General features: G+C 67.6%; 408 protein-coding genes, 6 tRNA genes and 1 pseudogene (1 of these 415 only partly in view). 170 read left to right on the top strand and 245 right to left on the bottom strand.

Annotation, left to right across the window (positions count from 1 at the left end; translation table 11 throughout):
* Positions 1-499: the 3' portion of a pseudouridine synthase gene (locus ACRAQ3_RS05380; protein WP_269398763.1), read on the top strand. 50 nt of this gene lie to the left of the window's left edge; the window shows 499 of its 549 coding nt (coding positions 51-549); its start codon lies beyond the left edge, outside the window; its stop codon occupies positions 497-499.
* Positions 500-551: 52 nt separating this feature from the next.
* On the opposite strand, the gene ACRAQ3_RS05375 is transcribed toward ACRAQ3_RS05380, so the two are convergent.
* From ACRAQ3_RS05375 to ACRAQ3_RS05355, 5 genes are all read right to left on the bottom strand, one after another.
* Positions 552-908, bottom strand: coding sequence for a VOC family protein (locus tag ACRAQ3_RS05375; protein WP_432255933.1), 357 nt, complete (start codon positions 906-908; stop codon positions 552-554).
* Positions 896-1,861, bottom strand: coding sequence for a DMT family transporter (locus ACRAQ3_RS05370; protein WP_432255932.1), 966 nt, complete (start codon positions 1,859-1,861; stop codon positions 896-898). The genes ACRAQ3_RS05375 and ACRAQ3_RS05370 overlap by 13 nt, the downstream gene beginning before the upstream one ends.
* Positions 1,862-1,945: 84 nt before the next feature.
* Positions 1,946-3,445 (bottom strand): NAD(P)(+) transhydrogenase (Re/Si-specific) subunit beta, encoded by a 1,500-nt coding sequence (locus ACRAQ3_RS05365; RefSeq protein ID WP_432255931.1) that lies wholly within the window; start codon positions 3,443-3,445, stop codon positions 1,946-1,948.
* A gap of 12 nt (positions 3,446-3,457) precedes the next feature.
* Positions 3,458-5,029 (bottom strand): Re/Si-specific NAD(P)(+) transhydrogenase subunit alpha, encoded by a 1,572-nt coding sequence (locus ACRAQ3_RS05360; protein ID WP_432255930.1) that lies wholly within the window; start codon positions 5,027-5,029, stop codon positions 3,458-3,460.
* 104 nt (positions 5,030-5,133) lie between these two features.
* A complete protein-coding gene (locus tag ACRAQ3_RS05355; protein ID WP_432255929.1) occupies positions 5,134-5,580 on the bottom strand; it encodes a methyltransferase family protein in 447 nt (148 codons plus the stop codon).
* 101 nt (positions 5,581-5,681) lie between these two features.
* On the opposite strand from ACRAQ3_RS05355, the gene kynU reads away from it, so the two are divergent.
* Positions 5,682-6,875 (top strand): kynureninase, encoded by a 1,194-nt coding sequence (gene kynU, locus ACRAQ3_RS05350; protein WP_432255928.1) that lies wholly within the window; start codon positions 5,682-5,684, stop codon positions 6,873-6,875.
* Positions 6,876-6,884: 9 nt separating this feature from the next.
* Here kynU and ACRAQ3_RS05345 read toward each other — a convergent pair whose 3' ends face one another.
* Positions 6,885-8,204 carry a cytochrome-c peroxidase gene (locus ACRAQ3_RS05345; RefSeq protein ID WP_432255927.1) on the bottom strand — a complete coding sequence of 440 codons (1,320 nt, stop codon included), beginning with the start codon at positions 8,202-8,204 and terminating at the stop codon, positions 6,885-6,887.
* A 190-nt stretch (positions 8,205-8,394) separates the two neighbouring features.
* On the opposite strand from ACRAQ3_RS05345, the gene ACRAQ3_RS05340 reads away from it, so the two are divergent.
* The 3 genes from ACRAQ3_RS05340 to ACRAQ3_RS05330 all read left to right on the top strand — a co-directional run bounded on the left by ACRAQ3_RS05340 (position 8,395) and on the right by ACRAQ3_RS05330 (position 14,446).
* Complete coding sequence (locus ACRAQ3_RS05340; protein ID WP_432255926.1) at positions 8,395-8,997, top strand: hypothetical protein; 603 nt, start codon at positions 8,395-8,397, stop codon at positions 8,995-8,997.
* 204 nt (positions 8,998-9,201) lie between these two features.
* On the top strand, positions 9,202-11,052 hold the full coding sequence (locus ACRAQ3_RS05335) for a Y-family DNA polymerase (RefSeq protein ID WP_432255925.1): 1,851 nt from the start codon (positions 9,202-9,204) through the stop codon (positions 11,050-11,052).
* Positions 11,053-11,122: 70 nt separating this feature from the next.
* On the top strand, positions 11,123-14,446 hold the full coding sequence (locus ACRAQ3_RS05330) for an error-prone DNA polymerase (protein ID WP_432255924.1): 3,324 nt from the start codon (positions 11,123-11,125) through the stop codon (positions 14,444-14,446).
* Positions 14,447-14,551: 105 nt separating this feature from the next.
* Here ACRAQ3_RS05330 and ACRAQ3_RS05325 read toward each other — a convergent pair whose 3' ends face one another.
* The 4 genes from ACRAQ3_RS05325 to ACRAQ3_RS05310 form a co-directional block, all read right to left on the bottom strand.
* Positions 14,552-15,334: a gamma-glutamyl-gamma-aminobutyrate hydrolase family protein gene (locus ACRAQ3_RS05325; protein WP_269396948.1), complete on the bottom strand. Its 783-nt coding sequence runs from the start codon at positions 15,332-15,334 to the stop codon at positions 14,552-14,554.
* 149 nt (positions 15,335-15,483) lie between these two features.
* On the bottom strand, positions 15,484-15,912 hold the full coding sequence (locus tag ACRAQ3_RS05320; RefSeq protein ID WP_432255923.1) for a GlcG/HbpS family heme-binding protein: 429 nt from the start codon (positions 15,910-15,912) through the stop codon (positions 15,484-15,486).
* Positions 15,912-18,080, bottom strand: coding sequence for a malate synthase G (locus ACRAQ3_RS05315; protein WP_432255922.1), 2,169 nt, complete (start codon positions 18,078-18,080; stop codon positions 15,912-15,914). Before ACRAQ3_RS05315 ends, ACRAQ3_RS05320 begins: the two co-directional genes overlap by 1 nt.
* A 133-nt stretch (positions 18,081-18,213) precedes the next feature.
* The gene (locus ACRAQ3_RS05310; RefSeq protein ID WP_432255921.1) at positions 18,214-18,474 is read right to left on the bottom strand and encodes an OadG family protein; all 261 of its coding nucleotides are present in this window, start codon (positions 18,472-18,474) and stop codon (positions 18,214-18,216) included.
* A 123-nt stretch (positions 18,475-18,597) separates the two neighbouring features.
* Between ACRAQ3_RS05310 and pepN the strand changes: the two genes are divergently transcribed.
* From pepN to ACRAQ3_RS05295, 3 genes are all read left to right on the top strand, one after another.
* A complete protein-coding gene (gene pepN, locus ACRAQ3_RS05305; RefSeq protein WP_432255920.1) occupies positions 18,598-21,150 on the top strand; it encodes an aminopeptidase N in 2,553 nt (850 codons plus the stop codon).
* 83 nt (positions 21,151-21,233) lie between these two features.
* Positions 21,234-21,794, top strand: a complete 561-nt coding sequence (locus ACRAQ3_RS05300; protein WP_432255919.1) for a type 1 glutamine amidotransferase domain-containing protein — start codon at positions 21,234-21,236, stop codon at positions 21,792-21,794.
* Positions 21,795-21,952: 158 nt separating this feature from the next.
* Positions 21,953-22,816, top strand: a complete 864-nt coding sequence (locus ACRAQ3_RS05295) for a lysophospholipid acyltransferase family protein (RefSeq protein ID WP_269396954.1) — start codon at positions 21,953-21,955, stop codon at positions 22,814-22,816.
* 4 nt (positions 22,817-22,820) lie between these two features.
* Here the strand turns inward: ACRAQ3_RS05295 and ACRAQ3_RS05290 are convergent, their stop codons facing one another.
* A complete protein-coding gene (locus ACRAQ3_RS05290) occupies positions 22,821-23,726 on the bottom strand; it encodes a transglycosylase SLT domain-containing protein (RefSeq protein WP_432255918.1) in 906 nt (301 codons plus the stop codon).
* 113 nt (positions 23,727-23,839) lie between these two features.
* Entirely contained in the window at positions 23,840-24,460 is a 621-nt protein-coding gene (locus tag ACRAQ3_RS05285; protein ID WP_165761369.1) for a transglycosylase SLT domain-containing protein, read from the bottom strand.
* 252 nt (positions 24,461-24,712) lie between these two features.
* Between ACRAQ3_RS05285 and gatB the strand changes: the two genes are divergently transcribed.
* The 3 genes from gatB to ACRAQ3_RS05270 all read left to right on the top strand — a co-directional run bounded on the left by gatB (position 24,713) and on the right by ACRAQ3_RS05270 (position 27,416).
* Positions 24,713-26,236: an Asp-tRNA(Asn)/Glu-tRNA(Gln) amidotransferase subunit GatB gene (gene gatB, locus ACRAQ3_RS05280; RefSeq protein WP_432255917.1), complete on the top strand. Its 1,524-nt coding sequence runs from the start codon at positions 24,713-24,715 to the stop codon at positions 26,234-26,236.
* Positions 26,237-26,258: 22 nt separating this feature from the next.
* On the top strand, positions 26,259-26,663 hold the full coding sequence (locus ACRAQ3_RS05275) for a DUF4177 domain-containing protein (RefSeq protein WP_432255916.1): 405 nt from the start codon (positions 26,259-26,261) through the stop codon (positions 26,661-26,663).
* 105 nt (positions 26,664-26,768) lie between these two features.
* A complete protein-coding gene (locus ACRAQ3_RS05270) occupies positions 26,769-27,416 on the top strand; it encodes a DnaJ domain-containing protein (RefSeq protein WP_432255915.1) in 648 nt (215 codons plus the stop codon).
* Between the two features lie 90 nt (positions 27,417-27,506).
* Here ACRAQ3_RS05270 and ACRAQ3_RS05265 read toward each other — a convergent pair whose 3' ends face one another.
* Positions 27,507-28,199, bottom strand: coding sequence for an anti-sigma factor (locus ACRAQ3_RS05265; protein WP_432255914.1), 693 nt, complete (start codon positions 28,197-28,199; stop codon positions 27,507-27,509).
* Positions 28,196-28,750 carry a sigma-70 family RNA polymerase sigma factor gene (locus tag ACRAQ3_RS05260; RefSeq protein WP_432255913.1) on the bottom strand — a complete coding sequence of 185 codons (555 nt, stop codon included), beginning with the start codon at positions 28,748-28,750 and terminating at the stop codon, positions 28,196-28,198. The genes ACRAQ3_RS05265 and ACRAQ3_RS05260 overlap by 4 nt, the downstream gene beginning before the upstream one ends.
* A gap of 172 nt (positions 28,751-28,922) precedes the next feature.
* Between ACRAQ3_RS05260 and cobS the strand changes: the two genes are divergently transcribed.
* From cobS to ACRAQ3_RS05235, 5 genes are all read left to right on the top strand, one after another.
* Positions 28,923-29,909 (top strand): cobaltochelatase subunit CobS, encoded by a 987-nt coding sequence (gene cobS / locus ACRAQ3_RS05255; RefSeq protein WP_269396960.1) that lies wholly within the window; start codon positions 28,923-28,925, stop codon positions 29,907-29,909.
* A 1-nt stretch (position 29,910) separates the two neighbouring features.
* The gene (locus ACRAQ3_RS05250; protein WP_432255912.1) at positions 29,911-30,618 is read left to right on the top strand and encodes an aspartate/glutamate racemase family protein; all 708 of its coding nucleotides are present in this window, start codon (positions 29,911-29,913) and stop codon (positions 30,616-30,618) included.
* Between the two features lie 87 nt (positions 30,619-30,705).
* Complete coding sequence (cobT, locus tag ACRAQ3_RS05245) at positions 30,706-32,577, top strand: cobaltochelatase subunit CobT (protein ID WP_432255911.1); 1,872 nt, start codon at positions 30,706-30,708, stop codon at positions 32,575-32,577.
* Positions 32,577-34,394 (top strand): aminopeptidase P family protein, encoded by a 1,818-nt coding sequence (locus ACRAQ3_RS05240; RefSeq protein WP_432255910.1) that lies wholly within the window; start codon positions 32,577-32,579, stop codon positions 34,392-34,394. The genes cobT (ACRAQ3_RS05245) and ACRAQ3_RS05240 overlap by 1 nt, the downstream gene beginning before the upstream one ends.
* A gap of 31 nt (positions 34,395-34,425) precedes the next feature.
* On the top strand, positions 34,426-34,767 hold the full coding sequence (locus ACRAQ3_RS05235; protein ID WP_269396964.1) for a DUF427 domain-containing protein: 342 nt from the start codon (positions 34,426-34,428) through the stop codon (positions 34,765-34,767).
* 18 nt (positions 34,768-34,785) lie between these two features.
* Here the strand turns inward: ACRAQ3_RS05235 and ACRAQ3_RS05230 are convergent, their stop codons facing one another.
* Complete coding sequence (locus tag ACRAQ3_RS05230) at positions 34,786-36,477, bottom strand: chloride channel protein (RefSeq protein WP_432255909.1); 1,692 nt, start codon at positions 36,475-36,477, stop codon at positions 34,786-34,788.
* Positions 36,478-36,628: 151 nt separating this feature from the next.
* On the opposite strand from ACRAQ3_RS05230, the gene ACRAQ3_RS05225 reads away from it, so the two are divergent.
* Positions 36,629-38,338 carry a hypothetical protein gene (locus ACRAQ3_RS05225; RefSeq protein ID WP_432255908.1) on the top strand — a complete coding sequence of 570 codons (1,710 nt, stop codon included), beginning with the start codon at positions 36,629-36,631 and terminating at the stop codon, positions 38,336-38,338.
* Positions 38,339-38,649: 311 nt separating this feature from the next.
* On the opposite strand, the gene recN is transcribed toward ACRAQ3_RS05225, so the two are convergent.
* From recN to ACRAQ3_RS05165, 12 genes are all read right to left on the bottom strand, one after another.
* Positions 38,650-40,323 (bottom strand): DNA repair protein RecN, encoded by a 1,674-nt coding sequence (recN, locus tag ACRAQ3_RS05220; protein ID WP_432255907.1) that lies wholly within the window; start codon positions 40,321-40,323, stop codon positions 38,650-38,652.
* 38 nt (positions 40,324-40,361) lie between these two features.
* Positions 40,362-41,231 carry an outer membrane protein assembly factor BamD gene (locus ACRAQ3_RS05215; protein WP_373568024.1) on the bottom strand — a complete coding sequence of 290 codons (870 nt, stop codon included), beginning with the start codon at positions 41,229-41,231 and terminating at the stop codon, positions 40,362-40,364.
* A 122-nt stretch (positions 41,232-41,353) separates the two neighbouring features.
* Positions 41,354-42,289 carry a UDP-3-O-acyl-N-acetylglucosamine deacetylase gene (gene lpxC / locus ACRAQ3_RS05210; protein WP_269396967.1) on the bottom strand — a complete coding sequence of 312 codons (936 nt, stop codon included), beginning with the start codon at positions 42,287-42,289 and terminating at the stop codon, positions 41,354-41,356.
* A 193-nt stretch (positions 42,290-42,482) separates the two neighbouring features.
* Positions 42,483-44,198, bottom strand: a complete 1,716-nt coding sequence (gene ftsZ, locus ACRAQ3_RS05205) for a cell division protein FtsZ (RefSeq protein WP_432255906.1) — start codon at positions 44,196-44,198, stop codon at positions 42,483-42,485.
* A gap of 167 nt (positions 44,199-44,365) precedes the next feature.
* Positions 44,366-45,694 carry a cell division protein FtsA gene (gene ftsA, locus ACRAQ3_RS05200; protein ID WP_432255905.1) on the bottom strand — a complete coding sequence of 443 codons (1,329 nt, stop codon included), beginning with the start codon at positions 45,692-45,694 and terminating at the stop codon, positions 44,366-44,368.
* Positions 45,695-45,716: 22 nt separating this feature from the next.
* On the bottom strand, positions 45,717-46,604 hold the full coding sequence (locus ACRAQ3_RS05195; protein WP_432255904.1) for a cell division protein FtsQ/DivIB: 888 nt from the start codon (positions 46,602-46,604) through the stop codon (positions 45,717-45,719).
* Entirely contained in the window at positions 46,592-47,512 is a 921-nt protein-coding gene (locus ACRAQ3_RS05190) for a D-alanine--D-alanine ligase (protein ID WP_269397095.1), read from the bottom strand. Before ACRAQ3_RS05190 ends, ACRAQ3_RS05195 begins: the two co-directional genes overlap by 13 nt.
* Positions 47,513-47,603: 91 nt before the next feature.
* Positions 47,604-48,542: a UDP-N-acetylmuramate dehydrogenase gene (murB, locus tag ACRAQ3_RS05185; protein WP_432255903.1), complete on the bottom strand. Its 939-nt coding sequence runs from the start codon at positions 48,540-48,542 to the stop codon at positions 47,604-47,606.
* Between the two features lie 14 nt (positions 48,543-48,556).
* Positions 48,557-48,799, bottom strand: a complete 243-nt coding sequence (locus tag ACRAQ3_RS05180; RefSeq protein WP_432255902.1) for a DUF2484 family protein — start codon at positions 48,797-48,799, stop codon at positions 48,557-48,559.
* Entirely contained in the window at positions 48,796-50,199 is a 1,404-nt protein-coding gene (gene murC / locus ACRAQ3_RS05175) for a UDP-N-acetylmuramate--L-alanine ligase (RefSeq protein ID WP_269397096.1), read from the bottom strand. The genes ACRAQ3_RS05180 and murC overlap by 4 nt, the downstream gene beginning before the upstream one ends.
* A gap of 17 nt (positions 50,200-50,216) precedes the next feature.
* Entirely contained in the window at positions 50,217-51,323 is a 1,107-nt protein-coding gene (locus ACRAQ3_RS05170; protein WP_432255901.1) for a UDP-N-acetylglucosamine--N-acetylmuramyl-(pentapeptide) pyrophosphoryl-undecaprenol N-acetylglucosamine transferase, read from the bottom strand.
* Complete coding sequence (locus ACRAQ3_RS05165; RefSeq protein WP_269396974.1) at positions 51,323-52,489, bottom strand: peptidoglycan glycosyltransferase FtsW; 1,167 nt, start codon at positions 52,487-52,489, stop codon at positions 51,323-51,325. Before ACRAQ3_RS05165 ends, ACRAQ3_RS05170 begins: the two co-directional genes overlap by 1 nt.
* A gap of 152 nt (positions 52,490-52,641) precedes the next feature.
* Here ACRAQ3_RS05165 and ACRAQ3_RS05160 point away from each other — a divergent pair, with 152 nt between their 5' ends.
* On the top strand, positions 52,642-53,832 hold the full coding sequence (locus tag ACRAQ3_RS05160; RefSeq protein WP_432255900.1) for an NAD(P)/FAD-dependent oxidoreductase: 1,191 nt from the start codon (positions 52,642-52,644) through the stop codon (positions 53,830-53,832).
* A gap of 14 nt (positions 53,833-53,846) precedes the next feature.
* On the opposite strand, the gene murD is transcribed toward ACRAQ3_RS05160, so the two are convergent.
* The 9 genes from murD to ACRAQ3_RS05115 form a co-directional block, all read right to left on the bottom strand.
* Positions 53,847-55,244, bottom strand: coding sequence for a UDP-N-acetylmuramoyl-L-alanine--D-glutamate ligase (gene murD, locus ACRAQ3_RS05155; protein WP_432255899.1), 1,398 nt, complete (start codon positions 55,242-55,244; stop codon positions 53,847-53,849).
* A gap of 22 nt (positions 55,245-55,266) precedes the next feature.
* Positions 55,267-56,349, bottom strand: coding sequence for a phospho-N-acetylmuramoyl-pentapeptide-transferase (gene mraY / locus ACRAQ3_RS05150; protein WP_085894719.1), 1,083 nt, complete (start codon positions 56,347-56,349; stop codon positions 55,267-55,269).
* Between the two features lie 5 nt (positions 56,350-56,354).
* Entirely contained in the window at positions 56,355-57,797 is a 1,443-nt protein-coding gene (locus tag ACRAQ3_RS05145; RefSeq protein ID WP_432255898.1) for a UDP-N-acetylmuramoyl-tripeptide--D-alanyl-D-alanine ligase, read from the bottom strand.
* Complete coding sequence (locus tag ACRAQ3_RS05140) at positions 57,794-59,296, bottom strand: UDP-N-acetylmuramoyl-L-alanyl-D-glutamate--2,6-diaminopimelate ligase (protein ID WP_432255897.1); 1,503 nt, start codon at positions 59,294-59,296, stop codon at positions 57,794-57,796. Before ACRAQ3_RS05140 ends, ACRAQ3_RS05145 begins: the two co-directional genes overlap by 4 nt.
* 17 nt (positions 59,297-59,313) lie before the next feature.
* Positions 59,314-61,098 carry a peptidoglycan D,D-transpeptidase FtsI family protein gene (locus ACRAQ3_RS05135; RefSeq protein WP_432255896.1) on the bottom strand — a complete coding sequence of 595 codons (1,785 nt, stop codon included), beginning with the start codon at positions 61,096-61,098 and terminating at the stop codon, positions 59,314-59,316.
* On the bottom strand, positions 61,095-61,454 hold the full coding sequence (gene ftsL / locus ACRAQ3_RS05130; RefSeq protein ID WP_085894715.1) for a cell division protein FtsL: 360 nt from the start codon (positions 61,452-61,454) through the stop codon (positions 61,095-61,097). The genes ACRAQ3_RS05135 and ftsL overlap by 4 nt, the downstream gene beginning before the upstream one ends.
* Positions 61,451-62,425, bottom strand: coding sequence for a 16S rRNA (cytosine(1402)-N(4))-methyltransferase RsmH (rsmH, locus tag ACRAQ3_RS05125; protein ID WP_432255895.1), 975 nt, complete (start codon positions 62,423-62,425; stop codon positions 61,451-61,453). Before rsmH ends, ftsL begins: the two co-directional genes overlap by 4 nt.
* Before the next feature lie 3 nt (positions 62,426-62,428).
* Positions 62,429-62,923, bottom strand: coding sequence for a division/cell wall cluster transcriptional repressor MraZ (locus tag ACRAQ3_RS05120; RefSeq protein WP_085894713.1), 495 nt, complete (start codon positions 62,921-62,923; stop codon positions 62,429-62,431).
* Between the two features lie 662 nt (positions 62,924-63,585).
* Complete coding sequence (locus ACRAQ3_RS05115; RefSeq protein ID WP_269396982.1) at positions 63,586-64,689, bottom strand: Mrp/NBP35 family ATP-binding protein; 1,104 nt, start codon at positions 64,687-64,689, stop codon at positions 63,586-63,588.
* A 318-nt stretch (positions 64,690-65,007) separates the two neighbouring features.
* Between ACRAQ3_RS05115 and ACRAQ3_RS05110 the strand changes: the two genes are divergently transcribed.
* Together ACRAQ3_RS05110 and ACRAQ3_RS05105 are read left to right on the top strand one after the other, a co-directional pair.
* A complete protein-coding gene (locus ACRAQ3_RS05110; RefSeq protein WP_269396983.1) occupies positions 65,008-65,217 on the top strand; it encodes a DUF1127 domain-containing protein in 210 nt (69 codons plus the stop codon).
* A gap of 631 nt (positions 65,218-65,848) precedes the next feature.
* Complete coding sequence (locus ACRAQ3_RS05105) at positions 65,849-66,454, top strand: LysE family translocator (protein WP_432255894.1); 606 nt, start codon at positions 65,849-65,851, stop codon at positions 66,452-66,454.
* Positions 66,455-66,522: 68 nt separating this feature from the next.
* On the opposite strand, the gene ACRAQ3_RS05100 is transcribed toward ACRAQ3_RS05105, so the two are convergent.
* The 5 genes from ACRAQ3_RS05100 to mgtE form a co-directional block, all read right to left on the bottom strand.
* Positions 66,523-67,272 (bottom strand): YebC/PmpR family DNA-binding transcriptional regulator, encoded by a 750-nt coding sequence (locus tag ACRAQ3_RS05100; RefSeq protein WP_269396985.1) that lies wholly within the window; start codon positions 67,270-67,272, stop codon positions 66,523-66,525.
* A gap of 75 nt (positions 67,273-67,347) precedes the next feature.
* Positions 67,348-69,126, bottom strand: coding sequence for an SLC13 family permease (locus tag ACRAQ3_RS05095; protein WP_269396986.1), 1,779 nt, complete (start codon positions 69,124-69,126; stop codon positions 67,348-67,350).
* A gap of 66 nt (positions 69,127-69,192) precedes the next feature.
* Positions 69,193-70,008, bottom strand: a complete 816-nt coding sequence (locus ACRAQ3_RS05090; RefSeq protein WP_432255893.1) for a TIGR00282 family metallophosphoesterase — start codon at positions 70,006-70,008, stop codon at positions 69,193-69,195.
* Positions 70,009-70,144: 136 nt separating this feature from the next.
* Positions 70,145-70,711: a 5-formyltetrahydrofolate cyclo-ligase gene (locus ACRAQ3_RS05085; protein ID WP_432255892.1), complete on the bottom strand. Its 567-nt coding sequence runs from the start codon at positions 70,709-70,711 to the stop codon at positions 70,145-70,147.
* The gene (mgtE, locus tag ACRAQ3_RS05080; RefSeq protein WP_269396989.1) at positions 70,708-72,096 is read right to left on the bottom strand and encodes a magnesium transporter; all 1,389 of its coding nucleotides are present in this window, start codon (positions 72,094-72,096) and stop codon (positions 70,708-70,710) included. Before mgtE ends, ACRAQ3_RS05085 begins: the two co-directional genes overlap by 4 nt.
* A 109-nt stretch (positions 72,097-72,205) precedes the next feature.
* Between mgtE and guaD the strand changes: the two genes are divergently transcribed.
* The gene (guaD, locus tag ACRAQ3_RS05075) at positions 72,206-73,495 is read left to right on the top strand and encodes a guanine deaminase (protein WP_432255891.1); all 1,290 of its coding nucleotides are present in this window, start codon (positions 72,206-72,208) and stop codon (positions 73,493-73,495) included.
* Between the two features lie 115 nt (positions 73,496-73,610).
* On the opposite strand, the gene hisN is transcribed toward guaD, so the two are convergent.
* Complete coding sequence (gene hisN / locus ACRAQ3_RS05070; RefSeq protein WP_432255890.1) at positions 73,611-74,423, bottom strand: histidinol-phosphatase; 813 nt, start codon at positions 74,421-74,423, stop codon at positions 73,611-73,613.
* A gap of 101 nt (positions 74,424-74,524) precedes the next feature.
* A complete protein-coding gene (locus ACRAQ3_RS05065) occupies positions 74,525-74,893 on the bottom strand; it encodes a helix-turn-helix domain-containing protein (protein WP_085894704.1) in 369 nt (122 codons plus the stop codon).
* On the opposite strand from ACRAQ3_RS05065, the gene ACRAQ3_RS05060 reads away from it, so the two are divergent.
* Positions 74,849-75,358 carry a hypothetical protein gene (locus ACRAQ3_RS05060; RefSeq protein WP_432256312.1) on the top strand — a complete coding sequence of 170 codons (510 nt, stop codon included), beginning with the start codon at positions 74,849-74,851 and terminating at the stop codon, positions 75,356-75,358. The two genes, ACRAQ3_RS05065 and ACRAQ3_RS05060, sit on opposite strands and share 45 nt — an antisense overlap.
* Before the next feature lie 12 nt (positions 75,359-75,370).
* A complete protein-coding gene (locus ACRAQ3_RS05055) occupies positions 75,371-76,147 on the top strand; it encodes a Bax inhibitor-1/YccA family protein (RefSeq protein WP_269396992.1) in 777 nt (258 codons plus the stop codon).
* A 64-nt stretch (positions 76,148-76,211) separates the two neighbouring features.
* Here ACRAQ3_RS05055 and ACRAQ3_RS05050 read toward each other — a convergent pair whose 3' ends face one another.
* The 4 genes from ACRAQ3_RS05050 to ACRAQ3_RS05035 all read right to left on the bottom strand — a co-directional run bounded on the left by ACRAQ3_RS05050 (position 76,212) and on the right by ACRAQ3_RS05035 (position 80,281).
* Entirely contained in the window at positions 76,212-77,006 is a 795-nt protein-coding gene (locus ACRAQ3_RS05050; protein ID WP_432255889.1) for a class I SAM-dependent methyltransferase, read from the bottom strand.
* Positions 77,007-77,181: 175 nt separating this feature from the next.
* Positions 77,182-77,721 carry a polyhydroxyalkanoate synthesis repressor PhaR gene (phaR, locus tag ACRAQ3_RS05045; RefSeq protein ID WP_085894701.1) on the bottom strand — a complete coding sequence of 180 codons (540 nt, stop codon included), beginning with the start codon at positions 77,719-77,721 and terminating at the stop codon, positions 77,182-77,184.
* Between the two features lie 120 nt (positions 77,722-77,841).
* Complete coding sequence (locus tag ACRAQ3_RS05040; protein ID WP_085894700.1) at positions 77,842-78,306, bottom strand: phasin family protein; 465 nt, start codon at positions 78,304-78,306, stop codon at positions 77,842-77,844.
* Between the two features lie 142 nt (positions 78,307-78,448).
* A complete protein-coding gene (locus ACRAQ3_RS05035) occupies positions 78,449-80,281 on the bottom strand; it encodes a PHA/PHB synthase family protein (RefSeq protein ID WP_432255888.1) in 1,833 nt (610 codons plus the stop codon).
* Positions 80,282-80,405: 124 nt separating this feature from the next.
* Here ACRAQ3_RS05035 and phaZ point away from each other — a divergent pair.
* Positions 80,406-81,659, top strand: a pseudogene (phaZ, locus tag ACRAQ3_RS05030) (polyhydroxyalkanoate depolymerase); the annotation flags it as partial.
* 448 nt (positions 81,660-82,107) lie between these two features.
* Here phaZ and ACRAQ3_RS05025 read toward each other — a convergent pair.
* Positions 82,108-83,289, bottom strand: coding sequence for a pyridoxal-phosphate-dependent aminotransferase family protein (locus ACRAQ3_RS05025; protein WP_432255887.1), 1,182 nt, complete (start codon positions 83,287-83,289; stop codon positions 82,108-82,110).
* Between the two features lie 67 nt (positions 83,290-83,356).
* A complete protein-coding gene (locus ACRAQ3_RS05020) occupies positions 83,357-83,971 on the bottom strand; it encodes a hypothetical protein (RefSeq protein ID WP_432255886.1) in 615 nt (204 codons plus the stop codon).
* 120 nt (positions 83,972-84,091) lie between these two features.
* Here ACRAQ3_RS05020 and ACRAQ3_RS05015 point away from each other — a divergent pair, with 120 nt between their 5' ends.
* Genes ACRAQ3_RS05015 through ACRAQ3_RS05005 form a run of 3 tightly spaced genes read left to right on the top strand, consistent with a single transcriptional unit; the run spans position 84,092 to position 87,332 of the window.
* A complete protein-coding gene (locus tag ACRAQ3_RS05015) occupies positions 84,092-84,772 on the top strand; it encodes a tyrosine-protein phosphatase (protein ID WP_432255885.1) in 681 nt (226 codons plus the stop codon).
* A complete protein-coding gene (locus ACRAQ3_RS05010; protein WP_269396998.1) occupies positions 84,769-86,562 on the top strand; it encodes an ABC transporter ATP-binding protein in 1,794 nt (597 codons plus the stop codon). The genes ACRAQ3_RS05015 and ACRAQ3_RS05010 overlap by 4 nt, the downstream gene beginning before the upstream one ends.
* A gap of 32 nt (positions 86,563-86,594) precedes the next feature.
* A complete protein-coding gene (locus ACRAQ3_RS05005) occupies positions 86,595-87,332 on the top strand; it encodes a YgfZ/GcvT domain-containing protein (RefSeq protein ID WP_432255884.1) in 738 nt (245 codons plus the stop codon).
* Here the strand turns inward: ACRAQ3_RS05005 and ACRAQ3_RS05000 are convergent.
* Together ACRAQ3_RS05000 and efp are read right to left on the bottom strand one after the other, a co-directional pair.
* Positions 87,329-88,156 (bottom strand): inositol monophosphatase family protein, encoded by an 828-nt coding sequence (locus ACRAQ3_RS05000; protein ID WP_269397000.1) that lies wholly within the window; start codon positions 88,154-88,156, stop codon positions 87,329-87,331. The two genes, ACRAQ3_RS05005 and ACRAQ3_RS05000, sit on opposite strands and share 4 nt — an antisense overlap.
* Before the next feature lie 98 nt (positions 88,157-88,254).
* Entirely contained in the window at positions 88,255-88,818 is a 564-nt protein-coding gene (gene efp / locus ACRAQ3_RS04995; protein ID WP_432255883.1) for an elongation factor P, read from the bottom strand.
* 241 nt (positions 88,819-89,059) lie between these two features.
* Between efp and ACRAQ3_RS04990 the strand changes: the two genes are divergently transcribed.
* Positions 89,060-89,383 carry a DUF6280 family protein gene (locus ACRAQ3_RS04990; protein ID WP_026147324.1) on the top strand — a complete coding sequence of 108 codons (324 nt, stop codon included), beginning with the start codon at positions 89,060-89,062 and terminating at the stop codon, positions 89,381-89,383.
* 73 nt (positions 89,384-89,456) lie between these two features.
* Here ACRAQ3_RS04990 and ACRAQ3_RS04985 read toward each other — a convergent pair whose 3' ends face one another.
* On the bottom strand, positions 89,457-90,026 hold the full coding sequence (locus ACRAQ3_RS04985; RefSeq protein ID WP_432255882.1) for a cobalamin biosynthesis protein CobQ: 570 nt from the start codon (positions 90,024-90,026) through the stop codon (positions 89,457-89,459).
* A 72-nt stretch (positions 90,027-90,098) separates the two neighbouring features.
* Between ACRAQ3_RS04985 and ACRAQ3_RS04980 the strand changes: the two genes are divergently transcribed.
* Positions 90,099-91,550 (top strand): cobyric acid synthase, encoded by a 1,452-nt coding sequence (locus ACRAQ3_RS04980; protein WP_432255881.1) that lies wholly within the window; start codon positions 90,099-90,101, stop codon positions 91,548-91,550.
* Positions 91,551-91,554: 4 nt separating this feature from the next.
* Here ACRAQ3_RS04980 and ACRAQ3_RS04975 read toward each other — a convergent pair whose 3' ends face one another.
* The 3 genes from ACRAQ3_RS04975 to ACRAQ3_RS04965 form a co-directional block, all read right to left on the bottom strand.
* The gene (locus ACRAQ3_RS04975) at positions 91,555-92,442 is read right to left on the bottom strand and encodes a hypothetical protein (RefSeq protein WP_432255880.1); all 888 of its coding nucleotides are present in this window, start codon (positions 92,440-92,442) and stop codon (positions 91,555-91,557) included.
* A 73-nt stretch (positions 92,443-92,515) separates the two neighbouring features.
* Complete coding sequence (locus ACRAQ3_RS04970) at positions 92,516-93,883, bottom strand: TolC family outer membrane protein (protein ID WP_432255879.1); 1,368 nt, start codon at positions 93,881-93,883, stop codon at positions 92,516-92,518.
* A gap of 54 nt (positions 93,884-93,937) precedes the next feature.
* The gene (locus ACRAQ3_RS04965) at positions 93,938-94,591 is read right to left on the bottom strand and encodes a protein-L-isoaspartate O-methyltransferase family protein (protein ID WP_085894688.1); all 654 of its coding nucleotides are present in this window, start codon (positions 94,589-94,591) and stop codon (positions 93,938-93,940) included.
* A 414-nt stretch (positions 94,592-95,005) separates the two neighbouring features.
* Here ACRAQ3_RS04965 and ACRAQ3_RS04960 point away from each other — a divergent pair.
* Together ACRAQ3_RS04960 and ACRAQ3_RS04955 are read left to right on the top strand one after the other, a co-directional pair.
* A tRNA-Cys gene (locus tag ACRAQ3_RS04960) sits at positions 95,006-95,079 on the top strand.
* Positions 95,080-95,371: 292 nt separating this feature from the next.
* The gene (locus ACRAQ3_RS04955; RefSeq protein ID WP_432255878.1) at positions 95,372-96,739 is read left to right on the top strand and encodes a tyrosine-type recombinase/integrase; all 1,368 of its coding nucleotides are present in this window, start codon (positions 95,372-95,374) and stop codon (positions 96,737-96,739) included.
* Here the strand turns inward: ACRAQ3_RS04955 and ACRAQ3_RS04950 are convergent.
* A complete protein-coding gene (locus ACRAQ3_RS04950; protein ID WP_432255877.1) occupies positions 96,736-97,470 on the bottom strand; it encodes a hypothetical protein in 735 nt (244 codons plus the stop codon). The genes ACRAQ3_RS04955 and ACRAQ3_RS04950 overlap by 4 nt on opposite strands.
* A 137-nt stretch (positions 97,471-97,607) precedes the next feature.
* Here ACRAQ3_RS04950 and ACRAQ3_RS04945 point away from each other — a divergent pair, with 137 nt between their 5' ends.
* Positions 97,608-97,850 (top strand): helix-turn-helix domain-containing protein, encoded by a 243-nt coding sequence (locus tag ACRAQ3_RS04945; RefSeq protein ID WP_432255876.1) that lies wholly within the window; start codon positions 97,608-97,610, stop codon positions 97,848-97,850.
* 93 nt (positions 97,851-97,943) lie between these two features.
* Here ACRAQ3_RS04945 and ACRAQ3_RS04940 read toward each other — a convergent pair whose 3' ends face one another.
* From ACRAQ3_RS04940 to ACRAQ3_RS04925, 4 genes are all read right to left on the bottom strand, one after another.
* A complete protein-coding gene (locus tag ACRAQ3_RS04940; RefSeq protein WP_432255875.1) occupies positions 97,944-100,580 on the bottom strand; it encodes a DEAD/DEAH box helicase family protein in 2,637 nt (878 codons plus the stop codon).
* Positions 100,577-102,469 carry a DNA methyltransferase gene (locus ACRAQ3_RS04935; protein ID WP_432255874.1) on the bottom strand — a complete coding sequence of 631 codons (1,893 nt, stop codon included), beginning with the start codon at positions 102,467-102,469 and terminating at the stop codon, positions 100,577-100,579. The genes ACRAQ3_RS04940 and ACRAQ3_RS04935 overlap by 4 nt, the downstream gene beginning before the upstream one ends.
* A gap of 111 nt (positions 102,470-102,580) precedes the next feature.
* Positions 102,581-103,912, bottom strand: coding sequence for a hypothetical protein (locus ACRAQ3_RS04930; protein ID WP_432255873.1), 1,332 nt, complete (start codon positions 103,910-103,912; stop codon positions 102,581-102,583).
* 575 nt (positions 103,913-104,487) lie between these two features.
* Positions 104,488-105,765 (bottom strand): cation:proton antiporter, encoded by a 1,278-nt coding sequence (locus tag ACRAQ3_RS04925; protein WP_432255872.1) that lies wholly within the window; start codon positions 105,763-105,765, stop codon positions 104,488-104,490.
* Between the two features lie 191 nt (positions 105,766-105,956).
* On the opposite strand from ACRAQ3_RS04925, the gene ACRAQ3_RS04920 reads away from it, so the two are divergent.
* On the top strand, positions 105,957-107,186 hold the full coding sequence (locus ACRAQ3_RS04920; protein ID WP_432255871.1) for a lytic murein transglycosylase: 1,230 nt from the start codon (positions 105,957-105,959) through the stop codon (positions 107,184-107,186).
* Positions 107,187-107,266: 80 nt separating this feature from the next.
* Positions 107,267-108,697 (top strand): phospholipase D-like domain-containing protein, encoded by a 1,431-nt coding sequence (locus tag ACRAQ3_RS04915; protein ID WP_432255870.1) that lies wholly within the window; start codon positions 107,267-107,269, stop codon positions 108,695-108,697.
* Between the two features lie 74 nt (positions 108,698-108,771).
* Here ACRAQ3_RS04915 and yghU read toward each other — a convergent pair whose 3' ends face one another.
* Positions 108,772-109,638 (bottom strand): glutathione-dependent disulfide-bond oxidoreductase, encoded by an 867-nt coding sequence (yghU, locus tag ACRAQ3_RS04910; protein WP_269397021.1) that lies wholly within the window; start codon positions 109,636-109,638, stop codon positions 108,772-108,774.
* Between the two features lie 253 nt (positions 109,639-109,891).
* Here yghU and nhaC point away from each other — a divergent pair, with 253 nt between their 5' ends.
* Both nhaC and ACRAQ3_RS04900 read left to right on the top strand, forming a co-directional pair.
* Positions 109,892-111,400: a Na+/H+ antiporter NhaC gene (gene nhaC / locus ACRAQ3_RS04905; protein WP_269397022.1), complete on the top strand. Its 1,509-nt coding sequence runs from the start codon at positions 109,892-109,894 to the stop codon at positions 111,398-111,400.
* Between the two features lie 132 nt (positions 111,401-111,532).
* Positions 111,533-111,802 (top strand): DksA/TraR family C4-type zinc finger protein, encoded by a 270-nt coding sequence (locus tag ACRAQ3_RS04900; RefSeq protein WP_085894682.1) that lies wholly within the window; start codon positions 111,533-111,535, stop codon positions 111,800-111,802.
* A 58-nt stretch (positions 111,803-111,860) separates the two neighbouring features.
* On the opposite strand, the gene modC is transcribed toward ACRAQ3_RS04900, so the two are convergent.
* From modC to ACRAQ3_RS04880, 4 genes are all read right to left on the bottom strand, one after another.
* Positions 111,861-112,925: a molybdenum ABC transporter ATP-binding protein gene (gene modC / locus ACRAQ3_RS04895; protein ID WP_432255869.1), complete on the bottom strand. Its 1,065-nt coding sequence runs from the start codon at positions 112,923-112,925 to the stop codon at positions 111,861-111,863.
* A complete protein-coding gene (gene modB / locus ACRAQ3_RS04890; RefSeq protein WP_085894681.1) occupies positions 112,922-113,614 on the bottom strand; it encodes a molybdate ABC transporter permease subunit in 693 nt (230 codons plus the stop codon). Before modB ends, modC begins: the two co-directional genes overlap by 4 nt.
* Positions 113,611-114,390 (bottom strand): molybdate ABC transporter substrate-binding protein, encoded by a 780-nt coding sequence (modA, locus tag ACRAQ3_RS04885; RefSeq protein WP_432255868.1) that lies wholly within the window; start codon positions 114,388-114,390, stop codon positions 113,611-113,613. Before modA ends, modB begins: the two co-directional genes overlap by 4 nt.
* Before the next feature lie 62 nt (positions 114,391-114,452).
* The gene (locus ACRAQ3_RS04880; RefSeq protein WP_432255867.1) at positions 114,453-115,577 is read right to left on the bottom strand and encodes an acetoin utilization protein AcuC; all 1,125 of its coding nucleotides are present in this window, start codon (positions 115,575-115,577) and stop codon (positions 114,453-114,455) included.
* 138 nt (positions 115,578-115,715) lie between these two features.
* Here ACRAQ3_RS04880 and ACRAQ3_RS04875 point away from each other — a divergent pair, with 138 nt between their 5' ends.
* From ACRAQ3_RS04875 to arsH, 5 genes are all read left to right on the top strand, one after another.
* Positions 115,716-116,207 (top strand): NUDIX hydrolase, encoded by a 492-nt coding sequence (locus ACRAQ3_RS04875; RefSeq protein ID WP_432255866.1) that lies wholly within the window; start codon positions 115,716-115,718, stop codon positions 116,205-116,207.
* 69 nt (positions 116,208-116,276) lie between these two features.
* Positions 116,277-116,699 carry a DUF1178 family protein gene (locus ACRAQ3_RS04870; RefSeq protein WP_432255865.1) on the top strand — a complete coding sequence of 141 codons (423 nt, stop codon included), beginning with the start codon at positions 116,277-116,279 and terminating at the stop codon, positions 116,697-116,699.
* Positions 116,700-116,769: 70 nt separating this feature from the next.
* Complete coding sequence (locus ACRAQ3_RS04865) at positions 116,770-118,008, top strand: aspartate kinase (RefSeq protein WP_085894678.1); 1,239 nt, start codon at positions 116,770-116,772, stop codon at positions 118,006-118,008.
* A 41-nt stretch (positions 118,009-118,049) separates the two neighbouring features.
* Positions 118,050-120,305, top strand: coding sequence for a phosphoenolpyruvate--protein phosphotransferase (gene ptsP / locus ACRAQ3_RS04860; protein ID WP_432255864.1), 2,256 nt, complete (start codon positions 118,050-118,052; stop codon positions 120,303-120,305).
* A gap of 60 nt (positions 120,306-120,365) precedes the next feature.
* Positions 120,366-121,073 carry an arsenical resistance protein ArsH gene (arsH, locus tag ACRAQ3_RS04855; protein ID WP_269397029.1) on the top strand — a complete coding sequence of 236 codons (708 nt, stop codon included), beginning with the start codon at positions 120,366-120,368 and terminating at the stop codon, positions 121,071-121,073.
* Here the strand turns inward: arsH and ACRAQ3_RS04850 are convergent.
* Together ACRAQ3_RS04850 and ACRAQ3_RS04845 are read right to left on the bottom strand one after the other, a co-directional pair.
* Entirely contained in the window at positions 121,070-121,885 is an 816-nt protein-coding gene (locus tag ACRAQ3_RS04850; protein WP_432255863.1) for an EcsC family protein, read from the bottom strand. The genes arsH and ACRAQ3_RS04850 overlap by 4 nt on opposite strands.
* Positions 121,886-121,916: 31 nt before the next feature.
* Positions 121,917-122,414: a GNAT family N-acetyltransferase gene (locus ACRAQ3_RS04845; protein ID WP_432255862.1), complete on the bottom strand. Its 498-nt coding sequence runs from the start codon at positions 122,412-122,414 to the stop codon at positions 121,917-121,919.
* 137 nt (positions 122,415-122,551) lie between these two features.
* On the opposite strand from ACRAQ3_RS04845, the gene ACRAQ3_RS04840 reads away from it, so the two are divergent.
* Positions 122,552-123,157 (top strand): flavin reductase family protein, encoded by a 606-nt coding sequence (locus ACRAQ3_RS04840; RefSeq protein ID WP_432255861.1) that lies wholly within the window; start codon positions 122,552-122,554, stop codon positions 123,155-123,157.
* Positions 123,158-123,263: 106 nt separating this feature from the next.
* Here ACRAQ3_RS04840 and ACRAQ3_RS04835 read toward each other — a convergent pair whose 3' ends face one another.
* Complete coding sequence (locus ACRAQ3_RS04835) at positions 123,264-124,856, bottom strand: SulP family inorganic anion transporter (protein WP_432255860.1); 1,593 nt, start codon at positions 124,854-124,856, stop codon at positions 123,264-123,266.
* A gap of 199 nt (positions 124,857-125,055) precedes the next feature.
* On the opposite strand from ACRAQ3_RS04835, the gene ACRAQ3_RS04830 reads away from it, so the two are divergent.
* A complete protein-coding gene (locus ACRAQ3_RS04830; protein ID WP_432255859.1) occupies positions 125,056-125,586 on the top strand; it encodes an adenine phosphoribosyltransferase in 531 nt (176 codons plus the stop codon).
* Between the two features lie 92 nt (positions 125,587-125,678).
* Here ACRAQ3_RS04830 and ACRAQ3_RS04825 read toward each other — a convergent pair whose 3' ends face one another.
* The 10 genes from ACRAQ3_RS04825 to coxB all read right to left on the bottom strand — a co-directional run bounded on the left by ACRAQ3_RS04825 (position 125,679) and on the right by coxB (position 134,756).
* Positions 125,679-127,088, bottom strand: coding sequence for an FAD-binding oxidoreductase (locus tag ACRAQ3_RS04825; protein WP_432255858.1), 1,410 nt, complete (start codon positions 127,086-127,088; stop codon positions 125,679-125,681).
* Between the two features lie 13 nt (positions 127,089-127,101).
* On the bottom strand, positions 127,102-127,686 hold the full coding sequence (locus ACRAQ3_RS04820; RefSeq protein WP_269397036.1) for a GNAT family N-acetyltransferase: 585 nt from the start codon (positions 127,684-127,686) through the stop codon (positions 127,102-127,104).
* A complete protein-coding gene (locus tag ACRAQ3_RS04815) occupies positions 127,686-128,951 on the bottom strand; it encodes a M16 family metallopeptidase (RefSeq protein ID WP_432255857.1) in 1,266 nt (421 codons plus the stop codon). The genes ACRAQ3_RS04820 and ACRAQ3_RS04815 overlap by 1 nt, the downstream gene beginning before the upstream one ends.
* Positions 128,948-130,336 (bottom strand): threonine synthase, encoded by a 1,389-nt coding sequence (thrC, locus tag ACRAQ3_RS04810; RefSeq protein WP_432255856.1) that lies wholly within the window; start codon positions 130,334-130,336, stop codon positions 128,948-128,950. Before thrC ends, ACRAQ3_RS04815 begins: the two co-directional genes overlap by 4 nt.
* Before the next feature lie 17 nt (positions 130,337-130,353).
* Positions 130,354-131,022, bottom strand: a complete 669-nt coding sequence (locus ACRAQ3_RS04805; RefSeq protein WP_269397039.1) for an SURF1 family protein — start codon at positions 131,020-131,022, stop codon at positions 130,354-130,356.
* 88 nt (positions 131,023-131,110) lie between these two features.
* On the bottom strand, positions 131,111-131,911 hold the full coding sequence (locus tag ACRAQ3_RS04800; RefSeq protein WP_085894665.1) for a cytochrome c oxidase subunit 3: 801 nt from the start codon (positions 131,909-131,911) through the stop codon (positions 131,111-131,113).
* Positions 131,912-131,936: 25 nt separating this feature from the next.
* On the bottom strand, positions 131,937-132,551 hold the full coding sequence (locus ACRAQ3_RS04795; protein ID WP_269397041.1) for a cytochrome c oxidase assembly protein: 615 nt from the start codon (positions 132,549-132,551) through the stop codon (positions 131,937-131,939).
* Positions 132,548-132,751, bottom strand: a complete 204-nt coding sequence (locus ACRAQ3_RS04790) for a hypothetical protein (RefSeq protein WP_085894663.1) — start codon at positions 132,749-132,751, stop codon at positions 132,548-132,550. Before ACRAQ3_RS04790 ends, ACRAQ3_RS04795 begins: the two co-directional genes overlap by 4 nt.
* A 6-nt stretch (positions 132,752-132,757) precedes the next feature.
* On the bottom strand, positions 132,758-133,726 hold the full coding sequence (cyoE, locus tag ACRAQ3_RS04785) for a heme o synthase (protein WP_432255855.1): 969 nt from the start codon (positions 133,724-133,726) through the stop codon (positions 132,758-132,760).
* Positions 133,727-133,898: 172 nt separating this feature from the next.
* Positions 133,899-134,756, bottom strand: coding sequence for a cytochrome c oxidase subunit II (gene coxB / locus ACRAQ3_RS04780; RefSeq protein WP_432255854.1), 858 nt, complete (start codon positions 134,754-134,756; stop codon positions 133,899-133,901).
* Positions 134,757-134,945: 189 nt separating this feature from the next.
* Here coxB and tldD point away from each other — a divergent pair, with 189 nt between their 5' ends.
* From tldD to ACRAQ3_RS04750, 6 genes are all read left to right on the top strand, one after another.
* A complete protein-coding gene (gene tldD / locus ACRAQ3_RS04775) occupies positions 134,946-136,379 on the top strand; it encodes a metalloprotease TldD (RefSeq protein ID WP_269397044.1) in 1,434 nt (477 codons plus the stop codon).
* A 90-nt stretch (positions 136,380-136,469) separates the two neighbouring features.
* Complete coding sequence (gene dprA / locus ACRAQ3_RS04770; RefSeq protein WP_432255853.1) at positions 136,470-137,621, top strand: DNA-processing protein DprA; 1,152 nt, start codon at positions 136,470-136,472, stop codon at positions 137,619-137,621.
* 98 nt (positions 137,622-137,719) lie between these two features.
* Positions 137,720-140,440 (top strand): type I DNA topoisomerase, encoded by a 2,721-nt coding sequence (topA, locus tag ACRAQ3_RS04765; RefSeq protein ID WP_269397046.1) that lies wholly within the window; start codon positions 137,720-137,722, stop codon positions 140,438-140,440.
* Between the two features lie 107 nt (positions 140,441-140,547).
* A complete protein-coding gene (locus tag ACRAQ3_RS04760; RefSeq protein WP_085894657.1) occupies positions 140,548-141,243 on the top strand; it encodes a CoA transferase subunit A in 696 nt (231 codons plus the stop codon).
* Between the two features lie 2 nt (positions 141,244-141,245).
* Positions 141,246-141,872 (top strand): 3-oxoacid CoA-transferase subunit B, encoded by a 627-nt coding sequence (locus ACRAQ3_RS04755; protein ID WP_085894656.1) that lies wholly within the window; start codon positions 141,246-141,248, stop codon positions 141,870-141,872.
* The gene (locus ACRAQ3_RS04750) at positions 141,865-142,152 is read left to right on the top strand and encodes a GNAT family N-acetyltransferase (protein WP_269397047.1); all 288 of its coding nucleotides are present in this window, start codon (positions 141,865-141,867) and stop codon (positions 142,150-142,152) included. Before ACRAQ3_RS04755 ends, ACRAQ3_RS04750 begins: the two co-directional genes overlap by 8 nt.
* On the opposite strand, the gene ACRAQ3_RS04745 is transcribed toward ACRAQ3_RS04750, so the two are convergent.
* Positions 142,153-142,986 (bottom strand): lytic transglycosylase domain-containing protein, encoded by an 834-nt coding sequence (locus ACRAQ3_RS04745; RefSeq protein ID WP_432255852.1) that lies wholly within the window; start codon positions 142,984-142,986, stop codon positions 142,153-142,155. It lies immediately after the preceding gene.
* Positions 142,987-143,295: 309 nt separating this feature from the next.
* Here ACRAQ3_RS04745 and ACRAQ3_RS04740 point away from each other — a divergent pair, with 309 nt between their 5' ends.
* The 11 genes from ACRAQ3_RS04740 to ACRAQ3_RS04690 all read left to right on the top strand — a co-directional run bounded on the left by ACRAQ3_RS04740 (position 143,296) and on the right by ACRAQ3_RS04690 (position 154,828).
* A complete protein-coding gene (locus ACRAQ3_RS04740; protein WP_269397049.1) occupies positions 143,296-143,493 on the top strand; it encodes a hypothetical protein in 198 nt (65 codons plus the stop codon).
* A gap of 451 nt (positions 143,494-143,944) precedes the next feature.
* On the top strand, positions 143,945-144,814 hold the full coding sequence (gene cpaB / locus ACRAQ3_RS04735; RefSeq protein WP_432255851.1) for a Flp pilus assembly protein CpaB: 870 nt from the start codon (positions 143,945-143,947) through the stop codon (positions 144,812-144,814).
* A gap of 169 nt (positions 144,815-144,983) precedes the next feature.
* Positions 144,984-146,396 (top strand): type II and III secretion system protein family protein, encoded by a 1,413-nt coding sequence (locus tag ACRAQ3_RS04730; protein WP_432255850.1) that lies wholly within the window; start codon positions 144,984-144,986, stop codon positions 146,394-146,396.
* A 13-nt stretch (positions 146,397-146,409) separates the two neighbouring features.
* A complete protein-coding gene (locus ACRAQ3_RS04725) occupies positions 146,410-147,063 on the top strand; it encodes an OmpA family protein (protein WP_432255849.1) in 654 nt (217 codons plus the stop codon).
* A gap of 192 nt (positions 147,064-147,255) precedes the next feature.
* A complete protein-coding gene (locus ACRAQ3_RS04720) occupies positions 147,256-148,491 on the top strand; it encodes an AAA family ATPase (protein ID WP_269397053.1) in 1,236 nt (411 codons plus the stop codon).
* A gap of 28 nt (positions 148,492-148,519) precedes the next feature.
* Positions 148,520-150,019, top strand: a complete 1,500-nt coding sequence (locus tag ACRAQ3_RS04715; protein ID WP_432255848.1) for a CpaF family protein — start codon at positions 148,520-148,522, stop codon at positions 150,017-150,019.
* 4 nt (positions 150,020-150,023) lie between these two features.
* Positions 150,024-150,992: a type II secretion system F family protein gene (locus ACRAQ3_RS04710; RefSeq protein WP_269397055.1), complete on the top strand. Its 969-nt coding sequence runs from the start codon at positions 150,024-150,026 to the stop codon at positions 150,990-150,992.
* Positions 150,993-150,995: 3 nt separating this feature from the next.
* Positions 150,996-151,982, top strand: a complete 987-nt coding sequence (locus ACRAQ3_RS04705) for a type II secretion system F family protein (protein WP_432255847.1) — start codon at positions 150,996-150,998, stop codon at positions 151,980-151,982.
* 11 nt (positions 151,983-151,993) lie between these two features.
* Positions 151,994-152,551 carry a tetratricopeptide repeat protein gene (locus ACRAQ3_RS04700; protein ID WP_085894645.1) on the top strand — a complete coding sequence of 186 codons (558 nt, stop codon included), beginning with the start codon at positions 151,994-151,996 and terminating at the stop codon, positions 152,549-152,551.
* A 26-nt stretch (positions 152,552-152,577) separates the two neighbouring features.
* Positions 152,578-153,429 carry a tetratricopeptide repeat protein gene (locus tag ACRAQ3_RS04695; RefSeq protein WP_432255846.1) on the top strand — a complete coding sequence of 284 codons (852 nt, stop codon included), beginning with the start codon at positions 152,578-152,580 and terminating at the stop codon, positions 153,427-153,429.
* A gap of 88 nt (positions 153,430-153,517) precedes the next feature.
* Entirely contained in the window at positions 153,518-154,828 is a 1,311-nt protein-coding gene (locus tag ACRAQ3_RS04690) for an ATPase (protein ID WP_432255845.1), read from the top strand.
* 6 nt (positions 154,829-154,834) lie between these two features.
* Here the strand turns inward: ACRAQ3_RS04690 and ACRAQ3_RS04685 are convergent, their stop codons facing one another.
* Entirely contained in the window at positions 154,835-156,322 is a 1,488-nt protein-coding gene (locus ACRAQ3_RS04685) for an MDR family MFS transporter (RefSeq protein ID WP_432255844.1), read from the bottom strand.
* Between the two features lie 138 nt (positions 156,323-156,460).
* Between ACRAQ3_RS04685 and ACRAQ3_RS04680 the strand changes: the two genes are divergently transcribed.
* From ACRAQ3_RS04680 to pdeM, 3 genes are read left to right on the top strand one after another with little or no spacing between them, the layout of a single operon-like run.
* Positions 156,461-157,066: a MarR family winged helix-turn-helix transcriptional regulator gene (locus ACRAQ3_RS04680; protein WP_432255843.1), complete on the top strand. Its 606-nt coding sequence runs from the start codon at positions 156,461-156,463 to the stop codon at positions 157,064-157,066.
* Between the two features lie 31 nt (positions 157,067-157,097).
* Positions 157,098-159,530, top strand: a complete 2,433-nt coding sequence (locus ACRAQ3_RS04675) for a ligase-associated DNA damage response DEXH box helicase (RefSeq protein ID WP_432255842.1) — start codon at positions 157,098-157,100, stop codon at positions 159,528-159,530.
* A 49-nt stretch (positions 159,531-159,579) separates the two neighbouring features.
* On the top strand, positions 159,580-160,269 hold the full coding sequence (gene pdeM, locus ACRAQ3_RS04670; protein ID WP_432255841.1) for a ligase-associated DNA damage response endonuclease PdeM: 690 nt from the start codon (positions 159,580-159,582) through the stop codon (positions 160,267-160,269).
* Positions 160,270-160,276: 7 nt separating this feature from the next.
* Here the strand turns inward: pdeM and folD are convergent, their stop codons facing one another.
* From folD to ACRAQ3_RS04565, 21 genes are all read right to left on the bottom strand, one after another.
* Positions 160,277-161,170 (bottom strand): bifunctional methylenetetrahydrofolate dehydrogenase/methenyltetrahydrofolate cyclohydrolase FolD, encoded by an 894-nt coding sequence (gene folD / locus ACRAQ3_RS04665; RefSeq protein WP_432255840.1) that lies wholly within the window; start codon positions 161,168-161,170, stop codon positions 160,277-160,279.
* The gene (locus ACRAQ3_RS04660) at positions 161,167-161,472 is read right to left on the bottom strand and encodes a chorismate mutase (RefSeq protein ID WP_269397064.1); all 306 of its coding nucleotides are present in this window, start codon (positions 161,470-161,472) and stop codon (positions 161,167-161,169) included. Before ACRAQ3_RS04660 ends, folD begins: the two co-directional genes overlap by 4 nt.
* Before the next feature lie 51 nt (positions 161,473-161,523).
* Positions 161,524-163,200, bottom strand: coding sequence for a formate--tetrahydrofolate ligase (locus tag ACRAQ3_RS04655; protein WP_432255839.1), 1,677 nt, complete (start codon positions 163,198-163,200; stop codon positions 161,524-161,526).
* An 81-nt stretch (positions 163,201-163,281) separates the two neighbouring features.
* The gene (locus ACRAQ3_RS04650; protein WP_432255838.1) at positions 163,282-163,881 is read right to left on the bottom strand and encodes an MOSC domain-containing protein; all 600 of its coding nucleotides are present in this window, start codon (positions 163,879-163,881) and stop codon (positions 163,282-163,284) included.
* A 120-nt stretch (positions 163,882-164,001) separates the two neighbouring features.
* Entirely contained in the window at positions 164,002-165,918 is a 1,917-nt protein-coding gene (ftsH, locus tag ACRAQ3_RS04645) for an ATP-dependent zinc metalloprotease FtsH (RefSeq protein WP_269397067.1), read from the bottom strand.
* Between the two features lie 80 nt (positions 165,919-165,998).
* Complete coding sequence (tilS, locus tag ACRAQ3_RS04640) at positions 165,999-167,237, bottom strand: tRNA lysidine(34) synthetase TilS (RefSeq protein WP_432255837.1); 1,239 nt, start codon at positions 167,235-167,237, stop codon at positions 165,999-166,001.
* Positions 167,234-168,067: a tol-pal system protein YbgF gene (ybgF, locus tag ACRAQ3_RS04635; protein WP_432255836.1), complete on the bottom strand. Its 834-nt coding sequence runs from the start codon at positions 168,065-168,067 to the stop codon at positions 167,234-167,236. Before ybgF ends, tilS begins: the two co-directional genes overlap by 4 nt.
* Positions 168,067-168,618: a peptidoglycan-associated lipoprotein Pal gene (pal, locus tag ACRAQ3_RS04630; protein WP_085894632.1), complete on the bottom strand. Its 552-nt coding sequence runs from the start codon at positions 168,616-168,618 to the stop codon at positions 168,067-168,069. The genes ybgF and pal overlap by 1 nt, the downstream gene beginning before the upstream one ends.
* Positions 168,619-168,694: 76 nt before the next feature.
* Entirely contained in the window at positions 168,695-170,026 is a 1,332-nt protein-coding gene (gene tolB, locus ACRAQ3_RS04625) for a Tol-Pal system beta propeller repeat protein TolB (protein WP_432255835.1), read from the bottom strand.
* Between the two features lie 119 nt (positions 170,027-170,145).
* Positions 170,146-171,357 carry a hypothetical protein gene (locus tag ACRAQ3_RS04620; protein WP_432255834.1) on the bottom strand — a complete coding sequence of 404 codons (1,212 nt, stop codon included), beginning with the start codon at positions 171,355-171,357 and terminating at the stop codon, positions 170,146-170,148.
* Positions 171,358-171,367: 10 nt separating this feature from the next.
* Positions 171,368-171,862 (bottom strand): ExbD/TolR family protein, encoded by a 495-nt coding sequence (locus ACRAQ3_RS04615; RefSeq protein WP_432255833.1) that lies wholly within the window; start codon positions 171,860-171,862, stop codon positions 171,368-171,370.
* Position 171,863: 1 nt separating this feature from the next.
* On the bottom strand, positions 171,864-172,538 hold the full coding sequence (gene tolQ / locus ACRAQ3_RS04610) for a protein TolQ (RefSeq protein WP_207569209.1): 675 nt from the start codon (positions 172,536-172,538) through the stop codon (positions 171,864-171,866).
* 214 nt (positions 172,539-172,752) lie between these two features.
* Positions 172,753-173,514 (bottom strand): SDR family NAD(P)-dependent oxidoreductase, encoded by a 762-nt coding sequence (locus ACRAQ3_RS04605; protein ID WP_432255832.1) that lies wholly within the window; start codon positions 173,512-173,514, stop codon positions 172,753-172,755.
* Between the two features lie 75 nt (positions 173,515-173,589).
* Positions 173,590-173,997 carry a tol-pal system-associated acyl-CoA thioesterase gene (ybgC, locus tag ACRAQ3_RS04600; protein WP_269397074.1) on the bottom strand — a complete coding sequence of 136 codons (408 nt, stop codon included), beginning with the start codon at positions 173,995-173,997 and terminating at the stop codon, positions 173,590-173,592.
* Positions 173,994-174,617 carry a hypothetical protein gene (locus tag ACRAQ3_RS04595; protein ID WP_269397075.1) on the bottom strand — a complete coding sequence of 208 codons (624 nt, stop codon included), beginning with the start codon at positions 174,615-174,617 and terminating at the stop codon, positions 173,994-173,996. The genes ybgC and ACRAQ3_RS04595 overlap by 4 nt, the downstream gene beginning before the upstream one ends.
* A 65-nt stretch (positions 174,618-174,682) precedes the next feature.
* On the bottom strand, positions 174,683-175,717 hold the full coding sequence (ruvB, locus tag ACRAQ3_RS04590) for a Holliday junction branch migration DNA helicase RuvB (protein WP_085894626.1): 1,035 nt from the start codon (positions 175,715-175,717) through the stop codon (positions 174,683-174,685).
* Positions 175,718-175,792: 75 nt separating this feature from the next.
* The gene (gene ruvA / locus ACRAQ3_RS04585) at positions 175,793-176,482 is read right to left on the bottom strand and encodes a Holliday junction branch migration protein RuvA (protein WP_432255831.1); all 690 of its coding nucleotides are present in this window, start codon (positions 176,480-176,482) and stop codon (positions 175,793-175,795) included.
* Positions 176,479-177,000, bottom strand: coding sequence for a crossover junction endodeoxyribonuclease RuvC (gene ruvC / locus ACRAQ3_RS04580; RefSeq protein WP_085894624.1), 522 nt, complete (start codon positions 176,998-177,000; stop codon positions 176,479-176,481). The genes ruvA and ruvC overlap by 4 nt, the downstream gene beginning before the upstream one ends.
* A 112-nt stretch (positions 177,001-177,112) precedes the next feature.
* Positions 177,113-179,158 carry an ATP-binding protein gene (locus ACRAQ3_RS04575; RefSeq protein ID WP_432255830.1) on the bottom strand — a complete coding sequence of 682 codons (2,046 nt, stop codon included), beginning with the start codon at positions 179,156-179,158 and terminating at the stop codon, positions 177,113-177,115.
* Positions 179,142-180,641, bottom strand: coding sequence for an ATPase domain-containing protein (locus ACRAQ3_RS04570; RefSeq protein WP_432255829.1), 1,500 nt, complete (start codon positions 180,639-180,641; stop codon positions 179,142-179,144). Before ACRAQ3_RS04570 ends, ACRAQ3_RS04575 begins: the two co-directional genes overlap by 17 nt.
* Before the next feature lie 109 nt (positions 180,642-180,750).
* Positions 180,751-182,337: an alpha-amylase family glycosyl hydrolase gene (locus ACRAQ3_RS04565; RefSeq protein WP_432255828.1), complete on the bottom strand. Its 1,587-nt coding sequence runs from the start codon at positions 182,335-182,337 to the stop codon at positions 180,751-180,753.
* A 98-nt stretch (positions 182,338-182,435) separates the two neighbouring features.
* On the opposite strand from ACRAQ3_RS04565, the gene ACRAQ3_RS04560 reads away from it, so the two are divergent.
* Both ACRAQ3_RS04560 and ACRAQ3_RS04555 read left to right on the top strand, forming a co-directional pair.
* Positions 182,436-183,461: a substrate-binding domain-containing protein gene (locus ACRAQ3_RS04560; RefSeq protein ID WP_432255827.1), complete on the top strand. Its 1,026-nt coding sequence runs from the start codon at positions 182,436-182,438 to the stop codon at positions 183,459-183,461.
* A 202-nt stretch (positions 183,462-183,663) separates the two neighbouring features.
* Positions 183,664-183,873, top strand: a complete 210-nt coding sequence (locus ACRAQ3_RS04555) for a DUF1127 domain-containing protein (RefSeq protein ID WP_269397081.1) — start codon at positions 183,664-183,666, stop codon at positions 183,871-183,873.
* A gap of 135 nt (positions 183,874-184,008) precedes the next feature.
* On the opposite strand, the gene ACRAQ3_RS04550 is transcribed toward ACRAQ3_RS04555, so the two are convergent.
* From ACRAQ3_RS04550 to ACRAQ3_RS04510, 9 genes are all read right to left on the bottom strand, one after another.
* Positions 184,009-185,169 (bottom strand): sensor histidine kinase, encoded by a 1,161-nt coding sequence (locus ACRAQ3_RS04550; protein ID WP_269397082.1) that lies wholly within the window; start codon positions 185,167-185,169, stop codon positions 184,009-184,011.
* Positions 185,166-186,164: a SpoIIE family protein phosphatase gene (locus tag ACRAQ3_RS04545; RefSeq protein WP_269397083.1), complete on the bottom strand. Its 999-nt coding sequence runs from the start codon at positions 186,162-186,164 to the stop codon at positions 185,166-185,168. The genes ACRAQ3_RS04550 and ACRAQ3_RS04545 overlap by 4 nt, the downstream gene beginning before the upstream one ends.
* Positions 186,161-186,568 carry an ATP-binding protein gene (locus tag ACRAQ3_RS04540; protein WP_269397084.1) on the bottom strand — a complete coding sequence of 136 codons (408 nt, stop codon included), beginning with the start codon at positions 186,566-186,568 and terminating at the stop codon, positions 186,161-186,163. Before ACRAQ3_RS04540 ends, ACRAQ3_RS04545 begins: the two co-directional genes overlap by 4 nt.
* A complete protein-coding gene (locus tag ACRAQ3_RS04535) occupies positions 186,565-186,927 on the bottom strand; it encodes an STAS domain-containing protein (RefSeq protein ID WP_269397085.1) in 363 nt (120 codons plus the stop codon). The genes ACRAQ3_RS04540 and ACRAQ3_RS04535 overlap by 4 nt, the downstream gene beginning before the upstream one ends.
* Positions 186,920-187,801: an STAS domain-containing protein gene (locus ACRAQ3_RS04530; RefSeq protein ID WP_269397086.1), complete on the bottom strand. Its 882-nt coding sequence runs from the start codon at positions 187,799-187,801 to the stop codon at positions 186,920-186,922. The genes ACRAQ3_RS04535 and ACRAQ3_RS04530 overlap by 8 nt, the downstream gene beginning before the upstream one ends.
* A gap of 111 nt (positions 187,802-187,912) precedes the next feature.
* Positions 187,913-189,067, bottom strand: coding sequence for a hypothetical protein (locus ACRAQ3_RS04525; protein WP_432255826.1), 1,155 nt, complete (start codon positions 189,065-189,067; stop codon positions 187,913-187,915).
* 235 nt (positions 189,068-189,302) lie between these two features.
* Entirely contained in the window at positions 189,303-189,698 is a 396-nt protein-coding gene (locus tag ACRAQ3_RS04520; RefSeq protein WP_432255825.1) for a hypothetical protein, read from the bottom strand.
* Between the two features lie 163 nt (positions 189,699-189,861).
* A complete protein-coding gene (locus ACRAQ3_RS04515; RefSeq protein WP_432255824.1) occupies positions 189,862-190,059 on the bottom strand; it encodes a hypothetical protein in 198 nt (65 codons plus the stop codon).
* 845 nt (positions 190,060-190,904) lie between these two features.
* Positions 190,905-190,994, bottom strand: a tRNA-Ser gene (locus ACRAQ3_RS04510).
* 202 nt (positions 190,995-191,196) lie between these two features.
* Here ACRAQ3_RS04510 and ACRAQ3_RS04505 point away from each other — a divergent pair.
* From ACRAQ3_RS04505 to ACRAQ3_RS04475, 7 genes are all read left to right on the top strand, one after another.
* Positions 191,197-192,003 carry an SPOR domain-containing protein gene (locus ACRAQ3_RS04505; protein ID WP_432255823.1) on the top strand — a complete coding sequence of 269 codons (807 nt, stop codon included), beginning with the start codon at positions 191,197-191,199 and terminating at the stop codon, positions 192,001-192,003.
* An 84-nt stretch (positions 192,004-192,087) separates the two neighbouring features.
* Complete coding sequence (locus ACRAQ3_RS04500; protein WP_432255822.1) at positions 192,088-193,338, top strand: D-alanyl-D-alanine carboxypeptidase family protein; 1,251 nt, start codon at positions 192,088-192,090, stop codon at positions 193,336-193,338.
* 4 nt (positions 193,339-193,342) lie between these two features.
* Entirely contained in the window at positions 193,343-193,975 is a 633-nt protein-coding gene (gene tmk / locus ACRAQ3_RS04495) for a dTMP kinase (RefSeq protein ID WP_432255821.1), read from the top strand.
* Positions 193,972-195,063, top strand: a complete 1,092-nt coding sequence (locus ACRAQ3_RS04490) for a DNA polymerase III subunit delta' (RefSeq protein ID WP_432255820.1) — start codon at positions 193,972-193,974, stop codon at positions 195,061-195,063. The genes tmk and ACRAQ3_RS04490 overlap by 4 nt, the downstream gene beginning before the upstream one ends.
* 6 nt (positions 195,064-195,069) lie before the next feature.
* On the top strand, positions 195,070-195,888 hold the full coding sequence (locus tag ACRAQ3_RS04485; RefSeq protein WP_432255819.1) for a TatD family hydrolase: 819 nt from the start codon (positions 195,070-195,072) through the stop codon (positions 195,886-195,888).
* Positions 195,885-196,685, top strand: a complete 801-nt coding sequence (locus tag ACRAQ3_RS04480; protein ID WP_432255818.1) for an MBL fold metallo-hydrolase — start codon at positions 195,885-195,887, stop codon at positions 196,683-196,685. Before ACRAQ3_RS04485 ends, ACRAQ3_RS04480 begins: the two co-directional genes overlap by 4 nt.
* Positions 196,686-196,760: 75 nt before the next feature.
* Positions 196,761-197,690: an AEC family transporter gene (locus ACRAQ3_RS04475; RefSeq protein ID WP_269396588.1), complete on the top strand. Its 930-nt coding sequence runs from the start codon at positions 196,761-196,763 to the stop codon at positions 197,688-197,690.
* A gap of 110 nt (positions 197,691-197,800) precedes the next feature.
* Here the strand turns inward: ACRAQ3_RS04475 and ACRAQ3_RS04470 are convergent, their stop codons facing one another.
* From ACRAQ3_RS04470 to ACRAQ3_RS04450, 5 genes are all read right to left on the bottom strand, one after another.
* Entirely contained in the window at positions 197,801-198,655 is an 855-nt protein-coding gene (locus ACRAQ3_RS04470) for an ABC transporter permease (protein ID WP_269396587.1), read from the bottom strand.
* Between the two features lie 4 nt (positions 198,656-198,659).
* Complete coding sequence (locus ACRAQ3_RS04465; protein ID WP_432256260.1) at positions 198,660-200,216, bottom strand: ABC transporter permease; 1,557 nt, start codon at positions 200,214-200,216, stop codon at positions 198,660-198,662.
* 107 nt (positions 200,217-200,323) lie between these two features.
* Positions 200,324-201,445, bottom strand: a complete 1,122-nt coding sequence (locus ACRAQ3_RS04460) for an extracellular solute-binding protein (protein WP_432255817.1) — start codon at positions 201,443-201,445, stop codon at positions 200,324-200,326.
* Positions 201,446-201,554: 109 nt separating this feature from the next.
* Positions 201,555-202,625, bottom strand: a complete 1,071-nt coding sequence (locus ACRAQ3_RS04455; protein WP_373568013.1) for an ABC transporter ATP-binding protein — start codon at positions 202,623-202,625, stop codon at positions 201,555-201,557.
* A 492-nt stretch (positions 202,626-203,117) separates the two neighbouring features.
* Positions 203,118-203,204, bottom strand: a tRNA-Leu gene (locus ACRAQ3_RS04450).
* Positions 203,205-203,376: 172 nt separating this feature from the next.
* Between ACRAQ3_RS04450 and lipB the strand changes: the two genes are divergently transcribed.
* From lipB to ACRAQ3_RS04420, 6 genes are all read left to right on the top strand, one after another.
* Positions 203,377-204,051, top strand: coding sequence for a lipoyl(octanoyl) transferase LipB (gene lipB, locus ACRAQ3_RS04445; protein WP_432255816.1), 675 nt, complete (start codon positions 203,377-203,379; stop codon positions 204,049-204,051).
* Positions 204,052-204,146: 95 nt separating this feature from the next.
* Positions 204,147-205,208: a type III polyketide synthase gene (locus ACRAQ3_RS04440; protein ID WP_432255815.1), complete on the top strand. Its 1,062-nt coding sequence runs from the start codon at positions 204,147-204,149 to the stop codon at positions 205,206-205,208.
* Positions 205,205-205,702 carry an isoprenylcysteine carboxyl methyltransferase family protein gene (locus ACRAQ3_RS04435; protein WP_432255814.1) on the top strand — a complete coding sequence of 166 codons (498 nt, stop codon included), beginning with the start codon at positions 205,205-205,207 and terminating at the stop codon, positions 205,700-205,702. The genes ACRAQ3_RS04440 and ACRAQ3_RS04435 overlap by 4 nt, the downstream gene beginning before the upstream one ends.
* 131 nt (positions 205,703-205,833) lie before the next feature.
* Complete coding sequence (gene ctaD, locus ACRAQ3_RS04430; protein WP_432255813.1) at positions 205,834-207,537, top strand: cytochrome c oxidase subunit I; 1,704 nt, start codon at positions 205,834-205,836, stop codon at positions 207,535-207,537.
* A 75-nt stretch (positions 207,538-207,612) separates the two neighbouring features.
* Positions 207,613-208,116, top strand: a complete 504-nt coding sequence (locus ACRAQ3_RS04425; protein ID WP_432255812.1) for a DUF2244 domain-containing protein — start codon at positions 207,613-207,615, stop codon at positions 208,114-208,116.
* A gap of 84 nt (positions 208,117-208,200) precedes the next feature.
* Positions 208,201-208,353 (top strand): hypothetical protein, encoded by a 153-nt coding sequence (locus ACRAQ3_RS04420; protein ID WP_269396579.1) that lies wholly within the window; start codon positions 208,201-208,203, stop codon positions 208,351-208,353.
* An 84-nt stretch (positions 208,354-208,437) separates the two neighbouring features.
* On the opposite strand, the gene ACRAQ3_RS04415 is transcribed toward ACRAQ3_RS04420, so the two are convergent.
* Together ACRAQ3_RS04415 and ACRAQ3_RS04410 are read right to left on the bottom strand one after the other, a co-directional pair.
* Positions 208,438-208,620 (bottom strand): DUF3008 family protein, encoded by a 183-nt coding sequence (locus ACRAQ3_RS04415; protein WP_432255811.1) that lies wholly within the window; start codon positions 208,618-208,620, stop codon positions 208,438-208,440.
* A 63-nt stretch (positions 208,621-208,683) separates the two neighbouring features.
* Positions 208,684-209,142: a GatB/YqeY domain-containing protein gene (locus ACRAQ3_RS04410; protein ID WP_269396577.1), complete on the bottom strand. Its 459-nt coding sequence runs from the start codon at positions 209,140-209,142 to the stop codon at positions 208,684-208,686.
* Positions 209,143-209,294: 152 nt separating this feature from the next.
* Here ACRAQ3_RS04410 and carA point away from each other — a divergent pair, with 152 nt between their 5' ends.
* The gene (gene carA, locus ACRAQ3_RS04405) at positions 209,295-210,458 is read left to right on the top strand and encodes a glutamine-hydrolyzing carbamoyl-phosphate synthase small subunit (RefSeq protein WP_432255810.1); all 1,164 of its coding nucleotides are present in this window, start codon (positions 209,295-209,297) and stop codon (positions 210,456-210,458) included.
* 59 nt (positions 210,459-210,517) lie between these two features.
* Complete coding sequence (locus ACRAQ3_RS04400) at positions 210,518-212,266, top strand: glycosyltransferase (RefSeq protein ID WP_432255809.1); 1,749 nt, start codon at positions 210,518-210,520, stop codon at positions 212,264-212,266.
* On the opposite strand, the gene ACRAQ3_RS04395 is transcribed toward ACRAQ3_RS04400, so the two are convergent.
* A complete protein-coding gene (locus tag ACRAQ3_RS04395) occupies positions 212,220-212,873 on the bottom strand; it encodes a GntR family transcriptional regulator (protein ID WP_085894592.1) in 654 nt (217 codons plus the stop codon). The two genes, ACRAQ3_RS04400 and ACRAQ3_RS04395, sit on opposite strands and share 47 nt — an antisense overlap.
* A 103-nt stretch (positions 212,874-212,976) precedes the next feature.
* On the opposite strand from ACRAQ3_RS04395, the gene ACRAQ3_RS04390 reads away from it, so the two are divergent.
* Together ACRAQ3_RS04390 and ACRAQ3_RS04385 are read left to right on the top strand one after the other, a co-directional pair.
* Entirely contained in the window at positions 212,977-213,645 is a 669-nt protein-coding gene (locus tag ACRAQ3_RS04390; RefSeq protein WP_432255808.1) for a pyrimidine 5'-nucleotidase, read from the top strand.
* A 37-nt stretch (positions 213,646-213,682) separates the two neighbouring features.
* The gene (locus tag ACRAQ3_RS04385) at positions 213,683-214,873 is read left to right on the top strand and encodes an FAD-dependent monooxygenase (RefSeq protein ID WP_432255807.1); all 1,191 of its coding nucleotides are present in this window, start codon (positions 213,683-213,685) and stop codon (positions 214,871-214,873) included.
* On the opposite strand, the gene ACRAQ3_RS04380 is transcribed toward ACRAQ3_RS04385, so the two are convergent.
* Complete coding sequence (locus ACRAQ3_RS04380; RefSeq protein WP_085894589.1) at positions 214,870-215,325, bottom strand: Lrp/AsnC family transcriptional regulator; 456 nt, start codon at positions 215,323-215,325, stop codon at positions 214,870-214,872. The two genes, ACRAQ3_RS04385 and ACRAQ3_RS04380, sit on opposite strands and share 4 nt — an antisense overlap.
* Positions 215,322-215,777 (bottom strand): Lrp/AsnC family transcriptional regulator, encoded by a 456-nt coding sequence (locus tag ACRAQ3_RS04375; protein ID WP_432256259.1) that lies wholly within the window; start codon positions 215,775-215,777, stop codon positions 215,322-215,324. Before ACRAQ3_RS04375 ends, ACRAQ3_RS04380 begins: the two co-directional genes overlap by 4 nt.
* Before the next feature lie 127 nt (positions 215,778-215,904).
* On the opposite strand from ACRAQ3_RS04375, the gene ilvC reads away from it, so the two are divergent.
* Positions 215,905-216,951 (top strand): ketol-acid reductoisomerase, encoded by a 1,047-nt coding sequence (ilvC, locus tag ACRAQ3_RS04370; RefSeq protein ID WP_432255806.1) that lies wholly within the window; start codon positions 215,905-215,907, stop codon positions 216,949-216,951.
* A 190-nt stretch (positions 216,952-217,141) separates the two neighbouring features.
* Positions 217,142-217,693 carry a hypothetical protein gene (locus ACRAQ3_RS04365; protein ID WP_432255805.1) on the top strand — a complete coding sequence of 184 codons (552 nt, stop codon included), beginning with the start codon at positions 217,142-217,144 and terminating at the stop codon, positions 217,691-217,693.
* A 55-nt stretch (positions 217,694-217,748) separates the two neighbouring features.
* Here ACRAQ3_RS04365 and ACRAQ3_RS04360 read toward each other — a convergent pair whose 3' ends face one another.
* Positions 217,749-218,090, bottom strand: a complete 342-nt coding sequence (locus ACRAQ3_RS04360) for a hypothetical protein (protein WP_269396569.1) — start codon at positions 218,088-218,090, stop codon at positions 217,749-217,751.
* A 428-nt stretch (positions 218,091-218,518) separates the two neighbouring features.
* Here ACRAQ3_RS04360 and ACRAQ3_RS04355 point away from each other — a divergent pair, with 428 nt between their 5' ends.
* Positions 218,519-219,433 (top strand): DMT family transporter, encoded by a 915-nt coding sequence (locus tag ACRAQ3_RS04355; RefSeq protein WP_432255804.1) that lies wholly within the window; start codon positions 218,519-218,521, stop codon positions 219,431-219,433.
* Between the two features lie 2 nt (positions 219,434-219,435).
* Here the strand turns inward: ACRAQ3_RS04355 and glmM are convergent, their stop codons facing one another.
* The 8 genes from glmM to ACRAQ3_RS04315 form a co-directional block, all read right to left on the bottom strand.
* Positions 219,436-220,779: a phosphoglucosamine mutase gene (glmM, locus tag ACRAQ3_RS04350; protein WP_432255803.1), complete on the bottom strand. Its 1,344-nt coding sequence runs from the start codon at positions 220,777-220,779 to the stop codon at positions 219,436-219,438.
* Positions 220,776-221,774, bottom strand: coding sequence for a dihydropteroate synthase (folP, locus tag ACRAQ3_RS04345; RefSeq protein WP_432255802.1), 999 nt, complete (start codon positions 221,772-221,774; stop codon positions 220,776-220,778). Before folP ends, glmM begins: the two co-directional genes overlap by 4 nt.
* Entirely contained in the window at positions 221,771-222,646 is an 876-nt protein-coding gene (locus tag ACRAQ3_RS04340; protein WP_432255801.1) for a dihydroneopterin aldolase, read from the bottom strand. Before ACRAQ3_RS04340 ends, folP begins: the two co-directional genes overlap by 4 nt.
* Before the next feature lie 81 nt (positions 222,647-222,727).
* On the bottom strand, positions 222,728-223,459 hold the full coding sequence (locus ACRAQ3_RS04335) for a cell wall hydrolase (protein ID WP_432255800.1): 732 nt from the start codon (positions 223,457-223,459) through the stop codon (positions 222,728-222,730).
* 147 nt (positions 223,460-223,606) lie between these two features.
* Entirely contained in the window at positions 223,607-226,132 is a 2,526-nt protein-coding gene (locus ACRAQ3_RS04330) for a putative PEP-binding protein (protein ID WP_269396606.1), read from the bottom strand.
* 127 nt (positions 226,133-226,259) lie between these two features.
* Positions 226,260-228,320 carry a glycine--tRNA ligase subunit beta gene (gene glyS / locus ACRAQ3_RS04325; RefSeq protein WP_432255799.1) on the bottom strand — a complete coding sequence of 687 codons (2,061 nt, stop codon included), beginning with the start codon at positions 228,318-228,320 and terminating at the stop codon, positions 226,260-226,262.
* Complete coding sequence (locus ACRAQ3_RS04320; RefSeq protein ID WP_085894577.1) at positions 228,320-228,841, bottom strand: DUF6446 family protein; 522 nt, start codon at positions 228,839-228,841, stop codon at positions 228,320-228,322. Before ACRAQ3_RS04320 ends, glyS begins: the two co-directional genes overlap by 1 nt.
* The gene (locus tag ACRAQ3_RS04315) at positions 228,838-229,758 is read right to left on the bottom strand and encodes a glycine--tRNA ligase subunit alpha (protein WP_269396563.1); all 921 of its coding nucleotides are present in this window, start codon (positions 229,756-229,758) and stop codon (positions 228,838-228,840) included. Before ACRAQ3_RS04315 ends, ACRAQ3_RS04320 begins: the two co-directional genes overlap by 4 nt.
* Positions 229,759-229,935: 177 nt before the next feature.
* Between ACRAQ3_RS04315 and ACRAQ3_RS04310 the strand changes: the two genes are divergently transcribed.
* Positions 229,936-231,702 (top strand): serine protease, encoded by a 1,767-nt coding sequence (locus ACRAQ3_RS04310; protein WP_432255798.1) that lies wholly within the window; start codon positions 229,936-229,938, stop codon positions 231,700-231,702.
* Positions 231,703-231,705: 3 nt separating this feature from the next.
* Here the strand turns inward: ACRAQ3_RS04310 and ACRAQ3_RS04305 are convergent, their stop codons facing one another.
* The 4 genes from ACRAQ3_RS04305 to metZ all read right to left on the bottom strand — a co-directional run bounded on the left by ACRAQ3_RS04305 (position 231,706) and on the right by metZ (position 237,257).
* Complete coding sequence (locus ACRAQ3_RS04305) at positions 231,706-233,310, bottom strand: thiamine pyrophosphate-binding protein (protein ID WP_432255797.1); 1,605 nt, start codon at positions 233,308-233,310, stop codon at positions 231,706-231,708.
* A complete protein-coding gene (locus ACRAQ3_RS04300) occupies positions 233,307-234,755 on the bottom strand; it encodes a TrkH family potassium uptake protein (RefSeq protein WP_269396560.1) in 1,449 nt (482 codons plus the stop codon). Before ACRAQ3_RS04300 ends, ACRAQ3_RS04305 begins: the two co-directional genes overlap by 4 nt.
* Before the next feature lie 93 nt (positions 234,756-234,848).
* The gene (gene folE2, locus ACRAQ3_RS04295; protein ID WP_269396605.1) at positions 234,849-235,952 is read right to left on the bottom strand and encodes a GTP cyclohydrolase FolE2; all 1,104 of its coding nucleotides are present in this window, start codon (positions 235,950-235,952) and stop codon (positions 234,849-234,851) included.
* Between the two features lie 129 nt (positions 235,953-236,081).
* Complete coding sequence (metZ, locus tag ACRAQ3_RS04290) at positions 236,082-237,257, bottom strand: O-succinylhomoserine sulfhydrylase (RefSeq protein WP_432255796.1); 1,176 nt, start codon at positions 237,255-237,257, stop codon at positions 236,082-236,084.
* Positions 237,258-237,443: 186 nt separating this feature from the next.
* On the opposite strand from metZ, the gene ACRAQ3_RS04285 reads away from it, so the two are divergent.
* The gene (locus tag ACRAQ3_RS04285; protein WP_432255795.1) at positions 237,444-238,145 is read left to right on the top strand and encodes a glutathione S-transferase N-terminal domain-containing protein; all 702 of its coding nucleotides are present in this window, start codon (positions 237,444-237,446) and stop codon (positions 238,143-238,145) included.
* A 74-nt stretch (positions 238,146-238,219) separates the two neighbouring features.
* On the opposite strand, the gene ACRAQ3_RS04280 is transcribed toward ACRAQ3_RS04285, so the two are convergent.
* On the bottom strand, positions 238,220-238,819 hold the full coding sequence (locus tag ACRAQ3_RS04280; RefSeq protein ID WP_269396557.1) for an inner membrane-spanning protein YciB: 600 nt from the start codon (positions 238,817-238,819) through the stop codon (positions 238,220-238,222).
* A 149-nt stretch (positions 238,820-238,968) separates the two neighbouring features.
* Here ACRAQ3_RS04280 and ACRAQ3_RS04275 point away from each other — a divergent pair, with 149 nt between their 5' ends.
* On the top strand, positions 238,969-239,454 hold the full coding sequence (locus tag ACRAQ3_RS04275) for an MgtC/SapB family protein (RefSeq protein WP_269396556.1): 486 nt from the start codon (positions 238,969-238,971) through the stop codon (positions 239,452-239,454).
* Here the strand turns inward: ACRAQ3_RS04275 and ftsY are convergent.
* Positions 239,451-240,713: a signal recognition particle-docking protein FtsY gene (gene ftsY / locus ACRAQ3_RS04270; protein ID WP_432255794.1), complete on the bottom strand. Its 1,263-nt coding sequence runs from the start codon at positions 240,711-240,713 to the stop codon at positions 239,451-239,453. The genes ACRAQ3_RS04275 and ftsY overlap by 4 nt on opposite strands.
* Positions 240,714-240,959: 246 nt before the next feature.
* On the opposite strand from ftsY, the gene ACRAQ3_RS04265 reads away from it, so the two are divergent.
* The gene (locus ACRAQ3_RS04265; RefSeq protein ID WP_432255793.1) at positions 240,960-241,361 is read left to right on the top strand and encodes a hypothetical protein; all 402 of its coding nucleotides are present in this window, start codon (positions 240,960-240,962) and stop codon (positions 241,359-241,361) included.
* Here ACRAQ3_RS04265 and xseA read toward each other — a convergent pair.
* Together xseA and ACRAQ3_RS04255 are read right to left on the bottom strand one after the other, a co-directional pair.
* Complete coding sequence (xseA, locus tag ACRAQ3_RS04260; protein ID WP_269396553.1) at positions 241,358-242,902, bottom strand: exodeoxyribonuclease VII large subunit; 1,545 nt, start codon at positions 242,900-242,902, stop codon at positions 241,358-241,360. The two genes, ACRAQ3_RS04265 and xseA, sit on opposite strands and share 4 nt — an antisense overlap.
* 40 nt (positions 242,903-242,942) lie before the next feature.
* Positions 242,943-243,320 carry a hypothetical protein gene (locus ACRAQ3_RS04255; RefSeq protein WP_432255792.1) on the bottom strand — a complete coding sequence of 126 codons (378 nt, stop codon included), beginning with the start codon at positions 243,318-243,320 and terminating at the stop codon, positions 242,943-242,945.
* 165 nt (positions 243,321-243,485) lie between these two features.
* On the opposite strand from ACRAQ3_RS04255, the gene purD reads away from it, so the two are divergent.
* A complete protein-coding gene (gene purD / locus ACRAQ3_RS04250) occupies positions 243,486-244,760 on the top strand; it encodes a phosphoribosylamine--glycine ligase (protein WP_269396551.1) in 1,275 nt (424 codons plus the stop codon).
* A gap of 164 nt (positions 244,761-244,924) precedes the next feature.
* Here the strand turns inward: purD and ACRAQ3_RS04245 are convergent, their stop codons facing one another.
* From ACRAQ3_RS04245 to ACRAQ3_RS04225, 5 genes are all read right to left on the bottom strand, one after another.
* Positions 244,925-245,437 (bottom strand): CarD family transcriptional regulator, encoded by a 513-nt coding sequence (locus ACRAQ3_RS04245; RefSeq protein WP_017927150.1) that lies wholly within the window; start codon positions 245,435-245,437, stop codon positions 244,925-244,927.
* Positions 245,438-245,628: 191 nt separating this feature from the next.
* Positions 245,629-245,964 (bottom strand): ferredoxin FdxA, encoded by a 336-nt coding sequence (fdxA, locus tag ACRAQ3_RS04240; RefSeq protein WP_085894564.1) that lies wholly within the window; start codon positions 245,962-245,964, stop codon positions 245,629-245,631.
* Between the two features lie 49 nt (positions 245,965-246,013).
* Positions 246,014-246,367 carry an RNA-binding S4 domain-containing protein gene (locus tag ACRAQ3_RS04235; protein ID WP_432255791.1) on the bottom strand — a complete coding sequence of 118 codons (354 nt, stop codon included), beginning with the start codon at positions 246,365-246,367 and terminating at the stop codon, positions 246,014-246,016.
* Positions 246,364-249,474: a helicase-related protein gene (locus tag ACRAQ3_RS04230; RefSeq protein WP_432255790.1), complete on the bottom strand. Its 3,111-nt coding sequence runs from the start codon at positions 249,472-249,474 to the stop codon at positions 246,364-246,366. The genes ACRAQ3_RS04235 and ACRAQ3_RS04230 overlap by 4 nt, the downstream gene beginning before the upstream one ends.
* A 40-nt stretch (positions 249,475-249,514) precedes the next feature.
* Positions 249,515-250,036: a tetratricopeptide repeat protein gene (locus tag ACRAQ3_RS04225; protein WP_432255789.1), complete on the bottom strand. Its 522-nt coding sequence runs from the start codon at positions 250,034-250,036 to the stop codon at positions 249,515-249,517.
* A gap of 145 nt (positions 250,037-250,181) precedes the next feature.
* Between ACRAQ3_RS04225 and ACRAQ3_RS04220 the strand changes: the two genes are divergently transcribed.
* Both ACRAQ3_RS04220 and ACRAQ3_RS04215 read left to right on the top strand, forming a co-directional pair.
* A complete protein-coding gene (locus ACRAQ3_RS04220) occupies positions 250,182-250,475 on the top strand; it encodes an SCP2 sterol-binding domain-containing protein (protein WP_432255788.1) in 294 nt (97 codons plus the stop codon).
* Complete coding sequence (locus ACRAQ3_RS04215) at positions 250,468-251,406, top strand: alpha/beta fold hydrolase (protein ID WP_432255787.1); 939 nt, start codon at positions 250,468-250,470, stop codon at positions 251,404-251,406. The genes ACRAQ3_RS04220 and ACRAQ3_RS04215 overlap by 8 nt, the downstream gene beginning before the upstream one ends.
* Positions 251,407-251,413: 7 nt before the next feature.
* Here ACRAQ3_RS04215 and ACRAQ3_RS04210 read toward each other — a convergent pair whose 3' ends face one another.
* Together ACRAQ3_RS04210 and ACRAQ3_RS04205 are read right to left on the bottom strand one after the other, a co-directional pair.
* Positions 251,414-252,511 (bottom strand): DUF2235 domain-containing protein, encoded by a 1,098-nt coding sequence (locus ACRAQ3_RS04210; RefSeq protein ID WP_269396545.1) that lies wholly within the window; start codon positions 252,509-252,511, stop codon positions 251,414-251,416.
* Between the two features lie 66 nt (positions 252,512-252,577).
* Positions 252,578-253,753 (bottom strand): type III PLP-dependent enzyme, encoded by a 1,176-nt coding sequence (locus ACRAQ3_RS04205; RefSeq protein WP_432255786.1) that lies wholly within the window; start codon positions 253,751-253,753, stop codon positions 252,578-252,580.
* 106 nt (positions 253,754-253,859) lie between these two features.
* On the opposite strand from ACRAQ3_RS04205, the gene ACRAQ3_RS04200 reads away from it, so the two are divergent.
* Both ACRAQ3_RS04200 and ACRAQ3_RS04195 read left to right on the top strand, forming a co-directional pair.
* The gene (locus ACRAQ3_RS04200; protein WP_432255785.1) at positions 253,860-254,294 is read left to right on the top strand and encodes an Lrp/AsnC family transcriptional regulator; all 435 of its coding nucleotides are present in this window, start codon (positions 253,860-253,862) and stop codon (positions 254,292-254,294) included.
* Positions 254,295-254,357: 63 nt separating this feature from the next.
* Positions 254,358-257,453, top strand: a complete 3,096-nt coding sequence (locus ACRAQ3_RS04195) for a valine--tRNA ligase (protein WP_432255784.1) — start codon at positions 254,358-254,360, stop codon at positions 257,451-257,453.
* Positions 257,454-257,562: 109 nt separating this feature from the next.
* Here the strand turns inward: ACRAQ3_RS04195 and ACRAQ3_RS04190 are convergent, their stop codons facing one another.
* Positions 257,563-257,718 (bottom strand): hypothetical protein, encoded by a 156-nt coding sequence (locus ACRAQ3_RS04190; RefSeq protein WP_165761362.1) that lies wholly within the window; start codon positions 257,716-257,718, stop codon positions 257,563-257,565.
* A gap of 111 nt (positions 257,719-257,829) precedes the next feature.
* Here ACRAQ3_RS04190 and ACRAQ3_RS04185 point away from each other — a divergent pair, with 111 nt between their 5' ends.
* Together ACRAQ3_RS04185 and ACRAQ3_RS04180 are read left to right on the top strand one after the other, a co-directional pair.
* Complete coding sequence (locus ACRAQ3_RS04185; RefSeq protein WP_432255783.1) at positions 257,830-258,942, top strand: pyridoxal phosphate-dependent aminotransferase; 1,113 nt, start codon at positions 257,830-257,832, stop codon at positions 258,940-258,942.
* Positions 258,943-258,967: 25 nt separating this feature from the next.
* Complete coding sequence (locus ACRAQ3_RS04180; protein WP_165761361.1) at positions 258,968-259,138, top strand: hypothetical protein; 171 nt, start codon at positions 258,968-258,970, stop codon at positions 259,136-259,138.
* On the opposite strand, the gene ACRAQ3_RS04175 is transcribed toward ACRAQ3_RS04180, so the two are convergent.
* The gene (locus ACRAQ3_RS04175) at positions 259,135-259,872 is read right to left on the bottom strand and encodes an alpha/beta hydrolase (RefSeq protein ID WP_432255782.1); all 738 of its coding nucleotides are present in this window, start codon (positions 259,870-259,872) and stop codon (positions 259,135-259,137) included. The two genes, ACRAQ3_RS04180 and ACRAQ3_RS04175, sit on opposite strands and share 4 nt — an antisense overlap.
* 157 nt (positions 259,873-260,029) lie before the next feature.
* Here ACRAQ3_RS04175 and thrS point away from each other — a divergent pair, with 157 nt between their 5' ends.
* Positions 260,030-261,982: a threonine--tRNA ligase gene (thrS, locus tag ACRAQ3_RS04170; protein WP_432255781.1), complete on the top strand. Its 1,953-nt coding sequence runs from the start codon at positions 260,030-260,032 to the stop codon at positions 261,980-261,982.
* Here the strand turns inward: thrS and ACRAQ3_RS04165 are convergent.
* Complete coding sequence (locus ACRAQ3_RS04165; protein ID WP_432255780.1) at positions 261,979-262,275, bottom strand: arsenate reductase family protein; 297 nt, start codon at positions 262,273-262,275, stop codon at positions 261,979-261,981. The two genes, thrS and ACRAQ3_RS04165, sit on opposite strands and share 4 nt — an antisense overlap.
* Before the next feature lie 99 nt (positions 262,276-262,374).
* On the opposite strand from ACRAQ3_RS04165, the gene ACRAQ3_RS04160 reads away from it, so the two are divergent.
* Positions 262,375-262,581, top strand: a complete 207-nt coding sequence (locus ACRAQ3_RS04160) for a cold-shock protein (RefSeq protein ID WP_269396537.1) — start codon at positions 262,375-262,377, stop codon at positions 262,579-262,581.
* A gap of 3 nt (positions 262,582-262,584) precedes the next feature.
* On the opposite strand, the gene ACRAQ3_RS04155 is transcribed toward ACRAQ3_RS04160, so the two are convergent.
* Together ACRAQ3_RS04155 and thyX are read right to left on the bottom strand one after the other, a co-directional pair.
* Positions 262,585-263,472 (bottom strand): hypothetical protein, encoded by an 888-nt coding sequence (locus tag ACRAQ3_RS04155; RefSeq protein WP_432255779.1) that lies wholly within the window; start codon positions 263,470-263,472, stop codon positions 262,585-262,587.
* Between the two features lie 27 nt (positions 263,473-263,499).
* The gene (gene thyX, locus ACRAQ3_RS04150) at positions 263,500-264,408 is read right to left on the bottom strand and encodes an FAD-dependent thymidylate synthase (protein WP_432255778.1); all 909 of its coding nucleotides are present in this window, start codon (positions 264,406-264,408) and stop codon (positions 263,500-263,502) included.
* 160 nt (positions 264,409-264,568) lie between these two features.
* On the opposite strand from thyX, the gene ACRAQ3_RS04145 reads away from it, so the two are divergent.
* The 3 genes from ACRAQ3_RS04145 to ACRAQ3_RS04135 all read left to right on the top strand — a co-directional run bounded on the left by ACRAQ3_RS04145 (position 264,569) and on the right by ACRAQ3_RS04135 (position 267,491).
* A complete protein-coding gene (locus tag ACRAQ3_RS04145; RefSeq protein WP_432255777.1) occupies positions 264,569-265,621 on the top strand; it encodes a hypothetical protein in 1,053 nt (350 codons plus the stop codon).
* Positions 265,621-266,970 carry a hypothetical protein gene (locus tag ACRAQ3_RS04140; protein WP_432255776.1) on the top strand — a complete coding sequence of 450 codons (1,350 nt, stop codon included), beginning with the start codon at positions 265,621-265,623 and terminating at the stop codon, positions 266,968-266,970. The genes ACRAQ3_RS04145 and ACRAQ3_RS04140 overlap by 1 nt, the downstream gene beginning before the upstream one ends.
* A 92-nt stretch (positions 266,971-267,062) precedes the next feature.
* The gene (locus ACRAQ3_RS04135; RefSeq protein ID WP_085894542.1) at positions 267,063-267,491 is read left to right on the top strand and encodes a VOC family protein; all 429 of its coding nucleotides are present in this window, start codon (positions 267,063-267,065) and stop codon (positions 267,489-267,491) included.
* A gap of 33 nt (positions 267,492-267,524) precedes the next feature.
* Here the strand turns inward: ACRAQ3_RS04135 and ACRAQ3_RS04130 are convergent, their stop codons facing one another.
* From ACRAQ3_RS04130 to ACRAQ3_RS04120, 3 genes are all read right to left on the bottom strand, one after another.
* Positions 267,525-268,034 carry a MarR family winged helix-turn-helix transcriptional regulator gene (locus ACRAQ3_RS04130; RefSeq protein ID WP_085894540.1) on the bottom strand — a complete coding sequence of 170 codons (510 nt, stop codon included), beginning with the start codon at positions 268,032-268,034 and terminating at the stop codon, positions 267,525-267,527.
* Positions 268,035-268,130: 96 nt separating this feature from the next.
* Complete coding sequence (locus tag ACRAQ3_RS04125; RefSeq protein ID WP_432256258.1) at positions 268,131-268,403, bottom strand: succinate dehydrogenase assembly factor 2; 273 nt, start codon at positions 268,401-268,403, stop codon at positions 268,131-268,133.
* A gap of 29 nt (positions 268,404-268,432) precedes the next feature.
* The gene (locus ACRAQ3_RS04120) at positions 268,433-268,822 is read right to left on the bottom strand and encodes a helix-turn-helix domain-containing protein (RefSeq protein WP_269396529.1); all 390 of its coding nucleotides are present in this window, start codon (positions 268,820-268,822) and stop codon (positions 268,433-268,435) included.
* A 123-nt stretch (positions 268,823-268,945) separates the two neighbouring features.
* On the opposite strand from ACRAQ3_RS04120, the gene ACRAQ3_RS04115 reads away from it, so the two are divergent.
* Together ACRAQ3_RS04115 and ACRAQ3_RS04110 are read left to right on the top strand one after the other, a co-directional pair.
* Positions 268,946-270,148 carry a pyridoxal phosphate-dependent aminotransferase gene (locus ACRAQ3_RS04115; protein WP_432255775.1) on the top strand — a complete coding sequence of 401 codons (1,203 nt, stop codon included), beginning with the start codon at positions 268,946-268,948 and terminating at the stop codon, positions 270,146-270,148.
* A 15-nt stretch (positions 270,149-270,163) separates the two neighbouring features.
* Complete coding sequence (locus ACRAQ3_RS04110; protein WP_432255774.1) at positions 270,164-270,586, top strand: hypothetical protein; 423 nt, start codon at positions 270,164-270,166, stop codon at positions 270,584-270,586.
* A gap of 3 nt (positions 270,587-270,589) precedes the next feature.
* Here the strand turns inward: ACRAQ3_RS04110 and ACRAQ3_RS04105 are convergent, their stop codons facing one another.
* The 3 genes from ACRAQ3_RS04105 to ACRAQ3_RS04095 all read right to left on the bottom strand — a co-directional run bounded on the left by ACRAQ3_RS04105 (position 270,590) and on the right by ACRAQ3_RS04095 (position 273,584).
* Positions 270,590-271,198 carry a DedA family protein gene (locus tag ACRAQ3_RS04105; RefSeq protein ID WP_269396526.1) on the bottom strand — a complete coding sequence of 203 codons (609 nt, stop codon included), beginning with the start codon at positions 271,196-271,198 and terminating at the stop codon, positions 270,590-270,592.
* Positions 271,199-271,231: 33 nt separating this feature from the next.
* Positions 271,232-272,623 carry an MATE family efflux transporter gene (locus tag ACRAQ3_RS04100; protein WP_432255773.1) on the bottom strand — a complete coding sequence of 464 codons (1,392 nt, stop codon included), beginning with the start codon at positions 272,621-272,623 and terminating at the stop codon, positions 271,232-271,234.
* 70 nt (positions 272,624-272,693) lie between these two features.
* Complete coding sequence (locus ACRAQ3_RS04095) at positions 272,694-273,584, bottom strand: NAD-dependent epimerase/dehydratase family protein (protein ID WP_432255772.1); 891 nt, start codon at positions 273,582-273,584, stop codon at positions 272,694-272,696.
* A gap of 72 nt (positions 273,585-273,656) precedes the next feature.
* On the opposite strand from ACRAQ3_RS04095, the gene ACRAQ3_RS04090 reads away from it, so the two are divergent.
* From ACRAQ3_RS04090 to ACRAQ3_RS04080, 3 genes are all read left to right on the top strand, one after another.
* Complete coding sequence (locus ACRAQ3_RS04090; protein WP_432255771.1) at positions 273,657-274,940, top strand: alpha/beta hydrolase family protein; 1,284 nt, start codon at positions 273,657-273,659, stop codon at positions 274,938-274,940.
* A 187-nt stretch (positions 274,941-275,127) separates the two neighbouring features.
* Complete coding sequence (gene parE, locus ACRAQ3_RS04085; protein ID WP_269396522.1) at positions 275,128-277,083, top strand: DNA topoisomerase IV subunit B; 1,956 nt, start codon at positions 275,128-275,130, stop codon at positions 277,081-277,083.
* Between the two features lie 139 nt (positions 277,084-277,222).
* On the top strand, positions 277,223-277,513 hold the full coding sequence (locus ACRAQ3_RS04080; RefSeq protein ID WP_432255770.1) for an excalibur calcium-binding domain-containing protein: 291 nt from the start codon (positions 277,223-277,225) through the stop codon (positions 277,511-277,513).
* Positions 277,514-277,535: 22 nt separating this feature from the next.
* On the opposite strand, the gene ACRAQ3_RS04075 is transcribed toward ACRAQ3_RS04080, so the two are convergent.
* A complete protein-coding gene (locus ACRAQ3_RS04075) occupies positions 277,536-278,213 on the bottom strand; it encodes an ABC transporter ATP-binding protein (RefSeq protein WP_370161396.1) in 678 nt (225 codons plus the stop codon).
* Positions 278,206-279,492, bottom strand: a complete 1,287-nt coding sequence (locus ACRAQ3_RS04070) for a lipoprotein-releasing ABC transporter permease subunit (protein WP_432255769.1) — start codon at positions 279,490-279,492, stop codon at positions 278,206-278,208. Before ACRAQ3_RS04070 ends, ACRAQ3_RS04075 begins: the two co-directional genes overlap by 8 nt.
* Positions 279,493-279,683: 191 nt before the next feature.
* Between ACRAQ3_RS04070 and ACRAQ3_RS04065 the strand changes: the two genes are divergently transcribed.
* Positions 279,684-280,664 (top strand): NAD(P)-dependent alcohol dehydrogenase, encoded by a 981-nt coding sequence (locus ACRAQ3_RS04065; protein WP_432255768.1) that lies wholly within the window; start codon positions 279,684-279,686, stop codon positions 280,662-280,664.
* Between the two features lie 3 nt (positions 280,665-280,667).
* Here ACRAQ3_RS04065 and proS read toward each other — a convergent pair whose 3' ends face one another.
* Positions 280,668-282,005, bottom strand: coding sequence for a proline--tRNA ligase (gene proS, locus ACRAQ3_RS04060; protein ID WP_085894528.1), 1,338 nt, complete (start codon positions 282,003-282,005; stop codon positions 280,668-280,670).
* 185 nt (positions 282,006-282,190) lie between these two features.
* Here proS and ACRAQ3_RS04055 point away from each other — a divergent pair, with 185 nt between their 5' ends.
* The 4 genes from ACRAQ3_RS04055 (at position 282,191) to ACRAQ3_RS04040 (ending at position 287,935) form a co-directional block, all read left to right on the top strand.
* Positions 282,191-283,336 (top strand): AI-2E family transporter, encoded by a 1,146-nt coding sequence (locus ACRAQ3_RS04055; RefSeq protein ID WP_432255767.1) that lies wholly within the window; start codon positions 282,191-282,193, stop codon positions 283,334-283,336.
* Entirely contained in the window at positions 283,321-283,980 is a 660-nt protein-coding gene (locus tag ACRAQ3_RS04050) for a chromosomal replication initiator DnaA (RefSeq protein ID WP_432255766.1), read from the top strand. The genes ACRAQ3_RS04055 and ACRAQ3_RS04050 overlap by 16 nt, the downstream gene beginning before the upstream one ends.
* Positions 283,981-284,068: 88 nt before the next feature.
* Complete coding sequence (locus ACRAQ3_RS04045; protein WP_432255765.1) at positions 284,069-286,237, top strand: RNA degradosome polyphosphate kinase; 2,169 nt, start codon at positions 284,069-284,071, stop codon at positions 286,235-286,237.
* A gap of 150 nt (positions 286,238-286,387) precedes the next feature.
* The gene (locus tag ACRAQ3_RS04040) at positions 286,388-287,935 is read left to right on the top strand and encodes a Ppx/GppA family phosphatase (RefSeq protein ID WP_085894887.1); all 1,548 of its coding nucleotides are present in this window, start codon (positions 286,388-286,390) and stop codon (positions 287,933-287,935) included.
* Here ACRAQ3_RS04040 and ACRAQ3_RS04035 read toward each other — a convergent pair.
* The 5 genes from ACRAQ3_RS04035 to ACRAQ3_RS04015 are packed head-to-tail and all read right to left on the bottom strand — an operon-like array spanning position 287,932 to position 291,261.
* Positions 287,932-288,582, bottom strand: coding sequence for an HAD-IA family hydrolase (locus ACRAQ3_RS04035; protein ID WP_432255764.1), 651 nt, complete (start codon positions 288,580-288,582; stop codon positions 287,932-287,934). The genes ACRAQ3_RS04040 and ACRAQ3_RS04035 overlap by 4 nt on opposite strands.
* A gap of 59 nt (positions 288,583-288,641) precedes the next feature.
* Entirely contained in the window at positions 288,642-289,019 is a 378-nt protein-coding gene (locus ACRAQ3_RS04030) for a hypothetical protein (RefSeq protein WP_432255763.1), read from the bottom strand.
* 10 nt (positions 289,020-289,029) lie between these two features.
* A complete protein-coding gene (locus tag ACRAQ3_RS04025; protein WP_432255762.1) occupies positions 289,030-290,043 on the bottom strand; it encodes an endonuclease/exonuclease/phosphatase family protein in 1,014 nt (337 codons plus the stop codon).
* Positions 290,043-290,759, bottom strand: a complete 717-nt coding sequence (locus tag ACRAQ3_RS04020) for a TerB family tellurite resistance protein (RefSeq protein WP_432255761.1) — start codon at positions 290,757-290,759, stop codon at positions 290,043-290,045. Before ACRAQ3_RS04020 ends, ACRAQ3_RS04025 begins: the two co-directional genes overlap by 1 nt.
* A 31-nt stretch (positions 290,760-290,790) precedes the next feature.
* The gene (locus tag ACRAQ3_RS04015) at positions 290,791-291,261 is read right to left on the bottom strand and encodes an N-acetyltransferase family protein (protein WP_432255760.1); all 471 of its coding nucleotides are present in this window, start codon (positions 291,259-291,261) and stop codon (positions 290,791-290,793) included.
* Positions 291,262-291,679: 418 nt separating this feature from the next.
* Here ACRAQ3_RS04015 and ACRAQ3_RS04010 point away from each other — a divergent pair, with 418 nt between their 5' ends.
* A complete protein-coding gene (locus tag ACRAQ3_RS04010; protein ID WP_269396508.1) occupies positions 291,680-292,183 on the top strand; it encodes a DUF4174 domain-containing protein in 504 nt (167 codons plus the stop codon).
* Between the two features lie 288 nt (positions 292,184-292,471).
* On the opposite strand, the gene ACRAQ3_RS04005 is transcribed toward ACRAQ3_RS04010, so the two are convergent.
* From ACRAQ3_RS04005 to betI, 7 genes are all read right to left on the bottom strand, one after another.
* Positions 292,472-292,681 carry a hypothetical protein gene (locus tag ACRAQ3_RS04005; protein WP_106535020.1) on the bottom strand — a complete coding sequence of 70 codons (210 nt, stop codon included), beginning with the start codon at positions 292,679-292,681 and terminating at the stop codon, positions 292,472-292,474.
* A gap of 188 nt (positions 292,682-292,869) precedes the next feature.
* A complete protein-coding gene (locus ACRAQ3_RS04000; RefSeq protein ID WP_269396507.1) occupies positions 292,870-293,253 on the bottom strand; it encodes a hypothetical protein in 384 nt (127 codons plus the stop codon).
* Positions 293,254-293,487: 234 nt separating this feature from the next.
* Positions 293,488-294,165, bottom strand: a complete 678-nt coding sequence (locus ACRAQ3_RS03995) for a thermonuclease family protein (protein WP_432255759.1) — start codon at positions 294,163-294,165, stop codon at positions 293,488-293,490.
* A gap of 81 nt (positions 294,166-294,246) precedes the next feature.
* Entirely contained in the window at positions 294,247-295,902 is a 1,656-nt protein-coding gene (gene betA / locus ACRAQ3_RS03990; protein WP_432256257.1) for a choline dehydrogenase, read from the bottom strand.
* A gap of 80 nt (positions 295,903-295,982) precedes the next feature.
* Positions 295,983-297,440 (bottom strand): betaine-aldehyde dehydrogenase, encoded by a 1,458-nt coding sequence (gene betB, locus ACRAQ3_RS03985; protein WP_432255758.1) that lies wholly within the window; start codon positions 297,438-297,440, stop codon positions 295,983-295,985.
* Between the two features lie 34 nt (positions 297,441-297,474).
* A complete protein-coding gene (betC, locus tag ACRAQ3_RS03980) occupies positions 297,475-298,986 on the bottom strand; it encodes a choline-sulfatase (protein ID WP_432255757.1) in 1,512 nt (503 codons plus the stop codon).
* Complete coding sequence (betI, locus tag ACRAQ3_RS03975; protein WP_269396503.1) at positions 298,983-299,558, bottom strand: choline-binding transcriptional repressor BetI; 576 nt, start codon at positions 299,556-299,558, stop codon at positions 298,983-298,985. Before betI ends, betC begins: the two co-directional genes overlap by 4 nt.
* A gap of 111 nt (positions 299,559-299,669) precedes the next feature.
* Here betI and choX point away from each other — a divergent pair, with 111 nt between their 5' ends.
* The 3 genes from choX to choV all read left to right on the top strand — a co-directional run bounded on the left by choX (position 299,670) and on the right by choV (position 302,680).
* Positions 299,670-300,608 (top strand): choline ABC transporter substrate-binding protein, encoded by a 939-nt coding sequence (gene choX / locus ACRAQ3_RS03970; protein ID WP_269396502.1) that lies wholly within the window; start codon positions 299,670-299,672, stop codon positions 300,606-300,608.
* A gap of 172 nt (positions 300,609-300,780) precedes the next feature.
* Positions 300,781-301,611 (top strand): choline ABC transporter permease subunit, encoded by an 831-nt coding sequence (choW, locus tag ACRAQ3_RS03965; RefSeq protein WP_269396501.1) that lies wholly within the window; start codon positions 300,781-300,783, stop codon positions 301,609-301,611.
* Between the two features lie 7 nt (positions 301,612-301,618).
* The gene (gene choV, locus ACRAQ3_RS03960; RefSeq protein ID WP_269396500.1) at positions 301,619-302,680 is read left to right on the top strand and encodes a choline ABC transporter ATP-binding protein; all 1,062 of its coding nucleotides are present in this window, start codon (positions 301,619-301,621) and stop codon (positions 302,678-302,680) included.
* On the opposite strand, the gene ACRAQ3_RS03955 is transcribed toward choV, so the two are convergent.
* From ACRAQ3_RS03955 to ACRAQ3_RS03945, 3 genes are all read right to left on the bottom strand, one after another.
* Entirely contained in the window at positions 302,631-303,590 is a 960-nt protein-coding gene (locus ACRAQ3_RS03955; protein ID WP_432255756.1) for a DMT family transporter, read from the bottom strand. The genes choV and ACRAQ3_RS03955 overlap by 50 nt on opposite strands.
* A 104-nt stretch (positions 303,591-303,694) precedes the next feature.
* Complete coding sequence (locus tag ACRAQ3_RS03950) at positions 303,695-304,312, bottom strand: LysE/ArgO family amino acid transporter (RefSeq protein ID WP_432255755.1); 618 nt, start codon at positions 304,310-304,312, stop codon at positions 303,695-303,697.
* A 37-nt stretch (positions 304,313-304,349) separates the two neighbouring features.
* Entirely contained in the window at positions 304,350-306,746 is a 2,397-nt protein-coding gene (locus tag ACRAQ3_RS03945) for an ATP-dependent helicase (protein ID WP_432255754.1), read from the bottom strand.
* A gap of 191 nt (positions 306,747-306,937) precedes the next feature.
* Here ACRAQ3_RS03945 and ACRAQ3_RS03940 point away from each other — a divergent pair, with 191 nt between their 5' ends.
* The 7 genes from ACRAQ3_RS03940 (at position 306,938) to hisH (ending at position 314,751) form a co-directional block, all read left to right on the top strand.
* Positions 306,938-308,728 (top strand): sensor domain-containing diguanylate cyclase, encoded by a 1,791-nt coding sequence (locus ACRAQ3_RS03940; protein ID WP_432255753.1) that lies wholly within the window; start codon positions 306,938-306,940, stop codon positions 308,726-308,728.
* Between the two features lie 218 nt (positions 308,729-308,946).
* Positions 308,947-312,390 carry a pyruvate carboxylase gene (locus ACRAQ3_RS03935; RefSeq protein ID WP_432255752.1) on the top strand — a complete coding sequence of 1,148 codons (3,444 nt, stop codon included), beginning with the start codon at positions 308,947-308,949 and terminating at the stop codon, positions 312,388-312,390.
* A complete protein-coding gene (locus ACRAQ3_RS03930; protein WP_432255751.1) occupies positions 312,387-312,779 on the top strand; it encodes a VOC family protein in 393 nt (130 codons plus the stop codon). The genes ACRAQ3_RS03935 and ACRAQ3_RS03930 overlap by 4 nt, the downstream gene beginning before the upstream one ends.
* Before the next feature lie 162 nt (positions 312,780-312,941).
* Positions 312,942-313,016 (top strand) — tRNA-Gly (locus tag ACRAQ3_RS03925).
* Positions 313,017-313,361: 345 nt separating this feature from the next.
* Positions 313,362-313,436 (top strand) — tRNA-Gly (locus ACRAQ3_RS03920).
* A gap of 89 nt (positions 313,437-313,525) precedes the next feature.
* Positions 313,526-314,113, top strand: a complete 588-nt coding sequence (gene hisB, locus ACRAQ3_RS03915) for an imidazoleglycerol-phosphate dehydratase HisB (RefSeq protein WP_269396494.1) — start codon at positions 313,526-313,528, stop codon at positions 314,111-314,113.
* Entirely contained in the window at positions 314,110-314,751 is a 642-nt protein-coding gene (gene hisH, locus ACRAQ3_RS03910; RefSeq protein ID WP_085894504.1) for an imidazole glycerol phosphate synthase subunit HisH, read from the top strand. The genes hisB and hisH overlap by 4 nt, the downstream gene beginning before the upstream one ends.
* Before the next feature lie 52 nt (positions 314,752-314,803).
* On the opposite strand, the gene ACRAQ3_RS03905 is transcribed toward hisH, so the two are convergent.
* A complete protein-coding gene (locus ACRAQ3_RS03905; RefSeq protein WP_432255750.1) occupies positions 314,804-315,610 on the bottom strand; it encodes an alpha/beta fold hydrolase in 807 nt (268 codons plus the stop codon).
* A 64-nt stretch (positions 315,611-315,674) separates the two neighbouring features.
* The gene (locus ACRAQ3_RS03900; RefSeq protein WP_432255749.1) at positions 315,675-316,064 is read right to left on the bottom strand and encodes a DUF2147 domain-containing protein; all 390 of its coding nucleotides are present in this window, start codon (positions 316,062-316,064) and stop codon (positions 315,675-315,677) included.
* Between the two features lie 131 nt (positions 316,065-316,195).
* On the opposite strand from ACRAQ3_RS03900, the gene hisA reads away from it, so the two are divergent.
* Positions 316,196-316,918 carry a 1-(5-phosphoribosyl)-5-[(5-phosphoribosylamino)methylideneamino]imidazole-4-carboxamide isomerase gene (gene hisA / locus ACRAQ3_RS03895; protein WP_432255748.1) on the top strand — a complete coding sequence of 241 codons (723 nt, stop codon included), beginning with the start codon at positions 316,196-316,198 and terminating at the stop codon, positions 316,916-316,918.
* A 98-nt stretch (positions 316,919-317,016) separates the two neighbouring features.
* On the opposite strand, the gene ACRAQ3_RS03890 is transcribed toward hisA, so the two are convergent.
* A complete protein-coding gene (locus tag ACRAQ3_RS03890) occupies positions 317,017-317,463 on the bottom strand; it encodes a DUF302 domain-containing protein (protein ID WP_432255747.1) in 447 nt (148 codons plus the stop codon).
* A gap of 112 nt (positions 317,464-317,575) precedes the next feature.
* Between ACRAQ3_RS03890 and hisF the strand changes: the two genes are divergently transcribed.
* Positions 317,576-318,337, top strand: coding sequence for an imidazole glycerol phosphate synthase subunit HisF (hisF, locus tag ACRAQ3_RS03885; protein ID WP_370160807.1), 762 nt, complete (start codon positions 317,576-317,578; stop codon positions 318,335-318,337).
* Positions 318,334-318,645, top strand: coding sequence for a phosphoribosyl-ATP diphosphatase (locus tag ACRAQ3_RS03880; protein WP_269396488.1), 312 nt, complete (start codon positions 318,334-318,336; stop codon positions 318,643-318,645). The genes hisF and ACRAQ3_RS03880 overlap by 4 nt, the downstream gene beginning before the upstream one ends.
* A gap of 164 nt (positions 318,646-318,809) precedes the next feature.
* Here ACRAQ3_RS03880 and rlmB read toward each other — a convergent pair whose 3' ends face one another.
* A complete protein-coding gene (gene rlmB, locus ACRAQ3_RS03875; RefSeq protein ID WP_432255746.1) occupies positions 318,810-319,601 on the bottom strand; it encodes a 23S rRNA (guanosine(2251)-2'-O)-methyltransferase RlmB in 792 nt (263 codons plus the stop codon).
* Positions 319,602-319,766: 165 nt separating this feature from the next.
* On the opposite strand from rlmB, the gene ACRAQ3_RS03870 reads away from it, so the two are divergent.
* The 3 genes from ACRAQ3_RS03870 (at position 319,767) to ACRAQ3_RS03860 (ending at position 321,481) form a co-directional block, all read left to right on the top strand.
* Positions 319,767-319,850, top strand: a tRNA-Tyr gene (locus tag ACRAQ3_RS03870).
* Positions 319,851-319,950: 100 nt separating this feature from the next.
* Complete coding sequence (locus ACRAQ3_RS03865; protein WP_432255745.1) at positions 319,951-320,928, top strand: hypothetical protein; 978 nt, start codon at positions 319,951-319,953, stop codon at positions 320,926-320,928.
* A gap of 22 nt (positions 320,929-320,950) precedes the next feature.
* Positions 320,951-321,481 (top strand): DUF421 domain-containing protein, encoded by a 531-nt coding sequence (locus ACRAQ3_RS03860; RefSeq protein WP_432255744.1) that lies wholly within the window; start codon positions 320,951-320,953, stop codon positions 321,479-321,481.
* Between the two features lie 5 nt (positions 321,482-321,486).
* Here the strand turns inward: ACRAQ3_RS03860 and ACRAQ3_RS03855 are convergent, their stop codons facing one another.
* A complete protein-coding gene (locus ACRAQ3_RS03855) occupies positions 321,487-322,191 on the bottom strand; it encodes an SIMPL domain-containing protein (protein WP_432255743.1) in 705 nt (234 codons plus the stop codon).
* A 170-nt stretch (positions 322,192-322,361) separates the two neighbouring features.
* Between ACRAQ3_RS03855 and ACRAQ3_RS03850 the strand changes: the two genes are divergently transcribed.
* Both ACRAQ3_RS03850 and ACRAQ3_RS03845 read left to right on the top strand, forming a co-directional pair.
* Positions 322,362-325,292: a hypothetical protein gene (locus ACRAQ3_RS03850; RefSeq protein WP_432255742.1), complete on the top strand. Its 2,931-nt coding sequence runs from the start codon at positions 322,362-322,364 to the stop codon at positions 325,290-325,292.
* A gap of 71 nt (positions 325,293-325,363) precedes the next feature.
* Positions 325,364-327,295 carry a monovalent cation:proton antiporter-2 (CPA2) family protein gene (locus ACRAQ3_RS03845; protein WP_269396482.1) on the top strand — a complete coding sequence of 644 codons (1,932 nt, stop codon included), beginning with the start codon at positions 325,364-325,366 and terminating at the stop codon, positions 327,293-327,295.
* A gap of 18 nt (positions 327,296-327,313) precedes the next feature.
* On the opposite strand, the gene cobT (ACRAQ3_RS03840) is transcribed toward ACRAQ3_RS03845, so the two are convergent.
* Positions 327,314-328,327 carry a nicotinate-nucleotide--dimethylbenzimidazole phosphoribosyltransferase gene (cobT, locus tag ACRAQ3_RS03840; RefSeq protein ID WP_432255741.1) on the bottom strand — a complete coding sequence of 338 codons (1,014 nt, stop codon included), beginning with the start codon at positions 328,325-328,327 and terminating at the stop codon, positions 327,314-327,316.
* A 70-nt stretch (positions 328,328-328,397) separates the two neighbouring features.
* Between cobT (ACRAQ3_RS03840) and ACRAQ3_RS03835 the strand changes: the two genes are divergently transcribed.
* Complete coding sequence (locus tag ACRAQ3_RS03835) at positions 328,398-329,108, top strand: adenosylcobinamide-GDP ribazoletransferase (RefSeq protein ID WP_269396480.1); 711 nt, start codon at positions 328,398-328,400, stop codon at positions 329,106-329,108.
* On the opposite strand, the gene ACRAQ3_RS03830 is transcribed toward ACRAQ3_RS03835, so the two are convergent.
* Positions 329,105-329,800 carry an FG-GAP repeat domain-containing protein gene (locus tag ACRAQ3_RS03830; RefSeq protein ID WP_432255740.1) on the bottom strand — a complete coding sequence of 232 codons (696 nt, stop codon included), beginning with the start codon at positions 329,798-329,800 and terminating at the stop codon, positions 329,105-329,107. The two genes, ACRAQ3_RS03835 and ACRAQ3_RS03830, sit on opposite strands and share 4 nt — an antisense overlap.
* Positions 329,800-330,123 (bottom strand): 2Fe-2S iron-sulfur cluster-binding protein, encoded by a 324-nt coding sequence (locus ACRAQ3_RS03825; RefSeq protein ID WP_269396478.1) that lies wholly within the window; start codon positions 330,121-330,123, stop codon positions 329,800-329,802. The genes ACRAQ3_RS03830 and ACRAQ3_RS03825 overlap by 1 nt, the downstream gene beginning before the upstream one ends.
* A 190-nt stretch (positions 330,124-330,313) precedes the next feature.
* Between ACRAQ3_RS03825 and ACRAQ3_RS03820 the strand changes: the two genes are divergently transcribed.
* On the top strand, positions 330,314-330,799 hold the full coding sequence (locus ACRAQ3_RS03820; protein WP_432255739.1) for a peptidoglycan-binding domain-containing protein: 486 nt from the start codon (positions 330,314-330,316) through the stop codon (positions 330,797-330,799).
* Between the two features lie 58 nt (positions 330,800-330,857).
* Here ACRAQ3_RS03820 and ACRAQ3_RS03815 read toward each other — a convergent pair whose 3' ends face one another.
* The 6 genes from ACRAQ3_RS03815 to rpiA all read right to left on the bottom strand — a co-directional run bounded on the left by ACRAQ3_RS03815 (position 330,858) and on the right by rpiA (position 337,397).
* Positions 330,858-332,381, bottom strand: coding sequence for a Do family serine endopeptidase (locus tag ACRAQ3_RS03815; RefSeq protein WP_432255738.1), 1,524 nt, complete (start codon positions 332,379-332,381; stop codon positions 330,858-330,860).
* Positions 332,382-332,537: 156 nt separating this feature from the next.
* On the bottom strand, positions 332,538-332,732 hold the full coding sequence (locus ACRAQ3_RS03810) for a DUF2065 domain-containing protein (RefSeq protein WP_432255737.1): 195 nt from the start codon (positions 332,730-332,732) through the stop codon (positions 332,538-332,540).
* Positions 332,729-333,883, bottom strand: coding sequence for a protease modulator HflC (gene hflC / locus ACRAQ3_RS03805; RefSeq protein WP_432255736.1), 1,155 nt, complete (start codon positions 333,881-333,883; stop codon positions 332,729-332,731). Before hflC ends, ACRAQ3_RS03810 begins: the two co-directional genes overlap by 4 nt.
* Before the next feature lies 1 nt (position 333,884).
* Positions 333,885-335,075 (bottom strand): FtsH protease activity modulator HflK, encoded by a 1,191-nt coding sequence (gene hflK / locus ACRAQ3_RS03800; protein ID WP_269396475.1) that lies wholly within the window; start codon positions 335,073-335,075, stop codon positions 333,885-333,887.
* Positions 335,076-335,155: 80 nt separating this feature from the next.
* Positions 335,156-336,598, bottom strand: a complete 1,443-nt coding sequence (locus ACRAQ3_RS03795) for an FAD-dependent oxidoreductase (protein WP_432255735.1) — start codon at positions 336,596-336,598, stop codon at positions 335,156-335,158.
* 13 nt (positions 336,599-336,611) lie between these two features.
* Positions 336,612-337,397: a ribose-5-phosphate isomerase RpiA gene (rpiA, locus tag ACRAQ3_RS03790; RefSeq protein WP_432255734.1), complete on the bottom strand. Its 786-nt coding sequence runs from the start codon at positions 337,395-337,397 to the stop codon at positions 336,612-336,614.
* A gap of 165 nt (positions 337,398-337,562) precedes the next feature.
* Here rpiA and ACRAQ3_RS03785 point away from each other — a divergent pair, with 165 nt between their 5' ends.
* Positions 337,563-338,264, top strand: coding sequence for a glutathione S-transferase family protein (locus ACRAQ3_RS03785; RefSeq protein ID WP_432255733.1), 702 nt, complete (start codon positions 337,563-337,565; stop codon positions 338,262-338,264).
* On the top strand, positions 338,264-339,637 hold the full coding sequence (locus ACRAQ3_RS03780) for an L-serine ammonia-lyase (protein WP_432255732.1): 1,374 nt from the start codon (positions 338,264-338,266) through the stop codon (positions 339,635-339,637). Before ACRAQ3_RS03785 ends, ACRAQ3_RS03780 begins: the two co-directional genes overlap by 1 nt.
* A gap of 118 nt (positions 339,638-339,755) precedes the next feature.
* On the opposite strand, the gene ACRAQ3_RS03775 is transcribed toward ACRAQ3_RS03780, so the two are convergent.
* Together ACRAQ3_RS03775 and ACRAQ3_RS03770 are read right to left on the bottom strand one after the other, a co-directional pair.
* Positions 339,756-340,298, bottom strand: coding sequence for a hypothetical protein (locus ACRAQ3_RS03775; RefSeq protein ID WP_432255731.1), 543 nt, complete (start codon positions 340,296-340,298; stop codon positions 339,756-339,758).
* Positions 340,295-340,900, bottom strand: coding sequence for a riboflavin synthase (locus tag ACRAQ3_RS03770; protein ID WP_269396469.1), 606 nt, complete (start codon positions 340,898-340,900; stop codon positions 340,295-340,297). Before ACRAQ3_RS03770 ends, ACRAQ3_RS03775 begins: the two co-directional genes overlap by 4 nt.
* Before the next feature lie 147 nt (positions 340,901-341,047).
* Here ACRAQ3_RS03770 and ACRAQ3_RS03765 point away from each other — a divergent pair, with 147 nt between their 5' ends.
* The 4 genes from ACRAQ3_RS03765 to ACRAQ3_RS03750 all read left to right on the top strand — a co-directional run bounded on the left by ACRAQ3_RS03765 (position 341,048) and on the right by ACRAQ3_RS03750 (position 346,312).
* Complete coding sequence (locus tag ACRAQ3_RS03765; protein WP_269396468.1) at positions 341,048-342,334, top strand: capsule biosynthesis protein; 1,287 nt, start codon at positions 341,048-341,050, stop codon at positions 342,332-342,334.
* Between the two features lie 217 nt (positions 342,335-342,551).
* Positions 342,552-343,685 (top strand): polysaccharide biosynthesis/export family protein, encoded by a 1,134-nt coding sequence (locus tag ACRAQ3_RS03760; RefSeq protein WP_269396467.1) that lies wholly within the window; start codon positions 342,552-342,554, stop codon positions 343,683-343,685.
* 2 nt (positions 343,686-343,687) lie between these two features.
* Positions 343,688-345,688 (top strand): capsular polysaccharide biosynthesis protein, encoded by a 2,001-nt coding sequence (locus tag ACRAQ3_RS03755; protein WP_432255730.1) that lies wholly within the window; start codon positions 343,688-343,690, stop codon positions 345,686-345,688.
* Positions 345,689-345,829: 141 nt separating this feature from the next.
* Positions 345,830-346,312, top strand: a complete 483-nt coding sequence (locus ACRAQ3_RS03750) for a hypothetical protein (RefSeq protein ID WP_432255729.1) — start codon at positions 345,830-345,832, stop codon at positions 346,310-346,312.
* Between the two features lie 53 nt (positions 346,313-346,365).
* Here the strand turns inward: ACRAQ3_RS03750 and ribD are convergent, their stop codons facing one another.
* From ribD to ACRAQ3_RS03710, 8 genes are all read right to left on the bottom strand, one after another.
* Complete coding sequence (ribD, locus tag ACRAQ3_RS03745) at positions 346,366-347,460, bottom strand: bifunctional diaminohydroxyphosphoribosylaminopyrimidine deaminase/5-amino-6-(5-phosphoribosylamino)uracil reductase RibD (RefSeq protein ID WP_432255728.1); 1,095 nt, start codon at positions 347,458-347,460, stop codon at positions 346,366-346,368.
* Entirely contained in the window at positions 347,457-347,921 is a 465-nt protein-coding gene (gene nrdR, locus ACRAQ3_RS03740) for a transcriptional regulator NrdR (protein WP_085894473.1), read from the bottom strand. Before nrdR ends, ribD begins: the two co-directional genes overlap by 4 nt.
* A gap of 113 nt (positions 347,922-348,034) precedes the next feature.
* Positions 348,035-348,451 (bottom strand): secondary thiamine-phosphate synthase enzyme YjbQ, encoded by a 417-nt coding sequence (locus tag ACRAQ3_RS03735; RefSeq protein WP_432255727.1) that lies wholly within the window; start codon positions 348,449-348,451, stop codon positions 348,035-348,037.
* Positions 348,452-348,454: 3 nt separating this feature from the next.
* On the bottom strand, positions 348,455-348,712 hold the full coding sequence (locus tag ACRAQ3_RS03730; RefSeq protein ID WP_432255726.1) for a hypothetical protein: 258 nt from the start codon (positions 348,710-348,712) through the stop codon (positions 348,455-348,457).
* 118 nt (positions 348,713-348,830) lie between these two features.
* Complete coding sequence (gene rmuC / locus ACRAQ3_RS03725) at positions 348,831-350,378, bottom strand: DNA recombination protein RmuC (RefSeq protein ID WP_432255725.1); 1,548 nt, start codon at positions 350,376-350,378, stop codon at positions 348,831-348,833.
* 125 nt (positions 350,379-350,503) lie between these two features.
* The gene (gene rpoD / locus ACRAQ3_RS03720) at positions 350,504-352,495 is read right to left on the bottom strand and encodes an RNA polymerase sigma factor RpoD (RefSeq protein WP_269396461.1); all 1,992 of its coding nucleotides are present in this window, start codon (positions 352,493-352,495) and stop codon (positions 350,504-350,506) included.
* Between the two features lie 158 nt (positions 352,496-352,653).
* Complete coding sequence (gene dnaG, locus ACRAQ3_RS03715; protein ID WP_432255724.1) at positions 352,654-354,621, bottom strand: DNA primase; 1,968 nt, start codon at positions 354,619-354,621, stop codon at positions 352,654-352,656.
* Between the two features lie 135 nt (positions 354,622-354,756).
* A complete protein-coding gene (locus ACRAQ3_RS03710; RefSeq protein WP_432255723.1) occupies positions 354,757-355,212 on the bottom strand; it encodes a nucleoside deaminase in 456 nt (151 codons plus the stop codon).
* A gap of 64 nt (positions 355,213-355,276) precedes the next feature.
* On the opposite strand from ACRAQ3_RS03710, the gene ACRAQ3_RS03705 reads away from it, so the two are divergent.
* The 9 genes from ACRAQ3_RS03705 (at position 355,277) to dtd (ending at position 363,420) form a co-directional block, all read left to right on the top strand.
* Complete coding sequence (locus ACRAQ3_RS03705) at positions 355,277-356,341, top strand: pseudouridine synthase (RefSeq protein ID WP_432255722.1); 1,065 nt, start codon at positions 355,277-355,279, stop codon at positions 356,339-356,341.
* Positions 356,342-356,408: 67 nt separating this feature from the next.
* Positions 356,409-356,621, top strand: a complete 213-nt coding sequence (locus ACRAQ3_RS03700; protein WP_269396457.1) for a hypothetical protein — start codon at positions 356,409-356,411, stop codon at positions 356,619-356,621.
* On the top strand, positions 356,621-357,517 hold the full coding sequence (locus tag ACRAQ3_RS03695) for a 5-bromo-4-chloroindolyl phosphate hydrolysis family protein (RefSeq protein WP_432255721.1): 897 nt from the start codon (positions 356,621-356,623) through the stop codon (positions 357,515-357,517). The genes ACRAQ3_RS03700 and ACRAQ3_RS03695 overlap by 1 nt, the downstream gene beginning before the upstream one ends.
* Positions 357,517-358,689 carry a toxic anion resistance protein gene (locus ACRAQ3_RS03690; protein WP_432255720.1) on the top strand — a complete coding sequence of 391 codons (1,173 nt, stop codon included), beginning with the start codon at positions 357,517-357,519 and terminating at the stop codon, positions 358,687-358,689. The genes ACRAQ3_RS03695 and ACRAQ3_RS03690 overlap by 1 nt, the downstream gene beginning before the upstream one ends.
* Before the next feature lie 44 nt (positions 358,690-358,733).
* Positions 358,734-359,699 (top strand): DUF2927 domain-containing protein, encoded by a 966-nt coding sequence (locus ACRAQ3_RS03685; protein WP_432255719.1) that lies wholly within the window; start codon positions 358,734-358,736, stop codon positions 359,697-359,699.
* Positions 359,700-359,720: 21 nt separating this feature from the next.
* A complete protein-coding gene (locus tag ACRAQ3_RS03680) occupies positions 359,721-360,842 on the top strand; it encodes an SPFH domain-containing protein (protein ID WP_432255718.1) in 1,122 nt (373 codons plus the stop codon).
* Positions 360,843-360,951: 109 nt separating this feature from the next.
* The gene (locus tag ACRAQ3_RS03675; RefSeq protein WP_432256256.1) at positions 360,952-361,989 is read left to right on the top strand and encodes a primosomal protein N' (replication factor Y) - superfamily II helicase; all 1,038 of its coding nucleotides are present in this window, start codon (positions 360,952-360,954) and stop codon (positions 361,987-361,989) included.
* A 76-nt stretch (positions 361,990-362,065) separates the two neighbouring features.
* Positions 362,066-362,980, top strand: coding sequence for a carbohydrate kinase family protein (locus ACRAQ3_RS03670; RefSeq protein ID WP_269396452.1), 915 nt, complete (start codon positions 362,066-362,068; stop codon positions 362,978-362,980).
* Positions 362,977-363,420, top strand: coding sequence for a D-aminoacyl-tRNA deacylase (gene dtd, locus ACRAQ3_RS03665; protein ID WP_269396451.1), 444 nt, complete (start codon positions 362,977-362,979; stop codon positions 363,418-363,420). The genes ACRAQ3_RS03670 and dtd overlap by 4 nt, the downstream gene beginning before the upstream one ends.
* A 6-nt stretch (positions 363,421-363,426) precedes the next feature.
* On the opposite strand, the gene ACRAQ3_RS03660 is transcribed toward dtd, so the two are convergent.
* The 4 genes from ACRAQ3_RS03660 to ACRAQ3_RS03645 form a co-directional block, all read right to left on the bottom strand.
* A complete protein-coding gene (locus ACRAQ3_RS03660) occupies positions 363,427-363,924 on the bottom strand; it encodes a CAP domain-containing protein (RefSeq protein WP_432255717.1) in 498 nt (165 codons plus the stop codon).
* 104 nt (positions 363,925-364,028) lie between these two features.
* Entirely contained in the window at positions 364,029-364,826 is a 798-nt protein-coding gene (locus ACRAQ3_RS03655) for a metal ABC transporter permease (RefSeq protein WP_432256255.1), read from the bottom strand.
* A 1-nt stretch (position 364,827) separates the two neighbouring features.
* A complete protein-coding gene (locus ACRAQ3_RS03650; RefSeq protein WP_432255716.1) occupies positions 364,828-365,592 on the bottom strand; it encodes an ATP-binding cassette domain-containing protein in 765 nt (254 codons plus the stop codon).
* A complete protein-coding gene (locus tag ACRAQ3_RS03645) occupies positions 365,589-366,059 on the bottom strand; it encodes a transcriptional repressor (protein WP_370158866.1) in 471 nt (156 codons plus the stop codon). Before ACRAQ3_RS03645 ends, ACRAQ3_RS03650 begins: the two co-directional genes overlap by 4 nt.
* 95 nt (positions 366,060-366,154) lie before the next feature.
* On the opposite strand from ACRAQ3_RS03645, the gene ACRAQ3_RS03640 reads away from it, so the two are divergent.
* Positions 366,155-367,210, top strand: a complete 1,056-nt coding sequence (locus ACRAQ3_RS03640; protein ID WP_432255715.1) for a zinc ABC transporter substrate-binding protein — start codon at positions 366,155-366,157, stop codon at positions 367,208-367,210.
* Here ACRAQ3_RS03640 and ACRAQ3_RS03635 read toward each other — a convergent pair.
* A complete protein-coding gene (locus ACRAQ3_RS03635) occupies positions 367,207-368,616 on the bottom strand; it encodes a diguanylate cyclase (RefSeq protein WP_432255714.1) in 1,410 nt (469 codons plus the stop codon). The genes ACRAQ3_RS03640 and ACRAQ3_RS03635 overlap by 4 nt on opposite strands.
* 70 nt (positions 368,617-368,686) lie before the next feature.
* Between ACRAQ3_RS03635 and ACRAQ3_RS03630 the strand changes: the two genes are divergently transcribed.
* The 5 genes from ACRAQ3_RS03630 (at position 368,687) to ACRAQ3_RS03610 (ending at position 371,585) form a co-directional block, all read left to right on the top strand.
* Positions 368,687-368,965 (top strand): DUF3572 domain-containing protein, encoded by a 279-nt coding sequence (locus ACRAQ3_RS03630; RefSeq protein WP_269396445.1) that lies wholly within the window; start codon positions 368,687-368,689, stop codon positions 368,963-368,965.
* Positions 368,962-369,669, top strand: coding sequence for an HAD family hydrolase (locus tag ACRAQ3_RS03625; RefSeq protein WP_432255713.1), 708 nt, complete (start codon positions 368,962-368,964; stop codon positions 369,667-369,669). Before ACRAQ3_RS03630 ends, ACRAQ3_RS03625 begins: the two co-directional genes overlap by 4 nt.
* Positions 369,670-369,764: 95 nt before the next feature.
* On the top strand, positions 369,765-370,337 hold the full coding sequence (locus ACRAQ3_RS03620; protein ID WP_432255712.1) for a fasciclin domain-containing protein: 573 nt from the start codon (positions 369,765-369,767) through the stop codon (positions 370,335-370,337).
* A gap of 196 nt (positions 370,338-370,533) precedes the next feature.
* Positions 370,534-370,935: a DUF983 domain-containing protein gene (locus ACRAQ3_RS03615; RefSeq protein WP_432255711.1), complete on the top strand. Its 402-nt coding sequence runs from the start codon at positions 370,534-370,536 to the stop codon at positions 370,933-370,935.
* On the top strand, positions 370,935-371,585 hold the full coding sequence (locus tag ACRAQ3_RS03610) for an NUDIX hydrolase (RefSeq protein ID WP_432255710.1): 651 nt from the start codon (positions 370,935-370,937) through the stop codon (positions 371,583-371,585). Before ACRAQ3_RS03615 ends, ACRAQ3_RS03610 begins: the two co-directional genes overlap by 1 nt.
* A 10-nt stretch (positions 371,586-371,595) precedes the next feature.
* Here ACRAQ3_RS03610 and ACRAQ3_RS03605 read toward each other — a convergent pair whose 3' ends face one another.
* The 3 genes from ACRAQ3_RS03605 to ACRAQ3_RS03595 all read right to left on the bottom strand — a co-directional run bounded on the left by ACRAQ3_RS03605 (position 371,596) and on the right by ACRAQ3_RS03595 (position 374,732).
* Positions 371,596-373,095, bottom strand: a complete 1,500-nt coding sequence (locus tag ACRAQ3_RS03605) for a carnitine 3-dehydrogenase (protein ID WP_432255709.1) — start codon at positions 373,093-373,095, stop codon at positions 371,596-371,598.
* 3 nt (positions 373,096-373,098) lie between these two features.
* A complete protein-coding gene (locus ACRAQ3_RS03600; RefSeq protein ID WP_432255708.1) occupies positions 373,099-373,629 on the bottom strand; it encodes a lipocalin family protein in 531 nt (176 codons plus the stop codon).
* 62 nt (positions 373,630-373,691) lie between these two features.
* Positions 373,692-374,732, bottom strand: a complete 1,041-nt coding sequence (locus ACRAQ3_RS03595; protein ID WP_432255707.1) for an aldo/keto reductase — start codon at positions 374,730-374,732, stop codon at positions 373,692-373,694.
* Between the two features lie 162 nt (positions 374,733-374,894).
* On the opposite strand from ACRAQ3_RS03595, the gene metG reads away from it, so the two are divergent.
* Complete coding sequence (gene metG, locus ACRAQ3_RS03590) at positions 374,895-376,607, top strand: methionine--tRNA ligase (RefSeq protein ID WP_432255706.1); 1,713 nt, start codon at positions 374,895-374,897, stop codon at positions 376,605-376,607.
* A 176-nt stretch (positions 376,608-376,783) separates the two neighbouring features.
* Positions 376,784-377,179, top strand: coding sequence for a hypothetical protein (locus ACRAQ3_RS03585; protein ID WP_432255705.1), 396 nt, complete (start codon positions 376,784-376,786; stop codon positions 377,177-377,179).
* A 1-nt stretch (position 377,180) separates the two neighbouring features.
* Here the strand turns inward: ACRAQ3_RS03585 and ACRAQ3_RS03580 are convergent, their stop codons facing one another.
* Positions 377,181-378,284, bottom strand: a complete 1,104-nt coding sequence (locus ACRAQ3_RS03580; RefSeq protein WP_432255704.1) for a S1C family serine protease — start codon at positions 378,282-378,284, stop codon at positions 377,181-377,183.
* A gap of 102 nt (positions 378,285-378,386) precedes the next feature.
* Here ACRAQ3_RS03580 and ACRAQ3_RS03575 point away from each other — a divergent pair, with 102 nt between their 5' ends.
* Positions 378,387-379,181, top strand: coding sequence for a lytic murein transglycosylase (locus tag ACRAQ3_RS03575; protein WP_432255703.1), 795 nt, complete (start codon positions 378,387-378,389; stop codon positions 379,179-379,181).
* A 22-nt stretch (positions 379,182-379,203) separates the two neighbouring features.
* On the opposite strand, the gene ACRAQ3_RS03570 is transcribed toward ACRAQ3_RS03575, so the two are convergent.
* Together ACRAQ3_RS03570 and ACRAQ3_RS03565 are read right to left on the bottom strand one after the other, a co-directional pair.
* Positions 379,204-381,759: an ATP-binding protein gene (locus ACRAQ3_RS03570; RefSeq protein WP_432255702.1), complete on the bottom strand. Its 2,556-nt coding sequence runs from the start codon at positions 381,757-381,759 to the stop codon at positions 379,204-379,206.
* Positions 381,760-381,770: 11 nt separating this feature from the next.
* On the bottom strand, positions 381,771-382,292 hold the full coding sequence (locus ACRAQ3_RS03565) for an oxidoreductase (protein ID WP_432255701.1): 522 nt from the start codon (positions 382,290-382,292) through the stop codon (positions 381,771-381,773).
* Between the two features lie 255 nt (positions 382,293-382,547).
* On the opposite strand from ACRAQ3_RS03565, the gene ACRAQ3_RS03560 reads away from it, so the two are divergent.
* On the top strand, positions 382,548-383,156 hold the full coding sequence (locus ACRAQ3_RS03560; protein WP_085894441.1) for a response regulator transcription factor: 609 nt from the start codon (positions 382,548-382,550) through the stop codon (positions 383,154-383,156).
* A 24-nt stretch (positions 383,157-383,180) separates the two neighbouring features.
* Here the strand turns inward: ACRAQ3_RS03560 and ACRAQ3_RS03555 are convergent, their stop codons facing one another.
* From ACRAQ3_RS03555 to ACRAQ3_RS03545, 3 genes are read right to left on the bottom strand one after another with little or no spacing between them, the layout of a single operon-like run.
* The gene (locus ACRAQ3_RS03555) at positions 383,181-383,912 is read right to left on the bottom strand and encodes an amino acid ABC transporter ATP-binding protein (RefSeq protein ID WP_269396430.1); all 732 of its coding nucleotides are present in this window, start codon (positions 383,910-383,912) and stop codon (positions 383,181-383,183) included.
* A complete protein-coding gene (locus ACRAQ3_RS03550) occupies positions 383,909-384,583 on the bottom strand; it encodes an amino acid ABC transporter permease (RefSeq protein WP_269396429.1) in 675 nt (224 codons plus the stop codon). Before ACRAQ3_RS03550 ends, ACRAQ3_RS03555 begins: the two co-directional genes overlap by 4 nt.
* 4 nt (positions 384,584-384,587) lie before the next feature.
* On the bottom strand, positions 384,588-385,355 hold the full coding sequence (locus tag ACRAQ3_RS03545) for an amino acid ABC transporter substrate-binding protein (protein ID WP_269396428.1): 768 nt from the start codon (positions 385,353-385,355) through the stop codon (positions 384,588-384,590).
* 241 nt (positions 385,356-385,596) lie between these two features.
* Between ACRAQ3_RS03545 and ACRAQ3_RS03540 the strand changes: the two genes are divergently transcribed.
* Positions 385,597-386,130 carry a MarR family winged helix-turn-helix transcriptional regulator gene (locus ACRAQ3_RS03540; RefSeq protein ID WP_085894437.1) on the top strand — a complete coding sequence of 178 codons (534 nt, stop codon included), beginning with the start codon at positions 385,597-385,599 and terminating at the stop codon, positions 386,128-386,130.
* On the opposite strand, the gene ACRAQ3_RS03535 is transcribed toward ACRAQ3_RS03540, so the two are convergent.
* The 3 genes from ACRAQ3_RS03535 to ACRAQ3_RS03525 all read right to left on the bottom strand — a co-directional run bounded on the left by ACRAQ3_RS03535 (position 386,127) and on the right by ACRAQ3_RS03525 (position 388,627).
* Positions 386,127-386,492: a Rieske (2Fe-2S) protein gene (locus tag ACRAQ3_RS03535; protein ID WP_269396427.1), complete on the bottom strand. Its 366-nt coding sequence runs from the start codon at positions 386,490-386,492 to the stop codon at positions 386,127-386,129. The two genes, ACRAQ3_RS03540 and ACRAQ3_RS03535, sit on opposite strands and share 4 nt — an antisense overlap.
* A gap of 4 nt (positions 386,493-386,496) precedes the next feature.
* The gene (hppD, locus tag ACRAQ3_RS03530; protein WP_269396426.1) at positions 386,497-387,603 is read right to left on the bottom strand and encodes a 4-hydroxyphenylpyruvate dioxygenase; all 1,107 of its coding nucleotides are present in this window, start codon (positions 387,601-387,603) and stop codon (positions 386,497-386,499) included.
* A gap of 121 nt (positions 387,604-387,724) precedes the next feature.
* On the bottom strand, positions 387,725-388,627 hold the full coding sequence (locus ACRAQ3_RS03525) for an oxygenase MpaB family protein (protein ID WP_432255700.1): 903 nt from the start codon (positions 388,625-388,627) through the stop codon (positions 387,725-387,727).
* Positions 388,628-388,797: 170 nt separating this feature from the next.
* Between ACRAQ3_RS03525 and ACRAQ3_RS03520 the strand changes: the two genes are divergently transcribed.
* Positions 388,798-389,850 carry a substrate-binding periplasmic protein gene (locus tag ACRAQ3_RS03520; protein WP_269396424.1) on the top strand — a complete coding sequence of 351 codons (1,053 nt, stop codon included), beginning with the start codon at positions 388,798-388,800 and terminating at the stop codon, positions 389,848-389,850.
* Positions 389,851-390,005: 155 nt separating this feature from the next.
* Here ACRAQ3_RS03520 and ACRAQ3_RS03515 read toward each other — a convergent pair whose 3' ends face one another.
* Genes ACRAQ3_RS03515 through ACRAQ3_RS03505 form a run of 3 tightly spaced genes read right to left on the bottom strand, consistent with a single transcriptional unit; the run spans position 390,006 to position 393,240 of the window.
* Positions 390,006-390,455: a hypothetical protein gene (locus tag ACRAQ3_RS03515; RefSeq protein WP_269396423.1), complete on the bottom strand. Its 450-nt coding sequence runs from the start codon at positions 390,453-390,455 to the stop codon at positions 390,006-390,008.
* Between the two features lie 14 nt (positions 390,456-390,469).
* Positions 390,470-392,761, bottom strand: a complete 2,292-nt coding sequence (locus tag ACRAQ3_RS03510) for a molybdopterin cofactor-binding domain-containing protein (protein ID WP_432255699.1) — start codon at positions 392,759-392,761, stop codon at positions 390,470-390,472.
* Entirely contained in the window at positions 392,761-393,240 is a 480-nt protein-coding gene (locus tag ACRAQ3_RS03505; protein ID WP_085894430.1) for a (2Fe-2S)-binding protein, read from the bottom strand. The genes ACRAQ3_RS03510 and ACRAQ3_RS03505 overlap by 1 nt, the downstream gene beginning before the upstream one ends.
* A gap of 231 nt (positions 393,241-393,471) precedes the next feature.
* On the opposite strand from ACRAQ3_RS03505, the gene ACRAQ3_RS03500 reads away from it, so the two are divergent.
* From ACRAQ3_RS03500 to ACRAQ3_RS03470, 7 genes are all read left to right on the top strand, one after another.
* Positions 393,472-394,125 (top strand): c-type cytochrome, encoded by a 654-nt coding sequence (locus ACRAQ3_RS03500; protein ID WP_432255698.1) that lies wholly within the window; start codon positions 393,472-393,474, stop codon positions 394,123-394,125.
* Complete coding sequence (locus ACRAQ3_RS03495) at positions 394,070-395,122, top strand: XdhC family protein (protein ID WP_432255697.1); 1,053 nt, start codon at positions 394,070-394,072, stop codon at positions 395,120-395,122. Before ACRAQ3_RS03500 ends, ACRAQ3_RS03495 begins: the two co-directional genes overlap by 56 nt.
* A 133-nt stretch (positions 395,123-395,255) precedes the next feature.
* Positions 395,256-396,740, top strand: a complete 1,485-nt coding sequence (locus ACRAQ3_RS03490; RefSeq protein WP_432255696.1) for an efflux RND transporter periplasmic adaptor subunit — start codon at positions 395,256-395,258, stop codon at positions 396,738-396,740.
* Entirely contained in the window at positions 396,737-400,081 is a 3,345-nt protein-coding gene (locus tag ACRAQ3_RS03485) for an efflux RND transporter permease subunit (protein ID WP_432255695.1), read from the top strand. The genes ACRAQ3_RS03490 and ACRAQ3_RS03485 overlap by 4 nt, the downstream gene beginning before the upstream one ends.
* A gap of 153 nt (positions 400,082-400,234) precedes the next feature.
* Complete coding sequence (locus ACRAQ3_RS03480) at positions 400,235-400,690, top strand: MarR family winged helix-turn-helix transcriptional regulator (RefSeq protein WP_432255694.1); 456 nt, start codon at positions 400,235-400,237, stop codon at positions 400,688-400,690.
* Positions 400,687-401,730 (top strand): efflux RND transporter periplasmic adaptor subunit, encoded by a 1,044-nt coding sequence (locus ACRAQ3_RS03475; protein ID WP_432255693.1) that lies wholly within the window; start codon positions 400,687-400,689, stop codon positions 401,728-401,730. The genes ACRAQ3_RS03480 and ACRAQ3_RS03475 overlap by 4 nt, the downstream gene beginning before the upstream one ends.
* Before the next feature lie 15 nt (positions 401,731-401,745).
* A complete protein-coding gene (locus ACRAQ3_RS03470) occupies positions 401,746-404,802 on the top strand; it encodes an efflux RND transporter permease subunit (protein ID WP_432255692.1) in 3,057 nt (1,018 codons plus the stop codon).
* Positions 404,803-404,846: 44 nt separating this feature from the next.
* On the opposite strand, the gene aroQ is transcribed toward ACRAQ3_RS03470, so the two are convergent.
* The 13 genes from aroQ to ACRAQ3_RS03405 all read right to left on the bottom strand — a co-directional run bounded on the left by aroQ (position 404,847) and on the right by ACRAQ3_RS03405 (position 422,197).
* A complete protein-coding gene (gene aroQ, locus ACRAQ3_RS03465; protein ID WP_432255691.1) occupies positions 404,847-405,284 on the bottom strand; it encodes a type II 3-dehydroquinate dehydratase in 438 nt (145 codons plus the stop codon).
* Between the two features lie 107 nt (positions 405,285-405,391).
* A complete protein-coding gene (locus ACRAQ3_RS03460) occupies positions 405,392-408,046 on the bottom strand; it encodes a molybdopterin-dependent oxidoreductase (RefSeq protein WP_432255690.1) in 2,655 nt (884 codons plus the stop codon).
* Complete coding sequence (gene nirD / locus ACRAQ3_RS03455; RefSeq protein WP_269396413.1) at positions 408,043-408,375, bottom strand: nitrite reductase small subunit NirD; 333 nt, start codon at positions 408,373-408,375, stop codon at positions 408,043-408,045. Before nirD ends, ACRAQ3_RS03460 begins: the two co-directional genes overlap by 4 nt.
* On the bottom strand, positions 408,372-410,813 hold the full coding sequence (gene nirB / locus ACRAQ3_RS03450; protein ID WP_432255689.1) for a nitrite reductase large subunit NirB: 2,442 nt from the start codon (positions 410,811-410,813) through the stop codon (positions 408,372-408,374). Before nirB ends, nirD begins: the two co-directional genes overlap by 4 nt.
* Before the next feature lie 5 nt (positions 410,814-410,818).
* Positions 410,819-412,513 carry an ABC transporter ATP-binding protein gene (locus ACRAQ3_RS03445; protein ID WP_432255688.1) on the bottom strand — a complete coding sequence of 565 codons (1,695 nt, stop codon included), beginning with the start codon at positions 412,511-412,513 and terminating at the stop codon, positions 410,819-410,821.
* Between the two features lie 5 nt (positions 412,514-412,518).
* Positions 412,519-413,601: an ABC transporter permease gene (locus tag ACRAQ3_RS03440; RefSeq protein ID WP_432255687.1), complete on the bottom strand. Its 1,083-nt coding sequence runs from the start codon at positions 413,599-413,601 to the stop codon at positions 412,519-412,521.
* 70 nt (positions 413,602-413,671) lie between these two features.
* Entirely contained in the window at positions 413,672-415,039 is a 1,368-nt protein-coding gene (locus ACRAQ3_RS03435; protein ID WP_432255686.1) for a CmpA/NrtA family ABC transporter substrate-binding protein, read from the bottom strand.
* 259 nt (positions 415,040-415,298) lie between these two features.
* Positions 415,299-416,429 (bottom strand): CmpA/NrtA family ABC transporter substrate-binding protein, encoded by a 1,131-nt coding sequence (locus ACRAQ3_RS03430; protein WP_432255685.1) that lies wholly within the window; start codon positions 416,427-416,429, stop codon positions 415,299-415,301.
* On the bottom strand, positions 416,426-417,010 hold the full coding sequence (locus ACRAQ3_RS03425; RefSeq protein WP_269396407.1) for an ANTAR domain-containing response regulator: 585 nt from the start codon (positions 417,008-417,010) through the stop codon (positions 416,426-416,428). Before ACRAQ3_RS03425 ends, ACRAQ3_RS03430 begins: the two co-directional genes overlap by 4 nt.
* A gap of 313 nt (positions 417,011-417,323) precedes the next feature.
* Positions 417,324-417,530, bottom strand: coding sequence for a cold-shock protein (locus tag ACRAQ3_RS03420; protein ID WP_269396406.1), 207 nt, complete (start codon positions 417,528-417,530; stop codon positions 417,324-417,326).
* 372 nt (positions 417,531-417,902) lie between these two features.
* Positions 417,903-419,021 (bottom strand): glycosyltransferase family protein, encoded by a 1,119-nt coding sequence (locus ACRAQ3_RS03415; RefSeq protein ID WP_432255684.1) that lies wholly within the window; start codon positions 419,019-419,021, stop codon positions 417,903-417,905.
* A 289-nt stretch (positions 419,022-419,310) separates the two neighbouring features.
* Complete coding sequence (locus tag ACRAQ3_RS03410) at positions 419,311-419,595, bottom strand: PilZ domain-containing protein (protein WP_432255683.1); 285 nt, start codon at positions 419,593-419,595, stop codon at positions 419,311-419,313.
* Between the two features lie 31 nt (positions 419,596-419,626).
* Positions 419,627-422,197 (bottom strand): putative bifunctional diguanylate cyclase/phosphodiesterase, encoded by a 2,571-nt coding sequence (locus tag ACRAQ3_RS03405; protein WP_432255682.1) that lies wholly within the window; start codon positions 422,195-422,197, stop codon positions 419,627-419,629.
* A gap of 402 nt (positions 422,198-422,599) precedes the next feature.
* Here ACRAQ3_RS03405 and ACRAQ3_RS03400 point away from each other — a divergent pair, with 402 nt between their 5' ends.
* Positions 422,600-423,247 carry a DsbA family oxidoreductase gene (locus ACRAQ3_RS03400; RefSeq protein ID WP_432255681.1) on the top strand — a complete coding sequence of 216 codons (648 nt, stop codon included), beginning with the start codon at positions 422,600-422,602 and terminating at the stop codon, positions 423,245-423,247.
* 32 nt (positions 423,248-423,279) lie between these two features.
* Here the strand turns inward: ACRAQ3_RS03400 and ACRAQ3_RS03395 are convergent, their stop codons facing one another.
* Positions 423,280-424,200 (bottom strand): TatD family hydrolase, encoded by a 921-nt coding sequence (locus ACRAQ3_RS03395; RefSeq protein WP_269396401.1) that lies wholly within the window; start codon positions 424,198-424,200, stop codon positions 423,280-423,282.
* A complete protein-coding gene (locus ACRAQ3_RS03390) occupies positions 424,200-425,018 on the bottom strand; it encodes an EboA domain-containing protein (RefSeq protein WP_432255680.1) in 819 nt (272 codons plus the stop codon). Before ACRAQ3_RS03390 ends, ACRAQ3_RS03395 begins: the two co-directional genes overlap by 1 nt.
* A gap of 118 nt (positions 425,019-425,136) precedes the next feature.
* On the opposite strand from ACRAQ3_RS03390, the gene ACRAQ3_RS03385 reads away from it, so the two are divergent.
* The gene (locus ACRAQ3_RS03385) at positions 425,137-426,522 is read left to right on the top strand and encodes an alkaline phosphatase family protein (RefSeq protein ID WP_432255679.1); all 1,386 of its coding nucleotides are present in this window, start codon (positions 425,137-425,139) and stop codon (positions 426,520-426,522) included.
* Between the two features lie 5 nt (positions 426,523-426,527).
* Here ACRAQ3_RS03385 and ACRAQ3_RS03380 read toward each other — a convergent pair whose 3' ends face one another.
* Genes ACRAQ3_RS03380 through ACRAQ3_RS03370 form a run of 3 tightly spaced genes read right to left on the bottom strand, consistent with a single transcriptional unit; the run spans position 426,528 to position 429,816 of the window.
* Entirely contained in the window at positions 426,528-427,379 is an 852-nt protein-coding gene (locus ACRAQ3_RS03380; RefSeq protein WP_432255678.1) for a UbiA family prenyltransferase, read from the bottom strand.
* On the bottom strand, positions 427,376-428,548 hold the full coding sequence (gene eboE / locus ACRAQ3_RS03375) for a metabolite traffic protein EboE (protein ID WP_432255677.1): 1,173 nt from the start codon (positions 428,546-428,548) through the stop codon (positions 427,376-427,378). Before eboE ends, ACRAQ3_RS03380 begins: the two co-directional genes overlap by 4 nt.
* On the bottom strand, positions 428,545-429,816 hold the full coding sequence (locus ACRAQ3_RS03370; RefSeq protein WP_432255676.1) for a 3-dehydroquinate synthase: 1,272 nt from the start codon (positions 429,814-429,816) through the stop codon (positions 428,545-428,547). The genes eboE and ACRAQ3_RS03370 overlap by 4 nt, the downstream gene beginning before the upstream one ends.
* 421 nt (positions 429,817-430,237) lie before the next feature.
* Between ACRAQ3_RS03370 and ACRAQ3_RS03365 the strand changes: the two genes are divergently transcribed.
* Entirely contained in the window at positions 430,238-431,530 is a 1,293-nt protein-coding gene (locus ACRAQ3_RS03365) for a calcium-binding protein (protein WP_432255675.1), read from the top strand.
* Positions 431,531-431,637: 107 nt separating this feature from the next.
* Here ACRAQ3_RS03365 and ACRAQ3_RS03360 read toward each other — a convergent pair whose 3' ends face one another.
* The 6 genes from ACRAQ3_RS03360 to ACRAQ3_RS03335 form a co-directional block, all read right to left on the bottom strand.
* Positions 431,638-432,369, bottom strand: coding sequence for a peptidase (locus tag ACRAQ3_RS03360; protein ID WP_269396394.1), 732 nt, complete (start codon positions 432,367-432,369; stop codon positions 431,638-431,640).
* Positions 432,366-433,181 (bottom strand): transglutaminase family protein, encoded by an 816-nt coding sequence (locus tag ACRAQ3_RS03355; protein WP_432255674.1) that lies wholly within the window; start codon positions 433,179-433,181, stop codon positions 432,366-432,368. The genes ACRAQ3_RS03360 and ACRAQ3_RS03355 overlap by 4 nt, the downstream gene beginning before the upstream one ends.
* Before the next feature lie 28 nt (positions 433,182-433,209).
* Complete coding sequence (locus ACRAQ3_RS03350) at positions 433,210-434,154, bottom strand: alpha-E domain-containing protein (protein WP_432255673.1); 945 nt, start codon at positions 434,152-434,154, stop codon at positions 433,210-433,212.
* Positions 434,151-435,575, bottom strand: a complete 1,425-nt coding sequence (locus ACRAQ3_RS03345; protein WP_432255672.1) for a circularly permuted type 2 ATP-grasp protein — start codon at positions 435,573-435,575, stop codon at positions 434,151-434,153. The genes ACRAQ3_RS03350 and ACRAQ3_RS03345 overlap by 4 nt, the downstream gene beginning before the upstream one ends.
* Before the next feature lie 520 nt (positions 435,576-436,095).
* A complete protein-coding gene (locus tag ACRAQ3_RS03340; RefSeq protein ID WP_432255671.1) occupies positions 436,096-440,925 on the bottom strand; it encodes a hypothetical protein in 4,830 nt (1,609 codons plus the stop codon).
* A gap of 1,219 nt (positions 440,926-442,144) precedes the next feature.
* The gene (locus ACRAQ3_RS03335; protein ID WP_133056334.1) at positions 442,145-442,405 is read right to left on the bottom strand and encodes a 3-ketoacyl-ACP reductase; all 261 of its coding nucleotides are present in this window, start codon (positions 442,403-442,405) and stop codon (positions 442,145-442,147) included.
* A 616-nt stretch (positions 442,406-443,021) separates the two neighbouring features.
* Here ACRAQ3_RS03335 and ACRAQ3_RS03330 point away from each other — a divergent pair.
* Entirely contained in the window at positions 443,022-443,399 is a 378-nt protein-coding gene (locus ACRAQ3_RS03330; RefSeq protein ID WP_432255670.1) for a hypothetical protein, read from the top strand.
* 249 nt (positions 443,400-443,648) lie between these two features.
* Here the strand turns inward: ACRAQ3_RS03330 and ACRAQ3_RS03325 are convergent, their stop codons facing one another.
* The 4 genes from ACRAQ3_RS03325 to ACRAQ3_RS03310 all read right to left on the bottom strand — a co-directional run bounded on the left by ACRAQ3_RS03325 (position 443,649) and on the right by ACRAQ3_RS03310 (position 447,282).
* Positions 443,649-444,209 (bottom strand): c-type cytochrome, encoded by a 561-nt coding sequence (locus tag ACRAQ3_RS03325; protein ID WP_269398713.1) that lies wholly within the window; start codon positions 444,207-444,209, stop codon positions 443,649-443,651.
* Positions 444,206-445,300 carry a hypothetical protein gene (locus tag ACRAQ3_RS03320; protein WP_432255669.1) on the bottom strand — a complete coding sequence of 365 codons (1,095 nt, stop codon included), beginning with the start codon at positions 445,298-445,300 and terminating at the stop codon, positions 444,206-444,208. Before ACRAQ3_RS03320 ends, ACRAQ3_RS03325 begins: the two co-directional genes overlap by 4 nt.
* A gap of 135 nt (positions 445,301-445,435) precedes the next feature.
* Positions 445,436-446,752, bottom strand: coding sequence for a GAF domain-containing protein (locus ACRAQ3_RS03315; protein ID WP_432255668.1), 1,317 nt, complete (start codon positions 446,750-446,752; stop codon positions 445,436-445,438).
* Positions 446,749-447,282 carry a hypothetical protein gene (locus ACRAQ3_RS03310; RefSeq protein WP_432255667.1) on the bottom strand — a complete coding sequence of 178 codons (534 nt, stop codon included), beginning with the start codon at positions 447,280-447,282 and terminating at the stop codon, positions 446,749-446,751. Before ACRAQ3_RS03310 ends, ACRAQ3_RS03315 begins: the two co-directional genes overlap by 4 nt.
* Positions 447,283-447,325: the final 43 nt, after the last annotated feature.

Raw genomic sequence — 447,325 nt, 5'->3', positions numbered from 1 at the left:
CACCGACGCCAAGAGCCCCAGCCCGCGCGCCACCCTGTCGGATTTCATCGACCGGCCGGGGGTCTACCCGGCGGGGCGGCTGGATCGCGACAGCGAGGGGCTGATGCTGCTCACCGATGACGGGCGGCTGCAGGCGCGCATCAGCGATCCGAAGCACAAGATCGAGAAGACCTATCTCGTGCAGGTCGAGGGCAGCCCCACCGAGGCCGATCTAGAGCCGCTCAGGCGCGGCCTGACGCTCAAGGACGGTCCGACCCGCCCCGCCCGGGCCCGGCTGATCGATGCGCCCGCGTTGTGGGAGCGCGATCCCCCGGTGCGGTTCCGCAAATCCGTACCGGACGCCTGGATCGAGGTCGCGATCCGCGAGGGGCGCAATCGGCAGGTCCGCCGCATGACCGCCGCGGCCGGTTTCCCCACGCTCAGGCTGGTGCGCTGGCGCATCGGCGACTGGACACTGGACGGGCTGGCGCCGGGGGAATGGCGCGAGATCGGGGTCTGAGCCGCCTCCCGGAAGCGGCAGGATTTGCGTATTTGGAGAAAGATGAAGGGGATCAGTCGCTCGGTTGCCATAGCTCGATCGGGTTGCCCTCGGGATCGTGGATCCGCGCGAAACGGCCGATTTCGCTGTCCCATTCGTCGCGTCGCTCCACCGCGATGCCGGCCGCCTCGAGCTGCGCCACCATCGCGTCGAGATCGGCGACGCGGAAATTGATCATCCATTGCTGCTCGGGCCGGCCGAAATAATTCGTGTCGCGCGGAAACGGCATCAGCACAGTCGGCCCGGCCTCCTGCCGCCAGATCGAGGGCCCCGGCCCCTCGATGCCCAGATGGTCGAGATACCACTTGGCAAGAGCCTCGGGATCGCGCGCCCGTAAGAACACTCCGCCGATGCCGGTCACCTTCTCCATTGCCCTCGCCTCCCATTGCCCGTCGCGGCCAGCCTAGCACGGCCCCGGTCCTGGCGCGCCGGATCTTCGCGCGGGCGCCCTCCCGGCGCCCAGGCGGCGAAGCTCACCATCAGCGCCGCGCCGGTGATCGCCGCGACGCCCATGAGCCCCAGCCCATCCGGCATGACCCCGAACAGCGCCGCATCGAACATGAGCGCCCAGACCAGCCCGGTGAAATCGAACGGCGCCAGCACCGCGACCGGTGCCCGTGCCGCCGCCTCGGTCGCCGCCACATGCGCGAGCCCACCCAGGAGCCCCGCGCCCAAGAGCCAGAGCATCATCTGCGGCGACGGCATCGCCCAGCCGAAAGGCCATGTCGCCAGCCCGGCCAGAGCCGAGACCACGGCGAACCAGAAGGCGATGGTCGCGGGGCGCTCGACCGCCGTCATCGCCTTGATATGCACCCGGACGAATGCCATGGTCACCGCGTAGCCCAGCCCCGCCGCCACGCCGATCAGCGCGCCCTGCCCCGGTGCCTCCAGCGCCGCGCCGAGCATCATGAGCACGCCGCCGAAGCCCAGAGCCGCCGCTCCCCGGGCCAGCGGTCCGATCCTCTCGCCCAGTATCCACGCCGCGAGCGGCAGCGTCAGGACGGGAGCGAGATATCCCAGCGCCTGCGCATTGGCGACCGGCAGCCAGGCCAGCGACAGGAAGGACAGCGCCATCGACAGCGCCCCGAACAGGCTGCGCGTCAGGTGCAGGCCGGGGCGGCGCGTGACGATGGCCGAGGGAAACTCGCGGCACCAGGCCATGTAGGCGCAGATCGGGATCAGCGCGACGGCGGAGCGCCAGAACACGATCTGCCCCAGCCCGACCTCGCGCGTGGCCATCGCCACCATCGCCGACATCGCGGTAATGAGAAACGCGGCCAGCAGGCGCAGGCCGATGCCGTTCAAGGGAGAGTGCGCCGCCATGGCCGGACACTCACCCATAGGGCGATACCCCGCAACGACAAAAGGCCCCGCCGGGGCGGGGCCTTTCCTGTCGGCTCGAAAGGATCAGGCAATCTTGCCGAGCAGTTCATCGAGCGATTTCTTGGCGTCGCCGTAGAACATGCGTGTGTTGTCCTTGAAGAAGAGCGGGTTTTCGATGCCGGAATAGCCGGTGCCCTGGCCGCGCTTGGAGACGAAGACCTGCTTGGCCTTCCAGACCTCGAGCACCGGCATGCCGGCGATCGGCGAGTTCGGGTCGTCCTGCGCGGCGGGGTTCACGATGTCGTTCGAGCCGATGACGATGGCGACGTCCGTCTCGGGGAAGTCGTCGTTGATCTCGTCCATCTCCATGACGATGTCGTAGGGCACGCGGGCCTCGGCCAGCAGCACGTTCATGTGCCCGGGCAGCCGCCCCGCCACCGGGTGGATCGCGAAGCGCACGGTCTTGCCCTGCGCCCGGAGCCGGCGGGTCAGCTCGGAGACCGACTGCTGCGCCTGCGCCACCGCCATGCCGTAGCCCGGCACGATCACCACGCTGTCGGCCTCCTCGAGCGCCTGCGCCACGCCCTCGGCGTCGATCGCGATCTGCTCGCCCTCGACCTCCATCGCCGGCCCCGCGCTGCCGCCGAAGCCGCCGAGGATGACGCTGACGAACTTGCGGTTCATCGCCTTGCACATGATGTAGCTCAGGATCGCGCCCGAGGAGCCCACCAGCGCGCCGGTGACGATCAGCAGGTCGTTGCCCAGCGTGAAGCCGATCGCCGCCGCGGCCCAGCCCGAATAGGAGTTCAGCATCGACACCACCACCGGCATGTCGGCGCCGCCGATGCCCATGATCAGGTGCCAGCCGATGAAGCCCGCGATGAGTGTCACCAGCACCATGGTCCAGATGCCGGCGCCGGTGAGGTACAAGAGCCCCAGCGCCAGGCACAGCGCCAGGGCGGCGGCGTTGAGCATGTGGCCGCCGGGCAGCTTCTTCGGCTTGCCGTCGACCTTGCCCGCGAGCTTGCCGAAGGCCACCACCGAGCCGGTGAAGGTCACCGCGCCGATGAAGATGCCGAGGAACACCTCGGTCTTCAGGATGCCGATCTCGGTCGCGTCCTTCAGCGCCAGCTTCTTGCCGAAGCCGGTGAGCTCGCCGAAGAAGCCGCCGCCCGCCGCCGCGAGCTCGTCCGGATCCAGCAGCGCCAGCGCCGCGCGGTCGAGCCCGTGGGTCGCCAGCAGCGCGTTGATGTCCGACAGCATGATGTCGGCGTTGAGCCCGATGAACACCGCCGCCAGACCGACGAAGCTGTGCAGCGCCGCGACCAGCTGCGGCATCTCGGTCATCTGCACCCGGCCGGCGACGATCCAGCCGGCGAAGCCGCCCGCCGCGATCGCGATCAGGATGAGAACGAGGTTGTGCACGCCGGGGCCGAACACGGTGACGAAGACCGCCACAGCCATGCCCGCGATGCCGTACCAGACCGCGCGCTTGGCGCTCTCCTGGTTCGACAGCCCCCCGAGCGACAGGATGAACAGGATGGCCGCGACGATATAGGCGGCCGAGACGATGCCGATGCTCATGATCCGGCCCCCTTACGACTTGCGGAACATGGCGAGCATCCGGCGCGTGACCAGGAAACCGCCGACGATGTTGATCGAGGCGATCAGCACCGAGATGAACGAGAGAAACACCACCAGCCAGTTGCCCGAGCCGATCTGCAGCAGCGCGCCGAGGATCACGATGCCCGAGATCGCGTTGGTCACCGCCATCAGGGGCGTGTGCAGCGAGTGGCTGACGCCCCAGATCACCTGGAAGCCGACGAAGCAGGCCAGCGCGAAGACGATGAAGTGGCTCATGAAGCTCTCGGGCGCGACCGCGCCGATCAAGAGCATCACCAGCGCGCCGGCGGCCAGGAGGCCGATCTGGTCCTTGGTCTGCTTGCGGAAGGCCGCGATCTCCTGGCCGCGCCTTTCCTCGACCGTCAGCTCGCGCGGCTTCTCCTTCTTCGGCGCCGCGGCGATGGCCGCCGTCTTCGGCTTCGGTGGCGGGTAGGTGATCTCGCCGCGATGCGTCGCGGTGGCGCCGCGGATCACGTCGTCCTCCATGTCGTGCTCGACGACGCCGTCCTTGTTCGGCGTCAGATCGGCCATCATGTGGCGGATATTGGTGGCGTAGAGCGTCGAGGCCTGCTGCGCCATGCGCGAGGGGAAGTCGGTGTAGCCGATGATCGTCACGCCGTTCTCGGTGACGAACTTCTCCTCCGGCACGGTCAGCTCGCAATTGCCGCCGCGCTCGGCGGCGAGATCGACGATCACCGAGCCGGGCTTCATCGCCTCGACCATGTCGGCGGTCCACAGCACCGGCGCGTCGCGGCCCGGGATCAGCGCGGTGGAGATGACGATGTCGATCTCGGGCGCCAGCTCGCGGAACTTGGCGAGCTGCTTCTCGCGGAACTCGGGGCTGGAAGGCGCGGCGTAGCCCCCCGTGGCCGAACTGTCCTGGCTGTCCTCGAAGTCGAGATAGACGAACTCGGCGCCCATGCTCTCGATCTGCTCGGCCACCTCGGGGCGCACGTCGAAGGCCAGCGTCACCGCGCCGAGCGAGGTCGCGGTGCCGATCGCCGCGAGCCCCGCGACGCCGGCGCCGATCACCAGCACCCGCGCCGGCGGCACCTTGCCGGCCGCCGTCACCTGGCCGGTGAAGAAGCGGCCGAAGTTGCTGCCCGCCTCGATCACCGCGCGGTAGCCCGCGATGTTGGCCATCGAACTGAGCGCGTCCATCTTCTGCGCCCGGGAGATCCGCGGCACCATGTCCATCGCGATCACCGTGGCGCCGGCGTCCCTGGCGCGGCCCAGCGCTTCGGCGTTCTGGCCCGGGTAGAAGAACGAGATCAGCGTCTGGCCCGCGCGCAGCCGCCCGAGCTCCTCGTCCAGCGGCGGCCGCACCTTGGTGACGATCTCCGCCTCGGCCCAGAGCGTCGCGGCGTCCGGCACCACCCTGACCCCCGCCGCCTCATAGGCCGCGTCGGTGAACCCCGCCGCCAGACCCGCCCCCGCCTCGATCAGGCACGCATGCCCCAGCTTCGCCAAGTCCCGCGCCGACGCAGGCGTCATCGATACCCGCGCCTCGCCGTCATGCAACTCCCTCGGTGCCCCGATCCTCACGCCACGTCCCCTCCGGTCATTCTGCGGTTGCGAGAGGAGTAGCCGGGGAAAGAATGTTGCACAAGAGCGGCAGCTGACTTTGCTGCCGCCGCGTCATGGCCGTGCTACAGCCAGCGGCGCGTGCGGGCGGCCCAGTCCTCGAATGCTGCGCCGAAACCGCGACGCAGCATCGCCTCTTCGGGCCGGATGAAGCGTCGCTGCAGGATCGCGGCCAGCACGGGTACCAGAAGCAGAGCCAAGGGCGCGTCGAATACCAGCGCGCCGCCCGCGAGCAGCAACAGGTCGCCGAGATAGATCGGGTTGCGCGAGAACCGGAACGGCCCATCGGTCACCAGCGCCGCCGCCTCCTGCCGGGGCATGACCTGCGTGCGATGACGCAGCATCGTGGCGCTGGCCCAGAGCATCAGGCCGAGCCCGACGAGGAAGACGATCACGCCCAGCGCCATGTGATACGGCCCGAAGCCGAGCCAGGCGGGCTCGACACGAGAAAGGCCCCATGCGGCGAGCAATCCGTAGAAGGTCCAGGCGGGCGGGAAGTCGATCCAGTACATCCACCTTTTCTGCCCTGCCGTCGGGGCGCTGTCACGCGCTGTTGCGCAAGGGCAGCCGTGCTGCCACAACTTCGCGGGCCAATGCGAGGAGGAGCGCCGAGATGACCGATTTCCAAGCCACCAAGGCGCTGTTCGCCCTGCCCGAGGGCGTGACCTATCTCGATGGCAACTCGCTCGGCCCGCTGCCCAAGGCGGCCCCGGAGCGCATGGCCCGTGCGATGTCCGGCGAATGGGGCGAGATGCTGATCACCGGCTGGAACAGGGCCGGCTGGATGGATCAGCCCGCGAAACTCGGCGACCGGATCGGCCGGCTGATCGGCGCGCCCGAAGGCACCACCGTGTTGGGCGACACGCTGTCGATCAAGGTGCATCAGGCGCTGGCCGCGGCGCTGGCGCTGCGACCCGAGCGTCGCGTGATCCTCAGCGACAGCGGCAATTTTCCCTCGGATCTCTACATGGCGCAGGGGCTGATCGAGCAGCTCGGACGCGGCCACGAGCTGCGCGTCGTGGCGCCCGAGGAGGTCGAGGCGGCGATCGACGACGACGTCGCGGTGATGATGATCACCGAGGTCGACTACCGCACCGGGCGCCGCCACGACATGCCCGCGCTCATCGCCAAGGCCCATGAGGTCGGCGCGCTGGCGATCTGGGATCTCGCGCATTCGGCGGGGGCGGTGGATGTCGACGTGGCCGCGGCCGATACCGATTTCGCGGTGGGCTGCACCTACAAGTTCCTCAATGGCGGCCCCGGCGCGCCCGCCTTCATCCACGTGGCGCCCCGGCTGATCGACGAGGTGCAGCCGGCGCTGTCAGGCTGGCTCGGCCATGCCGAGCCCTTCGCCTTCGAGCCGGGCTATCGCCCCGGTGCCGCCATCGCGCGGATGCGGGTGGGCACGCCCCCCGTGCTTGCCATGGCGGCGCTCGATGCCGCGCTCGACATCTGGGACCGGGTCGAGATCGACGATCTGCGCGCCGCTTCGCTGGCGCTTTCGGACCGCTTCATCGCGGGTGTCGAGGCCGCCTGCCCCGGGCTCGAACTGGCGACCCCTCGCGCGCATGCGCAGCGCGGCAGCCAGGTCTCGTTCCGCCATCCCCAGGGCTATGCGGTGATGCAGGCGTTGATCGCCCAAGGGGTGATCGGCGATTTCCGCGCGCCCGACATCCTGCGTTTCGGGATCACGCCGCTCTATCTCGACGAGGCCGATATCGACCGCGCCGTCGATGTGCTGGCGAGGATCCTGCGCGAGGGGTCCTGGGACCGCCCCGAATTCCACGCCCGCGCCGCCGTGACCTGAAACCGTCCCTCAGGGCATCGGCACCGGCAAGCCGCTGGGCACCGTTTCGGGAATGCCGAGCCGTCCGACCCGTGCCACCGGGTCGGTCAAGATCTCCAGAAACGCCACCAGCGCGTCGATCTCGTCAGCTGCGAGCTTAACCGGCGGCAGCGTCACCGCCGAGGCGATGGCCTCGCTTTCGGCGGGGTCGTCGAGGATGCGCCAATCCGACACCTCCATCCGGGGCAGCACCGCCTGCCCCCGGTCATAGCCGGGCAGCGCCGCCGCCGGGTCGAGATGATCGGCCACGAAACCGCGCAGGCTCGCATGGCTGCCGGCATGGCCATAGGGCGCGGTGAGCGCCACGTTGCGCAGGGAAGGCGTGCGGAACGCATGGAGATCCTCGGCCCGGCCGGTGACCCGGAACCGCCCCTCGTCGCGCGCGTGGCTTTCGAACCGCGCGGCCTTGCCCGGGCCGAGTTGCGGCGCGCCCATGGCGTGAAAGCCGTGATCGGTCTGGAACGGGCCCGAATGGCAATCGGCGCAGCCCGCCGCGCCATAGAACAATGCCAACCCCGCCTCGGCCTGCGGATCGAGCGGCGCCCCCTCGCGCAGCCGCGCATCGAAGGGACTGGTATCGGAGCGGAACTCGAAGGTGATGAAGGCCGCGATGGCGTCCGAGATGTCGGTAAAGCCGATCTCCTCCGGGGCAAGCCCATAGGTATCCTCGAAGCGCACCGCGTAATCCGGAATTGCCGCCACGCGCCGCGCGATGAGATCCCATGCGCCGCCCGGCCCGGTCAGCATTCCAAGCCGCACCGCTTGCGCCACCTCGTTCTCGCTGTAGTGACCCGCCATCTCGTCGGGGCTGAGCACCGGAAACATGGTCTGAGCCGAGAGCATCGAGGCGAAGCCCGCGACCATGTCGGCATCGAGCGGCGTGCGCATGCCGCTGGGTGCGCCCGGATCCATCTCGACCCGCCCGTCATGGAACATGGACACGTATTCCAGCGCGCCGACATTCCACAGCGCCTGGCTGTTGCGCGGCACCCGCTGTTCGGGCGGGTTCTCGGGATCGACGGTGCGGAGCGGTCCGAGCCCCTGTCCGCCATCGCCCAAAGACAGCGACAGCCCGTCGGAGGTGCCGAATTCGGGGTGGTGGCAGGTGGCGCAGGCGACCTCGCGATTGCCCGAGAGAAGCGGGTCGTAGAACAGCAATTGCCCCAGCGCCGCCTCGCGCGGATCGACGTCGGGCCAGGCCGCGTCATCGAGCGGCGCGGGCAGATCCTGCGCCAGCCCCGTCCCGGCCCAGCCGAGAAAGGCCAGCGTTATCGTCGTCTTCGCTGTCATGTCACTCCCCCTTCGACGGAAGGTGCCGCAGCGCTTCACGCGGTGCAATGACGCAGACAACATTTGACGCAACGCTGCGGGCGGACTAGAACAAATACAGAACATTGATTTGCAGAGAGAACCCGTGACGTGGTCGCCCCCCGCTTCATGCCCCGCCCCTTCGAACGCGCTGCCGCGCAGGCCCGCGGCGTTGCGCCAGCCCACCCTGTCGGAGATATTTCCCGAAACGGCGGTGGATGCTGCCGCTCCGGCCTTCGCGCTGGCGCATCTCGATCCCGGAGGCGGGCCGGTACTGTGGATACAGGATCGGCTGTCGTTGCGCGAGAGCGGGCGGCCGTTTCCACCAGGTCTCGGGGGCTACGAGATCCTGCACCTGCAGGTATCGCGGGCGCAGGACGTGCTCTGGGCGATGGAGCAGGGACTCGGCTGCCCGGCGCTGGGCGCGGTGATCGGCGAGATCTGGGGCATCGCCCCGGCGGTGGACTTCACCGCGACCAAGCGGCTGGCGCTGCGTTCGGAGGCGCATGGCATCCCGGCGTGGCTGATCCGGCGCGGCACCGCGCCGGAACTGAGCGCGGCGCGAGAGCGATGGCGCGTCGCCGCCTTGCCCGCCCGGCCCGAGCCGGACGACGCGCGCGCGCCTGGCGCGGCGTTGTGGAGCGCCGAGCTGTTTCGCACGCGGTTCCGCGCGCCGGGACGCTGGGTGGCCGGTCATGACCCGCAGAGCGGAGATCTGGCGTTCGACCATGCGATCGACATGGATGCGGCGGAAGCGCGGCGCGCCATGGCCTGAGCCCTGCCGGGCTGGGCCGGCATCCGGCCCACAGGCATTCCGAGTGCGAGAGACCGGCCGTGACGCGCGCTTTCGCGACGGCCTCGAGGGCGAGGCGATGACAGGGGCGGTGTTCTGGGGGACGCCGCGCCGCGCATTGCCATGGCCCGCGCCGCCCGAGGCAGTCCGAGCGCATTCGCGCATCGCACAGAGCGGACGCCGACGATGAGTGGCGAGGACAAGCTGCCCGTCCTCGCCTTTTCCGCGCCTCGAACGACCGAAGCCCGGCCCCGCGCCGCCGACCCCCGCCGCCTTGCGCGGGCGGCCGAGGCACTGCGCGCGGCGACCGAGGCCACATCGGGGGCCGAAGGCGCGACACCGGCCGAGCCGGCAGCGTCGAAACAGAAGCAGGAGCAGGAGGTTTTCACACCGGTGGGGATGCCCCGCCCGCGCTGGCGCGCCGGGCCGGATGCGGCTGGCGGGCGGCCCCAGGGGACCGGCTGCATGTCGGGCGGATCGACGACGCCCGGCGAGGCCGAGGCTGCCCGAGGCATCATGGCGCGGCGTATCCTGTCGCTGCACCTGCCGCGCTTTGCCATCGAGCGCTGGCAGGCCCATGCGGCGCGGCACGGCCGGGCCCTGCCCGATGACGTGCCGCTGGCGCTGGCAATCGAGGGGCCGCACGGACCGGTGATCCACGCGGTGAACGCGGCCGCCGAGGCGCTGGGGATCGGCCCGGGCGCGCGCGTCGTCGACATGCGCGCGCTCTGCCCCGAGCTGCGCACCGCCTTTGCCGAGCCCCGCGCCGACACGGCGGCGCTGGAACGGCTCATGCTCTGGGCCCGGCGCTGGTGTCCCTGGACCGCGATGGACGGAACCGACGCGCTGATCATGGACATCACCGGCTCGGAACATCTCTGGGGCGGCGAGGCGGCGATGCGGGCCGAGATCGAGAACCGCCTGGCGGGCCTCGGTCTCACCGCCCGGACCGCCATTGCCCCCACGCGCGGCGCGGCTTGGGCGCTGGCCCGCTTCGCCCCGGCGATCTGCGATCCTGACGCGCTGTTCGCGCGCACCGATCCGCTGCCCGTGGCGGCGCTGCGGCTCGACGCCGCCACCGTGCAACTGCTCGACCGGCTTGGCCTCTCGACCATCGGCGCGCTGCGCGCCGTGCCGCGCCTCTCGCTCGCGCGCCGGTTTCGCGCAGGCGCGCCCGGGGCGGACCCGCTCCTGCGCCTCGATCAGCTTTCCGGCCGCACGCCCGAACCGGTCGACAGCCCAGACGACCCGCCGCGCTTCGCCGTGCAGACCCGGCTCGCGGAGCCGGTGATCGATCCGGTGCCGCATCTGCCCGCGCTGGCCGAAGAGCTCTGCGCCGGGCTCGTCGCGGCGGGCTTCGGCGCCCGGCGGCTCGGACTGGCGCTTTACCGCACCGATGGCGAGGTGGCACAGGCGCAGGCCGCGACCTCGCAGCCCTCGCTCGATCCCGCTCACATGGTGCGACTGTTCGAAGGGCGGCTCGACGGCCTCGATCCCGGCTTCGGCTTCGACCTGATCACGCTGGCCGCGCTGGTGGCCGAAGCGCTGCCCGAGCGCCAGCGCCGGCTCGACGGGACGGCCGATGATGCCGAGGATCTCGCGCGGCTGATCGACCGCCTCTCGGCACGCTTCGGCATGAGCACCCTGACCCGGCCCCTGCCAATGCCGAGCCACCTCCCCGAGCGGCAGATGCTGTGGTGCCCGGCGCTGCATTTGCCACGGCGCGCCTTTCCACCGCGCGCGCATCGCCCGCTGCGGCTGTTCGAACCTCCCGAGGAGGTGCGCGTGCTCTACGCCGTTCCGGAAGGCCCGCCCGCGCAGCTCCTCTGGCGCCGCCAGCGGCTGCGCGTGGCGCGCTTCGCGGGACCCGAGCGGATCGCACCGGAATGGTGGCGCGATCGGCCGGGTACGCGCCTGCGCGACTATTTCCGCATCGAGGACCACACCGGCCGGCGCTTCTGGCTCTACCGCGAGGGGCTTCTTGGCGATGGGCGCGGTGCCGAGCCCCGCTGGTTCGTGCACGGGGTTTTTGCATGAGCCGATACGACAGAACCGGAGTTTTCCAAAACTCCGGCACGGTCTTTTGCAAAAGACCGGGACCACGCTGATGCCGGAGATCGAGAAGCCGCCGCGTCGCGAGGTATCCTCGGAGGAAAACTTCCCGCCGAACCCGGCCGCGCCATATGTCGAGTTGGGCCTCGCCACCTGCTTTTCCTTCCTGCGCGGTGCCTCCGACGCTGTCGAACTCGCGGTACAGGGCTGGCACCAGAATTATGACGCGCTGGGCATCGCCGATCTGAACACGCTGGCAGGCGTGGTCCGGATGCATATCGCAGCGAAGAAGGTAAACCTGCGGCCGGTAATCGGCGCGCGGCTCGTCTTGACCACCGGCGAGACGTTCCTCGCCTATCCTACCGACCGCGCCGCCTATGGCCGGCTCTCGGTGCTGCTGTCCAAGGGCAAGATGCGCGATCCGGAGGGACGCTGGCAGAAGAAGGGGATCTGCGAGATCACCCTTGGCGATTTGGCCGAGCATGCCGAGGGGCTGAAGCTCATCCTGTTGCCGCCGGACGACCTTGCAGGGCTCGGGAGCGCCCTGCCCCGGCTTGTGCGACGCTTGCCCGGCCTCGGCCATGTCGCGGCCTCCTATCTCTACCGGGGCTGCGACCGGGCCCGGATCAACGCGCTTGACCGCATGACCCGCGACGCCGGGCTGTCGCTGATGGCGACCAATGACGTGCTGTATCATGCGCCCGAACGGCGGCCGCTGCAGGATGTGATGACCTGCATCCGCGAGGGGATGGTTCTGGCGGAGGCCGGCGACCGGCTGCTGCCCAATGCCGAGCGGCACCTGAAATCGCCGGAAACGATGATGCGGCTTTTCGCGGAGTGGCCGCATGCGATCCGCGCCACGCGCGAGATCGCCGATGCTTGCCGGTTCGACTTGGAGGAACTGGCATACGAGTATCCACGCGAGGTGGTGCCCGAAGGCCGCAGCCCGCAGGACTATCTCGAAAAACTGACATGGGCAGGGGCGGCGGCACGCTGGCCCGAGGGCATTCCCCCCGCCACCCATACTGTGCTGCGCAAGGAACTGGCGATGATCGGCCGGCTCGACATCGCACGCTATTTCCTCACCATTCACGACATCATCCGCTTCGCGCGGGAAAAGGCACAGCCGCCGATCCTGTGCCAGGGACGCGGATCGGCGGCGAACTCGGCCGTGTGCTTCGTGCTGGGCATCACCGCTGTCGACCCGGCGCAGCACCAGTTGCTGTTCGAGCGCTTCATTTCCGACGAGCGAAAGGAGCCGCCCGATATCGACGTCGATTTCGAGCATGAGCGGCGCGAGGAGGTGATCCAGCACATCTATGCCAAGTACGGCCGCGCGCGCGCGGGGCTCTGCGCCACGGTGATCCATTACCGCCCCCGATCCGCGATCCGCGAGGTGGGCAAGGTGATGGGGCTGTCCGAGGACGTGACCGGCGCGCTGGCCAAGACCGTCTGGGGCCACTGGGGCAGCGGCATCGCCGAGGAGAACGTGCGCGAGGCCGGGCTCGATCCTACCGATCCGCTGCTGCGCAAGGCGCTGCTGATCGCCGGGCAGTTGGTGGGAATGCCGCGCCACCTCTCCCAGCATGTCGGCGGCTTCATCCTGACAGAACGGCCCCTGACCGAGACCGTGCCGATCGGCAACGGCGCCATGCCCGATCGCAGCTTCATCGAGTGGGACAAGGACGACATCGACGCGCTGGGCATCCTCAAGGTGGATATCCTCGCGCTCGGCATGCTGACCTGCATCCGCAAGAGCCTTGACCTGGTAGCGGCGCATTGGGGGCGGCGCGAGGACCTCGCCTCGATCCCGCGCGAGGACCCGCGCGTCTTCGACATGCTGTGCCGCGCCGACAGTCTTGGCGTGTTCCAGGTCGAGAGCCGGGCGCAGATGAACATGCTGCCGCGGTTGCGCCCGCGCTCCTTCTACGACCTCGTCATTCAGGTCGCCATCGTCCGCCCCGGCCCGATCCAGGGCGACATGGTGCATCCCTACCTGCGCCGCCGCGCCGGCGAGGAGGCGGTCGAATACCCCTCGCCCGGCGCGCCGCACGACCCCGAGGAGTTGAAGTCGATCCTTGGCCGGACGCTGGGCGTGCCGATCTTTCAGGAACAGGCGATGAAGATCGCCATCGACGCGGCCCGGTTTTCGCCCGCCGAGGCGAACGAGTTGCGCAAGGCCATGGCGACCTTCCGATCTCGTGGCACGATCGCGCTTTTGCAGGAGAAGATGGTCGGGCGGATGGTGGCACGCGGCTATGACGAGGCGTTCGCGACGCGCTGCTTCGAGCAGATCAAAGGGTTTGGCGAATACGGCTTTCCCGAGAGCCACGCGGCAAGCTTCGCGCATCTGGTCTATGTCTCGTCATGGCTGAAATGCCATTTTCCCGGCGCCTTCGGCGCGGCGCTGCTGAACAGCCAGCCGATGGGCTTCTACGCCCCCGCGCAGATCGTGCGCGACATGCGCGAGCATGGGGTCGAGGTCAGACCGGTGGACGTGAACATGTCGGACTGGGACTGCACGCTCGAGCCGATTTCGACGGGCGGCTTCGCGGTGCGGCTGGGGCTGCGCATGGTGGGCGGGCTCGCGGCCGAGACGGCGGCGCGGATCGTGGCGGCGCGTGATGCGCCCTTCGAGACCCCCGAGGCGCTGAAGAGCCGCACCGGGATCGGCGCGGAGACGGTGCGCAGGCTGGCCCAGGCGGATGCGATGCGTTCGATGTTTCTCGACCGCCGACAGGCGCTATGGGAAACGCGGGGTCTGCGCGATGCGCCCGACCTGCCGCTGTTTCGGGAGGCACGCGACGAAGGCGCGGAGGTGCCGGTGCCGCTGCCGGCCATGCCGGTCTGCGAGCAGGTGGTGGCCGACTACCAGACGCTGCGGCTGTCGCTGAAGGCGCATCCCATGGCTTTCCTGCGCCGCAGCCTGGCCACGCAAGGCTATGCCAGCGCCGCCGAGTTGAACCGCGCAGATCAGGGCCGGCGGCTGAAGCTCGCCGGGCTGGTGCTGATCCGGCAGAAACCGGGCAGCGCCAAGGGGGTGTGCTTCATCACGCTCGAGGACGAGACGGGCGTGGCCAACATCGTGGTCTGGCCCAAGGTGATGGCGCAGTTCCGCCGCGTGGTGATGCAGGCACGGCTTCTGGTGGTCGAAGGCTACGTGCAGCGCGACGTGGAGATCGTGCATTTCGTGGCGCAGCGGCTGGAGGACCGCTCCGACGCGCTCACTCGGCTCGCGCCCGGCGGCCTCGTCCCGCCGTTGAGCCATGCCGACGCGGTGAAGAACCCGGTGCAGGGCTCGGCGCGCGGCAGCGACGCGCCCACGAACGGGCATCCCCGCAATGCGCGCATCCTGCCGAAAAGCCGGGATTTTCACTGAGATGTTGCGCCATTCGTATTTACGGAAAGATGAACCAAGGGGACGCCCTCCCATTCATCTTTCTTCAAATACGCAAAGTGCCGGCCGATACCGAGCGGCAGCGTCTCAGGCGCTGCGCCGCGCTTGGGCGGGGGCACCCTTGCAGGCTGCCCAGTCCCGCGCCGCCGCGCCGAAGGCCTCGAACAGCGGCCGCGAGACCGGGTCGGCGCCGGCATTCCACTCCGGGTGCCACTGCACGGACATGGTAAAGCCCGGCGCACCCTCGACATAAAGCGCCTCTGGCGTGCCGTCCGGCGCGTGGCCATCGATCACGATACGGCGGCCGGGCCGCTTGACCCCCTGCCCGTGCAGGGTGTTGGTCAGCACCTCGCGTGCGCCGAACAGCCGATGGAACGGCCCCCCCTCGCTCAGCGTCACCACATGGCGCAGCGCGAATTTCTCCTCAAGCGTGCCGTCGGGGGGCATTCGGTGATTGGAACGGCCCGGCAGGTCGCGAATTTCGGGATAGAGCGAGCCGCCCATCGCCACGTTCACCTCCTGAAACCCGCGGCAGATGCCCAGAAAGGGCTGGCCGCGCTCGACGCAGGCGCGCACCAGCGGCAGGGTGATGGCGTCGCGCGAGCGATCGAACGCCCCATGCGCCGGCGTCTCCGCCTCGCCGTATTCGTCCGGGTGCACGTTGGGCCGCCCGCCGGTGAGCAGGAAGCCGTCGCAGGCCTCCAGCAGTTCCTCGACCGAGACGAGCTTGGGGTCCGCCGGGATCACCAGTGGCAGGCCGCCTGCCACCTGCGACACCGCGGAGGAGTTCATCGCACCCCCGCCATGGGTGACGTAATGGCCGTCGATGACGTGGTTGTTGCCGATGATTCCGATGACGGGACGGGTCATGATCGCTCCGGTTGCTGCTCCTTACAGATATACAGCCACGGTCTTTCTGAAAAGCATCGCGCGGCCCGGGAGACCCGGACCGCGCGCACATTCGCCGTCAATCGAGGCACATTACCAGCCCCGAAAGTCGCCCTTATCCGGAACGAGGATCAGGCAGCGCCGGTGAGCCCGGCCGCCGCGATCCCCGCCAGAGCCGCCTCGGCGTCGTTGTCGGAGGTGTCGCCGGTGACCCCGACCGCACCCAGCACTTCGCCATCGGCGCCGCGCACGATCACCCCGCCGGGGACCGGCACGACCTTGCCGCCGAAGGCGCCGTTGGCGGCGGTCATGAAGTAGTGCTGCGCCTCGGCGCGCGCCATCTGCGCCGAGCCGGGCATGCCCAGCATCACCGCGCCGTAGGCCTTGCCCTCGGCGATGGCATAGCGGCCGGGCGATGCGCCGTCCTCGCGCTCGAAGGCGAGCGGGTGGCCACCCGCGTCGAGCACGATCACCGACATGGGCTTCAGGCCCATCTCATGCGCCTTGGCGAGGGTTTCACGGATGATGGTGCGCGCGGCGTCGATGTTGAGCTTGCTCATCAGACGTTCTCCAGATTCTTGAGTTCGAGGCGACGGCGATGCAGCACCGGCTCGGTATAGCCCGAGGGCTGCTTGCGGCCCTCGAAGACGAGGTCGCAGGCCGCCTGGAAGGCGAGGCTGTCGAAATGCGGGGCCATCGGCTTGTAAAGCGGATCACCCTCGTTCTGGCGGTCCACCACCTCGGCCATCTTTTTCATGGCGGCCATCACCTGCTCCTTGGAGACGATGCCGTGATGCAGCCAGTTGGCCAGCGCCTGCGACGAGATCCGGCAGGTTGCGCGATCCTCCATCAGGCCGATATCGTTGATGTCGGGCACCTTGGAGCAACCGACCCCCTGGTCGATCCAGCGCACCACGTAGCCGAGGATGCCCTGCGCGTTGTTCTCGATCTCGCGGGTGACTTCGGCATCGTCGAAATTGCGACCGGTGGCGAGCGGGATCGTCAGCAGGTCCTCGAGCGTGCCACGGGCACCGCCCTGGGCGATCTCCTCCTGCCGCGCCAGCACGTCGACATGGTGGTAGTGCGTCGCGTGCAGCGTCGCGGCGGTGGGAGACGGCACCCAGGCGCAGGTCGCACCGGCCTTCGGGTGGCCGATCTTCTGCTCGAGCATATCGGCCATCCGGTCGGGCATCGCCCACATCCCCTTGCCGATCTGCGCCTTGCCGCGCAGCCCGCAAGCGAGGCCGATATCGACGTTGCGATCCTCGTAGGACTGGATCCAGGCCGAGGATTTCATCTCGCCCTTGGGGATCATCGGCCCGGCTTCCATCGAGGTATGGATCTCGTCGCCGGTACGGTCGAGGAAGCCGGTGTTGATGAAGGCCACCCGGTTCTTCGCGGCACGGATGCATTCCTTGAGGTTGGCCGAAGTGCGGCGCTCCTCGTCCATGATGCCGAGCTTGACCGTGTATTGCGGCAGGCCGAGCATCTTCTCGACGGCGGAGAACATCTCGTCCGAAAGCTTCACCTCGTCGGGGCCGTGCATCTTCGGCTTCACGATGTAGACCGAGCCATGCACCGAGTTGCGCGGACCTTCGGTCTTCTTCAGGTCGTGCATGGCGATGAGCACGGTGATCACCGCGTCCATCAGACCCTCGGAGATCTCGCGCTCGTCATCCTTGCCGATGATCGCCGGGTTGGTCATCAGGTGGCCGACATTGCGCACCAGCATCAGTGAGCGGCCCTTGACGGTCCGGGCCGAGCCGTCGGGCGCGGTGAAGTGCTGGTCGCCCTCCATGCGGCGGGTCATTTCCTCGCCGCCCTTCTGGAAGGTGGCCGAAAGCGTGCCCTGCATCAGGCCGAGCCAGTTGCGATAGGCCAGCACCTTGTCCTCGGCATCGACCGCCGCGACCGAATCCTCGCAATCCATGATGGTCGAGATCGCGCTCTCGAGCCGGATGTCGGAGATGCCGGCGCGGTCCGAGCCGCCGATCCGGCTCGACGGATCGACCACGATCTCGATCAGCAGGCCGTTCTTTTCCAGCAGCACCTGCAACTCGGCCTTGCCGTCGGTCTTCGAGCCCGCGAACTGCTCGGGCTCCTTGAGACCGTGCTCGGCATCGCCCTTGCAGCCGATCAGCGTGCCGCCCTTGATCTCCAGCCGGTCGATCTCGGCCCAGGAGGCGCCGTCGAGCGGGGCGACCTCGTCGAGATGCTTGCGGCCCCAGGCGATCACCTCGGCGCCGCGCTCCTCGTCATAGCCCTTGCCCTGCGGCAGGCTGCCCAGCGCATCGGTGCCGTAGAGCGCGTCATAGAGGCTGCCCCAGCGCGCATTCGCGGCGTTGAGCGCGAAGCGGGCATTGGTGATCGGCACCACCAGCTGCGGCCCGGGCGTGGTGGCGATCTCGGGATCGGTGTTCTCGGTGCCGATCTCGAAATCATCGCCCTCGGTCGTCAGGTAGCCGATGCCCTCCAGCATCTGCCGGTATTCGGCCGGGTCGATCTGCTGCCCCTTGCGGCTCAGATGCCAGGCGTCGATCTCGGCCTGCATCTTCGCGCGCACCGACAGCGCGTCACGGATGCGCGGCCCGAATTCCTGCGCCAGCGCGGCAAAGCCTTTCCAGAAGTCGTCGGCGTCGATCCCCGTCCCCGGAAGCGCCTCTTCCTTGATGAATTGCACCAGCTCGGGCGCCACCATCAGCCCGTGCTTGTCGATCCTCTCGGCCATCTGCCGTCTCCTCCTCGTGTTCTTCGTGCAAATGGCTAATCGATCCCGGCAGGTGCGGCAACTCGATCTCGCCGTGACGCGCGAAGGGCGCGGATCGGAGGACCCGCGCCCTTCCCGGTCGGTCGCCTATGGCTCACTGCTGCTCGGCGGTACCGACGGTATCGTTGATCTGCTCGGGCGCGCCGACGATCTCGGCGTCATCGGCCTGCTCGACCTCTCCGCTGCCCACGGCTTCGACGGTGCTCTCGGCTTCGGGCTCGTTGCCCTGGCCGAAGCCGATGAAGACGAGGAAGAGTATCAGCAGCACGCCGAAGACGGCGACGATGGCCATGCCGGTCAGGGGGCCCTTGTGGCGTTTTTCCTGTTTCTCGACGTCTGTATGCGGGGCGGACATGTCACTTCTCCTCACGGGTTGCCGCGCCGGCAGGGGCGGTCGCGGTCGGGGGCGCGCTTGAAGGCCCCCTGTTGCGGCCCTAACGTCCGGCAGGCCCGAAGGTTCAGCGAAAGGTTCCCTGACATGACACAGCACGATCCCCGCACCGTCTATCTCAGGGACTACACCCCGCCCGCCTATCTGGTGGAGGAGATGCGCCTGACCTTCCGGCTTGCGCCGCATGCGACGCGGGTGCTGTCCGAAATCCGCTTCCGGCCCAACCCGGACGCCACCGGACGGGAGTTCTTCCTGCATGGCGAGCAGCTGAAGCTGATCTCGGCGCATGTCGACGGCGCCCCGGTCACGCCGGAATTGGTCGAGGGCGGTCTCAGGCTCGACGCCCCCGACGCCCCCTTCACCTTCGCGGCCGAGGTCGAGATCGACCCGGAGAACAACACCGCGCTCGAAGGGCTCTACCGTTCGAACGGCATGTACTGCACCCAGTGCGAGGCCGAAGGCTTTCGCGCGATCACCTTCTATCCCGACCGCCCCGACGTGATGGCGCCGTTCCACGTGCGGATCGAGAGCGACCAGCCGGTGCTGCTGTCGAACGGCAACCCCGGCACCTCGGGCGAGGGTTTCGCCGAATGGCACGACCCCTGGCCCAAGCCCGCCTACCTCTTCGCGCTGGTCGCGGGCGATCTCGTTGCCCATTCCGACAGCTTCACCACCATGTCCGGCCGCGAGGTCGCGCTGAACCTTTGGGTTCGCGAGGCCGATATCGACAAATGCGCCTTCGGCATGGAGGCGCTGAAGAAGTCGATGAAATGGGACGAGGAGGTCTATGGCCGCGAATACGATCTAGACGTGTTCAACATCGTCGCGGTCGACGACTTCAACATGGGTGCGATGGAGAACAAGGGGCTGAACATCTTCAACTCCTCCGCCGTGCTCGCCTCGCCCGCCACTGCCACCGATGCCGATTTCGAGCGGATCGAGGCGATCATCGCGCATGAATATTTCCACAACTGGACCGGCAACCGCGTCACTTGCCGCGACTGGTTCCAGCTCTGCCTCAAGGAAGGTCTCACGGTGTTCCGCGACCAGCAGTTCACCGGCGACATGCGCTCCCACGCGGTGAAGCGGATCGGCGACGCGATGCTGCTGCGCTCGGCCCAGTTCCGCGAGGATAACGGCCCCCTCGCCCACCCGGTTCGGCCCGAGAGCTTCGTCGAGATCAACAATTTCTACACCGTCACCGTCTATGAGAAGGGTGCCGAACTGGTCGGCATGCTTCGCAGGCTGGTGGGGGAAGAGGGCTACAGGAAGGCGCTCGACCTCTATTTCGAGCGCCATGACGGCCAGGCCGTGACGATCGAGGACTGGCTCAAAGCCTTCGGGGACGCGACCGGCCGGGACCTGACGCAATTCGCGCGCTGGTACAGCCAGGCGGGCACGCCCCGCGTTCACGTGGCCGAGGACTGGTCCGACGGTCGCTACACGCTCACGCTCCGGCAGGAAACGCCGCCGAGCCCGGGCCAGACCGAGAAGCAGCCGGTCGTGATCCCGGTGGCGGTGGGGCTGTTGAACCCCAATGGCGACGAGGTGGTGCCGACGCAGGTGCTGGAGTTGACCGAGGCCGAGCAGAGCTTCGCCTTCGACGGTCTCTCGGCCCGGCCCGTGCCGTCGATCCTGCGCGGCTTCTCCGCCCCCGTGATCCTCAAGCAGGAACAGTCCGACGAGACCCGCGCCTTCCTGCTCGCGCATGACACCGATCCGTTCAACAAGTGGGAGGCGGGGCGCGTCCTCGCCCGTACCGGCCTCATGGCGATGATCCTCGACGGCGACGGCCCGCATGCGGGCTATATCGACGCCTTGGGGCGCGGCATCGCCGACGAGAGCCTCGACCCGGCCTTCCGCGCCCAGCTTCTGGCCCTGCCGGGCGAGGATGAGCTGGCGCAGGCGATCTTCGAAACCGGTCAGGCACCCGATCCAACGGCGATCCACGAGGCGCGTGAGGCGCTGCGCCGCGCCATCTCGGCACGGCTGGATGACGTGCTGACCCGCCTCTACGAGGCGCATCAGGTCAGCGGTCCCTACAGTCCTGAAGCCGAGGATGCCGGCCGCCGCGCGCTCACCAATGCCGCGCTGTCGCTGCTGTCGCTCACCGAAGGCGGCGACCGGGCGCGGGCGCAGTTCCGCGCCGCCGACAACATGACCCAGCAGATCGCGGCGCTGGGCACGCTGCTGACGATCGGAGAGGGCGAGGCCGAGCTGACGGCCTTCGAGGAGCAGTGGCGCCATGAGCGGCTGGTGATGAACAAATGGTTCGGTCTGCAGGTCGCCGCCGCCAAGCCCGAGGCGGCGGCAGACACCGCCGAGGCACTGACCCGGCACCCGGCCTTCGACTGGAAGAACCCGAACCGCTTCCGCGCCGTGTTCGGTGCGCTCGCCGGCAACGCGGCGGGATTTCATCACCCCTCCGGCGCGGGCTACCGGCTGCTGGCCGATTGGCTGTTGAAGCTCGACCCGCTTAACCCTCAGACCACGGCGCGGATGACTCAGGCCTTCTCGACCTGGAAGCGCTACGCCCCCGAGCGGCAGGCGTTGATCCGGGCCGAGCTGGAGCGGATTGCCGGGACCGAGGGGCTCAGCCGCGATACCTCCGAGATGGTCGGGCGCATGCTGGCCGGCTGACGCGTCCGTGAGGGGGCGGCATGGAACGCCCCCTCCCTCCTTGCGGTTCGGGCAGCGAAGACCCGAACCGCAAGGAGACGGACATGACCGATATCAAGGACGCGAAGATCCTCATCATCGCCACCGACGGCTTCGAGAAGGTCGAGCTGGAGGTGCCGCGCGACAAGCTGCGCGAGGCCGGCGCCACAGTGCATGTCGCGAGCCCCGACGGTGACGCCATCAAGAGCTGGGACGAGACGGATTGGGGCCCGAAGGCCGATGTCGACCTGAAGATCTCGGATGCGAAGGTGGATGATTATCACGCCATCGTGCTGCCGGGGGGCCAGATCAACCCCGACGTGCTGCGCACCAAGCCCGAAGCGGTGCGGCTCGTGAAGGACTTCACCGCCGCCGGCAAGATCGTCGCGGCGATCTGCCACGGGCCCTGGCTGCTGATCGAGGCCGATGTGGTACGCGGGCGCGAGATGACCTCCTACCCCTCGATCCGCACCGATTTGAAGAACGCCGGGGCCAATGTCGTGGACAAGCAGGTCGCGACCGATCAGGGCATCGTGACCAGCCGCAATCCCGGTGATCTCGACGCCTTCGTGGCCAAGATCATCGAGGAAATCCGCGAGGGCAGACACCCCCGCCAAGCCGCGTGATCCACGCGAAATGGGTGCGGTGGCGTGCTGCCGCATCCATTCCAGATTGTGGCGCGCAGCCGCCGTTCCGCCCGTCCAAGGGCCACTGCCATTGCCAAATGCACAGCGATCCAGCAATTGTCACGGAACTGCCGCGTGGGAATGGTTATTAAAGCTCCATGAAAGACCGCATTGACCCGCTGATTGCCGAGCGCGCGCCCTGGATGTTCCGGCAATCACCTCTCGTGAGGCCGTTGCGCGGTCTTTTGCACCTCGCCCTGTCCTATGACCGCACGGTCGCGATCGGCACCGAACTGCGCGACGAGCCCACCTCCCGCATCATGGGTGACATGGGTGACCTGCTGGCGCGGCATCTCACCGTGGTGGGGCTCGACAATGTGCCGCGTCATGGGCCCGCTCTCATCGTCGCCAACCATCCCACCGGCATCGCCGACGGGATCATGCTCTATCACGCGCTCAAGACGATCCGTCCCGATCTCTTCATCTACGCCAATGGCGACATCCTGCGGGTGCTGCCTCAGATGGAGGATTTGATCGTGCCGGTGGAGTGGCGCAAGGAGAAGCGCAGCCACGCCAAGACCAAGGTGACGATGGACCTGACCAAGCAGGCGGTGAAGGAAGGCCGGCTGGGCGTGATCTTCCCGTCGGGTCGGCTCGCGAAACGGCGTGGGCTCCGACTGCACGAGCGGCCCTGGATGCCGTCGGCGGCGATGCTGGCGCGCAAGTTCGACCTGCCGGTGATCCCGGTGAACATCCGCGCCCGCAACTCGGCGCTGTTCTACCTCTTCGACCTGATCCACCCGACGCTGCGCGACATCACCCTGTTCCACGAGATGCTGAACAAGGATCGTCAGCCCTATGTCATCACCGTGGGCGAAGAGATCTCACCCGCCGCGCTGCCATCGAAATCCGAGGATGGCATCGAGATGCTGCGCCGCGCGACGCTGGCGCTGGGCGGACGCGACGCACCGACGGTGAGCCTCGTGCGCTCGACCCGCTCGGTGCTGCGCGGGCGGGCCTGAAGCGTCAGGACGCTACGCCCGATCGTTCGAGGCTCTGCTGAGGGCGCGCTTGCGGGCGCGGCACCGTGAGCAGCGTGCCGCTTTGGCAATAGCTCTGTTCCCGGGTCCAGGCCGCCATCTCGGCGCGCATCGCGGGCTTGGTCATCGGGCCCCAATCGGCGGCGATGCCCGCACGTCGGCCGTCCTTCATCGCCACCGCGCCGTCGCGCTTGACGGTCCGGGCCATGATCCGGGCGGCGCAGCTGAGGTTGCGGACCGGATCGCGCAGCATCGCGCCGTCGCGTGCGACGCAGCCATAGCCCCGCGCCGTGCCGGGCAGGATCTGCAATAGCCCGTGATAGAGCCCGCCCCCTCCCACCGCATCGGCGCGGTGCCGGCTCTCGAACCGCGCCAGAGCCGACATCACGCCGACCCAGAAGGCGCGGCGCAGCCGCGGCGGGTTCTCGGCATAGGCCGGGCACCAGGTCGCGATGTCGGCCGGGACCACCTCGGCCAGATCCGAGGCCGGGCCGCGCAACGCCGACATCAGGCCACGGGTCCAGATCCCGGTGCCCGGCTTTCCGTCCCAGCGCGCCTCCGGCAGGAACGGATCGCGGGCACGCGGGCGCAGTCCCGCTTCGCCATCGGGGGCCTTGGCCGCCAGCGTCGCGGGGCGAGACATCGGGCGCAGCACGATGTCCGGTTGCGGATCGGCCTGAAGCTCGGGCGCGATCACGGTCGAAAACGCGCGGCGAGGCGGCTCGGGACCTGTCCGCGGCGGTACAGGTGTGTCTCGTGGCGGCTCGTCCGCATCGTCTCGCATCTCGATGGAAGCCGCGAGGATTTGCGCCGGGTCCGACGGCTCGGCGTGGACCATCGAACCCGGCATCACGGCCATCGATCCCCCCAGGATCATCAGTGCCACGAGCATGGGGGGATAACTGCACCGGCGCCAAGACACGATGCAACGCGAAAATGGCGCAATGCCGCGAGGTTGCCCCTCTTGACGTGGCGCCTGTGTCGCGGCGGCGACAGGCATCCGCCTCAGCCGGCCCGTTTCGATTTGGCGGCGGCCTGCGCGGTCTGACGTGGCTGACAGTAGCTCTGGCTGCGGGTCCAGTTCGCCATCTCGTTGCGTTTCCTCGAAGAGTGGAACGGGCCCCAGTCGGCCGCGAGACCCCGCATGCCCGCCGAAACGACACCGTCGCGGCGCACGGTACGCGCGGCGATGCGCACGGCGCAGGACAGGTTCGCGACGCCGTCCTTGAGCGCCGAACCGCTGCCGGCGGCGCAGCCATAGCTGCGCGCGGTGGCGGGCGCGATCTGCACCAGCCCGAACCACTTGCCCCCGCCGCCGACGGCCTCGGGGTTCCATGTGCTTTCATGCTTGGCCAGCGCCGAGAGCATCCCGGCCCAGAAGGCGGCGCGCTCGTCCTCGGAGGCTTCGGCATAGCCGGGGCACCAGTTCGCGATGTCGCCGGGCACCTGGCTCAGCAGCGGCGCGCCATGCGCCTTGAGCGCGGCCAGCGTCGCATCGGTCCATCGGGCGCTTTCGGGGCGGTGGTCCCAGGCCATCACCGGTAGCGCGGCAGGAGCGGCGGCCTCCACCTCGGGCTCGGGAATCTGGGCACAGGCAGCACCTAGCGAGAGCAGCGCGATCGGCATGAGGCGGCGCAAACGCGCGGATACACGTGTCGGGAACATTATTCGTATTGGTCCGTTGTGGCAGCAACTGGCGTCGATCTCTCCCGCAGCACGTGCGGCTGTCGAGTCCGTGCTCCATCCGCTTGGATTTTCGGCGGGATACCGCCCAGCGGCTGCGCGGCTCCGCCGAGCCGCGCGCGCTCTCCCGACCCTTGAAGAAACGGTCATTCGCGCCTAATCAGGCCCGCGACAACCGTGCAAGGAGAGGCTCCCATGCTGGACCTGACATTCGAGGCCCCCGCCCCCAAGGTGATCGCGGGCGCGACCGGGGATTGGGAGCTGGTGATCGGCCTCGAGGTGCATGCGCAAGTCGCCACCCGTGCCAAGCTGTTCTCCGGCGCCTCGACCGAGTTCGGCGCCGAGCCCAATTCCAATGTGTCCTTCATCGACGCGGGCATGCCGGGCATGCTGCCGGTGATCAACGAGGGCTGCGTGGCGCAGGCGGTGCGCACCGGGCTCGGGCTCAAGGCGGAGATCAACCTGCGCTCGGCCTTTGATCGCAAGAACTATTTCTACCCGGACCTGCCGCAGGGCTACCAGATCAGCCAGCTCTACCACCCGATCGTCGGCGAGGGCGAAGTGATCGTCGAGATGGGCGCGGGCGTTGCCCGCCGCGTGCGCATCGAGCGCATCCACCTCGAGCAGGACGCGGGCAAGTCGATCCACGACATGGACCCGAACATGTCCTTCGTCGATCTCAACCGCACCGGTGTGGCGTTGATGGAGATCGTTTCGCGGCCCGACATCCGTGGCCCCGAGGAAGCCGCCGCCTATGTCGGCAAGCTGCGCCAGATCCTGCGCTACCTGGGCACCTGCGACGGCAACATGCAGAACGGCAACCTGCGCGCCGACGTCAACGTCTCGGTCTGCCGTCCCGGCGATTACGAGCGTTATCAGGAGACGCAGGACTTCTCGCATCTCGGCACCCGCTGCGAGATCAAGAACATGAACTCGATGCGCTTCATCCAGGCCGCGATCGATTTCGAGGCGCGGCGCCAGATCGCGATCCTCGAGGATGGCGGCAGCGTCGTGCAGGAAACCCGCCTCTACGATCCGGACAAGAACGAGACCCGGTCGATGCGTTCCAAGGAAGAGGCGCATGACTACCGCTACTTCCCCGACCCCGACCTGCTGCCGCTCGAGATCGAGCGGGCCTGGGTCGACGACATCGCGGCGCATCTGCCGGAACTGCCCGACGCCAAGAAGGCGCGCTTCATGGGCGATATGGGCCTGTCGGATTACGATGCGGGCGTGCTGACGGCGGAGCTCGCCAACGCCATCTACTTCGAGGCAGTGGTGAACCACCTCGACAGCGCCAAGGATGGCAAGCTCGCCGCGAACTGGGTCATCAACGAGCTGTTCGGCCGGCTCAAGAAGGACGATCTGGGTATCGAACAGAGCCCGGTCAGCCCGGCGCAGCTGGGCGACATCGTCGCGCTGATCGCCAAGGGCGACATCTCGGGCAAGATCGCCAAGGAGCTGTTCGAGATCGTCTATACCGAGGGCGGCGACCCGGCGAAGATCGTCGAGGAGCGTGGCATGAAGCAGGTCACGGATACCGGTGCCATCGAGACGGCGGTCGACGAGATCATCGCCGCCAACCCGGCGCAGGTCGAGAAGGCCAAGCAGAACCCCAAGCTCGCGGGCTGGTTCGTGGGCCAGGTGATGAAATCCACCGGCGGCAAGGCCAACCCCGCCGCCGTCAACCAGATCGTCACGCAGAAGCTCGGGCTCTGAGCCCGTGCCGGAGGAGAGCGCCATGACCGCCTACGAGTATCGCGTCGTTCCCGCGCCCAAGCGCGGGGTCAAGGAGCGCGGCCTGAAGACCGGCGAGGATCGCTATGCCCATGCGTTGCAGGGCACGATCAACGAGCTGGGCGCGAAGGGCTGGGAATATCTGCGCGCCGAGACCCTGCCCTGCGAGGAGCGCCAGGGCCTGCGCGGTCGCAGCACCGTCTACCATTCGGTGCTGGTGTTCCGCCGCGCCACCGGGGCTCAGCCCGCCGCCACGCCCGTGGCGGCCGAGCCGATGGCCGCGCAGCAGGGGCTGAGCGCCAGCCGCGCCGAGACCCCCGCCGCCGCGCGGCCGGTGCCCGGCGCCCGGGAGGCGCAGGAAATCCCCGACCGTCCGGCGCCGCAGGTCACCGCGAACCGCGGCGACTGATCCCGGCGGGCCGACGCCGAAGGGGCGGAAAATGCCCTCCGCCCCTTCAATCTCCGGCTCTTTGGACTAAACTGCCGCGTCCGACTCGAAAGGATGAGGCAGAGCATGGCAAAGAACGACCCCTTCGGTTTCGATATGTCGGTATCGGCATCGAAGAAGAAAAACCCGCGCGGCAGACGCGGGATGTCCGGCGCCTTCGAGACCTCGACGCGGGTCTGCGACCACCCGGGCTGCGAGGAGGCCGGCAAGTACCGCGCCCCGAAATCACCCGATATCCTCGATGACTACTTCTGGTTCTGCAAAGAGCACGTGCGCGAGTACAACCTGAAGTGGAACTTCTTCGACGGCAGCACCGAGGCCGAGTTCAGCGAGCAGGTCGAGAACGACCGGGTCTGGGGCCGGTCGACCAAGCCCTTCGGCAAGCGCAGCGAGGAACAGCGCGCCTGGGCGCGTCTGGGTGTCGACGACCCGCACCAGGTGCTGGGTGAAAACGCCACCCGCAACCCTGGCAAGAACGCGGCCCAGCAGGGCCATACCCGCCGCCTGCCTGCCACCGAGCGCCGCGCGCTCGAGGTGCTCGACGCCAAGGACAGCTGGTCCAAGGCCGAGATCCGAAAATCCTACAAGGCGCTGATCAAGGTGCTGCATCCCGACATGAATGGCGGCGATCGCAGCCAGGAGGAGCAGCTCTCCGAGGTGGTCTGGGCGTGGGACCAGATCAAGGACAGCAAGTCCTTTCGCGACAAGGATTGATCAAGAGGGCCGCCTCACGCCGCATTGCGCGGCGCGGGAGCGTCCGTCTCTCTTCGTGAATGAACCGGTTCGGGCCCTGCGGGCCGTGGCTCAGAGGCGCGTGACCGGCCCCGCGCCGAGCACCGCGCCGGTGGGCGCCCCCGTGGGCGATCCGCCCGCCGGTTCGTCGGAGATCGCGAGTACCGCCTGCGACAGCAGCGGCTGCAGATCCTCGGGCACCGCCACGCGCCCCTCGCGATCTTCCGGCAGCACGCCAAGCGACACCGGCGCCGCATCACCCGCAATCAGCCACAGCTCCAGCGCCCGGCCCGGTGCCGCCGCGCCACTGGGGCGCAATACGCGCAGCATCTCAGGCGCATCGGGATCGAAGGCCACACGCACCACGAGGCTGCGATCCTCGGCCGCGATCTCGGCGCCGAACGGGGGAGCTTCCGGCCCCGGGCGCAGCAGGTCGAGATTGGTGACGACGAGGTACGTCCCCGCCGCCAGTGCCGCCGCCGAAAGCGCGGGCCACAGCCCCAGCCGCCGCAGCAACCCTTCGCGCCGCGCCCCGAACAGCCGCCGGTCGATCGCGTTACGCACCCGAGCGGGCGGGGTCACCGGCGTCATGTCCTGCGTCAACGAGACGAAATCCTCGGCCCAGGCCGCATGGAGCGCGCGGTAATCCGGATCCGTCTCGAGCCGTCGTTCGGCGCGGTCGAGCTCCTCGCCCCCGAGCAATCCCAGCACGTGCTCGGCGGCCAGAACGGCATCGTCCTCGTGGTGATCGCCGGGACCGGTCATCGCGTCAGGCACTCCTTCAGACGCATCAGGCTGCGCCGCAGCCATGTGCGCATCGTGTTCAACGGCACGCCGTGCCGCTCGGCGAGCTCGGCATAGCTCTCGCCGGTCAGATAGGCCCCCCGCACCGCCGCGGCACGATCGGGCTCAAGCTCTGACATGCAGCGGTCGATCTTCTGGTTTTCCGAAGCCGCGACGGCCAGGGCCTCTGGTCCCGGGCTGGCATCGGCCAGATCGGCAACGGCATCCATGTCGCCGCCCCCCCGGCTCTCGGCCTTGCGCCGTGCCCGCAGCCGGTCGATGGCATGGTTGCGGGCGATGGTGATCAGCCAAGTCATCGGGCTCAGCCCGTTCACCTGGTAGCGCCCCGCATTATGCCACAGCTTCACGAAAATCTCCTGGAGCGCGTCCTCGGCCTCGGCCCTGTCGTTCAACACACGCAGGCAGATCCCAAAGAGTTTCGCGGAGGTCGCGTCATAAAGCGCGCCGAAGGCCACGCGATCGCCCAGCGCGACGCGGCCGATCATCGCCTCGATCTCGGTCTGGCGCGACATGATGCTGAAGTTCCCCCGTCACTCTGGTTGCAGACAATGACGCCCCGCCCCGAAAAGGCAAGCGGGGCCCGGCTCATGGTCGCATCCCGCGGCCCTTGAACCCCGCTGCGCGATGCTCCATCACTTGCGCGACCGCCGAAAAGGGCCCTTGCCCGCACGCGAAAGGATCATCATGGCCGACGCCCAGACCGACCCCAATGCCCGCCCGACCGAGGAGATCGACATCCGCGAGACCTTCGGCTTCGACAGCGCCATGAAGGTCAAGGGCTTCGCCGAGCGCTCGGACCGGGTGCCCGACATTGACCCGACCTACAAGTTCGACCCCGACACCACCCGCGCCATTCTCGCGGGCTTCGGCGCCAACCGCCGGGTCATGGTGCAGGGCTATCACGGCACCGGTAAATCGACCCATATCGAGCAGGTCGCAGCGCGGCTGAACTGGCCCTGCGTGCGCGTCAACCTCGACAGTCACATCTCTCGCATCGACCTGATCGGCAAGGACGCGATCAAGCTCAAGGACGGCAAGCAGGTGACCGAGTTCGCCGAAGGCATCCTGCCCTGGGCGCTGCGCCACCCCTGCGCCATCGTCTTCGACGAATACGACGCGGGCCGCGCCGACGTGATGTTCGTGATCCAGCGGGTGCTGGAGACCGACGGCAAGCTGACGCTGATGGACCAGAACCAGGTGCTGACGCCGAACCCGTATTTCCGCCTCTTTGCCACTGCCAACACGGTGGGTCTCGGTGACACCACCGGCCTTTATCACGGCACCCAGCAGATCAACCAGGCGCAGATGGACCGCTGGTCGCTCGTCGCGACGCTGAACTATCTCAGCCACGACGCCGAGGCGGCGATTGTGCTGTCCAAGGCGCCGCATTACAACACCGCCGAGGGGCGGCAGACCATCTCGCAGATGGTCACCGTGGCCGATCTCACCCGCACCGCCTTCATGAACGGTGATCTCTCGACCGTGATGAGCCCGCGCACCGTGATCAATTGGGCCCAGAACGCCGAGATCTTCCGCGACGTGGGCTATGCCTTCCGGCTCTCGTTCCTCAACAAGTGCGACGAGCTGGAGCGCCAGACCGTGGCCGAGTTCTACCAGCGCTGCTTCGACGAGGAGCTGCCCGAGAGCGCGGTGAGCACCGCCGGACGCTGACATGGCGACCGGGCTGCATATCGGCCTGATCGGAGGCATCGGCCCGGCGGCGACCATCGTCTATTACCAGCGGCTTTGCGACGCGATGCGCGCGCGCGGCGCGCCGCTGGAGCTGACGGTGGTGCAGGCCGACATCCACACGTTGATCGAGAACAATCTCGCAGACCGGCGTGAGGCGCAGGCCGAAATCTATGCCGGGCTGATCGACAGGCTGAAAGCTGCCGGCGCCGATTGCGCCGCGATCACCTCGCTCGGCGGCCATTTCTGCTATGCCGAGACGCTCGCGCGAGCGTCGCTGCCGCTGGTCTCTGGTGTCGAGCCGCTCGACGCCCATTTCGCCGCGAAAGGCCTGTCGCGGGTTGGGCTTCTGGGCACGCGCGTGGTGATGCGCAGCCGCCTCTACGACCAGCTGGCGCGCACCGAGGCGGTGGCGCTCGACGACGAGATCGAGGTTCTGGGCCAGCTCTATCAGGATCTGGCGGTGGCGGGGCGCTGCGACGCCTCGACCCGTACCGCGCTGATCGAAGCGGGGCGCCGGATGGTCGAGGATCTGGGAGCCGAGGCGATCGTGCTGGCCGGCACCGATCTGAACCTCGTGTTCGACGGTCAGGACCCCGGCTACCCGGTGATCGACGCGCTCGACGTCCACGTGGCGCGGCTGGCTGATCTGGCCAGTGGCGCGGACCCGCTCGACCTCCAGGCCCCCTGACCCGCGGCGCGCGCCGCGCTATTCTCTCCCACGGGGGCCGGACCCCGGCCCTTGCCGCCCCGCAACTCAGGTGAAATACCTCTGCCCATGAGCCCGACGTCAGACAACCCCGCCGATCCGTTCAAGAAGGCCCTGACCGAGGCCACCAAGGTCATGGCCGACGACCGCGAGCTCACCATCAGCTTCTCGGTCGATCCGCCCGGCCTGACACATGACAGCGTGCGGCTGCCGCAGGTCAGCCGCCGGATGACCAAGGACGAGGTGCTGCTCGCGCGCGGAACCGCCGACGCGCTGGCGCTGCGCCACCGTTATCACGATGCGGGCGTCAACGCGCGCTACCAGCCGCAATCGGGGATCGCCCGCGATCTCTATGACGCGATGGAGGGCGCGCGCGTCGAAGCCGTGGGCGCGAAGAACATGCCCGGCACGGCGGGCAACATCGACGCCAAGATCGGCGCCGAGGCGCGGCGCAAGGGCTACGACCAGATCCGCGACAAGGCCGATGCGCCGCTGGCCGTCGCCGCCGGCTACCTGATCCGTCACCTCGCCACGGGCCGCGACCTGCCACAGGGCGCCGACAACGTCATGGATCTGTGGCGCGGCTTCATCGAGGAGATGGGCGGCGACCGGCTGGAGGGGCTGGCGCAGGCGCTGCACGATCAGAAGAGCTTTGCCCGCTTCGCGCGCGATCTGATCCGCGATCTCGGCTATGGCGACCAGCTCGGCGACGATCCGGACATGGAAGACCCCGATCAGGAGGACGAGGCCTCCGAGGACGAGGACGACCAGCAGCCGGATTCGACCGGCGAGGACGAAGATCAAAACGAGGAGGACGAGACCTCTCCCGAGCAGTCCCAAGACCAGCAGCAGGACCAGTCCCAGGCGCAGGTCTCGATGGAGGACCAGGCCGAGGCCGAAGAGGCCGAGGAACAGGAGATGCCCGAGGGCGAGGCGCCGCAGGACCCGGCGCCCCCCGCCCATTCCGATGCCGATCCGAATTACACCGTGTTCGAGACCAAGCACGACGAGGAGATCGGCGCCGAGGAGCTGGCCGAGGCGGCCGAGCTGGAGCGGCTGCGCGCCTATCTCGACCAGCAGCTCGACCCGCTGAAGGGTGCCGTGTCGCGGCTCGCCAACAAGCTGCAGCGCCGGCTTCAGGCGCAGCAGAACCGCTCTTGGGAGTTCGACCGCGAAGAGGGCATCCTCGACGCCGGCAGGCTGGCCCGGGTCGTCGCCAACCCGACCACGCCGCTCTCGTTCAAGGTGGAGAAGGACACCGAGTTCCGCGATACCGTGGTGACGCTCCTGATCGACAATTCCGGCTCGATGCGCGGGCGGCCGATTTCGATCGCCGCGATCTGCGCCGACGTGCTGGCTCGCACGCTGGAACGTTGCTCGGTCAAGGTCGAGATCCTCGGCTTCACCACCCGCGCTTGGAAGGGGGGGCAGAGCCGCGAGGACTGGCTCGCCGCCGGGCGTCCGCCCCTGCCCGGCCGGCTCAACGACCTGCGCCACATCATCTACAAGCGTGCCGATGCGCCATGGCGGCGCACCCGTGACAATCTCGGGCTGATGATGAAGGAGGGGCTCCTGAAGGAGAACATCGACGGCGAAGCGCTCGAATGGGCACATCGCCGGCTGCTGGCGCGGCGCGAGGCGCGCAAGGTGCTGATGGTGATCTCCGACGGCGCGCCGGTCGATGACAGCACGCTGTCGGTGAACCCCGCCAACTATCTCGAAAAGCACCTGCGCGACGTGATCGCCATGGTCGAAAAGCGCAAGGCGGTGGAGCTCACCGCCATCGGCATCGGCCACGACGTGACGCGCTATTACGACCGCGCGGTGACGATCACCGACGTGGATCAGCTCGCGGGGGCGATGACCGAACAGCTCGCCTCGCTCTTCGACGCCGACCCGCGCAAGCGGGCCCGCGTCCTCGGAATGAACAGGGTCGCCTGATGTACCAGAACTTCGTCACCACCGCCCGCCCCGAACAGGGGCCGCCGCGTCTCGCCGCGCTGCGTGAGCGTATGAAGGCCGAGGCGCTCGATGGCTGGATCGTACCGCGCGGCGACACGTGGCGCGGCGAGAACGTGCGCGCCCGCGACGAGCGGCTCGCCTGGCTCACCGGCTTTACCGGCTCGGCGGGCTTCGCGGCGATCCTCGACCACAAGGCGGGGGTGTTCATCGACGGCCGCTACAAGATCCAGATCAAGAGCCAGGTCGCACCCGAGTTCACGCCCGTCGACTGGCCCGCCACCAAGCTCGCCGACTGGCTGATCGCCGAGCTGCCCGAGGGCGGCACCGTGGGTTACGACGCATGGCTGCACACGCCCGAGGAAATCCGCGAGCTGCACGGCAAGCTGCACCCGAAGGGCATCGGCCTCAAGCCTTGCGACAACCTCATTGACGCGATCTGGGAAGACCGCCCGGCCCCACCGCCCGCGCCCTTCATCGCCTGGCCCGAGGAGTTTGCCGGCAAGAGCCATGCCGAGAAGCGCGCCGAGATCGCCGCAGCCCTGCGCGAGGCTGGTCAACGCTGCGCCGTGCTCACCCTGCCCGACTCGATCGCATGGCTTCTGAACATCCGCGGCGACGACGTGCCCTGCACGCCGGTGCCGCTCGGCTTCGCGATCATCGACGATACCGGTCGGTGCGAGCTGTTCTGCCCGCAGGGCAAGGCCGACAACCTGCGCGACCATCTAGGCGCGGATGTCGACGTGCTCGATATCGATGCCTTCCTCGGCGCGCTGGGCCAGCTTTCGGGCCCCGTGCGCCTCGATGCGAAATCCGCGCCTGCGATCATCGAGACCACACTCAAGGGCTGGGGGACCGAGATCGCCGAAGCCGAGGACCCCTGCATACTGCCCAAGGCCCGCAAGAACGCGGCCGAGATCGAGGGCGCGCGGCAGGCGCATCTGCGCGACGGCGCCGCAGTCTGCCGTTTCCTGCACTGGCTCGACACCGAGGCGGCGCGTCTGGCGCAGGATCCAGACCACAAGCTGACCGAGATCGGCGTCGTCACCGCGCTCGAGGGTTTCCGCCGCGAGACGAACGAATTGCGCGGCATCAGCTTCGAGACCATCGCCGGTGCGGGCGAGCATGGCGCGATCACCCATTACCGCGTCACCGAAGACACCGACCGCGAGGTGCGCCCGGGCGAGCTGCTCTTGGTGGATTCGGGCGGCCAGTATCTCGACGGCACCACCGACATCACCCGCACCATCGCCATCGGCACCCCGCCCACGGATGCCGCCGAATGCTATACCCGCGTGCTGCAAGGCATGATCGCGCTGAGCCGGGCACGGTTCCCCAAGGGTCTTGTCGGGCGCGATCTCGATGCGCTGGCGCGCTTTCCGCTCTGGACCGCCGGTCTCGACTACGATCACGGCACAGGGCACGGCGTCGGCGCCTTCCTGTCGGTGCATGAGGGGCCGCAGCGGATCTCCAAGGGCTCCGAGACCCCGCTGGAGCCGGGGATGATCCTGTCGAACGAGCCCGGCTATTACCGCGAAGGCGCCTTCGGCATCCGCATCGAGAACCTGATCGTCACCCGCGAGGCCCCGGCCCTGCCCGGCGCCGACGACCGCGAGATGTATGATTTCGAGACGCTAACCTTCGTGCCGCTGGAGCGGCGGCTGATCGTCGCGGGCATGCTTTCTCCCACCGAGCGGGACTGGATCGACGCCTACCACGCGGCTACATTCGACGCGATAGCCCCGCGCCTCGACGGCGCGGCGCGGGACTGGCTCGAAGCCGCCTGCGCGCCGCTCTGACCGGCGGGACGTTCACAGGGAGCAAGATAACATGAGCGATCACATCACGATTCGCCCCGCCGAGGGCACCTGGGTGGTGCGCGCCGGTGGCGCCGTGCTCGGCGAGAGCAGCCGGGCGCTGGAACTGGTCGAGGGCGACTACCCGCCGGTGATCTATTTCCCGCGCGAGGATATCGCGATGGCCTTTCTCGAACCGTCGAAGACCCGCTCGCACTGCCCCTGGAAGGGCGATGCGCATTATTACAACATCATCGCCAAGAGCGGCGCGATCGAGGATGCGGTCTGGTCCTACGAGGATCCCAAGGCGGGCATGGAGCAGATCAAGGACTGCCTTGCCTTCTACAAGAACAAGGTCGCGGTCGAGCAGGTCTGATCCCGACCAGCGCGGCGGTCAGGAATGCTCCTCGGCCGCCAGCCGCGTCAGCGCGCGGTTGACCGCGCGCAGCCCGTCCACCTGAAACAGCGCGCCCCAGAGTTCCGGCGTCTCGTCGCCGGGGCCGAAGCGGACCACCGGCACGAAGGGCCGCTGCACCGTCTCGAACAGCGGCATCGCCTGTTCCAGCGTCGCCCCCGATTGCACGAAGACCCCTTCCGCGATCATTTCCCGGCAGGCCTCCTCGGGGGCGGCGCGCGGCGCACCGGTGGCCCGCATCACCGTCTCGACCCGGATCGTGCCGAGGAGCCAGGCCTGTGGCCCGGCGGCCAGATGCACGCCCCGCCGCGCCAGCTGCGTCAGGAAGAACGAGCGCTGCACCAGTCGCGAGGCCAGCGCAGATGACAGCGACACCGCGACCATCACCGCGAGTCCGGTCTGCCAATCCCCCGTCAGCTCGAACACGATCAGCGTGGTCGAGATCGGCGCGCCCAGCACCGCGGCCGCCACCGCCCCCATCCCTGCCAGCGCATAGAGCGTGCCCTCGCCCGAGAAGTCCGGCGCGATGGCGGTGGCGACGGTGCCGAAGGCGAGCCCGGTGAGCGCGCCGATCATCAGCGAGGGCGAGAAGATGCCGCCGCCCATGCGCCCGGCCATGGTGAGCGCCACCGCGGCCACCTTGACCACCACGAAGATCACCGCGAGGTCGAAGGCGATGTTGCCCTGCAGCGCCGCCGAGGTGGTCTCGTAGCCCACGCCGATGATGTGCGGGAAGAAGATCGCGATGACGCCGAGGATCAGCCCCGTGGCCGCGGGCCGCAGCCAGCGCGGCAGGGCGATGCGTGCCTGCACGCGGTTCGCCACGTCGTCGGCCCAGAAGATGGACCGCATCAGCACCACTGCGACGAGACCGCATAGAAGCCCCAGCAGCAGGAAGGCGGGCAGTTCCACGTAGAAGGCCAGCGCATTCTTGTCCGGCAGCGTGAACTCGGTCACGTCGCCCCACACCAGGCGCCCCAGAACCGTGCCGGCGACGCTGGCGATGGCGATGGGCGCGAAGGCGTGGACCGCAAAATGCCGCAGCACCACTTCCAGCGCGAAGAGCGCACCCGCGATCGGAGCGTTGAAGCTGGCCGAGACGGCGGCCGCGACGGCGCAGCCCAGAAGATCGCGACCGGTGATCCCGTCGGCGCGGATCCAACTCGAAACATAGGTGGCCAGAACCGAAGCGAGGTGCACCACCGGCCCCTCGCGCCCCGTCGAGCCGCCGGTGGACAGCGTGATCATCGAGGCCAGCGCCGAGATCAGCCCACGCTTGCGTTCCACCCGCCCCTCGCGCAGCGCCGCGCCCTCGATCACCTCGGCCACGGAACGCACCCGCGCATCCTCGGTGAAACGGTCAAGCAGCAGCCCGACGACCAGGCCGCCCGCCACCGGCAGGCATAGCAGCCAATACCAGGGCAGCGAGGCCGCGAAGCTGTGCAGCATCGCCACGTCGTCGGTGCCGTAGAGCGTGGCCTGCAACCACTCGATCCCGGCACGGAAGCCGATCGCGGCGATCCCGGCGGCGCTGCCAAGCGCCAGAGCGATGAACCAGAACTGCACCTGGCTCGGCCCGTGGCTGCGGATCAGCGCCCAACCGTCGCTCCAGGCCCGCGCCAGTCGTCCCAGCACCCCCGGCTCGTCTTCTCGCTGCTCGACGCCGCTCATCGCATCCTGCTGCCAGCCATCCACATGCGCCTCTGCTTCTAGAGTGAATCCTCGTCCGATTGAAGCTGCGCGGGCGATGCTCGCCCCCTGCCTCGCCATATCGGGCACCAGAGGGTACACTCGGTCTGAGCTACGGATGAGGGAGGCAAGCATGCCGGAACAGGCGCGACGGCATCTCGCGGTCTTGCCGACACCGGACGAGGCCGAGACGCTGATCGACCTCATTTACGATGCCGCGATCGATCCCGACCGGCTCGGCACCCTGATCGACAACTGGGAACCGGTGATGGCTCCGCTGCGGCAGGCCATCCATGATGGCGATCTTCGGGGGCTGCAGCCTTTCGATCGGCACGCCGTCCGGCTGCGGCGGTTGATCGACCAGCATTCCGGCTCGGCCACCTCCCCGGCGCTGGCCGGTATCGAGCGCGCCGCCGCCTTCGTGATCGGGCCGGACATGGTCCTGACGACGGCCAATGCCGCCGCGGCGCGCGTGCTTGGTGCCGTCGTCGGCGAAGGTCTGGAGCGCCTGAAACTCGAACCGGCGGAGCGCGATCGGCTGAGGACACGCATCCATGCCATCTTCGCCGGAACCGAAGACACGACGGCGATCCTGCGCGGCCAGGGGCCCGAGGGCGAGCGGGGGATTCTGCTGGCACTGCGGCTCCTGCCGGGCAGTTCCGAGCCACGCGTCCTCGTCATCACCTCGGAGCTCGACTGGCCCGCCGATCTGCCGGACATGCTTCGCGAAGCCTTCGGCCTGACCCCGGCGGAGACGGACGTGCTGCGCGAACTGAGCCGGGGCGCGACACTGCCCGACATCGCCAACGCGCGGGGCCGCAGCGTCGAGACCGTGCGCGCACAGCTCAAATCGATCATGGGCAAGACCGAGATCCGCAGCCAGGCCGAACTGGTGCGGCTGACGCTGTCGATGCTGCAAATGGTACCGGTCAAGCCGAACTCGACCCCGCTGCGCTTCGCGGAGACGGATCAGGCTGTCCAGCCCCGGCGAATGCGGCTCTCGGACGGGCGGCGTCTCGATTACCTGATCCTGGGCGAACCGGGCGGGCGTCCCTGCCTGTTCCTTGCCCCGCTGCTCGGCCCGACACGCTGGCCCGCCGCTGCGGAAAGCACGGCGGCGCGGCAGGGGCTTTGCGTGATCGTACCGCTTCGGGCCGGACAGGGAGAGACCGACCCGCCGCCGCCTTATGCCGACCCGGTGCGTCAGTTCGTCCACGACGTCGCGGCCTTGCTCGAACATCTCGTCCGCGAGCCGGTGCCGGTTCTCACCATGGGCGATGAAAGCCTGATCGCCATGGCGCTGCACCGGGCGCATCCGCGTCGCAGCGGCGCGCTGATCGCCTGCGGCGGCACGCTGCCGCTATCCTCGCCGGAACAATTCACCCCCATGCACAAATGGCACCGGGCCATGCTGGGGGCTGCGCGCTACACGCCGCACCTGTTACCGGTGCTGCTCGAGGCGGCCGCGGTGCGGCTGCGGCGCGGCGAAGGACGGCAGATCCTGCGCGAGGTCTATGCCGAAAGCTCGGCCGATCTCGCGCTCGTCGAAGATCCCGAGATCGCGGCGCTGCTGCTCGCGCCACGCGGAGGATCGACCGTGGCGCTGGCCCAGGAGATGACGCGCCGATCCGCCATGGACTGGCGGCCTTCCCTGGCCTCGCTGCGGGATCTGCCGGTGCATTTCCTGTCCGGATTGCAAGATCCCCAGGTGCCGCCAGAAATCCTGGCACAATTTCAGCGCGATCACCCTTGGATCGAATTTCGCGCATACGACGATGCGGGCCAGCTTCTGTTCCTCTCCAAGTGGCCGGATGCGCTAGATCTTCTGAACCTATACGCATGAACATGGCTTTCCGGACCACCATACCCCAAATAGGGTATGACGCTTGGTAGTCCCACGCGGTACCAATTGGACATTGACCAGAGATATTCACCGCATTTCACGATCGCGGTACGTAGCTTGGGCCGATGGCGGAGGTGAGTGGCCGCTTGAGGCAAGATCAATTTAGAACCCGACCGGCCGGGCAATGCCGAACTTTGGCGGTGTGATGTTCGGGGAACCAACCCCGTCCAACATGCCGCCTTTTTCTTTCCGAATGCCTACCAAGCCCGAGTACCAAGAGCGGCAGCATTCCTGTCTCTTGTCATGAGACCTCAGGCCGCGTCCGCATCCTCGAGCAGAACGCGTGCCGCGCCGCGCGCGGCTTCGGTGACGGTATCGCCTGCCAGCATCCGCGCGATCTCGTCGATGCGGTCGGTTTCGCCCAAGGGCACGACGCGCGAGGTGGTGATCTCGCCCGTGGGTCCGGCGCTCACCGACTTTTCGACCCGCCAGTGATGCGCCCCCAGCGCCGCCACCTGCGGCGAATGGGTCACCACCAGCACCTGCGCGCCATCGGCCAGACGCGCGAGTCGCCTGCCCACCGCGTTTGCGGTAGCGCCGCCAAGACCCCGGTCGATTTCGTCGAAGATCAACGTCTTGCCAGCATTGTCCCCGGTCAGGCACACCTTCAGCGCCAGCAGAAAGCGGGACAGCTCGCCGCCCGATGCGATGCGCGACAGCGGCCCCGCGGGCGCCCCGGGATTGGTGGCGACACGGAAGCTCACATCATCACGCCCCTCGGGGCCCGGCTCGGCCGGGGCAATGTCGACTTCGAACACGGCCCGGTCGAGCTTGAGCGGCGCCAGTTCCGCCGCCATCGCGCTCGACAGCCGCGTCCCGGCCTCCGAACGGAGCGAAGTCAGGGCCTGCGCCGCCGCGTCATAGGCCGCATCGGCCGCCCGAACGGCCATTTCCAGCTCGGCCATGTCGCCCTCGGAAGCATCTAGCGCCCGCAGCCGGCCGCGCAGCCCGTCGGCGAACTCGGCCAACTCGTCCACCATCACGTCGTGCTTGCGCGCGAGACCACGCAGCGCGAAGAGCCTTTCCTCCGCCGCCTCAAGCGCGCGGGGATCGACCTCCATCGCGTCGAGCGCGTCGCGCACCCCGGTTTCAGCTTCTCCGAGCGCGTCGAGCGCGCGCGCGAGCGCCTCCATCACCGGATCCAGACGGCCCTCGGCGGCCTCGACTGCACCGTCGAGCCAGCGCATCGCGTCGGCGACCAGCCCCTCGGCGCCCTCGCCCGAGATCACCTGATGCGCCCTGGCGATGTCGCCGCGCACCCGCTCGGCGCCCTGCATCCGGCGACGGGTCGAGTCGAGCTCGGCCTCCTCGCCGGGCTGGGGGTCGAGCGCGTCGAGCTCAGCCACCGCGTGGCGGAGATACTCCTCCTCGGCCTTGAGCGCGGCGATCTGCTCCTGCGCGGCGGCCAGCGTCCTGCGTGCGGTGCGGCGCGCGGTCCAGGCGGCTCGGGTTTCGGCGATGGCCGGGCCCGCCTGTGCGAACTCATCCAGCATCAGCCTGTGACCGCGCGGATCGAGCAGACCGCGATCGTCATGCTGGCCATGCAGTTCCAGGAGTTCGTCCGAGAGCGCGCGCAACACCTCGCCCGAGACGCGGCGATCGTTGACCCAGGCGGTCTTGCGGCCGCCTTCGGTATTGACCCGCCGCAGGATCAGCTCGCCCTCCGCCTCGATCCCCGCCTCGGCCAAGACCCGGCGCGCCGGATGGTCCGACGCCAGTTCGAACACCGCCGTCACCTCGCCCTGCGCCGCCCCGGCGCGCACCAGCTCGGCACGACCGCGCCAGCCCAGGACGAAGCCCAGCGAATCCAGAAGGATCGATTTGCCCGCCCCGGTCTCGCCGGTCAGCACGTTGAGACCGGGCTGAAACTCAAGTTCCAGCCGGTCGATGATCAGCATGTCCCGAATGTCGAGCGCGCGCAGCATGGTCCTAACCCCCCGAGCGGAACGTCAGCACGCGCAATTCAGATCCACTCGCCGCGCACCAGCTGGCGGTAGATCGCGGCCAGCCAGTTGTCGCCCGCCGCTTCCGGCCTGAGGCCGCGCCCGGTAAGCAGCGCGTAGCTGTCCCGATACCAGTCGGTGCCACGGTAGTTGTAGCCCAGAATTGCGCCGGCGGTCTGCGCCTCCTCGAGAAGGCCCAGCGAGAGATAGGATTCGACCAGCCGGTGCAGCGCCTCGGCGGTATGCGTCGTGGTCTGGAAGTCCTCGACCACCACCCGGAAGCGACGGGCGGCGGCGGCGTAATGGTTGCGCTTGAGATAGTAGCGCCCGATTTCCATTTCCTTGGCCGCGAGGTGGTCGAAGGCGAGATCGAACTTGAGCTTGGCCTCGGCGGCATAGCTGCTGTCAGGATATTGCTCGATCACCGCGCGCAGCGCCTGCAGCGCCTGAAAGGTCAGACCCTGATCGCGACCGATATCGTCGATCTGGTCGTAGTAGCTCAGCGCCAGCAGGTACTGCGCATAAGCCGCGTCCTCGCTGGTCGGGTAGAAATCGAGATAGCGCTGCGCGCTGGCCCGGCTCTCGTCGTAGGCGCGGTCCTTGTGATGCGCGAAGGCCTGCATGATCAGGCCGCGCTTGGCCCATTCCGAATAGGGGTAGAGGCGCTCGATCTCGCCGAAATAGAAGGCGGCGTCCTCGGACTGTCCGCCTTCGAGGCTGCCCTCGCCCTTCTGGTAGATCTCGACCGCGCTCATCTCTTCGAGCTCGCCGGGGGCCAGACGGTTGGTGGTGTTGCCGCAAGCCGAAAGTAGCCCCAAGGCCAAAATCAGGCCCAAGCTGGCCCGTGTTCCGCTGCCTGCCATCCGCGCGTCCTGCATCCTGTCGGTCATCTGCCCATCCCGGGGTCGGCGCCCCGTTCACGCCCCGTTTCGGGGCCGCTCGGCCTTGGGTCTAGCATGAAAAAATCGGGGGCAAAATGGCTTTTCCCTCGACCGCTTGGCGACCGCCTTCGTCAGGCAACGGCGGCGAGATCCGCCGACTTGATACGGCTGCCCGGCAGCTGGTCGGCAAGCGCCGCATCGCAGGTGACGAGACGCCAGGCATCGGGCCGCGCGAAGAGCGCCCGCAGCAGCCGGTTGGTCATCGCATGGCCGGCGCGCCGCCCTTCATAGACGCCCAGGATCGGCAGCCCGGCCGTCGTCAGGTCACCCAGCGCGTCGAGCATCTTGTGGCGCACCGCCTCGTCGGCGTGGCGCAGCCCACCCGGGCTCAGCACCTCGGCGCCATCGACCACGACGGCGTTGTCGAAGGTGCCACCCAAGGCCAGCCCCTGCGCCTGCATCGCCTCGACATCGGAGAGCCGGCAGAAGGTCCGGCTGTCGCAGAGTTCGCGCAGGAAGGCGCCATTGGCCATGTCGAGCACCCGGTTCTGACGGCCGATCGCCGCATCCGGAAAGTCGATCTCGAAATCGATGCGCAACCCGCGCGGCTCATCGGGCATCTGCGGCCGCAGCCGTGCCACGGCGGCACCATGCACCGCTTCGACCGGCGCGAGGATCTCGATGGCGTGGAGCGGCGCATCAAGCCGCGTCAGGCCGGCGCCGAGGATGGCGCGCGCGAAACCGGCAGCGCTGCCGTCGAGGATCGGCACTTCGGGCCCGTCGATCTCGACGAGCACGTTGTGCACGCCGCAGCCCGCCAGAGCCGCCATCAAATGTTCGATGGTGGAGACGGAGACACCGGCCTCGTTGACGATGCGTGTGTTGAGCGGCGAGATCTCGACGAGGTCCCAGCGGGCCGGGACCCGCGCGTCGATGCCGACCACGTCCATCCGGCGAAAGACGATGCCGTGTCCGGCAGGCGCGGGGCGCAGGCACAGCCGGACCGGTCGCCCCGAATGGAGCCCGATGCCGGTAAACCCGACCTGTGTGATCAGCGTAGTCTGCACGTCTCTCTGCCCGGATCCGTTTCGGATTTCGTTACCCACGTGACCTAAGAGCTTCATGCATCAGTCACAATTCACTCTTTGCGACAGCGTGAAACATGTGACCGGGGACACGCATCGGCAGAAATTCGGCACAGGAAAACAAAGGGCCGCCCGGAGGGCGGCCCTTTTCGCACAGCGGTTGTGCGCGGAGCGGTCAGTTGGCCTGACGACGCAGGAAGGCGGGAATCTCGATGCGTTCCTGCTCGGGATCGGTCTCGCCATCATCCGACCAGTTCGGCGCCTGACGCGGGCCGGTGGGCTGCTGCGGCGCCGGGCGCTGCGCCTGCGGCTGCTGGCGCGGCTGGCTCGCGGGCTGACCGGACGGCTGCTCACCATGGCCGGTCATCCGGTTGATCAGCGAGTTGATCCCGAAACGCGGCTGCTGGCGGTCGGCCTCGGCGCCACGTGCCGGGGCGGCGGGGCTGCGCGGCTCGGCGCGCGGCATCTCCTGCCGCTCGGACTGCTGCGGGCGCGGCTGGTTCTGAGCCGCGGCGCGCAGCCGGGCCATGTCACCGGCCGAGCTACCGCCCGAACGCGGCGCGGGCGCCACGAAGCTCTCCGGCGCGGCCTCGGCCTGCGGCGCCTCGCGGCGCGGCTCATAGGCGGGCGGCGGCAGGTCGTCGTCACGCTGCGGCTGGTAGCGCGCTTCCTCGCGCGGTGCCGGACGGCGCGTGTCGAAGCCCTCGGCGTAATCCTCCTCCTCGAAGCTCGGCTCGGGCTCGCGGCGGGACTGCGGCTGTGCCTCGCGGCGCGGCGCGGGGGCCTGAGCGCGCGGTGCGGGCTGCTGCGGCGCCTCGCGGCGCGGCGGCACCGGGGCGGCGGGCGCCTCTTCCTCGGCCGAAACGCGCTCGCGCAGCGGCTCGCTCATCTTGCGGCGCGGCACCGGGACTTCCTCGGGCTTGGCCAGCGCATCGATGCCGGTGGCGACGACCGAAACCCGCATCCGGCCTTCCATGCCGGTGTCGAGCGTCGAGCCAACGATGATGTTGGCCTCGGGATCGACCTTTTCGCGAATCTTGTTCGCTGCCTCGTCCAGTTCGAACAAGGTGAGATCGTAGCCGCCGGTGATGTTGATGAGCACGCCGCGCGCGCCTTCGAGGCTGATCTCGTCCAGGAGCGGGTTCGCTATCGCCTTCTCGGCGGCCTGCACGGCGCGATCCTCGCCATCGGCCTCGCCGGTGCCCATCATCGCCTTGCCCATCTCGTCCATCACCGCGCGCACGTCGGCGAAGTCGAGGTTGATCAGGCCCGGACGCACCATCAGGTCGGTCACGCCCTTGACGCCTTGGTAGAGCACGTCGTCGGCGAGCGCGAAGGCCTCGGTGAAGGTGGTGTTCTCGTTGGCGAGCCGGAACAGGTTCTGGTTAGGAATGATGATCAGCGTGTCGACCACCTTCTGCAGCGCCTCGACGCCGGCCTCGGCCTGCTTCATGCGCTTGCCGCCCTCGAACTGGAACGGCTTGGTGACGACGCCGACGGTCAGCACGCCGAGCTCGCGCGCGGCCTGGGCGATGATCGGCGCGGCACCGGTACCGGTGCCGCCGCCCATGCCGGCGGTGATGAAGCACATGTGGGCCCCGGCGAGGTGGTCGACGATCTCCTCGATCGATTCCTCGGCCGCGGCGGCACCGACGGTGGCGCGGGCGCCCGCGCCCAGCCCCTCGGTGACCTTCACGCCCATCTGGATCTTGGCTTGGGCGCGCGACTGCTGCAGCGCCTGCGCGTCGGTGTTGGCCACGACGAACTCGACGCCGTCGAGCTCCTTCTCGATCATGTTGTTGACCGCGTTGCCACCAGCGCCGCCCACGCCGAAGACGGTGATCCGGGGCTTGAGATCTTCCTGCCCCGGCAGAGAGAGGTTGAGTGCCATCGCTGTCTGCCTGTCCTGAATCTGGCCCGTCCCGCCGGGCGTATCTGCCATTATCTGGCCAAACTATCCGCGCGCGTCCGCATCGTCACGGGGAAACTCGGGCATTCCTACTTATTTTCTGCCGTTTCCGCAGCGTCGATTCTCGGTGGTCGGCGACATCTTGCGTATTACCAGTTGTCCTTGAACCACTTGAAGGCCCGCTTCAGCGACCGCGCCGGGTGCTTTTCGGCGGGCACGTCGAAATCCCACCATTCGTCCTGCGGGTGCGCGGCGAAGAGGCACAGACCGACCGATCCCGCGAAGGCCGGCCCGGTGGCGGCCTGCGGCAGCCCCTGCACCCTGAGCGGACGGCCGAGCCGGACCTGCTGGCCGAGGATACGAGTCGCCAGCCCGTCGAGGCCGGGGATCTGGCTGCCGCCGCCGGTGAGCACGATCTGCTGGCTGGGCAGATGCTCGAAACCGGCCGCGTCGAGCCGCTGGCGCACCTCTTCGAGGATCTCCTCGACCCGCGGCCGCATGATGCCGATCAGTTCGGCCCGGCTGACGGTGCGGCGGTCATGCTCCCAATCGCCGGTATCGCCGCCGATCTCGATCATCTCGCGGTCATCCATGCCGGTGGCGACGACGCCGCCATAGAAGGTCTTGATCCGCTCGGCGGTGGCCATCGGCACCTGCAGGCCCATCGAGATGTCCGATGTGACGTGATCGCCGCCCATGCGCACCGAATCCGCGTAGATCATATGCTTGCGGATGAAAACCGAGATCCCGGTCGAGCCGCCGCCCATGTCGATGCAGGCCGCGCCCAGCTCCTGCTCGTCCTCGACCAGCGAGGAGACCCCCGAGACATAGGCCGATGAGGCCAGCCCCGCGACTTCGAGATCGCAGCGCTTGATGCAGTAGAGCAGGTTCTCGATCGCGGTGGCGTCGACGGTGAGCAGGTGCATGTCAGTGGTCAGTCGCTGGCCGATCTGGCCGCGCGGATCGGCCAGACCCGAGCGGTGGTCGAGCGCGAAGTTGACCGGCTGCGCGTGCAGCACCTCGCGGCCATCGCCGTAATCGGGCAGTTCGCAGGCCGCCAGCACGCGGCCGATATCGCCGTCGGTGACCTGCCCGGCCTCCACCTCGACCTCGCCATCGAGCCCGTAGCTGCGCGGCCGCGCGCCGGACAGCGTGGCGATGACGTGATCGACCCGGACCCCGGCCATCTTCTGCGCCGCCTGCACCGCGGTGCGGATCGCGCGCTCGGTCTCGGCCATCGCCGCGACCTCGCCGAAGGAGACCCCACGCGAGCGGGTGGTGGCGGCGCCGATGATGCGGAAATTGGACTGCCCGGCCATCGAGCCCACGCCCTCGAGCGTGGGGGCATCGCCGTCGAATCGCAGCACCAGGCAGGCAATCTTGGAGGTGCCGACGTCGAGAATGGCGATCACGCCACGCTGCATCGCCGCCTTGCGCATGTGGCGCATAGCCCGCTGGGTCTGGTAGAGCTGCCCCATCTGTTCGTCCCCGCTCCGTTTTCTAGTTGTTGTCGCTGACGCGGCGGAGCCGCACCAGAGCCTGCTCGGTCAGCCTTATGGTCGGCCGATCCTCATTCCGCACATCCACCGCCGCGATGTCGCGCGCCAGCATCTCCTCGGCCCCGTCGAGCGCCATCACCCGCTCCAGCGCCTGCACCGGGTTCTCCGCCGGCAGCAGGATCCGCTGGTCGCGATCGAGCACCAGGTCCCAGCGCCGCTCGCCCATCCGCACCAGCCCGCGGATGCGCGGCGCGACCGGCGCGGCGGCGGCGAAGAGCGCCAGTGCCTCGTCGATCTTCTCGCGCGCGCCGTCGCCCGCGATCAGCGGCAGATCGGCCCGGTCGGAGCGCTGCGCGATCATGCCGGTCATCACGCCTTCGGCATCGACCAGCCGCAGCCCGTCGACATAGCGCCACACCGCGACCGGCACCCGCTGGGTCACCGCGATCTCCAACGTGCCGCCGGGACGGACCCGCACCGTGGCATCGGCCACCGCCGTCAGCTCGCGGATCCGGGTGCGGATCTCAGGCAGGTCGAGATCGAAGGAGGACACCGGCATCGTCTCTGGCAGAAAGGCCCGGATCGCAGCGGCGAGCGCCGGCTCGGCCCCCTCGATCTCGACCGCGCCGACCATGAATTCGGGACGCTGCTGGATCGTCGCCTTGAGCCGGTCGATCTGTTTTGCAAAGGCGGCCCGGTTGTCATCCTGGCCGAACCAGATGCCACCGACCAGAGCGACGAACAGGACCGGAAGGCCGAAACGCACCCCGATCCGGAAGGTCGGCGTCAGCATCAGCCGCTGGTAGCGGTAGCCCCAGCGCGTCGGCGCCGGATCCCGGCGGATGCCGTATTGCGGCTCGCGCCGGAACAGCGACTTCAGCGATCGCACGAGGCATCCTCCACCAGCCAGCGGCACAGCTCCGGAAAGGAGATCCCGGTCTTCGCCGCCTGCTCGGGCGCGAGCGAGGTGGGCGTCATGCCGGGCTGGGTATTGGTCTCGAGCAGCACCAGACCATCGCGCCCTCGCGCCTCGTCCCAACGGAAATCGGTGCGCGACAGGCCACGGCAACCCAGCGCCCGATGCGCCCGAAGCGCGTAGTCGAGGCAGGCCTCGAAGATCTCGGCCGGGATGTCGGCGGGCACGACATGGTGCGAGCCGCCGGTCTTGTACTTGGCGTCGTAGTCGTACCAGCCGCTCGTGACGATGTCCGTCACCGTGAGCGCCCGGTCCCCCATCACCGTCGTCGTCAGCTCCCGCCCCGGCAGGTAGCTCTCGACCATCACCGTCTCGGGCATGTCATCGGAAAGCTGCGGCGGCGCATTCGCACCTTCGGGCACGATGTAGACGCCGACGCTGGAGCCTTCGTTGTTGGGCTTGATCACATAGGGCAACGGCAGCAGATGCGCCGCCATCGCCTCGGCCTTCGAGGCCAGACGGCTTTCGGCCACGGGCAGGCCGGCGGCGCGGAAGGCGGCCTTGGATGCCTCCTTGTCCATGGCGAGCGCCGAGGCCAGCACCCCGGAATGGGTATAGGGGATGCGCAGCCATTCCAGCAGGCCCTGGACGCAGCCATCCTCGCCACGGCGGCCATGCAGCGCGTTGAAGACGACGTCGGGCGCATGGGATTGGAGTTGCGACGGCAGGTCGGGGCCGGCATCGACCTCGACGACCTCGTATCCCGCCTGCCGCAAGGCCGCCGCGCATTCGCGCCCGGATGACAAGGAGACCTCGCGCTCGGCCGAGGGTCCGCCCATCAACACGACGACCTTGGGATGTGTCCCGCTCGACATTCCCAGACTGCCCCATTCGCGCGCCGCTGAACGACGCGTCATTGTTATAACCCATTCCGGGCCTTCCCCGCTTTGCGGGGACCGAATTATTCGCTTGTCACGCGGACGGCTGCCCGACCCGCATGATTTCCCACTCTAGCGTCAGGCCGGAATGCTCGTAAACCCTTTTCCGGACCTTCTCGCCCAGAGCTTCGAGCTCGGCCGCCGTGGCCTCGCCGGCATTGGTGAGGAAGTTCGGGTGCTTTTCGTTCATCACCGCGCCGCCGAGCCGTGCCCCGCGCAGCCCGGCCTCGTCGATCACCTTCCAGGCCTTCAGCTCGTGGCTGTCATCGGCGCGGCCCGTCGAGGAAAACCCGGCCGGGTTGCGGAAGGTCGAGCCCGCGGTCCGGTCCTTGGTGGGCTGGCTGGCGTCGCGCTTCGCGATCTGCTCGTCCATCCGCGCCTCGAGCGCAGCCGCCTCGCCGGGGCCTGCGTCGAACACGGCCTCGACGATCACCGCCCCCTCCGGCAAGGAACTGGAGCGATAGCCCAGCTCGAGCGCTTTCGCAGGCAGCACTTCGGTCCGGCCGTCGCGATGGATCACGCTCACCTCGCGCAGTACATCGGCAACATAGGCGCCGTAGCAGCCCGCATTCATCCGCACCGCGCCGCCGATGGCGCCCGGGATGGTGCGCAGGAAGGTCAGGTCACGCCCCGCCTGCGCCGCCTTGCGCGCGACATGCGAATCGAGCGCGGCCGCGCCGGTCGTGACGCTGCCGTCATCACCGATCTCGATGCCGTTGAAGCCGCGGCCGAGCCGGATCACCACGCCCCGCACCCCGCCATCGCGCACGATCAGGTTCGAGCCGACCCCCATCGGGAAGACCGGCACCGAGGGATCGAGATCACGCAGGAAATCGGCGAGATCCTCGCGATCGGCGGGCTGGAACAGCCAGTCGGCCGGACCGCCGACCCGCAGCCATGTGAGATCGGAGAGCGGGCGGTTCGGCGTCAGCCTGCCGCGCACCTGCGGCAGAGGATCGGAAAGATCGGTCATCATGCTCCTCCCAGTCAGCGGAGCCGCCGCCCGGCGGCCCTCAGGGGCCAACGCAGCACCGAGGCGCCGCCAGCCATCAGCATCACGCCCACGACCGGGCCCAGCGCAAAGGTGACCCAACCCAGAAGCGGCACGCCGACCACCACCAGCACGCTGGCACATTTGCGGTGACTGTCGCGCGGCAGCATGGACGCCATATTGGCCGCAATCAGCCAGAGGCAGGCAGCCGCCAGCGGCAGGGCCTGCACTGCGCTCATCCGTCCTGTCCCAGCCTTGCCGGCAGCGCGCCGGCCCAGGCGCTGATCGTGCCGGCGCCGAGACAGACCACGATGTCGCCCGGCCGCGCCTGCTCGCGCACAAGTCGCGCGAGGTCTTCCTCGGAGGTGACGGCCCGGGCATGGCGATGGCCGTGGCGGATCAGCCCGGCAACGAGATCGTCGCGCCCCGCCCCCTCGATCGGCTCTTCACCGGCGGCATAGATGTCGGAGATGCCGACCACGTCGGCATCGTTGAAGCAGGTGCAGAAATCATCGAAAAGCGAGGACAGGCGGGTGAAGCGATGCGGCTGGTGCACCGCGATCACCCTACCCTCGCTGGCCTGGCGCGCGGCCCGCAGTACCGCGGCGATCTCGACCGGGTGATGGCCGTAATCGTCAATGATCGCCACGCCGTTCCATTCGCCGACCTTGGTGAAGCGGCGGTTGACGCCCCCGAAAGCCGCGAGCGCCGCGCGGATCTCGTCGCGCTTCATGCCCAGATGCCGCGCCACCGCGACGGCGGCCAGCGCGTTCGAGACGTTGTGGTCCCCCGGCATCGGCAGGCTGCAGCCTTCGATCACTGCGTCCTCGGCCCGCAGCACGATGTCGAAATGCGCCACGCCGGCCTTGTAGGTCAGGTTCGCGGCGCGCACATCGGCCTGCGCGTTGAAGCCGAAGGTGACGACCCGGCGATCGGTGATCTTGCCGACCAGCGCCTGCACTTCGGGGTGGTCGGTGCAGCACACCGCGAGCCCGTAGAAGGGGATGTTCGAGACGAAGTCGAGGAAGCCCTTCCTGAGCCCCTCGATCGAACCCCAGTGATCCATGTGCTCGGGGTCGATATTGGTGACGATGGCGATGGTCGCGGGCAGCCGGTTGAAGGTGCCGTCGCTCTCGTCGGCCTCGACCACCATCCATTCGCCCTGCCCCATCCGGGCGTTCGAGCCATAGGCATGGATGATGCCGCCATTGATGACCGTGGGGTCGAAATGCCCGGCGTCGAGCAGCGTCGCCACCATGGTGGTGGTGGTGGTCTTGCCATGGGTGCCGCCTACGGCCACGTTCGAGCGCAGCCGCATCAGCTCGGCCAGCATCTCGGCGCGGCGCACCACCGGCAGGCCGCGCCGGCGCGCCTCGTCGAGCTCGGGATTGCCCGGCTTGATGGCGGAGGAGATCACCACCACCTCGGCACCGTCGAGGTTCTCGCCCGACTGACCGATGAAGATGCGGGCGCCCAGCCCTTCGAGACGCTCGGTGATCTTCGAGCCCTTCAGGTCCGAGCCCTGGATCGTGTAGCCTTGGTTCAGCAGCACCTCGGCGATGCCGGACATGCCGATCCCGCCGATGCCCACGAAGTGGATCGGACCGACATCGAGCGGCAGTTTCGTGGCGGCATTCATCGGTTGCGTCCCGTCCATCAAGAATCTTTCCCCTTCTCTGCGTCCACGAGGCGCTCCACAACCCCCGCAAGGCGCTCCGCCGCGTCCGGTACGCCTGCGTCGCGCGCCGCATGGGCCATGCGCATCGCGCCGTCGCTGTCGCCGAGCACCAGGGCGATCTTCTCGCTCAGCGCCTCGACGTGGAATTTCTTCTCGGGGAACATGATCGCCGCGCCGGCTTCGACAAGGCCCCGCGCGTTCGCGGTCTGGTGGTCGGCGGCGGCGGCGGCGAAGGGGACGAGGATCGCCGGTCGGCCGATTACGCTCAGATCCGCCATCGTCGACGCGCCCGAGCGGCAGATCACTAGCTGCGCCTCGCTCATCCGGGTCGGTACGTCCGCGAAAAAGGTCTGAACGTCGGCGTCGATGCCCTCGTCGGAATAGTAGGTCGAGACGCGCTGCACGTCCTCTTCGCGGGCCTGATGGCTGACGCGGACCCGGCGGCGCAGCTCTGCCGGCAGGTTGGCGATCGCCGGCGGCACCACGTCGGACAGGATCCGCGCGCCCTGGCTGCCGCCGATCACCAGCACCGACATCGGGTAATCACCCGGCGGGATATAGGCCGCGCCGACGCGGTCGAGCACGGCGCGCCGTACCGGGTTGCCGGTGTGGACCGCCTCGACGCCCGGGGGCAGCTCGGTGGGCCACGTCCCGCAGGCGACCGCATGGACACGCCGGGCGAAGAGCGCGTTCACCCGTCCCAGCACGCCGTTCTGCTCGTGGATCATCCGCGGCAGCTTGAGTAGCGTCGCCGCCGCCAGCGCCGGGATCGACGGGTAGCCGCCGAAACCCACCACGGCGGCCGGCCGGTCGCGCATCATCCGGCTCACCGCCGCGGCGACGCCGGCCGTGATGCGAAAGGGCGCGATCGCCTTGGCCGAAAGACCGCCCCGCGCGAAGGTGGCGGCGCCGACCTGCTCGATCTCGACCTCGCGCGGAAAACCCTGCGTGTAACGCGCGCCGCGCGCATCGGTGGAAAGCTTCACTCGCCAGCCACGGGTGAGCATCAGTTCGGCCAGCGCCTGGGCGGGGAACATGTGTCCGCCGGTGCCGCCGGCGGCGATGACGAGGAGCGGCGCCGACATCAGCGGCCCCGCCGCAGCAGGATGTCGCCGATGCCGCCCTGTGGGCGGGTGCGGGTAAAGGCCAGAAGCATGCCCAGCGCGATGCCCGACGCGATCACCGAGGAGCCGCCATAGCTCACGAAGGGCAGCGTCATGCCCTTGGCGGGCAGCAGCCGCACCGCCACGCCCATGTTGATCATCGCCTGCACGCCGAAGGCGCAGGCAAGGCCGGTGCCGGCGAGCCGGATGAAGGTGTCGCGCTCCTTCATCAGCCGCAGCAGCGAGCGCACCACCACCGTGGCATAGAGCGCGATGATCACCAGCACGCAGATCAGGCCGTATTCCTCGGCCGCCACCGCGATGATGAAGTCGGTATGCGCGTCGGGCAGCGACCACTTCACCTGCCCCTCGCCGACGCCGACACCGAAGAAGCCGCCCTCGCGGATCGCGTTGGTGGCGTAGCCCAACTGGGTATTGGGATCGACCTCGGCGGCAAGGAAGCCGTCGATGCGGCGCGCGAAGTGCTCGGAGTTGTTATAGGCCAGCGTGCCGCCGGCGACGACGGCGCCAGCGAGGCCGAGAAGCAGCACCATCGGCGCGCCGCCCACGAAATACATCACGCCCCAGGAGAACAGCACCAGTGCCGCCTGACCGAAATCGGGCTGCAGCGCGAGAAACATCACGATGGTGAAGGCAAGCGCGAAGGACCATATCCGCCCCGGAGGGCCGGAAGGCTCCATCCCCGCGGCCATGAACCAGGCCGCCACCACCACGAAGCCGGGCTTGAGGAACTCGGAGGGCTGCACGGAGGCAAAGCCGAAGGAGAACCAGCGCACGGCGCCCTTGCCAAAATCGGTGCCGAAGAACGGCAGCAGCATCAGCGCAAGGAAGGCGCCCGCGAATCCCAGCACCGCGAGACGGCGCACCATCTGCGGGGTCATCATCGAGATGCCCATCATCACCGCGAGCGAGACGATGCCGAAGAAGGCCTGGCGGCTGACGTAATAGAAGGGGTCGAGACCGTTGCGCGAGGCCAGCGGCGGCGAGGCCGCGAGGCCCAGCAGGATGCCGATCGCAAACAGCAACAGAATGCAGGACATGGTCCAGACATCGATGGTGCGCCACCAGCGCGGGAGTATCGGATCGACGGTCCTGACCGGGACCGCCCCATGCACCATTTCGGTCATGAACCTGCTGCCTGATTGCCTCTGCCCTGCCCGCTTGTGCGGGTCTGCGGGAGAGACTAGCGCGCTCATGCCGGATTGACCATGAAAATAACGTCCAGTCTTTGCCGCCACGAGGCTTGAGCCCGTGGCAGAAAAGCGGCAGGTGCCCAGTCATGAACAATATTCGGCAGATCAATACCCTGATCCTCGGGGCCGGCGCCGCCGGTCTTTTCGCGGCCATCCATGCGGGGGGCGATACGCTGGTGATCGATCACGCCCGCAACCCCGGCGAGAAGATTCGCATTTCGGGCGGCGGCCGCTGCAACTTCACCAATCTGCGGACCGCGCCTGAATGTTTCCTTGGCGCGAATCCCCATTTCCACAAATCGGCTCTGGCGCGCTACACAGCCTGGGATTTCCTCGACCTCGTGCAGAAGCACGGCATCGCCTGGCATGAAAAGACGCTGGGCCAGCTGTTCTGCGACGGCAAGGCCACCCAGATCGTCTCCATGCTGCTGACCGAGATGCGCGAAGCCGGGGCCGAACTGTCGCTGGAGACCTCGTTGGTCGAACTGTCCCGCGACGAGAGCGGGTTCCGGGCGGTGATGGAACGCGCGGGCAAACGCGAGACGATCCGCGCGGCCCGCGTCGTCGTGGCGACGGGCGGCAAGTCGATTCCCAAGATGGGCGCGACGGGTCTGGCCTACAGGATCGCCGAGCAGTTCGGACTGCCGCTGGTCGAGACGCGGCCGGGCCTCGTGCCGCTGACCTTTCCCGACCGTTTCGCCGGGCTGTCCGGCGTGGCGCTGCCGGTGCGCGCGCAGGCCGATGGCCCCGCCTTCGACGAGGCGTTGCTCTTCACCCATCGTGGCCTATCGGGCCCCGCGATCCTGCAGGCCTCCTCCTATTGGCGCGAAGGCGGCGAGATCCGCCTCGATCTCGCCCCGGACGGTACGCTCGCCGAAAGCCTCCGCGCGGCGCGGCGCAGCGACGGGAAGAAGGCCCTGAAGACGGTGCTGGCGCAGCATCTGCCCGCGCGATTGGTCGAAGCTTGGGCCGAGGAGTATCCGATGCGGGGCAACATGGCGGATCAATCCGACCGCGCCATCGACGCGCTCTGTGAAAGCCTGCGGGATTGGCGGCTCACTCCCACCGGCACCGAGGGCTACCGCACGGCGGAGGTCACCTTGGGCGGCGTCTCGACCGATGCCCTGTCATCGAAGACGATGGAGGCCAAATCGGTGCCGGGGCTGCATTTCATCGGCGAATGCGTCGACGTCACCGGCTGGCTCGGCGGCTACAACTTTCAATGGGCCTGGGCCTCGGGCTTTGCCGCGGGGACGGCGATCGCGCAGGGCGGCTGAGCGCCCCGCGACCCTTAGAGAAGTTCGCGGACGCAGGCGACGAAATCATCGCCGCGCTTCTCGAAGTTGTCGTACTGGTCGAAGCTCGCGGCCGCAGGGGCCAGCAGAACCACCTCGCCCGGCTCGGCCTCTTCCATGGCGCGCTTCACCGCGACCGCCATCGTGCCGCAGACCTCCGCCTCGACGCCCGAGAGCTTCACCGCGAAGGCCTCGGCCTCGCGGCCGATCACATAGGCCTTGGCGACATGCGACAGCCCCTCGCCCAGCCCCGACAGGCCGCCCTCCTTCTCCAGCCCGCCACAGATCCAGCGGATGCGCGGAAAGGCCGCGAGGGCCTTGGCGGCCGCGTCGACATTGGTGGCCTTGCTGTCATTGACGAAGGCCACGCCGTCCTTCTCGGCCACGCGCTGCGAGCGGTGCGGCAGGCCGGGATAGGAGCGCAGCGCCGCCTCGATGCCGCGCGGGCCGAGGCCAAGGCTGCGCGCCACGGCCCAGGCGGCGCAGGCGTTCTGGTGGTTATGCGCGCCCGGCAGGCCGGGGATGTCGCGCAGATCGACCGAGGCCACCTGCCGCCCCTTGCGGTATTCGGCGAGAAAGCCCTTGCGCGCGAAGACGTTCCAGCCCGGACCGGTCAGCTTGCGGCCCGATGAGATGGTGATGACGCGGTCATCGGCCATTCCCGTGGCGAGCTGATTGGCGAGGTAGCGCCCCTCGTTCTCGTCGACGCCGATCACGGCGCGGTCCGGCCCGCCTTCGGAGAACAGCCGCCGCTTGGCGGCGAAGTAGCCGCCTGGCCCGGCATGCCGGTCGAGGTGATCGGGCGAGAGGTTGGTCAGCACCGCGATGTCGGGGGTCAGCGCGCGCGCCAACTCGGTCTGGTAGCTCGACAGCTCCAGCACCACGACCTCGCCATCATGCGGCGGGTCGAGATCGAGCACGCCGCGGCCGATATTGCCGGCGAGCTGCGCGGGGCGGCCGTTCTCGGTGAGGATATGGTGGATCAGCGCCGAAGTGGTCGATTTGCCGTTCGAGCCGGTGACAGCGACGATGCGCGGCATGGTGTCGAACTGGTCGAAACCCTCGGCGGCGAAGCTGCGAAAGAACAGGCCGATGTCGTTGTCGACCGGCACCCCCGCCTCCCACGCGGCGGCGATGGCGGCGTGCGGTGCCGGGTAGAGATGCGGGATGCCCGGCGAGGTGACGAGCAGCGACACGCCCTCATAGGCGCTCGCGCGGGTCAGGTCGCGCAGCGCGATCCCCTCGGCCTCGGCCGCCTCGCGCCCCGAGGGGCCGTCGTCCCAGGCGACGACTTGCGCGCCGCCCGCCTTCAGCGCCGCCGCGGTGGCCCGGCCGGACCGACCCAGCCCCAGCACAGCGACGGTCTGGCCCTCATGTCCGCGAACCGGGATCATAGCTCTCTCCGTGGAATGCGCCTCAGCGCAGCTTGAGCGTGGCCAGCCCGATCATCGCGAGGATCAGCGAGATGATCCAGAAGCGGATGACGATCTGCGGCTCGGACCAGCCCTTCTTTTCGTAGTGATGGTGGATCGGCGCCATCAGGAAGACCCGGCGGCCGGTGCGCTTGAAGTAAAGCACCTGGATGATCACCGAGAGCGCCTCGACCACGAAGAGGCCGCCGACGACCGACAGCACGATCTCGTGCTTGGTCGCCACCGCGATTGCGCCGAGGCCACCGCCCAGCGCGAGGCTGCCGGTGTCACCCATGAAGACCGCCGCGGGCGGCGCGTTGTACCACAGGAAGCCCAGCCCGCCGCCGATTAGCCCCATGGTGAAGATCAGGATCTCGCCAGTGTCGGGAACGTAGTGGACGCCCAGATACTCGGTGAAGTCGGTCCGGCCCACGGCATAGGCGATGACGCCGAAGGCCCCGGCGGCGATCATCACCGGCATGATCGCGAGACCGTCGAGACCGTCCGTCAGGTTCACCGCGTTGGCGGCGCCGACGATCACCACCATGGCGAAGGGTACGAACAGGATGCCGAGATTGAGCAGCATCTCGTTATAGACCGGAAAGGCGAGCTGGTTGGTAAGGTTGTCGGGATGGTACATCGCCGCCCACCAGCCCGCGAGACCGGCGATGGCGAAGCCGATCAGCAGCCGCAGCTTGCCCGAGACGCCGTCCGTGTTCTGCTTGCGGACCTTCGCGTAATCATCGGCGAAACCGATCATCGCGAAGCCCAGCGTCACGAAGAGCACCATCAGCACGTAGGGGTTGTCGAGCCGCGCCCAGAGCAGCGTCGAGGTCATCACCGCCCCGACGATCAGGAGCCCGCCCATGGTCGGCGTACCCGCCTTGACGAAATGCCCCTCCGGCCCGTCGGTGCGGATCGGCTGGCCCTTGCCCTGGGTGCGGCGCAGCACGTTGATCAGCGGCGGCCCGAACAGGAACCCGAACAGCAGCGACGTGAGGAAGGCTCCGCCGGCACGGAAGGTGATGTAGCGAAACAAGTTGAAGAAGTCGCCGCCGTCGGACAGCAGCGTCAGCAGATAGAGCATGGGCCTCAGGCCTCCTTGTCGCCGGAGAGGGTCCGTTGCCCCAGTTTGCGGATCGCGTCAACAAGACGGCTGACATGGCTGCCCTTGGAGCCCTTGACCAGCACGACATCGCCGGAATCGACCAGCCGCGCGGTTTCGGGGATCAACTCCTCGACCTTCTCGACCCAGCGGCCGCGCCGCGCATCGGGCAGCGCCTCGTGCAACGCGCGCATTCTCGGTCCCACGCAATGCACGGTCCTGAGCGCCGCCATCGACGGATCTGCGGCCATCTCTGCATGCATCGCGCGCTCGCGCGGGCCTAGCTCCAGCATGTCGCCGAGAATCGCGATGCGGCGGCCGCGATGCACCCGGCCCACGCCGTCGCGGGTCTGCGCCGCAGCCAGCACCGCGAGCGCGGCCGAAAGCGAGGTCGGGTTGGCGTTGAAGGCGTCGTCGATCAGTTCCAGCGTCTCGCCGTCGCGGGCGGGATCGATCACCACCGTCTCACGGGTCCCGCGGCCGGCGGGCGGCGCCCAGGCCGAAAGGTTGCAGATCGCACGCGCACGGTCGGCGCCCAGTGCCTGCGCCACGGCGATGACGCCCAGCGCATTGACCATGAAATGCCGCCCCTCGGTCGCGACCTTGAGCGACACCTCGGTGCGCCACAGCCGGGCCCGCCCCACCGTGACTCCGTCGCGCACATGCGCTTCCTTGAGCCGGTGGTGGTTGCTGACGCCGTTGCCGAAACCGATGATCCGCGCCCCTGCGGCCCGGGCCGCGGCGCGCAGGATCGGACTGGTCGGCAGGTCGCCATTGACCACGGCGCAGCCGCCCGGCTCCAGCCCCTCGAAGATCGCGGCCTTTTCGCGCGCGATTCCCTCGACATTCTCGAAGGCCTCGAGATGGACGGCGGCGACGGTCGTGATCATCGCCACATGCGGACGCGCCATGCGTGCCAGCGGCGCGATCTCGCCGGGGTGGTTCATGCCGATCTCGATGACCGCGAAGTCGGTATCGGCGGGCATCCGCGCCAGCGTCAACGGCACGCCCCAATGGTTGTTGTAGCTCGCCTCGGCGGCATGGACGCGCCCCTGCCCCTCGAGCGCCGCGCGCAGCATCTCCTTGGTCGAGGTCTTGCCGACCGAACCGGTGATCGCGGCGACGCGGGCCCGGGTCCGGGCACGGCCCGCGATGCCGAGCCGTTCCAGCGCCGGCAGCACGTAATCGACGAGCAGGAGCGGCGCGTCTTCGGCCACGCCCTCCGGAACGCGGCTCACCATCGCGGCCGCGGCGCCTTTCTCGAGCGCCTGCGCCACGAAATCATGCCCGTCTCGCGCCGCCTCCAGCGCCACGAAGAGATCGCCGGGCTTCAGGGTGCGCGTGTCGATCGAGACGCCTGTGGCACTCCATTCCGTGGTGGCGCGCCCACCGGTCGCGGCGGCGGCGTCGGCTGCGGTCCAGAGCGTCATGCGTGACCCTCCAGCGCGGCCACGGCGACCGAAGCCTGCTCGGCATCGTCGAAGGGCAGGATGTCGTCGCCGACGATCTGACCGGTCTCGTGACCCTTGCCGCAGATCAGCAGCGCATCGCCCGGCCCCAGCGCATCGACACCGCGCAGGATCGCCTCGGCGCGGTCGCCCGTCTCGGTAATGCTCTCGGCGCCGCCCACCACGCCGCGCGCGCCCGCCATCACGGCGGCGCGAATCGCTGCGGGATCCTCGCTCCGGGGGTTGTCGTCGGTGACGATCACCGCTTCGGCGTTGTGAGCGGCGGCCGCGCCCATCAGCGGTCGCTTGCTGCGATCTCGGTCACCGCCCGCGCCGACGATGGCGATGATCCGTCCCATGACGTGCGGGCGCAGCGCCTTGAGCGCCGTCTCCACCGCGTCGGGCGTATGGGCGTAATCCACGAAGACGGTGCCGCCATTGCCGCGCTGGGCGGCGAGCTGCATCCGCCCGCGCACCGTGGTCAGTTCCGGCAGCGCCCGGAATACCTCGTCGGGGTCTTCCCCCGCGCCGATGACGAGAGCGGCGGCCAGAAGCACGTTCTCGGCCTGGAAACCGCCGACGAGATCGAGCCGGCACATCCGGGCCGTGCCCTGCCAGGCGAAACGCAGCTCCTGCCCAGTGGCGTCGAAGCGTTGCGCCAGAAGCCTGAGCCGCGCCCCCTCGGCACGACCGACCCCGATCACCTCTTGGCCGCGCGCGGCGCAGCGCCGGGCGATCTCGGCACCCTTGGGATCGTCGAGATTGACCGCGACCACGCCCTCATCGGGCAGCACCCGGTCGAACAGAGCCAGCTTGGCCTCGAAATAGGCCTCGAAGCTGTGGTGATAGTCGAGATGGTCCTGGCTGAAATTGGTGAAGCCCGCGGCGGCCGGGATCACCCCGTCGAGCCGGTGCTGATCGAGCCCGTGGCTGGAGGCTTCCATCGCCACATGGGTCACGCCCTCGCGCGCGGCCTGGGCCAGCGCCCGATGCAGCGTGATCGGCTCGGGCGTCGTGTGCTTGAGCGGGTGGGTCCATGCCCCCTCGACACCGGTGGTGCCGAGATTGACGGCGCGGCGACCCATCGCGACCCAGATCTGGCGCGCGAAGGTCGAGACGGAGGTCTTGCCGTTGGTGCCAGTGACGGCGACGATGGTTTCCGGCGCCGGGCCGAACCACAGCGCGGCGGCACGCGCCAGCGCCTGTCGCGGCTCCTCGGCGACGATCAGCGCCACCTCGCTGCCCGACAGCGCGGGCGCGGCGATGCGGGCGCCTTCGGTATCGGTGAGAATCGCGACAGCGCCCTTTTCGAGCGCCAGTTCGACGAAGCCTGCCCCATGCGCGACGCTGCCCGGCAGCGCCGCGAAGAGATGACCCGGCCGCACCTCGCGGCTATCCACCGAAAGCCCGGTCAGGCGTGCCTCGCGGCCGCCTTGCGCCGTCAGCCCCAATTCGGCCAGCGTGGCCTGTTTGCCGTCCATGTTAGCCCCTCGCCGCCCTAGTTCGCGGCCAGCGATATACCCTCATAGGGCGCACCTTCAACCTGCGGCCGGAGCCCCAGCAGCGGTGCCGTGCGCCGGATCATCTCGGCGGCCACCGGTACGGCGGTCCAGCCAGCGGTACGGCGCGGGATCGAACCCGTGGTTTCCACGGGCTCGTCGAAGGTCACCACGAAGACGTATTTCGGATCGGTGGCCGGGAACATGCCGGCGAAGGTCGAGATCACCTTGTCCTTGTAATAGCCGCCGCCGTTTTCCTTGGGCTTGTCGGCGGTGCCGGTCTTGCCACCGACCTCGTAGCCCTCGACATCACCCAGGCTCGCCGTACCGCGGCTGACAACGGCGCGGAGCATGGCGCGGGTCGCGGCGGCGGTCTGCTCGCTGACCACCCGCTCCCCGGGCGCACGGTTGGCCTTGTGCAGCAGCGTCGGCGTGACCTTGAGGCCGCCATTGGCCAGCGTCGCGTAACCGGCGGCGAGATGCAGCGGCGTGACCGAGAGGCCGTGGCCATAGGAGATGGTCATGGTCGAGATCTCGGACCACTGCGCCGGCAGCAACGGCTTGCCGGTGGGTGCCTCGATCATCTCCACCGCGGTGGGTTCGAGCATGCCGAGCTCTCCCAGGAATTCCCGCTGCTTCTCCGCGCCGAACATCAGCGCGATGCGCGAGGTGCCGATGTTGGAGCTTTCGACGATCACGTCGGTGGCCGAGAGCTGCGGGCCGTAATCGTGGAAGTCGCGGATTCGGAACCGGCCCCAGGTCATCGGACCCTTGGTGTCGATCATGGTCGAGGGCTGGATCAGGCCCATCTCGAGCCCCTGCGCCACGGCGAAGATCTTGAACACCGAGCCCAGTTCATAGACGCCCTGCACCATGCGGTTGAAGAGCGGGCTGTCGGCGGGGGAGCCCTTGGTCAGTGGCCGGGGCCGGTTGTTCGGGTCGAAATCCGGCAGGCTCGCCATGGCGACGATCTCGCCTGTCTTGGCCTCCATCAGCACCGCCGCCGCGCCGCGCGCGTTGAGCAGATTCATGCCGCCCAGCAGGACCTCCTCGACCGCAGATTGCACGGTAAGGTCGAGAGACAGCCGGAGCGGAGCCCCTTCATTGGCGGGATCGCGCAGATAGGCATCGAATCGGCGCTCCACACCCGCGACGCCGATCACCTCGGCCGATGAGACCCCTTCGCGGCCATAGCTGGCCCCGCCGAGGATATGCGCGGCGATCGGTCCGTTCGGATAGATCCGCATTTCACGCGGACCGAACAGCAGGCCGGGATCGCCGATGTCATGCACCGCCTGACGCTGCTCGGGGCTGATCTGCTTGCGGATCCACATGAACTTGCGCGGGCCGGTGAAATCCTCGAGCAGTTCCTGCTCGTCGAGTTCGGGGAAGATCCGCACCAGTTCGGCCGCCGAGCGAACCGGGTCGACCATCTGCGGCGGCTGCGCATAGAGCGCGTAGGTATCGAGATTGGTGGCGAGGATCCGACCCTTGCGATCAGTGATGTCGGCGCGCTGGGCAATGATCGGGTTGCCGGACGCGGACGCGCGGGGCTCCTCGGCGGGCGCGCCTGCCATACCACCCATCTTCAGGCCGATGGCCCCGAAGGCGAGGAAGAAGAAGCCGCCCAGCACCAAGAGCCGGCCCTCGGCGCGCGAACGGGCGCGGTCGCGGTTTTCCTCGTGACGCAGTCGCAGGTTCTCGCGCTCGATCGCGTCGGGATTCTCGCCGCGCTCGCGCGCCTTGAGGATTCGCGCCAGCGGGCGCAATGGCCGTCTGATCACAGCGGTTCCTCATCGGTGTTCATGAAGGCCGAGGACACCTCGACCGGGTTCATGATCGGCGGCAGCATTTCGGGCGGAAAGCCCACCTGTTCGATCTGGCCAAAGGCCTCGGGGCGCAGCGGCAGCAGACCCAGCCGGTCGAAGTTCAGGTCGGCGAGGTCGCGTAGCCGGTCGGGACGGTTGAGATAGGCCCATTCGGCGTTGAGCATGCCCAGACGGGCATGTGCCGCGCCGATCCGCGCATAGAGCTGGCGCACTTCGCGCAGGCTCTGCTGCGTGCTGTAATTCTCCTGATAGGCCCAGAAGCCCAAGGCGACGACGGCCAGCGCCGACAGCACGTAGATCACGCCCCTCATCGACGTTTCTCCCCTTTGTCCAGAATAGGCATGCCCAGCGCGGCCGGATCGGCCCGCCCCGCCGGGGCTGTGGTGCGCCGCGCCACCCTAAGCCGCGCCGAGCGCGCGCGCGGGTTGGCGGCCAGTTCCTCGTCGTCGGGCCCGGCGGCCTTGCGCCCGACCAGTTCGAAGGCCGGCGGCGGCCCCTCGACCTCGGGGGCGAAGCGGTTGGCGTTGCCGGTGGCACCGGCGCGCAGCTGCATGAAGCGCTTGACCATGCGGTCCTCGACCGAATGGAAGGTCACGACGCCCAGCAGCCCGCCGGGCTTCAGCGCCCGCTCGGCCGCGGCGAGCCCCTCGTAGAGCTCGTCATATTCCTCGTTCACCGCGATGCGCAGCGCCTGGAAGCTACGGGTCGCCGGATTGGACTGGCCCGGCTTCTGGCGCGGCAGGCAGCGCGCGATGATTTCGGCCAGCTGCAGCGTCGTGGTGACGGGGCGCGCGGCGACGATGGCGCGGGCGATGCGGCGGCTCTGCCGCTCCTCGCCATAGAGAAACAGGATCCGCGCGAGATGCGCCTCGTCCGCCTCGTTGACGATATCGGCGGCCGAGGGGCCGGTCGTGCCCATGCGCATGTCGAGGGGGCCGTCCTTCTGGAAGGAGAAGCCCCGCTCGGGCTGGTCGATCTGCATCGAGGAGACGCCGAGATCGAGCACCACGCCGTCGAGCGGCTCGCCCGCAAGCTGATCGAGTTGAGAGAATCGCCCCTCGCGCAACTGCAGCCGGTCGCCATGCTGCCCGGCCCAGGCCCTGGCCATCTCGAAGGTCGAGGGATCGCGATCCACCGCGAATACCTTGTCGGCGCCGGCATCGAGCAGCGCCCGCGTATAGCCGCCCGCACCGAAGGTGCCGTCGAGCCAGACCCCCTGGATCGGTTGCAGCGCCGCGATCAGCGGCCGCAGCAATACCGGCACATGAGGCGCATCGGTCATGGTTCAGAGCCCTTCCACGAGGCTGAGCGGGTCGAAGCCCTCGGGCTGTTCCTCGAGCCAGTCGGTGACCTCCTGGCCCACGGTCTGCTCGAAGGTGTCGGCCTTCCAGATTTCGAAATAGTCGCCGACGCCCATGAACAGAACCTCGCCCTGCTCCAACCCGAGCTTGCGACGCTGGCGGATCGGCATGACGATCCGGCCGTCGCGGTCGACCTCGAGCTTCATCGACTGGCCCAGATAGAGTCGGCTGACCATCTGCTTTTGCTTGGAGCCGGCAGGCATGGCCCGGATCTGGGCCGCGATACGGTCGAACTCCTCGACCGAGTAGACCCGCAGGTTGTCCTTAAGATGGTCACCGAACTGCAGGTAAAGCTTGGGAGAAAGTCCCTCGGTCCAATCCGGATCACCGGCTTCGAGCACGCGGCGGAAGTCGGCCGGGATGGACATGCGCCCTTTCCCGTCGATCTTCTGCGGATACTCTCCGGTGAAACCCAGCACGCGTATCGAGACCCTTGCCCATGCCCGCCCAGGTCAGAGACCTCGTGATACGAAAACGGCGGACCGAGCTGCTGCCACTGCTCGATCCGCCGCATCGTCCCGTTTCCGGGATGTCCGATCGCGCGCGCCACCTGGGGGGATGTCTGCTCGCTCGCGCGCCGGATCTCTTGTTAGAAAACAGCGGGTTGCCTGTATGAACCTGCTAATTTTTTGCCGATGGGGTCTTGGTGCCCCTAGTCCGTTTGTCCACCGTTTCCTTGGCCACAGGGATGCCATGGGAATTCATGGGAGGCAACAAATTTCAGGTCTAAAATGCCGGTTCGAGGGACAGTGTTTGCCGCTCGCCTCCCGCGAATTACGCTGATTTCGCCGGAAAACCACACGATCTAGAGATCATGTCGAACTGAATACAAGATATTGCGATCTAAGATTGTGACCTAAAATCCTCGCCTTTCCAAAAGAGCGGCGCGGTTCGCTTAGCAGGATCCCGCGCAGGGATCGGCAAAAAGCCCCACATTCTCAACAGAGTCGCCTAAGTTGTGGATAAGACCGGGGATAACCTTACCAACCTGCCCGAATCGACAGGCTCGATTCGGATAACGGCCCAGAGGTTCCATGAGTTCCCGGCCCGAGATCCCATGAGATCCCGGACCGGGGCGCGATCAGGCCATGCCGCCTGCGATCAGCCCGCGCGCGATCTTGGCATAGGCCTCGGACATGGCCCCTTCACCGGCCGCCACGGGTGTCCCCGCGTCGCCCGCGAGACGGGTGTCGAGATCGATGGGCAAGCTGCCCAACAGAGGCACGCCCAGCCGCTCGGCCTCGAGCCCCACTCCACCATGACCGAAGATATGTGCCTCGTGGCCGCATTGCGGGCATATATATAGAGACATGTTCTCGATCAGGCCCAGCACCGGGGTCTTGAGCGTCTTGAACATGTCGATCGCCTTGCGCGCGTCGAGCAGCGCCACGTCCTGCGGCGTCGACACCACGAGCGCGCCGGTCAGATGCGTGCGCTGGCACAATGTAAGCTGCACGTCGCCGGTGCCGGGCGGCAGGTCGACGATCAGCACGTCGAGCTCGCCCCAGGCCACCTGGCCGATCAACTGCTGCAGCGCCCCCATCAGCATCGGTCCGCGCCAGACCACCGCCTTGTCGGGATCCACCATGAGCCCGATCGACATCATGGTGACGCCATGCGCATGCAGCGGCTCGATGGTCTTGCCGTCCGGCGAGCCGGGGCGCTTGTTCACCCCCATCATGCGGGGCTGCGAGGGGCCATAGATGTCGGCGTCGAGCAACCCCACGCGCCGCCCCTGGCGCGCCAGCGCCACGGCGAGATTCGAGGCGACGGTCGATTTGCCCACCCCGCCCTTGCCGGATCCGACCGCGAGGATGCGGTCGACTCCGGCGACCCGTTGCGGCCCGGTCTGACCGGGGGCCTGCGGCGTCGGATGACGACCGATCTTGAGCGAGGGCGCCTCGCCCTGCGGCGCCTGCCTCGCGGCGGGGCTCGCCGGACCATGCGCCGTCAGCAGAACGCTGACATGGTCGACGCCGGAAAGCGCCGCCACAGCGGCCTCGGCCGCCCGGCGGACCGGCTCCATGCCGCGCGCGGCGTCGGAATCGGGAGCCTCGATGACGAACCGCACATGGCCGCCATCGATTCCAATGGCGCGGACCATGTCGCGCGTCACCAGATCGCCGCCACCGGGCAGCCCGATGCGGCGCAATTCGTCGAGGATTTGGTCACGCGTCACTGTCATCTCGGTTCCGTTTCCTATGTTCCATCAGGGCGCTGCCCGATTGCCGCGCAAGACTCGTGCTTTGCCGCCCAATGCGCAAGCAGCCATGAAAACCCTGACGTTACGCTAAGGAAGTCCATGTTTTCATGAAATTTTTACCATGCGCTCGCTGCATAGCAGCATTGCCGTTCCGAGGGATTGTGCATCCGCAGCACGTGGCTATTTTGATCCTCGAAGACGCAATACGGCGCCTTCGACGACCGGTCCCGAGATCTGGGATCGACCAGAACCGAGCAGACCGGCCCGCCGATTGGGCCCCGAATGAAAGAGGTATGCGACATGGCATACACGACCGAAACCCGCAGCGCCGGCCTTGGCCAGCGCATCGCCGCCTTCCGCGCCACTCTGGCCGACCGCGTGGCGAAGAACAAGATCTATCGCTCGACTTATAACGAGCTGCAGGCGCTGACCGATCGCGACCTCGCCGATCTCGGCATCAGCCGCTCGATGATCAAGCGGATCGCGATCGAGGCCGCCGAGGCCAAGTAAAAGTTTCCCAGTTCCCGACCGGTTCCTCCTCCTCCCTGAACCGGTCGCGAGCCGCGGTCCCGCCCCTCCTCCTCCCTGGGTGGCCCGCAACGAGGCGACGGCATCTTCCTCCTCCCTGATGCCGTCGCCTTGAAGAACGACAGAGTTACGGGCCGCCCCCTCCTCCTCCCTGGGGCGTGCACGTAGATCAGACCGGCAGGGTCCTCCTCCTCCCTGACCCAGCCGGTCGCACACCACGGGCGCTTCTCCTCCTCCCTTGGAGCGCACGCGGATCAGAGCGACGGGACCTCCTCCTCCCTGTCCCGTCGCTCGCGAAATTCGAATACGGGCCGTTCCCTCCTCCTCCCTGGAACGGCGCGCATCAGACCGGCGGGGTCCTCCTCCTCCCTGACCCCGCCGGTCGCACAGGATACGGATGCCCCTCCTCCCAAAACGGCATTCGTTGCATAGACCGGCCGGGCCCTCCTCCTCCCTGGTTCGTGCCGGTCGACCGAGACGGCAGCGGGTTCTCCTCCTCCTCCCTGAGGATCCGCCGACCGGTACAGACGGCGGCGCCCCTCCTCCTCCCTGGGCGTCGCCGTTTCTCGTTTTGGGCCTTTCCATTTTCGCCCCGCGGTGCAGATTGGCGCGCATGACCGCGCACTCGCTCCTCCCTGCCTTGATGGGCTTCGCCCTCGTCACCCTGTTCACCCCGGGGCCGAACAACCTGATGCTCATGGCATCCGGCGCCAATTTCGGCCTGCGCCGCTCGGTGCCGCACATGGCGGGGGTGGCGCTTGGCTTCGCCGCGATGGCGGGGCTCGTCGGGCTAGGGCTGGCGCGGGTGTTCGAGATCTGGCCGGTGCTGACCACCGTGCTCCGGGTCATCTCGATCGGATTCCTGCTCTGGCTGGCCTGGAAGATCGCCACGGCCGCCCCGAAATCGGCGGACGCACCCGAGACCGAAGGGCGGCCGCTGACCTTCCTGCAGGCCGCGGCCTTCCAATGGGTCAACCCCAAGGCATGGGCGATGTCGGTGACCGCGACCAGCGCCTATGTGGGGGATGCCGGGCTGTTCGGCGTCGCGCTCGTGGTCGCGGTCTTCGCGGCGATGGGCACGGTTTCGGCCGGGCTCTGGACCGTGCTGGGACAGGGGTTGCGCCGGCTGCTGTCGGACCCGCTGCGGCTGCGCATCTTCAACATCGTCATGGCGGCGCTGCTCGTCGCCACGCTGTGGCCGATCCTCGCGGCGCTGTAACGCGAAACGCCGAAGACCCGTCAAGGTCCCCGGCGTTCGGATCGCCTTGCCGCGCAGTCGGCTAGACCTCAGCCCTCGGCATAGGCCTGCATCACCTCGTCGGAGGCCTCGACATTGGTGGTGACGGTCTGCACGTCGTCGTCATCCTCGAGCGTTTCCACCAGCTTCATCAGCTTGGCGAACTCCTCGGCGTCGAGCGGCGTGCGGTTCTGCGGCTTCCAGATCAGCTTGGTGGTCTCGCTCTCGCCGAGCGAAGCCTCGAGCGCCGTCGCCACCTCGTTGAGATCGGTGTCGGCGCAGTAGATCCAGTGGCCGTCCTCGTCGCTCTCGACATCCTCGGCGCCGGCCTCGATCGCGGCCATCATCACCGTGTCGGCATCGCCGACCTCGGCCTTGTAGTGGATTTCGCCCTTGCGATCGAACATGAAGGACACCGAGCCGGTCTCGCCGAGATTGCCGCCGCTCTTGCCGAAGGTCGAGCGCACGTTCGAGGCGGTCCGGTTGCGGTTGTCGGTCATCGCCTCGACGATGACGGCGACGCCGCCGGGACCGTAGCCCTCGTAGCGGATCTCGTCATAGCTCTCCGCGTCACCGCCCTGAGACTTCTTGATGGCGCGGTCGATCACGTCCTTGGGGACGGAGACCGACTTGGCCTCCTTCACGGCCATGCGCAGGCGCGGGTTCTTGTCGGGATCGGGGTCGCCCATCTTGGCGGCGACGGTGATCTCCTTGGAGAGCTTCGAGAACAGCTTGGAGCGCGCGGCGTCCTGCCGCCCCTTGCGGTGCTGGATGTTGGCCCATTTGGAATGGCCGGCCATGGCGGGGCTCCTGTCGTGATATGCGAAAGTCCGGGTCTCTATATGCCACCCCCCGCGAAGGGGGCAAGCGGTCCATCAAAGCGGGAAGAACAGTGGAATCACCAGCGAGGCGGTCAGCGCGGTCAGCACGTTGAGCGGCACGCCGATCTTCAGGAAGTCGGAGAACTTGTAGCCCCCCGGCCCGTAGACCAGCGTGTTGGTCTGATAGCCGATCGGCGTCGCGAAGGCGGCCGAGGCGCCGAACATCACCGCCACGATCAACGGCCGCGGATCGACACCCAGAGCCTGCGCCAGTCCGATCGCCACTGGCGTCAGGATCACCGCCACGGCGTTGTTCGATACGATCTCGGTCAACACGGAGGCCAGCAGATAGACAACCAGCACCAGCGCCCAGCTCGGCAGGTGCATGAGACCGGGTGTCAGCCACTCGACCAGCAGCGATACCGCGCCGGAGTGGTCGAGCCCCGCCCCCACCGCCAGCATCCCGAAGATCAGCGCCAGCAAGCGCCCGTCGATGAAGCCGAACGCCTCGTCGGCGTCGATGCAGCGGGTCAGCAGCACCACCGCCACGCCGATGAAGCTCATTACCGCGATGTTGGCGACACCGATCGCCGAGAGGCCGACGATGGCAAAGAGCACGGCGAGCACGATCGGCGCATGGCTGCGGCGATAGGCACGCTCGGTCGGCTGGGCGACATTGACGAGGTTCATGTCAGTCGCGAGTCGCTGGATGTCGGCCATCGCACCTTCGAGCAGCAGCGTGTCACCGACCCGCACCACCAGATCGTCGATCTGGCGCCCGATGTTCTTGTCGCGGCGATGGACCGCAAGGGTATAGACGCCGTAGCGGCGGCGCAGGCGCAGATCGCCGAGCTTGCGGCCCACCATGCGGCAGTCGGGCGTGATCAGCACCTCGACCGTGGTGGTTTCCACCGCCGACACCTGATCGACGCGGCGCAGGCTCTTGTTGGCCTGAAGGGACAGAAGTTCGGTCATCGCGGTTCGCAGCACCACCCGGTCGCCGACCTCGAGCGTGACGCCGGTGAGGTTGCGCCGGAGCGAGGCGTCGCCGCGCACCACGTCGATCAGCCGCACGCCCTCGCGCTTGAACAGTTGCACGTCGGTGACCTCGCGGCCGATCAGGTTGCTGTCGGGCGGAATCACCGCCTCGGTGAAGAAGCGCATCTTCGACTTGCCCGAAAGCAGGCCCGCCATGGAATCCCGGTCCGGCAGCAGCTTGCGGCCGATCAGCCCCAGATAGGCCACCGCTACACCGGCCATGAGCAGCCCGGCGCCGGTGATCTCGAAGATGCCGAAAGGCTCCATGCCGGCGGCCTGCACCACGCCGTCGACCAGCAGGTTGGTCGAGGTGCCGATCAGCGTCAGCATGCCGCCGAAGATGGCAAAGTAGCTCAGCGGGATCAGCAGCTTCGAAGGCTGATGCCCCATCTGCGCCGAAAGACGCACGAAGATCGGGATCATCACCACCACGATCGGCGTGTTGTTGATGAAGGCCGACATGGCGAGCACGGTGAAGGTGAGCGTGATCAGCGTCGTTCTGGGACGCTTTTCGACATGACGGGCGGCCTGGGCCGAGATCCAGTCGAGCGCACCGGTCCGCACGAGGGCACCCACCACCACGAAAAGCGCGGCGATGGTCCACGGGGCCGGGTTGGCGAAAATGCCGATGGCTGCGGCCTCGGGCAGGATGCCCAGAACCAGCATGGTGATGGCGCCGGTGATCGCCACCACCTCGACGGGATAGATCTCGCGCAGGAACGCCAGGAACATGGCCAGCACGATCAGCATCGCGGCGATCGCTTCGGCCTCGGACGACAGGGAAATGCCGAACATCGTCAAAACCTTCCGGGGCGGCCGAGTGTCACGGCCGGAACTCTACTATGGCCGATGGCCGAAATCTCACGCGGGGCCTGTCTGCGACAACCGGCCGCCCTGTCGCACCATCTCCACCCGCGAGGCGAGGCCGGTGCGGTCGTCGGTCTCGACATAGAGGCCGCACAGGGTGACCTCCTCCATCGCCGGGGTGAAGCGCCCGCCCGGCATGCCGGTGACGAAGCGCCTGAGCGGCTCGTCCTTCTGCATGCCGATGACGCTGTCGTAATCGCCGCACATGCCGGCATCCGACTGGAAGGCGGTGCCGCGCGGCAGGATCGTCGTGTCGGCCGTGGGCACATGGGTGTGAGTCCCCACCACGATCGAGGCGCGACCGTCGCAGAAATGCCCCACGCCCATCTTCTCGCTCGTCGCCTCGCAATGGATGTCGATCAGGCTCGCCGCGACCGCGCCCCCCGGCGGGTGCGCCTTGAGTACCGGCTCCAACGCCGAGAAGGGATCGTCATAGGGACGGCTCATGAAGACCTGCCCCAGAACCTGCGCCACCAGAACCTTGCGGCCCCGCGTCGCCTCGAACACCCGCGCGCCGGTGCCGGGGGCGGATTTGGAGTAGTTCAGCGGCCGGATGATACGCGGCTCGGCCTCGCAGAACCGCAGCATGTCCTTCTGGTCGAAGGCATGATCGCCCAGCGTGATGACATCGGCGCCCGCTTCGAGAAGGCCCTTGGCATGCTCGGTCGAGAGACCGCGCCCGCCGGTGGCGTTCTCGCCGTTGACCACCACGAAATCGAGCCGCCAGTCGCGGCGCAGGCCCGGGAGCCGCTCCGCCACGGCCTGCCGGCCACCGCGACCCATCACGTCGCCAAGGAACAATATTTTCATTCCGTCGGTGTTAGGGCGGCCATTTGCAAAGGGCAAGCGAAGCGTCGCCACCATGCGATGTCACGTTGCGATGCCGCGCGAACCGCCCGATCCGCCGGCAGGGGCCGTAACGAACCGCCCGTTCCGCCAGCCCGGCTCAGCCCGGTACGACGATTCCGGTTTCGGTCACGATCAGGTCCAGCGGTTGGTCCGTGGGTTCGACCGGAATCTCCTCCGCCTCCTGCGCGGCGAAGGCGAAACCCACCGCCGTGACCGGACCCGAGGCCCGCAACCGTTCAAGTGTCCGGTCGTAGAAACCGCCGCCATAGCCGAGCCTGTGCCCATGCCGGTCGAAGGCCACCAGCGGCACGATGACGATCTCGGGCGTGATCCACTCGCCCGCCACCGGGACATGCGCGCCGAAATGCCCCTCTTCGAGCGCGCAGCCCGGGGTCCATTCGCGAAACCGCAGCGGCCGCCCCGCCCCCTCGATCACCGGCACGCCGATGCGTGCATGGGAGGATGCGGCCTCCATGGCGGGCAGCGGGTCGATCTCGCTGCGCATTGGCATGTAGCCCGCGATCGGTCGCGCCGGGAGTTCCAGCAGCCAGCGGGTCAAGTGTTCGGCCTGGGTGCTGGCGGAACGGTGCGCCAGTTCGCGGCGCAGAAACGCCGCCTCGCGCGCGGCCTTCTTGCGAGCGGCAAGGCCGGTGATGCCGCTCATAGCAGGATCACCGAGGCGAGGCCGAGAAAGGCGAAGAAGCCCACCACGTCCGTGACCGTGGTCACGAAGGTGCCCGAGGCCAGTGCCGGGTCGATGCCGAAGCGGTCGAGCACGACCGGCACGACCACACCCGACAGCCCCGCCACCACGAGGTTGATCACCATGGCCACGGCGATCACCGCGCCGAGCATCGGCGAGCCGAACCAGACGAGGCCGACGATCCCCATCACCACGGCGAAGGCCAGCCCGTTGATCAGCCCCACCGCCACCTCGCGCCGGATCACCCGCCAGACGTTCGAGGTGGTCAGGTCGCGCGTGGCGATGGCGCGCACCGCGACGGTGAGCGACTGGGTCCCCGCATTGCCGCCCATCGAGGCGACGATCGGCATCAGCACGGCAAGGGCCACGAGACCGGCGATGGTCTCCTCGAACAACGAGATGACCAGCGAGGCGATGATCGCCGTGCCGAGATTCACCGCGAGCCATGGCAGCCGCTGCTTGGTGGTTTCGCGCACCGAATCCGACAGTTCGCTCTCGCCGCCGACGCCGGCGAGGCGAAGGATGTCCTCCTCGTGCTCCTCGTCGAGCACGTTCATCGCGTCGTCGATGGTGATCACGCCGACCAGCCGGTCGTCGTCATCGACGACCGGTGCCGAGATCAGGTGATACTGGTTGAAGGCGTAAGCCACCGCACCCTCGTCATCCTCGATATGAAAGGTGCGAAAGCTCTCTTCGGTGATGTCGCGCAGTGGCGTCGAGCGGGGCTTGGACAGGAGCCGCCCGATCTGCACGTAGCCCACGGGCTTCATGCGCGGATCGACTAGCATGACGTGGTAGAACTGATCCGGCAGCGTATCCGAGCGGCGCAGGAAATCGATCGCCTCGCCCACGGTCCAATGTTCGGGCGCGCGCACCACCTCGACCTGCATCAGGCGGCCGGCGGATTCCTCCGGATAGGCCAGCGCCTTTTCGACCGCGATCCGGTCGGTGGCGGCCAGCGCGTCGAGCACGGCGGCCTGCTGATCCTCGTCGAGATACTCGACGAGGTCGACCACGTCATCGGATTCGAGTTCGCGAACCGCCTCGGCCAGCTCCGTCGGCGCGAGCGACTGGATGATCTCCTCGCGAAGGTTGTCGTCGAGTTCCGAGAGGATCTCGCCATCCATCCCGCCCTTCCAAAGGGCCAGCAGCGCGCGGCGATCTCGCGCGTCGATCTGCTCAAGCAGGTCAGCGATATCGGCGGGGTGGAGCGGCGCGAAGATCGTGTCGAGCCGCGCCGCATCGCCGGCCTCGACCGCGTCGAGCACCTCGTCGAAGAGCCGCGCCGGAAGGCCGAAATCGTCCTCGTCGCTGTCCGGCTCGTGGCTTTCGATCTGGTCGTCCATGACATCTCCCGGTGTTGGCGCGGACCATAATGGATGTTCGCGCAACGGCAACCGGAGCGCAGGGCACCGGCCGATTTACCTGCGCGCGCGCCGCTCCTATCCTTCGCCCATGACACAGACATTGCACCTGGGCCAGACCCTGAACTTCACCGGCGATCCCTTCATCGAAGGCCCCGCCGCCGCCACCCATTCAAGCCGCGGCGCGGTGCTGGTCGAGGGTGGCCGGGTCGTCGCCACCGGCGAGGCCGACGCGCTGCGGGCGCGACATGGCGGCGTGGAGGTGATCGATCACGGCGAGGGGCTGATCCTGCCGGGCTTCGTCGATGCGCATATGCATTACCCCCAGACCGCGATGATCGCGAGCTGGGGCAAGCGGTTGATCGACTGGCTCAACAGCTACACCTTTCCCGAGGAAGGCAAGTTCGCCGACCGCGCCTATGCCGACGAGGTCGCGGGCCGTACGCTCGACCTCGCCATCGCCAACGGCACCACGACGCTCACGAGCTTCTGCACGATCCATCCCGGCAGCGTCGATGCCTTCTTCGAGGCGGCCGAGGCGCGCGGCATGGCGGCCTTCGCGGGCAAGACCTGCATGGACCGCAACGCGCCCGATTTCTTGCGAGACACGGCGCAGAGCGCACATGACGACAGCAAGGCGCTGATCGCGCGCTGGCACGACAAGGGCCGCGCCCGCTATGTCATCACGCCGCGCTTTTCGCCCACCTCGACGCCGGAGCAGCTCGACGCGCTGGGCGCGCTCTGGGCCGAACATCCGTCCTGCCTGATGCAGACGCACCTATCCGAGCAGGTGGACGAGATCGAATGGGTGAAGGGCCTGTACCCGGAGGCGCGCGACTATCTCGACACCTACGAGGCGCATGGCCTCTTGGGCGAACGCGGTCTCTACGGCCACGCCATCCATCTGGAGCCGCGCGAGGCGGACCGCCTGCGCGAGGTCGGGGCCGGGCTCGTGCACTGCCCGACATCGAACACCTTCATCGGCTCGGGCATCTTCGACATGGCCGCGCGGGTGGCCGAGGGGCAGCGGATCGGGCTGGCCTCGGATACGGGTGGCGGCTCGTCCTTCTCGATGCTGCGGGTAATGAGTGCCGCCTATGAGCTGGGCCAGCTCAGGCGCAACCCGATCCACCCCGCGCAGCTCCTGTGGCTCGCCACCGAAGGCTCGGCCAAGGTGCTGCATGCCGCAGGCGAAATCGGCCGCCTCGCACCCGGCGCGGCTGCCGACATGATCGTGCTGGATCTCGCCTCGACCCCCGGAATCGCCCAGCGCTCGGCGCTGGCCTCGGACATCTGGGAGGCCCTGTTCCCGACGATCATGATGGGGGACGACCGTGCGATCGCGGCCACCTATGTGGCGGGCCAGCGCATGAAGGGCTAGTCCCCGTTTCGGAAAGCTGCGCGTCGAGGCGAGATCAGCTTTGCCACGGTGCGCAGCGGCCTGATGACTTTGTTCCTGAAATACGCAAATCCTGCCATTGCCAGCCGCGCGCCGCTCAGCAGATTTGGCGCAGCAGTTCCAGCGCCTCGGCGTGAATGCCCGCATTGGCGGCGGCAATGACGCGCCCGCCCTCATGCGCCGGGCCGCCCTGCCAGTTGGTGACTACGCCACCGGCGGCCTCGATCACGGCGATGGGGGCGCAGATGTCATAGCTGTTGAGCCCCGCCTCGATCACGAGGTCGACCTGCCCCAGTGCCACCAGCGCATAGGCGTAGCAATCCATGCCATAGCGCGTCAGCCGGGCCTTCCGGCTCACGGCTTCGAAGCCCGCCTGTTCGGCCGGACTGCCGACTTCGGGAAAGGTGGTCATCACGATCGCTTCGGAAAGCGCGCGGGACGCACCCGTCGCAAGACGACTTTCCCCCAGCGGCCCGTCAAGACGCGCGATGCCCAAGCCCCCCTCGAAACGTTCGCCAATATAGGGCTGGTCGATCACTCCGAAGATCGGCCCGTTCTCGTCGCGAACCGAGATCAGAACGCCCCATGTGGGGGTCCCGGCAATATAGGCGCGGGTGCCGTCGATCGGGTCGAGCACCCAGGTCAGCCCGCTGGTTCCGGGTTCTGCGCCGTATTCCTCGCCGAGGATCGCGTCCTCGGGACGTCGCTGCGCCAATATCGCCCGCATCGTGCGTTCGGCCGCGCGGTCGGCCTCGGTGACCGGGTCGAAACCGACCCCGTCGCCGGTCTTGTCATCGACGCCGATGCCCTGCCGGAAGTGGCGCAGCGTCTCGGGCCGCGCGGCATCGGCCAAGGCATGGGCCGTGGCCACGATGTCGCGGATGAGATCGGGGGAGTATGTGCCGGTCATGTAGCGCCCATCCTGCTCGGACGGATCGGCCGCCCGATGGCGGCGGTAGCGCGCGGACGGCGCCCCGGTCAAGACCGGGGACCGTCCTCCGACGGGTGCTTTCAGGCGGCGTCGCTCAGCACGCGGGCCAGGTCGAACAGGCGGCGGCGCTGCTGTTCGGGGATCGCGTAATAGGACCGCAGCAGTTCCAGCGCCTCGCGGTCGGCCATCACGTCGCCGGGCATGTCGCCGGGCCGGGCCTCGGGCTCCGCCGCGTCCATGCCCTCGAAGAAAAAGGACACCGGCACGCCGAGCGCGTGGGCGATGTCCCACAGACGCGAGGCGCTGACGCGGTTCATGCCGGTTTCGTATTTCTGGATCTGCTGGAACTTGATGCCGACCTTTTCGGCCAGCTGCTGCTGGGTCGTGCCATTCATCCAACGGCGATGACGGATGCGCTTGCCAACATGGACGTCAACGGGATGCTTCATCGGCTGTCCTTCTTAACCTTCTGCGCCCAAATGCGGTACTCGACCGGACGCTGCGCGTTGCAAATGTTTTTCGGGCACGCATGCCCATCAGTATATATCCATTTAGACACGCATCGGTTGCAAAGGTCATCATGGCTTTTTGGTCATGACCCGGGTCAAATGGACAGTGAAACTGTCCGGAAGGTCAGGACCGCAGAGCAAACCCGTGTTTCCTTTGGCGAATCGTGGCTGAACAGCGCGGGATCGGTCCATGAACCTGTCTTGAACCGGGCGCTGACGATCAGGGGCTGCCAAACGGACCCGGAAAGCAGTCTGCTACGAGGCTCGTTCCCGCACTTCCGGACGCTCATCGGCGCCGCGATCCCTGGCCTTCGAGCCTTGCTACCACCCGGCGGCGCCAACGGCGTCAGGCTTGAAAAGCGCCGCCCAATCCCCAATATCGGAACCGAGCAGTTTTTCTTCTGACCGGAGGTCTCAATGGCTGAATTCAATACGATCCGCGCGACGGCCGGGGCCCGCTCCGCTCGGATCGACGAAGGGCTTCGCGCCCACATGAACAAGGTCTACGGCACGATGTCCGTGGGCATGCTGATCACCGCCGCGGCGGCATGGGCTATTTCGGGCCTGGCGACCACGACCGACCCGGCGCTCGCGGCCGCGCAGATCGGCACTGGCAAGTATCTGACCAGCTTCGGCGCCGCGATCTATGCTTCGCCGCTGAAATGGCTGATCATGTTCGCGCCGCTGCTGTTCGTCTTCGGCTTCTCCGCCGGCATGAACCGCATGTCGGCCGCCACCGCGCAGGTCGTCTTCTACGCCTTCGCCGCGGTGATGGGCCTGTCGCTCAGCTCGATCTTCCTCATCTTCACCGGCGTCTCAATCATTCAGGTGTTTCTGATCACCGCCATCGCCTTCGCGGGGCTGTCGCTTTACGGCTATACCACGAAGAAGGACCTGTCAGGTTTCGGCACCTTCCTGATCATGGGCGTGATCGGCCTGATCGTGGCCTCGATCGTGAACATCTTCCTCGCCTCCTCGGCGGTGGCCTTCGCGATCTCGGTGCTGGGCGTGCTGATCTTCGCCGGACTGACCGCCTATGACACGCAGAACATCAAGAACATCTACGTGAGCCATGCGGCCCACGGTGACAGCGAGTGGCTGGGCAAGGCCGCCATCATGGGCGCGCTGCAGCTCTACCTCGACTTCATCAACATGTTCATGTTCCTGCTGCAGCTTTTCGGCAATCGCGAATAAGCTTCGTGACAGACGACATTGGTCCAGGGGTCGGCGGCAACGCCGGCCCTTTTTCCATGTGGGGCTATTTGTCCGGCAGCTGCGCCTTCACGCACCAGGCCCGCGCCGGCAGGCGGATCGGTCCGCCATGGTCGAGCCGCTGCGCCAACGCGCCGCGCAGCCGCGCCCGGGCATCGGGGTCGAGACCGTCGAGGTACCGCTTCGCCGTGCTGGGGGCCTGGGTGAAGGGACGCCAATAGGCCTCGAAATCCTCGTGCTCGCTCATCGTGTCGATCTGCCCTATCGCCGGCTCCAACCCCACGGCGCGACAGGCCCGCTCAAGACCGGCAAAGTCGCAATCGGCAAAGCGGTGCCGTTCGGAGGACCGCACCGCCTCCGGGTCGATGGACCTGGCCGCCTGCCAGAACTCATCCAGCATGCCCATGCCGCCAGAGGGATAGTCCCAAACATAGAACCCCAGCAGGCCGCCGGGGCGCAGCACGCGGCGCATCTCGGCCAGCGCCGCTTCCATCGAAGTTGCGAAATTGACGAAGAGCCCGGCCACGGCGACGTCGCGGCTCTCCTCCGGCAATGGCAGTTGGAGCGCGTCGCCATGCTCGATGCTGAGGCGGGCGTCGGAGAAGCGATGTTGCAGATGCGCGACGAAGCTCTCCGACTCCTCGACCGCAAGCAGGTGCCGCGGCGCCGAGCGTTCGAGGATCGCGGCGGTCAGGACGCCGGTTCCGGCACCGATATCAATCCAGTCGCCTCCGGTGGGCGCCTTGAGCCAATCCAGGAACCGATCAGCGACGGGGCGACTCCAGCGCCCCATGAACAACTCGTAGGCCTCGGCTTCGGCCCGCGCGACAATCCCGTCCATGGCGCACCCCTCCACGATCTCCCTCGCCCTATCCTATCATGATCGGGCGCGTGGCGCTGCATCGCGGTACGCCATGCAAGTGGGTCACCTGCCCCGTCGCGCGGCCAAGGGCGCGCCGCCGGGAGGATGCGAGTGCATTGCTCGGGGTGATCCTCGCCTTACCCCGACCGCTACGCTACTTACCCATCTTCGAAAGCTTGGACTGCAGCTCGGCAAGCTGCTTCTTGATGTCGTCGAGGTTGTCGTCTTCCTTTTCCGGCTTGGGCCCGGTGGAGCCCATCATGCCCCCCGTCATCGCCTTGAAGAAGGCCTGCTGCTGCGCGCGCATCGCCTCGAAGCCGGGCATCTGCCCCATTGGCGAAACCTTGGTCATGTTCTCCATGAGCTTCGACTGCCCGTCGCGCAGCATCTCGAACGAGGCGGCGAGGAACTGCGGCACCACGGAGCTGGCCTGGCTGGTATAGCTGCGCACCAGATCCGTCAGCACATCGACGGGCAGCACGCTTTCGCCCCGGCTTTCGTGTTCTGCGATGATCTGCAGCAGGTATTGGCGGGTCAGGTCGTCGCCGGATTTGAGATCGACGATCTGCACCTCGCGGCCCGCGCGGATGAAGCCGGCGATATCCTCGAGCGTGACGTAGTCGCTGGTTTCGGTGTTGTAGAGCCGCCGGCTGGCATATCGCTTGATCAGAAGCGGTTTCGTGGTTTCGGCCATCTCTTTCCCCCCGGCATGATGCGCTGCAGCAAAGCCTAGGACGGTGTTTCGCAAAAAGAAAGGGCGGGCTGTCGATGACAGCCCGCCCGCCGCGGCGTGGGAGGAGCGCCGCAGTGCGGCTTACTTCGAGGCCGCCTGAGCGGTCTGCGAAGAGGCCTTGCGAGTCGCGGCCTGAGCATCGGCGCCGGCCTTCTTGGCGGCAGCGGTCATGTCGTCGCTCATGTCCTTGCCAGCCGAGAGCATCAGTTCGAGGGTCTCGGTCTGCAGTTTCTTCGCGATTTCCGCGAAGGCGGCCATGTGCTCGGAGGCGGCTTCGGCGGAGGAGGAGGCGAAGTCGCTCATCGCCTTGGCGTAATCGGCGGGCTCCGACTTGGCGCGGGTCACTTCGCCGAACTTGGCGAGCGTGTCCTGGGCCCACTTGGCCGAAAGCTCGGTCGATTTCTGCGCCGCTTCGAGATTGGCGGCGGAGAGCTTCTCGGCGAGCGCGGATTGGTTCTTGAACATCTCTTCCATGTTCTTGGTGTCGACGGGGAAGGAGCCCATCATGTCTTTGAAGATCGCGGTGAAGTCTTGCGTGTTGGCCATCAGAAGTCCCTTTCTGGTCGCTGCGGCAGCACCATGGCCCCGCTCTGTCGAACTCATGAGCTGAATATGAATGCTGCGCCGCAGCATTTCAAGATGTTTTTCTGCGGTGCAGCAAAAAACTTCCCCAAGGGCAGGAAGCGCCTTATTCGGCTGCGAGGCGGCCCCCCGTTACGTAGCGCCCCGGAGCCGGGCCCAGCGCCGGATACGCCTTGGAACCGGGCTGACGCGCTGGCACCAGTTCGCCCGATCGCGGCTTCAGCCATTCGATCCAGACCGGCCACCATGACCCTTCGTGCTTGGTCGCGGCCGCGCGCCATTCCTCGGGCGTCTTGGCCGGTTTGTCATTGGTCCAGTAGCCGTATTTCTTCTTGGCAGGCGGGTTCACGATGCCCGCGATATGGCCCGAACCCGACAGCACGAAGGTCTTGTCCTTCGAGCCCATCTTCTGAATGCCGCGCCAGCTCGAATCCCACGCCGCGATGTGGTCGCTTTCGCATCCGACCGCGAAGACCGGCACCGTCACTTCCGAGATCTTGGCCAGATGCCCGGCCACGGTGAAGCCCTCGGTCGCGAACAGGTCCTGCTGGCACAGGCCGCGCAGATATTCGACAGCCATGCGCGCCGGCAGGTTGGTGCCGTCGCCGTTCCAGTAGAGCAGGTCGAAGGCGGGGGGCGCCTCGCCCATCATGTAGCTGCGGATCGCGGGCTGGTAGATCAGGTCGCGCGCGCGCAGGAAGGAGAAGGTGCGCGACATGTAGAACTTGTCGAGCACACCCGCCTCGCGCGCCTCCGCTTCGATGCCGTCGACGAAGTCGTCGTCGAGGAACACGCCCACCTCGCCCTGATCCGAAAAATCGGTAAGGGTGGTGAAGAAGGTGGCCGAGTTGACCGAGTTGTCCTTGCGCGCCTTGAGCACCGACAGCGTCAGGCTCAGCGTGGTCCCGGCGATGCAGTAGCCCACCGCGTTGACCTTCTTGACGCCGCAGATCTCCTTCACCGTCTCGATCGCCTGAAGATAGCCATCTTCCACATAGTCGGTCATGCCGATCTCGGCATAGCTCGGATCGGGGTTGATCCAGCTCACCACGAAGAGCGTGTAGCCCTGCTCGACGACGTGGCGGATCAGGCTGTTCTGCGGCTTCAGATCGAGGATGTAGTACTTGTTGATCCATGGCGGGAACAGCACCACCGGCGTCTCATGCACGTCCTCGGTCTGCGGCGCGTACTGGATCAGTTCGAACAGATGGTTGCGAAACACCACCTCGCCCGGCGTGGTGGCGAGGTTCTCGCCCACCCGGAAGGCATTGCCGTCGGCCAGCGTCACGACGAGGTCGCCCTTGTTGGCCTCGAGATCGCGGACCAGGTTCTCGAGCCCGTCGATCAGGCTCTGGCCTTCCGTCTCGAGCGCCTTTTGCAACGCGTCGGGATTGGTGGCGAGAAAGTTGGTCGGGCTGAACATGTCGACGATCTGGGTCGCGAAGTAGTCGAGCCGCTTCTTCTCGCGCGGCTCCAGACCCTCGATCGAGTCGATCGCCATCCGCACCGCCTCGGCATTGGTCAGATATTGCTGCTTGATGAAGTTGAACCAGGGGTGGGTGTCCCATAGCGGGTTGGAAAACCGGCGGTCGCCCTTCTTGTCGCTTGCCACGGGGGCCGCGCCGGGCACCAGTTGCTGCTGCGCCTCGACGTAATGCCTGAGCGTCTTGCCCCAGTAGCCGAGCTGGTGCTCCATCATCCGGGCCGGGTCTCGCATCATCTCGGCCCAATAGGTCCCGGCGGCCTTCATGTAGAGGTCGTGGCTCGGCCCCTGCAGGCTGGGCGGCACCTGTCGCCCCTGCCCCATCGCGCCGACGAGCCGCTGCGTCAGCTCCTCGATCCGGGTCAGATTGGCTTCCAGCCGTGCCTTGGCGCCCGTGGCCAAACCGTCACCGGTCCCGCCCTGATCCGCGCCCTTGCCGTGATCGTCAGTTGTCATACACCCTCCCGCGCCCTAGTTTGCAGGCGCAGCATGCGGCCTGCCGGGGCGGGCCTGTGCGCCCCGCGTGCCGCCGAGGCGGGGCTGGCCCGACGGACCTACGACCCCTGCCTGGAGCAGTCTTATGAAGTATATGCCGACCTACGACCTGATGGAAAGCGTGCGCAATACCAACCAGTGGTTGGGTGCGACCGCGCGCGCCATGGGCGACTACCCGGCGATGGCGATGACCGCCAACCCGGCGATGCAGTTGCTCAAGGCATGGGGCGACGTGACCGAGCGCAGCTTCGCACGCATGGTGGCCAAGCCTGACTGGGGCATCCCCTCGATCACCGGCCCCGACGGCAAGGACCACATCGTCCGCGTCGAGACGCTGGTGGAACGCCCCTTCGGCGACCTGATCCGCTTTACCACCCCCGGCAGAAAATCGCCGAAGAGGCGCGTGTTGCTGGTTGCGCCGATGTCCGGCCACTACGCCACCCTCCTGCGCAAGACGGTGATCAGCCTGCTGCCCGATTGCGACGTGCATATCACGGATTGGCACAACGCCCGCGACATCCCGGTGAGCAAGGGCAAGTTCGACGTCGAGGACTACACCAAATACGTGGCCGAGTTCATGCGCCATCTCGGCCCGGACCTGCACGTGATCGCGGTGTGCCAGCCGGTGCCGCTCACCCTCGCGGCCACGGCGATGCTGGCCGAGGACGACCCCGAGGCGCAGCCGCGCTCGCTGACGCTGATTGGCGGGCCGGTGGATCCCGACGCCGCCGCCACCGACGTTACCGATTTCGGCAGCCGCGTCACGATGGGCCAGCTGGAGCATTCGATGATCCAGCGGGTCGGTTTCAAGTACAAGGGCGTGGGCCGCGAGGTCTATCCCGGGCTGCTGCAGCTCGCCTCCTTCATCGCGATGAACGCCGCCACCCATGCGCAGGCCTTCACCGACCAGATCTTCCGTGCCGCCCATGGCAAGGCGTCCGAGCACGACAAGCACAACCAGTTCTACGACGAGTATCTCGCCGTGATGGACATGACGGCCGAGTTCTACCTCTCGACCGTCGAGCGCGTATTCAAGTCACGCGACATCGCGCGCAACGCCTTCACCGTGGATGGCCGCCAGCTCGACTTGGGCAAGATCACCTCGGTGGCGGTGAAGATCGTCGAGGGCGAAAAGGACGACATCTCGGCCCCGGGCCAGTGCCTCGCCGCGCTCGACCTGCTGACCGGTCTGCCCGATGATCGCAAAGCGGCGCATCTGGAGCCCGGCGCCGGGCATTACGGGATCTTCGCCGGGTCGAGTTGGCGCAACAACATCCGGCCGCTGGTGCTGCAATTCATCGACGCCAATTCCGATGCGCCGGCCAAGCACACGACCAAGGTCGGATCTCCCAGGCCGACCCAGCCGTCGAAGCCCGCCCGGTCGGCCAAGCCCGCCGCCGCAAAGGCGAAGCCGTCCGGGACGAGCAAACCCAAGGCCGCCAAGCCCGAGGCGAAGGTCGCGAAGGACATCGCCAAGGGGGCCGAAGCCGGGGCGCATGAAGCGAAGCCCGTGGCTAAGACAGCCGGACCGGTCGTGGCGACGCAGCCGACGAGCGAGCCTGCCGCCCTCGAGCCGGCCGTATCGAAGCCGACACTGGTGAGTTCGAACAGCAACGCACCGAAGCAGGAGCCGGCCAAACCCGAGGCGGCCCTGCAGCAGGCCGATGCATCGAAGGCCGAACCGTCGAAGTCGGATGCGCCGAAGGGCGGGACCGCCAAGCCCGCTGAGACGCAATCCGACGCCGCGCAGCCCGGCAAGCCGACCCGCGCCGCCAACGACTGAGCGATCAGGCGGCGGCCAGCGCCTTGGCCGCCGCCGTCACCCCGCCCGCGCCATGCGGGATCGACAGGGCCGAGAGCCCCGCCTCGATGGTCCCGAGCGCGCCCAGCACCATATGTGCATTCACGTGGCCCATATGGCCGATACGGAACCAGCCCTCGGGCGGTGTCCGTCCCAGCCCAATCCCGAGCGTCACCCCCATTTCCGTCTCGCACCAGTCGCGCAGCCGGTCCGCGTCAGGTGCGCCCAGATGGATCGACGTCACGGCGTGGCTGCGATCCTCCGCCGAGCGCACGCCGAGCCGCATCTCTCCTTCGCGGCCCCATGCCTCCACAGTCGCCCAGATCGCGCTTGCGAGGCGGGCATGCCGGCGCCAAACCGCCTCGATCCCCTCCTCGACGATCAGGTCCAGCGCAGCGCGCAGCGCGTAGAGGTGATGGGTCGGCGCGGTGCCCGCGAAATACTGGTAATACAGGTCGGGCGCCGCGCGCGGCCGCCAGTCCCAGTAGGGCGTGACCATGTCCGCCCGACGCCGGGCTTCGGCCGCGCGCTTGTTGAAGAAGGCAAAGCCCAGCCCCGGCGGCGTCATCAGCCCCTTCTGGCTCGCGGTGATCGCGACATCGACGCCCATCGCGTCCATCTCGAAGCGGTCACAGCCCATGGAGGCGATGCAATCTGCCATCAGGAGCGCCGGGTGCCCCGCCGCGTCGAGCGCGGCGCGGTAGCCCGCCATGTCGGCCCGGACCCCGGTCGCGGTATCGACATGGCAGGAAATGACGGCGCGGATCTCGTGGCTCCGATCGGCGCGAAGCCGATCGGCGAGCCGGCCCGGATCGACCGGCCCGGCCCCGTTGCTCTCGATCACCTCGACCTCGGCACCCAGCGCCCTTGCCGTGGCGACCCAGCCATGGCCGAAATGCCCTGCCACAAGTGCAAGGATCCGGTCGCCCCGCGCCAGCACGTTCAGAAGCGCCGCCTCCCACATGCCGTGGCCGTTCGAGATGTAGATCGCGGCGTGATGGTCGGTGCCGGCGACCCGCTTCAGGTCGGGAAACAGCGTCGCAGTCATCTCGTGCAGCGCGCCGGTGTAGATGTTGGGCGCCGGGCGCTGCATCGCCGCGAGCACCCGGTCGGGCATGACCGAGGGGCCGGGAATGGCGAGATAGGGGCGACCGTGGGAAAGCGACATGCGGGGGCCTCGCGAGGGTTGATCGGCGCGCAGCCTCGCCCCGCCCGACGCCGCCGTCAACGCCCTCTCAGTGCCCCAGCGCCCGCGCCAGCGCCGCCTCGACCGCCGCCACCTCGGCCTCGCCCTCTTCGGGCATCGCGCCATGCAGGTTGTTGAGGTCGCTTACATAGCCGCGGATTTGCTCGCGCAGCGAAGCGCGGCTACGGTCCGGAACGATGCCCGCCGCGCGCAGCTCCGCCTCGGTTGCCGGCGTCTTTTCCGGATACCTGGTCAGATCGGCAAGCCTCAGCCCGGCGGTGATCCCGCGTCCGCGCGAAAAGAAGCTGCGATAGTCGCGCACCGCCACCAGCCCCATCGGCTCGGGGCCGAGCCCCGCCGCGTGCAGCCTTTGGAACATCACCCAGTTCTCGGCCACCCGGCGCAACACCGGCGTCGAGAAGGCCCGCGCCCAATCCTCGGCATCGCGGCGCCGGTCGAAGCCGCCCAGCACCTCCTCGCGCCGGGGCGCCTTGTGGTAGATGCAATGCTGCCGCCCCGCCACCGCATGCATCAGCTTGATCTGCGGGCCGGGCAGGTACACGGCCCAGGCGCCCCATTTCACCCGGCGCGGTCGCCCGGCGATCATGGCGTGGCTGGGCCACAGCCTTACCTTGTCGATCAGCTCGATGCCTTCGTGATCCATGCCCGCCTCTTTCATCGCTCCGCCCTGCCCTAGGCCGCGCCTGCGGCCCCGTCAAACCCGCCTGCCTTGCGAGAGGGGCTCGGGATGCTTATGGAATGCCGGATGCGTGGGATAGGACCGATGATGAAGCTTCTCGAGGATCTGAAGGCCTGGGAGCGGCGCGCCCGCACCGGGCGGCATCATCACCTCGACGATGCCGGCGCCCGCCGCCGCGCGCTGGCGAGCTACCTGATACTCGACCACGCGATCCTGCGCTACTGGTGGACCAATTTCCATCTCGTGACCCCGGGCGTGTTCCGTTCGAACCAGCCGACGCATGGCCGGTTCGAGAAGATGGCCAAGATCGGCATTCGCACGGTCATCAACTTGCGCGGCGAGGGCGGGCATCCGCGTTACCTGTTCGAGGCCGAGAGCTGCCGGGCGCTGGGGCTGCGGCTTGTCTCGACCCAGCTTTCGGCGCGTCGCGCCGCACCGCGCGGCCAGATCCTGCGGCTATTCGAGTTGCTGCGCGAGGCCGAGCGCCCCGTGGTGATGCATTGCAAATCGGGTGCCGACCGCGCCGGTTTCGCCTCGGCCCTGCATCTTCTGGCCGAGGGCCGGCCGATCGAGGAGGCGCGCCGCCAACTGCATCCGCGCTTCCTGCATTTTCGCCGCTCCCGCACCGGGATCCTCGACCACATCCTCGACCTCTATGCCACGCGGCAGGAGCGCGGCCCGATCGGGATCGAGGACTGGATCGCCACCGAATACGATGCCGAGGCCGCGCAGAGCAGCTTCGAGGCCGGACGGGCCAGGCGATGACCACCGCGCTGCGCCCTCCCGCCGACGCCGATCCGGCTGCGCCGCGCCCTGACCGCCGCGGGCTGTTTCTTTGGCTGTGGCGCAGCTACCTCTCGCGGCACTGGCGCTGGTTGGTGGTCGCGATGGTCCTGATGGCGATCGAGGGCGGCTCGCTGGGGCTGTTCGCCTCGATGATGAAGCCGATGTTCGACGAGGTTTTCGTCGCCGGGCGGACCGAGGCGCTGTGGATCGTTGGCGTCGTGGTAATGGGCATCTTCATCGTGCGCGCCGTGACCTCGCTGGGCCAGCGCGTGCTGATGACCACGATCCGCGAGCGCAGCGCCGCCCGGCTGCGGGCCGACCTGCTGGCGCATCTGATGCGGCTCGACGGCGGCTGGCATCAGGCGCATCCGCCGGGCTACCTGATCGAGCGGGTGCAGGGCGACGTCAACTCGATCAACCAGGTCTGGGCCGCGCTCATCACCGGGGCCGGGCGCGACGTGACCTCGGTGGTCGCGCTGTTCGCGGTGGCGCTCTCGGTCGATTGGCGCTGGACGCTGGTGGCGCTGATCGGCATCCCGATCCTCGTGCTGCCCTCGCTGCTCGCGCAGAAATACGTGCGCCGTCGGTCGCGCAGCTCGCGCGAGATCGCGGCGCGCATGTCGACCCGGCTCGACGAGGTGTTCCACGGCATCGCGCCGATCAAGCTCAACGGGCTCGAGCGCTACCAATCCGAGCGCTATGACCGCCTGATCGGCGCCCGTGTGCGCGCCGAGATTCATGCCTCTTCGGGCCAGGCTGCCATTCCATCGATGATCGACATCATGACCGGTCTCGGCTTCCTCGGCGTGCTGTTCTACGGCGGCGCCGAGATCATCGCCGGTGACAAGTCGGTCGGCCAGTTCATGGCGTTCTTTACCGCCATGAGCCTTGCCTTCGAACCGCTGCGCCGGCTCGGCAACATCTCGGGCCAATGGCAGACCGCCGCCGCCAGCCTCGAGCGGATGCGTGCCATCTTCGACGCGAAGCCCTCTCTCGTTTCGCCCGCGACGCCGCGCCCTGCCCCCCAAGGAGCTCCGGAGATCCGGCTGGAGGACGTACGCCTCGCCTATGGCGATCTGCCGGTGCTACGCGGCGCGAGTTTCACCGCCAAGGCGGGCCGCACCACCGCTCTGGTCGGCGCATCGGGAGCGGGCAAGAGCACGGTATTCAACCTGCTGGCCCGGCTCGTCGATCCGCAATCGGGAGAGATCACCATTGGCGGCGTGCCGACCCGCGCGCTCGCGCTCGAGGATCTGCGCGGGTTGATCTCGGTGGTGACGCAGGACGCGCTGCTGTTCGACGAATCGATCCGCGACAACATCCTGCTCGGCCGGACCGACGTCTCCGAGAAGCGTCTGCGCGAGGTGCTCGACGCGGCGCATGTCTCCGATTTCCTGCCGCGACTGGCCAAGGGCCTCGACAGCCCGGCCGGGCCGCGCGGTTCGGCGCTTTCGGGCGGGCAGCGCCAGCGCGTGGCCATCGCCCGCGCGCTTCTGCGCGACACGCCGGTGCTGTTGCTCGACGAGGCGACCAGCGCGCTCGACACGAAATCCGAGGCGGTGGTGCAGCAGGCGCTGGAGCGGCTTTCGGAGGGGCGCACGACGCTGGTGATCGCGCACCGCCTGTCCACCGTGCAGGGCGCCGACAGCATCGTGGTGATGGACCACGGTCAGGTGGTCGATCAGGGCAGTCATGCCGAGTTGCTGGCGCGGGGCGGTCTTTATGCCGATCTGCATGCGCTGCAGTTCCGCGACCCCGAGACGGGCTGACGTCGGTCGCATGGCCCCCTATGTAGGGCGGCATGACACAGGACCGTAGCATCATCGCCGTCACCGGCGCCGACCGCGAGGAGTTCCTTCAGGGGCTCGTCACCAACGATATCGCCCGGGCGAAGGATGGCCTCGCCTATGCGGCGCTGCTGACCCCGCAGGGCAAGCTCATCGCCGATTTCTTCCTGAAGGGAGAGAGCGACCGTTTCCTGATCGATGTCGCCGCCGAGGTGGCGCCGCAGCTGTTCCAGCGGCTGTCGATGTACAAGCTCCGCGCCGACGTGGCATTGGCCGAGGCCGATCTCAAGGTCTCGCGCGGGACCGGTCCCGCGCCCGACGGCGCCCTGCCCGATCCACGCCACACGGCGCTTGGCTGGCGGCTCTACGGCGCGCAGGCGGGCGATGATGGCAGCGACTGGACGGCGCTGCGGGTCGAGCACCTGATCCCCGAATGGGGTCACGAGTTGGGGCCCGAGAGCTACATCCTCGAAGCCGGGTTCGAACGCATGAACGGCGTCGATTTCCGCAAGGGCTGCTATGTCGGGCAGGAGGTCACAGCACGGATGAAGCACAAGACCGAACTGCGCAAAGGCTTCGTCCGCGTCGCGGTCGAAGGCCCGGCGGAGCCCGGCACCGAGATCACGAGCAGTGAGAAGGTCGTGGGTACGCTGCACAGCCGCGCGGGCGACCGCGCCATCGCCTGGCTGCGCTTCGACAGGGCATCGGAAGAGATGCAGGCCGGCGCGGCGAGGGTGACGCGGCTCGACTAGAGCAGCGCCGGGCCGAGACGTGCCGCCACGGCCTCCCAGGCCGCCTCGCTCGACGCGGTGAGCAGATAGCCCGCGTCGCGCGGCAGGCCGAGATGGTAGCCGCGACCGTCAAGCATCCGCGCCACGCCGCCCGCGCGCGTCACCGCCAAGGCGCCCGCAGCGTGGTCCCACGGATTCAGCACCGCGGCCAGCGCCGCCTCCGCATGGCCCTGGGCGATCAGCCGGTATTCATGGCAGGAGCAGCGCAGGCTCGTCACCCGGCCGAAGCCGGGAAATGCGGCGGCGACGGCATGCTGCCGTTCAGCCGGCAGGAGCGCCAGCGACACGTAGAGGTTCATGCGATCGGGATCGCTGATCTTCGAGGTCGACAGGACCCGGCGCCCGCCGTCCGAGGTCACCAGTTCGCAAGGACCCTCCTCATGTGCCTCGATGCGGTCATCGAGCAACGGGTCGTAGAGGAGGCCATGCGTCACACGACCTCGCTTCCCGAGTGCCAGGATCATGCCGAAGAGCGCCAGGCCGCGCGCAAAGTTCCAGGTCCCGTCGACCGGGTCGATGATCGCCGAAAGTTCGGCCGTGCCCAGCCCGTCGAGGAGCGTGGCATCCTCGGAGACTGACTCCTCCCCCACGATCAACGCGCCGGGCAGCAGGTCGCGCAGCGCCGCCGCGATGCGGGCCTCGGCCCTGGTGTCGGCTTCGGTGACGAGGTCGTCGGGACCGCTCTTGGTGGCGATGTCGCCTTCCCCGAGCCGCCGGAACCGGGGCAGGATCTCGGCCCGCGCCGCGGCCTTCAGGATCTCCGCCAGTTCGCCATTGCCGATCATCGCCACCTCCCGCCAAGAAAAAGGGGCGGCCCCGGTGGAGCCGCCCCCGATAGGGCGCAGTCTGCCGATCCCCGGTCCGGCCGCAAGGCCGGAGAGACTCAGGCGCGCTCGGCGTATTCCATGGTCTCGGTGTTGACGACGATGTCCTCGTCCTGGCCGATGAAGGGCGGCACCATCACCCGCACGCCATTGTCGAGCAGCGCCGGCTTGAAGCTGTTGGCCGCGGTCTGGCCCTTCACCGCCGGCTCGGTCTCGACGATCTTGCAGGTGACCTTCTGCGGCAGCGACACGTTCAGCGCCTCGTCACCGTAATACTCGATATGCACGGTCATGCCGTCCTGCAGGAACGGGCGGCGATCGCCCAGAAGCTCGGCCGGCAGCGCGATCTGGTCGTAGGTCTCGCTGTCCATGAAGGTCAGCATGCCGTCGGCTTCGAACAGGAACTGCTGGTCCTTCTGCTCGAGGCGCACGCGCTCGACCTTGTCGGCGGAGCGGAAGCGCTCGTTGAGCTTGGAGCCGTTGCGCAGGTTCTTCATCTCGACCTGCGCGAAGGCGCCGCCCTTGCCGGGTTTCACGTGATCGACCTTCACGGCAGCCCACAGGCCGCCATTGTGCTCGAGAATGTTGCCGGGGCGGATTTCGTTACCGTTGATCTTGGGCATGTCGGTCCATGTGACGGAATTGTGGCGATGGGTTGATCGAGATTGGCCCCCGCCTATATCTCGCGGGTCGCCCCAAGGCAAGCTGAGCCGACTCGCCCCAGCCCCGCAAGGTCGTCACACGCGGAGCCATGCACTGAACACATGGCTGACATTCCGAAAACGGTGACCCGAATCACCGTGGTTTCGGGCTAGTCACTCTGACGCATTGGCGACAAGAGCAAAAAGAACGTAAGGAAGCATGATGAAGGATTTCGTTGACGGCACCGCCTACAACAACGAGCAGGGCAACCGCGCCCGCAAGCTCTTTGCGGCCGTCGTGCTTGCCGCTCTGGATGACGCCATCGCCGACGACAAGAAATATGGCAACGGCCCCGAGCAGATCGCCCGCTGGGCGCGGTCGCGCGACGGGCGCGAGGTGCTGTCCTGCGCCGGCATCGATCCCAACGAGCGCGTCGTGGCGGGCCTGATGGAATTCGTGGGCAAGGGTGTGCGCACCTCGGTCGCGCTGTCGCGCGAAGAGAGCGAGCGTCGTCATGCGGCCGAGCTGGAATCCCGCGCGGCCTGATCGACGCTTCCCGACCTGCTGAAAAAACGCGGCTTCCATTCGGAGCCGCGTTTTTTCTTGCCCGGTAGCAGTTTCAGAAGACGAAACGCCAGATCCCCGAAGACCCCAGTTCGGCCACAAGCAGCAGTACCAGCCCCGCCCGCAGAACGAGGCTTCTGAACCGCCAGAGCATGAAGCTCGTCAGCACCACGGACAGGCCCGCCTCCAGGGGCCCGATGATCCCGGCATGGTGGCTGCGGTCCCAGTAGCTCAGCGGCGAAACGAACCGCCAGTCGCTCAGCGGCCAGAACATCGGCCGGGCATCCGCCCCATGCAGCGGCAGGTCGAGCGCGAGGTGCAGCAGCCCCGCCCCGGCGAAGGCAATGAGAACGGGCCAGCGCCGCCAGATCGCGAGGGCCAGCAGCGCGCCCCAGATCGGGAACGAGTTGTCGACGGCGAAGACGGACATCCACGCATCCGAGAAATAGTATTCGCCAAAAATCGTGCGGGCCGGCACATCGCCGACGGACCGTGCCCAAGCCACCATGAGGTAGAGCGACAGGTCCGGCGCCAGCCCCCCAAGCAGCGCCGCCGAAGTCACAGCGGGCCTTCCTGGCCGCCCGAAGGCTGCCGCCCCGAAGATCAGATGCGCGGGGGTGTTCATGGGCTTTCCCTTGGGCCGTGCCGTCCCTAGACAGCTATCTTAGGCGACAGGCGACGGAAAGCGGCGGCAGGCATGGCACGAGCGATCATGATCCAGGGGGCGGGCTCCAATGTCGGCAAGTCGATGATCGTCGCCGGGCTGGCACGCGCGGCACGGCAGCGCGGCCTCTCTGTCGCTCCCTTCAAGCCCCAGAACATGTCGAACAACGCTGCCGTGACCGAGGATGGCGGCGAGATCGGCCGGGCGCAGGCGCTGCAGGCGCGCGCCGCCGGGGTCCCGCCGCATACCGACATGAACCCGGTTCTGCTCAAGCCCGAAAGCGAGACCGGCGCGCAGGTGGTGGTGCAAGGCCAGCGTCTTACCACGGCGCGGGCCCGGGATTACGCGGCCCTGAAGCCGCAACTCTTGCCGCGCGTGCTGCAAAGCTTTCGCAGGCTCGCCGCCGCGCATGATCTCGTCATCGTCGAAGGCGCGGGCAGCCCGGCCGAGGTCAATCTGCGGGCGGGCGACATCGCGAATATGGGCTTCGCCCAGGCGGCCGGTGTACCGGTAGTGCTTTTGGGGGATATCGACAGGGGCGGCGTGATCGCGCAACTGGTCGGCAGCCATGCGGTTCTGGATGCCGACGACGCGGCCCTGATCCGGGGCTTTGCCGTCAACAAGTTCCGCGGCGACGTCAGCCTCTTTGCCGAGGGCATGCGTTTCATCGCAGGCCGCACCGGCTGGGCGCCGCTGGGGATCGTGCCGCATTTCGCCGAAGCCTGGCGGCTGCCCGCGGAGGACGCGGCCGAGATCGTATCGCGGCCCGGCGGTGCGCTGAAGATCGTGGTGCCGCGGCTGAACCGGATCGCCAATTTCGACGATCTCGATCCGCTCTCCGCCGAGCCCGGTGTCAGCGTAACGATGATCGAACCGGGACGCCCCCTGCCCGGCGATGCCGATCTCGTGCTGATCCCCGGCTCCAAATCCACCATCGCGGATCTCGCAGCCTTTCGGGCGGAGGGCTGGGACATCGACCTGCGCGCGCATCTGCGCCGCGGCGGCCGCGTCATGGGCATCTGCGGCGGCTACCAGATGCTGGGCCGCTCGATCGCCGACCCCGAGGGCATCGAAGGGCCGCCGGGCCAGGTCGAGGGGCTGGGCCTGCTCGATGTCCAGACGGTGATGCGGCCCGAAAAGCGGTTAGGCTTGGTAGCGGCGCAGTTTCGTGCGGATGGTACGCCGCTCCGGGGCTACGAGATCCATATCGGCCGAACCACCGGACCGGATCACGCCGCGCGGGCGTGGCTCGACATCGAGGGCCGCCCCGAGGGCGCGGCAAGCGCCGACGGGCTGGTGCGCGGCTGCTATCTGCACGGGCTGTTCTCGGAGGACGCTTTCCGCGCCGCCTTTCTAGCCGAACTGGGCGTCGTCTCGCGCCCCGGCTACCAGGATGCGGTGGAGACGACGCTCGACGCGCTCGCCGCGCATCTCGAGCGGCATCTCGATATTGAACGGCTGCTCGCTCTCGCGGCGGCGGTCTGAAGGATCACTCGAATTCGCCGCTTGCCAGCGCCCGGAATATCTCGCGACGCACCAGCTTGCGCAGGTTGCCGGTGATCCGGTCGCCCAAGGGACCGCGCAGCTCCTCGCGCAGCACCTCGGTGATCAGACGACGCAGCATGTCCTCGTCGACAAGAGCGTCGGGGGACGGCGTTGGAGCGGCCGCCTCGCCCGACTTGGCCGCTGGCTCCGCGACCTGCGGCCGAGCGGGCGCTGTCGCCGCCGACTGCTCCTGCATCTCGGCGGCCGTCTCCGGCCTGCTCAGGGGTTGCTGATCTTCGACATCGGGACCAGACGCCTGCGGTTGCGGGGCGCTCTGCATCTCGCGCGGAACGCTCGGCGCGGCGCGTCCGGTGGACACGGGGCCGACATGGCGGCGGCTCAGGAAGGGGGTGTCCTCGGCCCGCGCCGAGGACCAATCCATCACCGGCGCCGGTTCGCTGCCGTCGGGCTCCCACTCGTCGGCACGATGGGTGATCGCCGATTCGAGTTCGGCAATCGTCTCCTCGAGACGCGAGCGCAACGAGCCGCCCTTGTCAGAAGATGCGGCGGTCAGGTCGGCAGGCTCGAAATCATCATCGACCGATGCCGCGCCGGGCGTTCCCGTGTTTGCCGCGACGGGCGCCGGAAAGCGCGATGGCCGCTCGGCCGCACCCTCTCGGCCGGACACCCGCAGCGCCGGCGTCAGGACCAGCGGCGCATCGCCGCGTCTTTCGGCGCGCACCCGCGATGGTGCCACCGGCGATCTGCCGGTTGCATCGGCCGATTGCTGCGGCGCGGGACGGCCCCCGCCCTGCCCCTCGCCATCCGCAAGCAGCCTGCGGATGGAGGAGAGCACATCCTCGATTTCGACGCTCTTGACCGGATCGGACATGATCTACCCTGCTTGCCTCGAATGAAGTCTAGCGAAGCCCCGGTCGCCCGGCAACAACCCCGCCAGCAGTGGTTCAGCGGCCGATCGCCTCGAGCACACGGTCCAGCGCCTTGCCCTGCGCCGATGTGGCGGCGGGCGCGTTGCGCACGAGGTTGTAGTAGGCCACCGGGTCGTAGACCTGTACCGGCAGCCCCAACTGCTCGGCGGTCAACCGGCCGATCGCTGCCAGCACGACGTAACCCGCCAGCGTCTCGTCGATCTGCGCCGAAACCAGCGTGGCACGCGCGTCGAGCAGGTCCTGCTCGGCATTGAGCACGTCGAGCGTGGTCCGCGCCCCGAGCCGGGCCTCCTCGCGCAGGCCGTCGAAGGCCACTTGCGCCGCCCTAACTTCGCGGGTCGAGGCCTCGATGCTGGCGCGCGCGACGGAGAGCAGCGAATAGGCGTTGGCCACGGTCTGCTCGACCGTGCGGCTGGTGTTGAGCAGATCGCCCCGCGCCGCGTCGCGATTGGCCTTGGCTTGCCGAATCTGGCTGGCCAGCTGGCCGCCCGAATAGATCGACTGCTGCATCCTGATGCCGATCTGCTCTTCGTCGTCGAAATTGTCGTCGACCGAGATGCTGCCGGTGAGCGACAGTTCCGGGCGAGTCGTCGCCTCGGCCCGGGCGATGTTGAGTTCGGCGACAGTGACGGCATACTGCGCGCCCTTGATCGACGGATGCTCGCGCCGCGCGATGGCCTGCGCCTCGGCAAGGCTTCCCGGAACTCGCGCATCGGGCGCTTGGGCGAGGCCATCCGGATTGCGCCCGACCGCCGCACGGAATTCGGCGATGGCTTGGGTCAATCCGCCCTCTTCGGAGGCAAGAAGGCTGCGCGCGGACGCCAGGGCGGCCTCGGCCAGCGACACGTCGGTCCTCGTGACCTCACCAACCTCGAATCGGTCCTGCGCGGCGCGCAGTTCCTGAGTGATCAGACGCAAGTTGTTGCGGCGCAGTTCGACGAAGGCGCTGGCGCGCTGAACTTCCATGTAGGCTTGGACGATCCGCTGCAACACCTGCTGCTCCACGCCGCGGAGCCCTTCCCGCGTGGAAAGCACCAGCGCCTTTTGCGCGTCGATGCCGTAGCGGCTCTGACCGCCATCATAGAGCAGCAGCGACGCGGAAAGGGTAGCAGAGCTGGAGACGTCGAAACTGTCGACACCGGCCGTGCCGGGAGCGGCGTCGCGCAGCGCGCTGCTGGTGGAAAGAGCGGTCTGAGCCGACCAGCTGATGATCGGCCTCAGCGCACCGATCGCCTGCGCCACGTCCTCGTCGGCCGCGCGCAGCAGCGCCCGGTTCTGATCGAGCAGCCCGCTGTTCTCATAGCCATAGGCCAAGGCTTGCGCGAGCGTGTCAGCCCGCGCGGGCGCCACGACGGCGGCGGCAAGGCCGGCACCCAAAATCAAGCTACCTACAATTCGCCGCATACCACCCTGCCCTCTTGTTTTTCACTCGTGCCCTTACAGCACGAAGTCCTGTTCCGCCTCGAAACCCTTCAGAAGCGGCGCTCCCGCGTTGAACGCGAAGCGCCACGAGATCCGCCCGTCGATCTTGTAACCGATCCGGACCACGCCCAGCGCGCCTTCGGCGAAGATCGCCGCGACCCGGCCGCCTTCGCGCAGCTGCGCGTCAAGCGCATCGGGGAAACGTTCGATCGCGCCCTCGATGATGATGACGTCATAGGGACCGCTCTTGGGCGCCCCCTCGGCCAGCGGGGCGCAGATCACCGCCGCGTTATCGACGCCATGCTCGGAGAGGATCGACTGCGCCTCGGCGGCGCGCGCCTCGTCATCCTCGACCGCCGCAACGAAGCCCGCGAGCCGCGCCAAGAGCGCGGTCGAATAGCCCAGGCCGCAACCCAGATCGAGCACCGCGTCCTGCGGATCGATCTCGAGCCCGTCGAGCATCTTGGCCAGCGTCCGCGGCTCCAGCACCACGCGGTCCCCGCCCAGCGACAGGTTTTCGCCCACATAGGCCGCCTCGCGCAGCGCCGCGGGCACGTAGGCCTCGCGCGGCACATCGAGCATCGCGTCGATGATCGGAAATTTCGTCACGTCAGAAGGCCGCACCTGCGTATCGACCATGAAGACGCGGCGGGTCGCATAATCAACCACGGACCGGACTCTTTCGTTCAATTTCTCCATGGCCGTGATGCCACAACCTCCGGCAAGCGGCAACTGCTCAGCGCCTTTGCCAAGCCGCCGCACCGCTTTGGTCGTGCCTTGCGGCCACACATGCAGATTGTTCACGGAGGCGGCGACGCCGTACCCCGCTGGCCACGAACTGCGGTCGGCAGCCTGCAAGACGATGTTCGAAGAGCGGTAAAGTGATTGTATGCAGACTTTTGACCGCTTGATGGAGTCGCGATGCGGGCAGCCATACCATCATGTTTCTGCACGTCTCACGACATGAGCCATTCGAAACCACCCTTCGACAGGTCAGTGCATTCAGACCCATCAGCCGGTTCGGAAAGACATCGATAATTGCTTGACGCCTGCCACGACAAACCATAGTGAAGCCGACACCGAGGCGGGTTGGCGGAGAGGTTACGCAGCGGATTGCAAATCCGTGTAGACCGGTTCGATTCCGGTACCCGCCTCCATTTTATTCTAAATCATAGGGTTAGTGGCTTAGCGGTCGGGTGTGACACAAAATGGGACACACGCCCTATGATGCTGTCATCCTATATAAGCCCCTCACGGCACGGGGTTTACTACTTCCGTTGGCCTATCCCTTCATACGACGAGGGGAAGCGGAAGACTGTTCGCATCTCACTACGGACACGCTGCCCGGATCGGGCTGGAGATTTGGCCCGGCATCTTGCATCCTGCGGACGTTTGCTACGCGAGAACAGTGCATTGGCGGGATTGAGACAAGCCGAGATACGCGAGAAGGTGCAAGCCTACTTCAAGGCGCAACTGGACCAGTACCTTTACTGGCTGGACCGACGCGGCTTGTCGAAGAACGCCTTGGAAGACGTTCGGTGCGAGATGCTGGACCATGAAAGCTATCTCGACATGGAGATGGAGAGCGACCAGTACCTGCCCGTCAAACCGTTCCTGCGAAAATCGGGCCTGACAGTGCGGGACTGGCAATCCAGCCAGCCCATGATGCAACGCGAACTCCGCAAAGGTCGCCGGGACTTGCTCAGGGCCGTTCTGGAAGCCGCTGAGCGCCTTGAGCATTATTCCTATGACGATGCCCCGGCTGTCGCTCCTGCCCCTCCTGCGCCTGTTCTACCAGCGTCATCGCCCTTGGGTGCGGCGGTGGACGATTTCATCGCCGAGCATTCGCGCCAATGGGCTGGCAAGACCATTGGCCAGAACCGGGCTTACCTGAATATCCTTGTCGAATACTTCGGCCCAGATCGGCTACTTGCCACGATCACCAAGCAGGATGCGAGCGAAGTCAAGAAGGTGTTGCAGGCGCTACCGGCAAGCCGGAACACCAAGCCGAAGTTGAAGGCCATGCCGCTGATGCAGGTCATCAAGGAACCCGGGCACAAGAAGATCGCGGCCAAAACGATCAACAGCCATATCCAGATGTTCAAAATGTTCTTCGACTGGGCAGAACGGCATGGCCACTCACCGCACACGCTCTTTGAAGGCATGAAAGTGAAAAAGGACAAGGCCAGCGAGAGTGAGCGCAAGCCCTTCACACAGGACCAAGCGCGCCTGATCTACACCGAGTTGACGGAAAACCCGTCTGGGCTGGTTCGCAAAGACAGCCACAAGTGGGGGATGCTTTTGGGCATGTTCACTGGGGCGCGCCTGAATGAGATTTGCCAACTCGACATTGCCGATGTGCAGCAGGACGGCGACATATGGTTCCTGAACATCACGGACGAAGGCGATGATAACAAAAGCATCAAGTCGAAGGCAGGACGGCGCAAGGTGCCGCTGCATTCCGAGTTGATCCGCCTTGGCTTTCTCGACTTCGTGGACAGCCGCAGAAACGGCACACGCCTATTCCCTGATTACAGCTACAGCGCCAACGGCGGCTATGGCCGAAACTTGGGCCGATGGTGCAATGAAAGTTTCTTGCCCAAGCTGGGGATCAAGCAGCCGGGTCTTGTCTTTCATAGCCTGCGGCACACCGTGGTGACGCGACTGAGCCAAGCAGACGTGCCCGAACCCATTGTGCAATGCATAGTCGGTCATGCGCGTTCCGGCGTCACGCAAGAAGTCTATAATCGGGAAGGCTACACGTTGACCCAGTTGAAAGAGAATATTGACCGCTTAGTAGTGAGCAAGACAAGCTAACCGATACGCGGGTCGGGGCCATCATGCATGGCCCCTTCCATCGTGTAAGCAAAGCGACCAGCTTCGTCGCGGATCGCTTCGAGTGCTCTGGAGGTCATCGCTTCTTCGGTGACTTCTGCAATCCAATCCGGGTCCACTTCGTCCATGCGCTCAAGTGCAGTCAGTTGCGCAACGATGAATGCCGCGCCGTTCGTATGCATGTCCAGATCGGACAGTTTCAGACCGATTGCCTGCACCGTTCCATCGAATGCGCCGAGCGCAGCGGCGGCAATCTCTTTGTCTTCAAGGTCGCGCTTGATCGCTGTCAAATAGCCGACATGATGAATGCCCGCCGCAAGGCGCACGTCTTCCAAGTTATCAAACTGGGACGCTAAAATAGCTTCATTGGGTTCAGTTTCGGCAGGCTCACTAATCGGCGCTTCGTTTTGATGCCTCAGTGGTACAATAAAGTTTTCCGCTGCTTTCGGGTTCATTGCACCTGCGCAAAAGGCGCTCACCACAAAGGCCAACCCCAAGGGCATGACGAAAGCTAAAAGCAAGAAACCGGCAACAATAAACAGCCACCAGTACGCCCTGAAGAACCGCATAGCGCCGGTGGCCACCAAAAGTTGCATTTGCAGGTTCCACCAATAACGCCCGATCACACCAAGGCTGGAACTTGCGGCGGCCACGCCTTCGGTCGCAGCACCGTAGGCGATGTGGTGGTCAGGTGACTTGTCGTTAAGGCTCATGGTGCACTCCGACGATGTACTTGGCACGCTTCCATACCCAGCGCGGCATCCAGTTAGAGGGACTATTAGTATCTGATTTTTAGATACCTGGTTTTGAGATATAGTCAACGAGCCCAGTGCAACAGCATGGGGCGTTCATGCCTAAAACTCTTGGAGATCATAGGCATGATGCTCTTGTTCGCTATCTCGTCGAGAAGCGGGGCGAGGCAGGCTTGAAGCAGGTGGAACTTGCACAGCGGATGAAGGTCTATCAGTCCTTCATCGCGCGGCTGGAAAGTGGTCAACGCCGCGTGGACGTGGTGGAACTGGTCAAGCTGGGCGAGGTGCTAGGCTTCGACCCGGCGGAGATCGTGGGCAAGCTGGCAAAGATGTCAGACTGACCGCTTTTCAGCCCCGGCTTATTTGCCCCAGTAATGGGGAGAAAACCATTATTAGGCCCGTAAGCTACTCACATATAGACAAGTCGAACATCTTCACGCCCCTAATGCCTCATCCTCAAAGGAAGCTTTGAAATCGGTATTAGTCTGCCCCGTCTCATTGAAGAATGGTAGGCCAAGAACGGTATAGCCCCGGCCTTGAAAAACCGTTTCAAGTCGAGCCTTGGCTTTCACTTGCTTAAGGAAGTCCTGTTTCCAGTCGTCTTGCGGGCGCAACTGGTCGCCCTTGGGTTCGATGAATAGCTGCAACATCGTACTGGCTTCCTCGCCCCTTTTCCTCAGAAACAGAACGAAGTCGGGTTCAAAGGCGCGTCCGGTGTCGAAGTCGTACAGCTTCACCGCCTTCTCGTTCCTCAGCAGGTAGAAGTCGTCATAGATGCCGCGCAACCGGGCTTCCTGATCATGCATGTACTTGATGAAGTGCTTTTCTTGATCGGTGCCGTAGCTGTCATCATAAACGTGCCATTCCTTGCCGCTCAGGTCGATCTGATCCAGCCCCGGCAACTCTGTTTCACCCTTGACCCAACTCTTGCCGGTCTCGCCTTCGATCCGCAGTTTCAGCACCTTGTCCGTGAAGCGGTCCTTGATGGGATAGGGCTTGAAGTCCTTGGTGCCGATATACTCGACACTTTCGCGTTTCACGCCATTTTCGATCTGGTGCAGGACGTATTGTGCGATGTCCAGCTTTTGCCGCGAGGTCAAGTTGTCCAAGTCATCGGGCAAACCGCGCACGCTCACTGTCACGCCGCCGAGATAGGTGTCAGAGGTGACAAACTGCGATACACTGGCGAGTTGCGGGAAATAGGTCTGCAAGTCGGCAAAGTGAAAGAAGTCGTTGGCGTCCATCGCAAAGCCTAGAATGGCCCTACCAAAGTCGGCCAGCTTGAAGTCGCGGGACACGGGTTCCTTGCTGGACGGCTTCAACGTCAACTGTCCACCGCCAAAGGCAGAGGCTTCTGTCACCCGGCCTGTCATCAGGTTGGGATAGGTGAACGAGCCTTCGATCTTGTAGGCGTCCAGCCCCGCCACACCGTCACGCGGGTTCTTCACCCGGTCATTCGTCCAGACATATTCCCTCACATATAGGGAGGTCTGCTTGAAGCTGTCCTTGAGCCGCAATCGCACTGTCCGGGCTGTTTCGTCCAGCATCCCGGTTTCACGCAAGGCGTTTCGGATGTCTTGGATATACTTGGGATTGTGTGAGCAGTGATAGTGCAGCCCTTCCAGCACCCGCAAAGGATGGTCCACGGCGCTGTCATACTTGCGCTTTTCCCGTGCAGCGTCGGGCTGGTCCGGGGCTATGAACGGAAAGTACCGCGCCCCGCGTCCGATCAACTGCGCTTCGGCCATCGTGGTCTTGCCCACCTTGTTGGCCTTGCCGTCCCGCGTGTCATACAGGCGCACAATGTCGAACAGGTTCAGCACGTCCCAGCCTTCGTTCAGCTTATCGACGGCGAAGATCACCCGTATCTCGTTGTCGCGGTCCTCCAAGGCATTGAGTTCTATCTGTCTGTTTTCCAAATCCTTGGGATTGTTGACGTTCACCACCTTCTCGGGCGCAAAATCCCCCTGTAGCTCACGAGCGAAATCAGCGCCGCTCATGGCCCGTTCGTCCATAATGAAGGCGAAGGCCCGCGAAAGGGTCCCATCGCCCTCAGAGGCCGCTCTGAGCGCGTCCAGCGCCTCGCCCGTCAGCCCGGCCACCATCGCCGTGAACGCGGCTTCGTTGTCGGCGCTTTCCTTGATCGTCTTGGACTTCATCAGGATCACCGGCTTGCATTGCAGCCCGTGCGCCTCGGCCACCTTGCGGCGGTATTGGCTCAGAACCATCGCCTGCATCATCCGGGCCTCGGGCGGCAAGTCGGCCTGTCGCAACTCGATGTCCTTGGAATAGCCGTCTTCCCGAAACTGCCGCAGCGAATAGTCGTACAGTATCTTGTCGGCATACTTCGCCCGGATCGCGTCGTTAGTCAGGTCAACGGTCGCGGTAAACTCCAACAGCATGTTCTCGGGATGCTGGCGGAAAATCTCGGATACCGTGCCTTCCCAACTGGCTTTTTCCTTCGCTTCGTCCTTGGTCAGCTTGTCCTTGCTCTTGGTCTCGGCGTTCAGGTGGTGCGCCTCGTCTGAGATCATCACCACCTTGTAGTCGTGGAAATCCTCGATGGTGACGGCGTTCTCTTTCGGGGCCTGCATCCGGGTGTGCAGCCCTTGAATGGTGGTGAAATGGATGTTGATTGCACCGCCTGATACCGCGTCGAACGTGTCCACCGCGCGGATGTCCACCGGCTTGTCGTCAATGCGGATCGTGGGCGCGAACAGATGCTTGGCCGATGCGGGGTTGAGGAAGTTGTCCTTGGTCTTCTCGATGATCTGAGCGGAGTTCACAAAGAACAGGAAGTTGCGATAGCCGCGCCGATACAGGTCCAGGATCAGCGCCGCCATCAGCACAGTCTTGCCGCTGCCCGTGGCCATATGGAACAGCAAGTGCGGAGCCTTGGGGCGTGCATCGTACTTGTCGATGTAGAACAGCCAGCGTTCCAGCGCCGTGCGTTGGTAGGGACGCAACTCGATCTTGGGCGCGAGGTTGCCGGTGATGTCGTCGGGAATGTCTGACTTTAGCGCCCCGTACTTGGCCAGCGCATCAAACTCTTGGGTTAGCGTCTGGCTCATTGGTCCAGCCCATAGAAAGAGCGGGTCGCGCGGGTGTCTTCGTCCGAGATGTCAAAGTCCGCATCGCCAAGGGAACCAAGATTGACATAGAGGTGGTTTGCATCAAGGCAGTCTATCAACACGCGCTTGGCGTCGTCCAGCGGAAGCGCGGGGAAGTCATCGGTATTGAAGGCGCTCAGGTCCACGTCATAGCGTAGATAGCCGGTGGCCTGCATGTCGGCATGGATGATTTGCAGCACGGCCATATCCGGGGCCGCTTCGATCCGGCAGGCAAAGGCGGAGTTAGAAGCCGCGAGTTCGGCATAGACAAACGATCCGCCGCCCTGCCACTCGACGGCTTTGGAAATGCCGCCCTGTTCGCCTTCGATGACTTTCTTGAGGCGGGATACAGGAAGATCAAGCACGTAGTCCATCTGCTCGACTGCAAGCCACCTCCGATCCATTTTCATGGCGACGGAAGGTGTTGTTCCTGAACCAGAAAAGAAATCAAGCACTAAGTCGCCGGGCTTAGACGCAATATATACAATCCGTTGAAGCAAACGCTCTGGTTTAGATGTCTCAAACTGCCCAAGCAAACCCAAGGCATTCAGTTCTCGCCTGCTTTCTTGAGTGCTTCCCACTTCGCTATGAGCAAAAATGGTCTTTGGGACAACTGTGGCATCCTCGGAAGTCAAAAACTTTTTTAGACGTGGCTTTGAATTATTCCCATTCTTGCCCCACCAGATCACGCCCTCTTCAACATGGCGCTTGTGCGCCTCTGGATCGTATCCCCAGACGCGCGTTTCGCTGGGCCATATCTCTTTTCCCGTATTGGGATTGATGATTGGATAGTAGAGATTAGGTCTCGCACTTTTAGATTGGGAGCAAGTATAATCGGCAGATGTCCACGCCCCACGCGGATCATCATCCTCGTTTTTGTAGTTCGACTTCTGGCTATCGCTCAGCGGCAATGGGTTAGGCGACCAACTAGCCCTATCCCTTGCAAATAAAAGTATGTGGTCGTGGTTATCAGAAATATATTGGGCATCATTTTGCGGTGAAAACTTCTTCTCCCAAACGATGTTTCCAATGAAATTATCCCGTCCGAACACCTCATCCATTAACACCTTGCAATAGTGCGCTTCGCCATCGTCCAAGTTGACGAAAACAGTTCCATCCCGGCTCAACAACTCCTTGGCTACCTCAAGCCGGTTCCGCATGAAGGTCATCCAAGCCGAATGATTGAAGCGGTCATTATACCGAAACCCGTCATTACCTGTGTTATAGGGCGGGTCGATATAGATTAGCTTCACCTTCCCCGCGTACCGTGCTTTCAGCGAATGCAGCGCCAGCAGGTTGTTGCCCTTGATAAGCAGGTTGTCATCCTCTGACACCTCCCCCACAAGCTTGGCCTTGCCGTCTGCCACGGCCTCCGCGTCCCAGCGTTCCCAGCCGGTCAGCACCTTGGGTTCAAACAGCCGCGTGATGTCGTCCGGGGCCAGCGTCATGTTCCAGAACACCTCGTTCCGGCCCCGGTCCTCTTTCGTCATGCCGCCTTCCAGCACGCAATCCTTGTAGGGCCACGCCAGAACCACATCGCGCGACTGGCTCAGGTAATCGCCCTTTCCATCGGTCAGCCCGATGCGGTTCTTGAAGGCGGTATAGCTGTCGGGCAGGAAGGCTTTGTTGGACACAAAGTCCTGAAACTTCACCTTGTCGAAGACAAGCGCCCCCGCCACCTCGGTAAAGAAATGCGCCATGATCGCGTCGGACTGCATCAACAGTTCCAGCAGCCGCGCATCCATGTTCAGCGCGGCTTCGATCACCGCGTTCTTGAGGATCGCCCCATCCGAGATGAACGCCTGTTCGGCTTGGAGAAGCGCGGTCAGGTCATCGAGAAGGTTCTGCATGGATGGTCGCCCCTGTGTCGGTCTTTTCGCCCTTGTGCCTGACGGAACAGGGAAAATCCAGCGGTCCCTTATTTGCCCCGGTAATGGGATCATTGGGTTTTATGGTGGTGGTCAGCGCAGGGCGTAGGACCGGGTGACTTTGACAGGAGGAACCTGCCCTAGCCTTGCCTTGAAGGTGTCCTTCATCACCTCCACCAGTTCCCGTTCAAGGTGGGCTTGGACGATGAAGGCGTCATGGATGGGCAGGATCGCATGGCCCTGCCTGACAAAGTACAGCATGATCGCCTCTGCCAGATCGCTTTCCAGCCGTTGCAGGGTCAGGCCCTTGTCGGTGCCCAGCATGGCGAGAACCATCGGGAAGGCGTCCAGCACCTTGGCGCGGAACTCCTCTGCCGTCATGCCCCACCGGGCGCTGTCGAAGTCGCGGGGTTCCTCTGTCGTGCCTGACTTGGCGTTAAGCAAGGCGGCAAGAGTGGCCTTGGCATGGTCCCGCAACTCCTCGGGCGCACCCGTGCCCGCTATTAAGGAATACGGGTCTTCCGGTATAGGTTCGCCCGTCTCGGCCAAGAGCACCGCCGGGTTGAAGCCGCTAAAGTCTGCTTCAATGGTGTGCTGTCCGTCTATCGTAATCGCGGGGCGTACATGACTTTTGACGTTCTGCCACCACCCGCCATAAAACCTGCCGCCGTGGTCGAAGTCGCCCCGGTTGAACACGCGATGCAGGCGCACCTTGCGGCCTTGGTATTCGGGTTTTCGGTCATGGATAGTAAGTGGGCGCATCGTTGCTATGTCGGTCGCGTCCAACTTCGCGTTGATCTCGTCCAACCTTGCCCGCATGGCCACAGTCTCGGATGTGTCGTCATATCCGCGCAGACGGTCATTATGGTCTTTCAATCGAACGGTTTCTCTACCCCGGTCCACCTTGAAATCGTCAAAGGTCCAGTCTTCGGCTTCCAGTTCCATTGCGCCTAGGTCGGTCAAGGCGAACCGGCTTGTCTGACTGTAGCCCGGAAGATTGAAGCCACTTTTGACCATTTCGACATGGCCACATTTGATAAGCCAGTCTTGCACGGTTCTGAACCGATCAGCGGTCATATACTCAGGCCGGTATCGCCTTTCCCGGTCCAATGCCCCCTTGCTGCGATACATGCCTATTGTCGTTGGCCATTTGTTGCACTTGGCCCGCATCAGGTTCGCAAGGATTGCGCTGCCACAGCCCCAAAACTTCTGTTGCGTATCCGTGCTTGGTTTGCGCTTAGGAAAAGTCGAAGTCCACGCTGCGCATACGTCATCCATTAACAAGTCAATGAGGTTTCGTGCGTCGGGATTTGATAAAACCAGATACGGCTCAAATGCCCATGAGTTTTCCCCAAGTTGGTTAGGCAACTTTGCAGCCAATGCTTGTGCTTTCAAAGCGAAGGGGTGCTTGGCTTCATTCGTCATCGTAAAATCTCGACACATTTTTTCGTGGCCCTATCCATATACTGAGCCGCGCCGACTTCCCCCATACCCCACCCGCCCGGACAGGGACACGCCCCGCCTCGCAACTCGGCCTCACCATAGGACAGTATGAGAACCGTGGGTCAGCATCCGCACCACCACCAATAGAGGGAGAGAAACGCCGCCACGGGACCCGCCCTCACTATTGGACGAATGGCCAGCCAACGCGGCATTCGGGCCACTCATAGGGGGATAGAAGGACACCTGAGGGAACACCAAGCGGTTGACAGAAACACAACCCAGACAGCATAAGTGTGACACGAAGTGCGACACACAACTCAACCTCGCACTCGATTATTCAAGCCTTCCAATGGCTTAGAAAAATGGTAGCGGGTCCGGTACCCGCCTCCATATCCCTACACATCCATTCACGACCTAGGCTGACGGGCTTTGAACCGCGCCGCCGGACCTCGCAGCCATGGTGAGGGGATATTCCTGGCAGCCAACCGATCTTGCATCCGGCCCAGCCTCCGCGCGCCAAAAGCCCGCTCGAAAGACGAAGCGCCAACTCCTTCCTTTTAGCGCTCCGCGGAGCCGAGGGTCCGGGTCCCCTGCGTTTCGGATGATTGATCCATGGCCCAGCCGACGCTGAAGCCGTGCAGGAAGGTCGAGGCGAGGATGACCAGCGCCACGAGGGACCACAATGAATCCTCGTCGACGAACTCCATGTGGCTCCCTGCATAGCACAGGTAGTAGATCGACCCGATCCCGCGCACGCCGTAGACCGCGACGATGCTGCGGTCGCGCCACCCGAGCCCGCTTCGCCCCAGCGACAACCAGCCGGCAGCCGGGCGGATCACCAGGAGAAGCACCGCCGCGACGGCGATCTGGGACCAGGTGAGGTCGCGAAACAGCAACGGCAGCACCGTGCCGAGCGCCACCAGCAGCGCCGCCGTGAGGGCATGTTCGATCGATTCGGAGAAATCGTGCAGTCGCTTGTGGAAATGGTGGTCCTTCTCGATCCGCCGCAAGGTCAGGCCGAGAACGGCCACCGAGATGAAGCCGTAGCCTTCGATCAGCTCCGTCGAGCCGTAGCACAGCAGGATTCCCGCCAGCGCGACCACCCCCGAGCCGGTCTGGGCCAAGGCTGCATCGGCAGGGAAGCGGAACAGCACGTAACCCAGCGCCTTGCCGCCGAGCCAGCCCATCGCGGTGCCGAGTGCGATCCGGTAGATCACGTCGCGCAACAGCCAGTCGAGCGCCCAGGCACCGGGGTTGAGCCCCTCAGCCGCGAGGATCAGCCCGAGATAGACGAAGGGAAAGGCGAGGCCGTCGTTCAACGCCGCTTCGGTGGTCAGGGTGAAACGGACGGGATGCTCGGCCCCCTCCTGTGGCGGTCCGACCTGCACATCGGCCGCAAGCACCGGGTCGGTCGGGGCGAGAACCGCGCCCAACAGCACCGCCCCGGCCACGGTCATGCCGGTGAGGCCGACCCCCAGGAAGGCCACCGCGAAGATGGTCAGCGGCATCGCGATGCCAAGCATTCGGAAGGTCGGCCTCCAACGCGACCAGGGCCGAAGCTCGTCGAGCCGCATTCCCGAGCCGAACAGCGCGACGATCACCGTGAGTTCGCTCGCCAACTCCCATGGCAGCGGCGTCTCGCGGGGGTCGGGCAACGTCGCGAGATCTGGCAGCCAGACCGCGATTCCCGCGCCGAACAGGATCATCAATGGTGCCGCCGCCGGTTCGCGGCGCGAGATCAGCCGCGGCAGCCAGCGTGCGAGGATGATCACGAGGCCCAGCACCGCCAATGCGATGTGATACCGATTCAGCCCGAAAAACGGCTCGCCCTCCACTGGCCCCTCCTCGATCACCCTTTCGAGTGCGACAAACTGCGCCGCCCGCGCCCCGAGGCAAGGGGAGGTCGCGCAGCGGCAGGCGGGATCGCGCCCGCAGGCGGCAAGGCGGCCCTACCCCGCCGTGACAGCGCCGCCGGCGCCGCCTAGGCTGGTGGCGTATTCCCGAACCGACCGGAACGAACGCCCCCATGCTGCGCATTCTCGCCTTGCTTCTCGCCCTTCTCCCCGCCTCCCTTGCCGCGCAGGACCGCGCCGCGCTCGAACGGCAGTTTCGGGGCTGGCTGGAGCAGACCGTCTGGCCGCGCGCGCAAGGCGCGGGCGTGTCCCGCTCTACATTCGAAGCGGCCTTTTCGGGGGTCACGCTCGATTGGGACCTGCCCGATCTCGTCCCCCCTGGCGCACCGGCGCAGCCGCAACGGCAGCGACAGGCCGAGTTCGGCAGCCCCGGCGCCTATTTCAGCGCGGGCGCGGTGCAGGGCGCGGCCTCGGTGGGACGGCAGATGGCGGCGCGCCATGCCGCCACGCTGACCCGTATCGAGCGCGCGACCGGTGTGCCCGGGCACGTCGTTCTTGCCATCTGGGGCCGCGAAAGCGGCTATGGCCGCGCCGCGATCCCGCACAACGTCTTTCGGGTACTGGGTACCAAGGGCTTCATCGGGCGTCGCGCCGAGTATTTCACCGAGGAGCTGATCGCGGCGCTGCGCATCGCCCAGGCGGGTCACGCACCGGGCGCCGCGATGAAATCGAGCTGGGCCGGCGCGCTCGGCCAGCCGCAATTCATGCCGACGAGCTTCCTCAAATACGCAGCCGATGGCGATGGCGACGGGCGCGCCGACATCTGGCGCTCGGAGGCCGACACCCTTGCCTCGATCGCCACCTATCTGGCGCGGCATGGCTGGGTCGCCGGCCGCGACTGGGGGTTCGAGGTCCGGGTGCCGGAAGCGGTCTCCTGCACGCTGGAAGGGCCCGATCAGGGGCGGCTCATCCGAGACTGGGCGGCCATGGGCATCACCCGTGTGTCCGGCAAACCCTTTCCGAAGCACGAGGCCGCGCGCGAGGGCTTCCTGCTGATGCCGGCCGGGCGGCATGGCCCCGCCTTCGTGGTGACACCCAACTTCTACGTGCTCAAGAGCTACAACATGAGCGATCTCTACGCGCTTTTCGTGGGCCATGTCGGTGACCGCATCGCCTATGGGGTGGGTGATTTCGCGGGCGGCTGGGGCCGCGTGGGCGGGCTGATGCGCTCGGACGTCGCCGCAATGCAGCGCGCGCTCGAGGCAAAAGGGCACGACGTGGGCGGCGCCGACGGGCTCGCAGGCTTCAAGACCCGGCGCTCGATCGGTCGCTGGCAGGAAGCGCAGGGCCGCGCCGCGACCTGCTTTCCCGATGCCGGAATGCGTGGCGCGCTGAACGGCTGAACGCTTCGGATCAGTCAAATGGCGGAACGCGGGCGGGCAGCACCCGTTTGTCTCGTGACGGCAAGAGCAGGAGACCGGCAATGAGTTCCCCCGATCCGACGCGACCCATCCTGCGCGAGGGCGAGACCTGCTGGCGTATCGCGCGGGCAGACCGGCTGGCCGTAATCGTCGATGCCGCCGATTACTTCGCAACGATCCGCGAGGTGGTGCGCCATGCCAAGCGCAGCGTGCTGTTCATCGGCTGGGATTTCGACACGCGGATCGAGCTCGAACCCGATGCCGAGGAGGATGGTGTGCCCAACACGCTGGGCGCCTATCTCGAATGGGTGGTGGAGAAGACGCCCGACCTGCAGGTGCACCTGCTGAAGTGGGATCTGGGCATCATCGAGACGCTGTCGCGCGGCTCGACACCGCTGGTTCTGGCCGATTGGATGACCAATGAACGCATCCACATGAAGCTCGACCATGCCCACCCTTCCGGGGCCGCGCATCACCAGAAGATCGTGGTGATCGATGACGTTCTGGCCTTCTGCGGCGGCATCGACATCACCGCCAAGCGCTGGGACACCCGGTCGCATCCCGACGAGGACCCGCGCCGCAGGCGACCCACCTCGAAGCGCCATTACGGGCCGTGGCACGATATCACCACCGCCGTCTCGGGCGACGCAGCGGCGGCGCTGGGCGATTTGGCGCGCGAACGCTGGCACGCCGCCACGGGTGAGCAGTTGGAACCGCCCGGCCCCCAGGCGCCGATCTGGCCTTCGGGCCTCGCCCCCTTGGCCGCCGGCCAGCCCGCCGCCATCTCGCGTACCCTGCCCGCCTACAAGGATCGCGAGGAGGTGCGCGAGATCGAGGCGCTCTATCTCGAGGTGATCGGCCGCGCCGAAAAGACGCTCTACATCGAAAGTCAGTATTTCGCATCGCGCCGCATCGCGGAAGCCATGGCCGCGCGGCTGCGCGAGCCCGACGGTCCCGAGATCGTTGTGGTGAACCCGCACACGGCGCAGGGCTGGCTTGAGGAAAAAGCCATGGGCACGGCACGGGCGCGGCTGCTGCGACTGGTGCGCGATGCCGACCTGCACGATCGGTTCCGCCTCTACACCCCGGTGGCCGAAGCCGGCACGCATATCTATGTGCATGCCAAGGTGGTGATCATGGACGACCGGCTTCTGCGCGTCGGCTCATCGAACATGAACAACCGGTCCATGGGCTTCGACACCGAGTGCGACCTCTCGATCGAGGTCGAGGACAAGAGCGCGCCGGAACTGGGCAAGCGGATCCTCGGCCTGCGAAACGACCTCGTGGCCGAGCATCTGAACCGCGCCAATTCGGAGATCGAGGCGACACTCCGAGAAACAGGGTCGCTGGTGCGGACCATCGACCGGCTCCGCGGCGACGGGCGCAGCCTCGTGCCGTTCGAGGCGCCGGACTTCTCCGAGATCGTGGAGGAAGAGTTGGCCGAAACCGATCTGCTCGACCCCGAAAGCACGGCACGATCCTGGACTGGCTGACCGCCGCTGATCGGGCAATGAAAAAAGGCTGGCGCCCGGTTGCGCCAGCCTTCGCATCTACGGGCTGAACCGGCTCAGCCGCCGATCTTGTCCTGCGTTCTGGTCTCGAAATCCTCGGCCGAATGCCGCTCGTGCAGCTGCAACGCCGGATCGCCGAATGCACGGTTGACCATGCGGCCCCGTTGCACCGCCGGGCGAGCGTCGATCGCCTTGGCCCAGCGCATCACATGCGTGTAGCTCTCCACGTCGAGGAACTCGGCCGCGTCATAGAGACGTCCCAGAACCAGCTGCCCGTACCACGACCAGATCGCCATGTCGGCGATCGAGTATTCGCCAGCCATGTACTCGGCCTCGGCCAAGTGCCGGTCGAGCACGTCGAGCTGGCGCTTGGTCTCCATGGCAAAGCGGTTGATCGGGTATTCGAACTTCTCGGGCGCATAGGCATAGAAATGGCCGAAGCCGCCGCCCAGATAGGGCGCGCTGCCCATCTGCCAGAAAAGCCAGCTCAGCGCCTCGGTGCGCTGACCGGGATCTTTCGGCAGGAAGGCACCGAACTTCTCGGCCAGATGCAGCAGGATCGCCCCGGATTCGAACACCCGCTGCGGTTTGTCGCCGCTCAGGTCGAGCAAGGCCGGGATCTTGGAATTCGGGTTGATTTCCACGAATCCCGAGCCGAACTGGTCCCCGTCACCGATCCGGATCAGCCAAGCATCGTATTCGGCGCCGGAATGGCCGGCCTCGAGAAGTTCCTCGAACAGCACCGTGACCTTGACCCCATTGGGCGTGGCCATGGAGTAGAGCTGGAACGGATGCTCGCCGCGCGGCAGCTCGGCATCATGGGTCGCCCCGGCGACGGGGCGATTGGTCTTGGCGAACTGGCCGCCATTCTCCGCGTCCCAGGTCCAGACCTTGGGCGGGGTATAGTCGTTGAGATCCTTCATCGGGCGTCCTGTCGGTTTGTCCGGATTGATGACTGAAATGCGGCCCCAGCCCGGATCTGTCGAGGGGAGTGCCGCGCACAAGTTGGTGCGCCCTATCGCACGACACGCCGATCAGCCTGCAATCATGGCCCTTCACTGTCCCGGTTTCCCGTCAGAATGGGACAATCCAGCCGAATTTCCCCTACCCCGGTGGCAATTCTCCGCTAGTTCCGTCATAAGGCGCCTTTCGAAACAGCTAGGAGAACGCTCCCACGTGACCGATAGAAACCTGCCTTCCCTCGGACTGGCGCTGCTGCCGGTCGTGCTGACGCTGGGCCTGCTGGCCCTGCAGCTCTTCTATTTCGGCGACTTCACGCCGCATATCCCGCTGGTGATCGGCCTCGCCATCACCGGCCTTCTGGGCGTGATGCGCGGCCAGAAATGGACCGATATCCGCGAAGGCGTGTTCCACGTCATCCACGTCTCCCTTCCCTCGCTTTCCGTTCTGATCGTGGTCGGCATGATCATCGGCGTCTGGATCGCCTCGGGCACCGTACCGACGCTGATCTATTACGGCCTGACCCTTCTGAACCCCTCGATCTTCCTTGCCGCCGCGATGATCCTCTGTGCGGTCGTCTCGCTGTCGCTGGGCACGTCCTGGGGCACCGTCGGCACCATCGGCGTCGCGCTGATGGGCATCGGCGCGGGCTTCGGCATCCCGATGTACTGGACCGCGGGCGCGATCGTTTCGGGCGCCTTCTTCGGCGACAAGATTTCGCCGCTGTCGGACACCACCAACCTCGCTCCCGCCGTCACCGGCGTGAACATCTTCGACCACATCCAGAACATGCTGCCGACCACCGTACCCGCGATGCTGATCGCGCTGGGCGTCTACATCGTGGCGGGCTACGGGCTGATCGAACCGGCCGACACCTCGCTCGAGGCGATCACCCAGATCACCGCGCGGCTCGAGCAGGATTTCGCCCTCGGGCTGATCCCGCTGACCCCGGCATTGCTGGTCATCGGCCTCGCGCTGTTCCGCCAGCCGCCGTTGCCCTCGCTTTTCGCGGGCGTGCTGCTGGGCGGTATCATCGCCATGTTCCAGCAGGGCGTCGGCCTGCATGACGTGTTCACCTACGCGCAATCGGGCTACTCGATCGAGACCGGCATCGCCGACATCGACGCGCTGCTGAACAAGGGCGGCATCCAGTCGATGATGTGGACCATCTCGCTGATGCTGATCGCGCTGGGCTTCGGCGGCGCGCTGGAGCGGACCGGCTGCCTCGAGGCGATCATCCTCGCCATCGTCAACCGGGTGAAGAGCTTCGCCGCGGTGCAGTCCTCGGCCATCGTCACCTCCTTCGCCACCAACGTCGTCGCGGGCGACCCCTACATCTCGATCGCCCTGCCGGGCCGGATGTATGCCCCGCTTTATCGCGGCATGGGCTACTCCACGCTCAACCTGAGCCGCGCCACCGAGGAAGGCGGCACGCTGATGAGCCCGCTGATTCCGTGGAACGCCGGCGGCGCCTTCGTGATCACCGCGCTGGGCCTCGGCATCATGGACGGCAACATGGAGAATCTGCTCTACATCCCGCTGGCCTTCGCCTGCTGGACCGCGCCGGTAATCGGCATCTTCTACGCCGTCACCGGGTTCTTCTCGCCGAAGGCGTCCGAAAAGGACCGCGCCAACTGGGCACGCGATAACGAAGACATCATGGACCTGTCGGAGCATGACCACCTCGGCGATCCCGGCCCGGCCAAGGAGGCCATGCCGGTCTGATCCAAGGCTCCGAGCCGCAAGTCATGCGACGGAACGCCCCGCCCTCACCGGCGGGGCGTTTCGCGTCTCACGGGTTGGATCGCGATGGGTTCTGCCTATGTCGGAAACAGACCTCATGCGAAAGGACATCACATGGCCGGAGGCTGGGCCCGCGACGGTGCGGTGGAAGAGCAGATCGAAGCCTCGATCAATGACGAGCTGAAGCGCATGCAGGCGCGGCGTGGCCCCTCCGGCGAAAGCCGCACCCATTGCGCCGAATGCGAGGAGGAGATCCCCGAAAGGCGGCGCGCGGCGATTCCGGGGGTCAAGCTTTGCGTCGATTGCCAGCAGGGACGCGACAGCCGCCCGGAGGCGCGGGGCGGCATCAACCGGCGCGGCTCCAAGGACAGCCAGCTGCGCTGATTTCTGGTGGCGTGTCCGCGAATTCGAAGAAGGATCAAGCGACGCGGCGGCGTGTCTGTCAGACCGCGCCGCCCACATCGTCCGGCGCCACCGCGCTTGCCTTGACGATGGCCCAGACCCGTTGACCGGGCTCCAGCCTGAGTGCGCGAGCCGAGCGGCGGGTGACCCGGGCAAGCAGCCTGTCCGCACCGCATAGCAGCCCCACCGCCGCGCCCTCCGGCCCCTCGTCGACGGCCGTCACCTCGGCGGGCAGGATGTTCAACGCGCTCAGCCCCTGCGGCTTTTCGCGCGCGAGGATCACGTCCTGTGCCGAGATCCTGAGACGAAGATGCGTGCCGAGCCGCCCCAGCCGCCCCGGCAGCACGATCCGTCCGCCCGACAGCGCCAGTTCGGTCAGGCCGTCGATCCGGTCCAGCCCCGCGATGCGCGCGCGCACCACCGCACCCGCCTCCTGCGCACCGATCATGCCCACGGCGGCCGGATCGGAAAGAACCTCGGCCACCGCGCCGACCCGGCGCACGCCACCTGCCTCCATCACCACCACCGTGGTGGCGAGCCGCGCGACCTCGGAGGCGGCGTGGCTGACATAGAGGATCGGCAGCCCGGCCTCGTCGCGCAACCGCTCCAGCCACGGCAGGATCTCCGCCTTGCGCTCGGCATCGAGCGCCGAAAGCGGCTCGTCCATCAGCAACAGGCGCGGATCCGACATCAGCGCCCGGCCGATCGCCACGCGCTGCCGCTCGCCTCCCGACAGCGCGGCGGGGCGGCGATCGAGCAGCGTGTCCAGCCCCAGCAGGTCGATCACCCTGTCGCGGTCGTGGCGGCCGCCATAGGCGAGGTTCTTCGCCACGCTCATATGCGGAAACAGCCGCGCATCCTGAAAGACATAACCGACGCGCCGACGGTGCACGGGGATGTCGATGCGCGCGGCCCCGTCAAAGAGCACTGCCCCGTCCACCTCGATCCGCCCCGCCTCGGGACGCAGGAGCCCCGCCACGGCGTTGATCAGGCTGGTCTTGCCCGAGCCTGATTTTCCGAACAGCGCGATGACGCCGGGCGGTGCCTCGAAGCCTGCGTCGAGATCGAAGGCACCGAGGCGCTTTTTCACGTGAATCGCGATCATGCCGCGACCCGTCGCGCGATCCGCCGCGACAGCCATTCGGATGCCAGCAACGCACCCATGGCCAGCGCCACCGACACCGCGACCAGCCGCAGCGCCGCGCCCTCGCCGCCCGGCATCTGCAGGAAGGCATAGATCGCGGTCGGAATGGTCCGGGTCTCGCCGGGAATGTTTGAAACGAAGGTGATCGTCGCGCCGAATTCGCCCATCGCCTTGGCAAAGGCGAGGATCGCACCCGCCACCACGCCCGGTAGCGCCAGCGGCAGCGTCACCGTGGCAAAGACCCTGAGCCGCGAGGCTCCGAGCGTCGCCGCCGCCGCTTCGAGCCCCGGATCGACCGCCTCGAAGGCAAGCCGCATCGGCCGCACCATGAGGGGGAACGCCATGATCGCGGCGGCCAGCGCCGCGCCGGTCCAGCTGAAGGCGAAGGATATTCCAAACGGTTCGAGCAGCGACCCCAGCGGGCCCTGCCGCGAGAAGGCGATCAGCAGCAGGTAGCCCGTCACCACAGGCGGCAGGATCAGCGGCAGGTGCACCAGACCATTGAGCAATTGCCGCCCCGGAAACCGGCCCTTGGCCAGCGCCAGCGCGCAGATCAGCCCCAGCGGCAGGCTCGCGGCGACGGCGCTGGCTGAAACCTTGAGCGAGAGCCGCACCGCCTGCCATTCCTCTGGCCCGAGCCAGTCGGTCATTGAAAAACCTTCTCGTCAGGTTGAGACGTCCGGGGTATGGAGAACCCCGCCGTCTCGAAGATCGCGGCCGCCTCCGCGCCGGAGAGGAAATCGAGAAATGCCGCCGCAGCGGGATCGGCATCCGCGACGAGCGCCGCGGGGTAACGGATCGGCGGATGGCTATCCGCGGGAAACCGGCCCAAGACCGTCACGCGCGGCTCCTCGATGGCATCGGTGCCATAGACGATGCCGAGCGGCGCGGCACCGCTGGCCACGAGAGCCAGCGCCGCGCGCACGTTCTCGGATTGCGCGACCCGGGCTTCCACCTCCGCCCAGAGACCAAGGCTTTCCAGCGCGGCGCGGCCATACTGGCCAGCGGGCACGGCATCGACCAGAGCCATGGCGAGGCGGCCAGAGCCCAGCATCGTGACGAGGTCGAGACCGGGGTCGATATCGACCGGGACAGCCTGCGGATCGGCAGCGATCAGGACGAGGTCGTTGCCCAGAAGGTCGCGGCGGCTGCCCGGCTCGATCAGGGCGGCGCCTTCGAGATCGTCCATCCACTCCGCGCTGGCCGAGATGAAGATATCCGCCGGCGCACCCGCCGCGATCTGCCTTGCGAGGGCCGAACTCCCTGCATAGGAGACCGTCACCTCCGAACCGCCCTGCTCTTCCCAAGCCGCGACCACCCGGTCCAGCGGGCCTCCGAGGCTCGCCGCCGCGAAAACCAGCAGGTCGGCCCGCGCGGCACCGGGCAGCGCCAGCAACAGCGCCGCGATCAGGGGTTTCAACAGCATCATCCACCTCGTGTCTCGACCTCCCTCTCGCATCCCGTGGCCCCGCCCCGCAAGAGCACGCCTCACACCCAGGCCAGGAGCCGTGCCTCGAGCGTCGCGACACGGTCCCGAAACCCGTCCGGGATCTCGCCCGGGCGCGGCGGATCGAGCAGCGTCGTGAGCCAGCTTTCGGGCGGCGAGACCGCCCGCTCTTGCTTGTGCCACTCCAGCCCCCGCAGCACCGCCTGCGCGGGCACCGGCAGGTGATCGGGAATCTCGCGGCCAGCCAGCACCGCCCACGCGGCGGTCCAGAGACGCCCGACGCTCCAGGGGTTGTAGCCGCCGCCCCCCAGCAGAAGAAACCGCGGCGCGAGCGGCAGCAAGGCCCGCAGCACTCCGAGATGCGCGTGCCCCGACATGGCGAGCCGCGATTGCGGATCCTCGAGCAACGCATCGGCACCGCATTGCAGCACGATGGCATCGGGGCGAAACATCGCGACGGCGGGCAGGATCACGCGATCGCGCCCCGCTGCCATGACATCGTCGCCCGCGCCGCTGGGGAGCGGCAGGTTGAAGACCTGGCCCGCCCCTTCGTCCTCGACCGCGCCGGTACGGGGCCAGCGGTTCTCTTCATGGGTCGAGACGATCAGCGTATCGGGGTCATGCGCGAAGCCCGCCTCGACCCCGTCGCAATGATGCGCGTCGATATCGACATAGGCGATGCGCCGGGCGCCATGCGCCCTGAGCGAGCCGATCGCAAGAACCGGGTCGTTGAGGTAGCAAAACCCGTTGGCCCGGTCGGGGAGGCCATGATGGGTGCCGCCGCCCGGCAGGTGCAACCGGCCGCCATGCCGCAGCAACTCGCCCGCCAGCAGTGCCCCCCCGGCTCCCGTGGCGGGGCGGCGGAACATCTCCGCAAAGACAGGGTTCGCTGGGGTGCCGAGATGATGCTTGGCGCGGATCTCGGGCCCGACCTGTTGCGTCGCCTCGGCCGCGATCAACGCCGCGACGTATTCGGGCGTATGAAATCCGTGCAGTGCCGCCGGCCGGGCGCGCGGGCTCCGCAGATAGACATCGGGCGGCAGCCAGCCCAGCGCCCGGGCCAGATCCATGACCGTCGAGACGCGCGGCACCCGGAGCGGGTGCCACGCCCCGTAGCTCGAGCCGCGATAGATCTCGGATCCGATGAAACGTGCCGTGGCGGTCATGCGGCCCTTTCGCTGCAACCTCTGCGGGACCCGACGCGAAGTCGCCGCCGCCCGCGTGGCAGATAGCACCGATTGCAGTCTTGCCAGCCCCGGCGCGGTCGTGGAACCTCGCCCGACAGGCGCGATCCCAGAGGCCCCATGATTCAGCTTCCGCTCCGCGTCGCAAGGCGCCACCAGCGCCTCGGGCGCACCCAGTTCGCCGCCTTGCCCTGGCGCATGGTGAACGACTCGTTGGAGATCTGCCTGATCACCAGCCGGGGGCGTGGCCGCTGGATCCTGCCCAAGGGCTGGCCGATGGACCGTGCCACCCCCGCAGAGGCCGCGGCGCGGGAGGCGCGCGAGGAGGCCGGCCTCATCGGCCTGCCCGAGGATCGCTGCCTCGGCGTCTGGTCCTACGTGAAGGGCGGCGCCAAGACCGGCTCTCCGCATTTCGCGATGGTGTTCCCGGTGCATGTCACGCAGGTGCTCGGCGATTGGCCCGAGCGCGGCCAGAGGCGGCGCAAATGGTTTAGCCGCGAGCGCGCGGCGGCCAAGCTCGACGCCCCCGAGCTGCGGCAGATGGTGCTGCTGTTCGACCCGGCGCCGCTGCGCCCGATTGCGGCGCCGCAGCCACCCTTTGCAGGCTCGTGATCGGCCGCGCTTTGCACCCGGCTCCGACAGCGCCTATCTGAAGCATATCCTCCACCGGGACCTGTGCCGATGATCCGCTACGACCTCACCTGCAAGAACGGCCACGCCTTCGACAGCTGGTTCGCCTCCGCGAGCGCCTATGACGCCCTCGAGCGCGCCGGACAGCTGTCCTGCGCGGTCTGCGGCGATGCGCGGGTCTCCAAGGCGCTGATGGCGCCGTCGGTGAGCGAGAACGCGAAGGCGCCCGCGCGTCGTCTCTCCGAGCCCGGCAACCCGCTGGAGCGGGCGATGGCCGAACTCAGGCGCAAGGTCGAAAGCAGTTCGGATTACGTCGGCGACGCCTTCGCGCGCGAGGCCCGTGCCATGCATGAAGGCAAGATGCCGGAGCGCGCGATCCACGGCGAAGCGCGGCTCGACGAGGCGCGCCGGCTGATCGAGGACGGCATCCCCGTGGCCCCCCTGCCCTTTGCGCCGAAGCGTCGGACCAACTGAGGCGCGGTCGCGCATTGCCCTCGCGTCGCCCGGCCGCTATGGAGGCGCCGGAATCTGCGCGAGGAGAGCCATGTCGGTCCTGGTGATGAAATTCGGCGGCACCTCGGTCGCCACGCTCGACCGGATCCACCGGGCCGCGAAACGCGTGGCCGTCGAGGTGGCCAAGGGGCACGAAGTGATCGTGATCGTGTCGGCCATGGCCGGCAAGACCAACGAGCTGGTCGGCTGGGTGAACGAGACCTCGCCCATGTATGACGCGCGTGAATACGACGCCGTCACCTCTTCGGGCGAGAACGTGACCGCCGGTCTCATGGCGCTCCGGTTGCAGGAAATGGATATCCCGGCGCGCAGCTGGCAGGGCTGGCAGGTGCCGGTCCAGACCACGAGCGCGCATGGCGCGGCGCGGATCCTCGACATTCCGCCCGCCAACATCCGCGCCAAGTTCGCCGAGGGCATGAAGGTCGCCGTCGTCGCGGGCTTTCAGGGCGTGAGCCCCGAGGGCCGGATCACCACGCTGGGGCGCGGCGGCTCCGACACCACCGCAGTGGCCTTCGCAGCCGCCTTCGAGGCCGAGCGCTGCGACATCTATACCGACGTGGACGGGATCTACACGACCGACCCGCGGATCTGCGAAAAGGCCCGCAAGCTCGACCGGATCGCCTTCGAGGAGATGCTCGAGCTGGCCTCTCTCGGGGCCAAGGTGTTGCAGACCCGCTCGGTCGAGCTGGCGATGCGTTACAAGGTGAAGCTGCGCGTGCTGTCGAGCTTCGAGGAACAGTCCGACGACGCGGGAACGCTCGTCTGCGACGAGGAGGAAATCATGGAAAGCAACGTGGTCGCCGGTGTCGCCTATTCCCGCGACGAGGCCAAGATGACGCTCATCTCCGTGGCCGACCGGCCCGGCATTGCCTCGGCGATCTTCGGGGCGCTGGCGGATGCGGGCGTGAACGTGGACATGATCGTCCAGAACATCTCGGAAGAGGGTCGCACCGACATGACCTTCTCCTGCCCCAACGATCAGGTGATGCGCGCCGAGAAGGCGGTCGAGGCGGCCCGTGATCGCGGCGACATCCGCTTCAACGATCTCGTCACCGATACCGGCGTGGCCAAGGTCTCGGTGGTCGGCATCGGCATGCGCAGCCATACCGGTGTCGCCGCCGACATGTTCAAGGCGCTTGCCGCCGAAGGCATCAACATCAAGGTCATCACCACCTCGGAGATCAAGATTTCCGTGCTGATCGACCGGAAATACATGGAACTCGCGGTGCAGGCCCTCCATGATGCCTTCGGGCTGGACAAGGCCGCCTGACCGGGACCACTCCCCCCGGACATGGTGGCGAGAGGGCGGCGATGGTCGATCGACTTGTAGAATCCGAAAGCCGCAAGCTTCTGGGCCGCCTTTCGGCGGTCATGGCGGAGGGCGGTGCCGGTCAGGCGCGGCTCGACCGCATCGTCGGGCTGATCGCCTCGTCGATGAAGACCGAAGTCTGCTCGATCTACCTGTTCCGCGATGCCGAGACGCTCGAGCTTTGCGCGACCGAAGGTCTCAAGGCCGAATCCGTGCACCAGACGCGGATGCGGCTGGGTGAGGGTCTCGTCGGCCGCACCGCCCGCACGCGCCAGGTCGTCAACACCGCCAATGCCCCCGGCGAGCCCGGTTTCCGTTACATGCCTGAGACCGGCGAGGAGCGCTATTCGAGCTTCTGCGGCGTGCCGATCCAGCGGCTGGGCGAACCATTGGGTGTGCTGGTGGTCCAGTCCAAGAATGCCCGCGAGTTCACCACCGACGAGGTCTACGCGCTCGAGGTCGTGGCCATGGTGCTGGCCGAGATGACCGAGCTGGGCGCCTTCGTCGATACCGGCGCGGCGCTCTCGGCACGGCATCAGCAAGCCGTCATGTTCAAGGGCACCTCCGGCCAGGAGGGTGCTGCCGAGGGCCATGTCTGGCTGCACGAGCCGCGCGTCGTCGTCACCAACCCGATCGCCGATGACCCGGCGATCGAGCTGGAGCGGCTGCGCCACGCGGTGGACAAGCTGCGGGTGACCGTCGACGAGCTGCTCTCGGGGGCGACCAGCGCCCATCCTGACCAGGTGCAGGTTCTCGAAACCTACCGCATGTTCGCCAATTCGCGCAGCTGGATGCGACGGATGGAGGAGGACATCGAGAGCGGTCTTTCGGCCGAGGCCGCGGTCGAGAAGGAGCAGTCGCTGGCGCGCTCGCGCATGAACCGCTCCGGCGATCACTACATGCGCGAGCGGCTCTCGGATCTCGACGATCTGTCGAACCGGCTTCTGCGCATCCTGACCGGTCAGGGCCGCGATACCGGCGCCGAACTGCCGGACGATCCGGTTCTGGTGGCCCGCAACATCGGCCCCGGCGAACTCCTGGAATATGGCAAGAAGCTCAGGGGCATCGTGCTCGAGGAGGGCTCGGTCGGCTCGCACGCCGCGATCGTGGCCCGGGCTTGGGCGATCCCGCTGGTGATCCACGCCAAGAACATCACCTCCGAGGCGCTCAACGGCGACGTGATCCTTGTCGATGGCGACCAGGGCGTCGCGCATCTGCGCCCGGAGGAAACGGTGAAGACCGCCTTCCGCGACAAGATCGCGATGCAGGCTCGGGCGCTGGAGCGCTACGCCTCGATCCGCGACATGAAGGCCACGGCGCTGTGCGGCACCACGATCTCGCTGCACATGAATGCCGGGCTGATGGCCGACCTGCCCTCGCTCGAAGGATCGGGTGCCGAGGGTGTCGGCCTGTTCCGCACCGAGTTGCAGTTCCTGATCCGCAACAAGATGCCCAAGCGGGCCGAGCTGTCCGCGCTCTACGCCCGGGTGATGGACGCCGCCGACGGCAAGCGTGTCGCCTTTCGCACCCTCGACATCGGCTCGGACAAGGTGCTGAGCTACATGAAGCCCAATGACGAGCCGAATCCGGCGATGGGCTGGCGCGCGGTGCGGGTGGGGCTCGACAAGCCCGGCGTACTCAGGATGCAACTGCAGGCGCTGATCCGTGCGTCCAATGGCCGTCCGCTTTCGGTGATGTTCCCCTTCATCGCGCTGCCTGCCGAATTCTATGCCGCGCGCGAGGAGTTCGAGAAGGCGATGGAGCGCGAGCGGATCCTCGGCCACCCGCTGCCCGAGACCGTCGAGGTCGGCGCCATGCTCGAAACCCCCAGTCTCGCCTGGGCGCCGGACCAGTTCTTCCGGGAGGTCGATTTTCTCTCGGTTGGCGGCAACGATCTCAAGCAGTTCTTCTTCGCCGCCGATCGCGAGAACGAGCGGGTGCGCAGGCGCTACGACACGCTGGACGTGAGCTTCCTGGGGCTTCTCGATCACATCCTCGCCCGGGCAACCTCCGCCGGCACGCCGATCTCGTTTTGTGGCGAGGATGCGGGCCGGCCGATGGAAGCCCTGTGCCTCGCGGCATTGGGCTTTCCGATGCTGTCGATGCGCCCCGCCTCGGTCGGGCCCGTCAAGCACCTGATCCGTCACTGCAATCTCAAGGCACTCAGGGGCGTGATCCACGAAGCCCGCGACAGCGGCGTGGCCTCGGTCCGCCCCGCCGTGACGAAATGGCTGACCTCGCAAGGCTGGCTCATGTGACGACTTGATCCGGAGATGTCATTTCCATATATCTTGAATATTGGAAATGAGGAGACGGTCATGCCCGACCTGCCCAATCTCGATCTCGACCTCCTGCCGCCGGTCGATCCCGCGCTCTATGTCGCGCCCGGCGATCCGGGTCATGCGCCGCGCATCCTGATCCTGTATGGCAGCCTGCGCGAGCGTTCGTTTTCGCGCTTCGTGGCCGAAGAGGCGGCGCGGCTTCTGGAACATCTGGGCGCCGAGGTCCGGCTATTCGATCCCACCGGTCTGCCCCTGCCCGACGGCGCGCCCGTCGATCATCCCAAGGTGGCGGAACTGCGCGAGTTGGTGGCATGGTCCGAGGGCATGGTCTGGTCGAGCCCGGAGCGGCATGGCGCGATGACCGGCATCCTCAAGGCGCAGATCGACTGGATTCCACTGTCGCTCGGCAGCGTCCGCCCCACTCAGGGCAAGACGCTGGCGCTGGCACAGGTCTGCGGCGGTTCGCAAAGCTTCAACGCGCTCAACCAGATGCGCGTGCTGGGGCGCTGGATGCGGATGGTGACGATTCCCAACCAATCCTCGGTGGCCAAGGCCTGGGACGAGTTCGACGAAGCGGGCCGGATGAAGCCCTCGCCCTATTACAACCGCATCGTCGACGTGATGGAGGAGCTGGTGAAGTTCACGCTGATGACCCGGGGCCGTCCCCACCTCACCGATCGCTATTCCGAGCGCGTCGAAAGCGCCGAGGCGCTGTCGCGGCGGGTCAATACCGGCCGGACCTAACGCTTTGTCGGCATGCGGCGACGCTCCAACGCCGCGTGGAAGGCGTCGAGTACCTGTTCTTCGCCATGGATCCGCGCCAGCCGCCGCAGCCCGAAATGCACATGCGCCACCTCGACGTAGTAATCGACGAAGGCATAGTTCGTCCCCGCCCCCGCCGCGGCGCCGAGGATCGGCACCGCCTGCCCCGCCAGCTTCTGTCCGAGCACCGTGGCAAAGCGCGGCGCGATACGCGAGATCAGCCGGTTCACCGCGACGCCCGAGAGCCCGAGCCGGGCCCCGAGAAAGGCGGTGTCGATCCCCTCATCCTCCCCGCCCGGACCACCGGCGCCGAAGACCCGCAGGCATTCGGCCCGGGTCTCGTCGCTGGCCGGGTCTTCGCCATTCGCCTCGGCGACGCGCTGTACGGCACGGAAGATCATCGTCGTCGCCACCGGAAGTTCGGCCAGGGCGGTGGTAAGGCCGCCCAAGCCGCCCACCGCGCCCGAAATCGTGGCCATGACCCGCGCCGCCCCATCCGTGCCGAAGGCCGCCTCGAGCGCGCCTGCGCCATTGCCCGGACGCCGCGTGCGCGCGGCGACGTCGTAGCTGCGCGACAGCGCCGCGCGCGCCGCCGCCTCGATCCGGGCCCGGGCGGGCTTCGGCAACATCCGCATGCCACCTTCGACCCGGTCTCCGGCGAGGTTGATGATCCGCATCAGGCCGCGGCCCGCGCGCGCCTGTCGCTCGGCCAGTGCCGCGATCTCGGCCTTGACGCCGTCGTCGAGGGGCCGCGGCGGCACTTCGGGATTGATCTCGCGCATGGGTGTGCTCATGCGCCGATAATTGGTCTGCGCGACCGGGTTTTCAATCGGTCGAATCGGCGGTACGCGTGACTTCGCCGCCGATGCCGTCCCAAGCGCCATCCTGGAGCGCCAAACCGAGCACACGCTCGGGATTGGTCGGCGGAGGCATGAGCACGCCGTCGAGGCGCGAGAAGCCGAAACGGGAATAATAAGGCGCGTCGCCCACCAGCATCATCCGCGGATGCCCGGCCATGCGCGCCCGTTCGATCACCTCGAAGATCAGCAATCCGCCCAAGCCTTCGCCCTGACGCGTGGGATGTACCGCGACCGGCCCCAGCAGCAGCGCGGCATGATCGCCCACCCGCACCGGCCAGGTCCGGATCGCGCCCGCCGCCTCGCCGGCGCGGCCCCGTGCCACGAGGCAAAGCTCCGCCTCGGGGGGCACGCCGTCGCGCAACCGGTAGGAGGAGAGCGCCTCGCGGCCCGGCGCGAAGCACAGGTCGTAGAGCGCCTCGACCTCGTGATGGTCTCCGGGCTGCTCCTGCGCGATCTCGGCCATGCATCACTCCCGCCCCTTGGCGGCGAAGCGCGCCGCGCGCGCGCCCTAGCATGCCATGGGGACGGTGCAAACCGCTCGCGCCGCTGGACCCGCCCCGACCCAGTCGCTACCTCTTGGCGCGACCAAGGAGGAAACGCATGTTCTACCGCCCCGAGGATGGCCACGGCCTGCCGCATAACCCGTTCAACGCCATCGTCGCGCCGCGTCCCATCGCCTGGGTCTCGACCCGGGGGTCGGACGGGACCGAGAACCTCGCGCCCTATTCCTTCTTCAACGCCGTGGCCTATGTGCCGCCGCAGGTGATGTTCGCCTCGACCTCGGCCAAGGACGACCGTCCCTTCTCGAAGGACACGATGTTCAACATCCGCGAGACCGGCCAGTTCTGCGTCAACATCGTCGAATACGCCGCGCGCGACGCGATGAACGCCACCTCGGGGCCCTGGCCCAAGGACGAGGACGAATTCGCAAAGGCCGGCATCGAACGCGCCACCTGCGAAACGATCGCCTGTTCGCGGGTGGCGAACGCGCCTGCGTCGCTCGAATGCCGGCTGGTGCAGATCGTGGAACTGGAAGGTGCGCATAACTTCATGGCCATCGGCGAGGTCACGGGCGTGCACATGCGCGACGACTGCATCCGCGAGGGCCGGTTCGACGTAACCGCCTTCCAGCCGCTCGCGCGGCTCGGTTACCGCGATTATGCCCGCGTGACCGAGCTGTTCAGCCTGACTCGTCCGGGCCAGTAGCCGGTCCGACAGGCGCGAAGGGCGGCCCATCCGGGCCGCCCTTCGCGTTTCCTTGCACCTGACATACGCAGGCCCGGCCATCGAGGCCGGGCCTGCGTTTCAGTCCTCAGTGGCCGCCACCCAACGCGCCGGGCCGAATGTCGTAATCCACCGCCACGCCGTAGTTCGGATCGTCATCGCTCTCGACCACGAGTTGGCCGGCGCGGCGCAGCAGCGCATGGCAGTCGGGCGACAGGTGCCGCAGCACCAGCCGCTTGCCCGCGGCGGTATAGCGGTCGGCCATGGTCTCGATCGCGGCCAGTGCCGACTGGTCGGCGACCCGGCTGTGCTCGAAATCGACGATCACGTGGTCGGGGTCCTTATCGATCTGGAACAGTTCGGAGAAGCCGTCGGCCGAGCCGAAGAACAGCGGGCCCTGGATCTGATAGACCTTGGCGCCGTCATCGGTGCGGAATGTGCGCGCGCCGATCCGCGTGGCGTTCTGCCAGGCATAGGCCAGCGCCGAGACGATGACCCCCGCCACCACGGCGGTGGCGAGGTCGGTCAGGACGGTGATGACGGTCACCAGCACGATGACGATGGCATCGACGCGCGGCACCCGGCGCATCACCCGGAAGGTGTTCCAGGCGAAGGTGCCGATCACGACCATGAACATCACGCCCACGAGGGCTGCCAGCGGGATCTGCTCGATCACCGGCGCGGCGAAGAGGATGAAGCACAAAAGGAAGATCGCCGCCGAGGCGGCGGCGAGCCGGGTGCGCCCGCCGGAGGAGACGTTGATCATCGATTGGCCGATCATCGCGCAGCCGCCCATGCCGCCGAAGAATCCGGTGACGACGTTGGCGATGCCTTGGGCCACGCATTCCTGGCTCGCGCCGCCGCGCTTGCCGGTGATCTCGGAGACGAGGTTGAGCGTCAACAGGCTCTCGATCAGACCGATCGCGGCGAGGATCAGCGCATAGGGCAGGATGATGCCCAAGGTTTCGAGGTTCAGCGGCACCAGCGGGATCGAGAACTCGGGCAGCCCGCCCGAAATCTGCGCCAGATCGCCGACGCGCGGCACCGGCAGGCCGAGGCCGATGACGATCGCCGCGACGATGCCGATCGCGGCCAGCGGCGCGGGAATGGCACGGGTCAGGCGTGGCATGATCCAGATGATGAACATGGTGAGCGCTACCAGCGCCAGCATCAACACCAGCGGAAAGCCCGACAGGAAGCCGCCCGTGGCCGGATCGTGAAACTGTTCGAGCTGCGACAGGCCGATGACGATGGCGAGCCCGTTGACGAAGCCGAGCATCACCGGATGCGGCACGAGGCGCATGAACTTGCCCAGCCGGAAGATCCCCGCGAGCACCTGCAGGATGCCCATCAGCACCACCGTGGCGAAGAGATATTCGACCCCGTGTTCCGCCACCAGGCTGACCATGACGACGGCCAGCGCACCCGTGGCCCCCGAGATCATGCCGGGCCGGCCGCCGATCAGCGCGGTGATCAGGCCGACGAGGAAGGCGGCGTAGAGGCCGACCAGCGGGTTCACACCCGCGACGAAGGCGAAGGCCACCGCCTCGGGAACAAGGGCCAGCGCCACGGTCAGGCCGGAGAGGATCTCGGTCTTGTAATCGGCCGCGTTGCGCGGCAGGGCCGGGGCGTTTTCCGAGGAAACGGCGTTGGCCACCACGGCCAGGGGAGATCGGCTCATCGGCTCACTTTCGTTTGGTGGGTCTTCGGGCTGCGGTGGCGGAATAGCCCAGCCGGCCCGTCGACGGAACCCGCAAACGCGCCGTTTCCCCGAATCGGGCTTCGCAATGGCCATCGCACGCCTTATGAACGCGCCGCCCCCACTCCGGGGTACGAGACCCGATGCGGGCCCCGCCCCGCCCCCCAGGACAGGAGCCGTCATGGCCCATGTGACCGATTACATCCGCACCATTCCCGATTTCCCGCACGAGGGAATCCTGTTCCGGGACGTGACGACGCTGTTTGCCGACCGCGACGGGCTGCGCCTCGCCATCGAGGGGCTGGTCGAAGCCTGCGAAGGGCTGGAGATCGACACGGTGGCCGGGCTGGAGGCGCGCGGCTTCATCCTGGGCGGCGCGCTGGCCGACCGGCTGGGCACCGGCTTCGTGCCGATCCGCAAGAAGGGCAAGCTGCCGGGCCGCACCATCGGCCAGAGCTACAAGCTCGAATACGGCGAGGCCGAGGTCGAGCTGCATGACGACGCGCTGCACCGGGGGCAGAAGGTACTGCTGGTCGACGACCTGCTGGCCACCGGCGGCACCGCCGAGGCGGGCATCAAGCTGATCGAACGACTGGGCGCCGAGGTGGTGGCCTGTGCCTTCATCATCGACCTCAAGGATCTCGGCGGCCGCAAGCTTCTCGAGGGGCTCGGGCACCGGGTCGAGGCGCTCTGCGCCTATGCGGGCGACTGAAGCTCGTCAGGGGGCTTGCGTATTCGAGGAAGAACGAGCCGGGGAGTGCGCCTCTCCCCGGTTCATCTTTTTCCGATTACGCAATTCCGACCTCAGCTGCGCAGCACGGCGCCGGGGTTGAGGATGCCGTGCGGATCGAGCGCCGACTTGATCGCCCGCATCATGGCGAGCTTCGCCGGGTCGCCGTAGCGCTCCAGATCGCCGACCTTGAGCCGCCCGATCCCGTGCTCGGCGCTGACCGAGCCGCCAAAGGCATGGGCGAGATCATGGACGATCTCCTTCACGCGCGGCCGGATGTCCTCGTAATCCTTGCGGTCTCGGCCCTTGGGCGGGAACACGTTGTAATGCAGGTTGCCATCGCCCAGATGGCCGAAGCAGTTGATCCGCACATCGCCAAGCGCGCGCAGTGCCGGGCCGCCCTGCGCGATGAAGCCCGGCACTGAGGAGAGCGGCACCGAGATATCGTGCGAGGAGATCGAGCCGATCCGGCGATTGGCCTCGGGGATCGTCTCGCGCACTGACCAAAGCGCCGCGGCCTGCGCCTCCGACGAGGCGATGACGCCGTCCTCGGACAACCCGGCCGCCACCGCCGCCTCGAAAATCGCGGCGAGGCTGTCTTCGGGGCGTAGCCCCTCGGGAAGCCCCAGTTCGACCAGCACCATCCATTCGGGCATGGGATCGAGAGGCACCCGCGCGTCGAGCCCGGCTTCGACCAGGAATTCGGGGCCCTGCCGGTGCATCAGTTCGAAGGCGGTGACGTTGTCGCCGACCCGGTCGCGCGCCAGCGCGAGGAGATCGAGCGCGGCGCGCGGCGAGGCCACCTGGAACAGCGCGGTGCCCGAGGCGGCGGGAACAGGCGCCAGCTTGAGCGCGGCGGCGGTGATGACTCCGAGGGTGCCTTCCGCCCCGATCATCAGGTCGCGCAGGTCGTAGCCCGTATTGTCCTTGTAGAGCCGAGTGAGCCCGGCCCAGACCTCACCCTGCGCCGTCACCACTTCGAGCCCGAGGCATTGTGCCCGGGCATTGCCATAGCGCAGCACGTTCAGGCCGCCCGCATTGGTCGCCAGAAGTCCGCCGATCCGTGCCGACCCTTCGGAGGCGAGCGAGAGCGGGAACATCCGCCCCGCCTCGCGCGCGGCGCCCTGCACCTCGGCAAGGATCGCGCCGGCCTCGGCCACGAGTACGTTCTCGGATGGATAGACGTCGCGGATCCGGTCCATCCGTGCCAGCGACAGGATCACCGGCACCACGCCGTCCTGCATCACCTGCCCGCCAACGAGCCCGGTGCCGCCGCCATGCGGCACCACGCCCACCCGCGCTTCGTGACAGGCGCGCAGGATCGTCGCCACCTCTTCGGTTGAAGCGGGGGCGAGCAGCACGCCCTGCCCCCTGTAGCGGCCGCGCGGCTCCTCGAGGTGCTCGGGTCCGGCCTGACGGAAGGCGGGCTCGGGAAGCCTGTCCCGCAGAGTGTCGAGGAACTCCGGAGTGGCGGCGTTCAGCATGGCGGTCTTCTCCTCAGCCCGTTGCGGTACGACCGCGCCGATCGGCCCTCAGATTGGCGTAGAGCACGTGATTGCGCCAGCGCCCGTCGATCTGCAGGTAGCTTTGCGCCACGCCTTCATACTTGTAGCCGCAGCTTTCAAGGAGCCGCCGCGACGGCGTATTTTCGGGCAGGCAGCCCGCTTCGATCCGGCTCAGATCCATGACGGTGAAGGCATGGTGCACCACCGCCTGCACCGCCTCGCGCATGTACCCCATGCGCGCGAAGGGCTCGCCGATCCAGTAGCCCGTGGTACCCGCCTGCGCCGGGCCGCGCCGGATGTTGTCGAGGGTGATCGCGCCGAGAAGCATCTGGTCGGCGCGGCGGATCAGGAACAGCGGCAGCGCCGTGTTCTGGCTGATCGAGCGCTGTGCCCAGTAGACCCGGTTCGTGAAGGCGCGACGCGTCAGGTGATCGGCGGCCCAGGTCGGCTCCCAGCGGGTCAGGAAGGCCGCCGAATCGCGACGCAGCGCCGCCCAGGCCCGAAAGTCGCCATGCACGGGCGGGCGCAAAACGAGCCGCTCGGTCTCGATCTGGACCCGCCGGCGCTGGCCGAGCATCAGGCGGCGAGCCTTTCCTTCAGCTCCTCCAGACGCGGCGCGGTCTCGGCCGGTCCATAGAGCGCCAGCGCGCTGCCCGCCCCGCCCGCGGCATGGGCGGCGAATTCGCGCACCGCCTCGACGGTGACGGCATCGATCTTCTCGACCGCCTCCTCGACCGCCGGCACGCGCCCCCAGATCGCGAGCATCCGCGCCAGACGCTCGGCCCGGTTCGAGGGGCTCTCCAGCCCCATCAGCATCCCGGCCTTCATCTGCGCCCGGGCGCGGGCCACCTCGGCCTCGCTCATGTCGCCCGCCGCGCGCTTCATCTCGTCCATGGTGATCCGTGCCAGATCGCCGATCTCCTCGGCCGAGGTTCCGGCATAGATCGTGGTCATGCCGGTATCCTCGTAGGCCCCGGCCTGCGCGAAGATGGTGTAGCACAGCCCCCGGTCCTCGCGGATCTTCTGGAACAGCCGCGAGGACATGCCGCCGCCGAGCGCGGTGGCATAGATCTGCGCGGTGTAGATCGCCGGGTCGCGGTAATGCGGACCTTCCAGCGCCATCGCGAAATGCACCTGCTCGAGCGGCTTGATGACCCGCTTCTCGCCGCCCATGAAGCGCGCGGGCGGTTGGATCGGCGCGGTGACGCGCGGCGCCAGCCCGCCGAACAGACGCTCGGCCGCGCGCACGATCTCGTCGTGATCCACGTCCCCCGCGGCGGAAAGGATCAGCTGGCCCGGCCCGTAATGCGACCGGGTGAAATCCTGCAGATCGGCGCGGCTGAATTGCGCAACGCGCTCGGCCGGCCCGAGAATGGTGCGACCCAGCGGCTGGTCCGGATAGGCCTCTTCCTGAAGCCAGTCGAAGATGATGTCGTCGGGCGTGTCCAGCGCCTGGCCGATCTCCTGCAGGATCACGCCGCGCTCGACCTCGATCTCCTCTTCCGAGAACACCGGGTTCAGCAGGATATCCGAGATCACATCGAGCGCGAGCCCTACATCCTGCCCCAGCACGCGAGCATAATAGGCGGTCATCTCCCGCGAGGTATAGGCGTTGATGTAGCCGCCCACATCCTCGATCGCCTCGGCGATGGCGAGCGCCGAGCGCGTCTTGGTGCCCTTGAAGGCCATGTGCTCGAGGAAATGCGCGATGCCGTTCTGATCCGCCGTCTCGTGGCGTCCGCCAGCCAGCACCCAGATGCCGATCGAGGCCGATTGCAGCCCCGGCATCCGCTCCGTGGCGATGCGGAAACCATTGGACAGGGTGTGAAGCTGGACACTCACCGCGCGATCTTCTCCCGAATGACGGATTGCAGAGCCGCGAGATCGTTCTCGACCCGCGTCACCCGCTCCGCGCGGTCATACAGCCCCGCCATCCGGGTTGGAAGGGGCGGCCGGATCGTGGTGGCGGCCTCGACAGCGTCCGGGAACTTGGCCGGATGCGCGGTGGCGAGGGTAACCATCGGGTTCGCGCCGAGATGTGCCTCGGCCACGTGAACACCCACCGCCGAATGCGGGCAGAGCAGTTCACCGGTCTGCTCGTGGATGCGACGGATCGTCTCGCGGGTGTCCTCCTCGGTGGCGCGGCCCGAGGCGAAGCTGTCGCGCAGCCGGCCGATCGCGCCTTGGCTCACCGCGAAACCGCCATTCGCCTTCAGCTCGTCCATCAGCTGCGCCACGGCGGCACCGTCGCGGCCATAGGCATCCCACAGCGCCCGCTCGAAATTCGAGGAGACCTGGATGTCCATCGAGGGGCTGATGGTCGGCGTCACGCCCGACTTGCGATGCTCGCCGTTCTCGATGGTGCGGTGCAGGATGTCGTTGCGATTGGTGGCGATGACCAGCCGACCGATCGTTAGGCCCATCCGCCGGGCGATGTCACCCGCATAGATGTCGCCGAAATTGCCGGTGGGTACCGTGAAGTCGATTTCGCGATGCGGCGCCCCAAGGCTGGTGGCGGCGGTAAAGTAATAGACCACCTGCGCCAATACCCGGCCCCAGTTGATCGAGTTCACGCCTGCAAGTCGCACCTCGTCGCGGAAAGCGAAATCGTTGAACATGTCCTTGAGCGCGGCCTGGCAATCGTCGAAATCCCCCGTGACCGCGAGGGTATGGACGTTCTTTTCGCGCGGCGTGGTCATCTGCCGGCGCTGTACCTCGGAGATCCGCTCATGCGGGTAGAGGATCACCACGTCGACATTGGCAAGCCCGCGAAACGCCTCGATCGCCGCCGAGCCGGTATCGCCCGAGGTGGCGCCAACGATGGTGATACGCTCACCGGAGCGCTCAAGCGATGCCTGAAACAGCTGACCGATCAGCTGCATGGCAAAGTCCTTGAAGGCCAGGGTCGGCCCGTGGAACAGCTCCAGCAGGTGATGGTTCGGACTGAGCTGGCTGAGCGGTGCCCGTGCCGGATGCGCGAAGCTCGCATAGGCCCTGGCGATCAGGCGGCGGAACTCGTCATCGGAGAAGGCGTCGCCGATGAATGGGCGCATCACCCGAAAGGCCACCTCCTCGTAGGGCTGACCCGCCATGGCCGCGATCTGAGCGCGATCGAACATCGGCACGGTTTCGGGGACATAGAGACCGCCATCGCGGGCGAGGCCGGTCAGCATCGCCTCCTCGAAGGAAAGGCTCGGGGCCTGGCCGCGGGTCGAGACATAGCGCATGGGTCTGTCCTTCGAAGTCAGGACGCGGCGCGGCGGCCGCGCCACAGGAAGAATCCGGTCATCACGGCCCAGACGGCGGCCAGCGAGAACCAGGTGATGGCGTAACCGAGGTGGTCGTTCGGCACGGCGCCGCTGTCAAGCGGCATGGGCGCGGTTCCGATCGCCGGCGTGATGCGACGCGCCACCACCAGAAGCGGCGCGGTGCCGAGCGCCGCGGCCATCGGCCCGACGTCGCGGGCATACCAGATATTGGCGGCCGTGTCGGGGGCCGGGGTCCAATCGTCGACCTCCTGCGGCCAATGCAGGTTTCCGGTGATCATCGCTTTCGGCGTGGCGCGGCTCAGATCCTTGGCCCCGAGCGGCACGAAGCCCAGATCGGCCATGACACGGCGCCCGCCGGTCTCGAGCACGCCGATCACCCGGTAACCCGGCCCGTCGGCGGCGCTGAGCACGTGGATCTCCTCGCCGGTGAGCCGTCCCTCCGCCACCACCGGCAAGAAGCGCTGCGCCTGCGGATCGGCGGTGCCGACGCCCGAGAGCGGCACGGGGGCGGCGAGGATGCGCGCGTCGAGATCGGCGAGGATCGCGGTCTTCCAACTCAGGCGCTGGACCTGCCAGACCCCGAGGCCGATCAGGATCGCGCAGCCCAGGACGCCCATCAGCAGCGGTAGAACAATGCGTCGCATCTTGTCTCCGGAAACGAGAAGGACGCGCGAGAGGGCCCGCGCGTCCGTGTTGGGTGGGCTGTCGTGGCGGGCGCGAGGCCCTGCCGTATCAGCTGCCCCAGACGTAGATCGAGAAGAACAGGAACAGCCACACCACATCGACGAAGTGCCAGTACCAGGCCGCCGCCTCGAAGCCGACATGCTTCTCCGGGGTGAAATCGCCGCGCTGCAGGCGGTACAGGCAGACCGCGAGGAAGATCGTGCCGATGATCACATGCGCGCCGTGAAAGCCGGTCGCCATGAAGAACACGCCGCCATAGACGTTGCCGCCGAAGCTGAACGGCGCTTCCCAGTATTCCAGGGCCTGGAACGCGGTGAAGATCACGCCGAGACCGATGGCGATCAGCAGACCGTTGCGCATGTCCTTGCGGTTGTTCTCGTGCACCAGCGCGTGGTGCGCCCAGGTCGCCGCCGCGCCGGAGCAGAGCAGGATCAGCGTGTTGATCAGCGGCAGGTGCCAAGGATCGAAGGTGGTGATGCCCTCGGGCGGCCAGGTGCCGTCGACCATCGGGCTCTCGGGGCCCATCGGGTAGAGCGCGTTCTTGAAGAAGGCCCAGAACCATGCCGCGAAGAACATGACCTCGGACATGATGAACATGATGAAGCCGTAGCGCAGGCCGATCCGGACCACCGGGGTGTGGTCGCCCTGACGGCTTTCGCCGATCACGTCGGCCCACCAGCCATACATGGTGTAGAGCACCGCCGCGAGGCCGATCAGGAACAGCCAGGGGCCGGAGCCGTGCATCCAGACGACCGCGCCGAACAGCATGGCGAAGGCGCCGGTGGCCGACAGGAACGGCCAGATGGACGGGGCCAGGATGTGATAATCGTGGTTCTTTTCATGCGCCATTCGTTCGGTCCCTCGGGCCTTTCGTTCAGTTCGTGTCTATCGCCTGAGCGGCGGTGCGTGTCAAAGACTCGTTGCCCGGCGCCAGTGCCGCCGTCTCCGTGTCCTCGGGCAGGTCGATCTCGTAGAAGGTGTAGCTCAGCGTGATCTCGTGGACATACTTGGCCTCGCGATCCTCGACGATCTCTGGGTCCACGAAGAAGCTGACCGGCATCAGCACCGTCTCGCCGGGCTGCAGCACCTGCTCGGTGAAGCAGAAGCATTCGATCTTCTCGAAATAGCCGCCGGCCGAATAGGGCGCGACGTTGTAGCTCGCCTGACCGGCGACGGCCCGCTCGGTCGGGTTGTGCGCCTCGTAGAAGGCGAGGCCCGTCTCGCCGATCCTGATCTCCATCTCGCGTTCGACCGGCTTGAACTCCCACGGCATGCCGCGGTCGAGCGAGGCGTCGAAGCGCACGGTGATGGTCTGGTCGAGCACCGTGTCCGATCCCGCCTCGGCCACCGATGTGGCGCCGCCGAAGCCGGTGACGCGGCAGAACCACGAGTAGAATGGCACGGCCGCCCAGGCCAGGGCGCCCATCACGACGACCACGCCGACCATCTGCAGCGCGGTACGGCGCAGCTTGCGGTCGCGATCGGTCATTGCGCGGCCCCCTCCTGCGGCACGAGCTGCGGGCGCGCCACGTGATCGAAGCGCTCCAGCTCGACGATCGAGCCGAGCGACAGCGTCTTGACCACGGTCAGGCCGAAGATCAGGGCGACGAAGCCCACGAGCAGCAGCCCGACGCCCCAGTTGCGGCCCCGCCGGCGGTGATGCAGTTCATGTTCGACACGCATGGACATGTCTCCTTATGCCCCGATCAGCCCCGACAGGATTTGCCAGGAACCGCCCCAGGGACGTAGCGCCGCCTCGATCAGAAGCGCGCCGAAATGCAGGAAGAGATAGCCGAGCGAGATCTTGAAGACCTTCTTCTCGGCGGCGTAGCCATCGGCCTCGGCCTGCTCCTCGCTGCGACGGAACAGCTGCCACGCACCGCCCAGGAACTGCAGGTTCAGCACCAAAGCGATGGCGAGGTAGATCGGCCCGCCGATCGACGTGAATCCTAGGCCCAGCGCCACCGGCACCAGAAGCATGGTGTATGCGAGGATATGGCGGCGGGTCGAGCGGCGGCCATGCGTCTCGGTCAGCATCGGCACGCCCGCATCGCCGTAATCCGACTTCACGAACAGCGCCAGCGCCCAGAAATGCGGTGGCGTCCACATGAAGGTCAGCGCGAACATCAGCACGCTTTCGATGGCGATGTCGCCGGTGGCGGCGGCCCAGCCGATCATCGGAGGAAAGGCCCCCGCGGCGCCGCCGATGACGATGTTCTGCGGCGTCGAACGCTTGAGCCACATCGTGTAGATCACGGCGTAGAAGAAGATGGTGAAGGCCAGCAGCCCCGCGGCGAGAGGGCCGGCGGCGAGGAACAGCACCAGCACCGAGAAGCCCGACAGCGCGAGGCCCAGCGCCAGCGCGTCGCCCGGCGTGGTCTTGCCAGCCGGGATCGGGCGGCTCTTGGTGCGGCGCATGATCGCGTCGATGTCGGCATCCCACCACATGTTGAGCGCGCCGGAGGCGCCGCCGCCCACCGCGATGCACAGGATCGCCACGAAGCCCAGGAACGGGTTCACCGCGACGGGGGCCACCAGCAGGCCCACCAGCGCGGTGAAGACCACGAGCGACATCACCCGCGGCTTGAGCAGCGCGAAGTAGTCCTTGAGCCCGGCCTCGGGGGCCCCGGGATAGCTCAGATCGGTCATGCTGGCATCGGTCATGCGGGCTCCCGTCCGGCGGTCATCATCCGCCGTCGCTGCTGGCGCGGTCGCGGGGTGCCTCGACCCCGGCTGCGCGGCCGGGCGGTCCCGGCCGGTCGTCATGTCGAATGGCGGCGGCGCCGCCCCGTCGGGCGGGCGCCTGCGCGCCCTGCCCCTCGGTTCACGAACCGGCTCAGGCCGGGAACTCTTCCTTGGCGCCCGCGAGCCACTGCTCATAGGCCTCCGGGCTCACCACCTTGACGGTGATCGGCATGTAGGCGTGGTCCTTGCCGCAAAGCTCGGAGCACTGGCCGAAATAGACGCCTTCCTGCTCGGCCTCGAACCACAGCTGGGCGATCCGGCCCGGCACCGCGTCCTGCTTCACGCCGAAGGCGGGAATGGTCCAAGAGTGGATCACGTCGGCGGCGGTCACGTCCATCACCACGGTCGCGCCCACGGGGACCACCACGGCGGTATCGGTCGCCAGCTTGAATTCGTCGGCGCCATAGCCGGCCTCGTTCAGCTCGGCCAGGATCTCTTCGTTGAGGTTGCCCATGCCCGCGCCGATCATGAAGCTCTCGAAGGCGACCTCCTCGTCGGGATACTCGTAGCCCCAGTACCACTGGAAGCCGGTCACCTTGATGTGCACGTCGCCCTCGGGGATCTCCTGCTGGTCGAACAGCACCGGCAGGGAGAAGGCGCCGATGAAGATCAGGATGACGATCGGCACCACGGTCCAGGCGATCTCGAGCGGCGAGTTGTGGGTGAAGGTCGCCGGGTTGGGATTGGACTTGCGGTTGTAGCGCAGGATCACGAAGGCCAGCAGGCCGGTGACGAAGAGCGTGATCGCGGTGATGATGACGAGCAGCATCCCGTCGAGCCAGTGGATGTCGCGCGCCAGCTTGGTCGCGGCGGGCTGCCAGCCCACGGCCCCATCGACCGGACGGCCGATGATCGGCAGTTCGGCGATCGTCTCCTGTGCCGAGACCATGCCCGCCGTCAGTGTGGCGGCGGCGGTCCCGAGCACGGCGAGGGGCTTTGTGAGGTGCATGTCTCTACCTTGCGTGTGTGGCGTAAGTCGGCGCCCCGAGGCCCCCGCCGCGGCGGAATCCCCTGTCGTCCGCGGGTCTATTCCCATAAACTGTCGCGCAGAACAAGCTGTCGGGTTGCGGCAAACGGACGCTCGCCCTACCTGCCCGTCGCCTTCATTCCCCGCCCAGAGCCCCGACGAGGACGCCAGATGACCGCACGACAGGCCGAGCCCGCCTTCGATCCTTTCGCCACCCATCTCGACCGCGCCGCGGCATTGCGGCTGCTGCGCGAGGCGGTGGCCGGCGCCGATGACGGCGAGTTGTTCCTCGAGCGTCGCCGCTCCGAGGTGCTGGGCTTCGACGATGGCCGTCTGAAGCACGCCAATTTCGACGCGGCCGAGGGCTTCGGCCTGCGCGCGGTGCGCGGCGAAACCTCGGGCTATGCGCATTCGACCAGTATCGACGAGGCGGCGCTGAAGCGTGCGGTGGCGACCGCGCGGCTCGCGGTGGGCGATGGCGGCGGCAGCCTCGCGGAGGCCCCTGCCCGTACCAACAGGCACCTCTATACCGATGCCGACCCGATCGCCGGCGCCGCCTTCGGGGTGAAGGTCGACCTCCTGCGCGAGATCGACGCCTTTGCCCGTGCGCTCGACCCGAAGGTGGTGCAGGTCACCGCGAGCCTCGCCGCCTCGCATCAGGAGGTGGCGATCCTGCGGCCCGAGGACGCTCTTTATACCGACATCCGCCCGATGGCGCGGATATCGATCGGTGTCATCGTCGAGAAGGACGGACGCCGCGAGAGCGGCCATATGGGCGGCGGCGGCCGTTTCGGCCTCGACGGGTTGATGGCCCGCGATCACTGGGAGCCGGTGGTGCGCGAGGCGCTGCGTATCGCCCTGGTCAATCTCGACGCCGAGGCGGCACCCGCAGGCGTCATGGACGTGGTGCTGGGGCCGGGCTGGCCCGGGATCCTGCTGCACGAGGCGGTAGGGCACGGGCTCGAGGGCGACTTCAATCGCAAGGGTTCCTCGGCCTTTGCCGGGCTGATGGGCAGCCAGGTCGCCGCCAAGGGCGTCACCGTGCTCGATGACGGCACCATCCCCGACCGGCGCGGCTCTCTCACCTTCGACGACGAAGGCACGCCTTCGAACCGCACCACGCTGATCGAGGACGGCAAGCTGGTGGGTTACATGCAAGACCGGCAGAACGCCCGGCTGATGGGCGTGGCCCCCACCGGCAATGGCCGTCGCGAGAGCTTTGCCCACACGCCGATGCCGCGCATGACCAACACCTACATGCTGGCGGGCAAGGACGACCCGGCCGGGATGGTGGCGGATCTGAAGGACGGCATCTGGGCCGTGGGGTTCGGCGGCGGACAGGTCGACATCACGAGCGGCAAGTTCGTCTTTTCCTGCACCGAGGCCTACCGGGTGAAGAACGGCAAGATCGGCGCGCCGGTCAAGGGCGCGACGCTGATAGGCGACGGCGCCACGGCGCTGCAGAAGATCCGCGCCATCGGCAACGATCTCGCGCTCGACCCCGGGATCGGCAATTGCGGCAAGGCCGGGCAATGGGTGCCGGTGGGGGTGGGGCAGCCCTCGCTGGCGATCGGCGGGCTGACGGTGGGCGGGTCGGGAAGCTGAGCCCCGCAGATCCCACCGCCATGCCCGCTGCGGTTTACGCCTCATTAACCGAGTCGCCTTAAACCTGAGCGGGCAACAGGCGAGGCGCGGATGTCCCAGGAACCGACTTCTTCCGCTCACCCCCCACTCCCACCCACCTCGGAAGAAGACACGCTGTCCCGCCTCCGCCTGTTGCGCTCCCGCCGCGTGGGCATCGCCACTTACTGGCGCCTGATGGCAGAGCATGGTTCGGCCCGGGCCGCACTGGATGCGCTGCCCGACGTCGCCCGCGCTGCCGGCATCGAAGACTATGCCCCTTGCCCGGCCGAGGCCGCTCATGCCGAAATGGCGGCGGCCCGATCCGCAGGCGCGCATCTGCTGGCGCATGGCGATCCGCTCTACCCTGCCGATCTCGCCGCCCTGCCCGACGCCCCGCCGCTCCTGTGGCTGCGCGGCCGCGCGGCCCTGCTGCGCCGCCCGATGCTGGCCCTGGTGGGTGCCCGAAACGCCTCGTCGCTGGGGCTGCGCATGGCGCGCCGGCTGGCGGCCGAGTTGTCGGAGGCAGGCTGGATCGTGGTGTCGGGCCTGGCACGCGGCATCGATGCGTACGCACACGAGGCCGCGTTGACCGGCGGCACCATCGCCGTCGCCGCGGGGGGCGTCGATGTCGTCTACCCGCCGGAGAACGCGGATCTGACGGCGCGCATCGCCCGCGACGGGCTGATCCTGTCCGAACAGCCGCCCGGGCTGGTGCCGCAGGGGCGACATTTCCCGGCGCGCAACCGCATCGTCGCCGGGCTGTCGCGGGCGGTGCTGGTGGTCGAGGCGGCGGCGCGCTCGGGCAGTTTGATCACCGCGCGCGCCGGGCTCGATGCGGGGCGTGAGGTGATGGCGGTGCCGGGACACCCCTTCGATGCCCGCGCCGGCGGCTGCAACCTGCTGATCCGCGATGGGGCGACATTGGTCCGGGGCGCCCGGGACGTGCTCGACATCATCGGCCGCATCGCGCCATCGACATCGACACTGCTAAAGTCCCCCGATGCGCCGCCGGAACCGCGCAAGGGCCCGAGCGAGGCGGTGTCGGCGCGCATTCTCGACCGGCTCGGCGCCGCGCCGCTTGCCGAAGATCAACTGCTGCGCGATCTCGGCCTGCCCGCCGCTCAGGTCAGCCAGGCGCTCGTCGATCTTGAACTGTCGGGCCATGTCGCCCGACAGCCGGGCGGTCTGCTGGCGCGGCACGGCCCCGCGAATGGCGCGGGGTAAGCCCGGACGCCACCGGACAGAGGGCGCATTGACATTGCGGCGGCCCCCGCCACATGTTGCCCGCCCAAAGCGCCCCTCCCCTGTCCCGAGGATTCCCCATGCCCGTCGTCGTCGTCGAATCTCCGGCCAAGGCCAAGACGATCAACACTTATCTCGGGTCGGACTATACCGTCCTCGCCTCCTACGGGCATGTCCGCGACCTGCCGCCCAAGGATGGTTCGGTCGATACCGACAATGATTTCGACATGCGCTGGGAGGTCGGTGCGGATTCGCGCAAGCACGTGAAGGCGATCGCCGACGCGCTCAAATCCGACCCGAACCTGATCCTCGCCACCGACCCCGATCGCGAGGGGGAGGCGATCTCGTGGCACCTGCAGGAGGCGCTGACCGCGCGCAAGGTGCTCAAGAAGGATACGCCGGTCAGCCGCGTCGTGTTCAACGCGATCACAAAGGCCGCCGTGACCGAGGCGATGAAGAACCCGCGCGAGGTCGATGCGCCGCTGGTGCACGCCTATCTGGCGCGCCGCGCGCTCGACTATCTCGTGGGCTTCAACCTCTCGCCGGTGCTGTGGCGCAAGCTGCCCGGCGCGAAATCGGCAGGACGTGTGCAGTCGGTCTGCCTGCGCCTCATCGTCGAGCGCGAGATGGAGATCGAGGCGTTCAAGCCGCGCGAATACTGGAGCGTGAAGGCGCAGCTCGTCACGCCAAGAGGCCAGGAATACGAGGCGCGGCTCACCGTGCTGGCGGGCAAGAAGCTCGACCGCTTCGACATCGCCGACCGGACGCAGGCGGAAATGGCCGTGCAGGCGGTGGCCTCGCGCGATCTCACCGTGTCCTCGGTCGAGGCGAAGCCTGCCTCCCGCAACCCTTCGGCCCCCTTCATGACCTCGACCCTGCAGCAGGAGGCCAGCCGCAAGTTCGGCATGGGCGCGCGCGCCACCATGTCGGCGGCGCAGCGCCTCTACGAGGCGGGCTACATCACCTACATGCGGACCGACGGCATCGACATGGCGCCCGAAGCGGTGATGGCCGCGCGCGACGAGATCAAGTCGCGCTACGGCGAGGCCTACGTGCCCAAGAGCCCGCGCATGTACAAGAACAAGGCCAAGAACGCGCAGGAGGCGCACGAGTGCATCCGCCCGACCGACATGTCGCGCGACGCCTCGAAGCTCGCGCGTCTCGAAGCCGACCAGCGCAAGCTCTACGACCTGATCTGGAAGCGGACGCTGGCCTGCCAGATGGAGGCGGCGCGGCTGGAACGCACAACCGTCGACATCGCGAGCCGCGACGAGCAGGTGATGCTGCGCGCCACCGGCCAGGTCGTGCTCTTCGACGGCTTCCTCAAGGTCTATGAAGAGGGCCGCGACGACGTCGAGAGCGACGACGACCGCCGCCTGCCGCAGATCCATCAGGGCGAGGCTGCCAAGTTCGCCTCCGGCACGCTTAAGGCTGCCTTCGCCAAGGCGACCGAGGAGAACAAGGACGCGGCCGTTCTCGGCGGCCCCGACGCCGTACTGGCGCTGCAGCACCACACCCAGCCGCCGCCGCGCTACACCGAGGCGACGCTGGTGAAGCGGATGGAAGAGCTCGGCATCGGCCGCCCCTCGACCTATGCCAGTGTCATCGGCACGATCCAGGACCGCGATTACGTCACCAAGGACAAGAACCGGCTGATCCCGCAGGACAAGGGCCGGATCGTCACGATCTTTCTTCTGAACTTCTTCAAGCGCTACGTGGAGTACGACTTCACGGCCGAGCTCGAGGAGCAGCTCGACGACGTCTCGGCTGGTAAGGCCGACTACAAGGAGCTGCTGGCGCGGTTCTGGCGCGACTTCTCCGCCGCCATCGCCGAAACCTCGGAGCTTCGGATCACCGAGGTGCTCGACGTGCTCGACGAGGCGCTGGCGCCGCAGCTCTACCCGCCGCGCGAGGACGGCTCCGACCCGCGCATCTGCCCGCAATGCGGCACCGGCAAGCTGCATCTGAAGACCTCGCGCACCGGCGGCTTCGTCGGCTGCGGCAATTATCCCGAGTGCCGCTATACCCGTCCCATCGGTGGCGATGGTGCCGACACCGGCGCCGACCGGGTGCTGGGCGAGGATGGCGGCGACGAGATCTGGCTCAAGACCGGGCGCTTCGGCCCCTATGTCCAGCGTGGCGAGCCGACCGAGGATCAACCCAAGCCGCCGCGCGCCTCGTTGCCCAAGGGCTGGCAGGCCGACGCGATGGACCTCGACAAGGCACTGACGCTCCTGTCGCTGCCGCGCCTCGTCGGCCATCACCCCGAGGATGGCGAACCGATCGAGGCCGGGCTGGGACGCTTCGGCCCCTTCGTCAAGCATGGCAAGCTCTATGCCAACCTCAAGGAGGTCGACGAGGTCTTCGAGATCGGCATGAACCGCGCGGTCGAACTGCTGGCGCAGAAGGCCGCCGGGCGCGGTGGCCGGGGCGCCGCCGCCAAGGCGCTCAAGGAGCTGGGCGAGCACCCCTCGGGGGGCGCGATCTCGGTGATGCCCGGACGTTACGGCCCCTATGTGAAGTGGGAAAAGGTCAACGCGACCCTGCCCAAGGACCTGGAACCCGAGGCGGTGACGCTGGAGCAGGCGATCGCCCTGGTCGATGAGAAGGCCGCCAAGGGCGGCAAGAAGAAGGCACCGGCCAAGAAGGCGGCGGCGAAGAAACCCGCCGCCAAGAAGACCGCGGCCGGCAAGACCACCGCGGCCAAGAAGACCACGGCCAAATCAACGGCGGCCAAGAAGGCTCCCGCCAAGAAAGCGCCCGCGAAGAAGGCCGAGGCCCCCGACGAGGCGGCCGAATAGGTCCTTCAGCAGGGTGAAAGCCGCGCCGCCCGCTGCGGCGCGGCATCCGCATTGACTTCGCGCGCCGCCGGCGCAAGTCTCGCCCCCGTGACAACAGGGGGAGACGCATGAACAAGATCTATCCGGACGCGGCCGCCGCGCTCGACGGGCTCCTGTCCGACGGGATGCTGATCGCCGCCGGGGGCTTTGGCCTCTGCGGCATTCCAGAGCTTCTGATCGCCGCCATCCGCGACGCGGGCACGAAGGATCTGACCTTCGCCTCGAACAACGCGGGCGTCGACGATTTCGGCCTAGGGCTCCTGTTGCAGACCCGGCAGGTGAAGAAGATGATCTCCTCCTATGTGGGCGAGAACGCCGAGTTCATGCGCCAGTATCTCTCGGGCGAGCTGGAACTGGAGTTCACGCCGCAGGGCACGCTCGCCGAGCGGATGCGCGCCGGCGGCTCCGGCATCCCCGGCTTCTACACCAAGACCGGCGTTGGCACGAAGGTGGCCGAGGGCAAGGAAGAGAAGGTCTTCGATGGCGAGACCTACATCCTCGAGCGCGGCATCGTCGCCGATTTGTCGATCGTCAAGGCGTGGAAGGCCGACGAGACCGGCAACCTCGTCTTCCGCAAGACCGCCCGCAACTTCAACCCGCCCGCCGCGATGGCCGGGCGCGTCTGCGTGGCCGAGGTCGAGGAAATCGTGCCCGCCGGATCGCTCGACCCCGACCATATCCACCTGCCCGGCATCTACGTGCACCGCCTGATCCAGGGCGAGCATGAAAAGCGCATCGAACAGCGCACCATCAGGGAGGCTTGATCATGGGCTGGGATCGCAAGCAGATGGCGGCGCGCGCCGCGCAGGAACTCGAGGACGGCACCTATGTGAACCTCGGGATCGGCATTCCGACCCTGGTGCCGAACTACATCCCCGAGGGGGTGCACGTGACGCTGCAATCCGAGAACGGGATGCTCGGCATGGGCCCCTTCCCGACCGAGGACGAGATCGACCCGGATCTCATCAACGCGGGCAAGCAGACCATCACCGAGCTGCCGCATACCGCCTATTTCGACAGCGCCACCAGCTTCGGGATGATCCGCGGAGGCAAGATCGCCATGGCGATCCTCGGCGCGATGGAAGTGGCCGAGAACGGCGATCTGGCGAACTGGATGATTCCCGGCAAGCTGGTGAAAGGCATGGGCGGCGCGATGGATCTGGTCGCCGGCGTCGGCCGCGTCGTGGTGGTGATGGACCACACCTCCAAGCATGGCGACAGCAAGTTGCTGAAGGAATGCACGCTGCCGCTCACCGGCAAGGGCGTGGTCGATCGGGTGATCACCAATCTCGGTGTGCTCGACGTGGTCGAGGGCGGGCTGAAGATCGTGGAAACGGCGCCCGGCGTGACCGAGCAGGATATCCGCGACGCCACCGAGGCGACCATTGTCTGATCGAGAGATCCGCCGCGAAGGCGGCCCCGACAGGGGCCGCTACGCGCTCGACCTCGGCGGCGGCGCCGAGGCCGAGCTGACCTGGGTGGCGCGGGGCGATACCCGCATCGCCACGCATACCGGCGTGCCGCGCGAGCATGAGGGGCGGGGCCACGCCGCCGCTCTCGTCGCGGCGATGGTCGAGGACGCGAAGGCCGAGGGCTTCCGCATCGTCCCCGCCTGCTCCTATGTCGCGCTCTGGGCGCGCAGGCATCCCGAGGCGGCAGCGCAATTCGCCTGATCAGAGGCTGTTGACCGAGAAGACGCACCCGTCGCTCATCAGCACCGGTGGCGTCAGGCACAGCCCGCGCGCCACCGTCCACGCCGCGAGCACCTTGGGCACATAGGCACGGGTCTCGGCATAGGGCGGCACGCCGGCATTGTCGCGCACCGATCCTTCGCCCGCATTGTACCCCGCGAGAGCGAGGATCGGGTCGCGGCCGAAATGCTCCATCAACCAGTCGAGATAGGCGATCCCGCCGCGGATGTTCTCCGGTGCGATCGCACGGTCCTTCACTCCGAATCGGGCTGCCGTGGCCGGCATCAGCTGCATCAGCCCCTGCGCGCCCGCGGAACTGACCGCATCGGCCCGGCCGGCGCTCTCGACCGAGATCACCGCCAACACCAGCGCCGGCGACACGCGGGTGCCGATCGTCGCCCGCATGATGTCGGCTCCGTACCGCCCGGCGATCTCCTGCAGATGCTGCAGCCGTGGCCCCGCTGCCGCGCCGGGCGGCGCGTCGCGCAGCGCCGCCAGGGCCAGCTCCAGCCGTCCCGGCCCACCATCGGCCAGCCGTGGCGACACCGCACTCCAGAACCAGGCAGCCGTCGTGTCGCCGCTTTTCCTGCCGGCGCCGGAGGCAGATCCCGCAGCAGCGGGGGCCGAGGGGGCGGCGGGCGCGACCGGGGCGACGGGAGAGATCTGCACGGTGATGCGCCGGGCACCGGGCTGCGGCACGGCGATGCGCCGGAAGGTGAAGTCGGTTCCGATTCGCTCGGCTGCGACCTCGTCCGCCAGCGCGAATCCCAGCGCCACCGCCAAGGCGATTCCGGGTAATCTCCTGCCGATCCGCATCCGCCCGCCTCGTGGTACCGTGATTCCGGCTTCAGCCTAGCGTTGCGCATCCGGCAACGATGCCCCCCGGACGCGGGGATTTCGCCGTTGATGAAAATTCGACACGGCCTTTGGTATAGGGACGGGCCTTACAACCGGATAGGCGCGAGCTTCATGTGCTGTGAAAACGCGCCAAGACCGACAAACTCCCGCCCCAATCCGACAGCTATATGGGTACATCCACTGCGGTGATCGGGTCAGAGCCTGACAGACACGAGACAGTCCGCACGGGTAGGGAACGAAATCATCACCCCCCAGGAGGGACCTCACATGCTCAACTTCTTCAAGAAATTCTCCCAGGACGAAGCCGGCGCCGTCACCGTCGATTGGGTCGTTCTCACCGCCGCCATCGTCGGCCTCGGCGTCGCGATCATGACGCAGGTCGGCGCAGGTGCTAAGAATATGGCCACTGACATCAATAACTCTCTCGCAGACGGAACGGTTTCTGCATCGACCGCAACTTACTAATCCGCCTTTCATCGCAAGCTACCGGGGGCCACAGCATGCTGTGGCCCCCGGTCCTATTTCAAACGCTCGGCGATATCAGAAATCGGGCAAAGCGGATTTTCCGCGACCCGACGAACAGGTGTCCTGTTCTTGACGCCGGGCATTCATCGCCTCGCCACAATCCGCAGTCACGGTTAGCTGATACTTAAGCCAATGGGCTTCGGGCCCGACGAGGATCGGACATATGAGGCGGCGCATTCGAGCACTATGGGACTGTGATACCGGGTCAGTGACCGAATGGGTCGCCATCGCAGGAAGCAGCATTGCACTTGCCCTGTTGGTCGGCGTGGCCTTCACAAAGATAGGCACCAGCTCGGCCGACAACCTGCGCAGTTCCGTTCAGGCGGTACTGCCGAAGGCTGCCAGTGTTAGCCCATAAGCCGCGTGTCGATCAGGTGCTAGGAGAAACGAAATGAGAATGGTGTTCGGTCTGGTCTTCGCCCTCGGCCTCGGTCTGGCGGGCTATGCGGTCTACATGGTGAAGGGCTATTTCGATCAGCAGGAGGCCGTGCTGGCGGCCGAGCGCGCGGCCGCCGCCAACCGCTTGCCGACCGTCGAAGTGGTGGGCGTGAAGAACCCCCTGCCCTACGGTACCGTGATCACCCGCGAGGATCTGAAGCCGATCCAGTACACCGAGGCATTCTTGCCGGAGGGCACCTTCCCCGACCTCGAGGCGCTGTTCCCGGAGGGCGAGGATGTGCCGCGTCTCGTGCTTCGACCGATGGAGCCGAACGAGCCGATCCTCGCCGCCAAGATCACCGCGCCGGGCGGCGATGCCGGGATCAGCACGCGGCTCGGCACCGGCATGCGCGCCTTCGCGATCAGCGTCAACGCGACCAGCGGCGTCTCCGGCTTCCTGCGGCCGGGCGACCGGGTCGACGTCTACTGGACCGGCTCGGTCTCGGTGGGTGGCAACTCGCGCGAGGTCACCAAGCTGATCGAAACCGGCCTCGAACTGATCGGTGTCGACCAGACCGCCGACCAGACCCGCGCCGAGGCCATGGTGGCGCGCACCGTGACCGTACAGGCCTCGCCGCAGCAGGTCGCCAAGCTGGCACAGGCGCAATCCACCGGCACCCTGGCGCTGTCGCTGGTCGGGCTGCGCGATGACAGCGTCGCCGGTGCCGTCGAGGTCGACCAGCGCAGCCTGCTCGGCATCGTCGAGGAAGAGAAAGAAGAGCCGCAGATCATCGCAGCACCGGCGCCCGCGCCCGAAGTCTGCACCGTGCGCACCCGGCGCGGCGCCGAGGTGGTCGAGATCGCGATCCCCTGCACCAACTGAGCCTGCCCCGGGGCGTTCGGCCTGTGGCCGGACGTCCACAACCCCGCGCAACAAGGCGGCGCGCGTTGCAATGCCTCGCCCCCTCGGGCAGGCTCGGCGCGGACGGGGCGATCCCAAGACCCCGACGCACGACCTGCAGCGAGGCGGCCGAATGAGCATCCGACACACCATGAGAGCCGGCCTCGCCGGCCTCGCGCTGAGCCTTGCAGGGCTGGCTCCGATGGGCGAGGCGCAGGCCGAGGCGCTCCAGGTTCGGGCCGGCGCGCCGTCGCGGGCCTTGCAGGTCCCGATGAATCGCGCCGTGGTGGTCGAAAGCGACGTGCCCTTCACCGAATTGTCGATCGCCAATCCCGGCATCGCCGACATCTCTTCGCTGACCGATCGCACGATCTATGTGCTGGGCAAGGCGCCCGGCCGCACCACCCTCACCGTGCTGGGCGAGAACGGGCGGCTGATCACCAATGTCGAGGTGCATGTCACCCCCGACATCGCCGAATTCAAGGAACGGCTGGAGCAGATCCTGCCCGGCGAGCCGATCGAGGTCCGCACCGCCAATGACGGCATCGTCATGTCCGGCGTGGTCAGCTCGATCGGCAAGCTCGACCGGGCGCTGGAGCTGGCGCAGCGCTATGCCCCCGACCGGGTGTCGAACCTGATGAGCGTCGGCGGCACGCAGCAGGTGATGCTCAAGGTCCGCTTCTCGGAAATGCAGCGTTCGGTGAGCAAGTCGCTCTCGGCCTCCCTGGGGGCACGCGGGACTGCCTTCGGAGACAATCTTGGCCTCGCGGTGGGGACCAACACGCTTGGAAACTCCGCGGCTCTGGGCTCCGCGCTCGGCGGCTCCCTTCCCAGCTCCAGCTCGGCCAATGCCTCCACCCTGTTCGGCTTCAACGCCGGTGGCGTCGAGGTTGGACTGCTGCTCGAGGCGCTGGAAAGCCGCGGCGTCGTGCGCACACTGGCCGAACCCAACCTCACCGCCCTCTCGGGCCAGGAGGCGAGCTTTCTCGCAGGCGGTGAATATCCGGTCCCGGTGAGCCAGGAGAACGGCACCGCCACGATCGAATACAAGCCGTTCGGGGTCGAGCTGACCTTCGTGCCTCGCGTGGTGGAAGGCGACCTGATCAATCTCGAACTCAAGGCGTCGGTCAGTTCGATCGACCCGAGCAACGGCTTCACCGCGGACGGCTTTACCATCGACGCGTTCCGCCGACGCGAGACCGCGACGACCGTGGAAATGCGCGACGGCGAAAGCTTTGCCATCGCCGGCCTCCTCTCGGACGATTTTCAGGACCTCAACGGTCAGGTGCCTTGGCTCGGAGACATTCCCGTGCTGGGCGCGCTGTTCCGCTCCGCCGAATACACCCGCCAGCAATCCGAGCTGGTGATCATCATCACGCCGCATCTGGTGACCCCGACCCGCGGCGAGACGCTGGCCATGCCGACCGACCGTGTTCGCCCGCCTTCCGAGCGCGAGCTGTTCCTGTTCGGGCGCGTCTCGGCCGACCGCGCGCCCCAGAGCGGCACCGCCGGCGAAATCGCGCGACAGGATTTCTCGGGCTCATACGGCTATGTGCTCGACTGAAGGGAGATCCGCGATGCGCCGCGTCCTGACCGCCTTGGGCTGCGCCCTTTCGCTCGCCGCCTGTGCAGCGCCGCCGGGCTTCGACGATGAGGCGGGCCGCGCCGGGCCAGCCTTCGGCACGGCGACGCGCGACAATGTCATCGCCCATAGCAGCGCCTCCGAGGGCCTGCGCGTGAACTTGGCGCGTCAGTTCGCCGCCGAGGTCGACACCACGATCACCTTCGCCTTCGATTCCGCCCAGCTCGATGCCAAGGCGCGCACCGTGCTGCAGCGCCAAGCGGCATGGATCCGGCGCTATCCGGAGCTGCGATTCCGAGTCTATGGCCATACCGACCTCGTCGGCCCGGCCAGCTACAATCAGGCGCTGGGCCTGCGCCGGGCCCGCGCGGCGGTGGCCTATCTCGTGTCGCAGGGCCTCGATGCGAGCCGCCTCGAGGCGGTGGCCTCCTTCGGCGAAACCCGGCCCCTGATCGCCACGACCGATCCCGAGCGGGCCAACCGCCGGACCGTCACCGAGGTTTCGGGCTTCGTGCGCGGTCACCCCAACCTTCTCAACGGCAAATACGCCGCGGTGATCTTCGAGGGCTACGTGGAGAGCGCGGTCCCCCAAAGCACGCTCGGCGAGGGCGGGTCTGGCAGCGATGGTGTCGAAGCCGCGGCCCCTTGAGCCCGGTGTGACAAATTCGAACCGTACGTCGCGATCGTTGCCAGCGCCCCAACAATTACAGTTTTTCAGCCCCATTGCAGCCATCATTGATCTGCAAGACTGAACCGGTGGAGGGGATGGTCTCTGCACCGTCTTCCGGGCCGCCCGACCCGCTTCGGCGGGCCCTCCCGCCTTGACAGAGGATACGAAGGAATGAGCAGCACGGCCCCCCTGCAACCCGAACCCCAGCCGATCGCGGCCTGCACGATCAGTCGTGACGTGCAGCAGTTCGACCTGCTGATCGAGGACATGGAGGCCGCGATGGGCGAGAACTGGGGCGATCTCGGTTTCGCGGACGCCCTCGCCTTCCTCGAGCAGCCCGAGGCCGCGGAACTCGAATTCGTGGCGGTCGCCCTGAGCAAGGAGGACGAGCGCCAGCTGCCGCTGATCGCGGACATCATCGCCCACGCGAAGCGGCGCGGCATCAAGGTGGTGCTGATCGCCGACGACGTGAGCCCGGCCGCGCTGCACCAGCTGCTGCGCGAGGGCGGCGACGAATTCGTCCCCTATCCCCTGCCCGAGGGCGAACTGGCCCAGGCGATCGAGCGGCTGCGCTCGGGCGCCGGGCCACTTCTGCCCGAAGCCGAGCCGACCGAGCCCCGTGCCACCGATGACCGCTCCGGCGTGGTGATCCCTGTACAGGGCCTCGCAGGCGGCAGCGGTGCCACGACGCTCGCGGTGAACCTCGCCTGGGAGCTGGCCAATATCGACCGCAAGGCACCCCCGCGGGTCTGCCTGATCGATCTCGACCTGCAATTCGGCACCACCGCCACCTATCTCGACCTGCCGCGCCGCGAGGCGGTGCTGGAGATCCTGAGCGATACCGCGGGCGCCGACAGCGAGAGCCTGCTCGCCGCCATGATCGTGCATCAGGAGCGGCTGCACGTGCTGACCTCTCCGGCCGAGCTGGTGCCGCTCGATCTCATGGGTCCGGCCGACGTGGCGCGGCTGATCGAGATGGCGCGGGTCAATTTCGACTATGTCGTGATCGACATGCCCTCGAGCGTGGTCGACTGGTCCGAGACGGTGCTGCAGGCGGCGCATGTCTATTTCGCCACGCTCGAACTCGACATGCGATCGGCCCAGAACACGATGCGGCTCAAGCGGGCGCTGCAATCCGAGGAGCTGCCCTTCGAGAAGCTGCGTTTCGTGCTCAACCGCGCGCCGGGCTTCACCGATCTGTCGGGCAAGAGCCGGGCCAAGAGGCTGGCCGACTCGCTGGGCATCTCGATCGAGGTGCAGTTGCCCGATGGTGGCCGCGCGGTGACCCAGAGCGCCGATCACGGCACGCCGCTGGCCGAGGGCGCGGCCAAGAACCCGCTGCGGCGCGAGATCGCCAAGCTTGCCCGCTCCGTTCACAAGGTCAACGTCGCCGAGGCCAAGGCCTGAGGGCCGGCGCCGCAGCCAGGAGAGCGCCATGTTCTCGAAATACAGGAAGCCCGATCCGAGCCGGAACGCCGGCGCAGCCGCTGCCCGCACTCCTGCAGCCAAGCCCGCGACGCCCGCGCCGCAGGCGGCGGGCCCCTCGACACCGGCACCGGCCCTGCCCGGCCCTGCCAGCGCCTCGATGCGCCGGTCGGCTCCTGCAACCGAAGCCGTGCGCCGCGCCGCCGAGGCCGCGCCCGCAGACAAGGAGCGTCGCCGCAAGGAGCGGCTGGCCGAGATCAAGCTTGAGGTGCACAAGGCGCTGCTCGACACGCTCAACCTCGCCGCGCTCGACAAGGCGAGCGAGCAGGATCTGCGCAACGAGATCAATTCGATCGCGACCGAAACGCTCGACACCATGGGCGTCGTTCTGAACCGCGAAGAGCGCCAGAGTCTCAACCAGGATCTCTTTTTCGAGGTCACCGGGCTCGGCCCGCTCGAGACGCTGCTCAAGGATGACAGCGTCAACGACATCCTCGTCAACGGCCCGCACCAGATCTTCGTGGAGCGGGGCGGCAAGCTGCAATTGACCGACATCACCTTCAAGGACGAACGGCACCTGCTGCGGATCATCGACAAGATCGTCTCTGCCGTCGGCCGCCGGGTCGACGAATCGAACCCCTATGTCGACGCGCGCCTCGCCGATGGATCGCGCTTCAACGCCATGGTCGGGCCGATCGCGGTGGATGGCAGCCTCGTCTCGATCCGCAAGTTCAAGAAGGACAAGCTCGGCATCGACGACCTGATCCGCTTCGGCGCGATGACCGAGGAGATGGCCGCCTATCTCGAGGCGGCGGTGGCGACGCGGCTCAACATCATCGTCTCGGGTGGCACCGGTTCGGGCAAGACCACGACCCTGAACGCCCTCTCATCCTTCATCGACAACAACGAGCGCATCCTGACGATCGAGGACACCGCCGAGCTTCAGCTCCAGCAGACCCATGTCGGCCGGATGGAAAGCCGTCCCGCCAACGTCGAGGGGCGTGGCGCGGTGAGCCAGCGCGACTGTCTCAAGAACGCGCTCAGGATGCGGCCCGACCGGATCATCGTCGGCGAAACGCGCGGCGAGGAGGTGATCGACATGCTGCAGGCGATGAATACCGGCCATGACGGCTCGATGACCACGATCCACGCCAACTCGGCCAGGGACGGTATCTCGCGCCTCGAGAACATGATCGCGATGGCCGGGATCGAGATGCCGATCAAGGCGGTTCGCAGCCAGATCGCCAGCGCGGTGAACCTGATCGTGCAGGCAAGCCGCCTGCAGGACGGCTCGCGCCGGATGACCTCGATCACCGAGATCACCGGCATGGAAGGCGACGTGATCTCGATGCAGGAGGTGTTCCGCTACCGCCGCGTCGGCCTCACCCCCGACAACAAGATCATCGGCCATTTCACGGCCACCGGCGTGCGCAGCCACTTCTCGGAGCGGTTCCGCCTCTGGGGCTACGACCTGCCGGCGACGATCTTCGAACCGATGGCGGCGGAGTAGGAACATGAACCTCAGCGCGGAACCGATCATCTACGGCCTCGTCTTCGTCGCCGTCCTGGTGCTGGTCGAGGGGCTCTACCTCACCATCTTCGGACGCTCGATCAGCCTCAACAACCGGGTCAATCGCCGCCTGACGCTGCTGGAAAAAGGCGGCCGGCGCGAAGAGGTGCTCGAACAGCTGCGCAAGGAGATGACGCAGCACCTGAAGTCGCGCCGCGTGCCGCTCTACTCGATCCTCGCCCACAAGGCGCAGAAGGCCAATATCGCCTTCACCCCGACCCAGTTGGTGCTGCTGATGGCGGGGCTGGGGCTTCTGGCCTTCGCCGGCCTCTCGGTGGGCACGGCGGCGAGCCTGCCCATTCGGATCGTAGTTGGCGCGGCGATGGGGGTGGGTGGCGTCTATGTCTGGGTCAACAACAAGGCCAAGAAGCGCCTCGGGCTGATCGAGTCGCAGTTGCCGGAGGCGATCGAACTCATGGTGCGATCGCTGCGCGTGGGCCACCCCTTCTCATCGGCCATCGGCATCGTCGCGCGCGAGGTGCCCGATCCGCTGGGCTCGGAGATGGGCGTGATCGCCGACGAGGCCGCCTATGGGCGCGACATGAGCGAAAGCCTGAAGGCCATGGCCGAGCGGCTCGACATGCAGGATCTGCGCTTTCTCGCCGTGGCGGTGACGATCCAGCGACAGGCAGGCGGCAATCTCGCCGAGATCCTCGACGGCCTCGCCAAGGTGGTGCGCGCCCGGTTCCGGCTGTTCCGCAGGGTCAAGGCCATCACCGCCGAGGCCAAATGGTCGGGCATGTTCCTTTCCGGCTTCCCGCTGGCGGCGCTGGTGGGGATCAACCTGATGGACCCCAACTATTACGACGAGGTGCGGGAGACGGCGGTGTTCATCCCGGCCTGCTTCGTGGTCGGCGCCTTCCTGACCGTGAACGTCATCGTCATGCGTGCCCTCGTCAACATCAAGGTCTGAACCATGCCCGTGTTCCAGCAGATCCAGGCGATCCTCGTCGAACATCTCGGCCCGGCCGGACCACTCATCGTGGTGGGCCTGCTCGGTCTCGCGATGATCCTCCTGACGTTGCCGGCCCTACTGCGCCGCCGCGAGGACCCGCTCGACAAGCTCAGGGCCCAGAACGCGCGCGAGGGAGGCGAGGCTCAGGCGAGTCCGGTCGACCGGCTGCGGGCGCCATCGGCGGCCGACAAGCTCGATCGCTACGCCACGTTTCTCGAGCCGCAGAACGCCGAGGAGCTCTCGGCCGTGCGGCTGCGGCTGATGCAGGCGGGCTACCGCGCGCGCAACGCGGTGCGGATCTACCATTTCAGCCAGTTCGCCTTGGGCATCAGCGCGCTTCTGGCCGGATTGATCTGGGCGCTGAGCCGGGGCGAGGCCACGACGCAGGACCTGATCACCGCGACGCTGATCCCGGCCGCGATCGGCTACATGGGGCCCAAATACTGGGTTACCCGGCGCCGCGAGGCGCGCAAGCAGCAGATCACCGACGGCTTCCCCGACAGCCTCGACATGATGCTGGTCTGCGTCGAGGCGGGCCAGTCGCTCGATCAGGCGATCATCCGCGTCAGCCACGAGCTGCGTGCGGGATATCCGGACCTCGCCTTCGAATACAGCCAGGTGGCGCACGAGATGAAGGCAGGCAAGGACAAGGCGCTGGTGCTGCGCGACCTGTCGGAACGTTGCGGCGTGGTCGATATTTCGAGCTTCGTCACGGTTCTGGTGCAAAGCCAGCAATTCGGCACCTCCATCGCCGAAGCGCTGCGGATCTTCTCCGCCGAGATGCGCGACAAGCGCGTGATGCGGGCCGAGGAAAAGGCCAACACCCTGCCCACCAAGATGACTTTGGCGACGATGATGTTGACGGTGCCGCCGCTGCTGATCATCCTGATCGGGCCGTCGATCTTCGACATCTACATGACCCTTGGCGGCGGGGCTGCCGGGAACTGACTCTCTCACATATGCGATCGATCGCCATTCTTGCCGCCCTCGCCTTGCTGGCCGCCTGCTCGGATGCAGGCGGCCTCTCCGCATCCGCAGGCGGCGTCTATGCCCCCGGCCCCTCAGGTGAGCCCGATGTGGATGGGCTGATCGTCGGGCACCGGCTGATGGCGGCGAACGAGCCGGAACTGGCCTTGAACGCCTATGGCCGCGCCGCCGGCCAGCAGGGTCTCGATGTCGACACGCTCTCGGCGATGGGCTCGGCCAATCTGCGGCTGGGCCGTCTGGGCCAGGCGGAGCGGCTGCTGCGCCGTGCCGTGGCCGAGGATCCGGACTTCGCGCCGGCTTGGAACAACCTCGGCGTGGTGCTGATGGAGACCGACCGCGCCGCGGAGGCCGCCGAGAGCTTTCGCCGCGCCTTCGCGCTGGTGGATGGCGGCGATGACATGGTGCGCGACAACCTGCGCCGGGCCCTCGCCAAGCGTGACGGCGCGCTCTATGCTGGCCCGCAGGAAACGGAAGAGTTCCAGCTGGTGCGGCGCGGATCGGGGCAATACGCGATCCTGACCGCGCTGTGAGGATGTCGAGCACAAAGGACGCGCCCATGCGCCTTCCCCTCAGCTGTTGCGCCCTGTTGTCGGCGCTCATTCTCGCGGGATGCGGCGATTCCGAGGGCCAGGTGTCGCGCGCGGTCGGGGATCTGCGCGAGGCCCGCGACGCCGACCTCAACGAGATCATGCTGACGGTGGCCGAGCCATCCGAAAGCGTCGCCTATTTTCAGCGCCTCGTCACGGCGGAACCCGCCGCCATCGCGCTGCAGCGGGGTCTGGCCACCTCGCTGGTCCGCGCCAAGCGCAGCGCCGAGGGCGTGGCCGCGTGGCGCAAGGTGGTCGCGCATCCGGAATCCGGTCCGGCCGACAGCGTCGAGCTGGCCGACGCGCTGATCCGCACCAATGCCTGGAACGAGGCCGAGGCCGTGCTCGACGGCATTCCGCCGACCTTCGAAACCTTCCAGCGCTACCGGCTCGAGGCGATGGTCGCCGACAGCAACGAGGAATGGAGCCGCGCCGACAGCTTCTACGAAACCGCGGCGGGGCTGACCACGACGCCCGCGGGCGTGCTCAACAACTGGGGTTATTCCAAGCTCACCCGCGGCGACTACAACGGCGCCGAGCGGCTCTTCACCGACGCGCTGCGGCAGGAGCCGGGGCTCTTCACCGCCAAGAACAACCTCATTCTCGCGCGGGGTGCCCAGCGCAACTACCAGCTGCCGGTGGTGCCGATGACCCAGACCGAGCGGGCGCAGCTGCTCTACACGCTGGCGCTCGCCGCGATCAAGCAGAACGACGTAACGATCGGCAAGGGGCTGCTGCGCGACGCGGTCGAGACGCATCCGCAGCATTTCGAAGAGGCCGCGCGGGCGCTGAACGCCCTTGAAGGCGGCGCGACCAACTAGCGCCGGGCTGCTTCCCCGCTGCTGCCACAATCGCCTACGAGGATCGGGCGGCAGGGCCGAATGGCGGCGGCAGTGACGGGAGATCTCGATGAACATGCAGATCGGCGCGATGGCGCCGCAGGTACCGCGCAGCCTCGAGGCGGCCGGACTGCCGATGGTGATGATGCGCGACATCGCCCTCAAGACGATCTTCCGCATGAATGCCCGACTGGTCAGCGAGGTCGCCCGTGCCACCTGCCTGCCCGTCAACGTCGCGCAGGAACTCGTCGATCTGTTGCGCGGTCAGAAGCTGATCGAGGCGATGGGCACGCTCACCGGTCCCGGTGCCAGTGCCGAAATGCCCTACCAGCTTACCGAGGCGGGCCGGGCCCGGGCGCTCGACGCGCTGGCGCAATCGGAATATTTCGGTGCCATGCCGGTGCCTCTCGCCGACTACCGCGAGCAGGTGGCCAGGCAGTCGGTACGCAACCTGACCATGACCCGCGACCGGCTGCAGGCGGCGATGGGGCATCTGGTGCTGCCGCCCGGGCTGATCGGCCAGCTCGGACCCGCCATCGGGGCCGGACGCTCGATCCTCATGTACGGCCCGCCCGGCAACGGCAAATCCTCGATCTCGAACGGCATTCGCGCCGCGCTCGGCGATCTTGTCTATGTGCCGCGCGCGCTCGAATATGGCGGGCAGGTCATCACCGTCTACGACCCGATCATCCATGCCAGCATCGAGGATGCCCCGGAGGACCCGAACGCGCTGCGCCGTTCGACCACGCGCTTCGACACCCGCTACGTGCGCTGCGAGAGGCCCACGGTCGTCACCGGGGGCGAGTTGTCGCTCGACATGCTCGATCTGGTCTACAACCCGGTGGCGCGCACCTATCAGGCGCCGTTGCAGCTCAAGGCCACGGGAGGTGTGTTCATCGTCGACGATCTGGGCCGACAGGCCGAACCGCCCCAGAAGCTGGTGAACCGCTGGATCGTGCCGCTCGAAGAGAACCGCGATATCCTCGCGCTGCAATCCGGCGAAAAGTTCGAGGTGCCCTTCGACACGCTGGTGATCTTCTCCACCAACTTCCATCCCAACGAGATCTTCGACCAGGCGGCACTGCGGCGGATCTTCTTCAAGATCCGCGTGGACGGGCCCAGCCAGGAGGATTTCCTCAAGATCTTCGCGCTGGTGGCGCGCAAGAAGAAGATGCCGCTGAGCCAGGCCGCGCTGATCCATCTGCTCAAGGCCAAGTACCCGACCATCGGCAATGTCTATGCCAACTACCAACCGGTATTCCTGATCGACCAGATCATCTCGATCTGCGAGTTCGAGGGAATCCCTTACCAGATGACGCCCGAACTGATCGATCGGGCCTGGGACAACATGTTCGTACGCGAGGGCGCGGTGGTGCGCTGAACCCCCTCACGCTTCGGCCAAGGGCACCTCGCGCAAGAGCAGCGTGACGGCGAAGGCCAGCGTGGCGATCCCTGCCGCCAGCAGGAAGATCGGATCGAGCGCCGCGGCAAAGCCTGCCAGCACGCTCTCGCGCAGATGCGGTTCGAGCGCCATCACGCTGTCGCGGCTGATCGTGCCGAGCCCTGCCCCCTCGACGCGGCCCGCGAGGTTCTGCGCCAGTTCGGCGCCGAACACCGCCCCGAAGATCGAGGTGCCGAGCGAGCCGCCGATCAGGCGGAACATGTTGGCGCTGGCGGTGCCCACCCCCAGCATCGCGCGCGGCACCGCGTTCTGGATCGCCGCGACGCCGACGCTCATCATCGGCCCGATGCCGAGCCCGGTGGCCGTCATCAAAGCCACGACCTGCCAGAGCGGCGTGTCGGGACCAAGCCGCGACAGACCCAGCATCGCCACGGCCAGCAGCGCGGTGGAGGCCACCGGTAGCGCCTTGTAGCGGCCCGTGCGGCCCATCACCCGCCCCGAGACCATCGAGGCGGCGATCAGTCCCCCCATCATCGGCAGCAGGAACATTCCCGACAATACCGGCGAGACCCCCTGCACAACCTGCAGATAGAGCGGCAGGAAGGTGATCGTGCCGAACATCGCCATGCCGACCAGTAGCCCCGCCGCGTTGACCACCGCCACCGCGTTGAGCCGGAACAGCGACAGCGGCAGGATCGGCTCCGCGGCACGGCCCTCGACGAAAAGGAACCCCGTGAGCGACGCCAGCGTCGCGCCGATCAGCGCCAGCATCGCCGGTTCGCTCCAGCCCAGCGCGGTGCCGCCCATGCTCGTTACCAGCACCAGCCCCGACAGCGTCGCGGTCAAGAGCGCCGCCCCTGCCACGTCGATGTGGGGCCGGGCGCCCGGCGCGCGTCCGCGCAACGCCGATTGCAGCACGACCCAAGCGATGGCGACCACCGGCAGGTTGGCGAAGAAGATCCAGTGCCAGCCTAGACTTTGCACCAGAAAGCCCCCGACCAGCGGCCCGACCACCGTGGAAAGGCCGAACACCCCGCCTAGCGCGCCCTGCACCCGGCTACGCTCGCGCGGAGGCAGCAGGTCGGCCACCACCGCCATCGCCACCACGATCAGGCCCCCGCCGCCCAGCCCCTGCACCGCGCGCCCCGCGATCAGCACCTCCATCGACGGCGCGACGCCGCAAATCAACGCGCCCAAGGTGAACACCCCCAGCCCGGCCTGCATCACCGCCTTGCGACCGAACAAGTCGCCCAGCTTGCCGAAGATCGGCGCGCCGACGGTCGAGGCCAGAAGATAAGCCGTGACCACCCAGCTCATCCGGTTCAGCCCGCCGAGATCGGCGGTGATCACCGGCAGCGCCGTGGACACGATGGTCTGGCCGGTCGAGGCCACGAAAAGAGTCACCGCCACCGCCCAGATCGCCAGTCGCCGATGATGGCCCGGCGTCTCCATGGCTTGGGGTGTGGCGGTCATGCGAAACTCCGGGCTATCAGGGTACAAGCCCGCACGCTCCGCCGAAGGGCGAAGAGGCTTGCGGAGACGGGGCGGTGACGCCAGATATGTGATACTGGCAGATTCATGTCAATGGCATGCAATTTGGAAAGGCGGGGAATGGCCGAACGCGACGAGGAACTGATCGGGGACATGGCGCGGGCCGGGATCGATCCGGAGGTGACGCGGGCGGCACTCGCCTTCGACGCGGTGCTGCAACGCTGGCGCCGACGGGTGCGCACGCGAGAACTGGGGCACCGGGCGCTCTCCGAACTGGGTCTGCCGCTCGATCTCGCGCAGCTCGATGTGATGATCGCGATCCATGCGCCCGTCAACGAGTTCGGCGACGACCCCGCCGAGGAGACCATGGTGTCGACCGTGGCGCAGCGGCTCAACATCGACCCGTCGCGCGCCAGCCGGATCGTTTCGGACCTGATCGCGCGCGGCTTTGCCGAACGCGCCGCGAGCCAAGCCGATGCGCGGCGAACCATCGTCGCCCTCACCCCCTCGGGGCAGGCCATCGTCGAGGCGGTGCGGCGCTACAAGTTCCTGCTTCTGGGCGGGTTTCTCTCCGACTGGACGGTGGAGGAGCGCGAAACGCTGTTGCCGCTGCTGGAGCGGTTCTCGCACTGGTCCGAAACCGGCGCCACCGCCGACGAGGCGGATCTGGAGAACCGGATCGGTCGGCTGCGCGACGATCTGGCGCAGAAGCTCGCCGCGCTTTGAAAGCGGGGGCCACGCGCCCTAGATGGGGGTGATGAGCGCCCTGCCCCCCATCTTCGAGGACTGGTTTTCCAAACGTGGCTGGAGCGTTCATCCGCACCAGCAGGAGATGCTCGACCGGTCCGACGCGACCGCGCTCATGCTCATCGCACCCACCGGTGGCGGCAAGACGCTCGCGGGTTTCCTGCCGACGCTCGCCGAGCTGGCGGAGGGCGATCACAAGGGGCTCCACACACTCTACGTCTCGCCGCTGAAGGCGCTGGCCACCGACATCAGGCGTAACTTGACCATCCCGGTCGAGGAAATGGGACTGCCGATCCGGATCGAGGACCGGACCGGTGACACCAAGCAGACCGCCAAGAAACGTCAGCGCGCCGATCCGCCGCATATCCTGCTGACCACGCCTGAAAGCCTCGCGCTGATGATCTCCTACGAGGACGCGCCGCGCATCTTCGCCGGGCTGCAACGGGTCGTGGTCGACGAGATCCATGCGCTGATGGAGGGCAAGCGCGGCGACCAGCTGATGCTGTCGCTGGGGCGGCTCGAAAGCCTTGCCCCCGGGCTGCGCCGGGTCGGGCTTTCGGCCACGGTGGACGACCCCGAGGCGCTGGCCGCGCAGCTCGCGCGGCATCCCGAGTCCTGCGAGATCATCGAGGCCGATCCCGGCCCCGATCCAGACATCTCGATGCTGCGCACCGAAGCGCCGCCGCCATGGGCCGGCGCGGGCGGCGGCTATGCCGTGCGCGAGGTGCTGGTGCAGGTGAAACGGCACAAGACCACGCTGATCTTCCATAACACCCGCGCCCAGGCCGAGATCTTCTTTCACAAGCTCTGGCTCGCCAATGAAGACGACCTGCCGATCGGAATCCATCATGGCAGCCTGTCGCGGCAGGTGCGCGAGAATGTTGAGGCCGCGATGGTTGCGGGCGATCTGCGCGCCATCGTCTGCACTGGCAGCCTCGATCTCGGGATCGATTGGGGCGACGTGGATCTGGTGATCCAGATCGGCGCGCCCAAGAACATCAAGCGGCTGGTGCAGCGCATCGGCCGGGCCAACCACCGCTACAACGCACCGTCCAAGGCGCTGCTGGTGCCCGCCAACCGCTTCGAGGTGGTCGAATGCATGGCGGCGCTCGAGGCGGTGCGCGACCACGAGCTCGACGGCAGCCCGCGCGGCCCCGGCCCGCTCGACGTGCTGTGCCAGCACATAATGATCACCGCCTGCGCGGGACCCTTCGACGAGGACGCGCTCTTCGCCGAGGTGAAGAGCGTTGGCCCCTATGCCGGGATCAGCCGGGCACAATTCGACGACTGCCTCGATTTCGTGGCCACCGGCGGCTATGCGCTGCGCGCCTATGACAAGTGGAAGCGGCTGCTGCGGCGCCCCGACGGGCTGTGGCAGCTGCGCGACCCTCGAAGCGCCCTGCGCATCCGCATGAATATCGGCACGATCCAGGATGCCGACATGCTGAAGGTGCGGATGCGCGGCGGCGGAGGCAAGCCCTTGGGCGAGGTCGAGGAGGGTTTCGCCTCATCGCTCACCCCGGGCGACACGTTTCTCATCGGCGGGCAGATCGTGCGCTACGAGACGCTGCGCGAAATGACGGTGGAGGTCACCCGCCGCGCCGATCGCGAACCGCGCATCGCCACCTACGCCGGGGCCAAGATGCCGACCTCGGCGCAGCTCGCGCATCGCATCCTCGACGATCTGCAACGCCCCGACTGGCCCGAACTGCCGCCCCATACGCGCGATTGGCTGCACCTCCAGCGCGAGGTGTCGAAGATGCCCGAGCGGGGTCGCATCCTCGTGGAAACCTTCGAGCATGACGGGCGTCACCATGCCTGCTTCCACACCTTCGCGGGCCGCCACGCACAGCAGACGCTGGGTCTGCTTCTGACACGGCGGATGGAGACACTGGGCCTGCACCCCTTGGGCTTCGTCGGCACCGATTACGCGACGTTGATCTGGGGGCTCGACGAGCTCAGCGATCCGGCGCCGCTGTTCGAAGCGCACGAGCTGCGCGAGGGGCTGGAGGGCTGGCTGACCTCGAACGCGGTGATGAAGCGCACCTTCCGGGGCGTGGCGAGCATTGCCGGACTGATCGAGAAGAACCTGCCGCAGGTCCGCAAGACCGGTCGGCAGGCAACGTTCAGCTCCGACATCCTCTATGACACGCTGGCGAAATACGACCCAGAGCACCTGATCCTGCGGGTCACCCGCGAAGAGGCGATGCGCGGTCTCGTCGACTTCGCCCGGGTCGAGGAAATGCTGGAGCGCACCAAGGGCCGGGTCGATCTCGTTCGCGCCGCCCGCCCCACGCCGCTTGCCGCCGCGATGCTGCTGGAACGCGACCGGGTGCCCGTCGCGGGTGCCGGCCGCGAGCGGCTGGCCGAGGAGGAGGCGGCGCGTTTGTTGAAGGAATCGGGTCTCGCGGCCTTCGGCGCCCCCACGGTCGCGGGGGTGTGAGGGAGGTCCCGCTTGCACGCGACGCCCCGTGCGGGCATGGGACCGTTCCATGAACGGAATAGAGATCCCCTTCCAGGGCGAGACGCTCTGTGCGCTGGGCTCCGGCGCGCTCCACTGGGCCGCACGGGACCTGCTGATCGTCTCGGACCTGCATTTCGGCAAGTCCGAGCGCATCGCGCGCCGTCGCGGCACCATGCTGCCGCCATATGAGACCCGCGCGACGCTGGAGCGGCTGGAGGCGGATCTGCTAGAAACGGGCGCGGGCGGCGTGCTCTGCTTGGGCGACAGCTTCGACGATCTGGATGCCGCGAACGGGCTGGACGACGAGGACCGCGCACATCTCGTCTCGCTGATCGAAGGGCGCGTCTGGCATTGGGTCGAGGGCAATCACGATCCCGGACCGGCGGGACTGCCGGGCGAGCATCACGTCGAGTTGGTCATCGGTCCGCTCGTTTTCCGCCATATCGCCGAAGTGGGCGCGCGGGGCGAGTTGTCGGGGCATTACCACCCCAAGCTCGGCCTGCCCGGTTGCGGCGGAACGAGGCCATGCTTCCTGTTCGACGCGGACCGGATGATCCTGCCCGCCTATGGCGCCTATACCGGCGGCATGCCCGCCACCGCGCCGGAGTTCGCGGCGCTGATCGGCAGCCCGGCTTTCGCGGTGCTCACGGGTACCAAGCCTCTGCTCGTCCCCTACCCCGGACGCAAGGGCACGGGGCGGGGACGCCGGCGCTTCTAGCCCGGGATCAGACCGTCAGCCCCTCGGGCTCTGGCAGGCCGTTCGCCCGACAGGCGGCGGTCAGCGTGTTGGCGAGCAGGCAGGCGATGGTCATCGGTCCGACGCCGCCGGGCACCGGGGTGATCGCGCCCGCGACCTCCCGGGCCGCGTCGAAATCGACATCGCCCACGAGCCGTGTCTTGCCGCCCTCGGCCTCGACCCGGTTGATGCCCACATCGATCACCGTGGCGCCGGGCTTGATCCAGTGGCCCTTGACCATCTTGGGTCGGCCCACCGCCGCCACGACGATGTCGGCGCGGCGCACCACGTCGGCGATGTCCTTGGTACGGCTGTGCGCGATGCTCACCGTGCAGCTTTCGCCCAGCAGCAGATGCGCCATCGGCTTGCCGACGATGTTGGAGCGACCGATGACGACGGCCTCCTTGCCCGACATGTCACCCAGATGCTCGCGCAGCATCATCAGGCAACCCAGCGGCGTGCAAGGCACCATCGCCTTCTGTCCGGTGCCCAACAGGCCGACATTGGAGATATGAAACCCGTCCACGTCCTTGGCCGGATCGATGGCGTTGATCACCGCGTCGGAATTCATGTGCCCGGGCAGCGGCAGCTGTACGAGGATGCCATGCACCGCCGGGTCGGCGTTCAGTTGCGCGACCAGCGATAGCAGATCGGCCTCGGAGGTTTCCTCGGGCAGGCGATGCTCGAAGCTCTCCATGCCGACTTCGACCGTCATCCGGCCCTTCGACCGCACATAGACCTCTGAGGCCGCGTCGGAGCCGACCAGCACCACGGCGAGACCGGGGGTGATGCCGTGATCGGCTTTCAGCGCCGCGACCTGTTCGGCCACCCGGCCCCGGATGTCGGCGGCAAAGGCCTTGCCATCGATGATGGTGGCGCTCATTCGGCGTCTCCCTTGCCCAGAACCTCTTCCTCGCGCGCGATGAAATGCTCCATCATCTCGCGCCACAGCCGCTCCGCGAGACCGGTATCGAGCCCCTCGGCATGGGCACGGGCGATCACCTTGTCGAGCACGTCCTGCACCCGGCTCTCGATCCGCGCGGGCAGCCCCTCGCCCGGTTTCAGCTCGATCGCGCGTTCGATCATCGTCGCGCGGCGCGCCAGCAGGCGCACCAGCTCCGCATCGATCGCGTCGATCTCGCGCCTGAGCGCCGCCATGTCGCCGATTTCGGCCGCTGCCGTCATTCGAAACCCTCCGAAAGCTCGTTCGGGGGCCTTTTCCCACAGTGCGGCGGCCTAGAACAGACCCTCGACATGACCGGCTTCGCACAGGCGGATCTTCTCGGCGGCGGGACGGCTCGGCAGGCCAGGCATGGTCATGATCTCGCCGCAGACCGCGACGACGAAGCCCGCCCCCGCCGACAGCCTTACCTCGCGCACCGGCACGTCGTGCCCGGTGGGCGCGCCGCGCCGGGTCGGATCGGTGGTGAAGGAATACTGCGTCTTGGCCATGCAGACCGGCAGATGGCCGTAGCCCTGCGCTTCCCATGCGTGGAGCTGGTCGCGGATCCTGGCATCCGCGATCGCCTGATCGGCGTGGTAGATGCGGCGCGCGATGGTGTCGATCTTGTCGAACAGTCCCATCCCGTCCTCGTAGAGCGGCGCGAAGGCGGAGGCACCGCTCTCGGCCAGCTTCACCACCCGTTCGGCCAGGGCCTCGGCACCGCGCCCGCCCTTGGCCCAGTGGCGGCACAGCACCGCCTCGGAGCCATGCTGGTGAACATAGTCCATGACGGTGGCGATCTCCGCCTCGCTGTCGCCCGCGAAGTGGTTGATCGCCACGATCACCGGCACGCCGAAGCCCTTGAGATTGGCGAGGTGCCGCCCGAGATTGGCGCAGCCGCGCGCGACGGCCTCGGCATCCGGCGTGCCGAGATCCTCCTTGGGGGTGCCGCCATTCATCTTCAGCGCCCGGATCGTCGCCACCAGTACCGCCGCGTCGGGATGCAGCCCGGCCTTGCGGCACTTGATGTCGAAGAACTTTTCCGCGCCTAGATCGGCGCCGAAGCCGGCCTCGGTCACCACGAAATCGGCAAGCTTGAGCGCCGTTCGGGTGGCGATGACAGAGTTGCAGCCATGCGCGATATTGGCGAAGGGGCCGCCATGCACGAAGGCGGGATTGTTCTCGAGCGTCTGCACGAGGTTGGGCTGCATCGCGTCGCGCAGCAGCACCGTCATCGCGCCATCGGCCTTGAGGTCGCGCGCGAAGACTGGCGTCTTGTCGCGGCGGTAGGCCACGATCATGTCACCGAGCCGCCTCTGCAGATCCCGCAGATCGGTGGCGAGGCACAAGATCGCCATGACCTCGGAGGCGACGGTGATGTCGAAGCCCGCCTCGCGCGGAAAGCCGTTCATCACGCCGCCCAAGGATGCCGTGATCTGCCGCAAAGCCCGGTCGTTCATGTCCATGACCCGCCGCCAGGTAATGCGGCGGGTGTCGATCTCGAGCTCGTTGCCCCAGTAGATGTGGTTGTCGATCATCGCCGCGAGCAGGTTGTGGGCGCTGGTGATCGCGTGGAAATCGCCAGTGAAGTGGAGGTTCATCTCCTCCATCGGCACGATCTGCGCGTAGCCGCCGCCCGCCGCCCCGCCCTTCATGCCGAAATTCGGCCCGAGCGAGGCCTCGCGGATGCAGATCGCGGCGCGGCGGCCGATCCGGTTGATCGCATCGCCCAAGCCCACGGTGGTGGTGGTCTTGCCCTCGCCGGCGGGGGTCGGGTTGATCGCCGTCACAAGGATCAGCTTGCCGTCGGGTCGGCCATCGAGGCTGTCGATGAAGCGTTGCGATATCTTGGCCTTGTCATGCCCGTAGGGCAGCAGGTCGGCCTCGCCGATGCCCAGCCGTGCGCCGATCTCCCGGATCGGCAGCTTGTCCGCCGCGCGGGCGATTTCGATGTCCGATTTCTGCACCATGTCCGCTCTCCCCTCTCCCTGCCGTCCAGCCTCGCGATCACGGGCCGTATCGTGCCGCGCCGGCGCGACCCTTCTGCGCGCTTAAGCGTCGTTTCGGGCCTCGGGACGCCACGCCCTCTGGTCGGGCAGGTGCAGTCGCAGCGCATCGCCGGGCCGAAGCGTGCCCGGACGCTCGACCCAGGCCGTGACCCCCCGTAGCCCCTTGGAGGCCTGCTTGAACGCCTTGCCATGTCCGGGACGGGCCGCTTCGATGGTCATCGCAGGGAACTGGCAGGGCCGGTTCTGCATATCGACGACCAGCGTGCAGCCATCGGGCCCCTGTAGCCGCGCCGAGGGCGGCAGGTGGCTGAAATCCGGCAGGCCCGCCACCACCAAGGACGCACCGAGCCAGGCGGGATCAAGCGCGTCCAACCCCAGCCTCGTCGCGATCTCGTCCAGCTCCTCGGCCCCAAGCAAAGAGAGCTGACGGGTGTTGCGGATCTCGGTGCCCTTGGGATGTTGCGCGGTGACGCGCGAACAGGAGGGCCGGGTCAGGCCGGCATGGACCTCTCCCTCCATGCCGCCGAAGCCGAGGGACATCTCGCTCAGCGCCTCGGTCTCGATCGGCGCGGCGTCGCGATGCGGCACCCGGCCCAGCCAAGTGATGCGGCCGGTATAACCGGTAGGGGCAAGGGCGGGCATGGCAACTCCTGCGATGGTTGCGCCCCTCATGCCAGTCCGCCCGGTATTGCTCAAGCGCGCATGAAAAGCCCCGGCGCCTTGCGGGGCCGGGGCTCGTCTCGATTCACGTGGAACGTCTGATCAGGCGCTGGGCTCGGGCAGCCCGCCATCCGTCGGCTTGGGCTTGCGCGTCTTCGGGATCGCGGTGATCGACGCGCCGCCGCCCTGCTCGGGCTTCTGGCTGTCGTCGTCATCGCCCCGGTTCAGCGGTTCGCCCGCGATCACGCGGGTGATCTCGTTGCCGGTCAGCGTCTCGTATTCGAGAAGACCCTGCGCCAGACGCTCCAGATCCTCGCGGCGCTCGGTCAGGATACGCTTGGCGGTCTCGTAGCCCTCGTCGATGATCCGGCGAACCTCTTCGTCGATGACCTTCTGGGTCTCGGCCGAATGGCTGGCCCCGCCCGAGTAGGAGCCGAGATAGCTCTGCTGCTCGTTGGCATAGTCGATATGGCCGATCTTGTCCGAGAAGCCGAACTGCGTGACCATCGCGCGGGCGATCTTGGTCACCTGCTGGATGTCCGAGGTCGCGCCCGAAGTGACGTTCTCCTTGCCGAAGATCAGCTCCTCGGCGACCTTGCCACCCATCGCCATGGCGATCTTGGACTTGTACTTGGTGTAGGTGACCGAGAGCTGGTCGCGCTCGGGCAGGCTGAGCACCAGACCGAGGGCACGGCCACGCGGGATGATCGTCGCCTTGTGGATCGGGTCGTGCTGCGGGACGTTGAGGCCGACGATGGCGTGACCGGCCTCGTGGTAGGCGGTCAGCTTCTTCTCGTCCTCGGTCATGACCATGGAGCGGCGCTCGCTCCCCATCATCACCTTGTCCTTGGCGTTCTCGAAATCGATCATCGTCACGAACCGGCGGCCGACGCGCGCGGCCATCAGCGCCGCCTCGTTGACGAGGTTGGCGAGATCGGCGCCCGAGAAGCCGGGCGTGCCGCGGGCGATGATGCGCAGATCGACATCAGGGCCGAGCGGCACCTTGCGGGCATGCACGCCGAGGATCTTCTCGCGGCCCTTGATGTCGGGGTTCGGCACCTGAACCTGCCGGTCGAAGCGGCCGGGACGCAGCAGGGCGGGGTCAAGCACGTCGGGACGGTTGGTCGCCGCGACGATGATGATGCCTTCGTTCGCCTCGAAGCCATCCATCTCGACCAGAAGCTGGTTCAACGTCTGCTCGCGCTCGTCATTGCCACCGCCATAGCCCACGCCACGCGACCGGCCCACGGCGTCGATCTCGTCGATGAACACGATGCAGGGCGCGTTCTTCTTGGCCTGCTCGAACATATCGCGCACGCGGCTGGCGCCGACGCCCACGAACATCTCGACGAAGTCGGAGCCCGAGATGGTGAAGAAGGGCACGCCCGCCTCGCCTGCGATGGCGCGTGCGAGAAGCGTCTTACCGGTGCCCGGAGGGCCCACCAGCAGCGCGCCCTTGGGGATCTTGCCGCCAAGGCGCGAGAACTTCTGCGGGTTGCGCAAGAATTCGACGATCTCCTCGAGCTCGTCCTTGGCCTCGTCGATGCCCGCCACGTCGTCGAAGGTGACGCGGCCATGCTTCTCGGTCAGCAGCTTGGCGCGGCTCTTGCCGAAGCCCATGGCACCGCCACGGCCACCGCCCTGCATCCGGTTCATGAAGTAGATCCAGACACCGATCAGCAGCAGGAAGGGCAGCAGCGACAGCAGGAAGGTCGTGAAGCCCGACTGCTCCTGGCTGCGCGCGTTCACCGGGATGTCACGCTCGATCAAAAGCTGCGTGACCTCGGCATCCTCGGGCTTGATGGTGACGTAGTCGCGCCCGTCGGTACCGCGATAGCGCACTTCCTCGCCATCGAGCGTGACCTGCGACACGTTGCCGGTCTCCACCGCCTCGACGAAGTCGGAATAGTTGCGGGAATTCGACTGGAGCGTGGACTGCCCGCCGCTGAACAGGTTGAACAGCGCCAGGATCAGCAAGAAAAGCACGACCCAGAAGGCGATGTTGCGCGCGTTGCCCAAAGGATTTCCTCCGAAATTGGTTTGGCCGCGCTTAATGGCACGCGGGCCACGGAATCAAGATAGAGATTGGCGCGGTATCTTCAATGCGGAAGCACCCGATAAGGGAAATCCGCGACAATCCGCGCGGACCATTCACCGGGCTCGCCAGCGCAGGGGGCCGCCACCAGCGTGTCGCCGTGCCAGATCGCCGGGCTGGCCAGCAGCGCCGCGCGTGGCAGCCCCAATTCGCGCCACTGTGGACAAAGCGGCAGGCCGGTCTCCCCGAGCGCCGCGACACGCACCCCCGAAAGCGCGGGCCCCGACAACTGCCAGCGCCCGTCCCACAAGGCATCGGGCGTGGCATCGGGTGCCGTTGCCGCGACCTCCCGGCTCAACCACATCGCGCCGCGCCAAGTCTCCAGCACGACGCCGCCCAGCGTACGCCGCCCGGCGCTCGCTCCGGCGAGGGCCGCCCGCAGCGCGTCGATCCGGGGGCGGTAGTCGCTACCCGCAATCCAGCGCAGCGCGGCGGAAACCAGTCGCAGCCGCGTTTCCTCCGGAGCCTGTGCCAGAGCCTCCGGGTCGATCGACACCGCCCCCGCCGCGAGCCGCACGGCCCGGGCCGACAGCGCATCCGCGAGATGCTCCAGCGCTATCCGGGCCAAGGCCATCCGCTCGGCGGTAGCCACGAGGCCGTCCGGCGTCACTCCGACCGGCTCGAGCGCCGTCATGGCGCGGCGCGCTCGTACCCTCTGGAACCGGATATCGGCGTTGGAGGGGTCTTCGTCCCAGCCGATGCCCCGGCTCTCCAGCCAGTCCCTCAGTTCGGCGCGACCGAGATCCAGCAACGGGCGCAACCAGAGCAGCCCGGCGGTCGCGCGCGCTGACGCCATGCCCGACAACCCGTCGACGCCGGAGCCGCGCGCGAGGCGCATCAGGACGGTTTCGGCCTGATCGTCGCGCGTGTGGCCGAGCGCCACCGCGTCGAGGCTATGGCGCCGGGCCCAATCCCCCAGCAATGCCTGCCGCGCGCGACGAGCCGCATCCTGCAGGTTGCCGCGCCCGTCCCAGCCCGTCCAATCGAGGATCTCGTGCGGCAGGTCGAGGCGCACGCAAGCCGCGGCGACGCGCTCCGCCTCGGCCCGTGCTTCGGGGCGCAGGCCGTGATCGACGGTCGCCACGCGGCAGGTCAGGCCGCGCGCGCGAGCCGCGGGGCCGACCATGTGCAGCAGGGCCATGGAGTCGCTGCCCCCCGAAACGGCGAGACCGAGCCCGTTGCGGGGCCCGGTCTCGAGGCATCGGGTCGCGCGGCGGACGAGATCGTCCGGCCCGGCGGTCACTGGCAGGACAGGCTTTGCATCGCGGCCTGCGCCTCGGTCGCGGCCGGGTTGCCCGGGAAACGGGTGCCGACCTCGCCCAGCGTCACGCAGGCATCGGGCACCTGCCCCAGCGCCGCCAGCGACTGGCCGAGTTCCAGCAGCGCCTGCGCCGCGACCTTGCCGTCGGGATCGCCCGAGAAGCTGTCGAGATAGGCTCGCGCCGCGCCGGCGTTGTCGCCCAGCCCGGAAAGCGCCTCGCCACGTTTGTAAAGCGCCTCGGCGCTCAGCGCACCGCCCGGGTAGGTCTGGAGATAGGCCGCAAACTGGTCAGCGGCGCCGCGAAAGTCACCTTGGGCGAGCGCCTCCGACGCCCGCTCGAAATCCGCCTTCTCGCCGATCGCCAGCGCGGGTCCGGAACCGGTCGTGGCCGGCGCCGCAGGGGTGGGCACGTTCGAGGCGCTGTCGACACCACCAAGCGATGGCGTATCGCCGAGCTGGCTGATGTCGCAGTTCTCGTCGAGTTCGCAGATCCGGAATTCGAGATCGCCGACGCGGTTGGTGCCGTCGGTGGTGATCCGATTGATGCGGAACTCCAGCTCCTCGGTCTTCGAGGTCAGCCCCTGAAGCTGTGCCTCGATGGCGTTGAGCCGTTCGAGCGCGGAATTACCGCCCACCGCCTGCGGCGCGGCACCGGTGGTGCTGAGCTCGCCCCTGAGCGACTGGATGTCGCCGTAGAGAACCGACAGTTCCTGACGGATGTCGGCGAGCGTCTTGTCCTGCCCCTGCGCAAGCCCCGCGGCCGGAGCCGCGAGGGCGCACAGGAGCGCGAGGCTGCGCAGGGGGGCCATCATCAGCTCAGCGCCCCGGCCGCGATGACGGTGACCGCGCGACGGTTCTGCGCGTAGCAGCTCGGATCGGAACAGGTCGCGACCGGGCGCTCCTTGCCGTAGGAGATCGTCCGCAGGCGCGAAGCCGGCACGCCGCGCGAGATCAGGTATTCGCGTGCCGCGTTGGCACGCCGCGCGCCCAGCGCCACGTTGTATTCGCGCGTGCCCTGCTCGTCGGCATGGCCCTCGATCACCGCGAGGTAGTCGGTGTTGGTCATCAGCCATTGCGCTTGGCCATCCAGCGTCGCCATGGCCTCGGAGCTCAGCGTCGACTGGTCGACCGCGAACAGCACCCGGTCGCCGATGCTCTGGGCGAAGTACTCGGGGCTGTTGGGGTTGCCGGCGCCGAGGCCGCCCTGCCCGATCGCCGACTGATCGAAACCGGCACCCATGCCGGCGCCCGCGCCCATGCCGTCGGCGCCCGCACCTGCGCCGCCGCCGAAGCGGTCGGGCCGCGTGCAGGCCGAAAGCGCCAGCGCGCCGACGAGGATGGAAGCGGTGAGATACTTGTTCATGTGTTTGGTCCTGCCCCTCGAGGAGTGATTACCGGCATGCGTAGCACGGGGTCGCCCTCGTGCAAACGCCGCGTCATTATTGCTGCAACGGTCCCCAGGACGGATCGGAAGCGAAGCCGCCCGTCGGCACCTGCTTGAGATTGCGGCCCGAGATATCGACCGAATAGATCTGCGGCCCGCCCGAGGCGCCCTGCGTCTCGCGCGTGAACATCAGCACCCGCCCGTTCGGCGCCCAGGTCGGGCTCTCGTCGAGGAAGGAGGAGGTGAGCAGCCGCTCCTCTGAGCCGTCGGTGCGCATCACGCCGATATGGAACCGGCCCGCATTCTGCTTGGTGAAGGCGATCAGATCGCCGCGCGGAGACCAGACCGGGGAGCCGTAGCGCCCCTCGCCGAAGGAGATACGCCGCGGCTCGCCGCCCGAGGCGGGCATGACGTAGAGTTGCTGGGTGCCGGAACGGTCGCTCTCGAACACGATCTGGCTGCCGTCGGGGGACAGCGAGGGCGAGGTCTCGATCGAGGGCGCCGAGGTGAGGCGGCTATGCGCGCCGGAGCCGAGTTCGGTGCGATAGATGTCGGTGTTGCCCCCCGTCGAAACCGAGTAGATCACCGCGCCGCCATCCTTGGAGAAGCGCGGGCTGAAGGCCATTTCGCCCTCGACCGTGGTGATCTGCCGGCGGCCGACGCTGGCCACGTCCAGAAGGTTGATCCGCGGGAAGCCGCTCTCGTAGCTGGTGTAGAGAACCCGGTCGCCATTGGGCGAGAAGCGCGGCGCCAGCACGAGCGAGTTGCTGTCGGTCAGGAACTGCCGGTTCTCGCCATCGTAATCCATGATGCCAAGGCGCCGGGCGCGGTTGTCCTTGGGGCCGCTCTCGGAGACGAAGACGACGCGGCTATCGAAATAGCCGCTCTCGCCGGTGATGCGCGAATAGACCGCGTCGGCCACCTTGTGACCCATGCGGCGCCAGCCGCCCGTGGTGCCCGCGAATTGCAGCCCCTCGCCCAGCTCGGCGCCGGTGAAGACGTCGTAGAGGCGGAACTTCACGGTGAGTTGGTCGCCATTGACGGCGACCGCCCCGGTGATCAGCGCCTGCACGTTGATCGCGCGCCAGTCGGGATAGGCCACCGGGCTGGCGAAGCTCGCCGGCGTGGAGATGAAGGACGAGGCCGGGATCTCGCGGAACAGCCCGGTGCCGCTCAGATCCTGCGCCACGACGCGGGTGATGTCGGCGGCGATCTGTTCGGCGCCAGCGGTCTCGGCCTGAAAGCCCGGCACGGCGAAGGGTAGCGGCTCGATCACGCCTTCGGAGATGGTGATCTGCAACGGGCCGCTCTGGGCGGTCACGGGGGCGGGAAGCACGGTCGCCGCGACGAGCGGCGCCAGCAGAAGCGCGATGGTTCTGGTCAGCATCTTGGTCCTCGTTCCGTCAGGCCGCGGGGGTCTGGCGCCCCTTTGTGCGCAGCGGCGTGTGTTTGGGCAACGCCCCTTCGGGCGCGCGGGTTCAACGGTTTCGTGAGCGGGCCGAAACATCAGCGCATTCTCATGCCGGAAGGATCAAAGGTCATCTCGACCTCCTTCCACTGCTCGTACTTGTCGGCGGGCAGCACGTAACCGTCGCGCTGGCACCGCAGGATCGCGCGTCGGGCGGCCTGGAAGGCCGCCTCGATCGCACCGTCGCTGCCGCCCGCGCCGGAAATGCGCCGCACGTCGCCCTGCACCCGCCCCTGCGGATCGAGATCGAAGGCCACGGTCAGCGTCACCCGCGCCGCTTCGGAGCCGACATCGACGTTCCAGCACTGCTGCACCGCGACGCGGAACGCATCCTGCTCGGCACCGGTCATCGGCGGGCCGGGATTGGCGGCGGCGGCCGGGGCCGATGGCGCCGGCGTCGAGGCTAGGGCCGCCGCCAGAGCGTCCGCCACGGCGTCGCTCGTGTCGGTGCTCGGCGCCGGTTCGGGCTCGGGCGTGACGTTCTCGGAGGCGGCCGTTTGGGTCTGCGCCGGGGTTTCGGGCGCCGGTTCGGGTTGGGGGGCGGCACGCGCGGGGCGCGACGGCGGGCGCGGCGCCGAGGGCGGCGCCAGAGCCGCCACCTGCGGCGCGGGCGGGGTTTCGGGTGCCGAGGCAGGTTCCTCGGCCTCGGTCACGATCTCGGTCGTGGCTTCCTCCGGCGCGGTGGCCTCTTCCTCGATCTCGGCCACCTCGGCGCTCTCGGCTTCGGGCGTCGCCGCCTCGCGCACGACATCGGCCACCTGTGCATCCGGCGGCGGCGGCGCGACGGCCTCGGGCGCCACGCGCGGCGCCGGGCGCGGTACCGGGCGCTCGGCGATCTCGGGTACCTCTGTCGGTGCGGGCGCGGCGGCGGGCGGCGGCGGCGGTGGCGCGATTTCCTCGGCCATCTCGGCCGGCGGCTCGGGCAGCGGCTCCGGCGCGGGCGGCGGCGGGGTTTCCTCGGCCGGTGCCTCGGGCGCGGGCGGCGGCGGTGGCGCCTCGGCCGGGGTCTCGACCGGTGTCTCGGGCGCGGGCGGGGTTTCCTCGACCACCGGGGTCTCGGGGGCGGGCGGCAGCTCGGTCTGCGGTTGCGGCGAGGTGGCGGCGACGAGCGCCGCGTATTCCTCGCCGGAGACCACGGAGACGGGCGCGACCTCGAAGTCCAGAGGCTCGCTGTCGAACCCCCAGCCCATGACGAGCCAGATGAGCAGGCCGGCATGGCCGATGCCCGAGATGTAGCCCCCCGTGCTCATCGCGAATGCCTCAGCCGCCCGAAGGCAGCGCGGTCGGCGCGCCCGCCCCGAAATCCGAACCGCCGACATCCGTGACAAGACCGATATTCGAGAAGCCGCCGGCATTGAGCGCGCCCATCACCTCGGCGACCCGATCCCAGGCATTGGCGCCGTCGGCGCGCAGGAAGATGCGGTTGCTGGACCGCTCGGCGGCGATCGCCTGCAACCGCGTGATCAGCTCGCCCTGCAGCACCTCGGTGGTCTGAATCAGCAGCCCGCCCTCTGCGGTGACGGTCACCGTCAGCGGCTCTTCCTCGTCGGAAGGCAGCGCCGAGGCGGCGGTCTGCGGCAGTTCCACCGGGATGCCCACGGTCATCAGCGGCGCCGCGACCATGAAGATGATCAGCAGCACCAGCATCACGTCCACGAAGGGTGTGATGTTGATCTCGGCCATCGGCTGGGCCCGGCCCCTGCGGCGTCCCCGGCGATTGCCGCCGCCGCCCGACTTCATGACACCCGCGCCCATCTCAGCTGTCCAGCTGGCGCGACAGGATGGTCGAGAACTCGTCCGCGAAGGCCTCGTAGCCGCCCAGCAGCCGGTCGGAATCGGCCGAAAGCTTGTTGTAGAAGATCACCGCCGGAATCGCGGCCATCAGGCCGAGGCCGGTGGCGAGCAGCGCCTCGGCGATGCCCGGCGCCACCACGGCGAGGTTGGTGTTCTGCGCCTCGGCGATCTCGATGAAGGCGTTCATGATGCCGAAGACCGTGCCGAACAGCCCGACGAAGGGCGCGGTCGAACCGGTGGTGGCGAGTACCGGCAGACCGCGCTGCAGGCGCGAGGCCTCCTTGGCGATGGCCACGTCCATGCCGCGGTCGATGCGCGCCTGCGCGCCTGCGATCAGCCCGCCATCCTGGCGGTGCGAGCGGCGCCACTCGGTCATGCCGGCGGCGAAGATGCGCTGCGAAGCGCCCCTCGGGTCGGCGCCGATCTCGTCGAACAGCTGGTCGAGCGGCTCGCCGGACCAGAAGGCGCGGTCGAAGCGCGCGGCCTCGGCTCGGGCGGCGCGGTACTGGATCACCTTGTCGACGATCACGGCCCAGCACCAGATCGAGGCCAGGATCAGCGCGATCATGACGAATTTGACGGTGATCGTCGCGCGGGCAAAGAGCCCCCACATCGAGAAGTCTACAACCTGATCCATCTGCCTGCTCTTTAGTGACGCGCGTGGCCTCTCGCGGGCCGCTAGTGGCGCGCATAACCGATCCGTGGCGCGAAATCCACTTCGCGCTTTGCACGGCGGCGTGACAGGCAACAGCCCTCCGCCGGTCGCCCCAACCCCGATCGGCGGAACTCCGCGCAAGCGAAAGGGGCGCGGATCGTCCGATCCCGCGCCCCTCGCTCACCCTGCCCTGCGCTCAGGCCAAGGGCGGCTGGCCGTTCGAGGCGGTCAGCCCGCCATCCACCGGCAGGATCACCCCGTTGACGAAGCTGGCATCCTCGCTGGCCAGGAACGCCACCACGCCGGCGATCTCCTCGGGCTGGCCGTCGCGGCCCATCGGGATACGGCTGTGCATCCGCTCGAGGAACTTCGTGTTGTTCATCATATCGGCGGTCAGTCCGGTCTCGGTGAAGCCCGGCGCCACCGCGTTGACGCGAATGCCATGGCGCTGGAAATCAAGCGCGAGCGAACGCACCAGGTTCGAGATCCCGGCCTTGGAAGTCGCGTAGGCGAAGGCCCCGAAATCGCCGCGCATGCCCGAAACCGACGAGGTCGCGATGATCGTGCCATTGGATTTCTTGAGCGGCTCCCAAGCCGCCTTGATGGTGCGGTAGGTCCCGGTGAGGTTGTTCTCGATCACCCCGGCGAAGTTCTCGTCGGAGACCTCCTCCATCGGCCCCATCACCGCAAATCCTGCATTGGCCACGAGGATGTCGAGTCCGCCGAAATTCTCTACTGCCGTGGTGACCATCGCCTCGCAATCGGCGGGCTTTGCGATATCGCCGGTGATGGTTCGCGTATGCGCCGCCGGAAGGTCGCGCACGACCTGGGCCAGCTTGTCCGAGTCGGTGTCGGACAGCACCACGTTCGCGCCTTCGCGCGAGAATCGCCGTGCCGTGGCCGCGCCGATCCCCGAGGCCGCGCCCGTGACCAGAACCGTTTTCCCCTTGTATCGCATCGTGAAACTCCTTGCTGTCGGTGGCGCTGCCCGCGGGCAACGGCATGGCAAGGGGATGGTTCCGGGTTTGTGCGATCAGGAACCAAGGCCGGCGGAGGCGAGCCGTTCCCGCAGATCGACGGGGAGCCGCGCCGGTGCGCCGCTCGCGGACAGCGCTGCCAGCGTCACGCGCGCCGCGAAACAGGTATCGTCGCCACGACTCACGCGCTGCTCCAGCTCGATCCTCGCGCCGCCGATCCGGGCCGGCGTCGTCTCGACCTCCAGCAGATCGTCGAATCGCGCCGGCGTCAGGTAATCGGCCTCGATGCGGCGGACAGCAAAGACGATGCCGGTCTCGGATTTGAGCCGGGACTGGTCGATCCCGAGCCCTCGCACCCATTCGGTGCGCGCGCGCTCGATGAACTTCAGGTAGTTCGCGTAATAGACGATCCCCGCGAGGTCGGTATCCTCGTAATAGACGCGGATCTGCAGCTTGTGGCTCAATGTCCCATCCGCGCGGCAAGCCGCAGCGCCGTGGCCGGATCGTCGGAAGCGGCGGGCAGCACCGGGTCGTAGGCCGCCTTGATCAGCGCCGCGATCTCGGGCTTGAGCACCACCGTGCCGTCCGGCGCCGAAGCCAGTGGCGAGGTGTCGTCGAAGGCGCTCTCGGACCATGTGAGCATCGAGAGCACCGCCTGGCTCAGCGCCAGCACGTCGGCAGGCGTCTCGGCCGCCTCGCCCTTCATGCGCAGGAACACGATGCCTGCGCGGATCGCGCCGTCGGGCTCGAAACGAAAGGCGCGGTACTGGCTGGCATCGCCCGCCTCTAGCTTGGACAAGAGATCGGGCAGGCCCGGCACCAGCTTGTCGAGATCGGGTACGGCGGTGAGCTCGTCCCATTCGCGGCAGAAGAAGACCAGCAGGTTCACCCCGAGCTCGGGGTCGGTCTCGGCCATGTCGTGATCGGCAAGCTGGCACAGCGCCTGCAGCGCCGATTTCATCACCGAAAGCGTCTCATCCTCGACGCCGAACACCACCGGCGCGATCGGCCGGCCCCAGCGAGCGCACATGTAGCTGCCATCGCCCCGGGTGAACATCGCCTCGACGGCTTTCGCATCCAGCATGACCGGTCCTCCTGTTTCCGGGGCCGGGATACGCGCCATGACCCCGGCGGGCAAGCGCCGGGGCATCAGTCGAACAGCACGCCCTGCCCCGATTCCGGCCCGCGCGGCACCGCCAGCCCCAGATGCCGCCAAGCCGCATGGGCCAGCATCCGGCCGCGCGGCGTGCGCTGGATCAGCCCCTGTTGCAGCAGGAACGGCTCGATCACCTCCTCCAGCGCGTCGCGGCTTTCCGACAGGGCGGCCGACAGCGTCTCGATTCCGACCGGGCCACCGCCATAGGCCTCGGCGATGAGCCGCAGGTAGCGCCGATCGGCCCCGTCGAGCCCGAGGTCATCGACGCCGAGCCGTGTCAGGGCGCTGTCGGCGATCTCGCGGGTGACGCGCCCATCGCCTTCGACCACCGCAAAATCGACGACGCGGCGCAACAGCCTCCCCGCGATGCGCGGGGTGCCCCGCGCGCGCCGCGCGATCTCACGCGCGCCGTCGTCATCGGCGGGGGTCCCGAGAAGCCGCGCGTTGCGGGTGACGATTTCGTGCAACTCGTCGACGCTGTAGAACTGGAGCCGCGTCGGGATGCCGAAGCGGTCGCGCAGCGGCGTGGTCAGCAGGCCGAGCCGGGTTGTCGCCCCAACCAGCGTGAAGGGCTGCAGCTCGATCCGCACGGTGCGCGCGGCCGGCCCCTCGCCGATCACCAGATCAAGCGCGTAATCCTCAAGCGCGGGGTACAGCACCTCCTCGACCGCCGGGTTCAACCGGTGGATCTCGTCGATGAACAGCACGTCGCGCGGTTCGAGATTGGTAAGGATCGCGGCGAGATCGCCCGCCTTGGCCAGCACCGGCCCGGATGTCATGCGAAAGCCCACGCCAAGCTCGCGCGAGATGATCTGCGCCAGCGTCGTCTTGCCCAGGCCCGGGGGCCCGTGGAACAGCGTGTGGTCCATCGCCTCGCCACGGATTCGCGCGCTCTCGATGAAGATACGCAGGTTGGCGCGGGCCTCGGCCTGGCCGATGAACTCGTTCAGCCCCTGCGGCCGCAAGGCACGATCGTGGTCCTCGGGAAGCCGTTCGGGGCGCAGCGCGGGATCGGGGGCGTCGGTCATCGTCCAGTCCTAAGCATCGCAAGGCGGCATTGTAAGGCGTCGCGGCATCCTGCCGCTGCTTCGGCGCGCGTCATCTCACCGGTCCTTGGGCGCGAGCTTGCGCAGCGCCGCGCGGATCAGACCCGCCGTGTCCGCCTCCGGCGTTTCATGCGCGGCCTCGGCCACCGCGCCCGCCGCCTCCGATAGACCGTAGCCAAGATTGCCCAGCGCCGAGAGCGCCTCGGCCTGCGCCGCGGCGTTGCCCTCATCCTTTTTCCGGGGTGCCGGGCGCTTTGGGGCGGCTACTTCGACGGGCGCATCCTCGATCACCGCGGCCGCGTCGTCTTCGCGCATCGCGGCAGGCTGCGCGCCCATCGCCATGATCGAGGGGGCCTTGTCCTTGAGCTCGTTGACCACGCGCTGCGCGGTCTTGGGACCCACCCCCTTGGCGCGCGCCACGGCCGACCAGTCGGCCAGGGCGATGGCGCGCGACAGCCCGTCCGCGCCCAGCGCGCCGAGGATCGCCAGCGACGCCTTGGCGCCGATGCCCTGCACCGTCAGCAGCAGCCGGTGCCATTCCTTTTCCACCAGCGTCGGAAAGCCGAAGAGCTGCAGGATGTCCTCGCGCACCAGAAGCTCGGTATATAGCGCCACCGCCTCACCCGGCCCGGGGAGCTGCGCCAGAACCCGGTCGGAGACATAGACCACGTAGCCGACGCCGCGCACGTCAATCAGGACGTGATCTGCAGCGCGGTATTCAAGCCGCCCGGCGATGCGGCCGATCATGCGCGCGCCCTCGCCGCCTCGGCCCGGGCCACGGCGGCCGCCAGATGCCCCGCCGATTGCAGGTGATGCGCATGGCAGATCGCGACCGCGAGCGCGTCGGCCGCGTCGGGTCCGTCGAGCCTCACGCCCGGGAGCTGGAGCTTCACCATGTGCTGCACCTGCGCCTTGGCCGCGGCGCCGTTGCCGACCACCGCCTTCTTGATGGTCGAAGGCATGTACTCGCCCACCGCAAGGCCCGCCTCGGCCGGGATCATCAACGCGATACCACGCGCCTGCCCCAGCTTGAGCGTACCGGCGCCGTCGGAGTTGACGAAGACATGCTCGACCGCTGCCGCCTCGGGGCCGTGCTCGGCGATCACCGCGCGCAGCTGGTGGGCGAGCGACAGCAGCCGCTCGGCCAGGTCGTCCCCCTCGGAGTGGCAGGTACCGTTGGCGACGTGGCGCAGACGTGCGCCGGTGACCTCGATCACGCCCCAGCCGAGATTCCGCAGACCCGGATCGATACCGATGACTCGCATGTGCCCCCATCCGCCGATCGCGGCTGCTCTCCGCCCCGGCCTGTTCTGTCTGGTTTTTCCGATCTCTAGCACAAAGAGCGAACGCAAGCCATGGGTCGCGGACAGCTCCGGCTCAAAGACCGAGGCGCGCGATCCCCTCCGCGAGCTGGCGCTGCATGTAGGGCTTGGCAAGACGCGGAAGCTCGAGCGCCTCGCCCTCCGGAAGCTCCGCGTAGCCAGTCGCCAGAAGGATGGGCAGCCCCGGGCGCAGCTTGCGTGCGGCGCGCGCCAATTCGCCACCATTCATTCGCGGCATCGAGAAATCGGTGATCAGCAGGTCGATCGGTTCGGCACTTTCGATCACCTTCAGCGCCTCCGGACCCGATGAGGCCTCGATCACCTGATGGCCCAAATCCTCCAGCAGATCGACGGTGCTCATCGCGATGAGAGCATCGTCATCGACGAAGAGGATGCGCAGGGCGCCGCGCCGTTCACCCGATGCCGGGGCGGCCTCGTCGGCGCGGGCGGCTTCGGTTCCGGTCCCGACCGTTGCAGCGGGCAGCCAGAGTTCGGCGCGGGTGCCCTGCCCCGGCGAACTCGACAGCCGCAGCGCGCCGCCGAGCTGCTGTGCGAGGCCGTGGATCATCGACAGGCCCAGCCCGGTGCCCTTGCCCAGCTCCTTGGTCGAGAAGAAGGGATGCGTCGCCTGTTCCAGCGTGGCGGCGTCCATGCCGCTCCCGGTATCGGTGACCGAAAGCCGCAGATAGCTGCCCGGGGCAAGATCCGAAGCCTCGGTGACGTCGCACTGCGCCAGCGCCACCTCGAGGCTGCCGCCGCCGGTCATCGCGTCCCGGGCATTGACCGCGAGGTTGAGGAGCGCGAGGTCGAACTGGTTGCCATCCACCTGCGCCCGGGGCAGCCCCTGCGGCAGGTCGAAGCGCAGCTCCACCAGATCGCCGACGGACCGGCGAAGCAGTTCCTCGGAGCCGCGGACCAGACCGGCCAGATCGCGCGGCTCGACGCTGAGCTCCTGTCGCCGGGCAAAGGCCAGCAGGCGCTGGGTCAGGGCCGCGCCGCGCTGCGCGCCCTGGATCGCACCGTCGATCAGGCGGGTCGCGCGCGCATCCTCGGCGACATGGCGCGACAGCAGGTCCAGATTGCCCAGCACCGCCATCAGCAGGTTGTTGAAATCATGCGCGACGCCGCCGGTGAGCTGGCCGATCGCCTCCATTTTCTGGCTCTGCAGAAGCTGGCTCTCGGTGCGCTCGCGTTGCCGGATCTCCTCCAGCATCCGGGCATGCGCAGTTTCCAGCTCGGCCGTCCGCTGCGCCACGCGCCGCTCAAGCTCCTCGGTCTGCTCGCGGTGCATTGCCTCGACCTGCTTGCGAGCGGTGATATCCGTGGTCACCCCGACCAGCCGGACCTCGCCTTCCGAACCGCGCTCGATCCGCGCCAGCGCCGCGGCCCAGCGCAGGCTGCCATCGGGCCAGATCACGCGAAACTCGACCTCGTAATCGGTGCCCTCGCGCGTGGCCCCCTCGATGGTTTCGATCACATGGGCCTTGTCGCCGGGATGCAGGCTGTCGAGGAAGTCCTCGAAACCGAAGGGCGCCGCCTCGGAGCGCCCGAAGATGGCGCGCAGCGTCGGCGAGGACACCAGCTCCTGCGTCGCGGGGTGGAATTCCCAAGCGCCGAGGCGGCCGGCCTTGAGCGCGGTGCGCAGCGTCTCTTCGCTGCGATGCAGCCGCTCGACCGCCGCACGGGCCTCGAACTGGCGATCCCGGCCGCGCCGGGCGCCGCGCGCGACGCTGACGAATGTGGTGGCGTGAAACGGACGTTCGAGGAAAGTGACGTTGCCGAGGATTTCGGACAGCCGCGCCGCCTCGGGATTGCGCTCCGGGCCGCCGCCATGCCGGGTCAGCACGATGAATGGGAGCGCCGACCAACTCGGCTGCGCCTCGATGGCCGCGGCCAGCAGGTTGAGATCGGCATGACGCACCGTCTCTTCGGTGAGAAGGCCAAAGGCGGTGTTCTCGTCCAGCCGGGCCGCAAAGCTCGGGATATCGTCGCAAATGACCGATTTTTGACCGATCTCGGACAGCAACGCCGCCGCGAGCTGCGCGTCCCGCCCTTCCGGCGCGAGGATCAGCGCCCGGGCGAGATCAAAGTCCCGCGTCATCGGCGCCTACCTTCATCAGCGGATCGGCGGAGCCCATGAAATCCGGCACACCACGCAACACCCCCTGGAATCCCTGCAGCGGCGCACCGAGCTCGAGCCCGTCGGCGCTGATCCGGTATTCGCGGATGGTGTCCTCATGCGCCCCCGTGCGCTTCTTGATGATCGAGACCGCGCGGCGCACCTTTCCCAGCGCCTCGAAGTAGCGCAACAGGATCACGGTATCGGCCAGGTAGGTGACGTCGATCGGCGACTTCATGTCGCCCACCAGACCGTGCTGCGCCACGGTGAGGAATGACGAGGCGCCCTGACGGTTCAGGAATTGCAGCAACTCGTGGATATGCAGCACCAGCGCGTTCTCCTGCGGCATTGCCGCCTGATAGCCGGTCATGCTGTCGATCACGACGCAGCGCACCCCGCGTTCCACCACGCTGTCGCGGACCTTCTGCGCGAACTCGCCGGGCGACATTTCGGCCGCATCCACCTGTTCGACCTGCAGCGCGCCGCTGGCGCGCAGCGCGGGGATGTCGATGCCGAGCTTGGCCAGACGGGCCTCCATCAGACCCAGTTCCTCGTCGAAGACGAAGAGCGCCGCGCGCTCGCCGCGTTCGATAGCAGCCAGCGCGAATTGCAGTGAGAACAGGCTCTTGCCGGTGCCGGTCGGCCCCAGAACCAGCGTGCTCGAGCCCTGCTCGACGCCGCCGCCAAGCAGCTGGTCAAGCGCGGGAATACCGCTGCTGCGGGAACTGCGGTCGAATTCGGTGCGGTGTTCGAGCGCCACCAGGCGGGGAAACACCTCGATCCCCCCGGTCTTGATGGCGAAGTCGTGATAGCCGCCCCGATAGCGCTGGCCGCGATACTTGGTGACCCGCAGCCGCCGTCGTTCCGCGCCGTAATCGGGCGCAAGCTCCTCGAGCTGGATCACGCCATGCACGATGCTGTGCACGGTCCGGTCATGCGCCTCGGCCGTCAGGTCGTCCAGCATCAGCACCGTGGCGTCCTGACGGGCGAAGTAATGCTTCATGGCAAGGATCTGGCGGCGGTAGCGCAAGGAGCCCTGCGCCAGCAGCCGGATCTCCGAAAGGCTGTCGATCACCACGCGCTGCGGCCGGACTCGCTCGAAGGCAGCGAAGATCTGCCGCGTCGCCTCGCCCAGCTCGAGATCGGAGGAATAGAGCAGGCTCTGCTGCTGATCGGCGTCGAGCAGGCTTTCGGCAGGCACCACCTCGAAGATCGAGATCCGGTCGTCCAGCGTCCAGCCATGCGAGGCGGCGCTGTCATGCAGCTCTTCCTCGGTCTCGGAGAGCGTCACATAGAGGCAGGTTTCGCCCCGCTCCGCCCCTTCGAGAAGGAACCGCATCGCCGTGGTGGTCTTGCCCGTGCCGGGCGCCCCTTCGACAAGAAAGACATGGTTGCGCGTGAGTCCCCCGGAGAGAACGTCATCGAGCCCCGGAACGCCGGTCCGGGCATGGGTCTTGGGGGTCATCGGTCCGATCCTTTAGCCGGTTGTGCCCTCCTAGCAGCTTTGCCGGAGGGTCAAAAGACGGCTTGGAGGAGGCACGGCGCGGCCCCGGTCGGGCCGCGCCGCAAGGGCGTCACTTCAGCCGGGCGATCAGCGCGCCGTTGGCGCCAAGCCAGACCTTGCCGTTGTCGGTCCGGGCATCGAGCACGAAGAGCGTCTCATCGATGCCATCGATCTCGATCTCCTGCGGCTGGTTCGACAGGTTGAAGGCGCAGACCGTCTTCTCGCCGCGATGGAAGGCCAGCACCGGCTCCTCGGTCTCGGCGAACATGGTGCGGCCCTCGCGCAAGTCGGGCGTCTCGCGGCGCAGCTTCAGCAGCGCCCGGTAGGTTTCGAGCACGGAGCCCTCGACACCCTTTTGCGTGTCGACCGCACGCGCCGCCTGCGGCGCCTTCACGGGCAACCAGGGCTCGACACGGCCAAACCCCGCATGAGGAGCGTCCTTTTCCCAGACCATCGGCGTACGGCAGCCGTCGCGCCCCTTGTCGGCGGGCCAGAAGTTGATGCCCTGCGGGTCGGTCAGCTCGTGAAACTCCATTTCGGTCTCGGTCTGGCCCAGCTCCTCGCCCTGATAGAGACAGATCGAACCCTCCATCGTCAGCAGCATCGCCGCGGCGAGCTTGGCCACCGCGTCCTGATCGCCATGCTCGGCCCAGCGCGTCACGTGGCGTGGCACGTCATGGTTCGACATCGCCCAGCAGGGCCAGCCCTTCGGCGCCAGCTTGAAGAACTGGTCGATCTGGTGGCGGAAATGCTCGGCGGTGAATTTCGGGCCCAGCATCTCGAAGCTGTAGGCCATGTGCAGCCGGTTGGCCGAGGTGTACTCGCCCATGATCTCGATCGGATGGTGACTCTCGCCGACCTCGCCGACCAGCGTGCGATCCTCGTACTCGTCCATCAACTTCCGCATCTTCTCGAGGAAGGCGATGTTGTCAGGCTGGTTCTTCGAGAAGATGTGGTACTGCATGTCATAGGGCTTGATCGCCGGGGTCCCGTCGAGGCGGAAATCGGCCGGATCGTCGCGCAGATGCTTGTCGTGGAAGTAGAAGTTCACCGTGTCGAGGCGGAAGCCGTCGACGCCACGATCGAGCCAGAACCGCATGGTGCCAAGGAGCCAGTCCTGCACTTCCGGATTGTGGAAGTTGAAGTCCGGCTGCTCTTTCAGGAAGTTGTGGAAGTAATACTGCCGACGGCGCGGCTCCCATTCCCAGGCGATGCCGCCGAAGATGGCCTGCCAGTTGTTGGGCGCCGAGCCATCATGCTTAGGGTCGGCCCAGACGTACCAGTCGGCCTTGGGGTTGTCGCGGCTTTGGCGGCTCTCCTCGAAGAATGGGTGCTGGTTCGAGCTGTGCGACAATACCTGATCGATCATCACCTTGAGCCCGAGCTCGTGTGCCCGCGCGACCATGGCGTCGAAATCCGCCAGCGTGCCGAAGGTGGGGTCGATGTCGGTATAGTTCGACACGTCGTAGCCCATATCGGCCATCGGAGAGGTGAAGATCGGCGACAGCCAGATCGCGTCGGCGCCGAGATCGGCGATATGCGGCAGCCGCGCGGTGATCCCCTTGAGATCGCCGATGCCGTCGTCATTGCCGTCCTGATAGGAGCGCGGGTAGATCTGGTAGATCACCGCGCCCTTCCACCAATTCGCCTTGCTCATCTCGAATCCTTTCGTCCCTTGGGAGCCGGGGGCTTTCGAACAGGCTTGCCCGAAGCGTTTCGGATTGGCAAGTTGCAACCGTGCATCGAGGGGAAGACATGTCGGCAACGCTCAAGGACATCGCAGCCAGCACCGGGCTGTCGGTCACGCAGGTAAGCCGCGCGCTCAACGATCATGACGATGTCAGCGCCGAGACCAAGATCCGCGTGCGCGAAGCGGCCAACGCCTTGAATTACCGGCCGAACCTTTCGGCCCGCAAGCTTGCCTCCGGGCGCTCCGGCATCGTCGGGCTGGTGCTGCCGCCGCAGGACCGGACCCCGCGCGACAGCATGTTCGTGCAGATGGTGCGCGGGCTGTCGGGCGCGTTCTCGCGACGCGGCCGGCTGTTCGTGCTGCATGCCGCCGAAGAGGGCGAGGACGTGGTCGCGGTGCATCGTCGGCTGATCGACGGTGGCTCGCTCGACGGCTTCGTGCTGATCGAGCCCGAGGAGAACGACCCGCGGGTCGCCTATCTGCGCCGCCGCGGCGTGCCGATGGTGATGCATGGGCGCGGCGCAGCGAAGCCCGATTACCCGTTCTACGACATCGACAACATCGCCGTCGGGCGCGAATTGACGGCGATGCTCCTGCGCGCCGGGCATCGGCGGATCGGCTTCGTCAACGGCATCGCCGCCACCTGCTACGCGGCGCATCGCCGGACCGGCTGGGAAATGGCGCTGCGCGAGGCCGGCCTAGAGATCGACCCCGATCTGCACGAACACGGGCAGATGACCGAAAGCGTCGGAGCCCTTGCCACGTTGCGGATGATGAATGGCGAGGCAGCGCCGACCGGCCTGATCGCAGGCAACATGCTGATCGCCAAGGGCATCTACAACGCGCTGTCGATGCTCGGATTGAAGGTGCCGGGCGACGTGTCGGTGGTGGTGCATGACGACATGCTGCCGGGCGAGGACCTGATGTCCCTGCCGGCCAGTTCCGGCACGCGCTCGGCGCTGGCGCTGAGCTGGAAGCCGCTGGCGCAGGGCCTGATCGGCGCAATCGAGGGCAAGCCGCTGGCCGAGTTGCAGCAGTTGGGCGGGTTCGAGATCGTCGAAGCGGGATCGATCGCGCCGCCGAACAGGTAGCACCCCGAAACGGTTCGGAAATTCTCGCTCCGATGGGCAACGAAGAGGTGACGGGCCATGCAGTGCCTGCAGGGCGCTGCGGCGTGCTTGGATGTGGTGGCGGCGGGTCCGAGGGTCCAGATGGGGCCCATCGGCGCCGATGACGACGCCTACCTCATATCGCGGCCAAAAGGCTGCCTTCGACGCCCAAGGATCAAGAGACATGACGACCCTCAGCACCAACCAGACCGCCCGCCCCGCCTCCCTGCTCGCCCGCCTCTTCGCCGGCATCGCCGAGCGCCGCGCCCAATCGCAGGCCTATCGCATCACCCGCCGCGAGCTTTCGGCGCTCAGCGAGCGCGAGCTGGCCGATCTGGGCATTCACCGCGCCATGATCGAGGACATCGCGACCCAGGCGGCGCGGCGCGCCTGACCTTTTGGCCAAGGCGCGGACCTTTTCCAGCGCCTTGGTGTTAACCAGTCGAGACGGCGCCGATCCTCCCCGGCAAGTCTCGAAAATACGGCGGCGGCTTCCTTCCTCCCGGGAACCGCCGCCTTTCTTTTGCGGTCAGGCCTGATGCAGGCCGAGCTGCGCCTCGTCGAAGCCAAGCTCCACCGTCAGCCCCTCGCTGCCGCCGGAGGTGCGCACGAAGCCGCCATGCTTTTGCACCATGGTACGGATCATCCGCCAGCCAAGCGAATCCGAGCGCTCCGGCCGCTCCATGCCCGGCGCGAGACCGCAACCATCGTCGGAGACCACCAGCTTCAGCATCCCCTCCTCCCGCGTGAGCGAGACATGCAGGCGGCCGCGCTCGCGATCCGCGAAGGCATGCTTGCAGGCATTGGTCATCAGCTCGCCCGCCGCGAGGGCAAGATCGGTCGCGGCATTGCCCGACAGGCTCAGCGCCTCGCCGGTGACGACCACCGTGACCTCCTGATCGGGCGTCGAGAACGCCTGACGCGTGTGCTCGGCCACGTCGCGCAAGAGCGGCAGCAGCGGCGCGTGGTCGGCGGCGGCGGCGCGTTGCAGCTGGTCGTGGATCGTGGTGATCGCCCGCACCCGAAGCTCCAGATCGCGCAGCACCTGCTTGGTTTCCTCGCTTTGGGCCGCGTTGCGGCTGAGCCGCATCAACCCGGTGACGAGGGCGAGGTTGTTCTTGGTGCGGTGATGCACCTCGGCCATGAGCAGGTCCCGCTCCTCGATCGCGTCGAGCAGGTCGCGGTTCTGCTGCGCCAGCATCGCGGCTGGATCGGCGCGGCGCAGCGCCGCCAGCGCCTCGCCGATCGCGGCGCCGATGCTGGCCGCCTCGCTCGCGGCAAGACGGGTATCGAAGCCGGCCTTGATCCGGGTCCCCTCGGGACCGCTATCGACCTCCATCCGGTCGGCGATGCGCTGCACGCCGCGCAGCCCGAGGCCGAGCCCCGGCTGCCGTCCGACGCCGGGCAGCGGGTCACCCCCGGCAAGGCGGGTTTCCAGATCGGGGATGCCCGGCCCCTGATCGATCGCCTCCACGGCAAGCTCGAGGTTGCCCGCCAGCGGCTCCAGCGACAGGGTCATCCGCCCGCCGCCGCCATGCTGGATGATGTTGCGCCCCAGCTCGAGGAGCGCGGTGACGATCCGGGTTTCGGCGAACTTGGCGAAGCCGCAATGCCGCGCCACCTCCTGACCGACCATGCGCAGCCGCACGATATCCTCGTCGGCCTCGATCTTCAGCGTGGTCAGTCTCATTCGGCGTCCTCCGAGGCGAGCCGCGCCACCAGCACGCAACAGTCATCGCGCCCCTTGTTGCGGTCGCGCATCAGATGTGCCGCGATCATCGCGCAGCTCATTCCGGCCAGAGAGGGCAGCTCCGCGTGGCTGCGCAGCGTCGAAAGGCCGTCGCTGTGCAGGATCAGCACGTCGCCCCGGCCCATCTCCGCGCTCTCGACCGGCGGCAGGCGCACCGCGCCGCCCAGTCGCCCCTCACGGCTGATCAGACGTCGCACCTGCCCATCGGCCTTCACCAGAAGCGCCGCGATGTTGCCTATTCCGGCCAGTCGCAGCCGCCCATCCGCCGCCTCGATCTGTGCCAGTGCCGCAACGGACCCGCGGCTGCCGGCGAGCCGGGCGGACAGCTCGGACAACAGCCGCGCCGGGTCCTCGCCGCGCAGGGGTTCGATGCCCGCCACCGCTTCGGCCGCCGCCACTTCGGCGCGCGGGCCGTGACCCAGCCCGTCGACGGCGAGCAGGTCGACACGGCCGGCGACATCGCGCGCGAAAACCGCGTCGCCACAGGCGCGGTCGCCGGGATAGTTCATCAGGAAGGCGCCGATCTCGACCCCCGCCAGCACCGGCGCCGGGCCAAAGCCGCAGACGGTCACGGTGCCCTGCCCCGGCGTCGAGCGTATCTCGAAGCGATCGGCCAGGCGGCGCATCGCACCGAGCCCGCCACCGGCGCTCGAACCGGTAGAAAAACCGTCGGACAGCGCGAGGCCGATATCCGCGATTCCGGGACCTGTATCGATCGCGGCGATGCAGACGCGGGAACCGATGCCGGGTTGGCGCTGCAGCAGGAGTTGCCCGCCGCGGGCATGACGCAAGAGGTTGGTGGCCATTTCCGTGACCACGATCGCCATCGCCTCGGTGCGCTCGACCGAAAGCCTGCTCTCATCGGCCAGACCGCGCGCCAGCCGCCGCGCTTCGGCCACGGCGCTGGGATCGGATATATCGACGACATGTCTCATGGATTGGCCTCCATCTCGATCGTGGTGCCCGCCCCGACACGGCTTTCGATGCGAAAGGCATCGACCAGCCGCCGCGCACCACCGAGCCCCTTGCCCATGCTGCGCGCGGTCGAGAAGCCGTCCGTCATCGCCTGATCGATATCGGCGATGCCGGGCCCCTGATCGATGCAGCGGATCATGATCCGGCGCGGGCGATCAAGGCGATAGATCTCGAGCACGCCGCCGCCCCCATGGTCGAGCGCGTTGCGGGCGATCTCGCTCACGGCGGTGACGAAGCGGGTCTTGCGCAGCGCCCGCGCGCCCAGCGCGTCCATCGCCTTCGACACCGCGATACGGGCCGCCGCGACATCGCGCTCCTGCCGCAGTTCCACCCGCCCCGCCGGCTGCGCCGGCGGGCCGCTCACGCCAGACCCTTGGCCTTGAGCGCGCGCAGCGCATGGCTCAGAGACAGCGCCGTCTTCGAGCCCGGCAGGTCCATGCCCAGTTCGACCAGCGTCATCGCCACCGCCGGGCGCATGCCCACGATGTAGGTCTCGGCCGCCAGCAGTCGCGAGATCGAGGAAAGCTGCGCGAGAATGCGGCCGACGAAGGTATCGACGATTTCGAGCGCGGCGATGTCGATCACCACGCCGCGCGCCGCCTCGTTCACGATCCGCTCGGAGAGATCCTCCTGCAGGTTGATGATGTCGGTGTCGGTGATGTTGTCGCGGATCGCGACGAGCAGGACCTTGTCGACCGTGTAGATCGAGGCCGCCTCAGACACGGGTGTCCTCGATGCGACTGATCTGGAAGCCGACCCGGCGGAACGCCTCGGCGAGGGCGGCCCGGATAGAGGGGCGCGTCGTCACCTCGCCCACGTCGACGCCAAGCTCGACCATGGTCTGGGCGATCTTGGGCGAGATGCCCGAGATGATCGCCTCGGCCCCCATCAGCCGGACCGCCGCGGCGGTCCGCAACAGGTGCTGCGCGACCTGCGTGTCGACCACGCGCACGCCGGTGATATCGACGATCACCACCTCGGCGCTGTGCTCGACGATGGAATTCAACAGGTTCTCCATCACCTCCTGCGCCCGCATCGAATCGAGCGTGCCGATCAGGGGGATGGTCAGCACCCGCTCCCACAGCTGCACCACCGGGGTCGAGAGTTCCATCATCTCGGCCCGCTGGCGTTCTATGATCTCGTCACGCTCGGCGATGAAGTATTCGTTGATATGCATCGCGAGCGCATCGACCACGCGGCCGAAATCTGCGGCCTCGGCGAGCAGACGATCGGTCCGATCCGCGAGGTTCTTGCTCAGCATCTCGAAGACAGGCTGCTTCAGCGCCAGCATGAAGGCCGTCATCTCCCAAGGCGCGACACCACGCTCGGTCCGCACCAGCGTGATCTCCGACAGCGCCATGCGAAGTTCGGACCAGTTATCGGCATCGATGTCGACGGCCTCGGTGATGTCGATGCGCGACAGCGCATCGGAGAAGGCCCGCAGCAGATCGGATAGCTGGCGACGGCTCTCGCGGTCGGAGAACAGGTCGGGGCGTCGCACGCCCTCGCGCTTCTGGGTGGCGAACCAAGCGTCGAGAACGCTGTCGAATTCTTCCCGCAGGAGGCGGCTCACTTCGGTGGTCGGCGCAACGGTCATCATCGGTCCTAACTGGTCACGGCGACATACGGATATGGTGCCGCGACAGGGAAGGAAAGGCTTGTAGGACTTCACTTGGCGGGAACTGGCCCGGCGGCGCGGCGCAGTTGCTCAGACTTTGCGGCGCCGCCCCAGCAGCGCATCGGCCCGGCCCAGCGCCGCGTCGAGCTCGGCGAAGGCGCGTGTCATCGCCTCGGGGTCCGGTTGCGGGGCGGGCGCAGGCGCCGGCCCCGCCCGTCGTGGCCGCGCCGCCAAGCGCTCGGCCAAGCCCGGCACCGACCAGATCCGCGCCGTCCGTCTACGGGTGATCTCGCGCAGCAGCCCGAGGCTCACCAGCTCGTCGATGAGGTTGGTTGCGCCACGCGGCGTCACGCCGATGCGCTCCGCCAAAAGGTTCGAGGTCAGGCAGGGCGCCGAGGCGAAAGCCTGTGCCGCATCGCCCAGCCGCGACCGGCCGTGCCGCCCCTCGCCGCAGGCGCGGGCCCGGCGCAACCAGTCACGCGCCCGGCCGATCCGCCCGATTTCCATGCCCAGTACCGCGCCCAGCCCATCGAGCAGCTCGGTCATCCCAGCGACGCTGCCCGGGGACCAGGGCCGGTAGCGCCCGACAGAGAGCGCCAGCGCAGGCGTCGCGACCCAATCGGCATCGACCCGCCCCGACAAGCCGCGCATCGGGTCCTCCTCGAAGGCTATGACGCCGCCGGGCCCCGGCGTGAGGCGCCGCCGAGCGCTCTCGACCGCCATGAACAAGGCCCGCTCGACCATCGGGTGGGCCCGCTCCGTCGCGATGCCATAGGCCGCGCTGACCCTCAGCGCTGCGAGGATCGGTGGATCGTCGGGATGTAATGCCGAAAGGCTGGCGGCAAGCGCCGCCGGGTCGGTGGAGGCCCCCTCCGAATTCGCCGCCCGTTCGTCTTCCGCAAGCCCTCCTGCCAGACGTTCGAGCCGGGCGATCGTCTTGTCGGGCTGCGCGATCGGGTCGCCGGGCATCTTGAGGGCACGGATCAACCCCAGCGCCAGCTCGCCGGCGACCGGGTCGCCATGGCCGGAACCACCGCCCGCGATCCGCGGCAACAGCTCGGTCTCGGACAGCCGGCGCCCTTCAAGTGCCACCGAGGCTACCGCCTCGGCCACCGCCAGCTCCGAGCGCCATAGATTGCCGGCATCGGGATCGGCCCGACCGAAGGCTTCGATCCGCGCCGCAAGCACTTCGACCCGCAGCAGGTCGAGCGCGCTCGGCCTACCGCTCCTGCTCGTCTTGGCCATGCATCGCCCTCATCCGCCCCGGTGCCCCGCCCGCCAGACTGGACAGATACCCGAGGACTTGTCCACCTCGCGGAGGCCTGGGGGCCAGACAGGCCCCTAGGGGCTTGGCCTCACCATTGCCCCGCCGACACACTTGATCCGTGTCCGGCAATCAGCGGCACGAGAGATGGGCGCATGAGTGCGTCGACAACCGGTGCAGCCCGGAGCTTGCGTTATTCGAACGCTGGCCCGACCCTCAGGCAGCCACTGCGGGCAGATCCGCCCGGCCGCGGGTGATCCGGAAAGGTTCGCATTGACCGGAGACAACCTTGGTCTCGATCATCCACTCCTCTCCGTCGGTGTTGCGTCCTTCGAGCGTCAGCACACCGTTGAAGTCCTGCATGGCCGAGAGGCCGGTCTCGAGCCTTGTCCAGGTCCGAAGCCAATCGGTATAACCGGGATCCAGCAAAGCTGGCCGAGGCGGGTGATCCTCGTGCAGATGACGCTCGAGGCGAAACAGACGCAGGGCACCGTCGCCATCGATTTCGAAGGTCTGAAAGCCACGTCCGAAACTTCTGGTCCGCCATTCGGTGACAGCGGTGATTTCGGCCGGCAGAGCCATCTTGCAGCGAACGAGATCGTATAGTGCCATGTCCATCCTCTTTCTTGCTATGGCTTCGGCAGACATGCCGACCCATTGGAGGAACTTGGCCTGCGGTCATGGCACCATGCCGACAACATCAGGGCCTTGTCGCGACAGATACCGTCGGCTCGTGAAGGGCTGAGAACGCGCCTGCGGCGACCGGACGCCGCTCCTAGGTCGTCGTAACGACGGCCAGAACCAGCAGCACCAGACAGCCCGCGGCTATCAGTGTGCTGCTTGCAATGCGCATCACCGCATCGCGCCACGATCCGGTTTGCTCCGCGTAATGGACCAGCAGAAAGCACAGGACCGGCACGAGGAGCCAAGCCCAAGGGGAAATGCCAAACAGGTCTGGGGATACCGTTTTCATACCTTAACAATAGTCCAGTTCGACGCCCTTCGCAGCTGAGCAATGGGAGGGCGAGGCTCTGCGGAGGTATAGGGCGGCCACGCTCCCGCCTTCGGCAAGGTACGAAAAGAGCATCGAAACCTCATCGTTCTGCCTGAAAGACCGACGCCGACATGCTCGCCTCATAGCGCCGCCGCGCCGAGGACTCCCTCGTGGAATGAGGCAGCCGTCTGAGCCTGGGTACCGCCACCAAGACCCCGACAAGCTACAAGGTGCAGCAACCAGTGCCGTTGAGAAACGCAACGGCCGAGGGGACCATCCGCTTGCGCGGATGCGATCGAGTTTCGCAGCCAGATCTTCGCTCCACTCCGCCCGTTGCTCGCCACATTCCGGCCACTGCCGAACGGCAATGAGGGGGCGAATTACCGAGTGAGTGTGCTTATCGTGACGACCGACTACGCATTGCGTTTTCTTTCCACCCTCTTTTTCGTGACACGGGCATCGGTATCGTCGCCCTGTTGGGCCTGCGCTTGTATGCGAATGTGGAAGTAGCGGACCACCCTCGCCAACCGGTGGAATCTGCAGGAGCAGCCTTTCGCCCCACCCTGTGACAGCCTTCCTCGCTGGCCTCTATTAAGCTTGCGCCAGCGAATGCGCGGAAGTCCCGCCACGTAGCCCAACTCCAAACAGCGACCGCGGACGTGTGCCACCTCAACTTGGTGGCCAACACCTTCTCCCAGCTCCCGCCTCGACATATTGGGACCTGGCTCCAGTCGAACTCGATGCCGAACAAGGAGAGGATGGATTGAGAACGCTGGAACGAACTAGGACGCGAAGCCGCCGGCTACAGGCAAAAATCAGTTCAATGGCGGAGGAGGTGGGATTCGAACCCACGGTACGCTATCACGCACGGCGGTTTTCAAGACCGCTGCAATCGACCACTCTGCCACTCCTCCGGCGCGCCTCGCCTAAGCACTGCGCGGCGATTCGGGAAGGGCTTCCGATCACGCGATTTTCCGCCCCGGGCGGCGCTAGCCGCTTTCATTGCGGCCGTCCCCCCGATATGTTCGCGTCGCGCCGCCCCGGCCTGCCGGGCCGCCGCGCCGAAACAAGAGCGGGCCGGGCAACGGTCCGAGCGGGGCAATCGAGGGACGTCACATGACAGCCACCAATTCCGTGCGGCCGGTCGCCATGCTGCTGGGCGCGCTGCTGACGCTGGGCGCCTGCGGCGAAACCGGCGGCACCGCCTCCCCCGGCGATCCCAGCCGTACCGAGATCGTGTCGCGCGACGTCGAGGCGCCCGGCATCTTCCAGGTCACCGAGCCCGGCCTGTGGGACGGGCGGCCGTCGCTGGGCGGCGTCTGGGTCGCCTATCCCGAGGTCGATGTGGAGCAGATCGGCCAGGTGGTGATTCGCAACCAGGCCAATGGCCGCTTTGTGATCGGCGCGCTGTTCCGCCGCGAGCGCGAGACGCCGGGCCCGGCGCTGCAGGTCAGTTCGGAGGCCGCCGAAGCGCTCGGTATGCTCGCCGGGGCGCCTGCGACGCTCAACGTCACGGCGCTGCGCCGCGACGAAACCGCCGCACCGGAGGCACCGGGGGCGACCACGGATTTCGACGATCCCACACCGATCGCCGCCGTGCCGCTGCCCCCCGCTTCCGGCGAAGCCGGGGCGGCAGAGCCGACCGGGGTCGCCTCTGCGCCGGCGCCCGACGCCCCTGCCGAGAGCACCCTTGAACGGCCCTTCATCCAGATCGGCATCTTCTCGGTCGAAGCCAATGCCCGCGACACCGCGACGGCGATGGAAGTCGAGGGGCTGGACGCGCGCGTCGTGGCCTCGCAGATCCAGGGCGCCGATTACTGGCGCGTCATCGTTGGCCCGGCCGAGAGCGAGGCTGCGCGCGACGCCGCCCTGACCCGTGTCAAGGCGCTGGGCTTCACAGACGCCTATTTCGTGCGAAACTGACAAGGAGCCGGGCCGCCTGAGGCCCGGGCCAGACCCTTTCGCCGGCCGTGACGAGCGGCCGCCAACCGACCGGAGCGACCCCAGATGATCCGTGCCGTCTTCCTCGCCGCCGCGACGCTCGTGGCCCTCGCGCCGCTCGCGCGCGCCCAGAGCTTCGACACCCCCGCCCGAGCGGCCTATGTGCTCGACCACACCACCGGGACCGAGCTTCTCGCCAAGAATGCCGACGAGCCGCTGCCGCCCGCCTCGATGTCCAAGCTGATGACGCTCTACATGGCCTTCGAGGCCATCGCCTCGGGGCGGCTGTCGATCGACCAGCGGCTCCCCGTGTCCGAGCACGCCGCCTCCTATGGCGGCTCCTCGATGTTCCTCGACACCACCGACCGGGTGCGGGTCGAGGATCTTCTGCGTGGCGTCATCGTGCTGTCGGGCAACGATGCCTCCGCCGTGCTCGCCGAGGCCCTGTCGCCTGACGGCACCGAGGCCGGCTTCGCGCGGCTGATGACCGAGCGGGCCCGCGACATGGGCATGGAGAACTCCACCTTCGCCAATTCGAATGGCTGGCCCGCCCCGAACCAGCGCATGTCGATGCGCGACCTGGGCATCCTCGCGAGCCACCTGATCCGCGATTTCCCGACCTTCTACCCGATGTTCGCTGAGCAGGAGTTCGAGTTCGACGGTCGCGTGCCCTCCAACAGCCAGAACCGCAACCCGATCCTGGGCCTCGGCATCGGCGCCGACGGGCTCAAGACCGGCCACACTTCCGAGGCCGGCTATGGCCTCGTCGGATCGGCCGCGCAGGACGACCGGCGGGTGATCTTCGTGATCACCGGTCTCGAAAGCACCGAGTCCCGCCGGGTCGAGGCCGAGCGCATCGTCAACTGGTCGTTCCGCCAGTTCGCGCAGCGCGACATCGGCGAGGCCGGCACCCGGATCGCCGAGGCCGAGGTCTGGATGGGCGAGCGCAACCGCGTCGGCCTGACCCTGGCCGATGACGTGTCGGTGCTGCTGCCGGTGATGTCGAATGACGATCTCGCGGCCGAGGTGGTCTATCAGGGCCCGATCGAGGCGCCGATCGAACAGGGCCAGGAACTGGCCGAGCTGGTTATCGCGCGGGAGGGGATGTCCGAGACCCGGGTGCCGCTGGTCGCCGAGACGGCCGTGGCGCGGGGCGGCTTCATGCCGCGGGTCAAGGTCGCGGCCACGGTGCTGTTCGACCGGTTCGGCCCGGAGGGGGTCACCCTGCCGGGGCTGGATCCGCTGGCCGAGGAGCCGGCGCCCGAGCCAGCCGCAGAGCCCGAGGCGCCGGCCGAAACCGAAGCCGACGAAACCTGAGCCCGTGACAACAGGGCTCTTCATCAGCTTCGAGGGCATCGACGGCTCCGGCAAGTCGACCCAGGCGCGGCTGCTGGCCGATCGGCTACGCGGTCTCGGCCACGAGGCGGTGCTGACGCGCGAGCCCGGCGGCAGCCCCGGCGCCGAGGAGATCCGGCAGCTGCTCCTCACCGGGGATACGGCCCGCTGGTCGGCCGAGACCGAGCTGCTGCTGTTCACCGCGGCGCGGCGCGATCATCTGGAGCGGACCATCCGCCCGGCCCTTGCCCATGGCCAGACCGTGATCACCGATCGCTTCGCTGACAGCACCCGCGTCTACCAGGGCGCGACGCGCGGCGATCTGCGCGCGACGGTCGACCGCCTGCACGATCTGATGATCGGCGCGGAGCCCGACCTCACCTTCCTGATCGACATGGACCCGGCCACGGCCCTGGCCCGTGGCCTTGCGCGGGGTTCCGGCGAGGACCGGTTCGAGGATATGGGCCTCGACTTCCAGAACACACTGCGCGCGGGCTTTCTCGGTCTCGCAAAAGATGCGCCCCGGCGATTTCAGGTGATCGACGGCAACCGGACGCCCGAATCCGTGGCGGCGGAGATCGCCGGCATCGCCCTGCCCCGCCTGGGGCTCCTGCCATGAGCGAGGATCTTCCCGATCCGACCGGCCTGCCCGGCCTGCCGCATCCGCGCGAAACCGCCCGACTGCTCGGACAGAATGCCGCCGAGGCCGAGTTTCTCGCGGCACAGGCCGGCGGGCGGCTGCATTCGGGTTGGCTTCTGACGGGGCCGATGGGGGTTGGCAAGGCGACGCTGGCCTACCGCATCGCGGCGCATTTGCTGGCCGGCCGCCAGGCCGCGGACGGGCTCGATCTGCAAGACGACGATCCCGACCTGCGCCGCATCCGTGCCGGATCCCACCCGCGGCTCTTCGTGCTCAAGCGTGGGCCCAACGACAAGGGCGACAGGCTTTCGGCGCAAATCCGGGTCGAGGAGATGCGCAAGCTGAAAAGCTTCTTCCATCTCAGCTCGGCCGATGGCGGGCACCGCGCGGTGATCGTCGACGCCGCCGACGAGATGAACGTCTCAGCCGCCAATGCGCTCCTGAAGGAACTGGAGGAGCCCCCGGCCAACACCACGCTGCTGCTGATCTCGCACCAGCCCTCCGCCCTGCTCCCGACCATCCGTTCGCGCTGCCGCGTGCTGAGGCTGCGACCGCTGGAGCCCGCCCCCCTGGCCGAGGCACTAGCGCAGGCCGGGGTTTCCAGCGAAGCCCCCGAGGCGCTCGCCGTGCTGGCCGCGGGATCGGTCGGCGGCGCCGCGCGGATCGCCCAGTCCGACGGGCGCGCGCTCTATGCCGATCTCGTGGGGCTCCTGTCGGGACTGCCGCATATCGACCGCCCCCGCGCCATCGCCATGGCCGAAGCCTGCGGCGGCAAGGGCGCCGAGTTGCGGTTTCCGCTGATGCTGGACCTGATTGACCTGCTGCTGACCCGCGCCGCGCGCGCCGGGCTGATGGGCGAGCCTGACCTGCAGGGCGCGCCCGGCGAAGCCCGGCTGCTGATGACACTGGCGCCCGACGCGCGGGCGGCGCGTCGCATCGCCGAGCTGGGTCAGGAGCTTTCGGCCCGGGCGCGGCACGGGCGGGCGGTCAACCTTGACCCTTCGGCGCTGCTTCTAGATATGCTGCTGAGGATCGAAGCCACCGCGGCCGGATCCGCCGCAGCCTGAGGCCAGATGACTTCTCAAGACTTTCAGCTCGTCGACGCGCATTGCCACCTCGACTTCCCCGACTTCGCCGAGGAACGGGAGGCCGTCATCGCGCGAGCGCTCGACGCCGGCGTCACCCGCATGGTCACGATCTGCACGAAATTGAAGAACGCCGACAGCGTGCGCGCGATTTCCGAGACGCATGACCCGGTCTTCTGGGCGGTGGGCACCCACCCGATGAGCGCCGCCGACGAACCCCTCGCCTCGGTCGAGGATCTGGAGACCCTGGCCCGGCATCCCAAGATGGTCGGCATCGGCGAAACCGGGCTCGACTATCACTATACCGCCGAGAGCAAGGGCGTGCAGCAGGAGTCCCTGCGTATCCATATCGAGGCGGCGCGCCGTACCGGATTGCCGCTGATCATCCATGCGCGCGACGCCGATGACGACATGGCACGTATCCTTGCCGAGGAGCACGCGGCCGGCGCCTACCAGTGCATGATGCACTGCTTCTCCTCGTCCGCCGCGCTGGGCCGCGCGGCGCTCGATCTCGGCTTCTACCTGTCGATGTCCGGCATCGCCGCGTTCCCGCGCTCGGGGGAACTGCGCGAGATCTTCGCGAGCGCGCCCCTCGACCGCATCCTCGTGGAAACCGACAGCCCCTACCTCGCCCCGCCGCCGCATCGGGGCCGCCGCAACGAACCCGCCTATACCGCGCATACGGCCAAGGTGGGGGCCGAGCTGTTCGGCCTGTCCCTGCCCGATTTCGCGGCGCGGACCTCGGCCAATTTCGACCGCCTTTTCGCCAAGGCCGCCGCCTGGAACCCGGAACGGAGCCCCGCATGAGCGACCGTCTGGAGGCGCGCATCCTCGGCTGCGGCTCTTCGGGTGGCGTGCCGCGACTGGGCAACCTCTGGGGCGATTGCGATCCCGCCGAGCCGCGCAATGCGCGCAGCCGCTGCTCGCTGCTGCTGACCCGACATGGGCCGAGGGGCGTCACCCGGGTGCTGATCGACACCTCCCCCGACCTGCGCGCGCAGCTGCTCGCGGCCGAGGTCGGCGAGCTGGACGGCGTGGTCTGGACCCATGCCCATGCCGACCATGTGCATGGCATCGACGATCTGCGGATGATCGCCTTCAACATGCGCAGCCGGCTGCAGTGCTGGGCCGACGCACCGACCCATGCGGCGCTGACACAACGCTTCGGCTATGCGTTCGAGACGCCGCCGGGCTCGTCCTACCCTCCGATCTGCGATCTGCATCGGATCGAGGGAGAGATCGGGGTCGACGGCGCTGGCGGTGAGATCCGCTTGACACCCTTCGATCTCGTGCATGGAGATATCACGGCGCTGGGTCTGCGCTGCGGCAGGCTCGCCTACCTGCCGGATGTCAGCGAAATCCCAGACGCCGCTTGGCGTCACCTCGACGGGCTCGGCTGCATGATCGTCGACGCGCTGCGCCGCAAGCCGCACCCCAGCCACGCACATCTCGACCTCACCCTCGAGTGGATCGCACGAGCCGCACCGGTACGGGCGGTGCTGACCAACATGCATTTCGACCTCGACTACGCCACGCTCGAAGCCGAAACCCCGGAGCACGTCTCCCCGGCCTTCGACGGGATGACGCTCGCCTTCGACCTGTAGGGCGAAGGGGTCCCACCCCTTCGCCAATTCGACCTGACGCATATCCGCGGCACCCGCCCGCGCGGAGGCCTTCGGATGATCCTGCTGCTCACCGTCACCTTGCCGGTCTTCCTCGTGCTGGGCTTTGGTTATCTGGCTTCGTGGCGCGGCTGGATCACCGAACCCGCGATCGACGGGCTCATGAAATTCGCCCAAGGCTTCGCCATCCCCTGTCTGCTGTTTCTCGCCATCGCGCGGCTCGATCTCGCGCAGGAGTTCGACATGGCGCTTCTGGGCAGCTTTTATGCCGGGGCGCTGGCGGGCTTCGCCGCCGGCCTCTTTGGCGCGCGGCTGATCTTCGGCCGGTCCTGGGAGGACGCGGTGGCGATCGGATTCGTGGGGCTGTTCTCGAACTCGCTGCTTCTGGGCCTGCCGATCACCGAGCGCGCCTATGGCCCCGATGCGCTGCAGGCCAACTTCGCGATCATCGCCCTGCATTCACCGTTCTGCTACGCGGTGGGCATCACGGCGATGGAGTTCGCCCGCGCGAAGGGCGGCTCGCTCAGGGAACTACCTGCCCAAGTTCTGCGCGGCATGGGACGCAACGCTCTAATCCTCGGCATCCTCATGGGCGCCGCGGTCAACCTGTCGGGGCTGCCGCTGCCAGAGGTGCTGGTCGAGGCTTTGGAACTGATGGCGCGAGCGGCTTTGCCGGCGGCGTTGTTCGGGCTGGGCGGTATCCTCCACCGATACCGGCCCGAGGGCGACATGCGCGTGATCCTCTACGTGGTCGCTGTGTCGCTCGTGCTGCATCCGGCGGTGGTCTGGGGGCTGGGCTCGCTGGTCGGGCTGAAGGTTCCCGCCTTCCGCTCGGCGATCATCACCGCGGCGATGGCGCCGGGGGTGAACGCCTATCTCTTCGCCAGCATCTATGGCCACGCCAAGCGCGTCGCCGCTTCAGCGGTCCTGATCGGCACGGTGGCCTCGGTGCTGTCGGCGACCATCTGGCTGGCGCTGCTGCCCTGACGCCGAACCCTTTAAAGGGTTCGGACAAGATCCTTCGAAGGATCTTGGTCCCGGAACGACAACGCCCCGCTCTCTGGGCGGGGCGTCGCGGTCGGCGGTGGCGGCGGGCCTCAGCCCGGTGACATGCCGCGCAGCCGCTCGGAACGGCGCCGCAGCACTTCGAGCGTCACCAGCAGCACCACCGAAATCGAGATCAGTACCGTCGCGGCCGCGAGAATAGTAGGCGAAATCTGCTCGCGCAGACCGGTGAACATCTGCCAGGGCAGCGTCTTCTGACCGGCGGAGCCCACGAAGAGCACCACCACCACCTCGTCGAAGGAGGTGATGAAGGCGAACAGGCCACCCGAGACCACGCCCGGCAGGATCAGCGGCATCTGCACCTTGAAGAAGGTACGCACCGGCCCCGCCCCGAGATTGGCCGCGGCACGCGTCAGAGAACGGTCGAAGCCCACCAAGGTCGCGGTCACCGTGATGATCACGAAGGGGATGCCCAGCGCGGCGTGGGCCAGCACCACGCCCCAGTAGGTCCCCTGCAGACCGATCCGGCTGTAGAAGAAATACATGCCCGCGGCCGAGATGATTAGCGGCACGATCATCGGCGAGATCAGCGTCGCCATGATGGCGCGGCGGAACGGCACGTGCGGCTGGCTGAGGCCGATCGCCGCGAGCGTACCGAGTGCGACCGAGATGAAGGTCGCGACCGGCGCGATCTTCAGCGAGTTCCAAAGCGGCACCTGCCAGTCGGGATTGGTGAAGAAGTCCCGGTAATGCTTGAGCGAATAGCCCTCCGGGTCCAACGCCAGCATCTTCGGGGTGAAGGTGAAGAAGTTCTCGGCGTTGAAGGACAGCGGGATGATGATGATGATCGGCGCGATCAGGAAGAAGAAGATCAGCCCGCAGATGATCCGGTAGGCATAGTGCCAGATCTTCTGGCCGGTCGAGGCGTATGGGGGAAGTGCAGCCATTCTCTCAGCCTCCCAGCTTGACGTTGTCGATGCCGACGATGCGGTCGTAGAGCCAGTAGAGCACCAGCACGAGCGCCAGAAGGATCGAGCCCAAGGCGGCCGCGAGACCCCAGTTCAGCGACGACGAGATGTGGTAGGCGATCCGGTTCGAGATGAACACGCCTTCGGTGCCGCCGACGATCTCCGGCGTGATGTAGTAGCCGATCGACAGGATGAAGACGAGGATCGAGCCTGCGCCGATGCCCGGCACCGAGAGCGGGAACCACACCCGCCAGAATGCGGTCCAGTCGTTCGCACCCATCGACTTGGCGGCCCGCACATAGGAGGGCGGGATGGTCTTCATCACCGAGTAGAGTGGCAGGATCATGAAGGGCAGCAGGATATGGGTCATCGCGATCACCGTGCCGGTGATGTTGTTGATCAGCTGCAGCCGGTTGAAGTTGTCGACGAGACCGAGCCACACGAGCGTGTCGTTGATCACGCCCTGCTGCTGCAGCAGCACCTTCCAGGCCGATGTCCGCACCAGCAACGAGGTCCAGAACGGCAGCAGCACGAGGATCATCAGCACGTTGGCCGAGCGCAGCGGCAGCGTCGAGAGAAGGTAGGCGATCGGGTAGCCCAGCAGGATGCAGGAGAAGGTGATCACCATCGACATCCACATCGTGCGCCAGAACAGCTTGAGATAGATGCGCTGGTCGTCGGGGCGGAACTGCGCCTCGCCGTCGGGGCCGTTCATCATGTCGACGGCATTGAGGAAGTAGCCGTCGGTGTATTCCGGGCTGTAGGTCTCGATCAGCTGCCACAGCTGCGGGTCCATCCAGTCCTCGTCCGAGTCCTCGAACAGCGCCTTGATCGAGACCGTCTCGAAGCCCGAGACGTCGACATCGGGGACGGCATCGGGCGGCGTCGCCCCCGCCGCGAGATCGCGGTAGAGTGTGGTGAAGACGAAGTCGGGGACATCCTCCTCCAGCGGGTCGTCCTCGTTCTCCTCGACTGTGAGGGTGACCCATTCGTCCCAGGCATCGGCGGTCAGCGGCAGCGCCTCGCGGACCGCCTCCTCCTCCATCCAGGCGACCCAGTTGGCCGGGTCCTCGAGCGCCGGGGCAGCCTCGACGAACTGGTCGGTGTAGATATCGGTGTCGAAGCGGCCGACATCGCGGCCGGTGCTGCGGAACAGCGACGACACGCCGGTCATCTCGTAGTTCAACCGGCTGCCGAGCCGGGTGTGGATCTTGTATTCCTCGGCGATCACGAGGTCGGTGTAGAGCTGCGCGAAGACCTCCTCGTCGGGCACCTCACCCTCGGGGGTGTCCTCGGCGCGCAGCGCCGCGACGGTGCGCGGCAGCGTCTCCGAGACGATCTGGTTCTCGACCGAACGGAACAGCATATCGGCGATCGGGCCGACGAAGGCCACGAGGATGAAGATCAGCAGCGGCGAGATCAGCAGAAGAGCGCGCAGCTTCTCGCGCCTGAGGGCGCGCTTCAGGGAAGCCTTGAGCGGCGTGCCATCGGCCGCCAGCATCGGGCCTTCGGTCACCTCGCCGCCCGGCAAGGCCGCCATCGGCTGCTCTGGGGGTGTCGTCGCGCTGTGGGTCATCATGCCTCCGGATCAGGGGGTGGGACGGGGCCGTGGCGGCCCCGCCCCGTCATGCGGTCACGCCGGAGGCGTTACTGGGCGAGCCAGGCCTGGAACTTGGCATCCAGGTCGTCGCGGTAGTCCGCCCACCACTCGTAGTTGTAGAGGAAGGTGTTCTCGGAGTTGGCCGGGTCGGTCGGCATGTGCGGCGCCATCTCGATCCCGAGCTCGGCGTGCTTGTCGACCATCGGTGCCGAGGACTGGCGCGCCGGACCGTAGGCGATGTATTTCGACTGGTCGGCGAGACGCTGGGTGTCGGTGGCGAAGTGAAGGAAGTCCTTCACCCGGTTCAGCGTCGGCTCGTCGAGCCCTTCGGGGATGACCCAGCCGTCCAGATCGAAGACCTGCGCGTCCCAGAGCATCTCGACCGGCTGGCCCTGCTCGGCGATCAGGCTGAACAGGCGGCCGTTATAGGTCGAGCCCATCACCACCTCGCCATCGGCGAGAAGCTGCGGCGTATCGGCGCCGGCCGACCACCAGATGACGCTGTCCTTGATGGTGTCGAGCTTGGCGAAGGCGCGGTCCTGGCCTTCCTCGGTCTCGAGCACGTCGTAGATCTCGTCCTTGGCGACACCGTCGCAGAGCAGCGCCCATTCCATGTTGCCGATCGGACGCTTCTCGAGGCTGCGCTGGCCGGGGAACTGCTCGAGATCGAAGATCGCGCAGATGTCCTCGGGCGTGCGGCCTTCCCACTCGGCGTTGTCGGTGCGGTAGCCAACAGTGGTCGAGTAGACGATCTGCGGGATGAAGCAGTCGGAGACGATCAGGTCGCCGAAATCGTCCGAGGCCGCGGTGCCGTCGGGCGCCTCGGCGAGCATCTCGTCGTGGTCGACCTCCATGGCGAGGCCCTCGTCGCACAGGCGCATGGCGTCGGAGGCCACGGCGTCGACGAGATCCCAGGTGACGTTGCCCGCCTCGTTCTGGGCGCGCAGCTTGGCGACCGCCTCGGCCGAGCTCTCGTCCCAGGTCACGGTGACCTCGGGATTGGCCTCGAGATAGGGCTCGACATAAGCCTTGCGCTGGCTTTCCTGATAGGCGCCGCCCCAGCTGACGATGGTCATCTCGTTGGCCATTTCGACATGGCTTTCGGCCCCGGCGATGGTGGCGGTCGCCACCAGCGCGGTGGTCGCGGTGAGAAGACGTGTGATGTTCATGTAGAACTCCCGTTGATTACCCGGCTCTTGGTTTCACGGGGGACGCGGTCCGGGCGACGACGCCCCGCATTTGCCGCGCCCCGTCGGGGGCGCGGTGGCGCGGTCGACTTCAGGCGTCGAGCGCGCGGCAATCCTCGGCGAGCCAGCCGATGCGGATCTGCTCGCCCGGCTTCAGCCGCGGCTGGTCGGGGGCGTTACGCGTCTTCATGATGAAGTCGTCGCGCCCGGCGACCTTGAGCCGCGTGCGGAAGGTGTCACCCATGTAGATGAACTCCTGCACCGTGGCCGGAAGCGTGTGCGCGTCGGGATGCAGGCGCTCGAGATTGGATTCGACCCGCTCGGGGCGGATCGAAACACGGGTCCGCTCCCCCACCTTCGACACGTTGACCGGCAGAGCGTCGATCACCTCGCCATCGTCGAGCCGCACCAGGCAGGAAGTCGCGTCGATCTTCTCGACCACACCTTCAAGCGTGTTGTTCTCGCCGATGAACTGGGCGACGAAGCTGTTCTGCGGCTTCTCGTAGAGCTCGTCGGGCGGCGCCAGCTGCTGGATCCGGCCGTCGTCGAACACCGCGACGCGATCCGACATGGTCAACGCCTCGGTCTGGTCGTGGGTGACGTAGACCACGGTGATCCCGAGCCGGTGCGCCAGCTCGGTGATCTCGAACTGCAGCGTCTCGCGCAGCTGCTTGTCGAGCGCGCCCAGAGGCTCGTCCATCAGCACCAGCTCGGGCTCGAACACCAGCGCGCGGGCCAGTGCGATACGCTGTTGCTGGCCGCCCGAGAGCTGTGTCGGCCGGCGGTTCTTGAACTCGCCCATCTGCACCATGTCGAGGGCGCGGGTGATCTTCTGTTCGCGCTCGGACTTGCCCAGCTTGCGCACCTCGAGCGGGAAGGAAAGGTTCTCCCCCACCGTCATGTGTGGGAACAGCGCGTAGTTCTGGAACACCATGCCGATGCCGCGCTTGTGCGGCGGGATGTTGTTGATCGACTTGCCGTCGAGACGGATCTCGCCATGCGTGGCGGTCTCGAAGCCCGCGAGCATCATCAGGCAGGTGGTCTTGCCGGAGCCCGATGGCCCCAGCATCGTCAGAAACTCGCCTTTCGGCAGCGAAAGATTGAGATCCTTAACGACGAGTTTCTCGCCGTCATAGCTTTTCTGCACGCGTTCGAACTCCACGAACGCTTCCGTACTCGAGCCTTGGGCCAAGCCTCGCTCCCCGTTGTTGTGCCGGCGGATTTGTTTCCGCGCTTGTCGAGCAAGACTAAAACAAGCTGCCCCCCGCATTGCAACCGAATAGCCGATCCGGAGATATGACGCTAAGTCATTTGCGCTGCGACGCGGCATGAAGCCCTTTCATGAAAGGCGTTTAGAAGGTCTCAATGCGGTGAGATGCCGCAGGAACAAATCGCAAAAGATAGTGCAACTCATAGATGTATTTGTAGAAAAGTTTTCTCACAAAAGGAGTTCGACATGCCTCATGGCGACATGGCGATGCCTCGAAGCGACAGTCGCGCACCGACCCGAACGGCCTCGGGAGGGACATATCAGAAGGCTGTCCACGAACCCGACGGACGCGAGAAAGGGCCTGCGTTTCCGCGGCCCTGCAGGTCGATCTTCATTCTGTCTCGGAGGATCCGGCGGCCCGCCTTGCCGGCGAGCCTGCCTGAATGGTGCGGTCGAGAAGACTCGAACTTCCACGGGTGTTACCCCACAGCGACCTCAACGCTGCGCGTCTACCAATTCCGCCACGACCGCACGTGATCAGGTAGGATGGCGGCCTCATAGCCTTGGGCTTCGGGGGAGCGCAAGAGCGAAAATCGCCAGACCCGGCGTCAACCCCCAGAAAATCGCAAAGCCTGAGCGCTTTGACTTTTTGGCCGCGCCGCGCCACCCCATCTGGGACAGGATCGAAGCGGGAGCGCGGGCAATGGTGGACTGGATCGTGAGCGACGGGCTGACGCCCTATCAGGATGCGGTGGCTGCCATGGAGGCCCGCGCCAAGGCCATCGCGGCGGGCGAGGCCCGCGAGGCGATCTGGCTGCTCGAACACCCGCCGCTCTATACCGCCGGCACCTCGGCCCGGCCCGCCGATCTCACCGATCCCGACCGATTTCCGGTGCATGAGACCAAGCGCGGCGGCCAGTACACCTATCACGGGCCCGGCCAGCGCGTGGTCTACGTGATGCTCGACGTGGGCGCGCGGGGCCGCGACGTCCGGGCCTTCGTCAAGGCGCTGGAGGGCTGGATCATCGGCACGCTGGCCGAGTTCAACGTCACCGGCGAGTTGCGCGAGGGCCGCGTCGGTGTCTGGGTGCAGCGCCCCGACAAGCCGCTGACCGTTACCGGGGCCGTGGCAGAGGACAAGATCGCGGCGCTGGGCATCCGTCTGCACAAATGGGTCAGCTATCACGGGCTGGCGATCAACGTGGAGCCGGACCTGACGCATTTCACCGGCATCGTGCCCTGTGGGATCGCCGAGCATGGGGTCACGAGCCTCGTCGATCTCGGACTTCCGGTGACCATGGCCGATCTCGACACGGCGCTGGAGCGCAGTTTCGGAGATCATTTCGATGGAACGCTGCAGCGCGCCATGTCATTATGAAGAAAGCGAGATCCGTCCTTTCCTGATGCTCCATCCACGAAACGGCAGTCTTGCGGGGCGGCACTCCGGAGCGCAGATGGCGGGGGAGAATCTCGATGGACGTCACGATCCAAGGATTGGCAACGGCCCTCCCCGATCATGAACTGCCGCAGAACCTCGTGCGCCAAGCCGCCCAGCGGGTCCTGGGCCCGAAATTCGAGAACTTCGAGCGGCTGATCCCGAGTTTCGAACAGGCCGGAATAGGCCGGCGTTGGTCGGTTGCGCCTCTGGAATGGTTCGAACGGCCACATGGCTGGGCCGACCGTAACCACGTCTACCTCGAAGGTACGCGGAAGATGTTCCGTGATGCAGCGACGGCGGCGCTCGAGAAGGCGGGCTGGCGCGCCGACGAGGTCGACGTCGTCATCACCGTTTCCTCGACCGGAATCGCCACGCCGACCCTGGAAGCTCAGCTTGCGGGCTGCATGGGCTTTCGCAGCGACGTGATGCGGGTGCCGGTGTTCGGCCTCGGCTGCGCGGGCGGCATATCGGGGCTCGCGATAGCCGCCCGTCTCGCGCAAGCGCAACCGGGCGCGAAGGTGCTTTCGGTGGTGATCGAGGCCTGCACCCCCTCTTTCCGCTCCGACAGGCTCCAGAAAGCCGATATCATTGCGACGGTGCTGTTCGGCGATGGCGCGGCTGCCGCCTGTCTTTCGACCGATGCCGTTCGCCGCGATGCAGGGCCTCGCCTTTCCCTGAAAGCCGCGCATCAGCACATGTGGCCCGACACACTGGGGATCATGGGCTGGGACGTGAACGATGACGGGCTCGGCGTGATCTTCGACCGCTCAATTCCGGGTTTTGCGGCCGAGCACTTCGCGCCAGCGGTCGACGGCGCGCTCGCGGCGGCAGGGCTGGGACGGGCCGATATCGACCGCTTCGTCTGCCATCCCGGCGGGGCCAAGGTCGTGCAGGCAATCGAGACCGCGCTCGATCTTCCACCAGACAGTCTCGATGCCGAGCGGGCGGTGCTCCATGATTGCGGCAACATGAGCGCACCCACCGTTCTGTTCGTGCTCGAGCGCGTGCTGGCCGCCGGCCAGACGGGGCGAATGCTGGCCTGCGCGCTGGGACCCGGCTTCACGGCCTCTTTTGCAGTGCTGGAGAGAGCCGAATGACCGTGGCCGCGGCATTTTTCCTCGGCTTCGTCATATCGCAGCGACTTTTCGAGCTCTGGCTCGCACGGCGAAACACGGCACGACTGCTCGCCAAGGGTGCGGTCGAACATGGCGCCGCCCATTATCCCTTCATGGTGGCGCTGCATGCCTCCTGGGTCCTGGCGCTTGTCTGGTTCGGCCATGACCAGGAACTGCGCCTGGGCTGGCTCGCATTATACGCTGTCCTGCAAGTGTTCCGGGTCTGGATTCTCGCGACGCTGGGGCGACGATGGACGACGCGGGTCATCGTCACGGGCGAGCCGCTGGTGGCGCGAGGTCCGTTCAGGCTGATCTCACATCCGAACTACGTCCTCGTGGCTGCCGAGATTGCCGTCGCCCCCATGGCGCTCGGGTTAGAAGGGATGGCCCTTGTCTTCACGCTGCTCAACGCGGCGATGCTCTGGGTACGGATCCGCTCGGAGAATCGCGCGCTTGCCCCCTACCGCGAGCCTTGAGCGCGCTCTCAGGCGATCAGGCTGCGGCACCGTGACCGTTGCCCTGCCTAGCATCTCCTTCTAGAAGGACGCCAATTGCCTGCGCGAGTCTGCGTGCGGGCCCGTCAGGCAACCAAACTCGGGAGAGCCACATGGCAGACGCCGCCATCCACGGCCACGGGCATGACGACAAGCGGGGCTTTTTCACCCGCTGGTTCATGTCCACCAACCACAAGGACATCGGGATCCTCTATCTCTTCGCGGCGGGCGCTGTGGGCCTGCTGTCGGTGATGCTGACCATCCACATGCGGCTCGAACTGATGCAGCCGGGCGTGCAGTTCATGTGCACCGAGAACGTTAGCGGCAACCCGATCGCGACCGCCCTGCGGTCCTGGGTGCCGACCGCAACCGAGGCCTGTACTCCGAACGGCCATCTGTGGAACGTCGCGATCACCTATCACGGCGTGCTGATGATGTTCTTCGTCGTCATCCCCGCGCTGTTCGGTGGCTTCGGCAACTACTTCATGCCGCTGCAGATCGGTGCGCCGGACATGGCCTTCCCGCGCATGAACAACCTCTCCTTCTGGATGTTCATCGCCGGCGTCGCGCTGGGCGTCGCCTCGCTGTTCTCGCCGGGTGGTAACGGCCAGCACGGCTCGGGCGTCGGCTGGGTGCTCTACCCGCCGCTCTCGACCTCCGAGCCCGGCATGTCGATGGATCTCGCGATCTTCGCCGTGCACGTCTCGGGTGCCTCGTCGATCCTCGGCGCGATCAACATCATCACCACCTTCCTCAACATGCGCGCGCCGGGCATGACCCTGCACAAGGTGCCGCTCTTCGCCTGGTCGATCTTCGTCACCGCCTGGCTGATCCTTCTGGCTCTGCCCGTTCTGGCCGGCGCGATCACCATGCTGCTGACCGACCGCAACTTCGGCACCTCGTTCTTCCAGCCCGCGGGCGGTGGTGACCCGGTGCTCTACCAGCACATTCTGTGGTTCTTCGGCCACCCGGAAGTGTACATCATCATCATCCCTGCCTTCGGCATCATCAGCCACGTGATCGCGACCTTCTCCAAGAAGCCGATCTTCGGCTACCTGCCGATGGTCTACGCGATGGTGGCGATCGGCGTGCTCGGCTTCGTGGTCTGGGCGCACCACATGTACACCGTCGGCATGTCGCTGACGCAGCAGTCCTACTTCATGATGGCCACCATGGTCATCGCAGTGCCGACCGGCGTGAAGATTTTCTCGTGGATCGCGACGATGTGGGGCGGCTCGGTCGAGTTCAAGACGCCGATGCTCTGGGCCTTCGGCTTCCTGTTCCTGTTCACCGTGGGCGGCGTCACCGGCATCGTGCTGTCGCAGGCCGGCATCGACCGCGCCTATCACGACACCTACTACGTCGTGGCGCACTTCCACTACGTGATGTCTCTGGGCGCCGTGTTCGGCATCTTCGCGGGGATCTACTTCTACTTCCCGAAGATGACCGGCAAGATGCTTCCCGAATGGGCCGGCAAGCTGCACTTCTGGGCGATGTTCATCGGTGCGAACATCACCTTCTTCCCGCAGCACTTCCTCGGCCGCCAGGGCATGCCGCGCCGCTACATCGACTATCCGGAGGCCTTCGCCACCTGGAACATGGTCTCTTCGATCGGCGCCTTCATCGCCTTCGCGTCCTTCATCTTCTTCATCGTGGTGCTGTTCTACACCCTCGCCCGTGGCAAGGTGCATGGCCTCGCCAACCCGTGGAACGAGTACGCCGATACGCTCGAGTGGACCCTGCCCTCGCCGCCGCCGGAGCACACCTTCGAGACGCTCCCCAAGCAGAGCGACTGGGACCGCAGCCACGCCCACTGAGGCACGGCCCGCGACAGTTGATCAGGGCCCGGCGGAAACGCCGGGCCCTTTTTCTTCCCGACCCAGAGGCAAGCGATGCCACATGAGTGGACAAGACGCCCGACCGAAGCCGGCCCGGTCGAAGCCGAGTTGCAGCTCTGGCCCTACCGCTCGCTGCCCAAGTGCGGCTTCGCCGCCTTCATCGGCGGCACGGCGGCCCTGATCGCGCTCCCGTTGCTGATGGTGCTGGGCACCCCGGTGATGTGGGCACTGCTGCCGTTCCTCATGGCGGCGGTCGGCGCGGTCTGGTGGGCACTGGCGCGCAGCTACCGCGACGGCGAAGTGCTGGAGCGATTGGAGATCAGCCAACGACGCATTCGCCTGACCCGCAGCGATCGCGGCCGCCCGGACCGGGTCTGGGAGGCCGATCCCTACTGGGTTGAACTCCAGTTGCATGAGGGCGAAAGACCGGTCCCCGGCTATCTCACCCTGCGCGGCGCGGGACGAGAGGTCGAACTGGGGGCGTTTCTTCCGGAAGACGAAAGGCGGGCATTGGCGGAGGACCTCCAGCGCCTTCTGGCGCGGATCGCCCGGCGCTGATCCGCCCGCGGCACGCCGCGTCGTTACGTCGCGATGGAACTCCGACCCGAAGATAGGCATTTTCATGACAACGGAGGATTCGATATGCCCAAGCACACCGCCCCGAAGGAAACGATCCGCAAGCTGGCCGAAGCCGGCCGGGCCATTCTCGATGGAGTGATCGGGGCACTGCTGCCGCAGCCCCGGCCGGAATATCGCCCGATCCCGATTCGCACATCCGAGCCGCGCCGACGCTAAGTCGGGTCTCATTCGATGCCGAAAGGGCGGCTCCCATGCGGGAGCCGCCCTTTTCATTTGCCGTATTACCTATCCGGCGTGGTCTCAGCCCTTCTTCTCGGGCAGACCCTTGCGCTTGGTCTGCGCGAAATCCTCCAACTGGGATTCGCTCATGTCGTCGTACATTTCCTTCGAGGCACCCTTGAGATCCTTGACCTTCGTGTCGCCCCGCTTCGCCGAAAGCCCCGCACCGGCTGCCTTCTGCTGTGACTTGGACTGTGCAGGCATGTCGGTCCTCCATGGATTGGACGACCGTCAAACGCGAAGCCACAGCACTGCGTTCCCGCGAGCTCAGCCGAGCCGGTCGCGCACCACAGGGCCGACCCGGCCGAAATCCATGCGCCCCGTATAGCGCGCCTTGAGCGCTGCCATGACCCGGCCCATGTCGCGGATCGAGGTCGCTTCGGTTTCGGCGATCGCCTGACTCACCGCGGCCTCGGTCTCGGCTTCGGTCAGCTGGCGCGGCAGAAACTCCTCGATCACCGCGATCTCGGCGCGCTCCTTCTCGGCAAGCTCGATGCGTCCCGCCTCGTCATAGGCGCGCGCGCTCTCCTGGCGCTGCTTGACCATCTTGCCGAGGATCGCCAGCACCACCTCGTCGGGGACCAGCCCCTCCTCGCCCTCGCCCCTTGCGGCAATGTCGCGATCCTTGATGGCGGCGTTGATGAGGCGCAGCGTGGACAGCCGGTCGGCCTCCTTGGCCTTCATCGCATCCTTGAGGGAGGCGTTGATCTTGTCGCGCAGGGTCATCTGGTCCGTTCCGGATTGTTTCAGACACAAGCGCGTAAGCTACCCGTTTCGCGCCCGCCTGACAACAAGCGCCGCCGGGTGCCGCCGCGTCTTGATTCTTTCGAGCCCTGCCCCTAGGTAGCGGCGGGTTTCACTACAGGAGCAATGACGCCATGCCGCATAATGTTTCCGGCAAGCCGACCGCCTGCCTCGCGCTCGCAGACGGGACCGTGTTCTACGGGCAGGGCTTCGGCGCTCCGGGCCGCACCGTGGCCGAGCTTTGCTTCAACACCGCGATGACCGGCTATCAGGAAATCATGACCGACCCCTCCTATGCGGGCCAGGCCGTGACCTTCACCTTCCCGCATGTCGGCAATACCGGCACCACTGAGGAAGACGAGGAGGCCGCCGATCCGGTGGCCGCCGCGATGATCGTCAAGTGGAACCCGACCGAGCCGTCGAACTGGCGCGCCACCGACACTCTCTCGAACTGGCTCGCCAAGCGCGGCCGCATCGGCATGGGCGGCGTCGATACGCGGCGCCTGACCCGGGCGATCCGCCAGCAGGGCGCGCCGCATGTCGCGATCGAGCACAACCCCGACGGCGTGTTCGACCTCGAGGCGCTCGTCGCGCAGGCGCGTGACTTCAAGGGACTCGTCGGCCTCGACCTCGCCAAGGAGGTCAGCTGCGTCCAGTCCTATCGCTGGGACGAGATGCGCTGGGCCTGGCCCGACGGCTTCAAGAAGCAGGAGAGCCCGCGCCACAAGGTCGTCGCCATCGATTACGGCGCCAAGCGCAACATCCTGCGCAGCCTCGCCTCCTCGGGCTGCGAGGTCACCGTCCTGCCCGCCACCGCCACCGCCGAGGAGATCCTCGCGCTGAACCCCGATGGGCTGTTCCTGTCGAACGGCCCTGGCGACCCGGCGGCGACCGGCAAATACGCGGTCCCGGCGATCAAGTCGGTGCTCGAGCAGTCCGACATTCCGGTCTTCGGGATCTGCCTTGGCCACCAGATGCTGGCGCGCGCGCTGGGTGCCCAGACCGTGAAGATGAACCACGGTCATCACGGCGCCAACCACCCCGTGAAGGACCAGGAAACCGGCAAGGTCGAGATCACCTCGATGAACCACGGTTTTACCGTGGACAGCCAGTCGCTGCCCGACGGCGTGATCGAGACCCACGTGTCGCTCTTCGACGGCTCGAACTGCGGCATCCGCATGACCAACCGGCCGGTCTTTTCGGTGCAGTACCACCCAGAGGCCAGCCCCGGCCCGCAGGACAGCTACTACCTGTTCGAGCGTTTCGCCGAGGCGATGGCGGCGCGCCAGGCGGGTTAACCGCTTCTTAATCGCGAGCGGCGAGCATCGGGCGGCCTTCCGCAGCGAAAGCGAGCCCGATGATCGCCCCCGCGCCGCTTGGTCGGGCGCAAAGCGCGCCCGGTCATGGCTCTTCCGCGCCGCCCTTGCCCGATCGCATCGACCCGGTCGCGCTGCCCCCCGATCCGCGCCTGTTGCGCCGGTTCGGCGTGTTGCGGTCGTTGCGGCTAGGGGTGTTGCCATGGCGCCGGATCGGCGGGCGCGTGGTCGTCCTCTGCGCGACGCCGCCCGAGCCCGAAACCATCGCGGCAATGGAGCGCGCGGGTTTCGGACGCCCACGCTGCGCGGTCTGCGCCCCAGAGGTGCTGCGTCGGGCGCTGCTGCCACTTGCGGAACCTGTACTGCTGCTGCGCGCCGAAACCCGGGTGCCGCTGCACCAAAGCTGCCGGATCGTCGGTCGCAAACCGCTTTGCCTGCTGCTCGTCGTCACTCTGAGCGTCACTGCCCTGTCGGTGGCGCTGGCCCCTTGGGCCGCTTTCGCGCTGCTCTGTGCGCTCTGCGCCCTGACGCTTGTCGTCAATACCGCGTTGAAACTCGCGGCTGCGCTGGCCAGCTTCAGATCTGCATCCCGCCACCATCTTCTTGCGCTTCCCGCGGACGATGTCATGCCGGTGATATCGCTCTTGGTGCCCCTTTACCGCGAAGGGGCGATGCTGGTGCCGCTGCTGGAACGGCTGGACGGGCTCGACTACCCGCGCGACCGGCTCGACCTGTGCCTGATCGTCGAGGCCTGCGATACCGAGACCCGTGCAGCCCTGTCATCCATGCCGTTGCCGGGCTGGGCACAGATCGTGGTCGTGCCGACGGGCCGCCTGCGCACCAAGCCGCGCGCGCTCAACTACGCCCTGCCCTTCGCGCGCGGCAGCATCATCGGCATCTACGACGCCGAGGACGCGCCCGCCGCCGACCAGCTGCGGCAGGTGGTGACGCGTTTCGCGACGAGTGATCGCCGAACCGGATGCCTGCAGGGCGTTCTCGACTATTACAACGCGCGCTCGAACTGGATCGCACGCTGTTTCACCCTCGAATACGCAAGCTGGTTTCGCGTGATACTGCCGGGTCTGGAGCGTCTCGGCCTCGTCGTGCCGCTCGGTGGCACCACGCTGTTCCTGCGCCGCCATGCGATCGAGGCGGTCGGCGGCTGGGACGCGCACAACGTCACCGAGGACGCCGATCTCGGCGTGCGGCTGGCGCGCCACGGCTTTCGGACCGAGCTGATCGACAGCGTCACGCTTGAAGAGGCCAATGCTCGACCCTGGCCCTGGGTCAAGCAGCGGTCACGCTGGCTCAAGGGCTATGCCATGAGTTGGGGCGTCGCCATGCACGATCCCGAGCGGCTCTGGCGAGAGCTGGGCGCCTGGCGCTTTCTCGGGGTCCAGATGTTGTTTCTTGGAACGCTGGCGCAGTTCGCACTGGCCCCTGTACTCTGGTCGTTCTGGCTTGTGATCCTCGGAATGCCGCATCCGATGTCGCCATGGCTGCGGTCCGAAACCCTCTGGGGGCTTGCCCTCGTCTTCGCGCTGTCCGAATGCGTGAGCTGGGCGATCGCGGCGCTGGCGGCGCGGCGGGCCGGACAGCCGCGGCTGGCGCTCTGGGCGCCGATGCTGCAGGTCTACTTTCCACTGGCGACGATCGCGGTCTGGCGCGCGCTGTGGCAGGTGCTGCGGCGTCCATTCCTGTGGGAAAAGACGCGGCATGGCGTCTTCGGCCCCACCACGCCGCTTACTTTGCCGCCTCCACCTTCGCCGCGTCGAGCTTCAGCCGGGTGACGAAGGCGTGGCTGATATGATCGCGCAGCGCCCGGTCCGCGGCGTCGCCGTCTCCCGCCTCGATCGCCGCGACGATCGCCGCATGCTCCTCGAGCGCGCCACGCCCCCGACCTTCCGCCGCGAGCGACGTCGAGGCCAGAAGCGCCATCGAACGATGCACGAGATCGAGTTGCCGCACCAGGAAGCGGTTATGGCTGGCGAGATGGATCTGCTTGTGGAAGCGGCGATTGGCGCGGGCCAGCGCGGCGGGGTCGTTCACCAGCGCCTGGTCGGCTTCGAGCATGTCGCGCAGCACCCGCACCTCTTCTGGCGCGGCATGCCGCGCGGCGAGTCGCGCCGCCAGCCCCTCCAACTCGCCTCGCACGACGTAAAGCTCCGCGAGCTGCGTGTGATCGAGAGAGGCGACGATCAGCGAACGGCCGTCGCGGGTCAGCATGCCTTGGGTCTCGAGCCGCTGCAGCGCCTCGCGCACCGGGGTGCGCGACACGCCGAACCGATCCGCCAGCTCGCTTTCGACCAGCCGGTCGCCAGGGCGGTAGATGCCGCTGTCGATCGATTCGAGGATCAGCCCGTAGGCGTCCTTCTGCGAGGGTCTGGTATCCTGCATCCGCGGCCTTCCCATGGGTCGAGCGACGATACCCCCGCCGCGGTCCGAGGTTCAAGCCGCGCCCGCCTTGCTGCTCTGCGCCCGTGCGCCTAGGGTCGCGGCCATGACAGCCCTTCTCACCGACATCGCCGCCGAGTTCTCCCATGTCCGGGCTTGGGTCTTCGACCTCGACAACACACTCTACCCGCCCCGGGTGCGGCTCTTCGACCAGATCGAGGCGCGGATGCGGGCCTGGATGATGCGCGAACTGCGCGTCGAGGCGACCGAGGCCGACCGGCTGCGCGCCGATTACTGGGCCCGCTACGGCACGACGCTGGCCGGGCTCATGGCCGAGCACGGGCTGCCCGCCGATGACTTCCTGCTCGACGTACACGATATAGACATGGACGGTCTCGAGGCCGATCCGGGCCTCGCCGCCGCGATCGCCGCGCTACCGGGACGGCGCATAGTCTATACAAACGGCACCCGCCCCTATGCGCAGCGCGTGCTCGCTGCGCGCGGGCTTACCGGGGTCTTCGACGCGGTCTATGGGGTCGAACATGCCGGGCTGGTGCCAAAACCCGAGCGCGCCGCCTTCGAGGCGGTCTTTGCGCTCGACGGTCTGGCGCCCGATCAGGGCGCGATGTTCGAGGACGACCCGCGCAACCTCGCGGTGCCGCATGCCTTGGGCATGCGCACGGTGCTGGTCGGCCCGCCCGAGACACTCCGCGCCGACCATATCCACCATCACACCGACGATCTGGCGGGCTTTGTGTCGCAGCTGGCCCCTTAGGCTTTCCCACGGGGCCACCCCGGCCTATCTCAGCCTCATGACACGGACCATCGACATTCTCGTTTCCGGCGGCGGCATTGCCGGGCTTGCGGCCGCGGCCGCCTTCGGAGCGCGCGGCTTTTCGGTGCTCTGCGTCGATCCGGCGCCACCCGTTCGAACGATGGAGGACAGCGGCGCCGACCTGCGGTCCACCGCCTTCCTGCAGCCCGCCCGCGACCTGCTCGATGCGGCCGGGCTCTGGGATCGGCTGGCGCCTCATGCCACGTCCCTGCAAGTGATGCGGATCGTCGAGGCTGGGCGCGGCGCGCCGGTCAGTCGCGATTTCGATGCTGCAGATCTCGGCCCCCTGCCCTTCGGCTGGAACCTTCCGAACTGGCTGCTGCGCCGGGAGATGGCGGCGCGGATCGCCGACATGGACCACGTGGAATTCCGCGCCGGCACGGGCTTTGCCGGGCTGACCGCGCGCGAGGACCGGGCGCTGGTGCGCCTCACCGACGGCAGCCGGGTGGCCGCGAAGCTGGTCGTCGCCGCCGACGGGCGGAACAGCGCGGTGCGCGAGGCCTGTGGCATCGAAGTGCGCACCCGGCGCTACGGGCAGAAGGCACTGGCCTTCGCGGTCACGCATGAACGCCCTCATGACAACGTTTCGATCGAAATCCACCGCTCTGGCGGGCCGTTCACGCTGGTGCCGCTGCCCGATCACGAGGGAAAGCCCTCATCGGCGGGGATCTGGATGGAGCCGGGGCGCGAAGTCGAACGGCTCGCGGCACTGCCCATCTCGGATTTCGACATCGAGGCGACGGCGCGCTCCGAGCGGGCTCTGGGGCGGCTGCATCTCGTCACCGGGAGGCAGAGCTGGCCGATCATCATGCAGACCGCGCGCGCACTTACTGCGAGGCGCGTGGCCCTGGTGGCCGAGGCGGCGCATGTGATGCCGCCCATCGGCGCGCAGGGGCTGAACACATCTCTTGCCGATGTCGCCTGTCTTGTGGATCTCGCGGCGGCGCGCCCCGAGGGTCTGGGCGACGCGGCCATGCTCGATGTCTATGCCCGCAGGCGGGCCGGCGACATTGCGCTGCGCGAGCACGGGATCGACGCGTTGAACCGGATCGCCATAGCGGGCGGGCCGTGGGCGCAGGGGCTGCGTGGGTTCGGGCTGGGCCTGATGCATGACATCGCGCCGCTCAGACGCAGGCTCATGCGGCTCGGACTGGGGGCCGGACGCTAGAGCGGGCCCGGCAGCCGTTCCTCCGAGAGCAGAACGTTGGCCTCGACCGGGCCGATGCCCGGTAGGGTCATGATACGCCGACGCAGCACCCGCTCGAAATCCTCGAGATCGCGCGCCACCACGCGCAGCCGGTAGTCGTAGAGGCCCAGCACGTGCTCGACGGTCTGCACCTCGCGGATCGCGCAGACCGCGCGTTCGAAATCCTCGAGGCTGGCGCGACCGCGGCTCGCGAGCTTGACCCCAAGGAACACGGTAACGCCGAAGCCCAGCGCCGCGGCATCGAGATCGAGGCGACGGCCCTTGAGCGCGCCGATGTCGCGAAGCCGCTTGATGCGCCGCCAGGTCGCGGGCTGCGACAGGCCTAGCTCGCGGCCCAGATCCGCGGCGGGCCGCGCGGCATCCTCGGCAAGCGCGCGCAGCAGGGCCCGGTCCATGGCGTCGAGATCGGTCATAGAGGCAACTTCTCGTCGGATTTCACCACGCTTACCGTCATCAGGCTTTCGATATCCGCGATATGCGGCAGCGCGAGGATGCGTTCGCGGTACACGACCCGGTAATGATCGAGGTCCCGCGCCACCAGCTGAAGTCGCACGTCGACACGGCCCAGAAAGGTCTGGATCTCGATCACCTCAGCCACCTCGCGGGCCCGCGCGAGGAATTCGTCGAAGGCGCGCGGCTGGGTCTTGTCGAGCGTCACGCGCAGGCTCACCGCCACCTCGAAGCCCAGCGCCTTCCAGTTGATCACCGCGCGGCTGCCACGCAGCACGCCCGCATCCTGCAGCCGCGCCAGCCTGCGGGCGCAGCGCATCGCCGTGAGCCCGGCGCGTTCCGCGAGCTCGGCGGTGGAGAGATCGGGCGCCTCCTGCAAAAGGCGAAGAAGCCGTCTGTCGGTATCGTCATGCATGGAAATCACGTAGCAGGCCAACTTGACGAATGATAGGTTCGATATTGGCATGATTTTCATGCTATCCCCTCCTCGTAACCGCATCGCAGCTCGGTCATGTTGCCTCCAGATATCCCCGCCCCGGCGAATGAGAGAACGAGAGGACGACATCATGCGCGTTTATTACGACCGCGACTGCGACGTGAACCTGATCAAGGACAAGAAGGTCGCCATTCTCGGCTATGGCTCGCAGGGCCACGCCCATGCGCTGAACCTGCGCGATTCCGGCGCCAAGAACCTCGTCGTGGCGCTGCGCGAAGGCTCGCCGTCGCGTGCCAAGGCCGAGGGCGAGGGCCTGCAGGTCATGGACATCGAGGAAGCCGCCGCCTGGTGCGACGTGATCATGTTCACCATGCCCGACGAACTGCAGGCCGAAACCTACCGCAAGCATGTGCATGACCACCTGAAGGAAGGCTCTGCCATCGCCTTCGCACACGGTCTGAACGTGCACTTCGGCCTGATCGAGCCCAAGCCCGGCGTCGACGTCATCATGATGGCGCCCAAGGGACCGGGCCACACCGTGCGCGGCGAATACGTCAAGGGCGGCGGCGTGCCCTGCCTCGTCGCGGTGCATCAGGATGCGACCGGCAAGGCGATGGAGATCGGTCTCTCCTACTGCTCCGCCATCGGCGGCGGTCGCTCGGGCATCATCGAGACCAACTTCCGCCAGGAATGCGAAACCGACCTGTTCGGCGAGCAGGCCGTGCTCTGCGGCGGCCTCGTCGAACTGATCCGCATGGGCTTCGAAACGCTGGTCGAGGCAGGCTACGAGCCCGAGATGGCCTATTTCGAGTGCCTCCACGAGGTGAAGCTGATCGTCGACCTGATCTATGAAGGCGGCATCGCCAACATGAACTACTCGATCTCGAACACCGCCGAATACGGCGAATACGTCTCGGGTCCGCGCGTCCTCCCCTATGAGGAGACCAAGAAGCGCATGAAAGACGTGCTGACGGACATCCAGAACGGCAAGTTCGTCCGCGACTTCATGCAGGAAAACGCGGTCGGTCAGCCGATGTTCAAGGCGACCCGCCGTCTCAACGACGAGCACCAGATCGAGCAGGTCGGCGAGAAGCTCCGCGCGATGATGCCCTGGATCTCCAAGGGCAAGATGGTCGACAAGGCGCGCAACTGATCGCCTCCGATCGACACGAACAGGTCAAGGGGCGCCACGCGGCGCCCCTATTTTTTTGTGTCGCTCGAAATTTCCGATATTTCGTATAGGTTTGGCGCGTTGGTATAGGCCTCGGCGTCCGACATCGTCTCGGTGCATTCTGGCCACAATTCCCGGCGAATTGCTTCCTGCATTACCAGTAGGAGTAACCATGATGATCGGCTCGCTTTCTTCAACGATCAATTCCGTCACTTCCTCGCTCTTGCAAGAATCTCAGAGCAGCACGGCAACTTCGTCCCAAGAGGAGATCGAAGACGCCGAAGAGGTGGAAATCGACGACGACGACATTGAAACCGCGGCGGCGAACGACCCCGAGAACGCGGTGGCCGTCGCCACCAACTCGAACACCCAGTCCAGCCTTTCGGTAGCTGGCGGACAAGCGGTCGAATCCTCCGAGAAATCGAGCGGCGCCGCCGCCAGCGCCAACCGCGCGGAACCGGCGGCAACGACGGCCCGCAGCGCCGAACTCGAAGCCGAGGACGAGGCGATCGACGACATCGCGCGTTCCCGCGCGGAGGCGATCGCCGCCCAGAACCGGGATCGCCAGAGTGCGGTGGTCGAGTCGATCGGCCAGACGCCCACCTCCGTCCCCGAGATCAGCAAGGTCGAGGCAAAGCCCTCGTCTCAGGAGGCCGCGACCCGCTACGCCGCTGCCAACGAGTCGACCGCTCCGGCCCGCGCGACCGCCGAACTGCGCGCCTGACACGATCGGGGCCGGCTGTGAAGCCGGCCCCGTCGAAGCGCTTCGTATCGCCGGTTCAACGCCTGATCACGTCGAACTCACGCGTGGCGACGACCTGGCCGTCGACCCTGAGCACGGCAACGATGTCACGCTGCACCGGGTGGCCGATATGGACCCGCACGTTGTTGTTGGCACCGGCATGGACCGGCTGGCTGCCGAGAAGCGTCTGCGTGCCATCCGAATTCATGCTGTAGATTTCGACCATCCCCATGCCTTCGGACCTGACCCGCCCGACATCGATCAGCGAACTTTGCGCCCTGATCCGCTCGAGCGAGGTGAAGGCATTGTCACCGATCATCGCCTCTGCGCCGGTGACCGTCGTGGCGAGCAATGCCGCCGCTAGGAGTTTCCCGTACATGGTGGTGGACCTTCCCTGAATAGATTCGGGTTCTGCGACCCGTATCCACAGGCTGCGCCTTGCCCATTCACGGCGCGAGTGCTGTAACATCACAAGGACGATCCGGCCTCGTGAGCCCATTTCCCCCTTGCATGGGGTGATGTGCAGGAGGGCCCCCCCGGGAGCTGAGTCGCACCTTCCCAAAGGCCCGAGGCGCACAGACTTCAACCATGACGATATGTCCCCGTGCCTCGCTTGGTAACGGCTCCGTGATACTCACGTGAGGCACACGAAATTTCTAACGATGCACATCCGGAGGATGTGAGCCCACGTTACAAGGGCCTGCATAGATTTACGGCATCCGGTCTGCGCCGCTTGCAGATTCCTACACCGATCGGTGCTGATCATAGGTCATAGACAATACCGGACGCGCGTGCTGAACCGGCATCATGACCGCGAAACCAAGCACCGCCGACTGGCTCTCCATCCTCCTTCTCGGACTCATCTGGGGCGGCACCTTCGCCGTGGTGCGCGTGGCGCTCGACGGTTACGGGCCGGTCACCGTGGCCTGCGCCCGCACTACGCTCGGCGCCGTCGCCATGCTGGCGCTGATGTGGGCCATGGGACGGCGGGTCCCGCGGCTCCCGGGACGCCTCATGGGCTATCTCGTGGCGATCGGCGCGCTGTCCACCGCGCTGCCTTTCCTGCTGCTGGCATGGGGGCAGCAATACGTCCCCTCGGCCTTCGCCGGCATCTCCATGGCAGCGCTGCCGCTCTTCGTGTTGCTGCTGGCCGCGCTGTTCTCGGACGAGTTGCTGAACTGGCGTTCGGCCGCGGGCGTCAGTGTCGGATTCTTGGGCGCGCTGATCCTGATCGGCCCCGGGGTGCTGGTGCCGGGGGCCGGACTGTCGGCCTGGGGGCAGATCGCCTGCCTCGCCGCGGCGTTCTCCTACGCGGTGGCCTCGATCCTCACCCGGCGCTGTCCGCCTCTGGATGGCGTGGTGCTGACCGCACTCAGCCTCGCGGTGGGCGCGGTGATCCTGATGCCGGTGATGCTGCTCACGGAGGGCGTTCCGGGCTGGACCGGCGCGGTCCCCGGCGCGGCGCTTCTGTTTCTCGGACTGCTGCCCACCGCTCTGGCAGCGCTGATCCGGGTCACGGTGATCCGCTCCGCCGGATCGGTCTTCATGACGCTGGTGAATTACCAGGTGCCGGTCTGGTCGATGGCGATCGGCGCGCTGGCCTTGGACGAGGCGCTGCCTTGGCGCTTCTTCGTCGCGCTGGCGCTGATCCTCGCCGGGCTCGGCCTCAGCCAGGGCCGGAACCTGCGCGCGCTGTTCGCCCGCGCGGCCCCGGCCGGCTGAGTTCAGGCGACCGACTGCACTTCGGCAACGATGCCCTCGACCACTTGGACGAGCAGGGCGTCATCCTCGCATTCCGCCATCACGCGGATCAGCGGCTCGGTGCCGGATTTGCGGATCAGCAGCCGTCCCTTGCCATCCAGCAGCCCTTCGGCCTCGGCGATCGCCTTCTTGACCGCCGCCGCATCGAGCGGATCGTGACCGGGCGCGTAGCGCACGTTCTTCAACAGTTGCGGCACGCGTTCGAACTGGCGCACCAGTGCCGAAGCGGGGCGGCCGCTCTCGATCATCGCCGCGAGGAATTGCAGGCCCGCCAGCATCCCGTCACCGGTGGTGGCGTAGTCGGTCATCACGATGTGCCCCGACTGTTCGCCGCCCAGATTCCAGCCTCCGCGCCGCATCGCCTCGACCACGTAGCGGTCGCCGACCTTGGTGCGCTCGAGCTTCAGCCCGCGCGCGGTCATGAACCGCTCCAGCCCGAGATTGCTCATCACCGTGGCGACGAGCGTGCCGCCGCGCAGCCGGTCCTCCGCCGCCCAGCGCCCGGCCATCAGCGCCATCAGCTGGTCGCCATCGGCGATCTGGCCGGTTTCGTCGATGATCATCACCCGGTCGGCATCGCCATCGAGGCAGATGCCCAGATCCGCCCCTTCCTCCAGCACCCGTGCCGCCGCGTGGCGCGGCGCGGTGGAGCCGCAATTCTGGTTGATGTTGGTGCCGTCGGGATCCACCCCCACCGGGATCACCGTCGCGCCCAGCTCCCAAAGCACCTCGGGGGCGACCTTGTAGGCCGCGCCGTTGGCGCAGTCGATCACCACCTTGAGACCGTCGAGCCGCTTGCCCTGCGGAAAGGTCGATTTGAGCCGCTCGGCATAGCGGAAACGGCCGTCATCGACGCGCTTGGCGCGGCCGATATTGGCAGCCTTGGCGGGCTCCACCTGACCTGCCACCAAAGCCTCGATCTCGGCCTCGGCCTCGTCCGAGAGCTTGAAACCATCGGGCCCGAAGAACTTGATGCCATTGTCATGATGCGGGTTGTGAGATGCCGAGATCATGATGCCCACATCGGCGCGCATGGAATGGGTCAGCAGGCCCACCGCTGGGGTCGGCACCGGCCCGAGCAGAAGCGCGTTCATGCCCGTGGAGGTGAGACCGGCGGTCAGCGCGTTCTCGAACATATAGCCGGACAGCCGCGTGTCCTTGCCGATCACGACGCGGTGGCCGTTCGAGCCGTCATTGCGGAAATAGCGCCCGGCGGCGGCGCCGATCCTGAGCGCGACCTCGGCCGTCATCGGCCAGGTATTGGCGGTACCGCGCACCCCATCGGTGCCGAACAGCTTGCGTGTCATGGCTCTTCCCTCATCAATGCGTGCTGCAGGTCGAGCGCCTGCCGCGTTTCTTTTATGTCATGCACCCGGATCACCTGCGCGCCCTGCCGCACCGCCCAGAGCGCCACCGCGATCGAACCGGGCATCCGATCCTTCGGCGCCTCGGCACCGCCGATCGTACCGATGAAACGCTTGCGGGAGACGCCGATCAATAGCGGCAGGCCGAAACCGTGAAAGGCGGTGAGGGATTGCAGAAGCGCGAGATTGTGGCCGAGATCCTTGCCGAAGCCGATCCCCGGATCGACCAGTATCCTGTCATGCGGGATTCCCGCCGCCACCGCCGCCTCGATCCGGTCGCCAAGCGCATCCATCACCTCGGCGAGCACATCATCGTAACGCGGCGCCCGCTGCATCTCCTGAGGCGTGCCCTTGGCATGCATCAGGCAGATCGGCACGCCCGCCTCGGCCACGACACCGGCCATTCCCGGGTCATGGGTCAGGGCCGAGACGTCGTTGATCATGTCGGCACCCTCGGCAAGCGCCGCGCGTGCCGTGGCGGCATTGCGAGTGTCGATGGAGATCGGCACGGTCAGGCCGGCGGCGCGCAACGCGGCCACCACCGGGACCACGCGGGCCATCTCCTCGTCCACCGCCACCGCCTGCGCGCCGGGCCGGGTCGATTCGCCGCCGATATCGAGAATTTCGGCCCCCTCTTCGACCATGGCCCGCGCACGCGCCACCGCCTCGGCATGGCCCGCATGGTCGCCGCCATCGGAAAAGCTGTCGGGGGTGACGTTGAGAATGCCCATCAGTCGCGGGCGGTCGAGCGAAAGCCCGCACAGCTTCGGGCGCGGCGCGCTCAATCGCTCGATCATCGTTGCGTCGAGCTTTTGAGCCGTGATCTCTCGTCCCTCATGATCGAGCGCATGCGCAAAGCGCAGCCCCGCCATGCCGGCCAGGGGCAGGCCGCCCTCAGGCCCCAGCGGCCAGAGGGGCAACGGCACCACCGGCCTCATGCCGAACCGAGAGACCGAAGCGGTCGATCCGTCGAGGGAGCCGCAGCCCCCACGAGGAGGATTTCCCGCGCATCGAGGGTCTCGGCCAGCCAGGCCGCGAGATCCGCGCCCGTGGTGCTCTTCGGCCCGGCGACCGCCGAGACGGCCATGCGCGTCGGCGCCCACATGCTGGGTGCCCCCTTGCGCTGCGCCCAGTCCAGCTCGGTGCGATTATCGCGCACCTCGATCTCGGGCAGCAGCGCCGACAATCGCCACGCGGCCTGGTCGAGCTCCAGAAGTTCGATCCGGCCCCGCGCGGCGGCGTCCGTCACGTCGGGCGCAACGCGCGCCGCTTCGACGCACAAGACCAGCGGGCCGGTTTCGGCCAGCAGCGCCTTGCGCCAGTCCCCGGGCCGCGCGGCGGCCTCGGCGGAGATCAGCGCCACGACGGGGCGCGGCGCGGCGCTGGGCGACACGCTGCTCGGACCGGAGCGGACGATCTCCACCCCCAACGCACCGGGGCCGCGGTCCAGCTTGCGGATGCGCACGAAGACCCGCTCGGCCTGCGGCTCGGCGAGAATGCGGTCGGCGATGCGCTCGGCCAAGGTCTCGAGCAGATCGAGGCGCTCCGTGGCCAGCGCGTCGGACACCGCCTCGGTCAGCCGATCATAGGAAAGAATGCGATCCACATCGTCGCCCGCCGGCGGGGCCGGGCGCAGCTCGGCCACGATGTCGAAGGCGAGGCGCTGCGTGGCGCCGCGTTCGGCGCGGAAGGCGCCGATTTCCACCTCGACCACATGGTCATCAAGCAGGATACGATCCCGAAGCGTGTCGGCGGTCGCCGCGGCGCGCGCCCGAGGGTGCGCGAAGGCCTGGCGGGTTTCATCGGTCATCTGGCCACTCCGGGCTTGCGGGCATGGGGCATCTAACCTCCCCCTGCCCGCCCGGCAAGCCGTTGACGCCCGGCTCGCGCCTCAGTTCGAAGCGGTGCGGGTGGCCTCGCGGTAGAACAGATGAGCGCCGATCGCGGCCGTGCGGGGAATGCGCCCGGCCCAGGACGGGTTCACGGCGGTGGTGTGGTAATGGGTGGCGCCGGCGGTCAGCTCGCGCGGACCGTCCTCGATCATGATCTCGGCGATCCGGCCCAGCTTGTTCCAAGAGCGCTGGTCATTGACCGTGTCCGGGATGCCGTCGCAGGTATAGGAGAACTGGCAGGCATATTTGCGGCCGGTTCCCTGGTTCACCACCTTGCAGATGGTGTCGGGATAGTCCGGGCTATCCACCCGGTTCAGGATCACTTCGGCAACCGCGAACTGCCCTTTCACGGATTCGCCACGTGCTTCGAAATAAAGCGCCTCGGTGAGGCATTCCCATTGGGCATCGCCCTTCGCAGAGGGCTGCGAAGCCAGCAGAACGTCGTAATCCTGCTTGCCGTTGCTGATGTCGGTCTTCAGCCCCCGATCGGCAGCGGCAGGAAGCGCATCACCACCAGCCACGGCGGGAACAATTTGGCCCGCGCCGCGTTGATCGCCCAGAAGCAGGGAAAGACGGGTGTCGGCCGCAGGCGCGGCAGCGACTCGGATTTCCGCTTTCTGCGCCGCGACGAGGCCATCCTCGCCCGCGCTGGCTGGTGCTGCGGCTACAACCGTCGCAAGACAAGCCATCGCGCCAAACATGGGCAGGCGCAAAAAGTTCAGTTGCTTCATGATGATGTCCCCGGTTCCTCGCGGTCTGCCCCGCGCTGGCAGGGGGGGACCTATGGGATCGAGGACGGGGTGTCTACCTTAAGGTCAGGAACCCCAATGGAACCGGCGAATCTCTGCCAAAATGGCAAGCGAAAAGTCGCCATTTTTTCAGAAAAAACGTCCGACCGTGACTTTTTCGTCGATATCGAGCCGTTCACGCAGTGCCAACTGTGCCGCGCTGAGGCGCGCCACCGGCACTCGGAATGGCGAACAGGACACGTAATCAAAGCCCTGTTTGCGACAGAACTCGATGGCACTGCGCGATCCGCCATGCTCCCCGCAGATCGACAAGGTCACGTCGGGCCGCCCGGCGCGACCGCGTTCGGCGCCGATCTTGAGCAGCTCCCCCACCCCTTCGAGATCGAGGCTGTGGAACGGGTCCTCCTCGTAGACCCCGTTCTTGACGTAGATCGACATGAAGCGTCCCGCGTCGTCGCGCGACAGCCCGTAGGTCATCTGCGTGAGATCGTTGGTGCCGAAGGAGAGGAAGGCCGCGTGCTGGGCAATGTCGGCGGCGCGCAGCGCGGCGCGCGGCGTCTCGACCATCACCCCGAGCCGGTAATCGAACTCGATGCCGGACTGAGTGCGCACCTGCGCCGCGACCGCATCAATCCGCGCCTTGACCAGCTCGACCTCGCGCATTGCCGATACCAGCGGGATCATCACCTCAGGCACGACCGGATCGCCATCGCGGCTGGCCTGCACGGTGGCCTCGAAAATGGCGCGGGCCTGCATCTCGTAGATCTCGGGCACGGTGATGCCGAGGCGCACGCCCCGCATGCCGAGCATCGGATTGTACTCGGTGAGCGCCGAGACCCGCGCCTCGACGTCCGACAGCGACACCGCGAGCCCGTCCGCCAGATCGCGTAGCCCGGCCCGATCCGAGGGCAGGAACTCGTGCAAAGGCGGGTCGAACAGGCGGATGCAGACCGGCTGGCCCTGCATGATCTCGAACAGCCGCGCGAAATCGGCGCGCTGCATCGGCAGGAGTCGCTCCAGCACGGTCCGGCGCGCCGCCTCGTCCTTGGCAAAGATCATCTCGCGCATCATGCCGATGCGCCCTTCCTCGAAGAACATGTGCTCGGTGCGGCACAGCCCGATGCCCTGCGCCTGGAAATTGCGGGCGGTCTGGGCGTCGGCCGGGGTGTCGGCATTGGCGCGCACGCCGATGTCGCGGAAATCATCGGCCCAGTCGAGGAGCCTGCGGAAAGCGCCGTCCAGCACCGCCTCGAACATGGCGGGCTCGCCCGCCAGCACCTCGCCCGAGGTGCCGTCGAGGGTGATAATCTCACCCTCCGACAGCCGGCGCCCGCCCGGCGCGATCACCTGCCGCTTCTTGCGGTCGATGGTGAGATCCGAAGCGCCGACCACGCAAGGCAGCCCAAGGCCGCGACCGATCACCGCCGCGTGGCTGGTGATGCCGCCGCGGATCGTCAGCACGCCTTCGGCCGCGTGCATGCCGCGAATGTCCTCGGGCGTGGTTTCGCGCCGCACAAGGATGCACGGCTCGCCGCGCGCCGCCGAGGCCTGCGCCGCGCTGGCCGAGAAGACGATCCGTCCGGTGGCCGCACCCGGCGAGGCCGCGATGCCCGAGACGATCAGGTCGCGCGGCGCCGAAGGGTCGACGTGGCGGTGCAGCAACTCGGAAAGCGCCTGCGGCTCGACCCGCAGCACCGCCTCCTCACGCGGGATCATCCCGTCCTCTGCCAAGGCCACGGCGATCCGCACGCTCGCACGCGAGGAACGCTGCACCCGCACGGCGTCGAGCACATGCAGCTTTCCTTCCTGCAGCGTGAACTCGATCTGCATTTCCTCGCGCAGCCGCTCGCGGCACAGATCGCCCATGCGCAGGAGCCGCGCGAAGGCGTCGGGGCACAGCTCCTCGAAGGAGGGGCCGCGATCGTCGCGGGTGAGGTAGATCGCCCCCGCCCCGGCCTTGAGCGCGTCGCGCCCCTGGCTCTGGCTCAGGTAGCGCCCGGTGACCTGCGGCAGGCCGGTGAGACTGTCGACGAACTGGATCACGCCCGAGCCGCATTCCCCCTGCCCCACGCCAAGCGCCATCTGCTGCACCACGAGGCCGAGCCCGGCATCTGCGGGCGCACCCTTGGCCTGACGCAGCAGCCGCGCCGTGGTTCCCTCCCAGGCGCGGGCCATGGAGCGCAGGACTTCGCAAAGCTGTACGCTCGGATCCTGGGGGAACGGCTCATCGGCCTCGACCTCGTAGGCGGCGAGCATCGCCTGCAGCGCATCCGGGCCGGGATGGTCGGGAATGTCGAAGCTGTCGGGATCGAGCCGCGCGACATGAACGGCCCAGCTCTGGATGAAGCGCAGGTAGAGCGAGGTCGCCGCCTCTTCCCCCAACTCGTCGCACATCCGGGCATGGCGGCTGTCGTTCATGCCGATATTGAGGATCGCGCCCGGTCCGCCCCAGTCGGGATCCTGGCTCGACGGCCGCACCGACAGGAGCGGCGCCTCGCCGAAATGGCGCATGATCTCGTCCATGTCCGGCATCCGGCCATTGGCGATGGCGTGCACGCAGGAGAAGGACAGCGCCACCGTGGTCGGCAGCGGCAGGTCCATCCGCACCAGCCTTTGCAGGCATTTCGCGCGGCCGCCATGGCGCGCGGCCGACATGTCGGCCTCGGGGGTGATCAGCAGGATCTTCGGGTCGCGCGGAAATTGCTGCACTGCGGCACTCCTTGATAGCCGCAAGATAGGCCGTGCAAGGCCTTCCGCCAAGCACGGCCTTCGTATCAGACGATCAGCCCTCGATCTTCGACAGATCCGCCACCGATCCGCAGGTCGTGCGAATCCGCGACAGCAGGTTCAGCCGGTTGCGTCGCAGCACCTGATTCTCGGTGTTCACCTGCACCGCTTCGAAGAAGGCGTCGATCGGCGCCCGCAGGCTCGCCATCGCGGCCATGGCGGTGGCGAAGTCCTCGGAGGCCATCGCGGCATCGATCTTCGGCTGCGCCCCGTCGAGCGCGGCAAAGAGCGCCTTTTCCTCGGAGGCTTCGGCGAATTTCGCGTCTGCGCCAAAGGAATACTCGACCCCGTCCTTCTCCTCGGCCTGGGTCAGGATGTTGTTGGCGCGCTTGAAGCCTTGGGTCAGGTTCTCGCCATCCTCGGTCTTGAGGAACCCCGCCAGCGCCTCGGCCCGCGCGACCAGCAGCGTCAGGTCGTCATTGCCGGGCATGGCGATGCAGGCGTCGATGACATCATGCGGGATGCCCTCGGCGCGCAGATGCACCTTGAGGCGGTCATGGAAGAAGGAGAGCAGGTCCTCGACCGCGGCACGGCCATCGGCCTTGGCGATCAACTCCCGCAGTTGCAGCCGCAGCCCGTTCGACAGCACCAGACGGATCACGCCCAGCGCGGCGCGGCGCAGCGCGAAGGGGTCCTTGGAGCCGGTGGGCTTCTCGTCGATCGCCCAGAAGCCCGCCAGCGTGTCGAGCTTGTCAGCCAATGCCACGGCGACCGAGACCGGCGCGGAAGGCACGGCGTCGGAGGGGCCGAGCGGCTGGTAGTGCTCCTGCGTGGCGGCGGCGATCGCCGGTGAAAGCCCCTGCGCCTCGGCGTAGTAGCGCCCCATCAGACCCTGAAGCTCGGGGAACTCGCCCACCATCTCGGAGCGCAGATCGGCCTTGGCCACCTTCGCCGCCCGCTCGGCCTCGTCGGCCTCGGCCGAGACCTGCGGCGCGATCTCGCGCGCCAGCGCCGCGATACGGGCAACCCGGTCGGATTGCGAGCCGAGGCGGTTGTGGAAGGTCACGTTGGACAGCCCCTCGCCCATCGCCTCGAGGCCGCCCTCCTTCACCACGCGCAGATCGTTCTCCCAGAAGAACTTGGCATCCGAAAGACGCGCGGCGAGCACCTTGCCGTTGCCGGCGAGGATGGTGGCGCCGTGATCGCGCGTCTCGATATTGGCGACGGTGACGAAGCGGGTGATCCTGCCCGATTTCGGATCGCGCACCGAAAAGAACTTCTGGTGCTCCTTCATCGAGGTCTGCAGCACTTCCGGCGGCAAATCGAGGAACTCGTCGCCGATCTCGCCCATCAGCACCACGGGCCATTCCACGAGACCCGCGACCTCGTCCAGAAGCCCGCGATCCTCGACCAGTTCGAGCCCCTGCGCAAAGGCCTGGCTGGAAGCCTCGGACCAGATCGTCTCGGCCCGTTCCTCGGCGCGCAGCAGCACGCAGCCGCGCTTCAGCTTGGCCTCGTAATCCTCGAAGGAGCTGACCGTGAATTCGTCCGCCCCCATGAAACGGTGGCCGCGCGTGAGGTCACCGGTCGCGATCCCGTCGATCTGCATCGGCACCACCCGCGCGCCCTGCTCGTCCGACAGCAGGCACAGGATCGAGTGCAGCGGCCGGACCCAGCGCAGGTCGCCCGCGCCCCAGCGCATCGATTTCGGCCAGGGGAAGTTGCGGATCGCGCCCTCCAGCACCTCGGCCACGATCTCCTCGGCTGACCGCCCCTTGTGGGTGATCTTCGCGAAATAGGCCTGACCCTTCTTCTCGTCGCGGATCTCGAGCTGCTCCTTGGTCAACCCGGTGGAGCGCAGGAACCCCTCCAGCGCCTTTTCCGGCGCGTCGGTGCGCGGGCCCTTGCGCTCCTCGACGGTGTCGCGGCTCGCCTCCGAGAGCCCCTCGACCGAGAGCGCGAGACGGCGCGGCGTGTGGAAGGCCCCGGCGGAGGCGTAGGTGAGGCCCGCCTCGACGAGGCCATCCGTCACCATGCGCTTCAGATCCTCGGCGGCACGCGCCTGCATGCGGGCCGGGATTTCCTCGGAAAACAGTTCGATCAGCAGGTCGGGCATCAATAGGTCCCTTCGGGTGGGGTCGGGCAGCCGGCGGGAGCCGGGTCGCCGTCGAAGACGGTTTCGCCGCAAAGGTTGATCTGGTTCCAGGCGAGGCCGCGCCCGTCCGGCATCACGACGAGGATTCGGTCGATGCCGTAGGGCTCGTTAAGCTTCCATGCATAGGCGCGGGCCTGCCCGCTCTCGAGCGCCTCGCCCACCTCGCGCGCGTCGAAGCAGTCGAACCAGCCGGGCGCGACCAAGGGCTCGGCGTTCTCATGCTCGATGGCGTGCTCGAAAGGCGCGGCATCCTCGATCCGCATGCAGGCGCGGAAGCGGATCGGCGAGCTATCGCTGTCGATCGCGCGCAGGTCGGAGACCGCGACGCGCACCGGTGCGGCCCGGTCGTCGAGCACCACGACCTCGCCCACCTGCGCGGGCGTCAGCTCCTCGTAATAGGCATAAACCTGCAGGTACCACATCAACACGCCCGACAGGAGCGCGAAGGCCAAGAGCGCCGAGATGACGATGCGGGTGATCATGCGGTGGCGCCGCCCGCCTCGGTGGTGACGAAGGCGTCGGCGCAGGCCTTGGCCAGCGCCCGCACGCGCCCGATATAGGCCTGCCGTTCGGTCACCGAGATCACGCCGCGCGCGTCGAGCAGGTTGAACAGGTGGCTGGCCTTGATCGCCTGGTCATAGGCGGGGTGCGCCATGACGATGCGCTTGCCGGTGCGCGGATCCTCGGCCGGCTGGCTCAGGATCTTCGCGCATTCGGCCTCGGCATCCTCGAAATGGCGCAGCAGCATCTCGGTGGTCGCGGTGTCGAAGTTGTGGCGGGAATACTCTTCCTCGGTCTGGCGGAACACGTCGCCATAGCTCAGCGCGATCGGCGCGTCGGGGTCGTTGAACGGCATCTCCATGACGTGGTCGACGCCGAGCACATACATCGCCAGGCGCTCCAGCCCGTAGGTCAGCTCGCCAGAGACCGGACGACAGTCATGGCCGCCCACCTGCTGGAAATAGGTGAACTGCGACACTTCCATGCCGTCGCACCAGACTTCCCAGCCCAAGCCCCATGCGCCCAGCGTCGGGCTTTCCCAATCGTCCTCGACGAAGCGGATGTCGTGCAGCGAAGTGTCGATGCCGATCGCGCGCAGCGACCCGAGATAGAGATCCTGCAGATCCTTGGGCGAGGGTTTGATGATGACCTGATACTGGTAGTAGTGCTGCAGCCGGTTCGGGTTCTCGCCATAGCGCCCGTCGGTCGGGCGGCGCGAGGGTTGCACATAGGCCGCGGCCCAGGGGTTCGCGCCCAGCGCGCGCAGTGTCGTCGCCGGGTGGAAGGTGCCCGCCCCCACCTCCATGTCATAGGGCTGCAGCACGGCGCAGCCCTTGGTCGCCCAGTAGGACTGGAGCCGCAGGATGATCTCCTGGAAGGAACGGGGAGCATCGGTCATCTGGGGGCCTCTCGCCGGGTCACGGATCGCGGGCCTGCTTACGGCGCGCCGCTCAGAGGGTCAATCATGGCGCCGCGGCGCAACAGGCGGGGCCACTGCGGCGCTTTGGCATGGCCCACCCCGAGGGCGGTGCTATGCTCTTCGGCCAGATCCAGCAAAACGGGACGCGCGATTCACATGAAACGACTGCTTGCAGCCCTACTCGCCACCGGCTTCTTCTCCGGCCCCGGCTGGGCCCAGGATGGCGGCGTCTGGCTGCAGGTCGAGGCGCGACCGACGCTGAGCCAGGCCGAGGCCCGCGCCCGCGCCTATGCCGGGCGGTTCGACGCGGTGTCGGGCTACGCGCTGGGCTCGGGCTGGTACGGCATCGCGCTGGGCCCTTACGATCCGGCCGAGGCGCGCCGGCTCCTGGGCGAGCTGAAGGCCGCGGGCGCGATCCCGGGCGATGCCTTCGTGGCCGATGGCACGCAATATCGCTCGCGCTTCTGGCCGGTAGGCGCGCGCGGCGATGCGCCCGGTCGCGCATCTGCCGCGACCGCACCGGACAGCGCGGCTGCGCCCGAAACCGAGGCGACCGCCGCCCCCGCACCTTCCGAACTCCCCGCCCCCGCCGCGCCGCGCGAGACCCTGGCCGAAGCCCGGGCCTCGGAAGCACGGCTCGACCGCACCGCGCGCGAGCGGTTGCAGGTCGCCCTGCGCTGGGCCGGCGTCTATGACGCGGCCATCGACGGTGCCTTCGGGGCGGGCACGCGCGCCGCGATGGCCGAATGGCAGCGGCAGAACGGCTTCGAGGCGACCGGTGTGCTCAGCTCGACCCAGCGTGCGGCGCTGATCGACGCCTACGAGGCCGTGCTCGACGGGCTCGGGCTGGAACTGGTGAGCGACGATCAGGCCGGGGTTGCAGTGGAGATGCCGACCGCGCTGGTCGCACGCGGCGAGGTGCGGCCCCCCTTCGTGCATTACGACGCGACCGGCGATCTGGACGCGCAGGTATTGCTGATCTCGCAACCCGGCGGCGCCAAACGGCTCGCCGGGCTCTACGAAATCATGCAGACGCTGGAAATCGTGCCCCCGGAGGGCCCGCGCGGCCTCGACGCGCGAAGCTTCGTGATCGAGGGCGCGGACGCAAACCGCGTCACCCATGTCGAAGCCGCCGTGATCGACGGCGCGATCAAGGGCTTCGCGCTGATCTGGCCCGCCGGTGACGAAGACCGTCGCCAGCGGCTGCTGTCGCGGATGCAGGCCAGCTTCGCGGCGCGCTCCGGCGTGTTGGAGCCGGCTGCGGTGCCCGCCGACGAGGCGCAGTCGATCGATCTCGTGGCCGGGCTGGAGCTGCGCCGGCCGCTGCGCGAGCGGGCCGGCATCTTCGTCGACGAGGCCGGCACCGTCGCGACCGCGGCCGAAGCGGTGGCGGGCTGCGGCGACGTGGCGATCGACGGGCTGCGCGGCGCCTCGGTCGAGATGGCGGATGCGGCCTCCGGGCTGGCGCTCCTGCGTCCTGCCGCGCCGCTGGCGCCGCGCGGCATCGCCACCTTCCAGACCGGCGTGCCACGGATCGGCGACAAGGTGGCCGTGGCGGGCTTTCCCTATGGTGGGGCGCTGTCCCTCGCGACGGCCACCTTCGGACGGCTGGCCGATATCAGGGGGCCGGGCGGCGAAGAGGACCTCAAGCGGCTAGAGTTGAAAACCCAGCCCGGCGATGTAGGCGGGCCGGTGCTCGACATGGGCGGCGCGGTGCTGGGGCTCTTGCTGCCGGGCGATCGGCAGGAGGACCGGGTGCTGCCCGACGGCGTGGCGCTGGTGCTGGAGAGCGAGACGCTGCTCGCCGCGCTCGATGCCGCCGGGATCGAGGCCAAGCGCAGCGAGGCGCGGGTCGAGGACACGGTTCAGGCGGTGGCCCGGCGCGCGGGGGAAATGACGGCTCTGGTGAGCTGCTGGGAGTGAGCCTCAGACCAGATCCGGCGTGAGCCGGATCAGGGTCGGCCCATCGGCCCGGAACGCGCGCTCAAGCGCCGGGCCGATTTCATCGAGGCTTTCCGGCGCTTCTGACAGCGCCCCCCAGGCGCGGGCCAGGGCGCAGAAATCCGGGTTGCGTTGATGCACCGCATTCGGCGCGATCTGCGCGGCCCGCATGCTGGCCTCGATCTCGCCCAGCTGGCCATTGTCCCAGACCACGATCGGCAAAGGCAGCCCAAGCTCGACCGCCGTTCCAAGCTCGGGGATCGTGTATTGCAGCCCGTAATCCCCGGCCAGCGCCACGACCGGCAGATCGGGACGGCCCACCGCTGCGCCGATCGCGGCGGGCAGCGCGTAGCCCAGAGTGCCGAAGCCCGAGGGGTGGTGCCACAGCCCCGGCACAGGCGCGGGCCAGGCCTCGACCGCCGCGTAGGCCAGCTGGGTCATGTCCGAGAACACCATAGCCTCGCAGGGCAACGCCGCGCGCAGCGCGTCGATCACCGGCAACAGGCCGGGGCGCTCGGCATCGATCTCGGCGAACCAGCGGCGCCGCGCGGCATCGACCCGGTCGGGCTGCCATTCCGCAATCGGGGCACCCGGCCCCAGCGCCTCGTGCAGCGCCGCCAATCCCGCGGTCGCGTCACCCGCCAGCCGCAATTCGGAGCGCCGATCGGCGGCCAGAATCGCGGGGTCGAGGTCGAGGCGGATCACCCGCGCCGCCGGATCGAAGCCCGGCGCTTCGCGCCACAGGTCGGTTTCCGACAGGGCACAGCCGACGATCAGCACCGCATCGGCCCGGCCGATCTCGCGGGCGCTGCCGGGGCGCGCGAGAAAACTGCCGTAATGCAACGGGTCGCCCGGCGCGATGACGCCGCGCCCGGCAATGCTGACGAAGCTCGCGGCGCCGAGCCGCGCAACCAGGGCCCGCGCCTCGGTGGCGGCGCCGGCGGCACCGCCGCCGAGGATCAGCAGCGGTCGCCGCGCCTCGCCAAGGATCCGCGCGGCCCGCCTCACCAATCCGGGATCGGGGGCGCGGGGCGGCGTCGGCTGGACCGGCGGCGGTGCCGGCGGCGCCCCGGCTTCGAGCAGCGGAATCGGCAGTTGCAGGTGGACCGGACGCGGGCGCCGCTCGGCAAAGCCGGCGAAGGCGCGATCGAGCAGCGCATAGGCGTGCTCGGCGTCGCGCGCCTCCTCGGACCAGGCCGTCACCGCCGCCGCGGCACCACGCTGGTCGCGCATCTCGTGCAGCCGGTGGTCGGGCGGACCGCCATTCGGCAGGCAGGAGGAAATCGCGAGGACCGCGACGCTGTCGGACCAGCTCTGGCCCAAGGGCGTCATCAGGTTGCACAGGCCGGGCCCGGAGATCACGCAGGCCACGCCGGGGCGGCCGGTGGCGCGGGCATAGCCGTCGGCCATGAAGCCCGCGCCCTGCTCGTGCCGGGCCAGAACGTGGCGCAGCCCGGCGCTGTCGAGGCCGCGATAGATCTCCTGATTGTGGACGCCGGGGATGCCGAACACCACCTCGACGCCGCGATCTGCCAGCGCCGCCGCGATCTCCACCCCCAGCGGGCGACCTTCTGCACCGGACCTGTTCATGAGCGCCAGAACTCCCTCGTGACCACGACCAACACCACCAGAAGCTCCAGCCTGCCGATGAACATGGCGATGGTGAGGATCCATTTCGCCGCGTCGGGCAGCGGCTCGAAATTGCCGGCGGGTCCGATGATCGGCCCGAGGCCGGGACCGACATTGGCAATCGACGTCGCCGCCCCCGACACGCTGGTGATGAAATCGAGCCCGGTCAGCGACAGCAGCACCGAGGTGATGCCGATCGAGACGATGAACACCACGAAGAACGACATCACCGAGGACAGCGCATCGGGCGGGACCGGCCGACCGTCATAGCGCGGAGTGAAGATCCCGTGCGGCTGGTGGATCTTGCGGATCTGGGCCGAGATCGAAGCGAAGAGGATCTGGTAGCGGAAGATCTTGACGGAGCAGGCGGTCGATCCGGCGCAGCCGCCGATCAGCCCGATGAAGAAGAACATCGCCACCGGGAACGGACCCCAGGTCATGTAGTCGGCGCTGGCATAGCCGGTGCCGGACATGATCGAGATCACGTTGAACAACGCCTCGCGGAAGGCCTGCTCGGTGAAGCCTTGGCTGTAATCCGCGAGCGACAGCGAGATCAGCAGCACGCAGACGAGGATCACCAAGAAGAAATCGCGTACCTGGGCGTCGCGCAGCAGGGGCCGCGCCTGCCCCGCGGCGAGCTGGACGTAGCGAACGAAGGGCAGGGCCGCGAGGAACATGAAGGCCGCACCGACATACTGCACCCCGGCCCCGTAGGCGGCGAAGGAGGCGTCGGAATTGGCGAAACCGCCGGTGGCGATGGTGGTCATCGCGTGCACCGCCGCGTCGAAGGGGTCCATCCCGGTGGTGATATAGGCCAGCATGCAAGCCAAGGTCATGCCGACATAGATCACCGAGATACCGCTCGCGATCTCGGCGGCACGGGGCAGGATCTTGCCCATGGTCTCGAAAGCCTCGGAGCGGAACACCTGCATGCCGCCGACCTTGAGCTCGGGCAGAAACACCATTGCGACGACGATGATGCCGATGCCGCCCAGCCATTGCAGGATTCCGCGCCACAGCAAGAGCCCGCGCGGCAGGTCGTCGAGCCCGACCAGCACGGTTCCACCGGTGGTGGTGATGCCCGACATCGCCTCGAATACCGCATCGGTGATGCTGCTGTCGGTGACGCCGAGGATGAAGGGCAACGCGCCGAAGCTGGGCAGCGTGATCCACACCGAGGAGGTGATCAGGAAGGTCTGCCGCAGCGTGAGCCGCGGCTTCACCCCGTTTTGGCACGACAGCGCCATCAGCACGCCTGTCAGAAGCGTCAGCACCGCGCTTTCGAGAAAGACCGGCCAGTGACCATTGCCGGCGGCGATATCGGCCAGCATCGGGCCCAGCATGGTCAGGCCAAGCACCGACAGAAGAAGGCCGTTCACGTATCCGACGGGGCGCAGGTCGATCATGTCGGAGCGTTGGCTTAGCCCCTTCGCCCTGTCAAGCGAAGGGAAAATACCGTCGGCAGGCGTGGCAAGAGCGCCGCGCCCGCCCTGCCCGGATCAGCCCGCGTGCAGCAGGCTGGCGAAGAGCTGCGGGTCGAGGCTCTCCTGCGCGAAGGTCGGCCCCTCAGTCAGCAGGCTCACCGCGTCATGGCTGTGCAGGCTTTCCTGGTGGCTCGCCATGACCCGGAAATCGCCTACGCGCTCATCGGCCAGGAGCTGCTCGGCGAAGAGCCGGGCTGCGTCCTCGACGAAGATCGGATTGGCGGCGTTGAGTTCGGCAAAGGCCTGCTCGTCCTCGCGCTTGACCATCACCTGGGTCTCGGTCGGCACCGCGGCGCGGGCCATTTCGACCAGATCCTCGAACCACAGGACCGGACCCGGATTCACCACTACCGAAAGCCGCGCGACCGAGCGCTGCGAATGCGGCGTCGCAAGCTGGCCGCGGAACTGGCGCGCATGCTCCGACAGTTCCAGCGAACAGGGGCAGGTCGAGGAATAGACGTAATCGAGATGCACGATCCGCTTGGCCACTCCGGCCTGCTCGATCAGCTCCAGCGTCAGGTCGTAATACTGGTAGCCCGAAAGCCCCGAGCGCAGCGAAGGGCGCAGCATCGGGAAGCGCACCCGCATCTGGATCCGCGCGTCGAAGCTCTTGAGATCGGCGATGTAATCGGCCAGAGCCGCCTCGATCACCTCGAAGGAGAAGGTCTTGTCGGCATGGCGGTAGAAGGACCGCATGATGCGCGACATGTTGATGCCCTTCTTCTCGGCCTCGAGGCTCACCGTGCCGGTCACGCTCGCCTCGAGCGCGATGTCGCCGCCGTCACGGGTGTGGAACTTGATCGGCAGGCGGAAATTCGAGATACCGACATGCTGGATCGGCCGCGCCGCGCCGCGGATCAGGCTGGCAGGCCCGTTCTGCAGGTCGGGCAGCATCTCCCGGTAGGCTTCGTCCACGACGAAATCCTCGGGATAGGCACGGGCCAGCGCCGGGTAGTTCGACAGCTCCTGGCCCGGCAGCAGACGACCGACCAGCGGATCGAGCGTCGCCACCTCTTCGGGGCTGGCCTGAGCCGCCCAGGCACGCAGCAGCCGCAATGCCGCCGCCGCGTCGTCACGGCCGGGGGCGTCGGGATTGGCGGGCGCCGCCGGGCGATGCAGATCACGTGTGGCTTGGGTCACGATACAAATTCCTCCGGCGACGCGGCACTTAAGTATAGGTTTCTATACCGTTAGTGAGGGGTTGCTTGGCCTTTCCGTCAACCCTCTTTCGACATGGTTCGAACAAAATTAAAGCATTCCGATTGCCTGGCGCAAATCGGCGATCAGATCTTCGGCATCTTCGAGTCCGACCGAAAGCCGGATCAACCCGGGCGTGATACCGAGCGCGCTCTTCTGGGCCTCCGGCAGCCGCTGATGCGTCGTCGAGGCGGGATGCGTGGCGATCGACTTCGCATCACCCAAGTTATTAGAGATGATCACGATGTCGAGCGCGTTCAAGAGCTTGAACGCTGCGTCACGGCTGCCCGCGTCGAACACCACCACCGTGCCCCCGGCACCCATCTGCCGCATAGCGAGGTCGTGCTGCGGGTGCGCCGGCAACCCAGGATAGAGAACCTTGGTCAACTTGCTTTCTTGCGACAGCGCTTCGGCAATTCGCATCGCGCTCTCGGCCTGAGCCTTGACACGGAGTTCGATGGTCTCAAGCCCCTTGAGCATCAACCAGGCGCTGAACGGCGAGAGCGAGCCGCCGGTGTGCTTCATGTAGGGCTCGACCACGCCGCGGATGTGTTCCTCGGTGCCGAGGATCACGCCGCCGAGCGCCCTTCCCTGCCCGTCGATATGCTTGGTGGCGGAATAGACGACCACATCGGCGCCCTGCGCGATCGCATCGGAGAAGACCGGGGTGGCGAAGACGTTGTCGCAGATCACCTTGGCCCCCACCGCGTGGGCAAGCTCGGCCACGGCGGCGATATCGACCACCTCGAGCGCCGGGTTCGAGACGCTTTCGAAGAAGACCGCCTTGGTGTCGGCGCGGATCGCGGACTTCCACTCGTCGATGTTCTTGCCATCGACGAAGCTCACCTCGACGCCGTAGCGCGGCAGGATCTCCTCGAGGATATAGAGGCAGGACCCGAACAGCGCCCGGCTCGACACGACGTGGTCGCCGGCACGCAGCATGGAGGTCAGCGCGCCGTTCACCGCCGCCATGCCGGAGGCACAGGCAAAGCCCGCCTCGGCGCCTTCGAGGCTCGCGAGCCGCTCCTCGAACATCGCCACGGTGGGGTTGCCGTATCGGGCGTAGATGAACTCGTCGCCCTCGATCTTCACGAAACGTTGCTCGGCGGCCTCGGCGCTGTCGTAGACGAAGCCCTGCGTCATGTAGATCGCCTCGCTCACCTCGCCGTACTGGCTGCGGCGGGTGCCGGCGTGAACGGCGCGGGTGCGCTTGCGATATTGGGTCATGTCATGGCCTCCGGGCCCAGTTGTTCCGGGCGGCGGGGCTGGCACGGCGCGGGGCCGCGGCCCGGCCCGGCGCCGCTGTCTGACGTGGCGATAGCCCCCGGCCCCGCTACGGTCAAGCGCACCGCCCCGCTTGCATAAGCCGCACCATGCGGCAACTCTTCGCGCGACGCAGCCAGAGGACCGCCCATGCCCGCCCCGATCGATCTGCATTATTGGCCCACGCCAAACGGCTGGAAGGTCTCCATCGCGCTCGAGGAGATGGACCTGCCATACAGGGTGCATCTGGTCGACATCGGCGCGGGCGACCAGCGCCGCCCCGAGTTCCTCGCGCTCTCCCCCAATGGCCGTATGCCCGCGATCACCGACCCCGATGGGCCCGACGGCGCGCCGATCTCGATCTTCGAAAGCGGCGCGATCCTGCAGTATCTCGCGCGAAAGACCGGGCGCTTCTGCGGCAGGACCGAGCGCGAGCGCATCGCCGTGGACCAGTGGCTGATGTGGCAGATGGGGGGCTTGGGCCCGATGGCTGGACAGGCGCATCATTTCCTGCGCTATGCACCGGACATGACGCCGCCACAGGACATCCCCTACGCCAAGGATCGCTATAGGTCCGAAGTGGCTCGGCTCTACGGCGTGCTCGACCGGCAACTCGCCCTAAACGAACATGTCGCCGGTCCCGACCTCACCATCGCCGACATGGCGATCTTTCCATGGGCGCGACTTTGGCAGCGCCAGGACCAGGACATCGAGAACTTCCCGCATATGAAACGTTGGCTCGATGCGCTGGAGGCCCGGCCCGCAACCGCGCGTGGCGTCGCGCTGCATCTCGACAAGCGTCAGGCCAGCGCCGATCGCGACCAGCAAAAGCACATGTTCGGCAGCCGCTGAACGCGATGCCGCCGGGTCCTCTCGGCACCCGGCGGCAACTTTGTTCCAAAAATACGCAAAACCCGCGGTCGCGGCTACTTCTCGGGCTCGATCATGTAGCGCTGCAGCGACGCGATCTGCAGCCACAGGAAAAGGAACAGTGCCGCCGGGAAGGCGAAGGTCTCGATCTTGACCCAGAGTTCCTCGGGCTGGGTGCGCCAGACGATCTCGTTGGCCACGGCGAGCGCCGCGAACATCGCGATGAGCCGCCGCGTCAGCAGCATCCAGCCTTCGTGCCGCATCGGCAGCGCCTCGCCCATCACCCATTCGAGCCAGCTGCGGCCCAATGCCAGCCCGGTAGCGAGGATCGCCGCGAAAAGCCCGTAGACGATGGTGGTCTTCATCATGAAAAACCGCTCATCGTTGAACCAGGCGGTGAGCCCGCCGAAGAAGATCACCATGAAGGCGGTAAAGACCTGCATCCGGCTCAGCGCGCCGGTCAGCGCCCAGAGCGCCCCCATCGCGACCAGCAGGATCGGAATGAAGATCAGCGTCGCGAGGATGAAACCCGAATACTCGGTGCCGGCGATCAGGAAGCTGTCATCCTTGATCCGCAGATAGACGAGGAAGAAAGCCAAGGTCGGGCCCAACTCCAGAACCTGCTTGAGCCACGGGCTGATCTTGCGTTGCGCCATCTCGTTCCCCCTGTTCGGCGCATGCCCCGCGCCGCTTGCGGTGCCGTACATACGCATCCATGCGCGGTTCGACCAGTGCAGCGGACGCATGGGAACACGTGCCGGTGATTTCCGGTTTACCTGCAGGATGAGGCAGGAGGTTACGATCCATGTTCGAGGCGCTGCAGACCGATCTCGCCACCGGGTTCAGGGCTACAGGGCCTTGGGTGGCGGCGATGCGCCTGATGGCCGCGATCATCCTGAGCGGGATCATCGGGATCGAGCGCGAATGGCGCGGCAAACCCGCGGGCCTGCGCACCCATATCCTGGTCGGGCTGGCCGCCGCGCTGTTCGTGATGCTCGGGCAGGAGGTCACGCAGCTCGATTTCGGTGGCACCGATGACAAGCGCATCGATCCGCTGCGACTGATCGAGGCGGTGACCTCCGGCGTGGCCTTCCTCGCCGCCGGGATCATCTTCACCGCCAAGGGCGAAGTGCGCAACATCACCACCGGTGCCTCGCTCTGGCTCGCGGGGGCGGTGGGGCTGGGCTGCGGCGCCGGTCAGATCCCGCTCGCCGCAATGGCCTCGATCATGGTGGTGATCGTCCTGATGCTGCTGCGCGAGGTGGAGCGGTTGCTCGGCTGGCACGACTAGGCCAGTTCGCCCTCCGCGCCGGTGAGCGCGCGCGCGAATTCCTCGGGGTCGAACGGCGCGAGATCATCGATCTGCTCGCCCACGCCGATGGCATGGATCGGCAGGCCGAAGCGGTCCGCCAGCGCCACCAGCACGCCGCCGCGCGCCGTGCCGTCGAGCTTGGTCATCACGAGGCCGGATACATCCGCGATGTTGCGGAAGATCTCGACCTGGCTCAGCGCGTTCTGCCCGGTCGTCGCGTCGAGCACGAGGAGCGTGTTGTGCGGCGCGTCGGGATCCTTCTTGCGGATCACCCGCACGATCTTCGACAGCTCTTCCATCAGGTCCTGACGGTTCTGCAGCCGCCCGGCAGTATCGATCAACAGCAGGTCGGCACCATCGGCCTGAGCCTTGGTCATCGCATCGAAGGCAAGGCTCGCCGGGTCGGTCCCCTGCGGTGCCGTCATCACCGGCACGCCGGCGCGATCGCCCCAGATCTGAAGCTGCTCGACGGCAGCGGCGCGGAAGGTATCGCCGGCCGCAATCACCACGGATTTCCCGGCCTCGCGGAACTGGCTGGCCAGCTTGCCGATCGTCGTGGTCTTGCCCGAGCCGTTGACGCCGACCACCAGCACCACCTGCGGCTTCTTGGGGTAGAGCGGCATCGGACGGGCCACTGGCTCCATGATGCGGGATATCTCGCCCGCGAGCAGATCCTTGATCTCGGGCACCGAGAGCTTCCGGCCCATCCGGCCCTCTGCGATGTTGGCGGTGACGCGCAGCGCCGTCTCGACACCCATGTCGGATTGGATCAGCAGTTCCTCGAGCCGCTCCAGCATCGCGTCGTCGAGTTCGCGGCGCGGCGCGCCGGGCTCCCCTCCCTTGCCGAAGAGACGTCCCAGAAGACCCGGCTTCTGCGCCGCCGGTTCCGGAGCCGGCCCGGGCTGCGGCGCGGCTTCGCGAGCGGGTTCCTCGCGCACGGGCGGTGCGGGTGGCGTCACCGGTGCGGCGGGCATGCCCGGTGTCACCGGCGGCGCGACGGGCGGTTCCGCATCCGGGGTCGCCGGGCGCGGGCCAGCGGGGGCGCTGGGCTCCGGGCGCGGCGCGGTCTCGGGAGCCGTTTCGGGCACAGGTTCCGGCGGAGGCGCGGCGCGATCGGTCTCGGCGGGCCGCGGCGCCTCGGCGGTGTCATCGCCCTCCCCGACGATTTCTTCGAGCCCGCGATCCAGCTTGGAGGATGAGGTGAAGAGCCGGTCTTTGAGTTTTCCGAAAAACGACATGCGCGGCCCGGTCCTGCTGTCCTTGAGAATACCTTCTCCACCTAACCATTGCGGATCATCTTGGAAAGGGAGGCATGCCCATGGATCCGGGGCAGTACCATGGTTGTGGAAGGCATGGCGGCCCGATCGGCAGCCCTGCCCCCAGTCCGGCCGCGCCTGCCAACAATGGACCCGTACATGGCGGAATGGCGCGCAGCCTCTGCAAAATGGCTGGCGGCGCGGGCGGCTGGATGCGAGCCTGAACGCATGACGTCGCTTCGCCTGATCGCCCTGGTGAGCCTCGCCGCCCTGCCTTTGCGGGCGCAGGAGGCCGAACCGCTGAGCCCCGAGGAATTCGCCGCCCGGGTGCAGGGCCGGACCCTGACCTACCAGAGCGGCGGCGCTCCCTATGGCATGGAACGCTATGGGCCCGACCGGCAGGTGACGTGGTCCTTTCTCGACGGGCGCTGCCTCGACGGTGAATGGTACCCCAATGCGGGTGCGATCTGCTTCGCCTACGAGGACGGCACCGGTCCGGAATGCTGGCGCTTCTACGACCGGGACGGACGGCTCAGCGCCGAGTTCATCAACGACCCGGACATGCCGCAGCTTTACGAGACTCAGGACAGCGAGGCCCCGCTGTCGTGCCAGCCGGAGGTCGGCGTCTAGAGCAGAGTGCCCTGCTCGGGTGGCGTCGCTGGCTTTGTGCCGCGCTTGGGCTTCGCTCCCTGCCCGACCTGCAGCCGCCCGTCGCGGAACTCGATCTCCAGCACCGTGGCCGCCTGCGCGCCGGACAGGTCGGTGACGACATGGCCGTCGCCGCGCACCACCGCATAGCCACGCGCCAGCGTCGCCTCGTAGCCCAGCGTGACGCGCAGCCGCTCGAGCGCTGCAAGACGCTCGCGCCGGCGCTCAAGGCGCGTGGTGACGAGGTCGGGCCGCAGACGCGCCGCGAGACGCTCGAACTCCCGCCGCTCGCGGCGGAGCGCCGCGTCGAGCGCCGCCGGGTTGAGCCGCAGCCCTTCGAGCCGCAGCCGCTTTTGCGCCAGCCCGGCACGATGCGCGCCCGGCAGCCGTCCGGCGGCCGCCTCCAGCCGGTCGCGGCCGCGCTCAACGGCGCGGGTGACGAGGCCGGGGCGCAGCGGGTGGTCCGACAGCTCGATCCGTTTCTTCGCGATGGCGGCGCGCAGTGCTCCGGGCAGCCGGGTCTCGAGCGCGTCGAGCCGCTGCGCCGGTGCCATCAGAAGCGCCTCGGGGCGCGGCAGAGCCCGTGACAGGTCGCGCAATCGTTCTGCGCGCCGATCGAGGCCCGCATGCGTGCATTGCCCCAGCCGTGCGCCGAACTGTGCCAGCACCGCCTGCAACTCGGCCCGCACCGGCACCGCGATCTCGGCTGCCGCCGTGGGGGTGGGCGCGCGACGGTCGGAGGCGTGATCGATCAGCGTGGTGTCGGTCTCGTGGCCGACCGCCGAGATCAGCGGGATCGCGCTATCGGCCGCGGCACGGACCACTATCTCCTCGTTGAAGCCCCACAGGTCCTCGATCGAGCCGCCGCCACGCGCCACGATCAGGAGATCGGGACGCGGCAGCGCGCCGCCCGGCGACATGGCATTGAAGCCGCGGATCGCGGCGGCCACCTCGGCGGCCGAGGATTTCCCCTGCACCGCCACGGGCCAGACCAGCACCTTGCGCGGAAACCGGTCGCGCAGCCGATGCAGGATGTCGCGGATCACCGCTCCCGTCGGCGAGGTGACGACGCCGATGATCTCGGGCAGATAGGGCAGCGGCCGCTTGCGCGCGGCATCGAACAGCCCCTCGGCGGCCAGCGCCTGGCGCCGCTTTTCCAGCATTGCCATGAGCGCGCCGGCACCCGCCGGGACCACCTCCTCGACGTTGAGCTGGTAACGCGATTGCGGGCCGAAGGTGGTCATGCGGCCGGTGGCGATGACCTCCATCCCCTCCTCGGGACGATGGCTGAGCTTGGCGACCTGCCCCTTCCAGCTGACCGCGGCCAGAACCGAGCGGTCATCCTTGAGATCGAAATACATGTGGCCGGTGCGCGCCACGGTGACGCGGCCCACCTCGCCGCGCACCCGGACATGGCCGAACTCGCCCTCGATGGTCTTCTTCACCGCGCCCGAAATCTCGGAAACGGTGAACTCATGCGCGTTGTCGCCCGCCTCGGGAGCGTCGTCTTCGAACAGGTCCATGGGCTCTGTCTGCACCAGAGCGGCGCGCGGGGCAACGGGGCTAGAACCCCGGCTCGGCCTCGTCGCGGCTGTCCGCTTCCACCTCTTCGAGCCACTCGGAATAGGCCCTGTCGGCGAGGTCCCCCATGAAGTTCTCGATCCCCTCGGCCGAGCTCATGTCCGGCTTGACCTGGCCGCGCGTCATGGCGAACAGGAAGTCAGCGGCGCCGAACAGCCCGACCGCGAATTCGGCGCCCCAGCTCGCGTTCAGATTGCCGTCGTAGAACCCGGCGCGCGCCAGTTCCTCCTGCATCGCGCGACGCTCGGCCGGCGGAAACTGCATGAATATCTCGGAGAGGGAGGCATGGTCGGCGGAGGCCGCAGGCACGGCGAGCGCCGCGACGACGGCCGCTGCCGCAATGAAATTACTGAATCGCATAGGAAATCCGCCCTGTCCTCTCCTCGTTATATGCGGCGGCCTGTTTATATGGCCATGTTCGATAGACCGGGCTCCCGGTATCGTTACCGATCGGCCACATGATTGCCCAAGGGGCAGGTCGCGCATAGAAGCGGCCCCGATGGCAAGCGGCGCAGGAGACGCGACATGAACATTCTCATCCTCGGGTCCGGCGGGCGCGAACATTCCATCGCCTGGGCGGTGCTGCAGAACCCCAAATGCGACCGGCTGATCGTGGCGCCGGGTAATGCCGGGATCGCGCAGATCGCCGAATGCGCCGATATCGACATCTTCGACGGCGACGCGGTGGCGGGCTTCGCCACGGAGAACGCCGTCGATCTCGTCATCATCGGCCCCGAGGCGCCCTTGGCCGCGGGCGTGGCGGATGCCTGCCGCGCGGCCGGGCTGAAGGTGTTCGGCCCCTCCGCCGCGGCGGCTCGGCTCGAAAGTTCCAAGAGCTTCACCAAGGCGATCTGCGACGCCGCCCATGCGCCGACCGCCCGATACGCGCATTTCTCGGACCTCGAATCGGCCCGCGCCTACCTTGCCAAGCAGCCAATGCCGATCGTCATCAAGGCCGACGGGCTGGCCGCCGGCAAAGGCGTCGTCGTGGCGACCGAGCGCGACATGGCGGTCTCCGCGCTCGAGCACATGTTCGGCGGCGAGTTCGGCGCGGCAGGCTCCGAGGTGGTGATCGAGGAGTTCATGGAGGGCGAGGAAGCCAGCTATTTCGTGCTGGTGGATGGCGAGACGGTGCTGCCGATCGGCACGGCGCAGGATCACAAGCGCGTGGGCGACGGCGATACCGGACCCAATACCGGCGGCATGGGCGCCTACTCCCCGGCGCCGATCCTCGACGAAACGGTGGCTAGAAAGGCGCTCGACGAGATCATCCGTCCGACGATGCGCGAAATGGCCAAGCGCGGTACGCCCTATTCCGGCGTTCTCTATGCCGGGCTAATGATCCGCAATGGCGAGCCGCGCCTCGTTGAGTACAACGTCCGCTTCGGTGACCCGGAATGTCAGGTGCTGATGATGCGGCTAGGTGGTCAGGCGCTCGACCTGATCCAGGCCTGTGCCGAGGGGCGGCTGGACAGCGTCGAGGCGCAATGGGCCGAGGATCACGCGCTGACCGTGGTGATGGCGGCCAAGGGCTATCCGGGCAGCTATGAGAAGGGCTCGGAAATCCACGGCCTCGACGCGCTTGAGGAAAACTCGTCGGAAATGGTGTTCCACGCCGGTACGGCCGCGCGGAACGGCGCCATCACCGCCAATGGCGGGCGTGTGCTCAACGTCACGGCGCGTGGCGAGACCCTCGCACAGGCGCGCGAGGCGGCCTACCGGATGGTCGATGCGATCGACTGGCCGGATGGGTTCTGCCGCCGCGACATCGGCTGGCGCGCGCTGCCGCAGAAGCTTTGATCGCGAATCCCGCCTAGCGGATTCGAGCGGCGGACACGGCGGTACGGGTGGATCTCTCCCGTGCCGGCTCCGCCTTCTGATCAGAGCACACCCGATGTGATGGGCATCATACGAAAGGGCCGCACCTCTCGGTGCGGCCCTTATCTCGTCGCGATATAGCCCGATCAGGCGGCGGCGGCGCGGTTCACCAGCACGCCGTCGATCTCGCGGGCGGCGGCGGTCTCGTCGTTGCCCGAAACGGCCGCGATCTCGCGGATCAGCCGCTCGAGCGCAGCCTCGTAGAGCTGACGCTCGGAATAGGACTGCTCGCGCTGGTCGTCGGCGCGGTGCAGGTCGCGGACGACCTCGGCGATGGCAATCAGATCGCCGGAATTGATCTTCTGCTCGTATTCCTGTGCCCGACGCGACCACATCGCCTTCTTGACCTTGGCCTTGCCCTTGAGGGTCTTGAGCGCATGCGCCACGACGTCGGGCGACGACAGCGAGCGCAGACCGGCCTCGGTGGCCTTGTGAGTCGGCACGCGCAGAGTCATCTTGTCCTTCTCGAAGGAGATCACGAAGAGTTCGAGCGACATGCCCGCCACTTCCTGCTCCTCGATCGAGACGATCTTGCCGACGCCATGGGCGGGGTAGACCACGAAATCATCGGGACGGAATTCGTTTTTCTTCTTGCTCATGATGTCCTTCCTGTAGATCCGCACTGTGAGTACGACACGCAAAGAACCCGGCGAACCGAAAGGGTCCGTCAGGGGCAGTTACGGCCAAGTGGGATCAGGTTTTCAGCAGCATTACCGAAACAACATACCACAAAAACGCCCCCGACGGAAGCGGGGACGCGCAGGGCCCGTTTCGACGCCGCGCAGCGGCCTCAGCCGCCCTCGCCGGGCTTCTCCGAGAAGAGCTCCATCTTGCCGGGCTTGCCGTCCATTTCCTCGGCCCCGGGCAGGGGATCCTTCTTGGTGACGATCACCGGCCAGATCTCGGAGTATTTGCGGTTGAACTCGACCCATTTCTCGACGTCCGGCTCGGTGTCGGGCCGGATCGCGTCGGCCGGGCATTCGGGCTCGCAGACGCCGCAATCGATGCACTCGTCGGGATGGATGACGAGCATGTTCTCGCCCTCGTAGAAGCAGTCGACGGGGCAGACCTCGACGCAATCCGTGTACTTGCAGGCGATGCAGTTGTCCTTGACGACGTAGGTCATTGGCGGGCCCTCGATGCTTGTTGCGGCCTAGCTAGAACAGTCCGCAGGGTCATTCAAGCGCCGCCGACCCTTCCTCCTTGCCGTCGTCCCCGGGTTGCGGCGCGGCGGGCGGGTCGAGATCGTCGTAGAGCATGCGCGCCTCGGGAGCGGGCCCGCGCCGTTCGCCGAGCGCGAGAATCCGGATCACCCGGATCGCGCGGCCCTGCGGAAAGGTCAGCACGTCGCCCGCGCCGACACCGCGCGAGGGGCGCGCGGCGGGCTGGCCATTGACCCGTACCCGGCCCTTGGAAACCAGCGTGGCGGCGAGGCTCCGGGTCTTGAAGAACCGGGCCTGCCAGAGCCACTTGTCGAGGCGCAGCGTATCGCGCCGCGCCTCGGCCGGGTTGGTGTCGCCCCGGCTCAATCGCGCTTGAAGCCCGCCAGCGCGGCGGCGAAGGGATTGTCGGGGTCGATCTTCTTCTCGCGCTGCGGCTGCGAGGAGAAGCTGCGCGGACGCTCGCCCTGCTCCGGCTTGGGGCTGCGGCGCTTGCCGTCGCCCTTGCCCTCGCCGCGACCGTTCGGCTTGCCCTTGGCGCCGCGCGGGGCACCGCCATCCTTGCGGGCGTGATCGGGCTTGCCGCCCTGCCGCCGGCCCTTCGCGCCCTCGCCGCCCCGGCGCTGTCCGCGACCGGCCCAGGTGAAGGTGTAGAAGGTCTCCATCTCCGCCGCTTCGGCTTCGGCGGCCTCCTCCGCGCCTTGCGGTGCGGTCTCGCCCACGGCGATGGTGCCGGGCGGGATCTCGGTCGGCGTGCCGGCCGGGATGCCCGCGGGCGGATCGCTGTCGGGCATCTCGTCGGGCGCCGGCGCCGGGCCGCGATCGGGCGATTGCCCCGGCAACTCCGAGGGAGGCAGGTCCGGCTCGGTCCCCGGCACGTCGGTCGGGCTCGCCGGCGCATTGTCCGGCCGATCCGGCGCTTCGGGCGTCTCGTTTGGCAGGTCCGGCTGCTCGGGCGCGTCGGGCGGGGTGATGCCCGGCGCGTCGGGCTGATCCGGCGCCTCGGGCGGCGTATTGCCCGGAACATCCGGCCCCTCGGGTGCCGGCGGCGTGGTATCGGGGGTTTCGCCCGGCACCTCTTCGGGGGTGGCGGCACGGACGGGTTTGACCTTGGGGCGCTCGCCCTTCTCGGCCTTGTAACCCAGCCCGGTCATCAGCTCGGCGAACTGCTCGAGCGACAAGCCGGTGATCGAGAGCATGTCGGGCACCGCCTCGAAGCCGCCCTTGCTGTCGCGGTCACGCAGCATGTCCGCGAGACGTTCCAGCATGTCGATGCGGATCGCCCGCTCGCCGGCGGCGCGGTAACCCGCCATCGCGTAGTAGCCCGGCACGGCGCCACGCGTGGCGGGCACGGTGACAAGGCCCGGCGGCGGCGTCTCGGGAAACTCCTGCAGGTTCTTCGACAGGGCCCAGAGCACGAGGCGGATGCGGGTCGGCGCGGGTTTCAGGAGCGCCGGCATGAACACGGTGAACTGGCCGAAGCGGATGCCGTGCTTGCGGAGCGCGCCGCGCGCCTCCTGATCCAGCGCCCGCACCTCTTCGGCGACGTCGCCGCGCGGAATGATGCCGAAATTCTCGACCATGCGGTAGGCAAAGCCCTTGGCCTGGCCGGTCAGGGTCTCGTCACCGCCCAGCGCCAGCAGCGGCTCCTGCGTCGCGGCGATCTTGCGGTCGATGAAATGCTGCAGCCGGCGTTTCACCTTCTCGGTGATCTCGGGACCGGCTTCCTCATCGACATAGGCCACGACCTGCGGCTTGAACGGATCGGCGCCGGAGACCAGCTTGCCGACGGCGGAAGAGCCCCACATCAGGCCGCCCTGCTCGGTCACGTCGATCTCGGTGTCGGGCGCGTTGTAGAAGCGGTCCGCGCGCAGGTGGAACTGCGGCGCGAGCGCCTTGTCCGCGGCCTGCCGCAGGGTCTTCGCCTCGTCCGGGCCGCCCGCCTTGTCGGCGCGGAACCGGAATCCTTCCAGCCGTCCGACGAATTCGCCCTCGACCGTCACGTCGCCGTTGTCTGTCACTTCGGCCACCATGACCTCCTTCTGCTTGAGCCGCCGGGCCAGAACGCTGGTCCGCCGATCCACGAATCTTTGAGTCAGCGCGCCATGCAGCGCATCCGACAGGCGATCTTCTACTCCGCGCGTGATCTCGCGCCAATGGCTTTCATCCCCGACCCAGCCGCGGCGCTGGGCCACATAGGTCCATGTGCGGATATAGGCCAGCCGTTTCGACAGCGCGTCGATATCGCCGTCGGTGCGGTCGATGCGCTGGATACGCTTGGCGAACCAGTCGTCAGGAATGCGGCCGCGATCCTGCAGATGCGCAAAAATCTGCCCAACCATCTCCGCATGCTCGCCCCGGCCGATGCCGCGGAAATCCGGGAGCCGGCAGACATCCCACAGCAGCCGCACCGAGGCCCCGTCATGCGCGCGGCTCTGGATCAGCGGATCGGCCGCGAGCGATTTCAGCGCCGCGAGATCGTCGCTTTCGCGCACCCGGCCCAGCCAAGGGTTGTTGGTGCGTTGCTCGAGCGTCTGGATCAGCCGCTTCAGCGAGCCGAATTGCAGATCGGAATTGCGCCAGAACAGGCGGGTGACGGGCCGGAACTGGTGGTTCTCGATCGCCTCGATCACCTCGTCCTCGAGCGGCGGCGCCTCGCCAGTGACGCCGAAGCTGCCATTGGTGCGGTGCCGCCCGGCCCGACCGGCGATCTGCGCCAGCTCGTCGGGGGCGAGATGGCGCATCTTGTGGCCGTCGAACTTGATCAGCGACGAAAAGGCGACATGGCCGATATCGAGATTGAGCCCCATCCCGATCGCGTCGGTGGCGACGAGATAGTCGACATCGCCGTTCTGATACATCTCGACCTGCGCATTGCGGGTCCGCGGCGAGAGCGCCCCCATCACCACGGCGGCCCCGCCCTTCTGGCGGCGGATCAACTCGGCGATCGCATAGACGCTATCGACCGAGAAACCGACGATGGCGGAGCGTTCGGGCATCCGGCTGAGCTTCTTCGAACCCGCATAGCTGAGCGTCGAGAGCCGGTCGCGGCGCATGGTCTCGGCCTCCGGTACGAGGCTGCGGATCGCGGGCGCCATGGTTTCTGAGCCGAGGAACAACGTCTCGTAGCGGCCGCGCGCACGCAGCAGCCGGTCGGTGAAGACATGGCCACGCTCGGGGTCGGCGCAGAGCTGGATCTCGTCCACGGCGAGGAAATCGGCATCCATCTCGGGCATCGCCTCGACGGTGCAGACCCAATAGGCGGCGCGCGGCGGCACGATCCGCTCCTCGCCCGTCACCAGCGCCACCACCGAGGGGCCGCGCGCCTTGACGATCCGGTCATAGACCTCGCGGGCGAGCAGCCGCAGCGGCAGGCCGATGATGCCGGTGCGATAGGCCAGCATCCGTTCGATCGCGTAATGCGTCTTGCCGGTATTGGTGGGGCCGAGCACGGCGCCGATGCGGGAGGGGGTCATGGGAGGTCCTGTGGTCGCCCGCCGAGCGGGGCGGGAAAGATCAGAGCGTGCGGCCGCCAAGCATGATGTCGAGGCGCTGCGCGGTCTCGTTGGCCTGGGGGTCATGCGGCATCAAGGCCAGCACCCGGTCCCATATCTCGCGCGCATCCTCGGGGCGGCCCATCTCCTCGAGCAGCACGGCAAAGCCCTGCAGCGCGCCGAAATGCCGCGGCTCGAGCGCCAGCGTCGCGCGCAGGTCCTCGATGGCGGGGCCGGTCAGGCCGGCGAGGTAATAGGCGTTGGCCCGGAGCGCATAGGCTTCGGCGAAATCGGGGGCGTGGTCGATCACCGCGGTCAGATGCTCGATCGCGGCCCGGCCATCGCCGTTGCCCAGGGCCTCGCGCCCACGCTCCAGCAGCAGGTCGACCGTGGCCGAGCCGCTGCGCGACCATGCCTCGCGGATCCCGGACGCGATCTCGGAGGTTTGCTCCGGGTCGGCGGTCCGCAAGTCCTCGAACAGCCGCGCGACGCGATCGGCCTCCTGCGCCTGCACGGGAAGCACAGCCGCAACGCTGATCGCCAATGCCGCAAGGACAGGTTTGAAGGGAAGAATGCTTGCACCCATAGTCCCTAGTGTAGGGGCCCGCCCGGACCGAGACCAGAGGCACCCCATCACAAGGACCAGATCGGCGGCCATCCCGGCTTCCGCGAACCCGAAGGACGACATGATGAGTGAACTGGTGAGCCAGGCGGTGACGGCGCTCAACGCCAAGATGGACGGGCAAGGCCTTGAGGGCGGCCCGGCCAAGTTCGTGATCGCGGATGAGGGCGCGATCATGATCGACGAGAGCGGCGCGCGCGCGGGCGACGAGCCCGCCGAGGTGACGCTCACCGCCGATGCCGAAACCTTCCAGGCGATCCTCGAGGGCGATCTCGATCCGACTGCCGCCTTCATGCAGGGCAAGCTGTCGGTCGATGGCGACATGGGGCTTGCCATGAATCTGGCGGCGGTTCTTGGCTGACGGCACCAAGCCCTCGGCCGCCCCCTTCTTCGCGGAGGTGGCCGATGGCCCGGCGGCGGCGCAATGGATCGCCGCCGCGGACGGCGTGCGCCTCAGGACCGTGCATTGGGACACGGCCGCGCCGCGCGGCACGGTGCTGATCCTCAGCGGGCGCACTGAATACGCAGAGAAATACGGACGTGTCGCCGGCGATCTGGTGGCACGCGGCTATGGCTGCGCGACGCTGGACTGGCGCGGTCAGGGGCTGTCGCACCGGGGCCATGACGACGCGATGCGCGGCCATGTCGATCGCTTCTCCGAATATCAGGACGATCTCGACGCCTTCCTGACGCATGTCCAGTCCCTCGGACTGCCGCGCCCCTATCACATGCTCGCCCATTCCATGGGGGGCTGCATCGGCCTCAGAGCACTGATCCGGGGCGTTGGCTTCGACAGCGCCTGCTTTACCGCACCGATGTGGGGCGTGCTGATGCGCCCCACCCTGCGCGTCGCGGCCTGGGGACTCAGCAGCGCTTCGCGTCTCGTCGGGTTGTCGCATCTTCCGTCGCCGGGACGTTCGGCCACGCTGGAAGAGGCGGCGGAGGCGGCCGAGGCCAACATGCTGACCCGCGATCAGGAGAGCTTCGACTGGGTACGCCGGCAAGTGGCCCTGCATCCCGAGCTGGGCCTTGCCGCACCGTCGCTGCACTGGCTGCACGAAGCACTGCGCGAGACCTGGGCGCTGTCGCGCCTGCCTTCGCCCGCCCTGCCCTGCCTGACGCTTCTGGGCACCGAGGAATGGGTGGTCGATTCGACCCGTATCCGACAGCGGATGGCGCGCTGGCCCGGCGCCGCGCTGGAGATGATCGAGGGCGGCCGCCACGAACTCCTGATCGAGGACGCCGAGACGCGGGGCACGCGGATCGATCGGATCGCAAGGCATTTCGGCTGAGGCCGAACTACTCCGCCGCGCCGAGATGACCGACCGTGGGCAGATCCTCGCCCGGCGCAGGGAGACGCATCCGCGCCGGGTGCCCGCCCGCCACGGTCTCGTGCAGGCGCTCGGAAGGGTCGCGCCCGACGATGCGTCGCCGGCGCGACAGGAACAGCTTGTTCCAGCCGCGCCACGTGCTGACCGAGGGCGCCTGCGGATCGCAGGGAAACCGCGATCGCCAGTCTTCGGGCAGGGTCATGCCGCGTTGCTCCAGCCGCTCCAGCATCCAGACCAGCGGGATGTTGGCCAGGGGCCGGTGCTGCAGAGAGCCGCCGATCTGGCCGCCGATATCGCCATGCGTGCCCCTGAACCAGACCTGCTCCACATGGCCGCCAAAACCCTCGGGCGTGGTCCAGAGCACGGGCGTGTAGGCGCGGCGTGTCTCGTCGAGCGCCAGCGCATGGAACCCGTGCAACACGTGGCTGCCGAGCCGGTGGTCATGGAACATGTGGTTGGGCTCGGACCAGCGCCACAGGAGCGGCAGGCGCAGGCCCAGCGAAGCCACCGTGTCCCAGACCGCCACCGCCTCGATCTCCACCCGGTCGTGGCAGTGAAGCCGCGCGAAGGCGCGCGCCGCCTCGCTCGGCTCGGAGCCGCGATGACGGTAATGCCGATAGGCGTCACGGACGTTGCGCTCGGTGGCGGCATCGGCGCGCAGCAGCCCGATCCGGCTGATCATTCCCGACAGCGACCGCACCGCGTAGGCGCCGCGCGAATACCCCACGAGAATGATCGTGTCGCCCGGACGAAACCGCGAGGCGAGCACGCCATAGGCGCGCTGGATCAGCCGGTTGATGCCACGTCCCATCAGCACGTCAAGCGTCTCGGCCCAGCTGCGCCACTGGATGCCCGCCTCGTAATGCACCGTCAGGTTCGCGTGGCGGCCGCTCTCGCGCAGCAGCTTGTAGGTCAGACCGGCATTGGTTTCGAAGCCACGGCGGAGCGTCGACATGGTGCCGTCGAGGATGATCACATGGGTGGCGGCGCCACGGGCGCGGGGCTGACCCTCGGCCTGCCGCGGCCGGCGTCCGATCAGCCCGAGCAGCCAGTCACGGACGCCCATCGGGGCCTCGTCTCTGCGCCACTGACCTGCTCGTCGCCCGCATGATTTCCCTTCCGCCGTTAACCTTTACCCTAAGGGACGAGACCGCTCTGTCCAGAGGCGCGCGACCTCTGCCCGATCATATGTTCCATATCCATTGAAACAGGTCGTTACCCCGACCAGATAGGCCCCCGCCGAGCAGAACAGCAGCCAGTCGCCCTCGGCCGCGCAGCCCGGCAGGCGGGTTTCGCCGGGCAGCCGGTCGAGGCTGTCACAGGTCGGGCCGAACAGGACGAAGGGCTGGTCTGTGCCGAGGCTGCGACCGTCATGCGGGACCAGATCGACGCTGGGCACGCCGATCGAGGGGCATTCGGACAGCCCGCCATAGATGCCGTCACCGAGATAGAGCGCGGTGCCGCGCCGCGCCTTGACCGGCACCGCGTAGGCCATGGAATCCGCCACGAGGCCCCGGCCCGGTTCGCAGACCAGCGCGGGCACGTCCTCAAATGCCGCGACACCCCGTGAGATCGCCGCGAAGACCGGTTCGTGATCGGGGGCGATGCCGTCGCGGCCCGAGGCGAAGCCGCCGCCGACATTGAGCCGCGCCAGCCGCACCCCCGCCGCCCGGGCCAGATCCGCGCAGGCGTCGATATAGGCGGTCCAGGCCGTCGGATCGGCGCATTGGGTGCCGACATGAAAGGTCATCGAGACCCGGAAACCCGCCTCTGCCGCGCGCTGCAGCAGCGCCAGCGCCAGTTCCGGCACGGCGCCGAACTTGGCACCGAAATCATAGGCCGCGCCTGCCACCGGCAGCTTCAGCCGCACCGCGATCTCGGCCTCGCGCCCGACCCCTTCGGCGATGAGCTTGTCGAACTCGGCCATGTCGTCGACCGACCAGGACGCTACCCCCGCGGCGATCCCGGCCCTGATCTCGGCGCGCGAGCGCACCGGGTTGTGGTAATGCAGCACAGCCTCGGGGCAGAGCCCGCGCACCAGAGCCATCTCGGCGGGCGAGGCGACGTCGAAAGCGCGCATCCCCTCCGCCGCCAGCTGCGCGATCACTGCCGCGTCGGGATTGGCTTTCACGGCATAGGTCACCTCGCCCGGAAAGCCGCGCCGGAAGCTGGCGTGACGGGCGGCGAGGGCTTCGGGGCAGCTCAGCAACACCGGCGTATCGCCGCCATGGCGACGCAGCCAGTCACGCGGCGTCTCGGCACGAGGCGGCATGGTGGGAAGTGGAATGGCAACGGGGCTTTGCAGCATATGGGTCCTCCTTGCCCCCATGCTGCGCCGCGTGGCCGCCGGAACGAAGCGGCACTCCGCGCGATATGTCTCGACCTGCCGCCATATCGTCGGCAGGATCGGCGATATGACCGAACCCGATCCGACCGATGCCCGCCTCATCGCGCTTCTGACCGAGAATGCCCGCGCCCCCGTGGCGCATCTGGCGCAGCGGCTGGGGCTCGCCCGCTCCACGGTCCAGGCACGGCTCGACCGGCTGGAGCGCGCGGGCGTGATCGCGGGCTATACGGTTCGGCTGGCCGAGCGGGCGCGCGGCGGCATCTGCGCCACGGTGCTGGTGCAGATGACCCCCGCGCGGCAGGCCGCCGTGCTGGCCGGGCTCAAGCGGATCGCCGAGGTCGAGACCGTCCACACCACCTCGGGCCGCTTCGATCTCGCCTGCCGGCTGCGAGCGCAGACCACCGAGGCGCTCGACGCGGCGCTCGACCGGATCGGCGCGCTCGATGGCGTCAAGGCGACCGAGGCGCTCATTCACCTTTCCACCCGGATCGACCGGGGCTGATCCCTTTTCCTCCCCCGCCCGCCGCGCTAGAGACAAGGCCGATCTGCACGAGGAGCCCGGGACATGGCGATGGAAAAGACGTTCGACGCGGCCGAGGCCGAGGCCCGGCTCTACGCGGCATGGGAACAGGCGGGCGCGTTCCGTGCCGGGGCCGGCGCGCGCCGCTCCGAGACCTTCTCGATGATGATCCCGCCGCCCAACGTCACCGGCTCGCTGCACATGGGTCATGCGTTTAACAACACGCTGCAGGATATCCTCGCGCGCTGGCACCGGATGCGCGGCTTCGACACGCTGTGGCAACCCGGTCAGGACCACGCGGGCATCGCCACGCAGATGGTCGTGGAGCGCGAGATGGCCAAGGCCGGCAATGAGAGCCGCCGCGAAATGGGCCGCGAGAAGTTCCTCGAAAAGGTCTGGGAGTGGAAGGCGCAGTCGGGCGGCACCATCATCGATCAGCTCAAGCGTCTCGGCGCGTCCTGCGACTGGGAGCGCAACGCCTTCACCATGTCCGGCGCGCCGGGCGCGCCCGAGGGCGAGCAGGGCAACTTCCACGACGCGGTGATCAAGGTCTTCGTCGACATGTACGAGAAGGGCCTGATCTACCGCGGCAAGCGGCTGGTGAACTGGGACCCGCATTTCGAGACCGCGATCTCGGATCTCGAGGTCGAGAACATCGAGCAGCCCGGCAACATGTGGCACTTCAAGTACCCGCTGGCCGGCGGCGAGACCTACACCTATGTCGAGCGCGACGAGGACGGGAAAATCGTCTTCGAGGAAGAGCGCGACTACATCGCCATCGCCACGACCCGGCCCGAGACGATGCTGGGCGATGGCGCGGTGGCCGTGCACCCCGATGACGAGCGCTACGCTCCCATCGTCGGCAAGCTCTGCGAGATCCCGGTCGGTCCCAAGGAGCATCGGCGCCTGATCCCGATCATCACCGATGAATACCCCGAGATGGATTTCGGCTCGGGCGCGGTGAAAATTACAGGGGCGCACGACTTCAACGACTACGAGGTCGCCAAGCGCGGCGGCATCCCGATGTACCGGCTGATGGACACCAAGGGCGCGATGCGCGCCGACGGCGTCCCATATGCCGAGGCCGCCGCCCGGGCGCAGGAGGTCGCGCGCGGCGCTGAGATCTCAATCATGGAGGCCGACGCGCTCAACCTCGTGCCGGACGAGTATCGCGGCCTCGACCGCTTCGAGGCGCGCGAGCGGGTGATCGCCGACATCACCGCGCAGGGGCTCGCCGTGATGGTGCCCGAATGGGACCCCCGCCTCGGGCCCAAGGCCGCCAAGCGCGAGGCCGCCGAGGAAGGCGGCACCCCGCCCGAGACCCGGCTGGTGCCGCTGGTCGAGCACAAGCCGATCATGCAGCCCTTCGGCGACCGCTCCAAGGTGGTGATCGAGCCGATGCTGACCGACCAGTGGTTCGTCGACACCTCGAAGATCGTCGGCCCGGCGCTCGACGCGGTGCGGTCGGGCGAGACCAGGATCCTGCCCGAGCGCGACGCCAAGGTCTATTTCCACTGGCTGGAGAACATCGAGCCCTGGTGCATCTCGCGCCAGCTCTGGTGGGGCCATCAGATCCCGGTCTGGTACGGGCCGACCCTGACCGACGGCCATGTCGATCTCGAGGCCGAGTGGACCCCGTTCTGCGCCGCCACCCGCACGGAGGCGCTCGAGAAGATGGCTGCCTATTACGGCCATGACGAGATCCGCATCGTCGAGGATCGCCAGGAAGCGATGGCGCTGTTCGAGGCGGCCGTGGGCAACACCACCGACGAGGGCGCGATCCGCTCGCCCCAGGCCCCGACCGCGATTCCGGTCTGGCGCGACCCCGACGTGCTCGACACGTGGTTCTCCTCCGGCCTCTGGCCGATCGGCACGCTGGGCTGGCCCGAAGAGACGCCGGAGCTGGAGAAGTACTTCCCCACCTCCACCCTCGTCACCGGCTTCGACATCATCTTCTTCTGGGTCGCCCGGATGATGATGATGCAATACGCCGTGGTCGGGCAGAAACCGTTCGACACCGTCTATGTCCATGCCCTCGTCCGCGACGAGAAGGGCAAGAAGATGTCGAAGAGCCTGGGCAACGTGCTCGACCCGCTCGACCTGATTGATGAGTTCGGCGCGGACGCGGTGCGCTTCACCCTGACCGCGATGGCGGCGATGGGGCGCGACCTGAAGCTCTCGACGCAACGCATCCAGGGCTATCGCAACTTCACCACCAAGCTGTGGAACGCCTGCCGCTTTGCGGAGATGAACGGCGCGCTGGCGCCCGAGCGCCACGCCGCCCCCGCGGTGCCGCCCAAGGCGAACGCGACCGTCAACCGCTGGATCGTCGCCGAGACCGCGAAGATCCGCGAGGAGACCGACGCGGCGCTCAGCGCCTACCGTTTCAACGATGCCGCGAACGGGCTCTATGCCTTCGTCTGGGGCAAGGTCTGCGACTGGTATGTCGAGTTCTCCAAGCCACTGCTGCAGGGCGACGACGATGCGGCCAAGGCCGAGACGCAGGCGGTCATGGCCTGGGTGCTCGACCAATGCATGATCCTGCTCCACCCGATCATGCCCTTCATCACCGAGGAGCTGTGGGGCAACACCGCGCAGCGCGACACGATGCTGGTCCATGCCGAATGGCCGGAATACACCGCAGCCGAGCTGGCCGATCCCGAGGCCGAGGCCGAAATGTCGCTCGCCATCGCGATAGTCGAGGGCGTGCGCTCGGCGCGGGCGCAGATGAACGTGCCCGCAGGCCTTCAGGTGCCGGTGGTGCTGGTCGGGGCCGAGGATGCCGTGCGCACCGCCTGGGACCGCAACGCCGCGATGGTGTCGCGGCTGGCGCGGATCGATTCGCTGGTCGAGGCCGAGGCCGCGCCCAAGGGGGCGATCACCGTGCCCCTGCCCGGCGCGACGCTGGCACTGCCGCTGGCCGACATCATCGACGTGGGTGCTGAAAAAGCGCGGCTGGAAAAGGTGATGGGCAAGCTGGCCAAGGAGATCGGCGGGCTGAAGGGGCGACTGAACAATCCCAAATTCGCCCAGAGCGCGCCCGAGGAAGTGGTCGAGGAGACCCAGCAGAACCTCGCGGCTCGCGAAGCCGAGGCCGCGCAACTCGCCGCCGCGCTCGACCGGCTGGCCGAGATCGCCTGAGACAGGACAAGCCGCAGACAATCACTGGGGGGCGGGAATCGGTTGATGCCGCCCCCTTGGCTCGGGACGACGTCGCCAGGCTCTCCCGCAGCGCGAGCGCGCCGCGTGGTCAGATGGTTTCGATGAACAACAGCCGGACGGCCAGCGTCAGGACGATGCCGCCGCCCGACAGCAACAGAATCACCCATACGAACTCGAAACCGGTCCGCTCTTCGCCTTCGCTGGCTGCAAAAGCAGATATGAGCGTCCTTAAAATATCACGCATCACTTGAACCACTATCACCTACAGGTTGTTACCGCACGCTAGGTGACGCACGTGCATCGTGCAAGCGTTTGCTGCTTGTGGCGGCGTCTGGCGCGCGGCATCCTCTGGCGCATGACCGATCCGCGCCTTACCCCGCTCGCCGCCTCGCTCCCCGATACCGTGCCCTTCGTGGGCCCGGAAACGCAGGAGCGGCGCATGGGCCGCCCCTTCGCCGCCCGGCTTGGCGCGAACGAAAACGTCTTCGGCCCCGCGCCCGCCGCGGTCGCGGCCATGCGAAAGGCCGCCGAGGATGTCTGGATGTATGGCGATCCGGAGGCGCATGAACTGCGCCAGGCCATCGCCGCGCATCATGGGGTGGATCCGGCGCATATCCGCGTCGGAGAGGGCATCGACGGGCTGCTGGGCCTTCTGGTGCGACTCATCGTCGGGCCCGGCGACTGGGTCGTCACCTCGGAAGGCGGTTACCCGACCTTCGATTTCCACGTCACCGGTTTCGGCGGACGGATCGAACAGGTGCCCTATGACGGCGACCGCGTCGATACCAAGGGTTTGGTGGAGCGCGCCGGCTGGACCGGAGCCAAGCTCGTCTACATCGCCAATCCCGACAATCCGATGGGCGGGCTGCACGACGCCGCGACGGTCCGCGAGATGATCGAGGCGCTGCCCGCCGATGCGTTGCTTGTGCTGGACGAGGCCTATGTCGAGTTCGCGCCCGAGGCGGAGCGACCCGAGATCGATCCCGCCGACGACCGTGTGATCCGCTTACGCACCTTTTCCAAGGCGCATGGGCTCGCGGGCGCGCGCGTCGGCTACGCGATCGGCCCGGCGCCGCTGATCGCGGCCTTTGACCGTGTGCGCAATCATTTCGGCCTGAGCCGGATCTCGCAGGAAGGAGCGTTGGCGGCGCTCTCGGCACGCGACCATCTCGACCACGTGCTGAAGGAAGTGGCGGCGGCGCGCGCCCGCATCGCGGCGATCGCGCATGACAACGGCCTCATGCCGCTGCCCTCGGCCACCAACTTCGTCGCCGTGGATTGCGGCGGCGATGGTGCCTTCGCTCGCCAGGTCATGGAGGGGCTGGCGGCGCGAGGTGTCTTCGTCCGGATGCCGGGCGTCGCGCCGCTGAACCGCTGCATCAGGGTGACCGCCGGGCGCGAAGCCGATCTGGATGCCTTCGCGAAAGCTTTACCACAGGCGCTGGAAGAGGCCCGCATCGCGCCCTAGCTCGCGAGGGGCCAAGGAGGTCGCCATGCGCCAACCCGCCCCGGACTTCACCAACGCGTTTCTCGCCACCCTCGGCGTGCTGCTCTTCATGGGGCTGCTGACCGTCGCGGCGATTTGGGGCTGGGCCGGGGTGGTCTTCGGCGCGCTGGGCTTCGACCGCCTTGCGCAGCCCCTCGCCCGCCGCGTCCGACGCTAGGCCCGGGCCGAGACCTCCGCCACGCTAGCCGCGATCAGGTCGAGGCAATCGGGGGTCGAAAACCGATGGTCGGCCCCGTCGACCAGAGTCAGCCGCTTGTCGGGCCCATCCGCGTGCTTCAAGAGCCGCAAGGCGGTGGCGACAGAGACATCCTCATCCGCCGTGCCTTGCAGGAACCGCACCGGGAAAGGCAGCGGCAGCGGCGTGCGCAGCACCAGATGGCTACGCCCCTCCTCGATCAGGCGCCGGGTGATCCGCAGCGGATCACCGTAATCCGACGGGTAGTCGAGATAGCCGTCCGCCTCGAAGCGATTGCGCATGTCGCCGGTCATGTCCGCCCAGAACCCGTCCTCGGTGAAATCCGGCGCGGCGGCGATGGTGACGAGGCCCGCGACCTTCTCTGGCACGGCGCGCGCCAGCAACAGCGAGATCCAACCGCCCATCGAGGAGCCGACGAGGATCTGGGGCCCCGTCGTCAGCGACAGCGCCGCCGCGGCGTCTTCGGCCCAGTCGCCGATCGCCCCCTCCTCGAAGCTGCCGCCGCTGCTGCCATGGCCGGAATAGTCGAAGCGCAGGAAGGCGCGGCCATTCCTCTTCGCCCAGTCCTCCAGAAAGACCGCCTTGGTCCCCTCCTTGTCGGAGCGGAATCCGCCCAGGAACACCACGCCCGGCCCCGCCCCCGGCGTGAGATCATAGGCGATGCGGCGGCCCTGCGGGCTGGTAAAGTCGGGCATGTTCGTCTCCGTCCTTGGTCGGGGCGCAGCATCGAAGCGCGCGGCCGCAATGACAAGCCCCGCGCTTGACACGCCGGTCCCGCCCGATCATCAAGCCCCGACACACATAACCCGCAACCGGGCGTTCCGTGGGCGCCAAACCGACGAGGAGGCCGATATGGCCCAGATCTCCCTCACCTTTCCCGATGGCAACAGCCGCGAATATCCCGCCGGGGTGACCGCCGCCGAGGTGGCGCAATCGATCTCGCCCAGCCTCGCCAAGAAGGCCATCTCCGCGAATGTGAATGGCGACCACTGGGATCTGAGCTGGCCGATCCAGCATGACAGCAAGATCGCGATCCACTCGACCAAGGATACAGAGCCGTCGCTGGAGCTGATCCGCCATGCCTTCGCGCATGTCATGGCCCGCGCGGTGCAGGAAATCTGGCCCGACGTGAAGGTCACCATCGGCCCGGTCACCGAGAACGGCTGGTTCTACGACTTCGACCGCTCCGAGCCCTTCACCCCCGAGGATCTCGGCGCGATCGAGAAGAAGATGAAGGAAATCATCGCCAAGTCCGAGCCGATCCGCAACGAGGTGTGGGATCGGGCGCAGGCGCGCGCCTACTACCAGGAGCGCGGCGAGACCTTCAAGATCGAGCTTCTCGACCGCATCCCCGAGGACGCGCCGATCCGCATGTATTGGCATGGCGACTGGCAGGATCTCTGCCGCGGCCCGCATCTGCAGCATCTGGGCCAGCTGCCCGCCGACGCCTTCAAGCTGATGGGCGTCTCGGGCGCCTACTGGTTCGGCGACGTGAGCCGCCCGCAGCTGCAGCGGATTTCGGGCGTCGGCTTCCGCAACCGCGACGAGCTCAAGGCGCATCTGACCATGCTGGAGGAGGCCGCCAAGCGCGACCACCGCAAGCTGGGCCGCGAGATGGACCTCTATCACCTGCAGGAAGAGGCGCCGGGCATGGTGTTCTGGCACCCGAACGGCTGGACCGTCTACCGCGCGCTCGAGGATTACATGCGCCGCCGCCAGAACGCCGCCGGCTACCGCGAGATCCGCACCCCGCAGGTCGTCGACCGCGTGCTGTGGGAGAAGTCGGGCCACTGGGAGGCCTATCGCGAGAACATGTTCATCGTCGAGGTGGACGAGGAAGGCGCGAAGGAAAAGCGCACCAACGCGCTCAAGCCGATGAACTGCCCCTGCCATGTGCAGGTGTACAATCAGGGGCTCAAATCCTACCGCGACCTGCCGCTGCGGCTGGCGGAGTTCGGCTCCTGCCACCGCTACGAATCCTCGGGCTCCATGCACGGGCTGATGCGGGTGCGCGGCTTCGTGCAGGACGACGCGCATATCTTCTGCACCGAGGACCAGCTCGAGCAGGAATGCGCGGACTTCATCGCGCTCCTTGCTTCGGTCTACCACGACCTCGGCTTCGAGAAGTTCGACATCAAGCTCTCGACCCGGCCCGAAACCCGCGTGGGCTCGGACGAGATCTGGGACAAGGCCGAGACCGCGCTGGAAAAGGCGATCCAGAAGGCCGGGGCCGAATACACCGTCGATCCGGGCGAAGGCGCCTTCTACGGCCCCAAGCTCGACTTCAAGCTCACCGACGCGATCGGGCGCGAATGGCAGTGCGGCACCTTCCAGGCCGACTTCAACCTGCCCGACCGGCTGGATGCGGAGTTCGTCAACGAAAAGGGCGACAAGGCGCGGCCCGTGATGCTGCACCGCGCGATCCTCGGCTCCTTCGAGCGGTTCCTCGGCATCCTGATCGAGAACCATGCCGGACGCCTGCCGCTCTGGCTTGCACCGCGACAGGTCGTGGTGGCCTCGATCGTCTCGGATGCCGACGACTACGTGCACGAGGTGGTCGCCGCGCTGAAAAAGGCGGGCATCCGCGCCGAGGCCGACACCCGCAACGAGAAGATCAACTACAAGGTGCGCGAGCACTCGGTCGGCAAGGTGCCGGTGATCCTCGCCATCGGCGGCCGCGAGGTCGAGGAGCGCACCGTCAGCCTGCGCCGCCTCGGCGAGAACCGCTCCGAGGTGCTGGCCCTCGACGAGGTGCTGGCACGGCTCAAGGACGAGGCGACGCCGCCGGACCTGCGCCGGGGCTAGAGCCCCTGGCGGTAGCTGCCGCCCTCTTCGATCACCGGGCGTTTCAACAGCGCCGGGTGATCCTCCAGAAGCCCGGCCACAGGCCGGGCTTTTTCGTCCTCGGACAGCCCGCGCCATGTGGTCGAGGCCCGGTTGATCGCCTTGTCGCCGAAGGTCGCGACGATCGCCGCGCGCTCTTCCGCGGCCAGCGGTTCGGCCCGCACGTCGACCAGAACCGGCTCATGCCCCTGTTCCTTCAGCGCCTTCATCGCGGCGCGCGTACGATCGCAGTTCTTCAGCCCGAGAACCCGCATCTTTCCCTCCACTTGTGATTTGCCTTTCCTGCACGCGACCTACTGTCCTTGGCAACCGCAAGGCGTGCGGTCGGACTTCAAGTGACGGGAGTAAGTGCCATGCCGAAGGGCACCGTGAAATGGTTCAACACCACCAAGGGTTATGGGTTCATCGCGCCGGAGGATGGCGGCAAGGACATCTTCGTCCACATCTCGGCGGTCGAGCGCTCCGGCCTCACCGGCCTCGCCGATGACGAGCCGGTGGAGTTCGACCTGATCGAGGGGCGGGATGGCAGGGAAATGGCAGGGAATTTGCGGAAGGTTTAGCCGTCAGAACTTACTGTATAAAGTTACTAAGTCTGCTTGGACCTTCTCCAAGAACTTGCTGGCCGATTGGCGCTGACCAGATTTTGACTCAGGCTTTTTGATCCTCATTCCCTTCAAGAGGGTCAACCTGTCCTGAGGAAACGCATCAGATGGAATTATCTTTGCCTGTCCCTTTAACGTAAAGGTACGACTATCGGGAAGATGCTCGCCTATCACAGCAATAGACCCGACATCCGCGTGCGAAACAAAAATCATGATCTCGCTATCCACCTCGATGGACTGGAAATCACCCTTCAAAGCAGCGCTCATGCTTCCGCTTATACTGCCCGCCGCATACGGTGCTACAAAAAATGCGGTCAAAAAGTAGAATGACGGCCAGTCTAGCTTGCGCACCAATGTCTGGCTTGCCGAACCCTTCCTCCATTCCACCTCTGCCTTAAGGTTAAGGTCAATAAACCCTGCAAAAGTCCCACCCTTCTTTCTGAACCTTAGAAAAGTCAAAGCCGCTGAAAGCGCGAATGCGAAAAGCACTAAGAACAGCGCAACCGTTAGCCACACGAAGCCCAGAGCATAAAATGCTAGCCCCGCAACGGCAGCAAGTATTATCTGATTGTGGTAAACGAGAAATATTTTTGGACCAGACTTCAGGAAGGAGTAAGGGACAATTCCAAACAAATACCATGAGGACATTAACGTCCCCAGCAGCCATGCGGCAGAGGCCAAAACGGTCTTAGCGCCGATTGAGATGAATACTTCGTCTATTAAAAAGTATGCGAGATATGATTTCTGAAAGAAGAAAGTGAATATATATAGAGCCGTGGTTGCACCTGCAATTAAAACCGCCTCTCCCTTCAGCCAATTCCCAACTTTATCCACTTTCTCGCTATTCACTTTTACATCACTTTAAGAGCTACCGTTTCAGTTCCTAAATTGGCTTGTAAACTCTCGCCACTCCCTTGCACTCATGCCGGACGTCTCCTGAGTCACTTCCTCCCCAGCGAGCATCCGCCGTAGGCACTCTACACCGGAAGCTGAAAGCGTCACCCCCCCGAGGCGATACTCTTCGAAGGCGCGGTAGGCGGCGGGCACCCAGTCCTTGACCATCTCGCAGATCGCGTCCGCATAGACCCGGATCTCGTATTGCGCGTGGGGGTCGGCGCGCAGGCGCAGGAAGTGGAACAGGTTGTGCAGATCCACCTTCCAGTACCACTGCGTGTAGATGTTGGCGGGCAGGTTCATCCGCGCCAGCTCGCGCGCGAGGCCCTGCTGGCCCTCATCGGAGATCATCTGCTCGTAGTGGTCATAGGCGCGGTGCGCATCCTCGCGCAGCCAGTCGAGCACGCGGGCCGATTCCTCAGGGCCCAGCACATCGCCCCGGCCCTGGTTGTTCTGGCTCGACTGCGCGGCGAGGTCCTCAGGCCTTGGGATGTAGAACTCCCGGTCGAGGATCGAGTAGCGGGCGGAGTATTCGTTGACGTTGGCGGTGCGGTGGCGGATCCACTGGCGCGCGACGAAAACCGGCAGCTTCACGTGCAGCTTCAGTTCGCACATCTCGAACGGCGTCGAGTGCCAGTGCCGCATCAGGTAGCGGATCAGCCCCTCGTCGTTCTGCACCGACTTGGTGCCGCGCCCGTAGCTCACGCGCGCCGCTTGGCAGATCGCGGCGTCGTCGCCCATGTAGTCGATCATCCGCACGAAGCCGTGGTCGAGCACCGGATGCGCCTTGTAGAGATGCTTTTCGGCACCCTCGGAGACGGCGCGCAGCGTCTGTCGGGGGGTGGCGCGGAGATCCTCGATCTCGGCGCTCTGCTCGGGCGTCAGCGGCATGGTCGTCTCCTGTAACTCGTGGCTTGCGCCTGCATAGCCCCGTGGCCGGATTGGAACAATCGCCGAGCCGCCTGCCCGCGCGCCCGGCCCATGCGTTGACAGCCCCCACCCGGCCCCGGATGGTCGGGATCAAAGAGCCTCAGGCCGAAGGGCAGCCCCGATGATCCGACCACTTTCCATTGCCGCATTGCTGCTGCTCGCCGCCTGCGGCGACGGCCAGCCCTTCGAGTTTTCCGAAGAGGAAGTGACGGAGGAGGACGAGGAAGAGGAGGAGACCGGCGGCTTCGACGGCGACGGCACGCCGCCCGAGGGCACCGAAGGTCCCAAGGCCGGGCCCGACGAGTCGATCTTCCGCACCGAGGCCGAGGATGGCGAGGGCGGCGGCTTCGTCACCGAGGTGGTCTACAACGCCGCGAGCGACAGCTTCACCGTCGACAACATCGCCTTCGACGGCGACCGGCCCTATCAGCGGCAGGACGGCTTCGACAGCCTCGCGGGCTATGCGCTCTATGCCAGCGTCGGCACGCCCGACGACGATCTCGTCGTACGCGACCCGGTGATCGATCCGCGCACCGGCGAGACGGTCGATCAGTTCGACTACCGCGCGATCTACGGCGTCAGCCGCGACCAGGTCCGGGTCGATGGCAAGCTGGAGCCGCGCTCGCGCTTTGCCATCGTGCGCACCGGCAGCTATCGCAGCTACGGCTTCGGCGGCTTTCTCTACGAGCGCAATGGCGGCGTCGAGCTGCCGCAGAATGGCCAGGCGGTGTTCGCGGGCGATTATGCGGGGATGCGCGTCTTCTCCGGCGCCGGCGGCCTCGAATACACCACCGGCGACATCGAAATCGCCGTGGATTTCGAGGATTTCAATTCGGGCGAAGGGGTCCGCGGCGTGATCGACAACCGCCAGGTCTTCGACTCGAACGGCAACCTCCTGTCGCTGGGTGGGGGCGACGAGGCGCTGGTCGCGCCGACGCTGGTCTTCGATGTCGGCCCCGGCGCGCTGCGCGCCAATGGTGAGATCGGCGGCACGCTGTCGAGCCGGCGGACGCTCGAGGACGGCACCGTCGAGACCTATGAATCCGGCACCTATCTGGGGATCATCGGCGGCGAGGCCGAGGAGATCGTGGGCATCGTGGTGATCAACTCGGATGACCCGCGCTTCGACGACGTCACCGCGCGCGAGACCGGCGGCTTCATCGTCTACCGCTGATGCGCCTCGGGTCGCTCTGCCTCGCGGCCGCGCTCTGGCTCAACGCCTCTGCCATGGCCGCGCCGGTGGAGATCGGCCCGGACGCGATGCGCCGCCTCGCGGCCGAGGCGCTGGCGGCGGGTCAGGTCGAGGCCGCGCAGGCGCTGACGCGGGCGCTGCTGACGCGCGATCCCGAAGACGCCACGGCGCTGATCCTCGCGGCGGAGGCGGCGGTGCGGGCCGAGGATTGGGCCGACGCGGCGCGGCTCGCCGCCGCGGCGCATGGTCGGGTCGAGGGGCCGGCGCGGTTCCGCGCGGCGCGTCTCGCGGCCTTCGCGCTGACGCAGCAGGGCCGCTTCACCCGCGCCCAGATCTGGCTGCGCCACGCCAGCCCGGATGCCCCCGACGCCGCCGCCCGCGCCGGGCTGGCCGCGGATTACCGCGCCGTGGCGGCGCGCAACCCGCTGGCGTTGCGGCTCGGCTTCGGCGTGGCGCCCTCCTCGAACGTCAATGGCGGCAGCCGTTCCGAGACGCTGAGCCTGCCGGGCCTGCCGGTGGAGCTGGAGTTGTCCGGCGCGGCGCGGGCGCTGTCGGGCACGGCGGTGACCGGGTCGGCCGGGGCGCGCCACGGGATCGCCGCCCCCGCCCTGCCCGGCCCGGCCTGGATCGACCTAGAGGCGGAAGGGCGCGGCTACAGGCTTAGCGACAGCGCACGCCGACAGGCCCCGGAAGCACGCGGCGCGGATTTCGCACAGGCTACGTTGCGGCTCGGGCTGACGCAGCGGTTCGCGCGCCCAGAGATGCCGATCGATCTTTCGGTCGAGGCGGCGCGCCACTGGTACGGCGGTGACCCCTATGTCGACACGCTGCGCCTCGGGCTGGCCCGGCCGTTGCTGCGCCAGCCACGCGCGCGCCTCGATCTGGCACTCGCCGCCCAATACAGCGACCGGCTCGACACCGGAACCGATTGGTGGACGCCGACCCTGAGGCTGGCCTGGTCACAGCGCCTCGACAATGCCGACGGCCTCGGTCTGAGCGCGCGGCTGCGCCGCCAGACCGGCGATACGCCCGATCTGGCGCATGACGGGCTGACGCTCGGAATCGATTACGACGTCGCAAGACCGCTGGGCCCCGCACGGCTCGGCTTCGGCATCGAGGTCGAATGGCGCGATTATCCCGAAAGCCGCTACAGCTTGGACGGCCGTCAAGAGGCTGAGCTGCGGCTCGAGGGCCGGATCGCCCTGCCCGGCCAGGAGCGCTATGGCTTCTACCCCGAGATCGGGATCGAGACGCGGCGCAGCTGGTCGGATGTCGATCTCTTCGACGAAGAGGCCGTGACCCTCAACCTCGGCCTGCGCTCCGCCTTCTGAACCTTCTGAGCCTGCCGCACTGGCAGCGCACGTGACGCGTGCTAGGCTCCGCCGCGTCGCGCAAGACCGCGCATGAGAGGGAGACCACCGCGATGGCATTGAAATATCTGCACACCATGGTCCGGGTGAAGGATCTCGAGAAGAGCATGGCCTTCTACGAGCTTCTCGGCCTCAGGGAGACCAGCCGCAAGGAGAGCGAGGGCGGTCGCTTCACCCTCGTCTTCATGGCGCCCCCCGGACAGGAGGAATGCCCCGTCGAGCTGACATGGAACTGGGATGGGGACGACGGGCTGCCTTCCGACAGCCGTCATTTCGGGCACCTCGCTTATCGCGTAGACGACATCTACGAAACCTGCCGCCACCTGCAGGAGAACGGGGTGACCATCAACCGCCCCCCGCGCGACGGGCACATGGCCTTCGTCCGTTCGCCCGATAACATCTCGATCGAGCTTCTGCAGGCCGGAGACGCGCTGGCGCCGCAGGAGCCGTGGGCGAGCATGGAGAACACTGGCCACTGGTAGGCCCGTTCCGCTCGTGCCGGATTGGCGTGGGGGTCAGTAGATATAGCGGATCTGCTCGGTCCAGTAGCGTTCGATCCGCCGCAGCGACATGGTGATGTCGTCGATACCGGACTGGTCGAGCACGCCGCGAGACAGCATGCCCGCGGCGTGGCTTGCGAAGAGCTTGTCGACGATGTCACGGATGCGCCGCCCCTGTTCGGTCAGCCGCACGCGGACCGAGCGCCGGTCGATCTGGCATCGCTGGTGATGCATGTAACCCGCCTCGACCAGCTTCTTGAGATTGTAGCTGACATTGCTGCCTTGGTAGTAGCCGCGCGATTTCAGCTCGCCCGCCGTGACCTCGTTGTCGCCCACATTGAAGAGCAGCAGCGCCTGCACCGCGTTGATCTCGATCACGCCTATGCGTTCGAATTCATCCTTGATGACGTCGAGCAGCAGCCGGTGCAGCCGCTCCACCAATGTCAGGCTATCGAGATAGCTCGCCATGAAGGCCGTGTCGCGCGCCCCGCGCAGCGCCGGTTCCAGGGAGGAATGCACGCTCATCGTCAACTCTCCGTTCTGCCCGCCCGAAGGCAGGAATGTCGGAGAATGACAAAGAAACGGTTAAATTGCGCGACCTTGCACCTGCGCGGCCCGGCCTCAGCGGGGCCGGGTCACGCCGCGCGCGCCATCTGCGATCTCGGCCACGAGCGCCGCGTAGCATTCGGGCACCGGCAGGGAACCGGCGATCCAGCCATAGATGTCGTGGTCGTTTTCCGAAAGCAGCCGATCATAGAGCGCGAGCCCCTCATCCGACATTTCCAAGAGGCGACGGGTGGCGAAATCCTGGAGGATCAGGTCCATTTCCTTGATTCCGCGCCGCATCGAGCGCATCCGCAGCCGCCGTACGCGGGTCTCGCGCGGCTCGTCCAGCGGTGCAGCGGGTTCGATCGGCAACCTTCTCACGAGGTAACCTCGCCGACACGCTTCAAACGCTTCTCCAGCGTTGCCATGCGCTCGGCCGCCTGCATCATCTCGGCGCGCAGCACCCGCATTTCCGAGAGGATCTCCGAAAGCGCCGGGGGCGGCGTCTCGGTCGAGGCCGGCGCCTCGGGTCCGTCACCACGACCGGTCAGCAGCCAACTCAGCGACACGTTGAGCATTCCCGCCAGCATCTGCAGCCGGTTGGCGCGCGGCTCGTCCATGTCGTCTTCCCAGGCCTGCAGCGTCCCGACCTCGACCCCGAGCCGCGTCGCCAGCGCTTCCTGACTGAGCCCGGCCCCCTCGCGCGCGCCTGCCAGCCTGTCGCCGAAGGTGGCGGCCGTCTCGCTGTAATAGCCTTCGTCCTGCATCGCGCATCCTCCTGCCCAGCGGCCGCTTGATGGCGGCCCGCCCCCGCCATATGACACTGGCGGGGCGCGGTTTCCAGTCACGGGCGCGACCTGTCACACCCGACCAGCGACATCGGAGCCGCCATGCCCTTTCTGTCCGACACCCTCGCGCGGGTGAAGCCTTCGTCCACCATCGCCATGACCAATAAGGCGGCCGAGCTGAAGGCGCAGGGGCGCGACATCATCGGCCTCTCGGCCGGCGAGCCCGATTTCGACACCCCGGCCAACATCGCCGAGGCCGGGCGCCGCGCCATCGCGGAGGGCAAGACCCGCTATACCGCCGTCGACGGCATCCCCGAACTGAAACGCGCGATCTGCACCAAATTCAAGCGCGACAACGATCTCGACTATGCGCCGAGCGAGGTCAGCGTCGGCACGGGCGGCAAGCAGGTGCTCTACAACGCGCTGATGGCGACGCTGAACCCGGGCGACGAGGTGATCATCCCCGCCCCCTACTGGGTCAGCTATCCCGACATGGTGCTGCTTGCCGGCGGCACGCCGGTCACCGTGGCCTGCGGGATCGAGACCGGCTACAAGCTGACCTCCGAGAGCCTCGAGGCGGCGATCACGCCGAACACCAAGTGGCTGCTGTTCAACTCGCCCTCGAACCCGACCGGCGCAGGCTACAGCCATGACGAGCTGAAAGCGCTCACCGACGTGTTGCTGCGCCACGACCATGTCTGGGTAATGACCGACGACATGTACGAGCATCTCGCCTTCGGCGATTTCCGCTTCACGACGCCCGCGCAGGTCGAGCCCGGCCTCAAGGATCGCACGCTCACCGTCAACGGCGTCTCCAAGGCCTATGCGATGACCGGCTGGCGCATCGGCTATGCGGCGGGGCCCGAACCGCTGATCCGCGCCATGGCCAAGCTGCAGTCGCAATCCACTTCGAACCCCTGCTCGGTGAGCCAGTGGGCCGCCGTGGAGGCACTCAACGGGCCGCAGGACTTCATCGCCCCGAACAACGCGGTGTTCCAGAGGCGGCGCGATCTGGTGGTGGCTGGGCTAAACGCCGCGCCCGGCGTGACCTGCCCGGTGCCGGACGGGGCCTTCTACGTCTATCCCGACATCTCGGGCTGTATCGGCAAGACCAGCGCCGGCGGCACGGTGATCGCCGATGACGAGGCCTTCGCCACGGCGCTGCTCGAGGAGGAAGGCGTGGCCGTCGTGTTCGGCGCGGCCTTCGGCCTTTCGCCGAATTTCCGGGTCAGCTACGCTACCTCGGACGCGGCGCTGGAGGAGGCCTGTGCCCGCATCCGCCGCTTCTGCGAGGGGCTGCGATAACCCGAAGGGGGCGCCATGACGGACCTGTCCGGCTATTATTTCCGGGTCAAGGACTCGGGCGGCATCATGTTCCGCATCGGCGACGAGACGCGGCACCGCCGGGTCGAGCTCGAGCAGCTGGCCACGATCAACACACGCAACGGCGAGATCCGCGCCCAGGGCAATCGTGAGCTTGCACCGGAAGATCGGGCCGCCGCCGAGGCTTGGCTCGAACAGCGCCGGGAGGTCCTCGCGGCGCGGCAGATCGACGATATCCGTCGCGCCATCGATCACCTGAACCTCACCGCGCATTGGGCCCAGAGCCAGGCCAGCGAGGCCGAGCTGGAGGCGGTGACCGAGCCGCTGCTCCTGGCCATGCACGATCTGCGCATGATCCTCGTGCGCAAGAAGGCTGATCGGGTCGAGGCGGCGCGGACCCGGCCGACGGAGACCGGTTGAGCCTCAGTCGCGCTGCCTGCGGCCTTTGCCCCGGAACACCCGCCACAGATAGAGCGCGACGATCACCGCGATGACGCCATTGGTCACCGGGTTCAGCCACACCTGTACGCGCTCGTATTGCGCCTCGAGCAGATAGCCCGCACCGAACAGCCCGCCGACCCAGATCAGCGACCCGGCGGTGGTATAGGCCAGGAATTTGATCAGCCCCATGTGCTGGAGTCCTGCGGGCACCGAGATCAGCGTCCGGACCGTCGGGATCATCCGTCCGAAGAAAATTGCCGCCGCGCCGTGACGCTCGAACCAGCCCAGCGCCCGTTCCACGTCGTCGCAGGACAAGGTCAGCCAGCGGCCGTAACGGTCGACGAGGCGCATCAACCGGTCGCGGCCGAGTCTGCGGCCGATCTCGTACCAGACCCATGCGCCGGCCACCGAGCCGATCAGCCCGGCAATGAGGGTGAGCACCGGCCGCGCCTCACCGGTTGCGGCGTTGTAACCCGCGAGCGGCATCACCAGCTCGGAAGGGATCGGCGGGAACACGTTTTCGAGGAACATGAGCGCGGCGACGGCGAAGGCGCCTCCGGCGGCGATCCAGCTGGTAATGAAATCGAACATGCCCCGCCAACCAGCGGGCCCGCCGGGTGGTTCCTAGGCAGACCCGATGCGTACCGACCGCGACCAGAACCGCCACAGCAGCGTCGATGCCGCCAGACCCAGACCCACGACCAGACCGAGCCAGACCCCGGCCGCGCCAAGACCGAGCGGAAAGCCCAGCAGATAACCGGCCGGCATGCCGATGAGCCAGTAGCTGATCGCGGCGAATACCATCGGCACGCCGGTGTCCTGCACCCCGCGCAACAGGCCCAGCGCCATCACCTGCAACGCATCGACGATCTGGAACAGCGCCGCCAGCGACAAGAGCGTGATGCCTGTCGCCACGACCGCGTCGCGCGCCGGATCGCCCGGATCGACGAAGGCCGCGACGAAGGGCTCAGGCATCGTCACGAAGATCAGACCGACGAGACCGGCAGAGACCACCGACAGCGCCACGCCCGACTGGCCGATCATCCGAAGCGCCGCTTCGTCTCGCCGCCCCAGCGCCCGGCCGGCCCGCACAGTGGCGGCCTGGCTCAGCCCGACCTGAATCATGAAGGCGACCGAGGTGATCTGCAGCGCGATGCCATGCGCCGCCAGCGGCACCTCGCCGATCCAGCCGACCATCACGCCGGTGGCGACGAAGAGACCGCCCTCGGCGAGGCTGGTCAGGCCGATCGGCACGCCCAGCCGCACCACCTGCCCCAGCACGTCGAGATCGGGCCGCCACAGGCGCCGCACGAGATCGTATTCCGGCAGGCGCCGCAGCGCGTAGACCAGGAGCACCAGCGCCTGCAGCACCGCCATCGACAGCGAGGCGATGGCCGCGCCGCGGATGCCCAGCTCGGGCGCGCCCCAATTGCCGAAGATCAGCGCGTAGTTGAGAAGCGCGTTGCAGACTGCCATTCCCAGCGTGCTCCACAACAGCACCGCCGTGTGCTCGAGCGCCGAAAGGAAGGAGCGCATCACCATCGCCACCAGCCCCGGCACCATCGCCCAGGCGGCGATCCGCAGATAGGCCTCGCCCGCCGCCGCAACCTCGGGCTCCTGCCCCAGCGCCAGAAACAGATCCTCGGCCCACATCAACGGTGGCACGAAGACGGCGGAATAGATCATCCCGGCCCAGATCCCCATGCGCGTCACCCGCCGCACCCGCACCGGATCACCGGCCTCCGCGGCGGTCGCCACCACCGGCATCACCGCCCAGGCAAAGCCCGCGCCGACGATGAAGATGAGGAAATAGAGCGAGGTCGCCAGCGTCGCCGCGGCCAGCGCGGTGACATCGTACCAGCCGAGCATCACCGTGTCGGTGACGTTCATCGCCATCTGCGCGAGGTTCGAGCCGATCAGCGGCAACGCCAGCACCAGCAGGCGCCGCCCGTGCTGGGCGCGGGTGAGCGCTTCGAAGGGCCTGTCGGTGGAAGCGGTGAGGTCAGCTTGGGTCATGCATGTTCCCTACGTCGCCCCCGCCGTTCGCGTCCAGTTCGGGATTGTACCGGTGACGCCTCGGGCGGGTTCAACCCCCGAGCACCTCGCGCCACGAATGGGCGGGCGCGAAGCCCAGCATCCGCTTGGCCTTGTCGTTGACGTAGAAGGTTTCGGTCTCGCCCATGTCGCGCCGAACCTCCACGCCCTCGTAGAATTGCGCCCGCACCTCGGCATTGCTCAAGCCCACCGAAAGATCGTCGTTCGAGACGTTGAATACCTCGAAGCCGAGGCCGTCGGTCCGCAGACAGCGCTCGACCATCTGGCCGAGATCGCGGGCGTCGATATAGGCGAAGATGTTGCGCCGACGGAGTGCGGGCTCCTGCATATAGGCCGGAAAATTCTCGGCATATTCATGCGGTTCGATCACGTTGTTGATCCGCAGCCCGTAGATGTCGAAACCGGTGCGGGCCTGAAAGCTCCTTGCCGTCGCCTCGTTCACCACCTTCGACATGGCGTAGCTGTCCTGCGGCACGGTCGGATGCTCCTCGTCCACCGGCAGATAGGCGGGCTTCACCTCCCCATCGTGGAAGCAGACGCCGTAGGTCGTCTCGGACGAGGCGAAGATCACCTTGCGGATGTCGAGCTTCGCGGCCGCATCCAGCACGTTGTAGGTGCTCATCACGTTGACGCGGTAGGTCTCGTTGTCGGGCCTGAGCAGGATCCGCGGCACGGCGGCGAAATGCACGATCGCGTCGTAGCGGGGCACGCCGGTGCCCGGCTCGAGTTCATCGAAACCTGCATAGGCATGGGCCGCGTTGAAGACCTGCCCGGCATCGGTAAGGTCGCAGATCAGGTTGTCGACACCCGGATGATCTAGCGGCACGAGATCGAGATTGGTGACGCGGTGGCCGCGCTCCAGCAGGTAGGGAATGGCGTGGCGGCCGGCCTTGCCGGCGCCGCCGGTGAACAGGATGCGCATGGTGTCCTCCCTCGCGTCTTGCTCCTCTGGTCATAGTGTGGCCCCATCCCGGCGCAACCCGGAGGAGAGAGAATGACCAAGTTCCTGCTGACCGCCTCGGCGGCGCTGCTGGCTGCGCCCGCGACGGCGCAGAACCGCATCGACCTCGTGCGGCCCGATGCGCCCGAACTCGCCGCCCATGGCGATCATGTCGTCGGCGTCACCACGATGAGCTTCACGAGAGAGGGCGTGCCTGACGTGGCGCGCGCGACCGAAGACGGCGTCGAAACCTATGACCGGGAAATCACCGTCGAGATCTGGTACCCGGCGGCCGAGGGCACCGATCCGGGCGGCAGCTACACGGCGCTGCTGCGCGACGGCGTGACCGAGGTGCGGCTGACGGGCCGCGCCGCGCGCGATGCCGAACCGGCGATGGCGGGCGATTTCCCGCTGGTCCTCGTTTCGCATGGTTATCCCGGCAACCGCTTTCTCATGAGCCACCTCGCCGAGAACATCGCCACCAAGGGCTACGTCGTGGCCTCGATCGACCATCCGGATTCGACCTATGACGACATGGGGGCCTTCGGCTCGACGCTGGTGAACCGGCCTCGCGACCAGGCCTTCGTGCTGGCGCGCATGGCCGAACTCGACGATCCGATCGGCGCCATCACCGACGGCGACACCGCCGCCGTGATCGGCTACTCGATGGGGGGCTACGGCGCGCTGATCTTCTCCGGCGCCGGGCTGACCGAGGCGTTCCGCAACTCGCGCTATGCACCGCCCCAAGAGCTTCTGGGAATCAATGCCATGGGCGCCGACACCATGGCCGATCTGCCCGACGACCGGGTCAAGGCCGTGGTCGCCATCGGTCCCTGGGGCCGCAACCGCGACGCCTGGAACGCCGAGGGGCTCGGGGCGATCGAGACGCCGCTGATGCTCATCGCGGGCGGGGTGGATGACGTGTCGGGCTATGATGCGATCCGTTCGATCTTCGAGGAGACGACCGGCACCGAGCGGCACCTGCTGACCTTCGACAACGCCAACCACAACGCCGCCGCGCCGATGCCCGCGCCCGAGGAAAGCTGGGCCGTTTCGGAAAGCCTCGGCTACGCCCCCTTCGACCATTACGCCGATCCGGTCTGGGACACGGTGCGGATGAACAACGTCACCCAGCATTTCGTGACCGCCTTCCTCGACCTGCACCTCAAGGGCGAGACGGAAAAGGCCCGGTATCTCGACCTCGTGCCCGACAGCGCCGACGCGGTCTGGGATCGGGCCGAAGGCGGCACGCCGAACGAGGCCGACAGCTACTGGGCGGGCTTTCCCGAGCGCACGGCCACAGGCCTGCGCTTTGAAACTCTCGCCCAAGGCGAATGAGCGACGGCCGCGCGCCCCCGGCGCGCGGCCATCCTGCGGGCAACGCGCATTCCATGGGCAAAGCCGCTGCAGGCGTGACTTCGTCGCGCCACGGGACAAAATGTGAACCTGCCGGTCGCGCCGTACCGTTGCCCCCGGCCCCGCCTCCGGGTTATATGGCCGGCACCCCAGAACAAGAGCAGTGCCCATGCCCGACGATCTCCTCTCCGGCGCCGAGCCCGCCTACGACGCCTCCTCCATCGAAGTCCTCGAGGGGCTGGAGCCGGTGCGCAAGCGGCCCGGCATGTATATCGGCGGCACCGACGAACGGGCGCTGCATCACCTCGTGGCCGAGGTGCTCGACAACTCCATGGACGAGGCCGTCGCCGGCCATGCCAACCGGATCGAGGTCGAGCTTCTGGCCGATTATTCGGTGGTGATCCGCGACAATGGACGCGGCATCCCGATCGACCCGCACCCCAAGTTCCCGGGCAAATCGGCGCTCGAGGTGATCCTCTGCACCCTGCACGCGGGCGGCAAGTTTTCAGGAAAAGCCTATCAGACCTCCGGCGGTCTGCACGGCGTCGGTGCCTCGGTCGTGAACGCGCTGTCGGATTCGATGGTCGTGCAGGTCGCGCGCAACCGCGAGCTTTTCGAGCAGCGCTTCTCGCGCGGCATCCCGCAGGGCCCGGTAGAAAAGATCGGCGCCGCCCCGAACCGGCGCGGCACCACCGTGACCTTCCACGCTGACGAGGAAATCTTCGGCCACCACCGCTTCAAGCCGGCGCGGCTTTTGAAGATGGTGCGCTCCAAGGCCTATCTCTTCTCGGGCGTCGAGATCCGCTGGAAAAGCGAGATCGACGACGGCGAAACCCCGCGCGAGGCCAGCTTCCACTTCCCCGGCGGCCTTGCCGACTACCTTGCCGAGACACTGGGCAAGTCCTCGACCTATGCCGACAAGCCCTTCGCCGGCACGGTCGAGTTCTCGGAAAAGTTCAACGTGCCTGGCAAGGTTGAATGGGCGGTGAACTGGACGCCGTCGCGCGACGGCTTCACCCAGTCCTACTGCAACACCGTGCCGACCCCCGAGGGCGGCACGCATGAGAGCGGCTTCTGGGCCGCCATCCTCAAGGGCATCCGCGCCTATGGCGAGTTGGTCAACAACAAGAAGGCGGGCCAGATCACCCGCGAGGACCTGACCACGGGCGGCTGCGCGCTGGTGTCGTGCTTCATCCGCGAGCCGGAATTCGTGGGCCAGACCAAGGACCGCCTCGCCACCACCGAGGCGCAGCGCCTCGTCGAGAACTCGGTCCGCGACCATTTCGACAACTGGCTCGCCTCGGACACCAAGTCCGCCGGCGCGATCCTCGACTTCCTCGTGCTGCGCGCCGAGGAGCGGCTCCGGCGCAAGCAGGAGAAGGAAACGGCCCGCAAGACCGCGACCAAGAAGCTGCGGCTGCCGGGCAAGCTGGTCGATTGCTCGACCAATGCGCGCGAGGGGACCGAGCTCTTCATCGTCGAGGGCGACTCGGCGGGCGGCTCGGCCAAGATGGCGCGCGACCGCAAGACGCAGGCGCTGCTGCCGCTTCGGGGCAAAATCCTCAACGTGCTCGGCGCAGCTTCGTCGAAGCTCGGCTCGAACCAAGAGATCAACGACCTGACCCAGGCGCTGGGCGTGGGTCTCGGCACCAAGTTCAACGTCGACGATCTGCGCTACGAGAAGGTCATCATCATGACCGACGCCGATGTCGATGGCGCGCATATCGCTTCGCTGCTGATGACCTTCTTCTTCAGCCAGATGCGCCCGATGATCGACCACGGCCACCTGTATCTGGCCTGCCCGCCGCTCTACCGGCTGACCCAAGGCGCCAAGCGCCTCTACGTTGCCGACGACGCGGAGAAGGAGCGGATGATGCAGAAGGGTCTTGGCGGCAAGGGCAAGATCGACGTGCAGCGCTTCAAGGGTCTGGGCGAGATGGACGCCAAGGACCTGAAGGAGACGACCATGGACCCCGGCTCGCGCAAGCTGATCCGGGTGTCGATCAACGACGAGGAGCCGGGCGAGACCGCGGATCTGGTGGAGCGGCTGATGGGCAAGAAACCGGAGCTGCGGTTTCAGTACATCCAGGAAAATGCGCGGTTCGTTGAAGAGCTAGATGTATGAGGATCAATCCTGATTGATACCGCCGAGGCCACTCCCGTAAATTGTTAACGGGAGTGGCTTTCTATTTTGGCGCGAACACTGGCATTCGCTGGCGTCAGAACCGACAAGCGCGCTCTCGTTTATCGAATGAGGGTATGGATTGTCTTACAAGTTTGTTGGTTCGCTTTGTCTTGTCCTGCTACCGAGCGAACTGCTTGCCCATAGCGGTAGATTGAACGCGCAAGGATGCCACGCCGGGTCGCAGCCTTATCACTGCCATCGCACGCAGACCGCTGTCCCACAGCTGGTCCCTTCTACGGGCCGGGACCGGGACTGCTCCGACTTCTCGACGCATAGAGAAGCGCAGGAGTTCTATGAAGCTGCGGGTCCGGGCGATCCTCATGGGCTGGACCGCGATCGCGACGGCATCGCCTGCGAAAGCCTCAGCTGAACCCAAGGCACGGGGTGAGACCTTACGCCACCACCCCGTGATCCATCCGGACCACCCGGTCCATCCGCGCCGCCAGCTCCAGATTATGCGTCGCGATTAGCGCCGAGAGGCCCGTGCCCCGAACCAGCGCCATCAGCGCGTCGAACACCCGGTCGGAGGTGTCGGGGTCGAGGTTGCCCGTCGGCTCGTCCGCCAGCAAGAGCCGCGGCGCGTTGGCCAGAGCGCGGCAGAAGGCCACCCGCTGCTGCTCGCCGCCGGACAGCGCCGCCGGGCGATGATCTGCGCGGGGGCCGACGCCGACCTGCTCCAGAAGCTCGCGCGCCCGGGCCTCGGCTTCGCGGCGCGGCGTGCCGGCAGCCAGCTGCGGCAGGGTGATGTTCTCCAGCGCCGTGAACTCGGGCAGCAGGTGGTGGAACTGGTAGATGAAGCCGACATCGGCGCGGCGTACCTGCGTGCGGCGGCGGTCCGACAGCTTGGTCATCTCCTGCCCGCCGATGGCGACATGGCCCGCATCGGGCGTGTCGAGAAGCCCCGCGATGTGCAAGAGCGTCGACTTGCCCGCGCCCGAGGGCGCGACCAGCGCCACGACCTCGCCCGGCCGGATCTCAAGATCCGCGCCGCGCAGCACCTGCACCTCCGAGGGCTTGCCCTTGTTGTAGGTCTTGGTGAGGCCCGAGAGCTTCAGAATCGGATCACTCATAGCGCAGCGCCTCGACCGGGTTCATCCGCGCCGCGCGGCGGGCGGGAAACAGCGTGATGACCCATGACAGGGTCAGCGACAGGGCCACGGCGGAGATCACGTCGCCCAGCTCCAGCTTGGCAGGCAGCGCATAGATGCCGCGGATCGACGGGTCCCAGACGCCGCCGCCGGAGAAGTAGTTCACCGCCGCGAAGATCGGATCGATCCAGATCGCGAAGGCGCAGCCCAGGATCACGCCCAGCAGTGTGCCGATGGTGCCGATGCCCGCGCCGCAGATGAAGAACACCCGAAGCACCGAGCCCTCGGTCAGCCCCATGGTGCGCAATATGCCGATGTCGCGACCCTTGTTCTTCACCAGCATGATCAGGCCGGAGATGATGTTCATCGAGGCGATCAGCACGAGGATCGACAGGATCACGAACATCACGTTGTCCTCGACCGTGAGCGCGCGCAGGAACGCGCCCGCGCTGTCGCGCCATGTCCACAGGAACGCGGTCGGCCCCGCCACCTCAAGGATCTCGGGCAGGAGCTCCTGCACGTTGTCGGGATCCTCGACCATCACCTCGATCTCGCCCGCCACGCCGTCGCGGTTGAAGAAGAGCTGCGCCTCCGAAAGCGGCAGGTAGGCGCGGGTGCGGTCGATGTCGTAGCGCCCGGCGGTGAAGATGTAGGTCACCTCGTAGGCCGAGACGCGCGGGCTCTGCCCCATCGGGGTCTGCGCGCCGTTGGGCGAGATGATCCGCACCTTGTCGCCGATCACCACGCCAAGCTCGCGCGCCACGCCCGAGCCCAGCGCGATGCCCTCCTCGAAGCGGGCGATGTCGCCGATGCCGGTCTCGGGATCGGCGATGCGGGGCAGCGAGGCGAGGTCCTCGGTCCGGATGCCGTAGATCTCGACGCCCGCATTGCCGGCGTCGAAGCTCGCCATCACCTGCCCGCGCACCACCGGGGCGGCGCGGGTGACGCCGTCGATCTGCAGCAGCCGCTCCGACAGGTCCTCGTAATCCTCGATCACCCGGCGGGTGATGTCGGTGCCCTCGATGACGCTGTCCTGATAGACGGTGACATGGGCGTTGGCGCCGAGGATCGTGTCGATGAACTCCTCGCGGAAGCCCGCCCGCACCGACAGCGTCGCGATCAGCGCGAAGACCGCGAGCGTGATGCCGACGAGGCTGATCCAGGTCATGACGCTGACCCCGCCCTCGGCGCGGCGGGCGCGGATGTAACGCCAGGCGATCATCCACTCGAAGGCGGAAAACGGGGCGGTGCGGTTGGCCATGGGCGGGTCCTGTCAAATGCGCGCGGACCTTGGGGGCGAGCGCGATCGGGGTCAAGCCGCGACGCCGCCGCCTCACGCCACGGTGTCGGCGCTTGACGCGAGAGCCGGCGCCGGGTCAGCTTGGTCCCGGGGGATGTCATGGGCGTGACGCAGACGCCGCGCAGCATGGCCGCATTTGGGGAGGAGCGTCGATGCGCGCCGTGATCTGCCGCGCCTATGGCGGCACGGAACACCTTGAGATCGTCGAACGCGCGCTGCCCGAACCGGGGCCGGGCGAAATCCGCGTCAGGCTCTGCGCCGGCTCGGTCAGCGCCGGTGACTGGCGCATCCGCTCGCTCAGCGTGCCCGCGGGCTACGGCCTCGTGGTGCGGCTGGCCTTCGGCTGGAGCGGCCCGCGCCAGCCGGTGCTGGGCACCGTCTTTTCCGGCATCGTCGAGGCGGTGGGCGAAGGCGTGACCCGCTTCGCCCCGCATGACGAGGTGTTCGGTTCCACCGGCATGAAGATGGGCGCCCATGCCGAGGCGGTGGTGCTGTCCGAGGCGGGCGCGGTGGTCCACAAGCCGCATGTGCTGAGCCACGCGCAGGCGGCCGCCCTGCCCTTCGGCGCCAGCACCGCCTTGCAGTTCCTGCGCGACAAGGGGCGGCTGCGATCCGGCGAACGGCTGTGCGTCGTCGGCGCCTCAGGCGCGGTGGGCACGGCGGCGGTGCAGATCGGCCGGGCGATGGGCGCGCATGTGACGGCGGTGTGCTCGGCGGCCAATGCCGATCTCGTGCGCGATCTCGGCGCGCGGGAGGTGATCGCCCATGACGAGGACGAAGGGCCCTTTGCGGTTCCGGACCGCTTCGACGTGATCCTCGACACCATCGGCCGGGCGCCGATGCGGGACCGGATCCGGGCGCTGGCACCAAAGGGGCGGCTGCTGGTGGTCAGTGGCGGCATGTCGGACGCGCTCCGCGCGCCCCTGCCTCGGGCCGGCGGCCGGCGCGTGAAGGGCGGCGTCGCGCAGGAAAGCCGCGCCGACATGGAAGAGATCGCCCGGCTGGTCGAAGCGGGCGACCTGCGCGCCGTCATCGACAGCCGCTATGCCCTGTCCGATATCGCGCGGGCCTATGACCGGGTCGCCACGGGCCGCAAGCGCGGCGCCGTGGTGCTCGACCCGGACGAGGGCTGAACCTCAGATATAGGCGTAGATCCGGGCGATCTTCTCCACCGCCTGCTCGGGCGGCAGCTCCTCGCTTTCGCCGGTACGGCGCGAAACCAGTTCGACCACGCCGTTCTTCAGCCCCTTCGGGCCCACGGTGATCCGCCACGGCAGGCCGATCAGGTCCATTGTGGCGAACTTGGCCCCGGCGCGCTCGTTGCGGTCGTCATAGAGCGGATCGAGGCCCAGCGCCTGAAGGCCGGCATAGATGCCGGCGCAGGCCGCGTCGGTCTCGGCGTCGCCCTGACGCAGGTTGACGATGCCGACATGGAACGGTGTCACGCCTTCGGGCCAGATGATGCCCTTCTCGTCATGGCTCGCCTCGATGATCGCGCCCACCAGGCGGCTGACGCCGATGCCGTGGGAACCCATTTCGACCGGCACACGCTGGCCTTCGGCATTGGTCACGGTCGCGCCCATCGCCTCGGAATACTTGGTGCCGAAATAGAAGATCTGCCCGACCTCGATCCCGCGCGAGGAGCGGCGGCGCTCTTCGGGCACCTCGTTGAACAGCGCCGGATCATGGGTCTCGTCGGTGCGCGCATAGGGGGCCGTCCACTCGGAGACGATCTCCTTGAGCTGGTTCGGGTCCTCGTAATTCACCACGCGGTCGGCGAGCTGCAGGTCGAGGATCGCGCTGTCGTAGAACACCTCGCTCTCGCCGGTCTCGGCCAGCACCAGGAACTCATGCGTGTTCTCGCCGCCGATCGGGCCGCTGTCGGCGCGCATCGGGATCGCCTTCAGGCCCATCCGCTCATAGGTGCGCAGGTAGCTCACCATGTGGCGGTCATAAGCCTCCAGAGCACTCTCGCGATCGACGTCGAAATTGTAGCCGTCCTTCATCAGGAACTCGCGGCCGCGCATCACGCCGAAACGCGGGCGCATCTCGTCGCGGAACTTCCACTGGATGTGGTACAGCGTCTTGGGCAGGTCGCGGTAGGATGAGACGTAGCTGCGGAAGATGTCGGTGATCATCTCCTCGTTGGTGGGACCATAGAGCAGGTCGCGCCCGTGCCGGTCCTTGATCCGCAGCATTTCCTCGCCGTAAGCCTCGTAGCGCCCGGATTCACGCCACAGATCCGCCGATTGCAGCGTCGGCATCAGCAGCGGGATGTGCCCGGCCTTCTGCTGCTCCTCGTCGACGATGCGCTCGATGTTGCGCAGCACCTTCAGCCCCAGCGGCAGCCAAGAATAGATGCCGACGGCGGCCTGCTTGATCAGGCCCGCGCGCAGCATGTAGCGATGGCTGACGATCTGTGCCTCGGCGGGCGTTTCCTTGAGCACGGGCAGGAAATAGCGGGTCAGGCGCATCGGGAGATCCTATTGTCAGGGGCCGGGTCGGCGGCGGGGCGGACGAATCCCCCTGTAGGGGAGAGCCGGGCACCTGACAAGCGCAGTCCCGCCCTGCCCCTGCGCCCATCGGACCGGTCCAAAAGGCTTGCGCGCCCGCGCCCCGGCGGCGACATAGGTGCGACATCCGCGCAAGGAGCGATACCGTGGCACTTCCGATCCAGCAGCAGGCGCGCATCTGGGCCGTTATCGCGCTCGTGACCTTCGCGCTGCTCTGGTTGCTCGGTGACGTCATCCTGCCCTTTCTCGTGGGCGGCGCGCTGGCCTATCTGCTCGACCCGGTCGCCGACCGGCTGGAGCGCCTGGGGCTCAGCAGGGCGATGTCGGTGGCGGTGATCGCGCTGGGCGTGGTGCTGATCTTCGTGGCCGCCGTGCTGCTTTTGATCCCGACGCTGATCCGGCAGACGACGCAGCTCGTGCAGACCGCGCCCGAGCTGTTCTCGGGCCTGCGAGACGGTCTCGCCGCGCGGTTTCCCGACCTGATGGACGAAAGCTCGACCATCCGGACCCAGCTCGACGCCATCGGCGCGGCGGTACAGGCGCGCGGCGGCGAAATCCTCAACAGCGTGCTGTCCTCGGCCATGGGCGTCATCAATCTACTGGTTCTGTTCGTCGTGGTGCCCGTGGTCGCGGTCTACCTGCTGGTCGACTGGGACCGCATGGTGGCGCGGATCGACGAGCTTCTGCCGCGCGAGCACGCGCCGACGATCCGCCAGCTGGCCCGCGAGGTCGACCGCACGCTGGCCTCCTTCGTGCGCGGCCAGGGCCTGGTGTGCCTGATCCTCGGCACCTATTACGCGGTGGCGCTGGCGCTGGTGGGGCTTAATTTCGGGCTCGTTGTGGGCGCGCTGGCCGGGCTTGTCACCTTCATCCCCTATGTCGGCGCGCTCTTGGGCGGGGCCTTGGCCATCGGCCTCGCGCTGTTCCAGTTCTGGGGCGACTGGGTCTGGATCGGCGCCGTGGCGGGGATCTTCGTCGCCGGCCAGATGATCGAGGGCAACATCCTGACGCCGCGCCTCGTCGGTGGTTCGGTCGGGCTGCACCCGGTCTGGCTGCTGTTCGCCTTGGCCGTGTTCGGCGCGCTGTTCGGCTTTGTCGGCATGCTGGTGGCCGTCCCCTTCGCGGCAAGCCTCGGCGTCTTCGCCCGCTTCGCCATCACCCGCTACCAGCAAAGCGCGCTCTATCGCGGCAGCCCCACCGCGATGCCACCACCTGCCGCGCCCCCCGAGCCGCATGGCACCCCGCCTCGTCTCGAGCAGAGCCCGCCGGAGAGCGCATGGCGTGGCAACTGAGTCTCGACCTGCCGCTCGCAGTGGCGCTGGGGCCTGACGACTTCATCCTGGCCGAAGCGAACCGCGCCGCGCATGAGATGGTCACCGCGATGGGCTGGCCCGAGGGCAAGCTGGCGCTGATCGGCCCGCCCGGATCGGGCAAGAGCCACCTCGCGCGGGTCTGGCAGGCCTCGAGCGAGGCGATGATCCTTCTGGCGCAGGATCTTGGACCGAGCCTGCCGCCGCCAGCCCCCGGAGCGGCCATCGTGGTCGAGGACATCCAGCGCCTGCCGCGCGCCGCCGAGGTCACGCTGTTTCACCTGCACAACCGGCTCGCGGCCTCGGGCGGGCGTCTGCTCCTGACCGCCGATCGCCCGCCGGCGCGGCTTGGCATCGCTCTGCCCGATCTCGCCTCGCGGCTGCAGGCTACCGCGATCGCCCGGATCCACGACCCCGACGACCGGCTACTGCGCGCGGTGCTGGCCAAGCACTTCGCCGACCGGCAGCTGGTGCCCATGGCCGATGTGATCCCCTATCTCGCCGCCCGCATCGAGCGCAGTTTCGCCAGCGCCGCGGCGGTGGTGGCGCGGCTGGACCGGATGGCGCTGGCCGAGTCCCGCCCGGTGAGCCGGACGCTAGCGCGCCGGGCCCTCGACAGGGACTGAGGCGGGCCGCTGGACAATCCGGGCGGGCGGGCGCGATAGTGGGGGCGATCGTCACCTCAACGTTGCGAAGATGCGCCAGACAGCACCCATGACACAGGCCGATTTCCTCGCCGCGGCGTTCCCCGAACCGATCGCGCTCGACGCCGAGCTTGCGGGGCCTGCGCGCTTCGTCAATCGCGAGCTGAGCTGGCTGGGCTTCAACTTCCGGGTGCTGGAGGAGGCCGAGAATCCGCGCGTGCCGCTGCTCGAGCGGCTGCGCTTCCTGTCGATCTCGGCCACCAATCTCGACGAGTTCTATACCGTGCGGGTCGCGGGCCTGCGCGAGCTGGCGCAAGCGGGCAATACCACCCCGGCGATGGACGGTCTGACCCCTGCCGAGCAACTGCGGCAGATCGACCGCGAGGCGCGGGCGCTGATGGCGCGCCAGCAGGAGATCTTCAAGACGCTCTGCGACGAGATGGCGCGCGAGGGCATCGCGATCCTGGGCCGCGCCGACGTTACCAAGAAGGACCTCGCCTACCTCTCCGACGCTTTCCTCAACCGCGTCTTCCCGGTGCTCTCGCCGCTGGCGATCGACCCGGCGCATCCGTTCCCCTTCATCCCGAACGAAGGCCTCGCGCTGGCGCTGGCGCTGGAGCGGGCCTCCGACAAGAAACCGCTGCGCGCGCTCTTGCCAGTGCCGGGCCAGATCGATCGCTTCGTGCAATTGCCCTCGGAGGAGGGCCAGCGCTTCCTGCCGCTGGAGGAACTGCTGCTGCTCAATCTCGACCAGCTGTTCCCGGGCTACCGGATGAAGGGGCACTGCACCTTCCGGGTGCTGCGCGACAGCGATCTCGAGGTCGAGGAGGAGGCCGAGGATCTCGTGCGCGAGTTCGAGGTGGCGCTCAAGCGCCGCCGCCGCGGCGAGGTGGTGCGGATGAAGCTCTCCGCCGGGGCGCCGCCCGCGCTCAAGGCCACCATCATGGAGGAGCTGCACATCCGCGACGCCGAGGTGATGGAGGTCGAGGGGCTGATCGGCATCGGCAATCTCAAGGAGCTTGTCACCGACGCCCGCCCCGACCTGCTCTGGCCCCCCTTCACCCCGCGCGTGCCCGAGCGGGTGCAGGATCACGACGGCGACATGTTCGCGGCGATCCGCCAGAAGGACATGCTGCTGCACCACCCCTACGAGACCTTCGACATGGTCAACCGCTTCCTGCAGCAGGCGGCGACCGACCCGGACGTGGTGGCGATCAAGCAGACGCTCTACCGCACCTCGCGCAACTCACCGATCGTCGAGGCGCTGTGCGAGGCGGCTGAGGAAGGCAAATCGGTGACCGCGCTGGTCGAGCTGAAGGCCCGCTTCGACGAGGCCGCCAACATCCGCCAGTCGCGTCGGCTGGAACGGGCGGGCGCCCATGTCGTCTACGGCTTCACCCAGTACAAGACCCACGCCAAGATCAGCACGGTGGTCCGGCGCGAGGGTGACGGCCTCGTCACCTACACGCATTTCGGTACCGGCAACTACCACCCGATCACGGCGCGGATCTACACCGACCTGTCCTTCTTCACCTGCGACGCGGCGCTGGGCCGCGACGCCACGAAGGTGTTCAACTTCATCGGCGGTTCGGCCGAGCCGCTGGGCCTCGAAAACCTCGCCATCTCGCCGCTGACGCTGAAATCGCGTCTTCTGGAGATGATCGCCGCGGAGGCCGAGCATGCCCGCGCCGGGCGTCCGGCCGAGATCTGGGCCAAGATGAACTCGCTCGTCGAGGCCGAGGTGATCGACGCGCTTTACGAGGCGAGCCGGGCGGGCGTGAAGATCTCCTTGGTCATCCGTGGCATCTGCGGCCTGCGCCCGGGCATCGAGGGGCTGTCCGAGAACATCCGGGTGAAATCCATCGTCGGCCGGTTCCTCGAACACAGCCGCATCGTCTGCTTCGGCAATGGCCGCGGCCTGCCCTCCAAGAAGGCACGGGTGTTCATCTCCTCGGCCGATTGGATGGGGCGCAACCTCAATCGGCGGGTCGAGACCCTGGTCGAGATCACCAACGCGACCGTGAAGGCGCAGATCACCGACCAGATCATGGCCGCCAACCTCGCGGACGTGGCGCAAAGCTGGGTCATGGGGCCCGATGGGCGGTTTTCCCGCGCCGACTGGCCAGAGGATGGACGCGCCTTTTCCTGTCACCGCTTCTTCATGGAAAACCCGTCCCTGTCGGGCCGCGGCACAGCGGGCGCGGGCGACGTGCCGCAGCTGACCCACGCCCACGATTGAAACCTGCGGCGTTCTCTTTCGTAGAGGATTCAACGGCCCGGGCATTTTTCCTTTGCCCCGGCCGGTCATGCGGTTAAGACCGCGCCCGGTGCGGAACGTTGACACCGCGCAAGGCCGGGCCACATGCTGCGGCAGGATCATGGGGGCTTCATGAACGAACAGAGCGACGCGCAGCGCGGCGACTGGGGGCCTTTCGGTCGACCGCTTTTCGATGATCCAGAAAGCCGCGCGCTGAGCCGGGTCGGCGTGGTCGATGTGGGGTCGAACTCGGTCCGGCTCGTGGTGTTCGACGGCGCGGCGCGCAGCCCCGCCTATTTCTACAACGAGAAGATCATGTGTGCCCTGGGCGAGGGCCTCTCCGAGACCGGCAAGTTGAGCCCGCGCGGCCGCGAGCGCGCGTTGAACGCGCTCAAGCGTTTCGCGACCCTCGCCGAAGGCATGAACATCACGCCGCTGACCGCCGTCGCCACCGCCGCGGTGCGCGAGGCCGAGGACGGGCCGGAATTCTGCGAGCAGGTGCTGCGCGAAACCGGAATCGAAATCCATGTGATCGAGGGTGACGAGGAAGCCCGGCTGTCGGCGCAGGGCGTGCTTCTGGGCTGGCCCGGATCCTACGGCATGGTCTGCGACATCGGCGGCTCGTCCATGGAACTTGCCGATATCGCGGAGGGCAAGGTCGGACGGCGTCTCACCTCGGCGCTAGGTCCGCTGAAGCTCAAGGAGGTCAAGGGCGGCGAGAAGGGCCTCGAAGCCTATATCAAGAGCACGATCGAGCAGATCCACGAGGAGATGGACGGCGAGACCGGCATGCGGCTGTTCCTCGTCGGCGGCTCCTGGCGCGCCATCGCGCGCTGCGACATGACGCGGCGCGATTACCCGCTCACCGTGCTGCACGAATACCGCATGAGCACCGAGTCCGTGGCCGAAACCCGCAAATACATCGAGAAGGAAGACCCCGACGACCTACGTGGTCGCGCCGGCGTCTCCTCCGACCGGATGGCTTTGGTGCCGCTGGCGATCCGAGTGCTCGACCGGCTGGTGCAGGTGTTCCAGCCCAAGGACATCACGATCTCTTCCTATGGTATCCGCGAAGGCATGCTCTACGAGCAGATGCCCCCTGCCCTGCGCGACCGCGATCCCCTGATCGAGGCCTGTCGCTTCGCCGAGGCCAAGGATGCGCGGATGCCGGGCTTCGGGCCGATCCTGTTCGACTTCGTCCGGCCGCTGTTTCCGCATGCCGACTGGCAGCGCAAGCGGATCATCAAGGCCGCCTGCCTGCTGCATGACGTGAGTTGGCGCGCGCATCCGGATTACCGACCGCAGGTCTGCTTCGACAACGCAACCCGGGCCAATCTCGGCGGGCTCAAGCATTCCGAACGCGTGTTCTTGGGTCTCGCCCTGATGCACCGCTACTCCAATAAGCGCGAGGGCGTGCATTACAGCCAGATGTTCACGCTGGTCCCCGATGAGGATCAGCGCGAGGCCGAGGTGCTGGGGCGTGCCATGCGGCTGGGCGCGATGCTCTGGCTCGGCGCCGAGACGGTGCCGGGCAATCTCGCATGGAACGCGGTGGACCGGACGCTGACGCTCGATCTCGATCCGCGCGCGAAGTCTCTCTTCGGCGAAGTGGCCGAGCAACGGTTCAAATCGCTTGCCTCGGCGCTCGACGCCACCGGCGAGGTCCGCATCCGCGACTAGGCCAGAAGCTCCGAGAGCCGGGCGAGCCGCTCGGCCTCGGGCACCGAAAGCCGCCCCGGCGCGGCCCAGCCGACGCCACGAAACGGCACACCCGCGGCCCGGGCCGTCGCTTCGTCGACCTCCGTGTCACCGACATAGACCGCCCGATCGACGCCCAGCGCCTTGATCACCGCGCGCAGATGGCCGGGATCGGGCTTGCGCGCCGGCACGGCATCGGCGCCTCGTATGGCATCGAATAGGTGATCGATCCCGAGCCCGGTAAGCACGGCATGCGTCAGGGCCTGCGGCTTGTTGGTGCAGATGCCGAGGCGCCAACCCGCCGCCTTCAGCGCAGACAGATCCTGTGCCACATGCGGGTAGATCGTGGTCGAGACCACAGGCGCATCGGCGTAGCAGCGCAGATAGGCATCGGCGAGAGCCTCGATATCCGAGGGCGCGGCGGGAATTCGCTGTCGCGCCAGCAGGTCCGCCACCAGACGATGCGCACCATTGCCGATGAGGCCGGCCACGACCCCCGGATCGGTCGCCTCCAGCCCATGCGCCACAAAGGCACGGTTCACGGCGGCCGCCATGTCCGGCGCACTGTCGATCAGCGTGCCGTCGAGATCGAAAACGACGGCGCAGGGGCCGCCCTCCTTCTGGTTCATGGGCCTCTCCTCGATACTTCGGGAGAGGTTAAGCGGCGATGTCACCCGGAGGCGAGAGCTCAGATCTCAATTTCCGGTGCATCGGGATCTGGGGTGAACTCGGGCGCCTCGCGCTTGCGGCGGATGATGATGTCGCCGTTCTCGAGGATTTCGGGTGCCTCGTAATTGGCGATGTCGTCGATCCGGTCGAGCACCTGCATCAGTGCCGGGCCCATCTCCGACAGCAGCGATCTGAGATGCGGCTCGGCCATCTCCGCGAAGGCCCGGAAATCCTCGATGGCGGGCTCCATCTCGCCCATGATCCCGCGAAAGAACAGCTCCGCGCCTTCCTGCATCAGGCTGAAGCCCTCATCCTCGGCGGGGGCTTCCTCCACTTGCGCGGAGACGGGACCGGCGAGCAGCGCGGCGACAAGGGCGGCATGGAATGCGTGTTTCATGTCGCTGAAGCTAGTCGGCGGCCGAGGTGTTTCCAGTCGGATCGAGGTCGAGCGTGACCGGAAAATGGTCCGAGGCCGCGAGCAGTGCCTCACGCAGCTCGGCATCGGCATAGATCGCCGGGTCGTCGAAAGGGTGCCAGATGCGCCAGCGCGGCGCCCAGCCCATCAGGTCTGGTGACACCATCGCGTAGTCGAGAAGCGCCGAGAGGATGCGCCAGTCGGGCGGCACGGCGAAACGCGCGGTGGCGGGCTGCGCCGCGATGGGCTGCGACAGGGCCAAACGGGCATGCGGATCGTGCAGCCGCCGCTCGGGTGGCTCGCCCTCCCCCAGCACGATCTCCACCCCGGAGCGTCCGAACAGCCGCTCCTGCGCATCGAGACCGGGACCGTCGTTGAAATCCCCCATCACCACGAGGCTGTCGCCCGCATCCAGGTGATCTTCGACGCGCGCTCGCAGCCAGCCGCACTGCGCGAGCTGCTTGCGGCGGTTTTCGATCGCGATGCGCCGCAGGTCGCCGGGGTTCTGCGCGCCGTGGGGGGCCTTGGACTTGGCATGGACCCCGATGAGGCGCAGCGCGACGCCCTCGGCCTCGATCGCCAGCTCGAGCGGCGGCTTGGACCAGCTGATCCGCGTCTCGCCACGGCCTGCCTTGAGATCGAAGCGCGGCGCGCGGGCACTCTCCCGGGGATCGTGGCGGGCCCGAATGCGGTCGGGATCGTGGAGAAAGGCGATCTCCTGCTGTGTATGGCTGTGAAAGCCGATCAGCGCCTCCCGTGCCCGGAGCCCCACCCTGGCCGCGAATGTTTCGAGGGCACGGACGCCGCTGCGCTTGCCGCCGGTATCGGGAGCCTCGACCACTACGATCCCATCGGCATCGAGCGCCTGCATCACCACGGCGATGCCGTCGAGCTGCCGCGCCCGGGTGATGCCGTGACGGGCCGAGTCGCCCTCATCATGCAGCATCACGCCCGCATCATCGAACAGCCGGTCGAACCAGGCGACGTTCCACGTCGCCAGTCGCATCAGGCGCGGTTCTCCTCGCCATCCGGCGCCATGGCATGGCCCTGCCCCGCCTCGATCCGTTCCCAGGCGCGGTTGGCGGCGATCAGACGGCTTTCGGCCAGCTTCATCGCCTCCTCCGGCAAGCCCCGCGCGGCGAGCCGGTCGGGATGGGTTTCGCGCACGATGGCGCGCCAAGCGCTGCGAGCGGCATCGCGCCCTTCGTCGGGGGTCACGCCGAGGACATCCCACGGATCGGGCTCGCAATCCGGCACGAATCGCGCGCGCAGCCGCGCGAAGGCCCGCGCATCGATCTCGAAGATCTCGGCGACGCGTTTGAGAAAGGCGTTCTCCGCCGGGTGGTAGTCGCCATCCGCGAGCGCGATGTGAAACAGCCCCTCCATCAGGTCGCAAAGCGGCCCCTTCTCGCCCCCGAACATCGCGGCGATCTTGCGGGCGTAATCCTCGAATCCCGCCACGTCGGTGCGCGCCATGTTGAACACCCGTGCGGCATTGGCCTCCTCCTCGGGCGGGATCGTAAAGACCTCTCGAAAGGCCGCGACCTCGCCGCGCGTGACCTGACCGTCGGCCTTGGCCATCTTCGCGCCAAGAGCGATCACCGCGATGGCAAAGGCCACCGAGCGTTCGGGCGGCGTGCGCAGCCGGTCGAAGATCGAGGCGAGGCTCTCGCCCTGCCGCAACGCGGCGATGATCTCGGCTATGCGGGTCCAAATCGACATGGGGCCACCTTAGCGCCGCGTTGCGGCATTGTCAGAGTCGTTTCTGCAGGATCGCGAGGTCGAGCCAACGGCCGAACTTGCGCCCCACCTCGGGCATGGTGCCGGTGCGCACGAAGCCCATGCGTTCGTGAAAGGCGATGCCGGCCGTGTTTTCCGCCGTGACGCAGGCCACCATGACGTGCTTGTCCGCCTCCCGGGCGGTCTCGAAAAGCCGCTGCATCATCGCCTGACCGACGCCGCGCCCCTGCAGGCCGGGGGCGAGCAGGATCGTGTGCTCGACGGTATGACGGTAGCCGTCCGTGCCGCGAAACGGAAACCAGCGGGCCATGCCTTTCACCCCATCCTCGTCCCAGACGAAAAAGGGATCGCCGGACAGGGTAATCTCGGCGATCTCGGCCTCGCCGCGCTCGGTCGCGTTGAAGATCGAAGTGGTTTCGCGGATTACCCGGTTCCAAATGGCGGAAAGGGCGGGCGCATCGTCTGGCGTGGCGGGGCGGATCATCTCGCGGGGCTCCGAAGGGCGGGTGACGTCGGACCCTGTGATGTCGCGTCCCGCCGGGCGCCGCAAGAGCCCTGTGGGTCGCGGGCGGGTGTCTTGCCTTCAGATCGGGCATGCGAACCGACGGGTGTGGTACTGCATGGGGAGGGGACGCCTCCCTGATCAAGCCAGCCCAGCACCAACACGGCCAACCTTGCTCGCGACACGGAAGCGTTCGGTGCTATGGCGAACACGTACCAGGGGGTTCATGCCTGAAGCTGAGGCGGGCGACCTTTTTCTCGGCCGAGCATGCGCCCCCTGCGATACCGCAATCTCGGTGGTCGGCGATCTTTCCGATCCCGAAACGGGACGTTGCGCCCCACCCCGCACCGTTTGTCGCAGCACCCTTCGCGTGAGCGACATTCGCGCCTATGTTGAGGGCATGACACAGTTTCATTCCCTGTTCGCGCTCCTCGCCCTGCTTTGGGCCGCCCCCCTCGCCGCGGCACAGGAGGCGCCGGAGCTACTGGAGCGCTGGCAGGAAGAGCCGCGCGCGGCCTACCCGGTGGGCGAAGCGGAGCTGGAGGATTTCGAGTTTCGCGCCCGCCCCATCATCGTCTTCGCCGACGGGCCGGGCGATCCGCAGTTCGAGCGGCAGATGGGGTTTCTGGCGGAGCGGATCGACGAGTTGGCGGCGCGCGACGTGATCGTCCTGATCGACACCGCCCCCGAGGCGCGCAGCCCGATCCGCCGGGCGCTGCGCCCGCGCGGCTTCGCGGTGATCTTGATCGGCAAGGACGGGCGCATCGCGCAACGCAAGCCCGCCCCCTTCACGGGACGCGAGTTGATCCATGCGATCGACAAGCTGCCGCTGCGCCAGCAGGAGATCCGCGACGCCAACCGCCCCGTGGGCGGGGCGGGTGCTCAGGCATTGGAGACGCGGTAGTACCTTTGCGACACGACCGGCCAGTTGCCTGGGCCCTTACGGGGCAATGGCGGTTCACCCGAACCACACGCGATTCGAAGCGGAATGTTCGAGCCGCAGCCTCGGCTTTCCTTTTTTAGGGACGTAGAAACCGGTAGGAGAGCCTCTTGTCGGCATCGTGATAGATAACAGCGGAGCGGAACGCGCCCCGGCATTATCTCGATCCCGAGACGAAAAGAACCGCCGAGGTTTCCCCCGGCGGCCCTGAAGATCATTCGCCTCCGACCAAGGCCGGAAGGCGCGGTGCGCTTAGTAGCAGCCGGCCGCGTTCGGGTTGGTCACGCAGGGCGCGATGCCGCCGATCGCACCGCCGACCAGCGCGCCGGTCACGGCGTCTTCGCCGGTCAGTTCGGCAGCGGCAGCGCCAGCCAACGCACCGGTGGCGGCACGCTCGCCGGGGGTCGCGCCACAGGCAGCGAGGGTGGCGGCGACGCCGAGCGCGCCGAAGAGTTTGAACATGGATGCCATTCTTGGTCTCCGAAAATGAATGGTTGTGCCCCAGATGAAGACGTCACTGCCACTTCGCAGAGGCCTGTGCAAGTGAGACCGGCGCGGCTCGGGTCGCGTCCGGGGCCGGAACCGGGGCATGGGCGACAACCCGCCACCCCGTGGGGGAGATTTTCTCCCGAACCCGGTTCGCGGGGTCTCTACCAATCCTCGTCTTCGACCTCGTCATCGTCGTCGCTCTCGCCGAACACGTCCGGAAAGGAGCGCCGCGCCTGCGCCACGTCGATGCGCAGCAGCGCGTCGTAATCCTGCGGGTCGAAGGGGTCCTCGGCGGGCACCACCTCGCGGCCGAAGAGCCAGCTCAGCCGCCCGGCGTCGAGATTGCCACGCACGAAAGGCTCCTCGCCGAAATGCGCCCAAAGCGCGGCCATGAAGCCCTCGTCGGCGCGGCGATCGGGCGGGCGGCGATCGCGAAAGCGCTCGCGGCGGATGATCTTGGTCGGACCCTCCTTGGCGGCGCGGCGGATGGTGAACTGGAAGTCGGTGCCGGGCAGCCGGCCGGGAAATCCGCGATGCTTTTCCATGTCAGTCAAGTCCTCGGGCTGCGCCGCGTCGGGTGCGGCAGACCGGCTGATAGCCCGCCACGCGCCGCCGCACCATCCCGTGCGGCGCATTCCCTCGGCCCCAGCGCGCAAGATGAGAGGCAGAATGCCGGGATGGTCCCTGCCCTGCATCATCCCGGAGAACATTTCTCGCTCCTGCTCCGAACCAATCGGGTTCCAGTCACGAGGGGCGCGCCGCTCCGAGGCCGGGGCCTATCAGCTTCCGGCGGGACGCCAGCCTGCGCGGCGGGCCTCGCTCTCATCACAGAACCAGCGCTCGCCCGCGCTGGTGTCGATCTTGGTGCGTCCGTAAAGCGGATCGCCCGGCATATGATAGATGCGACCCCGGCTGGAGACGTTGCCCTTGATGGCGCATCCGCCAGCCTCGACACGTTCCTGCGCGGGCACGGAGGCTGCCTGGCCCTCGCGCTTGGCACGTCGCCAGTCCCATGGAGCTTCGACCTCACCGCGCCAGATGCCCCGTCCTGCCTGCCGCGCGGCGGCCTCGCTTTGTACATAGGCGTCGGAATATTCGACATAGGCCAAGGCCAGCCCCTCGGAGACCAGCGCCTCACCAATATCGGTGCCATCCACCGCGCAGCGCGCGACGATGCGCTCGTAGCGATCTATATCGACAGTGTCGCAGACCGCCTCGCGGCCTGCAAAGCGCAGCGAGGCTTCCTGCGTGACCCAATCACCGCAGTCCCATTGCGCCCCCGATCCGGTGCCGCAGCTCTGCGCGTTCTCTGGTGCATCGACGCCGTGCAGCCGCACCCGCGCGCCGCCCACATCGATCGTGTCGCCATCGATCACGGTGATGCGTCCCGCGGGACCGGTGGGCGCAGGCTCGGTCGAGCACAACCCGAGCAGGGCGAGGATCGCGAAACAGGCCATGCCGGAGATCTCGGCGCTTTCGAGGCCTCCGGCAAGTGTTTCGTTAACTTTAAATTAGGAACTTCGTGCTCCAGGCGAAAATCACCGTTGCGCCACACGCCATGCGGGGTGAATCCACGGTTTTTCATCCAAAGCGGCGAGGCTGCGGCCGAGGATGTGGTCCGATGCCTTTTCCCCCACCATGATCGAAGGAGCGTTGAGGTTGCCATTGGTGATGCGTGGAAAGATCGAACTGTCGGCCACGCGCAGGCCCTCGACCCCGATCACCCGGCATTCGGGATCGACCACCGCGTGCGTATCCTCCGCCGCGCCCATCCGGCAGGTGCCGCAGGGGTGGTAGGCGCTCTCGACATGTTCGCGGATCGCGTCGTTCAACTGCTCGTCGGTCTGGACATCATCCCCCGGGAGGATCTCGTGACCGCGATAGGGTGCGAAGGCGCGCTGACCGAAGATCTCGCGGGTCAGGCGGATGCAGATCCTGAAGTCCTCCCAATCCTTCTCGGTCGACATGTAGTTGAACAGGATCTTCGGCGCCTCGGCGGGATCGGTGGATGCCAAGGTCACCTGCCCGCGCGAATCCGAACGCATCGGGCCGACATGGGCCTGAAATCCATGCCCTTCGGCGGCCGCCTGCCCGTCATAGCGCACAGCCATGGGCAGGAAGTGATACTGGATGTCCGGATATTCGACGCCCGCGCGCGAGCGGATGAAGCCTGCGCTCTCGAACTGGTTCGAGGCGCCGAGACCCGAGCGTGTCAGCATCCACTGCGTGCCGACCTTGCCCTTGCCCCAGAGGTTCCAGTGGCTGAACAGCGAGACCGGCTGCGTCGCGGCCATCTGGATATACATCTCGAGATGGTCCTGCAGGTTACGGCCGACGCCCGGGCGATCGGCGACGACTGCGATGCCGTGCTCGGACAGATGTGCGGCCGGGCCGATGCCCGACAGCATCAGCAGCTTGGGCGAGTTGATCGACGAGGCCGCGATGATCACCTCGGCGCGCGCCCGTATCACCTCGGTCTTCGACCCGCGACTTATCTCCACGCCCCTCGCGCGGCCCTCTTCGATCACCACGCGATGCGCGAGGCCGCGCAGAAGCGTGCAGTTGTCGCGCTTGAGCGCAGGACGCAGATAGGCATTGGCGGCGGACCAGCGGGTCCCCTGCCAGATCGTCGCCTCCATGGGTCCGAAGCCTTCCTGCTTCTCGCCGTTGTAATCGTCGGTGAGTGGGTAGCCCGCCTGCCCGCCGGCCTCGACGAAGGCGCGGGTCAACGGGTTGTCGCGCGGTCCGCGTGTGACATGGAGCGGTCCGTCATGCCCCCGGCGGGCGGGATCACCCCCATGGCCCCCGTCATGCCAGTTTTCCATCCGTTTGAAATAGGGAAGCACGGAGGCGTAGTCCCAGCCCTTGGCTCCCAACTCGGACCAGGTATCGAAATCGCGCGCATGGCCGCGCACATAGACCATGCCGTTGATCGAGGACGAGCCACCGATCACTTTGCCGCGCGGGGTCGCCAGGCGCCGGCCACCCAGATGAGGTTCGGGCTCGGAGCGATAGCCCCAATCGTAGCGCGACATGTTCATTGGGTAGCTCAGCGCGCCGGGCATCTGGATGAACGGCCCGGCATCGGTACCACCATGCTCGATGACGATAACGCTGCGCCCCGCCTCGGACAGGCGATAGGCCATGGTACAGCCGGCGCTGCCGGCTCCGACGATCACGTAATCCGCTTCCATGCTGGTCATCCATGTCCTGCCGGACCGGACATTTGGAAATGTCCGGTCCGGATTATTGCAATAATCCGGCTCTCGGCCGCTCAGAAGGGCGCTTCGACCGCACCCATCGCCACGTAGACGGTCTTGAGCTGGCTCCAGTGCTCGATCGCCACCTGTCCGTTCTCACGCCCTACGCCGGACATCTTCATGCCGCCGAAGGGCGCCTCGACCGGCGTCAGATTGTAGGTGTTGATCCAGCACGACCCCGCTTGAAGCCCCGCTACCATCCGGTGCGCGCGAGCGAGATCGCGGGTGAAGACACCGGCGGAGAGGCCATAGATCGTGGCATTGGCGCGCTCGAGCACCTCCTCTTCGGTCGCGAAACCGAACACCGACATGACCGGGCCGAAGATCTCTTCGCGCGCGATGGTCATGTCGTCCTCGACATCGGCGAAGACCGTGGGTTCGATCCAGAAGCCGGCGCCCTCGGGGCGACCGCCACCGGCGACGAGGCGCGCGCCTTCCTCGCTTCCCTTGGCGATGAACCCCTCGACGATCTCGCGCTGGCGCTCGGAGACCATCGGCCCGAAATTGGTTTCCTCATCGAGCGGATCCCCCGCTTTAACCCCCTTCAGCCGTTCGCTCAGCCGCTTGAGGAAGGCCTCCCGGATGCCGTCCTGCACGAAGACGCGGGTGCCGTTGGAGCAGACCTGACCCGTGGAGTAGAAGTTCGCGTTGATCGCCGCGGAGACCGCATCCTCAAGGCTGGCATCGTCGAAGATGACGAGCGGCGACTTGCCCCCAAGCTCCATCGTCACCGACTTCATGCCCGAAGCGGCGGCCGAGTAGACCTTGCGCCCCGTCGGCACCGAACCGGTGAGCGAAACCTTGGCCACGCGCTCGTCCTCCACGAGTTGCGCGCCCACCTCGCCATAGCCCTGCACCACGTTGAACACGCCCGGCGGTGCGCCCGCTTCCAGCAGGATCTCGGCCACCTTGAGCGCCGAGAGCGGCGTGGTCTCGGAGGGCTTGAACACCATGGTGTTGCCGCAGGCGAGCGCGGGCGCGGCCTTCCAGCAGGCGATCTGCGTGGGATAGTTCCACGCGCCGATCCCCACCGCCACGCCCAACGCCTCGCGGCGGGTATAGACGAAGTCCTCGCCCATCTGGATGTGCTCGCCCGACAGCGTCGCGGCCAGACCGCCGAAATATTCCAGCGCGTCGGCACCTGAGGTGGCGTCGGCCACCAGCGTTTCCTGCAACGGCTTGCCGGTGTCCTTCGTCTCCAGTTCCGACAGTTCGCGGTTGCGGGCGCGCATGATGTCGGCGGCGCGGCGCAGGATGCGGCCGCGCTCGGTTCCGGTCATCGCCGCCCAGGCCGGCTGCGCCCGCCTGGCTGCCGCCAGAGCCCGATCGACGAGAGCGGGCGTCGCCGAATGCAGCGTGGCGATAATTTCCCCGGTGGCCGGGTAGATCACGGGAATGGCCGCGCCGCTGTCGTCCTCGACATAGGCGCCGTCGATGAAGTGGCTGGCCTCGGGTTGGGTCGGATAGGTCATGACTGCGTGCTTTCGGAAAGGTGAAAGGGAGCGCTCACTCGCCGCGTGGATAGCGCTGGCTCTCCTCGAGAATGTTCAGGTCCATGTGGTTGCGCATGTATCGCTCGGAAGCGGCGCGCAGCGGCTGGTAGTCCCACGGGTAGTAGCCACCCTGGCGCAGCGCCTCGTAAACCACCCAGCGGCGGGCCTGGCTCTGGCGTACCTGGGCATCGGCGAGATCGAGGTTCCAGCGCTCCGCGGCCATGGCCCGAAACCGCTTGAGCGTCTCGGCATGGGCGGGATTGGCGGCGAGGTTGGATCGCTCGGCCGGATCGGCCTCGAGATCGAAGAGCTGTTCGGGATCGACCGGACAGGCGGTGTATTTGAAGCGCCCCTCGCGCAGGGCGATCATCGGCGCGATCGAACCTTCGGCGGCGTATTCCATCGCCACAGGCGTCTGGCGTTTCGCGCCCTGCCCGAGCGGCACGAGGCTTTCGCCATCGGTCCAGGGCGTGACTTCGGACATGTCGACGCCGGCGAGATCGCACAGCGTCGGGGTCACGTCGATGGCCGAGACCGGGTCGGTGACGAGAGCAGGCTCCATGCCGGCGGCCGAGATCATCAACGGCACCCGCGCCGAGCCCTCGAAGAAGCTCATCTTGAACCACAGCCCGCGGTCCCCGAGCATGTCGCCATGGTCCGAGACGAAGACCACGATCGCCTCCTGTCGCGTGTCCTCGAGCACCTGCAAAAGCTCGCCCAGCTTGTCGTCGACATAGCTGATATTGGCGAAGTAGCCCTGCCGGGCCCGGCGGACCTGCTCTTGCGTGATCTCGAAGCTGTCCGCGTCGCAGGCGTCCCAGAGCCGCTTCGAATGCGGATCCATCTGCTCGTAGGGGATCGCCTCACCCGGCGCCTCGAGATGGTCGCAATCGTTGTAGAGGTCCCAGTACTTGCGCCGCGCCACGTAGGGATCATGCGGATGGGTGAAGCTCACCGTCAGGCACCAGGGCCGCGCGTCATGGCCGCGCGCCAGATCGTAGAGCTTGGTCTTGGCCTGATGCGCGACATCGTCGTCATATTCGAGCTGGTTGGTGATCTCGGCGACCCCGGCGCCGGTGACCGATCCGAGGTTGTGATACCACCAGTCGATCCGCTCGCCCGGCTTGCGCCAATCCGGGGTCCAGCCGAAATCGGCGGGGTAGATGTCGGTGGTGAGCCGCTCCTCGAAGCCGTGCAGCTGGTCGGGGCCGACGAAATGCATCTTGCCCGACAGGCAGGTCTGCCAGCCGGCGCGGCGCAGGTGATGCGCAAAGGTCGGGATGTCCGAGGGGAACTCGGCGGCGTTGTCGTAGACGCCGGTGCGGAACGGCAGCTGGCCCGACATGAAGGACGCCCGCCCCGGCGCGCAGAGCGGGCTGCCGGTATAGGCATTGGCAAAGCGGGTCGAGCGCGCGGCGAGCTTCTTGAGGTTCGGCGCGTGCAGCCAGTCTGCCGGACCGTCGGGGAACAGCGTTCCGTTCAGCTGGTCGGCCATGACGATGAGGATGTTGCGGGTCGGTGTCATTTCAGCTCCAGTTCGAGCGCGGCGAGCAATTGCCTCGTGGCGGCGGGGCCATCGGCCGGACCGCCCGCGAGTCCCTGCTTCAGATACATCCCGTCGATCAGCGCCGCGAGACGCTCCGCCGCGTCCATCGCCCCGGCCCCCAGCAGCGGGCGCAGGTCATGCGCGAGATTCGCCCGCAGCCGCCGGTGATAGATCCGCAGCAGGCGCGCCGCCTGCTCCGAAGTCCGCGCCAGGACGTAGAAGTTGAGCCAGGCCGCGATCACCTCTGAGCGGAAGTTCGAGGGGCCGAAATTGGCCCGCAGGATCGCCGCGACGCGGGCACGCGGATCGCCCTTCGCCGCGATCAGCGCCTCGCGCACCTCGGTGGAATACTCGGCCAGCAGGTGACGCATCGCGGCCAGGAATATCCGCTCCTTGTTGCCGAAATAGTGATGCGCCAGCGCCGAGGACATGCCGGCGCGGCGGGCGATCTGCGCCACCGTGACGTCGAGCGAACCCTGCGCGCCGATCTCCTCGATCGTCGCTTTGATCAATGCAGAGCGCCGTATAGGTTCCATCCCGAGCTTGGGCATCAAGGGTCTCCGATCCGCCCCGGCCCAATGACCGGGTTGCAACCGTGACCCTAATAGGGTTTTTATTGACGCGTCAATCAAGAACCCGGAACAGCAGAGAGGACGACTTCGATGAAGCTTCGCACCATGATCAGCGCAGTTGCGCTGACCACCGCCGCCACCGGCGCGTTCGCCCAAGACGCAGCCGAGTGCCGCGACATCGTGATGTCGGATGTGGGCTGGACCGACATCACCGCCACCACGGCGACCACCGCCATCGTGCTCGAGGCGCTGGGCTACGAGCCCGAGATCAAGGTGCTCTCGGTGCCCGTCACCTTCACCTCGATGTCGGATGGCGACATCGACGTGTTCCTGGGCAACTGGATGCCGACCCAGTCGAGCGAGATCGCGCCCTATACCGAGGATGGCAGCATCGAGACGGTGCACAAGAACCTCACCGGCGCGAAGTACACGCTGGCGACCAACGCCGCGGGCGCCGCGCTGGGCATCGCGAACTACGCCGACATCGCCGAGCATGCCGAAGCGCTCGACAATACCATCTACGGCATCGAGCCGGGCAATGACGGCAACCAGCTGATCCTCGAGATGATCGAGACCGACGCCTTCGGGCTGGGCGATTTCGAAGTCAAGGAAAGCTCCGAGCAGGGCATGCTGGCGCAGGTCGACCGCGCCTCCAAGCGCGACGAGCCGGTGATCTTCCTCGGCTGGGAACCGCACCCGATGAACGCCAATTACGACATGACCTATCTCGAGGGCGGCGACGACTGGTTCGGCCCCAATCTCGGCGGCGCCGAGGTCTATACCGTGACCCGGCAGGGTCTCAGCGAGGAGTGCCCCAATCTCGGCACCTTCCTCACCAATCTCGAATTCACGCTCGAGATGGAGAACGAGATCATGGGCTCGATCCTCAATGACGGAATGGACCCGCGCGATGCCGCGCAGGAATGGCTCGCCGCCAACCCGCAGGCCGTCGAGCCTTGGCTCGAAGGCGTGACCACGCTGGACGGCTCCGAGGCCCTGCCCGCCGTGCAAGGCGCGATCGAAGGCTGATCCGCGCCTCGAAAGGGCGCGCCACCGCGCGCCCCTGCCTCGGCCCCGATCGGGGCCGAGCTCTGGTTTTCCGGCCGCCTGGCGCGGTCCCCGCCCATCCGATCCGCGGCCCTCAGCGCCGCCTTCCCGACACGGAGACACCGATGACCCGACCGATCCGAGGCGCCGTCCCATGGAACTGACCATTCCCAAGATTCCCGTGGGTGACTGGGCCGCCGACGGCTTCGATTGGCTCGAAACCAACCTCGCCATCGTGTTCGACACGCTCTCGATGCTGCTCGAGGCGATGATCGAGGGCATCCTGTGGCTCCTGCAGACACCGCCCGAGCTGCTCGTCATCGCCGTCTTCGTCGGCCTTACCTACGCCCTGCAGCGGCGCTGGCAGCCGGCGCTTCTGGTGGCGCTGGGCTTCCTGTTTGTGCTGAACCAGGGCTACTGGGAGGAGACGAGCGAGAGCCTGACGCTGGTGCTTTCGGCCTGTGTCGTCTGCATGGGCGTCGGCGTGCCGATCGGCATCGCCGTGGCGCACCGCCCCAAGCTCTACGCCTGGGTCGCGCCCGTGCTCGACCTGATGCAGACGCTGCCGACCTTCGTCTACCTGATCCCGGCGATCGTCTTCTTCGGCATCGGCATGGTGCCCGGCCTGATCGCCACGGTGATCTTCGTGCTGCCCGCGCCGATCCGCCTGACCCAGCTCGGCATCTCCAACACGCCGACCGCGCTGGTCGAGGCGGCGCAGGCCTTTGGCGCGACGCCGCGCCAGCTGTTGTGGAAGGTCGAGCTGCCCTCGGCGTTTCCGCAGATCATGACCGGGCTGAACCAGACCATCATGCTGTCGCTGTCGATGGTCGTCATCGCCGCGCTTGTCGGCGCCGACGGTCTCGGCGTGCCGGTGGTGCGGGCGCTGAATTCGGTCAACACCGCGCTCGGCTTCGAGAGCGGCTTCGTGATCGTCGTGGTCGCCATCATGCTCGACCGCGCGCTGCGCGTGAAGCGAGGGTAAGTAAGACATGTCAGACAACACCCCCCGCAGCACTGGCAAACGCAACGCCGTGGAGTTCGATGCCGTCAACATCGTCTTCGGCGACCGTCCCGAGGCGGCGCTGCCGCTGATGGACGAAGGGCTCGAGCGCCCCGAGATCGCCGAAAGGACCGACCAGGTTCTTGGCGTTCACGACTGCACGCTCGACGTGCCCGAGGCCGAGATCCTCGTGCTCATGGGCCTTTCGGGGTCCGGCAAGTCGACGCTCCTGCGCGCCGTCAACGGGCTCAATCCCGTGGTGCGCGGCGACGTCCGCGTGCGCATGAACGGCGAAATGACCTCGGTCACGCAGGCCAACAAGAAGACGCTGCGCGAGATTCGCCTGCACCACGTCGCCATGGTGTTCCAGCAATTCGGCCTGCTGCCGTGGCGCAGCGTGCGCGACAATGTGGGCCTCGGGCTGGAGCTGGGCGGCATGAGCCGCGCCGAGCGCCGCGACCGGGTCGAGACCGAGTTGGAAATGGTCGGTCTCGCCGATCGGGCCGACGCGCTGGTCGGCGAGCTTTCGGGTGGCATGCAGCAGCGTGTCGGTCTTGCCCGCGCCTTTGCCACCGACGCGCCGATCCTCCTGATGGACGAGCCTTTCTCGGCGCTCGACCCGCTGATCCGCTCGCGGCTGCAGGACGAGCTTCTGGACCTGCAGGCGCGCAAGCAGCGCACTATCATCTTCGTCAGCCACGATCTCGACGAGGCGTTCAAGCTCGGCAACCGCATCGCCATCATGGAGGGCGGGCGTATCGTGCAGGCCGGCACCCCGCGCGAGATCTTCACGCGGCCCGCGAACGGCTACGTGCGCGATTTCGTTGCGCATATGAACCCGCTCGGCGTGCTCTGCGCCCGCGACGTGATGGACCCGGACGCCAAGCTCGCCGCCGAGGGCCGGGTCACGGCAGACACGCCGATCCTCGAGGTGATGGCGCTGATCCACGCCACGCCCGCGCCGCTCGACGTGACGGAGGATGGCCGGGTGATCGGTCAGGTCAGCCCCGGCTCGATCCTCGAGCGCCTCGGCCAGATGCCCGCCGACTGAGCACCGCCTCGGGCGTGGCGGCGGTCGCCGCCCGCCGCGCCCGGGTTTCGCGCCAACTGATGAACAGCACCGATCCCATGATGATCGCGCCACCCAGAACGGTAAAGGGATCCACCGGCTCGCCGAAGAGCAGCGCCCCGAGCAGCACGGCCCAGACCAGCTGCAGAAAGGTCACCGGCTGCGTGACCGTGAGCGGCGCCGAGGCGAAGGCACGCGTCATCGCGTAATGCCCGCCGGTGCCGAGCCCCGCGGCAAGGAACAGAAACACCAGATCGCCAGCGGCCGGCGCCGCCCAGACCGGCAGCGCGAATGGCAGTAGCCCCAGCGGCACCATCAGCGACAGCATCGCCACGATCACCTCCGGCGACAGGTCCTCCGACAGGCGTTTGACCACCAGATAGCCAGAGGCGATCAGCATCGCCGTCCCCATCATCGCCACATGACCGGGATCGATCTCGCGCAAGCCGGGGCGCAGCACCACGAAGGCCCCGATGAAGGCCGCGCCCACCGCCGCGAGACGGCGCGGTGGCAGCGCCTCGCCCATCAGGAGCGCCGCGCCGACCGTCACCCAGATCGGGTTGAGGTAGTTGATCGCCGTCACGTCGCCCAAGGGGATGCGGGCGATGGCGTAGAACCACAACCCGACCCCGCAGCTATGCAGTACCGCGCGCAGGCTGAGCAGTCGCCAGTGCCGCGTCGTGATCCGGGCCCGTCGCAAGGCGGGTAGCATCGGCAGCAGGAAGGGCAGGCCCAGCGCGAAGCGCAGCAGCGCCGTCTGCGCCGCCGGAAGCGCCGTGCCCACCGATTTGATCAGCACCGTCATGCCGACGAAGCACAGCCCGGCGGCCACCATCCAGCCGATCCCGGCAATGGGCGAGCCCTCGCTGCGCATGATGGATGCTGTCGTCATGCAAATCTCCTCGCGCCACCTGATGGCAAAGCGTATGGGGATGCAAGCCCGGCCGTCGGGCATGGCGGGGCCGGGTCATGCGTATTTGCGGAACAAAGTAGCCTTCAGCCGCCCAGCACCAAACCGGCGGCGATGCTCCACATCACCAACGCGATGCCCGCATCGAGCAGGCGCCAGGCGGTGGGCTTCGCGAAGACGGGGCGCAACAGCCGCGCGCCATAGCCCAAGGCGAAGAAGAACAGGAAGGACGCGGTGACGGCACCGCTTCCGAAGGCCCAGACCCGCCCTCCGAAGCGTGAGGCGATCGACCCCAGCAGCACCAGAGTGTCCAGATAGACATGGGGGTTGAGCCAGGTCAGCGCGAGACAGGTCAGCACCGCGCGGCGCAGGCCCGCCGTGCCCTCCTCCGCGGCCCGAAGCGCGGCTCCACCCCTCCACGCGGCCAAGGCCGCCTTGGCGCCATAGACCAGCAGGAAAGCCGCGCCGCCCCAGCGCAGCAACGGCGCGATCCAAGGCGCGACCTCGGCCAGCGCCGCGAAGCCCGAGACACCGGCGGTGATCAGCACAGTGTCCGACAGCGCGCAGGTCAGCACCACCGCCAGCACGTGATCGCCCCTGAGCCCCTGGCGCAACACGAAGGCGTTCTGCGCCCCGATGGCGAGGATCAGCGACAGCCCGAGCGCGAGCCCGGCGGCGAAGGCGGAGAGCAAGGCGGCATCCATGGGGGCGGCTTAGCCGCGGCCCCCTGCCCTCGCAATATCAGAAAGGCACGTCGTCGGCCTGATCCGATGTCACGACGAAGCGCGCCACCACCTTCTTCTGCCCCGCCTTGTCGAAGGCGATGTCGAGCTTGTCGCCCTCGACCCCCACCACCTCGCCATAGCCGAACTTCTGGTGAAACACGCGGTCCCCGGTGGTGAAGGAGGACACCGCCGTCATGTCGATGGTGATGTTCTTGGCCTCGGCCGGCTGGCGCATCTGCCGCTGCTGGCCGCGCGCCTGCAGCCGCTTCCAGCCCGGGGAGTTGTAGACGTCCGCCTTGGCCGCGTTGTCGTGGAGCCGCGAGCCTTGCGCCGCGTTGATCGCCGGCGACGCCGAGGACGACATCCCCGCCGCGCCGTAACCACCACCATAGAGGCCCGGCGGCGTCAGTACCTCGACATGACCCTCCGGCAGCTCGTCGATGAAGCGCGAGGGCAGCTGGCTCTGCCACTGGCCGTAGACCCGCCGATTGGCGGCGAAGGAGATCGTGCAGACGGCCTCGGCGCGGGTGATGCCGACATAGGCCAATCGCCGCTCTTCCTCGAGGCCGCGCAGCCCGCTCTCGTCCATCGAGCGCTGCGACGGGAACAGCCCGTCCTCCCAACCCGGCAGGAACACCATCGGAAATTCGAGACCCTTGGCGGCGTGCAGCGTCATGATCGACACCTTCTCGCCCTCCTCGGCCTGCTCGTTGTCCATGATCAGCGCCACGTGTTCGAGGAATCCCTGCAGGCTGTCGAAGCCTTCCAGCGCCTTCACGAGTTCCTTCAGGTTTTCGAGCCGACCCGGCGCCTCCGGCGTCTTGTCGTTCTGCCACATGCCGGTATAGCCGCTCTCGTCGAGGATCATCTCGGCCAGTTCGACATGGGTGTCGCTCTCGTTCACCACCTGCCCGTGCCAGCGGTCGAGCGCGTCGACGAGGATCGACAACTCCTTGAGCCCCTTGCCACCCAGAAGCTTGGTCTGCACCACGATGCGCGCGCCCTCGACGAGGCTCACCCCGTTCGAGCGGGCGGCGCGCTGGATCGTCTGCACGGCCTTGTTGCCCAGCCCGCGCTTGGGCGTATTGACGATCCGCTCGAAGGCGAGATCGTCGTCGAGCGAGACGGCGAGGCGAAAATAGGCCATCGCGTCGCGGATCTCCAAGCGCTCGTAGAAGCGCGGACCGCCGATCACCCGGTATGGCAGGCCGATGGTCAGGAAGCGGTCCTCGAAGGCACGCATCTGGTGCGAGGCGCGCACGAGGATTGCCATGGAATCGAGACCCACCGGGTCCATCCCCCGGGTGCCGCGCTGCGCCGCCTCGATCTCTTCGCCGACCCAGCGTGCTTCCTCGTCGCCGTCCCAATGGCCGATCAGCCGGACCTTCTCGCCCTCCTGCTCCTCGGTCCAGAGCGTCTTGCCCAGCCGTCCCTTGTTGGCGGTGATGAGGCCGGAAGCCGCGCCGAGAATATGCGGCGTCGAGCGGTAGTTCTGCTCCAGCCGGATCACCTCGGCGCCCTCGAAATCCTTTTCGAAACGCAGGATGTTGCCCACCTCGGCGCCGCGCCAGCCATAGATCGACTGGTCGTCATCACCGACGCAGCAGATGTTCTTGTGTCCGCCCGCCAGCAGCCGCAGCCAGAGGTACTGCGCCGCGTTGGTGTCCTGATACTCGTCCACGAGGATGTAGCGGAACCAGCGACGATACTGGTCGAGCACGTCGTCGCGATTCTGGAAGATGGTGACCATGTGCAGCAGCAGGTCGCCGAAATCGACGGCGTTCAGATCCTTGAGCCGCGCCTGATAGGCGGCGTAGAGCTTGCGCCCCTTGCCGTCATAGGCCGAGGCGTCGGCGGTCGGCACGTTCTCGGGCGTCAACGCCCGGTTCTTCCAATCATCGATGATCCCCGCCAGCATCCGCGCGGGCCACCGCTTGTCGTCGATGTTCTCGGCCGCGACCAGCTGCTTCAGCAGCCGGATCTGGTCGTCTGTGTCGAGGATGGTGAAGTTCGATTTCAGCCCGACCAGCTCGGCATGCCGGCGCAGGAGCTTCACGCAGATCGCGTGGAACGTGCCGAGCCACGGCAGACCCTCGACCGTCTCGCCCAGCATCCTGCCGATGCGCTCCTTCATTTCGCGCGCGGCTTTGTTGGTGAAGGTCACGGCGAGGATCTCGTTGGGCCGCGCGCGTCCCGTGCGCATCAGGTGGACGATCCGTGCCGTGAGAGCCCGGGTCTTGCCGGTTCCCGCCCCCGCCAGCATCAGCACAGGGCCGTCCATCGTCTCGACCGCGAGCCGCTGCGCCGGGTTCAGCCCGTCGAGATAGGGGGCGCCGCCCGGCTGCGCCATGGCGCGACGCGACAATGGCATGGAAGCGGCCTCGAAGGCCTCGTCATCGGAAAAGCTGCTCATGGCGCCAATCTAGCGCCCATGCCCCCCGATGAAAAGCAGCGTTCCGTATATGTTCGCAATGCGGCAACCGCCGGGCGATTGCCTTGAAAGCGCGGCATCTTTCTCCCGCCCGCGCCGCTGCTCCCCTGACTTGTTAACCGGCCCGTAGCCGGAGCCTGCCAGTTTGCATGGGCAATCACAGGAAGGTCCCCATGACCAGAATCCGCTTTCTCGGACGCCCCCGGCTCAACATGCTGCTGATGCTGTTTCTCGGGCTGGCCACCGCCGTGGCCTGGCTGTCGGTGGTGTATCTGCCGACGCCGCTGGTCAATCGGATGATGCGCGAGGATATCAGCCGCGAGGCCGAGAACTGGCGCTTTCGAGTGCTGCACACGCTCGAGAATGGCAGCCTCGCCTTCGAGCGTGGTCACCTGAGCGAAGTCGACATCGCCTGGCTCGAAGAGGTCACGACGCTGTCGGACATCTACCGCTTCAAGCTCTTCACGGCCGATGGCCGTGTGTTCTGGTCGTCGCGGGCCTCCGACATCGGCACGATCAACGACAAGCCCTATTTTCAGAGCGTCGTGGCGCAGGGCGAGAAATACTACAAGGCCGAGATGAAGCCCATGGGAGAGGTCGACGGCCACCTGCACGGGGCTGCCGACCACCACCTGCCCGGCGACATGCTCTGCGTGGCCGAGATCTATACGCCCGTGATGCGCGACGGTCGCTTCGTCGGTGCGATCGAGTTCTACACCGACGTGACCGCCATGGGGCACACCTTTACCATAAGGCTGCGCAACATCTTCATCGGGTTGTCCGGCATCTCGCTGATCCTTCTGGTGCTGACCACCGTGGTAATCCGCCGCGCCGGGCGCATACAGGTCGCCGCGATGCGCGAGCGCGCCGAGGACGAGCGCGAGATGATGCAGGACCAGATGCGGCTGACCCGCGAGGTGCAGCTCCTGGGCGAACTCAACGAGTGGCTGCAATCCTCGCGCTCGCTCGACGAACTCTTCCAGATGGTCGGCCGCTTCATGACCCACATCCTGCCCCACTGCGAAGGCAGCATCTACGTCTACTCCAACTCGCGCGACGTGCTGGTCGGCGCCACGAGCTGGAACGGCGGCCATCATTGCGATCACATCCGGGCCGAGGATTGCTGGGGGCTGCGCCGCGGCCGCACCTACAGCTATGGCGCCGCCGAGGTCGATTTCCCCTGCGGCCATACCGAGACGCAGGATACGCGCCCGGCCTACTGCTTTCCGGTGCTGGCGCATGGCGAGACGATCGGCCTGCTGCACCTCAAGGCGCGGCCCGAAACCAACCTTCTCGATTTTCGCGCCAGCCAGAAGCGAGCCCAGATGTGCGCCGAACAGATCAGCCTCGCCATCGCCAATGTGCAGATGCGTGACCAGCTGCATGACCGCTCGATCCGCGACCCGCTCACCGGGCTCTACAATCGTCGCCACCTGACCGAGACGCTGCGCCGCCATCTCGACCGCGCCCAGCGCGAGGATCGGCCGCTTTCGCTGCTGTCGCTCGACGTCGATCACTTCAAGCGATTCAACGACAATCACGGCCACGACGCGGGCGACATGGTGCTGCGCGCTGTCGGCTCGGCGCTCGAACAGTTCTGCGATGGCGACGAGACCGCCTGTCGCATCGGCGGAGAGGAATTCATGCTGCTCCTGCCCGATCTGCGGCTGGAGGCGGCGGCGTTGCGGGCGGAAGCGCTGCGCGGCACCGTGGAGCGGATCTCCGTGCGCTATGGCGAAAAGACCCTGCCGCGCATCACCGTCTCGATCGGCGTGGCCGCGCATCCCGATGACGGCGCGATGCCACAACAACTGATGAAGGCTGCCGATGATGCGCTCTACGACGCCAAGGGGCGCGGCCGGAACCAGGTGGCGATCGCGGGCGAGGCGGACCCCGCCAAGGACGATGCCCCCACCCTGTTCGCGAAACCGCCGCAGGCGGAGGCTCTCGATCGCGCTGGCTGAAATCGCGATCCGGCGATCGCTCCGCTCACCCAAAACCGCCCTCGGCCCTGCTGGCAAAGAGACGCCGCTATCATCGCCATGCCGGAAGACGCGAGGATACCCCACCGCCCCGTTAGCGCTATCAGTAGTGAGTACCGCCCCCCTCGGCACAGCATCTCGGGGCTATACTGCACCGCAGAAACCCCTAGACTGCCGGCGACCAAACGGAAGGGGTGGACATGGCCGAATTCGAGAAGATCCTCGTAGCCAACCGCGGCGAAATCGCGATTCGCGTGATGCGGGCAGCCAACGAGATGGGCAAGAAGACCGTCGCGGTCTATGCCGAAGAGGACAAGCTCGGCCTGCACCGTTTCAAGGCAGACGAAGCCTATCGTATCGGCGAGGGCCTGGGCCCGGTCCAGGCCTATCTCTCGATCCCCGAGATCATCCGCGTGGCCAAGATGTCGGGCGCCGACGCGATCCACCCCGGATATGGTCTGCTCTCCGAGAACCCGGAATTCGTCGATGCCTGCACCGCGGCCGGCATCACCTTCATCGGCCCCAAGGCCCAGACCATGCGCGAGTTGGGTGACAAGGCCTCGGCGCGGCGCGTGGCGATCGAGGCGGGCGTGCCGGTGATCCCCGCCACCGAGGTGCTCGGCGACGACATGGCCGCGATCCGCAAGGAGGCCGCCGAGGTCGGCTACCCGCTGATGCTCAAGGCGAGCTGGGGCGGCGGCGGCCGCGGCATGCGGCCGATCATGGATGAGAGCGAGCTCGAGGAGAAAGTGCGCGAGGGCCGCCGCGAGGCCGAGGCCGCCTTCGGCAACGGCGAGGGCTATCTCGAGAAGATGATCACCCGCGCCCGCCATGTCGAAGTGCAGATCCTCGGTGACCAGCACGGCCAGATCTACCACCTGTGGGAGCGCGACTGTTCGGTGCAGCGCCGTAACCAGAAGGTCGTCGAGCGGGCCCCCGCCCCCTATCTGTCCGAGACCCAGCGCGAGAAGCTGTGCAATCTCGGCCGCCAGATCTGCGCCCATGTGAACTACGAATGCGCCGGCACGGTCGAGTTCCTGATGGACATGGATTCGGGCGAATTCTACTTCATCGAGGTGAACCCCCGCGTGCAGGTCGAGCACACGGTAACCGAAGAGGTCACCGGCATCGACATCGTGCGTGCGCAGATCCTGATCGCCGAGGGCAAGTCGATCGTTGAGGCCACCGGCTGCGCCAGCCAGTACGACGTGAAGCTCGACGGTCACGCGCTGCAATGCCGGGTTACGACCGAGGATCCGCATAACAGCTTCATCCCCGATTACGGCCGGATCCAGACCTACCGTTCGGCCACCGGTCCCGGCATCCGTCTCGACGGGGGCACCGCCTATTCCGGCGCCGTCATCACCCGCTTCTACGATTCGCTGCTGACCAAGGTGACGGCGCGCGCGCCCACGCCCGAGATGGCGATCGCACGCATGGACCGGGCCCTGCGCGAATTCCGGATTCGCGGCGTCAGCACCAATATCGACTTCGTCATCAACCTGCTGAAGCACCCGACCTTTCTGTCGAACCAGTACACCACCAAGTTCATCGACACGACGCCGGAGCTGTTCAAGTTCGACACGCGGCGCGACCGCGCGACTCGGCTCCTGACCTACGTGGCCGACATCACCGTCAACGGTCACCCCGAAACCGAAGGTCGCACCCTGCCCCCGCGCGATGCCAAGACGCCGCGCGCCCCTGCGCCCAAGGGCGAGGAGATCCGCCCCGGTACGCGGCAGATCCTCGACGAACAGGGTCCCAAGGCCGTGGCCGAGTGGATGAAGGCGCAAAAGCAGCTGCTGATCACCGACACCACGATGCGCGATGGGCACCAGTCGCTCCTGGCCACGCGGATGCGCTCGATCGACATGATCCGCGTCGCGCCGTCCTATGCCGCCAATTTGCCCGAACTGTTCTCGGTCGAATGCTGGGGCGGCGCCACCTTCGACGTGGCCTATCGTTTCCTGCAGGAATGTCCCTGGCAGCGGCTGCGCGACATCCGCAAGGCCATGCCCAACATCATGACGCAGATGCTGCTGCGCGCGTCGAACGGGGTCGGCTATACCAACTATCCCGACAACGTGGTGCAGGGCTTCGTGGCCCAGGCCGCGAAGTCGGGCGTCGACGTGTTCCGGGTCTTCGACAGCCTGAACTGGGTCGAGAACATGCGCGTCGCGATGGATGCGGTGATCGAGGCCGAGAAGGTCTGCGAGGGCACGATCTGCTACACCGGCAACATGCTCGACCCCAAGCGGTCCAAGTACGATCTGAAATACTACGTCGAGATGGCCAAGGAGCTGGAAAAGGCCGGGGCGCATGTGCTCGGCGTCAAGGACATGGCGGGCCTTCTGAAAGCGCCGGCGGCGACCCAGCTCTTCACCGCGCTGAAGGAGGAGATCGGCCTGCCGATCCACTTCCACACGCACGACACCTCCGGCGCGGCGATCTCGACCGTTCTGGCGGCCTCGGCGGCGGGCGTCGACGCGATCGACGCGGCGATGGACAGCTTCTCGGGCAACACCTCGCAGCCGACGCTGGGCTCGATCGTCGAGGCGCTCGACAAGACAGACCGCGACACCGGGCTCGACATCGAGGCGATCCGCGAGATCTCGAACTATTTCGAGCAGGTCCGCGCGCATTACGCCGCTTTCGAAAGCGGGCTGCAGGCTCCGGCCTCCGAGGTCTATCTCCACGAGATGCCCGGCGGGCAGTTCACCAACCTCAAGGCGCAGGCGCGTTCGCTGGGTCTCGAAGAGCGCTGGCACGAGGTCGCCAAAACCTATGCCGAGGTGAACATGATGTTCGGCGACATCGTGAAGGTCACGCCCTCCTCCAAGGTGGTGGGCGACATGGCGCTGATGATGGTGAGCCAAGGGCTGACCCGCGAACAGGTCGAGGACCCGAATGTCGACGTGTCCTTCCCAGACAGCGTCATCGACATGATGAAGGGCAATCTCGGCCAACCGCCGGGCGGCTGGCCCACCGCGCTACAGGCCAAGGTGCTGAAGGGCGAAAAGCCGCTCAAGGACCGGGCGGGCAAGCATTTGAAGCCCGTGGATTTCGAAGCGGCGCGCGCCGAGGCGATCAAGGCCACGGGCGAGACCGAGATCGACGACGAGGATCTCAACGCCTACCTGATGTACCCCAAGGTCTTCACCGACTATGCCCGCCGGCACCAGCAATACGGTCCGGTCCGCACCCTGCCGACCCGGACCTTCTTCTATGGCATGGAGCCGGGCGAGGAGATCTCGGCCGAGATAGATCCCGGTAAGACGCTGGAGATCCGTCTGCAGGCGGTCGGCGAGACCGGCGACGACGGCGAGGTGCGGGTGTTCTTCGAACTCAACGGCCAGCCGCGTACGGTGCGGGTGCCCAATCGCAAGGTCGCGGCCAAGGCGCAGAAGCGCCCCAAGGCCGAGATCGGCAACCCCGCCCATGTCGGCGCACCGATGCCGGGGGTGGTCTCGACCGTCGCCGCGCAGGCCGGACAGAAGGTCAAGCAGGGCGACATGCTGCTGACGATCGAGGCGATGAAGATGGAAACCGGCCTGCATGCCGAGCGCGACGGCACCATCAAGGCGGTGCATGTGACCCCGGGCGCGCAGATCGACGCGAAGGACCTGCTGGTCGAGATCGAATGACCCGGCTCGGCGCGGTTAGCCTCGTCGTGCCCGATTACGACGAGGCGATCGCCTTCTTCACCGGCCCCATGGCCTTCACCCTTGCCGAGGATGTGGAGATGGGGGCCGGAAAGCGTTGGATCCGCGTGGTGCCGTCCTCGGGCGGCACCGGCATCATCCTCGCCCGTGCCGAGACACCTGCGCAGCGAGACACGATCGGAGCGCAGGGCGGCGAGCGGGTCTGGCTGTTTCTCGAGACCGATGATTTCGTCCGCGACGCCAACCGGATGAAAGCCGGCGGCATCGTTTTCGAGGAGGAACCGCGCCACGAGCCCTACGGCATCGTGGCAGTGTTTCGGGACCCATGGGGCAACCGCTGGGACCTGATCGAGCCGAGCCTCGCCGGCTAGGGCGGACACCTTGGGCCTCGTCCCGACCCACCTGTTCGGTCGCCCATGCCGATGCTCGGGTTTCGAGATCGCAACGCCTCGCCGGAGAATTCCGCGCCGGGCGTTCGTTTTTCCGCTTGCACCCCCCCGCTGCCTTGGCTACATCCGCCCCACGAAACGGAAGCGGGTGTAGCTCAGGGGTAGAGCATTACCTTGCCAAGGTAAGGGTCGTGAGTTCGAATCTCATCACCCGCTCCAGTTTCGATCCTCCCTGATAGCAGACGGCAGATAGACGCGCGCGGGCGCGCTGCATTTCGCATGTCCCGCAGTCCACGGGTCCCGGCATGCCCTTCGTGGCTGCCGCACGCCATGGCGACCGGGTCCTGTACTGGGCACGTGCCGTCCTGCCTGCACTGCCCTTCACCTAGTGCCAATCGCACCCCCGAAACCCATGGGCGGCAACAGTCCGATCATGTTTGCGATCACGCCCCTTCGAAGCGCGTATCCGGCCGTGCGGGACTTCCGCGAAGTCGCCCGGATTTTCTCGTTCTCCCCTCTTGCACCCCACCGCGGCTCCGGCTACATCCGCCCCACGAAACGGAAGCGGGTGTAGCTCAGGGGTAGAGCATTACCTTGCCAAGGTAAGGGTCGTGAGTTCGAATCTCATCACCCGCTCCAGTTTCGATCCTCCCCGACATCGCCGAACGCGCTCTTGGCCCCGCTTCCCTCGCCGCCTATACGGTCGGCGAAACCAGTTGAGGGATGCCATGCGGACCGCCAAGATCACCCGCGCCACCGCCGAGACATCGATCGAGGTCGAGATCGATCTCGACGGCACCGGCGCCTATGACAACAAGACCGGCGTCGGCTTCTTCGATCACATGCTCGACCAGCTGTCGCGCCACGCGCTCATCGACATGAAGGTGCGCGCAGAAGGTGACCTGCATATCGACGACCACCACACGGTCGAGGATACCGGTATCGCGCTGGGCCAGGCGCTCAGGCAGGCGTTGGGAGACAAGAAGGGCATCCGCCGCTACGGCGCGTGCCACCTCGCGATGGACGATGCGCAGGTGCGCTGCGCGCTCGACCTGTCGGCGCGGCCCTTCCTGATCTGCAACCTCGATTTCCGGTCCTCCAAGATCGGGACCTTCGACACCGAACTGGTACAGGAATTCTTTCAGGCGCTGGCCACGCATGGTGGCATCACACTGCACATCGACCGGATCCACGGCCACAACGCGCATCACGTCGCCGAGGCCGCCTTCAAAGCCGTCGCCCGCGCGCTGCGCGAGGCGGTGGAGCCGGACCCGCGCCGCTCGGACGCGATTCCCTCGACCAAGGGGGCGCTATGAGCCTCACCGCGCTGATCGATTACGAAAGCGGCAACCTGCACTCGGCCCAGAAGGCCTTCGAGCGCATGGCGCGCGAGGGCGATGCGGGCGAGGTGATCGTCACATCGCGCCCCGAGGACGTGGCCCGCGCCGACCGGATCGTGCTGCCGGGCGACGGGGCGTTCCCGCATTGTCGCAACGCGCTTTCGGCACAGCCCGGGCTGCGCGAGGCGCTGGTCGAGGCGGTCGAGATCAAGGGGCGGCCGTTCCTCGGGATCTGCGTCGGCATGCAGCTTCTGGCCGAGGTGGGCCATGAATACGAGCGGACCGAGGGGCTGGGCTGGGTGCCGGGCGAGATCGTCCGGATCGAACCCTCGGACCCGAAAATGAAGGTCCCGCATATGGGCTGGAACGATCTTGTGATCGACCGCCCCCACAAGCTGCTCGAAGGGATCTCGACCGGCGATCATGCCTATTTCGTGCATAGCTGGCAGTTCCGGCCCAGCGACCCGGACACGCTGCTCGCGCATGTCGATTACGGCGGCCCGGTGACTGCGGTGGTGGGGCGCGACAACGTGGTCGGCGCGCAGTTCCATCCCGAAAAAAGCCAGGCGGCGGGGCTCAGGCTGATCGCCAATTTCCTGAACTGGAAGCCTTGACGACAAGAGGCCCGCGCGATGCGCGGGCCTTCTCGTTTCACCGGCAACAGCCTCACTTCAGGAAAGCGGCGAGGTCCTCGTAGAGCCGGTCGGCATGGGTCGCGGTGAGCCCGTGCGGCGCGTCCTCATATACCTTGAGCGTGGCGCTGGAGCCCGCGAGCTTGGCCGCGCGGCGGCCCGACGGGTCGATTGGCACGGTCTCGTCCTTGGCCCCGTGTACCACCAAAGTCGGGACCCTGAAGGCCGCCATGTCATCGGTAAAGTCGGTCTTTCCGAAGGCATCGACGCAGTCGAGCGTGGCCTTGGGGCTGGCCTGCATCGCCATCATCAGCGACCAGTGCAGCACGCCCTCGCTGACCTTGTTGCCATAGAAGGTCTTGAAGAACTCCCGCAGGAACTCGGGGCGATCCTTGCGCAACCCCTGCTTGATGCCTTCGAACACCTCGGCGGTAACGCCGTTGGGGTTCTTGTCGGATTTCAACATCCCCGGCGCGATCGAGGCGATCAGCCCGGCGGCGCGAATGTTGCGTCCCTCGTGGCGCGACATGTAGCGCGCGACCTCGCCGCCGCCCATCGAGAAGCCGATGATCGCCGCATCCTTCAGGCTCAGCTCGCGGATCACCGTGTCGAGGTCGTCGGCCATTGTGTCGTAATCATAGCCCTGGAAGGGCTGGCCGGACCGACCGAAACCGCGGCGATCATAGGACACGACGCGGTGCCCGGCCTCGGCCAGCCGCACCGCCTGGTACTCCCAGCTGTCAGAGTTGAGCGGCCAGCCATGAATCAGGACGACGGGGCGGCCTTCACCCCAATCCTTCACGTAGAGCTGGGTCTGATCCTTGGTGGTGACGAGGGGCATGCGCTGTCCTTCCCTTGTTCGCTTCCGGAAGAAAACCGGCACGCCCCCCGCGCTGTTCCGGCGCCTAGGGCAGCTTTTGCCAGACGCCGCCCTCGCGACAGAAACCCAGCACGCAGCCCGAAACCGACAGCCGATCGCCCGCGAGCACCAGCTTGGAGTTGTAGGTCTTGCCGCTGTCGGGGGCGAAGACCTTGCCGCGATACTCGCCACCGCCCACCGGCTTGGTGGCGGAGATGATGTTGCGCCCGAGGTTCGGCGAGGCGATCTCGGACCCGCCCGGGCCGAACGCCTTTACCAGCTGACCGCAAAGCTGCGCGCCGCAGGGCGCGACCTGCACCAGGCCGCTATTGCCGTTATCGTCAGGCGCGGTGCGCCAGGTGCCGAGCAGTGGCTCGGCCGAAGCCGCCCCTGCCAGTGCCACGAGCGCGCATGCGGCCCATGCCAGTCTCTTCATGATCGTCTCCTCCTCAATCATGCGGCGAAGCTGACGCGAAGGTCATCCGGGCTGGCAAGGCTGACGTGGCGTTGCATCCGGCGCGCTTGCATGCCACGAGGCGGCCGCAACACCCTGCCGGAGACAGCGCGATGATCCTCTACCCCGCCATCGACCTCAAGGACGGCCAGGCCGTGCGCCTGCTGCGCGGCGAGATGGACAAGGCGACCGTGTTCAACGACGATCCCGCCGCGCAGGCGCGCGCCTTCGTCGAGGCCGGGACCGAATGGCTGCACCTTGTCGATCTCAACGGCGCCTTCGCCGGAGAGCCGGTGAACGGCGCCGCGGTCGAAGCGATCCTCGCGGCCTGCCCCGGCGTCCCGGCGCAGCTCGGCGGCGGCATCCGCGACATGAAGACCATCGAGGCCTGGATCGAGAAGGGCCTCGCCCGCGTCATCCTCGGCACGGTGGCGGTCGAGAACCCGGATCTCGTGCGCGAGGCGTCGAAGGCGTTTCCGGGTAAGGTCGCGGTCGGGCTCGACGCCCGGGAAGGTCGCGTCGCCACGCGCGGCTGGGCCGAAGAGACCGACGTGATGGTCACCGACCTCGCGAAGAGCTTCGAGGACGCGGGCGTGGCCGCGATCATCTACACCGACATCGCCCGCGACGGCGCGATGGCGGGCCCGAACGTCGCGGCGACCGAGGCGCTGGCGCGCGCCGTATCGATCCCGGTGATCGCCTCGGGCGGCGTGTCCTCCCTCGACGACCTGGAGGCGCTGAAGGCGACCGGCGTGATTGCGGGCGCCATCTCGGGCCGCGCGCTCTATGACGGTGCGATCGACCTCGCGGAGGCGCTGAAGCTTCTGAACGCCTGATACGCAGAGGCGCCGCACGATCTCTCGCGCGGCGCCTTCGTGACTTTGTTCCTCAAATACGCATGGCGCCCCATTTGTCCCGGATGCGCCGGTGCGGATCATTCACCGGCCGCGGCCTTGGCGAATTTCTCCAACGCGTCTTCCATCTTCTCGATGGCTTCGAGATCATCATCCACCTGAAGGTCGTCGAAGGTCTCCTCCGGCTCTTCATAGGCCACGAAGACCTGCCCCGAGCCGTCGTCATAGGCGAGCATCTTGAGCGGCAGGTAGAGCCCGGCCAGCGGGTCTTCCTGCATCACCGGTGTCCCGAGCTGCGGGTTGCCGAAGATCAGCAGCTGGCTGTCGGCCAAGGTCATGCCGGCCTCTTCGGCGCCCGCACCGTGATCGACGCGCGCGAATACCGTCGCCCCGGCCTCGGTGACGGCGGCCTCAAGGCGGTCCATCACCTCGGCGACGGTGCCGGTGGCCTGCATGGTCTCGGTTTCGGCGGTGGCGGGCGCCGCGAGGGTGGCGGCGGTGAGCCCGGCGAGAATCGTGCGTTTCATGTGAAATGCTCCCATTGTGCTGCCGCCCAACGAGAAGCTCGGGTTTCCGTTCCGGCACTGGCCCCGGCGCGGCTTGGAGGCTAGAAGGGCCGCGACCGCAGGAGGGCCACATATGCTCAAGACCCGCATCATTCCCTGTCTCGACGTGGCCGATGGCCGCGTGGTGAAGGGCGTCAACTTCGTGGATCTGCGCGATGCCGGCGACCCGGTCGACGCCGCACGCGCCTATGACGCCGCCGGAGCCGACGAGCTGTGCTTTCTCGACATCCATGCCACGCACGAAAATCGCGGCACGATGTTCGATCTCGTCCGCCGCACCGCCGAAAGCTGCTACATTCCCCTGACCGTAGGTGGCGGCGTGCGCAGCCACCATGACGTGCGTGCGCTCCTGCTGGCTGGCGCCGACAAGGTGAGCTTCAACTCGGCCGCCGTGGCCGACCGCACGGTGGTGACCGAGGCCGCGCAGCGCTTCGGCGCGCAATGCATCGTGGTGGCGATCGACGCCAAGACGGTGGAACCGGGCCGCTGGGAGATCTTCACCCATGGCGGCCGCAAGCCCACCGGCATCGACGCGGTCGAGTTCGCCACCGACATGGAACGGCGCGGCGCGGGGGAGATCCTGCTCACCTCGATGGATCGCGACGGCACCCGGGCGGGCTTCAACCTACCTCTCACCCGCGCCATATCGGATGCGGTCGACATCCCGGTGATCGCCTCGGGCGGCGTCGGCACGCTCGACCATCTGGTCGAGGGCGTGACCGAAGGCGGCGCCAGCGCGGTGCTCGCGGCCTCGATCTTCCATTTCGGTACCCACACCATCGCCGAAGCCAAGGCGCATATGGCCGCGGCCGGCATTCCGATGAGGATGTCATGAGCCTGCATGATCTCGCCGCGACGATTCTCGCACGGCGCGGCGCCGACCCCGAAACCAGCTGGACCGCGAAGCTTCTGGCCAAGGGCCCGGAGAAATGTGCCGAGAAATTCGGCGAGGAGGCGGTCGAGGCGATCATCGAAGCGGTGAAGGGCGACCGCGAGAGGCTCACCTCCGAGGCCGCCGACGCGCTTTACCACCTCCTCGTGATGTGTGCCGCGCGCAATGTGAGCCTCGACGATATCGAGGCCGAGCTGACGCGGCGCGAGGGCCGCTCGGGCATTGCCGAGAAGGCTTCCCGCTCCAGATGAAAAAAAGCCCGGGCGGTGCCCGGGCTTCAAGGTGTGGAACGAGGGACAGTGAAATGAAACGCATATGTTCCAGATACGCGCTCCCATGAAACCATCTAATCACCGAATGGTTCCATGCGAAGATACCTTCCCTAAAATGTGAACGCCACGTCAACCATAGCGGGTCAATCCGTCGATTGTGCACGTGCCGCATAGAGCGCGACAGCGGCTGCGTTCGAGACGTTGAGCGAGCCGAACCCGCCCGCCGCGTCGATCCGCACCAAGGCGTCGCAGGTCTCTCGCGTGCGTTCCCTGAGCCCAGGCCCCTCGGCCCCCAGCACCAGCGCTACGGGACGGTCGCGCTTGCCCGCGATCGCCCGTTCGATGCTTTGCTCGGCCTCGCCCGCGAGCCCCAGCACCAGATAGCCCATCTCCTTGAGCCGGCCCATCGTGTCGGCGAGGTTGCGCACCCGCAGATAGGGCTGACGCTCCAGCGCGCCCGAGGCGGTCTTGGCCAGCGCCCCGGTCTCCGGCGCGGAATGGCGCTGCACGCCGATCACGGCGCGGGCGCCGAACACCTCGGCCGAGCGCAGGATCGCGCCCACATTATGCGGATCGGTGACCCGATCGAGCAGCAGCAGGCGCGGCGGGCCGTCCCGCTCACCGCCCAGCGCGATGTCGTCGAGCGACCCCCAGTCGAGCGGCTTCACCTCGAGCGCCGCGCCCTGATGCACCGAATCCGCGTCGATCGGCGCGGCGAATTTGCGCGGGTCCGAGATCTCGGGCTCCATGCCGCTTGCCGCGATGGCGTCGGCGAGCTTGCCCTGGGCATTCAGCGTCACGACCAGCCGCAGCCGCTCGCGGCGCGGGTTCAAGAGCGCGTCGCGTACCGCGTGCAGGCCGAAGAGCCAGACCGTCTCGGCCGCCGAGGCGCGCTTGGACTGTTCCTTCTCGATCACCCATTTCGGCTTCTTCATGGTGCTCTCCGATGTGCTCCGCTTGCGCCTGATTGCGCGCTCGGGCCCGCGAAGTCCAGCCGAAGCCCCGGCCATGCCGCGCCGTCGGGGAAGCCGGATTTTCCGGTTGACGCCTCTCGGCCGAGCGCCTATTCCCGCTCTCGCACCGGGTCGAGGCCCGGCTGCGGGCGACGAGCTGCAAGGTGCGGCAGCGGACTGTAACTCCGCCGGGGAGACCCACGCCTGGTTCGATTCCAGGGTCGCCCACCATCTTCCCCCCTTTCGAGACATGGTGGTTTGACCGGTCACGCGGCCCTCCATAGGGTCGCGTCGAGAGTGTGCGTCCCGTCGGTCGCGCGCGGGGGCACGCATGGGACTGTTCGACATCGTGATCATTGGCCAGTCGGGCCGGATCGAGGCCGAGGCGCTGCTTCTCGCCGCCTCGCTGCGGCGGCACGCACCGGGATTCGCCGGACGCCTCATCGTCGCCGAGCCCCAGCCCGGCCCGCTCTGGCCCGAGAACCCGCGCATGACCGAAGACGGCCGGGCGATGCTTGGGGACCTCGGCGCCGAAATCCTGCCCTTCGAGAACCGGCATTTCGGCGCGGCCTATCCGCATGGCAACAAGATCGAGGCACTCGCCGCCCTGCCCGCCGCGCCATTCCTGTTCCTCGACAGCGACACGCTGATCCTGGGCGAGATCGGATCGCTGCCGATCGATGCGCTGCCGCCCTCGGCCTCGATGCGGCGCGAGGCCACGTGGCCGGTGCCGCGCCCCGAATGGCCCGGCTACACGGCGAGCTGGCGCTCCCTGTACGACCGCTTCGGCCTGGATTTCGAAAGCTCGCTCGACCCGACATGGCCCGAAGGTGTCTGGACCCGCTATCTCTACTTCAATGCAGGCTGGTTCTGCGGCCCGGATGCCAATGCCTTCGGCGTCCGGTTCCTGGAATACGCGGTTGCGATCCGGGACGACCCACCGACCGAAATCGCCGCACAGCCTTTCGATCCCTGGCTCGACCAGGTGGCGCTGCCCTTGGTGATCCATGGCCTCGGCGGCGGTCGTCCGGGACCGGCACTCGATGGACTCGACAGCGCGCTCACCTGCCATTACCGCAGCTTTCCATTGCTCTATGCGCGTGAAAGCGACGCGGTGGTCGAGGCGCTGGAACGTGTCGCGGCGCCGAACCGGCTCAAGATGCTGTTGAAGCGGCACGACCCGATTCGGCGTATGGTCTATCAGCGCCGTGGCGCCAAGGTGCGGGCGCTGTTCGACCGCGCCGCTCTGCCCCCCCGGGAAAGAGAAATCCGAACCATCCTGCGCGCCCACGGTTTCTGGATGAGGTGACTTGGAACCGAGGGGGTACGCGATGATCGAGAACATGTTGTTCCAGAATTGGAGCGGGATCATCCGCACCATCCTCGTCGGTACGCTCGCCTATGCCGGTCTGGTGGCCTTCCTGCGCATTTCCGGCAAGCGGACCCTGGCGAAGCTCAACGCCTTCGACCTCGTGGTGACGGTGGCGCTCGGCTCGACGCTGGCGACGATTCTGCTGTCCGAAAGCGTGGCCCTGGCCGAAGGGCTCACCGCCTTCGCGCTGCTGATCGGCCTGCAATATCTCGTGGCGAAAAGCTCGGTCGGCTCCGGGCGGATCGCCCGGCTGGTGCGCTCGGAGCCGCGGCTGGTGATGCACAAGGGCGAGATTCTGCACGATGCGTTGCGCCGCGAGCGGGTCACGAAGGAGGAGTTGCTCTCGGTGATCCGCAACAATGGCAGCGCCGCGCCGGAGGAGATCGCCGCCGTCGTGCTCGAAAGCGACGGCTCCTTCAGCGTGATTCCCAAGCCCGATGATGGCGGCGCGGCCGATTTCGCCGTTGCGGACCTGCCCGGTCGCGGCTGATGCGCTCACTCGATCGCGTAGACCATGCTGACCCCGGCCGAGACCTCGACCTCGCCTTGGGCGATCGGCACGCCTCCATCGGCGGCCATGCGCATCTCCATCATCGGTCGCGGCCCGAAATCGGCCCGTGTTTCGGAGAGCGACAGGACCTCGCCCAGCTCGACCCCGGCGGCCTCGGCATAGAGCCGTGCACGGGCCTGCGCGTCGGCCACGGCGGCACGGCGCGCCTCGTCATGCGCCGCGGCCCGGTCGGCCAGCATGAACTCGATCCCCTCGAGCCGGTTCGCCCCCTCGCCCACCGCGGCGTCGAGCACGGTACCGAGCGAATCGAGATCCGTGACCCGCAACTCCACCAGCGTCGTGGCGACGAAACCCTCGGGCTCCGATTGCCCGTCGCGCATCCGCGCATAGTCCCGATCAAGGCTGAGTTGACCGGTCTGCACGTTCTCGGGCGCGATTCCGGCCGCGCTCAGCCGGTCGAGCACCCGGCCCATGGCTGCGTTCATCGCGTCGAGCGCGGCGCGGGCGGTTTCGGCAGTCTCGCTGACCCCGAGCCGCACCTGGGCCATCTCCGGCGCGGCGCGGACAAGGCCCTCGCCGGTGACGGTCACGGAACGGGGCGGCGTCGCCGGGGCCTCGACCGGTTGCGCGACGGCAGCCGTGGCCAGACCGATGGCGAGCGCGACGGCGGAAAGCGTGGCTTGCTTCATGGTATCCTCCTGAATCTGGCGGCATCGAACGCCCCGGCGCGCCGCCTTGCAAGAGCGGTGCGATCACAACCTCCGGGGGGCGGGTTGCGCGCGCGGAAAGCTGCTTGCAAAATGCCGCCGGTCTGGCACGCCCGTTCCCGGACCCTGCCAGTGATGCTAAGGCCTGCCACATGACACCCAATTTCGCCCTGTCGCTCTCGCTCGAGGGCCTGAGACTGCTGCACCGCGCGCCCGCGGGCTGGACCCGGATCGGCGAGGTGCCGCTCGACAGCGCGGATCTCGCGGGCGATCTGGCGCGGCTGCGGGCGGCCGCGCTCGCCCGCGCGCCGGAAGGGCTGCGCACCAAGCTGCTGATTCCCAACGACCAGATCCGCTACCTCGTGCTCGAGGGCGTGCTCGGTGCCGACGAGGTGGCAAAGGCGCTGGAGGGGACGACCCCCTATGCCGTGGACGAACTGGCCATCGATTACGTAGTCGAGGACGGGCGCACCCATGTCGCGGCGGTGGCGCGCGAGACGCTGGAAGAAGCCGAAGGCTTCGCGCGGGAGCACGCGCTGGAGCCGGTGGCCTTCGCCGCCGTGCCGGAGTCGGATGGTTTCCCGGGCGAGGTGCTGTTCGGTCCGGTGGAAGGCCTGAATGAGACGGTGACGCGCGACGAGGTCGCGGTGCACGAGCTGCCGCCCGAAGCCCAAGGCGATCCGTTGGAAATCACTGACACGGATTCCGCCGTGTCGGACGCGTCTTTCGATGCGGAACCGCCGATCGACGAGGACGACCTCCCCCCGGCACCCCTGCCCGCGCAGCCCCCGGCCGATGCCGCCGAAGCCGGGATCGGCCCCGAGGCCGATGCGTCGGAACAGGAGATGGCTGCGATCGATACCCCGGCCCCGGAGATCGGGGCGGGTGACGAGATGACCGCACCGCAGTCTGAACCCTTGGACACGCAGCTTGAGCCGCCGAACGAGGGGGTATCGCGGGACCGCGACCCGACCTCGCCTGCCCCGGTCACGCCCGCCGCCGAGCCGGAAGATGAGGACGAGGCGCTGCTGGCCCCTGCCCCGGACACCACCGCACCCCGACCGGCGGAGCCGTTGCCGCAGGCCGGGGCTCCGGTGATGCCGGACCTGCCGATGCCCGACCAGAGCGGCATCGATGACGACGAGGCCATGCTGGCAGAGCCCGCGCATCGCGAGCCGCCCCGCCCGGCTGCTCCCCCGGCCGCGCCGCCGCTGCCGCCACGCGGTGACGCTGCCCGCGACAAGGCCACCCCGCCACGCACCGATGAGAGCGCCGATGCCGCGCGCCGGATCATGCCGCCCGCGATGCCGCGGCCCGGCGCGCCTCCAGCCGTCATGCCCGCCATGCCGCCCGCGACGCCTGGCGAAAGCCAGGAGAACGGGGAGAACGAAGAGAACGCCGAGGCTGCCGCCCTCGCCGCCGGTGCGTCGCTGGTCGCGCCCGAGGCCTCCGCCGAGGCGCCCCAACCGGCGACCGCGCCCCGCGCCGAACCCGGCAGCCGCCGCAGCGTCGATCTGGCCAGCGAACGCGAGCGCATGACCGTGTTCGGCGCGCGCCGCGCGACGCCCGACAAGCGGCCGGGCCGTCTCGCCCTGATCGCGGGTGCCATCGTCACCGCGCTTCTGGTGCTTCTGTTCGGGTTCTGGCTGAACGCCGCCGAAGATGATCCGCAGGCGGGTCTGTTGCGCGACACGAGCGCCGATCCGGCGGCGCTGGCGCCTCACGAACCCGAGGAAGCGCCTGCGGACACGCCGGAGCCCGAAGCCGCTGCCGCGGTGCCAGAGCAGCCCGCGCCGGAACCGGTGCCCGACTACGACGATTACCCGGAGCCCGATCGTGGTCCTGCCGCGGCGGTGAGCCCGGCCGAGGCCGAACGCGTCTATGCGGCCACCGGCGTCTGGCTGCGCGCGCCCCGCCTGCCTCTGACGCCGCGCGCGGAGCAGCTCGGCATGCCGGTCGCGGTGACGAGCGAAGCGGTCGCGGAATTCGGCATGGACGGTCTGCGCCTCGCCGCCGTCGCGCCGGATGGCGGGCTGCCGGTGCAGGCCGTGCCGCCGCCGGCAGGCAGCGTCTTCGAGCGCGACGCGCGCGGCTTCATCGCCGCCACCGCCGAGGGAACGGTGACGCCGCAAGGCCTCGTGGTCTACGAGGGACGACCCGAGGTTCTGCCGCCGACCCGGCCCGGCACGGTCGCCCCGCCCGCTGCGCCCCCTGCCGACGAGAGCGAAGCGCCCGAAGCCGAAGCGAGCGAGGACGACAACGCCGCGCTCGTCGATCCGGCTGCCACCCCCGAGGCCCGACCGGAGGGGGTGGAGCTGGTTCCCGGCGCGCCGCCCGTGGTGCCGCCGACCCGGCCCGGCACTACCGCTTCGGAAATCGACGAGGCAGAGGCCGCCGGGGTGACGCCCGGCGGCGTCGCGCTCGACGCGCTGCGCCCTACCAGGCGTCCCGAAGATGCGGTGCTGCCGCCGCTCGCGGCCTATGAGGGGCCGCGTCCGCCGCTTCGCCCGGAGGGGCTGGCCCCCGACGCCGAGAGCCAGGTCACCGAGGCCACCGATGCCCAGGCAGCCGCCTTGGCCGAGGCTGTGGGCGAGACGCCTTCCCCGCCGGCGCGGGCCTCGGTCGCCGACGCGCTGGCCTCGCTGATGGCCGATGCGCCCGACCCGCTGGCCAACGCGACGCCGCAGGCGGTTCCGACCGCGCGCCGTCCGGATTCGCGGCCGCGCAACTTCGACCGCGTGGTGGCCCAGAGCCGCAGCCGCGCTCCCGCAGCGGCCGCATCGACCCCCGCCAGCGCGCCGCAGCAGGTCGCCAACGCGACCGTCGCCCCGGATGGGCCGGTGCCCGGCAGCGTCGCCCGCGCCGCCACCCGCGACAATGCCATCAACATGCGCGACATCAATCTCATCGGCGTCTACGGCAAACCGGGCGCGCGACGGGCGCTGATCCGCATGGAGAACGGTCGCTACCTGCGCGTCGGCGTCGGCGACGCCCTCGATGGCGGCAAGGTCACGGCGATCGGCGACGACGTTCTGAACTATGTCCGGCGCGGCCGCACCATGGTCCTGAAGATCCCCGACTGACCCCTCTCGGTTGAACCGGCCCCGCCGATCGCCGCGTTGCCTTTGGCGGCGTCAGCGGCGATAGCTGGATCATGCAGGGATTTCTCTTTCAAGCCACGATCTATCTCGGTGCAGCGGTGCTGGCCGTACCGCTCGCCGCGCGGCTCGGCCTCGGCTCGGTGCTGGGCTATCTTGCCGCCGGCATCATCATCGGACCGGCCACGGGACTGGTTGGTGCGGAAACCGAGGATCTTCAGCATTTCGCCGAATTCGGCGTGGTGATGATGCTGTTCCTGATCGGGCTGGAGCTGGAACCGCGGGCGCTGTGGAACATGAGACAGCGGCTGATCGGCCTTGGCGGCGTGCAGGTCGTGCTGACCACCGGCGCGCTGTTCATCGCGGGCAGCCTGCTCGGGCTCGACGCCAACGTGGCACTCGCTACCGGGCTTATCTTCGCGCTCTCCTCCACTGCCATCGTGCTGCAGACGCTGTCCGAGAAGGGGTTGATGCAGACCCAGGGCGGACGATCCGTCTTCTCGGTGCTTCTGACGCAGGACATCGCGGTGATCCCGATGCTGGCGCTGCTGCCGCTGCTCGCGGTGTCGGGGCATGGCGGCGGCAGCGCGCATGGGGCGCCCGCGAACCCCGACGCGCCGGGCGTCAAGGAGGTCGAGGCCGCCCGCACGCTGATCGAGAACCTGCCGGGCTGGGCGGTGACGCTGGTGACGCTGGGCGCGGTGGCGGTGGTGGTGCTGACCGGCATCTACCTGACGCGGCCGGTGTTCCGCTACATCCACCATGCGCGTCTGCGCGAGCTCTACACCGCGCTGGGCCTGCTGATGGTGGTCTCCATCGCGGTCCTGATGGAGCTGGTCGGCCTGTCGCCCGCGCTCGGGACCTTTCTCGCCGGCGTCGTGCTCGCCAACTCCGAGTTCCGGCACGAGCTCGAAAGCGATCTCGAACCCTTCAAGGGGCTGCTCCTTGGGCTGTTCTTCATCACCGTCGGCGCCGGCATCGATTTCGGCGTGCTGCTGGACAACCCGATGCGGATCGCGGCGCTGACGCTCGCGGTGATCGCGATCAAGGGCGGGGTGCTCTACCTGCTGGCCCGGATCGCGCAGATGCACACACGTGACCGCTGGCTGTTCACGCTGGCACTGGCGCAGGCGGGCGAGTTCGGCTTCGTGCTGTCCTCTTTCTCGCTGCAACAGGGCGTGCTCACCTCCGGCGAGGCCAGTGTCATCCGGCTCGTAATCGGGCTGTCGATGCTGATCACGCCGCTGCTGTTCATCCTCTACGAGCAGCTGGTCAAGCGCGCCGAAAAGGCCCCGGACCCCGATCCAGACGAAATTGACCGGCAGGCGCCGATCATCATCGCCGGCATCGGTCGCTTCGGCCAGGTGGTAAGCCGTCTCGTGCAGGGCGCGGGCTTCGACACGGTGGTGCTCGACCATGACATGGAGATGATCGACACGATGCGCCGCTTCGGCTTCGGCGGTTTCTTCGGCGACCCGACGCGTCCCGACATCCTGCACGCCGCGGGGCTGGAGACCGCCAAGGTGCTGGTGGTGGCGCTCGACGATCGCCATGCCGCGCTCAAGCTGGTACGTCATGCCCGTGCGATGCGGCCCGATCTGCACATCGTGGCGCGCGCCTATGACCGCGAGCATGTCTACCAGCTGTTCCAGGCCGGAGCGAACGACATCGTCCGCGAGATGTTCGATTCGAGCCTGCGGGCCGGGCGCTACGTGCTCGAGAATATCGGCCTGTCGCAGTTCGAGGCCTCCGAACTGGAGATGGCCTTCTACCAGCAGGACCGCGCCGTGGTCCGCGAGCTGGCACAGCTGTGGAAACCCGGCGTGCCGGTGTCGCAGAACCCCGAATACGTGAAGCGCGCGCGCGAGCTGAACAAGGATCTCGAGACCTCGATCCTAGAGCGGCTGCACCCGCAGGGCGACGCCACCGAAACCGAGCCGCTCGAAGGCGCCAGCACGGTGGGTTATCGCAGCAAGGATCGCGGTTAGCGCGCGGACGGGCGGGCCTCAGCCGTCGCTGACGCCCGCTTCGGCAAAGGTCGCCATGCCCGACAGGCAGGCCAGCGCCCCGCGCAGCACGCCGATCGCCAGCGTGCCGCCCGACCCCTCCCCGAGGCGCAGCCCCAGCGACAGCAGCGGCGCCTTGCCCAGCGCGTCGAGCAGCCGCGCATGGCCGCTCTCCGCGCCCTGGTGGCCGGCGACCGCGTGGTCGAGCGCAGCCGGGGCGGCGCGGTGCAGTACCAGCGCGGCGGAGCAGCAGATGAAGCCGTCGAGGATCACCGGGATGCGGTGATGCCGGGCCGCGAGGATCGCCCCCGCCATCGCCACGATCTCGCGCCCGCCGAGCTGGCGCAGCACCTGCAGAGGATCGCTTTCTCCGGCGATCCGCGCCGCGCCCTGCGCCACCGCCTCGGCCTTGCGGGCGAGACCGGCATCGTCGACGCCGGTGCCGCGCCCGGTCCAGTCGCGCGCCTCGCCGCCTTCGAGCGCCAGCGCGATGGCCGAGGCGGCGCAGGTATTGCCGATACCCATCTCGCCCGCGACCAGAAGGTCCGCCTCGGGGTCCACCGCCCTCCAGCCCACAGCCATCGCCGCGACGAGATCGGCCTCGCTCATCGCCGGTTCGGTGACGAAATCGCCCGTGGGCCGGTCGAGGTCCAAGGGATGCACGGTCATCGTGGCGCCGAACGCCAGGGCCAGCTGGTTCACCGCCGCGCCGCCGGCCTCAAAATTGCCGACCATCTGCGCGGTGACCTCCGCCGGGAACGCCGAGACGCCGCGCGCCACCACCCCGTGATTGCCCGCGAAGATCGCCACCTGCGGTCGGGACAATCGCGGCCGCGACGTGCCGCGCCAGCCTGCATACCACAGCGCCAGCTCCTCGAGCCGTCCCAGTGAGCCCATCGGCTTGGTCAATTGCGCGTTGCGGGCGGCCGCCTCGGCCTGCGCCGTGGCATCGGGAGCGGGAAGCTCCCGCAGCAGGGCACGCAGACCTGCGAGATCGGTAAAGGGGGCAGTCATGCGGCGTCCTCGTTGCATCGCGGCTCCGGCCTGCCTAACCCTAGAGGATACGACTTGAAAAGAGGTCCAGATGCTTCAACCAATCCGCGCGGCCTTCGGCCTGCTGACCCGCCTGCCCGTCGGCCCGGCGCCGGTACAACCGGAAGGGGTCTGGGCCTTTCCGGTGGCGGGTCTGGCGGTCGGTGCGATCGCGGGTTTGAGCTTCTGGGTCGCGCTGGCGCTGGGGCTGCCGCCCGGCCCGGCGGCGGCACTGGCGCTCTTTGGGCAGATCCTGCTGACCGGGGCGCTGCACGAGGACGGGCTCGCCGACTGCGCCGACGGGCTCTGGGGCGGCTTCGAGCGGGCCGGTCGGCTCGAGATCATGCGCGACAGCCGCGTCGGCAGCTATGGCGTGCTGGCGATCGGAACGAGCCTGCTGATCCGCTGGTCGGCGCTGGTGGCGGCGGGTCCCTGGGGGTTGGTGATCGCCGCCGTGCTGAGCCGGGCGGCCATGGTCTGGCCAATGGCGCGGCTGCCGCATGCGCGCAAGGACGGGCTGGCGCGGCTCGCCGGGCGGCCCAGCGGCCGAGCCATGGCGCTGGCCTGTGGCGTCGCGGCTCTCATCGTGTTGCCGCTGGCTGGGTGGAGCCTTCTGCTGCTGGCTCCGGCGGTGGCGTTGGCGGCTCTGGCCGGCACCGCCATCGCACGCGCCAAGATCGGCGGCCAGACCGGCGACATTCTCGGTGGCACCCAGCAATTGGCTGAAATGGCCGCGCTTCTGGTGCTGGCGGCTCTGGTTTAACCCGCGCAGTCAAGCGCCAAGGCGAAACCGGCCTCTTCCAGCGGCCCGATATCGCGCGCCGACAGCGTGCCTTCCACGAGCCGTACCGCCATGATCCGACGCCATGACGCATCGGCGAGCACGAGTTCCGGCCCCTCCCCACAATCGCGCACCCCGCCCGAGATGTCGGGCGCGCCGAAGCGGTGATTGGTCAGCCCTTCCAGCGCCGCGACCTGTTCCAGCACGCCGTCCCGCAGCCGCCAGACCCGCAGCACCCGGGCCAGATGCGGCCGGTCGACATAGGCCAGCTCGATATGCCCGTCGCCGTCCAGATCGGCAGGCGGCAGCGGCGCCAGCCAGCGATGCGAGGTGCCGATATAGGGCGTCGCGGCGATCAGCCCGTCGGGGCCGTAGACGGAAAGCCGCGCGCCCTGCGCCGCATCCGTCTCGACCACCACGGCCTCCATGGCGCCGTCGCCGTCGACATCGGCCAGCCGCGGTGCGGTGTCCTCGAAGACACGGGAATCGGGGAGCCGGATCAACCGGGTCTCGCCGGTTTCGGTCACCATCTCGAGCGCGCCCCATTCCTCGGTTTCACCGAAGACACCATGCGCGTAGCGCGTGGTGGGCTCGGTGAACCGTGCCTCGGAGAGGCCTTGGCCCTGCGCCATGGCCGGCCCGGCAAGGAGCCATGTCAGCAGGGCCGCGCGCATCAGATCTGCCGCTCGGGCATGCGCACCACGAGACCGTCGAGCGCGTCGGAGACCTTGAGCTGGCAGGTCAGCCGCGAGCGCGTCTCGTCCGGCTCGTAGGCGAATTCCAGCATGTCCTCTTCCATCGGGTCCTTCTCGGGCAGCTTGCCGACCCAGGCCTCGTCGACATAGACATGGCAGGTCGAGCAGGCGCAGGCGCCACCGCAATCGGCCTCGATGCCGGGGATGCCGTTGTCGCGCGCCCCCTCCATGACGGTCAGCCCGTTGGCCACGTCGACGACATGCTCGGTGCCGTCATGCTCGATATATGTGATCTTCGCCATCTCAGGCTCCTCTGTCGCGTTGCGCCGCCCTGTCTAGGCGAGCCGCCGCGGCGCCGCCAGTGCCCGGATGCCGCGCCCTTCCCGGAGCTGCTGCGTCCGCCGTGCCACGCGGCGCCCATGTGATCCGCCAAGGCTTCCGGCGCCGGGCGCGGGCGTCTAGGTTCGGGCGGGTAACGACCGCCGGTGCCCGATGTTCCGACTTCTGCTTCTTGTGCCTCTCGCGGCCTGCGCCCCCGCCGCGCCGCAGGTGCCCGCCTTCATGGCGGCCGAGATCGAAACCGGCGCCGGAGGACGCTGCTACGGGCGCGACATCACCCCCGCGGTGATCGAGACCGTGCGCGAGCAGCAGCGTGAGCCCGGCGAGGGCCCCGCACGCTATCGCAGCGTCACCCGCCAGCAGATCCTGCGGGAGCGACGCGAAGTGCTGTTCGAGACGCTCTGCCCGCCCGAGTTCACCCCCGCCTTTGTCGAGACCTTGCAGCGCGCGCTGGTGACGCGCGGCTTTCACCCCGGCCCGGTGACCGGGCAGCTCGACAGGGTGACGCTCGACGCCGTGCAGGCGTTCCAGCGGGGCAGCGGCGGGCCGGACAGCCCGGTGCTGTCTCTGGCCTCCGCGCAGCGCCTCGGCATCGCGCCGCTGACCGCCGAACAGCTGGACATCATGAACCGCCGCTAGGGTTATGAAAAAGGGCGCCCAAAGGCGCCCTTCCCGGTCCGAGCGGACCCTCTGCGGATCACTCCGCCGTCTCTTCCAGCCCCAGCGCCACGAAGCGCGGATCACCGGCGCGTCGCACCAGGAGCAGCAGCGACTTGCGGCCGGCCTCGCGGGCCTCTTCGACGCGGGCCTCGAAATCGGCCACGGAGGCGACGGGCTGCTGGCCGGCCTCGGTGATCACGTCACCCGCCGCGACGCCCTTTTCGGCGGCATCCGAGGCCGGGTCCACATCGGTCACCACCAGGCCTTCCGCGTCCTCGGGCAGATCGAGCTGCTGGCGAAGCTCCGGCGTCAGCTCGGACAGGCTGAGCCCGAACATCTCGGTCTCGGCGCCTTCGCCCGACCCCTGCGCCGAGGCGGGCACCGCGCTTTCGGCGTCCTCGCGGCGGCCCAGCGTCACGGCCAGCTCGACCATTTCGCCATCACGCAGCACCGTCACCGGCACCTCCTCGCCCACCGGGGCGCGGCCGACCATTCGCACGAGATCGCGCGTATCGGGCACCTCGTTGCCGTCGAAATTGACGATAACGTCGCCCGCCTCCATGCCAGCCTCCATCGCCGGACCCTCGGGCACGTCGGTGACGAGCGCACCGGCGGCGCCTTCCAGCCCCTCGATCGCCTCGACCATGTCGGGCGTCACGTCCTGAATCCGCACGCCGAGCCAGCCGCGCCGGGTCTCGCCGAATTCCTGCAGCTGGTCGACCACCTCGGTCACCACGTCCGAGGACATCGCGAAGCCGATGCCGATCGAGCCGCCATTGGGCGACAGGATCGCGGTGTTCACGCCGATCACCTCGCCCGACATATTGAACAGCGGGCCGCCCGAGTTGCCGCGGTTGATCGCGGCGTCGGTCTGGATGTAGTCGTCATAGGTACCCGACAGTGCCCGGCCCCGGGCCGAGACGATACCGGCCGATACCGAGAAACCCTGACCCAGCGGGTTGCCCATCGCCATCACCCAGTCACCCACGCGAGCGCCTTGGCCGGTGCTGTCACCGAACTCGACATAGGGCAGATCCTCACCCTCGACCTTCAGCAGCGCGATGTCGGTGGAGGCATCGGTGCCCACCACTTCGGCCTTGAGCGTCTTGCCGGAGAAGAACTCGATATTGATCTCGTCGGCGCCGTCGATGACGTGGTTGTTGGTGACCACGTAGCCATCGGCCGAGATGACGAAGCCCGAGCCCAGCGCCGAGGAGCGGCGCGGCGCGCTGTCGCCGCGATTCTGGAAGTCGCGGAAGAACTCCTCGAAGGGTGAGCCCTCGGGCACGATGCCCTGCGGTCCGGCCGGGGCCGAAACCATGGTCGAGGTGGTGATGTTGACCACCGCCGGGCTCACCTGCTCGGCGAGATCGGCGAAGGTGAGCGGCCGCGTCGCATCGGGTGCATCGGCCGTCGTCTGGGCCTCCGTCTCCGGCGTCACGGCGGTGTCCTGCGCAGCGAGCGGGGCCACTTGGCCCAGCCCCAGCGCGGCGCCCAGGGCCAGCACCGAAACGGCGCGGACGGGGGTGACGAGGGACGTGGAATTGGTCTTGGCGTTCACGGGCACACTCCTGTTTCGTCCTGTGCGTCGGAGCGCGATGCATCGAGCCGCTCCGGTCGGCGCAGACCATCAACGTAAGGCCGCTTCGGTGCAACTCAAGCCCGGGTCGCGACGCGTCAAAGCGGTGTGACGGGTTGTAACATGAACGGATGCGGATCAGAGCGTGGTCAGGCGCGCCATCCACAACAGCGCCACCCCGAGCGCCAGCGCCACCAGCCCCGCCAGGCGACGCTGCTCGGGCGGCATGTCGCGCAGCGTCTCGAGCACCCTGAAAACGAGCGAAGGGGCCAGCGCCCAGGCCAGCCCCTCAATCACGAGCACCAGGCCTAGGCCCAGCAGGATCGGCGTCACTGCGTCGCCACCCCGGCGCCGGCGTCAACGTCGTCCTCGGGCAGCGTCACCCGCGGCGTCAGCGCCTCGGCCTGACCCTCGGCCGCGGCATCGGCTTCGGCTTGCGCGTCGATCTCGCCCTCCTGGGTCGAGAAGGTCACGGTGCCATCCTCGCCCTGGCGGACTTGCAGGCTGTCGAGCCGGATCACGCCGGCATCCGCCTCGCCCGAGGCCGTCTCCTCCTCGGCGCCGCCATCAAGCGGGCCGCGCGCCCGTGCGGGCGCGGGGGTCACCCCCTCGGGCAGGTCGTCGTTGTAGAGGTAGTCGAAGAAGGCGCTGTCGGGGGTCAGCACCAGCTGCGAGTTGGAGCCTTGCAGCGCCCGTTCATAGGCCTGCAGCGACCGGTAGAAGTCGAAGAACTCCGGATCGGCATTGTAGGCGGCCGCGAAGATCGCGTTGGCCTCGGCATCAGCCTCGCCTCGGGTCACCTGCGCCTCGCGCTCGGCCTCCGACAGAGTCTCGATCACGGTCCGGTCGGCCAGCGCGCGAACCCGCTGCGCGGCCTCGTTACCGCGGGCGATCTCGTCGGCCGCCTCGCGCTCGCGCTCGGCGCGCATCCGCGCGAAGGTCGCGTCGAGGTTCTGGCTCGGCAGGTTGGTCTGCTTGAGACGCACGTCGACCACGTCGATGCCGAGGCCCTGCGCCGAGCGCTGCGCCTGCTCGCGGATGCGGTTCATCAGTTCGCGGCGATCCGAGGACAGGATAGTGTCGGAAGTCACCTGGTCGGCGCCGAGCACCTCGCGGATCTGCGCGTTGAGGATCGAGCTGAGCCGATCCTCGGCAGCACGCACGCCGCCCACGCCGACGGCCTGCCGGAACTGCACCACATCGGCGATGCGGTAGCGCGCGAAGGCGTCGACCACGAGCCGGCGGTCGTCCGAGGGCGTGACCTCGATGGTCTCGGTGTCGAGCGACAGGATCCGGTCGTCATAGGTCACGACCTCCTGGATCAGCGGAATCTTGACCCCGAGGCCGGGCTCTTCCTTGACCTGGCGAATCTGGCCGAACTGCAGCACGAGCGCCTTTTCGCGCTCGTCGACGACGTAGATCGACGACAGGCCCACCGCGACGGCGATGACGATGGCGGGTAGCAGGATTGCGGTCTTCTTCATCTCAGTTCCCCTGCCCGGTGGTGGCGTTGGAGGCGGAGGCCGCGCCCTGCTGCTGCTGGTTGCCCGACTGGCGGCCCAGCTCGTTCAGCGGCAGGAACGGCACGATGCCGGTGCCGCCGCCCTCGCCGCCGGTGATCGAGGGGTCGAGCACCATCTTGTCGACGTCGCCCAGAACCCGCTCCATCGATTCGAGATAGAGACGGCGGCGGGTGACCTGCGGCGCCTGCGCGTATTCGTCCTGCACTGCCGAGAAGCGGCTGGCCTGACCCAGCGCGTCGTTGATGGTCTGGGCGCGGTAGCCCTCGGCCTGCTCGACGGTCTGCGCGGCTTCGCCACGCGCCTCGGCAAGAACCCGGTTGGCATAGGCGTCGGCCTGGCGCTGCAGGCGGTCGCGCTCCTGCTCGGCGGCCTGCACGTCGCGGAACGCGTCGATCACCTCCGAGGGCGGGTCGGCGCGGTCGAGGTTGACCCGGACGATGTTGATGCCGCTCTCGTAGGCGTCGAGCGTCGCCTGGATCGACTCCATCGCCGTGTCGGCGATCAGACCCCGGTCGCGGTTGAGGATCGGCGCCAGGTTCGAAGCGGCGATGATCTCGCGCATCACGGATTCCGACACCGCCTGCACGGTGAGCTGCGGGTCGCGGATGTTGAACAGGAACTTGGCCGGGTCGGACACGTTCCAGACCACCTGAAAGCCGATATCGACGATATTGGCGTCGGTGGTCAGCATCAGCCCGTCATTGTCGCGACCGATACCGATATTCTCGGTCCGCTCGGAGGTGACGTTGACGACCTCGTGCGTGACCAGCGGCCATGGCGCGAAGTTCAGGCCGGGGCTGCCGGTGGAGGAGTAGGAGCCGAGGAACAGTTCGACCGACTGCTCTTCGGGCCGCACCGTGTAGAAAGACATCACGCCCCAGAGCACCAGCGCGCCCGCGGCGATGAGGCCGATGGTTCCGCGCGACATGTGAAAGCCCGGTCCGCCATTGCCGCCGGATCCGGTGCCGCGACCGCCGCCGCCCATCAGCACGCGCAGCTGTTCGCGGCCCTTGTTCATCAACTCGTCGATCTGCGGGCTCTCGCCGGGCCGGCGTGGTCGCTGCGGGCCACCGGGCCGCCTGTCGTCATCCCCGCCGCCGGGTCCGCGCCCGCCGCCACCGCCACCCCAAGGGCCGCCGTTGTTTCCAGCCATGAAGCCTCTGTTCCCCTGTTGGTTTCCCCCGCGCCGGTTTCATCCGGCACGCTTTGCATGTGTGGGCAAACGCCCGGTATTCAAGAACGCCGCACCGGCTCGCGCATGGTGACGATCTCCTCGGCCATGGTCGGATGCACCGCCACGGTCCGGTCGAAATCCTCTTTCGTGGCGCCCATCTTGACCGCGATGCCCGCGAGCTGGATCAGCTCGCCCGCCTCGGGTGCGACGATGTGACAGCCCAGGATCTTGCGGGTCTCGATCGACACCACGAGCTTCATCAGCACCCGGTCGGCCGATCCGGCGAAAGCCGACTGCATCGGCTTGAATGACGAGCAGTAGACCTCGACCGGCTCGATCTCGCGCGCCGCTTCCTCGGTCAGGCCGATCGTGCCCAGCTCCGGCTGGGTGAACACCGCCGAGGGGATCAGCGCGTGATCCACCGGCGTCGGGTTGCCCTTGAACACGGTCTCGACGAACTGCATCCCCTCGCGGATCGCCACCGGGGTGAGGTTCACCCGGTCGGTGACGTCGCCGATCGCATAGATCGAGGGGCAGCCGGTCTGGCTGTACTCGTCGACCTCGATGGCGCCGCCCCGCGCGAGGGTCACGCCCGCCTCCTCGAGCCCGAGGCCGTCGGTGTTGGGCTTCCGCCCTGTGGCGAAGAGCACCGCGTCATAGACCCGCTCGTCGCCATTGGTCGCCTTGACCCAGACCGGTCCCTTGGTGCCGGGCGCCGCCTCGGCCAAGCCATTCGACCCCGCAGCGTCCGAGTCGGTGCCGTGGTGGCGCACGGCGTCGCCCGCCTCGGCCTCGGGGCACATCTCGACCACGTTGGTGCCCAGATGCAGATCGATGCCGCGCTCGCGCATCGAATCCGCGATCAGGCCGCGCGCCTCGTCGTCGAAGCCGCGCAGGATCTGCGCGCCGCGGTAGAACTGCGTCACCTTCACGCCGAGCCCGTGCAGGATGCAGGCGAATTCGCAGGCGATGTAGCCGCCGCCGACGATCAGGATCGATTTCGGCAGTGTCTCGAGATCGAAGATGTCGTCCGAGACCATGCCCAGATGCGCGTTTTTCATGTCGGGCCGCACCGGGCGGCCGCCGGTCGCCACGAGGATGTGCTTGGCAGTCTTGCGGCTACCATCGGCCAGCTCGACCGTGTGCGGATCGGCGATCTTGGCGCGGGCGTCGAACATCTCGACCCCGGAGCCGTCGAGCAGGCGGCGATAGACGCCTTCGAGCCGGTCCAGCTCGGCATGCAGCTTCTCACGGAAGGGGCGCCAGTCGAAGCGGCCCTCGCCGATCTCCCAGCCATAGGCGCGCGCCTCGTCGAGCATCTCGCCATAACCCGAGGCATAGACCATGAGCTTCTTCGGCACGCAGCCGCGGATCACGCAGGTACCGCCCATGCGGCTCTCCTCGGCCAGCGCCACGGTTGCGCCGGTGGCGGCGGCGGTGCGCGCGGCGCGTACCCCGCCCGAGCCGCCGCCGATCACGAAGAGGTCATAGTCGAATGCCATAAGTCGGTCAGTCCTAGTCGGAAATGTCTGTGAAGATGTTGTCGGGGGCGAGAAAATCGAAATGCGTCTCCTGCGCGTCACCATGCAGATCGTAGCTCTCGACCCGGCCATCGCCATGGCCGATCACCACCGCGTCGCAGATATCGACGAACAGGCCGTTCTCGACCACCCCCGCGATCTGGTTGAGCGCGAGGCCAAGCTGGCGCGCATTGCCGATGCGGTTGAGGTGCAGATCGAGGATGTGGTTGCCCTCGTCGGTGCGCACCGGCTGGCCGTCCTTCATCCGCAGCGTCACCTCGCGGCCCAGCACGTCGAGCCCGACCAGCGTCTCCTCGACCAGCACCTTGGTGGCCTGCCAGCCGAAGGGGATGATCTCCACCGGCAACGGGAACGCCCCCAGCGTCTCGACCCGCTTGGTCGCGTCGGCGATGACGACCATCCGGTCCGAGGCCGTCGCCACGATCTTCTCGTGCAGCAGCGCAGCACCACCGCCCTTGATCAGGTTCAGCTCGCCGTCGACCTCGTCGGCGCCGTCGATGGTCAGGTCGAGCCAGCCCGCCTCTTCCAGCGTCACCACCTCGATCCCGAGTTCGCGCGCCAGATCGGCGGTGCGGTGCGAGGTCGGCACGGCGCGGATGTCGAGCCCCTCGTCGCGCACCATCTCGCCCAGGCAGCGCACCAGCCATTCGGCGGTGGAGCCGGTGCCAAGGCCCACGCGCATGCCGCTTTCAACGAGATGGCTCGCCTGCTTGGCGGCGACGAACTTCGCCTTTTCAACGGGTGACAGGTCCTTGGCCATGCTGCGCCTCCTCGCGGGTCCGCCCCGGTTATAGGAAAGATGCCCGGCGCCTGCGAGGGGCAATCGTCCCTGTTCGGGTGCCGTCGGATCGGGCCTTGCGCGGATCGCGTGCGAATGGTCGCATCAGGAGCAGCGGCCCCAACCCGCGCCTCGGAGGATGAGCCCATGACACTGCGACTGCATTACGCGCCCGACAATGCCTCGCTCTGCGTGCGTCTCGCGCTCGAGGAGCTGGGCCTCGGTTATCGCACCGCGCTGGTGGACCGGCGCGCGCAGGGCCAGCGCGCACCCGCCTATCTCGCGCTCAATCCTCATGGCATGATCCCGGTGCTAGAGACGGAGGAAGGGCCGATCTTCGAGACCGCGGCGATCCTGCTGTGGCTGTCGGACCGGCATCGCGAGCGCGTGGCGCTGATGCCTGCCCCCGACGCGCCCGAGCGAGGAATAGCGCTGGCCTGGCTGTTCTGGCTGTCGAACACGCTGCACCCTGCGCTCAGGATGCTGTTCTATGGTGGCGAGCATATCGCCCCGGAGATGGTCTTCGCGCTGCACGAGCGCACGGCGCAGCGCACGCTGGGCATGCTCGACAGGCTCGAGGCCGCGGCGCCGGCGCTCGGTGGCTGGCTCGGGGCGGCACAGCCCTCGGCGCTGGACTGCTACCTCGCGCCCATGCTGCGCTGGTGCGCCCTCTACCCCGAAAGCGGCACCGGCTGGTTCGAACTGAGGCGCTGGCCTGCCCTGCGAGCGGCGCTGGAGCGCTTCGAGGCCCGCGCCTCGGTCGCGGCGGCGATCCGGGCCGAGGGTCTGGGCGCCCGCCCCTTCACCGATCCGCGACCGCCACGCCCACCCGAAGGACACGCAACCTGATGTTTCTCTCCGTCTTCGACATCTTCAAGATCGGCATCGGCCCGTCATCATCGCATACCATCGGCCCGATGGTCGCGGCCGAGCGGTTTCTCGACCATCTGCGCGCGCAACCCTTCAAGGTGGCGGGCGTGTCGGCCCGGCTGCACGGCTCGCTCGCCTTCACCGGGGCGGGGCATGCCACCGACCGGGCGGTGATGCTGGGCCTCGCCGGGATCACCGTGGCGGGATATGACACCGAGGCGGCGGAGGCTGAACTGGCCCGGCTCCGGGCGGAGAGGACGCTGCATCCCGCGGGGCTGGCACCGCTGCGCTTCGACCCGGGGAGCGATCTGGTCTTCGATTACGGCCCGCCGCTGCCGGCTCATGCCAACGGGCTGGTGCTCCGGGGCCACGACGCCCAAGGCGACGTGGTGGTCGAGCAGACCTACTACTCGATCGGCGGTGGCTTCGTGCGTACCGCCGAGGAGCTGGCGGCCGGCCCCGCCCCCGATCACGGCCCGGCCGTGCCCTACCCCTTTGCCAGCGCCAAGGAAATGCTGCGCATGGCGGCGGAGAGCGGCCTGTCGATCGCGGCGATGAAACGGGCCAACGAGCGCGTGCGGCGTCCCCGTACCGATCTCGACGGCGACATCCGCAAGATCTGGCGCGTCATGTCCGATTGCATCGACCGCGGGCTCGAGGCCGAGGGCACGCTTCCCGGTGGTCTCGGCGTGCGCCGCCGCGCGGCGGCGATCCACGCCTCGCTGCGCGCCGAACGCGGCGGCAACATGGCCGCGCCGCATCTCGTGACCGACTGGATCTCGGCCTACGCGATGGCCGTGAACGAAGAGAATGCCGCCGGCGGGCAGGTGGTGACCGCGCCCACCAACGGTGCCGCGGGGGTAGTACCGGCGGTGATGCGCTACTGGCTCGACCACGTGCCGGGCGCCAGCCGTGAGCGGGTGCCGGAATTCCTGCTTACCGCCGCCGCCATCGGCGGGCTGATCAAGGAGAACGCCTCGATCTCGGGCGCCGAATGCGGCTGTCAGGCCGAGGTGGGCTCGGCCGCCGCGATGGCCGCAGCAGGGCTGGGCGCGGTGCTGGGCGGCACGCCCGCGCAGGTCGAGAACGCCGCCGAGATCGCGCTCGAACATCATCTGGGCATGACCTGCGATCCCGTGGCCGGCCTCGTTCAGGTGCCCTGCATCGAGCGCAACGGCATGGGCGCGATCAAGGCGGTGGCGGCGGCGAGCCTCGCGCTCAGGGGCGATGGCGCGCATCTGGTGCCGCTCGACGTCGCGATCGAGACGATGCGCCAGACGGGGCGCGACATGAGCGACAAGTACAAGGAAACCTCGCAAGGGGGACTGGCTGTGAACCTGCCAAATTGCTGAGGGCGGCACCGGTCGGACGAGGCGGGATTTGCGTATTTCGGGAACAAAGTAGCCAAGCGCATTCGGCAACTTTGTTCCTTAAATACGCAAGACACGCCCTTGGCCGCGCAGAGGGCCTTCAGCCCCCGAAGTACCTTTCGGCTTTCATGAAGCCCGCCGCCCGCGCCGCCTCGGCCCAATCGCGTTCGAGCGCGGTGTCACCTATCACGAGGAACCGATCGGCAGGCCCGTCGAGCATGTCGCGCAATCGGTCGCCGGTGGCACGCCAGCCCTCTAAAAGCCCCGGCGCACGCCCGGCGACGTCGATCGGAGCCGAAACGCGCACGCGATCCGGATCGAGTGGCGGGTGTACCGCCGCGACCCGGCGCGCCGCCAGGCTGGCCAGCCTGGCGCGCCGTTCCTGCGGCATGGCATCCCCCGGCCGCAGCAGCCGCAGCGTATTCGACGAAAACAGGAAGCCGATCAGGTCATGGCCAGTCGCCGCCCGCACCGAGGCATAGCTTCGATAGTCGAGACCGAGCGCCGCGGCGCGTTTCACCCGCAACCTCACGACCTCGACCGGAAGTGTAGGCAGCAATTCGCGGCGGGCCCGGGCCCAGGCGTGGCGGCGCCAGCCCGCGCCCGGCTCCAGTGACGGGCCGCCATTGTGACCGAGGCTCATGCGTCCCAATCGCGCAGCCGCGCCACGTAGCGCGCCATGGTATCGATTTCGAGATTGATGAACTGGCCTTGGGCGATCTCGCCCCAATTCGTCACCTCGCGGGTATGCGGGATCAGGTTGACGCCGAACTCCGTGCCGTCGACCTCGTTGACGGTGAGCGAGGTGCCGTTGAGCGCGACCGAGCCCTTGGGGGCGATGAACTTGGCCAGCGCTTCGGGTGCGCGGAAACGCACCCTCAGGCTGTCGCCCTCGTCGCGGGTCGACACCACCTCGGCCACGCCGTCGACATGGCCCGACACGATATGCCCGCCCAATTCGTCGCCGACCTTGAGCGCGCGCTCGAGGTTGATCCGCTTGCCCACATGCCAACCGTTGCGGCCGATATTGGTCAGGCCGACCGTCTCGGCCGAGATTTGCACGTCGAACCAGTTGCGCGGTTCGCGGCCCAGCGCGACGACGGTGAGACAGACGCCGTCGCAAGCGATCGAGGCGCCGATATCGATGGTCTCGGGATCATAGGACGTGGCGATGCGGGCGCGCAGGTCGCCCTCCTGCACCACGTCGAGAACCTCTCCGACGTCGGTGATGATGCCTGTGAACATGGGCGCGCTCCTGTCTTGCGTCCCAAGACCTAGAACCGCTGCGGGATGCGCACAAGGGTGGGCACTTTCACACGTCATCCCGACGCCATAAAACGGCCCGGAGCCGATGCGAAACGAAAGGGATCGTACGTCAACATGGTCCGCAACATGACCGATCCCGCCAAGAGACGCTTCTTGTTCCTGCAGGGCCCGCACGGCCCCTTCTTCCATAGGCTTGCCCGGATGCTGCGCGCGGCCGGCGCCACGACCTGGCGTGTCGGCTTCAACGCCGGCGACGCGGCCTTCTGGCACGACCGGGCCAGCTACATCCCCTATCGCGGCAATGCCGATGACTGGCCCGACGCCTTCGAGGCGCTGGTCGATAAGCACGGCATCACCGACATCGTGCTGTATGGCGACACGCGGCCGGTCCATGCCGCCGCCGTCGCGGCGGCACGGGCGCGCGGGCTGACCGTGCACGTCTTCGAGGAGGGCTATCTGCGCCCTTGGTGGGTCACCTACGAGCGGGGCGGCACCAACGGCCATTCGCGGCTGATGGAGATCGGCATAGACGAGATGCGGGCGGCGCTGGAGCGCTCGGACCCCGAGATCACGGAGGCGCCTGCCCATTGGGGCGACATGCGCCAGCATGTGTTCTATGGCGCGCTCTACCACTGGTTCGTGCTGTTTCGGAATCACGCCTATGCGGGATTTCGCGCGCATCGCGAGTTGCCGCTCGCGACCGAGGCGCGGCTCTACACGACGCGGCTGCTGCTGATGCCCTTCCTCGCGCTCGACCGGATCCTCGCGACGGCGCGGATTCGCCATGGCGGCTACCCCTATCACCTCGCGCTGCTGCAGCTCGAACACGATGCCAGCTTTCGGGCGCACTCGCCCTTCACCCGGATGTCCGAGTTCCTCGAATTGGTGATCGAGGGCTTTGCCAAGGGCGCGCCGCGTCACCACCACCTCGTCTTCAAGGCGCATCCGCTCGAGAACGGTCAAGCCCCGCTCCGGCGGATCATCCGCGATCTCGCCCGTGTCCACGGTGTCGACGGGAGGGTTCACTACCTGCGCGGCGGCAAGCTGGCGCGGCTTCTGGATGCGGCGCGCACCGCCGTCACGGTCAATTCCACGGCCGCGCAGCAGGTGCTGTGGCGTGGCATCCCGCTCAAGGCCTTCGGTCGCGCGGTCTACTCCAAGCCCGACCTCGCCTCGACCCAGCCACTGGCCGAGTTCTTCGCACAGCCGGTACGCCCGGATCGACGCGCCTATCGAGACTACCGGCGCTTCCTGCTGGAGACGAGCCAGGTCTCGGGCGGCTTCTACTCCTCGGGCGGGCGCAGGCGGCTGTTGCGGCAGGTGGCCGACATGATGCTCGCGGCCGAGGACCCCTATGACGCGCTGCGCGCAGGCCGCGCCGCACCGCGTCAACCGCTGCGCGCCTTGCCCTGACCCTCGGGCGCGTCTCGCAGGCCACACCGCCCCCGGATGCTCCCGGCTGCTGACGCGCGACAACTGGTCATGGCCCGTGTCGCGCGCTAGCCTTGCCCGCAACGGGCAGATTCTGCCCAACAATTACAATGGCAGGCCCGGGCCACAACGGGTCGCAGGCAGACCGGTCCCGGCGAGGGGCCGCAGGCAGACAGGAACAGGTCGAGGAGACCGCGCAGTGACACCCCTTACCCACCGCCTCGCACGCGGCGCGGCCCTTGCGGCCGCGCTCGCCCTCGTCGCCGGCTGCGGGCTCACCCCGCGCTCCGGCCCCAACAAGCGCGAGATCTTCGCGGGCTCGGTGCTGCGCGAGGGCGACGCCTTCGTGGTCGCGGTGGACGACCGGGTGAACCGGATCGCCGGCGTCACCCCGGCGCTGGGCTTTGCCGCCGCCTTCGAAAGTGCCGGGCTGCTGGGCTCCGACACGATCCAACCCGGCGACGTGCTCGGGCTGACGATCTGGGAAAACGTCGATGACGGGCTTCTGGTGCCGACGGGCCAGAACGCCACCGTCCTCGAAGAGGTGCAGGTCGACGGCTCGGGCTTCATCTTCGTGCCCTATGCCGGCAGGATCCGCGCGGCGGGCAACACGCCCGAGGCGATCCGCCGGATCATCAGCGAAAAGCTCGAGGCGCAGACGCCCGATCCGCAGGTGCAGGTGCGCCGCCTCGCCGGTGACGGCTCGACCGTCTCGGTGGTGGGCGATGTCGGCGCGCAGGGCGTCTACCCGATCGAACGCCCGACCCGCACGCTCTCGGCGATGCTGGCCTCGGCGGGCGGCGTCACGGTGCGTCCCGAAGTGGCGCAGGTCACGGTGACGCGCGGCTCCACGACCGGCGAGGTCTGGTTCCAGGACCTTTACGAGCACCCGCGCGCCGACATCGCGCTGCGCGCCGGCGACCGGATCCTCGTCGAAGCCGACACCCGCGATTTCACGGCGCTGGGCGCCACCGGCACGCAGGATCTCGTGCCCTTCGAGAGCCGCAACATCTCGGCGATCGAGGCGATTGCCCGGGTCGGCGGCCTCAACCCGACGCTGGCCGATCCCACCGGCGTCTTCGTGTTCCGCAACGAGCCGGCGGTGATCGCCAGCCAGATCACCGGCATTCCCGATCTCGTCGGCACGCAGCGCGTGGTCTACGTGCTCGACCTGACCAAGCCCAACGGCATGTTCATGGCCCGCGACTTCGCGATCCGCGACGACGACACGGTCTATGTCACCGAGGCGCCGATCGTCGAGTTCGGCCGGGTGATCGGCGGGCTGACCGGCACGCTGACCTCGTCCCGCGAAGCCGTCAGCGCCGTGAACTGACCTTGAGCGGCGCGCCGGGACCGCGCCCGCTCTTCGTCTGCAATGGCGGGCTGCTGCGGCGGCCGATGCGCCGGCGCCTGCGCGCCGCCGGCTACGCGCCGCGGCCAGGCCTGCCGAATGCCGGGGACCTCGTCGGCGTCTGGGGCCAGAGCCCGACCGCATGGCGCGGCGAAGCCCTGGCCCAACGGCGCGGTGCGCAGCTCGTACGGATCGAGGACGCCTTCTTGCGTTCGGTCCGACCGGGCCGCGCCGGGGGCCCGCCGCTGGGGCTGCTGATCGATCACGGCGGCACGCATTTCGATCCGGCCACGGTCTCTGACCTCGAAAGCCTGCTCGCCACCCACCCGCTCGACGACACGGCGCTGCTCGACCGGGCCCGCGACGGCATCGCCCGGCTGCGCGAGGCCGAACTGTCGAAATACACGGGCTTCGACCCCGAAGCCCCGGTGCCCGCACCGGGATACGTGCTGGTGATCGATCAGACAGCGGGGGATGCCGCGGTGCGCGCCAGCCGCGGCGACCGCAACCGGTTTCTCGAGATGCTGTTCGAGGCGCGCGAGGCGCATCCCGGTGCCCGGATCGTCATCAAGACCCATCCCGAGACCCAGCAGGGCTTCCGGGCCGGGCATTTCCGGCCAGACGATCTCGGCCCCGGCATGTCGTTCTGCGATGCACCGGTCTCGCCATGGCGGCTGCTCGACGGTGCGATCGCGGTGCATGTCTTTTCCTCGCAGATGGGCTTCGAGGCGATCCTCGCCGGGCATCGCCCGGTGGTGCATGGTCAGCCCTTCTATGCCGGTTGGGCGCTCAGCGAGGATCGCGACCCGGTCTGGCGCCGGCAGAGGCGGCTGACCCGCGCCCAGCTCTTTGCCGCCGCGATGATCCTCTATCCGCATTGGCACGACCCGCTCCGCGACCGGGCCTGCAGCTTCGAGGAGGCGCTGGACGCCATCGAGGCCGACACCCGCGCCTGGCGCGAAGACCGGGCCGGATGGGTGGCTGCGGGCATGCGGTTGTGGAAGCGGCGGCACCTGCAGGCGGGCTTCGGCACCGTCCGGCCGGTGATCTTCGCCGATCCCCCATCCCGTGCGACCCGGCAGGCCGAGCACAGCGACCGCCGGCTGATGGTCTGGGGCGACCGCGAGGCGCCGGAAGGCGCGATGCGCGTCGAGGACGGCTTGCTACGCTCGAAAGGCCTTGGCGCGGCGCTGGTGCCACCGGCGAGCCTCGCGCTCGATGATCTCGGCCTGCATTACGACCCGAGGCGGGAAAGCCGGCTGGAGAGGCTGATCGCCGCCTCTCCAACCCTGCCGGATCATGCGCGGCGCCGCGCGTCGCGGCTGGTGGAGCGTCTGATCGCTGCCGGTCTGTCGAAATACAACCTCGCCGGAGTGGCGCTGCCCGAGCTGCCGCCCGGCCACCGCATCCTGGTGCCGGGGCAGGTCGAGGACGACGCGGCGATTCGTCTCGGCGCGGCGCGGGTCCGAACCAATCGCGCCCTGCTCGAAGCCGTCCGAGCCGCGCATCCCGACGCCGTGATCCTCTACAAGCCGCATCCAGACGTCGAGGCCGGATTGCGGCCCGGCGCCGTACCGGATGCGGAGCGACTTGCCGATGTGGTGCTGGCGGGTACCGACATTCTTGCCGCGCTCACCGTGGCGGACGAGGTCTGGACGATCACCTCGGGCACCGGCTTCGAGGCGCTGCTGCGTGGCGTGAAGGTGACCTGCCTCGGCACGCCGTTCTACGCGGGCTGGGGGCTGACCCGCGACCTCGGCCCGCCCTGTCCCCGCCGCGTGGCGCGGCCCGACATCACGGCGCTCGCCCATGCGGCGCTGATCGGCTGGCCGCGCTACTTCGATCCGTTGAGCGGCCGGCCCTGCCCGCCGGAGCTCGCGCTGGAACGGCTGGCCGCTGGCCTTGCTCCGCGCCGTCCCGGGCTGCGGGCTCTCGCGAAGCTGCAAGGTCTCTTTGCCACGGCCGCGCCGCTCTGGCGCCGCTGAGCCGTTCGGCGGGATGCCACCGAACGGCCCCGGCTCCATGGAACATGCGATGCGGCGCGCCGTTGCCCCCGCGAAGCGCCGGCCACATCGCCGGCTCGGCCCCGTAACGGGTCGCCGAACGACAGACGGAAAGGACATTGCATGACCTTCACGACCAAGAGTCTCACCGCCATCGCCCTTGCGGGCGGCCTCGCCGCGACCGGCGTGCAGGCGCAGGAGGCGACCTTCGGAATGGTTGACGTCGACGGGGATGGCTATCTCAGCGAAACGGAGCTCACCGACGCCTTCGGCGAGGTCGGGCTGACGCTGCTGCGCTACGACCTCGATGGCGACGGCCAGCTGACGCCGCAGGAGATCGAGGCCCGCAACGAGGCCCGTGTCGGCTCGGAAGATACCGACGAGGTGCCATCCGATGTCGACGATATCCTCGAACGGGGCCGGGTCGGCAATGATCGCGACAATGACGACGACGAGGACGTGATCGAAGAAGACGAGTTCGGCGAGACCGAGCAGCCCATGGGCGATGTCGAGGAAGACGAGGGCGACGGCTCGGATGACGAGTTCGGCAATCTCGAAGAGAACGAAATCGACGATGACGAGGCGGATGAGTCCGACGGCAACTGATCGTCATTCGAACCCATGCGTCGCAGCCGCCCTTCGGGGCGGCTGTTGTCGTATCAGCCGCCGCTCGCCCGCCAGACGCTCATCACGTCGCCGCCCACACGGTCCAAGCCTGCGAGCCGTAGCCGCGGCGCCTCGGCCAGAGCGCCGATCCCCATGGCAGAAAGGGCGGGCGTGCCTTCGGCTCCGATCGCGCAGCCGGCGGTGAACAGCACCAACTCGTCCACCAGCCCTGCCCCAAGAAGAGATGCCGCGAGGCCGGCACCACCTTCGCAGAACACCCGCGTCAGCCCCGCTGCCCCCAGCGCCTGCAGAACGGCGGCGGGATCGAGCTGCCTCGCCGAGATGGGGCAGCTCAGGCTTTCGGCCCCCAGCGCTCTCCACGGCGTCGCATCGGCCTCGGGGCCGTGGCAGAGCCAGAGCGGCACCTCGCGCGCGCTGCGCGCCAGCGCCCCGTCCAAGGGCAGATCCAGCCGCCGCGACAGCACCACCCGCACCGGCTGCCGATCGATACCGAGGCCGCGTATGTTGAGCATCGGATCGTCGGCCCGAGCGGTGCCGCCACCGACCATCACCGCGTCGTGCCGCGCGCGCATCATGTGGACCCGGGCCCGGGCCTCGGGCCCGGTGATCCAGCGGCTTTCGCCGGCACCGGTGGCGATGCGCCCGTCGAGGCTGGTGGCGAGCTTCAGCGTCACGAAGGGGCGGCCGCGCTCGACCCGGCTCAGGAACCCGGCCAGATCGCTGCGCGCCTCGCCCTCCATCAACCCGGTCTCGACCGCGATCCCCGCCGCCCGCAGCCGTTCGATGCCGCGCCCTGCGACGCGCGGATCAGGGTCCTGCGCGGCGACGACCACCCGCGCCAGCCCGGCGGCGACCAGCGCATCGGCGCAGGGCGGCGTTTGGCCGTGATGGGCGCAGGGCTCCAGCGTGACATAGGCCGTGGCCCCACGCGCCGCCGCGCCGGCCTGCGCCAACGCCTGCGTTTCGGCATGGGGCCGACCACCATCCGCGGTGCGGCCGCGCCCGAGGATGCGGCCGTCGCGGACGATCACGCAGCCGACATTGGGGTTGGGCCAGACCCGGCCCAGCCCGCGCCGACCCAGCGACAGCGCCAGCGCCATGAAGCGACGGTCGAGTGCGCAGCTCACTTTTCTGCCGGGTTGGGGCGAAGCTCAGACATGAACTTGTCGAAATCGCCCACGGCCTGGAAGTTCATGTAGACGCTGGCAAAACGCACATAGGCCACGGTGTCGATCCGCGCGAGCGACTCCATGACGATCTCACCGATCTTGGAAGACGGAATGTCGGTGTCGCCGAGGCTTTCGAGCCTGCGCACGATGCCCGAGATCATCTGATCCATGCGCTCGGGCTCCACCGGGCGCTTTTGAAGCGCGATGCGGATCGAGCGCTCGAGCTTGTCGCGGTCGAACTCCTCGCGGCGGCCATTCGACTTGATCACCACGAGGTCGCGCAGCTGCACCCGCTCATAGGTAGTAAAGCGACCACCGCAGGAGGGACAGAACCGCCGACGGCGGATCGCGGCGTGATCCTCGGCCGGGCGGGAATCCTTGACCTGCGTGTCGACATTTCCGCAAAACGGGCAGCGCATCCGGGATCCTCATCGTCTCTTGGGGGCCTGTGCCCGTGGTCCACAGCCAGTATAGGGGGGCGCCCAAGGATTGGGTAGGGGTCGCGGCGACCCACCATATGACGCGAGCCGCTTCAGCGCAGCAGTGCCACGACCTCGCGACGATGCGGGCGCGAGCGATGCTCGAACAGGTAGATCCCCTGCCAAGTCCCGAGCGCCATGCGCCCGCCGATCACCGGGATCTGCAAACTCGTGGGCAGGAGCGCCGCCTTGATATGACCCGGCATGTCGTCAGGCCCCTCATAGGTATGGGTCAGATAGTCCATCGACGGATCGTCCGAAGGCGGCACGAGACGATGAAAGAAGGCGGCCAGATCCGTCCGTACCTCGGGATCGGCGTTCTCCTGAATGAGCAATGAACACGAGGTGTGCCGCACGAAAAGTGTCAGGAGCGCCTCGTCCGGCGCATCCTGCGCAATCCATTCGGCCACCTGCCGGGTGAACTCGGTCAGCCCGGGGCCTCGGGTCTCGATGACGAAACTTGTGTTCAAGGCTCAGCTGGTGACGACGCAGCGCACCGAGGGGCTGCCTGCGGCACCGCCTTCGGCGCCGACGAAGACCTGCTCGAGCGTCGCCCGGCAATCCGCGAGCTCGGCGGCGGTGACGGGGATTTCGATCGGGCCGTCGAGGTCATAGCGCGCGGCCGGCTCGGTCACATCGGCAAAGCCCGCGGCCGAGGACAGGATCGGGGCGACGCCCATCAGCGGCATGGTGATGGCGGCGGCAAAGGCGATGGCGATCAGCTTGTTCATGGCGGTGTCTCCCATCTCGATCCTGCCTGACCAACACCGGAACATGGACAAGGTTTCGAACTAGTTCACATGACCTTGGAGGCCAGTGTCCGAGCGGCAACACTCGCCCTCCGAGGGGCTACTCGGCAGGCTCCTGCACGCCGATGGCGCGCGGCGCCGGATCATCCGCGTCGGCCTCGTCGAATGCGATGCCGAGGCTCTTCTGGGTGCGCGCGCCCATGGATTTCAGCATTTCGATCTGTCGCAAAACGTTGCCATTGCCGGTCGAAAGCTGCCCCATCGCATCGCCATGCGCCTTGCTGGCCTGTTCGAGGGCACGGCCCACCTGCTGCATGTTGCCGACGAAGTTCGCCACCTTGTCGTAGAGCTTGCCCGCCCGGTCGGCGATCGCCTCGGCATTGCTCTCGCGCCTCTCTACGGTCCAGATGTGATCGACGGTGCGCAGCGTCACCATCAGCGTCGAGGGGGTCATCACCCCCACCCCCTTGGACACTGCATAGGCGGTCAGGTCACCGCTCTCGGCCAGCGCCGCCGAGAGCGCCCCCTCGATCGGCATGAACATCAGCACGTAGTCGACCGACCCCTCCTCCATCGCGTGATAGCCCTTGGCGGCGAGCTGATCGATGTGGCGGCGCACGGAGGCCACGTGTTCGCGCAGGTGCCGGGCCCGCTCCTCCTCGGTCTCGGCGTTGACGGCGGCCTCGTAGGCCACGAGGCTCACCTTGCTGTCGATCACGAGGCTCTTGCCACGCGGCATCTTCACCACCACGTCGGGACGCCAGCGCGCGCCCTGCTCGTCGGTGCGGCTTTCCTGCACGAGGTAATGGGTGTCGCGCTCCAGCCCCGAGCTTTCGAGGATGCGTTCGAGGATCATCTCGCCCCAGGCGCCCTGCTTTTGCTTGTCGCCCTTGAGCGCACGGGTCAGGGCCGCGGCCTCGGAACGGATCGTCTCGGACTGGGTGGTCAGCATCTCGATCTGCTTGCCGAGCCGCGCGCGTTCCTCGTCGGCCTTGCCGTGGACCTGCCGCAGCTCGGACTCGAAGCGCGAGACGTGGTCGCGGAACGGGGTCAGCAATTCGGTGAGCGTCCGGGTGTTGGCCTTGGAGAAATCCTCCCCGGTCTGGCGCAGGGTTTTCGTCGCCAACTCCTCGAAGCGGCGCGACATCTCCTCGCGCAGTTCCTTGAGTTCCTTGATGCGCGTCTCTGCGGCCTCGATCTCGCCAGCGCGCCGGGCCTGCAGCGTCGCATGGTCGGACTGCAGCTGCGCGTGGCGTTCCTGTAGTTCGCGCATTTCAGCGGTGAGACCCGAGAGCTGCCCTTTCAGGTCGTCGCGCGCCCGCTCCAGCCCCCGCTTGGCTTCCTCCAGCGCCGCCTTGGCGGCGCGGGTCTCGCCATGCGCGGCCTCGGTCTCGAACTGGGCGCGCCGCGCCGCCTTCAGCTCGTCCTTGAGCGCGGCCAGCTCGTGCTCGCGCTCCTCAAGCCGAGTGCGCTGCCCCTCGGCCTGGCCGCGGATCTCGTCGGCGTCGCGCCGCCCCGCCTCCATCTCTCCGCGCAGCCCCGCAAGCGTGGACCGCGCGCCTCTCAGGGCGGTGATGGTCGCCGCAAGGGCAATCAGCAGAACGAGGGCAGTGCCCAAGGCAACGAGGCTGAGGGGATCGGAGGGCATGAAGGCATCCTTGCTGGAACTACGGCGATGTTCACGGTTCGACCCCGATCCGTCAACCCGGCGTTGCAGGTACGAAAAACGGCGGCGGGTTGTCCCGCCGCCGTTCTGATCCCAATCGAATGAAATTATTGATCGAGGAAGCTGCGCAGCTTGCGCGACCGGCTCGGATGCTTGAGCTTCCGGAGCGCCTTGGCCTCGATCTGGCGAATACGTTCGCGGGTGACGCTGAACTGCTGGCCGACCTCTTCGAGCGTGTGATCGGTGTTCATGCCGATGCCGAAGCGCATCCGCAGAACCCGCTCCTCGCGCGGGGTGAGCGAGGCCAGAACCCGCGTCGTGGTTTCCTTCAGGTTCTCCTGAATCGCCGAATCGAGCGGCAGGATCGCATTCTTGTCCTCGATGAAGTCGCCGAGCTGACTGTCCTCCTCGTCACCGATCGGCGTCTCGAGCGAGATCGGCTCCTTGGCGATCTTCATCACCTTGCGGACCTTCTCGAGCGGCATCTGCAGCTTCTCGGCCAGTTCCTCCGGCGTCGGCTCGCGGCCGATCTCGTGCAGCATCTGGCGGCCGGTGCGGACCAGCTTGTTGATCGTCTCGATCATGTGCACCGGGATCCGGATGGTGCGCGCCTGATCAGCGATCGAGCGGGTGATCGCCTGACGGATCCACCAGGTCGCGTAGGTCGAGAACTTGTAGCCGCGGCGATACTCGAACTTGTCGACCGCCTTCATCAGGCCGATGTTGCCTTCCTGAATCAGATCGAGGAACTGCAGGCCCCGGTTCGTGTATTTCTTGGCGATCGAGATCACGAGACGCAGGTTGGCCTCGACCATCTCCTTCTTGGCCTGCCGGGCTTCCTTCTCACCCTTCTGGACCTGCTGAACGATACGGCGGAACTCGCCGATGTCGACGCCGACATACTGGCCGACCTGCGCCATCTCGGCGCGCAGTTCCTCGATCTTGCCGGCCGAGCGCTCGAACAGCGCCTGCCAGCCGCGGCCTGGCTTCTCGGCCATGCGGTCCATCCAGGACGGGTCGAGCTCGGCGCCGCGATACTCGTCGATGAACTCGCGGCGGTTGATGCGGGCTTGGTCCGCCAGCTTCACCATGCTCGAGTCGATCGACATGATCCGGCGGTTGATGCCGTAAAGCTGGTCGATCAGCGCCTCGATGCGATTGTTGTGCAGGTGCAGCGAGTTCACCAGCACGACCAACTCGGAGCGCAGCGTCTGGTACTCGGCCTCGTTGGCCTTGGAGAAGCTCGCATCCTCGTTCAGCGTCGCGGACATCCGCGCGTCCTGCATCGCAGAGAGGCGGTCGAAATTCTCAGCGATGGTATCGAGCGTCTCGAGCACGCGCGGCTTCAGCGCGGCCTCCATCGCGGCGAGCGACATGTTGTGCTGCTCGTCGTCCTCGTCATCGTCGTCATTGTTGCGGATCGGATTGCCGTCCGCGTCGTATTCGGCCTTGTCGCCGCCGCGCTCGGCCTTCTCGCCGCCGGTCGCGGTGGCGGCCTCGACCACGGGCTCGTCGCCCTCTTCCTCGCCCATCTGGCCCGAGAAGGTGGTCTCGAGATCGATCACGTCGCGCAGCAGGATGTCCTCGGACAGAAGCTCGTCGCGCCAGATCGTGATCGCCTGGAAGGTCAGCGGGCTCTCGCAGAGCCCCGCGATCATGGTGTTGCGACCGGCCTCGATGCGCTTGGCGATGGCGATCTCGCCCTCGCGCGACAGCAGTTCGACCGAGCCCATCTCGCGCAGATACATGCGGACCGGATCGTCGGTGCGGTCGAGCTTCTCGGCCTCGGCCCCGGCCAGCGCCACGTCGCGATTGCCGCCCACCGTGGCGATCTCGCGCGAGCCGCCATCCTCGGACTCTTCGCTTTCCTCGGCCTCGGTCACCTGGATGCCCATCTCCGAGAGCATCGACATGACGTCCTCGATCTGGTCCGAGGAAACCTGATCCGGCGGCAGCACCTGATTGAGCTGGTCGTAGGTGATGTAGCCGCGCTCGCGCGCCTCGGAGATCATCTTCTTGACCGCCGCCTGGCTCATGTCGAGCGTCATCGCCCCGTCCTGGTCATCGTCCTTGCGGTCGTCGGTGTCTTTCGCGGCCATGAAGGGCTCCTCGTTCGGTGAACGTCCTGTCCAGCGCCGGGCAGTGATTCGGACTGTCCGAATCAACCCTCAAGGGTCGCGATTCGCAACCACCCTGCGCCCGATTCTTTGATGTATGCGCAACCTCCGTCGCCGAATCGGATGCGACGGGCTACGATTCAGCTGCCCTTGGGCCCCGCCTTGCCGAAGGCGATGGTCCCCAGAAGCGCGTCGAATTCAGACCGCTCGTCGCGCCGCATCGGGGCGCCGTTGGTGCCGTACTCGTATTCGGTCGTATCCTCCCCATCGCCCCGTCCGGCGCGGTCGAGCGCCTCGGCGGCGCGCGACAATCGCCAGGTCAGCCCTTCGTCGCTGAGCCCGGACAGATCCTCGACCGCCTCCGCGAGTTCCCTCGCATGGCCGCGCCTCGCATCGAGCTTGGCCAGTTCCTCGGCCAGGCACATGCGCGCGAGTTCGGGGTCGCCGGGCTTCCGGACCGCCGGGCTGATCGCCACATGGCGTTGTGCGAACAGGGTTTCAAGAGCCTCCGCGCCGAGCCGCGCCTCGAGCGCGCCTCGCAGGTCGGTCTCGTGGTGGCAGGCGAGTATGCCATGCACCAGCGCCGCGTGGTCGGGATCGCGGCAGTCCATCCGCTCCAGCGCCGGTTCGAACTCGTGCAGCACCTGCGGCGTCGCGATCAGCGTCGCGAGGATCACCGCTTCGCGCAGGTGGTCCTCGACCGCGCCGCCGGTCGCGAGCACCGAGGCGCGCGCCGAGGGGCTGGGCGCCAGCGGCAGCTGGCCCGGCTTGAAGAAGCCGCCCTTGTCGCCGCGGTCGATCCGGGTCGGACCGTTCTGGCGGCGCGGGTTGAACAGCTCCCATTTCAGCCGCTTCAGTTCCTGCTCGTAATGGCCGCGCAGGTCGGGATCGCGGATCAGCGCCACCGCGTCGCGCAGCCGCTTGTCGAGAGCGGCGCGCCGTTCGGGGCTGTCGAAATCATGCCCCTCGGTCTCGCGTCGCCACAGCAGCTGCACCATCGGCTGCGCGTTCGACACGATCTCGCGCATCGCCCCCGCGCCCTTGGCGCGGATCAGGTCGTCGGGGTCGAGCCCCTCCGGCATCAGCGCGAATCGCAGGCCGTGCCCCGCGCCGATCAACGGCAGCGCCAGATCGATGACCCGCCGCGCCGCGCGCAAACCGGCCGCGTCGCCGTCAAGCGCGATCACCGGCTCGGGATGGACGCGCCACATCAGCTGCAGCTGGCTTTCGGTGACGGCGGTGCCCAGCGGCGCCACCGCCGCCTTCAACCCGGCCTCGGACAGGGCGATGACGTCCATGTAGCCCTCGGCCACCACGAGCGGCGCGCCCTTGCCGGCGGCCTCGCGCGCGGGCGCAAGGTTGTAGAGATTGCGGCCCTTGTCGAAGAGCTCGGTCTCGGGCGAATTGAGGTATTTCGCGCGCGCGTTCGGGTCCATCGCCCGCCCGCCCAGCGCAATGGCGCGGCCGCGCCCGTCGCGGATCGGAAAGATGATGCGGCCCCGGAACCGGTCGTAGAGCGTGCCACCGCCTTCGGGTTTCGCCGCAAGACCGGCCGCGACGATCATCTCCTCGGCGATGCCCTTGCCCTTGAGCGCCCGGGTCAGCGCGGCACGGTCATCGGGGGCGAAGCCCAGCTCCCAGCGCACCTGCGCCTCCGGGTCGAGGCCGCGCCCGGCGAGGTAGTCGCGCGCCGCGCTCGCGGCGTTGGTCTTGAGCTGCATGCGGAACCACTGCACCGCCTGCTCCATCACCTCGACAAGCTCGGAGCGGCGATCCGCCTTCTTCTGCGCCTGCGGATCCCGCTCGGGCATCGGCATGCCCGCTTCGGCGGCGAGGATCTTCACCGCGTCGATGAAGTCGACATTCTCGGTCTCGCGCACGAAGGAGATCGCGTCGCCCTTCGCGTGGCAGCCGAAGCAGTAGTAGAAGCCCTTGCGGTCATCGACGTGGAAGCTCGCCGATTTTTCCTGATGGAACGGGCATGGCGCCCAGAAGTCGCCCTTGCCCTGGTTCGACTTCTTCATGTCCCACGCGACCTTGCGCCCGACCACCTGGCCGAGGCTGAGACGCGTGCGCAATTCGTCGAGGAAACCGGGAGGCAGACTCATGGCCACAATATCGGGCCGGGCCGCCGCCAAGTCCAGAACCCGCCCCACCCGTGACCGATCAATTCTTCCGCCCCGCCCCTCAGGTTCATCTCTCCGAAAATGCGCACGGCGCGACATCGCCACCGCGTATTCGGCTCACCCCTTGCGAAGCCCCGCAAAGAACCGGGTCAGCAACGCCTCGGCTTCCGCCTCCGCGATGCCATCGAAGATTTCGGGCCGGTGGTGGCATTGCGGATGCGCGAACACCCGCGCCCCTTGCGCGACCCCGCCCGACTTGGGATCTGCCGCGCCGTAATGCAGCCGCGCGATACGGGCGAAGGAGATGGCCGCGGCGCACATCGGGCATGGCTCGAGCGTCACCCAGAGCGCGCAGCCCGTGAGCCGCTCGGAGCCCAGCGCCGCGCAGGCGGCGCGGATCGCCAGCATTTCGGCATGGGCCGTGGGGTCGCTCAGCTCGCGGGTCCGGTTGCCGGCGCGTGCGATCACCGCGCCCGAGGCATCCGTCACCACGGCCCCCACGGGCACCTCGCCGCGCGTGGCGGCGGCGTGCGCCTCGGCCAGCGCCAGATCCATGTGCGAGTGAAACCTCATGCGCCCTGATGCCCCGGCGCGCGCGGCGCTGGCAAGGGACCGCGCAAGCGGGTATGGCGGGAAGATGGACAAGAACGACACCCCCGAGGGCGACCGGATCGCCAAGGTTCTCTCCCGCGCAGGCGTCGCCTCGCGGCGCGAGGCGGAGCGCATGATCGAGGACGGCCGCGTCAAGGTGAACGGCGAGCGGATCTTCAGCCCGGCGCTGAACGTCACCGCGAAGGACCGCATCACCGTCGACGGCGCGCCTCTGGCCGCGCCCGAACCGGCGCGGCTCTGGCTCTATCACAAGCCCGCCGGGTTGGTGACCAGCGCCTCCGACGAGAAGGGCCGCAGGACCGTCTTCGACGACCTGCCCGAAGACATGCCGCGCGTGATGAGCGTGGGCCGGCTCGACCTCAATTCCGAAGGTCTGTTGCTACTTACCAATGACGGCGAGCTGAAGCGGCGGCTGGAGCTGCCCTCGACCGGCTGGCTGCGCCGCTACCGGGTGCGGATCAACGGTTCGGTCAGCGAGGAAAAGCTCGACCGGCTGCGCAAGGGCATCTCGGTCGAGGGCGTCGACTACCAGCCGATGCAGGTGACCTTCGACCGCCAGCAGGGCGCCAACGCCTGGCTGACGATCGGGCTGCGCGAGGGCAAGAACCGCGAGATCCGCCGCGCCATGGCGGCGCTGGACGTGACGGTGAACCGGTTGATCCGGATCAGCTACGGCCCGTTCCAGATCGGCAATCTCGAGCCCGGCGAGGTCGAGGAAATCCGTCCCAAGGTGCTGCGCGAGCAACTCGGCGAAAGCGATGGCCCCAAGGTGCAGCGCCGCCGCCCCGATGGCAGCACCGGCGCCAAACCCGGCCTGCGCGGCGGCGGCCCCAAGGGGCCCGGCGGCGCGCGCAAGCAGGCGAGCGGGGCCAAGCGGTCGGGCCCGCCCAAGGGGACGGCGCCCGACGCGGCCAAGCGGCCCGGCGGCACCGGCCGCGTGTTCGAGGCGAAAACCCCGGGCGGCGGCGACCGGCCCGGCCCGGGCAGCCAGCGGCCCAGCCCGAAGGGCGATCGGTCCGGGCCGAAAACCGACCGTCCGACGCGCGGGGGACCGGGAGGCAACAGGGGCGCCAAGTTTCCCAAACGCTGAGCGCCCCTCGAAAAGCCGCGCGGCACCCCCTATTATCAAAAGTGCCTAGCCAAGGGATCGCCCGGCCATGACGCGATTGATTCTGTTGCTCCTTGTCGCCTCCGCGCTGGTCTTTGCCGGGGCGCAATTCCTCGCGGCGCTGCGCGGCATGTCGCAGCGGCGCGCGGCGTTGCCAGCCACACAGGAGGACGCCATGCCCGCGCCGTTCCGTACCATCGCCTATCTCGTGCTGCTGGCCTTGATGGCCGGCACCGCCACCGGCCTTCTGGGGGCCGGCTGATGGCGCGGCGCTTCGGCGGGCGCTACAGCCCCGGACAGCAGGGTGGCCCCGCCGCCCCCGATCCGCGCGATACCGCGCGCGTCGACCCGGCGGGCGCACGGGTGAACCTGCTCTTCGTGCCCCCGGCCCTTCTGGCGCTGTTTTCGCTCGGCGCCGGGCCGGCCGGGCTGGTCGCGGGGCTTCTCGGCGCGGGCGTGCTCACCGCGGCCGCGTTCCTGCTGCGCGACGGGCTGCGCGCCGAGGCCGAGTGGCGCGCCCGTCCGGTCGCCCGCCGCCCCGCCTGGCCGCGCAAGATGATGGCCTCCGCGCTGACCGGCGTCGGCGTGGCGCTGGCAGCCTGGTCCAGCGATGGCGGGGTGATCGGCGCGGCGCTCTACGGCATCGCCGCCGCGGGGCTGCATGTCGCGGCCTTCGGCATCGACCCCCTGTCCGACAAGCGCATCGAGGGCGTCGACGATCACCAGCAGGACCGCGTGGCGAAGGTGGTGGACGAGGCCGAGAGCTACCTCGCGCAGATGCGCGAGGCGATCGCGGGTCTGCGCGACCGCCGCCTCGACGAGCGCGTCGCCGCCTTTCAGGCCCGGGCGCGGGAGATGATCCGCACCGTGGAGCGCGATCCGCGCGACCTGACGCAGGCGCGGCGCTATCTTGGCGTCTATCTGATGGGCGCGCGCGATGCTTCGGTGAAATTTGCGGAACTTTGGTCCCGCAACCGCGACAGCGCCGCCCGGGCCGAGTATGAATCGCTCCTGACGGATCTCGACCGCAACTTCGCGGCCCGGACCGAGACGATGCTGCTCTCGGACCGGACCGACATGGATATCGAGATCCGGGTATTGCGGGACCGGCTGGCGCGCGAAGGCGTTGTGGCGAAGTCTGAAGAAGGGAACGAGTGATGTCCGACAAGACCCGCGACGCGGCGGCAGCCCGCCTGGCCGAGATCGAAACGCTGAACCAGAGCCGCCTGCCCGAACCGAGCGGCGAGCTGACGTTGGAAGCGGCGGCGCCGGAACAGAGCGCCGAAATCCGCCGCCGGATGACCGAGATCGATCTGGGCGATACCAATTCCATCGTGCGCTTCGGCTCCGGCGCGCAGGCCGAACTGCAGCAGATCAGCCAGTCGATGCTGGCCGGGGTGCAGAACAAGGATGTGGGTCCGGCGGGCGACAGCCTGCGCGACATCGTCGCCACGATCCGCGGTTTCGACGTGGGCGAGCTCGACCCGAACCGCAAGCGCTCGCTCTGGGACAAGCTGATGGGCCGCGCCAAGCCGCTGGCCAAGTTCACCGAGCGCTACCGCGAGGTGCAGGGCCAGATCGACCGGATCACCGACGAGTTGCTGCGCCACGAGCACGCGCTGATGAAGGACATCGAGAGCCTCGACGTGCTCTACGACAAGACGCTGGCCTTCTACGACGAGCTGGCGCTCTACATCGCCGCCGGCGAGGCACGGTTGAAGGAGATCGACGCCAAGGAGATCCCGGCGCAGCAGGCCCGGATGGAAGCCGCCTCCGAAGAGGCGCAGGTGATGGCGGCGCAGGAACTGCGCGACATGCGCGCCGCGCGCGACGATCTGGAGCGCCGTGTGCATGATCTGAAGCTCACCCGGCAGGTGACGATGCAGTCGCTGCCCTCGATCCGGCTGGTGCAGGAGAACGACAAGTCGCTCGTCACCAAGATCAACTCGACCCTCGTCAACACCGTGCCGCTATGGGAGACGCAGCTCGCGCAGGCGGTGACGATCCAGCGCGGCGCGGCGGCGGCTGGCGCGGTGCGCGAGGCCAACGACCTGACCAACGACCTGTTGCGCTCGAACGCCGAGAACCTGCGATCGGCCAACAAGGCGATCCGCACCGAGATGGAGCGCGGCGTGTTCGACATCGAGGCGGTGAAGGCGGCCAATGCCGACCTGATCGCCACGATCGACGAGAGCCTGAACATCGCCGATGAGGGCAAGCGCCGCCGCGCCGAAGCCGAGGCCGAGCTGCGACGGATGGAGAGCGAGCTGAAATCGGCTCTGGGTGCCGCGCGGGGCCGGGCCGCGACGGGCGCGGGCGCGCGCGGGTAGGACGAGGAATGGTCGTGCGGTCGGTCAGGCTGGTCTACGGGGTCATGGCCCTTGCATTCGCGGCGAGCTGCGCGCCCGAGGTCGAACTCGTGCCGGTGACGCCGCCGCGCAACCAGCCGGTGGCCAAGCTGCCCGCCGTCAGCGCGCCCACCGTCGCCGCGCCGCCGCCCGCGCGTCCGGCCAACACCCCCGACCCGGTCCGCTCGACCACCAGCCAGGCGCTGAGCCAGCACTATGCCAAGCTGCAGGCCGATCTGGTCACCCAGGGGCTGCTCCGCGGCGATGGCGGCGGACCCGACACGCCCTTCACCGACACGATGCTGGCGCGCAACTTCATCCGCATCGCGCTGTTCGACGAATACGTGGCCGACGGCCCCGACCTTCGCGCCGAGGCGACGATGAGCCGTCTGCGGCGCTGGGAAAGCCCGATCCGCATGGATGTGCAGTTCGGCGAAACCGTCCCGGCCAAGCAGCGGGTGCGCGACCGCAACGCCGTCGCGGCTTATGCCGCGCGCCTGTCGCGGCTCACCGGCGTGCCAATCTCGCAGACCGCGGGCGAAGGCAATTTCTCGGTGCTGATCCTGAACGAGGACGACCGCCGGGGCTACGAGGAGCGGCTGCGCCGGATGGTGCCCGGGATCGCGGAAAGCTCGGTGCGGGCATTCCTCAACCCGCCGCGCTCGACGCTGTGCCTCGTCATTGCCTTCTCCGGCGATGGCGGCAACACCTACAGCCGCGCCGTGGCGCTGATCCGGGGCGAGCACCCGGACATGCTGCGCCTCGCCTGCATTCACGAGGAGCTCGCGCAGGGCATGGGGCTTGCCAATGACAGCCCGCAGGCGCGGCCCTCGATCTTCAACGACGACGAGGAGTTCGGCCTGCTGACACGGCATGACGAGCTGCTTCTGAAGATGCTCTACGACCGGCGGCTCAAGCCCGGCATGAGCGCCGTCGAGGCCGCGCCCATCGCGCGCGAGATCGCGGCGGAACTGCTGGGCGGCAACGCCTGAGCGCAACACGGGAGACGACCCATGGGCATTCTCGATTTTCTCTCCGGCCAGTTCATCGACGTCATCCACTGGACCGATGACAGCCGCGACACCATGGTCTGGCGCTTCGAGCGCGAGGGCCACGAGATCAAGTACGGCGCCAAGCTGACGGTGCGCGAGGGACAGGCCGCGGTCTTCGTGCATGAGGGCCAGCTCGCCGACGTGTTCAAACCCGGTCTCTACATGCTCGAGACCAACAACATGCCGATCATGACCTCGCTGCAGCACTGGGACCACGGGTTCCGGTCGCCGTTCAAATCCGAGGTCTACTTCGTCAACACCACCCGCATCACCAACCAGAAATGGGGCACCAAGAACCCGGTGATGTGCCGCGATCCGGAGTTCGGGCCGGTGCGGCTGCGCGCCTTCGGCTCCTACGCGATGCGGGTCAAGGACCCGGCCCTGTTCCTGCGCGAGATCGTCGGCACGGATGGCGAGTTCACCACCTCGGAGATCTCCTACCAGATCCGCAACATCGTGGTGCAGGAGGCGAGCCGCGTGCTGGCGGGTTCGGGCATCCCGGTGCTCGACATGGCGGCCAATACCGGCGATCTCGGAAAGGTCGTCCGTGACGCCATCGCCCCGGTGATCGCCCAGTACGGGCTCGAGATTCCCGAATTCTACGTCGAGAACATCTCGCTGCCAGAAGCGGTGGAGCGCGCGCTCGACAAGCGGACCTCGATGGGCATCGTCGGCGATCTCGGCCGGTTCGGCCAGTATTCCGCGGCCGAGGCGATGACCACCGCCGCCGCCAACCCGTCGGGCACCATGGGCGCGGGCATGGGCTTTGGCATGGGCATGGTCGCGGGTCAGGGCCCGTGGGGGCCGATGCCCGGAGCGCAGGCGCCGCAGCAGCAACCCCAGGCCGCGCCGCCGCCTCCCCCGCCGCCGCCGGCCGAGCATGTGTGGCACCTCGCCAGGGACGGGCAGACCTCGGGTCCCTTCTCCAAGGCACGGCTCGGACGGATGGTGACCGAGGGCGGCTTCACCCGCGACACCTTCGTCTGGACCGCCGGCCAGGATGGCTGGAAGCGCGCCGAGGATGTCGACGAGCTGGCGCAGCTCTTCACCGTGATGCCCCCGCCTCCGCCGCCCGCCCCATGAACCGACCCGTGAGCCGCCCCGCGTGAGTGATCTTCCGAACCTATCCCGCTCCGCGCCCGGCGGCGTGATCGAGGAGCACCGCTTTCCCTGCCCGGTCTGCGGCAGCGACATGCATTTCGCCCCCGGCACCACCGAGCTGGCCTGCACCCATTGCGGCCACCGCGAGGCGATCGCGCCGCTGCGCGATCCGGACGCCACCCGCGAGATCGACTTCGAAAGCGCCCGGCGCGGCGACGTGCCGGTGTCGGAAATCGAGGAGACGCGCACCGCCTCCTGTCCCAATTGCGGCGCACAGGTGGAATTCGCGCCCGGCACTCATGCCACCCGCTGTCCCTACTGCGACACCGCCGTGGTCGCAGATACCGGCACCCACCGCCACATCAAGCCGCGCGCGCTCCTGCCCTTCGAGATCGACGAGGCGCGCGCCCACGAGGCGCTGACGGCTTGGCTTGGCAGCCTGTGGTTCGCGCCGAACGGGCTGAAGGCATACGCGCGCAAGGGGCGGCGGATGAACGGCATCTACGTGCCGTTCTGGACCTTCGACGCGCAGACCCGGAGCGAGTATCGCGGCCAGCGCGGCGACACCTACTACGTCACCCGCACCGTGATGCGCGACGGCAAGCCCACGCAGGTGAGCGAGCCGCGCATCCGCTGGAGACGCGTGCGCGGCCGGGTTGCGCGGTTCTTCGACGACATCCTCGTGCTCGGCTCGAAATCGCTGCCCAAGGCGCATACCGACGCGCTCGGACCATGGGATTTGCCGGCGCTCACCCCCTACCGGCCGGAATTCGTGGCGGGCTTCATGGCCGAGGGTTATCAGGTCGAGCTCGACGCCGCCTATGAGGAGGCGCGCCAGATCATGGATGAGGTGATCCGCTCGGACGTGCGCCGCGACATCGGCGGCGACCAGCAGCGGATCGAGGCGCTGGAGACGCGGATCTCGGACGTGACCTTCAAGCACGTGCTGCTGCCGGTCTGGACCGCCGCCTACCGCTACCGCGGCCAGAGCTACGCCTTCGTGGTCAACGCTAGGTCAGGCAAGGTTCAGGGCGCGCGGCCCTATTCCAAGTGGAAGATCGCGCTGGCGGTGCTCGCGGCGCTGGTCCTGGCGGCGATTCTCGCCGCTTTGGGCTATCTCAACCAGTGAGCGCGCTTGCATGACCCGGCGTCGGGCGGCATTGTCCGCGCCGATCGAGAAGCCCCAAGATCCGGAAGGAAACCCGATGATCCTCGCCTGCGGCGAAGCCCTGATCGACATGCTGCCCCGCCGCACCGAGGCGGGCGAGACCGCCTTCGCCCCCTATGCGGGCGGCGCGGTCTTCAACACCGCCATCGCGCTCGGCCGCCTCGGCGCGCCCGCCGGTTTCTTCTCGGGGATCTCCTCGGACATGTTCGGCGATATCCTGCGCCAGACGCTCGAAGCCTCGAAGGTCGACAGCTTTCCCGCGCATATCTCCGACCGTCCGACCACGCTGGCCTTCGTCAAGCTGACCGACGGCCATGCCAGCTACAGCTTCTATGACGAGAACACCGCCGGGCGGATGCTGACCGAGGACGACCTGCCCGAGCCCGGCGCCGAGGCGTTGTTCTTCGGGGGCATCTCGCTGATGGTGGAGCCCTGCGCCACGGCCTACGAGGCGTTGCAGGCGCGCGAAAGCGCCACCCGCGTCACCATGCTCGATCCGAATATCCGTCCGAGCTTCATCCGCGACGAGGCCGCCTACCGCGCCCGGATCGAGCGGATGATCGCGCGCGCCGACATCGTGAAGGTCTCTGACGAGGATCTGCACTGGCTCGAAGGCGCGGGCGATACCGCCGACCTCGCGCGCCAGATGCTGGCCAAGGGCCCGAAGCTCGTCTGCATCACAGAGGGTTCGAAAGGCGCGACCGGCTATACCGCCGAGCATGTGGTCAGCGCCGCCGCGCCCAAGGTGCAGGTGGCCGACACGGTCGGCGCGGGCGACACCTTCAACGCGGGGGTGCTGGCGAGCCTGCACCGCGCCGGTCTGCTCAACAAGGCCGATGTCGCGACGCTCGACGAGGACGAGATTCGCGACGCGCTGAGCCTCGGCGCCCGCGCCGCAGCGGTCACCGTCAGCCGCCCCGGCGCCAACCCGCCCTGGGAACACGAGCTTTGAAGGCACTGGTCCAGCGCGTCTCGGAAGCCAGCGTCAGCGTCGATGGCGAGGTGATCGGCCGCTGCGGTCCGGGGCTGCTGGTGCTGGTCTGCGCGATGCAGGGCGACGGCGACGCCCTGCCCGCCAAGCTGGCCAACAAGGTCGCCAAGCTCCGGATCTTTCGCGACGAGGCGGGGCGGATGAACCGCTCGCTGCTCGACATCGGTGGCGGCGCGCTGGTGGTGAGCCAGTTCACCCTGGCCGCCGACACGCGTACCGGCAACCGGCCCGGCTTTTCCACGGCCGCGCCGCCGGAGATCGGCGAACGGCTCTATGCCGCTTTCGCCGAGGAACTGGCGGCGCTCGGGGTGCCGGTCGAGACCGGGCGCTTCGGCGCCGACATGAAGGTGGCGCTGGTCAATGACGGGCCGGTGACCATCCCGCTGGAGATCACCGGCTGAGCCGTCTCAGCAGGGCTGCGCCATCACCAGCACCCAGACCGGGCCCTTCGCGCCTTGCGCGATGCCGACGCCGAACTCGCGCGCGCGGTCGAGTTCCATCACCTGCCGGTGGCCAGGCGAGCCCTGCCAGCCGGTGATGATCTGGTTCGCGCGGGGATAGCCCCAGGCCAGGTTTTCGGCGCTGACACCGGCGCAGTAACCGGTGCGTTCGAGCCGCACGCGATGATCGGAACCGTCGCTGCCGCGATGCCCGAACTGCCCGGTGCGGGCGAGATCGCAGGCCTGAACCTGCGCAGCCTTGGACAGGTCCCGGTCATGGGTGACCCGGCCGAGTCCCTGAGAGGCGCGAAAGGCATTTAGGCCGGAAGCGATCCGCGTCGCCTTGGCATTCACCTCGGCGGGAAGCGCGCAGCCGCTCGATGCGGCGCTGGCGGTGCTGGCTGAAAAACCGGTGATCTCGGGCGCAAAGCCGAGCGCGGGCAGCGCGGCCAGGGCCGCGGCCATGATGTATCGTTTCATCTGCTCTCCTCAGACACGTTTTCGCGCTAGGTCGCAGATCGATTGTGGCAAGGGCAAGGCGAGCCGGTTTTTTGCCTAGCCGCCGGCGATCATCCGCGCACAGCCCTGAGCACCCTGAGCGGCAGGCTGCCGGCAAAGAGCACCACGGCGACGCAGACGATCGAGGGGCCGACCGGGGTGTCGAGCCACAGCGCGACCTGAAGTCCGCCCAGCGCCGACACCGCCGCAGCCGCGAGCGCCAAGAGAGCCATGGTCTCGGGCGTGCGCGCGGCGCCACGCGCAGCCGCGGCCGGAATCACCAGGAGCGCGGTGATCAGCAATGCGCCAACCACCTTGATCGCCACCGCCACCACCGCAGAGAGGAGCAGGGTCAGAACCAGCGCCTCGCGCCGCGGGGCAATGCCCGAGGCATGGGCGAGGTCGGGCGAGAGCGTCGCCGTGAGCAAGCGGCGCCAGCGCCAGACCAGCACACCCACCACCAGCGCCGCCCCGCCCCAGATCCAGGCGAGGTCGCCGCGTGTCACCGTGAGGACGTCGCCGAAGAGGTATAGCTCCAGATCGACGCGCACGCCCCCGGTCAGGGCCACGGCGACGAGCCCCGTCGCCAGCGCGCCGTGCGACAGCACCCCCAGCACCGTGTCATGCGCGAGGCCGCGCCCTGCGAGCGCATGCACCGCCAGCGCCATCGCCAGTGCCGAACCAAGCACGCCGGGAAACACCGACAGCCCCTGCCCCAGCGCCAGCGCGACGCCAAGGATCGCCGCGTGGCTCGTGGCATCCCCGAAATAGGCCATGCGGCGCCAGACCACGAAGCAGCCGAGCGGACCCGCAGCCAATGCGGTGCCCAGCGCGGCGAGCCCCGCGCGGATCATGAAGTCATCGAGCATGTCAGCCCTCGGCGTGATGATGATGGTGGTGATGATGATGCGCGGCGCCACCGCCCTCATGGGCGTGGTCGTGCTCATGACGATAGAGCGCCAGCTGGCCTCCGGTGCCGGTGCCGAACAGCTCGCGATAGGCGGGCGCGGCCGAGACCACCTCGGGCGTGCCTTCGCAACAGACATGGCCGTTGAGGCAGATCACGCGGTCGGAGGCCGACATCACCACGTGCAACTCGTGGCTGACCATCAGCACCGCGCAGCCCATTTCCCGGCGCAGCGCCGCGATCCGGCGGTAGAAAGCCGCCTGCCCCGGCTGGTCGAGACCCTGCGTCGGCTCGTCGAGGATCAACAATTGCGGCCGGTTCAGCACCGCGCGCGCCAGAAGCACGCGCTGGAACTGCCCGCCCGACAGCGCGGCCATCTGCTTGTGCGCGATTCCGTCAGCGCCGGACTGCGCCAGCGCCGCCTCGGCCTCGGCATCGCCCACCCGGTGCGGCAGGTCGAGAAAGCGCCGCACCGTGATCGGCAGAGATGGGTCGAGCACGAGGCTTTGCGGCACGTAACCGATACGCAGACCCCGCGCACGGCGCACCATGCCGCGTCGCGGCGCCAGCGCGCCGATCATCAATCGCAACAGCGTACTCTTGCCCGAGCCGTTCGGCCCCACCAGCGTGACGATCTCGCCCGGATCGACCCGGAGCGACACGTCACGCAGCACCGGCGCGGCTTTCGGTCCGAACTCCAGTCCCTTCGCCTCGATCAACGGGCTCATGCCGCGGGGCCCTGGCAGGCGGGGCACAGTCCTTCGGCCTCGATCACGGTCTGCTCGATCACGAAACCCGCCTCGGCCGCCGGCCGGGACAGGCCCTCCGCCCCTTGGGTTTCGGCCACCGCACCGCAGCCGCGACAGATCAGGAAGGCGGGCGCATGCGTCGTCCCGGGGCGGGCGCAGGCGACATAGGCCGAAAGCCGCTCGATCCTGTGGGCAAGCCCGTGATCCACCAGAAAGCCCAATGCCCGGTAGGCCACGGGGGGCTTCGAGCCCAACCCTTCGGCATCGAGCCGGGCGAGCACGTCATAGGCGCCCATCGCCGAATGCCCCTCCAGCAGGATCTCGAGCACGCGGCGACGCAGCGGGGTCAGCCGTGCGCCGTCCGCGGCACAGCGCGCTTCGGCGGCCCCGAGCGCGCCGCGGATGCAGGCCGCGTGATCGCCGCAAGCGAAACCGGGTCCGTCCATGACTGCCTCCCTTATCCCGATGACGGGTCTTGACCATCTGTTACGTTATAACATAGCGCATAGCCTCCGAGTACCGGATGCACAAGAGGTTCCCCATGCGCCCCACCCTCCCCGTCGCCGCCGCCTTCGCCCTCGCCACCTCCCCCGCGCTTGCCGAGACGCCGAGCGTGGTGGTCGACACCGCGCCATTGCACAGCCTCGTGGCGCGGGTCATGGCTGGCGCCGGTACGCCCGAGCTGTTGCTGCCGCCGGGCGTCTCGCCCCATGATGCCGCGCTGCGCCCCTCGGATGCGCGGCATCTGTCGCAGGCGGACATGGTGGTCTGGACCGGTCCGGCGCTCGTGCCCTGGCTGGCCGAAAGCCTCGCGGCGCTGGCGCCCGAAGCCGAAACACTGGCCATGCTCGACAGCGATGGCTGGGAGCGGCTGCCGCTACGCAAGGACCCGGCCTTCGAAACCGCGCATGGTCATGGAGATGCGGCGCATGACGACGATCATGATGCTGGCGAGCACGAGGAAGCCGAGGAGCATGAAGAGGCCGGCGAGCATGCCGATCACGTCGAAGACCCGCAGGGCGACCACGGCGACGACCACGCGCGTGACGGCGAGATGACGCAGACGAGCGAGCATGCCGGAGGCGACACGGACCCGCATGCCTGGCTCGACCCGCAGGTTGCGGCGGTCTGGATGACGCGGCTGGCCGAGGCGCTGGCCGAGATCGATCCGGAGAATGCCACGCTCTACCGCGACAATGCCACCGCCGCGATCGCCGCGGATGCCGATCTTGGCGCGGACATCTCCGAGCGGCTGGCTTCGCTGTCCGGGCGCCCCTACCTGGTTCCGCACGACGCCTATCAGTATTTCGAGCGCCGCTTCGGCCTGCCGGCAACGGGGGCGGTCTCGCTATCGGACGCCTCGGCTCCGGGGCCGGCTAGGCTCGCGGCGCTGCGCGAGATGATCGAGGCCGGGAGCATCACCTGCATCCTGACCGATCCCGAAACTCCGCCGGAACTCGTGGCGCTGCTGCGCGAGAACACGCAGGCCAAGACGGCCATGGCCGATCCCGACGGGCTGCGGCTCGAGCCTGGCCCCGATCTCTATCCGGCGCTGATCGAGGATCTGGCCGCAGCCTTCGAAAGCTGCCTCGGCTAGGCCGCGCTCGGGCTTACCGTGACGCGGTTTCGCCCGGTCTGCTTGGCCGCGTAGAGCGCCGCATCGGCGTGGCGCATCAGCGTTTCGGCCTCGGTCGCCGGGGCGCCGTGGCACGGCCCCGTCGCCACGCCCACCGAAACGGTGACCTCGCAAGGCAGCCCCTCTCCGGGCAGGACGAAGGGCTGGTTGCGGATCTTCAGGCGCAGCCGCTCGGCGGCGCCGCAGGCCTGTTCGAGGCTGGTCTCGGGCATCGCCACGAGGAACTCCTCTCCGCCGATCCGCGCCAGCAGGTCGGCGGGGCGCAACCCGTCGCGCAGGCGCCGGGCGACCTGCGCCAGCACCCTGTCCCCCGCCGCGTGCCCATGGCGGTCGTTCACCATCTTGAAATGATCGATGTCGAGCAGCATCACCGCGATGGGTCGCCGCCGCTTTCGTGCCTCGTCGATCAGCCGCGCCAGATGCGGCAGCGCGTAGCGCCGGTTCCACAGCCCCGTCAGCTCGTCCGTCAGCGCGGCCTGCAACCCCTGCCGCTCCGTCGCGCGCAGCCGATCGGCCAGCGCCTTCCGGGCCAGCAGCCGCGCGGCCCGGAAGGCGATCTCCTCGGGCAGCACCCCGGCCGGCACGACATCATCCGCCCCTAGATCGAGCAGCATGGCCGCCTCGCGCCCCGGCTCCGGCAGCATCACGAGTTGCGCGGCGCGGCGGGTGGCCGATCGGCTGCGCAGCTCGGCGACGATGCGAAACAGCTCGCGCGACGGCTGCCCTTCGGCGCGCAAGGCCGCCCCATCGATCACGTAAAGATCCTCCTCTCCCGCCTCGGCCGCAAAGCTCTGTTGCGGTGCGATGCGGCGCGTCGCCCCTCTCAGGCCAAGGCGCGCGGCCGTTCCATTCTCGGCCCGGGGCGTGATGACGGCGACCTTCTGACGGGGGGTGAACCCCGTAGCGGCCTCGCAAAAGCCCAGCGCCTGATGGGTGGCGGCCCGGCGCGACAGCTCGCCCTCGGTATCGCGGGCGCGCATCAGGTTGCGGATCCGGGCCTGCAGCAGCGCCACCTGCATCGGCGCCTCGGCCACCTCGTCGGCACCCGCGCGCAGCAGCGCCAACCTGCAGCCCGGATCGGGCCAGCGTCCGGTCACGACCACGGGCAGCCGCGTCGTCGCCGGCCCGGCGCGAAGCCGCTCGAGCAAGCCACGGGCCTCAGCGGGATCGGCGGCATTGTCCAGCGGCAGAAACAGCAGGTCGATCCCGGGATCGGGAAGCCGGGCGAGCGCCGCCGCCGCATCCGGGCAGTGCAGACACTCGAAGCCCGCGGCCACGAGAAGCGCGGCATGCGCGCGCCTTTGCGTTGCGATTCCATCGACGATCAGGATACGACCCGACATGAGCATGTCCTTGTTCGGGCCCATCGCCCGCTCCCGGTCACAGGGTCGGGAATATTAGTTAACAAAACCCTGCCAATACCTTCGGAGGAAAACCATGAAGCGGGAACGTGCCGAGGTGATCGCGCTGGGAGCGCTGGGCTGGCTCGCGGCCAATGACGAGTTGTGGCCGGTCTTTCTCGGCTCGACCGGCGCCGCGGCGGAGGATCTGCGCGACCGCGCGGCCGAACCCGCCTTTCAGGCCTCGGTGCTGGAGTTCCTGACCATGGACGACGCTTGGGTCACGAGCTTCTGCGACGGCGCCGGGTATGACTATGACGAGCCGCATACCGCCATGCTGGTGCTGGCGGGGCCGTCGCGGATGAACTGGACATGAAGCCCACCGCGCTGATCTTCGACAAGGACGGCACGCTGTTCGACTTCCATGCCACCTGGGGCGGCTGGTCGCGCGGGTTGATCGAGGCAGAGGCCGAGGGCGACCCGGTCCGAATCGCGGCGATCGCCGCGGCGCTCGGCTATGACCTCGAAACCGGGCGCTTCGCACCTGACAGCCTTGTTATCGCCTCGACCACCGCCGAGATCGCCGATGCGATGCTGCAGCATCTTCCGGGCTGCGACCGACAGGCCCTGATCGCGCGGATGAACGCGCGGGCGGCGGAGGCGCCGCAGGTCCCGGCGGTGCCGCTCGCGCCGCTCTTTGCCAAGTTGGCGGCGCGCGGCGTGGCGCTGGGGCTGGTGACCAATGATTCCGAGGCTCCCGCCCGCGCGCATATCGGCGCCGCCGGTCTGGCCGCGACGTTCGGCTTCGTCGCCGGGGCCGATAGCGGCTTCGGTTTCAAACCGGGCCCCGGCCAGCTGCTCGCCTGCGCCGAGGCGCTGGGCGCGGCGCCCGACGCCTGCGCGATGATCGGCGACAGCCTGCACGATCTGAAGGCCGCCCGCGCCGCCGGGATGATGGCGGTGGCGGTCCTGACCGGGCTGGCGCCGCGCGACGCGCTGGCCCCGCATGCGGATCTGGTGCTCGACGATATCGGCGCTCTCCCGGACTGGCTCGATGCGGGAGAGATCACGCAAGCGTGATGTCGGGCGTTGCAACTGGCATCGCGGCACCGCCGTGTCTGCTGGCGTCACGAGGGGGCAAGCACGCCCCCCCGAACCGTCAGGGAGACGACATCATGAACCTCAAGGCCATTCTCACCGGCACCGCGCTTGCCTTCACCTCGACCATGGCTCTGGCCGAGACCCACGCCGAAACCGGCAACCCGATGGTCGGTGGCGCCGCCATGTTCCCGGAGATGAACATCGTCGAGAACGCGGTGAACTCGGCCGATCACACCACGCTTGTCGCGGCCGTGCAGGCCGCCGATCTGGTGGAGACGCTTTCGAGCGAGGGTCCCTTCACCGTTTTCGCGCCGACCAATGCCGCCTTCGAAGCGCTGCCCGAGGGCGCGGTCGAAGAACTGCTCTTGCCCGAGAACAAGGACCGGCTGACCGAGATCCTCACCTGCCACGTCGTGGCGGCGAACGCGATGTCGGATGCGATCTCCGGCATGATCGCGGATGATGGCGGCATGCACGAGGTCGAGACCGTCGGCGGCTGTACCTTTACCGTCAGCGAAGGCGAGGACGGCACCATCATGATCACCGATGGCCAGGACCGCACCGCCAGCGTCACCATCGCCGACGTCAAGCAGTCGAACGGCGTGATCCATGTGATCGATACCGTGTTGCTCCCCGCCGTCGAGTAACCCCCGGGCAGCGCGCCGGGATCGGCTTTTTCATTCCGGCCGTCGAGCCCGCCGCACGTTACGCGGCGGGCTCTCTCGCGCGATATGGCACCGGTCTGCCGCGCGGCATGGCGACGCAACCCCGGCGCATGGTCTTTCCAAATGCTCTCGAAGCACTCATGTGAGGGGCAAGACGCCACCTCCCGAGGAGCCGCGGATGAGCGAGCACCCCCCCCAGCCGAACGCAGAGACCGAGGACCGACCGACGCGGCCCGCGCTACTGCGCGGCTTTCGCAAACGTTGCCCGAACTGCGGCGAAGGGGGGCTGTTCCAAGGCTATCTCAAGGTGGTCGACCGTTGCCCGGTCTGCCGCGAGGAGTTGTGCCACCATCGCGCCGATGACGGCCCCGCCTATCTTACCATCCTGATCGTCGGCCACCTGCTCGCGCCGGTGATCCATGTCGGCTTCACCCGGTTTCGCCCCGAACCTCTGGTGATGGCGACGGTGCTGACCGTGGTCGCCGTGGCGCTGTCGCTTTATCTGTTGCCGCGCCTCAAGGGGCTCGTGGTCGGCATCCAGTGGGCGCGGCGCATGCACGGCTTCGGCAAGGTGCATTGATGCAAGGCGCTGCGGCACCGCGCGACGCGGCGACGATCATCCTGCTGCGCCACATGGCCGAGGGCCCGACGGTGCTGATGGGTCGGCGCGGCGCGGGGGCGGCCTTCATGCCGTCGAAATACGTGTTTCCCGGCGGCGCGCTCGACCCGGTCGATGCCCGCGTGCCGCTGGACGCCCCGCTTGGCCCCGAGCGCGAGGCGGAGCTGGGGCCGATGGCCGGGGCGCTGGCAGCCTGCGCGATCCGCGAGCTTTGGGAGGAAACCGGGCAGATCCTCGGCCGACCCGGCGATTGGCCGGACGCGCCGCCGGGCTGGCGCGGCTTCGCCCGCTCGGGCCACCGCCCCGACGCCGCGCCGCTCTTGCCGATGTTTCGCGCGGTGACGCCGCCGGGGCAGTCGCGGCGCTTCGATGCGCGGTTCTTTCTTGCCCCCGCCTCGGCGCTGGCAAGCGATCCCGATGATTTCTCGGGCGCCGAGGACGAGTTGGCGCATCTGCACTGGGTGCCGCTTGCGCGCATCGACGCGCTCGACCTGCCCGACATCACCCGGCTGGCGCTGCGCGAGTTGCAGGCGCGGCTCGACGATCCCTTGGCCCGCCGCCCGGTGCCTTTTTATCACGGCACGATGGAGGCCCGCGCAATGCGCGGCTGAGCCCGGCGGCTCACTCCTGCGGGTCGGGCTGGCGTTCGGGCGGGCGGCCCACCGCGGCGCCCGCGCCCTCCGGCTCGGGCAGATGCGCATGCGCCTTGGCCACGCGTGCCAGCTTGTCCTGAAGCTCCGACGGCGGCATCACCGCCCGGCGGCTTTCGAGATCGACATGCACCAGCATGTGCTCCCCGGTGGCCACCAGCCGCGAGTTTTCCCACATCCGGTGGAAGATCCGCAGCCTGCGGCCTTCGGCCAGAAGCAGCCGCGTGTCGATCTCGATCCGGGCCCCCGCGTGAACCTCTGCAAGATGCCGGATATGGGTCTCGGCCGTGAAGTAGCTGTGGCCGCAGGCGATGTATTCGTCGTCGCAGCCCACCAGCGCCAGGAACCGATCTGTCGCGTCGCCGAAAGCCTGCAGGTAGCGATGCTCGGTCATGTGGCCGTTCTGGTCACTCCAGTCGAGCGGCACCGCGCGCGCGCCGGTCGGCAGCGGCGAAGTGAGCGACAGCGCGTCGAGGCTCCGGGCGGCGCCGCCGATCCGACGTTCGGCCGCGTTCAAAAGCCGCCCCGCGCCCCAGTCGCGCGCCTTGAGCCCGCGCAGGATCGCCACGAGATTGGCGTCGCGAATGCGCTCCAGCTCCGCGATGGAGCGGCGACCGGATTGCGCGTCGGACTGGCTGGCGATCGTCTCGACCAGCTCGTCGGTCAGTTCCGGCACGTCGGTGAGCTTGCTCCAAGGCCATTTCAGCGCCGGGCCGAACTGGGTCAGGAACTGCCGCATCCCCGCCTCGCCGCCGGCGATGCGGTAGGTTTCGAACAGCCCCATCTGCGCCCAGCGCAGACCGAAGCCGTAGCGGATCGCATCGTCGATTTCCGCGGTATCGGCGACCCCGTCCGAGACCAGCCACAGCGCCTCGCGCCAGACGGCCTCGAGCAGCCGGTCGGCGATATGCGCGTCGATCTCGCGGCGCAGGAACAGGGGATGCGCACCGATGTCGCGCAGCGTCGAGCGGATCCGGTCGATCCGCGCCGTGCCGGTGCCGGGCCCGGCGACGACTTCGACCAGCGGAATCAGGTAGACCGGGTTGAACGGATGCGCCACGACGATCTGGCCCGGCCGCGCCGCCCCCTCCGACAGCTCCGAGGGACGAAAGCCCGAGGTCGAGGAGCCGATGATCGCGGCCTCGGTACAGGCGCCTTGAATCGCCGCATAGATCTCGTGCTTGAGATCGAGCCGCTCGGGCACGCTTTCCTGGATCCATTCGGCGCCTTCGACCGCCTCGGCGAGGTCGTCGTGAAAGCTGATCCTGCCCTCATCGGGCAGCGCCACGTCCCACAGACCCGGCATCGCGGCGCGGGCGCGATCGATCACCTCGTTGATGCGGCGTTCGGCATCGCGGTCGGTGTCATGGATGCGCACGTTCCAGCCCATCAGCGCGAAGCGGGCGGCCCAGCCGCCGCCGATGACCCCGCCGCCAATGATCGCCGCCGTTCTGGCCCCGGATGCCGCCATGGTTCAGCCCTCCCGTGCGGTCTTCAGAGCATCGGTGTCATAGCCGTTGAAGTCCAGCATTTCGCGCGCCGCCCGTGCCCGGTCGGCTCCGGCCTGACCGGGGCGATCCATGATCCAGCCATATTCGCCACCCGGCGCGCCGATCACCGCGGTGCGGAAATCATCATCGGTCCAGAGCAGCCACCAGGGCTCGCCGCCGATATCGAAGCGTCCGCGCCCCTCTGCCGTCACCGGCACGAGCCGTGCCTCGCCTGCCCCTGCGATCCGCGCGACCCCGCCGCCCGAGGCGTCGAGGCGCAGCGTCACCCGGTCGCCAAGCGCGACCGGCCCGCCGGGATAGGCGGCGGCGACGATCCAGTCGCCGTTCAGATCGGAGGCGCTGCCGCGCAGGCTCGAGGCGATCGGCGCGCCCACGGTCCGGAACACTGGCGGGGGCACTGGCGGCTCCGCCGCGCCGCAGGCCGAGAGCAACAGCAATGCCGCAAGCGCCCGCCTGGGCGCGAGGCGGACCTGCGATGGGATGGTGACGGTCACGGTGCCCTCCTCGGGTCGCAGGGGACGCCCGGGCATGGCTGCGCCGGGCGGGGGTTCTCGGTTCAATAGGGCAGCGGGTGCTGCTTGTGGGCAGCGTCGATCTCGGCCACCACCTCGTCCGACAGCACCACCTCGCGCCCCGCGAGGATGCGCTCGAGCTGATCCGTGTTGGTCGCGCCGAAGATCGGGCAGATCGGGAAAGGCCGCGTGCGCTGCCACGCCAACGCCATGTGCACCGGGTCGAGCCCGTGGCGCGCGGCGATGTCGAGATAGGCCTGCGTCGCCGCGATCACCCGGTCTGTCTTGCGACCGCCGAGATCGCCATTGATCGCCAGCCGCGAGCCCTCGGGCACGCCGTCTTGATACTTGCCGGTCAGATACCCGCAGGCCAGCGGCGAATAGGCCAGCAGCAGCACCTCCTCGTTCACCGCCATCTCCGCCATGTCGGTGTCGTAGAGCCGCGACAGCAACGAGTATTCGTTCTGCACGGAGACGACGCGCGGTCCGCCGATGGCCGCGGCGCGGTCGATCCAGCGGGTGGTGCCCCAAGCGGTCTCGTTCGACAGGCCGAATGCGCGGATCTTGCCCTCGGCCACCAGCGCCTTCAGCGTTCCGAGCACCTCGTCCATATGCGCAAGCGTCCGCTCGGCGTTCTGGTCCGAGGGATCGTAGGACCAGTAGCGACGGAAATGGTAGTGGCCGCGCTCGGGCCAGTGCAGCTGGTAGAGATCGATCACCTCCGTCTTGAGCCGCCGCAGCGAGCCCTCGACGATCTCGCGCAGATTGCCACCATCATAGCCCTTGCCGTCGCGGGCCCAGCCCGGGTTGGGGCCGGCGGCCTTCGTGGCGATCTTGTAGGCGCCGCGCTTGCCGCTCTTCTCGATCCAGTTGCCGATGAATTCCTCGGTCCGGCCCACCGTCTCGGCCTTCACCGGGTTCACCGGGTACATCTCGGCCGCGTCGAGGAAATCGATCCCGGCATCGAGCGCCATGTCGAGCTGGCGATGCGCGTCGTCCTCGGGGGTCTGGCTGCCATAGGTCATGGTGCCGAGGCACCATTCGCTGACCTCGATGCCGCTGCGGCCGAGTGGGATCTTCTTCATATGGGGCCTTCCTGTCGTCCTGCCGGGCCACACGCGCCCGGTCCGCGAGGCGCAGAGGTAGGGCGGCTTGGGCCGGTGGGCAAGCGTTCAAGGCCGCACTGGCCTTGGGCGGGCGGGATCGCTACATGGGGCCCCGGACGCATCGAAGGACGGCAGCACAGCATGGCACGGCATCTCATCACCTCGGCCATCCCCTACATCAACGGGATCAAGCATCTGGGCAACCTGGTGGGCAGCCAGCTTCCCGCCGACCTCTTCGCCCGCTACCAGCGCGGGCGCGGTCACGAGGTGCTGTTTCTCTGCGCCACCGACGAGCACGGCACCCCGGCCGAGCTGGCCGCCGCCAAGGCCGGCAAGCCGGTGGCCGAGTACTGCGCCGAAATGCACGAGACGCAGGCCGAGATCGCGCGGGGCTTCCGGCTCTCCTTCGACCATTTCGGCCGCTCCTCCAGCCCGCAGAACCATCGTCTGACCCAGGCCTTCGCCGCGCGTCTCGACGAGGCCGGGCTGATCGAGGAGCGGGTCGAGACCCAGATTTACTCCAAGGCCGACGGCCGCTACCTGCCCGACCGCTACATCGAGGGCACCTGCCCCAATTGCGGCTTCGAGAGCGCGCGCGGCGACCAGTGCGACAACTGCACCAAGCAACTCGACCCCATCGACCTGATCGAACCGCGCTCGGTGATCTCCGGCTCCACCGATCTGGAGCCGCGCGAGACCAAGCATCTCTACCTGCGCCAGTCGAAGATGCGTGGCGAGCTGTCGGACTGGATCGACAGTAAGACCGACTGGCCGGTGCTGACCACCTCGATCGCCCGCAAGTGGCTCAATGACGGCGACGGGTTGCAGGATCGCGGCATCACCCGCGATCTCGACTGGGGCATCCCGGTCCGGAAGGGCGAGGCCGAGTGGCCGGGCATGGAGGGCAAGGTCTTCTACGTCTGGTTCGACGCGCCGATCGAATACATCGCCTGCGCCCAGGAATGGGTCGATGCGGGCAAGGGCGAGGATTGGGAGCGCTGGTGGCGCACCGACAAGGGCGCCGACGACGTGCGCTACACGCAGTTCATGGGCAAGGACAACGTGCCGTTCCACACCCTGTCCTTCCCCGCGACGATCCTCGGCTCGGGCGAGCCGTGGAAGCTCGTCGATTACATCAAGTCGTTCAACTACCTGAACTATGATGGCGGCCAGTTCTCGACCTCGCGCGGGCGCGGCGTGTTCATGGATCAGGCGCTTGAGGTGCTGCCCGCCGACTACTGGCGCTGGTGGCTGCTGAGCCACGCGCCCGAAAGCTCGGATGCCGAGTTCACTTGGGAGAACTTCCAGCAGTCGGTGAACAAGGATCTCGCCGACGTGCTCGGCAACTTCGTCAGCCGAGTCACCAAGTTCTGCCGCTCCAAGTTCGGCGAGGAGGTGCCGGCAGGCGGTGCCCATGGCGAGCGCGAATTGGCGCTGATCGCCGATCTGGAGCGCCGGGTGCGCGCCTATGAGGGGCACATGGACGCGATCGAGGTGCGCAAGGCTGCGGCCGAGCTGCGCGCGATCTGGGTCGCGGGCAACGAATACCTGCAGGACGCCGCGCCTTGGGCCAGCTTCAAGACCGATCCCGAAGCGGCGGCGATGCAGATCCGTCTCGCGCTCAACCTGATCCGGCTCTACGCGGTGCTGTCCGCACCCTTCATCCCCGATGCCAGCGCGCAGTTGATGGAGGCGATGAAGATCGATGACGACGCCTGGCCCGGGAACGTGGCCGAGGCGCTGTCGGTACTGCCGGTGGGACATGGCTTCGCGGTGCCGGACGTGACCTTCCGCAAGATCACCGACGAGGAGCGCACCGACTGGCACGCGCGTTTCGCCGGAATCCGGAGCTGAGGAGAAAAAACCCCGGCACCTTATACATCCGGACTGGATCGATTTCCCGAGAGTTGCGCTAGACTGGCCGCGCAGCAAGGGAGTTTACCATGACCCAGCCTTTTCATCGTATCCCGTCCACCCGCGGGACCCTTTCCTCGTCCGTTCTTAACGCCGGGACGACCCGAATCGCCGGGATGGCGATCTTGACGGGTGGCCTGATCGGCCTCGGCCTGATGGTGCCATTGATGCTTTTGTGGCGCGGCCTTGCCGGGACGCTGCCGGAGCCGGGCGGGCTGTGGCCCGCGCTGCTGACGTTGCCGACGCTGTTCGCGGCGGGCTGGAGCGCCGCCGCGCTGTCGGGGGCCACGCGCCGCCGGGTCGCGGCGCTGCACGGCGTCGGGGTCTGGGCGCTGCTGCTTGTCGCGGTCGCCGCGAGCGCGATCTTCGCGCCCGGCGCGGTCGATCGCGCGATCCCGGGTCTGTCGGCGCTGACGCCGGTCGGTAATGGTGACCTCGTGCTCGGCACGCTGGCCCTGGCGGGGCTTTGCGCGGCGGCGCTAGGGGCCAGCCTGGGCATGGACGACAGCTGATCTAGCGCCCCGGCCGCAACTCCAGCGTCAACTCGCGGCGACGGCCGTCGCGCAGCAGGGTCAGCGTCACGCTGTCACCCGGCCGATGCCGGTCGACCAGCGCCAGAAGATCGTCGAGCCCCTCGACCTCTTCGCCGTCGAGCGCGATCACCACGTCGCCCGGCAGCAGCCGGCCGCGTGCGACCCGCGCCGGTTGGACCCCGGCGCGCGCCGCCTCCGAGCCCGGCGCCACGTCGAGAACGAGAGCCCCCGGGAGACCCTGCCGGTTCACCGCCGCGTTGATCCGCGCATCGAAGCCCAGCCCCAGCGAGGGCGGGCTGTAGCGCCCGGTCTCTATCAGCTGCGGCACCACCCGCGCCACGGTCGAGACCGGCACCGCGAAACCGATCCCGGCGCTGGCGCCGGAGGGGCTGTAGATCGCGGTGTTTACGCCGACCAGCCGCCCGCGCGCATCGAGCAGCGGCCCGCCCGAATTGCCCGGATTAATCGCCGCATCGGTCTGGATCAGCCCGCTGATCGCGCGCCCCGCCTCGCCGGGCAGGTCGCGGTCCAACGCCGAGACGATGCCGGTGGTCAGCGTCCAGTCCAGCCCGAAGGGGTTGCCGATCGCCAGCACCGACTGGCCGACCTCCAGACCGCCCTCCCCCGGCTCCGGGCGCGGCAGAGGGGCGGGCAGCGCATCGCCCCTGATGCGCAGCACCGCGAGGTCATGGCTCGGAGCGCGGCCCACCACCTGCGCCTCGAGCGAGCGGCCATCGGCAAGCTGCACCAATGCACGGCTCGCGCCCTGGATCACGTGGTCATTGGTGACGACATGCCCTTGTGCGTCCCAGACGAAACCCGAGCCCGAGCCGAGTTGCGTCTCGCCGGTCCGCCGGGTGAACGGATCGATGATGCGGGTCGAGGTAGTGATCGCCACGACGCTGTCGCGCGCGGCGCGGAACACCGCGATGGTACGCGCCTCCTCGATCTCGAGGCTGGCCGGGCCCGGCGGCAGCGGCTCTGTCTCCGGCGGCGAGGCTTCCGTCTCGACGGCATAGCGTCCGGCCAGAAAGGCCGCGATCAACATCAGGGCAAATGCCACCCCGGCAAGGCTGGCGCGCATGCTCGCTCCTTCGCTCGATATTGCCGCTCCATCGGCTCGTGCTAGGTGGAGCGGTGATCCCGGCCGCCAAGCGGCCGAAGCCATTTTCACGGGAGTTACCCTTTGCGATACGTGCTTTCCACCCTTCTCGCGCTGGGCCTCGGCGCCTCCAGCGCAGCAGCCGCCACCTGCGGCAACGACGCCTTGGGTTTCGAACGCTGGAAGCAGGAATTCGCTGCCGAGGCCGCCGCGCAGGGCGTGGGTCAGGCCGGGCTGAACGCGCTGTCCCAGACCAGCTACGCCCAGCGGACCATCAATGCCGACCGCAATCAAAAGAGCTTCGACTATTCGCTCGACAAGTTCATGCAGGTGCGTGGCGCCGATACGATCGTCGCGCAGGGGCGCCAGAAGCTCGCCTCCAATCCCGGCTTCTGGCAGAGCCTCGAGAGCCAGTACGGCGTGCCCGCGGGCGTGCTGATCGCGATCCACGGCATGGAAACCGGCTTTGGCAATTTCATGGGCGACAGCAACGTGCTTTCGGCGATCGCGACGCTGGCCTATGACTGCCGCCGCTCGGATTTCTTCTCGCAGCACGCGCTGGCGGCGCTGATGCTGGTGGATCGCGGCGCGGTTTCGCCCGGTTCGATCGGCGCGATGCATGGCGAGCTGGGCCATACGCAGTTCCTGCCGGGCAACATCCTGCGCTATGGCGTGGATGGCGACGGCAATGGCCGCGTCGACCTCACAAACCTGACCGACGCCATGGCCTCCACCGCCAACTACCTTCGGCAGAAGGGCTGGCAGCCGGGCGCCGGCTATCAGGAGGGGCAGCCAAATTTCCGGGTGATCCAGGAATGGAACGCGGCGGGCGTCTATCAGAAGGCGATCGCGCTCATGGCGGCGCGCATCCAAGGCTAGGGCCTTGCGGCGCGGGCGGGGCTCAGGCCTCGACCCGCGCCTCGATCCGGGACCGTGCCGCCGCGAGCGCTCCGGACACCTGATCTTCCAACTCCGCGACCTCTTCGGGGGCCAGATGCGTGGGCGCGCGCAGTTCCAGCGCGCCCAGCATCTCCGCGGGACCGAAGAGCCCGAGCATCGCAGCACCCCCCCGCAGCTTGTGCAGAATGCCCACCGCGTTTTCGCCATCGGCATCCTGGGGCGGGGAGGTGAGCCGAGCGCTCGCCTCGCGCCACTCGCTGCTGAAGCTGTCGAGCGCGCGGCTCACCCGCTCCGGTCCGAGCATGTCGAGCATTTCATCGAAGGCGTCGGTGTCGATGTCCGCCGTATCGCTCGCTTTTGCCGGCGGTGGCGATGGCGGGTCCTCGACGAGGCTGGCGAGGATCTTGCGCAGCACCGGCAGACGCAGCGGCTTTGCATAGACTTCGTTCATCCCCGCCGCGATACCTGCGAGTCGCGCCTCGGCCGAACCATGCGCCGTCAGCCCGATGATCCGGGGCTCGTTCCGGTCCGGCAGGAATTCGCGGATCTCGCGCGTCGCGTCGATGCCGCCCAACACCGGCATCTCGAAGTCCATCAGCACCAGATCGAAGCACTCCTCGCGCAGCAGTGCCACGCCTTCGGCGCCGTTCGGCGCCTCGGTGATCTCGTGCCCGAATTGTTGCAGCATGCCGCGCAGCACCATGCGGTTCACGGCGTTGTCCTCGACCACCAGCACCGACAGGCTGGTGCCGGGCGCGGCCGGGATCACGGCTTGGGGCTCGGGCGCCTCGATCGGGGCCGCGACGCTCTTCAGCGGTAGCTGCAGGTAGAAGCTGCTGCCCTTGCCGGGCGTGCTCTCGACCGTGATGTCGCCCGACATCAACCGGGCCAACCGCCGCGAGATCGCGAGCCCCAGACCGTCCGAGCGCCCCTGCCGCCCCTCGGGGCGGGCACGGATCACGAATTCGGTGAAGACCCGTTCGATATCCTCCGGCGCGATGCCGATGCCGGTATCGTGCACCCCGATCTCGACCGCGCCCTCCTCGAGCTGGAGCGTCACGGTGATCGAGCCGCGCTCGGTGAACTTGATGGCGTTGCCGATCAGGTTGGTGACGACCTGCGCCACGCGGTTCGGATCGCCCTCGTACCATTGACCGAGATCCGCCTCCTCGGCCACGAGTTCGAGCGGCAGGTCCTTTTCCGCCGCCAGAGGCCGCAGCACCGACAACAGCCGATGCAGCATCGGGCCCGGCGCGAAAGGCACGGTTTCAATCACCTCTTCGCCGGTCTCGATCCGGGTGATGTCCAGCGATTCGTTCACCAGCTGCAGCAGGATCTCGGCCGAGGCCAAGGCGATCCCGACCTGTTGGCGCTGTTCGGCCGAAAGGGTCGAGGTGTTCAGCAGGTCCAGCACCCCCATGATGCCATTGAGGGGAGTGCGCATCTCGTGGCTCATCACCGACAGGAAGCGCGACTTCGCCCGGTCCGCCCGCTCGGCGGTATCGCGCGCGGCGATCAATCGCTCCTGACTGGCCTTGAGCTCGGTGATGTCGCGCAGATAACCGATGAAGACCGGCGCATCCGGCCCATCGACATGGGTGATCACCGCCTCGATCGGAAAGATCTCGCCACTGCGCCGCCGGGCGACGAGTTCGACCCGCCCCGCATCGATCAGATACTCGTGCCCCTTCGCTGCGAAGTTGCGAAGCCGCTCGTCGAAGATCTGGCGCCGCTCCGCCGTCACCAGCGTTTCGCGGACGTTCTGGTTCAGGATCTCGTCCTTGCGCCAGCCGAACATCTCCTCGGCGGCGGGGTTGAAATCGACGATCCGGCCCTGTTCGTCGGCCACCACGATCGCATCGAGCGAGTTGCCGATGACCGAGTTGAGCCGCTCGGCGGTGCGCGACAGCACCCGATCGCGGTCCATCACGCGCCGCCGCTGCACGTCGATCAGCCGCAAGAGCGCCCCGAGCAGGATCAGCAGCAGCCCCCCGGCCAGCGCGGTCAGCTCGGCCTGGCGGCGCACCTGGTGACGGTAGGCCTCCGCATCCTCGGCAAGAACATCAAGACCGTTGAGCGACAGCTCCCGCATCACCGGCTGAATGTCGAGAGTTTCTCGATAGATCGCCTCCAGATCGGCGACGCTTGCCCCGTTGGCGAACAGCGCGTCGACCCGGTCGGCGTAATCATCGACAGCCTCCAGCAGTTCCGGCACCCCCTCATGCACGGACAGCGCGCGGCCGATCTCGCCGCTGCGCACCAGACCGAGCCGGCTCAGCAGAATGTCGAAGCGCAGCTGCAGCCCGCTGGCATTGCCGCGCACGCCCTGTGCCGCGGCGATCACGTCCCGCGCGAAGATCGCGGTCTCGAGCTCGAGCTGGGCGAGGGTCCACTGGGTGTTGTCGATGCCCGCGGTTTCGAGGTCACGGATCTGCCGGCCGAGAATCCAGCCCAGCGACAGCACCAGCGTCAGCAGGATCGCCGCCGCAAAGCCAAGGCCGCTGCGGACGTTCAGCCGGGGCGTCGATCTCCCGGCGAATGGCTTGGGGATGTTCACGCCGCCCGCGCTCACTCCAGCACGATCATCTGCGCCAGCTGCCAGATGCTGCGCTTGTAGGTTTCCTCGGTGCGGTACTCCGCCGCGCGATCAAAGGGATAGATCAGCCAGTAGGGGCCCTTCTCTCGGATCGAAACGGTCTCGCCGTCGATCCGGGTGGCCACGATCGGCAGCTCGTCGCCGATATCCTCGATCGGGATCTGCACCCGGTAATCATTAAGGGCGACCAGCTCCAGCGTCGCGCCGCTCTGCTCCATCATCTCGCCCATCCCGGCTTCTTCGAGCAGCGTCGCGACCGATACACCGGAATAGAGGCTGCTGCCGTCGGTCCAGATGGTGCTCGTCTCGAAGCTGACCTGCGGCAGCGCATCGAGCGCCTCGAGATCGAAGGAGACGAGCCCTTCGTCCTCCTGCCCCACCTGCAGCACGCCGGGCTCCACATAAAACGGGTCTTGAAGCTCTGTCGAGCTCGCGTAAGTTGCTACAGTGGCCAAGCTCAGCCCGGTGAGGGCGCTCTTGATGGCTTGATTCATATCGACCCCTTTCCCGATCCGGTTATGGCCAGTGCGACCGTGTGCAGAATGCGCGATCTGCACGCATATTGCGAATCCCTTTCGCCGAGCAATATCCAAGCGTGGCAGCAATGCCCCAATAAAGGGTATACACTCGGCCATGGGTATCTGGCGCCTCGGATTCGCCCATTTCGCTACTTAACGATCCTCAGTATGCTAACCTCACCGCCGTCTCGCGCCGGCCCAGACGTTCAAGATGAAACCGAGAGGACGGATATGCGTATCCTGATTGCCGACGACCACGACCTCGTACGCGAAATGATGGCCGCCTATCTCGAGCGCGATTGCGGCGCGAAGGTGGTGCAGAGCTCGAGCTTCGACGATGCGATGGCCGAGATCGCCCGCAGCGGTGCGTTCGATCTGGTGCTGCTCGACTACCGGATGCCGGGAATGCGCGGGCTCGAAGGGCTGCATGCGGCACTCGAAGCGTCGCAGGGCAAGCCGGTGGCGCTCATCTCGGGCACCGCGGACAAGACGATAGCCGAAGAGGCGCTGGCCGCCGGTGCCGCGGGCTTCCTGCCCAAGACCATGTCGGCCCGGTCGATGAGCAACGCCGTGCGCTTCATGACCATGGGCGAAACCTATGTGCCGATCGACTTCATGACCGCCAAGGAGACCGAGAACCCGGCCCTGGCGCATCTGACCCCGCGCGAGCGGCAGGTGCTCGAAGGCATCAAGAAAGGTCAGTCGAACAAGGAGATCGCGCTCGACCACGACATCCAGGAGGTCACGGTCAAGCTGCACGTCAAGACGCTCTGCCGCAAGATGGGCGCGAAGAACCGCACCCAGGCGGCGATGATGGCCCGCGACCAGGAAATGGTCTGAGCCGCCGGTTCGTCCCCTGTACGCTCAGCCGACCCGACGCAGGAAGTCGCGGGTGCGCGGGTCCTGAGGGGCGTCGAAGATCTGGCTCGGCGGCCCCTGCTCGACGATGCGCCCGCCTTCCATGAAGATCACCCGGTCGGCGATCTCGCGCGCGAACTGCATCTCGTGGGTGACGATCAGCATGGTCTGGCGCGCCTGCGCCACCTTGCGCATCAGGTCGAGCACCTCGCCCACCCATTCGGGATCGAGCGCCGAGGTCGGCTCGTCGAACAGCATCAATTCGGCGTCGAGCGCCATCGCCCGGCCGATGCCCACGCGCTGCTGCTGCCCGCCCGAGAGCGCGGCCGGATAGCTGCCCGCCTTCTCCGCGAGGCCGATCTCGCGCAGGATTTCGTCGGCGCGCGCCTCGGCCTCGGCGCGCGGACGCTTCTGCACCGTGACCAGCGCCTCGGTGATGTTCTGCCGCGCGGTCTTGTTGGCGAAGAGCGCATAGTTCTGGAACACGAAGGCGGTGCGGCGGCGCACCGCGAGGATCTCGGCCTTGGTGGCCTTCGCGGCATCCACCGTCATGCCGTTCAGCCGGATCGTCCCGGCATCGGGCCGGTCGAGGAAGTTGAGGCAGCGCAGCAACGTCGACTTGCCGGTCCCCGAAGGCCCGATCACCACGATCCGCTCACCCGGTGCGACGGACAGGTCGATGCGGTTCAATACCGGCGTGCCGCCGAAATTCTTGGTCAGTCCCGAAATCTCGATCATCGCGCATAGGCCCTGTTGAGACGGATCTCGACGCCCCGCTGCAGCAGCGACAGCGCCTCGACGATGATCCAGTAGAGCACCGCCACCACGAGGAACGCCTCGAAGTAGAGGAACGAGCCCGCCGCCTCCTTCTGCGTGGCACCCATCATCTCGGTCACGCCCAAGGTAAAGGCCAGCGAGGTGCCCTTGATCATGTCGATGAAGTAGTTGACCAGAGTCGGCGCCGCGACGCGTGCGGCCTGCGGCAGCACGATGCGCGCCATCATCTGGCCCTGCGTCATCCCCACCGCTTGGCTCGCCTCCCACTGGCTGCGATCGACGCCAAGGATCGCGGCGCGGATGCTCTCGGCCATGTAGGCCGAGAAGTGCAGCGTCAGCCCCATGATCGCGGCGGTGACGCCGTTGATCTGTGCCAGCGCCGAGACCACCTGCGGCAGCCCGTAATAGAACAGGAACAGCTGTACCAGGAGCGGCGTGCCGCGGAAGAAGCTGATGAACAGCTTCACGAAGCTGTCGAGCACGGGCACCTTCACCACGCGCTCGACCGCCATCAGGGACGCCAGCACCAGCGCGAAGGCCATGGCGGCGAGCGCCATGCCCAGCGTCAGCGGCACATAGCCGAGGATCACGGGCACCAGACCCAGCATGTAGTCGAGATCGAGCGCCCGCATAAGTTTACTCCGCCGAAGTGATGTCGGCGTCGAACCACTTCTGCGAGATCTCGGCAAGCGTGCCGTCCTCGCGCAGATCGCTCAGCGCCGCGTCGATGCGGTCGCGAAGCGCGCGGCCTTCCTCGTCGTCACGGAACGGCAGCGCGTTGCGGATCTCCGAGAAGGGCTGCCCGGCCAGCGCCAGCGGCAGCGGGCTTTCCTTGATCACCTGCGCCGAGGAAACGCGGTCCATCACGAAGGCGTCGACCCGGCCCAGCGCCGTGTCCTGCTCGATATTGCTCTCATAGGTGCGGATGTCGATCTCGTCGGCATAGGGCAGCTCGTTGAGAAGCTGCTCGAAGTTGGAGCCCAGATTGACCGCGACCGAGCGGCCCTTGAGATCCTCGGGGCCGGTGATCTCGTCCTCGTTGCCGGCCTTCACCACCACCTGCGCGCCGTCATAGACGTAGGGCTGCGTGAAGACGAACTTCGCCTCGCGCTCGGGCGTGATGGTGATCTGGTTGGCGATGGTGTCGATGCGGTTCGATTCCAGCGCGCCGACGAGGCCCGAAAAGGACATGGTGACGTATTCGACCTCGAGCCCGGTCTCCTCGGCCACCGCATCCATCACGTCGACCTCGAAGCCCTGCAGCACGTCCTGCTCGACGAAGGTGAAGGGGAAATAGCCACCCGACATGCCGACCCGCAGCGTGCCTTCGCCCTCGGACTGGGCGGCGGCCGTGGAGGCGATCGAGGTGGCGGCGAGGCTTGCGAAAGCGAACTGTTTCAGCATGGCGGTGTCCTTTCGGTTTGAGCGAGGGAGGTAATGCGCCGGGCGGGGAAGGATCAATGGAGTTTCGCAATAAGGATCGGGCGTTCTGCACGCGACGCGGTGGCGAAACGTTATCATCTTTGGGCCGTTTCGGGCGGAACGCTGTCCGCCACCTCGCGGGCTCCCGACCCCGCCGATTGTCGCGCGAGGGCCGCTCTGGTATCCAAACCCATCGCCTCGGCAGCACCGGAAAGACCGCGACATGGCCCTGATGGACGACCCGCAGCGCATGGCCGATCGGCTCAGGGCCCTGGCCGAGCTGGAACGGCGCCTGTCGTTTCGGATCAGCCGGTTGTCGAAGCTGCTCGACACCCATGCGGCGCGACAGCTCGCGGTGCATGGCACCGGCCTCACCTCGTACCGCATCCTGATGGTGCTGGGCATTTTCGGCGAAACCACCGCGGCGGATCTGAGCCGGCTGATGGTGATCGACCGGGCGCAGATCAGCCGCTCGGTGTCGGACCTCCTGGCGCAGGGGCTGCTGGAGCAACGCAGCGACGGCGCCAATCGCCGCCGCAGGCTGCTTCGGCTCTCGGCCACCGGGCAGGAGGCGTTGGGCACCTTCGAGCCGGGCCTGCTGGAGCGCCAGAAGGTGTTCGAGGAGCTTCTGGATGCCGAGGAGCTGCGTGGGCTGAACAGCGCGGTCGACAAGATCACCCGCTATCTCGCGGAAACGCTGGAAGCGCCCGATGCGGCCCCCGTGGCGCTGCGGCCGGGCAGCGACGCGACCGGCTAGGTCGATCCGATACGGATCTCGCCGCCCGTCTCCTCGACCGGCACCGGGATCAGCGCGCAGCCCTGACCCAGACCTTCCACCCCCTGCCCTGTCGCAGCATCGAAGCCGGCGGCGTGGTTCGAGCAGCGCAGCAGCCGCTCATCGGCCGAGAGCACCCGCCCGCCACGCCAGTCGAGCGGCAGGTGCTGATGTGGACAGGCGTTGAAATAGCCGAACAATCCGATCCCCGTCCGCACCAGAAGCAGGGGGAAGCCGTCAAGATCGAGACCGAGCGTGCCCGGCTCTGCAAGTGCTCCGGCGGTACAGACGGGAGCGCCGGGCGCGGGCGCGCGCGGCAGATCGCGCCAGTCGCGCGCGCCCATCGCCTCAGGCCTCGGCCTTGAGCACGCCGCGCTGGATCTGGTCGGCCTCGATCGACTCGAACAACGCCTTGAAGTTGCCCTCGCCGAAGCCGTCATCGCCCTTGCGCTGGATGAACTCGAAGAAGATCGGTCCGATCACCGTCTTCGAGAAGATCTGCAGCAGGATGCGGGTATGGCCGCCATCCACCACGCCTTCCCCATCAATCAGGATGCCGTGCTTCTTGAGCTTTTCGATCGGCTCTTCATGGCCGGTCACCCGGTCGTGGCTCATGTCGTAATAGGTCGCGGGTGGCGGCGGCATGAATTCGATGCCCTTCTCCGAGATCCGGTCGGTGGCGGCATAGATGTCCTCGGTACCGACCGCGATGTGCTGGATGCCCTCGCCTTTGTATTCGCGCAGATACTCCTCGATCTGGCTGTTCTCGTCGGCGCTCTCGTTGATCGGGATGCGGATCTTGCCATCCGGCGAGGTCAAGGCGCGCGAGGTCAGCCCGGTCTGCTTGCCCTTGATATCAAAGAAGCGGATTTCGCGGAAGTTGAAGGCCTTGGCGTAGAAATCGTACCAGGTCGACATGTTGCCGCGCTCGACGTTGTGGGTGAGGTGGTCGAGATAGTAGAATCCCGCTCCTTCGGGTTTCGGATCGGGCTCGCCCAGCCAGTCGAACTCGGCCTCGTAGCAGGAGCCCGTCTCGCCATAGGTCTCGATGAAATACAGAAGCGAGCCGCCGATGCCGATCACCGCCGGCACGTCGAGCGACTTGCCCGGGCCGGTGTATTCCTCGGCGCCGTAATCGAGCGCACATTTCAGCGCGTGCTGCGCATCGACCACGCGCCAGGCCATCGCGGGAGCGCAAGGGCCGTGCTCGGCCACGAACTGCGCAGCGTGGCTGCCGGCCTCGCGGTTGACGAGATAGTTGATGTTTCCCTGCCGATAGAGCGAGATGTCCTTGGTCCTGTGCCGCGCCACCTCCTCGTAGCCCATGCTTTCGAACAGGGCCTCGAGCCTGCCCTGCTCGGGATGCGCGAACTCGACGAATTCGAAGCCGTCGGTCCCGGCCTTGTTCACCTCGTCGATCTTGGCCTTCGGCGCGTCATGCGGAAACGGTCCCATGGGGTCCTCCTTGATGAGCGCATGGGTTGCGTGCCCCACCATGCTGTCCAGGAATGCCCGGCCCGCGGGGTGGCGGATCTCGTCGCCACGCCGCAGGATTAGCGCCGCATATGGTGCGTCGTCAACATTCAGGTTGCGGCCGCACATCCCCTGCCCGCCGCTGCCCGGCGCAGCCCCCTGACCTGGGCCAAGTGCCCAGCTCCGCAATCTCGTAGCCCTGCGGATAGCCGCGCCGAAACCGCGCCGTGACGAGGCGCGGGCGACGGCGCCTAGGCAGCAGCCGCAGGATCCCGGCGCGCAGCCGCATCGCCCCCAGCACGCCACGCCGCAACCACCCCGGGGGCGGCGCGAAGCCCATCGCGTCGAGCAGTGGCGCGTCCATCAGCGACAGCGCCATGGGCCGTCCCAGCCGGAACAGCGGGCGCGGCAGGTAAAAGCCCAGCAGAAGATCTAGCGTTGCCTCGCCCACCGCCCGGTTGCTCGACGCGAAACGCATGTAGCGCCTTTCGTAATCGGCATTCATTGCAGCGAAGGCATCGAAATCGGTAGGAATGTCCGCAATCCCCATGCGCGTCCCCAAGCCTCGGTAGTAGTTGGTCCAGGCCTGCCGCTCCGGGGTCGTCATGCTCCTCCGTCCGAAGCGCTCGAGCCAGCGGACAGGCTCGAGCACGAAGGTGCCGAGCACATAAAGCATGTCCTCGTTCGAGATCCGGTAGCAGCCATGCATCTCGTTGATGCGCCCGATCGCCGCGCGGCCGCGCGGGCTATCGAGCCCGTTCTCCAAGGGCTCCGACAGCAGCAGCTCGGTGTCGTCGTAGCGCTTCTCGGCGCCGCGTCCGAACTCGCCGGTGCGATCCAGTAGTCCCGAGATCGAAGGGATGGCATAGGTGCGAAACAGCGCGAATTCGAGCGCCCGTTCGATGTCCCAGGCGAAGGCGCAGGTGGTCAGCAACCGCGCGATCTCCTCGAAATCGCGCTCGGGCGACAGCGCGGGAATCCGGTCTTCGGGGCAAAGGCTTTTCATGCAAATCCCAAGGCAATCAGGGCGGGGCGCGCTCGTCACGCGCCACGGCACGAGGCTAGCCCCGCGCCGGCCGGGCCACAATCGCGCCGGAACCGAACCCGGCGCTCGACCGATGGGCCTGCATGAACGCCGGCCGTCGCGCCGGACGCCCCGCTGCGGAGACATGCCCGATGAGAGTCCTTGCCACGCTCCTGATGCTGATCCTGACCGGCACCGCTGCCTTTGCGCAAAGCGCCGCGACGCCCTCGGAGCCGCTGGTGATCGGCGTGTTCGAGCGCCCGCCCTATGCCAGTCGCACCAATGACGGGGCGTGGCTCGGCCTCGCCGTCGACCTGTGGCGGCTGACCGCCGAGGGCGAAGGCTGGCGTTACGAATTTCGCGACATCGCGCCCGAAGCCGCGGCCGAGGCGCTCTCGAACGACCGCGTCGACGCGGTGCTGGCGATGGACGCGACCCCCGCGGCCGAAACGGCGATGGATTTCAGCCACCCGCTGCATACCGCGACGATGGGCGTGGCCGTCCAGCAGCGCGCGGCGCTGCTGCGCGTGCTGGACGGGTTCCTGACCTGGCAATTCCTGCGGCTGGTGCTCGGCATCTCCGCGGTGCTGCTCGTGGTGGGCGCGCTGATCTGGTTGCTCGAGCGGCGCCGCAACGACGAGCAATTCTCGAAAAGCCCGCTCAGGGGGCTTGGCGACGGGTTCTGGTGGGCCGGGGTCACGCTGACCACCATCGGCTATGGCGACAAGGCGCCGGTCACGCTGCCGGGGCGCGTCGTCGCGATGCTGTGGATGCTGAGCGGGCTGGCGATCAGCGCGGCGCTGACGGCAGCGGTGGTCAATCTCACCGACATGCGCAGCTCGGTCGAACTGCCCGAGCGGTTCCATGACCAGCGTGTCGGCGTCGTCGATGGCAGTACCAGCGCCAGCTTTCTGGAGGCGGAGGGCGTGGAGTTGCGCCGCTATGGCTCGGTGGCCGAAGCGCTGCGCGCGATGCAGGCCGAGGAGGTCGACACCGTCGCCGCCGCACGACCGGTGCTGCAGGCCACGGTCGCCGAGAACGGCGCCTTCGACACGCAGGTGCAGCGCACGGATTTCGATCCGCACTACGTGAGCATCGCACTGCCAGAGGATTCGGAGTTACGCGAGCCGCTCAACCGCGCGCTGCTGACCCGGCTGACCAGCGAGAGCGGCTGGAACCTCGTCGCGCGCTACCTGCCCGAATGAAGGGAAAAGGCCCGCCCCGAGAAGGGGACGGGCCTCGCATGTCGTGATAGCGATGCCGGATCATCGACCGTTCGGCGAGGCCGTACGATGACCGGTCCGGTTGGCCCCGTATCCGGGCGCGGCTTTGAAAACACGGCCCCGATACGAGATCCAAATCAGTTCGCGATGACCTTGACGATCACCTCGTCGAGCGCCTCGGTACAGGCCGCTTCATCGCCTTCTTCGGCCATCTCCCGCGCCTCCTGCAACGCGGTGCGGGCATCGATGACGTTTTCGCCGGCATTGCCGGATTCATCGGCCTCTTCGACCGCCGCCGCTTCTTCGACCTCGTCCTGCACCGGCACCACAGGCTCCTCGCCGTCGGCATCGGGTGCGGTGCCGGTCTCTTCGGTGTCCGATACGGCACCGCTGTCCTGCACCGCCTGCGCCTCGCGCGCGCCGGCCACGGCCTGACCGCTCGACGAGGCGGAGATCGCCTCCTTGGCAGCGAGATCGAGCAGTCGCTCGAAATCGTCGATCCGCCCGGCGCAGTCATGCGCGAGGGCGGGACCCGCCAGCAGGGAGGCGGCGATGGCCGCCCCCAGTGTCGTCCTGAATGTCGTCACGCTGGCTCTCCCTTTCAGCTGCGCAGTTGATCGGCGATCGGCAGGCGGCGGATGCGCTTGCCGGTGGCCGCGAAGACCGCGTTGGTGATCGCGGGCACGACAGGGGGCAGGCCCGGTTCGCCGACGCCGCCGAGCGGACGGTCATAGGCCGCGTCGCTGCCGACGAAATGCACGTCGATCCGCTTGGGCGCCTCTTCCATGCGCGGAATCAGGTAGCTGTCGAAGTTGTCCTGCACCGCGCGCCCCTCGGCAAAGGTCACCTCGGTCATCAGCGCCTGCCCGACACCCATGATCACCGCGCCCTCCATCTGGCTGCGGATGCGGTCGGGGTTCACATGCGCGCCGCAATCGATGGCGATCGAGACGCGGGGCACCGTGACCCGGCCGTCGACCACCTCGACCTCGGCCGCCACCGCGACATAGGAGACGAAGCTGTAATGCCCGGCGATGCCGAGGCCCTGCCCTTCGGGCATGTCGCGACCCCATTCGATGCCCTCTGCCGCCGCCTCGACCACCGCCGCCATGCGCCCGGTATCGATCGGGTAGACATCCGGGTTCTCGCCGTAGTTCCAGACATCGCCCTGATTGGTCGGGTCGATCTGCCGCGGCGGCCCGATCAACTCCAGCAGATAGTCCTTCTGGTCGCGCCCCGCCGCGTCCGCGAGCTCGGCCGCGAAGGACTGGATCGCGAAGGCATGCGGGATGTTCGAGACCGAGCGGTACCAGCCGATGCGCACATGCGCCTGCGCCTGCGGGTTCTCGGCGCGGATGTTCTCGACCGCCAGCGGCATGTTGAGAAGGCCCATGCCAAGCTCGAAGGGCAGCTTCTGCGCCGGGTCGGGCGCGAAGATCGAGCCGATGGTCGGCGCCGCCGTACGATGCCGCCAGGCCACGGTCTTGCCGCTCTCGTCGAGACCGGCCGACATCTTCTCGACCGAGACGGTGTGGTAGTAGCCGTGGTGGATATCGTCCTCACGGGTCCAGGTGAGCTTGACCGGCGCGCCGTCCATGGCCTGGCTGAGGATGCCCGCCTCCAGCACGAAATCGGGCTTGGACTTGCGGCCGAAGCCGCCGCCCAGCAGCGTCACGTTCACCTTGACCGCGTCCTCGGACAGCCCGAGCCGCTCGGCCAGCCTGAGCCGCGTCACTTGCGGCGCCTGCACGCAGGCCCAGGCCTCGGCCTTGCCGTCCTTGATCTCGACCACCGCGGCCGGTGGCTCCATCGGCGCCTGCGCCAGATGCGGGACGTAGTATTCCGCCTCCACGGTCTGGGCCGCGCCGGATGCCGCCTCGTCGTAGTCGCCCTCGTCACGGATCACCTTGCCGCCCGGCGAATTCGCGGCCTGTGACAGGGTCTCGCGGTAGGACTCGCTGTCATAGTCGGCGTTGGGGCCATCCTCCCACTCCATCTGCAGAGCGTCGCGGCCCTTCATCGCGAGATAGGTGTTGCGTGCGATCACCGCGACCCCGCCCAGCGGCGCGAACTCGGTCGGAAACTCGGCCGGATCGATCTGCACCACCTTCTCGACACCCTCGATGGCGAGCGCCGCGCTGTCGTCGAGCGAGGCCACCTTGCCGCCATAGACCGGCGGGCGCGCGACCACGGCATGGAGCATGCCGTCGCGCTTCACGTCGATCCCGTAGGTCGTATTGCCGGTGGTGATATCCATGTTGTCGACGAGACCGATCGAGCCCTTACCGATATAGCGGAACTCGGACGGGTCCTTGAGCGCGAGGCTGTCGCGCTCGGGCACCTCGAGATCCATCGCCGCGGCGGCAAGCTCGCCATAGCCCAGCGACTTGCCCGAGTTCGCATGGCTCACCTTGTGGCCATCGGCCTTGACCTCGGAGACGTCGACGCCCCACTGATCGGCCGCCGCCTGCTCCAGCATGGTCCGCGCGGCGGCGCCGGCGCGGCGCAGCGGCATGAAGTGATGCCGCAGGCTGCGCGAACCGTCGGTGTCCTGATTGCCGTATTTCTCTTCGTCGCCCGGCGCCTGGTCGACGCGGACATTCTCCCAGTCCGCGCCAAGCTCGTCTGCCACGACCATGGCGATCGAGGTGCGCACGCCCTGCCCCATCTCCTGACGGTGGCAGGTCACGGTGACGACGCCGTCCTCGGCGATGGCGATGAAGATCTTCGGATCGTCGCGCCATCCATTGGGCATGGCATCACGGCCGAATTCCGGCTCTTCCTCCTGCGCCCGTCCGGGGCGCGGCAGCCCCACGGCCAGAACGAAGGCTCCGGCGCCCATGCCCCCCAGAAGTCCACGGCGGCTCACATTGGTGATCGACATCTTCCGCATCACTGCGCCTCCGCTTCCGAAGTGCCGGACTTGGCCGCCGAGGCCTGCTTCACGGCGGCGCGAATGCGCGGATAGGTCCCGCATCGGCAGAGATTGGCGCTCATCACCGCGTCGATGTCCTCGTCCGTGACGGTATCGTACTGGTCGACGAGAGCCGCGGCCTGCATGATCTGGCCGGCTTGGCAGTAGCCGCACTGCGCGACGTTGAGATCGCGCCACGCCACCTGCACCGGATGGTCACCCTGCTCCGACAGCCCCTCGATCGTGGTGACCTCGGCGCCTTCGAGCACGCCGATCGGCGTCACGCAGGCAAAGGACGGCGCGCCGTCGATATGCACGGTGCAGGCGCCGCAGGCCGCGATGCCGCAGCCGAACTTGGTCCCGGTGAGCCCCATCTCGTCGCGCAGGACCCACAGCAGCGGCGTGTCCTGATCGCCGTCGAACTGCCGCTCCTCGCCGTTGATGACTAATGTGACCATGCGGTTGTCTCCCGTGCGTTTGGCTCCCGGCGGCTCGTTCTGCCGGATGTCGCTGAGGGGGCCATCTGGCCCGCAAGTGCCATCCGTCCAGTCGGCGGGCGTGATTTTCGATGCTGCACGGCCATTTGACCTCAAGGTCGCGTGGAACCCGCACCGTCTTCCCGGAATTGATATCGGTATTCGCGCGCCTGTCGCGCACATCATGCCATTTGCGCCGAGAGGATCCGTATCATGAGATTGCTGACCGCCCTTGCGACCACCACGACCCTGCTGGCCGCCCCCGCCATGGCGCAGGACATGGAAGCCGACGTCGCCAACGGCGAATCCGAATTCGCGCGGCAATGCGTCAGCTGCCATGTCATCGCAGACGAATCGGGCGAGGTGCTGGCAGGCCGCGCCGGGCGCATCGGCCCGAACCTTCATGGCGTGATCGGCCGGCACCCCGGAGCGGTCGAGGATTTCCGCTACAGCGACGCGATTGTCGCCTACGGCGAACTGGCCCCGGGCGATGACAAGACCGGCACCGCGCCGACCGGCGGCGACTTCGAGAACGTGGTCTGGGCGCATGACAACACCGTCGCCTACCTGCAGGACCCGACCAGCTTCCTGCGCGAGGCGCTGGATGACGAGCGCGCCCGCGGCAAGATGGCCTACAAGGTCCGCGACGAGCAGACAGCCATCGACATCTCCGCCTATCTCGCGACCTTCAGCCCTGATTTTGAGGTCGCCGAAGGCGAGTCCGGCGGCGCCGAAGATGCCGAAACCGAGGCGGAAACGGATGGCGAAGCCGAAATGACCGACGGCGCGGCCGAGGCCGAGATGGAAATGGATGGCGAAGCCGATACGACCGAGGGTGACGACGCCTCGGACGACACCGCGAACTGATCCCGGCGGGGCCGCCCACGAGGCGGTCCCCTCTTCTTCGGCCACGATCCTCACGGTATGCGCCGTCTTCCGGGGCCAAGCCCCGATCCCGACATCCAGGAGCACCGTGATGCTTGATCACAGCGGCCGGACGGAACTGCATGTCGCCGGGGCGACTGACGCGCCGCGCTTCGGCCTGACGGCAGCCGAGGTCGAACCGGCGCTCGAAGCGCTCGCCCTGCACAGTGGCGTGCTGGCCATGATCACCGGGATCGACGGCGCCTTTTATCGCCCGCTCGGGGCCGTGATGGCCTTTCCCGATGGGGCTAAGCCGATCGGCCGGCTATCCTCGGGCTGCATCGAAGGCGACCTTGCGATCCATGCCCAGGCGGTGCGGCAGGAGAACCGATCCCGCAGCCTGCGCTATGGTCGCGGCTCGCCCTTCGTCGATATCCGCCTGCCTTGCGGGAGCGGCATCGACGTGACGCTCGTGCCTGTCATGTCCGGCGCGTTCGATGCGACGCTTCGGACGATCTCGGCACGCCGGCACGCCGTACTTGCCCTGCCGGGCCTGCCGTCTCTGGAGATCCGCCCGGACCCCAGGATGGCCGTGTTCGGCACGGGTCCGGAGGCCGAAACCTTTGCGGAGCTTGCGCGCGCCGCGGGCTACCCGGTCGAACGGCTCGAGCGGCCGGAGACAGCGCGCATCGATGCGGAAACGGCGGTGGTGCTGTTCTTTCATGATCATGAACGCGAGCCGGACATCCTGCGAACGGCGCTGCGCAGCCCGGCCTTCTGGATCGGCGCGCAAGGCAGCCGCACCGCGCAGACGCGCCGCCTCGATCTTCTGCGGGACGAAGGTTGGGATGCAGAGGCGCTGGCACGGCTGCGCGGCCCGATTGGCCTGATCAAGGGCACCCGCGACCCGCGCGTGCTCGCGGTGTCCGTGCTTGCCGAGATCGTCGAGGCGGCGACCGCCCCGGATCGCCCATCCCCGTCCCGACCCCGCTGCGTCTGAAAGCGAAGCGCCCTTCGGCGGGCAGGATGCCCCTCCTCGCGCCCTTGCGAATGAAACCACTTGGGATTCCTGCTAAGTCGGATCATGACATTCCCTAGGGAATGCCTCGCGACTTCAGGCGGAAGGAAAGCCCATGCGATTCCTGCGACGGGTTCTTGTCGGCCTGTTCCTGATGGCCCTGACGGCGGCGCTGCTCGCGCAGGCTGGCCGTCAGATCTATGGCGCAGTCAGCGAAGCGATGTCGCAGGAGCCACGCGATTTCACGCGCGAGGAACAGCCGCAGATCGTCGAGACCGTGCCCTATGAGCCCGGGACTATCGTGCCGGTGATGACCGCTTATGGAGAGCTGCGCGCGACTCGGCAGCTGGCGCTGCGCGCGCCCTTGGGCGGCATCGTCATCGAGACCGGCGCGGCATTGGTCGAAGGTGGCAGGGTCGAGGCAGGCGAGATGCTGCTCGAGATCGACCCGGTCGAGGCGGAGGCGGCGCTGGCCCGGGCCGAGGCGGACCTGTCGGAAGCCCGCGCCGCCGAGCGCGACGCCGAACGGGGGCTGGAACTAGCGCGGGACTCGCTTGCGGCGGCTGAGACACAAGCGGCATTGCGCGAGGCGGCACTGGCGCGCCAGCGCAACCTCGAAGGGCGCGGCATCGCCACCGCCGCCGATCTCGAAGCCACCGAGTTGGCCGCCTCCTCGGCAGCGAGCGCGGTGCTCTCGGCGCGCGAGGCGTTGCGCGCGGCAGAGGCGCGCATCGATCAGGGCGCGATCGCGCGTAGCCGGGCCGAGATCGCCCGCGACGAGGCGCGGCGCTTGCGCGACAGCACCACCCTGACCGCACCCTTCGGCGGCGTGCTCGCGGGGGTGTCGCTGCGCGAAGGCGCGCGCGTCACCGCCAACGAACAGGTGGCCGAACTGATCGACCCAACGGATCTGGAACTGGCGCTGCGCCTCTCGACCGCCCAATATGCGCGGCTCGCGGCCGGCGACGGAAGCCCGGTCGGCGCGCCGCTCACCGTCATGCTCGACACCGGCCCTGACGCACCGCGCGTGCCCGGCCGGATCATCCGCGAGGGCGCGAGCGTGGCCGAGGGTCAGACCGGGCGGCTGCTCTTTGCCCGGATCGAGGATGCGCCCACGCTGCGTCCGGGCGATTTCGTCACCGTGGAGATCGAGGAGCCACCGCTCGGCGACGTGGCCCGCCTGCCCGCCTCGGCACTGGGCGCGGACGGCACCGTGCTGGCGTTGCGCGGCGAACGGCTCGAAGCGGTGCCGGTGACGTTGCTGCGTCGGCAGGGCGACACGGTGCTGGTGCGGGCCGAGGCGCTCGATGGAGCCGAGTTGGTCGCGACCCGCACGCCGCTCCTCGCCGACGGGATCAGGGCCCGTGCCGCCAGGCCCATGGAAACACGGGCCGAGGAGACAGGCCGGGCGCAGGGTGCACGCGCGGAAGATGAGGACTTGATCGCGCTCGATGCCGCGCAGCGCGAGCGCCTGCGGGAATTCCTGCGCACCGACACCGAGCTTCCCCAGGCGCGTCGCGCGGCGCTGCTCGACCAGATCGAGGCCGACCGCGTGCCCGCCGCGCTGGTGGCGCAGATCGAGCGGAGGATGGGCGGATGAGCGGGCTGCCCGCGGGCGGGATACTCTCCTATTTCACCCGCCACCCGACCGCGGCGAACCTGCTGCTGGCGCTGATGCTGGTGGCGGGGCTGCTTGCGTTGCCGAACATGCGGGCGCAGTATTTCCCCGACATCGTCATCGACCGGATCTCGGTCACGGCCGAATGGGAAGGCGCCGGTGCCGAGGATGTCGACACCGGTATCGTGCAGATCCTCGAGCCGGCGCTGCGCACGGTCGATGGCGTCACCGGCTCGGAGGCCACCGCGTCCGAAGGCCGCGCTTCGGTCAGCCTCGACTTCGCGCCGGGCCACGCCATGGACCGCGCCGAAAAGGACGTGGCGACGGCGATCGACGGGCTGAGCGGCCTGCCCGAGGGGGTCGAGACGCCGGAACTGCGCCGCGCCGCGTGGAGCGACCGGGTCACCGACATGGTGCTCACCGGTCCGGTGCCGCTCGACCGGCTGGGCCGGATCGCCGACGACACCGTGGCGCGGCTGTTCGAGGCGGGCGTCACACGCGCCACGGTGCAGGGCCTCGCCGCGCCGCAGATCCTGGTCGAGGTCTCGACGCTCTCGCTGATCCGCCATGACCTGTCGCTGTCGCAGATCGCCGAGGCGGTGGCCCGCGAGGCCCGGGCCAATCCCGCGGGCGAGGTGTCGGGCGCGGCGCGGCTGCGCACCGGTCAGCCCGCGCAGGCGCCCGAAGAGGTCGCCGCCATCGTGCTGCGGCAGCAGCCCGACGGGACCAGCCTCAGCTTGGGCGAGGTGGCCGAAATCCGGAGCTTGGGGCCCGGCCGCGACCGCGCCTATTTCGTGGACGAGGACCCGGCGTTGCTGATCCGGGTCGAACGCTCGGCCGAGGGCGACGCGATCGGATTGCAGCGCGAGGTCGAGGCGGTTGCGCGCGAGATCCGTACCGGTCTCCCCGAGGGCGTGAGCCTGCAACTTACCAACAGTCAGGCCGAACAGATCTCGGGGCGGCTCGCGCTGTTGCTCGACAATGGCCTGACCGGCCTGGCACTGGTGCTGGCGCTGCTGTTCCTGTTTCTTAACACCCGTACCGCGATCTGGGTGGCGGCAGGCATCCCGGTTTCAATGCTGGCGGCGCTTGCCCTGATGCATGCCGCCGGTCTCACGCTCAACATGATCTCGCTCTTCGCACTGATCCTGACGCTGGGCATCGTCGTCGACGATGCCATCGTGGTGGGCGAACACGCCGATTGGCGCGCGCGCCGGCTGGGCGAGGACCCCGAAAGCGCCGCCGAGCGGGCGGCGCGGCGCATGTTCCTGCCGGTCTTCTGCGCCTCGCTCACCACCATCATCGCCTTTTGGGGCCTGGTGCTGATCGGCGGTCGCTTCGGCGACCTCATCCGCGACATCCCCGTCACCGTGATCCTCGTGCTCGTGGCGAGCCTCGTGGAATGCTTCCTCGTGCTTCCCAACCACCTGTCGCATGCGGCGGCGGCCGCGCTGCGGCCACGCTGGTATGACTGGCCCTCGCGGCAGGTGGACCGGGGATTCCGCGCCCTGCGAGAGCGCGGCTTCCGACCGTTGATGGGGCTGGCGGTCCGAGCCCGCTACGCGGTGGTGGCGGGAGCGCTGCTGGCCTTGTCAGGACAGGTGGCACTGGTGATCTCGGGCGAGGTGCAGTGGCGCTTCTTCTCGGCACCGGAGCGCGGTTCGGTCACCGGCAACTTCGCGATGCTGCCCGGCGCCACGCCCGAGGACGGCATGGCGCAGCTGCGCGAAATGCAGCGCGCCGCCGATGCGGTGGCGATGCGTTTCGAGGCCGAGACCGGCGTGAACCCGGTCACCAACGCGCTGGGCCAGATCGGCGGCGGCGCCGGGCGCGGCCTCTCGGGCACCGACGACCGCGAACCGTGGCAGTTCGGCGGCCTCTCGGTCGAGCTGATAGAAGCCGATCTGCGGCCCATCTCCAGCGGCGAGTTCCTGGCCGCATTGCAGGAGGAGATCGTCACCCTGCCCGCCGCCGAGACGGTGAGCTTTCGTAGCTGGGGCGCGGGCCCCGGGGGCGACGCCATCGACGTCGAGATCTCGGGCGCTGGGGCCGAACGCCTGAAGCGCGCCGCCGAAGCGCTCAAGGCACGGCTCGCGACCTATCCGGAAATCTCGGGGCTGGAGGATTCGCTGCCCTGGGACAAGGAGGAGATCGCGCTTGCCCTGACCGCGCGCGGCCGGGCGCTGGGCTTCGACATCGACGGCCTCGGCGCCGAGCTGCGCGACCGGCTGGGCGGCATCGAGGCGGCCAGCTACCCGGTCGGGGCGCGGCAGGCGACGATCCGGGTCGAATTGCCCGAAGACGAGATCGCCGCCGATTTCCTCGACCGGACCCTGCTGCGCAGCGAAGCGGGCGACTGGCTGCCCTTGGCCGATATCGTCACGGTGGAGCGGCGCGACGGGTTCTCGACGCTCCGGCGCGAGAACGGCCTGCTGCTGGTCTCGGTCAATGGCGGGCTTGACGATGAGGATGCCGACCGCGCAAGCGCGATCATGACCGAGATCGAGACCGATATCCTGCCCGCGCTCGAAGCCGAGTTCGGCGTCGTCACCGCCTTGTCGGGCCTCAGCGAGCAGGAGGACGAGTTCCTCGGCGACGCGCAGGTCGCGCTGATCCTCTGCCTCACCGGGATCTATCTGGTGCTGGCCTGGATCTTCGGCAGCTGGAGCCGGCCGCTGGTGGTGATGTCGATCGTGCCATTCGGCCTCGTCGGGGCGATCTGGGGCCATGCGTGGTGGGGCATCCCGCTGTCGATGTTCTCGGTGATCGGGCTGATCGGCATGGTCGGCATCGTCATCAACGACTCGATCGTTCTGGTCACCACCATCGACGAGCACGCCCGCACACGCGATCTGGTCGCCTCGGTGATCGACGGCGCCTGCGAGAGGCTGCGCCCGGTCTTCCTTACCACCGCGACCACGGTGCTGGGACTGAGCCCGCTGCTCTACGAAGGCTCGGCGCAGGCGCAATTCCTGAAGCCCACGGTGATCACGCTGGTCTACGGGCTGGGCTTCGGCTTCGTGCTGGTGCTGTTCGTGGTGCCGGCGCTGGTAGTGATCGGCGCCGATATCGGTCGGCTGCTGCGCTCGGCCCGGCGCGGGCTCAGGCGGGGGCTGCGCGCGGCATGGCTCGGGGCCGGGATCGGGGTGGCGCTGTTCGCTCTGCTGCTCGTGCCGCCGCTCCTTGGCACGGTACCGCTCGCACCCGCACTGCCAAGTGAATTCTGGCCCGCCTTCCTAGTCTACGCGCTGCTGCTGGCCTGCGGGTTGGCGGCGATCCTCGCCTTCTCCGCCTTCACGGGACGCTCCGGGCGGCGTTCCTAGCACGCCCGTCTCGAACTCTTTCCCAGAGCACGACGAGCCAGACGATACCCCATCCAGGGGAGGAGCATCCCTTTCGGATAGAGCCACCCCTTTTCATATTGAACCTTTCATTTCCTGAACTATACCGTTCGGTTCAGTTTGACGGGATTCGCTATGAAGACTGGTGACGGTGACGATATGGCGCCGGGCGAAAGGCTGCTCAGCCTCGCGCTGCTCTACTGGGCGATGCATGAACGTTTGGAATGCCCCCTACCGGGACTGACCAAGCAGGAGCGCCTGATGCTGCTGAAGCTCGGTGCGCCCGCCCGGATGGGGCAGCTGGCCCGCGAGATGCAGGCCCTGCCCTCGACCGTCACGGCGCTGGCCGACGGGCTCGAATCGCGTGCGCTGGTCGCACGGCGGCGCGATCCCGATGATCGCCGCGCCTGGCTGCTCGAACTGACACCACGAGGGCGCGAGATGCGCCACGAGATGCTGGAGCTGCTCGAACGGGTCTGGCGCGAGGTCACCGGCCTCGCCCCCACCGAGCTCGACCGGCTGGAAGCGCTGCTCCTCAAGACCCGCGACAACATCAAGGCCAACGGCCTGCCAAAGGGATTTCCTCTATGACACGTATGTTCCTCCTCGCCGCGCTGCTCGCGCTCGGTGCGGGCCAGCTGGCCGCGCAACATGCGCAGGACACGCCCCGCCCCGTGAAGCTGATGACGGTGGAGGCCGAGAGCGCGGGCATCAGCCGTCAGTTCTTCGGCCGGATCGCCGCGCGCCAGACCGTCGAACTCGCCTTTCAGGTCAACGGGCAGATTATCGAATACCCCGTGCTCGAGGGTGAGACCGTGGACAAGGGCGGACTCGTGGCCGCGCTCGACCCCGAACCCTTCGACCTGGCGCTCGAACAAGCCAAGCTGCGTCAGGCCCAGGCCGACCGCGAGCTTGAGCGGCTGAGCCAGCTCAGCCGCTCCACGGTAAGCGAGGCGGCGCTTCAGGATGCGCGCACCGCCGCGGAACTGGCCGCGGTGAGTGTGCGCGACGCCGAGCGCGCGCGCGACAAGGCCAGCCTCGAGGCCCCGTTCGAAGCGCTGGTCGCCGAGCGTCTCGTCGCCAACTTCACCACCGTCTCGGCCGGCACGCCGATCGCGCGGCTGCACGACATGTCGGCGCTGCAGGTCGAGATCGAGGTGCCCGAGATCCTGTTTCAGCGCGCCGGGCGCGACCCGGACATGGATCTGAGCGCCCGCTTTCCGGGCAGCACCGAAAGCTATCCGCTGAGCATCGCCGAGGTCACCTCGCACACCACCGCGCTGGGCCAGACATTCCGGCTCAGCCTCTCCTTCGATGCCGAGAAAGCGCCGCAGGTGCTGCCCGGCTCGTCGGTCACGGTCACGGCAAAGCTGCCGGGCGGCGCCGGGGGGATCTCCGTGCCGACCGCCGCGCTGGTCCCCGCCCCCGATGGCAGCGTCTCGGTGATGCTGTTCGAGGAGGGCGACGAGAGTGCCCGGGTTGCGGCTCACCCGGTCGAGATCGAGCCCACCGAAGATGGCGGCTTCATCGTCACCGAGGGGCTCTCGGGCGGCGAGGAGATCGTCGCCGCGGGCGCGGCCCGGCTCGAAGACGGTCAGGCGGTACGCCGCTTCACCGGCTTTCCCCAGTAAGCAGGAGCGCAAGGCATGAACATCGCACGCGCATCGATCGAGAAGCCGATCCTGACATGGCTGCTGATCCTCGGCTGCCTGTTCGGCGGCATCTGGGGCTTCGCCACGCTGGGCCGACTCGAGGACCCGTCCTTCACCATCAAGGCGGCCGTGATCTCCACCTCCTATCCCGGCGCCTCGGCCGAACAGGTCGCCCGGGAGGTCAGCGAGCCGCTCGAATCCGCGATCCAGAAGATGGGCGAGGTCGACCGCATCACCTCGGTCAATCGCCCCGGCGTCTCGCTGATCGAGGTGGAGATGAAATCCACCTATGACGGCTCCGCCCTGCCCGGCATCTGGACCAAGCTGCGCGCGCGCATCCGGGACGCGGCGCGCGATCTGCCGCCGGGGGTGAACGAGCCGCTGGTCAATGACAGCTTCGGCGACGTGTTCGGCCTTTACTACGCCGTCACCGCGCCGGGCTTCGAGGATGCCGAGATCCATCGCCTTTCCACCTATCTGCGGCGCGAGCTGCTGGCGGTCGAGGGCGTGGCCGATGTCGATCTCGCGGGGCTGCCGCAGGAGGCGATCTTCGTCGAGCCCGACCTCGCTCTGTCAGTGGCGCAGAACCTGCCGGTCCAGTCGGTGCTCGGCGCGATCTCGGAGGCGGATTCGGTGGTGCCGGCCGGCACCGTCGAGACGGGCGGCCAGCGCACCGTGATCGAAGCGCCCGAGGGCTCCGACAGCGTGTCGGAGATCTCCGGTCTCTCGGTCGGGGTCGGCGGCGAGGTGATCAACCTCTATGACGTGGCCGAGGTGTATCGCGGCCGGGTCGAGCAACCTTCGCTGATCGTGCGCCATGACGGAACCGAGGCATTCACCTTCGGCGTCGCCGGCCTGTCGACCGAGAACATCGTCGAGGTCGGCAAGCGCGTCGATGCCCAGCTCGCCACGCTGTTCGCCGAGATGCCCGCGGGCGTCGAGCTGCACCCGATCTACCAGCAGCACGAGGTGGTCGAGGAGGCGTCGAACGCCTTCCTCGTCAACCTCGCCATGTCGGTCGGCATCGTAGTGGCGGTGCTGGCGCTGTTCATGGGCTGGCGCGCGGCGGTGGTGGTCGGCGTGACGCTGCTGCTCACCGTGGTCGGCACGCTGTTCTTCATGGCGATCTTCGCGATCGAGATGGAGCGGATCTCGCTCGGCGCGCTGATCATCGCGATGGGCATGCTGGTCGACAACGCCATCGTGGTGGCCGAGGGGATGCAGATCGCGATGCTGGGCGGGCAATCCTCCCGGCAGGCGGCGGGCGAGACGGCGGGCAAGACGCAGGTACCGCTCCTGGGCGCCACGGTGATCGGCATCATGGCCTTCGCGGGGATCGGACTGTCGCCGGACGCCACCGGCGAGTTCATGTTCTCGCTCTTCGCGGTGATCGGCATCTCGCTGCTGCTGAGCTGGGTGCTGGCGATCACCGTGACGCCGCTGCTCGGGCACTACTTCTTCAAGCGCGGCGAAGCGGGCGGTGCCGGCGCCTATGAGGGCGCGCTGTTCCGCGCCTATGCCGCGACGCTGCGCGGCGCGCTGCGCGCGCGCTGGCTTGTGGTGGCGGCGCTGATCGGAATCACCGTGGTCTGCTTCGCGGGCTTCGGACAGGTCCGGCAGCAGTTCTTCCCCAACTCCAACACGCCGCTCTTCTTCGTGCATTACAAGCTGCCACAGGGCAGCACGGTGCAGCAGACCGCCAGCGACCTGGCGCAGGTCGAGGCCTGGCTCGCGGAACGCGACGAGGTGGTTTCCTACACCAGCTATGCCGGCGGCGGGGCGACGCGCTTCATGCTCACCTACTCGGCCGAGAAGTCCAACCCGAGCTATGGGCACATGATCATCCGGACCAACGGTATCGACGAGATCCCGGCGCTGGCCACCGCGCTCGAGGAATTCGGCCGCGAGGCTTTGCCCGAGGGCGAGTTCCGGACAAGGCGGCTGGTCTTCGGCCCGGGCGGCGGCGATCCGATCGAGATGCGGGTTTCGGGACCCGACCCTGAGGTGCTGCGCGAGATCGGCGATCGGGTGATCACCGCGATGGCGGACGCCTCGCCCGACATCCTGCAGCCACGCACCAATTGGCGCGAGCCCGAACTGGTGATCCGGCCCGATTACGCGACCGAGCGCGCGCAAAGCGCCGGGATCGACCGCGACGATGTCGCCTCGGTGCTGCGCTTCGCCACGGATGGCATCGAGGGTGGCCTCTATCGCGAGGGCGAGCGGTTGATCCCGATCGTGGTGCGCGAGCCGCGTGATGCCGAGACCGGGCTGCGCGACCAGCCGATCTGGTCGGAGACCGCGCAGCAGTTCCTGCCGATCGAGCAGGTGATCGACGGGCTCGGCCACGAAGTGCGCGACACGCTGGTGCATCGCCGCGACCGGGTGCCCACCCTGACCGTCGGCGCCGACATCCCGCCCGAGCGCACCGCCGCCGAGGTCTTCGCGCAGGTCCGCGCCGCGGTCGAGGCGGTCGAGGTGCCCCCGGGCTACGCGCTCCACTGGGGCGGCGAGTTCGAAAACTCGGCCGATGCGCAGGAGAGCCTCGGCAAGCAGCTGCCGCTTTCGCTTCTGGTGATGGTGCTGATCTCGGTTCTGCTGTTTAACGCGATCCGCCAGCCGGTGATCATCTGGCTCTTGGTGCCGATGTCGGTCAACGGCGTGGCGCTGGGGCTGTTGGGCACCGGGTTGCCCTTTACCTTCACGGCGCTTCTAGGCCTGCTGTCGCTCTCGGGCATGCTGATCAAGAACGGCATCGTGCTGGTCGAGGAGATCGACCTCGTGCGGGCCGAGGGCGTGCCCCTGCGCGAGGCGATCGTCACCGCCAGCGTGTCGCGTCTGCGCCCCGTGGTGCTGGCGGCGGCGACGACGATCCTCGGCATGCTGCCGCTGCTCTCGGACGCGTTCTTCGTGTCGATGGCGGTGACGATCATGGGCGGCCTCGCCTTCGCCAGCGTGCTGACGCTGATCGCGGCGCCAGTCTTCTACGACCTGTTCTTCTTCCGTGGCGATAGGCGCGCGCGGGCTACGGCCGCCGCCGTTCCCGCCTGAGGCGGTTTCGTCCCGGCCCCCTCGGGGGGCCGGGGCGGCAAGGATCAGGCCAGCAGCCTCGCCATCCGCCGCAGCGCCAATTCGTAGCCCTGCACGCCGAAGCCCGCGATCACCCCCTCGGCGCGCAGCGAGACGTAGGAGTGATGGCGAAAGCTCTCGCGCTTGTGGACGTTGGAGATATGCACCTCCAGCACCGGCCCCTCGAAGGCGTTGAGCGCATCGAGAATCGCGACCGAGGTGTGGGTATAGGCGGCCGGGTTGATGATGATCCCCGCCGCATCCTCGCGAGCGCGGTGGATCCGGTCGATGATCTCGCCCTCGTGGTTTGACTGGAACATCTCCGTCTCCAGCCCCAGCTCGGCCGCCAGCGCCGCGCAGTCGCGACCGACATCCTCGAGCGTGTCGTGCCCGTAGATCTCGGGCTGCCGCTTTCCCAGCAGGTTCAGGTTCGGCCCGTTGAGAATGCAGATCCGTGCGGCCATCGATGTCACTCCTCCGGTTCGGCTCGGAGAAGGTATGACCAGAAGCGGCCCCGGCATAAAGGGAATTGGCGCGGTCCGCCCCGTTTTCGAGGGCGGGCCGCGTCGTCTCAGGCGGCTTCGGGCCGAGGCACGGGCTGCGCCATGGCGAGGAGCGCCGCGATCTCCGGGCGGCAGGAGCCACAATTGCTGCCCGCACCCAGCGCCTCGGCAATGGCGTCGAGGCTCGTCGCGCGTCCATCGGCGATCGCCTCGCGGATCGTGTTCACGCCGACATTGAGACAGGCGCAGAGCACCGGGCCGGGATCGGGGCGCCCAGCCGCCGCGCGCCCGGCCAGCGCCTCCGCGCCGTCCTGTCCCAAGAGCCTCGCGAGATGGGCGCGCGACAGCGCCACCGGCTCGCGCGAGACGAACAGCGCCGCGCGCAGGCGGCCCTCCTCGACCAATGCCAGCCGCTCCAGCCCGCGCGCCGGGTCGGAGACCCGGACGATCTCGGCATCGGGCAGGTCGAACATCCGCCGCGCCTCGGCCTCCCAATCCGCCGGCGCGTCGGGTCCGGCCATCTCGACCTGCCAGCCATCGTTGCCCCGGCTGCGCGCCCAGTAGCCGCAGTCCGGCTCGGGACGCGAGACCGAGACCGCAAAGCCGAACCAGCCAGCGGCATAGGGTGCGACGGAGACCGCCGCCGCCTTGCTTTCGGGCTGGCCCGAAACCGGGTCGGTCCGAGCCGCCACCAGCGCGTCGACGCGACCCGTGGGCGCGGTGTCACCGCTCCAATGGATCGGCGCGAAGACCTCGCCCTCGCGCACCCGGTCGGTCACGAGTACCCGCAGCACGGCGCGACCCGTGGCGCCGCGCAGTTCCGCGAGCCCCGCGGGGGCGAGGCCGAGGCGCGCGGCGTCGTTCGGGTGGATCTCGACGAAGGGCTCGCCCATGTGCCGATTGAGCCGCGCCGCGCGCCCAGTGCGGGTCATGGTGTGCCACTGGTCCCGGATGCGCCCGGTGTTGAGCCGGAACGGGCGTGCCTCGCAGGTCTCGATGGCCAAGGCACGCGCGCTGACCGGGATCATTCGGCCCCGCCCCGAGGGCGTGAAGAACCAGCCATCGCCGAAGAACCGACCGCCCTGCCGGGTACCCGCGGCGGGCCAGCGGAACGGTGCCAGCGCGGCATAGCCCTGCGCGTCGAGCGCCGCGTGATCGGAAATGTCGAAATCACCGCCGAGGCGCCCGGCGATACCCGACAGCGCCGCATGTTCGCGAAACACCGCCGCCGCATCCGGCCAGTCAAAAGCCTTGGCCCAGCCCATGCGACGGCCGACCTCGGCGAGGATCGCCCAGTCTGTCCGCGCCTCGCCCGGCGGCGGCAGCACGGCGCGCTGGCGGCTGATCGTGCGGTCCGAGTTGGTGACGGAGCCGTCGCGCTCGCCCCAACCGGCGGCGGGCAGCATCACATGCGCCAGCCGCGCGGTGTCGGTGCGATCGGTGATGTCGCTCACCACGACGAAATCGCAGCCGGCGATGGCATCGCGCACCCGGTCCGCCTCGGGCATCGAGACGGCGGGGTTGGTACAGATGATCCAGAGCGCCTTGATGCGTCCCTCCTCGACGGCGCGGAACATGTCGACGGCCTTGAGACCGGGCCCTTTCGGCATCGCGGGGGCGGCCCAGAACGCCTGCACTGCATCGCGATGCGTATCATTCTCGATGTCGAGATGGCACGCCAGCGTGTTGGCCAGCCCGCCGACCTCGCGCCCGCCCATGGCGTTGGGCTGGCCGGTGACGCTGAACGGTCCCATGCCGGGGCGGCCAATGCGGCCCGCGGCAAGGTGGCAGTTGAGGATCGCGTTCACCTTGTCGGTACCCGATGTCGACTGGTTCACGCCTTGGCTGAACACGGTGACGACCTTCTCGGTGCCGATCCACATGTCGCAGAAGGCGGCGATCTGCGCCGAACTCAGCCCGGTGCGCGACACGTCCTCCGCATGGGCGGCGGCCAGTGCCTCTTCCATGCCGTCGAGATGGCGCGCGAAGCGCAGGTCGCGGGCGCCGCGCCGGTCGATCTGCGAAAGCAGCGCGTTGAACAATGCCACGTCCGCCCCCGGCGCGATGGCGAGGTGCAGGTCGGCGATGTCGCAGGTGGCGGTGCGGCGCGGGTCGATGACGACGACGCGCATCGCGGGCCGCTCGGCCTTGGCGGCGGCGATGCGCTGGTACAGCACCGGGTGGCACCAGGCGAGGTTGGAGCCGGTCAGCACGACGAGATCCGCGAGTTCGAGATCCTCATAGTTGCCCGGCACGGTGTCGGTGCCGAAGGCGCGCTTGTGACCCGCCACCGTCGAGGCCATGCAGAGCCGCGAATTGGTGTCGATATTGGCAGAGCCGATGAAGCCCTTCATCAGCTTGTTGGCGACGTAGTAATCCTCGGTGGTCATCTGCCCCGAGACGTAGAAGGCGACGCTGTCGGGGCCATGTTCCGCGATGGTCTCGCGGAACCGCTCGGCCACATGGTCGAGCGCCGTGTCCCAATCCGCTCGCGCGCCATCGATCACCGGGTGCAAAAGCCGGTCCTCGTGACCCGTCGTCTCGCCCAGCGCCGTGCCCTTGGAGCAGAGCCGTCCGCGGTTGGCAGGGTGGTCCGGATCGCCGCGCACCGTCAGGCCGCCCTGCCCGTCCGGCTTGGCGAGCACGCCGCAGCCGACCCCGCAATAGGCGCAGGTGGTGCGGATCTCGCCGGGCTGCGCGGAGAGATGCGCGGGCCCGGTCATGCCGCCGCCCTGCGGCCCACCGCGTCGCCGTCGAGCAGCAGCCGTCCGTTCTCGACGCGCAGCGGATAGGTCGGGATCGAACCCTCATCCGCGCCCTGCGCCTCGCCGGTTTCCAGGCTGAACACCCAGTTATGCAGCGGACAGGTCACGGCGCGGCCATGCACGATGCCCTCGGACAGCGGCCCCCCCTTGTGCGGGCAGCGGTCGGAGGCGGCGAAGACCTCCGCTTCGCCGGTGCGGAACAGCGCCACGCAGCCGACCGGCGTCTTGACCAGCCGCGCGCCGCGCAGCGGGATGTCCTCGAGAGCGCCCACATCGATCCAGCTCATTCCGCAGCCTCCAAAGTAAGATCGGCCAGCGGCTGGAAGCGGCGCGCAGCCGCCGGTTCGGCCCGCTCGGCCCAAGGGTCCTTTTGATAGATCGTCTGGCTCAGGTCGAAGCGCGCCACGAGCGCCGCGCGCTCCGTTGCGTTCGACAGCGCCTCGCGCACCCATTCCATGCCGACCTTGGCGATCCACTTGTAGGGCCGGTCGAGATACTTGGCATGCTCGCGGTAGAGCTGCACGAAGGCCACCGCCCACTCCTCCGCCTCGGCCTCGGTCGCGACCTTCACCAGCGGCTGGATCTCCTTGAGGTCCATGCCGGCCGCGCCACCGACGCCGATCTCGAAGCCACTGTCGACGCAGACGATGCCCAGATCCTTGCAGGTCGCCTCGGCGCAGTTGCGCGGGCAGCCCGACACCGCGAGCTTGACCTTGTGCGGCGTCCACGACCCCCAGAGCCGCTTTTCGAGTTTCACGCCGAGCCCGGTGCTGTCCTGCGTGCCGAAGCGGCAATGCTCGCGCCCGACACAGGTCTTCACCGTCCTGAGCCCCTTGGAATAGGCGTGCCCCGAGACCAGCCCGGCCTCGTTCAGATCGGCCCACATGGCGGGCAGGTCCTCCTTGCGCACGCCCAGAAGATCGATGCGCTGGCCGCCCGTCACCTTGACCGTCGGCACGCCGTACTTGTCGGCGGCATCGGCGATGGCCCGTAGTTCACGCGCGTTGGTCAGCCCGCCCCACATGCGCGGCACCACCGAATAGGTACCGTCCTTCTGGATGTTGGCATGGTTGCGCTCGTTGACGAAGCGCGACTGCGGGTCGTCCTGATATTCGAGCGGCCAATCGGCCAGCAGGTAGTAGTTCACCGCCGGGCGGCAGACATGGCAGCCATTGGGCGTGCTCCAGCCCAGTTCCTGCCAGACGGCGGGCTGCGACTTCAACTCCTGTGCCTTTATCAGGCGGCGGACATCCTCATGGGTGAGGTCGGTGCAGCTGCAGACCGGCTTGGCCGTCGGCATGACGAAATCATCGCCGAGGCTGAGTGCCATGACCTGCTCGACCAACCCGGTGCATGTACCGCAGGAGCCCGAGGCCTTGGTCACGGCGCGCACATCCTCGATGGTCGTGGCGCCACCCTCGACGGCTTCCACGATCCGGCCCTTGCACACGCCGTTGCAGCCGCAGATCTCTGCGTCAGCCGGTAAGGCTGCAACGGCCGCCATAGGGTCCGCCTGGGCGCCCCCTTGAAAGGCGGGCCCGAAGATCAGCGTGTCGCGCATTTCCGAGACGTCCTCGCGGTCCTTGATGAGACCGTGGAACCACGCCCCGTCGGCGGTGTCGCCATACATCACCGCGCCGATCAGCCGCTCGCCTTCCAGCACGAGGCGTTTGTAGACACCGCGTGCCGGGTCGCGGAACACGATGTCCTCGCGCCCCTCGCCTTCCGTGAAATCACCCGCTGAGAACAGGTCGCAGCCCGTGACCTTGAGCTTGGTCGCCACCTCCTTGGGCTGGAACGCCGCGTCGCGGCCCAGAAGCGTCTGCGCCAGCACCTTGGCCTGATCGTAAAGGGGTGCCACGAGGCCGAAGACCGCGCCGTTGTGTTCGACGCATTCGCCCAAGGCCAGCACGTCCGCGTCGGAGGTCACCATCCGGTCGTCGACATGCACGCCGCGCCCGACCGCAAGGCCGGCGGATTTCGCGAGCGCGACGCTGGGCCGGATGCCCACCGCCATCACCAGCAGGTCGCAAGGCAGCTCGGTACCGTCGTCGAGCATGAGCGCCTTCACATGGCCGTTCTCGCCCAGGATCTCCTTGGAGTTGGCCGAGCACATCACCTTGATGCCCTTGTCGGTCAGGGCGCGGCGCAGGAGATATCCCGCCGCCTCGTCGAGCTGGCGCTCCATCAGGTGGCCCATGATGTGCACGACGGTCACGTCGACGCCACGCGCGGCCATGCCGGCGGCCGCCTCGAGCCCGAGAAGACCGCCGCCGATCACCACCGCCTTCGCGTCCGGTTTGGCCGAGAGGCCCATCATCCGCTCGGTGTCTTCGAGGTCGCGGTAGGGGATCACGCCTTCGAGGTCGTGACCCGGCAGCGGGATCATGAAGGGGTCGGAGCCGGTGGCGATGACGAGCTTGTCATAGGGCACCGCGCCCTTCTCGCCGACGACGATCTTTCGGTCGCGGTCGATCTCGACCACCCGCTCGCCGAAGCGGCAGGTAATGCCATGGGTCTCGTACCAGTGGTCGTCATGGGTGACGATCTCGGCATAGGACTTTTCGCCAGACAGCACCGGCGAGAGCATCAGCCGGTTGTAGTTGCCGCGCGGCTCGGCGTTGAACAGCGTGGTCTCGTAGGCGGAGGGGTCGCTTTCGATCAGGCTCTCCAGCATCCGGCCCGAGGCCATGCCGGCGCCGATGACGACGAGTTTCTTGGTCATGGCGGTCACTCCGCTGCGATGGCGCTGGGCGCCGGTTTGGAGGGGGTGCGGCCGTGCTCGTATTCCTCGAGGAAATCGAGCACCTCCTGCCGGTAGTGGTAGTAGTCCGCGTGTTCCAGCAGTGCCTTGCGGGTGCGCGGACGCGGTAGCTTCACATCGACGATCTTGCCGATCGTGGCGCGCGGGCCGTTGGTCATCATCACCACCCGGTCGGCCAGAAGGATCGCCTCGTCGACGTCATGGGTGACGCAGACCGCCGTGGTCTTGGTGCGATCCCATACATCCATGAGTACCTCCTGCAGCTCCCAGCGGGTCAGGCTGTCGAGCATGCCGAAGGGCTCGTCGAGCAGCAGCAGCTTCGGGGAGAGCGCGAAGGCGCGGGCGATGCCGACGCGCTGGCGCATGCCGTTCGACATCTCGGACGCCATCCGGTCCATCGCGTCGCCCAAGCCGACCCGTTCGAGGTAATGCTCGACCACCTCCTGCCGCTCTGATTGCGAGGCACGGGGATAGACCCGGTCGACGCCCACGGCGACGTTCTCGCGCGCGGTGAGCCAGGGGAACAGCGACGGGCTCTGGAACACCACCGCCCGCTCGGGATCGGCGCCCTCGACATGGCGGCCGTCGAGCTTGATCGCGCCCTTGGAGATCTCGTTGAGACCGGCGGCCATGGTCAGCACGGTGGACTTGCCGCAGCCGGAATGGCCGATCAGCGAAATGAACTCGCCCCGGTTCATCTTGAGATTGAAGTCCTCGACCACCGTGAGCGGCCCCTTGGGCGTCGGGTAGACCTTGTGCAACTGGCTGAAGTCGAGGAAGCGTTCCTCGATCAGCCCCTCCTGCGCCTGCTTCTGCGCGGCGGGCAGGTCGTGGCTCCAGTCATGAACGGGACGGATGTCCGGCAGAGGTCGCGTACCCTCGACCTTGGCGGCGATGCCGACATCCATGAGATAGCCTGTGACCTGCCCGCGCAGCGCCTTGAAGGCGGCGTCGGAGTTCATCGCCGAGCGGTCACGCGGACGCGGCAGCGTCACCTTCACGGCTTCGCCCAGGGTGCCGTCGGGGTTCAGCGGCACGATCCGGTCGGCCAGCAGGATCGCCTCGTCCACGTCATTGGTGATCAGCACGCAGGTGGTGCGCTCGCGTTCCCAGATCTCGAGGATCTCGTCGGCAAGATTGGCCCGCGTCAACGCGTCGAGCGCCGAGAGCGGCTCGTCCAGGAGCAGCACCTCGGGCTCTATCGCCAAGGCGCGTGCGACCGAGACGCGCTGGCGCATGCCGCCCGACAGCTCGGCGGGGCGGCGGGTCGTGGCATGGCCCAGCCCCACCATCTCGATATAGCGCTGCGCCTTGGCGGACTTCTCGGCCTTGGACAGCTCGGGATGCACCGCCTCGACCGCGAGCATGACGTTGCCCGCGACCGTGAGCCATGGCATCAGCGAGTAGCTCTGGAACACCAGCCCGCGCTCGGGGCCGGGGCCGGTGACGGGCTTGCCCTTGAAGGTGACGGCGCCCCGGTCGGGGGTCACCAGACCGGCCATCAGGTTCATCAGCGTCGACTTGCCGCTGCCCGAAAAGCCGAGGATCGCCACGAACTCGCCCTGGCCCACGTCGAGATCGATGCCCTTGAGCACGTCCTTGCGGGTCTTGCCCTCTCCGAAGCCCTTGGAGACGTTGTCGAAGTTGAGAATGCTGGTCATGGCGATCACCGGTTCGGGGCGTAGGTGAAGAGCGATTGCAGCGCGAACATCACCCGGTCGAGCAGGAAGCCGATGATGCCGATGGTCAGCACTGCGACGATGATCCGCGCCAGCGAGGAGGAGGAGCCGTTCTGGAACTCGTCCCAGACGAATTTTCCAAGGCCCGGGTTCTGCGCTAGCATCTCGGCGGCGATCAGCACCATCCAGCCCACCCCGAGCGACAGGCGAAGCCCGGTGAAGATCAGCGGCAGCGCCGAGGGCAGCACCAGCTTGGTGATCTTGGCGCGCGAGCTCATCTTGAGGACCTTGGAGACGTTGACCAGATCGCGGTCGACCTGCGCCACGCCGAGCGCGGTGTTGATCAGCGTCGGCCAGAGCGAGCACAGCGTCACGGTGATCGCCGAGACGAGGAACGACTTGGCGAAGAGCCCCTCGCCTCCCGCGGAGGCGGCGGAGACGACCATGGTGACGATCGGCAGCCAGGCCAGCGGCGAGACCGGCTTGAAGATCTGGATCAGCGGGTTCAGCGCCGCGTTGGCGGTGGCCGAGAGGCCCGCCATGATGCCCAGCGGGATCGCCACGGCGCTGGCCACCAGAAAGCCGAAGAACACCGTCATGATCGAGGTGCCGATCTGGTCGTAATAGGAGGGCGAGCCGGTGAAGGCGATGTTCTTGACCTCGTCGGCCCGGCCCTGCTCCACGAGGCGCTCGTTGCGCAGCGCCACCTGCTCCTCGAAGCGGGCCTTCTTCTCGGCGGTGCGCACCGCGTCCTCGTGCAGCCCCACCGCCTCCTGCCAGACCTGCGCCGGCCCGGGGATCGCGCCGAGCGAGGTCTGCACCTGCGGCGCCAGCATGGCCCAGAGCGCCAGAAAGCCCGCGATGGCGATGAGCGGCACGCCCAAGAGCCGCCAGACGTCGCGCATCTGCGCACGCGGGTTGTCGCCGGCGGCGGCCTTGATCAGCGGGGTGAGCCAGGCCAGGCCGAGGACCTGGAACCAGCGGTCGGCGACACCGAGGCGCGCGAACCAGCGGGCGCGTCTTGCCTCCTTGTTGCCGGCCTCGATGGCGGTGGGGTCAATCGCGGTCATGAGGGTGCTCCGGGGGTTGGATCTGCGGAGGGAATGGGAGAACGGGGCCCCGCGCCGGGACCCCGGCGGGTCAGCCCTGGATCTCGGAGCCGACCACGGTCTGGTCGCCCTTCAGCCCGATCGGCAGGCTGTCGAGATAGGCGTTGGGGGTCCGACCGTCATAGCCGATGCCGTCGATGATATCGGCGGCGGGCGTCGGCGCCTTGTAGCCGTCGCTGTCCCAGGGGAAATCGGCCTCGTTCGCCAGCCCTTCGTCGACCAGCATCCGCGCGGCTTCGAGATAAATCTCGGGCTTGTAGACCGAGCGGGCGACCTCGTCGTACCAACTGTCGGGCTTGGCCTCGGCGATCTGGCCCCAGCGGCGCATCTGGGTGAGGTACCACACCGCGTCCGAGTAGAAGGGATAGGTCGCGTGGTGACGGAAGAAGGTGTTGAAGTCCGGCACCTCGCGCACGTCGTCCTTCTCGTACTCGAAGGTGCCGGTCATCGAGGCGGCGATCACCTCCGGGTCGGCGCCGACATATTCGGGACGCGACAGGATCTCTACCGCCTCCTCGCGGTTGGCGTTGTCGTTCTCGTCGAGCCAGATCGCGGCACGGATCAGCGCCTTGGTGATGGCGATGGTGGTGTTGGGGTTCTCCTCGACGAACTCGGCGGTCAGGCCGAACACTTTTTCGGGGTTGTTCTTCCACAGCTCGTAATCGGTGATCACCGGCACCCCGATGCCCATGGCGACGGCTTGCTGGTTCCACGGCTCGCCCACGGCGTAGCCATAGATCGTACCGGCCTCGAGCGTGGCGGGCATCTGCGGCGGCGGCGTCACCGACAACAGCGCCTCGGCGCCGATCTGACCGGTGGTGTTCTGCTCGGAGTAGTAACCGGGCTCGATACCGCCGGCGGCGAGCCAGTAGCGCAGCTCGTAATTATGGGTGGAGACCGGGAAGACCATGCCCATGTTGAAGGGCTTGCCTTCGGCGCGGTACTGCTCGACCACCGGCTTCAGCGCCTCGGCCGAGATCGGGTGCTGCGGGCGGCCCTCGGAATCGGTGGGAATGTTAGGCTTCATCGCCTCCCAGACCTCGTTCGACACGGTGATGCCGTTGCCGTTCAGATCCATGGAGAAGGGCGTGACGATATGCGCCTCGGTGCCGTAGCCGATGGTCGCGGCGAGCGGCTGGCCCGCCAGCATGTGCGCCCCGTCGAGCTGGCCGTCGATGACGCCGTCGAGCAGCACCTTCCAGTTGGCCTGCGCCTCGAGCGTCACGAACAGCCCTTCATCGATGAAATAGCCCTGCTCATAGGCCACCGCGAGCGGCGCCATGTCGGTGAGCTTGATGAAGCCGAATGTCAGCTCGTCCTTCTCCAGCGGCAGCATCTCGGCCATGGCCGGGCCGGCAAGCAGCGTCGTGGTGGCAAGGATCGCGGTCAGTCTGGTCATGCGCGTCGCTCCGGTTTCGGGGCCCGGCGGGAGGTCCGGGCGAAAACAAAAATAGCCGCCGACACATCGCGCGACGGGTGTCGCGAAACGGTCGAGCGGCTTTGCTCCAGATCGCCCAGTCGCTGGGAGAAGTCGGTCGGTCAGGCGCCATTGCCTGTCCTACATCTCGATTTGACCGCCCCGCCCGTGTTGCCGCAAGGGCATTGCCGCACTGCGGCGGAACGGAAACGGGGCTGTTGCGGGATTGACTAAACTTTGGTCACTCGACGCGCGAAGTGTCAAAAACGCGACTGTCGAAGAACCGGCCTCGCTGCAGGCCGGGGGCCGTGTCCCGCGACTCGGCCGAGGGCATGGCGGCCCCGGTGCCCGCGAGCATCCGGCGATAGAGATCACCGCGGAACACCTCTCGCGCGGCGCGCTCCGCGCTTTCCAAATTCTGCCCGGCCCGCCGCGCCTGCCGTCGCCCGATCCAGGCGGCTTGGTCGCCCCATGGAAACCCGGCCCGGTCGGGGTCGAACGCGACCAGCCCCTCGACCCGGCGCGCATCGCCGCGGGCCGAGACGGTCATCCGCCCCGACAGGGCCCGGTCGACCACCTCGGCGGGCATGTCGAGATATTCGGGCCGGGCCAGCATTTCGGCCGCGGCGGTGCGGCTGCCGGGCTGGGCGAGCCAGCGTCCGGCGCGCCACAGGGCCCGCATGAGCGGCGCGAAACGCGCGGGTTCCGCCTCGTCCGCGCGCATGGCCAGCACCTTCTCAGGCGCCGCGTTCCAGATCGCGCAGCCCGGAAGCAGCAGCTCTCCGGTGCCGGTCTCGACCGCGATCGAGCCCCAGGGCTCGCCCACGCAGAAGGCGTCGATCTCTCCCGCGCCGATCGCCTCGGCCATCAGCGGCGGCGGCACGGTGCGGATCTCGACCTCGGTTTCGGGCGCGACCGGCAGCGCGGCGAACCAGTAGCGGATCAGCTCGGCATGCATGGAAAAGGGGAACGGCACGCCGATCCTGAGCCCCGGCCCCGCCGCGTCCAAGAGCGCCGTTCCGGCGGCCCGTGCATCGCGGAAATCGAAGCCGAAGCCCTGCCCGCGCATTCGTGAGGCAAACGCGCGGCTGACGCCGATCACGTTGCCATTGACCGACAGCACCGAAAGCGCATGGATCGGCGCCCCCGCACCACCCAGCCCCAGCGCCGTCGCCACCGGCACCGCCGACAGCATATGCGCCGCATCCACCGCACCGAAGGCCAGCATGTCGCGCGAGGCGGACCATGAGGGCGCTCGATGCAAGGTGATCGCCAAGCCCTCGGCCCGGGCGAACCCCATCTCGCGCGCCACGATCACCGGAGCGGCATCGACCAGCGGCGTGAAGCCGACCGAAAGCGCGGGCAAGCTCATGACAGCAGCCCCGCCGCGGTCACCAGCGCCTCGGCGACATCGGCGACACGGCGTCCCTGATCCATCGCGGTGCGGCGCAGCAGCGCGTAGGCCTCTCCCTCGTCGATGCCCCGCGCCTTCATCAGGAGGCCCTTGGCGCGGTCGATCACCTTGCGCTCCTCGAGCGCGCGGCGTGTCGCGGCCAGTTCGGTGCGCATCTGCCGGAACATCTGGAACCGGGCCATCGCCGCGTCCAGCACCGGCTTGAGGCGCTCGGCCCGCAGCCCGTCGACCACATAGGCCGAGACCCCCGCCTCGATCGCCGCGCGGGTCAGCCCCTGCTCGCTTCGATCGACGAACATCGCGACCGGCCGATCCAGCGGGCCGGAGGCCAGCGCCAGCTCTTCGAGCGTGTCGCGCGAGGGGTCGGCGATGTCGATCAGCACGATGTCGGGATCCGCCTGACCGATCCGTCGGGCCAGTCCGGTCGTTTCGCGGATGACAAGGATCTCGTGATCGCCCGCGGCGCGCAGGCTCTCGACGATCAGGCGCGCCCGCTCCTGATCCGGCTCGACCACCACGATGCTCAGCCTGACGCTCATGAGCCGGGCATCCACGCCGCGCAGTCGGGGGACAAGGTCCATCGCACAACAAGGCCGCATGGCGAGGAGCGAGAAATCGCAGCGCCTAGAATTCAGGCATTCCGATGAAGCCTCGCCCTATGCACAGGCAAGTCCGGATCGGGGTCCTTCCTTTCAAGAACGATCTGCCCAGTCAGACACTGCGCGACTTCCGGGGGAGACCTGTTCCCTCGGTCCTGTTGTACATGTTGCAGGTGAGACAAACGAAAACGCCCCCTCCGCGACAGCGGAGGAGGCGTTTCCGGAACAGGCGCCGAAGCGCCCGCTCTTCAACTCAGGCGAGTTGCAGGTTCACAGCCGACTCGCGGCCATCGCGGCCGGTCTCGATGTCGAAGCTGACTTTCTGGTCGTCGCGCAGGCCGGTCAGGCCCGACCGCTCAACGGCGGAGATGTGGACGAAGACGTCCTTGCTGCCGCCATCGGGAGCGATGAAGCCGAAGCCTTTGGTGGTGTTGAACCATTTCACGGTGCCAGTGGCCATCGTGAGATCTCCTATCATGCGCTGCCCGCGGAAATGCGGCAGCCTGGCTTGGTCAGTGTCGCAACGAGGGAAACTGCAGCCGATGATGGAGAACAGTGGTCGAGGGAATAACGTTCGCACCCCCCGTATGACGACCTCCTGCTTCCGAAGCAAGATGTTTCGATGAAGCCACCCTTCGCACAGCGGATAATCGCTTGTCATCCCGTGCTGACCGATCCCTGCGACATTCCTGGCCCCTGTCGCTTTGCCGCCCCTGATCAGGACGCGCTGCAAACCCGCCGTCAGCCTAGACAGAAATGCCGCACACGGCTCGACTTGCCCGCCTCTCCCCTGAGCAGCAGTTCCTGGCGGTCGCGCCGAGGCGAGCCGCCTTCAGGCGGCTTTGAGAGGAAGCCCGGCCCGGCGCAGGGCCGACAGCAGAAGCTCGACGGTAGCGCCGCTTTCGAGATAGCGCCGCAGTTCGCGCTCTGCCCGGCTGGCGATCGCTTCGGCGGCCGCAGGGTCGGACAGGTAGCGGTCGCAGATCTCGCCCAGATCGGAGAAGTCCCACGCGCAGGGCACGTATGTCTCATGGGGGCGAAACAGGTCCGGCGCCGTGCGCAGATGGCCCATGTCCGGCTTGATCAGCAGCGCGCCGCAGAGCATGACCTCGAAATCGCGCCAGCAGATCTCGCCGAATCCGAAGGGGCTGACCGAGATCCGGCTGCGCAGCATCTCGTCGTAGTAGACCGGTTGCGGAACGCGGATTTCAGGCGCGTGAACCTTGTAACGCTCGTCGAGTGCGCGGATCGCCTTGATCGCGGGGCCGCGCAGGGCTTCGATCCAGCTGCCATCCGGTACCATGGCGCGGCAGGAAATATCGATGTCGCGCGGCCGTTCGATCCGTGGCTTGGCGGCCAGCGTGGCAATGACGTCATCGAAAGCGATATTCCAGCCCAGCGCGATGCGCGGCACCAGCGCCGGATCGAGGCCATCGCTGCTCGGGGTGATATCATCGGTGAAATCCGCCTTGCCGAGCTTGGCAACGTGATCGGTCAGATTGGTCTTGCCGATCCCCGGCTCCAGATAGCGTTCGGGTTCGGCAAAGACATGCTTCTTGAGCCAGGCATCGCATTCGGCCAGAACCTCGGGGAACACCACACCCAGATCGTCATCGCCGTCGAAATAGATGAGCGGTCGACCTCGTGGCAGCGTATGGCGGAGCTGACGTGCGATCTGTGCCGCCGTCTCGCGCGGGGTATCGAAGCCGAGCTTGAGCCCCAGCGCGTCGCATTCCGGCAGCCTCGGAGCAGCCAATGCCTGATCGAGTGGCATCCTCCGCAGCACCAGTCCGGCAGCTTGCCTCAACCGTCCCGCATGCCGCATCAGGGGGGCGATCTGCTGCTCGCTGGTGTAGGAGCTGCCATCGGTGACAATGAGAAGCCGCACCCGGGGTGGGCCACCGATACGCTGCCCGGCACCGGCCCTGACCCCGTGCAACCAAGTCGCCATCGCGCTGTAGCGCCATCGACGCGACAATCCCTGACTGCCCCTTACCAAAGCGCGTTCGAAGGCTGCCGCATACATATTCGTTTGCCTCTGCTCATGCTGGCGCCATTCGAAAGAGGCTCCGCCGGAAGTGGTAACGCCTAGTTCGAACGGGTTAAGCCCTATACAAAAGAACTAGTGCTAAAGTCGAATGCTTGCGCAATCATGTCGAGGATGCAGGGACGAGGGCAACCGGGCGGACGCGGGAGACATCGCGCCGTCCGGATTTCGTCATTCCGGCAGAAGCCCGTGATCAACGAAGCTCGCGAAATCCGTGGTTGCCCCACTTTCCCCGGGGCGACGCACCATCGGCGATCGTGGCTCCCATGGTCTGCAGATCGGCCACGGACAAGGGCTCGAGGAAATGCACACCGGTCTGCTTTTCGTTGGACCAGACCACCTTGGCCGGGATCTTGAGGTGCAACAGGCAGATGAGCACCAGCCTGTCGGGCTCCATTTGTGACAGTTGTCCCAGCCGCGCGCCCGTCGCGCTCACATTGATAAGCCGGGCGCGCTGGATCTCCTTGCCATGTACCACCCTCAGTTCCCTGTCGGTGGCGAAACGAGGCTCACGGTATCGCATGATGAAACTTCGACCTTTCGGTGACCGAGACATTTTCGGCCGCGGCCAAGGAATAGGAAGAGACCGGCGCGGAGGCAACGGCTACTTGGTCGATTGAGGCCGACGGGAGCGGCCAGGCCGACGACCCGATCCGGCCAAGCAGCGCCAAGACCTCGTCCGTGTGGACCGCGGGGCTGAAGTAATAGCCCTGCACCTCGGTGCAGCCCTCGCGGCGCAGCTTCTTGAGCTGGTCCAGCGTCTCCACGCCCTCGGCGGTCGTGGCCATGCCGAGGCTTGCCCCCATGCTGGAGATCGCCCGCACGATGGCCTCGGCATCGTCGTGATGCACCACGTCCTTGATGAAGGAACGGTCGATCTTGATCTTGTCGAAGGGGAAGGTGCGCAGGTAGCTGAGCGAGCTGTAGCCGGTACCGAAATCATCCATCGAGATCCGGACACCGATCGCGCGCAGCCGCTTCAGGATCGACAGCGTCAGCTCGGTATGGCGCAGCAGCACCGTTTCGGTGATCTCCAGTTCCAGCCGCTCGGGCGCAAGCCCGGAGGCCTTGAGCGCGGCCTCCACTTCGGAGATGAGCGCCATCGACCGGAACTGCACCGGCGACAGGTTGACCGCGACGCGCACCCCGTCGGGCCACTGCGCCGCCATTCGGCAGGCCTCGTGCAGCACCCAGGCGCCGAGTTGGGTGATCAGCCCGATCTCCTCGGCCAGCGGCACGAATTCGCCCGGGGATACCGCGCCACGGGTTTCGTGGCACCAGCGCAGAAGCGCCTCGAAGCAGCTGACCTTGCCGGTCTCGAGGTTGATGATCGGCTGGTAGTGAAGCTCCAGCTCGTCCTTCGCGAAGGCCGCCCGCAGATCCAGCTCCAAGGCGCGCCGCTCCTGCATCCGCGCATCCATCGCCTTCTCGAAGAAGCGGTAGGTGCCGCGGCCCTCGGACTTGGCGCGGTAGAGCGCAAGATCGGCAGCCTTCACCAGCTTGTCGGCGCTGCGGCCATCCGAGGGGGCAAGGGCGATGCCGATGCAGCTGCCGATGACGATCTGGTGCCCGTCGATCTCGTAGGGCTCGCTCAGCGCGTGGACGAGGCGGTCGGCGAGCTGGCCGGTCTCCTCGACCGAGGCGACGTTCTTCTCGATGATCGCGAACTCGTCGCCGCTGAGCCGCGCCACCACGCTGGACTGGCGCAGGGCGCCCTGCAGCCGTTTGCCGACCTGCTTGAGCAGCGCGTCGCCCACCGGGTGGCCCAGCGTGTCGTTGACGGCCTTGAAGTGGTCGAGGTCGAGGCAGAGTACCGCAAGCTGCTGACCACGCGGCGCCTGCAGCAGCGCCTCTTCCAGTTTCTGGCGGAAGCTGAGCCGGTTGGGCAGGCCGGTCAGGTTGTCATGCATCGCCATGTGCTCGATCTTGGCCTCGGTACGCTTGCGCTCGGTGACATCCTCGAAGGTGGCCACCCAGCCGCCCTCCGGCATCGGCACCCGCACGACCGAGATGACCCGCCCACCCGTGAGGGATTCGAGCGAATGCAGCGGTCGCGGAGTCCGGTTCGCCCGGGTCAGGGTCTTCTCGATTTCCTTGATCCGCTGGTCCGAGTAGTTGCCCGCATCCCGGCACGCCTGCAGCACCTCGCTGATATGCATGCCTTCGGTCAGGGCACCCGTGGGCAGCCCGTAGATTTCCTCGACCCGCCGGTTGCTCATCACCAGCCGATGCGCGCCGTCGAACAGGCACAGCCCTTGCGCCATGCTTTCCAATGCGGCGTCGAGCTGGTTTCGGCGGGTCATGATCTGCGCGTTGGACTGCGCGAGAAGCGCCTGAAACCGGTTCGCGAGGCTGCCGATCTCATCGCCACGCTCGAGCACGGCGCGGGGCATGCGCGAGAGGTTGCCGGTCTCCTGAATCCGCTCCACCGCCCGGGCCAGCGAGCCGATCGGACGCAGCACCAGCCGCTGCATGGCCAGACCGGTAAGCAGCATCACCGCCAGCGCGGCGGCAAAGCCGATCATCGCCGAGCGCAGGGTGGAGGTCATCACGCCCGCGCGCAGGTGCCAGTGATCCCAGGCGATGCTGATGGCGCCGATCACGTCGCGGCCGCTCTGGTCACGCACAGGCGCCGAAACGAGCAGCAGATCGCCCTGCCGCCCCTCCTGCACCTCGCCCTGCTCCATCGCGGCGAGCGCCATGTCGTCGAGTTGCTGGGTCGCCACCTGCGGCCCGTTCGCCATCTCGTAGCTCGGCAGGCCACGGCCGCCGGTTTCGGACACGCGCAGCATCCTGATCCGGGCCGCCTCATGCGTCTCGTCGCCCTGCCCGAAAACGAGATCCGAATAGATGTTTTCGAGATAGCTCTCGTCCCCGGCCTCGATGCCTGCCCGCGCCTGCCCCGCCGCCAGCATCGTCTGGTTGCGGCTCGCGGCCTCGGCAAGCTCGACGAGCGCGCCGAGCTTGGACGAACTCAGATGCAGGATCATCAGGCTGAACGACAGACCGAGGCCGAGCATCAGAGCTGCGAGGACCTTGAACCGCAGCGAGCGCGAGAAAGCGGGAAAATCGAATGCCATGTGACCAACGCTCCTCGGATCAGGACAGGATGATTGCGAATTGGCTCGACCGGATTGCGGTCGACTTGACGGTTCACATGCAATGAACAATGGGGCGGAAAGTTGACGCATCCTGCACAACGATGAGCCCTGTCAGCGTTTGTCGCGGAAATGCCCATGCGCGACGCGATCACCACTGGAGGGAAACGTTGCGGTGGCATCGAGGCAGGCAAGCGAGCTTCTCTACAGAGGCTCGGCAAGCCTCAATATCGAGTGATCGCTCAACTACGCTCTTGCAGCGAGGCGTGAGGTTGCCATCTGCGCAATTGACAGCGTCGGCACTGCCGATTTCGACCCATTCCACCGGCTATGCGCCGCTTGCTCTCCGCGGCCTATCGCTGGCTACACCATCAAGGATCCGACATGCCCACCCAACCGCTCCGTATCGATATCGTCTCCGACGTGGTCTGTCCTTGGTGCGTCATCGGCTACCGCCAATTGGCGCGGGCCCTCGAGGCGACCGGTACGGCGCATGAAATTCACTGGCACCCGTTCGAGCTCAATCCCGACATGGCGGCCGAGGGCCAGAACATGCGCGAGCACATCATGGAGAAATACGGCAGCACGCCGGAGCAATCGGAAGAGAGTCGCATTCGCATGGCCGATCTCGGCGCCGAACTCGGATTCGAGTTCCGCTGGTCCGAGGATATGCGGATGCACAACACGTTCGATGTTCACCAGCTGCTGAACTGGGCCGAAAGCCAAGGTCGCATGCATGATCTGAAGCAGGCGCTTTTTGCGGCCCATTTCACCCATCGGCGCGATCTTTCCGATCGGACCGTTCTGGCTGATATCGCCGCGGAGATCGGTCTCGATCGCACGGAGGCGCTCACCGTACTGAATGAGCAGCGCTTCGCAGGCGAAGTACGCGCGGCGGAAACGCATTGGCTGCGCCAAGGCATCCGTGGCGTGCCGGCAATGATCTTCGACCGGCGCCATCTCGTGACCGGTGCCCAAGGGGTCGAAAACTATACCCGCATCTTGGAGCAACTGGCCGAAATGCGCGGCTGAGCCCGGACCAGGCGCGAAAGCGTCTGAGTGCCTTACTCGATGATCAGGCCGCCCCGTCGCGTCCCGGCCGTATCCCCGATAACCGGCTCGCGCCCGCCCCTGAGGATCGAGTTGTCGTTGAACAGGGTGCGCTGGTCGATCTGCGGCGGGTCGAGCCAGTCATCCTCGTGCATCTGCCCGCTCTGCCCATAGGCGGCGAGCGCGTTGCCGTAGCAGACCTTGCGCACGGTCTCTTCGGGGATACCGCTTTGCAGTGCCAGCTGCGCGGTCTTCGGTACGCCGAGCGGGTCGGAGATCCCCCAATCGCAGGCGCTGTCGACGATGATCCGCTCGCCGCCATATTGCTTCAGCAACTCCACCATCCGACGGTTGCCCATCTTGGTCGAGGGATAGATCGAGAAGCCGGCCCAGTAGCCGCGCTGCAGGGTTTCGGCCACGGTCTCCTCGTTGTTGTGGTCGATCACCACCATCGAGGGATCGAGGCCATGCTCCTCGATGACGTCCATCGAGCGGGAGGTGCCGCGCTTCTTGTCGCGATGCGGCGTGTGCACCATCACGGGCAGGTGCAATTCCTTGGCCAGTTCGAGCTGCGCCCGAAAGTACTTGTCCTCGAGCGGAGTCTGCTCGTCATAGCCGATCTCGCCGATGGCCACGACGCCCTCCTTGAGCGCGAAGCGCGGCAGCCAGTCCATCACGCCTTCCGCCAACTCCTCGTTGTTGGCCTCCTTGGAATTGAGCCCGATGGTGCAGTAGTGGCGGATGCCGAACTGCCCGGCGCGAAACCGCTCCCAACCGACGATCGAAGACAGGTAGTCGACATAGGTGCCGACGAAGGTACGCGGCTGGCCGGTCCAGAAGGCGGGCTCGATCAGCGCCACGATGCCGGCCGCCGCCATCGCCTCGTAATCATCGGTGGTGCGGCTGATCATATGGGCATGCGGGTCGATATACATCAGGCGGCCTCCTCCAGTCGGTTCCAGTCCAGGCGCCCGGCCGCGATCTCCTCGGCCTCGGCCCTGCCCTCCAGCAGCTGCCGCGCCTTGGGCGCGGGTGAGGCCGCGAGCGCCAGCGCGGCGCCGCGCGCGCCTGCCCCGCCCTCGGAGAGCGCACGCTCCAGATCAGAGAGCGCCGCCTCGTCCTGCGCATAGGGCCCGACGCAGCGCCACAGCTCCGGCGTGACGGTCCGGCCGGCCGCCCAGCGTTCATGAGCGTATTCGCGCAGGATTCGCGCCAGTTCGGGATTGGCGCGCTCGTCCAGACCGATGATCGGTGCCAGCCGACTGCCGACGAAGAGCGCCTTGAGGATCATGTGGTTCCAACGGTGCTCGTCGAAATGATCTCGGGGAAAGGGATTGTCATGGGCGATCGCCTCGAAGACCGGCCTGAGGTTCGAGCGCAGCCCTTCGCCCACTTCGAAATGCAGCGTTTCCGGTTCCGGATAAAGCGGCAGACCACGATAGAGCGCGATCATCTCCGCCACGTCCGAAGTCCGGCGCAGATCCTTGAACCGGTCGGCAAATGGTCGCTGCCCCGCATGCACCAATAGCGCGAGTACGCGAGCGGCTCCGTCGAGGCTCCAGCCATCGATCCGCCAGCCCGGCCGGGCTGTCTCGGCGGCCTCGCACTCCGCGGCGGTCGGTACCAGATCGGCCTTGCCCAGCCGCCGGGGCGCCAGCCCCAGGAAAATGTGCAGGTCGCGCTCGGGCGCCCCCCTTCGAAGCGCTTCCAGGTTCTCTTCGACCCAGCCTGCTTCGCTTCCTGCGCGTGCCATTACGATGTCCCTCAAGACCGCATCCGCTGTCGGCATGAACGTCCTCCCAGTCCACCCTTTCACGATATAGAAGGCCGGAACTGTTGCAACGTTTTAGCCGGCACCGCATGGTGCTCGCATGAAAAAGACGCTGGTGATCCTCGTTGTCGGCCTCGCTCCGCATCTGGTGGGACGCGATACGCCGCACCTCAAGAAGCTGGCCGAGCGGGGCGCCTTGCGGCCGCTCGATACGGTGACGCCCGCAGTCACATGCACGGCACAGGCGACGCTTCTCACCGGGCTCATGCCGTCCGATCACGGTGTGGTGGCGAATGGCTGGTACTTCCGCGACCTGCGGGAAATCATGCTTTGGCGGCAGCCCAACAATCTCGTGGAAGGCGAGAAGGTCTGGGAAGCTGGACGCAAGAGGAACCCTGATTTCACCTGCGCCAAGATGTTCTGGTGGTACAACATGTACTCCAGCGCCGACTGGTCGGCGACACCGCGGCCGATGTATCCGGCGGACGGCCGCAAGATTCCGGATCACTACGCCTTCCCCCCGGAACTGCATGACGAGTTGGATGCGGCGCTGGGGCCGTTTCCCCTGTTCAAGTTCTGGGGCCCTCTGGCGGACATCACCTCTTCGGAGTGGATTGCCAAGGCGACGCTGCACGTGATGCAGACCCGGGACCCGACCTTGACCCTGACCTACCTGCCGCATCTCGATTACAATCTGCAGCGGCTCGGCCCGGATCTGGACCACCCGCGTCTTCGGGCCGATCTGCGCGAGGTCGACGCGCTGTGCGGCGAGTTGATCGAGGAGGCTGACCGGACCGGGCGGCGTATCATCGTCGTGTCGGAATACGGAATCACGAAAGCCACGGATGCGGTCCATATCAACCGCGCCCTGAGAGAGGCCGGCCTTCTTGCGGTCCGCCGCGAGGAGCATGGCCGCGAGGCCCTCGATTGCGGCGCGAGTACCGCCTTCGCCATGGCCGACCACCAGATCGCCCATGTTCATGTAGAGGATGCCGCGCGCATTCGAGAGGTGAAGGCATTGATCGAGGGCCTGGACGGGGTCGAGCAGGTCTGGGACGCCGAGGGCAAGCGCGCGCATGGGCTGGACCACCCCCGCTCGGGTGAGTTGGTCGCGATCTCGAAGCCGGATCGCTGGTTCAGCTATTACTACTGGCTCGACCCGGACAGGACGCCAGATTTCGCCCGCACCGTCGATATCCATCGCAAACCGGGCTACGATCCGGTCGAGCTCTTCGTCGATCCCGAGATCCGCCACCCCCGGCTCACAGCGGCAATGAAGCTGGCAAAGCGCAAAGCGGGCTTCCGGCAGCTTCTGGACATCATCTCGCCATCGGCCACGCATCTCGTGAAGGGCACGCATGGACGGATCACGGACAATCCCGATGAAGGACCTCTGGTGATTTCCTCGGAGCCGGGCGCGCTACCCGATGGGCGGGTCGCGGCCACCGATTTCAAATCGCTGGTCCTGCGCCATGTCTTCGACTAAGGATCTCAGGTACCGGGCACGACCCTTTGAAGCAGCAGGGTCAGCCCGCACCCCGCCACTGCCAGGATCGCCAGTCCCGGCGCGCCGACCGCTGCCAGCAGCGCCGCATCATATAGCGACATGCCGGCGATCAGCGTCACGACCGCCTTCGGCACGTCGCCCTTGGCGCGGCGGAACAGGCGGCGGAGCGCCACCGCCATCAGCGCCGCGAGGCTGAGGCAGATCGCCAGCGCCAACGCATTGCCCCAAGCCAGAACCAGCGCCACCAGCAGTGGAAATGCCAGCACGGCCAGGGGCCAAGCCCGGTCGAGCCTGTCATAGGCCTCCTGCTTCGCCGCATAGGTCAGGCCAACCACATAGGCAAAGAGACCGAACGCCGCGACCAGCACCAGCCAAGGCAGCGCCCCGAGCGCCAAGGCGGCGAAGACATAGCACAGGAAGCGCGTCGCCCCCATGATGACCGGGCTCGACACCGTCCGCTTGTGCAGCCAGTCATAGAGCAGCACCGTCGCCGCGAGTGCCAGAGCCGCCGCTCCTGCAGCGGGGCCGAAGCCAAAGCCGCCGACGATCCCAAGCGCCAGCAGCGCGCCTCCGACGGCAAAGACCGCCACCCGCCCGATCTCGCCCGCGGGGATGGGCCGTGTGTTGCGTTCCCTTGCATCGATCTCGGCATCGAAGGCGTCGTTCAGCCACATGCCGCCGATATAGAACAGGCTGAGGATCGCCGCCGCGGCCAGAACGGTCGCACCCGGCAGCGTCGCCCCGGCAGCCAACACCGCGGCGGCAAGCGCGTTCGTCCAGACGGTCGGCAGGTTCGAAACCCGGCCGAGCCGCAGGATGGTCGCGACGCGCGTCATGCCAGCCGCTCCGATACCCAGCGCAACTCGCGCAGCACAGCCTCCTCCATGCGCTCGCTTCGCAACCGCTCGGGCAGCACGTTCCAAGTATAGGTCTCGACCTCCAGATGCGGCGAGATCGGCTGCTGGCGATGCAGTCGCAGGATCTCATCGAGGAAATCGCGCGTGCTCTCGAAGGCCCCGAGATCCTTGAGAAAGATCGGGACGTGGAAATGCACGCGCCATTCCTCGCCATCCGCCTCGGCGCCGCGCGCCAGGGCCTCAGGCAGATCCGTCAAACGCTCAAGCGGGCCGTCGCCACGACGGCTGACCACCTGGTGCAGGTAGGTGGGCTCGGCGAAACTCGACAGGGCCTCACGCGCCTGCGGCGTTACCTCGGCCACCCGAAGCGCCGCGCTGAGCTGCAGCTTGTGCACCGGCACGCCAGCCTGCCGCAGCATCTCGAGGCTTCCGGCCGGATCCTCGAACTCCACGGCGGCGTGGCAGACGTCGTAGCACAGCCCGATATAGCGGGGCAGCGCCGCGCGTGCCGCATCGCGCCCGAGATCGGTCATTTCCGCCAGCCGCTCGGCCGCCGAGTCCGACAACAGGTGGTCGCGGAAGAAGGCTGCGGTTTCCTCGATCGTCTCGAACATGCAGGCCGGTTCCGGCTCGATCGCCAGCGCCACCCGGACACCGGTCCGCCGTTCCAGATCCACCATATGCGCCACTGCGCGCAGGTAGTTGTCCGCGACCGCGCCCTCCTGCCCCATCGACAGTGCGCGCAGACAACCCGGCACGGTGCTCAGGCTCACCATCGGCTCGATAGGCGCGATCTCGGCCATGAGATCGGCCAGCTCGCAGGTATAGGCCAGCCGCTCCTCTTCGCGCCAATCCGGACGATAAACGTCTTCCTTCACGCGGGTGCCGTGAAAGCGGCCATAGGGAAAGCCGTTCACGGTGACGGCCCGCAACCGCTCGCGCTTGAGGATGGTCTTGAGGTCTTCGCGTGCCTCGGTGGCACGCAGGTCGTGCAACGCCTGCCCGGAAAAACGTAGGCCCACCGGGAAATCCCCATTCCCCGCGATCCCGTCGCGCACCTGCAGAACGGGTCCGAGCAAGGCCGCGCGCACCTCCTCCCAGGTTTCGGTCGGATGGATGTTGAGACAGTAGGTCAGCTCCTGCTTCATGCCTGCGCCTCACGGCGCGCCAGCCAGTCGAGCGCCTGCCGCACGAGATCCGGGTCGATTTGGTGCAGTTCGATGCCGGAACCCAGCCCTTCGAGCAGCGTCACGGTCAGTTCGCCCCCCAGATGCTGGCGGAACTCGTCGAGGCCGGCCAGCAGGGCCGGCTGGCCATCCGCTCCGGGCAGAACCAACCCGGGATGAAACAAGGCAAAGCCCAACCGCTCGAGAAGCGCCGCGACCCTTTCCTCGGCACCGGCGGGCAGCAGCCCCGCCAATACCGAATAGCGGGTATCGAGGGCGATGCCGATGGCTACGGCTTCGCCGTGATTGACCGTATGCCCGCTCAGCGTTTCGAGCTTGTGCGCGGCCCAGTGACCGAAATCGAGCGGGCGGGCCGACCCCCTCTCGAACGGATCGCCGCCATGGGCGATCTGCGCCATGTGCAGCTCCGCGCAGCGCCGGACCATCCACTCCTCGGCGTCGCGCTCGAATGCCCTCAGACGATCGGCATTCGCCTCGAGCCAGGCGAAGAACCCCCCGTCGCGGATCAGCGCGACTTTCACTGCTTCGGCGATACCGGCGATACGCTCGCGCCGAGGCAGATGCTGGAGGAAGTCGAAATCATTCACGACGGCCCATGGCGGGGCGAAGGTACCTGTGAAATTCTTGTAGCCATCGAGATTGACCGCGTTCTTCACGCCCACCCCGGAGTCGTTTTGCGACAGGACCGTGGTGGGAACGCGGATCAGCCTGACGCCGCGATGGGCCACCGCCGCGCCAAGCCCGACCGCATCGAGCATCGCGCCGCCGCCGATGGCGACCACGCAGGAATGCCGATCGATGCCATGCCGATAAACAGCCCGCTGCACCGCCTCGACATGCGTACCATCGCTCTTGATCGCTTCGCCTCCCGGAACGATGACAATATCCCCGGCGAGGCTCACGCCGCTGGTACGCGCGAACCATTGCGCGATGAGGGCGGTGATCATGGGCTGCGCCGCGACGACACCGCCATCGACGAAGACGAGGCACCGATGGGTCTTGTCGGGCTCCGCATGGCCGATGGCATTGGCGAGGATGCGGTTCTCGGGGTTGAAGATGTCGCGGGCGAAGACCACCGGGTATTCGAAGGGGACCAAGAACCGTTGCCAGTGCACCTGGTCGCTCCCCTCTGCCGCCCGTTCTGTCAGGTCCCTCACCGGGGTCGCGCCGTCGAGGCGCGGCAGGACGCCATCACGCAGCCCCTGCACACAGATATCCAACGAGGCCACGACACAACCCTCCCGATCACTCACACCCGAAATACTGGCCTCATGCTGGCACCGCCCACTGCGCCGAAGCAAGAAGTTTCGCGGTCTCGTTGCGCATGTCCGAAAGGACCGGGGGGACTGCGGAAACGAAAGTCGAAGACCCGCGAACGTCGAGAATCCGACATCTCGATTTCATGGTGCAGAGCAAACGGTTGGCTGCGAATGACACTCTCCAAGCCATGGTCCGTCTATTGGCAAAAGGTTGGCGCTCTTGCTGTGGCAGGCTTCCTGATTGACCGCTGCGCTCTGCACCGCGCAGCCAAAATGTCCAATCAATTCCGCCAACTGCCATGTGATGAAACTTTCAGGACCGCCGGACGTGTATGCAGGGTCAACTTCTGGTGGCGAAACCATTCGCACCTTGTAACAGGGAGGAGAGCCCGTGGCTCATCTTGATAGTTCCTACGGATCCTTTGAAACGTTCCTACGCGGTTCCGAAGGAACTTGGGCCGTCGACCTGACGGCGCTGAACAACTCCGGCGTCTATGGCAACGCCATCGTTTCGCTCGGCCAAGCCGAGGATAAGCCCTATATCAACGTGGCGATCCTGGCCGAGAACCTGACGCCCGACATGGCCCATGCCCAGCACATCCACGGCGTGTTCGACGACGAGGGCAACCCGGCCAATTCGCGGACCCCGACGCTGCCGGACGATGCCGACGGCGACGGCTTCGTCGAAGTGCTCGAAGGGGTGCCTGCCTATGGCGATGTCCTGCTGTCGCTGACCGGGGCCGATGGCATGAGCCCGATGGCCGATTCCAAGGGCCAGCTCTCCTATATCCAGAGCTTCGACCTGACCGACATGGACAATCTGAAGAGCCCGGTCACCGGCAACCAGTATGACATGGAGGACCTGATGCCGCTGATGCTGCGCGAGATCGTGCTGCACGGGCAGAACGTCGATGGCGGCTATGGCGAAGGCACCGACGGCGAGATCAACGGCGAACAGGATGGCTATGTCGGCATCCTGCCGGTCGCAGCCGGCGAGATCATGGAGATCGATCTCAAACAGGCCCTCGATCTGCTTGCCGGGCAGCGCGCCTCGGCCAGCGGCAAATTCGGGCTGAGCGCCTCTGATGACGTCTTCAATGCCGGGGCCGGCGACGATGTCGTGAAGGGCTTCAAGGGCAACGACGTGCTCGATGGCGGGGCCGACAACGACGTTCTGCGCGGCTTTGCAGGCGATGACCGGCTGGATGGCGGTACCGGGAACGACCTTCTGGCCGGTGGCGCGGGTGCGGACGTTCTTGCCGGCGGCAAGGGTAACGACACGCTGAACGGCAAGGCCGGCGCCGATATTCTCATCGGCAACCAGCAGCGTGACACGCTAAATGGCGGCGCGGGCGACGATCGCCTTCTCGGCAACTTGGGACGCGATACGCTCGACGGTGGTGATGGCGCCGACATTCTGAACGGCGGGCGGCACAACGACGTGCTGACCGGCGGCGACGGGGCGGACATCTTCGCGTTCCGCAGCCAGAGGGATGGCGACGATATCATCACCGATTTCGAGGATGGGTCGGACCTGCTCGACTTCACCCGGACGTCTCTGGAGTTCGAGGATCTGTCCATCGAGAACCAGGGCGACGATGCCGTGATCAGCTATGGCAACTCGCAGATCACGCTTCTCGGGATCGATGCGGGCGCGATCGATCGCGACGATTTTCTGATCTGATTTCATCAATGTGCAAATACGACATGGGCCGCCCTAGGGGCGGCCCATTCTGCTATGTCTCGGCGTGTGCTGGACGCTGCCCTCTCGAGCTGGGTCAATCCGTCGTGCTAAAGTTCGACATCGGGCAGCTGCTCGAACGCCGCGCGGAGCGCCTCGCTCCAGCCTTCCGAGATGGCGTGGTATTGCGGGTCGTCCGCCTCGATCCGCAGCGTCTTGCCGGGCTGAAGGCTGTCCGTCTCGTAGATCTGAAGATCGAGCGGCAGCCCGACCGAGAGGTTCGCCTTGATGGTCGAATCGTAGCTGACCATCAGGAGCTTGACCGCCGCGGCAAAACTCATCGCAGGGTCGAAGGCACGCACCAATATCGGGCGGCCATACTTGGTTTCGCCGCTCTGGAACCAAGGCATGTCGTCGCCCGCCTCGATGAAGTTGCCCTCCGGGTAGATCAGGAACAGCCGCGGCGCGCTGCCGCGCACCTGGCCGCCAAGGATCAGGGTCGCACCGAAGGTGCCGGCATCCGCGTTCATCTGCCCGGCGCCTGCGCGCGCGATCTCCTCCTTGAGCAGGTCGCCCACCATCCGGGCCACCACGAACATGGAGGGCTGGCCGAGGATCGAGGGGCTGCGCTCGCCCGGGGATTTCAGCCGCTCCTCGATCAGGCTGACCACCGCCTGGGTGGTGGCGAGGTTGCCGGCCGTCAGCAGGGTGATCGAGGACTCCCCGTCGGACCAGCTGAACATCTTGCGGCAGCTCGAGATGTTGTCGACCCCGGCATTGGTGCGGGTGTCCGACATGAAGACCAGGCCCCGATCGAGCCTGAGGGCGACACAGTAGGTCATTGCGAGTCCGTTTCAGCCTGACGCACCTCGATCGCGACCGAGAGTTCCTCGCGGGCGGTGCCGAAGCGAAAGCCGTTTACCGGCGCAGCCTCGCTGTAGTCCAGCCCCGTCGCCACGCGCACGTAACGCGCATCCGGGGAGATCGCGTTCGAGACATCGAAACCGACCCAGCCGAGATCGGGCACATGCGCCTCGGCCCAGGCATGCGTCGCATCCTGCGAAACCTGCCCCTCCATCATCAGGTAGCCCGAGACATAGCGCGCCGGGATCCCCATGAGGCGCGCACAGGTGATGAATACATGCGCGTGATCCTGGCAGACCCCGGCCCCGGCCTCGAGCGCGTCCTCGGCGGTGGTCGCCACGTTCGAGCTTCCGGTTCGGTATTGCACCGCCTCGGCCACGGCCGAGGACAGGGTATGCAGCCGTTCCAGCGGCGCGTTGCCGGCCCGCAGTCCCGACACCAGCTTGCGGCAGCGTGCGCCGGGCCGGGTCAGAGACGTGGACCGCTTGAACAGCCAAAGCGGCATGTAGCCTGCATGCGGGCCGTGCACCCCGGCCCGGTCCTCGACTTCCAGTTCTCCCTCCGACAGCACGCTGATCTCTCGTGCACCCGGTGTGACCGAGACGAGCTCGACCTTGTTGGCGTGCTGATCCTCGAAGCTCAGCTCTGTCTGACCGCCGCTGACGGTATTGCTCCAGCGCAGCACGCGCTGCGCGCCGCCCGGTTTGGGCGTCAGCCGCAGCTGCTGCAGCGCGTAATCGACCGGCGCGTCGAAGCTGTAGGTGGTGCGGTGCGAAATGCTCAGACGCATGGGTGCGCTCCTGCGACGGCATGGGGGGTCATCGATAGAACCTGTAATCGATCTCGATCTGCTGGCTCAGACGGGCGAGGCAGTGCTGCACTTCCATCAGGAACTCGTGCAGCCCGTTTTCGAAGATCGTGTCGATCGACCGCCCGAGCAGCCTCTGGTTCAGATTCTCGGCGATCTCGTGCGACGGCAGGCGCGTGCCGTAATCCGTGGCGAGGTAACCGAGGTTTTCCTCGAGCTTGTGGGCACAGAAGGCGAGGCTGCGTGGCATGGCGCGGTCATGGATGATGAACTCCGCGATCTCGCGCGGGCGCAGTTGCTGGCCGTAGCGCATCTGGAAGGCGCCCACGCCCGAGACGCTGCGCAGGATCGTCTCCCATTGCACGTCGTCGAGCCGCGAGCCCACCGCCGTCGCGGATGGCAGCAACACGAAGTACTTCACGTCGAGGATGCGCGCGGTGCAGTCCGCGCGTTCGTTGAACATCCCCAGCCGGCAGAAATCATAGATGTCGTTGCGCAGCATCGTGCCATGTATGGCACCGCGCACGAAGGCGGCGCGCTGCCGGATCAATGCCAGCACGTCCTGCAGGTCGCGGTCATGCACCTTGCGGCGCATCGCGGCGCAAAGCGTCATCCAAGCCTCGTTCACCGCCTCCCAGACCTCGCGGGTGAGCGCGGTGCGCACGACGCGCGCATTGTCGCGCGCGGCCTTGACCACCGACAGCACCGAGGACGGGTTGTCCGGGTCACGCAGCATCCAGTCCAGCGCAAGGTCGCGCGTCACCTCGCCATGCTTGGCGACATAGCCGGCATGTGTCGCCGCCGCCTGCAGGATGCTGCCCCATTCGTCATCATCCGACGACCGGGTGAGCGCGATGCGCTGGCCCACCTCGATCATCCGGGCCGTGTTCTCCGAACGCTCCAGATGCCGGGACATCCAGTAGAGCCCGCCTGCGGTCTTGCCCAGCGTCGTCATTGCTCGAGCACCCAGGTGTCCTTGGTGCCGCCGCCCTGGCTCGAATTGACCACCAGCGACCCCTTCTTGAGCGCCACGCGGGTCAGCCCGCCCGGCGTGATCGACACGCCTTCGGGCGAAACCAGCACGAAGGGACGCAGGTCGACATGGCGCGGCGCGAGGCCAGCGCGGGTAAAGATCGGCACGGTCGAGAGCGACAGCGTCGGTTGCGCGATGTAATTGCCGGGTCGCGCCTTGAGCTTGTCGCGGAACGCCGAAAGCTCCTTCTTGGAGGCGGTCGGGCCGATCAGCATGCCGTAGCCGCCGGACCCGTGCACCTCCTTGACCACCAGCTCGGACAGGTTGTCGAGCACGTAGGACAGCGCCTCGGGCTCGGCACAGCGCCAGGTCGGCACGTTCTTCAGAAGCGCCTTCTCGCCGGTATAGAACTCGACGATTTCCGGCATGTAGGAATAGATCGCCTTGTCGTCCGCGATGCCGGTGCCGGGGGCGTTGGCCAAGGTGATCCGGCCGGCGCGATAGACATCCATAATGCCCGGCACGCCGAGCGCGCTGTCCGGATTGAAGTTGAGCGGATCGATCCAGTCGTCATCGACACGCCGGTAGAGCACGTCGATCGGCTGGTAGCCTTGGGTGGTCCGCATGGCCACCCGGCCGTCGACGACACGCAGGTCCTGCCCCTCGACCAGCTCGACCCCCATCTTGTCGGCGAGGAAACTGTGCTCGTAATAGGCCGAGTTGAAGCTGCCCGGCGTCATCACCCCCACCACCGGCCGGCCACTGCTCGAACTCGGCGCGCAGGCGCAGAGCGAGCGGTGCAGCATCGCCGGGTAGGATGAGACCGGCCGCACCCGGGTCTTCATAAACAATTCGGGGAACATGTGCAGCATGGTCTCGCGGTTCTCGAGCATGTAGCTCACCCCCGAGGGCGTGCGGGCATTGTCCTCGAGCACGTAGAACTCGTCCTCGCCGGTGCGCACCAGATCGGTGCCAACGATATGGGTGTAGACGCCGCCGGGCGGGTCGACCCCGATCATCTGCGGCAGGAAGGCGGCGTTGCGCTCGATCGCCTCGATCGGCACCCGCCCGGCGCGGATGATCTCCTGCCGGTGATAGATGTCGTGCAAGAAGGCGTTGATCGCGCGCACCCGCTGCTCGATGCCCCGCGACAGCCGGTCCCATTCGCGCCCCGCGATGACCCGAGGAACGATATCGAAGGGGATCAGCCTCTCGGCCGCGTCGCGGGCACCATAGACGTTGAAGGTGATACCGGTGAGGCGGAACAGATCCTCCGCGTCTCGCGCCTTGCGGCGCAAACGCCCGGCATCCTCCTGCTGCAACCACTCGTTAATCGATACGTACGGATCCCGGAGCACGGTTTCGTGCCCCCACATCTCGTCAAAACTGCTGCTCTTGCTCATGGGACGAGAGTAGCCCGACTTCGGTGGCCCAAGTGGAGCGGAAAGAGCGAAACGAGGCACTCGACCAGAGCGACCACGAAAAATCGCCCGGAGATTGAGCAATCTGCGTCGTCTTGGGACGCTCCTGCTCGATCTTCAGGCATTTCGACTTCCAGTTCCGCGGTGATTTCGAGCTTTCCGGTTTCTGCTGATGGCCGGTTCGCCTGCATAAAGCCTCGGTTCACGGAGCCGGAGGCCGGACCGAGTAGCGTACAGGGGGTGCGCCGCCGGGCTGAGGAAATGGGCCAAAGGCGGTTGCGTGGTTCGAGTATGTCGAGATCGCGATACAGGAGGCGGCCAACCGCGAGCCCGCGACCTACGCCCGCAACATTTTGATACCACCTCTCCTACCGACTGCTGGCCGATCCGGAGGCAAAGGCGCGCCTAGAGTAGAGGAGCGCCAGCGGCGATGCGACTTGGCGATCCTAGCCCGACCGGGCCTTGCCGGTTTCGGCCAGCCCCGCGAACCGACCCCGATCGACTAGCCCAACTCGACCCAGCCGCCACCCTCTCGAACATAGGTAGTGTCGTCGAACTCCAACCGCTCCATGCCGATCAGCACATCGCGATCCTTGTCGATGGTCACGATCACTTGCTTGCCGAACTTCACGCCGTAATCGCCGAAGTCACCATCGAACGTGACCGTGTCGCGACCCCTGCCGCCGACCAGCTTGTCGCTGCCGAGATCGAAGATGAAGGTGTCGCTTCCTCCCCCGCCCAGCACCTTGTCATTGCCGGCGCCACCGTCGAGCATGTCCTTGCCGCCACCGCCCACGAGCTTGTCATTGGCCGCGCCGCCCGACATCTTGTCGCTGCCTTTTCCACCTAGCAGCTTGTCCCGGCCGGCACCGCCGTCGAGCTTGTCGCCGCCGGCGCCGCCCATGAGCTTGTCTCGGCCATCATCGCCGACGAGAACGTTCTTGCGGCCATCGCCGGCGAGAACGTCATTATGCATGCTGCCATAAACGTTCTCGATCTTCAGCAGCCGGTCGCCCTCGGCATCCCCGCCGGACCCGCTGCGCTTGGCCAGGTTCACCGTCACGCCCGCATCCGAGGCATGGTAGTCGGCCCAGTCCTTGCCGCCTCGACCATTGAGAACATCGGCACCATCGCCACCAATGAGAAGGTTGCCACCTTTGCTGCCGAGGAGCTTGTCGTCCCCCTCGGAGCCGATCACGCCTTCCATGCTCTTGAACTTGTCGCCGCGAGCTTCGCCCCCCTTACCCACGCCCTTCTGCAGGTTGATCGTGACGCCCTTGATGGAGTCGCTGTAATCGAGTGTGTCGAATCCCTTGCCGCCCAAGAGCATGTCGGCACCCTTGCCGCCGGCAAGGATGTCGGCGCCGTTCCGGCCGGCAAGCGTATCCTTGCCCCCGAGACCGAGGATCAAACCATTGGTCTTTGAATCCTTGAGCGTCTCGCCGGCATTGCTGCCTTCCACCACTTTGGCCACGGCCGATAGCCGGCCTTCGGCCACGTCCTGCACCGCGATCTGGAAATCCTGAGTCAGGCTTCGACCGTTCGAACCCGTCCCGGTGATGGCAAGGTCGATGCTGTGGGCCTCCTCGAAATCGAGGCTAGCCTTGGCCTTCAGTTTCAGCAGGCCGTCCACGACCTGAAAACGACCGTCCGAGACGGAGAACTCATACGCGTCGTCGTCTTCCAACCCTACGAGAGAAAGCTGGCCAACCACGGCGCCGGTCGCGTTTTCGGCCACCTCATTGGAAGACAGGGCGATATCCGTAGGCTCATCGAGGATTTCGCTGATCTGGATCGCGTTGATCTTGGGGTTCTGGTTGTTGTGGATGAAGGCGAGGTTCAGCTGGTCGTCGACGGCGGTGTAGATCAGCTCGCGCGTCAGCACCGTGCCGAGGAAGGGCTGTTTCTGCGCGTTCGTGGCCGTGCTCGGCGGCAGGGCCTGCCCCATCGCCGCCGCGGCCTCGACCAGCGGGTTGAGATCGGCGAACTCGGCGAAGGCCGTGCCATCCACCGTCACGTCGAAGATCCGGTCGCTGCTCGGGAGATTGAACGCGCCGGGCCAGTTCTCGGTGTAGAGCAGCGTGATCTTGTAGGTCGCACCCACGGCCACGTCGAAATTGTAGGTCAGCGGCTCCTGACCTTCCGCCGGTCCCTTGCTCTTGTCGAAGCGTTCGTGAACGAAGAGCTGCCAAGGCGCGTAACCCGCTACATCGGAGTCGATGTAATCGACTTCGTCCGCCGCGTCGGTAATCTTGGCTGAATACACGTCGTCCGCATCGCCGGTCACGGAAACCGGCCCGCTGGCGTCCTCGAGCGCCAGATCGCCGAGCCAGGCCGGGCCGCCATCGATCGCGGCGACGTCGGTGCTCCCGGCATTGAGCCGATAGAGGATGGTCTCGGCAAGTTCCGGACCCTTGGCCTCGATTTTCAGTTCGTTGAAATCGACGGTTGTGAGTGTGTCCGCGGCGACGTCCTCGGCGATGAGGCCGATGGCGGCGCCGGAGGTCTGGCCGGCGATCTGGTGGGCGCCGGTGAGCACGTCGCGCAGCACGCCTTGCGGCAGGACGAAGCCGTTCAGCGGCAGGGCGACGAAATCGGCGGCGCCGTCGAGCCGGTAGGCGGCGCCCACGGCGAAGCCGGCATCGATGGCGATCTCGAGCCGCAGCTCGACCCCGGTGACGGCCGGGTCGGCGAGGCCGGGCACGTCGACGCGGGTGATCCGCTGGTAGACGTCGCCGGTCTCGACCCCGACCTCGAGATAGGGCGTGCCGCCCACCGCCCCCATGACGATCCGCAGGAAGTTGGACTGGGTGCCGTCGCCGAACATCAGCCCCGAGACCTGGCCCTCGACGATGCCGCCCTGCTGGCTGGGGATCCAGTTGGCCATGTCGAGCGTGGCGAGGATGCGCCCGACATCGGGGTCGGGGCGGATCCCGGTATGCACCGCGTCGCGGGCGCTGTTGGCGCTGCCCACCGCCGTGCCGGGCTGCGCGTTCTTGATCTGGAAGGTCGGGGCGTTGCCGCCCGGGATGATGTTGCCGCCATTGTCGTACAGCCCGTCCTGCTGCTGGTCGGCGGGGAAGTTCTCGGCCGCGGTGCGCGCGTCCTGGTTCGGCGTCACCCCGTCGAGCGCCGCGCCGAGAAAGCCGGTATCGGACAGGGTGCCGGGGAAGTTCGTGTTCTGCTGGGTGAAGTCGAGCACGATCTTCTGGCCCACCTCGAGCGCGTAGCCGTTCTCGGCCGAGAACTCGAACGGGTCGATCAGCTCGTTCAGCCCGTCGAGATCGGCATCGGTGTCGTCGGTGACGTCCTGGCCGGCGAGCGGCACGGCGCCGTTGGCGGGCTGGAAGATCTCGATGAACGGGCCGTTCTGCTTGTAGGTGGCGACCCAGATCGAGCCGCGGAAGGCGTTGCCGAGCCCCATCGCGCCGAACTCGTCGCCGATCGAGGCCAGCCCCAGCGGCCCGCCGCCGGCCTGCAGCACGGTGCGGTCGGCCGCCAGCGTCTCGCCCGAACCGCCGGTGGTGGTCTGCACCACCCCGTTCGCGTCGCGCCCGATGACGATCAGCGAGCCCTGGTTCAGCGAGGCCGCGATCAGCGCCCCGGACATGTCGACGCCGCCGCCATCGAGCACGGTCGAGGTGTATTCGGTCAGCCCGTTGATCGAGCCCTTGCCGGAATCGAGGGCGCCGTCGGTGAAGCCGCCCTCGAGATAGTTGCCCTCGGCCGGGTTGGCGGCGGCGATGACCTCGCCGATATCGGCGGGCAGGCCGGCCTGGCCCAGCAGCGTGCCGCCCTGCGGCGCCGCGCCGCCGGCCACCACGACCTGGCCCGAGCCGTCGGCGAAGCCGTAGATGTCGTAGAGCACGCCCGGGGTGACGGCGAGCACCTTCCGGGTCAGCTCCTGGTTGTCGGCCCCGTAGACGCCCGTGGTCGGGTAGGCCGCGTTGTCGGCCTCGACCGCCTGCAGCCAGGCGATGACCTCGTCGTAGTCGCTGCCGCCGCCATTGCCGGCGCTGTCGACGTTCGACACCAGCAGGAAGGCGTTGCCGACCCCGGCCTCGGGGGTGAACAGCAGCCCCGCGCGCGAGCCCTCGGCCCGGGTCGGGTTGGGGTGACCGCCATAGACATAGGTCAGCCCGTCGAGCGTGTAGGTCTGCGCCCCGCCCTGCCCCGCCGCCAGCACCCGCCCGGCCAGGTCGTCGGAGCGGGTCACCTCGTGCATCTGGTCGTAGTTCTTCGGGTCCCAGGCGACGAGGCTCATCGGGTCCTTGGTGCTGCCGTCGCCATTGTTGAGGTTGAGCGCGATGTAGCCCAGGGCCTGCGCGAAATCGCTGCTGGCGCCGTTGTCGCCGGCCTCGCCGATCGGCCGGCCGCCCCACAGGTTGTTGGCGCCGTTGTCGTAGGTGTAGACGCGCCCGTCCTCGGTGACCTCGACGTCATAGGCGTTGCGGTAGCCCGGCGAGTAGATGCCGATCGGCCCGGCGGGGTCGATCTTGCCGCCGTTGAAGCCGTCATTGCCGCCGAAGGGGTCGTTGCCGTCATCGGCGCCCAGCAGCGCCGGGTCGTCGAGCGTCGGCACGTCGTAGACGTATTTGCGGCCGCCATCGGTGAGCACCGGCATCGAGGCCAGCATCGTCAGGTCGACCTCGAGGATCGCCGCCGAATAGGCGGTCTCCTGCTGGCCCGCGAAGTGGTTCGAGGGCGCGCCGTTGTTGGCGTTGCCGCCATTGGCGACGATCAGCCGCTCGGAGACCAGCTTGCCGTCGGCGTCGAGCACCTGGATCACCTCGAGCCCGTTGAGCGCGTGGTTCTCCTCCGAGCGCGCCAGGCCGCGCACGAGGTCGACCGCGTCCCAGCTGTTCGGCCCGGTCTGGGTCAGCTTGGTGATGACGCCGGAATTGGTGTCGAGATTGGCGTCGGCGCCACCGCCGCCGGCGCCGATCCGGCTGTCGGAGGAGGTGACGTAGACGGTGACCGCGGGCTTGCCGCCGATCATCACCGGATCGCCGTTCGCGTCGAATTGCGGCGTCACGTCGATCCCCGTCACCTGCCGCTTCGTCGCCGCGTTCGCGCTGCCGTCGTCGTTGTGGTTGGGGATCGACTTGACGTGGTTCAGCGTCACCTGATCGGTCACGTGGAACCGCGCGGTGGTGTCGCCGTCGGTCGGATCGGGGTCCCCGAAGGCGATCGTCAGGACGTGCACATCCCCGTCCACCTCGGTGACGTAAAGCCGCCCATCCGCCCCCCACACCAGCGCGGTGGGCTGGGAAAGACCCCCGAAACCGTTGAAATCAAGCGAGCTGGCAGAAAAATTGTTGGAAACAGCCACGACCATTACCCTTCGAAACACTCGTTAAAACCATCGAAAACGCTGTGCTTGCATTCCCATGGCAATTTCGCCTCATCGGAGGTGCTTCTGACCCAAAATCAGCAGCGGCCGCCGAATGCGTGGCGGCCCTCCCGAGTCCTTCCCCAAATCTGACCCGGCAGGCATCTCCGGATCAACTACTCCCTTGTGGCCTTGCTCCGATCGTCGGCCACGATCCGCCACACGACAAACACTTTCTCACCTCGAACGGATGTTGCTGATACAATTATTCGTGTACGCAGCCATTGTTCCGTGACTATTAGGAATTCACCCGACGGGGCCATCGACAGCCTGATTCGTTTCCGGACCTGACTTGGGGGCGAAAGATTTAATGTCTGATGCCAAAGCATCTTGTTACGAATTGGGGCCGTTTCCGGTTGAAGAAATACGGCTAGATACGAGGGGAAGTAGGCAGAGCGGCACGAGGATTTCGAATCTCGCTTTACTTGCTCGGATCCTAGGAAGTGCAGAGGGCACGCAGGCCGGGCGCATCGGTCATCCCGATCCCGTCAAAGACCCTCGCGGCGGATCTGCCGTCCATTCTGTCGGGGAAAACTTCAGCGGGCGCCGCGATGCTTGCGGTTAAACGCCAATGTGGCTGCTCGCCCGTTCAGAGGGCGTGTTCTTCTCAGACAAGTGGAGCTTCGGAATCCAAGGCAGCAATGGCGGGCCCTCGCTGATGTCTGAGTTCCGGCCGAGTTGCTGGATATCAGCTTGAGTGTATGCTTTTCTCGATCGGCAGGAGCATGGCACCCCCCCGAGCCGATAAGCAGGGGCCGGATCGATTTAGTACCAACGCGGGGGCACGGTTGGCATCGCTCACGATACCATTGGCGAAGAGATCGGCGCTACCGCGGCGCATCAATGCTGCGCGACATGAGCGGCGCAGCTTCCGACCACACCCGCTCATAACAATTAGAGAAGAGCGCGAGCCAACCTAAAGGCCGCAAAGAGGCGTCCCGCTTCCTACTCGTGCAACGGGCATTGCTCGCGCCGATACGGTCTTCCATGTCCAACGGCTTCCGAAGCCGACGATCTGGCGCACCGAGGAACCGGGCATGTTCCTTGAACCGAGAGTCCGCAGGCACCTATCAGGCGACGTCCGGCTTCATACGCAGTTCCCTGTCCTGCGCAGTTCGGAATGTCTGCACGCTGATGACGAGCCCTGCGGAAGTACCTTTCACCTCACCGTCAGATTGACCGAGAGCCACCATTCCCGCAACGACGCCTCCAGCGCCGTGACGTGATGTCCATGGGCTTCCAGATCGGCGATGTCCCGGTTCAGCTTGCGCTTGATCACGGCATAGCGGGCCAGAAGTTCCTTCTGGGTGAGTGCGTTGCCATGGGTCCAGTCCGCGCGAGCCTTTAGCCTGTGTTCGGCATCCTCGATCTTGTGACCGACCTCATCCAGTCTCTCGATAAGCGAATGTTGTGTCGTCATGACGACCTCCGAGCTGTCGTCCCGACCGAATGTCGGGACCACCCGGCCGAAACGGGGCGTCGCTCTGGCTGCGAAGAGGCGGCGATCCGGCATCGCGCTGTCGCCGGCTCCGGTGCTGCACGTCATCCCTGCATGCGCGTCCGGGTTCGTATTTATATGCCCTTACGGCAGGCCTGTCCATCGCGGGACATGGCATACGGAGGGCTGATCAACACCCCTTGGCAACCGTCCCTTGGAGATGTCGCTGCAAGCGCCTTCCCGCTCCCCTTTCGCCGATCAGACAAAGGCCGCTACCCCTGCTCCGCATGACGCAGGAAATGGCAGTTCCGAGCATCGCCCCTCTGGCACTGTTACCGGGATATGTAACGGATACCGCGCGAGGCGACACGGCTATCCGCAACCCTGAACGGCAAAATGCCGAGCCTCCATTGACCAAACGGAAAGATGCTCCAACTCGCGACGGGTGGCGAGCCCCGCTGGCGCGGCCGGATCACCGAGCCACGATACCGCGCGCTGACCTGAATGCCCGGGTTCATTCGTCACCAGGGGTCGTTGCCAGTGCAACCTTTTCCGATGAAACCTCCGGCACATCGGGCCGGACATAGCGGAGCCCGCCATGCGACACGGACTGCTGCTCGATCACTGCGTCGAACCCGACGGCACGATCAACGCCAAGATCATGGCACGCGCACTGGGAATCGACGTGGCGGAATTGCTGCGTGCCGCGCCGGATCAGGCACGACTACAGGAGACCTACAGCGTCATCAGCATCGTTCGTCCTTGGACGAAATCAGCTGCCGACACTTGGACGTGGTATCATGGGAAACGCCTGGAACGCTTCGGTGGCCAGACGCCCGCAGTCTTGGTCAGTGCAGGGCGGACAGCGGAGTTGAAGGACTTCCTCGAAGCGGGCGAAGCGCTTGCCCCGCCTTGGCCGCCGACGCCTGACGTCCTTCACATGCCGACCGATGTGAGGACGGCCGCCAACATTTGAAACCTTCGATGGGAGCCTTGCATGGCGCGAACGGCGTCCGCGCCCTCTCTCCGCCTCGATAGTTTCAAACCCGCTGCGAGGCTTTTCACGACCTGTAGGCGCAGGCTGAAGCTCGGGTCCGGCGCGGGCCGTACGCTGCGGCGCCGACGCGCCTGACAGGGCTTGGTCCCTATTCCGACCCGACGGACCATTTGGAAAGGGCTGGCTGAAGAAGCCGCCCGGCATCTGCATGCCGGGCGGCCCCGTCTCTTACTGGCCCGGAGGCAGGGGCTCGGGCACGGCATTCGGAATCGGATCGATCTGCTGCAGATAGCCGTAGATCGCGCTCAGATCCTCGTCGGTCATGTTGCGGTAGGCCGGCCAGGGCATCGGCGGCAGGATCGGCCGCCCCTGCCCCATATGCCGCCCGTTGCGGATGGTGTCGATGAACTGGCCTTCGCTCATGTCGCGCAGCACCCCGGTTTCCGGATCGGGGGTCAGGTTTGCCGTGAAGCTGACCCCCCATGGTCCGACATAGGCGGTGTTCGTCGGGTTCCCGGCCCAGACCCATTCCTCGGACAGATCGGGCGGCGGGCCGATCTGAAGATCGGCGGGATGCCCGGACAGGGCCCGGCTCATGTCGGGTTCGGGACCGTTCGGCCCCATCCCCCAGGGGGTGTGGCAGTCGTGACAGCCCGAGGTGTTCACGAGATACTCGCCGCGGGCCACCGGATCGGTTTCCTGGGCCAGCAGGCCGGTGCTGGAGAGCGCCACGACGAGAATGAAGCTGAGGCCGAGAAACAGCGTTGCGACGGCTCTGAGAAACATCATCTGTTGTCTCCTTCGGTTTGCGGCGCGGGGTCCCCCGCGCGGGGTTGGTTGGCGATCCATCGCGCGAGGAGCGCGATCGCCTCCTCGTCGACGAGAGCGGTGCCGAGCGGGGGCATCTGCAGCAGCCGATCGCGCGAACCGGCCCGGTGCAGCAAAGCGCTGGCCGCCGGGTCGCCCGGGGCGATGCGCAGGTCGATGCCATCGGGCAGCCCGGCCGGCGGATCCTTCAGGGCCACGCCGAAGCTGGTGGCGCGCGCCGCGGCGGTCCCGTCATTCAGGCCATGGGCCAGATCGAAGCCGAGATCGGCGAGCGCGCCGTGATCATTGTGGCAATGCCCGCAATTCGCATGCAGGTAGCCCAGCGCCGCGCGCTCCATCGGATCGGCCGCGGGAATGCGCGGCGCGGGCCCCGCCGGGGCGTTCGCGATCAACCCGCGCTCTAGCAGCACCGCGAGATCCACGGCGTCGAGCGGCAGCGGCTCGGCATGCGGCGCGCCGGGATCGCGGTCCGGTGAGAGCTGCAAGGCGGAGAAACCCAGAACCGGGGCCGGACCGCTGCCGTGGCAGACTTTACAATCCGTGCGGCCCGGAATGGCATGGGTGCGCCCGTCCGCCAACGGCCAGGCATCGGCGCGGCCGCGTTCCGGCGCCAGCGGCGCCTGCTGCCCGTCGGCGCTCCATTCATAGGTCGCGAAGATCCAGCGCCCCTCGCCGAGATGCTCCATGTAGCGGGTCTCGACCGGGTGGCCGTCGAAGGCGAACTCCTTCCAGAACCGCGTACCCGCCGGAAAGGCCCAGCGGTCGGGATCGGACGCGTCGATCCGCGTGCCCGGCGGCAGCGACATCCAGCGCCGTTTTGCCGCGCCATCGGTCCAGAGCGGATATTGCGGCGCGAAGATGTGATGCTGCGGATCGACGGTCCGGGCTGCGGGGTCGGTGTAGAGGCCCGTGGCAAAGAGATCTGCCGGGGCGGTTTCCCCCAGCGACGGCTGAACCGGTTCCGCGAGGGCGGCGAGCAGGGCCGAAAGGGTCAGCGCCACGCCCAGCGTCGCGCCGGTACGGCGGGATCGTGCAATGATCGGGACGGACATCGGTGCGAGCCTCCATCAGGCCACCGCACCGGATGCGGGCGGCCCTGGCTCGGGGATACGCCGAAACCCGCGCTCGCTCATCGGAAGTCATTGCTCGCGAATTCTGAAAATTTTCTTAACGGCGGCGAGGCTCGGTCAGAGTTCTTCCAAGGTCAGGTCGCCCGCGACGTCGAAGCGGAATCTGCCGCGCCCCGCGCGATGGATCTGGATGCCGCCGCCGCGCTCCGCGAGGCGACGTTGCAGCAGCAGGCGCGATTCCAGATTGTCGAAATGCGCCGGCAACCGCAGCGTCGCGTCGAGCCGCAACTCGCGATTGCAGAACTCGGTCCGTCCGGTCGCGGCATGTTCGGTCGCCAGCTTCCAGAAGATCGCCCCTGCCACGCCCTTGATGAGATAGGCATCGTCGATGAAGACCGTGTCGTCGAAACGGTAATGGCGCAGTCGCAGAGGCGTCGCGCCGCTCGCCGTCTCGATCGACTGCGGCGCGGCAGGCTCGCGCCCGTCCTGGCGCCCGAGCAAAAGCCGCATCCCGAGGCTTTGCGCCACCAGCTGCAACGCATCCTCGTCGTCATAGCCGAACCTGTTGCGCTGCGGCGACTCGGCAAACAGCACGCCCACCGTCTCGCCCATGGGGCGCAGCGGCAGCGCGATCTGGCTCAGGGGCGCTTCGAGACCCGGATAGGGAACGCCCGTGACCGGGCCGGAGGGACTGTCGATGCCGGCGGCCGAACGCACCGCCTCGCCATAGCTGTAGTCGGCGGCGAGATGACCGATGCGGATGGGCACGCCCTCGGCCGCCGCGACTCCGATCACCCCTTGCCCGAGACCGACATCGAAGCCGATCCCGGTGCTTGGATAGCCATGCGAGGCGACGGTGAAGAGCCGTCCGGTCTCGGGGTCGAGCATCAGCACCATCGAGTGGCCGATCCCCATCTGCCGCTCCAGCGCCGCGAGAAACCGGTCGAGTAGCGGCCCGACCTCTTCGGGCGTCGTCAACTCCGCCGCCACGCGCCGCGCCGCGCTGAGGGGATTGCAGGGACGCAGCACCTCGAGCCGCCGCGACGGCAGGGGTTCGATCGCGCGGACCTCATAGACGTCCGAACCGAGCAGCCGGAACACCGATTCCATATGGGTGTGCGAGGCGATGCCGGCGAGCTTGGCGCGCATCGCCTCGAACAGCGGGCCGCCGGTCTGGGTCTCTTCGAAGTCGAGCTCCAGCCGGTACTGCGCGTTGCTGTCGGGGTCCACCACGATCACCGAGGCGACGCGGGTCGCAAGCACGTTGCGGCGGGTCTTGTTGAAGAACTGGTAGGACAGCGCGACATGACCGGGATCGACGTAATGGACCTGCGAGATTTCGGAGACGTTCGGCACGCCCTCGCCGTCCGAAGTCGCGAGAAAGGCGGGCACCACGCCTTCGAGACAGTTCCTTATCTGGTCGAGCGTGGTCACCGCACGCTCTCCTGCAGCCTCTCTCCCGCCCTGGGTCCAGGGGTCTGCGTGAAGGCGGCGCGCGGGATGAACTCCACCGCCACCGCTTCGGCGGGATCGAAGCGGCAATAGGCCGTGGCGAAGGCCTCGCCATACTCGGCATCGATGAGCTGATCGCGAAAGGCGCGAAGTTGCCGCTTGGCAATTCGCAGATCCTCCGCCTGCGCCGCCAGCAGCACCGCGCCTTCGCCCTTGATCTGGATCGAACGGTGCGTCGGCACCTCGGAAACGGTCAGGGCGATCCGGCTGTTGCGCATCAGCCCGAGCAGCAGCTCGGAATTGAGCGGCCGCGACAAAAGGACCCTGACCTTGTTCGGCCCGAACTCGGCACAGCCCAGCGCCACACCCGCAAGCGGGCGCCCTGACAGGCCGATGACGCCGATGATGATGCTGGCGCCATGTCGGCAGAATGCCTCGACCAGCGCCTGCGCCTCCGGCAACAGACCGGGTTCGGTCTCGGCTGGATCAGCGGGGGCTTGGGCGCTCGGCATGGCGCGACTCTGGGCGGGTTGGCGAAGGGCAGGATGCTGCCAC

Origin of the sequence: Limimaricola sp. AA108-03, from assembly GCF_050847355.1 — a bacterium.
GTDB lineage: Bacteria > Pseudomonadota > Alphaproteobacteria > Rhodobacterales > Rhodobacteraceae > Limimaricola.
Note: the sequence above shows the minus strand (reverse complement) of the source record. Positions and strands in the feature narration are given on the sequence as shown.

Excerpts from the sequence above, each read along its gene's own strand:
- ACRAQ3_RS05375 (WP_432255933.1), bottom strand. The coding sequence starts at position 908 with ATGGAGAAGGTGACCGGCATCGGCGGAGTGTTCTTACGGGCGCGCGAT.
- ACRAQ3_RS05370 (WP_432255932.1), bottom strand. The coding sequence starts at position 1,861 with ATGGCGGCGCACTCTCCCTTGAACGGCATCGGCCTGCGCCTGCTGGCC.
- ACRAQ3_RS05365 (WP_432255931.1), bottom strand. The coding sequence starts at position 3,445 with ATGAGCATCGGCATCGTCTCGGCCGCCTATATCGTCGCGGCCATCCTG.
- ACRAQ3_RS05355 (WP_432255929.1), bottom strand. The coding sequence starts at position 5,580 with ATGTACTGGATCGACTTCCCGCCCGCCTGGACCTTCTACGGATTGCTC.
- kynU (WP_432255928.1), top strand. The coding sequence starts at position 5,682 with ATGACCGATTTCCAAGCCACCAAGGCGCTGTTCGCCCTGCCCGAGGGC.
- ACRAQ3_RS05345 (WP_432255927.1), bottom strand. The coding sequence starts at position 8,204 with ATGACAGCGAAGACGACGATAACGCTGGCCTTTCTCGGCTGGGCCGGG.
- ACRAQ3_RS05335 (WP_432255925.1), top strand. The coding sequence starts at position 9,202 with ATGAGTGGCGAGGACAAGCTGCCCGTCCTCGCCTTTTCCGCGCCTCGA.
- ACRAQ3_RS05330 (WP_432255924.1), top strand. The coding sequence starts at position 11,123 with ATGCCGGAGATCGAGAAGCCGCCGCGTCGCGAGGTATCCTCGGAGGAA.
- ACRAQ3_RS05325 (WP_269396948.1), bottom strand. The coding sequence starts at position 15,334 with ATGACCCGTCCCGTCATCGGAATCATCGGCAACAACCACGTCATCGAC.
- ACRAQ3_RS05320 (WP_432255923.1), bottom strand. The coding sequence starts at position 15,912 with ATGAGCAAGCTCAACATCGACGCCGCGCGCACCATCATCCGTGAAACC.
- ACRAQ3_RS05315 (WP_432255922.1), bottom strand. The coding sequence starts at position 18,080 with ATGGCCGAGAGGATCGACAAGCACGGGCTGATGGTGGCGCCCGAGCTG.
- ACRAQ3_RS05310 (WP_432255921.1), bottom strand. The coding sequence starts at position 18,474 with ATGTCCGCCCCGCATACAGACGTCGAGAAACAGGAAAAACGCCACAAG.
- pepN (WP_432255920.1), top strand. The coding sequence starts at position 18,598 with ATGACACAGCACGATCCCCGCACCGTCTATCTCAGGGACTACACCCCG.
- ACRAQ3_RS05300 (WP_432255919.1), top strand. The coding sequence starts at position 21,234 with ATGACCGATATCAAGGACGCGAAGATCCTCATCATCGCCACCGACGGC.
- ACRAQ3_RS05295 (WP_269396954.1), top strand. The coding sequence starts at position 21,953 with ATGAAAGACCGCATTGACCCGCTGATTGCCGAGCGCGCGCCCTGGATG.
- ACRAQ3_RS05290 (WP_432255918.1), bottom strand. The coding sequence starts at position 23,726 with ATGCTCGTGGCACTGATGATCCTGGGGGGATCGATGGCCGTGATGCCG.
- ACRAQ3_RS05285 (WP_165761369.1), bottom strand. The coding sequence starts at position 24,460 with ATGCCGATCGCGCTGCTCTCGCTAGGTGCTGCCTGTGCCCAGATTCCC.
- gatB (WP_432255917.1), top strand. The coding sequence starts at position 24,713 with ATGCTGGACCTGACATTCGAGGCCCCCGCCCCCAAGGTGATCGCGGGC.
- ACRAQ3_RS05275 (WP_432255916.1), top strand. The coding sequence starts at position 26,259 with ATGACCGCCTACGAGTATCGCGTCGTTCCCGCGCCCAAGCGCGGGGTC.
- ACRAQ3_RS05270 (WP_432255915.1), top strand. The coding sequence starts at position 26,769 with ATGGCAAAGAACGACCCCTTCGGTTTCGATATGTCGGTATCGGCATCG.
- ACRAQ3_RS05265 (WP_432255914.1), bottom strand. The coding sequence starts at position 28,199 with ATGACCGGTCCCGGCGATCACCACGAGGACGATGCCGTTCTGGCCGCC.
- ACRAQ3_RS05260 (WP_432255913.1), bottom strand. The coding sequence starts at position 28,750 with ATGTCGCGCCAGACCGAGATCGAGGCGATGATCGGCCGCGTCGCGCTG.
- cobS (WP_269396960.1), top strand. The coding sequence starts at position 28,923 with ATGGCCGACGCCCAGACCGACCCCAATGCCCGCCCGACCGAGGAGATC.
- ACRAQ3_RS05250 (WP_432255912.1), top strand. The coding sequence starts at position 29,911 with ATGGCGACCGGGCTGCATATCGGCCTGATCGGAGGCATCGGCCCGGCG.
- cobT (WP_432255911.1), top strand. The coding sequence starts at position 30,706 with ATGAGCCCGACGTCAGACAACCCCGCCGATCCGTTCAAGAAGGCCCTG.
- ACRAQ3_RS05240 (WP_432255910.1), top strand. The coding sequence starts at position 32,577 with ATGTACCAGAACTTCGTCACCACCGCCCGCCCCGAACAGGGGCCGCCG.
- ACRAQ3_RS05235 (WP_269396964.1), top strand. The coding sequence starts at position 34,426 with ATGAGCGATCACATCACGATTCGCCCCGCCGAGGGCACCTGGGTGGTG.
- ACRAQ3_RS05230 (WP_432255909.1), bottom strand. The coding sequence starts at position 36,477 with ATGAGCGGCGTCGAGCAGCGAGAAGACGAGCCGGGGGTGCTGGGACGA.
- ACRAQ3_RS05225 (WP_432255908.1), top strand. The coding sequence starts at position 36,629 with ATGCCGGAACAGGCGCGACGGCATCTCGCGGTCTTGCCGACACCGGAC.
- recN (WP_432255907.1), bottom strand. The coding sequence starts at position 40,323 with ATGCTGCGCGCGCTCGACATTCGGGACATGCTGATCATCGACCGGCTG.
- ACRAQ3_RS05215 (WP_373568024.1), bottom strand. The coding sequence starts at position 41,231 with ATGACCGACAGGATGCAGGACGCGCGGATGGCAGGCAGCGGAACACGG.
- ftsZ (WP_432255906.1), bottom strand. The coding sequence starts at position 44,198 with ATGGCACTCAACCTCTCTCTGCCGGGGCAGGAAGATCTCAAGCCCCGG.
- ftsA (WP_432255905.1), bottom strand. The coding sequence starts at position 45,694 with ATGGGGCAGCTCTACCAGACCCAGCGGGCTATGCGCCACATGCGCAAG.
- murB (WP_432255903.1), bottom strand. The coding sequence starts at position 48,542 with ATGACCGATCTTTCCGATCCTCTGCCGCAGGTGCGCGGCAGGCTGACG.
- ACRAQ3_RS05180 (WP_432255902.1), bottom strand. The coding sequence starts at position 48,799 with ATGAGCGCAGTGCAGGCCCTGCCGCTGGCGGCTGCCTGCCTCTGGCTG.
- murC (WP_269397096.1), bottom strand. The coding sequence starts at position 50,199 with ATGAATGCCGCCACGAAACTGCCGCTCGATGTCGGTCCGATCCACTTC.
- ACRAQ3_RS05170 (WP_432255901.1), bottom strand. The coding sequence starts at position 51,323 with ATGTCGGCGCCGCTCCTCGTCATCGCCGCCGGCGGCACCGGCGGACAC.
- ACRAQ3_RS05165 (WP_269396974.1), bottom strand. The coding sequence starts at position 52,489 with ATGACCGAAATGGTGCATGGGGCGGTCCCGGTCAGGACCGTCGATCCG.
- ACRAQ3_RS05160 (WP_432255900.1), top strand. The coding sequence starts at position 52,642 with ATGAACAATATTCGGCAGATCAATACCCTGATCCTCGGGGCCGGCGCC.
- murD (WP_432255899.1), bottom strand. The coding sequence starts at position 55,244 with ATGATCCCGGTTCGCGGACATGAGGGCCAGACCGTCGCTGTGCTGGGG.
- mraY (WP_085894719.1), bottom strand. The coding sequence starts at position 56,349 with ATGCTCTATCTGCTGACGCTGCTGTCCGACGGCGGCGACTTCTTCAAC.
- ACRAQ3_RS05145 (WP_432255898.1), bottom strand. The coding sequence starts at position 57,797 with ATGACGCTCTGGACCGCAGCCGACGCCGCCGCCGCGACCGGTGGGCGC.
- ACRAQ3_RS05140 (WP_432255897.1), bottom strand. The coding sequence starts at position 59,296 with ATGGACGGCAAACAGGCCACGCTGGCCGAATTGGGGCTGACGGCGCAA.
- ftsL (WP_085894715.1), bottom strand. The coding sequence starts at position 61,454 with ATGAGGGGCGTGATCTACGTGCTGTCGGCGCTGGCCGTCGTCGCCTTG.
- rsmH (WP_432255895.1), bottom strand. The coding sequence starts at position 62,425 with ATGACCGATGCGCCTCATGTGCCGGTATTGCTGCGGCCGCTGATCGCG.
- ACRAQ3_RS05115 (WP_269396982.1), bottom strand. The coding sequence starts at position 64,689 with ATGACAGTGACGCGTGACCAAATCCTCGACGAATTGCGCCGCATCGGG.
- ACRAQ3_RS05110 (WP_269396983.1), top strand. The coding sequence starts at position 65,008 with ATGGCATACACGACCGAAACCCGCAGCGCCGGCCTTGGCCAGCGCATC.
- ACRAQ3_RS05105 (WP_432255894.1), top strand. The coding sequence starts at position 65,849 with ATGACCGCGCACTCGCTCCTCCCTGCCTTGATGGGCTTCGCCCTCGTC.
- ACRAQ3_RS05100 (WP_269396985.1), bottom strand. The coding sequence starts at position 67,272 with ATGGCCGGCCATTCCAAATGGGCCAACATCCAGCACCGCAAGGGGCGG.
- ACRAQ3_RS05095 (WP_269396986.1), bottom strand. The coding sequence starts at position 69,126 with ATGTTCGGCATTTCCCTGTCGTCCGAGGCCGAAGCGATCGCCGCGATG.
- ACRAQ3_RS05090 (WP_432255893.1), bottom strand. The coding sequence starts at position 70,008 with ATGAAAATATTGTTCCTTGGCGACGTGATGGGTCGCGGTGGCCGGCAG.
- ACRAQ3_RS05085 (WP_432255892.1), bottom strand. The coding sequence starts at position 70,711 with ATGAGCGGCATCACCGGCCTTGCCGCTCGCAAGAAGGCCGCGCGCGAG.
- mgtE (WP_269396989.1), bottom strand. The coding sequence starts at position 72,096 with ATGGACGACCAGATCGAAAGCCACGAGCCGGACAGCGACGAGGACGAT.
- guaD (WP_432255891.1), top strand. The coding sequence starts at position 72,206 with ATGACACAGACATTGCACCTGGGCCAGACCCTGAACTTCACCGGCGAT.
- hisN (WP_432255890.1), bottom strand. The coding sequence starts at position 74,423 with ATGACCGGCACATACTCCCCCGATCTCATCCGCGACATCGTGGCCACG.
- ACRAQ3_RS05060 (WP_432256312.1), top strand. The coding sequence starts at position 74,849 with ATGACGGATGCGCTTGCCAACATGGACGTCAACGGGATGCTTCATCGG.
- ACRAQ3_RS05065 (WP_085894704.1), bottom strand. The coding sequence starts at position 74,893 with ATGAAGCATCCCGTTGACGTCCATGTTGGCAAGCGCATCCGTCATCGC.
- ACRAQ3_RS05055 (WP_269396992.1), top strand. The coding sequence starts at position 75,371 with ATGGCTGAATTCAATACGATCCGCGCGACGGCCGGGGCCCGCTCCGCT.
- ACRAQ3_RS05050 (WP_432255889.1), bottom strand. The coding sequence starts at position 77,006 with ATGGACGGGATTGTCGCGCGGGCCGAAGCCGAGGCCTACGAGTTGTTC.
- phaR (WP_085894701.1), bottom strand. The coding sequence starts at position 77,721 with ATGGCCGAAACCACGAAACCGCTTCTGATCAAGCGATATGCCAGCCGG.
- ACRAQ3_RS05040 (WP_085894700.1), bottom strand. The coding sequence starts at position 78,306 with ATGGCCAACACGCAAGACTTCACCGCGATCTTCAAAGACATGATGGGC.
- ACRAQ3_RS05035 (WP_432255888.1), bottom strand. The coding sequence starts at position 80,281 with ATGACAACTGACGATCACGGCAAGGGCGCGGATCAGGGCGGGACCGGT.
- ACRAQ3_RS05025 (WP_432255887.1), bottom strand. The coding sequence starts at position 83,289 with ATGTCGCTTTCCCACGGTCGCCCCTATCTCGCCATTCCCGGCCCCTCG.
- ACRAQ3_RS05020 (WP_432255886.1), bottom strand. The coding sequence starts at position 83,971 with ATGGATCACGAAGGCATCGAGCTGATCGACAAGGTAAGGCTGTGGCCC.
- ACRAQ3_RS05015 (WP_432255885.1), top strand. The coding sequence starts at position 84,092 with ATGATGAAGCTTCTCGAGGATCTGAAGGCCTGGGAGCGGCGCGCCCGC.
- ACRAQ3_RS05010 (WP_269396998.1), top strand. The coding sequence starts at position 84,769 with ATGACCACCGCGCTGCGCCCTCCCGCCGACGCCGATCCGGCTGCGCCG.
- ACRAQ3_RS05005 (WP_432255884.1), top strand. The coding sequence starts at position 86,595 with ATGACACAGGACCGTAGCATCATCGCCGTCACCGGCGCCGACCGCGAG.
- ACRAQ3_RS05000 (WP_269397000.1), bottom strand. The coding sequence starts at position 88,156 with ATGATCGGCAATGGCGAACTGGCGGAGATCCTGAAGGCCGCGGCGCGG.
- efp (WP_432255883.1), bottom strand. The coding sequence starts at position 88,818 with ATGCCCAAGATCAACGGTAACGAAATCCGCCCCGGCAACATTCTCGAG.
- ACRAQ3_RS04990 (WP_026147324.1), top strand. The coding sequence starts at position 89,060 with ATGAAGGATTTCGTTGACGGCACCGCCTACAACAACGAGCAGGGCAAC.
- ACRAQ3_RS04985 (WP_432255882.1), bottom strand. The coding sequence starts at position 90,026 with ATGAACACCCCCGCGCATCTGATCTTCGGGGCGGCAGCCTTCGGGCGG.
- ACRAQ3_RS04980 (WP_432255881.1), top strand. The coding sequence starts at position 90,099 with ATGGCACGAGCGATCATGATCCAGGGGGCGGGCTCCAATGTCGGCAAG.
- ACRAQ3_RS04975 (WP_432255880.1), bottom strand. The coding sequence starts at position 92,442 with ATGTCCGATCCGGTCAAGAGCGTCGAAATCGAGGATGTGCTCTCCTCC.
- ACRAQ3_RS04950 (WP_432255877.1), bottom strand. The coding sequence starts at position 97,470 with ATGAGCCTTAACGACAAGTCACCTGACCACCACATCGCCTACGGTGCT.
- ACRAQ3_RS04945 (WP_432255876.1), top strand. The coding sequence starts at position 97,608 with ATGCCTAAAACTCTTGGAGATCATAGGCATGATGCTCTTGTTCGCTAT.
- ACRAQ3_RS04940 (WP_432255875.1), bottom strand. The coding sequence starts at position 100,580 with ATGAGCCAGACGCTAACCCAAGAGTTTGATGCGCTGGCCAAGTACGGG.
- ACRAQ3_RS04935 (WP_432255874.1), bottom strand. The coding sequence starts at position 102,469 with ATGCAGAACCTTCTCGATGACCTGACCGCGCTTCTCCAAGCCGAACAG.
- ACRAQ3_RS04930 (WP_432255873.1), bottom strand. The coding sequence starts at position 103,912 with ATGACGAATGAAGCCAAGCACCCCTTCGCTTTGAAAGCACAAGCATTG.
- ACRAQ3_RS04920 (WP_432255871.1), top strand. The coding sequence starts at position 105,957 with ATGCTGCGCATTCTCGCCTTGCTTCTCGCCCTTCTCCCCGCCTCCCTT.
- ACRAQ3_RS04915 (WP_432255870.1), top strand. The coding sequence starts at position 107,267 with ATGAGTTCCCCCGATCCGACGCGACCCATCCTGCGCGAGGGCGAGACC.
- yghU (WP_269397021.1), bottom strand. The coding sequence starts at position 109,638 with ATGAAGGATCTCAACGACTATACCCCGCCCAAGGTCTGGACCTGGGAC.
- ACRAQ3_RS04900 (WP_085894682.1), top strand. The coding sequence starts at position 111,533 with ATGGCCGGAGGCTGGGCCCGCGACGGTGCGGTGGAAGAGCAGATCGAA.
- modC (WP_432255869.1), bottom strand. The coding sequence starts at position 112,925 with ATGATCGCGATTCACGTGAAAAAGCGCCTCGGTGCCTTCGATCTCGAC.
- modB (WP_085894681.1), bottom strand. The coding sequence starts at position 113,614 with ATGACCGACTGGCTCGGGCCAGAGGAATGGCAGGCGGTGCGGCTCTCG.
- modA (WP_432255868.1), bottom strand. The coding sequence starts at position 114,390 with ATGCTGTTGAAACCCCTGATCGCGGCGCTGTTGCTGGCGCTGCCCGGT.
- ACRAQ3_RS04880 (WP_432255867.1), bottom strand. The coding sequence starts at position 115,577 with ATGACCGCCACGGCACGTTTCATCGGATCCGAGATCTATCGCGGCTCG.
- ACRAQ3_RS04875 (WP_432255866.1), top strand. The coding sequence starts at position 115,716 with ATGATTCAGCTTCCGCTCCGCGTCGCAAGGCGCCACCAGCGCCTCGGG.
- ACRAQ3_RS04870 (WP_432255865.1), top strand. The coding sequence starts at position 116,277 with ATGATCCGCTACGACCTCACCTGCAAGAACGGCCACGCCTTCGACAGC.
- ACRAQ3_RS04865 (WP_085894678.1), top strand. The coding sequence starts at position 116,770 with ATGTCGGTCCTGGTGATGAAATTCGGCGGCACCTCGGTCGCCACGCTC.
- ptsP (WP_432255864.1), top strand. The coding sequence starts at position 118,050 with ATGGTCGATCGACTTGTAGAATCCGAAAGCCGCAAGCTTCTGGGCCGC.
- arsH (WP_269397029.1), top strand. The coding sequence starts at position 120,366 with ATGCCCGACCTGCCCAATCTCGATCTCGACCTCCTGCCGCCGGTCGAT.
- ACRAQ3_RS04850 (WP_432255863.1), bottom strand. The coding sequence starts at position 121,885 with ATGAGCACACCCATGCGCGAGATCAATCCCGAAGTGCCGCCGCGGCCC.
- ACRAQ3_RS04845 (WP_432255862.1), bottom strand. The coding sequence starts at position 122,414 with ATGGCCGAGATCGCGCAGGAGCAGCCCGGAGACCATCACGAGGTCGAG.
- ACRAQ3_RS04840 (WP_432255861.1), top strand. The coding sequence starts at position 122,552 with ATGTTCTACCGCCCCGAGGATGGCCACGGCCTGCCGCATAACCCGTTC.
- ACRAQ3_RS04835 (WP_432255860.1), bottom strand. The coding sequence starts at position 124,856 with ATGAGCCGATCTCCCCTGGCCGTGGTGGCCAACGCCGTTTCCTCGGAA.
- ACRAQ3_RS04830 (WP_432255859.1), top strand. The coding sequence starts at position 125,056 with ATGGCCCATGTGACCGATTACATCCGCACCATTCCCGATTTCCCGCAC.
- ACRAQ3_RS04825 (WP_432255858.1), bottom strand. The coding sequence starts at position 127,088 with ATGCTGAACGCCGCCACTCCGGAGTTCCTCGACACTCTGCGGGACAGG.
- ACRAQ3_RS04820 (WP_269397036.1), bottom strand. The coding sequence starts at position 127,686 with ATGCTCGGCCAGCGCCGGCGGGTCCAGATCGAGACCGAGCGGCTCGTT.
- thrC (WP_432255856.1), bottom strand. The coding sequence starts at position 130,336 with ATGCGCTATGTCTCGACCCGCGGCCAGGCCCCGAGCCTTTCCTTCGAG.
- ACRAQ3_RS04805 (WP_269397039.1), bottom strand. The coding sequence starts at position 131,022 with ATGCGACGCATTGTTCTACCGCTGCTGATGGGCGTCCTGGGCTGCGCG.
- ACRAQ3_RS04800 (WP_085894665.1), bottom strand. The coding sequence starts at position 131,911 with ATGGCGCATGAAAAGAACCACGATTATCACATCCTGGCCCCGTCCATC.
- ACRAQ3_RS04795 (WP_269397041.1), bottom strand. The coding sequence starts at position 132,551 with ATGACCGATCGCGACCGCAAGCTGCGCCGTACCGCGCTGCAGATGGTC.
- ACRAQ3_RS04790 (WP_085894663.1), bottom strand. The coding sequence starts at position 132,751 with ATGTCCATGCGTGTCGAACATGAACTGCATCACCGCCGGCGGGGCCGC.
- cyoE (WP_432255855.1), bottom strand. The coding sequence starts at position 133,726 with ATGACCGATGCCAGCATGACCGATCTGAGCTATCCCGGGGCCCCCGAG.
- coxB (WP_432255854.1), bottom strand. The coding sequence starts at position 134,756 with ATGCACCTCACAAAGCCCCTCGCCGTGCTCGGGACCGCCGCCGCCACA.
- tldD (WP_269397044.1), top strand. The coding sequence starts at position 134,946 with ATGACCGCACGACAGGCCGAGCCCGCCTTCGATCCTTTCGCCACCCAT.
- dprA (WP_432255853.1), top strand. The coding sequence starts at position 136,470 with ATGTCCCAGGAACCGACTTCTTCCGCTCACCCCCCACTCCCACCCACC.
- topA (WP_269397046.1), top strand. The coding sequence starts at position 137,720 with ATGCCCGTCGTCGTCGTCGAATCTCCGGCCAAGGCCAAGACGATCAAC.
- ACRAQ3_RS04760 (WP_085894657.1), top strand. The coding sequence starts at position 140,548 with ATGAACAAGATCTATCCGGACGCGGCCGCCGCGCTCGACGGGCTCCTG.
- ACRAQ3_RS04755 (WP_085894656.1), top strand. The coding sequence starts at position 141,246 with ATGGGCTGGGATCGCAAGCAGATGGCGGCGCGCGCCGCGCAGGAACTC.
- ACRAQ3_RS04745 (WP_432255852.1), bottom strand. The coding sequence starts at position 142,986 with ATGCGGATCGGCAGGAGATTACCCGGAATCGCCTTGGCGGTGGCGCTG.
- ACRAQ3_RS04740 (WP_269397049.1), top strand. The coding sequence starts at position 143,296 with ATGCTCAACTTCTTCAAGAAATTCTCCCAGGACGAAGCCGGCGCCGTC.
- cpaB (WP_432255851.1), top strand. The coding sequence starts at position 143,945 with ATGAGAATGGTGTTCGGTCTGGTCTTCGCCCTCGGCCTCGGTCTGGCG.
- ACRAQ3_RS04730 (WP_432255850.1), top strand. The coding sequence starts at position 144,984 with ATGAGAGCCGGCCTCGCCGGCCTCGCGCTGAGCCTTGCAGGGCTGGCT.
- ACRAQ3_RS04725 (WP_432255849.1), top strand. The coding sequence starts at position 146,410 with ATGCGCCGCGTCCTGACCGCCTTGGGCTGCGCCCTTTCGCTCGCCGCC.
- ACRAQ3_RS04720 (WP_269397053.1), top strand. The coding sequence starts at position 147,256 with ATGAGCAGCACGGCCCCCCTGCAACCCGAACCCCAGCCGATCGCGGCC.
- ACRAQ3_RS04715 (WP_432255848.1), top strand. The coding sequence starts at position 148,520 with ATGTTCTCGAAATACAGGAAGCCCGATCCGAGCCGGAACGCCGGCGCA.
- ACRAQ3_RS04710 (WP_269397055.1), top strand. The coding sequence starts at position 150,024 with ATGAACCTCAGCGCGGAACCGATCATCTACGGCCTCGTCTTCGTCGCC.
- ACRAQ3_RS04705 (WP_432255847.1), top strand. The coding sequence starts at position 150,996 with ATGCCCGTGTTCCAGCAGATCCAGGCGATCCTCGTCGAACATCTCGGC.
- ACRAQ3_RS04700 (WP_085894645.1), top strand. The coding sequence starts at position 151,994 with ATGCGATCGATCGCCATTCTTGCCGCCCTCGCCTTGCTGGCCGCCTGC.
- ACRAQ3_RS04695 (WP_432255846.1), top strand. The coding sequence starts at position 152,578 with ATGCGCCTTCCCCTCAGCTGTTGCGCCCTGTTGTCGGCGCTCATTCTC.
- ACRAQ3_RS04690 (WP_432255845.1), top strand. The coding sequence starts at position 153,518 with ATGAACATGCAGATCGGCGCGATGGCGCCGCAGGTACCGCGCAGCCTC.
- ACRAQ3_RS04685 (WP_432255844.1), bottom strand. The coding sequence starts at position 156,322 with ATGACCGCCACACCCCAAGCCATGGAGACGCCGGGCCATCATCGGCGA.
- ACRAQ3_RS04680 (WP_432255843.1), top strand. The coding sequence starts at position 156,461 with ATGGCCGAACGCGACGAGGAACTGATCGGGGACATGGCGCGGGCCGGG.
- ACRAQ3_RS04675 (WP_432255842.1), top strand. The coding sequence starts at position 157,098 with ATGAGCGCCCTGCCCCCCATCTTCGAGGACTGGTTTTCCAAACGTGGC.
- pdeM (WP_432255841.1), top strand. The coding sequence starts at position 159,580 with ATGAACGGAATAGAGATCCCCTTCCAGGGCGAGACGCTCTGTGCGCTG.
- folD (WP_432255840.1), bottom strand. The coding sequence starts at position 161,170 with ATGAGCGCCACCATCATCGATGGCAAGGCCTTTGCCGCCGACATCCGG.
- ACRAQ3_RS04660 (WP_269397064.1), bottom strand. The coding sequence starts at position 161,472 with ATGACGGCAGCGGCCGAAATCGGCGACATGGCGGCGCTCAGGCGCGAG.
- ACRAQ3_RS04655 (WP_432255839.1), bottom strand. The coding sequence starts at position 163,200 with ATGGTGCAGAAATCGGACATCGAAATCGCCCGCGCGGCGGACAAGCTG.
- ACRAQ3_RS04650 (WP_432255838.1), bottom strand. The coding sequence starts at position 163,881 with ATGCCCGCCCTTGCCCCTACCGGTTATACCGGCCGCATCACTTGGCTG.
- ybgF (WP_432255836.1), bottom strand. The coding sequence starts at position 168,067 with ATGATGGCCCCCCTGCGCAGCCTCGCGCTCCTGTGCGCCCTCGCGGCT.
- pal (WP_085894632.1), bottom strand. The coding sequence starts at position 168,618 with ATGAACAAGTATCTCACCGCTTCCATCCTCGTCGGCGCGCTGGCGCTT.
- tolB (WP_432255835.1), bottom strand. The coding sequence starts at position 170,026 with ATGCTGACCAGAACCATCGCGCTTCTGCTGGCGCCGCTCGTCGCGGCG.
- ACRAQ3_RS04620 (WP_432255834.1), bottom strand. The coding sequence starts at position 171,357 with ATGAGCACGGGGGGCTACATCTCGGGCATCGGCCATGCCGGCCTGCTC.
- ACRAQ3_RS04615 (WP_432255833.1), bottom strand. The coding sequence starts at position 171,862 with ATGGGCGCGGGTGTCATGAAGTCGGGCGGCGGCGGCAATCGCCGGGGA.
- tolQ (WP_207569209.1), bottom strand. The coding sequence starts at position 172,538 with ATGGATCAGGTTGTAGACTTCTCGATGTGGGGGCTCTTTGCCCGCGCG.
- ACRAQ3_RS04605 (WP_432255832.1), bottom strand. The coding sequence starts at position 173,514 with ATGCGATACAAGGGGAAAACGGTTCTGGTCACGGGCGCGGCCTCGGGG.
- ACRAQ3_RS04595 (WP_269397075.1), bottom strand. The coding sequence starts at position 174,617 with ATGCTGGATGCGAAAGCCGTCGAGGCGATGTTCACCCGGGGCGATGGC.
- ruvB (WP_085894626.1), bottom strand. The coding sequence starts at position 175,717 with ATGACCGACGCCCCCGATCCCGCGCTGCGCCCCGAACGGCTTCCCGAG.
- ruvA (WP_432255831.1), bottom strand. The coding sequence starts at position 176,482 with ATGATCGGCCGCATCGCCGGGCGGCTTGAATACCGCGCTGCAGATCAC.
- ruvC (WP_085894624.1), bottom strand. The coding sequence starts at position 177,000 with ATGCGAGTCATCGGTATCGATCCGGGTCTGCGGAATCTCGGCTGGGGC.
- ACRAQ3_RS04575 (WP_432255830.1), bottom strand. The coding sequence starts at position 179,158 with ATGACGCGGGACTTTGATCTCGCCCGGGCGCTGATCCTCGCGCCGGAA.
- ACRAQ3_RS04570 (WP_432255829.1), bottom strand. The coding sequence starts at position 180,641 with ATGACCCCCAAGACCCATGCCCGGACCGGCGTTCCGGGGCTCGATGAC.
- ACRAQ3_RS04565 (WP_432255828.1), bottom strand. The coding sequence starts at position 182,337 with ATGAGCAAGGCGAATTGGTGGAAGGGCGCGGTGATCTACCAGATCTAC.
- ACRAQ3_RS04560 (WP_432255827.1), top strand. The coding sequence starts at position 182,436 with ATGTCGGCAACGCTCAAGGACATCGCAGCCAGCACCGGGCTGTCGGTC.
- ACRAQ3_RS04555 (WP_269397081.1), top strand. The coding sequence starts at position 183,664 with ATGACGACCCTCAGCACCAACCAGACCGCCCGCCCCGCCTCCCTGCTC.
- ACRAQ3_RS04550 (WP_269397082.1), bottom strand. The coding sequence starts at position 185,169 with ATGAGACTGACCACGCTGAAGATCGAGGCCGACGAGGATATCGTGCGG.
- ACRAQ3_RS04545 (WP_269397083.1), bottom strand. The coding sequence starts at position 186,164 with ATGAGACATGTCGTCGATATATCCGATCCCAGCGCCGTGGCCGAAGCG.
- ACRAQ3_RS04530 (WP_269397086.1), bottom strand. The coding sequence starts at position 187,801 with ATGACCGTTGCGCCGACCACCGAAGTGAGCCGCCTCCTGCGGGAAGAA.
- ACRAQ3_RS04525 (WP_432255826.1), bottom strand. The coding sequence starts at position 189,067 with ATGGCCAAGACGAGCAGGAGCGGTAGGCCGAGCGCGCTCGACCTGCTG.
- ACRAQ3_RS04520 (WP_432255825.1), bottom strand. The coding sequence starts at position 189,698 with ATGGCACTATACGATCTCGTTCGCTGCAAGATGGCTCTGCCGGCCGAA.
- ACRAQ3_RS04515 (WP_432255824.1), bottom strand. The coding sequence starts at position 190,059 with ATGAAAACGGTATCCCCAGACCTGTTTGGCATTTCCCCTTGGGCTTGG.
- ACRAQ3_RS04505 (WP_432255823.1), top strand. The coding sequence starts at position 191,197 with ATGACAGCCACCAATTCCGTGCGGCCGGTCGCCATGCTGCTGGGCGCG.
- ACRAQ3_RS04500 (WP_432255822.1), top strand. The coding sequence starts at position 192,088 with ATGATCCGTGCCGTCTTCCTCGCCGCCGCGACGCTCGTGGCCCTCGCG.
- ACRAQ3_RS04490 (WP_432255820.1), top strand. The coding sequence starts at position 193,972 with ATGAGCGAGGATCTTCCCGATCCGACCGGCCTGCCCGGCCTGCCGCAT.
- ACRAQ3_RS04485 (WP_432255819.1), top strand. The coding sequence starts at position 195,070 with ATGACTTCTCAAGACTTTCAGCTCGTCGACGCGCATTGCCACCTCGAC.
- ACRAQ3_RS04480 (WP_432255818.1), top strand. The coding sequence starts at position 195,885 with ATGAGCGACCGTCTGGAGGCGCGCATCCTCGGCTGCGGCTCTTCGGGT.
- ACRAQ3_RS04475 (WP_269396588.1), top strand. The coding sequence starts at position 196,761 with ATGATCCTGCTGCTCACCGTCACCTTGCCGGTCTTCCTCGTGCTGGGC.
- ACRAQ3_RS04470 (WP_269396587.1), bottom strand. The coding sequence starts at position 198,655 with ATGGCTGCACTTCCCCCATACGCCTCGACCGGCCAGAAGATCTGGCAC.
- ACRAQ3_RS04465 (WP_432256260.1), bottom strand. The coding sequence starts at position 200,216 with ATGGCGGCCTTGCCGGGCGGCGAGGTGACCGAAGGCCCGATGCTGGCG.
- ACRAQ3_RS04460 (WP_432255817.1), bottom strand. The coding sequence starts at position 201,445 with ATGAACATCACACGTCTTCTCACCGCGACCACCGCGCTGGTGGCGACC.
- lipB (WP_432255816.1), top strand. The coding sequence starts at position 203,377 with ATGGTGGACTGGATCGTGAGCGACGGGCTGACGCCCTATCAGGATGCG.
- ACRAQ3_RS04440 (WP_432255815.1), top strand. The coding sequence starts at position 204,147 with ATGGACGTCACGATCCAAGGATTGGCAACGGCCCTCCCCGATCATGAA.
- ACRAQ3_RS04435 (WP_432255814.1), top strand. The coding sequence starts at position 205,205 with ATGACCGTGGCCGCGGCATTTTTCCTCGGCTTCGTCATATCGCAGCGA.
- ctaD (WP_432255813.1), top strand. The coding sequence starts at position 205,834 with ATGGCAGACGCCGCCATCCACGGCCACGGGCATGACGACAAGCGGGGC.
- ACRAQ3_RS04425 (WP_432255812.1), top strand. The coding sequence starts at position 207,613 with ATGCCACATGAGTGGACAAGACGCCCGACCGAAGCCGGCCCGGTCGAA.
- ACRAQ3_RS04420 (WP_269396579.1), top strand. The coding sequence starts at position 208,201 with ATGCCCAAGCACACCGCCCCGAAGGAAACGATCCGCAAGCTGGCCGAA.
- ACRAQ3_RS04415 (WP_432255811.1), bottom strand. The coding sequence starts at position 208,620 with ATGCCTGCACAGTCCAAGTCACAGCAGAAGGCAGCCGGTGCGGGGCTT.
- ACRAQ3_RS04410 (WP_269396577.1), bottom strand. The coding sequence starts at position 209,142 with ATGACCCTGCGCGACAAGATCAACGCCTCCCTCAAGGATGCGATGAAG.
- carA (WP_432255810.1), top strand. The coding sequence starts at position 209,295 with ATGCCGCATAATGTTTCCGGCAAGCCGACCGCCTGCCTCGCGCTCGCA.
- ACRAQ3_RS04400 (WP_432255809.1), top strand. The coding sequence starts at position 210,518 with ATGATCGCCCCCGCGCCGCTTGGTCGGGCGCAAAGCGCGCCCGGTCAT.
- ACRAQ3_RS04395 (WP_085894592.1), bottom strand. The coding sequence starts at position 212,873 with ATGCAGGATACCAGACCCTCGCAGAAGGACGCCTACGGGCTGATCCTC.
- ACRAQ3_RS04390 (WP_432255808.1), top strand. The coding sequence starts at position 212,977 with ATGACAGCCCTTCTCACCGACATCGCCGCCGAGTTCTCCCATGTCCGG.
- ACRAQ3_RS04385 (WP_432255807.1), top strand. The coding sequence starts at position 213,683 with ATGACACGGACCATCGACATTCTCGTTTCCGGCGGCGGCATTGCCGGG.
- ACRAQ3_RS04380 (WP_085894589.1), bottom strand. The coding sequence starts at position 215,325 with ATGACCGATCTCGACGCCATGGACCGGGCCCTGCTGCGCGCGCTTGCC.
- ACRAQ3_RS04375 (WP_432256259.1), bottom strand. The coding sequence starts at position 215,777 with ATGCATGACGATACCGACAGACGGCTTCTTCGCCTTTTGCAGGAGGCG.
- ilvC (WP_432255806.1), top strand. The coding sequence starts at position 215,905 with ATGAGAGAACGAGAGGACGACATCATGCGCGTTTATTACGACCGCGAC.
- ACRAQ3_RS04365 (WP_432255805.1), top strand. The coding sequence starts at position 217,142 with ATGATGATCGGCTCGCTTTCTTCAACGATCAATTCCGTCACTTCCTCG.
- ACRAQ3_RS04360 (WP_269396569.1), bottom strand. The coding sequence starts at position 218,090 with ATGTACGGGAAACTCCTAGCGGCGGCATTGCTCGCCACGACGGTCACC.
- ACRAQ3_RS04355 (WP_432255804.1), top strand. The coding sequence starts at position 218,519 with ATGACCGCGAAACCAAGCACCGCCGACTGGCTCTCCATCCTCCTTCTC.
- glmM (WP_432255803.1), bottom strand. The coding sequence starts at position 220,779 with ATGACACGCAAGCTGTTCGGCACCGATGGGGTGCGCGGTACCGCCAAT.
- folP (WP_432255802.1), bottom strand. The coding sequence starts at position 221,774 with ATGAGGCCGGTGGTGCCGTTGCCCCTCTGGCCGCTGGGGCCTGAGGGC.
- ACRAQ3_RS04340 (WP_432255801.1), bottom strand. The coding sequence starts at position 222,646 with ATGACCGATGAAACCCGCCAGGCCTTCGCGCACCCTCGGGCGCGCGCC.
- ACRAQ3_RS04335 (WP_432255800.1), bottom strand. The coding sequence starts at position 223,459 with ATGAAGCAACTGAACTTTTTGCGCCTGCCCATGTTTGGCGCGATGGCT.
- ACRAQ3_RS04330 (WP_269396606.1), bottom strand. The coding sequence starts at position 226,132 with ATGTCGGCCGCGCGCCATGGCGGCCGCGCGAAATGCCTGCAAAGGCTG.
- glyS (WP_432255799.1), bottom strand. The coding sequence starts at position 228,320 with ATGCCCGACCTGCTGATCGAACTGTTTTCCGAGGAAATCCCGGCCCGC.
- ACRAQ3_RS04320 (WP_085894577.1), bottom strand. The coding sequence starts at position 228,841 with ATGATCACCCGCATCGTCATCTCGGCGCTCTTGGCCTTCGCGCTCCTG.
- ACRAQ3_RS04315 (WP_269396563.1), bottom strand. The coding sequence starts at position 229,758 with ATGACCGATGCTCCCCGTTCCTTCCAGGAGATCATCCTGCGGCTCCAG.
- ACRAQ3_RS04310 (WP_432255798.1), top strand. The coding sequence starts at position 229,936 with ATGAAACGACTGCTTGCAGCCCTACTCGCCACCGGCTTCTTCTCCGGC.
- ACRAQ3_RS04305 (WP_432255797.1), bottom strand. The coding sequence starts at position 233,310 with ATGAACAGGTCCGGTGCAGAAGGTCGCCCGCTGGGGGTGGAGATCGCG.
- ACRAQ3_RS04300 (WP_269396560.1), bottom strand. The coding sequence starts at position 234,755 with ATGATCGACCTGCGCCCCGTCGGATACGTGAACGGCCTTCTTCTGTCG.
- metZ (WP_432255796.1), bottom strand. The coding sequence starts at position 237,257 with ATGACCCAATATCGCAAGCGCACCCGCGCCGTTCACGCCGGCACCCGC.
- ACRAQ3_RS04285 (WP_432255795.1), top strand. The coding sequence starts at position 237,444 with ATGCCCGCCCCGATCGATCTGCATTATTGGCCCACGCCAAACGGCTGG.
- ACRAQ3_RS04280 (WP_269396557.1), bottom strand. The coding sequence starts at position 238,819 with ATGGCGCAACGCAAGATCAGCCCGTGGCTCAAGCAGGTTCTGGAGTTG.
- ACRAQ3_RS04275 (WP_269396556.1), top strand. The coding sequence starts at position 238,969 with ATGTTCGAGGCGCTGCAGACCGATCTCGCCACCGGGTTCAGGGCTACA.
- ftsY (WP_432255794.1), bottom strand. The coding sequence starts at position 240,713 with ATGTCGTTTTTCGGAAAACTCAAAGACCGGCTCTTCACCTCATCCTCC.
- ACRAQ3_RS04265 (WP_432255793.1), top strand. The coding sequence starts at position 240,960 with ATGACGTCGCTTCGCCTGATCGCCCTGGTGAGCCTCGCCGCCCTGCCT.
- xseA (WP_269396553.1), bottom strand. The coding sequence starts at position 242,902 with ATGGACCTGTTCGAAGACGACGCTCCCGAGGCGGGCGACAACGCGCAT.
- ACRAQ3_RS04255 (WP_432255792.1), bottom strand. The coding sequence starts at position 243,320 with ATGCGATTCAGTAATTTCATTGCGGCAGCGGCCGTCGTCGCGGCGCTC.
- purD (WP_269396551.1), top strand. The coding sequence starts at position 243,486 with ATGAACATTCTCATCCTCGGGTCCGGCGGGCGCGAACATTCCATCGCC.
- ACRAQ3_RS04245 (WP_017927150.1), bottom strand. The coding sequence starts at position 245,437 with ATGAGCAAGAAGAAAAACGAATTCCGTCCCGATGATTTCGTGGTCTAC.
- fdxA (WP_085894564.1), bottom strand. The coding sequence starts at position 245,964 with ATGACCTACGTCGTCAAGGACAACTGCATCGCCTGCAAGTACACGGAT.
- ACRAQ3_RS04230 (WP_432255790.1), bottom strand. The coding sequence starts at position 249,474 with ATGACCCCCTCCCGCATCGGCGCCGTGCTCGGCCCCACCAATACCGGC.
- ACRAQ3_RS04220 (WP_432255788.1), top strand. The coding sequence starts at position 250,182 with ATGAGTGAACTGGTGAGCCAGGCGGTGACGGCGCTCAACGCCAAGATG.
- ACRAQ3_RS04210 (WP_269396545.1), bottom strand. The coding sequence starts at position 252,511 with ATGGGCGTCCGTGACTGGCTGCTCGGGCTGATCGGACGCCGGCCGCGG.
- ACRAQ3_RS04205 (WP_432255786.1), bottom strand. The coding sequence starts at position 253,753 with ATGCTGCAAAGCCCCGTTGCCATTCCACTTCCCACCATGCCGCCTCGT.
- ACRAQ3_RS04200 (WP_432255785.1), top strand. The coding sequence starts at position 253,860 with ATGACCGAACCCGATCCGACCGATGCCCGCCTCATCGCGCTTCTGACC.
- ACRAQ3_RS04195 (WP_432255784.1), top strand. The coding sequence starts at position 254,358 with ATGGCGATGGAAAAGACGTTCGACGCGGCCGAGGCCGAGGCCCGGCTC.
- ACRAQ3_RS04190 (WP_165761362.1), bottom strand. The coding sequence starts at position 257,718 with ATGCGTGATATTTTAAGGACGCTCATATCTGCTTTTGCAGCCAGCGAA.
- ACRAQ3_RS04185 (WP_432255783.1), top strand. The coding sequence starts at position 257,830 with ATGACCGATCCGCGCCTTACCCCGCTCGCCGCCTCGCTCCCCGATACC.
- ACRAQ3_RS04180 (WP_165761361.1), top strand. The coding sequence starts at position 258,968 with ATGCGCCAACCCGCCCCGGACTTCACCAACGCGTTTCTCGCCACCCTC.
- ACRAQ3_RS04175 (WP_432255782.1), bottom strand. The coding sequence starts at position 259,872 with ATGCCCGACTTTACCAGCCCGCAGGGCCGCCGCATCGCCTATGATCTC.
- thrS (WP_432255781.1), top strand. The coding sequence starts at position 260,030 with ATGGCCCAGATCTCCCTCACCTTTCCCGATGGCAACAGCCGCGAATAT.
- ACRAQ3_RS04165 (WP_432255780.1), bottom strand. The coding sequence starts at position 262,275 with ATGCGGGTTCTCGGGCTGAAGAACTGCGATCGTACGCGCGCCGCGATG.
- ACRAQ3_RS04160 (WP_269396537.1), top strand. The coding sequence starts at position 262,375 with ATGCCGAAGGGCACCGTGAAATGGTTCAACACCACCAAGGGTTATGGG.
- thyX (WP_432255778.1), bottom strand. The coding sequence starts at position 264,408 with ATGCCGCTGACGCCCGAGCAGAGCGCCGAGATCGAGGATCTCCGCGCC.
- ACRAQ3_RS04145 (WP_432255777.1), top strand. The coding sequence starts at position 264,569 with ATGATCCGACCACTTTCCATTGCCGCATTGCTGCTGCTCGCCGCCTGC.
- ACRAQ3_RS04140 (WP_432255776.1), top strand. The coding sequence starts at position 265,621 with ATGCGCCTCGGGTCGCTCTGCCTCGCGGCCGCGCTCTGGCTCAACGCC.
- ACRAQ3_RS04135 (WP_085894542.1), top strand. The coding sequence starts at position 267,063 with ATGGCATTGAAATATCTGCACACCATGGTCCGGGTGAAGGATCTCGAG.
- ACRAQ3_RS04130 (WP_085894540.1), bottom strand. The coding sequence starts at position 268,034 with ATGAGCGTGCATTCCTCCCTGGAACCGGCGCTGCGCGGGGCGCGCGAC.
- ACRAQ3_RS04120 (WP_269396529.1), bottom strand. The coding sequence starts at position 268,822 with ATGCAGGACGAAGGCTATTACAGCGAGACGGCCGCCACCTTCGGCGAC.
- ACRAQ3_RS04115 (WP_432255775.1), top strand. The coding sequence starts at position 268,946 with ATGCCCTTTCTGTCCGACACCCTCGCGCGGGTGAAGCCTTCGTCCACC.
- ACRAQ3_RS04110 (WP_432255774.1), top strand. The coding sequence starts at position 270,164 with ATGACGGACCTGTCCGGCTATTATTTCCGGGTCAAGGACTCGGGCGGC.
- ACRAQ3_RS04105 (WP_269396526.1), bottom strand. The coding sequence starts at position 271,198 with ATGTTCGATTTCATTACCAGCTGGATCGCCGCCGGAGGCGCCTTCGCC.
- ACRAQ3_RS04100 (WP_432255773.1), bottom strand. The coding sequence starts at position 272,623 with ATGACCCAAGCTGACCTCACCGCTTCCACCGACAGGCCCTTCGAAGCG.
- ACRAQ3_RS04095 (WP_432255772.1), bottom strand. The coding sequence starts at position 273,584 with ATGCGCATCCTGTTCACCGGCGGCGCCGGCAAGGCCGGCCGCCACGCC.
- ACRAQ3_RS04090 (WP_432255771.1), top strand. The coding sequence starts at position 273,657 with ATGACCAAGTTCCTGCTGACCGCCTCGGCGGCGCTGCTGGCTGCGCCC.
- parE (WP_269396522.1), top strand. The coding sequence starts at position 275,128 with ATGCCCGACGATCTCCTCTCCGGCGCCGAGCCCGCCTACGACGCCTCC.
- ACRAQ3_RS04075 (WP_370161396.1), bottom strand. The coding sequence starts at position 278,213 with ATGAGTGATCCGATTCTGAAGCTCTCGGGCCTCACCAAGACCTACAAC.
- ACRAQ3_RS04070 (WP_432255769.1), bottom strand. The coding sequence starts at position 279,492 with ATGGCCAACCGCACCGCCCCGTTTTCCGCCTTCGAGTGGATGATCGCC.
- ACRAQ3_RS04065 (WP_432255768.1), top strand. The coding sequence starts at position 279,684 with ATGCGCGCCGTGATCTGCCGCGCCTATGGCGGCACGGAACACCTTGAG.
- proS (WP_085894528.1), bottom strand. The coding sequence starts at position 282,005 with ATGCGCCTGACCCGCTATTTCCTGCCCGTGCTCAAGGAAACGCCCGCC.
- ACRAQ3_RS04050 (WP_432255766.1), top strand. The coding sequence starts at position 283,321 with ATGGCGTGGCAACTGAGTCTCGACCTGCCGCTCGCAGTGGCGCTGGGG.
- ACRAQ3_RS04045 (WP_432255765.1), top strand. The coding sequence starts at position 284,069 with ATGACACAGGCCGATTTCCTCGCCGCGGCGTTCCCCGAACCGATCGCG.
- ACRAQ3_RS04040 (WP_085894887.1), top strand. The coding sequence starts at position 286,388 with ATGAACGAACAGAGCGACGCGCAGCGCGGCGACTGGGGGCCTTTCGGT.
- ACRAQ3_RS04035 (WP_432255764.1), bottom strand. The coding sequence starts at position 288,582 with ATGAACCAGAAGGAGGGCGGCCCCTGCGCCGTCGTTTTCGATCTCGAC.
- ACRAQ3_RS04030 (WP_432255763.1), bottom strand. The coding sequence starts at position 289,019 with ATGAAACACGCATTCCATGCCGCCCTTGTCGCCGCGCTGCTCGCCGGT.
- ACRAQ3_RS04025 (WP_432255762.1), bottom strand. The coding sequence starts at position 290,043 with ATGCGACTGGCGACGTGGAACGTCGCCTGGTTCGACCGGCTGTTCGAT.
- ACRAQ3_RS04020 (WP_432255761.1), bottom strand. The coding sequence starts at position 290,759 with ATGTCGATTTGGACCCGCATAGCCGAGATCATCGCCGCGTTGCGGCAG.
- ACRAQ3_RS04015 (WP_432255760.1), bottom strand. The coding sequence starts at position 291,261 with ATGATCCGCCCCGCCACGCCAGACGATGCGCCCGCCCTTTCCGCCATT.
- ACRAQ3_RS04010 (WP_269396508.1), top strand. The coding sequence starts at position 291,680 with ATGACACAGTTTCATTCCCTGTTCGCGCTCCTCGCCCTGCTTTGGGCC.
- ACRAQ3_RS04005 (WP_106535020.1), bottom strand. The coding sequence starts at position 292,681 with ATGTTCAAACTCTTCGGCGCGCTCGGCGTCGCCGCCACCCTCGCTGCC.
- ACRAQ3_RS04000 (WP_269396507.1), bottom strand. The coding sequence starts at position 293,253 with ATGGAAAAGCATCGCGGATTTCCCGGCCGGCTGCCCGGCACCGACTTC.
- ACRAQ3_RS03995 (WP_432255759.1), bottom strand. The coding sequence starts at position 294,165 with ATGGCCTGTTTCGCGATCCTCGCCCTGCTCGGGTTGTGCTCGACCGAG.
- betA (WP_432256257.1), bottom strand. The coding sequence starts at position 295,902 with ATGGAAGCGGATTACGTGATCGTCGGAGCCGGCAGCGCCGGCTGTACC.
- betB (WP_432255758.1), bottom strand. The coding sequence starts at position 297,440 with ATGACCTATCCGACCCAACCCGAGGCCAGCCACTTCATCGACGGCGCC.
- betC (WP_432255757.1), bottom strand. The coding sequence starts at position 298,986 with ATGACACCGACCCGCAACATCCTCATCGTCATGGCCGACCAGCTGAAC.
- betI (WP_269396503.1), bottom strand. The coding sequence starts at position 299,558 with ATGCCCAAGCTCGGGATGGAACCTATACGGCGCTCTGCATTGATCAAA.
- choX (WP_269396502.1), top strand. The coding sequence starts at position 299,670 with ATGAAGCTTCGCACCATGATCAGCGCAGTTGCGCTGACCACCGCCGCC.
- choW (WP_269396501.1), top strand. The coding sequence starts at position 300,781 with ATGGAACTGACCATTCCCAAGATTCCCGTGGGTGACTGGGCCGCCGAC.
- choV (WP_269396500.1), top strand. The coding sequence starts at position 301,619 with ATGTCAGACAACACCCCCCGCAGCACTGGCAAACGCAACGCCGTGGAG.
- ACRAQ3_RS03955 (WP_432255756.1), bottom strand. The coding sequence starts at position 303,590 with ATGACGACAGCATCCATCATGCGCAGCGAGGGCTCGCCCATTGCCGGG.
- ACRAQ3_RS03950 (WP_432255755.1), bottom strand. The coding sequence starts at position 304,312 with ATGGATGCCGCCTTGCTCTCCGCCTTCGCCGCCGGGCTCGCGCTCGGG.
- ACRAQ3_RS03945 (WP_432255754.1), bottom strand. The coding sequence starts at position 306,746 with ATGAGCAGCTTTTCCGATGACGAGGCCTTCGAGGCCGCTTCCATGCCA.
- ACRAQ3_RS03940 (WP_432255753.1), top strand. The coding sequence starts at position 306,938 with ATGACCAGAATCCGCTTTCTCGGACGCCCCCGGCTCAACATGCTGCTG.
- ACRAQ3_RS03935 (WP_432255752.1), top strand. The coding sequence starts at position 308,947 with ATGGCCGAATTCGAGAAGATCCTCGTAGCCAACCGCGGCGAAATCGCG.
- ACRAQ3_RS03930 (WP_432255751.1), top strand. The coding sequence starts at position 312,387 with ATGACCCGGCTCGGCGCGGTTAGCCTCGTCGTGCCCGATTACGACGAG.
- hisB (WP_269396494.1), top strand. The coding sequence starts at position 313,526 with ATGCGGACCGCCAAGATCACCCGCGCCACCGCCGAGACATCGATCGAG.
- hisH (WP_085894504.1), top strand. The coding sequence starts at position 314,110 with ATGAGCCTCACCGCGCTGATCGATTACGAAAGCGGCAACCTGCACTCG.
- ACRAQ3_RS03905 (WP_432255750.1), bottom strand. The coding sequence starts at position 315,610 with ATGCCCCTCGTCACCACCAAGGATCAGACCCAGCTCTACGTGAAGGAT.
- ACRAQ3_RS03900 (WP_432255749.1), bottom strand. The coding sequence starts at position 316,064 with ATGAAGAGACTGGCATGGGCCGCATGCGCGCTCGTGGCACTGGCAGGG.
- hisA (WP_432255748.1), top strand. The coding sequence starts at position 316,196 with ATGATCCTCTACCCCGCCATCGACCTCAAGGACGGCCAGGCCGTGCGC.
- ACRAQ3_RS03890 (WP_432255747.1), bottom strand. The coding sequence starts at position 317,463 with ATGAAACGCACGATTCTCGCCGGGCTCACCGCCGCCACCCTCGCGGCG.
- hisF (WP_370160807.1), top strand. The coding sequence starts at position 317,576 with ATGCTCAAGACCCGCATCATTCCCTGTCTCGACGTGGCCGATGGCCGC.
- ACRAQ3_RS03880 (WP_269396488.1), top strand. The coding sequence starts at position 318,334 with ATGAGCCTGCATGATCTCGCCGCGACGATTCTCGCACGGCGCGGCGCC.
- rlmB (WP_432255746.1), bottom strand. The coding sequence starts at position 319,601 with ATGAAGAAGCCGAAATGGGTGATCGAGAAGGAACAGTCCAAGCGCGCC.
- ACRAQ3_RS03865 (WP_432255745.1), top strand. The coding sequence starts at position 319,951 with ATGGGACTGTTCGACATCGTGATCATTGGCCAGTCGGGCCGGATCGAG.
- ACRAQ3_RS03860 (WP_432255744.1), top strand. The coding sequence starts at position 320,951 with ATGATCGAGAACATGTTGTTCCAGAATTGGAGCGGGATCATCCGCACC.
- ACRAQ3_RS03855 (WP_432255743.1), bottom strand. The coding sequence starts at position 322,191 with ATGAAGCAAGCCACGCTTTCCGCCGTCGCGCTCGCCATCGGTCTGGCC.
- ACRAQ3_RS03850 (WP_432255742.1), top strand. The coding sequence starts at position 322,362 with ATGACACCCAATTTCGCCCTGTCGCTCTCGCTCGAGGGCCTGAGACTG.
- ACRAQ3_RS03845 (WP_269396482.1), top strand. The coding sequence starts at position 325,364 with ATGCAGGGATTTCTCTTTCAAGCCACGATCTATCTCGGTGCAGCGGTG.
- cobT (WP_432255741.1), bottom strand. The coding sequence starts at position 328,327 with ATGACTGCCCCCTTTACCGATCTCGCAGGTCTGCGTGCCCTGCTGCGG.
- ACRAQ3_RS03835 (WP_269396480.1), top strand. The coding sequence starts at position 328,398 with ATGCTTCAACCAATCCGCGCGGCCTTCGGCCTGCTGACCCGCCTGCCC.
- ACRAQ3_RS03830 (WP_432255740.1), bottom strand. The coding sequence starts at position 329,800 with ATGCGCGCGGCCCTGCTGACATGGCTCCTTGCCGGGCCGGCCATGGCG.
- ACRAQ3_RS03825 (WP_269396478.1), bottom strand. The coding sequence starts at position 330,123 with ATGGCGAAGATCACATATATCGAGCATGACGGCACCGAGCATGTCGTC.
- ACRAQ3_RS03820 (WP_432255739.1), top strand. The coding sequence starts at position 330,314 with ATGTTCCGACTTCTGCTTCTTGTGCCTCTCGCGGCCTGCGCCCCCGCC.
- hflC (WP_432255736.1), bottom strand. The coding sequence starts at position 333,883 with ATGAAGAAGACCGCAATCCTGCTACCCGCCATCGTCATCGCCGTCGCG.
- hflK (WP_269396475.1), bottom strand. The coding sequence starts at position 335,075 with ATGGCTGGAAACAACGGCGGCCCTTGGGGTGGCGGTGGCGGCGGGCGC.
- ACRAQ3_RS03795 (WP_432255735.1), bottom strand. The coding sequence starts at position 336,598 with ATGGCATTCGACTATGACCTCTTCGTGATCGGCGGCGGCTCGGGCGGG.
- rpiA (WP_432255734.1), bottom strand. The coding sequence starts at position 337,397 with ATGGCCAAGGACCTGTCACCCGTTGAAAAGGCGAAGTTCGTCGCCGCC.
- ACRAQ3_RS03785 (WP_432255733.1), top strand. The coding sequence starts at position 337,563 with ATGACACTGCGACTGCATTACGCGCCCGACAATGCCTCGCTCTGCGTG.
- ACRAQ3_RS03780 (WP_432255732.1), top strand. The coding sequence starts at position 338,264 with ATGTTTCTCTCCGTCTTCGACATCTTCAAGATCGGCATCGGCCCGTCA.
- ACRAQ3_RS03775 (WP_432255731.1), bottom strand. The coding sequence starts at position 340,298 with ATGAGCCTCGGTCACAATGGCGGCCCGTCACTGGAGCCGGGCGCGGGC.
- ACRAQ3_RS03770 (WP_269396469.1), bottom strand. The coding sequence starts at position 340,900 with ATGTTCACAGGCATCATCACCGACGTCGGAGAGGTTCTCGACGTGGTG.
- ACRAQ3_RS03765 (WP_269396468.1), top strand. The coding sequence starts at position 341,048 with ATGACCGATCCCGCCAAGAGACGCTTCTTGTTCCTGCAGGGCCCGCAC.
- ACRAQ3_RS03750 (WP_432255729.1), top strand. The coding sequence starts at position 345,830 with ATGACCTTCACGACCAAGAGTCTCACCGCCATCGCCCTTGCGGGCGGC.
- nrdR (WP_085894473.1), bottom strand. The coding sequence starts at position 347,921 with ATGCGCTGCCCGTTTTGCGGAAATGTCGACACGCAGGTCAAGGATTCC.
- ACRAQ3_RS03730 (WP_432255726.1), bottom strand. The coding sequence starts at position 348,712 with ATGAACAAGCTGATCGCCATCGCCTTTGCCGCCGCCATCACCATGCCG.
- rmuC (WP_432255725.1), bottom strand. The coding sequence starts at position 350,378 with ATGCCCTCCGATCCCCTCAGCCTCGTTGCCTTGGGCACTGCCCTCGTT.
- rpoD (WP_269396461.1), bottom strand. The coding sequence starts at position 352,495 with ATGGCCGCGAAAGACACCGACGACCGCAAGGACGATGACCAGGACGGG.
- dnaG (WP_432255724.1), bottom strand. The coding sequence starts at position 354,621 with ATGAGTCTGCCTCCCGGTTTCCTCGACGAATTGCGCACGCGTCTCAGC.
- ACRAQ3_RS03710 (WP_432255723.1), bottom strand. The coding sequence starts at position 355,212 with ATGAGGTTTCACTCGCACATGGATCTGGCGCTGGCCGAGGCGCACGCC.
- ACRAQ3_RS03705 (WP_432255722.1), top strand. The coding sequence starts at position 355,277 with ATGGACAAGAACGACACCCCCGAGGGCGACCGGATCGCCAAGGTTCTC.
- ACRAQ3_RS03700 (WP_269396457.1), top strand. The coding sequence starts at position 356,409 with ATGACGCGATTGATTCTGTTGCTCCTTGTCGCCTCCGCGCTGGTCTTT.
- ACRAQ3_RS03695 (WP_432255721.1), top strand. The coding sequence starts at position 356,621 with ATGGCGCGGCGCTTCGGCGGGCGCTACAGCCCCGGACAGCAGGGTGGC.
- ACRAQ3_RS03690 (WP_432255720.1), top strand. The coding sequence starts at position 357,517 with ATGTCCGACAAGACCCGCGACGCGGCGGCAGCCCGCCTGGCCGAGATC.
- ACRAQ3_RS03685 (WP_432255719.1), top strand. The coding sequence starts at position 358,734 with ATGGCCCTTGCATTCGCGGCGAGCTGCGCGCCCGAGGTCGAACTCGTG.
- ACRAQ3_RS03680 (WP_432255718.1), top strand. The coding sequence starts at position 359,721 with ATGGGCATTCTCGATTTTCTCTCCGGCCAGTTCATCGACGTCATCCAC.
- ACRAQ3_RS03675 (WP_432256256.1), top strand. The coding sequence starts at position 360,952 with ATGCATTTCGCCCCCGGCACCACCGAGCTGGCCTGCACCCATTGCGGC.
- ACRAQ3_RS03670 (WP_269396452.1), top strand. The coding sequence starts at position 362,066 with ATGATCCTCGCCTGCGGCGAAGCCCTGATCGACATGCTGCCCCGCCGC.
- ACRAQ3_RS03660 (WP_432255717.1), bottom strand. The coding sequence starts at position 363,924 with ATGGCCGCGGCCCTGGCCGCGCTGCCCGCGCTCGGCTTTGCGCCCGAG.
- ACRAQ3_RS03655 (WP_432256255.1), bottom strand. The coding sequence starts at position 364,826 with ATGCTCGATGACTTCATGATCCGCGCGGGGCTCGCCGCGCTGGGCACC.
- ACRAQ3_RS03650 (WP_432255716.1), bottom strand. The coding sequence starts at position 365,592 with ATGAGCCCGTTGATCGAGGCGAAGGGACTGGAGTTCGGACCGAAAGCC.
- ACRAQ3_RS03645 (WP_370158866.1), bottom strand. The coding sequence starts at position 366,059 with ATGGACGGACCCGGTTTCGCTTGCGGCGATCACGCGGCCTGCATCCGC.
- ACRAQ3_RS03640 (WP_432255715.1), top strand. The coding sequence starts at position 366,155 with ATGCGCCCCACCCTCCCCGTCGCCGCCGCCTTCGCCCTCGCCACCTCC.
- ACRAQ3_RS03635 (WP_432255714.1), bottom strand. The coding sequence starts at position 368,616 with ATGGGCCCGAACAAGGACATGCTCATGTCGGGTCGTATCCTGATCGTC.
- ACRAQ3_RS03630 (WP_269396445.1), top strand. The coding sequence starts at position 368,687 with ATGAAGCGGGAACGTGCCGAGGTGATCGCGCTGGGAGCGCTGGGCTGG.
- ACRAQ3_RS03625 (WP_432255713.1), top strand. The coding sequence starts at position 368,962 with ATGAAGCCCACCGCGCTGATCTTCGACAAGGACGGCACGCTGTTCGAC.
- ACRAQ3_RS03620 (WP_432255712.1), top strand. The coding sequence starts at position 369,765 with ATGAACCTCAAGGCCATTCTCACCGGCACCGCGCTTGCCTTCACCTCG.
- ACRAQ3_RS03615 (WP_432255711.1), top strand. The coding sequence starts at position 370,534 with ATGAGCGAGCACCCCCCCCAGCCGAACGCAGAGACCGAGGACCGACCG.
- ACRAQ3_RS03610 (WP_432255710.1), top strand. The coding sequence starts at position 370,935 with ATGCAAGGCGCTGCGGCACCGCGCGACGCGGCGACGATCATCCTGCTG.
- ACRAQ3_RS03605 (WP_432255709.1), bottom strand. The coding sequence starts at position 373,095 with ATGGCGGCATCCGGGGCCAGAACGGCGGCGATCATTGGCGGCGGGGTC.
- ACRAQ3_RS03595 (WP_432255707.1), bottom strand. The coding sequence starts at position 374,732 with ATGAAGAAGATCCCACTCGGCCGCAGCGGCATCGAGGTCAGCGAATGG.
- metG (WP_432255706.1), top strand. The coding sequence starts at position 374,895 with ATGGCACGGCATCTCATCACCTCGGCCATCCCCTACATCAACGGGATC.
- ACRAQ3_RS03585 (WP_432255705.1), top strand. The coding sequence starts at position 376,784 with ATGGCGATCTTGACGGGTGGCCTGATCGGCCTCGGCCTGATGGTGCCA.
- ACRAQ3_RS03580 (WP_432255704.1), bottom strand. The coding sequence starts at position 378,284 with ATGCGCGCCAGCCTTGCCGGGGTGGCATTTGCCCTGATGTTGATCGCG.
- ACRAQ3_RS03565 (WP_432255701.1), bottom strand. The coding sequence starts at position 382,292 with ATGAATCAAGCCATCAAGAGCGCCCTCACCGGGCTGAGCTTGGCCACT.
- ACRAQ3_RS03560 (WP_085894441.1), top strand. The coding sequence starts at position 382,548 with ATGCGTATCCTGATTGCCGACGACCACGACCTCGTACGCGAAATGATG.
- ACRAQ3_RS03555 (WP_269396430.1), bottom strand. The coding sequence starts at position 383,912 with ATGATCGAGATTTCGGGACTGACCAAGAATTTCGGCGGCACGCCGGTA.
- ACRAQ3_RS03550 (WP_269396429.1), bottom strand. The coding sequence starts at position 384,583 with ATGCGGGCGCTCGATCTCGACTACATGCTGGGTCTGGTGCCCGTGATC.
- ACRAQ3_RS03545 (WP_269396428.1), bottom strand. The coding sequence starts at position 385,355 with ATGCTGAAACAGTTCGCTTTCGCAAGCCTCGCCGCCACCTCGATCGCC.
- ACRAQ3_RS03540 (WP_085894437.1), top strand. The coding sequence starts at position 385,597 with ATGGCCCTGATGGACGACCCGCAGCGCATGGCCGATCGGCTCAGGGCC.
- ACRAQ3_RS03535 (WP_269396427.1), bottom strand. The coding sequence starts at position 386,492 with ATGGGCGCGCGCGACTGGCGCGATCTGCCGCGCGCGCCCGCGCCCGGC.
- hppD (WP_269396426.1), bottom strand. The coding sequence starts at position 387,603 with ATGGGACCGTTTCCGCATGACGCGCCGAAGGCCAAGATCGACGAGGTG.
- ACRAQ3_RS03525 (WP_432255700.1), bottom strand. The coding sequence starts at position 388,627 with ATGAAAAGCCTTTGCCCCGAAGACCGGATTCCCGCGCTGTCGCCCGAG.
- ACRAQ3_RS03520 (WP_269396424.1), top strand. The coding sequence starts at position 388,798 with ATGAGAGTCCTTGCCACGCTCCTGATGCTGATCCTGACCGGCACCGCT.
- ACRAQ3_RS03510 (WP_432255699.1), bottom strand. The coding sequence starts at position 392,761 with ATGCGGAAGATGTCGATCACCAATGTGAGCCGCCGTGGACTTCTGGGG.
- ACRAQ3_RS03505 (WP_085894430.1), bottom strand. The coding sequence starts at position 393,240 with ATGGTCACATTAGTCATCAACGGCGAGGAGCGGCAGTTCGACGGCGAT.
- ACRAQ3_RS03500 (WP_432255698.1), top strand. The coding sequence starts at position 393,472 with ATGAGATTGCTGACCGCCCTTGCGACCACCACGACCCTGCTGGCCGCC.
- ACRAQ3_RS03495 (WP_432255697.1), top strand. The coding sequence starts at position 394,070 with ATGGCGAAGCCGATACGACCGAGGGTGACGACGCCTCGGACGACACCG.
- ACRAQ3_RS03490 (WP_432255696.1), top strand. The coding sequence starts at position 395,256 with ATGCGATTCCTGCGACGGGTTCTTGTCGGCCTGTTCCTGATGGCCCTG.
- ACRAQ3_RS03485 (WP_432255695.1), top strand. The coding sequence starts at position 396,737 with ATGAGCGGGCTGCCCGCGGGCGGGATACTCTCCTATTTCACCCGCCAC.
- ACRAQ3_RS03480 (WP_432255694.1), top strand. The coding sequence starts at position 400,235 with ATGAAGACTGGTGACGGTGACGATATGGCGCCGGGCGAAAGGCTGCTC.
- ACRAQ3_RS03475 (WP_432255693.1), top strand. The coding sequence starts at position 400,687 with ATGACACGTATGTTCCTCCTCGCCGCGCTGCTCGCGCTCGGTGCGGGC.
- ACRAQ3_RS03470 (WP_432255692.1), top strand. The coding sequence starts at position 401,746 with ATGAACATCGCACGCGCATCGATCGAGAAGCCGATCCTGACATGGCTG.
- aroQ (WP_432255691.1), bottom strand. The coding sequence starts at position 405,284 with ATGGCCGCACGGATCTGCATTCTCAACGGGCCGAACCTGAACCTGCTG.
- ACRAQ3_RS03460 (WP_432255690.1), bottom strand. The coding sequence starts at position 408,046 with ATGACCGGGCCCGCGCATCTCTCCGCGCAGCCCGGCGAGATCCGCACC.
- nirD (WP_269396413.1), bottom strand. The coding sequence starts at position 408,375 with ATGAGCTGGATCGATGTGGGCGCTCTCGAGGACATCCCGCTGCGCGGC.
- nirB (WP_432255689.1), bottom strand. The coding sequence starts at position 410,813 with ATGACCAAGAAACTCGTCGTCATCGGCGCCGGCATGGCCTCGGGCCGG.
- ACRAQ3_RS03445 (WP_432255688.1), bottom strand. The coding sequence starts at position 412,513 with ATGACCAGCATTCTCAACTTCGACAACGTCTCCAAGGGCTTCGGAGAG.
- ACRAQ3_RS03440 (WP_432255687.1), bottom strand. The coding sequence starts at position 413,601 with ATGACCGCGATTGACCCCACCGCCATCGAGGCCGGCAACAAGGAGGCA.
- ACRAQ3_RS03435 (WP_432255686.1), bottom strand. The coding sequence starts at position 415,039 with ATGACCAGACTGACCGCGATCCTTGCCACCACGACGCTGCTTGCCGGC.
- ACRAQ3_RS03430 (WP_432255685.1), bottom strand. The coding sequence starts at position 416,429 with ATGAGCTTGCCCGCGCTTTCGGTCGGCTTCACGCCGCTGGTCGATGCC.
- ACRAQ3_RS03425 (WP_269396407.1), bottom strand. The coding sequence starts at position 417,010 with ATGAGCGTCAGGCTGAGCATCGTGGTGGTCGAGCCGGATCAGGAGCGG.
- ACRAQ3_RS03420 (WP_269396406.1), bottom strand. The coding sequence starts at position 417,530 with ATGGCCACTGGCACCGTGAAATGGTTCAACACCACCAAAGGCTTCGGC.
- ACRAQ3_RS03415 (WP_432255684.1), bottom strand. The coding sequence starts at position 419,021 with ATGGCGACTTGGTTGCACGGGGTCAGGGCCGGTGCCGGGCAGCGTATC.
- ACRAQ3_RS03405 (WP_432255682.1), bottom strand. The coding sequence starts at position 422,197 with ATGGCATTCGATTTTCCCGCTTTCTCGCGCTCGCTGCGGTTCAAGGTC.
- ACRAQ3_RS03400 (WP_432255681.1), top strand. The coding sequence starts at position 422,600 with ATGCCCACCCAACCGCTCCGTATCGATATCGTCTCCGACGTGGTCTGT.
- ACRAQ3_RS03395 (WP_269396401.1), bottom strand. The coding sequence starts at position 424,200 with ATGTATATCGACCCGCATGCCCATATGATCAGCCGCACCACCGATGAT.
- ACRAQ3_RS03390 (WP_432255680.1), bottom strand. The coding sequence starts at position 425,018 with ATGGCACGCGCAGGAAGCGAAGCAGGCTGGGTCGAAGAGAACCTGGAA.
- ACRAQ3_RS03385 (WP_432255679.1), top strand. The coding sequence starts at position 425,137 with ATGAAAAAGACGCTGGTGATCCTCGTTGTCGGCCTCGCTCCGCATCTG.
- ACRAQ3_RS03380 (WP_432255678.1), bottom strand. The coding sequence starts at position 427,379 with ATGACGCGCGTCGCGACCATCCTGCGGCTCGGCCGGGTTTCGAACCTG.
- eboE (WP_432255677.1), bottom strand. The coding sequence starts at position 428,548 with ATGAAGCAGGAGCTGACCTACTGTCTCAACATCCATCCGACCGAAACC.
- ACRAQ3_RS03360 (WP_269396394.1), bottom strand. The coding sequence starts at position 432,369 with ATGACCTACTGTGTCGCCCTCAGGCTCGATCGGGGCCTGGTCTTCATG.
- ACRAQ3_RS03355 (WP_432255674.1), bottom strand. The coding sequence starts at position 433,181 with ATGCGTCTGAGCATTTCGCACCGCACCACCTACAGCTTCGACGCGCCG.
- ACRAQ3_RS03350 (WP_432255673.1), bottom strand. The coding sequence starts at position 434,154 with ATGACGACGCTGGGCAAGACCGCAGGCGGGCTCTACTGGATGTCCCGG.
- ACRAQ3_RS03345 (WP_432255672.1), bottom strand. The coding sequence starts at position 435,575 with ATGAGCAAGAGCAGCAGTTTTGACGAGATGTGGGGGCACGAAACCGTG.
- ACRAQ3_RS03335 (WP_133056334.1), bottom strand. The coding sequence starts at position 442,405 with ATGACGACACAACATTCGCTTATCGAGAGACTGGATGAGGTCGGTCAC.
- ACRAQ3_RS03330 (WP_432255670.1), top strand. The coding sequence starts at position 443,022 with ATGCGACACGGACTGCTGCTCGATCACTGCGTCGAACCCGACGGCACG.
- ACRAQ3_RS03325 (WP_269398713.1), bottom strand. The coding sequence starts at position 444,209 with ATGATGTTTCTCAGAGCCGTCGCAACGCTGTTTCTCGGCCTCAGCTTC.
- ACRAQ3_RS03320 (WP_432255669.1), bottom strand. The coding sequence starts at position 445,300 with ATGTCCGTCCCGATCATTGCACGATCCCGCCGTACCGGCGCGACGCTG.
- ACRAQ3_RS03310 (WP_432255667.1), bottom strand. The coding sequence starts at position 447,282 with ATGCCGAGCGCCCAAGCCCCCGCTGATCCAGCCGAGACCGAACCCGGT.